This window comes from Alteromonas sp. RW2A1 (assembly GCF_001886475.1).
GTDB classification, from domain to species: Bacteria; Pseudomonadota; Gammaproteobacteria; order Enterobacterales; family Alteromonadaceae; genus Alteromonas; species Alteromonas hispanica.
In genome coordinates this window covers 2,402,025-2,863,397 of the sequence record NZ_CP018031.1, presented here as the reverse complement: position 1 = coordinate 2,863,397, position 461,373 = coordinate 2,402,025, and the positions used below count along the sequence as shown (strand labels likewise).

Annotated in this window: 387 protein-coding genes, 10 tRNA genes, 3 rRNA genes, 4 pseudogenes and 1 riboswitch; of the genes and pseudogenes, 255 read left to right on the top strand and 149 right to left on the bottom strand. The window is 43.6% G+C overall.

The window, feature by feature from the left end; genetic code table 11:
- Nucleotides 1–348 precede the first annotated feature (348 nt).
- Both BM528_RS12795 and BM528_RS12790 read left to right on the top strand, forming a co-directional pair.
- Nucleotides 349–1,971: a methyl-accepting chemotaxis protein gene (locus tag BM528_RS12795; RefSeq protein ID WP_071980142.1), complete on the top strand. Its 1,623-nt coding sequence runs from the start codon at nt 349–351 to the stop codon at nt 1,969–1,971.
- 71 nt (nt 1,972–2,042) lie between these two features.
- Nucleotides 2,043–2,942, top strand: a complete 900-nt coding sequence (locus BM528_RS12790; protein WP_071980141.1) for a histone deacetylase family protein — start codon at nt 2,043–2,045, stop codon at nt 2,940–2,942.
- Between the two features lie 8 nt (nt 2,943–2,950).
- On the opposite strand, the gene BM528_RS12785 is transcribed toward BM528_RS12790, so the two are convergent.
- From BM528_RS12785 to folD, 6 genes are all read right to left on the bottom strand, one after another.
- Nucleotides 2,951–3,976, bottom strand: coding sequence for a phospholipase A (locus BM528_RS12785; RefSeq protein ID WP_071980140.1), 1,026 nt, complete (start codon nt 3,974–3,976; stop codon nt 2,951–2,953).
- 22 nt (nt 3,977–3,998) lie between these two features.
- Nucleotides 3,999–4,847 carry an MBL fold metallo-hydrolase gene (locus BM528_RS12780; protein ID WP_071980139.1) on the bottom strand — a complete coding sequence of 283 codons (849 nt, stop codon included), beginning with the start codon at nt 4,845–4,847 and terminating at the stop codon, nt 3,999–4,001.
- A gap of 40 nt (nt 4,848–4,887) precedes the next feature.
- A complete protein-coding gene (locus BM528_RS12775) occupies nt 4,888–6,612 on the bottom strand; it encodes a proline--tRNA ligase (RefSeq protein WP_071980138.1) in 1,725 nt (574 codons plus the stop codon).
- Between the two features lie 239 nt (nt 6,613–6,851).
- A complete protein-coding gene (gene tsaA / locus BM528_RS12770) occupies nt 6,852–7,568 on the bottom strand; it encodes a tRNA (N6-threonylcarbamoyladenosine(37)-N6)-methyltransferase TrmO (protein WP_071980137.1) in 717 nt (238 codons plus the stop codon).
- The gene (locus tag BM528_RS12765) at nt 7,565–8,164 is read right to left on the bottom strand and encodes a DUF1415 domain-containing protein (protein WP_071980136.1); all 600 of its coding nucleotides are present in this window, start codon (nt 8,162–8,164) and stop codon (nt 7,565–7,567) included. The genes tsaA and BM528_RS12765 overlap by 4 nt, the downstream gene beginning before the upstream one ends.
- A gap of 20 nt (nt 8,165–8,184) precedes the next feature.
- On the bottom strand, nt 8,185–9,039 hold the full coding sequence (folD, locus tag BM528_RS12760) for a bifunctional methylenetetrahydrofolate dehydrogenase/methenyltetrahydrofolate cyclohydrolase FolD (protein ID WP_071981308.1): 855 nt from the start codon (nt 9,037–9,039) through the stop codon (nt 8,185–8,187).
- A 439-nt stretch (nt 9,040–9,478) separates the two neighbouring features.
- Between folD and BM528_RS12755 the strand changes: the two genes are divergently transcribed.
- From BM528_RS12755 to BM528_RS12700, 11 genes are all read left to right on the top strand, one after another.
- Nucleotides 9,479–9,555, top strand: a tRNA-Pro gene (locus tag BM528_RS12755).
- Between the two features lie 48 nt (nt 9,556–9,603).
- Nucleotides 9,604–9,680: transfer RNA gene (locus BM528_RS12750), tRNA-Arg, on the top strand.
- Nucleotides 9,681–9,769: 89 nt separating this feature from the next.
- Nucleotides 9,770–9,845: transfer RNA gene (locus BM528_RS12745), tRNA-His, on the top strand.
- A gap of 7 nt (nt 9,846–9,852) precedes the next feature.
- A tRNA-Leu gene (locus BM528_RS12740) sits at nt 9,853–9,937 on the top strand.
- A gap of 42 nt (nt 9,938–9,979) precedes the next feature.
- A tRNA-Pro gene (locus BM528_RS12735) sits at nt 9,980–10,056 on the top strand.
- Nucleotides 10,057–10,425: 369 nt separating this feature from the next.
- Nucleotides 10,426–11,730 (top strand): trigger factor, encoded by a 1,305-nt coding sequence (gene tig / locus BM528_RS12725; RefSeq protein WP_071980134.1) that lies wholly within the window; start codon nt 10,426–10,428, stop codon nt 11,728–11,730.
- A gap of 98 nt (nt 11,731–11,828) precedes the next feature.
- On the top strand, nt 11,829–12,458 hold the full coding sequence (gene clpP, locus BM528_RS12720) for an ATP-dependent Clp endopeptidase proteolytic subunit ClpP (protein WP_071980133.1): 630 nt from the start codon (nt 11,829–11,831) through the stop codon (nt 12,456–12,458).
- A 74-nt stretch (nt 12,459–12,532) separates the two neighbouring features.
- Complete coding sequence (gene clpX, locus BM528_RS12715) at nt 12,533–13,807, top strand: ATP-dependent protease ATP-binding subunit ClpX (protein WP_071980132.1); 1,275 nt, start codon at nt 12,533–12,535, stop codon at nt 13,805–13,807.
- Nucleotides 13,808–14,284: 477 nt separating this feature from the next.
- Entirely contained in the window at nt 14,285–16,636 is a 2,352-nt protein-coding gene (lon, locus tag BM528_RS12710; RefSeq protein WP_071980131.1) for an endopeptidase La, read from the top strand.
- Between the two features lie 307 nt (nt 16,637–16,943).
- A complete protein-coding gene (hupB, locus tag BM528_RS12705; protein ID WP_012518978.1) occupies nt 16,944–17,216 on the top strand; it encodes a nucleoid-associated protein HU-beta in 273 nt (90 codons plus the stop codon).
- A 269-nt stretch (nt 17,217–17,485) separates the two neighbouring features.
- A complete protein-coding gene (locus tag BM528_RS12700) occupies nt 17,486–19,378 on the top strand; it encodes a SurA N-terminal domain-containing protein (RefSeq protein WP_071980130.1) in 1,893 nt (630 codons plus the stop codon).
- A 115-nt stretch (nt 19,379–19,493) separates the two neighbouring features.
- On the opposite strand, the gene BM528_RS12695 is transcribed toward BM528_RS12700, so the two are convergent.
- From BM528_RS12695 to BM528_RS12685, 3 genes are all read right to left on the bottom strand, one after another.
- Nucleotides 19,494–22,019: an excinuclease ABC subunit UvrA gene (locus tag BM528_RS12695; protein ID WP_071980129.1), complete on the bottom strand. Its 2,526-nt coding sequence runs from the start codon at nt 22,017–22,019 to the stop codon at nt 19,494–19,496.
- A 93-nt stretch (nt 22,020–22,112) separates the two neighbouring features.
- The gene (gene katG, locus BM528_RS12690; protein WP_442855914.1) at nt 22,113–24,290 is read right to left on the bottom strand and encodes a catalase/peroxidase HPI; all 2,178 of its coding nucleotides are present in this window, start codon (nt 24,288–24,290) and stop codon (nt 22,113–22,115) included.
- A gap of 1,169 nt (nt 24,291–25,459) precedes the next feature.
- Entirely contained in the window at nt 25,460–27,178 is a 1,719-nt protein-coding gene (locus BM528_RS12685) for a GNAT family N-acyltransferase (protein ID WP_071980127.1), read from the bottom strand.
- 362 nt (nt 27,179–27,540) lie between these two features.
- Here BM528_RS12685 and BM528_RS12680 point away from each other — a divergent pair, with 362 nt between their 5' ends.
- The 3 genes from BM528_RS12680 to BM528_RS12670 all read left to right on the top strand — a co-directional run bounded on the left by BM528_RS12680 (nt 27,541) and on the right by BM528_RS12670 (nt 30,321).
- The gene (locus BM528_RS12680; RefSeq protein ID WP_071980126.1) at nt 27,541–28,362 is read left to right on the top strand and encodes an SDR family oxidoreductase; all 822 of its coding nucleotides are present in this window, start codon (nt 27,541–27,543) and stop codon (nt 28,360–28,362) included.
- A gap of 109 nt (nt 28,363–28,471) precedes the next feature.
- Entirely contained in the window at nt 28,472–29,569 is a 1,098-nt protein-coding gene (locus tag BM528_RS12675; protein ID WP_071980125.1) for a phosphotransferase family protein, read from the top strand.
- Nucleotides 29,569–30,321 carry an SDR family oxidoreductase gene (locus BM528_RS12670; protein ID WP_071980124.1) on the top strand — a complete coding sequence of 251 codons (753 nt, stop codon included), beginning with the start codon at nt 29,569–29,571 and terminating at the stop codon, nt 30,319–30,321. Before BM528_RS12675 ends, BM528_RS12670 begins: the two co-directional genes overlap by 1 nt.
- 116 nt (nt 30,322–30,437) lie before the next feature.
- On the opposite strand, the gene rpsT is transcribed toward BM528_RS12670, so the two are convergent.
- Nucleotides 30,438–30,701, bottom strand: a complete 264-nt coding sequence (rpsT, locus tag BM528_RS12665) for a 30S ribosomal protein S20 (protein WP_071981307.1) — start codon at nt 30,699–30,701, stop codon at nt 30,438–30,440.
- Nucleotides 30,702–31,035: 334 nt separating this feature from the next.
- Between rpsT and murJ the strand changes: the two genes are divergently transcribed.
- From murJ to BM528_RS12610, 11 genes are all read left to right on the top strand, one after another.
- Nucleotides 31,036–32,595 carry a murein biosynthesis integral membrane protein MurJ gene (gene murJ, locus BM528_RS12660; RefSeq protein WP_071980123.1) on the top strand — a complete coding sequence of 520 codons (1,560 nt, stop codon included), beginning with the start codon at nt 31,036–31,038 and terminating at the stop codon, nt 32,593–32,595.
- 186 nt (nt 32,596–32,781) lie between these two features.
- Nucleotides 32,782–33,702, top strand: a complete 921-nt coding sequence (gene ribF / locus BM528_RS12655; protein WP_071980122.1) for a bifunctional riboflavin kinase/FAD synthetase — start codon at nt 32,782–32,784, stop codon at nt 33,700–33,702.
- 134 nt (nt 33,703–33,836) lie between these two features.
- Nucleotides 33,837–36,656 carry an isoleucine--tRNA ligase gene (gene ileS, locus BM528_RS12650; protein ID WP_071980121.1) on the top strand — a complete coding sequence of 940 codons (2,820 nt, stop codon included), beginning with the start codon at nt 33,837–33,839 and terminating at the stop codon, nt 36,654–36,656.
- Entirely contained in the window at nt 36,649–37,200 is a 552-nt protein-coding gene (gene lspA / locus BM528_RS12645; protein ID WP_083595282.1) for a signal peptidase II, read from the top strand. Before ileS ends, lspA begins: the two co-directional genes overlap by 8 nt.
- A gap of 11 nt (nt 37,201–37,211) precedes the next feature.
- Nucleotides 37,212–37,679 carry an FKBP-type peptidyl-prolyl cis-trans isomerase gene (gene fkpB / locus BM528_RS12640; protein WP_071980120.1) on the top strand — a complete coding sequence of 156 codons (468 nt, stop codon included), beginning with the start codon at nt 37,212–37,214 and terminating at the stop codon, nt 37,677–37,679.
- Nucleotides 37,680–37,682: 3 nt separating this feature from the next.
- Nucleotides 37,683–38,627: a 4-hydroxy-3-methylbut-2-enyl diphosphate reductase gene (gene ispH / locus BM528_RS12635; protein ID WP_071980119.1), complete on the top strand. Its 945-nt coding sequence runs from the start codon at nt 37,683–37,685 to the stop codon at nt 38,625–38,627.
- 410 nt (nt 38,628–39,037) lie between these two features.
- On the top strand, nt 39,038–39,667 hold the full coding sequence (locus tag BM528_RS12630; protein WP_071980118.1) for a pilus assembly protein PilV: 630 nt from the start codon (nt 39,038–39,040) through the stop codon (nt 39,665–39,667).
- A complete protein-coding gene (locus BM528_RS12625; RefSeq protein WP_071980117.1) occupies nt 39,664–40,560 on the top strand; it encodes a PilW family protein in 897 nt (298 codons plus the stop codon). The genes BM528_RS12630 and BM528_RS12625 overlap by 4 nt, the downstream gene beginning before the upstream one ends.
- On the top strand, nt 40,557–41,120 hold the full coding sequence (locus tag BM528_RS12620; RefSeq protein ID WP_071980116.1) for a pilus assembly PilX family protein: 564 nt from the start codon (nt 40,557–40,559) through the stop codon (nt 41,118–41,120). The genes BM528_RS12625 and BM528_RS12620 overlap by 4 nt, the downstream gene beginning before the upstream one ends.
- 8 nt (nt 41,121–41,128) lie before the next feature.
- On the top strand, nt 41,129–45,226 hold the full coding sequence (locus BM528_RS12615) for a PilC/PilY family type IV pilus protein (RefSeq protein ID WP_071980115.1): 4,098 nt from the start codon (nt 41,129–41,131) through the stop codon (nt 45,224–45,226).
- Nucleotides 45,226–45,690 carry a type IV pilin protein gene (locus BM528_RS12610; protein WP_071981305.1) on the top strand — a complete coding sequence of 155 codons (465 nt, stop codon included), beginning with the start codon at nt 45,226–45,228 and terminating at the stop codon, nt 45,688–45,690. The genes BM528_RS12615 and BM528_RS12610 overlap by 1 nt, the downstream gene beginning before the upstream one ends.
- A 27-nt stretch (nt 45,691–45,717) precedes the next feature.
- On the opposite strand, the gene BM528_RS12605 is transcribed toward BM528_RS12610, so the two are convergent.
- The 4 genes from BM528_RS12605 to BM528_RS12590 form a co-directional block, all read right to left on the bottom strand.
- A complete protein-coding gene (locus BM528_RS12605) occupies nt 45,718–45,999 on the bottom strand; it encodes a hypothetical protein (protein ID WP_071980114.1) in 282 nt (93 codons plus the stop codon).
- A gap of 3 nt (nt 46,000–46,002) precedes the next feature.
- The gene (locus tag BM528_RS12600; RefSeq protein WP_071980113.1) at nt 46,003–46,929 is read right to left on the bottom strand and encodes a hypothetical protein; all 927 of its coding nucleotides are present in this window, start codon (nt 46,927–46,929) and stop codon (nt 46,003–46,005) included.
- Nucleotides 46,913–47,560, bottom strand: a complete 648-nt coding sequence (locus tag BM528_RS12595; RefSeq protein ID WP_071981304.1) for a prepilin-type N-terminal cleavage/methylation domain-containing protein — start codon at nt 47,558–47,560, stop codon at nt 46,913–46,915. The genes BM528_RS12600 and BM528_RS12595 overlap by 17 nt, the downstream gene beginning before the upstream one ends.
- A 107-nt stretch (nt 47,561–47,667) precedes the next feature.
- Nucleotides 47,668–48,210 carry a prepilin-type N-terminal cleavage/methylation domain-containing protein gene (locus BM528_RS12590; RefSeq protein ID WP_156844062.1) on the bottom strand — a complete coding sequence of 181 codons (543 nt, stop codon included), beginning with the start codon at nt 48,208–48,210 and terminating at the stop codon, nt 47,668–47,670.
- A 73-nt stretch (nt 48,211–48,283) separates the two neighbouring features.
- On the opposite strand from BM528_RS12590, the gene BM528_RS19080 reads away from it, so the two are divergent.
- Nucleotides 48,284–48,670 carry a type IV pilin protein gene (locus tag BM528_RS19080; protein ID WP_071980111.1) on the top strand — a complete coding sequence of 129 codons (387 nt, stop codon included), beginning with the start codon at nt 48,284–48,286 and terminating at the stop codon, nt 48,668–48,670.
- Between the two features lie 27 nt (nt 48,671–48,697).
- Here BM528_RS19080 and BM528_RS12580 read toward each other — a convergent pair whose 3' ends face one another.
- Nucleotides 48,698–49,294: a GspH/FimT family pseudopilin gene (locus BM528_RS12580; protein WP_071980110.1), complete on the bottom strand. Its 597-nt coding sequence runs from the start codon at nt 49,292–49,294 to the stop codon at nt 48,698–48,700.
- Between the two features lie 271 nt (nt 49,295–49,565).
- Between BM528_RS12580 and nadE the strand changes: the two genes are divergently transcribed.
- Complete coding sequence (gene nadE, locus BM528_RS12575) at nt 49,566–50,402, top strand: ammonia-dependent NAD(+) synthetase (protein ID WP_071981303.1); 837 nt, start codon at nt 49,566–49,568, stop codon at nt 50,400–50,402.
- Nucleotides 50,403–50,404: 2 nt separating this feature from the next.
- On the top strand, nt 50,405–50,743 hold the full coding sequence (locus BM528_RS12570) for a P-II family nitrogen regulator (RefSeq protein ID WP_032096901.1): 339 nt from the start codon (nt 50,405–50,407) through the stop codon (nt 50,741–50,743).
- 75 nt (nt 50,744–50,818) lie between these two features.
- Here the strand turns inward: BM528_RS12570 and BM528_RS12565 are convergent, their stop codons facing one another.
- Both BM528_RS12565 and ygfZ read right to left on the bottom strand, forming a co-directional pair.
- Complete coding sequence (locus BM528_RS12565) at nt 50,819–51,304, bottom strand: FKBP-type peptidyl-prolyl cis-trans isomerase (protein WP_071980109.1); 486 nt, start codon at nt 51,302–51,304, stop codon at nt 50,819–50,821.
- Nucleotides 51,305–51,361: 57 nt separating this feature from the next.
- Nucleotides 51,362–52,387, bottom strand: a complete 1,026-nt coding sequence (ygfZ, locus tag BM528_RS12560) for a CAF17-like 4Fe-4S cluster assembly/insertion protein YgfZ (RefSeq protein ID WP_071980108.1) — start codon at nt 52,385–52,387, stop codon at nt 51,362–51,364.
- A gap of 193 nt (nt 52,388–52,580) precedes the next feature.
- On the opposite strand from ygfZ, the gene BM528_RS12555 reads away from it, so the two are divergent.
- The 3 genes from BM528_RS12555 to BM528_RS12550 are packed head-to-tail and all read left to right on the top strand — an operon-like array spanning nt 52,581 to nt 54,290.
- A complete protein-coding gene (locus BM528_RS12555) occupies nt 52,581–52,832 on the top strand; it encodes an FAD assembly factor SdhE (protein WP_071980107.1) in 252 nt (83 codons plus the stop codon).
- Nucleotides 52,819–53,358, top strand: coding sequence for a protein YgfX (locus BM528_RS19075; RefSeq protein WP_442855887.1), 540 nt, complete (start codon nt 52,819–52,821; stop codon nt 53,356–53,358). Before BM528_RS12555 ends, BM528_RS19075 begins: the two co-directional genes overlap by 14 nt.
- A 26-nt stretch (nt 53,359–53,384) precedes the next feature.
- A complete protein-coding gene (locus BM528_RS12550) occupies nt 53,385–54,290 on the top strand; it encodes a MaoC family dehydratase (protein ID WP_071980106.1) in 906 nt (301 codons plus the stop codon).
- Nucleotides 54,291–54,380: 90 nt separating this feature from the next.
- Here the strand turns inward: BM528_RS12550 and nadB are convergent, their stop codons facing one another.
- Nucleotides 54,381–56,066, bottom strand: a complete 1,686-nt coding sequence (gene nadB / locus BM528_RS12545; protein ID WP_071980105.1) for an L-aspartate oxidase — start codon at nt 56,064–56,066, stop codon at nt 54,381–54,383.
- A gap of 196 nt (nt 56,067–56,262) precedes the next feature.
- Here nadB and rpoE point away from each other — a divergent pair, with 196 nt between their 5' ends.
- From rpoE to BM528_RS12495, 10 genes are all read left to right on the top strand, one after another.
- Complete coding sequence (gene rpoE / locus BM528_RS12540; protein WP_071980104.1) at nt 56,263–56,841, top strand: RNA polymerase sigma factor RpoE; 579 nt, start codon at nt 56,263–56,265, stop codon at nt 56,839–56,841.
- 99 nt (nt 56,842–56,940) lie between these two features.
- A complete protein-coding gene (locus tag BM528_RS12535) occupies nt 56,941–57,522 on the top strand; it encodes a sigma-E factor negative regulatory protein (RefSeq protein WP_071980103.1) in 582 nt (193 codons plus the stop codon).
- Between the two features lie 134 nt (nt 57,523–57,656).
- On the top strand, nt 57,657–58,676 hold the full coding sequence (locus BM528_RS12530) for a MucB/RseB C-terminal domain-containing protein (protein WP_071980102.1): 1,020 nt from the start codon (nt 57,657–57,659) through the stop codon (nt 58,674–58,676).
- Complete coding sequence (locus BM528_RS12525) at nt 58,669–59,124, top strand: SoxR reducing system RseC family protein (protein WP_071980101.1); 456 nt, start codon at nt 58,669–58,671, stop codon at nt 59,122–59,124. Before BM528_RS12530 ends, BM528_RS12525 begins: the two co-directional genes overlap by 8 nt.
- 326 nt (nt 59,125–59,450) lie before the next feature.
- Nucleotides 59,451–61,247: a translation elongation factor 4 gene (gene lepA, locus BM528_RS12520; RefSeq protein WP_071980100.1), complete on the top strand. Its 1,797-nt coding sequence runs from the start codon at nt 59,451–59,453 to the stop codon at nt 61,245–61,247.
- Entirely contained in the window at nt 61,247–62,149 is a 903-nt protein-coding gene (gene lepB, locus BM528_RS12515) for a signal peptidase I (RefSeq protein WP_071980099.1), read from the top strand. The genes lepA and lepB overlap by 1 nt, the downstream gene beginning before the upstream one ends.
- On the top strand, nt 62,149–62,829 hold the full coding sequence (gene rnc / locus BM528_RS12510) for a ribonuclease III (RefSeq protein WP_071980098.1): 681 nt from the start codon (nt 62,149–62,151) through the stop codon (nt 62,827–62,829). The genes lepB and rnc overlap by 1 nt, the downstream gene beginning before the upstream one ends.
- Nucleotides 62,822–63,748: a GTPase Era gene (era, locus tag BM528_RS12505; protein ID WP_071980097.1), complete on the top strand. Its 927-nt coding sequence runs from the start codon at nt 62,822–62,824 to the stop codon at nt 63,746–63,748. Before rnc ends, era begins: the two co-directional genes overlap by 8 nt.
- A gap of 115 nt (nt 63,749–63,863) precedes the next feature.
- Nucleotides 63,864–64,502 carry a pyridoxamine 5'-phosphate oxidase gene (gene pdxH / locus BM528_RS12500; RefSeq protein ID WP_071980096.1) on the top strand — a complete coding sequence of 213 codons (639 nt, stop codon included), beginning with the start codon at nt 63,864–63,866 and terminating at the stop codon, nt 64,500–64,502.
- Between the two features lie 27 nt (nt 64,503–64,529).
- Complete coding sequence (locus tag BM528_RS12495) at nt 64,530–65,309, top strand: TatD family hydrolase (protein WP_071980095.1); 780 nt, start codon at nt 64,530–64,532, stop codon at nt 65,307–65,309.
- On the opposite strand, the gene BM528_RS12490 is transcribed toward BM528_RS12495, so the two are convergent.
- The gene (locus BM528_RS12490; protein ID WP_198033557.1) at nt 65,285–65,959 is read right to left on the bottom strand and encodes a hypothetical protein; all 675 of its coding nucleotides are present in this window, start codon (nt 65,957–65,959) and stop codon (nt 65,285–65,287) included. The genes BM528_RS12495 and BM528_RS12490 overlap by 25 nt on opposite strands.
- A gap of 111 nt (nt 65,960–66,070) precedes the next feature.
- Here BM528_RS12490 and serB point away from each other — a divergent pair, with 111 nt between their 5' ends.
- Nucleotides 66,071–67,084, top strand: a complete 1,014-nt coding sequence (serB, locus tag BM528_RS12485; RefSeq protein WP_071980094.1) for a phosphoserine phosphatase SerB — start codon at nt 66,071–66,073, stop codon at nt 67,082–67,084.
- Nucleotides 67,085–67,140: 56 nt separating this feature from the next.
- Here the strand turns inward: serB and BM528_RS12480 are convergent, their stop codons facing one another.
- The gene (locus tag BM528_RS12480) at nt 67,141–69,654 is read right to left on the bottom strand and encodes a PilZ domain-containing protein (RefSeq protein WP_071980093.1); all 2,514 of its coding nucleotides are present in this window, start codon (nt 69,652–69,654) and stop codon (nt 67,141–67,143) included.
- A 185-nt stretch (nt 69,655–69,839) separates the two neighbouring features.
- Between BM528_RS12480 and radA the strand changes: the two genes are divergently transcribed.
- On the top strand, nt 69,840–71,207 hold the full coding sequence (gene radA / locus BM528_RS12475; RefSeq protein ID WP_071980092.1) for a DNA repair protein RadA: 1,368 nt from the start codon (nt 69,840–69,842) through the stop codon (nt 71,205–71,207).
- Between the two features lie 83 nt (nt 71,208–71,290).
- On the opposite strand, the gene BM528_RS12470 is transcribed toward radA, so the two are convergent.
- Nucleotides 71,291–71,707 carry a PilZ domain-containing protein gene (locus BM528_RS12470; protein ID WP_071980091.1) on the bottom strand — a complete coding sequence of 139 codons (417 nt, stop codon included), beginning with the start codon at nt 71,705–71,707 and terminating at the stop codon, nt 71,291–71,293.
- Between the two features lie 191 nt (nt 71,708–71,898).
- Entirely contained in the window at nt 71,899–73,566 is a 1,668-nt protein-coding gene (ettA, locus tag BM528_RS12465) for an energy-dependent translational throttle protein EttA (protein WP_071980090.1), read from the bottom strand.
- 296 nt (nt 73,567–73,862) lie between these two features.
- On the opposite strand from ettA, the gene lpxD reads away from it, so the two are divergent.
- The 10 genes from lpxD to BM528_RS12415 all read left to right on the top strand — a co-directional run bounded on the left by lpxD (nt 73,863) and on the right by BM528_RS12415 (nt 82,447).
- On the top strand, nt 73,863–74,891 hold the full coding sequence (lpxD, locus tag BM528_RS12460) for a UDP-3-O-(3-hydroxymyristoyl)glucosamine N-acyltransferase (protein ID WP_071980089.1): 1,029 nt from the start codon (nt 73,863–73,865) through the stop codon (nt 74,889–74,891).
- Nucleotides 74,892–75,053: 162 nt separating this feature from the next.
- Nucleotides 75,054–76,310, top strand: a complete 1,257-nt coding sequence (gene glyA / locus BM528_RS12455) for a serine hydroxymethyltransferase (protein ID WP_071980088.1) — start codon at nt 75,054–75,056, stop codon at nt 76,308–76,310.
- An 84-nt stretch (nt 76,311–76,394) separates the two neighbouring features.
- Nucleotides 76,395–76,844 (top strand): transcriptional regulator NrdR, encoded by a 450-nt coding sequence (gene nrdR, locus BM528_RS12450; protein ID WP_071980087.1) that lies wholly within the window; start codon nt 76,395–76,397, stop codon nt 76,842–76,844.
- Nucleotides 76,845–76,858: 14 nt separating this feature from the next.
- Nucleotides 76,859–77,998 carry a bifunctional diaminohydroxyphosphoribosylaminopyrimidine deaminase/5-amino-6-(5-phosphoribosylamino)uracil reductase RibD gene (gene ribD / locus BM528_RS12445; protein ID WP_083595279.1) on the top strand — a complete coding sequence of 380 codons (1,140 nt, stop codon included), beginning with the start codon at nt 76,859–76,861 and terminating at the stop codon, nt 77,996–77,998.
- Between the two features lie 20 nt (nt 77,999–78,018).
- Nucleotides 78,019–78,681, top strand: a complete 663-nt coding sequence (locus tag BM528_RS12440) for a riboflavin synthase (RefSeq protein WP_071980086.1) — start codon at nt 78,019–78,021, stop codon at nt 78,679–78,681.
- Nucleotides 78,682–78,700: 19 nt separating this feature from the next.
- Nucleotides 78,701–79,801: a bifunctional 3,4-dihydroxy-2-butanone-4-phosphate synthase/GTP cyclohydrolase II gene (gene ribBA / locus BM528_RS12435; protein WP_071980085.1), complete on the top strand. Its 1,101-nt coding sequence runs from the start codon at nt 78,701–78,703 to the stop codon at nt 79,799–79,801.
- A gap of 210 nt (nt 79,802–80,011) precedes the next feature.
- Nucleotides 80,012–80,485 carry a 6,7-dimethyl-8-ribityllumazine synthase gene (gene ribH / locus BM528_RS12430; RefSeq protein WP_071980084.1) on the top strand — a complete coding sequence of 158 codons (474 nt, stop codon included), beginning with the start codon at nt 80,012–80,014 and terminating at the stop codon, nt 80,483–80,485.
- Nucleotides 80,486–80,497: 12 nt separating this feature from the next.
- Complete coding sequence (gene nusB, locus BM528_RS12425; protein ID WP_071980083.1) at nt 80,498–80,920, top strand: transcription antitermination factor NusB; 423 nt, start codon at nt 80,498–80,500, stop codon at nt 80,918–80,920.
- Nucleotides 80,921–80,966: 46 nt separating this feature from the next.
- The gene (gene thiL / locus BM528_RS12420; protein ID WP_071980082.1) at nt 80,967–81,932 is read left to right on the top strand and encodes a thiamine-phosphate kinase; all 966 of its coding nucleotides are present in this window, start codon (nt 80,967–80,969) and stop codon (nt 81,930–81,932) included.
- A gap of 14 nt (nt 81,933–81,946) precedes the next feature.
- A complete protein-coding gene (locus tag BM528_RS12415; protein WP_071980081.1) occupies nt 81,947–82,447 on the top strand; it encodes a phosphatidylglycerophosphatase A family protein in 501 nt (166 codons plus the stop codon).
- Nucleotides 82,448–82,598: 151 nt separating this feature from the next.
- Here the strand turns inward: BM528_RS12415 and dxs are convergent, their stop codons facing one another.
- From dxs to xseB, 3 genes are read right to left on the bottom strand one after another with little or no spacing between them, the layout of a single operon-like run.
- Nucleotides 82,599–84,476: a 1-deoxy-D-xylulose-5-phosphate synthase gene (gene dxs, locus BM528_RS12410; protein ID WP_071980080.1), complete on the bottom strand. Its 1,878-nt coding sequence runs from the start codon at nt 84,474–84,476 to the stop codon at nt 82,599–82,601.
- Between the two features lie 31 nt (nt 84,477–84,507).
- A complete protein-coding gene (locus BM528_RS12405) occupies nt 84,508–85,398 on the bottom strand; it encodes a farnesyl diphosphate synthase (protein ID WP_071980079.1) in 891 nt (296 codons plus the stop codon).
- A gap of 30 nt (nt 85,399–85,428) precedes the next feature.
- On the bottom strand, nt 85,429–85,671 hold the full coding sequence (xseB, locus tag BM528_RS12400; RefSeq protein WP_071980078.1) for an exodeoxyribonuclease VII small subunit: 243 nt from the start codon (nt 85,669–85,671) through the stop codon (nt 85,429–85,431).
- A gap of 361 nt (nt 85,672–86,032) precedes the next feature.
- Between xseB and pomA the strand changes: the two genes are divergently transcribed.
- Together pomA and BM528_RS12390 are read left to right on the top strand one after the other, a co-directional pair.
- Nucleotides 86,033–86,794 (top strand): flagellar motor protein PomA, encoded by a 762-nt coding sequence (pomA, locus tag BM528_RS12395; RefSeq protein ID WP_071980077.1) that lies wholly within the window; start codon nt 86,033–86,035, stop codon nt 86,792–86,794.
- The gene (locus BM528_RS12390; protein ID WP_071980076.1) at nt 86,794–87,723 is read left to right on the top strand and encodes a flagellar motor protein MotB; all 930 of its coding nucleotides are present in this window, start codon (nt 86,794–86,796) and stop codon (nt 87,721–87,723) included. The genes pomA and BM528_RS12390 overlap by 1 nt, the downstream gene beginning before the upstream one ends.
- Before the next feature lie 156 nt (nt 87,724–87,879).
- On the opposite strand, the gene BM528_RS12385 is transcribed toward BM528_RS12390, so the two are convergent.
- From BM528_RS12385 to BM528_RS12365, 5 genes are read right to left on the bottom strand one after another with little or no spacing between them, the layout of a single operon-like run.
- Nucleotides 87,880–89,133, bottom strand: coding sequence for an SAM-dependent methyltransferase (locus BM528_RS12385; protein WP_071980075.1), 1,254 nt, complete (start codon nt 89,131–89,133; stop codon nt 87,880–87,882).
- Between the two features lie 3 nt (nt 89,134–89,136).
- Nucleotides 89,137–89,892: a DUF1365 domain-containing protein gene (locus BM528_RS12380; RefSeq protein ID WP_071980074.1), complete on the bottom strand. Its 756-nt coding sequence runs from the start codon at nt 89,890–89,892 to the stop codon at nt 89,137–89,139.
- Nucleotides 89,889–91,154 (bottom strand): NAD(P)/FAD-dependent oxidoreductase, encoded by a 1,266-nt coding sequence (locus BM528_RS12375; RefSeq protein WP_071980073.1) that lies wholly within the window; start codon nt 91,152–91,154, stop codon nt 89,889–89,891. Before BM528_RS12375 ends, BM528_RS12380 begins: the two co-directional genes overlap by 4 nt.
- A gap of 22 nt (nt 91,155–91,176) precedes the next feature.
- Entirely contained in the window at nt 91,177–91,896 is a 720-nt protein-coding gene (locus BM528_RS12370) for an SDR family NAD(P)-dependent oxidoreductase (RefSeq protein WP_071980072.1), read from the bottom strand.
- Nucleotides 91,893–92,333 (bottom strand): nuclear transport factor 2 family protein, encoded by a 441-nt coding sequence (locus BM528_RS12365; RefSeq protein ID WP_071980071.1) that lies wholly within the window; start codon nt 92,331–92,333, stop codon nt 91,893–91,895. Before BM528_RS12365 ends, BM528_RS12370 begins: the two co-directional genes overlap by 4 nt.
- A 372-nt stretch (nt 92,334–92,705) precedes the next feature.
- On the opposite strand from BM528_RS12365, the gene BM528_RS12360 reads away from it, so the two are divergent.
- The 3 genes from BM528_RS12360 to BM528_RS12350 all read left to right on the top strand — a co-directional run bounded on the left by BM528_RS12360 (nt 92,706) and on the right by BM528_RS12350 (nt 94,695).
- A complete protein-coding gene (locus BM528_RS12360; RefSeq protein WP_071980070.1) occupies nt 92,706–93,281 on the top strand; it encodes an LON peptidase substrate-binding domain-containing protein in 576 nt (191 codons plus the stop codon).
- Between the two features lie 111 nt (nt 93,282–93,392).
- Complete coding sequence (locus BM528_RS12355) at nt 93,393–94,004, top strand: sigma-70 family RNA polymerase sigma factor (RefSeq protein ID WP_071980069.1); 612 nt, start codon at nt 93,393–93,395, stop codon at nt 94,002–94,004.
- Nucleotides 93,997–94,695 (top strand): ChrR family anti-sigma-E factor, encoded by a 699-nt coding sequence (locus tag BM528_RS12350; RefSeq protein WP_071980068.1) that lies wholly within the window; start codon nt 93,997–93,999, stop codon nt 94,693–94,695. Before BM528_RS12355 ends, BM528_RS12350 begins: the two co-directional genes overlap by 8 nt.
- A gap of 156 nt (nt 94,696–94,851) precedes the next feature.
- On the opposite strand, the gene BM528_RS12345 is transcribed toward BM528_RS12350, so the two are convergent.
- Nucleotides 94,852–95,619, bottom strand: a complete 768-nt coding sequence (locus tag BM528_RS12345) for an outer membrane protein assembly factor BamD (RefSeq protein ID WP_071980067.1) — start codon at nt 95,617–95,619, stop codon at nt 94,852–94,854.
- 186 nt (nt 95,620–95,805) lie between these two features.
- Here BM528_RS12345 and rluD point away from each other — a divergent pair, with 186 nt between their 5' ends.
- The 4 genes from rluD to dld all read left to right on the top strand — a co-directional run bounded on the left by rluD (nt 95,806) and on the right by dld (nt 102,389).
- Complete coding sequence (rluD, locus tag BM528_RS12340) at nt 95,806–96,789, top strand: 23S rRNA pseudouridine(1911/1915/1917) synthase RluD (protein WP_071981300.1); 984 nt, start codon at nt 95,806–95,808, stop codon at nt 96,787–96,789.
- 4 nt (nt 96,790–96,793) lie between these two features.
- On the top strand, nt 96,794–97,522 hold the full coding sequence (pgeF, locus tag BM528_RS12335; RefSeq protein WP_071980066.1) for a peptidoglycan editing factor PgeF: 729 nt from the start codon (nt 96,794–96,796) through the stop codon (nt 97,520–97,522).
- Between the two features lie 110 nt (nt 97,523–97,632).
- The gene (clpB, locus tag BM528_RS12330) at nt 97,633–100,209 is read left to right on the top strand and encodes an ATP-dependent chaperone ClpB (RefSeq protein ID WP_071980065.1); all 2,577 of its coding nucleotides are present in this window, start codon (nt 97,633–97,635) and stop codon (nt 100,207–100,209) included.
- Nucleotides 100,210–100,682: 473 nt separating this feature from the next.
- Nucleotides 100,683–102,389: a D-lactate dehydrogenase gene (gene dld / locus BM528_RS12320; protein WP_442855913.1), complete on the top strand. Its 1,707-nt coding sequence runs from the start codon at nt 100,683–100,685 to the stop codon at nt 102,387–102,389.
- 36 nt (nt 102,390–102,425) lie between these two features.
- Here the strand turns inward: dld and prsT are convergent, their stop codons facing one another.
- From prsT to xdp1 (BM528_RS12305), 3 genes are all read right to left on the bottom strand, one after another.
- Nucleotides 102,426–105,239, bottom strand: a complete 2,814-nt coding sequence (gene prsT / locus BM528_RS12315) for an XrtA/PEP-CTERM system TPR-repeat protein PrsT (RefSeq protein ID WP_071981298.1) — start codon at nt 105,237–105,239, stop codon at nt 102,426–102,428.
- A 102-nt stretch (nt 105,240–105,341) separates the two neighbouring features.
- Nucleotides 105,342–106,193 carry an exosortase-dependent surface protein XDP1 gene (gene xdp1 / locus BM528_RS12310; RefSeq protein ID WP_071980063.1) on the bottom strand — a complete coding sequence of 284 codons (852 nt, stop codon included), beginning with the start codon at nt 106,191–106,193 and terminating at the stop codon, nt 105,342–105,344.
- A 155-nt stretch (nt 106,194–106,348) separates the two neighbouring features.
- The gene (gene xdp1 / locus BM528_RS12305) at nt 106,349–107,296 is read right to left on the bottom strand and encodes an exosortase-dependent surface protein XDP1 (RefSeq protein WP_071980062.1); all 948 of its coding nucleotides are present in this window, start codon (nt 107,294–107,296) and stop codon (nt 106,349–106,351) included.
- Between the two features lie 358 nt (nt 107,297–107,654).
- On the opposite strand from xdp1 (BM528_RS12305), the gene pssA reads away from it, so the two are divergent.
- The 7 genes from pssA (at nt 107,655) to BM528_RS12270 (ending at nt 117,935) form a co-directional block, all read left to right on the top strand.
- Nucleotides 107,655–108,464 carry a CDP-diacylglycerol--serine O-phosphatidyltransferase gene (gene pssA / locus BM528_RS12300; RefSeq protein WP_071980061.1) on the top strand — a complete coding sequence of 270 codons (810 nt, stop codon included), beginning with the start codon at nt 107,655–107,657 and terminating at the stop codon, nt 108,462–108,464.
- A gap of 577 nt (nt 108,465–109,041) precedes the next feature.
- A 16S ribosomal RNA gene (locus tag BM528_RS12295) occupies nt 109,042–110,569 on the top strand.
- Nucleotides 110,570–110,881: 312 nt separating this feature from the next.
- Nucleotides 110,882–110,957, top strand: a tRNA-Ala gene (locus BM528_RS12290).
- A 117-nt stretch (nt 110,958–111,074) separates the two neighbouring features.
- A tRNA-Ile gene (locus tag BM528_RS12285) sits at nt 111,075–111,151 on the top strand.
- 429 nt (nt 111,152–111,580) lie between these two features.
- Nucleotides 111,581–114,473, top strand: a 23S ribosomal RNA gene (locus BM528_RS12280).
- A gap of 323 nt (nt 114,474–114,796) precedes the next feature.
- Nucleotides 114,797–114,912: ribosomal RNA gene (gene rrf / locus BM528_RS12275) — 5S ribosomal RNA — on the top strand.
- The 16S, 23S and 5S rRNA genes sit together here with 2 tRNA genes alongside, the layout of an rRNA operon.
- 452 nt (nt 114,913–115,364) lie before the next feature.
- On the top strand, nt 115,365–117,935 hold the full coding sequence (locus BM528_RS12270; protein WP_071981297.1) for a TonB-dependent receptor plug domain-containing protein: 2,571 nt from the start codon (nt 115,365–115,367) through the stop codon (nt 117,933–117,935).
- A gap of 215 nt (nt 117,936–118,150) precedes the next feature.
- Here BM528_RS12270 and BM528_RS12265 read toward each other — a convergent pair whose 3' ends face one another.
- Nucleotides 118,151–118,708: an acyl-CoA thioesterase gene (locus BM528_RS12265; protein WP_071980060.1), complete on the bottom strand. Its 558-nt coding sequence runs from the start codon at nt 118,706–118,708 to the stop codon at nt 118,151–118,153.
- A gap of 179 nt (nt 118,709–118,887) precedes the next feature.
- Between BM528_RS12265 and BM528_RS12260 the strand changes: the two genes are divergently transcribed.
- From BM528_RS12260 to BM528_RS12220, 9 genes are all read left to right on the top strand, one after another.
- The gene (locus BM528_RS12260; protein ID WP_083595278.1) at nt 118,888–119,511 is read left to right on the top strand and encodes a flavin reductase family protein; all 624 of its coding nucleotides are present in this window, start codon (nt 118,888–118,890) and stop codon (nt 119,509–119,511) included.
- Between the two features lie 101 nt (nt 119,512–119,612).
- Nucleotides 119,613–120,269 carry a cupin domain-containing protein gene (locus BM528_RS12255; RefSeq protein ID WP_071980058.1) on the top strand — a complete coding sequence of 219 codons (657 nt, stop codon included), beginning with the start codon at nt 119,613–119,615 and terminating at the stop codon, nt 120,267–120,269.
- 185 nt (nt 120,270–120,454) lie between these two features.
- Nucleotides 120,455–121,318, top strand: a complete 864-nt coding sequence (locus BM528_RS12250; RefSeq protein ID WP_071980057.1) for an alpha/beta fold hydrolase — start codon at nt 120,455–120,457, stop codon at nt 121,316–121,318.
- A gap of 121 nt (nt 121,319–121,439) precedes the next feature.
- Nucleotides 121,440–123,092: a long-chain-fatty-acid--CoA ligase FadD gene (fadD, locus tag BM528_RS12245; RefSeq protein ID WP_071980056.1), complete on the top strand. Its 1,653-nt coding sequence runs from the start codon at nt 121,440–121,442 to the stop codon at nt 123,090–123,092.
- 55 nt (nt 123,093–123,147) lie between these two features.
- Nucleotides 123,148–124,305, top strand: coding sequence for a ribonuclease D (gene rnd / locus BM528_RS12240; RefSeq protein WP_071981296.1), 1,158 nt, complete (start codon nt 123,148–123,150; stop codon nt 124,303–124,305).
- 45 nt (nt 124,306–124,350) lie between these two features.
- Nucleotides 124,351–124,647, top strand: a complete 297-nt coding sequence (locus tag BM528_RS12235) for a YcgL domain-containing protein (RefSeq protein WP_071980055.1) — start codon at nt 124,351–124,353, stop codon at nt 124,645–124,647.
- 31 nt (nt 124,648–124,678) lie between these two features.
- Nucleotides 124,679–125,620 carry a lytic murein transglycosylase gene (locus BM528_RS12230; RefSeq protein ID WP_232230646.1) on the top strand — a complete coding sequence of 314 codons (942 nt, stop codon included), beginning with the start codon at nt 124,679–124,681 and terminating at the stop codon, nt 125,618–125,620.
- Nucleotides 125,620–126,285 carry a fumarylacetoacetate hydrolase family protein gene (locus BM528_RS12225; RefSeq protein WP_071980053.1) on the top strand — a complete coding sequence of 222 codons (666 nt, stop codon included), beginning with the start codon at nt 125,620–125,622 and terminating at the stop codon, nt 126,283–126,285. The genes BM528_RS12230 and BM528_RS12225 overlap by 1 nt, the downstream gene beginning before the upstream one ends.
- Nucleotides 126,285–126,779, top strand: a complete 495-nt coding sequence (locus tag BM528_RS12220) for a YcgN family cysteine cluster protein (protein ID WP_071980052.1) — start codon at nt 126,285–126,287, stop codon at nt 126,777–126,779. Before BM528_RS12225 ends, BM528_RS12220 begins: the two co-directional genes overlap by 1 nt.
- A gap of 137 nt (nt 126,780–126,916) precedes the next feature.
- Here BM528_RS12220 and BM528_RS12215 read toward each other — a convergent pair whose 3' ends face one another.
- Genes BM528_RS12215 through nhaB form a run of 3 tightly spaced genes read right to left on the bottom strand, consistent with a single transcriptional unit; the run spans nt 126,917 to nt 129,579 of the window.
- Nucleotides 126,917–127,468, bottom strand: coding sequence for a GNAT family N-acetyltransferase (locus tag BM528_RS12215; RefSeq protein WP_071980051.1), 552 nt, complete (start codon nt 127,466–127,468; stop codon nt 126,917–126,919).
- Nucleotides 127,465–127,992: a disulfide bond formation protein DsbB gene (gene dsbB, locus BM528_RS12210; protein ID WP_071980050.1), complete on the bottom strand. Its 528-nt coding sequence runs from the start codon at nt 127,990–127,992 to the stop codon at nt 127,465–127,467. Before dsbB ends, BM528_RS12215 begins: the two co-directional genes overlap by 4 nt.
- Before the next feature lie 3 nt (nt 127,993–127,995).
- Nucleotides 127,996–129,579 (bottom strand): sodium/proton antiporter NhaB, encoded by a 1,584-nt coding sequence (gene nhaB / locus BM528_RS12205; protein ID WP_071980049.1) that lies wholly within the window; start codon nt 129,577–129,579, stop codon nt 127,996–127,998.
- Between the two features lie 486 nt (nt 129,580–130,065).
- Between nhaB and fadR the strand changes: the two genes are divergently transcribed.
- From fadR to BM528_RS12190, 3 genes are all read left to right on the top strand, one after another.
- Nucleotides 130,066–130,776: a fatty acid metabolism transcriptional regulator FadR gene (gene fadR, locus BM528_RS12200; RefSeq protein WP_071980048.1), complete on the top strand. Its 711-nt coding sequence runs from the start codon at nt 130,066–130,068 to the stop codon at nt 130,774–130,776.
- A gap of 228 nt (nt 130,777–131,004) precedes the next feature.
- Complete coding sequence (locus BM528_RS12195) at nt 131,005–131,364, top strand: phasin-related domain-containing protein (RefSeq protein WP_071980047.1); 360 nt, start codon at nt 131,005–131,007, stop codon at nt 131,362–131,364.
- A 174-nt stretch (nt 131,365–131,538) separates the two neighbouring features.
- On the top strand, nt 131,539–132,207 hold the full coding sequence (locus BM528_RS12190; RefSeq protein WP_156844061.1) for a hypothetical protein: 669 nt from the start codon (nt 131,539–131,541) through the stop codon (nt 132,205–132,207).
- Nucleotides 132,208–132,535: 328 nt separating this feature from the next.
- On the opposite strand, the gene BM528_RS12185 is transcribed toward BM528_RS12190, so the two are convergent.
- Both BM528_RS12185 and BM528_RS12180 read right to left on the bottom strand, forming a co-directional pair.
- Entirely contained in the window at nt 132,536–133,969 is a 1,434-nt protein-coding gene (locus BM528_RS12185) for a hypothetical protein (RefSeq protein ID WP_071980046.1), read from the bottom strand.
- 53 nt (nt 133,970–134,022) lie between these two features.
- Nucleotides 134,023–135,483 (bottom strand): DUF3336 domain-containing protein, encoded by a 1,461-nt coding sequence (locus BM528_RS12180; RefSeq protein WP_071980045.1) that lies wholly within the window; start codon nt 135,481–135,483, stop codon nt 134,023–134,025.
- Between the two features lie 333 nt (nt 135,484–135,816).
- Here BM528_RS12180 and BM528_RS12175 point away from each other — a divergent pair, with 333 nt between their 5' ends.
- From BM528_RS12175 to BM528_RS12165, 3 genes are read left to right on the top strand one after another with little or no spacing between them, the layout of a single operon-like run.
- A complete protein-coding gene (locus tag BM528_RS12175; RefSeq protein WP_071980044.1) occupies nt 135,817–137,025 on the top strand; it encodes a DUF445 domain-containing protein in 1,209 nt (402 codons plus the stop codon).
- 23 nt (nt 137,026–137,048) lie between these two features.
- Nucleotides 137,049–137,726 carry a TetR/AcrR family transcriptional regulator gene (locus BM528_RS12170; protein ID WP_071980043.1) on the top strand — a complete coding sequence of 226 codons (678 nt, stop codon included), beginning with the start codon at nt 137,049–137,051 and terminating at the stop codon, nt 137,724–137,726.
- Nucleotides 137,726–139,165, top strand: coding sequence for a wax ester/triacylglycerol synthase domain-containing protein (locus BM528_RS12165; RefSeq protein WP_071980042.1), 1,440 nt, complete (start codon nt 137,726–137,728; stop codon nt 139,163–139,165). Before BM528_RS12170 ends, BM528_RS12165 begins: the two co-directional genes overlap by 1 nt.
- A 47-nt stretch (nt 139,166–139,212) precedes the next feature.
- Here BM528_RS12165 and BM528_RS12160 read toward each other — a convergent pair whose 3' ends face one another.
- On the bottom strand, nt 139,213–139,902 hold the full coding sequence (locus BM528_RS12160) for a DUF1439 domain-containing protein (RefSeq protein WP_232230484.1): 690 nt from the start codon (nt 139,900–139,902) through the stop codon (nt 139,213–139,215).
- 288 nt (nt 139,903–140,190) lie between these two features.
- Between BM528_RS12160 and BM528_RS12155 the strand changes: the two genes are divergently transcribed.
- Nucleotides 140,191–141,834, top strand: a complete 1,644-nt coding sequence (locus tag BM528_RS12155) for a GMC family oxidoreductase (RefSeq protein WP_071980040.1) — start codon at nt 140,191–140,193, stop codon at nt 141,832–141,834.
- On the opposite strand, the gene BM528_RS12150 is transcribed toward BM528_RS12155, so the two are convergent.
- Nucleotides 141,818–142,420: a TetR/AcrR family transcriptional regulator gene (locus tag BM528_RS12150; protein ID WP_071980039.1), complete on the bottom strand. Its 603-nt coding sequence runs from the start codon at nt 142,418–142,420 to the stop codon at nt 141,818–141,820. The two genes, BM528_RS12155 and BM528_RS12150, sit on opposite strands and share 17 nt — an antisense overlap.
- 160 nt (nt 142,421–142,580) lie before the next feature.
- On the opposite strand from BM528_RS12150, the gene BM528_RS12145 reads away from it, so the two are divergent.
- A complete protein-coding gene (locus BM528_RS12145) occupies nt 142,581–143,420 on the top strand; it encodes a crotonase/enoyl-CoA hydratase family protein (RefSeq protein WP_071981294.1) in 840 nt (279 codons plus the stop codon).
- Nucleotides 143,421–143,545: 125 nt separating this feature from the next.
- Nucleotides 143,546–145,588: an NADPH-dependent 2,4-dienoyl-CoA reductase gene (locus BM528_RS12140; protein WP_071980038.1), complete on the top strand. Its 2,043-nt coding sequence runs from the start codon at nt 143,546–143,548 to the stop codon at nt 145,586–145,588.
- A gap of 52 nt (nt 145,589–145,640) precedes the next feature.
- On the opposite strand, the gene thiH is transcribed toward BM528_RS12140, so the two are convergent.
- From thiH to thiC, 6 genes are read right to left on the bottom strand one after another with little or no spacing between them, the layout of a single operon-like run.
- The gene (gene thiH / locus BM528_RS12135; protein ID WP_071980037.1) at nt 145,641–146,756 is read right to left on the bottom strand and encodes a 2-iminoacetate synthase ThiH; all 1,116 of its coding nucleotides are present in this window, start codon (nt 146,754–146,756) and stop codon (nt 145,641–145,643) included.
- Nucleotides 146,757–147,521 carry a thiazole synthase gene (locus BM528_RS12130; RefSeq protein ID WP_071980036.1) on the bottom strand — a complete coding sequence of 255 codons (765 nt, stop codon included), beginning with the start codon at nt 147,519–147,521 and terminating at the stop codon, nt 146,757–146,759.
- Nucleotides 147,522–147,523: 2 nt separating this feature from the next.
- A complete protein-coding gene (thiS, locus tag BM528_RS12125; protein WP_071980035.1) occupies nt 147,524–147,775 on the bottom strand; it encodes a sulfur carrier protein ThiS in 252 nt (83 codons plus the stop codon).
- Entirely contained in the window at nt 147,772–148,536 is a 765-nt protein-coding gene (locus BM528_RS12120; RefSeq protein ID WP_071980034.1) for a HesA/MoeB/ThiF family protein, read from the bottom strand. The genes thiS and BM528_RS12120 overlap by 4 nt, the downstream gene beginning before the upstream one ends.
- On the bottom strand, nt 148,529–150,148 hold the full coding sequence (gene thiE / locus BM528_RS12115) for a thiamine phosphate synthase (RefSeq protein ID WP_071980033.1): 1,620 nt from the start codon (nt 150,146–150,148) through the stop codon (nt 148,529–148,531). Before thiE ends, BM528_RS12120 begins: the two co-directional genes overlap by 8 nt.
- On the bottom strand, nt 150,149–152,050 hold the full coding sequence (gene thiC, locus BM528_RS12110; protein ID WP_071980032.1) for a phosphomethylpyrimidine synthase ThiC: 1,902 nt from the start codon (nt 152,048–152,050) through the stop codon (nt 150,149–150,151).
- Nucleotides 152,051–152,263: 213 nt separating this feature from the next.
- Nucleotides 152,264–152,375: riboswitch (TPP riboswitch) on the bottom strand.
- Between the two features lie 159 nt (nt 152,376–152,534).
- Here thiC and BM528_RS12105 point away from each other — a divergent pair.
- Nucleotides 152,535–154,103 (top strand): L-lactate permease, encoded by a 1,569-nt coding sequence (locus tag BM528_RS12105; protein ID WP_071981293.1) that lies wholly within the window; start codon nt 152,535–152,537, stop codon nt 154,101–154,103.
- A gap of 20 nt (nt 154,104–154,123) precedes the next feature.
- Here the strand turns inward: BM528_RS12105 and BM528_RS12100 are convergent, their stop codons facing one another.
- The 3 genes from BM528_RS12100 to BM528_RS12090 all read right to left on the bottom strand — a co-directional run bounded on the left by BM528_RS12100 (nt 154,124) and on the right by BM528_RS12090 (nt 156,588).
- A complete protein-coding gene (locus tag BM528_RS12100) occupies nt 154,124–155,314 on the bottom strand; it encodes a retropepsin-like aspartic protease family protein (RefSeq protein ID WP_071980031.1) in 1,191 nt (396 codons plus the stop codon).
- A gap of 37 nt (nt 155,315–155,351) precedes the next feature.
- Nucleotides 155,352–155,798, bottom strand: a complete 447-nt coding sequence (locus BM528_RS12095) for an acyl-CoA thioesterase (protein WP_071981292.1) — start codon at nt 155,796–155,798, stop codon at nt 155,352–155,354.
- A 67-nt stretch (nt 155,799–155,865) separates the two neighbouring features.
- Complete coding sequence (locus BM528_RS12090) at nt 155,866–156,588, bottom strand: FFLEELY motif protein (protein WP_071980030.1); 723 nt, start codon at nt 156,586–156,588, stop codon at nt 155,866–155,868.
- Between the two features lie 216 nt (nt 156,589–156,804).
- On the opposite strand from BM528_RS12090, the gene BM528_RS12085 reads away from it, so the two are divergent.
- The 5 genes from BM528_RS12085 to BM528_RS12065 all read left to right on the top strand — a co-directional run bounded on the left by BM528_RS12085 (nt 156,805) and on the right by BM528_RS12065 (nt 160,961).
- On the top strand, nt 156,805–157,404 hold the full coding sequence (locus tag BM528_RS12085; protein ID WP_083595276.1) for an elongation factor P hydroxylase: 600 nt from the start codon (nt 156,805–156,807) through the stop codon (nt 157,402–157,404).
- Nucleotides 157,401–158,531 (top strand): ATP-NAD kinase family protein, encoded by a 1,131-nt coding sequence (locus BM528_RS12080; RefSeq protein WP_071980029.1) that lies wholly within the window; start codon nt 157,401–157,403, stop codon nt 158,529–158,531. The genes BM528_RS12085 and BM528_RS12080 overlap by 4 nt, the downstream gene beginning before the upstream one ends.
- A gap of 128 nt (nt 158,532–158,659) precedes the next feature.
- Complete coding sequence (locus BM528_RS12075) at nt 158,660–158,956, top strand: YfcL family protein (RefSeq protein WP_071980028.1); 297 nt, start codon at nt 158,660–158,662, stop codon at nt 158,954–158,956.
- 178 nt (nt 158,957–159,134) lie between these two features.
- The gene (locus BM528_RS12070) at nt 159,135–159,971 is read left to right on the top strand and encodes a hypothetical protein (RefSeq protein WP_071980027.1); all 837 of its coding nucleotides are present in this window, start codon (nt 159,135–159,137) and stop codon (nt 159,969–159,971) included.
- Nucleotides 159,972–160,244: 273 nt separating this feature from the next.
- Complete coding sequence (locus BM528_RS12065) at nt 160,245–160,961, top strand: hypothetical protein (RefSeq protein WP_071980026.1); 717 nt, start codon at nt 160,245–160,247, stop codon at nt 160,959–160,961.
- A gap of 238 nt (nt 160,962–161,199) precedes the next feature.
- Here the strand turns inward: BM528_RS12065 and BM528_RS12060 are convergent, their stop codons facing one another.
- From BM528_RS12060 to BM528_RS12050, 3 genes are all read right to left on the bottom strand, one after another.
- On the bottom strand, nt 161,200–161,634 hold the full coding sequence (locus BM528_RS12060; protein ID WP_071980025.1) for a hypothetical protein: 435 nt from the start codon (nt 161,632–161,634) through the stop codon (nt 161,200–161,202).
- 135 nt (nt 161,635–161,769) lie between these two features.
- The gene (locus tag BM528_RS12055) at nt 161,770–162,093 is read right to left on the bottom strand and encodes a hypothetical protein (RefSeq protein ID WP_071980024.1); all 324 of its coding nucleotides are present in this window, start codon (nt 162,091–162,093) and stop codon (nt 161,770–161,772) included.
- 120 nt (nt 162,094–162,213) lie between these two features.
- Complete coding sequence (locus tag BM528_RS12050; RefSeq protein WP_071980023.1) at nt 162,214–162,453, bottom strand: hypothetical protein; 240 nt, start codon at nt 162,451–162,453, stop codon at nt 162,214–162,216.
- 216 nt (nt 162,454–162,669) lie between these two features.
- Between BM528_RS12050 and BM528_RS12045 the strand changes: the two are divergent.
- The 18 genes and pseudogenes from BM528_RS12045 to BM528_RS11965 all read left to right on the top strand — a co-directional run.
- A pseudogene (locus BM528_RS12045) lies at nt 162,670–162,915 on the top strand (IS110 family transposase); the annotation flags it as partial.
- Nucleotides 162,916–163,303: 388 nt separating this feature from the next.
- Nucleotides 163,304–163,513, top strand: coding sequence for a hypothetical protein (locus tag BM528_RS12040; RefSeq protein WP_156844060.1), 210 nt, complete (start codon nt 163,304–163,306; stop codon nt 163,511–163,513).
- Between the two features lie 9 nt (nt 163,514–163,522).
- Nucleotides 163,523–163,756: a YgaP family membrane protein gene (locus BM528_RS12035; protein WP_020746026.1), complete on the top strand. Its 234-nt coding sequence runs from the start codon at nt 163,523–163,525 to the stop codon at nt 163,754–163,756.
- 111 nt (nt 163,757–163,867) lie between these two features.
- Nucleotides 163,868–164,779, top strand: coding sequence for a cation diffusion facilitator family transporter (locus BM528_RS12030; protein ID WP_020746027.1), 912 nt, complete (start codon nt 163,868–163,870; stop codon nt 164,777–164,779).
- Between the two features lie 19 nt (nt 164,780–164,798).
- A complete protein-coding gene (locus tag BM528_RS12025; protein WP_071981290.1) occupies nt 164,799–165,176 on the top strand; it encodes a hypothetical protein in 378 nt (125 codons plus the stop codon).
- A gap of 68 nt (nt 165,177–165,244) precedes the next feature.
- A complete protein-coding gene (locus tag BM528_RS12020) occupies nt 165,245–166,600 on the top strand; it encodes a TolC family protein (protein ID WP_156844059.1) in 1,356 nt (451 codons plus the stop codon).
- A 4-nt stretch (nt 166,601–166,604) separates the two neighbouring features.
- Nucleotides 166,605–167,912: an efflux RND transporter periplasmic adaptor subunit gene (locus tag BM528_RS12015; RefSeq protein WP_071980021.1), complete on the top strand. Its 1,308-nt coding sequence runs from the start codon at nt 166,605–166,607 to the stop codon at nt 167,910–167,912.
- A gap of 15 nt (nt 167,913–167,927) precedes the next feature.
- Nucleotides 167,928–171,131, top strand: coding sequence for an efflux RND transporter permease subunit (locus BM528_RS12010; RefSeq protein WP_071980020.1), 3,204 nt, complete (start codon nt 167,928–167,930; stop codon nt 171,129–171,131).
- Between the two features lie 120 nt (nt 171,132–171,251).
- Nucleotides 171,252–171,572 (top strand): annotated as a pseudogene (locus BM528_RS12005) (efflux RND transporter permease subunit); the annotation flags it as partial.
- Between the two features lie 149 nt (nt 171,573–171,721).
- Nucleotides 171,722–172,063 (top strand): hypothetical protein, encoded by a 342-nt coding sequence (locus BM528_RS12000; RefSeq protein WP_156844058.1) that lies wholly within the window; start codon nt 171,722–171,724, stop codon nt 172,061–172,063.
- A gap of 187 nt (nt 172,064–172,250) precedes the next feature.
- Nucleotides 172,251–173,636 (top strand): SMEK domain-containing protein, encoded by a 1,386-nt coding sequence (locus BM528_RS11995; RefSeq protein ID WP_071980017.1) that lies wholly within the window; start codon nt 172,251–172,253, stop codon nt 173,634–173,636.
- Nucleotides 173,637–173,639: 3 nt separating this feature from the next.
- Nucleotides 173,640–175,058: an argonaute/piwi family protein gene (locus BM528_RS11990; protein ID WP_071980016.1), complete on the top strand. Its 1,419-nt coding sequence runs from the start codon at nt 173,640–173,642 to the stop codon at nt 175,056–175,058.
- 103 nt (nt 175,059–175,161) lie between these two features.
- Complete coding sequence (locus BM528_RS11985) at nt 175,162–176,400, top strand: tyrosine-type recombinase/integrase (RefSeq protein ID WP_071980015.1); 1,239 nt, start codon at nt 175,162–175,164, stop codon at nt 176,398–176,400.
- A 3-nt stretch (nt 176,401–176,403) separates the two neighbouring features.
- On the top strand, nt 176,404–177,099 hold the full coding sequence (locus BM528_RS11980) for a hypothetical protein (protein WP_071980014.1): 696 nt from the start codon (nt 176,404–176,406) through the stop codon (nt 177,097–177,099).
- Between the two features lie 335 nt (nt 177,100–177,434).
- Nucleotides 177,435–178,436, top strand: a complete 1,002-nt coding sequence (locus BM528_RS11975; RefSeq protein WP_071980013.1) for an ImmA/IrrE family metallo-endopeptidase — start codon at nt 177,435–177,437, stop codon at nt 178,434–178,436.
- A 4-nt stretch (nt 178,437–178,440) separates the two neighbouring features.
- Nucleotides 178,441–178,806 carry a hypothetical protein gene (locus BM528_RS18850; protein ID WP_232230483.1) on the top strand — a complete coding sequence of 122 codons (366 nt, stop codon included), beginning with the start codon at nt 178,441–178,443 and terminating at the stop codon, nt 178,804–178,806.
- Between the two features lie 14 nt (nt 178,807–178,820).
- Nucleotides 178,821–179,075, top strand: coding sequence for a hypothetical protein (locus BM528_RS18845; protein ID WP_232230482.1), 255 nt, complete (start codon nt 178,821–178,823; stop codon nt 179,073–179,075).
- A gap of 96 nt (nt 179,076–179,171) precedes the next feature.
- The gene (locus tag BM528_RS11965; RefSeq protein WP_044447465.1) at nt 179,172–179,336 is read left to right on the top strand and encodes a hypothetical protein; all 165 of its coding nucleotides are present in this window, start codon (nt 179,172–179,174) and stop codon (nt 179,334–179,336) included.
- A 131-nt stretch (nt 179,337–179,467) separates the two neighbouring features.
- On the opposite strand, the gene BM528_RS11960 is transcribed toward BM528_RS11965, so the two are convergent.
- The 11 genes from BM528_RS11960 to cadR all read right to left on the bottom strand — a co-directional run bounded on the left by BM528_RS11960 (nt 179,468) and on the right by cadR (nt 188,765).
- On the bottom strand, nt 179,468–180,220 hold the full coding sequence (locus tag BM528_RS11960; protein WP_071980012.1) for a MauE/DoxX family redox-associated membrane protein: 753 nt from the start codon (nt 180,218–180,220) through the stop codon (nt 179,468–179,470).
- Nucleotides 180,221–180,259: 39 nt separating this feature from the next.
- Entirely contained in the window at nt 180,260–180,769 is a 510-nt protein-coding gene (locus BM528_RS11955; RefSeq protein ID WP_071980011.1) for a DUF305 domain-containing protein, read from the bottom strand.
- A 22-nt stretch (nt 180,770–180,791) separates the two neighbouring features.
- Nucleotides 180,792–181,226, bottom strand: a complete 435-nt coding sequence (locus tag BM528_RS11950) for a two pore domain potassium channel family protein (protein WP_198033555.1) — start codon at nt 181,224–181,226, stop codon at nt 180,792–180,794.
- On the bottom strand, nt 181,226–181,972 hold the full coding sequence (locus BM528_RS11945; RefSeq protein WP_071980010.1) for a copper resistance protein B: 747 nt from the start codon (nt 181,970–181,972) through the stop codon (nt 181,226–181,228). Before BM528_RS11945 ends, BM528_RS11950 begins: the two co-directional genes overlap by 1 nt.
- An 11-nt stretch (nt 181,973–181,983) precedes the next feature.
- Nucleotides 181,984–183,792, bottom strand: a complete 1,809-nt coding sequence (locus BM528_RS11940; RefSeq protein WP_071980009.1) for a copper resistance system multicopper oxidase — start codon at nt 183,790–183,792, stop codon at nt 181,984–181,986.
- A 97-nt stretch (nt 183,793–183,889) separates the two neighbouring features.
- Nucleotides 183,890–184,273: a hypothetical protein gene (locus tag BM528_RS11935; protein ID WP_071980008.1), complete on the bottom strand. Its 384-nt coding sequence runs from the start codon at nt 184,271–184,273 to the stop codon at nt 183,890–183,892.
- 323 nt (nt 184,274–184,596) lie between these two features.
- Complete coding sequence (locus BM528_RS11930; protein ID WP_071980007.1) at nt 184,597–185,904, bottom strand: APC family permease; 1,308 nt, start codon at nt 185,902–185,904, stop codon at nt 184,597–184,599.
- A 36-nt stretch (nt 185,905–185,940) separates the two neighbouring features.
- Nucleotides 185,941–186,393 carry a hypothetical protein gene (locus BM528_RS11925; protein ID WP_071980006.1) on the bottom strand — a complete coding sequence of 151 codons (453 nt, stop codon included), beginning with the start codon at nt 186,391–186,393 and terminating at the stop codon, nt 185,941–185,943.
- A 170-nt stretch (nt 186,394–186,563) separates the two neighbouring features.
- Nucleotides 186,564–187,406 (bottom strand): sterol desaturase family protein, encoded by an 843-nt coding sequence (locus tag BM528_RS11920; RefSeq protein WP_071980005.1) that lies wholly within the window; start codon nt 187,404–187,406, stop codon nt 186,564–186,566.
- A gap of 76 nt (nt 187,407–187,482) precedes the next feature.
- Nucleotides 187,483–188,247 carry a helix-turn-helix transcriptional regulator gene (locus BM528_RS11915; RefSeq protein WP_071980004.1) on the bottom strand — a complete coding sequence of 255 codons (765 nt, stop codon included), beginning with the start codon at nt 188,245–188,247 and terminating at the stop codon, nt 187,483–187,485.
- A 128-nt stretch (nt 188,248–188,375) separates the two neighbouring features.
- Nucleotides 188,376–188,765 (bottom strand): Cd(II)/Pb(II)-responsive transcriptional regulator, encoded by a 390-nt coding sequence (gene cadR / locus BM528_RS11910; RefSeq protein ID WP_004588587.1) that lies wholly within the window; start codon nt 188,763–188,765, stop codon nt 188,376–188,378.
- 79 nt (nt 188,766–188,844) lie between these two features.
- On the opposite strand from cadR, the gene BM528_RS11905 reads away from it, so the two are divergent.
- The 5 genes from BM528_RS11905 to BM528_RS11885 all read left to right on the top strand — a co-directional run bounded on the left by BM528_RS11905 (nt 188,845) and on the right by BM528_RS11885 (nt 195,354).
- A complete protein-coding gene (locus tag BM528_RS11905) occupies nt 188,845–189,462 on the top strand; it encodes a cation transporter (RefSeq protein ID WP_015065928.1) in 618 nt (205 codons plus the stop codon).
- Complete coding sequence (locus tag BM528_RS11900) at nt 189,449–189,844, top strand: hypothetical protein (RefSeq protein WP_004588585.1); 396 nt, start codon at nt 189,449–189,451, stop codon at nt 189,842–189,844. The genes BM528_RS11905 and BM528_RS11900 overlap by 14 nt, the downstream gene beginning before the upstream one ends.
- A gap of 72 nt (nt 189,845–189,916) precedes the next feature.
- A complete protein-coding gene (locus tag BM528_RS11895) occupies nt 189,917–191,236 on the top strand; it encodes a TolC family protein (protein ID WP_083595272.1) in 1,320 nt (439 codons plus the stop codon).
- Between the two features lie 14 nt (nt 191,237–191,250).
- Entirely contained in the window at nt 191,251–192,186 is a 936-nt protein-coding gene (locus BM528_RS11890) for an efflux RND transporter periplasmic adaptor subunit (protein ID WP_071980003.1), read from the top strand.
- Between the two features lie 60 nt (nt 192,187–192,246).
- The gene (locus BM528_RS11885; RefSeq protein WP_071980002.1) at nt 192,247–195,354 is read left to right on the top strand and encodes an efflux RND transporter permease subunit; all 3,108 of its coding nucleotides are present in this window, start codon (nt 192,247–192,249) and stop codon (nt 195,352–195,354) included.
- 231 nt (nt 195,355–195,585) lie between these two features.
- Here BM528_RS11885 and BM528_RS11880 read toward each other — a convergent pair whose 3' ends face one another.
- The 5 genes from BM528_RS11880 to BM528_RS11860 all read right to left on the bottom strand — a co-directional run bounded on the left by BM528_RS11880 (nt 195,586) and on the right by BM528_RS11860 (nt 199,087).
- Nucleotides 195,586–196,419, bottom strand: coding sequence for a hypothetical protein (locus BM528_RS11880; RefSeq protein ID WP_071980001.1), 834 nt, complete (start codon nt 196,417–196,419; stop codon nt 195,586–195,588).
- Between the two features lie 115 nt (nt 196,420–196,534).
- Nucleotides 196,535–196,861 carry a hypothetical protein gene (locus tag BM528_RS11875; protein WP_071980000.1) on the bottom strand — a complete coding sequence of 109 codons (327 nt, stop codon included), beginning with the start codon at nt 196,859–196,861 and terminating at the stop codon, nt 196,535–196,537.
- A gap of 110 nt (nt 196,862–196,971) precedes the next feature.
- Nucleotides 196,972–197,358, bottom strand: a complete 387-nt coding sequence (locus tag BM528_RS11870; protein ID WP_071979999.1) for a hypothetical protein — start codon at nt 197,356–197,358, stop codon at nt 196,972–196,974.
- Nucleotides 197,359–197,498: 140 nt separating this feature from the next.
- Nucleotides 197,499–197,783 (bottom strand): hypothetical protein, encoded by a 285-nt coding sequence (locus BM528_RS11865; RefSeq protein ID WP_071979998.1) that lies wholly within the window; start codon nt 197,781–197,783, stop codon nt 197,499–197,501.
- Nucleotides 197,784–198,112: 329 nt separating this feature from the next.
- On the bottom strand, nt 198,113–199,087 hold the full coding sequence (locus BM528_RS11860; RefSeq protein ID WP_071979997.1) for a Gfo/Idh/MocA family protein: 975 nt from the start codon (nt 199,085–199,087) through the stop codon (nt 198,113–198,115).
- 557 nt (nt 199,088–199,644) lie between these two features.
- Between BM528_RS11860 and BM528_RS11850 the strand changes: the two genes are divergently transcribed.
- From BM528_RS11850 to BM528_RS11840, 3 genes are read left to right on the top strand one after another with little or no spacing between them, the layout of a single operon-like run.
- Nucleotides 199,645–200,253 carry a FlgO family outer membrane protein gene (locus tag BM528_RS11850; RefSeq protein WP_420809560.1) on the top strand — a complete coding sequence of 203 codons (609 nt, stop codon included), beginning with the start codon at nt 199,645–199,647 and terminating at the stop codon, nt 200,251–200,253.
- Nucleotides 200,254–200,257: 4 nt separating this feature from the next.
- Nucleotides 200,258–201,022 carry a FlgO family outer membrane protein gene (locus BM528_RS11845; protein ID WP_071979994.1) on the top strand — a complete coding sequence of 255 codons (765 nt, stop codon included), beginning with the start codon at nt 200,258–200,260 and terminating at the stop codon, nt 201,020–201,022.
- A 2-nt stretch (nt 201,023–201,024) separates the two neighbouring features.
- Complete coding sequence (locus BM528_RS11840; RefSeq protein WP_071979993.1) at nt 201,025–201,753, top strand: FlgO family outer membrane protein; 729 nt, start codon at nt 201,025–201,027, stop codon at nt 201,751–201,753.
- 124 nt (nt 201,754–201,877) lie between these two features.
- On the opposite strand, the gene mnmC is transcribed toward BM528_RS11840, so the two are convergent.
- Entirely contained in the window at nt 201,878–204,004 is a 2,127-nt protein-coding gene (gene mnmC, locus BM528_RS11835; protein ID WP_071979992.1) for a bifunctional tRNA (5-methylaminomethyl-2-thiouridine)(34)-methyltransferase MnmD/FAD-dependent 5-carboxymethylaminomethyl-2-thiouridine(34) oxidoreductase MnmC, read from the bottom strand.
- A gap of 457 nt (nt 204,005–204,461) precedes the next feature.
- Between mnmC and fabB the strand changes: the two genes are divergently transcribed.
- Complete coding sequence (gene fabB, locus BM528_RS11830) at nt 204,462–205,676, top strand: beta-ketoacyl-ACP synthase I (RefSeq protein WP_071979991.1); 1,215 nt, start codon at nt 204,462–204,464, stop codon at nt 205,674–205,676.
- Between the two features lie 104 nt (nt 205,677–205,780).
- Here fabB and BM528_RS11825 read toward each other — a convergent pair whose 3' ends face one another.
- On the bottom strand, nt 205,781–206,461 hold the full coding sequence (locus BM528_RS11825) for a Crp/Fnr family transcriptional regulator (protein WP_071979990.1): 681 nt from the start codon (nt 206,459–206,461) through the stop codon (nt 205,781–205,783).
- 94 nt (nt 206,462–206,555) lie between these two features.
- On the opposite strand from BM528_RS11825, the gene BM528_RS11820 reads away from it, so the two are divergent.
- From BM528_RS11820 to purF, 10 genes are all read left to right on the top strand, one after another.
- Nucleotides 206,556–207,311, top strand: a complete 756-nt coding sequence (locus tag BM528_RS11820) for a class II aldolase/adducin family protein (RefSeq protein ID WP_071979989.1) — start codon at nt 206,556–206,558, stop codon at nt 207,309–207,311.
- A 92-nt stretch (nt 207,312–207,403) separates the two neighbouring features.
- Nucleotides 207,404–208,612, top strand: a complete 1,209-nt coding sequence (locus tag BM528_RS11815) for a 4-phosphoerythronate dehydrogenase (protein ID WP_071979988.1) — start codon at nt 207,404–207,406, stop codon at nt 208,610–208,612.
- A 190-nt stretch (nt 208,613–208,802) separates the two neighbouring features.
- Nucleotides 208,803–209,819, top strand: a complete 1,017-nt coding sequence (locus BM528_RS11810; RefSeq protein ID WP_071979987.1) for an aspartate-semialdehyde dehydrogenase — start codon at nt 208,803–208,805, stop codon at nt 209,817–209,819.
- A 577-nt stretch (nt 209,820–210,396) separates the two neighbouring features.
- On the top strand, nt 210,397–214,704 hold the full coding sequence (locus BM528_RS11805; RefSeq protein WP_071979986.1) for a FimV/HubP family polar landmark protein: 4,308 nt from the start codon (nt 210,397–210,399) through the stop codon (nt 214,702–214,704).
- Between the two features lie 60 nt (nt 214,705–214,764).
- A complete protein-coding gene (gene truA, locus BM528_RS11800) occupies nt 214,765–215,556 on the top strand; it encodes a tRNA pseudouridine(38-40) synthase TruA (protein ID WP_071979985.1) in 792 nt (263 codons plus the stop codon).
- 271 nt (nt 215,557–215,827) lie between these two features.
- Nucleotides 215,828–216,673 (top strand): acetyl-CoA carboxylase, carboxyltransferase subunit beta, encoded by an 846-nt coding sequence (accD, locus tag BM528_RS11795; RefSeq protein ID WP_071979984.1) that lies wholly within the window; start codon nt 215,828–215,830, stop codon nt 216,671–216,673.
- Nucleotides 216,673–217,971, top strand: coding sequence for a bifunctional tetrahydrofolate synthase/dihydrofolate synthase (gene folC / locus BM528_RS11790; RefSeq protein WP_071979983.1), 1,299 nt, complete (start codon nt 216,673–216,675; stop codon nt 217,969–217,971). Before accD ends, folC begins: the two co-directional genes overlap by 1 nt.
- Before the next feature lie 57 nt (nt 217,972–218,028).
- Nucleotides 218,029–218,658, top strand: a complete 630-nt coding sequence (locus BM528_RS11785; protein ID WP_071979982.1) for an SPOR domain-containing protein — start codon at nt 218,029–218,031, stop codon at nt 218,656–218,658.
- A 154-nt stretch (nt 218,659–218,812) separates the two neighbouring features.
- Complete coding sequence (locus tag BM528_RS11780; RefSeq protein ID WP_071979981.1) at nt 218,813–219,301, top strand: CvpA family protein; 489 nt, start codon at nt 218,813–218,815, stop codon at nt 219,299–219,301.
- A gap of 14 nt (nt 219,302–219,315) precedes the next feature.
- Nucleotides 219,316–220,836, top strand: coding sequence for an amidophosphoribosyltransferase (purF, locus tag BM528_RS11775; protein ID WP_071979980.1), 1,521 nt, complete (start codon nt 219,316–219,318; stop codon nt 220,834–220,836).
- Nucleotides 220,837–221,007: 171 nt separating this feature from the next.
- On the opposite strand, the gene BM528_RS11770 is transcribed toward purF, so the two are convergent.
- The gene (locus BM528_RS11770) at nt 221,008–221,607 is read right to left on the bottom strand and encodes a Yip1 family protein (protein ID WP_071979979.1); all 600 of its coding nucleotides are present in this window, start codon (nt 221,605–221,607) and stop codon (nt 221,008–221,010) included.
- 351 nt (nt 221,608–221,958) lie between these two features.
- The gene (gene miaE / locus BM528_RS11765) at nt 221,959–222,741 is read right to left on the bottom strand and encodes a tRNA isopentenyl-2-thiomethyl-A-37 hydroxylase MiaE (RefSeq protein ID WP_071979978.1); all 783 of its coding nucleotides are present in this window, start codon (nt 222,739–222,741) and stop codon (nt 221,959–221,961) included.
- 134 nt (nt 222,742–222,875) lie between these two features.
- Here miaE and BM528_RS11760 point away from each other — a divergent pair, with 134 nt between their 5' ends.
- The 4 genes from BM528_RS11760 (at nt 222,876) to BM528_RS11745 (ending at nt 228,803) form a co-directional block, all read left to right on the top strand.
- On the top strand, nt 222,876–223,469 hold the full coding sequence (locus tag BM528_RS11760; RefSeq protein ID WP_071979977.1) for an acyl carrier protein phosphodiesterase: 594 nt from the start codon (nt 222,876–222,878) through the stop codon (nt 223,467–223,469).
- Between the two features lie 263 nt (nt 223,470–223,732).
- A complete protein-coding gene (locus BM528_RS11755; protein WP_442855886.1) occupies nt 223,733–225,280 on the top strand; it encodes a S10 family peptidase in 1,548 nt (515 codons plus the stop codon).
- A 15-nt stretch (nt 225,281–225,295) separates the two neighbouring features.
- Nucleotides 225,296–226,306 carry a zinc-binding alcohol dehydrogenase family protein gene (locus tag BM528_RS11750; protein WP_071979976.1) on the top strand — a complete coding sequence of 337 codons (1,011 nt, stop codon included), beginning with the start codon at nt 225,296–225,298 and terminating at the stop codon, nt 226,304–226,306.
- A 94-nt stretch (nt 226,307–226,400) separates the two neighbouring features.
- Nucleotides 226,401–228,803, top strand: a complete 2,403-nt coding sequence (locus BM528_RS11745) for a PAS domain-containing hybrid sensor histidine kinase/response regulator (RefSeq protein WP_071979975.1) — start codon at nt 226,401–226,403, stop codon at nt 228,801–228,803.
- A 65-nt stretch (nt 228,804–228,868) separates the two neighbouring features.
- Here the strand turns inward: BM528_RS11745 and BM528_RS11740 are convergent, their stop codons facing one another.
- Nucleotides 228,869–229,864, bottom strand: coding sequence for a YhdH/YhfP family quinone oxidoreductase (locus BM528_RS11740; RefSeq protein ID WP_071979974.1), 996 nt, complete (start codon nt 229,862–229,864; stop codon nt 228,869–228,871).
- A gap of 254 nt (nt 229,865–230,118) precedes the next feature.
- Between BM528_RS11740 and BM528_RS11735 the strand changes: the two genes are divergently transcribed.
- Nucleotides 230,119–230,481, top strand: coding sequence for a winged helix-turn-helix transcriptional regulator (locus BM528_RS11735; protein WP_071981285.1), 363 nt, complete (start codon nt 230,119–230,121; stop codon nt 230,479–230,481).
- 222 nt (nt 230,482–230,703) lie between these two features.
- On the opposite strand, the gene gtfA is transcribed toward BM528_RS11735, so the two are convergent.
- Nucleotides 230,704–232,188 carry a sucrose phosphorylase gene (gtfA, locus tag BM528_RS11730; RefSeq protein ID WP_071979973.1) on the bottom strand — a complete coding sequence of 495 codons (1,485 nt, stop codon included), beginning with the start codon at nt 232,186–232,188 and terminating at the stop codon, nt 230,704–230,706.
- Between the two features lie 629 nt (nt 232,189–232,817).
- On the opposite strand from gtfA, the gene BM528_RS11720 reads away from it, so the two are divergent.
- From BM528_RS11720 to BM528_RS11710, 3 genes are all read left to right on the top strand, one after another.
- A complete protein-coding gene (locus BM528_RS11720) occupies nt 232,818–233,156 on the top strand; it encodes a hypothetical protein (RefSeq protein WP_071979971.1) in 339 nt (112 codons plus the stop codon).
- 3 nt (nt 233,157–233,159) lie between these two features.
- A complete protein-coding gene (locus BM528_RS11715) occupies nt 233,160–233,366 on the top strand; it encodes a hypothetical protein (protein WP_071979970.1) in 207 nt (68 codons plus the stop codon).
- Between the two features lie 167 nt (nt 233,367–233,533).
- Complete coding sequence (locus BM528_RS11710; RefSeq protein WP_163112710.1) at nt 233,534–234,103, top strand: hypothetical protein; 570 nt, start codon at nt 233,534–233,536, stop codon at nt 234,101–234,103.
- A 364-nt stretch (nt 234,104–234,467) separates the two neighbouring features.
- Here the strand turns inward: BM528_RS11710 and BM528_RS18965 are convergent, their stop codons facing one another.
- Nucleotides 234,468–234,590 (bottom strand): hypothetical protein, encoded by a 123-nt coding sequence (locus tag BM528_RS18965; RefSeq protein WP_269529515.1) that lies wholly within the window; start codon nt 234,588–234,590, stop codon nt 234,468–234,470.
- Nucleotides 234,591–234,824: 234 nt separating this feature from the next.
- On the opposite strand from BM528_RS18965, the gene BM528_RS11700 reads away from it, so the two are divergent.
- Complete coding sequence (locus BM528_RS11700) at nt 234,825–235,154, top strand: type II toxin-antitoxin system PrlF family antitoxin (RefSeq protein ID WP_071979967.1); 330 nt, start codon at nt 234,825–234,827, stop codon at nt 235,152–235,154.
- A gap of 20 nt (nt 235,155–235,174) precedes the next feature.
- Complete coding sequence (locus BM528_RS11695) at nt 235,175–235,630, top strand: type II toxin-antitoxin system YhaV family toxin (protein WP_071979966.1); 456 nt, start codon at nt 235,175–235,177, stop codon at nt 235,628–235,630.
- A gap of 158 nt (nt 235,631–235,788) precedes the next feature.
- On the opposite strand, the gene BM528_RS11690 is transcribed toward BM528_RS11695, so the two are convergent.
- The 7 genes from BM528_RS11690 to BM528_RS11660 form a co-directional block, all read right to left on the bottom strand.
- Nucleotides 235,789–236,604 (bottom strand): hypothetical protein, encoded by an 816-nt coding sequence (locus BM528_RS11690; RefSeq protein ID WP_071979965.1) that lies wholly within the window; start codon nt 236,602–236,604, stop codon nt 235,789–235,791.
- A 116-nt stretch (nt 236,605–236,720) separates the two neighbouring features.
- A complete protein-coding gene (locus BM528_RS11685; protein ID WP_071979964.1) occupies nt 236,721–236,900 on the bottom strand; it encodes an oxidoreductase-like domain-containing protein in 180 nt (59 codons plus the stop codon).
- A gap of 248 nt (nt 236,901–237,148) precedes the next feature.
- On the bottom strand, nt 237,149–237,895 hold the full coding sequence (locus BM528_RS11680) for a hypothetical protein (protein WP_071979963.1): 747 nt from the start codon (nt 237,893–237,895) through the stop codon (nt 237,149–237,151).
- A gap of 107 nt (nt 237,896–238,002) precedes the next feature.
- Complete coding sequence (locus BM528_RS11675) at nt 238,003–239,949, bottom strand: alkaline phosphatase (RefSeq protein ID WP_071979962.1); 1,947 nt, start codon at nt 239,947–239,949, stop codon at nt 238,003–238,005.
- Between the two features lie 14 nt (nt 239,950–239,963).
- Nucleotides 239,964–241,547, bottom strand: a complete 1,584-nt coding sequence (locus BM528_RS11670) for an alkaline phosphatase (RefSeq protein WP_071979961.1) — start codon at nt 241,545–241,547, stop codon at nt 239,964–239,966.
- A 314-nt stretch (nt 241,548–241,861) separates the two neighbouring features.
- Nucleotides 241,862–242,587: a UDP-2,3-diacylglucosamine diphosphatase gene (lpxH, locus tag BM528_RS11665; protein ID WP_071979960.1), complete on the bottom strand. Its 726-nt coding sequence runs from the start codon at nt 242,585–242,587 to the stop codon at nt 241,862–241,864.
- Between the two features lie 158 nt (nt 242,588–242,745).
- The gene (locus tag BM528_RS11660; RefSeq protein ID WP_071979959.1) at nt 242,746–243,237 is read right to left on the bottom strand and encodes a peptidylprolyl isomerase; all 492 of its coding nucleotides are present in this window, start codon (nt 243,235–243,237) and stop codon (nt 242,746–242,748) included.
- 220 nt (nt 243,238–243,457) lie between these two features.
- Here BM528_RS11660 and cysS point away from each other — a divergent pair, with 220 nt between their 5' ends.
- The 11 genes from cysS (at nt 243,458) to BM528_RS11605 (ending at nt 253,578) form a co-directional block, all read left to right on the top strand.
- On the top strand, nt 243,458–244,840 hold the full coding sequence (cysS, locus tag BM528_RS11655) for a cysteine--tRNA ligase (protein WP_071979958.1): 1,383 nt from the start codon (nt 243,458–243,460) through the stop codon (nt 244,838–244,840).
- A 390-nt stretch (nt 244,841–245,230) separates the two neighbouring features.
- Complete coding sequence (locus tag BM528_RS11650; protein ID WP_071979957.1) at nt 245,231–245,896, top strand: response regulator; 666 nt, start codon at nt 245,231–245,233, stop codon at nt 245,894–245,896.
- Between the two features lie 95 nt (nt 245,897–245,991).
- Nucleotides 245,992–247,200: an ATP-binding protein gene (locus BM528_RS11645; RefSeq protein ID WP_232230481.1), complete on the top strand. Its 1,209-nt coding sequence runs from the start codon at nt 245,992–245,994 to the stop codon at nt 247,198–247,200.
- Nucleotides 247,197–247,592 carry a cupredoxin domain-containing protein gene (locus tag BM528_RS11640; RefSeq protein ID WP_071979955.1) on the top strand — a complete coding sequence of 132 codons (396 nt, stop codon included), beginning with the start codon at nt 247,197–247,199 and terminating at the stop codon, nt 247,590–247,592. The genes BM528_RS11645 and BM528_RS11640 overlap by 4 nt, the downstream gene beginning before the upstream one ends.
- Nucleotides 247,585–248,346, top strand: coding sequence for a hypothetical protein (locus tag BM528_RS11635; protein ID WP_071979954.1), 762 nt, complete (start codon nt 247,585–247,587; stop codon nt 248,344–248,346). The genes BM528_RS11640 and BM528_RS11635 overlap by 8 nt, the downstream gene beginning before the upstream one ends.
- A gap of 101 nt (nt 248,347–248,447) precedes the next feature.
- Nucleotides 248,448–249,122: a hypothetical protein gene (locus BM528_RS11630; protein ID WP_156844100.1), complete on the top strand. Its 675-nt coding sequence runs from the start codon at nt 248,448–248,450 to the stop codon at nt 249,120–249,122.
- Nucleotides 249,123–249,293: 171 nt separating this feature from the next.
- Nucleotides 249,294–249,992, top strand: a complete 699-nt coding sequence (locus BM528_RS11625; RefSeq protein WP_071979953.1) for a thermostable hemolysin — start codon at nt 249,294–249,296, stop codon at nt 249,990–249,992.
- Nucleotides 249,989–251,449 carry an AMP-binding protein gene (locus tag BM528_RS11620; protein WP_071979952.1) on the top strand — a complete coding sequence of 487 codons (1,461 nt, stop codon included), beginning with the start codon at nt 249,989–249,991 and terminating at the stop codon, nt 251,447–251,449. The genes BM528_RS11625 and BM528_RS11620 overlap by 4 nt, the downstream gene beginning before the upstream one ends.
- A gap of 13 nt (nt 251,450–251,462) precedes the next feature.
- Entirely contained in the window at nt 251,463–252,134 is a 672-nt protein-coding gene (locus BM528_RS11615; protein ID WP_071979951.1) for a TenA family transcriptional regulator, read from the top strand.
- Nucleotides 252,134–252,943 carry an SDR family oxidoreductase gene (locus BM528_RS11610; RefSeq protein ID WP_071979950.1) on the top strand — a complete coding sequence of 270 codons (810 nt, stop codon included), beginning with the start codon at nt 252,134–252,136 and terminating at the stop codon, nt 252,941–252,943. Before BM528_RS11615 ends, BM528_RS11610 begins: the two co-directional genes overlap by 1 nt.
- Nucleotides 252,940–253,578: a hypothetical protein gene (locus tag BM528_RS11605; protein WP_071979949.1), complete on the top strand. Its 639-nt coding sequence runs from the start codon at nt 252,940–252,942 to the stop codon at nt 253,576–253,578. The genes BM528_RS11610 and BM528_RS11605 overlap by 4 nt, the downstream gene beginning before the upstream one ends.
- A 267-nt stretch (nt 253,579–253,845) precedes the next feature.
- Here the strand turns inward: BM528_RS11605 and BM528_RS11600 are convergent, their stop codons facing one another.
- From BM528_RS11600 to gloB, 6 genes are all read right to left on the bottom strand, one after another.
- Nucleotides 253,846–254,316 (bottom strand): FKBP-type peptidyl-prolyl cis-trans isomerase, encoded by a 471-nt coding sequence (locus BM528_RS11600; protein WP_071979948.1) that lies wholly within the window; start codon nt 254,314–254,316, stop codon nt 253,846–253,848.
- Nucleotides 254,317–254,461: 145 nt separating this feature from the next.
- Nucleotides 254,462–254,653: a hypothetical protein gene (locus BM528_RS11595; protein ID WP_156844056.1), complete on the bottom strand. Its 192-nt coding sequence runs from the start codon at nt 254,651–254,653 to the stop codon at nt 254,462–254,464.
- A 310-nt stretch (nt 254,654–254,963) separates the two neighbouring features.
- Nucleotides 254,964–256,685, bottom strand: a complete 1,722-nt coding sequence (locus BM528_RS11590; protein WP_071981283.1) for a DUF5666 domain-containing protein — start codon at nt 256,683–256,685, stop codon at nt 254,964–254,966.
- A 586-nt stretch (nt 256,686–257,271) separates the two neighbouring features.
- Nucleotides 257,272–258,303 carry a hypothetical protein gene (locus tag BM528_RS11585; RefSeq protein WP_071979946.1) on the bottom strand — a complete coding sequence of 344 codons (1,032 nt, stop codon included), beginning with the start codon at nt 258,301–258,303 and terminating at the stop codon, nt 257,272–257,274.
- A gap of 4 nt (nt 258,304–258,307) precedes the next feature.
- Nucleotides 258,308–259,978: a lytic transglycosylase gene (locus tag BM528_RS11580; RefSeq protein ID WP_071979945.1), complete on the bottom strand. Its 1,671-nt coding sequence runs from the start codon at nt 259,976–259,978 to the stop codon at nt 258,308–258,310.
- Between the two features lie 65 nt (nt 259,979–260,043).
- Nucleotides 260,044–260,835 (bottom strand): hydroxyacylglutathione hydrolase, encoded by a 792-nt coding sequence (gloB, locus tag BM528_RS11575; protein WP_071979944.1) that lies wholly within the window; start codon nt 260,833–260,835, stop codon nt 260,044–260,046.
- Nucleotides 260,836–260,920: 85 nt separating this feature from the next.
- Between gloB and BM528_RS11570 the strand changes: the two genes are divergently transcribed.
- The gene (locus BM528_RS11570; RefSeq protein ID WP_071979943.1) at nt 260,921–261,766 is read left to right on the top strand and encodes a class I SAM-dependent methyltransferase; all 846 of its coding nucleotides are present in this window, start codon (nt 260,921–260,923) and stop codon (nt 261,764–261,766) included.
- A gap of 81 nt (nt 261,767–261,847) precedes the next feature.
- On the opposite strand, the gene metG is transcribed toward BM528_RS11570, so the two are convergent.
- Nucleotides 261,848–263,875: a methionine--tRNA ligase gene (gene metG, locus BM528_RS11565; RefSeq protein ID WP_071979942.1), complete on the bottom strand. Its 2,028-nt coding sequence runs from the start codon at nt 263,873–263,875 to the stop codon at nt 261,848–261,850.
- Nucleotides 263,876–263,983: 108 nt separating this feature from the next.
- On the opposite strand from metG, the gene apbC reads away from it, so the two are divergent.
- Nucleotides 263,984–265,135, top strand: a complete 1,152-nt coding sequence (apbC, locus tag BM528_RS11560; RefSeq protein WP_071979941.1) for an iron-sulfur cluster carrier protein ApbC — start codon at nt 263,984–263,986, stop codon at nt 265,133–265,135.
- A gap of 1 nt (nt 265,136) precedes the next feature.
- Here apbC and BM528_RS11555 read toward each other — a convergent pair whose 3' ends face one another.
- A complete protein-coding gene (locus BM528_RS11555) occupies nt 265,137–265,985 on the bottom strand; it encodes an EamA family transporter (RefSeq protein ID WP_071979940.1) in 849 nt (282 codons plus the stop codon).
- A 179-nt stretch (nt 265,986–266,164) separates the two neighbouring features.
- Between BM528_RS11555 and dcd the strand changes: the two genes are divergently transcribed.
- From dcd to BM528_RS11530, 5 genes are all read left to right on the top strand, one after another.
- Nucleotides 266,165–266,758 (top strand): dCTP deaminase, encoded by a 594-nt coding sequence (dcd, locus tag BM528_RS11550; protein WP_071979939.1) that lies wholly within the window; start codon nt 266,165–266,167, stop codon nt 266,756–266,758.
- A 147-nt stretch (nt 266,759–266,905) separates the two neighbouring features.
- Nucleotides 266,906–268,345 carry an SLC13 family permease gene (locus tag BM528_RS11545; protein ID WP_071979938.1) on the top strand — a complete coding sequence of 480 codons (1,440 nt, stop codon included), beginning with the start codon at nt 266,906–266,908 and terminating at the stop codon, nt 268,343–268,345.
- Nucleotides 268,346–268,448: 103 nt separating this feature from the next.
- Nucleotides 268,449–268,525: transfer RNA gene (locus BM528_RS11540), tRNA-Pro, on the top strand.
- A 565-nt stretch (nt 268,526–269,090) separates the two neighbouring features.
- Complete coding sequence (locus BM528_RS11535; protein WP_163086008.1) at nt 269,091–269,681, top strand: DUF4760 domain-containing protein; 591 nt, start codon at nt 269,091–269,093, stop codon at nt 269,679–269,681.
- A gap of 83 nt (nt 269,682–269,764) precedes the next feature.
- Nucleotides 269,765–270,166 (top strand): hypothetical protein, encoded by a 402-nt coding sequence (locus BM528_RS11530; RefSeq protein WP_071979936.1) that lies wholly within the window; start codon nt 269,765–269,767, stop codon nt 270,164–270,166.
- A gap of 616 nt (nt 270,167–270,782) precedes the next feature.
- Here BM528_RS11530 and BM528_RS18525 read toward each other — a convergent pair.
- Nucleotides 270,783–271,007, bottom strand: coding sequence for a hypothetical protein (locus BM528_RS18525; protein WP_156844055.1), 225 nt, complete (start codon nt 271,005–271,007; stop codon nt 270,783–270,785).
- 367 nt (nt 271,008–271,374) lie between these two features.
- Between BM528_RS18525 and BM528_RS11520 the strand changes: the two genes are divergently transcribed.
- Nucleotides 271,375–272,130 (top strand): hypothetical protein, encoded by a 756-nt coding sequence (locus BM528_RS11520; RefSeq protein WP_071979934.1) that lies wholly within the window; start codon nt 271,375–271,377, stop codon nt 272,128–272,130.
- Nucleotides 272,131–272,908: 778 nt separating this feature from the next.
- Here the strand turns inward: BM528_RS11520 and BM528_RS18520 are convergent.
- Together BM528_RS18520 and BM528_RS11510 are read right to left on the bottom strand one after the other, a co-directional pair.
- A complete protein-coding gene (locus BM528_RS18520) occupies nt 272,909–273,073 on the bottom strand; it encodes a hypothetical protein (protein ID WP_156844054.1) in 165 nt (54 codons plus the stop codon).
- 79 nt (nt 273,074–273,152) lie between these two features.
- Nucleotides 273,153–274,127: a hypothetical protein gene (locus BM528_RS11510; protein WP_232230480.1), complete on the bottom strand. Its 975-nt coding sequence runs from the start codon at nt 274,125–274,127 to the stop codon at nt 273,153–273,155.
- Nucleotides 274,128–274,911: 784 nt separating this feature from the next.
- On the opposite strand from BM528_RS11510, the gene BM528_RS18515 reads away from it, so the two are divergent.
- The 7 genes from BM528_RS18515 (at nt 274,912) to BM528_RS11480 (ending at nt 285,676) form a co-directional block, all read left to right on the top strand.
- Complete coding sequence (locus tag BM528_RS18515; RefSeq protein ID WP_156844053.1) at nt 274,912–275,058, top strand: hypothetical protein; 147 nt, start codon at nt 274,912–274,914, stop codon at nt 275,056–275,058.
- Nucleotides 275,059–275,257: 199 nt separating this feature from the next.
- Nucleotides 275,258–276,058 carry a hypothetical protein gene (locus tag BM528_RS11505; RefSeq protein WP_156844052.1) on the top strand — a complete coding sequence of 267 codons (801 nt, stop codon included), beginning with the start codon at nt 275,258–275,260 and terminating at the stop codon, nt 276,056–276,058.
- Nucleotides 276,055–277,410, top strand: a complete 1,356-nt coding sequence (locus BM528_RS11500) for a hypothetical protein (protein WP_071979930.1) — start codon at nt 276,055–276,057, stop codon at nt 277,408–277,410. The genes BM528_RS11505 and BM528_RS11500 overlap by 4 nt, the downstream gene beginning before the upstream one ends.
- A gap of 6 nt (nt 277,411–277,416) precedes the next feature.
- Entirely contained in the window at nt 277,417–279,129 is a 1,713-nt protein-coding gene (locus tag BM528_RS11495; protein WP_071979929.1) for a nuclease-related domain-containing DEAD/DEAH box helicase, read from the top strand.
- A gap of 1 nt (nt 279,130) precedes the next feature.
- Nucleotides 279,131–282,835, top strand: coding sequence for a helicase-related protein (locus tag BM528_RS11490; protein ID WP_015067492.1), 3,705 nt, complete (start codon nt 279,131–279,133; stop codon nt 282,833–282,835).
- A gap of 10 nt (nt 282,836–282,845) precedes the next feature.
- Complete coding sequence (gene drmB / locus BM528_RS11485) at nt 282,846–284,699, top strand: DUF1998 domain-containing protein (RefSeq protein WP_071979928.1); 1,854 nt, start codon at nt 282,846–282,848, stop codon at nt 284,697–284,699.
- A complete protein-coding gene (locus BM528_RS11480; RefSeq protein ID WP_071979927.1) occupies nt 284,699–285,676 on the top strand; it encodes an ATP-binding protein in 978 nt (325 codons plus the stop codon). The genes drmB and BM528_RS11480 overlap by 1 nt, the downstream gene beginning before the upstream one ends.
- On the opposite strand, the gene BM528_RS11475 is transcribed toward BM528_RS11480, so the two are convergent.
- Nucleotides 285,668–287,188, bottom strand: coding sequence for a DNA cytosine methyltransferase (locus BM528_RS11475; protein ID WP_071979926.1), 1,521 nt, complete (start codon nt 287,186–287,188; stop codon nt 285,668–285,670). The two genes, BM528_RS11480 and BM528_RS11475, sit on opposite strands and share 9 nt — an antisense overlap.
- Nucleotides 287,189–288,254: 1,066 nt before the next feature.
- Between BM528_RS11475 and BM528_RS11470 the strand changes: the two genes are divergently transcribed.
- Together BM528_RS11470 and BM528_RS11465 are read left to right on the top strand one after the other, a co-directional pair.
- Nucleotides 288,255–288,476 (top strand): helix-turn-helix domain-containing protein, encoded by a 222-nt coding sequence (locus BM528_RS11470; protein ID WP_071979925.1) that lies wholly within the window; start codon nt 288,255–288,257, stop codon nt 288,474–288,476.
- The gene (locus tag BM528_RS11465; RefSeq protein WP_071979924.1) at nt 288,476–289,744 is read left to right on the top strand and encodes a hypothetical protein; all 1,269 of its coding nucleotides are present in this window, start codon (nt 288,476–288,478) and stop codon (nt 289,742–289,744) included. The genes BM528_RS11470 and BM528_RS11465 overlap by 1 nt, the downstream gene beginning before the upstream one ends.
- Before the next feature lie 340 nt (nt 289,745–290,084).
- Here the strand turns inward: BM528_RS11465 and BM528_RS11460 are convergent.
- Nucleotides 290,085–290,294 (bottom strand): annotated as a pseudogene (locus tag BM528_RS11460) (transposase); the annotation flags it as partial.
- A gap of 1,166 nt (nt 290,295–291,460) precedes the next feature.
- Here BM528_RS11460 and hsdR point away from each other — a divergent pair.
- The 7 genes from hsdR (at nt 291,461) to BM528_RS11425 (ending at nt 300,255) form a co-directional block, all read left to right on the top strand.
- The gene (gene hsdR, locus BM528_RS11455) at nt 291,461–294,982 is read left to right on the top strand and encodes a type I restriction-modification system endonuclease (protein WP_071979923.1); all 3,522 of its coding nucleotides are present in this window, start codon (nt 291,461–291,463) and stop codon (nt 294,980–294,982) included.
- Nucleotides 294,983–295,098: 116 nt separating this feature from the next.
- Complete coding sequence (locus BM528_RS11450) at nt 295,099–296,178, top strand: Fic family protein (RefSeq protein ID WP_071979922.1); 1,080 nt, start codon at nt 295,099–295,101, stop codon at nt 296,176–296,178.
- A 28-nt stretch (nt 296,179–296,206) separates the two neighbouring features.
- Complete coding sequence (locus BM528_RS11445; RefSeq protein WP_071979921.1) at nt 296,207–297,817, top strand: class I SAM-dependent DNA methyltransferase; 1,611 nt, start codon at nt 296,207–296,209, stop codon at nt 297,815–297,817.
- Nucleotides 297,817–299,160: a restriction endonuclease subunit S gene (locus tag BM528_RS11440; RefSeq protein WP_071979920.1), complete on the top strand. Its 1,344-nt coding sequence runs from the start codon at nt 297,817–297,819 to the stop codon at nt 299,158–299,160. The genes BM528_RS11445 and BM528_RS11440 overlap by 1 nt, the downstream gene beginning before the upstream one ends.
- A gap of 151 nt (nt 299,161–299,311) precedes the next feature.
- Entirely contained in the window at nt 299,312–299,452 is a 141-nt protein-coding gene (locus BM528_RS19070; RefSeq protein ID WP_083595270.1) for a tyrosine-type recombinase/integrase, read from the top strand.
- 157 nt (nt 299,453–299,609) lie between these two features.
- Complete coding sequence (locus BM528_RS11430) at nt 299,610–300,014, top strand: DUF6088 family protein (protein WP_071979919.1); 405 nt, start codon at nt 299,610–299,612, stop codon at nt 300,012–300,014.
- Nucleotides 299,995–300,255, top strand: a complete 261-nt coding sequence (locus tag BM528_RS11425) for a nucleotidyl transferase AbiEii/AbiGii toxin family protein (protein ID WP_083595269.1) — start codon at nt 299,995–299,997, stop codon at nt 300,253–300,255. Before BM528_RS11430 ends, BM528_RS11425 begins: the two co-directional genes overlap by 20 nt.
- Here the strand turns inward: BM528_RS11425 and BM528_RS11420 are convergent.
- Complete coding sequence (locus tag BM528_RS11420) at nt 300,233–300,907, bottom strand: potassium transporter TrkG (protein WP_071979918.1); 675 nt, start codon at nt 300,905–300,907, stop codon at nt 300,233–300,235. The genes BM528_RS11425 and BM528_RS11420 overlap by 23 nt on opposite strands.
- 260 nt (nt 300,908–301,167) lie before the next feature.
- On the opposite strand from BM528_RS11420, the gene BM528_RS11415 reads away from it, so the two are divergent.
- The 4 genes from BM528_RS11415 (at nt 301,168) to BM528_RS11400 (ending at nt 307,490) form a co-directional block, all read left to right on the top strand.
- Nucleotides 301,168–302,415, top strand: coding sequence for an efflux RND transporter periplasmic adaptor subunit (locus tag BM528_RS11415; RefSeq protein WP_071979917.1), 1,248 nt, complete (start codon nt 301,168–301,170; stop codon nt 302,413–302,415).
- A 2-nt stretch (nt 302,416–302,417) separates the two neighbouring features.
- Nucleotides 302,418–305,528 carry an efflux RND transporter permease subunit gene (locus tag BM528_RS11410; protein WP_071979916.1) on the top strand — a complete coding sequence of 1,037 codons (3,111 nt, stop codon included), beginning with the start codon at nt 302,418–302,420 and terminating at the stop codon, nt 305,526–305,528.
- A 154-nt stretch (nt 305,529–305,682) separates the two neighbouring features.
- The gene (locus BM528_RS11405) at nt 305,683–306,801 is read left to right on the top strand and encodes a mechanosensitive ion channel family protein (protein ID WP_071979915.1); all 1,119 of its coding nucleotides are present in this window, start codon (nt 305,683–305,685) and stop codon (nt 306,799–306,801) included.
- A 152-nt stretch (nt 306,802–306,953) separates the two neighbouring features.
- Nucleotides 306,954–307,490 carry a cold shock domain-containing protein gene (locus BM528_RS11400; protein WP_071979914.1) on the top strand — a complete coding sequence of 179 codons (537 nt, stop codon included), beginning with the start codon at nt 306,954–306,956 and terminating at the stop codon, nt 307,488–307,490.
- Nucleotides 307,491–307,570: 80 nt separating this feature from the next.
- On the opposite strand, the gene BM528_RS11395 is transcribed toward BM528_RS11400, so the two are convergent.
- Both BM528_RS11395 and BM528_RS11390 read right to left on the bottom strand, forming a co-directional pair.
- The gene (locus BM528_RS11395) at nt 307,571–309,964 is read right to left on the bottom strand and encodes a fatty acid cis/trans isomerase (protein ID WP_071979913.1); all 2,394 of its coding nucleotides are present in this window, start codon (nt 309,962–309,964) and stop codon (nt 307,571–307,573) included.
- Between the two features lie 450 nt (nt 309,965–310,414).
- Complete coding sequence (locus tag BM528_RS11390; RefSeq protein ID WP_071979912.1) at nt 310,415–311,113, bottom strand: pirin family protein; 699 nt, start codon at nt 311,111–311,113, stop codon at nt 310,415–310,417.
- A 248-nt stretch (nt 311,114–311,361) separates the two neighbouring features.
- Between BM528_RS11390 and BM528_RS11385 the strand changes: the two genes are divergently transcribed.
- A complete protein-coding gene (locus BM528_RS11385; protein ID WP_071979911.1) occupies nt 311,362–311,940 on the top strand; it encodes an FMN-dependent NADH-azoreductase in 579 nt (192 codons plus the stop codon).
- Between the two features lie 178 nt (nt 311,941–312,118).
- Here the strand turns inward: BM528_RS11385 and BM528_RS11380 are convergent, their stop codons facing one another.
- Nucleotides 312,119–312,340 carry a hypothetical protein gene (locus tag BM528_RS11380; RefSeq protein ID WP_071979910.1) on the bottom strand — a complete coding sequence of 74 codons (222 nt, stop codon included), beginning with the start codon at nt 312,338–312,340 and terminating at the stop codon, nt 312,119–312,121.
- Nucleotides 312,341–312,656: 316 nt separating this feature from the next.
- On the opposite strand from BM528_RS11380, the gene BM528_RS11370 reads away from it, so the two are divergent.
- The 4 genes from BM528_RS11370 (at nt 312,657) to BM528_RS11355 (ending at nt 319,136) form a co-directional block, all read left to right on the top strand.
- On the top strand, nt 312,657–313,034 hold the full coding sequence (locus BM528_RS11370; protein WP_071979908.1) for a hypothetical protein: 378 nt from the start codon (nt 312,657–312,659) through the stop codon (nt 313,032–313,034).
- Nucleotides 313,035–313,172: 138 nt separating this feature from the next.
- Nucleotides 313,173–314,492: an efflux RND transporter periplasmic adaptor subunit gene (locus BM528_RS11365; RefSeq protein ID WP_071979907.1), complete on the top strand. Its 1,320-nt coding sequence runs from the start codon at nt 313,173–313,175 to the stop codon at nt 314,490–314,492.
- An 11-nt stretch (nt 314,493–314,503) separates the two neighbouring features.
- Nucleotides 314,504–317,623, top strand: a complete 3,120-nt coding sequence (locus BM528_RS11360; protein WP_071979906.1) for an efflux RND transporter permease subunit — start codon at nt 314,504–314,506, stop codon at nt 317,621–317,623.
- 628 nt (nt 317,624–318,251) lie between these two features.
- Nucleotides 318,252–319,136 (top strand): WYL domain-containing protein, encoded by an 885-nt coding sequence (locus tag BM528_RS11355; protein WP_071979905.1) that lies wholly within the window; start codon nt 318,252–318,254, stop codon nt 319,134–319,136.
- Here BM528_RS11355 and BM528_RS11350 read toward each other — a convergent pair.
- Nucleotides 319,054–320,175, bottom strand: coding sequence for a glycosyltransferase family 2 protein (locus tag BM528_RS11350; RefSeq protein WP_071979904.1), 1,122 nt, complete (start codon nt 320,173–320,175; stop codon nt 319,054–319,056). The two genes, BM528_RS11355 and BM528_RS11350, sit on opposite strands and share 83 nt — an antisense overlap.
- 528 nt (nt 320,176–320,703) lie before the next feature.
- Here BM528_RS11350 and BM528_RS11345 point away from each other — a divergent pair.
- Entirely contained in the window at nt 320,704–321,243 is a 540-nt protein-coding gene (locus tag BM528_RS11345) for a hypothetical protein (RefSeq protein WP_071979903.1), read from the top strand.
- A gap of 67 nt (nt 321,244–321,310) precedes the next feature.
- Here the strand turns inward: BM528_RS11345 and BM528_RS11340 are convergent, their stop codons facing one another.
- The gene (locus tag BM528_RS11340; protein WP_071979902.1) at nt 321,311–322,300 is read right to left on the bottom strand and encodes an endonuclease/exonuclease/phosphatase family protein; all 990 of its coding nucleotides are present in this window, start codon (nt 322,298–322,300) and stop codon (nt 321,311–321,313) included.
- A 485-nt stretch (nt 322,301–322,785) separates the two neighbouring features.
- On the opposite strand from BM528_RS11340, the gene BM528_RS11335 reads away from it, so the two are divergent.
- Nucleotides 322,786–323,340 carry a BON domain-containing protein gene (locus BM528_RS11335; protein WP_232230479.1) on the top strand — a complete coding sequence of 185 codons (555 nt, stop codon included), beginning with the start codon at nt 322,786–322,788 and terminating at the stop codon, nt 323,338–323,340.
- A gap of 152 nt (nt 323,341–323,492) precedes the next feature.
- Here the strand turns inward: BM528_RS11335 and pyk are convergent, their stop codons facing one another.
- A complete protein-coding gene (pyk, locus tag BM528_RS11330; protein WP_071979901.1) occupies nt 323,493–324,929 on the bottom strand; it encodes a pyruvate kinase in 1,437 nt (478 codons plus the stop codon).
- A 330-nt stretch (nt 324,930–325,259) separates the two neighbouring features.
- Nucleotides 325,260–326,111, bottom strand: a complete 852-nt coding sequence (locus BM528_RS11325) for a MurR/RpiR family transcriptional regulator (protein WP_071979900.1) — start codon at nt 326,109–326,111, stop codon at nt 325,260–325,262.
- 283 nt (nt 326,112–326,394) lie between these two features.
- Between BM528_RS11325 and zwf the strand changes: the two genes are divergently transcribed.
- The 5 genes from zwf to BM528_RS11300 are packed head-to-tail and all read left to right on the top strand — an operon-like array spanning nt 326,395 to nt 332,020.
- The gene (gene zwf / locus BM528_RS11320) at nt 326,395–327,888 is read left to right on the top strand and encodes a glucose-6-phosphate dehydrogenase (protein WP_071979899.1); all 1,494 of its coding nucleotides are present in this window, start codon (nt 326,395–326,397) and stop codon (nt 327,886–327,888) included.
- 1 nt (nt 327,889) lies between these two features.
- The gene (pgl, locus tag BM528_RS11315; protein WP_071979898.1) at nt 327,890–328,582 is read left to right on the top strand and encodes a 6-phosphogluconolactonase; all 693 of its coding nucleotides are present in this window, start codon (nt 327,890–327,892) and stop codon (nt 328,580–328,582) included.
- Nucleotides 328,583–328,592: 10 nt separating this feature from the next.
- Complete coding sequence (gene edd, locus BM528_RS11310) at nt 328,593–330,419, top strand: phosphogluconate dehydratase (protein WP_071979897.1); 1,827 nt, start codon at nt 328,593–328,595, stop codon at nt 330,417–330,419.
- Nucleotides 330,419–331,372 carry a glucokinase gene (locus BM528_RS11305; protein ID WP_071979896.1) on the top strand — a complete coding sequence of 318 codons (954 nt, stop codon included), beginning with the start codon at nt 330,419–330,421 and terminating at the stop codon, nt 331,370–331,372. The genes edd and BM528_RS11305 overlap by 1 nt, the downstream gene beginning before the upstream one ends.
- A gap of 3 nt (nt 331,373–331,375) precedes the next feature.
- Complete coding sequence (locus BM528_RS11300; protein ID WP_071979895.1) at nt 331,376–332,020, top strand: bifunctional 4-hydroxy-2-oxoglutarate aldolase/2-dehydro-3-deoxy-phosphogluconate aldolase; 645 nt, start codon at nt 331,376–331,378, stop codon at nt 332,018–332,020.
- 97 nt (nt 332,021–332,117) lie between these two features.
- Here the strand turns inward: BM528_RS11300 and BM528_RS11295 are convergent, their stop codons facing one another.
- On the bottom strand, nt 332,118–332,972 hold the full coding sequence (locus BM528_RS11295) for a D-hexose-6-phosphate mutarotase (RefSeq protein ID WP_071979894.1): 855 nt from the start codon (nt 332,970–332,972) through the stop codon (nt 332,118–332,120).
- A 159-nt stretch (nt 332,973–333,131) separates the two neighbouring features.
- Nucleotides 333,132–334,127 carry a type I glyceraldehyde-3-phosphate dehydrogenase gene (gene gap / locus BM528_RS11290; RefSeq protein WP_071979893.1) on the bottom strand — a complete coding sequence of 332 codons (996 nt, stop codon included), beginning with the start codon at nt 334,125–334,127 and terminating at the stop codon, nt 333,132–333,134.
- A 238-nt stretch (nt 334,128–334,365) separates the two neighbouring features.
- Between gap and malQ the strand changes: the two genes are divergently transcribed.
- The 5 genes from malQ (at nt 334,366) to msrB (ending at nt 343,376) form a co-directional block, all read left to right on the top strand.
- Nucleotides 334,366–336,564 carry a 4-alpha-glucanotransferase gene (gene malQ, locus BM528_RS11285; RefSeq protein WP_071979892.1) on the top strand — a complete coding sequence of 733 codons (2,199 nt, stop codon included), beginning with the start codon at nt 334,366–334,368 and terminating at the stop codon, nt 336,562–336,564.
- Nucleotides 336,565–336,660: 96 nt separating this feature from the next.
- Nucleotides 336,661–338,859 (top strand): 1,4-alpha-glucan branching protein GlgB, encoded by a 2,199-nt coding sequence (gene glgB, locus BM528_RS11280; protein WP_071979891.1) that lies wholly within the window; start codon nt 336,661–336,663, stop codon nt 338,857–338,859.
- A 121-nt stretch (nt 338,860–338,980) separates the two neighbouring features.
- Nucleotides 338,981–341,077, top strand: a complete 2,097-nt coding sequence (gene glgX / locus BM528_RS11275; RefSeq protein ID WP_232230478.1) for a glycogen debranching protein GlgX — start codon at nt 338,981–338,983, stop codon at nt 341,075–341,077.
- Between the two features lie 123 nt (nt 341,078–341,200).
- Nucleotides 341,201–342,754, top strand: coding sequence for an NADP-dependent phosphogluconate dehydrogenase (gene gndA, locus BM528_RS11270; RefSeq protein WP_071979890.1), 1,554 nt, complete (start codon nt 341,201–341,203; stop codon nt 342,752–342,754).
- Between the two features lie 223 nt (nt 342,755–342,977).
- Nucleotides 342,978–343,376: a peptide-methionine (R)-S-oxide reductase MsrB gene (msrB, locus tag BM528_RS11265; protein ID WP_071979889.1), complete on the top strand. Its 399-nt coding sequence runs from the start codon at nt 342,978–342,980 to the stop codon at nt 343,374–343,376.
- 293 nt (nt 343,377–343,669) lie between these two features.
- On the opposite strand, the gene BM528_RS11260 is transcribed toward msrB, so the two are convergent.
- A complete protein-coding gene (locus tag BM528_RS11260) occupies nt 343,670–344,521 on the bottom strand; it encodes a DUF2989 domain-containing protein (protein ID WP_156844099.1) in 852 nt (283 codons plus the stop codon).
- Between the two features lie 165 nt (nt 344,522–344,686).
- Here BM528_RS11260 and BM528_RS11255 point away from each other — a divergent pair, with 165 nt between their 5' ends.
- From BM528_RS11255 to BM528_RS11225, 7 genes are all read left to right on the top strand, one after another.
- A complete protein-coding gene (locus BM528_RS11255) occupies nt 344,687–346,132 on the top strand; it encodes a glyceraldehyde-3-phosphate dehydrogenase (protein WP_071979888.1) in 1,446 nt (481 codons plus the stop codon).
- Between the two features lie 185 nt (nt 346,133–346,317).
- Nucleotides 346,318–347,451, top strand: a complete 1,134-nt coding sequence (locus BM528_RS11250; RefSeq protein ID WP_071979887.1) for a M14 family metallopeptidase — start codon at nt 346,318–346,320, stop codon at nt 347,449–347,451.
- A 105-nt stretch (nt 347,452–347,556) separates the two neighbouring features.
- The gene (locus tag BM528_RS11245) at nt 347,557–349,215 is read left to right on the top strand and encodes an alanine/glycine:cation symporter family protein (RefSeq protein WP_071979886.1); all 1,659 of its coding nucleotides are present in this window, start codon (nt 347,557–347,559) and stop codon (nt 349,213–349,215) included.
- A gap of 255 nt (nt 349,216–349,470) precedes the next feature.
- A complete protein-coding gene (locus BM528_RS11240) occupies nt 349,471–349,797 on the top strand; it encodes a zinc ribbon domain-containing protein (protein ID WP_071979885.1) in 327 nt (108 codons plus the stop codon).
- A complete protein-coding gene (locus tag BM528_RS11235) occupies nt 349,798–350,091 on the top strand; it encodes a YeaC family protein (protein ID WP_071979884.1) in 294 nt (97 codons plus the stop codon).
- Complete coding sequence (locus BM528_RS11230) at nt 350,081–352,924, top strand: DUF349 domain-containing protein (RefSeq protein WP_071979883.1); 2,844 nt, start codon at nt 350,081–350,083, stop codon at nt 352,922–352,924. Before BM528_RS11235 ends, BM528_RS11230 begins: the two co-directional genes overlap by 11 nt.
- Entirely contained in the window at nt 352,925–353,143 is a 219-nt protein-coding gene (locus BM528_RS11225) for a hypothetical protein (RefSeq protein ID WP_071979882.1), read from the top strand.
- A 154-nt stretch (nt 353,144–353,297) separates the two neighbouring features.
- On the opposite strand, the gene BM528_RS11220 is transcribed toward BM528_RS11225, so the two are convergent.
- Together BM528_RS11220 and BM528_RS11215 are read right to left on the bottom strand one after the other, a co-directional pair.
- Nucleotides 353,298–353,546, bottom strand: coding sequence for a hypothetical protein (locus BM528_RS11220; RefSeq protein ID WP_071979881.1), 249 nt, complete (start codon nt 353,544–353,546; stop codon nt 353,298–353,300).
- A gap of 67 nt (nt 353,547–353,613) precedes the next feature.
- Nucleotides 353,614–353,790 carry a DUF1328 domain-containing protein gene (locus BM528_RS11215; RefSeq protein ID WP_071979880.1) on the bottom strand — a complete coding sequence of 59 codons (177 nt, stop codon included), beginning with the start codon at nt 353,788–353,790 and terminating at the stop codon, nt 353,614–353,616.
- 260 nt (nt 353,791–354,050) lie between these two features.
- Between BM528_RS11215 and yfbR the strand changes: the two genes are divergently transcribed.
- Nucleotides 354,051–354,701 carry a 5'-deoxynucleotidase gene (yfbR, locus tag BM528_RS11210; protein WP_071979879.1) on the top strand — a complete coding sequence of 217 codons (651 nt, stop codon included), beginning with the start codon at nt 354,051–354,053 and terminating at the stop codon, nt 354,699–354,701.
- A gap of 101 nt (nt 354,702–354,802) precedes the next feature.
- Here the strand turns inward: yfbR and BM528_RS11205 are convergent, their stop codons facing one another.
- The 12 genes from BM528_RS11205 to BM528_RS11150 all read right to left on the bottom strand — a co-directional run bounded on the left by BM528_RS11205 (nt 354,803) and on the right by BM528_RS11150 (nt 365,372).
- On the bottom strand, nt 354,803–355,447 hold the full coding sequence (locus tag BM528_RS11205; RefSeq protein ID WP_071979878.1) for a phosphoribosyl-AMP cyclohydrolase: 645 nt from the start codon (nt 355,445–355,447) through the stop codon (nt 354,803–354,805).
- Between the two features lie 220 nt (nt 355,448–355,667).
- Complete coding sequence (locus BM528_RS11200) at nt 355,668–356,246, bottom strand: CC0125/CC1285 family lipoprotein (protein WP_071979877.1); 579 nt, start codon at nt 356,244–356,246, stop codon at nt 355,668–355,670.
- 25 nt (nt 356,247–356,271) lie between these two features.
- Nucleotides 356,272–356,556: a hypothetical protein gene (locus BM528_RS11195; protein ID WP_232230476.1), complete on the bottom strand. Its 285-nt coding sequence runs from the start codon at nt 356,554–356,556 to the stop codon at nt 356,272–356,274.
- A gap of 88 nt (nt 356,557–356,644) precedes the next feature.
- Nucleotides 356,645–357,163 (bottom strand): hypothetical protein, encoded by a 519-nt coding sequence (locus BM528_RS11190; protein WP_071979876.1) that lies wholly within the window; start codon nt 357,161–357,163, stop codon nt 356,645–356,647.
- 12 nt (nt 357,164–357,175) lie between these two features.
- The gene (locus BM528_RS11185) at nt 357,176–357,508 is read right to left on the bottom strand and encodes a DUF883 domain-containing protein (protein ID WP_071979875.1); all 333 of its coding nucleotides are present in this window, start codon (nt 357,506–357,508) and stop codon (nt 357,176–357,178) included.
- Between the two features lie 161 nt (nt 357,509–357,669).
- Nucleotides 357,670–359,805, bottom strand: a complete 2,136-nt coding sequence (locus BM528_RS11180) for a response regulator (protein WP_071979874.1) — start codon at nt 359,803–359,805, stop codon at nt 357,670–357,672.
- 11 nt (nt 359,806–359,816) lie between these two features.
- Nucleotides 359,817–360,269: a response regulator gene (locus BM528_RS11175; protein ID WP_071979873.1), complete on the bottom strand. Its 453-nt coding sequence runs from the start codon at nt 360,267–360,269 to the stop codon at nt 359,817–359,819.
- Nucleotides 360,259–361,785 carry a sensor histidine kinase gene (locus BM528_RS11170; protein WP_071979872.1) on the bottom strand — a complete coding sequence of 509 codons (1,527 nt, stop codon included), beginning with the start codon at nt 361,783–361,785 and terminating at the stop codon, nt 360,259–360,261. Before BM528_RS11170 ends, BM528_RS11175 begins: the two co-directional genes overlap by 11 nt.
- Nucleotides 361,782–362,015 (bottom strand): hypothetical protein, encoded by a 234-nt coding sequence (locus tag BM528_RS11165; protein ID WP_071979871.1) that lies wholly within the window; start codon nt 362,013–362,015, stop codon nt 361,782–361,784. Before BM528_RS11165 ends, BM528_RS11170 begins: the two co-directional genes overlap by 4 nt.
- A 14-nt stretch (nt 362,016–362,029) precedes the next feature.
- Nucleotides 362,030–363,364: a sigma-54-dependent transcriptional regulator gene (locus BM528_RS11160; protein ID WP_071979870.1), complete on the bottom strand. Its 1,335-nt coding sequence runs from the start codon at nt 363,362–363,364 to the stop codon at nt 362,030–362,032.
- Nucleotides 363,365–363,992: 628 nt separating this feature from the next.
- On the bottom strand, nt 363,993–364,925 hold the full coding sequence (locus tag BM528_RS11155) for a LysR family transcriptional regulator (protein ID WP_071979869.1): 933 nt from the start codon (nt 364,923–364,925) through the stop codon (nt 363,993–363,995).
- A gap of 96 nt (nt 364,926–365,021) precedes the next feature.
- Nucleotides 365,022–365,372 carry a rhodanese-like domain-containing protein gene (locus tag BM528_RS11150; protein WP_071979868.1) on the bottom strand — a complete coding sequence of 117 codons (351 nt, stop codon included), beginning with the start codon at nt 365,370–365,372 and terminating at the stop codon, nt 365,022–365,024.
- 174 nt (nt 365,373–365,546) lie between these two features.
- Here BM528_RS11150 and BM528_RS11145 point away from each other — a divergent pair, with 174 nt between their 5' ends.
- Nucleotides 365,547–365,858: an ArsR/SmtB family transcription factor gene (locus tag BM528_RS11145; protein WP_071979867.1), complete on the top strand. Its 312-nt coding sequence runs from the start codon at nt 365,547–365,549 to the stop codon at nt 365,856–365,858.
- Between the two features lie 61 nt (nt 365,859–365,919).
- Here the strand turns inward: BM528_RS11145 and BM528_RS11140 are convergent, their stop codons facing one another.
- Both BM528_RS11140 and maoP read right to left on the bottom strand, forming a co-directional pair.
- Nucleotides 365,920–366,663: a PRC-barrel domain-containing protein gene (locus BM528_RS11140; protein WP_071979866.1), complete on the bottom strand. Its 744-nt coding sequence runs from the start codon at nt 366,661–366,663 to the stop codon at nt 365,920–365,922.
- Nucleotides 366,664–366,875: 212 nt separating this feature from the next.
- Entirely contained in the window at nt 366,876–367,229 is a 354-nt protein-coding gene (gene maoP, locus BM528_RS11135; RefSeq protein WP_071979865.1) for a DUF413 domain-containing protein, read from the bottom strand.
- 363 nt (nt 367,230–367,592) lie between these two features.
- On the opposite strand from maoP, the gene BM528_RS18670 reads away from it, so the two are divergent.
- The 6 genes from BM528_RS18670 (at nt 367,593) to BM528_RS11110 (ending at nt 376,951) form a co-directional block, all read left to right on the top strand.
- Nucleotides 367,593–367,760 carry a hypothetical protein gene (locus BM528_RS18670; protein ID WP_198033554.1) on the top strand — a complete coding sequence of 56 codons (168 nt, stop codon included), beginning with the start codon at nt 367,593–367,595 and terminating at the stop codon, nt 367,758–367,760.
- A 125-nt stretch (nt 367,761–367,885) separates the two neighbouring features.
- Complete coding sequence (locus BM528_RS11130) at nt 367,886–368,725, top strand: LysR family transcriptional regulator (protein ID WP_071979864.1); 840 nt, start codon at nt 367,886–367,888, stop codon at nt 368,723–368,725.
- A gap of 10 nt (nt 368,726–368,735) precedes the next feature.
- On the top strand, nt 368,736–369,086 hold the full coding sequence (locus tag BM528_RS11125) for a DUF2750 domain-containing protein (protein ID WP_071979863.1): 351 nt from the start codon (nt 368,736–368,738) through the stop codon (nt 369,084–369,086).
- A 221-nt stretch (nt 369,087–369,307) separates the two neighbouring features.
- The gene (locus BM528_RS11120; protein ID WP_083595268.1) at nt 369,308–370,681 is read left to right on the top strand and encodes a ribonuclease J; all 1,374 of its coding nucleotides are present in this window, start codon (nt 369,308–369,310) and stop codon (nt 370,679–370,681) included.
- A 188-nt stretch (nt 370,682–370,869) separates the two neighbouring features.
- Entirely contained in the window at nt 370,870–375,042 is a 4,173-nt protein-coding gene (locus BM528_RS11115) for an EAL domain-containing protein (protein ID WP_071979862.1), read from the top strand.
- Between the two features lie 229 nt (nt 375,043–375,271).
- On the top strand, nt 375,272–376,951 hold the full coding sequence (locus BM528_RS11110; RefSeq protein WP_071979861.1) for an AMP-binding protein: 1,680 nt from the start codon (nt 375,272–375,274) through the stop codon (nt 376,949–376,951).
- Between the two features lie 279 nt (nt 376,952–377,230).
- Here BM528_RS11110 and BM528_RS11105 read toward each other — a convergent pair whose 3' ends face one another.
- Nucleotides 377,231–377,890, bottom strand: a complete 660-nt coding sequence (locus BM528_RS11105; protein WP_071979860.1) for a dUTP diphosphatase — start codon at nt 377,888–377,890, stop codon at nt 377,231–377,233.
- 539 nt (nt 377,891–378,429) lie between these two features.
- On the opposite strand from BM528_RS11105, the gene recC reads away from it, so the two are divergent.
- From recC to BM528_RS11080, 4 genes are all read left to right on the top strand, one after another.
- On the top strand, nt 378,430–382,065 hold the full coding sequence (recC, locus tag BM528_RS11095) for an exodeoxyribonuclease V subunit gamma (protein WP_071979858.1): 3,636 nt from the start codon (nt 378,430–378,432) through the stop codon (nt 382,063–382,065).
- Entirely contained in the window at nt 382,062–385,946 is a 3,885-nt protein-coding gene (recB, locus tag BM528_RS11090; protein WP_071979857.1) for an exodeoxyribonuclease V subunit beta, read from the top strand. Before recC ends, recB begins: the two co-directional genes overlap by 4 nt.
- Nucleotide 385,947: 1 nt before the next feature.
- The gene (gene recD, locus BM528_RS11085; RefSeq protein WP_071979856.1) at nt 385,948–387,939 is read left to right on the top strand and encodes an exodeoxyribonuclease V subunit alpha; all 1,992 of its coding nucleotides are present in this window, start codon (nt 385,948–385,950) and stop codon (nt 387,937–387,939) included.
- Nucleotides 387,940–388,004: 65 nt separating this feature from the next.
- Complete coding sequence (locus BM528_RS11080; RefSeq protein WP_071979855.1) at nt 388,005–388,421, top strand: energy transducer TonB; 417 nt, start codon at nt 388,005–388,007, stop codon at nt 388,419–388,421.
- 89 nt (nt 388,422–388,510) lie between these two features.
- Here BM528_RS11080 and BM528_RS11075 read toward each other — a convergent pair whose 3' ends face one another.
- Nucleotides 388,511–388,897, bottom strand: coding sequence for a hypothetical protein (locus BM528_RS11075; protein WP_083595267.1), 387 nt, complete (start codon nt 388,895–388,897; stop codon nt 388,511–388,513).
- Nucleotides 388,898–389,140: 243 nt separating this feature from the next.
- On the opposite strand from BM528_RS11075, the gene BM528_RS11070 reads away from it, so the two are divergent.
- From BM528_RS11070 to BM528_RS11060, 3 genes are all read left to right on the top strand, one after another.
- Nucleotides 389,141–389,458, top strand: a complete 318-nt coding sequence (locus BM528_RS11070) for a hypothetical protein (RefSeq protein WP_071979853.1) — start codon at nt 389,141–389,143, stop codon at nt 389,456–389,458.
- A gap of 187 nt (nt 389,459–389,645) precedes the next feature.
- Nucleotides 389,646–389,867: a TIGR02450 family Trp-rich protein gene (locus tag BM528_RS11065; protein ID WP_071979852.1), complete on the top strand. Its 222-nt coding sequence runs from the start codon at nt 389,646–389,648 to the stop codon at nt 389,865–389,867.
- A gap of 63 nt (nt 389,868–389,930) precedes the next feature.
- Complete coding sequence (locus BM528_RS11060; RefSeq protein ID WP_071979851.1) at nt 389,931–391,466, top strand: BCCT family transporter; 1,536 nt, start codon at nt 389,931–389,933, stop codon at nt 391,464–391,466.
- Between the two features lie 107 nt (nt 391,467–391,573).
- Here the strand turns inward: BM528_RS11060 and BM528_RS11055 are convergent, their stop codons facing one another.
- Nucleotides 391,574–392,749: a saccharopine dehydrogenase family protein gene (locus tag BM528_RS11055; protein WP_071979850.1), complete on the bottom strand. Its 1,176-nt coding sequence runs from the start codon at nt 392,747–392,749 to the stop codon at nt 391,574–391,576.
- 185 nt (nt 392,750–392,934) lie between these two features.
- Nucleotides 392,935–394,137 carry an aminotransferase class I/II-fold pyridoxal phosphate-dependent enzyme gene (locus BM528_RS11050; RefSeq protein WP_071979849.1) on the bottom strand — a complete coding sequence of 401 codons (1,203 nt, stop codon included), beginning with the start codon at nt 394,135–394,137 and terminating at the stop codon, nt 392,935–392,937.
- A gap of 330 nt (nt 394,138–394,467) precedes the next feature.
- On the opposite strand from BM528_RS11050, the gene BM528_RS11045 reads away from it, so the two are divergent.
- On the top strand, nt 394,468–396,831 hold the full coding sequence (locus tag BM528_RS11045; protein WP_232230644.1) for a zinc-dependent metalloprotease: 2,364 nt from the start codon (nt 394,468–394,470) through the stop codon (nt 396,829–396,831).
- A gap of 286 nt (nt 396,832–397,117) precedes the next feature.
- Here BM528_RS11045 and BM528_RS11040 read toward each other — a convergent pair whose 3' ends face one another.
- A complete protein-coding gene (locus BM528_RS11040) occupies nt 397,118–397,873 on the bottom strand; it encodes a HesA/MoeB/ThiF family protein (RefSeq protein ID WP_071979847.1) in 756 nt (251 codons plus the stop codon).
- Nucleotides 397,874–398,012: 139 nt separating this feature from the next.
- Between BM528_RS11040 and moaB the strand changes: the two genes are divergently transcribed.
- From moaB to BM528_RS11005, 7 genes are all read left to right on the top strand, one after another.
- On the top strand, nt 398,013–398,519 hold the full coding sequence (gene moaB, locus BM528_RS11035; protein ID WP_071979846.1) for a molybdenum cofactor biosynthesis protein B: 507 nt from the start codon (nt 398,013–398,015) through the stop codon (nt 398,517–398,519).
- Nucleotides 398,516–399,004 carry a cyclic pyranopterin monophosphate synthase MoaC gene (moaC, locus tag BM528_RS11030; protein ID WP_071979845.1) on the top strand — a complete coding sequence of 163 codons (489 nt, stop codon included), beginning with the start codon at nt 398,516–398,518 and terminating at the stop codon, nt 399,002–399,004. The genes moaB and moaC overlap by 4 nt, the downstream gene beginning before the upstream one ends.
- Nucleotides 399,005–399,089: 85 nt before the next feature.
- Nucleotides 399,090–399,326: a MoaD/ThiS family protein gene (locus BM528_RS11025; protein ID WP_232230475.1), complete on the top strand. Its 237-nt coding sequence runs from the start codon at nt 399,090–399,092 to the stop codon at nt 399,324–399,326.
- Nucleotides 399,327–399,328: 2 nt separating this feature from the next.
- Entirely contained in the window at nt 399,329–399,802 is a 474-nt protein-coding gene (locus tag BM528_RS11020; protein ID WP_083595266.1) for a molybdenum cofactor biosynthesis protein MoaE, read from the top strand.
- Between the two features lie 10 nt (nt 399,803–399,812).
- On the top strand, nt 399,813–401,087 hold the full coding sequence (gene modA / locus BM528_RS11015; protein WP_071979843.1) for a molybdate ABC transporter substrate-binding protein: 1,275 nt from the start codon (nt 399,813–399,815) through the stop codon (nt 401,085–401,087).
- On the top strand, nt 401,075–401,782 hold the full coding sequence (gene modB / locus BM528_RS11010; protein ID WP_071979842.1) for a molybdate ABC transporter permease subunit: 708 nt from the start codon (nt 401,075–401,077) through the stop codon (nt 401,780–401,782). Before modA ends, modB begins: the two co-directional genes overlap by 13 nt.
- Complete coding sequence (locus BM528_RS11005) at nt 401,782–402,996, top strand: ATP-binding cassette domain-containing protein (RefSeq protein WP_156844051.1); 1,215 nt, start codon at nt 401,782–401,784, stop codon at nt 402,994–402,996. Before modB ends, BM528_RS11005 begins: the two co-directional genes overlap by 1 nt.
- Here the strand turns inward: BM528_RS11005 and hemN are convergent.
- Nucleotides 402,983–404,392, bottom strand: coding sequence for an oxygen-independent coproporphyrinogen III oxidase (gene hemN, locus BM528_RS11000; RefSeq protein ID WP_071979841.1), 1,410 nt, complete (start codon nt 404,390–404,392; stop codon nt 402,983–402,985). The two genes, BM528_RS11005 and hemN, sit on opposite strands and share 14 nt — an antisense overlap.
- A 145-nt stretch (nt 404,393–404,537) precedes the next feature.
- Between hemN and BM528_RS10995 the strand changes: the two genes are divergently transcribed.
- The 6 genes from BM528_RS10995 (at nt 404,538) to BM528_RS10970 (ending at nt 410,322) form a co-directional block, all read left to right on the top strand.
- A complete protein-coding gene (locus BM528_RS10995) occupies nt 404,538–405,296 on the top strand; it encodes an SGNH/GDSL hydrolase family protein (RefSeq protein WP_198033553.1) in 759 nt (252 codons plus the stop codon).
- Between the two features lie 160 nt (nt 405,297–405,456).
- On the top strand, nt 405,457–406,107 hold the full coding sequence (locus BM528_RS10990; RefSeq protein ID WP_071979839.1) for a DsbA family oxidoreductase: 651 nt from the start codon (nt 405,457–405,459) through the stop codon (nt 406,105–406,107).
- 212 nt (nt 406,108–406,319) lie between these two features.
- Entirely contained in the window at nt 406,320–407,006 is a 687-nt protein-coding gene (locus BM528_RS10985; RefSeq protein WP_071979838.1) for a histidine phosphatase family protein, read from the top strand.
- An 11-nt stretch (nt 407,007–407,017) separates the two neighbouring features.
- On the top strand, nt 407,018–408,232 hold the full coding sequence (locus tag BM528_RS10980) for an acyl-CoA dehydrogenase family protein (RefSeq protein WP_071979837.1): 1,215 nt from the start codon (nt 407,018–407,020) through the stop codon (nt 408,230–408,232).
- Between the two features lie 9 nt (nt 408,233–408,241).
- Nucleotides 408,242–409,303 carry a phosphotransferase family protein gene (locus BM528_RS10975; protein WP_071979836.1) on the top strand — a complete coding sequence of 354 codons (1,062 nt, stop codon included), beginning with the start codon at nt 408,242–408,244 and terminating at the stop codon, nt 409,301–409,303.
- 44 nt (nt 409,304–409,347) lie between these two features.
- Nucleotides 409,348–410,322, top strand: coding sequence for an NADPH:quinone oxidoreductase family protein (locus tag BM528_RS10970; RefSeq protein WP_071979835.1), 975 nt, complete (start codon nt 409,348–409,350; stop codon nt 410,320–410,322).
- 695 nt (nt 410,323–411,017) lie between these two features.
- On the opposite strand, the gene BM528_RS10965 is transcribed toward BM528_RS10970, so the two are convergent.
- Both BM528_RS10965 and BM528_RS10960 read right to left on the bottom strand, forming a co-directional pair.
- Nucleotides 411,018–411,782, bottom strand: coding sequence for an SDR family NAD(P)-dependent oxidoreductase (locus BM528_RS10965; RefSeq protein WP_071981276.1), 765 nt, complete (start codon nt 411,780–411,782; stop codon nt 411,018–411,020).
- Nucleotides 411,783–411,820: 38 nt separating this feature from the next.
- Nucleotides 411,821–412,729 (bottom strand): haloalkane dehalogenase, encoded by a 909-nt coding sequence (locus BM528_RS10960; protein WP_071979834.1) that lies wholly within the window; start codon nt 412,727–412,729, stop codon nt 411,821–411,823.
- Between the two features lie 244 nt (nt 412,730–412,973).
- Here BM528_RS10960 and BM528_RS10955 point away from each other — a divergent pair, with 244 nt between their 5' ends.
- The 4 genes from BM528_RS10955 (at nt 412,974) to BM528_RS10940 (ending at nt 419,103) form a co-directional block, all read left to right on the top strand.
- Complete coding sequence (locus tag BM528_RS10955) at nt 412,974–415,094, top strand: 3-hydroxyacyl-CoA dehydrogenase NAD-binding domain-containing protein (RefSeq protein ID WP_071979833.1); 2,121 nt, start codon at nt 412,974–412,976, stop codon at nt 415,092–415,094.
- Between the two features lie 11 nt (nt 415,095–415,105).
- Entirely contained in the window at nt 415,106–416,287 is a 1,182-nt protein-coding gene (locus BM528_RS10950; RefSeq protein ID WP_071979832.1) for an acetyl-CoA C-acyltransferase, read from the top strand.
- 9 nt (nt 416,288–416,296) lie between these two features.
- The gene (locus tag BM528_RS10945; RefSeq protein ID WP_071979831.1) at nt 416,297–418,096 is read left to right on the top strand and encodes an acyl-CoA dehydrogenase C-terminal domain-containing protein; all 1,800 of its coding nucleotides are present in this window, start codon (nt 416,297–416,299) and stop codon (nt 418,094–418,096) included.
- Between the two features lie 92 nt (nt 418,097–418,188).
- The gene (locus BM528_RS10940; protein WP_071981275.1) at nt 418,189–419,103 is read left to right on the top strand and encodes an alpha/beta fold hydrolase; all 915 of its coding nucleotides are present in this window, start codon (nt 418,189–418,191) and stop codon (nt 419,101–419,103) included.
- An 82-nt stretch (nt 419,104–419,185) separates the two neighbouring features.
- Here BM528_RS10940 and BM528_RS10935 read toward each other — a convergent pair whose 3' ends face one another.
- Nucleotides 419,186–419,584, bottom strand: coding sequence for a DUF3718 domain-containing protein (locus tag BM528_RS10935; RefSeq protein ID WP_071979830.1), 399 nt, complete (start codon nt 419,582–419,584; stop codon nt 419,186–419,188).
- Between the two features lie 294 nt (nt 419,585–419,878).
- Nucleotides 419,879–420,781 (bottom strand): LysR family transcriptional regulator, encoded by a 903-nt coding sequence (locus BM528_RS10930; protein ID WP_071979829.1) that lies wholly within the window; start codon nt 420,779–420,781, stop codon nt 419,879–419,881.
- A 209-nt stretch (nt 420,782–420,990) separates the two neighbouring features.
- Between BM528_RS10930 and BM528_RS10925 the strand changes: the two genes are divergently transcribed.
- Nucleotides 420,991–421,437, top strand: coding sequence for a MaoC family dehydratase (locus BM528_RS10925; protein WP_071979828.1), 447 nt, complete (start codon nt 420,991–420,993; stop codon nt 421,435–421,437).
- 122 nt (nt 421,438–421,559) lie between these two features.
- Here BM528_RS10925 and BM528_RS10920 read toward each other — a convergent pair whose 3' ends face one another.
- Nucleotides 421,560–421,718, bottom strand: a complete 159-nt coding sequence (locus BM528_RS10920; RefSeq protein WP_071979827.1) for an entericidin A/B family lipoprotein — start codon at nt 421,716–421,718, stop codon at nt 421,560–421,562.
- Between the two features lie 59 nt (nt 421,719–421,777).
- A pseudogene (locus BM528_RS10915) lies at nt 421,778–422,683 on the bottom strand (mechanosensitive ion channel family protein).
- A gap of 409 nt (nt 422,684–423,092) precedes the next feature.
- On the opposite strand from BM528_RS10915, the gene BM528_RS10910 reads away from it, so the two are divergent.
- The 12 genes from BM528_RS10910 to rpsO all read left to right on the top strand — a co-directional run bounded on the left by BM528_RS10910 (nt 423,093) and on the right by rpsO (nt 438,517).
- Nucleotides 423,093–425,822 (top strand): TonB-dependent receptor plug domain-containing protein, encoded by a 2,730-nt coding sequence (locus BM528_RS10910; protein ID WP_071979826.1) that lies wholly within the window; start codon nt 423,093–423,095, stop codon nt 425,820–425,822.
- 390 nt (nt 425,823–426,212) lie between these two features.
- On the top strand, nt 426,213–426,515 hold the full coding sequence (locus tag BM528_RS10905; protein ID WP_071979825.1) for a 4a-hydroxytetrahydrobiopterin dehydratase: 303 nt from the start codon (nt 426,213–426,215) through the stop codon (nt 426,513–426,515).
- 193 nt (nt 426,516–426,708) lie between these two features.
- Nucleotides 426,709–426,785, top strand: a tRNA-Met gene (locus BM528_RS10900).
- A 54-nt stretch (nt 426,786–426,839) separates the two neighbouring features.
- Nucleotides 426,840–426,916: transfer RNA gene (locus BM528_RS10895), tRNA-Met, on the top strand.
- Between the two features lie 346 nt (nt 426,917–427,262).
- On the top strand, nt 427,263–430,703 hold the full coding sequence (locus tag BM528_RS10890) for an MHYT domain-containing protein (protein WP_071979824.1): 3,441 nt from the start codon (nt 427,263–427,265) through the stop codon (nt 430,701–430,703).
- Between the two features lie 12 nt (nt 430,704–430,715).
- Nucleotides 430,716–431,720: a response regulator gene (locus BM528_RS10885; protein ID WP_071979823.1), complete on the top strand. Its 1,005-nt coding sequence runs from the start codon at nt 430,716–430,718 to the stop codon at nt 431,718–431,720.
- Between the two features lie 341 nt (nt 431,721–432,061).
- Complete coding sequence (rimP, locus tag BM528_RS10880) at nt 432,062–432,520, top strand: ribosome maturation factor RimP (RefSeq protein ID WP_071981274.1); 459 nt, start codon at nt 432,062–432,064, stop codon at nt 432,518–432,520.
- A gap of 45 nt (nt 432,521–432,565) precedes the next feature.
- Nucleotides 432,566–434,062, top strand: coding sequence for a transcription termination factor NusA (nusA, locus tag BM528_RS10875; protein WP_071979822.1), 1,497 nt, complete (start codon nt 432,566–432,568; stop codon nt 434,060–434,062).
- Nucleotides 434,063–434,086: 24 nt separating this feature from the next.
- Nucleotides 434,087–436,669, top strand: coding sequence for a translation initiation factor IF-2 (gene infB / locus BM528_RS10870; RefSeq protein WP_071979821.1), 2,583 nt, complete (start codon nt 434,087–434,089; stop codon nt 436,667–436,669).
- Nucleotides 436,670–436,759: 90 nt separating this feature from the next.
- Nucleotides 436,760–437,161: a 30S ribosome-binding factor RbfA gene (gene rbfA, locus BM528_RS10865; RefSeq protein WP_071979820.1), complete on the top strand. Its 402-nt coding sequence runs from the start codon at nt 436,760–436,762 to the stop codon at nt 437,159–437,161.
- A complete protein-coding gene (gene truB, locus BM528_RS10860) occupies nt 437,162–438,133 on the top strand; it encodes a tRNA pseudouridine(55) synthase TruB (protein ID WP_071979819.1) in 972 nt (323 codons plus the stop codon).
- A gap of 114 nt (nt 438,134–438,247) precedes the next feature.
- Nucleotides 438,248–438,517, top strand: a complete 270-nt coding sequence (gene rpsO / locus BM528_RS10855) for a 30S ribosomal protein S15 (protein WP_032096567.1) — start codon at nt 438,248–438,250, stop codon at nt 438,515–438,517.
- Between the two features lie 176 nt (nt 438,518–438,693).
- Here rpsO and rluF read toward each other — a convergent pair whose 3' ends face one another.
- The 3 genes from rluF to BM528_RS10840 all read right to left on the bottom strand — a co-directional run bounded on the left by rluF (nt 438,694) and on the right by BM528_RS10840 (nt 442,067).
- Entirely contained in the window at nt 438,694–439,440 is a 747-nt protein-coding gene (gene rluF / locus BM528_RS10850; protein ID WP_071979818.1) for a 23S rRNA pseudouridine(2604) synthase RluF, read from the bottom strand.
- A gap of 26 nt (nt 439,441–439,466) precedes the next feature.
- The gene (locus BM528_RS10845) at nt 439,467–440,282 is read right to left on the bottom strand and encodes a hypothetical protein (RefSeq protein WP_071979817.1); all 816 of its coding nucleotides are present in this window, start codon (nt 440,280–440,282) and stop codon (nt 439,467–439,469) included.
- A gap of 231 nt (nt 440,283–440,513) precedes the next feature.
- The gene (locus tag BM528_RS10840) at nt 440,514–442,067 is read right to left on the bottom strand and encodes a bifunctional GNAT family N-acetyltransferase/carbon-nitrogen hydrolase family protein (protein WP_071979816.1); all 1,554 of its coding nucleotides are present in this window, start codon (nt 442,065–442,067) and stop codon (nt 440,514–440,516) included.
- 215 nt (nt 442,068–442,282) lie between these two features.
- On the opposite strand from BM528_RS10840, the gene BM528_RS10835 reads away from it, so the two are divergent.
- Together BM528_RS10835 and BM528_RS10830 are read left to right on the top strand one after the other, a co-directional pair.
- A complete protein-coding gene (locus tag BM528_RS10835) occupies nt 442,283–442,987 on the top strand; it encodes a 2OG-Fe(II) oxygenase (protein ID WP_071979815.1) in 705 nt (234 codons plus the stop codon).
- Nucleotides 442,988–443,235: 248 nt separating this feature from the next.
- Entirely contained in the window at nt 443,236–444,990 is a 1,755-nt protein-coding gene (locus tag BM528_RS10830) for a response regulator (protein ID WP_083595265.1), read from the top strand.
- Nucleotides 444,991–445,226: 236 nt separating this feature from the next.
- On the opposite strand, the gene BM528_RS10825 is transcribed toward BM528_RS10830, so the two are convergent.
- The 10 genes from BM528_RS10825 to BM528_RS10780 form a co-directional block, all read right to left on the bottom strand.
- A complete protein-coding gene (locus BM528_RS10825) occupies nt 445,227–445,559 on the bottom strand; it encodes a DUF6488 family protein (RefSeq protein ID WP_071979814.1) in 333 nt (110 codons plus the stop codon).
- A gap of 26 nt (nt 445,560–445,585) precedes the next feature.
- Entirely contained in the window at nt 445,586–446,125 is a 540-nt protein-coding gene (locus tag BM528_RS10820; RefSeq protein ID WP_071979813.1) for a hypothetical protein, read from the bottom strand.
- A gap of 20 nt (nt 446,126–446,145) precedes the next feature.
- On the bottom strand, nt 446,146–446,841 hold the full coding sequence (locus tag BM528_RS10815; protein ID WP_071979812.1) for a HupE/UreJ family protein: 696 nt from the start codon (nt 446,839–446,841) through the stop codon (nt 446,146–446,148).
- Complete coding sequence (locus BM528_RS10810; RefSeq protein ID WP_071979811.1) at nt 446,831–449,974, bottom strand: efflux RND transporter permease subunit; 3,144 nt, start codon at nt 449,972–449,974, stop codon at nt 446,831–446,833. Before BM528_RS10810 ends, BM528_RS10815 begins: the two co-directional genes overlap by 11 nt.
- Nucleotides 449,975–449,985: 11 nt before the next feature.
- Nucleotides 449,986–451,227, bottom strand: a complete 1,242-nt coding sequence (locus tag BM528_RS10805) for an efflux RND transporter periplasmic adaptor subunit (RefSeq protein ID WP_071979810.1) — start codon at nt 451,225–451,227, stop codon at nt 449,986–449,988.
- Nucleotides 451,228–451,235: 8 nt separating this feature from the next.
- Nucleotides 451,236–452,519 carry a TolC family protein gene (locus BM528_RS10800; protein WP_071979809.1) on the bottom strand — a complete coding sequence of 428 codons (1,284 nt, stop codon included), beginning with the start codon at nt 452,517–452,519 and terminating at the stop codon, nt 451,236–451,238.
- Nucleotides 452,520–452,546: 27 nt separating this feature from the next.
- Nucleotides 452,547–453,542, bottom strand: a complete 996-nt coding sequence (locus BM528_RS10795; protein WP_071979808.1) for a M56 family metallopeptidase — start codon at nt 453,540–453,542, stop codon at nt 452,547–452,549.
- Between the two features lie 5 nt (nt 453,543–453,547).
- Complete coding sequence (locus BM528_RS10790) at nt 453,548–453,928, bottom strand: BlaI/MecI/CopY family transcriptional regulator (RefSeq protein WP_071981273.1); 381 nt, start codon at nt 453,926–453,928, stop codon at nt 453,548–453,550.
- Nucleotides 453,929–454,331: 403 nt separating this feature from the next.
- Nucleotides 454,332–456,938, bottom strand: a complete 2,607-nt coding sequence (locus BM528_RS10785) for an ExeM/NucH family extracellular endonuclease (protein ID WP_083595264.1) — start codon at nt 456,936–456,938, stop codon at nt 454,332–454,334.
- A 284-nt stretch (nt 456,939–457,222) separates the two neighbouring features.
- A complete protein-coding gene (locus tag BM528_RS10780; protein WP_071979807.1) occupies nt 457,223–458,542 on the bottom strand; it encodes a DUF2252 family protein in 1,320 nt (439 codons plus the stop codon).
- Between the two features lie 280 nt (nt 458,543–458,822).
- Here BM528_RS10780 and ahpC point away from each other — a divergent pair, with 280 nt between their 5' ends.
- Together ahpC and ahpF are read left to right on the top strand one after the other, a co-directional pair.
- Nucleotides 458,823–459,380, top strand: a complete 558-nt coding sequence (ahpC, locus tag BM528_RS10775) for an alkyl hydroperoxide reductase subunit C (RefSeq protein ID WP_442855912.1) — start codon at nt 458,823–458,825, stop codon at nt 459,378–459,380.
- Nucleotides 459,381–459,517: 137 nt separating this feature from the next.
- Nucleotides 459,518–461,107, top strand: a complete 1,590-nt coding sequence (gene ahpF / locus BM528_RS10770; protein ID WP_071979805.1) for an alkyl hydroperoxide reductase subunit F — start codon at nt 459,518–459,520, stop codon at nt 461,105–461,107.
- Nucleotides 461,108–461,373: the final 266 nt, after the last annotated feature.

Here is a 461,373-nt window from a genome sequence, read left to right as displayed (position 1 = left end):
AATGTGGACAGGAGTTGTAAAAAACAGGCACAATAAGCAAAGATATCAGCTTAATAAGCCACTTTAGCAAAACGAATCAAAAAGAGCCCAAAGGGCTCTTTTTTCATTTCTACCGCACCTTTCTTTTAAACCATATTTAACTATATTTACGCAAGCGAAGGTTTATAGGCCATGCTGGTTTTAGCTTTAGGTTTTTAGGTACTTATTTTTAAGCCAAAACACTTTCATAAAAAGTAATAGGTATAAAGTGCAAGTAATAAGTATGCTCTGCTATACCTTAAGCGTAACGCAACTGTCATGAAAATATCATCTAATAGTGCTGTTAATCTTTAAGTTAAAGGTCATATCGTGTTCAAGTACACCAGCATAAGCCGTTTGGTCATTACCCCCGTTCTCGCCAGTTTCTTTCTCCTTGTTTTACTCAACGGTGCGTCAATTTTAAAGTCATTCACACTGTTAAATGCTTTTGATGAACTTGAAAATACGCTGGTTCAGTCTGAGCGCGACGTTAACGATGTGCTAAGTACGTTTAAAACACAGGTTCAAGAGTGGAAAAATGTGCTTCTTCGCGGTCATAACCAAGCTGACCGTGAAAAATACTGGGAACGATTTAAAGCTCGAGAGCAGGAAATCACTAAAAAATTTAGTGCGATGCTGCAAAACGACGTAATTAGCGCAAAGGCCAAGACAGAGATACGTCAGTTTCAAAAAGCTCACGGTATTATGGCTACAAAATATCGCGAAGGTTACGAGGCTTTTGTGAATTCTGGATTCGACCCAAAAGTAGGGGATAGTTACGTACGCGGCATCGATAGAGAGCCTGCAAAGCTCTTAGGCAGCATTGCTGATGATATTGCCTCACAGTCAGCAGGCGCTATCAAAACGCTCAAGAGTGATACTCGTAATATGCTGTGGCTTATCCTCATTGCTGCCGTTCTTTTATCAATTGCGTCTCTTAGCTATGTTATTGCGAGATTGCGTTCACAGGTTATTCAGCCAACAAAGCAAATCGCTACCTGTATCTCAAATCTAGCAAATAGTGATTATGATTATTCACTAACCTATTCAAGTAATCACGAATTAGGCGTGTTAGCTGAATCAGCCCGTGCGTTGCAGAGTAAGCTGAAGTCATCAGTAGAGCAGTTACAAGATGCGGAAAGCGAAATGAGTGGCGCATTTTCTACTCTAGACAGTGTTAGTCAATCCATTATGGAAGGGGCCAGCGAGCAAAGAGAGACATCTCGCTCTTTAGATACCAGTACTGATAAGTTAAAAGGTATCGTGCAAAACCTTGTGGCGATTACTGACCAAGTTGCCGTAGCAACCAATAATTCTGAGCAAAACGTTGCCAGCTGCTATGAGACATTCGAAAAAGCCAACGTTGGGTTTAAGCAGCTTGCACAAACGGTTACAGAGTCGAGTGATATTGTAACTGAGCTTCAAACACGCAGTACTAATATCCTTAAAGTGGTGAATGTAATTAATGAAATTGCTGATCAAACTAACCTGCTTGCGCTAAATGCTGCGATAGAAGCTGCGAGAGCCGGCGAGCATGGAAGGGGTTTTGCGGTTGTTGCTGACGAGGTGAGAGCACTTGCAGCTAAAACGCAGCAATCTACCAGAGAAATAAACGATATTTTAAGTAGTTTTGAGTCGGAAGCGAAAACAGCTGTAACCGCCATGACTTCAGGTAAGCAGCTTTCAGACACCAATGCAGCCGAAGCTGAGTCGGCGCTTGAGCGATTAAACACGGTAGTAAGAGACATTCAAGAAACCGCCAGTGTAGTGGTTGCGCTCAATGAAGCCGCGGATGAACAAGAGGCCGTATTGGGCCAGGTAGAGTCTATTATTAGCAATGTTGTGTCTTCGGCTGAGCGTTATCATCAATTAGCACAGCGCGACGATATGTCTCGTTCAATGAAGAATATGTCACACAACGTTGAAAAGGTGGTGAACAGTTTGACCCGCTAAGCGGGCTTTGACAGTATTTAACGTAAGTTATTAAGCTTGTTTAAATACAGTCTGAAGAGAATCAATAGTTTATGATCCCGCTGGTGTTCCATCCTATTTACAGTCAATTATCGCTTCCCGACAGGCATCGGTTTCCAATAGAGAAATACAAGGGTATTAGAGATGAGCTAATGAGGCGGGGGATTAGCGCGTCTCAGTTCAGTAAGCCAAACCCGATAGAAAACGATCTTCTAATGCGTTTTTATTCCCCAGAGTATGTTCAGCAGCTCACAACCGGCAACCTTGATAAAAAAGCCATGAGACGTATCGGTTTTCCTTGGTCTGAGCAGCTTATCGAGCGCACAAGAACGGCAGTTGCAGGCACATGCTTAACGGCAAATCTCGCCATCGAAACGGGCAAAGCGCTAAACTTGACCGGTGGGTATCATCACGCTTTTGCAGATTTTGGCTCGGGTTTTTGTTTGTTTAACGATCTTTATCTGGCGGCCAAGGCCATGCAGGCGCACCCGGGTATTGATAATGTTCTAATTATCGATTTAGACGTGCACCAAGGGGATGGTACTGCCAAGCTGGCTGAAAATGACAATGATATTTTTACATTGTCTCTGCACGGTGAAAAGAATTTTCCACACAGAAAGCAGGTTTCTAATATTGATATTGGCTTTGTAAAAGGGGCGGCAGACGATGAGTATTTATCGACATTAGAACAAGCTATTACACTGGCTTTCCGACAGTATCAGCCCGATGCCATAATTTATGATGCCGGCGTTGATGTACACGTTAATGATGATTTAGGCCATCTACACATAACAACGCAAGGGGTGTACGAGCGGGATAAAATGGTATTTGAGTTGGCGCAGCACAAAGGATTACCTATAGCTGCCGTGATTGGTGGTGGTTACCAGCGCGATATTGACGCGCTGGTAGATGTACATATTCAACTCTATCGAGCTGCAGGGGTTATCGACTAGTCGTTTACCTACAGGAACTTAACCTGAAAACCAAGACCGATACGCTCTTGAGAACGGTTATAATCGATTAATGAATCTCCATAGCCATTAAAGTATTGAATGAGAAGATCGTAACGATCTGACATAGGATAGGTCACGTCTAATTGAATGCTGCCTCGATTATCATTGAAATCTAAGTTGTTTCTCCACAGCGCAAGCATTTTAAATGCGCCAATTTTACGGCCATAACCAAATTCGAATCGCCCGTAAAAATCTTGTATATCTGGATTGTCGTCGCCGCTTGGATCTAAAGGATCTTCTTTTTCATCTTCCGGCACGCGGTACCAGGTCTTTAAGTAATAAATATCATCGTTGTCGCTAAACACAATTGAGGCAAAAATGCGATTCCAGCTTCTTGAGCGAAGTCCACTTTGCCCATTAGACATATGGTTGAAGCCTACTTGAAAAGTATTAAACTTATAGCCTAGAACTGAGTAGTCGCCGGTTTTCTGCCAAAAAACTTCAGGCTCGTAGTTGGTTTCTCTAAAGGGTTTCGATACTTCACTGTTATATAACTGCCAAAATGACGTAAGCGTAAATCCAAAATACACGCCATCAAAACCAGTATCTTCCATGTAAAGTGGCAGCTTCATACTTAACTGAAATTTTGCTTCTTTGCTGTCAACGTTTTCTTCCGTAAGATCTTGATTACCCGCCGAATTAGGGTTTTTTATATGAGTAAAAGGGAGAAGGTAATTTTGGCGATGCTGAGTAATAGCAAATACATTATCTAACGCCTCTTTGTCGCCTTCTAAGCGACTATCGAGGGCACTTTCAGTTGTGGTGTCTCGTTTAATAATATCGATAACCTCGATGCCTTCTTCTATAGCGGAAGACAAATCGTTATCTTGCGACGATTCTTCAGACTTGGGGGATTCTGTAGATTGAGAGGTTTGAGGGCTTTCTGAGTTTTGAGATTCTTGAGCGACAGAAGTAGTGATAACACCGAGTGACAAAACGACTGATGCTATAAATAATAAAGGCTTTAAAGTCACCTTTTATTCTCCGTGGTGATAGTTACGGTTGGTTGAAGTCCAAAACTTGGCCTTCTGCTGATGCAAAGACATGCAGTGGTGATTCTGCAGCTAATACGAAGTCATTACAATGAGAAACCACAAAATCTATATCATCGTCTGTTCTTTCGGGGTCATGACTGTATAGCGCGAGTCGCTTAACGTTACTTGCCATAGCAAGTTTAACAGCTTCTTCTGCCACAGAGTGTCCCCATCCGTTCTTTGCGGGCATATCTGACCCCATGTACTGAGCGTCATGGATTAATAGATCTGCGTTACTGGCAAAGGTAGCGAACGTTTGAAAATCAGTTTCTTTCTTGTAGGGAGGGTAAAGCTCGTTGTCAGTGATGTACGCCACTTTATAGCCATCTGCCTCGATACAATAAGCGCTTCCTTTACCCGGGTGGTTCATAGGAACCCGCTTAATGGTTGCACTTCCAATAGAAAAGACATCTTGCTGAGCATCAAGATGCTGTATTGTTATATTTGCATGAAGGGCAGTTCTAGGCACAGGAAACAAAGAGCCTTCCATTTGCCTAAGGATCTGATCAGGCTCATCCAAATTGGTCTGTCCTGGAAAAATATTGATCTCTCGGTCTTTTTGATAAATAGGCGTAAAGAAGGGAAACCCTTGAATGTGGTCCCAGTGATTATGGCTAAGTAAAATATTAATGGGTGTTGTTTTTTGAATGAGATAGGGGCTGAGCAAGCGGATGCCTGTACCCGAGTCGAGGACGATATCCGTGCCGTCCTCAAGCTCTATATGTACACAGGCTGTATTTCCGCCGTAGCGGACAAAGTCCGCTCCGGGTGTGGGTATCGACCCTCTTACACCGTAAAATGTTAACCGCATATACCCACCCCGTTCTTCATTGTTCGGGCAACGTCAGATGTTAGAGCGCGGCTACGAAATCCTTAGCGGCACTGAGATCTAATAACTGCTTATCGCCAGTTCGTCTATTTTTATATTCAACTTGTTGATTATCCAAGTTTCTTTCGCCAATAACAATACTATGAGGTATGCCAATTAATTCCATGTCATTAAACATAACACCTGGACGTTCCTTTCTATCATCAAAAAGTACGTCTATTCCCAAGCCTGATAGCTCTTCATAAAGCTTTTCGGCTGTTTCTTTAATGCGATGTGATTTATGCATGTTCATGGGAATGATAGCCACTTTGAAAGGAGCGATAGCATCTGGCCACTTTATGCCAAATTTATCGTGGTTTTGCTCTATCGCGGCAGCAACAATTCGAGATACACCGATACCGTAACATCCCATTGTTAACGTTTGATGCTTACCTGTTTCGCTTAAAACACCGCAATTCATGGCTTCAGAGTACTTCCTGCCAAGTTGAAAAATATGACCAACTTCAATGCCGCGCTTTATTTCAAGGGTACCTTCACCGTCAGGAGATATATCGCCAGCGACTACGTTACGAATATCAACCGCGTTTATCTCTTCAGGCCAATTTGAATTTATAGCTAATTTGTTTTGCTCACCGGCACCGCAAGTAAAGTCGGCGAGTGCTGCAGCACTTGAATCAACGTAAGTAGGAATGTTCAGGCTGGTTGCATCTGCAAATAAAGGAGAAACACCTAATACTTGTGCCGCTTTTTCAGCAGAGGCTTGAACAAGCGGTGTAGCAACGCTATCAATTTTTTCGGCTTTAATATCGTTTAATGTGTGGTCTGCTCGAAGTACAAGGGCAACCCACTTCTCATCGCTATTTAGAGCAGCGTCAGCGTTGTCTTCACTAGTTTCAGCCCCTTTAACCACAAACACGTTTACCGCATTGCTAGTTGCAATATCAATACTGCCAAGAGCCTCTTCTAAAGTGTGACCAGATACAGGCTTGGTTTCACGTGCAGCGCCAGAGGCAGATGCTTTCTCAGGGGCTGTAGCCGGTGCCATTTCAATATTAGCGGCGTAATTGCTCTTATTAGAAAACGCAATGGCGTCTTCCCCTGACTCTGCTAATACATGGAACTCATGAGAATGATTGCCACCAATTGAACCAGAATCGGCGATAACAGCACGAAAATCTAAACCCAATCGAGAGAATATATTGCTGTAGGCGTCATACATTTTCTGATAGGTGGCTTCTAAACAAGAATCCTCTAAGTGAAAGCTGTACGCATCTTTCATCGTAAATTCGCGGCTACGCATAATGCCGAAGCGAGGACGAACTTCATCGCGAAACTTAGTTTGTATTTGGTACAGGTTAAGCGGTAGCTGCTTATAACTGCTAACTTCGTTGCGAACGAGGGCGGTAATAACTTCTTCGTGAGTGGGGCCTAACACGAAATCGCGCTGGTGGCGGTCTTTTACACGCAACAATTCAGGTCCATATTCTTCCCAACGACCAGATTCTTCCCACAAATCTGCCGGCTGTACAACAGGCATCAGTATTTCGATAGCGCCGGCTTTGTTCATCTCTTCGCGAACAATATTAGCGACCTTATTGAGAACGCGAAGGCCTGAAGGAAGCCAGTTGTATAACCCCGACGCTAGCTTTCTAATCATTCCAGCACGTAACATTAGCTGGTGGCTGATAACCTCTGCATCAGCAGGTGTTTCTTTTTGCGTGGCGAGCAAATATTGACTAGTGCGCATGTAAACCAGTATTCCTGTAAATTAAAAATGTGATCTTATCTATTCTAATTAAGTGAGAGCCATTAGGCTATACACTCGTTGCTTTATGTTGAAATAATCTATGTTGAGTGAAGAAATCTTTTGAAAAAACTGTTGAGAAACGTCTACGGTTTAGACCTATTCGGCGTTGGAGGAATTTTCTAGTTACAGCTGCACAATTAAATAAAAAGACATATTCACAGGTACTTTCTCGAAAATTTTCATAGCGCAACAATTTGCGTAACCACAACAATGCCTTCTTTTACAATAAAACTAATATCGAAGTTGTATAGCGAGACTTTGTAGGTTTTGTCGTCGTTATCTAGAGGTTGTTTGTAGGCTGGGCGTGGGTCTTGCGCCAATACTTCACATACTAATTGTGTAAAGTCACGGTGGCGGCGACTTATCTCTGTAAGTTGAGGCTTTACATTATTCTCAAAAATCACCTCTCGTTGAGGTATAGGTCGAAGTTGGTTAAGGCTATCGGTAGCGGAATCTACACTGTCTGCATAATGAAGATAAGGTTTTATATCAACCAGGGGAGTACCATTAACAAGGTCTACTCCCTCAACCATGAGCCTTTTTTTCCCATTTATGGGATGCAGGCCCTTATTTTTTACAACAGACATGCCTATAGCATTGGGTCTGTGGGTACTGCGGCTGGCAAAAACGCCCATGGTTGAGTTGCCGCCTAAACGAGGCGCTTTAACCGTGCTTTTCCAGCCTCTGTCTATTGTTTGATGAAAGATAAAAAGTAACCAGAGGTGACTATAGCTATCGATGCCTTTCAGCATATTCGCATCATCAAAGGTGTCCTCAAAGGTAATAATTCCTTTCGCTACACTTAAGTTGGGCTGTCGCGGTATTCCAAACTTTTGGTTAAACGGCGTGGAAATAGTGGCGATTTTTTGAATCGTAAACGTGTTTTCTGCCGTCATTTTTCGCAGTCTTTTACTGTGTTATCTGCTTTTATTTTTGACAGCGCTTCAAGAAAGTATGGGCATCCAAGCTCTTTTGCTTTTGCGATATTGTGGGTATAAATTTTTTCTGCGTCACTTTCGTTTTTCATAAAACGAGAAATGTCACGCTCTCTAATGATATGCAAAATAGGGTAGGGTGAGCGGTTAGTGAAATTTTCAGGCGCGTCCGTATCGCTGCCTTCAAACATATAATGAGGGTGAAAACTGGCAAGCTGATATTTACTCGAAAAACCCCAGTCGTTTAGCATGGCTTCAGCAATAGCGAGCACATCTAAATACTCATCAAAATCAGCAAAAACACTATTAGACAGAACCATTAATGTGGTCGCAACATTGTTGTCTTTTTCCAGCCGAGATAACTCATCGTAAAGCGCCTCTAATACATCTCCTGTATTGCCTGCTATTGCGCTGCAATGAATCTGGTTAGGAGTTCTCACATAAGAAGCAAACGGGCAAAAGTTGTGGCGAATCACAATGTCATCTACCCATTTCATTGTTGCCTCAATGAAATGGGGATTTTGTTCTGCTTGGGCGTTGAGTGAAGGCAAGTTCATAACCGATTAGTTGCCATTTTTTACGAATGATACTTAACGTAAGCTTCTAACGTGTTTTCGATAAGACTTGCTACTGTCATAGGGCCGACGCCCCCCGGAACCGGCGTTATCCAACCCGCACGCTCTTTCGCTTTATCAAATTCGACATCGCCGACTAACGAACCATCACTTACTCGATTAATACCCACATCGATAACAATGGCACCAGGCTTAATCCAGTCACCTGGGATAAAGTTAGGTTTACCTACCGCAACAACAAGAAGGTCTGCACGTTGAACATGGCTCTTTAAATCTTGAGTAAACTTATGACACGTTGTTACCGTACAGCCCGCTAATAATAGTTCTAGGCTCATTGGGCGACCAACAATATTCGATGCGCCAACAATAACGGCGTCTAAACCTTTTACCGGGCGTTTAGTCGACTCAATCATCGTCATAATGCCCTTTGGCGTACAAGGGCGAAGCGCTGGAATACGTTGAGCTAAACGACCGATATTGTATGGGTGAAACCCGTCCACGTCTTTATGAGGGTGAATACGCTCTAGTACTCGTTCGGCGTTAAGTCCTGCAGGAAGCGGAAGCTGAACTAAAATACCGTCTATCTCTTTATCATCGTTAAGTTCATCTACCAATTTAAGCAGCGTTTCTTCCGACGTATCTGAGGGGAGATCAAAAGAGCGAGACACGAAACCGACTTCTTCACACGCTTTACGCTTATTCGAAACATATACTTGTGAAGCCGCATCGCTACCTACCAATACCACCGCAAGACCCGGCTGGCGTTTTTTAGCTTGTGTTAAGGAGGTGACGTAAGAAGCTACATGTTGGCGAACTTGTTTGGCAATTAATTTGCCGTCAATAAGGTGAGCGGTCATATTTTCAGTCATAAAGTCATTAATGATTGACCTTTATTGTTTCACAAAACGGGTAACTGAAACCAGAGGAAAGTGTTCTGAGTGAGATGTTTTTCTACATTGAAATACGTTGGAGAACAAAATTTCAGTTGATATAAGTGCGTTTTGAGCTTTGTTGTACAAATTTTTTGGCTAAACTTAGAGGAAAGATTAATTCACCTTAGTTTTTGTGAATAATTTAGTTTTCGGCTAACAGTCTAAATTTGGACAATTAAACGAGAAAATATCTTTCGCTCTGGCTAAAAAGCACTCTTTTTGTTCAAAAAAACACAATAATGCGCGCTTTGTGAGCGGTTGTTTTTTTTATTTAAAAAAGTGTTTGACGAGGTGGGGGCAAGTCAGTAATATTCGCACCCCGTAACGGCACAGAGGCAAAACGCTTCGAAAGCAGTTACACAGTCGGTGAGTGGCGCAGCTTGGTAGCGCACTTGTTTTGGGTACAAGGGGTCGCAGGTTCAAATCCTGTCTCACCGACCATTTTCTTGCAATAACCTTTGTAAGAAAACTTGCAATAAGATTCGTCGAGCGCCCGTAGCTCAGCTGGATAGAGCAACGGCCTTCTAAGCCGTGGGTCGCAGGTTCGAATCCTGCCGGGCGCGCCATGCGGGTCAGGTAGGTCCTGACTAAATTGGCAGAATCTTTACGTTTACATGTTTATCAATTCGCATGTAAACTAGCAAACACCTCAGTGGTGGGCGTAGCTCAGTTGGTAGAGCCCCGGATTGTGATTCCGGTTGTCGTGGGTTCAAGTCCCATCGTCCACCCCACTTTTTCGCGGGAGTGGTGGAATTGGTAGACACGCTGGATTTAGGTTCCAGTGCTTCACGGCGTGAGAGTTCAAGTCTCTCCTTCCGCACCATAGTTTCAAGCTTCTTTCAAAAGCTCTTTCAGCATTTACAGTCGGTGAGTGGCGCAGCTTGGTAGCGCACTTGTTTTGGGTACAAGGGGTCGCAGGTTCAAATCCTGTCTCACCGACCACTGCTTTTTCCCTATATTTTCAAATTTCAGCATATTCGCTAGTCTGGCAGACGAGCCAAAACTTTCTGTTTTGATGCAATAATTCCACTACCTGTGGGTTATCTAAACAGATCGGCGCTACAAACTTGTGTTTCCCTCTCGACTCTCATCGTGTGCGGCTGTATACTACCGCGTCTTTTTTTAACCAATGCGTTTATTTCAAATTGTGTGTTTTTATATATGAATTCTGTTTCTACACTTGAATTCTCACCACTTTGAAACCATAAACGAATTTTAACGACCTCTTCCCCGAGTGATGTGCCTAAAAGCATGGCGGGTGAGGGGATTGAGAACAAAACGCCTTAAAAGGCGTATAGTTGAGGTAATATAATGCAAGTTTCAGTCGAGACGACCCAGGGTTTAGAACGCCGTCTTACTATCACCGTTCCAGCTGACGCGGTTGATTCAGCAGTTAAATCACGCCTACAACAGTTGGCGAAAACACAGCGCATCAACGGCTTCCGCCCAGGAAAAGTGCCAGTAAGCGTAATCAAAAAACGTTTCGGCCAAGCAGTTCGTCAAGAAGTATCTGGCGATGTTATGCAGCAAAACTTCTACCAAGCAGTAATTCAAGAGAAGATTCAACCTGCTGGTATGCCGAAGTTCGATTTGACCACAGACGAAGATGGCAAGGACCTTGAGTTCACGGCGTCTTTCGAAGTTTATCCTGAAGTGGAAGTTAAAGGTTTAGGTGATATTGAGATTGAAAAGCCAGTAGTTGAGATTACTGACGAAGATCTTGATAACATGATGGAAACGCTTCAAAAGCAGCACGCTACTTGGAAAGAAGTTAAGCGCAAAGCGAAGAAAGACGATAAAGTTGTTATCGACTTTGTTGGCACCATTGACGGCGAAGAGTTTGAAGGCGGAAAAGCTGAAGACTTCGCACTAGAATTAGGTCAAGGCCGAATGATTCCTGGCTTTGAAAAGCCACTTGTTGGTGCTAAAGCAGGTGAAGAAGTAACTATTGAAGTGACTTTCCCTGAAGACTACCACGCTGAAAACCTTAAAGGTAAAGACGCGGTATTCCAAGCAACAGTGAAGAAAGTTGAAGGTCAATCTCTTCCTAAAGTAGACGAAGAGTTTGCAACACTGTTTGGTGTAGAGGAAGGCGGTGTTGACGCACTTAAAGCTGAAGTGCGCAAGAATATGCAGCGCGAACTAGACCAAACCTTGAAAGCCAAAGTGAAAGAGGACGTTATTTCTAAGCTTGTTGAAGCCAACGAAATTGAAGTTCCTCAAGCACTTATCGACCAAGAGGTTGATATACTTCGCGAACAGGCAAAACAGCGTTTTAGTCAGCAAGGCGGTGGTCAGAATTTACCAGACCTGCCTGCAGAATTGTTTACTGACAACGCAAAGCGTCGTGTATCTATTGGTCTTTTACTTGGTGAAGTTATTAAGCAAAACGAGCTTAAAGCAGACGAAGAACGCGTTAAAGAGATGATCGAAACTGCGGCTTCAGCGTACGAAGATCCAAGTGAAGTTGTAGAGTACTACAACAACAACCAAGAGCTAATGCAGCAAATGCAAAACGTTGCGCTTGAAGAGCAAGCTATCGAGTGGGTTCTTGAGCAAGCGAATGTTACTGAAGTAACAAAAGCTTTTGACGAGGTAATGAACAAACAGGCGTAATTTTTTACTGTCTGATTGACATTACTTGTCAGCAACTGCTTAAATGCTCGGAGCCTTCCGAGCATTTTTGTTTTTAACGCTAGATAATAAAGGTAGTTATGACTAACACTCCGTTTGACCCTATGAATGCACTTGTTCCAATGGTAGTAGAGCAGACCTCTAAAGGTGAACGCTCTTACGACATTTATTCTCGCCTATTAAAAGAAAACGTTATTTTCTTAGTGGGGCAAGTTGAAGATCACATGGCCAACCTCATCGTTGCGCAAATGTTGTTCTTAGAAGCGGAAAATCCAGAAAAAGACATTTTCCTTTATATCAACTCGCCAGGCGGATCGGTGTCAGCCGGTATGGCAATCTACGATACAATGAATTTTATCAAACCTGACGTAAGCACTGTATGTATGGGGCAAGCGGCAAGTATGGGCGCGTTCCTGCTATCTGCAGGTGCTAAAGGGAAGCGTTATTGCCTACCAAATTCTCGCGTTATGATTCACCAACCACTTGGCGGCTTCCAGGGCCAAGCGTCAGATTTTGAAATACATGCGAAAGAAATACTCTACATTAAAGAGAAATTGAATCGCCTAATGGCTGAGCACACCGGCCAAGACTACGAGAAAGTAGCTAAAGATACGGATCGCGATAACTTCTTAAATGCGTCCGATGCGAAAGAATATGGACTTGTTGACCAAGTTTTAGCAAACCGTTCTGACGTTGCTGCAACAAAGTAGTATAGTTATAGTAAATCTGAGCCAACATTATGTGTGATTTGGTCTAAGGCTCAGGCAAGGCAGAGGCAAAAGTAATGAGTGATAAGCAAAGCGGTGACGGCGATAACAAGCTACTGTACTGCTCATTTTGTGGCAAAAGCCAGCATGAAGTGAGAAAGCTGATAGCAGGGCCGTCCGTATTCATTTGCGACGAGTGTGTTGAGTTATGTAACGATATCATTCGCGAAGAAATAAAGGAAATTGCGCCTAAGCAAAAGCAGGATGCTTTACCTAAACCAGCAGAAATTCACGAGCATTTAAATGATTATGTCATAGGGCAAGATCACGCTAAAAAAGTGCTCTCTGTTGCGGTTTACAACCACTACAAGCGTTTGCGCAACGGCGACGTTCACGACGGTGTAGAGCTTGGTAAAAGTAACATTCTTCTTATAGGGCCTACAGGGAGTGGTAAAACGCTTCTAGCAGAAACGCTTGCTAGGCTATTGGATGTGCCGTTTACCATGGCCGATGCCACAACGTTAACTGAGGCGGGCTACGTAGGTGAAGATGTTGAAAACATTATTCAGAAGCTCCTTCAGAAATGTGATTACGACGTAGAGAAAGCGCAGCGTGGTATTGTCTATATTGATGAAATCGATAAAATTTCACGCAAGTCAGACAACCCGTCTATAACTCGTGATGTGTCGGGCGAGGGTGTACAACAGGCCTTGCTTAAACTTATTGAAGGCACAGTAGCGTCTGTTCCTCCTCAAGGTGGCCGCAAGCATCCTCAGCAAGAGTTCTTGCAGGTTGATACGTCGAAGATCCTGTTTATTTGTGGCGGTGCATTTGCTGGGCTTGATAAAGTTATCGAGCAACGTGCTCAGAAGGACACCGGCATTGGTTTTGGCGCAACGGTCAAATCTAAAGAAAACGGTAAGCAAATTAGTGAGTTGTTTAAGCAAGTTGAGCCAGAAGATTTGGTTAAATATGGCCTTATTCCAGAGTTTATTGGTCGTCTACCGGTTGTAACCAGCTTAGAAGAGCTTAACGAAGAAGCGCTTATACAGATTCTTCGCGAGCCAAAAAATGCGATTACTAAGCAGTACGGTGCGCTATTCTCTATGGAAGATGTTGAGCTTGAATTCCGTGAAGATGCGCTTAATGCGATTGCAAAAAAAGCAATGGAGCGCAAAACTGGAGCTCGTGGTCTTCGCTCAATCGTTGAGGCAGTGTTGCTAGAGACAATGTACGACCTACCTTCTACGGAAGATGTGAGTAAGGTGGTAATTGACGAAACCGTTATTCGCGGCGAGTCTAAGCCTATTTTGATTTACGACAGTAATGAGAAAAAAGCGGCGTCTGAATAATTGCTTTAACACGCAAATATTGTCGCAAACAGAATCAATCAACCTAGAGAGTGTTTTACTGGTTTGATTATTTAAAAAGGTCCTTCGGGGCCTTTTTTGCTTTTAAAGCGTATGTGTTGCTATAGATGTGCGGCATCGTGAATAAGTCTTTGACGCAAACAAATCCTATTTTTGGTCGTTATTTAAGCGAATGCGCCCTAAAAAACTATCCTTTATTCTAGATTTACTATCAAACGGTTGCCATCAGCGCAAAAATCGATAATGGTTGTCAGGTGAACATCTAAAAATTGCGATTTAAAGTGCTTCGATATCAATAATATTTGTATCGGTTTCGTATAGTTCACGTAGTAAGAATGTCCCGAAAAGAGACATTTGAGAGTAGGGTGTAGGGAATTAACGCACTTTAATAAGTTTTGATTGAACTTTGCCCTTACATCCCCATATAAAACGACATCGGAAAACTAATTGAGAACAAGTATGACAGTTGAGCGTGAAAATCGCATTGAAATTCCTGTGCTTGCCCTGCGGGACGTGGTCGTATACCCGCATATGGTCATACCCCTTTTTGTAGGGCGTGAAAAATCTATCCGTTGCCTAGAAGCGGCAATGGAGAACGACAAACAAATTTTCTTAGTAGCACAAAAAGACGCTGGCGTAGATGAGCCCGAGTCTGATGATATTTATACCGTTGGTACGATAGCAACCATACTGCAGCTATTGAAATTGCCTGATGGCACAGTAAAAGTGCTGGTTGAGGGAAGCGTACGCGGCCAAATCGAAAGCTATAAGCAATCAGAGCCGTACTTTGTTGCCAATGTAGATCAGCTTGATGATGAGAGCATTGAAGAAAGTGAGCAAGAAGTACTTATTCGCTCTGCTGTGTCTCAGTTTGAAGGTTATGTAAAGCTTAACAAAAAAATTCCACCAGAGGTTCTTACTTCGCTAACTGGGATTGAAGACGCTGCTAGGCTAGCTGACACCATGGCTGCGCATATGCCGCTCAAGCTTGCTGAAAAGCAAAAGGTCTTAGAGATGCAGGGCGTTAACGAGCGCCTTGAATACTTAATGGCGTTGATGGAAGGCGAAATCGATCTGCTGCAGGTAGAGAAGAAAATTCGCACACGCGTTAAAAAGCAAATGGAAAAGAGCCAGCGTGAGTACTATTTGAATGAGCAAATGAAAGCCATTCAAAAGGAACTTGGCGAGCTTGACGATGCTCCAGACGAATTTGAGACGCTAGCTAAAAAGATTGCCGACGCGAAGATGCCAAAAGAGGCGGAAGACAAGGCCAAGGCTGAGCTTCAAAAATTGAAGATGATGTCTCCAATGTCTGCTGAGGCTACTGTGCTGCGTAGCTATATCGAGTGGCTTACCAATGTGCCGTGGAATAAACGCTCGCCTGTGAAGAAAGACTTAGCGAGAGCGGAAAGTGTTCTTAATGAAGATCACTACGGGTTGGAAAAAGTTAAAGAGCGCATTCTTGAGTATCTCGCCGTTCAGCAGCGCGTGAAAAAACTGAAAGGGCCTATTTTGTGCCTTGTTGGTCCTCCTGGTGTAGGTAAAACCTCCCTTGGGCAATCTGTTGCGAAAGCGACTGGCAGAAAGTATGTTCGCATGGCCTTAGGTGGCGTGAGAGACGAAGCTGAAATTCGCGGTCACCGCCGCACTTACATAGGTTCGTTACCTGGTAAACTAGTGCAAAAAATGGCAAAAGTCGGGGTGAAAAACCCATTATTCTTGCTAGATGAAATTGATAAGATTTCGTCGGATATGCGCGGTGACCCCGCCTCAGCGCTTTTAGAAGTACTCGACCCAGAGCAGAACAACAGCTTTAGCGATCATTATTTAGAAGTAGACTACGACCTTTCAGACGTTATGTTCGTGGCAACATCAAACAGTATGAATATTCCCGGTCCATTATTAGATCGTATGGAAGTTATTCGTCTGTCTGGTTATACCGAAGATGAGAAGCTTAACATTGCGAAAAACCACCTTATAGGTAAGCAAATGGAGCGCAATGGCTTAAAGGCGAAAGAACTAGAAATTACCGATTCGGCAGTGATTGGTATGATTCGTTATTACACTCGGGAAGCCGGGGTTCGTAGCCTTGAAAGAGAAGTTTCTAAAGTCTGTCGTAAGGCGGTTAAAGATATCCTACTCAAGAAGAGCAAAGGCAAGGTATCGGTTACTCAAGATAACTTAAAAGATTATCTTGGCGTACAGCGCTTCGACTATGGCAAAGCGGATAAAGACAACCAAATTGGTCAGGTTACCGGTTTGGCGTGGACGCAAGTAGGTGGTGACTTACTGACAATCGAGACAACATCGGTACCTGGTAAAGGTAAAATGACCTCCACCGGTTCCCTTGGCGATGTTATGCAGGAGTCTATCAAAGCGGCTATGACAGTTGTGAGGAGTCGTGCTGATAAACTGCGCATTAACAGCGACTTTTACGAAAAACGCGATATTCATGTGCATGTTCCAGAAGGGGCAACGCCAAAAGATGGACCAAGTGCCGGTATTGCCATGTGCACCGCGTTAGTGTCTTCTCTTACAGGTAACCCTGTGAAGTGTGATGTAGCCATGACTGGTGAGATTACATTGCGTGGCGAAGTATTGGCCATAGGCGGTCTAAAAGAGAAGCTTTTAGCGGCTCACCGAGGTGGTATAAAAACCGTCGTTATTCCAAAAGATAACGAGCGCGATCTAGAAGAAATTCCAGATAACGTGAAAAAAGATTTGTCTATTCACCCAGTACAGTGGATTGATGATGTGTTAGATATTGCACTTCAGGAGCCGGTAGAAAGCTTTGAAGTGGTGAATAAATAGCAAAACTAGTTGGCTGCAATGCTTGATTTTAAAGGGGTGCAGCCGATTATTTTCAATTTTTGATTAAAAAATGTACGTAAAATTAAAGAATTGCTGATTTTTTCCAAATTAGGGCTTTCAAGACTGAAAAGTTGTGTTACCTTAAAATGGTTATCGCTTGAAGCCTTGCCACAAAAGGGATTGCAGCGGTTAATTTTAAAAGTTAATTAATTGTGACAGATGCTTGATGTTAACAATCAAGCTTGTTATAACGTCCAATCATAATTTTGGACAAACAGTATAATAACAATCGAAGGGGATCATAATAGTGAACAAGTCTCAACTTATCGACCAAATCGCTGCTGGTGCAGATATTTCTAAAGCAGCTGCTGGGCGCGCGCTTGACGCATTCACTGACTCAGTAACAGCCGCGCTTAAAGACGGCGACCAAGTAGCACTAGTAGGCTTTGGTACTTTCTCAGTTCGCGAACGTTCAGCTCGCAGTGGCCGTAACCCACAAACTGGTGAGACTATTCAGATTTCAGCTGCGAAAGTTCCATCTTTCAAAGCCGGTAAAGCTCTGAAAGACGCTTGTAACTAAGTTAAAAAATATAGAAAAAGGCGATGGCTGGTCCATCGCCTTTTTTATTTGTCAGTAACATAATCAATAACCCCGCCGCGAATAGGTTTGCTTTCCGGTAAACGTGATAAAACTGTCTTCGGAACACACAGATTAGTTGTTTTAGGTCGTTTATCTTCATCGGCATTAGGTTATAATCATCGCTTATTTACCATCGGTTAATCTTTCTCATAACTAGCTTAAAGAGTTAATCGGGTATCAGTAGTAAGCAACGGAGTTGAAGAATAATCATGCTAGAAAGAATCAGAGAAGGTTCTCAAGGCCCATGGGCGATGGCAATCATTGCGCTAATCGTTTTGAGTTTCGTATTTGCGGGTGTGGGTAGCTACCTTACATCACCAGGCACCTCAGCGGTGGCCACAGTAAATGGCGAAGAAATATCGGCCCAAGAGCTAGACCGTGCCTATCAAAACCAGCGGGCACAAATGGAGTCGCAGTTTGGCGAGAGTGTCGCTCAGCTTTTCTCAAGTGAAGAGTACTTGGCTAACTTCCGCCGTAACGCTTTAGATCGTCTAATTGCTGAGAAGCTTATACAGCAGCAGGCGACGGAACTGGGCCTACGTGTTAGTGACGAGCAAATTAGAGAAACGATTGTTCAAATGCCTGAATTTCAGTTTGGTGGTCAATTTGATAATGAACGCTTTCAAACTATTCTCCGTCAAAATGGGTTTAGCCCCACGGACTTTCGCAATTATCTTCGTATTCAAATGACGCAAAATCAGTTAGCCGCGGCGTTAACAACGTCTGCGTTCTCTCTGGACAGCGAAGTAGAGCTAGCAAATACATTACAACGTCAAACTCGTGATGCAAAATATGCAGTTGTAAGTGCTGATGCTTTTGCTGATAGCGTAGAAGTGAGCGAAGAAGACATCGATGCCTTCTACAACAACAATATTGCCTCTTTTGATACAGAAGAGAAAGTAAAGTTAGCTTACGTGAAGTTGAGCGTAGAAGACCTTAAGAGCAGAGTATCTGTTGATGAAGATGCAGTGCGCACTTACTATGAGAATAACTTAGCGAGCTACGGAAAAGAAGAAGAACGTCGTGTATCACATATCCTAATTGAGTCAGGTGATGATGTTGATGCCGCAAGAGCAGAGATTGAAGCGCTGAAAGCACAGCTCGATAACGGTGCTGATTTTGCCACTTTGGCGTCAGAAAACTCAGATGATACTTTTTCTGCAGAAAACGGTGGTGATCTTGATTTTATAACGCCTGAAATGATGGATGCAGCGTTTGATGAAGCCGCTTTTTCATTAGAAAGCGTAGGTGATATCTCTGATATTGTTGAGACCGATTTTGGTTTTCACATTATTAAGCTAACCGACATCAATGAAGCTCAAACAAAGTCTTTCGAAGAAGTTGCTGATGACATCCGAGATTCATTGCTTTACGACCAAGCAATGGAAAAGTATTTCGAGCTTCAAAACACATTAGCTGAGATTGCGTTTGAGGTGCCAGATACGTTAGAAGATGCAGCCAATGCTGTAAACCTTCCTGTTCAGGAAACCACTATGTTTAGCCGCACTTCTGCGCCAGAGAGTGTTAACTCGCCGGCAGTATTAGAGGTTGTTTTCTCTCCAGAGCTAATAGATGAACGTGTAAATAGTGACATCATTGAAATAGATGATGAAAATATTGTTGCCGTTCGTGTAATCGAACACGAGCCTCAACGCACACAGTCTCTTGATGAGGTTAAAGAAAGTATTGAAGCTTCTGTAAAAGCAACAAAAGCGCAAGAAGCAGCGGAGGCATGGGCAAGAGACGTAGCGAGTAAGGTTCGTGCGGGTGATGATGTATCATCGTTATTTTCTGAAAAGTCGGTATCTTGGGAAACCGCACAAGCTGTAGCCAGAAATAGTAATAACTTGGCACCTGCTGTTGTAGAGACATTGTTTACGCTAGCGCCAGAGGGTGATGGTAATATCGATGTTGCAACAACAGTAAATGGCGATGTAGCTGTGGTTCAGCTTGAAGGCGTTAACGATGCACCAGTTTTAGAAGCTGAACTAGGCAATAGCTTAAAAGAGCGTTTAGGCCAAATGAATGGACAGCGTATGTACGAGCAGTATATAGAAGCGCTTCGCTCACAGGCTGAAGTTACTGTCGCTGAAAGCATATAAGCGCGCTGTTCTATTCTGCGCAAAGCGTAATAGTAAAAAGAGCGCCATAGTAAAAAGAGCTTCATAGTACAAAGCGCATCGAATAGAAACAAGAGGGCACCGAAAGGTGCCTTTTTTATTGGACGTTTAAAAAGGGAGCAGTTTTACTTTTTTTGTTTGCTAATACTTCTTGAGGTGTTCCTTGTGCCACAACGTCACCACCTTCTACTCCTGCACCCGGGCCAATATCTATAATGTAGTCGCTAGCAAACGCTACCTGCATATTATGCTCTACCATAACTACGCTGCTGCCTTCATCGACCAAGGTATTCAAATGTGCCATTAACAAGCTTATGTCAGCTGGATGCAGTCCTGTGGTAGGCTCATCAAGGACATAAAGCGTGTTCTTCTTTTCAACCCGTTTTAATTCGGTTGCTAATTTTATTCTCTGGGCTTCGCCACCAGATAGCTCGGTTGCAGGTTGACCTAACCGTAAATAACCTAGCCCAACTTGCTGCAATGCCTCTAGTGCCCGACAAATAGGTGCTTCGTCGGCAAATATCTCGTGCGCCTCTGCCACACTCAGTGATAAAACATCGGCAATGGAAAGGCCATTCCATGTTACTGATAACGTATCTTCGTCGTATCGTTTTGTATGACAAACTGGGCAGGGGGAGTAAACGCTTGGCATAAACAGAAGCTCTACTGAGACAAAGCCAACACCTTCACAATTCTCGCATCTACCCTTAGTGGTGTTAAATGAAAAGCGGCCAGCGTTATAGCCCAACTGTTTTGCAGAAGCGGTAGCGGCGAATAGTTTTCTCACGTGGTCGAAAAGACCTGTGTATGTTGCCAAGTTAGAGCGAGGCGTTCTGCCGATAGGAGCTTGGTTTACTACGACCAGACGTTTTACCTGCTCCAAGCCACCTGCTATGTGTCCACTAGCAGGCTCGTCTTTGTCACTGTTTAAAAGTGCTGTTTCATCAACGTCTAAATGCGAGTTTTTATCTAAACTCCGATCGGTGCTCTTACCTTTGCCAGCGCTTTCAAGCGCCTGTTTAATTAATTCAACTAGGGCGTGACTGACTAAACTCGATTTACCCGAGCCAGACAACCCAGTTACTGTTGTTATCGTGCCAAGGGGGAACTTGCAGTCCAAACCTTTTAAGTTATTTTTGTAGATATTCTTTAACGAAAGCCAGCCCGTAGGTTTGCGATTGAAGCGGGGAAGGCTGAGGGCGTTATTAAATAAGAATTGCGATGTTTCTGACTCAGTTGCGTTTTTTAACTTTTCTGCTGGGCCGTTAAATACGACTTGGCCTCCACCGTCTCCAGCTTTAGGGCCCACATCTACCACCCAATCTGCATGCTTTATTACACGTACGTTATGCTCTACCAGAAATACAGTATTACCGGCACTAACAAGTTCATCAAAAGCCGTTAAAAGCGCATCAATGTCGTTTGGATGTAGGCCCGAAGACGGCTCATCCATAATGTACACAACGCCGAAAAGTTTAGATTTAATTTGTGTGGCTAAACGCAAACGCTGAAGTTCACCGGCAGACACTGTAGTTGTGCTTCGTTCTAAAGAGAGATAGCCAAGGCCAAGAGCAATAATTGGAGCAAGTCGCGCGAGAATATCGTTAGCGATATTATTCAACACCTTCGCTTTTTCGTTTTGTTGGTTTGCAACGTTTTCGAGCAAGTCAGATAGTCGTGAAGCAACATCACTTAGGGAAAGACGTGAAAACTCAATAATATCTTTGCCACAAAGCGTTACAGAGAGCGACGACTGTTTAAGCTTCTTACCATTGCATCGAGAACAGGTAGCTACGTTCAAATACTCGGCAACACGCTGCTTTATTTTTTCTTTCTGCGAATATTTGAATGTTTCAAGCACATAGCTTTTTGCGCTGACAAACTTTCCCTTATAGCTAGCGGGTTCGTTGTCTTTTAGCGCACGACGAGTTTGCGCCAAGTTATAATTTCCATAAACAGGAACTTGAGGTGACTCGTCGGTAAATAAGATCCACTGACGCGTGTCTGCAGACAGTTCATTCCATGGAATGTCTACATCAATATCCAGTGATAGTAGTACTCTCACCAAATTTTTACCCTGCCATGCACCTGGCCAAGCCGCTATCGCTCCTTCACGAATAGAGAGGTGTGGGTCTGGTACCAGTTTATCTTCGGTAACATCAAAAACTTTGCCTATGCCTTGGCATTTATCGCAAGCGCCTTCGACGGTATTAGGTGAAAACGCATCTGCATAGATGATGTTCTGTCCCTCTGGATATTCACCGGCGCGGGAATATAGCATGCGAAGGCTGTTCGATATGGTAGTGATACTACCTACTGAAGAACGCACTGAAGGAGACCCCCTATGCTGATGAAGTCCAACTGCTGGTGGTAAACCCTCAATACTGTCTACCTCAGGCTTTTCAATCTGATCTATTAGTCGTCGAGCATAGGGTGATACTGAGTCTAGGTAACGATGCTGCGCTTCGGCAAATAGAGTCCCAAATGCGAGAGAAGATTTACCAGACCCAGATATCCCTGTAAAAGCGACAATACAGTTTCTTGGGATATCAACGTCGAGAGATTTTAAATTGTGAACGCGCGCTCCGCGCACTTGCACATTGTCATTTACCGAGCTAGTCATAGCGTGAAAGTGTTCCATCCTTGATTTGCAGTAAAATAAAAAGCCTAGCTATTTGGGCTAGGCTTTCAGGTAAATCAGTTTTTACTCAAAAAGCTATGAGCGGTAATGCTCATTTTGCAAGTCGAAACGATCTAAGTTCATTACTTTATACCAGGCTTTAACAAATGCATTCACAAACTTTTCATGCCCAGTAGATGCTCCGTAAACATCGCAAACCGCTCTTAATTGCAGGTTTGAACCGAACACTAAGTCACAGCGAGTAGCCGACCATTTCTTTTTACCTGTAGCCACGTCTTTACCATTGAACACCTGGTTCTTGTCGTCTACAGGAGCCCATTTGGTGTTGATGTCGAGTAGGTTGACGAAAAAGTCATTGCTCAATACACCTGGCGTTTGCGTAAATACGCCGTGCTGAGAGCCGTCGAAATTGGTATCAAGCACCCTAAGACCGCCAACTAGTGCTGTCAACTCTGGCGCAGTCAGGTCTAATAAATGAGCTCTATCGATTAACATACGCTCGCTATCTACCGTACGATCTTCTAACGAACTGCCTGGTTTTATATAATTTCTGAAACCGTCTGCGTGGGGTTCAAGAAACGATATGTTGTGCTCATCGGTTTGTTCTGGCGTTGCATCCATTCTACCGGCGTCGAAAGGCACAATGATTTCGATACCAGCTTCTTCTGCTGCTTTTTCTATCGCAGTGCCACCAGCTAATACTACCAGGTCGGCCAAGGAGACTCGCTTACTTGTTTGCGCATCGTTGAAGGTTTTTTGAATGTCCTCAAGGGTGTGCAGAACACTCTTTAATTGCTTTGGATTATTGACTTCCCAATTAATCATAGGGTCAAGGCGAACTCTTGCACCATTTGCGCCGCCCCTAAGGTCTGTTTTTCTAAACGTAGAGGCCGATGCCCATGCCGCGCTAACAAGAGCAGATATGCTTTGATCGCTGGCCAGAATGCTCGCCTTTAATGCGGCAATATCGTCTTCGTCGATAAGCTCGTGATCGCACTTGGGAATGGGATCTTGCCAGATAAGAGTCTCATCAGGGACATCAGGGCCTAGTAGTCTGTTTTTAGGCCCCATGTCTCTATGAATCAGTTTATACCAGGCTTTCGCAAACGCGTCGTCTAACAATGCTGGCTCAGCTAAAAACTTTTCACATATTTCTTTGTAGGCTGGATCTTTTATCAGGGCTATATCTGTTGTCATCATCATAGGAGGATGGCGAAGTCCTTCCACATGTGCATCTGGAATGAGATCTGCTGCCTCTCCATTTTTAGGGCGCCAAGCCTTACCACCGGCGGGGCTTTCCGTTTGTTCCCATTCAAACTTAAACAAGTTTTTCAGGTACTCATGATCCCAGCGTGTGGGGTTTGATGTCCACGCACCCTCTATACCATTCGTTGTGGTGTATTGGGCATTACCCGTGCCGTTGCTGTTTAACCAACCAAGTCCTTGGCTTTCAATGGGAGCAGCGCTTGGCTCTGGCCCAAGGTGAGATTTGTCAGAGCCACCGTGACTCTTTCCAAATGCGTGCCCACCCGCGATTAAAGCAACGGTTTCTTCATCGTTCATTCCCATTCTGCCAAAGGTGATACGTATTTCTTGGGCTGAAGATACAGGGTCCATATTCCCAAACGGGCCCTCGGGATGAACGTAAATCAATGATTGACGTGATGCTGCAAGCGGATTTTCAAGATCGTAGTCTTCGGTACCGGGCTCGCCTGTCCAGCGTTTGTCTTGAGTGGCCATTTCAGTCTCTGGCCCCCAATAAGTCGCATCGTCAGCTTCCCAGCAGTCAATTCTGCCGCCACCAAAACCAAAGGTTTTAAAGCCCATTTGCTCAAGAGCGAGATTTCCAGTGAGCATGATCAAATCTGCCCACGATATATTGTCGCCGTATTTCAGTTTGATGGGTTGGAGTAAACGGATAGATTTATCAATATTGCCGTTATCTTCCCATGAATAAAGTGGAGCAAAACGCTGAAGGCCTTGTGCAGAGCCACCTCTGCCGTCAAATACACGGTAAGAGCCTGCAGAGTGCCACGCCATGCGGATCATTTGCGGTCCGTAGTTGCCGTAGTCTGCGGGCCAAAAATCTTGAGAGCTAGTTAACAGTTCTAAGATATCTTTTTTTACAGCGTCTAGGTCAAGAGATGCAAAGGCGGCAGGGTAATCAAAATCTTCTCCCAGCGGGTTTGCAGCGGGAGATTGGCTATGCAGCAGCTCAATGGGCAGTTGACCTGGCCACCAATTAGCATTCATAGGTGGAGTGCCTATTGCACCACCAATACGTTTACTTTCTATCGTTTCGTAACCGCCGGCGATGGGGCACTTCATTTTATCAGACATGCAGATTTTCCTTTTATGTTTAGCTCCTTGGGCAATGCCTTAATTGCTTATTGATACCGAGTATTCGTAACAGAGTACATATTAAAGCAAGGGCGGCAATTCAATCTGAAAGCGTAAAAGTAGTCTGCTTAATAGCATCCCGAAATAAAACGTCGAGAACCAAGCTTAGCGCTTTATTATTTCAATATTCTCATATACTCGAATAAACCGTTTGTAGAGCCGTATAGTTATTGAACGGCGTCATAAGACGCCTCTTTACACATTGGTACGCCTACCTGTAGGTAAAGTTCATAACGCAACGCTAGGAGCAAATGCATATGCAGTTAAACAGCGCTTGCAAACAAAGCGCTTGCCATGCTCTGAGGCTGTCTTATGCATTGGAAGGATTGAAGTGAAACTTTAAAGCAAGTATTGAAGCTGACACTGAACCGCTTATTGATGTCGTTGACGACGCCGGAAAATATCAGCGATTAAAAACAGCCACATTGCAGCGAAACTGAAACGCCATGCAGTAAAAACGATTGAGGAGGGAGAGTGGCTGCTTCTAATGTGTTAAGAACATCATAAGGGTATAAAACAGCGCTATAACTCCAGACAAAACCAAAATATAGAGAAAGCCCTGTTTGCCTTGTTCCAGAGTGTATTTATTTGCTTGTAAATAACCAAACCATAGTAGTGATAAGATTAATGGAACGAGTACAATTATTTTTATCATGAAAAACCTTTATCTTTCTTACGGCCGTTTACTGGGATGCACGCATTAGACAAATGACGGGTCTAAACGAAACTTCGTCTCTTATACCATATATGGACCCTCTCCGATTGCAAGACACCGTGTTGACTTATTAACGTGATTCATTGCTGCCATATATTCGGCTTTTTCATGAAGTCATTTCTTATTCATGTGACCCTCTTCTTCTTGATAGTGATTTGAATAACTCTATCTTGGCTCATTTGAAGCCTTTATGGGAGGAGAGGGTCCATACCATTAATCTATTGCATTAAATGCCAACATCACAACGTTACAGCCGCATTCATAAATAAGTTTTCATGTTGCCAAACAAAAAGGGCGGTAGGCTTGCCTAGGCCGTTTCCTTTAACTCTTCATGTTCTAAGTATCTTTTTCGTTTTTTGTCTTTTATTTCCATGGTGTCCACTACCACTAACCCATCTATACAGTCGTTAAAGTCTGGGTCTACGTTAAAGCCGAGAAACGCAACACCGCCAGTACGGGCTATTTCTGAATACTGTTTATACAGTGTTGGCACATTCACCCCCATATTGGCCAGTAAATGTTTTAGTTGGGTGAACTCCACTTTGTAATTGTCACCCTTGAACACATGTGGAGTGTCCTTTCCTACCTGAAAGGGGCGCTTACAGCTAGCATTTCCGAACTTTGGAGGGAAGTACGTGGAGTAAAATTGCACTAGCAAATTTTTTGCTGGCTCAGGATAGGCGTTACTTAGTGAAACTGCACCAAACAAATACCTATATTTTGGGTAGCGACTTAGAAATACACCAATGCCGTACCAGAGATAATCTAAGCTACGCTTACCCCAATAGCGAGGTTGAACAAAGCTTCTTCCCAGCTCTAAACCTTGTTGAAAAAGTGCGTCATTGTTATCGCCGTAATCAAACAGTGTTGCAGAGTAAAGCCCGGTTTCATGGTTAGTTTTAGAGAGTATTTCAGCGTCGCCGAAGCGATATGCACCAACAATTTCCAAATCGTCCGCATCCCACAGCACAAGGTGATAATAGTGTGAGTCATACTGATCGATATCCCGTCGTTTGTTAGTTCCTTCTCCAACGGCTCTAAATGCTATCTCGCGTAGTCGACCTATTTCTCTCATCACGGGAGAGCAGTGTTTATGCTGGTATAAATAAATCGATTTCCCATCAGAGGTTTGACCTAAATGCTCACAGTTTCGAATGGCCTGAGAAAGGACTTTTCTATCTTCGGGCATAGCAATAGGCGCCTGCGTTTCAAAAACACCACTCTTATTACTGCCAATTCGGTAAAGGTGTCGCTTAAACAGTTTTACTTTTTCTTTGATGTTTATTGATGGTCGCTGATAAGACTCAAACGGAATGAGTTCACCGATACGTATTGGCAGGTGTTTGCGTCGCTGCTTGAACATTTCTTTAACCAGCAAAGCAGTGGCGAGGGGTTTATAAATCATCGAAACGCCATAAAATAGTGGGCTGTTTTTGGCGTCGATAAAAACTGGAAGAATAGGGGATTTTACTTGGCGCGCGATGCGCAAAAACCCTGAGTTCCAATGGGTATCACGCACACCCTGAGGACGAAGACGAGATACCTCGCCTGCAGGAAAAATTAATACGGCGCCCTCTTCAGCAAGATGTGAATGTATTGCCGATAAATGTTGCTTGGGCGTGCCGCCTTCCATGTTATTAACCGGTAAAAGCATGTCGTGTAGCGGCGAAATAGCCATAAGCATTTCGTTCGCAACTACTTTTAAATCGTGGCGAACTTCACTTACCAACTTTATTAGTGCTAGGGCATCGAGAGAGCCAATAGGGTGGTTTGCAATAATAACCACTCGCCCTTCATGGGGAATACGCTCTTTTTCAATATCTCTGGTAGAGTAACTAATATTGAAATAGGCTAAAACTTGTTCAACAAAATCGATGTCATGGTAGTGCGGATAGGTTTTTCCAAACTCTTGAATGTCTTTTTCGTGCAGCAGATGGCTAAGGGCAAAAGACAGTGACTTAAACAATAATGGCTTGTTCGCAACTTGAGGGTAATGTTTGGTTAAAACGTCGTTGACAGTAAACATAGTTTCTCTCGTGTTTTTGCAAACGATAACAGTGCAATGTGACGTTTTTGACATACTTTTTTGTCAGTTATTTTACAAAAGCAAACGCACAGATTGTAATAACGAAGAACATTGATATGTGTATTTCTCGTTTACGTGCTCACCTTGAATCTTCTACCTCTATGGCATCGCCCCATGCATTCTCCTCCATTGCAGCAGTTTGTTAGGTAAGCATACATTTTTGAATTTACTGAAAAAGTAAGTAAACTGCGGGATGTAAATAAAATGTTTCGTCAGCAATGCTCAACACGCGCTAGCAATAAGGTTGTTAAAAATTTCGAACATTTAAAGAGCACATAAAAACATAATAAGAGAAAAACAATATGCGTATCGTGGTGACAGGTGGAGCAACAGGTCTGGGAAAATCCCTTGCGATCAAATGGGCAGAGAAGAACGAAAAAATTAAAATTTGCATTGCCGATGTGAACAGTGAGCGAGGTAACGAGACCGTACATGAGTTAACGTCCCTTGGCGCAGACGCATTTTTTATTTCTTGTGATATCACCTCGGATACCGATGTAGGAAAGCTTGCCAGTACACTGCGTACAAAGTGGGAAGGCGTCGACTACGTTTTCAACAACGCCGGTGTTGCTACGGGGGGAAGTTTACTTGATGAAACACTCGAACAATGGAAGTGGGTATGTGATATCAATATGCTGGGAATGGTGCGCGTGAGTAGAGCATTTTTACCTATGATGAAAACTCAAGGGCATGGTTATTTCGTCAATATCGCCTCACAAGCAGGATTGACCCCGATTCCATATATGGGAAGCTACAACGCAATGAAAGCCGCGGTAGTGGGGTTCTCTGAAACAATGAAGCTTGAGCTAGCACCAGATAATATAAATGTTAGTGTGGTATGCCCAAGTTTTTTCAAAACCAATCTTGATGAGTCGATGCGCAGTTCAAATCCTGCATCGCACACAATGCTCAAAAAGCTTTTTGCAAAAGCTGACCTTAGTAAAGAAGATGTGGCTAATATCGTTTATGAGCAGGTTATGGCCAAACGATTCTTAATTTTGACCCATAAGTTAGGTAAACAGGCATATTTATTGAAAAAACTTCTCCCGTCGATGCGCTACATAAATATGATGCTATCGAAAACAAAAGCAATGAAAAAGGCGATGGCTAAACAAAGCGCGTAATGGATTTTTTTGCATAACGGGTTTTTCGGGCACAGCGCGCTTTCTTGTAATAGCGTGTAGAGCAGCATAAAGCGAATGCCTGAGTAATTTCGAACCAAGCGGAGAGATAATGAATAAGAATGTTGTAGACAAAGCACAAAATGTAAGACAGGGTGAAGAGCTTGATGTTGATGCTGTGAATGCGTGGCTTAAGCAAAATTTATCAGATCAAGTGAAAGCAAGCTGTGATAATTGCTCGTCTCTTCCTTCCGTTACTCAATATTCGGGAGGCGCATCAAATTGGACATATTGTTTAGATTACAAATACACTTCACTGATCCTTCGTAGAGCGCCTGCGGGAACGAAAGCAAAAGGTGCTCACGATATGGGCCGAGAATTCAGACTTCAGCACGCACTCAAGCCTGTCTATCGATATGTTCCAAACATGTATGCCTACTGTGAAGATGAAAGCGTTATTGGCACAGACTTTTATGTGATGGAGAAGTTTACCGGGGTTATACCTCGCAAAAACTTGCCCCGAAATTTAGCTACTACTAAGGCACAAACTGCCCAGTTATGCACGAATGTACTTGATAGTTTAATTGAACTTCACAAGGTGGATTATAAACAGGCCGACTTGTCTCATTTAGGCAAGGGCAGTGGCTATATAGAACGGCAAATAAGCGGGTGGAGTCAGCGTTACAGTAAAGCTAAAACCTGGAACGTACCGTCGGGAAAAAAGGTTATGCATTGGCTTGAAAAAAATATGCCTGACAATGAACGCATTTGCATTACTCATAACGACTTTCGCTTCGACAACGTTGTGCTAAATCCAGATAACTATACAGAAATCATTGGCGTGCTTGACTGGGAGTTGGCAACACTGGGCGACCCGCTAATGGATTTAGGTAATTCACTTGCATATTGGGTAGACGCAGACGATGACTTTCTAGCGCAGTCAACACGGCGTCAGCCAACTCATTTAGAGGGAATGCTAACGCGACAGCAAGTAGTTGCTTATTACTGCAATAAAATGGAAATAGAGATAGACGACTTTACCTTTTATGAAGTTTACGGACTGTTCCGCTTAGCCGGTATTGCCCAGCAAATTTATTATCGTTATCACCACGGTCAAACTAACAACCCGGCGTTTAAACGGTTTTGGATCTTCATTCACTATTTGTTATGGCGTTGCAATAAAGCCATAAAAGCATCAGGAAAAAAATAATGACAACAAGAGAAAATATTCTGATTACCGGCGCAAGCTCTGGACTGGGTAAAGGCATGGCCATCGAATTTGCAAAGAAAGGCCGCAATTTGGCGCTGTGCGCACGGCGTTTTGAAAATCTGGAAACATTGAAAGAAGAGTTGCTAGCGCTTAACCCCAATATCAAAGTGGCAATTCGTTCTTTAGATGTTAATGATCACGATGCAGTGTTTGAGGTGTTCGATGCATTCAAGCAAGACTTAGGATCTCTGGATAGAGTTATTGTTAATGCTGGTATGGGGAAGGGGGCGTCTATCGGTACGGGTTACTTTCACGCAAATAAGCAAACGGCGGTAACCAACTTTGTGTCTGCGCTGGCGCAGTGTGAAGCTGCCATGACCATATTCAGAGAACAAAATAGCGGACATTTAGTGACAATTTCGTCTATCAGCGCAGTGAGAGGTTTTAGGCGAGCGATGACAGTATACGCTGCAACCAAAGCTGGGCTGACGTCTTTGTCTGAGGGAATACGCATGGATGTTATGAATACTCCTATCAAGGTGACGTGTATCCATCCAGGGTTTATTCGCAGCGAAATAAATGAAAAAGTGGAAAAAGTCCCTTTTATTGTCGATACCGATGTTGGCTGTCGCGCAATGGTGAGTGCTATTGAAAAAGAAAAAGCAAACGCCTTTGTACCCGCGTGGCCGTGGGCTGTATTGCATTGGATAATGCGCATTGCGCCTGCAAGTGTCATTAGAAAAATGAGCTAAGAGCGCGTTATGGAAGAGGGGCTATGCGAAAGCGACTTTGGCCTCAAGTTTATTTGCAAAAGCTATAGACATAAAAAAAGCGCCGAAAGGCGCTTTTTAATTGCTAATCGTAAAGATTAACCTAGTGCTTTGATTTGTGCAGCTAGGCGACTCTTATGACGAGCAGCTTTATTTTTGTGAATCAAGCCTTTAGTAGCCATTCTGTCAAGTACTGGAGTAGCAGCAGATAATGCAGCTTGTGCACCTTCTTTATCGCCACGAGCGATAGCAGCAACTACTTTTTTGATGCTTGTACGAGTCATAGAACGACGGCTAGCGTTGTGCTGACGACGCTTTTCGGCTTGGATTGCACGTTTCTTAGCAGACTTAATGTTAGCCAAGGTGTAACTCCCAAATAAATTCATGTCAAAAACGAGGGTGCGGATTGTGCCTACCAATCGCTAAATTGTCAAACGATTTCACGATGTGATTCGTTGGCCATTTTGAAAGCACAATCTATTAAACACAGCCTATTGTAATACAGTAGATGTGCTCAACACGTTACGCATTCGTCGCGAAAGCTATGCAAAAACATTGCATCCCATAACGGGCGCGGATTATAGCAATAAAATAGATAGAAATGCACAACTATTTTGAATAAATCATTTCACCTGCTATTGCCTTTGGTTATCATGATTTGCTTATTCCCCTCTTTATTGTCCATCGGAAGCAGAAGTGTCACGGAAGTTAATCAAATCTGGCTTAATAGTTAGCATAATGACCCTAGTTTCAAGGGTGTTAGGTCTCGTGAGAGACGTGGTTGTCGCCAGGCTTATGGGAGACGGCGCAGCTGCTGATGTTTTTTTCTTTGCCAATAAAATCCCCAATTTTTTGCGTCGGCTATTTGCAGAAGGTGCGTTTGCTCAAGCATTTATTCCTGTGCTGACAGAAGTACATAACAACGATGATAAAAAAGAACTGCGCGAGTTTGTTGCAAAGGTAAGCGGAACGTTAGGCGGTATTGTATTTTTGGTTTCTATTGTGGGAGTTATTGCATCGCCAGTACTCGCGGCACTTTTTGGTACCGGGTGGTTTGTTGCCTGGCTACAGGGGGATGAGGCCGGTGACAAATTCGAGCTCGCCTCGGCAATGCTGAAAATCACCTTTCCTTATTTGGCGTTTATATCGTTAACCGGGCTATCTGGGGCCATTTTAAATACCCTGAACAAATTTGCCGTTGCAGCATTCACTCCCGTGTTGCTGAACGTATGCATTATTTTGTGCGCAATCTACCTCTCGCCTAGCTTATCTCAGCCTGCGTTTGCATTAGCATGGGGCGTATTCATTGGCGGCATCGTTCAATTTTTATTCCAGCTACCCTTCTTATTTCGAGCTGGGCTACTGGTGAAACCCAAATGGGGTTGGCACGACGAAAATGTTGTAAAGGTAAGAACCTTAATGATACCGGCATTGTTCGGTGTGTCTGTAGGGCAAATAAACTTGTTATTTGACACCTTCATTGCCAGCTTCTTAGTTACAGGTTCTATTAGCTGGCTTTACTATTCAGATAGGTTATTAGAGTTTCCGCTAGGTCTTTTTGGTATAGCCATTGCCACAGTGATATTGCCAACGCTATCGAGAAACCATGTAACAAACAATCCTAAAGCGTTCGCTGCAAATATCGACTGGGCATTTCGAATGGTGTGTTTACTTGGCATTCCAGCTGCTGTAGGCCTTGGTACTATGGCTCGCCCTATCTTGACAGTTATTTTTCAAAGAGGCGCATTTACCGCCGAGACCGCCATAATGGCTTCTTATTCTTTAACAGCGTACTCCTTTGGCTTAATTAGCTTTATGCTTGTTAAAATACTGGCCCCTGGCTTTTATTCCCGTCAAGACACGAAAACGCCCGTGAAATTTGGTATTTGGTGCATGGTGGCGAACATGGTGTTTAATCTTATCTTTGCCGTTCCGTTCGGCTATATCGGTTTAGCTATTGCTACCAGTATGTCAGCTACGCTTAACGCCGCTTTGCTTTACATCACGCTGCGTAAACAAGGAGTATTTGAATTAAGTCGCACGTCATTATTTTTCATTGCGCGTGTTTTACTAGCAAGTGCTGTTATGGGCGTAATAATTTACTATCGCGACAGCGGCTTGGCTTTTTTCGATCTTGCACTTATAGAGCAAATGAAAGACTTAGGTATCACCATATTACTGTCCGTTGGTGGCTTCCTGACTACCATGGTGCTGTTAGGGATGAGGCCTCGTCATTTTAGAAGTGGTGGCGAGTAAGCAGTAGTGAGTAAACATCTCAAAATGGCAATCGTTGTTTGTTATTTATAATCATATTGCAACGTTTCTAACGTCTTTACTGAGCAAGGAAAGTTTTGCCGGCCCTTGTATGCTTGGTATTAGAGGCGGGGTCGGCTATAATCGCGAGCTTTAAATTTCTAGCAGTTAAAAAGGTAGTGGTAAACAGTGGAATTTATCCGCGGGCTAAACAATGTAAAACCCCACCATAAGGGGTGTATTCTAACGATTGGTAAGTTTGATGGCGTCCACAGAGGACATCAGGCTGTACTTGCCAACGTGATGGAAAAAGCGAGCTCGCTGTCGTTACCCGCCACTGTTATGGTATTCGAACCACAGCCTGAAGAAGTGTTTACGCCCGAAAAAGCACCTGCTCGAATAAGTCCGCTGCGTGAGAAATACGAGCTGTTGAGACAGCAGGGGGTTGATAGACTACTTGCTGTACGTTTTAACGCTGAGTTTGCAAAACAAAGCGCCGACACCTTTGTTCACGATTTGCTGGTGGATAAACTTGGCGTTAAATTTTTAGTCGTTGGCGATGATTTTCGTTTTGGCTTTGGTCGCAAGGGCGACTTCACCATGCTTGAGGCAGCTGGCCGTCGTTATGGTTTCGATGTGGTCAGTACGCAAAGTTTTACTATGCATGCTCATCGAATAAGCTCTACTGCGGTGAGAGATGCGCTTGCGCAAAGCGACTTTAGCTTGGCAACAGAGATGTTAGGGCGCCCTTTTGCCGTTCATGGGCGTGTTGTACATGGTGAAAAGAAAGGCAGAACCATCGGATTCCCCACCGCCAATGTTATGCTTAAGCGGTTTAAAACACCGATTCATGGCGTGTTTGCCGTGCGTGTGGACATTGACGGTAAGCACTATGACGGTGTAGCGAATATCGGCACGCGACCAACCCTTGATGGCGTTCGTAACCAATTGGAAGTACATATTTTTGACCTATCGGCAGATTTGTATGGCAAACCCATAACCGTGCTGCCCATGGCCAAAATTAGAGATGAAATTAAGTTCGCTTCGTTTGAAGCATTAAAAGAACAAATACAGGCAGATGCCGTCAAGGCGCGTCTGTTATTAGCATAGTTAATCGTGATAAAGTCGCAGCGCGCATTTAAATGTAAAAGCAACCAAATGTAAATGCAACCGCATCATATAACGCCTTCGCAGTGTCACAGAGACATTGGATGAAACTTAAGGTAACCGGATAATACAATTTTATGAGTGATTACAAAGCCACATTGAACCTTCCAGAAACTGCGTTTCCCATGCGCGGTAACCTTGCTCAGCGCGAGCCGAAGATGCTTAAAGACTGGCAGGAAAAAGGGGTGTATACCAAGATCCGCGAAGCAAAAAAAGGTAAGAAGCCTTTTATACTTCATGATGGCCCTCCTTACGCGAACGGTAACATTCATATTGGACACGCGGTTAACAAAATTCTAAAAGACATTATTGTAAAGTCAAAAACGCTTTCCGATTTTGACTCGCCCTATGTACCTGGATGGGACTGCCACGGTCTACCTATCGAATTAATGGTAGAAAAGAAAGTGGGTAAGCCAGGCAATAAAGTGACAGCTGCAGAGTTTCGTCAAAAATGTCGCGATTACGCACAAAAGCAAATAGATGGTCAAATGGCCGACTTCAAACGTCTTGGTGTGTTTGGTGAGTGGAACAACCCTTACAAAACTATGGACTTTTCTTCTGAAGCCGACATTATTCGAGCGCTCAGCAAAATTGTAGACTCAGGGCATCTTGAAAAAGGGTTTAAGCCTGTTCACTGGTGTACGGACTGTGGCTCGGCACTAGCCGAAGCCGAAGTTGAATACAAAGATAAGGTTTCACCTGCCATTGATGTGAAGTTTCCCGTTGCTGACAGCAAGGAAATTGCGGCCGCCTTTGGCGTTGAAGAAAGTGACTTGTTGGCTCACAACGCTGGCGTTGTTATTTGGACAACAACACCTTGGACGTTACCAGCAAACCGTGCAATTAGTTTGAATCCAGAGCTTACTTACACCATTGTGGAAGTTCAGCCATCAAATGACTGGTATGTTGTTGCTCAAGATCTGCTTGAGAGCTGTATGACGCGTTACGGTGTAGAAGAATTCCGCGAAGTAGCAACATGTACTGGTGATGCTCTTGATAAGCTACAGGTCAATCACCCGTTTCTTGATATCAAAATCCCATTAATTCTGGGCGATCATGTTACTACTGAGTCGGGTACTGGCTGTGTTCATACTGCCCCTGCGCACGGTGTAGACGATTTTAATGTGGGCAAGCAATACGACATTGAAGTTTACAATCCTGTTGGTAATAACGGTGTGTATCTTGAAAATACGCCGCTATTTGCCGGTCAGTTTGTTTTCAAAGCAAATGAATCTATTATCGAAACGGTTGAAGAGAAAGGGAACCTTGTCCTCAATGTTAAATACGAGCACAGCTATCCCCACTGCTGGCGCCATAAAACGCCTATTATTTTCCGTGCTACCCCTCAGTGGTTTATCAGCATGGACAATAAAGGTCTTCGCGCTGAGTCTTTGGAACAAATAAAACAAACTAAGTGGATCCCTGAGTGGGGTCAAAACCGCATTGAAAAAATGGTAGAAGGGCGCCCCGATTGGTGTATTTCTCGCCAGCGTACTTGGGGAGTACCCATTCCTTTATACGTGCATAAGTTAACGGGCGAAGTACACCCACAGTCTTCTGCGTTAATGGAAAAAGTGGCATTGGAAGTAGAGAAAAAAGGTATCCAAGCATGGTGGGACATCGATGACGCCGACCTATTGGGTAGTGACGTTGACCATTATGACAAAGTAACAGACACACTGGACGTGTGGTTTGATTCTGGTGTGACCCATTACTTTGTGGTTGACCGTCGAGAAGACCTACCGGCAAGTGCAGACTTGTACTTAGAGGGGTCGGATCAGCACCGCGGTTGGTTTATGTCGTCTTTAATTTCATCTACTGCAATGCATGGACACGCGCCATATAAAGAAGTTTTAACCCACGGCTTTACCGTTGATGCACACGGCAAGAAAATGTCTAAGTCTTTAGGCAATGTTGTGGCACCTCAAGAAGTCACAAACAAATTGGGTGCCGATATTCTGCGTTTATGGGTAGCGTCTACCGACTATCGCGGTGAAATAGCCGTCTCTGATGAAATTCTCAAACGCGCCGCCGATTCTTATCGCAGGGTACGAAATACCGCGCGCTTTTTATTGGCCAATATGAACGGCTTTAAAGTGGAAGATGCAGTGCCTGAGAGTGAGATGGTTGCACTGGATCGCTGGATTGTAGCAAGAGCGAAAGCTCTGCAAGACGAGCTGTTCGAGTTGTATGAAAGTTACGACCTTCTGGTTGTTACCCAGAAAATAATCCACTTTTGCTCAATTGAGCTTGGCTCTTTCTATCTTGATGTGATTAAAGATCGCCAGTACACAGCGAAATCCGACGGTATCGCCCGTCGTTCATGTCAAACTGCTATGTATCACATCGTTGAGGCACTTGTTCGTTGGATTGCTCCAATCACAAGCTTTACAGCTCAAGAAATTTGGGAAGAGTTACCAGGCGAACGCAGTGAGTTTGTGTTCACTGAGACTTGGTATAACGGTTTTAACGACTTCACTCAAAGTGATACATTCAGTGATTCACTATGGGACGACGTTATTCGAGTGAAAGACGCGGCTAACCAAGCCATGGAAAAAGCCCGTAAAGAGGGGCAATTAGGCGGCTCACTAGAAGCAAGCATTAGCTTATTTGCAACAGATTCGCTGTTCGAAACACTATCAAGCTTTGGTGATGAACTTCGCTTTGTGCTAATCACTTCTGGCGTTTCACTTGAGCGTGTAGAAGCTAAGCCAGAAGGTGCCCAAGAAACCGATGTTGATGGTTTGTGGTTAAGCGTGAGCAAAGCGAAAGGTGAAAAATGCGTTCGCTGTTGGCATCACCTTGAAGATGTTGGTTCACACGCAGGCCACGAGGAGTTGTGCGGTCGCTGCGTAACGAACATCGATGGTGAAGGGGAAGTCCGCCAGTATGCCTAATATGACGTCGTCAAAAACTGGGCTTTTTCGCGACACGGGTCTTCGCTTTTTGTGGATCAGTGTCGTCGCCTTTGTACTTGATCAGTGGAGCAAGTACGCGGTTTTAGACTCGATGAACTTGTATCAATCGATAGAAGTTCTTCCTTTCTTCAATTTAACGCATGTTCATAATTACGGCGCAGCGTTCAGCTTTTTAAGCAGTGCCGGTGGGTGGCAAAGGTGGTTTTTTACTGCTATAGCGATAGGGATCAGCGTTGTCATTTTATGGTGGCTAAAGCAATCACCGCGTTCACAAAAACTGCTGCCGGTGGCATTTTCATTTATTTTAGGTGGCGCCTTAGGCAATGTGTATGACCGACTTGTGCATGGCTATGTCATCGATTTTCTCGACTTCTACGTAAACAATTGGCACTGGCCTGCCTTTAATATTGCAGACAGCGCAATTTTTATTGGTGCGGCTTTACTTATCGTAGATATGCTTAAGAATGGCGATAAAAGCGAAGACAAAACACAGGCTGATAACAGCAAAACCTCTCAGCAGTAATCGGATTGAATATGACAGAATCGTTGGTAATAGGTAATGACAGTGAAGTTATTCTTCACTTCGACTTGAAATTGGAAGATGGCTCTGCGGCAGACAGCACCCGCGTAAACAACAAGCCAGCGAAATTAGTGATGGGAGACAGTAGTCTTACGCCTAACTTTGAAGCGTGCTTAGTGGGTTTGAAAAAGGGTGATAAAAAAGCCTTTACTTTAGAGGCCAATGACGCCTTTGGTGAGCCAAATCCTAATAACATGCACTACATGGACAGAAGCCGTTTTGGTGCAGACCTCAAAATTGAGGAAGGTATGATTTTGGCTTTTGCGCAGCCGGATGGATCTGAAATACCTGGAATCATTCGCAGCGTCGCAGGAGACTCGGTCACTGTAGATTTTAATCATCCATTGGCGGGGCAAACTGTCATTTTTGATGTCGAAATATTGGATGTTAAACCAGGCACGCACGCCCAAAGCGAGAGTTAGAACATGCAAATTCATCTAGCAAACCCAAGGGGTTTTTGTGCTGGTGTAGACCGTGCAATTACCATAGTAGAGCGGGCTCTTGAAATGTTTGAGCCACCCATTTACGTACGTCACGAAGTGGTTCATAACAAGTTTGTTGTTGATGGTCTGCGTGAACGCGGTGCTCTTTTTGTGGACGAACTTCACGAGGTGCCAGATGATAGTATCGTTATTTTCTCTGCTCACGGCGTATCGCAGGCCGTACGCAAAGACGCCATATCACGCGGTTTAAAGGTGTTTGATGCTACTTGCCCTCTAGTAACAAAAGTACATATGGAAGTAACGCGAGCGAGTAAAACCGGCACTGAGTGTATTTTAATTGGTCATGCGGGTCACCCTGAAGTTGAAGGCACCATGGGCCAGTACAGCAATGATGATGGCGGGATTTACCTGGTTGAGTCAGAAAGCGACGTTGAAAAGCTAGAAGTTAAAGACCCGTCTAACCTTTATTACTGCAGCCAGACTACTTTATCGGTAGACGACACCGCCGACGTTATTGATGCCTTGAGAGAAAAGTTTCCTGCTATCAAAGGGCCTCGTAAAGATGATATCTGTTACGCAACGCAAAACCGTCAGGATGCAGTGCGAGACCTTGCAACCGATTGCGATGTGCTATTAGTAGTTGGTGCGCAAAATAGCTCAAACTCAAATCGTCTGCGTGAGTTGGCAGAAAAGATAGGGGCGAAAGCGTATTTGATTGCCGACGCGAATTGTATCCAGAAATCGTGGTTGGAGAATGTAAATCACATTGGCGTTACAGCCGGGGCATCAGCTCCCGAGGTTTTGGTTCAAGGCGTCGTCGATCGCCTTAAAGAATGGGGCGCGGTGTCAGCGTCGGAGCGCTCAGGCAGAGAGGAAAATGTTGAGTTTGCTGTACCTAAGGAGCTGCGCGTAAAGCAGGTAAGCTGATTATTATCTAGCCCTCAAACCTTCAAACAATGCCACAGCCGCAACTACACGATAAACTTAAAACCGCAGCAAAAAGCTGCGTTTTTTTTATGCTTTTGTCTACTGTTAATAAGCTAAAAAGAATGGATAATCATACCTATAGCGGTCGAAATCTCATGCCGATACAGGACATTAAACCTTTCGTTTTTTGCATCAGCAGGTTAAGGAAAGTATCTATAATGCGTTCGCGTTGAGATATGGCTGGCAACAAGAGCGAAGATGAATCATTAAAAAGACTGTTTGTATTAAATTATACGTTTAAATAATCAAAGATACTTATTTTAGATTCTTTTGGGTCTAAACTGCTTAACTGGCAAAAGTGTAAACGACGACTAGTTGGTTGAGTAAATATGGCATCGCTAAAGGAAACAATGAAGCACGTTAAGGACAACCACATCACCTCTCAAAAAGGCGTAGGATTGATTGAGATCCTTATCACGTTGTTTATTTTAGTGGTGGGTCTGCTAGGTGTTGCCGCTTTGCAGTTTACGGGCTCTTTTGCGAACAAAGATGCAATCAGCAGAACCCAGGCAGAATTAGTCGCAGCGCAAGTAGCTGAGAGACTTAGAGCTGCTGCACGCCCAGCCACGGTAGGTGACGGCATGGTAGTCAATAATGCCTATTTCTCCACATCGTCCTACAATTTTTCTTCGCTCAGCTGTACTGGTTCAACTCAGCCTTATCAGTGTTTTTGCTTGTCTAAACCCGCAGCTGTCCCAAATTGTGAAAATAACGAATGTTCTGAACAACAGATGGCGCAATATGACGGTTGGGCCTTGTCGTGTTCGGCAGTTCAAACTAATCCCCAAACAACAATTTCGGTAGGGTGTAATGATAACAACAGCGCCGATATATATACCTGCAGCGCAGGTTCTCGTATTGAAATTATACTATCGTGGCCAGTATCGTCATCGGGCAACCAAAAGTACACGCTAAACACCCGTTGCAACCCTTCAACAGGCACAAGCAATGCCTGTGTTTTGAAGGATATAACACTATGAATTTGCATTCTGCAAACGGTTTTCAAGGTAACAATATTGTTTCTAAAAATAAGAAGCATGCAGGTTTTTCATTGGTGGAATTAATGATAACCCTCACCTTAGGGCTAATCATTTCTGGCGCAATTATTCAGGTACTAGTAAGCAGCAGCGTAACTAATAAATTGAACCAAGCCGTTTCTCAAGTTCAGGAGTCAGGTCGATTTATAATGAGCCGGCTTTCGAAAGAGTTTTACGAAGTTGGGCGTTACGATTTAATCACTGCAAATATAGATACATCGGTGGATATTGTCGCTGAAGCTGCCTATGTGCAAAACAATGCGGTAGCTCTGGCCGGAGATTTTATCAATAATGCTACTCTCGGCACCGTTCAAACGGGCAGTGGAGGAAGCGACAAGCTAGTCGTTAGCTTACTTGGCGCGAGTGACTGTACGGGTAATCGTCACGGTTATCCTGTCGATACAGAATTCCACGTTGTAAATCATTATTTTGTCGTGGGTAGCGAGCTTAAATGCACGGGGTATGACGGCCGCGTATTGCGAGGGCTTAAGTCCCAAACTGTGTCTCCTATTACAGTGACATTGTTAGATAATGTTGAAAGCTTTCAAATACAATTTGGTGTATCGGACGAAATAATGACGTCGCAGGGGCAGGCTATTTCTTATGTTACTGCTGATCAATTAGCCAACATGCGCGCGAATAACCAACTTGTGGTCTCATTGCGTTGGGCACTTATGCTTAAAAGCTATCAAAACGAGGTCAGGCAAACTACCGCACAAAAATTTGCACTACTTAACGAAGCAGCAAAAACCATGGACACCGCACATTATTATCAGGTCTTTTCTAAAACGTTAGCGCTTCGAAATATGAAAAACTTTGTCAGGAGTTCACGATGAAACAGCATGGTTTGGTAATGGTATTCGCGCTCCTAGTACTTCTCTCAATTACGGTACTGGGTGTGAGCGCTGTAACGAGTAGTTTATCTCAGTCAAAAATGGCTATGTCGATGCAGCAAAGCGGTTTGGCTTTTGATGCAGCTGAATCAGCCATAGCCGGCGTGTTTTTTGAATCTGAAGACGAAGTGCTATTAGCAGACGATACGCTAACAGACCCGCTTTCGGAAGCGCGACAGGGAACAATATTCGACCCTGATGTTGATGATATGAGTTGTTTTGATGATGGTGATTGGACCGATAGACACATGACAGCAGGGGGTCTTACTACTGGCAGCAGGCATGTAACGTCGGGAAGCTATCAATCTTCTATGAAGACGAAAAGCTGGTCGAGAACAGCGTTTATTAGAGAGCAAGCATGCCGCGGGTCGAGCAACGTCATTGGCGGTAGTAACGTGAATTGCCATGTTTTTATTATTAGAGGGTGTGGAAAAGTGACAGGGAAACCTACAGTAGTAGCAAACTCGCTTGCCGCTTCGGTTTTTGGTCCGGCATCTCAATAGGTAGCATTATGAAAAAGTTAATAAGTTATTTAACATCAAGCGTTCTGTTTAGTTGTATCGGTTTTTCTGCCCTAGGCGATGACCTGGATATCTACCTGGGCAATGCTGATAGTGCTGTTACTTATAATCCGAATGTGCTCTTTATTATGGATTCTTCGGGAAGTATGGGAAATTACGACGGGACAACTCAATCTCGTATGTTAAGAGTACAGAATGCGCTTAAAAATGCATTAGGATCTGCTACCAACATCAATGCAGGACTGATGCGTTTCTCCGATTACGGCGGACCCATTCTTTACCCGATAAGAGATATCGACGATGCGGTAAGACCTGAAATTGTGCTCTCTACCGGTAAAAACAACAATGATGCCCATGAAATTGACGGCTCAGTCACTACAGAGTCAAATGAACTGGTCTTAAGTAAAGGTACTAACACAGTTACATCAGGCTTGCGCTTTGATGGTCTAAAAATTCCCCAGGGAGCAAGCATAGTAAGCGCTAATATCCGTTTTACTTCAGAAGGTTTTGATATAGCTGATACTTCTTTAGTAATATCTGCAGAGGCATCTGCAAGCGGGTCTGAATTCTCTGCTTCTTCAAATAATCTTTCATCCCGTGTTAAAACCGCGACCAATGTAGAATGGACAACAAACAACAGTTTTCCAACATCAGGTGAAGTGGTTACCACGCCGGATATAAGCAATGTTTTGCAAGAGGTGATTAATCTTTCAGATTGGTGCGGTGGAAAAAGCATCAACATACTGATTGAAGGTTCAAGTATTAACCCTCTCAGTGATAGAAAAGCACGAGCGATTGACGAGGGGTTAAGCGGCTCTCCTCAACTTGTCGTATCTTATGACGATACTACCGCTACCGGGTGTACGCAGGGTGAAAGTGTTTATCAAGTGGCGTCTCAAGGAGAGAATTACGAGGAGGACACGAACGGTTATCCTAATACTGGAAGTATTCTGTCTTTCACTAACCAATATAACAGTTATATTGCGGTCCGCTTTAACAACATAAATTTGCCTCAAGGTGCCGAAATTGAAGAGGCATTCATAGAATTCAGTGCTTACGATACAACCACAACATCAAATGCTAGTATGCGAATTCGCGGCGTCGCTCAAGATGACGCAGCATCTTTCCCTAATACAAATGGCAGAAGAAACAGGAACAGAGCGCGCTATACATTAAGAGACCTCCCAAAAACATCGGGCCTGGTTTGGTCAATGCCCAGCTTTTACAGCTATAGTGATTACCGAACCCCCAATATTAGCAGTATGTTAAAGGAAATAGTCGATCGTTCCGGCTGGCGACCGGGGAACGATATGGCATTTGTTTTTGATGATTTCCAAGGATATCGTGGAGCATTTAGCTATTCGGGCGAGGCGTCACTTGCGCCTCGATTAGTCATCAAATACAACGGTGCAGCAACGCCAGGGGCCTCTTTCACTGTGCGTGAACACTTGATGAGTAAAGTGGACGAATTAAGTGCAAATGGTCTTACCCCGATAGTTGATACACTCTATGAAGCAGCCAACTATTATGGCGGCAATGCGGTGGATTACGGGCTGGAGAGAGGTAAAAGTGACGTCAGTAACACGGTAAGAAGGAGCACTCGAGTCAGCCATCGAGCTTCTTATCTTGGAGCAGATCCCATTCGTCCATCGGGATGTTTAGAGGACAACCTTTCCGACAGTGATTGTATAAACGAGCGTATACCGGCAGGTGCTACTTATATTTCGCCCGTATCAGACCTTCAATGTCAAACTAACAACCACATTGTGCTGCTTTCCGACGGTCAGGCAAATAACAATCACAGTGTAAATAAAATACAGACCCTGCTAGGTGAAAGTTGTACCGGCAGTGGCGGTGAAAAATGTGGACTTAATTTAGTACGTAATATCAGTGAAGCAGAGACCTCTGTCATTGGTCCTCGCGTGATAACCCATACCATCGGTTTTGCCGCCAACAGCACGGCGAATAACTTTTTGAATCAACTTGCCGTTCAAAGTGGCGGTGGATTTTATCAAGCAGATAACAGTGAAGATCTGTTAGAAGCTTTTAATACTATTTTGCGTTCTGTGAAGGATATTAATGCGACCTTTGTGTCACCCGGTGTGGCGGTGAACCAATTAAATCGTCTAACTCATCGCGACGAGCTATATTTTGCATTATTTAAGCCTAGCGAGGGTGCAATATGGCCTGGAAACCTGAAGCGCTATCAGTTGAGCGGAGATAAAGTACTAGACAAAAATGGTAACAGTGCTGTTGATAGCGTCACAGGGTTCTTTTCCGAGAACTCTCATAGCTATTGGTCAGTGTTAGCCGACGGCAAAGATGTGCGTGAGGGGGGAGCGGCAAGCAAGCTATTATCAGGAAGAAACCTTTATGTTTTCGATAGTACAGGCGCCATAGTTCGAAGTGCCAATGAACTGCACGAGCGCAATGAATCTATTACTGAGTCGGACTTGGGAATTGCGGATGAAGATGATGCAGAGGCTCTTAGAGATGTGCTTTTAAAATGGGCAAGAGGAGTTGATGTCAAAGACTCTGATGGTGATGGCAGCACAAGCGACTTTGTGCCTAGAATGGGCGACCCTATTCATTCTCAGCCTATTATTGTCAACTACGGTGAAAATGACTCTGCAATATTTGTGGCGACCAATCACGGTATGATTCACTCCTTTGATACTGAGACCGGCGCTGAGAATTTTGCCATTATGCCCAAAGAGCTGTTATCTAATCTTGATCATTTCTACAAAGATCTCTCGTCGTTTAATCATAAATATGGCATAGACGGAGATATGGTTCTGAGAACGGTGGGAAGCAGCACTTACCTCTATGTCGGCATGAGAAGAGGTGGCAGAAATTACTATGTTTTCGACGTTACTCAGAAAACGTCACCGGTACTAAAATACAAGATTGAAGGTGGCGCTGGCGCATTGGCTAAGTTAGGTGAAACGTGGTCAAGACCTACCATAACAAAAGTAAAAATGGGTGGTTCGGTTAAAAACGTTATGATTGTCGGAGGCGGTTATGATAACGCTCAAGATGACAGAATGGTAAGAGCGAGTGACGGCTTCGGAAACGCTGTATTTATATTTGATGCCGATACTGGAGCACTTCTATGGCATGCCAGTAATGAAGGGGCCGATTTAAATATCCCTTCAATGCAATACAGTATTCCAGGGCGAATCTCAGTTATCGATAGAGATAACGATGGTTTAGCCGACCATATGTATGTGAGTGATACGGGTGGCCAACTTTTCCGATTAGATATCTATAACGGTGAGACTGGAGCAGAGTTTATTAAAGGGGCTAGACTGGCTGACTTTGGTGGCGATACAGCAGAGTCGAATCGACGCTTTTACTACGGACCAGATGTCACAGAAATAGCGTTGCGTGATGAACTTTACTATGGTGTTGCCATAGGCAGTGGTTGGCGCGCTTCTCCACTTGATACAGTGGTTGAAGATAATTTTTATATGCTAAAAGACGGTGGAGTTTTCAATCGGGATACCGATGGAGACTACACCTTTATGCCGACCGTGTATGAGAGTGACATGTACAATGCGACGAGTCATGCGTTAACCAGCAGTGTTGAATCGGAGAGAGAAATTGCTGCTCAAGATTTTGCCAATAAATCAGGATGGTATCTGAATTTGACAACTGGAGGAGAAAAAGTTCTTTCCTCACCGCTCATCATTGATTATAAGGTTTTCTTTACAACCTATGTTCCATCTTCTAGCAGTACAAGTGCATGTGCACCTCCTACTGGGAATAGCAGGGCGTACTTAGTGAGTATGTTTAATGGTAATGCACTGACCGACTTAAACATCAACGGCATTCTTGATAATGACGATCGCTCGGCCGATCTGAAGCAAACAGGTATTGCGCCAGAAACTAAGATTTTGATTGAAAATATCATTAGCCCAGTGGTTTGCTTGGGAACAGAATGTGTTTCTGCGGTAATTGAGGTTGATGAAGACGGTAATGATAAAGCGTGTGCTTCTGAGTTTGAATGCTTGGGTCAAAATATTTATGGCAGGTTTGAGCGCATTCAGCGGGGCAGTTGGCATTCTGAAACAGAGCGAGAACAGTGATTGTGAGTAAACAAAGCCAAAAAGGTTTTTCATTAATAGAATTGATGATTGTGGTCACCATTATTGGCATTATTGCTGGTATTGCGTATCCGTCTTACCAGGGCGTTATTGCAGATGGCTATAGAGGGACTGGACAGGCAGATTTGCTTGCATTTGCTGCTGCTATGGAGCGGCATCAAAGTGGTTCATTCAGCTACGAAGGCGCAGGAAGCGGCGGCAGTAATACTGGGGCGCCCGCTATTTTTGCTACTTACTCACCGTCATCTGAAAATGCGGCGAACAAGCGTTATAATTTAACTATTGTTGCTGCTAACGCAACCAGTTATGAACTCAAAGCAACGCCGGTGAGTGGCTCAGGTCAGGCTAGCGATGGCGCATTGTTCTACTTTAGCGATGGACGCAAAGGGTGGGACAAAAATAATAACGGCTCTCTAGATTCGGGAGAGTATTGCTGGTCTTGCTAAAAGTACTGTCTCTATGTGGCAATACAGTTAAGGAGCAGGTTTAATCGGGGTGAGCCTTTGTATATCATCCCAAGTCTGCTCGTATGGCTCAGAAATAATGTTTTCCCGCTGTTTGTTAATTATCATCTGGTGAGACGTTTCTGCACTTTTTAATGCGCTCCACAAAGACTCAGTATGCCCAAAGGCGCTCATCAGCCCCGCCGTAACTGTGAGAAACAAAGCATTTGCGATCAGCACTTCTATCAAAGCACCACCTCCCTGACTGCTAACACTATCACCTGCTTTCGATTGCTTGTTGATTTCGTTCATATTTTACAATGCCTTTTTCAGATTATTAGACCAGCTTCCGGGAATAGACATTATTTTTGCAAGTTTAGGGGCTTTTTGAAGGTTGAGTAGAACTTGCTTGGCGTAACTGTTTGAACCAAATTGTTGAAGCGATATTGGGGTGTTTGAGCATAGTGCACCTTGTATACTTGCTCCGTGTTCTATGGTAACGCTGTGTTTAGTGGTATTGCCTGACAGCATTATTATCATGCCGTAGAAAGGCGTACCTGCGGTAACAAGAACATCTCCATCTTCAACAATAAGCAGCATTGGGGTCGACGCGCTACTGTGGTCGACATCGTTATAGTTTAATTCGCAGTCTCCTGTTACCCAGTGCATAGTCGCCCCTTTAAGGTCTACACACTCGTTTGTGGTATTACTAAGTGGAAAATATTTTGCTGTCAGCGTGCTAACACTCCTATTAAACAACCATTGCGTAATGTTTGTATCGGAGGACGTTGACTGAAAAACGCTTGGGATATTAAGTATGGCAGGGTAGTGAAGGAAGCGCTGGCTCATCTCAGTGGCAAAGTGACTATCATGATAGGTAACAGTTACGTCGAATACTTTAAGTGGCTGAGAATTTGCTCCCTCATAGTTACTCGTTAAAATAGTATGGGATATATTTGTGTTGGTCGATTTTATGGAACTTATTGGCACAACACGCAACTGCGAACCTATACGTCGAAGTTCATTTTTTGTTGCGGTATAGCTATCTTTCGCCGTCGATGTGGTACTTTTCATTATCTTATGGCGATTTACGGCCGCACTAATACTGGCCAAAGTGAACGCAGAAATACCGAGCAGCATTAAAACAGATGCCATAATAAACACGCCACGTTGTTTTTTATCGGTTTTCTGTTTCAGCTTAATGGTAAGTGCGGTGAGTACTTTTCTATTTTTGTCTAACATTCGCCACCTCTACGATAAAAACTTTAGTAGCCTTCACACTCGACATTATTCGGCTGGATGCTTTTATGGTTACTGTATAGCTGGCTCCCCATGACGTGAGGGCGGAAGTAGCAACTGAAAAGTCGTCTATTTGAATGTCTTTACTATCGGTAGCATCTTGCCAGTAGGCTTGCTTACAGGTTCGTTTGGCTACGCGATACTCTATGGCTTTGTCTCGAAGTCGAAATCCAAAAAATTCGTTGGGTGAGGTGCTTACTTTACCGTCACTATTTTGGTCATAGGAAAAAGTGATACAGCTATTCGCAGCCTCCTTGCCAAATTGTGAAATAGCTACTGAAGCGAGCGATGTTGAAGGTAGTGCAAGTTGAACGACTTTTGTCTGCTGCAGGTATCCGGCTTTCTCTAGATGTGTTGATATCACGTGTTCAAGGGCGTCAAGCTCTTCTTCAATGGCAATCGCGAATTGCACTTTTAATAAGTTAGAGTAGAAGTAGGCAGTATGCTGGGTCGCAAATACCATTAAAATACCCGCTATACTGATAGCGATGAGTAATTCTACGAGACTAAATCCGTTATATGGCCCCTTTTTTAAAGTGCGGTATTCTGCTCGCTTTGTTTGCTTCCTTTTCACTTTAATCTGTCCCGGGTGTTGTCGACCCGCGGCCTGTCGACCCGAGATCTGTCGATCCGAGATCTGCCCATTTTGTTTAGTCTTGCCTTTATACTTAATTATGCTTGCTAGCATTTCGCTACTCCGGCAAGGTGTCCGTAAGAGCATTGCTTTACTCGCCCTAATGCGCTGATCACTACTTTTCCAGAATAAGAGGCGCTATGCACATTTACAGTGGTGTTGTGCCCAAAATCCACTGCACCAAATTTATCAAAGGTAATAAGACGGTTTTTATTGTCGGAGGTCGTCAGCTTAGTTTTAAGGCTTTCAGCGGTAAAAATATGTTCCACGCCATTTACCCTGCAGGCATTTTTAACGGTGCAGTCGCATAAGGACAAATCACTGACTCCAGCGCATTGTCCCGAGTTAATATCTACTACCACCGATATATCAGACTGTGATGATATGGCAGCCACTTTTGCCGATTCGGCGAGCTGTGTCAGATGTCTAAGCGCCTGTTTGAATTCGTTAGCCTCTTGCCATTTAGCGAAGGATGGCAGTGAAAGAGTCAGTACAATGCTTAAAATTGCTAATGCCACCATCAATTCCATTAGCGACATGCCTCTGTGGAGTGTGTTGTGAGGAGCTCTCACGTCTAAAACCGTGCTCAAGATCGGTTATCCCTTTCTAAATGACTTGATAGGCTTAATGTATCGGTGAATGGCGTAGAAGGTAATCTGTACTATGGAAGGGAATTCAAAATGTGATTCTAGGGGCTTTACTTTAGCGGAGCTGTTAATAACGATATCTATTGTGGCGATACTAAGCTTGCTGACAATGCAGACGTTTAAAGAAAGCCAAAGGCTAACGTCTAGGTTTTTGGCCAAAAGTCACATGATAAAGCTTCAGTCTATTCAGTCCCGTCATTGGCTTAGCACTGGTGCATACGTTTCTTTATCTCACTTACCTGATATCGATGCTAGTGGCGTACTTATTAAGGAGGTGGCGAGTACTGCAAGCCATTATGAATTTAAAGCTATACTCACATACTTTGACAAAAAGTCACCTTGCAGTACGCTAATTGTTAATGCCAGCGAGTTACTCCCTAAAGCTTGCTGGAGCAGGTTTTAGGTTTTTATCTTTATACTATTTCTTGTCTTATGAACAACTCAGCGCAGTACCAGTTAGGTTTTCCTTTTTTCCGTCACCGTCGCTGTCCACTGCTACTGATATTCGCCCGTAAAGGGATAACAGAAGCGCAGAGGCATATTCGGTGTTGTTATCTTTCGGGCATAAAGTAATGGTGGCAGCTTGACTAATACCGCCCTGCTCATCAAAGGTGATAGCACCGGATATACCGTATATAGAGTTTGCACTGTTAAGTGGATCGCTGGTGGTAATGAGTTCTTCAGAGGCGTCTCTTGAGCCATTGAGGTTAGCATCAACGAAGATCATAGTCGCATTTTTCCAGTCGGTTACACAGCTTGTATAGTTCGCTGTAGGGCACATAACAACCCTCGATTGCTCGTCGACTGCGGTAAATCGGGCGCGTTGAGCCACAGCGCTTAAGCTATTTAAATCAGACGTAATTCTGCTTTTGATGAGTATGCTTTGAATGGCAGGTGCCACTGTCGTTAACATAATAGCAACGATAGCGACGGCAATTAAGAGCTCAAGCAGCGTGAGACCCGCTTGCCGAGCGCCTAACGCTAAAGCGGGTTGAGTTCGACTATGTTGATTTTGTTGTTTTATCATTACTACTCAAAGCTTATGTTGAAAGTCTGACACTTTTTTAATCCGAAGCATTAAATTTGATGCACAAATGGCGTATGTTTTAGCGTACACTAAAACTCTGCGCAATAGGGTATATGTTGCTCCTATTGCGCATGGTTCGCTATACGTCTTTACGATAACCTAATGACGCTCAATACTATGACACGTGGCCTTTTACGTTGCCACTAACATCTACATTCATATTATCGTAAACTCTCCTACTAAGACGCTTAAAATATACGTGGATATTATGATGCAAAAACAAGCAGTTATTAAAGAGATGCAAGTGCTTCCTGAAATCGATGTTGAATTTGAGGTTGCGAGACGAGTTTCATTTATTAAAAAGCAGTTGCTTACCTCAGGGTTAAATGCCTTAGTATTAGGAATTAGCGGTGGCATAGATTCGTGCACGTTAGGTCGGTTGGCACAACTCGCTGTTAATGAACTAAACCATGAAAATCACGAAAGCTACCAGTTCATAGCGGTAAGACTGCCTTACGACACTCAGGCAGATGAAGACGATGCTCAGCAGTCTATAGACTTTATTGAGCCCACGCATTCAGTTTCGGTAAACGTTCAGCCGGGAGTAGATGCAATACACGCTTCGACAAGCCAAGCATTGGAAGCTGCAGGGTTGTTGCCCGACAGTATTGCCAAACAAGATTTTGTAAAAGGGAACGTGAAAGCGCGTACCCGCATGGTCACTCAGTATGAAATTGCCGGCATGGTAGACGGACTTGTGTTGGGTACAGACCACTCAGCTGAAAATATTACAGGGTTTTACACAAAATATGGTGATGGCGCATGTGACCTTGCACCCTTGTTTGGGCTGAGCAAACGACAAGTTCGCGCTGTAGCTGCTCATTTGGGAGCGCCACATAATATTATTACTAAAGCGCCAACCGCCGATTTAGAGAGTCTTGCGCCGCAGAAAGCCGATGAGTTGGCGCTGGGTATGACCTATGATCAGATTGATGATTTTCTCGAAGGTAAGCCAGTGCCTGCTGAAGTGGAAGAGAAATTGCTTTATATTTATGAACGTACACAACACAAGCGTGTACCCATTCCAACAATTTACGATGAGTTGTAATCATGAAAAAAATCGAAGCTATCATTAAGCCATTTAAAATGGACGATGTCAGGGAAGCCTTAGCTGAAGTCGGTATTGCAGGGATGACAGTAACCGAGGTAAAAGGTTTCGGTAGGCAAAAAGGCCATACGGAGCTCTACCGCGGAGCTGAATACCAAGTTGATTTCCTACCTAAAATCAAGGTTGAGCTAGTGCTCGACGACGAACGCGTTGAGCAAGCCTTAGATGCCATTCAATCAGCAGCTAAAACGGGTAAAATTGGCGACGGCAAAATATTTGTTTATAACGTAGAAAGTGCTGTGCGAATTCGTACCGGTGAGCAAAACGAAGACGCCATATAAGTTTTGAAACTTGTCAAAATGCACTGAAAAAGGGAGCGAAATAGCTCCCTTTTTTGATATTCAGATTCGCCCACTTTAGTGGTCGTGTCCACAACCTTCTGGTCCGTGCACATGACCGTGTTCGCGCTCTTCTGCGGTAGGTTCACGAATATCAACAACATTAACGTCAAACGTTAGCGGAATACCTGCAAGAGGATGATTTCCGTCAACAACAACTTCGTCATCGGTGGTTTCTATGATAATGACCGATTGCTCGCCCTGAGGTGTTGTTGCACGAAATGACATGCCTACTTCCACTTCTGTGCCTTCGAACATAGAGCGTGGAACTGTTTGTACTAGCTCGTCGATTCGCTCGCCGTATGCTTTTTCCGGTGCAACAGAAACATTGAAGCTTTCGTCTTTTTCTTTGCCAATTAGTGCGTCTTCTAGTCCCTCAATAAGGAAGCGTTGACCGAGTAACACAACTAGCGGTTCCTTTCCTTCAGATGAGTCCAGAGTGGTTCCATCTTCGGTTGAAACAGTGTAGTGAAGTGTAACAACGCTGTCAGAGGTAATAGTCATAAAAAATCCTAAGTTGTCCCGTGAGGGTAAATGAATGTAAATCGGTTGCCGCTGCGCCTATCGACGTTTCTTGACGATATTGCTGGCTTGTTGCTCTATGCTATACGGCAAGGGGCAAGGGTAACAGGTTATAGCGCTATGATCAGCCAAACGGTGTAAATCTTCTTCGGTTGTTTCATTTGATAGCACCGCCATAAACCACGTCTCACCTTCCAACTTAGCAACACTGATAATTTGGCCAGCCCTTCTCCAGTTATCGCCAAGCTGTTTTTCAACTGTATCGCCCGCTGATAACTCAACGCTTTTTGCAACGTGAAAAGCGTATGCTGCCCGTTTGTTTTTACCCAAGAAGCGAGTTCTTGCAACAACTTCTTGACCCATGTAACAGCCTTTGTCGAAATCTATCGCATTGAGTGCGTGCAAATTGAGCATTTGCGGGACGTATTCGCCCACAGTATCACCACTAATTTGAGCGTGCGCATTGGATATTTTTATTGCGTCGTACACGGTGTGTGAATATGAGGCCATGGCGAGCTTAGCTATGTTTTCTCTGAGTTTTTCACTTGCGCTGGCATTCAGTATTACAACATAGCCAGGTTGTTTGGTGTCAGTTTCAAAACACACGCCTTCTTTGGCTTGATGACTGATAAGAGGCTCAGGAGACTCATCGTTTACGAAAGGGGAGTCAGAAAATAGAGGGCTTAATAAATTCTTTGCCGCTGAACGAGATACAAAATATGCATGCATTTCTTCACTGTAATCGATAATGTCGACTTTTGAAAAAACGCCATACTTATTAAGCTCAGCAAGAGTGCGAGCGCCTGCATCCTTATTTGTCAGTAAAAGGATTTTGGTTCCATAACGGGCAATAAACCCTGTAGACCATGTTTTACCTTTATTGTCGCAATGCGCATAGTGGCGAACCGTTTTTTCATCTAACGTATTTATATTAACGGTTAATTGGCCCTGTAAGTAGCTATCTGCCTGCTCACCTTCTAGTGAAATGATCATACTGCCGTTTAGCTCTACCGTGTAATCGGTTGGCAGTGAATCTAAGGTAAGTAAGGTATTGGAATGAGACATGGTCAAACTCTTTTATTGCTGTTCGTTATGTCAAGGTATGGCAAAACTCGATTTTATCAAGGGGCGAGCTAAATAAGATTAAAATTCTTAGCGTTAAGTTACTGTTAGTTTTGTTATCAGACCAAAAGAGCAGTGATCCTGGCACGACGCCCGTGGTACTATTTAGGGATAACAAATAAGGTTGAAAAAATTTATGTTTGAACCCAAAAGACTTGCAAGACTAAAGTGGGCATGCCGAAGAGGTATGTTGGAATTAGATGTATTATTGCTTCCCTTTGTAGAGCAAGCGTTCGACGAGCTGACTTATAAAGATCAAGAAACATTTGAACGCTTGCTAACCAGTGACGATCCTGATTTGTACGCATGGTTCATGGGACATCAAAAATGCGAAGACCCTGAATTAGCTGCGATGGTGTCCACTGTCGTAAACCGTGTCAAAGTATAGAATACACGTAACCTTTACGTGTTATAGAACTGCGCTTAATCGGGCCGCCTTAAGCTTAATTTGTCTTGTATGCTTGATGTCGTTGCCCGATGCATTTTCAACATGGATTGATATGGCGACGGTAACTATTTTTGCGTCTGTCGCCTTAGTCTTATGGGTATGTTCGTCGCTTAGACATGATACTAGGTATAGACACCACCAAGAAAGTTTCGATTTTACGTTGACGGATGAGGGGGGCATATACGTTAGCTATGACGATAATGGGGGCCACCGCAGCGTTAACAAAGTCATTAAACAGCATCTCGTGACTTACATCTCCAGCGACACAGAGCTAAACAGTGCCTTTCAAATTCACTGCTCATCTCAATTATATCCATGGGGAATTTGTCTTGAGACGGCTCGTGTCAAAACAAAGTGTTTCAGTCGTAGCCACACGCACTTTGGTTGGATTTTAAAAGGTGAATGTTCCGAGCGGGATTATCGCAGGCTCTGTAGAGCAGTAAATTATGTTAGAAAAAAGGCTTAGGTCAACATGCCCGAGGGACGAAATGTATGCTAAGTGAATATTCAAAAGCGCTATTTAAACGTGTAGACAAGCGTCAACTAATGCAATTCAAGCCGCCTAGGCTGCCGCAACGAATTCATACAAAAACTCTGCGTATTGATAACAAACACTACAGTAAATATTGTGAGGAAGTTGCGTGGCCCAACAGCGACAAAATGCATCCACTTTATTTACAAATGCTGTCGCTACCGCTTCAAATGCGCTGCTTGCTCGACAAACAAAGCCCTTTTCCTCTATTAGGTTTAATTCACTGTGCCAATGATGTACATGTGATTGAAGACTGTGATTTCAGCGAGCCTTTTGAGTGTCGGGTGAGGTTCAATGACGTACGAGCACATACTAAAGGCTGGGAAGTAGACATAGTGCTTGATGCATTGCAAAACGGACAATCTGTTTATCGTGCAGTGAGTAGCTATTTGGTAAAAGTGAAAGCCGTACATGTTGCTCCTAAGCCGACTCATACACATCGCACATTCGGCGAGCAGGGCAGAGATACAACTTCTCAGGTTTTGGAAAACCAGCAGCGAGAACTTATCGCAAAAATTGACGCAACATCAGACACAGGTAGGCGCTACGCTTCTATTTCGGGAGATTACAACCCCATTCATCTATCGACGCTCTCTGCAAAGTTGTTTGGATTTAAGCGCGCAATCGCTCATGGAATGTGGACGTTGGCCTGTGTAGCCTCTCGATTAGGTGATGGCGATGCGTCGCATACGCAAGACATTAAACGAATAGTGTGTACGTTTAAAAAGCCAGTGCTATTGCCAGAAGTGCTGACAATTTATCGACTTCCATCTCATTGTCCATCGGCCGCAAAAGAGAGTGTTCAGTTAGAAGTGAGTAGTATCGACGATACCATCACGCATTTATCTGTCCAAATTGATTATTAATTGATTATTAATTACTGCCTCTGACGTGCCCTAACCAGACTGTTGCTTCGAGCAGGCTATCGGGGTTATCAGAGGCAGTGAGAAATGTCGTTATGACATTCCGCTAAAGCTGCCTTCGGTAATTAACGCACCTACATCTTCACCCGACAACTGTTTCCGCGGCACTAAAACAGTGGGTTTAGGGTTACTCATCTGACCAGGGTGGTCTAGGTTAAAATGCAGTCCACGGCTTTCTTTTCTGGCCATAGCGCAACGAACAATAAGTTCAGCAACCGTCACGAGATTTCTCAATTCAAGTAAATTATTACTTACTCTAAAGTGAGAATAATATTCAGTGATTTCTTGTTCGAGCAATTTGATACGGCGCATAGCGCGCTCTAGGCGTTTATCAGTGCGAACGATACCAACGTAGTCCCACATGAACAGTCTGAGTTCGTGCCAGTTATGTTGAATAATGACTTCTTCATCTGAGTTCGACACCTGACTCTCGTCCCATGGCGCAATCACTTCATCACAATCTTGTGTCGGAAGACTACTGATAATATGGTCTGCAGCGGCGCTAGCAAAAACAACGCATTCAAGTAACGAGTTCGACGCCATTCGGTTCGCGCCATGAAGGCCGGTATAGGCTACTTCACCAATGGCGTAAACGTTATTTAAGTCAGTTTTTGCGTTGAAGTCTGTAACAACTCCGCCGCAGCTGTAATGTGCTGCCGGTACCACAGGAATAGGCTCTCGCGTAATGTCGATACCCAGAGAGCGACATTTTCGATAAATATTCGGAAAATGCTTAACGATAAAGTCAGCAGGTTTGTGACTGATATCTAAATACATACAATCTGCGCCAAGTCGCTTCATCTCATAGTCGATGGCGCGCGCTACCACATCTCGTGGGGCAAGGTCACCGCGCTCATCAAATTTATGCATAAACCGAGTACCGTCAGCATGGCAGAGGTTGGCGCCTTCGCCTCGTAATGCCTCAGTAATAAGAAAATTGCGTGCCTGCGGGTGGAATAAACAAGTAGGGTGAAACTGGTTAAATTCCATGTTAGACACTCTACACCCTGCGCGCCACGCCATGGCAATGCCATCGCCGCTCGAAACATCAGGATTAGAGGTGTACTGGTAAACCTTGCTCCCACCCCCAGTTGCTAGAGCGATAAAGGGGGCGCGAATGACTTCTACATGTTCTTGTTGACGGTTCCACACATAGGCGCCAACACAGGTATTCTCTTCTGTTTGTGAAGGAATGAGGTCGATTGCATTATAACGTTCAAAAAAATGAATGTTAGGGTGCGTAGATACAGCGTCGTTTAGGGTTATTTGTAACGCTTCGCCGGTCGCGTCTGCAGCGTGAAGAATACGGCGGTGGCTGTGACCCCCTTCACGAGTAAGGTGAAATTTGTCTTCGCCAGATTCGGTTTTCTCTCTGTCGAAGGGCACGCCATAGCTTATTAACCATTCTAGTGCCTCTTTGGCTCGTTCTGTAGTAAAGCGAACCGCCGGCTCCTCACACAAGCCTCCGCCCGCGTTCAATGTATCGTTAACATGGGCGTCGATAGAATCTTGCTCATCGAATACCGCGGCAATACCGCCTTGTGCGTAGCGAGTAGAGCCTTCGTTTCTGTCGCTTTTACTCAACACAATGACTTGGCAGTGATCTGCGAGCTTTAATGCTAAACTTAAACCAGCCGCGCCGCTCCCGATTATTAACACATCACACCGATGTTCTATGCCATTTGGTGTGGAAGTTAGTGAAGACGATCCAGATTTCATGTATTTTTATATCATTTCAAACGAGCAAAGGTTCGGCAAGTCTAATGGATGAGTGGCAAAACACAATAATTCTTAGGGCGTGAGTAAAGTATTTTTAAAATATTTAATGCTTTATTAGAACTTTTTTTAGAAGAACACGTCTACACACAGGCTTAATAGAGCTATTGTGTATGTGAAGTAGGGAGTAATGGCTCGAATGAGCGAGCAGATAACCGACCAGCAGCTGGTCGAAAGAGTACAACGTGGAGATAAGAACGCATTTAATTTGTTGGTAACACGTTATCAGCACAAAGTTATGCATTTAGTTTCTAGGTACGTGAAAAATACTGGCGACGTAGCAGATGTTACGCAAGAAGCCTTTATTAAAGCGTATCGGGCGTTACCTAATTTTCGTGGAGATAGTGCTTTTTACACGTGGCTTTACCGTATAGCGGTTAATAGCGCGAAAAACTATCTCGTTTCCCAGGGGAGAAAGCCACCTGCTAGTGATGTGGACGCAGAAGAGGCTGACTATTATGAGGGAAGTGATGCGCTTAAAGAGCAATCTACACCAGAGCGCAGTTTACTCTCTGATGAATTAGAGGAAACCCTGTTTAAAGTAGTCGAAAAGCTTCCCGACGATTTGCGAATGGCAATTACGCTGCGTGAAATTGAAGGTCTTAGCTATGAAGAGATAGCAAGTGTTATGTCTTGTCCTGTTGGCACAGTAAGATCTCGCATATTCAGGGCAAGAGAAGCAATAGACAAAGTGATTCAACCGCTGTTAGAAAATTAAATTTAAATAAATTCTAAAAAAGATGAACTTTCTTTTTTCTGAGATGACTAACAGCTGTGTTAGGGTAGTTAACGATCAAATAGATCTGGATATGAATATATGACGCAACAGCAAGAAAAATTGTCCGCATTCATGGATGGTGAAGTAGAAGACGATAAAATCATCGATGCTATAAAGCAAGATGAGGAGCTTCAAGCTAAGTGGCAGAGATACCACGTCATCCGAAGTACAATGCGAAAAGAAGCGAGCGTAGCGCCAGAAATGGACCTTACTGCGAGCATCGCTGCTGCGCTAGATAATGAGCCAGCGATTGTTGCACCAAAAACATCTCGATGGCGCTCTATCCCTGTGCTCGGCAATGTTATTCCATTTGCTGCACAATCTGGACAATTTGCCGTGGCAGCTTCAGTAGCGTTAGCAGTTATTTTAGGGGTTCAGCATTTGAATCAACCGGCGCCGTCTGAACCTTTCACTACTGCCCCAACTGCTGGTCCTCAGGGCGGTCTTGCGCCAGTTAGCCTAGAACAAACTCGAACGTTACCGCGTAACGATATGAACGAAGTGCTGGCTAAAAAACGCAAAATTAATGCGCTTATCGCAGACCACGAGCAGCAAGTAAAATTGAAACAGGTACAGATAGATGAAGAGGAAAAGGTATCTGAGGAACCAGATCGTCCTTAACCACTATCAGTCCAATGAGCATGATTAATTACCCTAAGAGGTCACGCAATTAGTTGTGCGAAAAGTGTTCAATTAATTTCTTCACATACCAGCATTTAGTCGTGCTGGTATGTCTGTTTTAAAGGCAAGGAAAAATGCGCTGTAATCAATCTGTTTTCTTTTTCTTACTCACACTCTCTTTTGTTACGCCATTTTCGTCAAATGCCCAATCAAACTTGCAACCTACGAACCAAGAAAGTGATGAGAGCGCTTCGCCTACAACGTCGGTAGAGTGGCTCAATCGACTCCAGTCACTCATTACTTCAGCAAATTACCAAGTTTCTTTCGTGCAAACGACGGTGGGTAAGGAAACGGTTCCCTATCTGTGGAGACATGCGGTTCTTGATGATGGGACCAAGGTAGAGCAGTTAAATCTGCAAAATGGGCCAGGCAGAGAGCTTATTCGTGTTGACAGTATCGTGAGTGTTTTCGAGCCTGATACCCAGCCATATAGTATCCGTTCGCGTTTCATCAATGGGCCCATTCCAAGCCTTCTATTGCACAACCCAGAGAAGCTGCTGCAAAGCTATGAGTTTGTACTTGTTGGCAGGGCGAGGGTAGCTGGGCGTCCGGCGCAGCAAATACGAGTGGTGAGTCGAGATAACACGCGTTTTGGCTACCAACTTTGGCTAGATGAAGAGTCTGGCATGTTATTAAAACTCAACATGCTCGATTTGCAGGGGGGCGTGCTAGAACAAATTCAAGTGAGTGCGTTCACTATCACGGAAACGCCTTCTGTTTATTTTTCTCGCATCAATCAATCGTCATTACCAGACCCTATAACAATGCCAAGTACACAGTCGCGAGCGCACGGGTGGGAGGTTAACTATTTGCCTGTTGGTATGAGCGAAGTGAAAAGGGATACTCGACGTTTAGCGTTAACTGGACAAGTAGTAGAATACAAAATGTTCAGTGATGGATTAGTAGATGTTTCAGTTTATGTCCAGCCTGCTGAAGATGCGTTAGGTGGCGATATAGCCCTACGTAATGAAGTGAGTACATTTCTTACGTTGAAAGCGGGAAAAGCGCAGGTGACGATACTTGGCGAAATTCCGTTACAAACTGCGAAAGCCATCGCGACATCAATCAGTTCAGTTAATAAAAACAATGATTAAAGAGTCAGCAAGAGTCGTTGCTGTAGAGGGCGACAAAGTGACAGTTGAAGCTGCGATAAAGTCAACATGCAGCAGTTGCCAGGCGCAGAGCGACTGCGGTACCGGCGCAATATCTCGTGCCCTAGCGCCTAAGACGCAGCGGCTAACATTATCTACCCCCATGACGGTGAAAGTGGGGCAAAATGTCACTATTGGTATACCTGAAGCGGGTGTGCTTAGTGCATCGGCATGGCTTTATTTACTGCCCCTAATCTCTTTTATTATTTGCTTCTCACTTGCGTCTTATTTTCTACAGCAAATGAATCTTACGCAGGAATTGTGGGGTGTTTTACCTAGCGTAGTTGCAACGGTTATTGTGTATAAATACATTGCGAAAAAGCTGCGTCGTGTTGAATCATCAAAGTATCAACCCGTGTTACTCAACACTCATTTTGCCGATAATGAGTAACAATGCCCTTAACGTAAGCTTTTATTGCTTTCAACTATTCTAAAGCTCACTTACCGTCCACCTTGTATCAACCTGCTTTCTAACAATCCCTAGCCCGCTCAACCTTATCGCATTTACATCCTTAGTAATCATCACATCAATCTCTTTCCACCTTTCTTCATTAACAGTTCATCTCATCGCATACGCCTTTTAGCAAAATATGCTGTTGCTAATTCGCTTTTCAGCGGATAAATGGGTAAAATCCGCACGCGCCGCGTTTACGTTTTAGCGTGAAGCGAGTGGTATTTTTCGTTTAATGAATTTTTCTGCAGGTAATTTCCAGCATTATGCAACAATCGCACATTCGTAACTTCAGTATTATCGCCCATATTGACCATGGTAAATCGACCTTGTCTGACCGTCTTATTCAGCATTGTGGTGGACTTTCCACCCGTGAAATGGCTGAACAGGTTCTTGACTCCATGGATTTGGAAAAAGAGCGCGGAATTACAATTAAAGCACAAAGCGTAACGCTGGAATACAACGCCAAAGACGGTGAAACTTATCAGTTGAACTTCATTGATACTCCGGGACACGTCGACTTCACTTATGAGGTGTCGCGCTCTTTGGCTGCCTGTGAAGGAGCACTGTTGGTTGTTGATGCAGGTCAGGGCGTAGAAGCTCAAACACTAGCAAATTGTTACACTGCAATTGAAATGGATATGGAAGTGGTTCCGATTTTGAATAAAATCGACTTACCTCAAGCCGATCCTGACCGCGTAGCAGAAGAAATCGAAGATATAGTGGGCATCGACGCACTAGAGGCCGTTCGCTGCTCTGCGAAAACAGGCATTGGTATTGAAGATGTACTTGAAGTTATTGTTAACAAAATCCCGCCGCCAGAGGGAGATAGAGAAAAGCCGCTTAAAGCGCTGATCATAGACTCCTGGTTCGATAACTATCAAGGTGTTGTGTCGCTAGTTCGTATTGTTGAGGGGCAACTCAACAAAAAAGACAAGATACAAATCATGTCGAACGGACAAATTCATCAAGTTGATAAAATTGGTGTATTTACGCCAAAGCCTCTGGATACTGGTATTCTTAGAGCTGGCGAAGTTGGTTTCATCATTGCCGGCATTAAAGATATTCAAGGTGCGCCGGTAGGCGATACCATCACATTAGCCAAAGCGCCTGCTACCGAAATGCTGCCAGGGTTTAAGAAGATCAAACCTCAGGTTTATGCCGGTATCTTCCCAATTAGTTCTGACGACTATGAAGATTTCCGCGATGCGCTTGCAAAGCTAAGCCTGAACGACGCGTCTTTGTTTTATGAGCCAGAAAGTTCAGCAGCGCTTGGATTTGGATTCAGAATTGGTTTCCTTGGCATGCTGCATATGGAAATCATTCAAGAGCGTCTAGAGCGTGAATACGATTTAGGTCTTATCACCACCGCGCCAACAGTAATCTACGAAGTTGAAACCACCAAGGGGGAAACCCTGACGGTGGACAGTCCAGCGAAACTGCCGCCGGTGAATGATATTGCAGAAATTCGAGAGCCTCTAGTCGAAGCGAATATTTTGGTTCCGCAAGAATATCTTGGCAATGTTATTACGCTTTGTGTAGAAAAGCGCGGCATGCAAACAAACATGACCTATCACGGCAAACAAGTTGCAGTGACATACGAGCTTCCTATGGCTGAGGTTGTACTAGATTTCTTCGACCGCTTAAAGTCGACTAGCCGTGGTTTTGCCTCGTTAGATTACAACTTTAAACGCTTCCAAACCTCTGACATGGTGCGTGTGGATATTCTAATAAACGGGGAACGAGTGGATGCGTTAGCGGTTATTACTCACAGAGAAAATTCTCAGGGCCGCGGTCGAGAACTGGTTGAAAAATTACGTGAATTAATACCAAGACAAATGTTTGATATTGCCATTCAGGCAGCTATTGGAAACCATATTGTTGCGCGTAGCACGGTTAAGCAATTACGTAAAAACGTTATTGCTAAGTGTTACGGCGGTGACGTTAGTCGTAAGAAAAAGCTACTTCAAAAGCAAAAGGAAGGTAAGAAGCGCATGAAGCAAGTGGGTAACGTTGAACTGCCACAGGATGCGTTCCTTGCAGTATTGAAGGTAGGTAAATAATGGCGAACTACTTTTCCCTGATTTTAGTGGCGCTAACACTGATTACAGGTCTTATTTGGCTAGTCGATAGCCTAGTGTTTGCGCCAAAGCGCAAAGCTCGATTGCAGGCGGCAGCAACAGCAGAGAACGCGGGGTATGGTGAAGATCCTCAGTTGCCATATATGGTCGATACCGCCCAGCAAATTTTTCCGGTTATTGCGTTTGTATTGGTATTGCGGTCTTTTTTGTATGAACCGTTTCAAATACCTTCAGGCTCAATGATGCCAACGCTGTTAGTAGGGGATTTTATTCTAGTTGAAAAGTTTGCTTATGGCGTGAAAGACCCTGTTTTTCGTAGCAAGCTTATTGAGACTGGTGCTCCAGAGCGCGGTGATGTGGTTGTGTTTAAATATCCTGAAGACACTGGAATTGACTATATAAAACGCGTAGTCGGCATGCCGGGTGATACCGTGGTTTATCAAAATAAGCAGGTATTTATAAAACCTAAATGCACAGATAAAAACAATTGTCCTAAATTAGAGGCTGTTCCACTTTCGTTTCAAGAACGAGGTGAATTTGTGCAAGATATGGCACAGCTGATGCGCTACACAGAATCCCTTGGTGATATCGAGCATGATATTTTACGCCACCCAATGCGCGATATCTCTCCGGTGAATTTTTACACCCAGCCAGGAACACGCCGCAACGAGTGGATAGTGCCTGAAGGCCATTACTTCGTGTTGGGTGATAATAGAGACAACAGTCGAGATAGCCGCTTTTGGGGCTTCGTACCTGATGAAAATCTAGTGGGTAAAGCCGTCGCTATCTGGGTCTCATTTGAGTTTGAACGTAAGCAAGAAGATATGTTGCCTTCGTGGATACCAACAGGCATTCGCTTTGAACGCGTAGGCGGCATTCATTGATGCAAGGAATCGATAAATATCATCGTCTTTATAAGGCGATAGATTATACATTTAACGATGTGGCGTTGCTGGACCAAGCTTTTACTCACAGAAGCGCAGCTAAGCTCCACAACGAGCGCCTGGAGTTTTTGGGAGATGCCATATTAGGCATGATTATTGGTGAAACCCTTTATAAGCGGTTTCCCGACGTGCCTGAAGGAAAGTTAACCCGAATGCGTTCTACTTTGGTCAAAGGCGATACGCTTGCCGAGTTGGCCAGAGAGGCGAGTATGGGTGAGCTACTGAACTTGGGGCCCGGTGAATTAAAAAGCGGTGGCAATCGCCGAAGCTCTATATTAGCTGATGCCGTTGAAGCACTGCTTGGCGCCATATATTTAGACTCTGGCATGGACGAAGTTCGTGGTGTTATCGACAGACTCTGGGAAACCAGGATCAGCAAACTCGACCCCAATGCCCATCCAAAAGACAATAAAACGCGACTGCAAGAATTTTTACAAGGTCGTAAACTTCCTCTTCCTACCTACGAAGTGCTGTCCATTTCAGGTAAGGACCATGCGCAAGTCTTCCAAGTTAGCTGCAAAGTGGAAAGCTTGGCTGAGCCAGTAAAAGCATCTGGCAATAGCCGCCGTAAGGCCGAACAAGAAGCAGCCCGTCTAACGCTGGAGAAGCTCGATGACTAATATAGATCAAGGTGAACCGCAGACACGCTGTGGTCTAGTTGCCATTGTAGGCCGTCCGAATGTTGGTAAATCCACTTTGCTTAATCGTCTGCTTGGTCAAAAAGTCAGTATTACTTCAAGAAAGCCACAAACTACGAGACACCGCATACTGGGTATCGATACTGACGGTGAGTACCAAGCTATTTATGTTGACACGCCAGGGCTTCACCAAGACGAAAAGCGCGCCATTAACCGCTACATGAACCGCGCTGCGTCAAGTTCACTTGCCGAGGTGGGCTTAGTACTGTTTGTGATTGAAGGCGATCGCTGGAATGCCGAAGATGAAATGGTGCTCTCCAAGGTCAAACAGTCTAACCTTCCGTGCTATCTCATCGTTAATAAAATGGACAAGGTGGAGAACAGAGAAGGCTTTGTTACTCACTTGCGCATGCTTGGTGAAAAACACAGTTTCGAACATATTGTTCCCATTAGTGCGAAGCAGGGCAAAATGGTTGATGATATTCGCGAGCTCGTGGCTAAATCTTTACCCTCAAGTGAATTCTTTTTCCCTGAGGACTATATTACCGACCGCTCAAGTCGGTTTATGGCCGCAGAAATTATCCGCGAAAAACTAATGCGCTTTACCGGTGACGAATTACCTTATTCAACTACGGTGGAAATAGAGCAGTTCAAAATGGCCGAAAACGGCGTCTATCGAATAAGCGGTCTTATTCTAGTTGAGCGTGAAACACAAAAACGGATGATCATAGGTAAGGGCGGAAAGCATCTAAAAACCATTGGCGAGCATGCACGCAAAGATATGGAAAACCTTTTCGATAATAAAGTGTTTCTAGAACTCTGGGTGAAAGTGAAGCAAGGTTGGGCTGATGACGAGCGCGCTTTGCGCTCACTGGGTTATGGCGATGACAGTAACCTGTAGTATGTGATCCCTTCCTAGCCCTTTTCCGTTTTTAAGGTCTTGTAGATTTTCGTATATGCGCAACCTATTAACGCTTTTTAAAAGTAGTTTTAGCTAGGTTGCGCGGGAGAGACTGATGGCTATATCTGATATGCGTAGGCAATACTCAAAGGGAACCTTGAGTGAGTCTGACTTAACCGACACTCCTTTTCAATTGTTCGATAAGTGGCTTAAAGACGCTATTGACGCAAACATACCTGATCCAACTGCTATGACGGTGGCCACCGTTGATTCAACTGGTCAACCCTCTCAGCGCATAGTATTACTTAAAGATGTAAATAAAAACGGGTTTGTTTTCTTCACAAATTTGGGAAGTCGCAAAGCTCAGGAGCTAGCGTCAAACCCTAAGGTTTCTTGCCATTTTCCATGGTTTTTTATGGAGCGTCAGGTGCGGGTTTGCGGGGTAGTAGAGAAATTGTCAACGGCTGAAAATGCGTCCTACTTTTTTTCTCGTCCAAAAGACAGTCAGCTGGCAGCCTATGCGTCAAAACAAAGTAAGCCCATTGGAAGTAAAGAGTTACTACTTACTCAGTTCCAGCAGCTAAAAGATAAATTTGCTAACAAAGAACTGCCAGTGCCCGATTTTTGGGGCGGATTTAGAATAGTGCCGCATCAAATCGAATTCTGGCAAGGTGGTGAAGATAGGCTCCACGACCGAATTGAATACAATGTAGACGAGCAAGGCCAGTGGAATACCCAACGGCTTATGCCTTAATTGGAATACGCGTGATTAGGGGGGAATATGATAGACAGTCATTGCCATCTTAACCTACCCCCCTTATGCGACGACATTCCACACGTATTAGCGACTGCAAAACAAAATGGTTTGAAGAGGCTCATGGTACCGGGGATCACTCCCGAGTCTTGGAGTACATTACGATACTACCAAAATACGTATTCTGATATTTTGCCGATTGATATCGCGATAGGTCTACATCCTTATTTTCTTTTGCAGAATGAGCAGTCATTGTCCGAATCACTGGCTCTGTTAGAAAAGACCATTGATAGTAACGTTCGCGCTATTGGTGAGACAGGGTTAGACGGTCATATCTCTGTATGTATGAAAATGCAGAAGCAAAGCCTTCACGCCCATCTCAATCTTGCAGAAGCGCAAGGCCTGCCAGTTATTCTCCACCATCGTAAGTCTCACCACCTGCTACTTGAAGCACTTAAGTCATCGGTATTTTCAGGCTCTGGCGTGATACATGCATTTTCGGGCAGTATCGATGTGGCAGAACGCTATATCGACAAAGGGTTCTATCTTGGTATTGGCGGAACAATTACCTATGAACGTGCGAAGAAAACGCGAGATACAGTAGCTCATCTTATCCGCTACTATTCTGACAGAATATTACTAGAAACGGATGCACCGGATATACCGATGTCGGGGAGGCAAGGTAAGGCCAATATGCCACGCTTTATTACCGATGTGATAGACGCAATGACAGCGCTTAGCGACATCGAGCCATCTGAGCTTATTAATATAACGACAACAAATTACAATCGCCTTTTTAATATTTGAGTGATGACATCCAATAGCCAAGGCCGGAATTTGTAAAAGCCTCTTGTCACGTAAATGCCTACTACCAACGCAATAAATAAAACTATTACCGCAATCACAAACAGCTGAGAGCGAAGCGACAACGGCGCCTCTAACACTTTCTTTGTGTCCATATGTATGTGAAGGTAGCCAACAACTTGCCCTTGCTCGCTAACAATCGATTCAACAAACGTGATAGGCAGCACGTCGTGCGATTGATTAAGACTGACTACACTTTCGGTTTTAGGTAAAGGTGCGAGGTATCGACCTTTTTCATCAAATACTGAGATACCAAGGACATGGGGCTCGTCAGCTAAAACCTTTATTACTGAATTGAGGTTGCCGAGTTGAGGGGCAACAGATGCATTGGCACTCTTGTCGTCATTGGCGTCAGGCTTGCTCATTAACGGTTGTAATAGTTTGCCGTATTGACGGGCGGCACTGTTTCCCGCATAGGCGGTTTGAGCATGCAGCCACTCTTGTTGGTAACGTTGCAGCATAAGCAGTAACGCAACTAATAGAGCAATAACAAGGCTAGCCAATAGCGTATGCATCACTCTTTTTATAACGGTGTAAAGAGAGTGGGAATGGTTTACTGATGCAGTTGTTAACGGTGTTTCGGCCTTTGCCAATATAAAATTCCGTAAAAGGATAAATGTATCGATAACAGTAGGATAAATCTTACTAATTTGAAAGACCATATTTTATTACGGCGCCCAATTGGGTAGCATTAGCCCACTTCAATGTTTAAGGAACTCCCAGCCGTGCTCGACACTTTTAAATCTCGTTTAGGCGACAAGGAAAGCGATAGTATCCATTCATCATCAGCGTTAGCCGGTTTAATAAACGGACAGAGTACCGACGTAGACTTTCACGCGTCTTTAACCATTATAGGTCAAGCATTAACGCCTTATATTGTTGGCAATGTGTTATCTGACATTCAGTCACATTTCGACACGGGTGCGCTTGCGTTCCATCATTTACACCAGCAGCTAGGTGATGATGTGGTAGTGGCAAGAGGTAACCTGTTAAAAGACAACAAGTCCGAATTAAAAGCAATGCTGAGTGCGTTATCTGCAACTTTCAACATAGACATTGGTTTGCAGCTTTCACAGCCATCTTTGTCAAAAGGTGGCTTGTTGGTCATGGACATGGACAGTACAGTTATTGGCATTGAATGTATTGACGAAATTGCAAAGCTAGCTGATGTTGGTAGAGAAGTGGCTGAAGTTACAGAAAAAGCCATGAGGGGAGAGATTGCGTTTAACGAAAGCCTTAACCATCGTGTAGCCTGTTTAGAAGGTGTACCTGTGGAACATCTTCGCAAAATTCGCGACAGCTTGCCGATAATGCCGGGGATCCAAGCCTTACTGAGCGAACTCAAAAAGCATGGATGGAAACTGGCCATCGCGTCGGGTGGTTTTACCTACTTTGCTGATCATTTAAAACAACGACTAGAGCTGGACTTTGCTACCTCAAACACGCTGGAAGTCGACAACGGTCAACTTACTGGGAAGGTAGTTGGAGAAATAGTCAATGCAGATGTGAAAGCAGAGACCGTAAAACAACTTGCTGCAAAATGGAACATCGATAGTGAGCAAACGGTAGCAATGGGAGATGGAGCGAATGATCTCGTTATGATGAAAGAGGCAGCGTTGGGTGTGGCGTGTCATGGCAAGCCTGTGGTCAACGAAAAAGCCGACGTGGCAATTCGAGCCGGTAGTCTTCACTCTTTACTTTACTTTTTAAGCGAATAGTAGCAAGCCGATTTCAGCCATCTAGCTTTGTATGCTGAAATCGGCTTCTCTTAAAGTCAGGCGCTTTGATGCTGAGAGGTGCCTAAGGGCGTTCTATTCTGAGTAATCTCCTCACTGCTAAAGCCGTAGCGAATTAAGACTTCATCAGTAACATCAATTAGATGAGAGCAAGCGGCAATGCTCCACATTTTCTTCTCAAGCTCCCTTGCTCTGTGCATCGCGTACATGGTGACGTAGTTAATTTCTGTTTGTAGCATAGAGAGATCGGGTTTCCCCGTTGTTGTTAACATCACATGGATAGCAATGAACTGCCCTCTATTCATGGCTTCCCTTATGAAGCTCTTTCTTTGCTGATTGTTGTCGAACTTATGAGAATAGCGAGGAATTATAGCCATTCGAGAATCTTTTTGAGAATTGTCGAAAGAAACAAAAAGCTCTTGGCGCAACGGCATATTTTCCAGCTTAACTGTTTTTATACCGCTTTGTACAAACGGCGAGTCTGATTTTCGATCGCGGAATAAGAATTCAAGATTCACTTTTCCTCTTTCTGCATACTGCGTGGTTAGCAAAGTAATTCGTTCATCCTGTTTCCCGATAATACCAGCTTGCGGCGTATACCGTACTCCTTCCCTGCTCATCAGAAATGATAAAGAGGTCGCATTTCTTGCATTTATGCAGCGTAGTGCTTGCCCCATACCTGGAATTTCTTCTTCATCAGACTCAGCTTGAAGGTTGGCTTTGTTTTTCTTTATTAACTCTTCGAAGAAGTTTCGGGCGGTTTTACCTTCCTCTCCTGGTGCTGCTTTCAGGTGTAAGATGTTCTTCTCGATATTGTGATAAACAATGTCGTATTGAAGGTTCATAACATCAAAAGAAGTTGTAATCGATTGAAGGCGCGGAAAAGCCACTTCTACACGATCTTCCAGGCTGCCTCCATATTCTTTGGTTAATTCCACCCGAAGCCCTAAGCCCCTTACAGAAATATCTTCGCTCACGCCTTTGTGAGCAGTGTCCTCGCCGTTAAAGCGCACCTCAATATGCGTACGCAGTCGATAGCGGCTTTCTATGCGTAGTTCCTCATTTTTAAATCGAACAATTTCTATCTTTGAGGGAGCTCGACTACGCGGGTGTCCAAAATTCTTTAAATAGGAAAGGTTTTCACGGTTAAATTTAAAATCGCTGTAAGTTTCTTGTCCCGTCAACGAGGTCACGTCTGTCACATGGGCTAAATAACGCAGATTTTTGAGTCTACCCATTAACCGTGCAGAGGGAGGAGTATTTAGTTTTTTTACTTTACTACCCACAGAATCAGGAATCGAAAGTGGAATATGGGCCTGCTCTGGAGTCATGTCTGTAAGCGTTACCTTAAACACTCGCCAACTCGCTTTTTTCGACCCAAAGCCTAAAAATACCTGTTTTAGTAATTCTTTTTGTTGCAGCTCTTCATAAGATGCCGAGTAAAAATAGACCTTACTATTTTGCAGATGGGTGAAGCTAAAAATAAAACATTCTCTCACCTCGTCTGACTTTCTGAGCAGGTGATGCAAACGTTCTTGAGTCAGTAGAAAGCTCAAGCGACAGGTATTTTCTTCATCTTGCCAGTACTGAATAGTTTCCCGGTTTACTTCATTCATCATGGCAAACCGGGGAACGAGCGTTTCGTTTACCACGTCAATGTAAACCGGCAAAGTAGGGCTTCTGGGTGAAAAGTATTGTTCAGAAATTTTACTGGTGATAGCCTCAATGGTGTTATTCATATTCACTTTATATCGGCGTTTGTTACCGTGTATAAAACTTTCTAAAAAGTTATCGAAGCTTTTATTTGGGTGGTCTACCGCTCTTTGAAAGGCTAGATATTTTACATCGTTTTTTTCGGAAATCTTCACTAATCGATAAGCAATACCGTGCTTTTTATCTAAAGTGAATTCGTTTTCAAGCCCTCTAAAATAAACGAAAAGTAGTTCACCTTTCTCGAAGATAATATCTTTGGGGAGTTTAACTTGTAATCCTTCAAGTGATATATCAACACTGAGGCCCCGCATAGACTCATTGTATTGGTTGAATATCTCCACCGCCACAGCAAAATTCATGCGTTCGGTATTGCGCTGCTGATAATCTAGCAGGTTTACCGTATCTACTTTGAACTGCTCGAGCACCGCAGAACGTTTCCTAGCATCGGGCTGTGCTCTTTCTGCTCTCTCTTGCGCAATTTCTCGCTCTTGCATAAGGCGGAAGTTGTTTTCTGTGCTTTGTACTGCTTCGTATACACCATAGGTGTAACGGCCAAATATTCGAAGTTGTTCTTCGAATTTATCAACAGCGATGTCGTCCATGAAGTGATTTCGACCTTCATGAGTATATTTTTTACACTTGCCATCAACATTGCCACGAAGGTCGATTGTGCGAAGACACGGCTTAGCCAGACGCTTTACTTCCATTTTTATAAGAAAGCGCTTTTCTTTGGGAACATCAGCTGCAACTTGCTGCAATACCTGATTGAACTCAGGCTCATTCACCACAGGCTTCAACTGTTCAATTATGTCTTTATACTGTGCTAAGTCTTGACTCATCTATGCGCAACTTCACTGTTTACTTTTTCATTTTAGTTTTTATCGGCTATGTGTGAAAAGTCCTTAACCTCGCACCCTTGGCCGGCATCCGTCTTTTTCTCGGTTAAGTTCAAGAAAGCCTTGTACTTAAACTAACGCCATTTAATGATAGAATACTCTTTTTAACTTGTGGATAAAACTGGAAAATGGCAAAACGTAAAACTGCCTACGTGTGTTCCGATTGCGGCGCAGAATTTCCTCGGTGGCAGGGACAATGCACAGAGTGCAAAGCGTGGAATACGATAAGCGAATTTGTGGTGGCAAGTGCTAAAACCGCAACTAGACAGGTAAATTCAGGTTACGCTGGGCAAACAGCAGCAAAAGTTGAAAAGCTAAACGCCATCGATCTAGAGGCACTTCCCCGATTCTCATCCAGTTTTAAAGAGTTAGATAGAGTATTAGGTGGCGGTATTGTTCCAGGAGCTGCTATGTTGATCGGCGGGTCTCCTGGAGCCGGAAAAAGTACGCTGCTGCTACAAGTGATGTGTCAGATGGCTAAAACAGAGAAAGCCCTTTATGTTACGGGAGAGGAATCTCTGCAACAGGTTGCAATGAGGGCAAAGCGCCTTGCTTTGCCTGATGACAACTTAATGATGCTGGCAGAAACCAACGTAGAAACTATCTGCGAGCTGGCCTTGGCTGAAAGTCCAAAAATTATGGTCATCGACTCTATTCAGGTTATGCATGTTGCCGATGTTCAGTCTGCGCCGGGCAGCGTGTCTCAAGTGAGAGAAAGTGCGGCCTATTTAACGCGTTTTGCCAAACAAAACCATATTGCTATGTTTATTGTCGGTCACGTTACTAAAGACGGTAATTTGGCGGGGCCGAAAGTGCTAGAGCACTGTATTGATAGCTCAATGATGCTGGAAGGGGAAAGTGACGGTCGTTACCGCACCCTAAGAAGCCACAAAAACCGTTTTGGTGCTGTTAATGAACTCGGTGTTTTTGCAATGACAGAAAAAGGGCTCAAGGAGGTAAAAAATCCTTCGGCAATCTTTTTAAGTCGTGATGAGAATGAAACGCCGGGCTCTAGTGTGATGGTCATTTGGGAGGGGACTCGGCCTCTTCTCGTAGAGATCCAAGCTTTGGTTGATTACTCGCAAATGTCGAACCCAAGACGAATTGCCGTAGGACTCGATCAAAATCGTTTGTCGATGCTGCTCGCTGTTCTACATCGTCATGGTAATGTTCAAATGAACGACCAAGATGTATTTGTGAACGTAGTTGGTGGGGTAAGAGTAACGGAAACCAGTGCAGATTTAGCTCTTTTACTCGCAATGATTTCCAGTTTTAGAAACCGTTCGCTTCCCAACGATCTCATTGTTTTTGGTGAAGTGGGGTTGGCAGGAGAAATAAGACCTGTTCCCAACGGTACAGAGCGGATCATTGAGGCTACAAAGCATGGCTTCAAACGCGCTATAGTGCCAAAAGCAAATATGCCGAAGCAGACTATGCAGGGGATGAAAGTTATACCTGTTGCTCGGCTTAGCGAAGCACTGAACGCTTTGGAGTGATCGTTATGGAGTGATCGTTATCGAGTGATCTCTGTGGAGTAATCGTTAGATACTGAATAGTGTTACTTCACACTCCAATGTTTTTAACCCGCCTTAGATTCGTGCTGATAAACAGCGTTGACTAGGGCGTTTAAATCCCTCTCTTCAATGCCTTCATCTTCGCTATTTAACGCAATTAGCCGCCTGAGTGCACTTACACAGTTAATGTCCATTCGGGCGACTTTACAGCCCAGAGAAACCAGCGACTGTCGGGTATCTGCATGTCGATAAAGCTGTTCTATGTAAAGTGTAATTTCAGGGCTGTCTTCATTAGCTTGAAATGTTGCCACGTAAGGGTCGTGACTATCAAAAGGGAGTATTGATAAGGCGCTTTCGCTAGCAAGCAGCTTTATCCCTTGCAAAGATACATCATGAACAATGACGTGTATTTCTTTACCTTCGTGGGCGAGTGTTCCTGGAACGTCTAATTCAACCCTCTGGAACTGGCGCTTATCTGTCATACATAAAATCTTAAAAAATACCCTGATACTCTCAGTATTGGTGAATAATGACAGGTTCGCAATGTCACGTGAGAAAAAATGTTTTTGTATTCATGTGCATCGGAGTTTACGTAGTTTCGAAATGGTGTATAGAAAAAGTGGAAGGGGAAAAAAGAGGCCTCCAGTTAAGAAGGCCTCTTTGAAAGCTATTCTTATTTCGCCATACGTTTGTATTTAAGACGGTGAGGCTCTACGACGTCTTTACCAAACTCTTGTTTGAGCCAGGTTTCATAATCGGCATAGTTCCCTTCAAAGAAGTTAATATTCCCCTCATCACGATAGTCCATAATGTGAGTTGCAACCCTATCTAAGAACCATCTATCGTGCGAGATAACCATGGCACAACCCGGAAACTCAAGCAGAGCATTTTCTAATGCTCGGAGTGTTTCCACATCGAGGTCGTTGGTGGGCTCATCGAGTAAAAGCACGTTGCCGCCGGCTTTTAAAAGCTTAGCTAAATGCACACGGTTTCGCTCTCCACCCGATAAGTCTTTGATAAACTTCTGCTGGTCATTGCCTTTGAAGTTAAAGCGGCTGCAATAGGCGCGACTGTTTATCTCGAAGTTGCCAATTCGAATAATATCTTGATCGTCTGAAATTTCCTTCCACACAGTATTTTTTCCATTCATGTGGTCTCGGAACTGTTCGACAGCGGCAATGTTTACGGTGTCACCTAAATCAATCGTTCCCGAGTCAGGTTGTTCTGCCCCCGTTAACATTCTAAATAAGGTAGATTTACCAGCCCCGTTTGGCCCCACAATACCCACAATGGCACCTTTAGGTACGCTAAACGAAAGGTCATCAATGAGAACACGGTCGCCATATGATTTTTTCAAGTTCGACACTTCAATGACTTTATCGCCCAGTCGCTCTCCAGGTGGAATAAAGAGCTCGTTGGTTTCATTTCGCTTTTGGTAATCACTTGTAGACAGTTCCTCAAAGCGAGCCATACGAGCCTTACTTTTTGCATGGCGGCCTTTAGGGTTAGAGCGAACCCACTCTAATTCTTGTTTAATACTCTTTTTGCGGGCCGATTCAACGCGCTCCTCTTGCTCAAGACGACTTTCTTTTTGCTCAAGCCAAGATGAGTAGTTACCTTCCCATGGAATACCTTCACCGCGGTCAAGCTCCAGAATCCATCCAGCAACATTATCCAGGAAATACCTATCATGGGTAATCGCTACAACGGTACCTTCGTAATCGTGTAAGAAGCGCTCAAGCCAGGCTACCGATTCAGCATCCAAGTGGTTCGTCGGTTCATCAAGTAATAGCATTTCAGGTTTTTCCAGCAACAAACGGCATAGTGCAACCCGTCTTCTCTCACCACCCGAAAGTTTGCTTACATCGGCATCCCACGCAGGAAGTCTTAGCGCATCAGCGGCTCGCTCAAGTACATTATCAAGGTTATGGCCGTCTTTTGTCTGAATGATTGCTTCTAATTCACCTTGTTCTTTTGCTAAGGCGTCAAAGTCAGCATCTGGGTCTGCATAAGCTGCATAAACTTCGTCTAGACGGGTGAGAGCATGTTTTACATCGGCTACGGCTTCTTCGATGTTGCCACGCACATCTTTAGTCTCGTCTAACTTTGGTTCCTGAGAGAGGTAACCAATTTTCAAACCCGGCTGTGGACGGGCTTCGCCCTCGATCTCGGTATCAATGCCTGCCATTATGCGCAGCAATGTCGATTTACCTGCGCCATTCAAGCCTAGAACTCCGATCTTTGCTCCTGGAAAAAAACTAAGAGAGATATTTTTTAAAATTTGTCGATTCGGTGGCACAATTTTGCCAACGCGGTGCATACTATAAACGTACTGAGCCATGCTCTAACCTCGCTAAAAACGCGGTGAAAAATAAAATGATATTGTAATCGCAACACTATAGCTCGCGCCAGTGCGTAAAGCCATTGTATGCGGCAGTTGCGTTTTTTTTGTTCGCTTAATGCATCAAAATCCAATATTGCATCAAAGCATGAAAAGAAATCAGTTAAACTTAGTGAAAAAACGTACCTCTGAACTAGCAAAACGGTTTTTGTTATTTCGAAAGTCGATACGAGTTGAACGAGTTACGGCAGCATAAAGTATACAAACGGTCAGAAATTAAATAGGTAATGAAGCGTATGACAACCATTGATAAAGGTCATTATAGTTTAGAAGAACTTGCCAACCACGTAGGTGGGGTTGTTCAGGGAGATAGCGGCATTACTATATCTTCGGTTGCCACACTGTCTGGTGCGCAAAGTCACCAAATCTCTTTCTTGACTAATCCAAAGTACAAGTCACAGTTGAAAAGCACAAATGCTGGAGCGGTGATTGTTCACGAAAATGTAAAAGAGAGCGTAACCGGGGCGGCGCTTATCGTAGACAATCCACACGTTGCATTTGCTCGCATTGCCCAGTTATTCGACACGACACCCGTGGTAGCAACCGGTATTGCAGATACTGCAAAAGTAGCGTCTTCGGCGCGGGTAGGTAGCAATGTAGTGTTAGGCCACAACGTTATTATTGAGGATAACGTTGTGCTTGGTGATGGCGTGAGCATAGGTGCCAATACCGTCGTTGGAAAAGGCGCTCATATTGGAGAGGGAAGTACACTCTATCCAAACGTTACTGTGTATCACGGTGTTGTAATAGGAAAGCGGGTAACTATTCACAGCCAAACCGTTATCGGTTCGTCGGGTTTTGGTTATGCAAACGATAAGGGCGTTTGGTTGCCTATTCCCCAACTCGGTGGTGTGCGCATTGGTGATGACAGTCAGATTGGCGCCAATACTAGTATCGATCGAGGCGCGCTAGACGATACGGTTATAGGTGTTAACGTTATCATAGATAACCAAGTTCAAATTGGTCACAATTGCGTTATTGGTGACCATTCCTGTATTTGCGGTGCTACTGGTATTGCGGGAAGCTGCAACATCGGCCGGCATGTGATCATTGCTGGTGGGGTAGGAATCAATGGCCATATCAGCATTTGCGACAATGTGCAGGTAACAGGTTACACCATGGTGGTACAAGACATTACGCAACCCGGTGTCTATTCATCAGGACAACCAGCACAAACAAACAGAGAATGGCGTAAAAATGCGGTGCGCTTACAAAAGATTGGTAGCCTTTTTGATCGTGTAAAAGCGCTAGAAAAACAGGTCTGATGTGCCTGTAGCCTGCGATTTACGTTAAACCTACGCCATTTAAATTAATTTAGCCATAAAGCGGTATACAAGCATCCGAAAATGACTAGAATATGGCTGCAAAATTATGCAGTCCATATCCGACGCATCATGCCAAAAAATAATCGCAGTTAAGGAGCCCCCATGTTTTCTCGCGAAATGAACATAGCTGACTTTGATCCAGAATTAGCCAAAGCAATGGCAAATGAAGTTGAGCGTCAAGAACATCACATCGAGCTTATTGCCTCTGAGAACTATTGTAGCCCACGTGTGATGGAAGCTCAGGGCTCTCAGCTTACTAACAAGTATGCCGAAGGTTACCCGGGTAAGCGTTACTACGGCGGTTGTGAGCATGTTGACGTAGTTGAGCAACTAGCCATTGATAGAGCTAAACAGCTGTTTGGTGCTGAATACGCGAACGTACAGCCCCATGCAGGTTCTCAGGCAAACACTGCCGTATTTATGGCGTTACTAGATGCTGGTGATACTGTATTAGGTATGAGCCTTTCTGAGGGCGGACACCTTACCCACGGTTCTCACGTTAATTTCTCGGGCAAGACGTACAACGCTGTTCAGTACGGACTAAACAATGAAACGGGCGAAATTGATTACGCGCAAGTAGAAGCTTTGGCGAAAGAGCACAAGCCTAAAATGATCATAGGTGGTTTTTCTGCATACTCAGGCGTTGTTGACTGGGCTAAGTTCAGAGAGATCGCTGATAGCGTAGGCGCATACTTACTTGTCGATATGGCTCACGTTGCAGGCTTGGTTGCCGCGGGTGTATATCCTAACCCATTACCGCATGCACACGTTGTGACCACAACGACACACAAAACCCTTGCGGGTCCTCGTAGCGGTCTTATTCTTTCATCGTGCGGCGACGAAACGCTTTATAAAAAGTTTAATAGCTCGGTATTTCCTGGCAACCAAGGTGGCCCACTTTGCCACGTTATTGCTGCTAAAGCCGTGGCATTTAAAGAAGCACTTGAACCTGAGTTTAAAGTTTACCAGCAGCAGGTTGTTGCAAATGCGAAAGCGATGGTTAAAGTAATGCAAGACCGCGGGTACAAAATTGTTTCTGGCGGTACTGACAACCACCTATTCTTACTAGACCTTATTGATAAAGATATCACTGGTAAAGATGCTGACGCGGCCCTTGGTGCAGCAAATATAACGGTTAATAAAAACTCAGTGCCAAACGACCCTCGCTCTCCGTTTGTAACAAGCGGACTTCGCATTGGTAGCCCAGCTATTACTCGCAGAGGTTTTAAAGAAGAGCAGGCAGAGCAAGTAGCAACGTGGATTTGCGATGTTCTTGATAACATGGGCGATGAGTCTGTTATCAAACGCGTTCAAAGTGAAGTGGTTGCGTTGTGCTCAAAATATCCTGTTTACGCTTAAGTAAATAAGATTGTCTTTTATTGCGTACTTTGGTACTAATGCAGAGATGTTTTAGGCTAAGTACGCAATAATAAAGGATATTCTATGTTTTGCCCTTTTTGCTCAGCGCAAGAGACAAAAGTCATCGATTCTCGGCTAGTTGCAGAAGGGCATCAAGTACGCAGAAGACGCGAATGCGCCCAGTGCCATGAGCGTTTTACTACCTTCGAAAGTGCCGAACTAGTTATGCCCCGCGTGATAAAACGCGATGGTTCGCGGGAGCCTTTTAATGAGGATAAACTGCGGGCTGGTTTACAACGAGCGCTCGAAAAACGCCCCGTCAGTACTGAAAAAGTAGAGCAGTGCATCTTATCCCTCAAATCAGAACTCAGAGCAACTGGTGAACGAGAAGTTGAAAGTGAGCTTCTTGGTACACTCATCATGAAAGCGTTAAAAGAGCTAGATAAAGTAGCTTATGTGCGGTTTGCGTCGGTCTATCGCTCGTTTGAAGACATACGAGAATTCGGTGAAGAAATCGCGAGACTCGGAGACTGACTACAGGACAGCACGTGCAGCATAAAAGCATAAAATCTGATTATTATTGGATGGCGAAAGCCATTCAACTTGCCAAAAAAGGGCTTTACACCACGTCGCCCAATCCCAGAGTAGGCTGTGTTATTGTTAATGGAAACAATCAATGTATTGGCGAAGGTTTTCATATACAGGCCGGAACACCTCACGCTGAAGTACACGCGTTAAAGCAAGCCAGTAAAGCTGGTCGAAACACGCTTAACAATGCTACAGCTTATGTCACACTTGAACCTTGCAGCCACTATGGTCGTACTCCCCCTTGTGCTGAAGCACTTATAAGGGCCAATATTGGCAAGGTAGTCATTGCAATGACAGATCCTAACCCAAATGTGAGCGGCAATGGGATACGAAAATTGCAGGAAGCAGGAATTGAAGTAGTAAGCGGTGTTATGGCTGCAGAGGCTGCGGCAATTAACCCTGGCTTTATTAAACGCATGCTTACTGGAAAACCCTTCGTCAGAGTTAAGCTCGGCATAAGTTTAGACGGAAAAATAGCGTTAGAAAATGGTGTAAGCCAATGGATAACAGGCCCTGAGGCCCGAAGAGATGTGCAGCGCTATCGCGCCAGTAGTTGTTGCGTGCTTACTGGCTCTGGCACGGTGATAGCTGACGATCCTAGCTTATTGGTACGGGCAAACGAAGCGCAGTTTAGCCGCTATCCACTTGAAAGAATTCGTCAACCTACTCGCGTGGTAGTGGATAGTAAAGAGGTAGTTAACTCAGATTGTCAGTGTTTGACGGACGGAAATACAACGCTCATAGCCACCATTAACCCTCACCCTGACACGGCTGCTCGCCACTATTTAACTATCACACCAAAGCAGGGAAGAGTTGATTTAGACGCTCTTATGCAATCACTTGGTGACAAGCAATATAACGAGGTTTGGGTAGAAGCAGGTCCTGGTTTGGCAGGCGCACTATTAGACGCTGGATTAGTTGATGAATTTATTTGTTATCAAGCGCCTATGTTATTGGGAAATAAAGGCATGAGTATGGTGAATCTGCCATCCTATACTTCTATTGAGCAATCTATTTCACTCACGCTTATTGAAAATCGTCAGGTTGGTAACGACATTAAGCTTGTATATCGACCGGACACAGATAGCTCGCGAGATTAAACGCGGCAAAGAGGAAAGCTATGTTTACTGGTATTATTCAAGCTCTGGGTACAATTCAAAAGTTAGATAACCGAGGCAAAGATATTCGGCTAACTGTATCTTCTCAGCATTTAGATATGACTGATGTAGCCCTTGGCGACAGCATTGCAACTAATGGCGTCTGCTTGACGGTAACCGATGCGGGTGATGATTATTATTGCGCTGACGTTTCTACTGAGACTATCAAGTTGACTGGCTTTAAGAATTACAGCGTTGGGTCTACTGTTAACTTAGAAAAAGCGATGCGGCCTACAGACCGTTTCGGCGGTCATATTGTATCTGGCCACGTAGATGGTGTTGGAGAAGTCAGCCAAATTATTAAACACACTGACTATGTTGAAATTTGGGTAAAGGCTCCAGAGGCCATTGCAAAGTATATCGCACATAAAGGAAGCATAACCGTAGACGGCGTGAGTTTAACTGTTAATGAAGTTAATGGTGCCGAATTTATGTTATGGATTATTCCACACACGTTAAAAGAGACAGTACTAGGTACTTATAAGGTAGGTACTGCTGTGAATTTGGAAGTTGACGTCATTGCTCGGTATTTGGAGCGCCTAATGTTAGGTGACAAGGCGGCTGAGCCAGCCGCGAAAGGCATTGATATGGCCTTTCTAGCAGAGAATGGATTTTTAAAAAAATAACCCTACAAGAAGAAAGAATATGGCATTTAATACATCAGAAGAAATAATTGAAGATATCCGTCAAGGCAAGATGGTTATCTTGATGGATGATGAAGATCGTGAAAACGAGGGCGATCTTATAATGGCGGCAGAACACGTTACGCCAGAAGCCATTAACTTTATGGTAACCCATGCTAGAGGTTTAGTGTGCCTTCCAATGACACAAGAACGTTGCCGTAGGCTCAATCTGCCCTTGATGGTTGATAAAAACGAAGCTCAGTTCTCCACCAACTTTACCGTTTCTATTGAAGCGGCTACCGGGGTTACAACGGGTATATCCGCTGCCGACCGCGCCACAACAATAAAGGCCGCTGTAGCCAAAGACGCTAAAGCCACCGATATTGTGCAGCCCGGCCACATTTTTCCTCTTATTGCAAAAGAGGGAGGTGTATTAAATCGAGCGGGTCATACTGAAGCCGGCGTAGACTTACCGCGTTTAGCAGGTCTTGAACCCGCTGGTGTGATTGTTGAAATTTTAAATGAAGACGGCACTATGGCTCGCAGGCCAGAGCTTGAAACGTTTGCCAAAAAGCATGATTTGAAGATTGGAACAATAGCCGACCTTATTGAATATAGAAATCTCAATGAGACAACGATAGAGAAAGTTGCTCAGTGTAGTATGCCTACAGAGTACGGTGACTTCGAACTGCACACATTCAAAGACAGCATCGATAATCAGCTACACTTTGCGTTGAAAAAGGGTGAGGTTTCAGAAAATACGCCTACGCTTGTTCGCGTTCACTTGCACAATACATTTAGTGATCTGCTCGGGTCTACCCGTGGTATTAACCGCTCGATGACATTGTCTCAGGGTATGCAAAAGATAGCCGATGAGGGTGGAGTTCTTGTGTTACTTGGCAAAGACGAACAAATTGAAAATCAAGTGCGTCGCTTTGCTGCAGAAGATAGGGGAGAGCGCCCCGCTGGTGCAGACTGGCAAGGTTCTTCTCGCACAATAGGTGTGGGCAGTCAAATTTTGGCATCGATGGGTGTTCACAAAATGCGGCTGTTAAGTAAACCCATAAAGTATCATGCACTATCAGGTTACGGCTTAGAGGTTGTGGAATACGTTCACGATTAGCCCTGAAGCGCATTGAATAGTCCTTATTTCTAAAAGGCATCGCCGTCATAATTACTTCGGCGGCGAACAAATTTGCTTTTAATTAATATCAACCTTCTTTTCAACGATTGCGCGGTCTGCACAATAAAATTGTTGGGTAAAGAAACAATCGATTTAGTTTAGGCGCAGTTATGGTATACTTCGCGCCGCTTTTTCTCGAGGAATGAAAACATGCAAGTTATTGAAGGTAACATCCGTGCGACGGGTAAAAAATTCGCCATTGTTGTATCACGCTTTAACAGTTTTGTTGTTGAAAGCTTATTAGAAGGTGCACTTGATACCCTAGAGCGTCACGGCGAAGTGAACAGTGATGACATTACGGTTGTAAGAGTACCGGGTGCTTACGAACTACCTATTGTTGCTAAGAAACTTGCCGAGAAAAAATCATTTGACGGCATCATTGCACTAGGCGCGGTTATCCGCGGCGGAACACCACACTTCGACTTTGTAGCTGGTGAATGTAATAAGGGGTTAGCGCAAGTATCATTAGAATACTGCGTGCCTTTGTCATTTGGTGTCATCACAACAGATTCAATAGAACAAGCTATCGAGCGTTCAGGCACTAAAGCGGGCAACAAAGGTGCAGAAGCTGCACTAGGCGCGCTTGAAATGGTTAACGTTATCGATGCCGTTGAAAAGCTTTAAGGTAATTATTTAGTGAAAGTTTCAGCTCGTCGTAAAGCCCGTGAGTTAGCCTTGCAAGGCATTTATTCATGGCAAATGAGTCATAACGATATTCAGCAAGTTGAACTGGCGTTAGCAACCAGTAACGACATGCAGAAGGTCGATATGGCATATTTCCAAGCGCTACTGCGCGGAGTAGCCCATAACGCAAGTAAGTTGGATGCGACGATAAAGCCTTATCTTGGCCGATTACCAGAAGAGTTGGATGCCATTGAAAAAGCGATTCTTCGCATTGCAACACTGGAGCTCACTGAACGCATCGATGTGCCATACCGCGTGATTATTAATGAAGCCATTGAGCTTGCTAAATCATTTGGTGCTGAAGATAGTCATAAATTCATAAATGGTGCACTCGACAAAGCAGTGAAAACACTGCGAAAAGACGAGCGCGATTAACCTATTTCAGTGACACTGGACGTTACTTAAGGTTTTAATAAATACCGTGAAAGAATTCGACCTTATCGGCCGCTACTTTTCTGCTGGCGGCCACAAAAGACGAGACGTAGTTATTGGTATTGGTGATGATTGTGCCGTGACAATGGTACCTGAAAATCAGCAGTTGGCAGTAACTACCGATACGCTTGTAGCAGATGTACATTTTTTAAGAGACGCGCCCGCAAAGTCAGTAGCTTACAAAGCCGTAGCAGCTAATCTTAGCGACCTCGCTGCGATGGGGGCTGAGCCTGCATGGATAAGCCTATCGCTGTCACTTCCTGAAGTAGAAGAAACATGGTTAAGTGATTTCGTTTCAGGTCTGTACGAGCTTACACAATACTACTCGGTTCAGCTCATTGGTGGTGATACTGTAAAAGGCCCCATGGCGATGACTATTACCGCACAAGGTTTTATTCCTCCGGGCTCTGAACTTACCCGCAGCGGTGCTAAACCGGGAGACTGGGTTTACGTCAGCGGAACTTTGGGAGATGCAGGTGCAGGCTTGGATATTCTTCAAGGTAAGCTTGATGTGTCCGGAGAGGCCAGAGATGTTCTCATCAATCGACATTATTTTCCGACTCCGAGAGTTGCTGTAGGTACCGCTATGCGCCGTATTGCATCTTCTTGTATCGATGTATCGGACGGTGTTATTTCGGACCTGAAGCATATTCTTAGCGCTTCTGGCTGTGGTGCTAACATTCATGTCGATCGCCTTCCGTTATCTCGCGCATTAACGAGCGCGGTAACACAAGAAGAAGCGATAGAATACGCGCTCTCTGCAGGCGATGATTATGAGTTGCTTTTCACTGTGTCTGAAGAGCAGCGGGGCAGTCTTGAAACTTCTATCGCCAGCTCTAACGTAAAAGTCACCTGTATTGGGCAACTAACCGGTCATTCAGACAAGTTAATGTTGTATAAAAATGATGAAAAATACGAGCCGAAGCAATCTAGCGGCTACGAACATACGTTTTAGAATGAGCGCTTTTTATGCAGGCTGAGTTTCGTGCAAGAGTGAGTATGAAAAACCCGGTGCACTTTTTGGCTTTAGGGTTTGGCAGCGGTCTTGTTCCGGTTATGCCGGGTACATTTGGTTCGTTAGCCGCGATACCTTTACTTTTACTATGCGCTCAAGTATCCACTCTCTCTTTCATTGCGGTAACGCTAATGGCGTCGGTGATTGGCATTTATCTATGTGGTAAAACTGCTGATGATATGCAAGTGCACGACCATGGCTCTATCGTGTGGGACGAGATAGCAGGCATGTTTGTAACCTTCTTATTTTTGCCAGTCACGGCATCTACCCTTGTCATTGGTTTTTTGTTATTTCGAGTCTTCGACATACTAAAACCGTGGCCTATAGGCATTATTGATAAAAGATTACACGGCGGAACAGGGATTATGTTGGACGATCTGCTTGCCGGCGCTATGGCTTGCGGATGTTTGCACATAGCGATTAATCTTTGGCCTGCGGTGCTTACCCTTTTTTAGAAACGATAATTTAATTTTCAGTATTCTACTTACAGTAAAAAGCCCTCGCTGAAGAGTAACTTCTTCGGCGAGGGCTTTTTTCATGCTTTAAATATTATGCTTTTAATAGCATGCTTTAAAAAATTTGCCAATTTATCAAAACTCAAAAGAGTTAAAATAGTAGTTGCTCAGCGGTTCGTATTATTCCTTCTGCGTCAAGCCCATGCTCTTTATACATTTCTTGCTGTGTACCTTGTAATATGAAGCTATCAGGTAGCCCCAGTATCTTTACGGTTTTCATTATACCTCGTTGTTGAAGGTACTCTAAAACAGCACTACCGGCGCCACCCATAACGCAACCATCTTCAAGCGTTAGCAATACATCGTGATTACTGGCTGCTTGTGCAATGGCGTCGCCATCTATGGGCTTGACAAAACGCATGTCTATCACCGAGGCGTTGAGCTTTTCTGCGGCCTCAAGAGCATGTGGTAGTAGGCAGCCAAAGTTAAGGATCGCAACGCGCTTGGAAGCTTCTGCGGTGCTTTCTTTCAGTACTCGAGCCTTGCCTATTTCCAGCGCTTTCATGGTCTGATCTGGTGTTACGCCCATTCCTGCACCACGGGGGTATCTCACCGCAGCAGGTTGCTGTGCTATATGGCCAGTGTAAAGCATTTGCCTGCACTCATTTTCATCCGAAGGGGCCATAACAATTAAGTTGGGAATACAGCGTAAAAATGCAATGTCGAAAGCACCTTGGTGTGTTGGTCCGTCTGCGCCAACAATGCCAGCCCTATCGATAGCAAAAAGAACCGGTAAGTTTTGAATCGCTACATCGTGTATAAGCTGATCGTAAGCCCGTTGTAAAAATGTAGAGTAAATCGCAACGACAGCGTTGAGACCTTCTTTTGCTAAACCAGCTCCGAAGGTGACCGCATGTTGCTCTGCTATAGCCACATCAAAGTACTGTTCTGGATATTGCTGTGAAAACGCCACCATACCGGAGCCTTCGCGCATGGCCGGAGTTACAGCCATTAACTTTGAGTCTTTAGCGGCCATGTCGCACAACCACTGCCCGAAAATAGCAGAATAGGTAGGAGCTGTGGCTTTAGATTTTGGAAGCGCATTGTCAGCAGGGTTAAACTTGGGAACAGCGTGAAACTTGATAGGATCTTCTTCTGCAACCGCGTAGCCTTTACCTTTTTTGGTCACCACATGCAGTAGTTGAGGGCCTTCAAACTTACGCATGTTGCGAAGAGTGTCAACAACCGCATTCACGTCGTGTCCGTCAATAGGACCTATGTAGTTAAACCCTAGTTCTTCGAAAATGGTGCCTGGCACCACCATGCCTTTCAAGTGTTCCTCGGCACGGCTAGCAAACTCTTTTATTGGCGGCACGTTACTTAGAAGCTTCTTACCACCGTCCCGGATTGAATTAAAAAGATTTCCCGTAAGCAGGCGTGCTAAATGGCTGTTTAGTGCACCAACATTTTCCGAAATAGACATTTCGTTGTCGTTGAGAATAACGACCATGTCTTTCTTGATATCACCCGCGTGATTCATGGCTTCAAAGGCCATGCCCGCAGTCATTGCACCATCGCCGATGACTGATACAATTTTTCTGCCTTTAGCTTCTTTTTCAGCGGCAACAGCCATGCCTAACGCGGCACTTATTGACGTGGATGAATGGCCCACTGCAAAGGTGTCATAATCACTTTCAAGCGGCCATGGAAACGGGTGCAGGCCGTCTTTTTGTCTTATTGTAGACATTTTCTCCGCGCGACCGGTTAGGATTTTATGCGGATATGCCTGATGTCCCACATCCCAAAGAAGACGGTCGAAAGGAGTATTGTATATGTAGTGAAGTGCAACTGTTAATTCCACAGTGCCTAGGCCAGAAGCAAAATGCCCGCTACTTTGGCTCACACAAGTCAGCAGGTATTCGCGAAGTTCATCAGCGAGATCGCGGAGCTTATCTTGTGGTAACTTCCTTAGTTTGTCCGGCGTTTGCGCAAGGGCAAGCGTTGGATAATGTTGGAGATCTAAACTCATTTTTTTATTATCTTTTCAACATGGCGCGTGGCTAATGGTCACGTTTTACCAAAAGCTCGCTAAACGCGATTAAACTATCTGTATTGTAAGGTAAACGGGCTAATGCTTGTAGTGCATTCTCGTGAAGTGTTGCTAACTCATCTTTAGCTCCACTTAACCCCAGTTTTGCAGGAAAAGTGTTTTTGCCGAGTGCTTCATCGGAACCTGCAGGCTTACCTAAACTTTCATTACTACCTTCTACGTCTAAAATATCGTCTTGGACTTGAAATGCGAGCCCGATATTATTGGCAAAGAGCATGAGATCTGTCTCCGCCTCTTTGTCCAATGTGCTGCACACAGTAGCAATCATTTCTACGCAAGCGCGAAGCAGCGCACCTGTTTTGAGCGTATGAAGGGTTTTTAATGCCTCTATGTCTATGGTTTTCCCTGTACTTGCCAAGTCTATTGCCTGGCCTCCACACATACCAAGGTATCCTGCACTTTTCGCCAAAATACTGAGAAGCTTTGCTCTATGGGCGTCGCCGTATTCGCTCATTGGCGAATCGGCTAATATACTAAAACCAAGTGTTTGAAGCGCATCACCTGCTAAAATTGCAGTTGCCTCATCAAAAGCAATGTGGCAAGTGGGCATACCTCGACGTAAATCGTCATCATCCATAGCAGGAAGGTCGTCATGCACAAGCGAGTAGGCATGAACACACTCAATAGCCATACTGATGGCTATTTGATCTTTTTTGGGCACATCTAGCGTGTTGCCTACCACATGAACGAGTAGGGGACGCATTCGCTTTCCACCAGCTAGTAGAGCGTGCCGCATGGCCGCTTTGAGTGACGGAGCGTAATCGGGTAACTCTTCAATTAGTTGTAGCAAGGACGCATCAGTTTGCTGCTTTACTTGCTGATGCAGAGCAGAGAAATTCATTAGGATACCTGTGGCTAACAAGTGAGCAGATTAGGGTTGTTCACTTTCTGGCAGCGATTTTAATACGTCTTCGCCTTGTTCATTTAGAAGAATTTGAACTTTTTGTTCTGCATTTTCGAGAGATTTTTGACCTTGACGAGAGAGCGCTATACCGCGTTCAAACTTTTCCAGCGCTTTGTTAAGCGGAAGGTCGCCATTTTCCATTTCATCGACAATAGATTCCAATTCGGCAAGCGTTTCTTCAAACGATGCAGTGTCCTTTTTTGTTGTCATAAGAGAGCTCAGCTGTAGGCGTCAATAACATAACGCGAACCTTAACGGACGGTTGCACAAGGGTCAAATGGTTTGTCCTCATATTAAGTATATCTCTCTGGTCAGCTAAAACTTTACTGCCTATGGTTAACCTAACGGTGGATTGTTGTTCAAAGTAGAGCTACAACTAATCAAGAACAATTAACCTAAAACAATTTGATAATTGTCACCGAGAAATAAACGGATTAAAAATCTATTTTTGCATAAACGAACTCACATAATTGTGATATTTTTCAACTATGTTGTTTTAGATTTTCTATACTTTGCCGATAGAATCAAAGTATATCAATAGCATTGGCTGCGCATAAATGGGGAAGAGTAAGTGGATTTAGCAACGGTCATAGGTATGTTGGGAGCCATCGGCTTTGTTGTAATGGCAATGTTGATGGGCGGTAGTATGAGTATGTTTATCAACGTACCCTCGCTTCTCATCGTGTTCGGTGGAAGCTTATTTGTCGTGCTATCTCAGTTCACATTAGGCCAATTCTTTGGTGCCGGTAAAATCGCCGGAAAAGCCTTCATGTTTAAAATTGAGCCACCTGAAGAGTTGATTGAGAAGATCGTTGAAATGGCTGACGCTGCCCGCAAAGGAGGCTTTCTAGCCTTGGAAGAGGCCGAAATAAGCAATGAGTTTATGCAAAAGGGTGTGGACATGCTGGTGGATGGTCACGATATTGAGGTAGTTCGAGAAACCCTGTCTAAAGATATCAAGATGACATCGGACCGTCACGAATTCGGTGCAACTATATTTAAAGGTATGGGCGATGTGGCTCCAGCCATGGGCATGATTGGCACGTTAGTTGGTTTGGTAGCTATGTTGTCTAACATGGATGATCCTAAATCTATCGGTCCGGCAATGGCGGTAGCCTTGTTAACAACTTTGTATGGTGCCTTTTTTGCCAATATCGTTTGTTTGCCTATTGCTGTGAAGCTGTCTAACAGAGCGGCAGAAGAGCAGCTCAATCAAAGCCTGATACTAGATGGCATTGTGGGCATTGCTGATGGCCAAAACCCTCGCGTTATCGACGGAATATTAAAGAATTACTTAGCAGCGAGTAAGCGCGGCTCAGGTGAGGAAGAGTAATGGCTGAAGAAGAATGTCCCAAGTGCCCACCCGAAGGCCTTCCTGCGTGGATGGGTACATTTGCCGATTTGATGTCGTTATTAATGTGCTTCTTTGTACTCTTGCTCTCATTTTCAGAAATGGACGTTTTAAAATTTAAGCAAATAGCGGGTTCAATGAAATTTGCTTTCGGGGTTCAAAATAAGATAGAGGTAAAGGACATTCCCAAGGGAACAAGCGTTATTGCTATGGAATTCAGGCCAGGTAAGCCTGATCCCACCCCCATAGAAACTATTCAACAGCAAACCATCGAAATGACTCAGCAAATGCTTGAGTTTCAAGCGGGCGATGAAGACTCTGCTGGGGGGAGGCAGAAACAGCGTGGTGAACAGCGCGGTGGACAGGCTCAACAGACTGCTACGGATTCCTCTTCATCAGCCTCACAAAGCTCTGAACAATCGCAAACGGCTGAGCTAATGAAAAAAGTGGCGCAGCAACTGCAAAAGCAAATATTAGACGGTTCAATAGAAATGGAGTCTTTAGGGCAACAGCTTACTATTCGAATTCGAGAGAACGGTTCATTCTCGGCAGGCTCTGCTTTCCTGCAACCTCAATTCAAGCCGATCATACAAAAAATCGGATTTTTACTTGCAGATGTACCTGGCGAGATAGCAATATCCGGCCATAGTGATGGTCAGCATATTGCTAACGAGCTATACCGTTCAAATTGGGACCTGTCCGCCCAGCGTGCTGTCGCTGTTGCCGAGGCAATGCGAACGGCTCAAGGTTTCGATGAGAGTAGAATGTCGGTGGTTGGGTTGGCAGACACAAAGCCTATTGTAGAAAACGCAACGTCTCCCCAAGACAGAGCGAAGAATCGAAGAGTGGAAATTAATATTAACCAGGGTGAGCCTATGATCTCAAAACCCATTTCCGTAGTTAATGATTAGCTCTAGATACTTGTAAATAGAGGCGACGAATTATTATTTAAACTTGTTATTTAAACTTGGCGTAGCTGAGCGGGCGTTAGCCTAAGTCTTTTAAAAACGCTATCATATAAAAAACGACGCTGCTGCGTCGTTTTTTATTAGTAAGAAACGCTAGTGCTAGCGCGCCAATAAATCTCGGTATTGAGGCTTAGATATAACCAATTGCACCGTACTTATCGTTCTTTCCAAAAAACCACCTTCGCAATATTTCAGATAATAAGTCCACATACGTACAAAGCGCTCATCGTATCCATCCTGCAACAGTTCATCCTTTGCAGCTATGAATGCCTCATACCAGTGATTAAGCGTTTTCGCATAGTCGATGCCAATGTCGTGCAGGTCTCTTATCATCATATCTGAATGCTTTTTAAGGTGAGCGTTCAGCTGATATTGTGATGGTAAAAATCCGCCAGGGAATATGTATTTCTGAATAAAATCTACGCTTTTGGAGTAACTGTCATAGCGTCTGTCGTCAATGGTAATCGACTGTAAAAGCATTAAGCCATTGTCTTTTAACAATGAAGAGCATCTTTCAAAAAAGTTACCCAAGAACGAACGGCCTACCGCTTCAATCATTTCAATAGAAACAAGTTTGTCGTATTTACCTTCAAGTAATCGATAATCCTTTTTTAATAGGGTTACCTTGTCTTCAACTTGCTCTTTTTCTATCCACTCCTGAGCCCAAGCGTATTGCTCTTCAGAGATAGTCGTGGTGGTTACTTTGCATCCGTAGTGTTTTGCGGCATATACCGCTAGGCCGCCCCAGCCAGTGCCAATTTCTAACAGGTGATCATTCTCATCCAGTTTTAGCTTGTCACATATGGTTTTAAGCTTGTGGTTTTGCGCTTCGTTAAGAGATGCATTTGGGTCTGGATAAATAGCAGAAGAGTACATCATAGTGCCATCAAGGAAGCGAGTATAAAGTTTATTACCCAAGTCGTAATGCGCCTCGATGTTCTTCTTTGCTTGGCTTGTGGTGTTTCTGCGGGTGAAATGTTGCAGTTTCATCACCGGCATAGTTAACCATTTAAACTTATTTTCCCACTCGTCAAGTGTGGGTAAGTTACGCGCAAAAATTTGCACTACTGCGGTGACATCATTGCTGTCCCAGTGCCCATCCATGTAGGCCTCACCAGCACCTACGCTGCCGCCAAGCAATAGGCTTCGATATGCTTTTACATCTTTTATATTAACGATAGCTGACAGCTCGTCATGCTCATTGCCAAATGTTGCAATAGTGTCGCCGTTTTCTTGAATGGTTAAACTACCTAGGGGTAGGTGTTTTAAACATTTAAGGAAGAGCGTTCTACAGGTCTTGTCAACAACCGAGACCTCTGACGTAGAGAGTAATACAGATTCACCAAAAGACATTTTTTATTTTTCCTGACTCTTTTCTGGGTGTGTATATAGCGGCGTCTTTTTTAAAAATAATTTAAGCGCTTGCCAATAAATTCCCAATACAGTTTTCATTGTCATACTAGGTATACGCTTCATCACTTTAGTTAGATTCGCATTATCTAAAGTAATTTTGCTCAAATTTATTCCAGCACAGAATTCTTTGTCCTGTCGTACACAATCCATTACCAATGACAGTCTATCTGAAGGCTGCGTAATTCGCCATTTATAGGTCATATCCATTGGGTTAAAAGGAGAGACGTGAAAGGCTTTTTTTGTGTCATCCTGTGTCGCTAAGTCAACTAAATAATAGTGCCTCTCATTCCAGGGGGTATTGCTCACTTCAGCAAGCATGTGAGAGAAGCTTCCGTCATTTTGCCTTAGGTAATAAAAATTAACTGGGCTGAAATACAGCCCCCACATCCTTAGCTGCCCCAGCATAAAAACTTCACCGTTAAGTGCTTTATTACCGTTTAACGACGTCATTTTGTCTAGCACTGCGTCTTTTAGCGGCTTGCTGTCATCATCTAGATAGTCTTGCCGTTTAAACCTTGCTCTGGCCCAACTGCTAATAGAAAAGTGCTTCATGTTTTCAGACAGGGCAGTAAGCTCTTTTTCATCAAGTTTTAGCCAAAACAGATAAATGTCGTATAAAAACTTGTGCTGCGTTGGTTTGAAACGCTCGTGGTAAACGGTACCGCGATAAATTGCACTTTCAGTATCTACAGCTGTCACAATGTCTCACCAAACCGTTTGCAAACGTCAAGCGCACTTACAACACCGTCTTCATGAAACCCGTTGTACCAATACGCCCCGCAAAAATGCAAATTGTCTACACCACAAATTTCGCTTCTGCGGTGCTGTGCTTTAACCATCGTGGCACTGTATTGCGGGTGAGCGTATTGATATTCGCCTAAAATCTGCGTTTTATCTATTTCGCTTGTGTTGTTGAGCGTGACTGAGTAAGTGTTCTTGGCGGAAAGACGCTGCAGAATATTCATGTTGTAAGTAACCGAAGCTGGACGCATTTCTTCGGTCGCATCTTCTTTAAGTCGATAATTCCAGCTGGCCCAAGCAAGTTTGCGTTTTGGAAGCTGGCCCACGTCTTTGTGCATTACAACGTCGTTATCGCCATATGGGATGTTGCCAAGTATATCACGGTGAAGGTCGGTTGGGTTCTCGAGCATAGCTAGTGCTTGGTCGCTGTGACACGCAAAAACCACGTCGTCGAATTTCTCTGTATTCCCGGTTACATCTGTAACAGACCACTTATCGCCAATACGACTGACATTCTTAACACCGCAAGACAATTTTATCTGCGACTTAAACGCTTCAATTAAAGGCGCAATATACTGGCGAGAGCCTCTCTTGATGGTGTACCACTGGGGGCGGTCTGTAATATTGAGCAGTCCATGATTATTGAAAAACTGCAGGAAAAAGGTGAGAGGGAACCCCCGAGTTTGCTCTAAGCTGCTCGACCATATGGCAGCACACATAGGAAGAATGTAATACCGCGCAAAGTCCTCGCTAAGCTCTAATTCATCGATAATATCTTGTAATGTCAGCGCGGAGGTGTCTCTCTTATCTGCAACCATCGCCTTACAGGCTTTATTAAATTTAAGAATATCTCGAACTATTCGCCAAAATTTGGGGCGTAAAATATTTCTGCGTTGGGCAAACAAACTATTGATGGTGTTGCCATTGTATTCTAGATTCGCTTTTTTGCTGGTCACCGAAAAGCTCATCTCAGTTGGTTGATAATCAACGCCTAAAGAATTCATTAGTTTGATGAAATTAGGGTAAGTCCAATCGTTAAAAACGATAAACCCTGTGTCGATGTCGTGGGTTTCACCTTCATCAGTAATGGTTTTTGTTGCCGTGTGTCCACCGATATAGTCGTTTGCTTCATATACGGTAATATCATTTTTCTTATTGAGAAGATGAGCACAGGTGAGACCTGAAATACCTGTACCCACAATTGCTACTTTTTTTGTCATTATTAACGTTCTCTTAAACTACTTATTTTTCGTTGCGCATCGACAGGGACAAACGTGTTTGTAGGCCTGATGGTAATAGATTCATGAATCTTAATATATAGCCAAACATTTTTGGGAAAAAGATAGTACGTTTATTTCCTTCTATTCCTTCGAGCATACTTCTAGCCGCCTCTTCTGCGGTGATCTTCATTGGCATATCGAAGTCATTTTTATCAGTCAGTGGCGTTTCAACGAAGCCCGGCGATACAGCTTGCACCTTTACACCTCTATCGTGTAAGTCTACTTCTAAGCTCTTGGTAAAATAGTGTAATGCCGCTTTGCTGGCGCCGTAGGCTTGTGAGCGAGTGAAGGGAAGGAGTCTAGCCATACTGTCAACAATAACTAATTTATCACCTTTTTTTAATTTATTGACGAAGGCATCTACACAGTTAACCACGCCGAAAAAATTGGGTTCGAAGACACGACGAAACATATCAGCTTCAAACTCCTCAATATCGACGTATTCACATGTACCTGCATTTAAAACTGCAATATCGAACTCCACGTCACTTAGCGCTTTTTTTGTATCTTCGAGGTTAGACACGTCGAATTGACATGGTGAAATGTTTTCGTGTCTTGCAAGACTAGTTAATGCTTCTTCATTTCTGCCACATGCGATTACCTTGTACCCTCTATCGGCTGCATGCTCTGCAAGTGATTTTCCAATACCTGATGTTGCTCCGGTGATTAGCAATGTTTTCATCTGGCGAGCCTCCCTTTGATTTTCTTAATTATAAAACCTAATACGGGTACGTGCTCATACACCATTTCGCCCAAATCGTAATAATCCTTGTGGTAAACAATCATGTTGTTGCTCACCCCAAGCTGAGTAGTGCCATCAAGCGTGATTACCTTTTCGCTACCTTTTAGTACAAGCGTCATTGTCCAATTTGCTATGTGGGTCACACGTGAATTAGACTGGTCATCACGAGCGCATAGAAAAATGTCAGCAATATCAAACTTGCAGCTTTCAGCTTGTTCCAGGAGGTTATTAAAATAGGACTTAACTTCAGTGAGGCCTTGGTGTGTTGTTATCGGGTCTATGAACAAAACATCGGTTGCATAGATACTGGCAAGATCATCGGTAGATATTTTACAAATATCTGTGTAAATCTTACAAAAACGTTGAATAACTTCCATTCTATCTTCCTCACACGCCTCTACGTATATGCGCTTTAGGTAATTAACACGGTGACTTTAAAGCCTATTTTGCGCTTATAAAGTACAACTTATATAGATTTCTTGCGTTGTCTTTTAGAAATTCTGCTCAGCAATTTAATCGAATCTGCAAATGTGAATCATCGTCGTGTAACAATGATGCTTTTTTGTTCTAACCACAACCGCTTGAATTCATTTCATTCTTTTACTGCAGAAAATAAAAGAAAGCTCAACTTTACAAGACAGCGTGCCAATAAGATCACCCACTAAAACCACAGTGTGAAAAATTTTCCGACATGGATCCAATTCATTCCCACTCGCGTAACTCCTTATGTATTCTTGGAAGTGTGGTGTATGAGTAATAAACGTTTTCCCTTGTTCCCTTTATCAGCCCATCTGTTACCGGAAGGTCGCATGGCCTTGCGCATTTTTGAACCGCGGTATGTTCGCATGGTGAAAGAGGCGTGTGCCGAAAACAAAGGCTTTGTTATGTGTATGTTAAATGCAAATGGCGATAAATCGGCTAACGAACACATACATCGAATAGGTACATATGCCACGGTGGTAGACTTTGATATGCTTGACGATGGCTTGCTTGGCATAAAGGTTGCTGGTTCTCACCTAGTTGAGGTGGAAGATATACACGTTGAACACGACGAATTAAGAACGGGTATATGTAATCCAATTGAATCTTGGAATTGTGACCTTTCATCCCAGCAATTAGCGCCTATGGACGAGCGACTTAAAGAAATATTCGGAAATTACGAAGAGCTAGCATCATTGTATGATGAACCAAAATTTGATTGTCCCAATTGGGTATTGAATAGATGGTTGGAGTTGCTTCCCGTAGATGGAGCGCAAAAACAGCATTTTCTACAACAACGAGAATGCACAAATTTGCTCAAGTATCTGTCTACATTGATAGCGTAACCATGCTACCTTTATTACAAAATCGTAACCTAAAATATGCGATTTCACCGAACGTTTTAAGTCAGAAACCCGTAGAATGAAAGCACCAAAACGGAAAGGCGGACGAATACTATGTTAGTTGGAATTCCATTGGAACAAAGCAACAGCACAATCAAACCTAAAGATTGTGCTACCGAAATGTCTGAACACCTTGTAGCGGTTGCTGACGCTCGCTGTAAACGATCATTTTCCCGAGTTTTTAATTATTTTGCTCCACGTCTACGCTCTTATGCCCTAAAGCAAATGGGTAACGAGGCACTAGCTATGGAGTTGGTGCAAGACACAATGTCGAATGTATGGCAAAAAGCACACCTTTTTAATGCAGAGAAAGGGTCGCCATCAACGTGGATTTTTACTATCGCACGAAACATTAGATTTGACATGTTACGAAAGCTACAGAACCGCAAAGAGGATGTTTGCTCTGATGATTTGTGGCCTGTTCTGTGCGAACAGACTGCAGATTTGAATGAAGCCCCTCTTGATGAACAGGTTACACTGGAGCAAATCGGTTATTTATTCGAAGAGTTACCGGTTAAGCAAAAAGCGGTTATTGAAGCAATTTACATAGACGGTAAATCTCAGCAAGAGGTTGCGAATGAACTGTCTATTCCATTGGGAACTGTGAAGTCTAGGACTCGCCTGGCGCTTCAACGTCTAAAAGGTATGCTGAACGACAATGATTAAGTTTCATCCTAGCTCTCAACAACTCAAAGAATTCGTTGAGGGCAGTTTAACGCCCGCGGTCTCTCTGTTAGTGTCGGCTCATTGTGACATGTGTGAGCAATGTCAGCTTCGCGTTGAGAGCGAAACTGAAGAACTAGCAGCAGAGTTGGTGTCTGAAATTGAAGAGAGTTTTGATGAGTCTGCGCAGTTTGGTGATATGCTTTCGCAGATTACCCAATCACCGTCGTCAATTGAGGTTGACGGTAGTTCATCAAGCTACGCCAGTAATCTTGGCGAGCGAACGGTATCGATAGAATTGGACGGTCGCTCATTTAAATTGCCAAGAACTTTGCATCGTTATGTCGATAAAACAGGGAACTGGTCAAGTCTAGTGGGTAAATTGTGGCAAGCTCCTGTGGACTTAGGCAATCAAGGTGTCGCTAATTTTATATTTATGGGTAGTGGAGGAAGCGTTCCCGAGCATACCCACAGAGGCACGGAATATACGTTAGTCATCGATGGTGAATTCAGTGATGGTTTGAGTGACTATGATACTGGAGATTTTATTTTCATGGACGGAAATAAAACACACACACCAAGGTCTGATACTAAAGAGGGATGTTTAGTATTCAGTATTGTTGACCAACCGCTACATTTTACTTCTGGTTTGGCAAGGCTGCTAAATCCATTCAGTCACTTATTTTTTAGGTAACTCTTAGTTTCTGAGTTATTCGGAAGATAAACAAAAAACGCACCTTTTGGTGCGTTTTTTATTGTCTTTTTGGCAGGCTGCCTTTGCGAACGTGGCTTTACTAACGTAGCTTTGCGAACCTAGCTTTCAGAACGTAGGATAAGCAAGCCCCGCGTCTTAGCTGATAAAGTCACTGTCTGGGAAATTGAGTTTAAGCGTTTTCATCGCATTTAATCTTAGGTCGTCCAAGCCAAGCTGTTCGTAACTAGACACCATAATTTCAAGAGCGTCCTTTACTTGTGTAGTATCTGGGAAATGCTCTATGACATAGCGACCGCGATTAGCCGCAGCTACATAAGCTTGTCTTCTCATGTAGAAGCGCGCAATCGCAATCTCATACCTAGCTAGCCGGTCTTTAATATGTAGCATGCGCTTTTTGGCGTCAGCAGCATATTTGCTGTTCGGATACTGCTCTATTAAACGCCTAAAGTCTTCAAACGCTTGGCGAGATTTCGAAGGGTCTCTATCTGAACGGTCTATGGTCAGCAGCTCTTGGAAGAGGTTACTATCTGATTCCATGTTGGTTAGACCGCGCATATAGTATGCATAATCCACGTCAGAGTGATTAGGGTTCAAGCGAATGAAACGGTCGATAGTCGCAAGCGTTTCGTCAATCTTTCCTGACTTGTAATAGCTATAAATAAGGTCGAGTTGAACCTGGTGAGATAACGGTCCAAACGGGTAACGAGAATCTAGTGCACTGAGTGTTTGCGCCGCAGCACTGAAGTTACCCACTTCCATGCTTTCTGATGCTCTCTCATAGAGCTGCTGAGCCCCCATATTAGCAAGCACAATTTTTTCTTCTTCAGATTCTGAAGAGCTACAACCCGCTAGCGTTACCGCAGTACCAAGAAGTACAGGTGCTAAAAGACGAAATGATTTCATAATGATTCTATAATCCTGCTAAACAGTTTCTACAACTTCGCTGTCTGAGCTCATGTGCTAAATAACAACACGATTTTCTTATTCTAACGTACTAACGAAGAGAAAAACTATACAAATTCGCAAACAACGCAGTGTACAGGGTGATTCCTTGTTATAATACCCTTTTTACACGTAATGTTAGGTGTTATGACGCAAGTGCCAAACACAATTCAATTAGAGGCTTCTACAGAAGCCGCACACTTTGGTCTACGGTTAGATCAGACATTAGCCGATTTGTTCCCTGAATATTCACGTTCTAAGTTAAAAACTTGGATCCAAGACGGTAACGTTTCCGTGAATGGCGAAGTAATTACAGTGCCACGCCATAAAATGCAAATAGATGAAGTCATTACTGTTCAAGCAGAAATGGAAGTTCAGGTAAACAGCGTAGCTCAAGATATCGCTCTGGATATTGTTTTTGAAGATGAGCATATTCTAGTAATCAATAAGCCGGCCGACTTAGTAGTTCACCCTGGAGCAGGCAATCCTAGCGGTACAGTGCTCAACGCCTTGCTTAATCACGTTCCTGATATAGACCGCGTGCCAAGAGCCGGAATTGTACATCGGCTAGATAAAGATACCACCGGCTTAATGGTAGTAGCCAAAACTGTACCCGCTCAAACTCATTTAGTGGATCAGCTTCAGCGCAGAGAAATGAGCAGAGAGTACGAGGCCATTGCTATGGGAACAATGGTTGCTGGTGGAGTGGTTGATGAGCCAATAGGACGTCATGCAACGAAACGCACGCATATGGCGGTTAGAGAAGATGGCAAGCCAGCAATAACGCACTTTCGCGTCATTGAGAAATTTCGAGCATACACGCATTTGCGTTTGAAGCTGGAGACTGGGCGTACTCACCAAATACGTGTCCATATGGCGCATCTCAAGCATCCACTGTTAGGCGATCAAACATATGGTGGAAGACCCAGATTACCCAAAGGGGCTTCTAACGCCTTTATAGATACCCTTAGAGGGTTTCAGCGTCAGGCACTTCATGCTGCTCAGTTATCTTTGTTTCACCCAGAAAGTGAAGAGTGGATGACATGGAAAGCGCCACTGCCCAGAGATATGCAAGATTTATTGGAAGCGGTAAGGCAAGATACAAAAGAAAATCCTGAAGATATGATTTAAATGCATGCTTTCAAAAACTGACCTTATTACACCAGCGTGGTCATGCCCTGATAATGTTGTAGCTTATACCTCTACGCGAAATGGGGGCATAAGCCGCGGTATATATGAGGGCCTCAATGTTGGGGCTCATGTTGGTGACGATTTAGCGGTGGTAAAACAAAACCGCTCAAAGCTGCCACACAGCTCAAAAATAACCTGGCTTGAACAAGTGCACGGATGCACCGTTGCTACTCTTCCAACTACAGCGATAACGGCTGATGCCGCATATACAGATAAACCTGAACAATTTTGTGCGGTTATGACCGCAGATTGTGTGCCCATCCTGCTTTGCGATACAGCAGGTAGTGAGGTGGCGGCCGTGCACGCTGGTTGGAAAGGATTAGATATAAAAATCATTGCTGAGACATTGCGCTGCTTTTCGAATTCTCCAAGCAGTATTATGGCGTGGATTGGTCCAGCTATTTGTAACAAGTGCTACGAAGTAGACAGTGGCGTGGCATTTCGATTTTCGCAATATGACGGTGTTGTAACACCCAGTAAAAACTCCGATAAGTACTATTTAAATTTACCGCTAATCGCACAATTACAGCTTAATAGTCTTGGTGTGAACCAAGTAACACAAAGCTGCCTGTGCACTTATTGTGAAAGCCATATGTTTTACTCCCACCGCAAAGCTACGCATGATAATGCCAAAGGCACAGGTCGAATTGTGAGCGCTATTGGTTTTCGATAACATTGCGCTGAATCAAGTTTTTTATCATCTTTAGCAATAGTTACTTGAATCGTCATTCATAAGCTCCCATTAATAGAATATAAACAAATTTTCATTTAAAGGTTGAGGTTATGAGATTAGATAGATTTACCAGCAAGTTTCAGCTCGCTATATCCGATGCTCAATCACTCGCATTGGGTCGAGACCATCAATACATTGAACCAGTACACTTAATGACTGCCATGCTGAATCAGCAAGGTGGCTCTGTACGTCCTTTACTTGATCAGGCAAAAATTAATGTTAACGCATTGCGCTCTGCATTGAGCCAGGCCATAGAGCGCCTACCGCGAATTGAGGGTATTGGTGGTGAAGTGCAGTTGGGTAAGGACAGTATTGTCTTACTCAACTTGTGCGACAAAATTGCGCAACAACGTAAAGATGACTACATCACGTCTGAGATATTTGTCGTTGCAGCGATAGACGATAAGGGGCGACTCGGTGAAATACTTAGAAGCCTAAATGTAACTAAGGATATCGTTGAAGCCGCTATTGATGATATGCGTGGGGGGCAAACGGTAACCGACCCCAATGCAGAAGACGTACGCCAAGCACTAGAGAAGTTTACAACTGACCTAACAGAAAGAGCAGAGCAGGGTAAATTAGATCCAGTGATAGGCAGAGACGACGAAATCCGCCGAACAGTACAAGTGCTACAACGACGGACAAAGAATAACCCGGTACTCATTGGTGAGCCTGGCGTAGGTAAAACCGCTATTGTCGAAGGCTTGGCTCAGCGTATTATAAATGGCGAAGTGCCAGAGGGCTTAAAAAATAAACGAGTATTGTCTCTAGATATGGGAGCTCTCATTGCTGGGGCCAAATATCGTGGTGAATTTGAAGAGCGTTTAAAAGCTGTACTTAATGAATTGTCGAAGGAAGAAGGTCGCGTCATCCTTTTCATAGACGAACTTCATACTATGGTTGGGGCAGGCAAGGGTGATGGTGCTATGGATGCAGGGAATATGCTCAAACCCGCACTTGCTCGAGGCGAGCTTCATTGTGTTGGCGCTACAACATTAAATGAGTATCGTCAGTACATAGAAAAAGATGCAGCTCTTGAACGCCGGTTCCAGAAAGTACTTGTTGAAGAGCCAAGTGTAGAGGATACCATCGCTATTTTGCGGGGGCTTAAAGAGCGCTACGAGCTTCACCATTCAGTAGACATTACCGACCCAGCCATTGTAGCAGCAGCAAGTCTGTCTCACAGATACATCAGTGATCGCCAACTACCTGACAAAGCCATTGATTTAATTGATGAGGCGGCATCGAGTATTCGCCTTCAAATTGACTCAAAACCAGAAGATATGGATAGGTTGGAACGCCGAATTATTCAGTTAAAGCTAGAGGAGCAAGCGTTAGCGAAAGAGACCGACGACGCCAGTCACAAGCGTCTTGAAATGATTGAGCTAGAGCGTGAGCAGGCAGAAACTAAATATGCTGATTTTGAAAAGGTCTGGCTAGACGAAAAAGACGCTATGCAGGGCACTCAGACCATAAAGTCTGAGTTAGAGCAAGCGAAGTTAGACTTAGAAATTGCTCGCCGAGCTTCAGATCTCAATAGAATGTCTGAACTTCAGTATGGACGTATCCCTGAGTTGGAGTCTAAATTAGAGCAGGCTGCAGAGAATGAAACTCGCGAAACTAAGCTGGTGAAAAATAAAGTCACCGATGCTGAAATTGCCGATGTACTCTCTCGTTGGACAGGTATCCCTGTGTCTAAAATGCTGGAGGGAGAGCGTGACAAATTACTTCGTATGGAAGATGTGTTGCACAAACGTGTAGTGGGGCAGCAAGAGGCAGTGAATGCGGTATCAAATGCTATTCGCCGTACACGTGCCGGGCTCGCTGATCCTAACCGGCCTATCGGGTCTTTCCTTTTCTTAGGCCCAACAGGGGTTGGTAAAACCGAACTTTGCAAAACGTTGGCTGGCTTTATGTTCGATACCGAAGACGCGATGATCCGTATCGATATGTCTGAATTTATGGAAAAGCATTCAGTTTCACGACTCGTTGGTGCGCCTCCAGGTTATGTAGGCTACGAGGAAGGCGGATACCTAACTGAGGCTGTTCGTCGCAAGCCGTACTCAGTCATTTTGCTTGATGAGGTGGAAAAAGCACACCCAGATGTATTTAATATTCTGCTGCAAGTTCTTGATGATGGGCGTTTGACTGACGGGCAGGGACGTACTGTAGACTTCAAAAATACCGTAGTGATAATGACGTCAAACCTTGGTTCTGATGTTATTCAAGACAAGCACGATGAAAGTCAGTACGACGAAATGAAATCACTAGTATTGAATGTGGTTGGTCAGCACTTCCGCCCAGAGTTCATAAACCGTGTGGATGACATTGTAGTATTTCACCCGCTGGGTAAAGAGCAAATTAAGGCAATTGCTAAGATACAGCTCGCATCGCTACGTGCTAGGCTTGCAGATAAAGGTTATAAGCTCACGCTATCTGGCAGGGCAATGGATAAACTTGCAGAAGCAGGTTTTGATCCTGTCTTTGGTGCAAGACCGCTCAAGCGAGCTATTCAAATGCAAATTGAAAATCCGCTGGCGCAACAGTTGTTAAGCGGTGCTTTACTGCCAGAGTCGACAGTGAGAATAGATGCAGACAATGAAAAACTGTTTATCGTAAGCGAGTAGGAAACAGAAGGGAGAATGTTCTGCTATTCGTTTAAGTGTTACCCCGTGCGGTTCGCGAGCGATAAGATACATTTATAGCCACGGTGCTAGGTAACAAACTATAGATACGATTAAGCGGGTGTCGCGAGGCACCCGCTTTTTTTGTTTGCCCAGCGAAGCTGGCAAACCCGTCAGGTTGAAAGAAACCTGAATCACCCTGACTGAGGGGAAGATAATCCGAATGGCAAGGGCGTTAGCAAGTGATATGAAGTATGCAGGAGCCGTATACGAGGCCCGTACGTACGGTTCTGTGAGAGGGATGAGGCGCAAGCCTCACCCTACTCGATATTGCAATTTTAGTTGGGCTAAATCCCCTCAAAGATTATGATGATTAATGGTATAAGAAAACTAGCAATATACATAAGCGTTTAATAGCTAGACACAATTGGCTGAAGATCTAAGTGACTGAAATAGTAGTAGGGCAGCAAGAGAAAATGCAGGTGGAAACAATCAAAATTATTGAGCAGTTTAAGCGCGTTTTAGGTGACGGTGCTGTCTCGCATTCGCGTAAACGAACTAAGCATTATCGAACGGGCTGGCGTTCTGGCAAAGGCGAGGCGCTCGCTGTCTTATTCCCTCAAACGTTAATGGAATACTGGGAAGTGCTCAAAGTATGTGTGGCTGAAAACTGTATTGTCATCATGCAGGCTGCTAATACCGGGTTGACCGAGGGTTCTACGCCAAGTGGCGACGACTATGACAGGCCTGTGGTAATTATTAACACCTTAGCGATGAATGAGATAGTACTGCTTAATGAGGGAAAGCAGGCTTTAAGCTTCCCAGGTGCCACGCTTCACAAGCTTGAGAAAATGTTAGGACCCATAGGGCGAGCGCCGCATTCTGTTATTGGTTCCTCTTGCTTAGGCGCCTCAATTATCGGCGGGGTTGCGAACAATTCAGGCGGTGCATTGGTTAAACGCGGACCGGCTTATACCGAACTCTCGCTATTTGCCAAAGTAAATAGTGAGGGTAATTTAACCCTTGTTAATCATTTAGGTATCGATTTAGGAAGCTCACCCGAAGATATAATTCAAAACCTCTCTTCAGGTCGTTTTTCTAAAGACGAGTTACAATGGGATAAAAAAGCCTCGGCCAGTGACTATGAGAAAAGAGTAAGAGACACAAGTGCGGATACGCCAAGCCGATTTAACGCTGATACAACACGCCTTTATGAAGCAAGCGGATGTGCGGGCAAAATCGCTGTTTTTGCGGTAATCGTAGATACGTTTGAGGTGCCTGACGAAGAGCAAACTTTTTACGTGGGAACCAATGACCCTAATGTCTTGACGCGCATAAGACGAGATTTTTTGGAGCAGTTTTCCCAGCTACCTGAGGTAGGGGAGTATTTGCACAGAGATATGTTTAATATTGCAGAAAAGTATGGCAAAGATACGTGCCTGAGTATCCATCATTTGGGTACCGATGCACTTCCAAAACTTTTCGCAATGAAGGGACGTATTGACGCCGTTCTGAATAAATCGCCCTTGTTTCCAAGCAACCTCACAGACAAAGTAATGCAGTTTGTAGGCGGCTTATTTCCTGCGTTTCTACCTCGTTCGTTAACTAATTTCAGAGATAAATACGAGCATCATCTTATTATTAAAATGAGTAACCAAGGCGTTCAAGAGGCCAAAGATTATTTAAGCCGGTTATTTGATGAAGAGGGGAACGGGGAATTTATTATTTGTAATAAAGAAGAAGCGGCAAGGGCATTTTTACTCAGGTTTGCAGCAGCTGGAGCAGCCGTTCGTTATCAAACGCTTCACGCACATGATGTGGGAGAAGTGTTAGCGCTGGATATTGCACTTAGGCGCAATGACGAAGACTGGCTGGAAACACTACCTGCGCATATCTCAGAGCATATTGATAAATCTCTCTACTACGGACACTTTTTCTGCCACGTATTTCATCAAGACTACGTGCTTAAAAAGGACGCAGATGCCAAACAAGTTAAAGCTGATATGCTCGCATTGCTCGACACCCGTGGAGCCAAATATCCAGCTGAGCATAACGTAGGGCATTTGTATAAAGCGGAAGATGGTCTTCAAAAGTTCTACCGAGAGCTAGACCCCACCAATACCTTTAATCCAGGCATTGGTGGGATGGATAAGTATGCAAGAAATTGTGCGTGCTGTGTGTAGCTGACGAACTACTCATGCCCAATTGTGCAGCGCTTTTTATAGGCTCTCCAATAGTGCCCTTGCTTGAGGGCGCTTGAAGAATGGGCGCTCTACATTTACCGCATACTCAAGTTCTTTCTTCGCTTCATCGATTCTGTTGAGTTTTGCGAGGGTATAGCCAAGGTGATAGCGAATATTTGGATCTTTAGCATCTCTGGCAAAAGCGTCTCTAAGCATTTTTAAGCTTTGCTCATACTCACCTCGCAGCGCCTTTATATGGCCATAGGTATTTAGAATACTTGCTGAGTTTGGTTGGAGCTCAAAGGCTTTTTGCGCATAGTTTCTCGCGGTAACGAGTGAATTCTCTATGCTCATTATTGCCAGTCGATTATAGGCTTCTGCTGGGTTAAGCAAATTAGGCTCTTCAACCAACTCTTCATATAAAGTAGTCGACTCTTCAAAATCTCGGATAAAAAATAAATACTGCGCCAATAAATTTTTGGCCAGTAGGTTGTTGCCGTTTTCTTTTACCATCTCTCGGGCAGTGCTTAGAAAAACATCCACAAACTGTTCGTTGAGAGCATAGCTATAGATAGCAATGAAAGCTTGGGCAAAACTTGGATCAATAGCTAATGCGCGTTTATAAGCGTTAACTGCGGACTCGCTTTTGTCTAGGTTAGCATTAAGCCTACCCGTCAAGAAATGATAGACCGGACTCTGCTGCTGCTCTTTCGATAGGCTGCTCAGTAATGTTTTCGCTTTCTCATTGTTTTGTAGGTCTAGTAGAAGGCTCGCGTAGCGTAAGGTAACAAACGTATTGCCGTTGGAAATTTCATAGGCTCTTGCCATGGCAGCCTCTGCTGCTTCGTTGTTACCAATAGCGCGAACCTGCTCCATATAAGTGATTAACTTACCCACATCATTGTTGATAAAGTTGCGAACAATACTTAATGTTTTCTCTGCATCAGCGCGTTCGTTGGTTTGTATTTGCAATGCAGCCTTACGAAGAAGATAGTCTGCATTATCAAAATCATCTTTTAGCAGTAGATCTAAGTGATACAGCGCATTTTTGGTGTCGCCCTGCTGTTGATATAAAGATGAAAGGCGTTCTCTTGCCGCCATGTTTGATGGTGATAGCGTGAGAATATCTAGATAAATCTGTTTAGCCTTATCTAACTCACCTTCTTTTGAAAGGTTAAATGCTTTGAGCATCAATGTTTCGTTGTGCTGAGGAGATAGCGTTAATAGCTCTTCGATAAGCTGATTAGACTGCTCAACATTGCCTAATCTACTTTGCGTGGCGGCTAAATTAAATTTCGCTGGGAATAACGTAGGGTTTTGTTTCAGCGCTTTTTCGATATTGGTTTTTGCGTCTTCAAGAAGTCCCTGACGTATTAGAATTCCGGCCTTCAAGTTATACACTTCGGCTTCATTAGGAAATAAGGCACTAAGGAGCTCTGCGCCGTTCAATGCTTTATCAAATTTTTCGGCTTGCAAGTTCATTAGCGAATAAGTAAATAGGAATCCTCCGTTATCACGGTACGCTGGTAGATTGTCTTCTAATATAGAAAGTGCCTCTTCTCGCTTGCCTCTTGCGGCCATCAGCTTAATTTTGAAAAGCTGTAACTTGCCTTCGTTAGGATATTTATACTCTAAGTTTTGCAGTAAACGTTCCGCTTTAAACGCTTTGTTTTGGCTTATAAAAAGATTGCCAAGCATAAGTGCTGAATCGGGGTCTTCCATAAGCGATTCCTGATGACGTTCAAGTAGTAGTAGCGCTTGCTTATCCTGCTGTGTGGCCATATAAACCTGACTTAGCATCAACACTGCTTGCAGATCGTCAGGCTCTTTTTGCAAGTAAGAAGTGAAATCCTTCGCTGCAGTTTCCATATTGTTATTGAAAAAGTTAGTTAGCCCGCTGATGTACAAAAGCATAGGTTGTGAGGTAATAAGTTCTGGGTCTAGCTGCGCCATAAACTCATTCAGCTCTTTTAGCTTTTCATTATCTATCGCCTGTTCGTTGTCTCTACTTTGAAGCCAGCTGTTGAGAAGTATGGCAAGCGGATCATTCGGTGTATCTTCAATAATCTCGTCTACAAACACTTTAGCGGTGTCGTAGTCTTTAGCTTCTAAATAGAGGTCTACGAGATTACGCAGAGCAATGGGATCGTCCCGATTAAAGGTTAATGCTTTTTGTAAGTGTGCAGTTGCTGCATCCTTGTCGCCCTGCCGATAAGCAAGTTGGCCTTTCAATCGCCACGTTATGGCGTTTTCTGGCTCTACATCCATAGCTCTGTTGATGAGTGTCGACGCCTTCGTTAAATCTTCGTTTTGAAGAGCAATTGAGGCTAAACCATTTATCGCAGGCACAAAGTTGGGGGCGCGAGATAAGAGTGCGTTGTAATCTTTAAGGGCACAGGCTTCATCTTCTAAACGAATGCATGCAGTGGCGCGGATAAGCAGCCATTCTTGCTCAGAGTCACCCGAGAGTTTGTCTAGCTCTTCAAAGTCGACGATATCTTGGTATTTGTTCAAAAACAGCCAAGTATTTCCTAGGGGCTCAGCGACTAAATTGATATCGGCCCCCATTTCTAATGCTTCAACAAACTCTAGTTCTGCTGCGGTAAGGTAACCATTAATAAGTAAGATTTCCCCCATGAGAATTTTAGCGGCTAAATTTTCAGGGTCTTTTTGCAGGCTATTTTTAAGGTGTATATACGCTTCGTCATACTCACTTTGATTGAACGCTGTTAACGCCTTCTCGTAATCCTCTGATGTTGTGGCAAAACCGTTCACGGTGAAAAAAGAGGTGGCGATGACAGAGAAGAGAGCGCGTTTAACAAAGCGCTTTTTATTATTAAACAAGTTCATAGTTACCTTTGGATTTGCCTTATTCAAGCATAAAAATAGCATAAAAAAAGGTGGCCTAAGCCACCTTGTAAAGATACGTGTTTTTTAACTGTTTTAAAACAATTAAGCGCGACGTTTGCGTCTGTAAAGCACTAAACCAAGACCTAAGCTCATTAACGCGAGTGCTCCGGGCTCGCTGACTTGGGCTGGTGGAGTAGTGTTATTAACCTGTTTAGTATTAAACTGAATTGATGATATTTTAAACGCATCATTGTTCTCATCCCCACCAATATCCCCGAAGGCTTTGTTATAAGCGCCAACAAGCCAGTAATTGGAATATTCGTTATCTAAAGAACTTAAGTCTGCTACACCGTTATTTTTGCCACCTGTAATATTGAAAGAGGCTGATATCGCATTGAGAGCTATAGTGCCCCACGATTCTCCTTCTATCTCAGGCGCGCCTTCGATAGATACAACAGAAACTTGCTGATCCTCACCATTATTAGCATTCCATCCAAAATCGATTTGAGAGACATTTACTTCTGAATCAAAAGAAAACAACAGATATTCAAATGAATTTACAAATGTTCCGTTTACTTTATCACTATAGTTATCAATGGTTTGGTGATCGCCTGGTGACTCCAAGTTATTTCTTATTCCATAACCATATCCATCAACAAGTTGAGCTGTTGCAGATTCTATAGTGTCAAGGTCTTCAGTTGTTTCAACAGATGTGTTTCTACAAAAAATCCAGATACAAGTTCTTCCAGAAATAGTTTGTACAGATATTGCGGTATCCGCCCATGCAGATATCGCAACATTTACTCCATCAATATCTATTCCAGAGGGGCTCAATACACCAGACGCATCATACGTCATAAGGTCATATGAATACTCTTTTATTAATGTGTCTTCAGCATTTACTAGACTGATTTGCAAGGCAACCAAAACAAAAAAGGAAATCAATTTTTTCATTAATATAAACTACTACAACAACTACAGATATTGCTTGAAAGCACAGAGTGTGCCAGTTTTAACCTTTTGTTTTTGCTCGATAATATTTGAATGAAGTTTTGTGGAGTAAAAAAAACTGACAGGTTGTACCACTTGTCATTGATCTAAAGTCTAGTTTAGTTAAACAGAGTTTTACGACGCAACATTGCAAACAAAGAACAAGCCATTAGCAAGCCCACAGTGCCAGGTTCTGACACTTCAGTTGTGTTTGATGTTTCCGCAATTTCCTTAACAGAAAAATCAACAGCTGCTAATTTAAACGCATCATTTCCAACACGCCCACCAATATTGCCGAAAACAGTATTGTATGCACCAACTAGCCAGTAATTTGCGGCATCTTTAAATGTGAAATTGGCCGCATAATCAGAATTCCCAGAGCTTTTTATGTCAAATGAACCTGTAGTTAGCGCATCGTCCACAATATTGCTCCACGTGCTGGTGCCCGACGTTAGTATCGACGTATTATTAAGTGCTGCAACTGAAACTTGGCTATCGTCTAAATTAGCGAGCCATGAGAATCCAGCACCCGTAAGCGTGACTGCTTTATCAAAAGATAACAAAACAAAATCATAATCACGTTCAACATTTGTTATGCCACTAAAATAGGCATTGTTGCTACCTTGGCTGTAGTGGTTTACGTTATCGATAGCATGATCAGACCATCCGTAATAACCGGCTTCATCATTATTTGTAACGCCATATGCCCACTTGTCAGATATTTTTTCTAAGCTAGCTCCAACAACAACTTCGTTGTGAATATTTTGCGTATCTGCAAAGGCTGCTAGTGAAATTTTCACTCCATTAACTGTTACATTAGAGTTTGCAGCATTAGTTCCATAAGATACGCCATCGGCCACTAGGTCATACGGTTTGTTTGTATCGTTGCTATATGTATTTTCTTTTAAAGAGGAGTTGCAAGCGTGTTTCGCACTCTTTGAATTACAGTTTTTATAAAAGTCTTTATTTTTCTTTGCGTAGGCTGGAGATGCGGTCACTGTAAATGCGAACAATAGAGGTAAAACTAGAAATATTTGACCTAATTTTGAATTGCAAGATTTGTACATAGTAAGACTCCTGAAGCCCAGCTTGTGATTGGCGCTCTGAAATGAGTGCTTGGCACTCAATATGGCGTGTACTAAACGCGCATTGATGAATACATATGATAAATAAATGGATTAGAGAGTTAGGTATGTACCTTGATACTTTGTTATTGCTTATAGGCAATAACCGTGCAGACAAACAGATTTATTTTGTGTGAAAACGAGGGAGGTAAAGCAAGGAGCTTATTTAGTCACCTCATAAAATATGCGGAAAAGGTACTAATAATGTTTCTTACGAAAGCCAACATTCCTTACTTTACTATGCGCAAACCAATATCTATGGAATAATTACATCATTATATATGTAGAGCTATGAGGACATATGTCTGAACAAAAGCGTAAAGGGATATACTTGCTCCCCAACTTATTAACTACTGCGGGTCTGTTTTCAGGCTTTTTTGCGGTTGTGTCATCTATGAATGGTCGTTTCGAAGCTGCGGCTGTTGCTATCTTTGTCGCCATGATCTTTGACGGGCTCGATGGTCGAGTTGCTCGTATGACTAATACGCAAAGCGACTTCGGGGCTGAATACGACTCTATGGCAGATATGGTGTCGTTTGGTATGGCTCCAGCATTGGTGGCATATAACTGGGGGTTAACCGAGCTAGGTAAGCTGGGCTGGCTTGCTGCGTTTGTTTATGTAGCAGGAGCCGCGTTGAGGTTGGCAAGATTTAATACGCAAGTAGGTATAGCAGACAAACGCTTCTTCCAAGGGTTAGCAAGCCCAGCAGCTGCGGCGGTTGTATCTGGCCTTGTGTGGGTTGGCGTAGAGTACGATGTTAAAGGTACAGACTACGGTATTGTTGTCGCTATAGTAACAGGCCTTGCTGGCTTGTTTATGGTAAGCAATTTTAAATATAACTCTTTTAAAGAAGTGAACTGGCATGGAAAGGTTCCATTTGTCGCGTTGCTACTTGTACTACTTATATTCATTGTGGTGGCAACTGAACCAGCGCTAGTTTTATTTATTGTTTTTGCGTTATATGCACTTGCTGGTCCTATCAATACATTTAGAACAGTTGATAAAGTTACTTTAGATGATGTCGTTGGCGACCATGAAGAAGATGCAGATTTTAAAAGTGCCAAGCGCAATGATGTACAGCAACCCAACGATGAACAGAAAAACGGGTAATCTTTGCACTGTGTCTGAAGATAACCTTGTAAAAGGTAGGCAGCAATAGTTAGTGTGACTCTAGAATTACTCAGCGAAATAGTAGCAGTTTTGATAAAAGCGCTGGTTAAATACACGTTTAGATTAAAAAGCGACCGAAAGGTCGCTTTTTTTATGTTTATTTAAAAAAGTAGTTGACGTGAGCGCTCATTTCCCTAAAATGCGCATCCGCTTCGGGGGAAAAGCAAAACAGCAATCCTTCTGAAGTAAGTCTCTACTACCTTTATAGGCCAGTAAAGACGGGAGTTTAGAAGAAACGCTTTAGAAAATAAATTTTCAAAAAGTGTTGACAACGAAAGCTTCCAGCGTATAATGCGCACCTCACTCGAACAGGGTGAGCCACTAAGAAGCAAAGCGCTTCGCGGTGAGCAAGGAAAACGAATCAACTGAGAGTAATGTTGGTCTTCCTTGCGCAGAAGTCACGACAAAAAGCGTCATGATTCTGCACGATGTTCTTTAACAATTTAGACAAGACAATCTGTGTGGGCACTCGTTAAGAGTGTCACAACGACGATTCATATTTCGATATATTTATATTTAATTGAAGAGTTTGATCATGGCTCAGATTGAACGCTGGCGGCAGGCCTAACACATGCAAGTCGAACGGTAGCAGGATGTGCTTGCACATCGCTGACGAGTGGCGGACGGGTGAGTAATGCTTGGGAACTTGCCTTTGCGAGGGGGATAACAGTTGGAAACGACTGCTAATACCGCATAACGTCTACGGACCAAACGGGGCTTAGGCTCCGGCGCAGAGAGAGGCCCAAGTGAGATTAGCTAGTTGGTGAGGTAAAGGCTCACCAAGGCGACGATCTCTAGCTGTTCTGAGAGGAAGATCAGCCACACTGGGACTGAGACACGGCCCAGACTCCTACGGGAGGCAGCAGTGGGGAATATTGCACAATGGGGGAAACCCTGATGCAGCCATGCCGCGTGTGTGAAGAAGGCCTTCGGGTTGTAAAGCACTTTCAGTTGTGAGGAAAAGTGAGTAGTTAATACCTGCTCACCGTGACGTTAGCAACAGAAGAAGCACCGGCTAACTCCGTGCCAGCAGCCGCGGTAATACGGAGGGTGCGAGCGTTAATCGGAATTACTGGGCGTAAAGCGCACGCAGGCGGTTTGTTAAGCTAGATGTGAAAGCCCCGGGCTCAACCTGGGACGGTCATTTAGAACTGGCAGACTAGAGTCTTGGAGAGGGGAGTGGAATTCCAGGTGTAGCGGTGAAATGCGTAGATATCTGGAGGAACATCAGTGGCGAAGGCGACTCCCTGGCCAAAGACTGACGCTCATGTGCGAAAGTGTGGGTAGCGAACAGGATTAGATACCCTGGTAGTCCACACCGTAAACGCTGTCTACTAGCTGTTTGTGACTTTAAGTCGTGAGTAGCGAAGCTAACGCGATAAGTAGACCGCCTGGGGAGTACGGCCGCAAGGTTAAAACTCAAATGAATTGACGGGGGCCCGCACAAGCGGTGGAGCATGTGGTTTAATTCGATGCAACGCGAAGAACCTTACCTACACTTGACATGCAGAGAACTTTCCAGAGATGGATTGGTGCCTTCGGGAACTCTGACACAGGTGCTGCATGGCTGTCGTCAGCTCGTGTCGTGAGATGTTGGGTTAAGTCCCGCAACGAGCGCAACCCTTGTCCTTAGTTGCCAGCATTGGGCACTCTAAGGAGACTGCCGGTGACAAACCGGAGGAAGGTGGGGACGACGTCAAGTCATCATGGCCCTTACGTGTAGGGCTACACACGTGCTACAATGGCATTTACAGAGGGAAGCGAGACAGTGATGTGGAGCGGACCCCTTAAAGAATGTCGTAGTCCGGATTGGAGTCTGCAACTCGACTCCATGAAGTCGGAATCGCTAGTAATCGCAGGTCAGAATACTGCGGTGAATACGTTCCCGGGCCTTGTACACACCGCCCGTCACACCATGGGAGTGGGATGCAAAAGAAGTAGTTAGTCTAACCTTCGGGAGGACGATTACCACTTTGTGTTTCATGACTGGGGTGAAGTCGTAACAAGGTAACCCTAGGGGAACCTGGGGTTGGATCACCTCCTTACCATTACGTCGATAGACGCACTTGATGCAGTGCCTACACAGATAGTCTTGTTTATATTTAAAGACGACTTAAATTAAAGGCCTATAGCTTTGATTTAAGATCAAACCTAAGTGTTTTGAATTAAGCACTATGATCTTTATCAATTAGGAAAGCTGATATTAATAGTAATCAATCAAAATTGAGTAACTGAGAAGTCGAAAGACGTACTTTTTACTCTACTTGACTTGAATTGCTGATTACGTCGAAAGACGCACTTGATGCAGTGCCTACACAGATAGTCTTGTTTAAAAATGAAGAACGACACAAGTTTATGGGGCTATAGCTCAGCTGGGAGAGCGCCTGATTTGCATTCAGGAGGTCAGCAGTTCGATCCTGCTTAGCTCCACCATCTACTTGAAACTGAGCTTGCATAAGCGAAGTTTACTGAAGGCTTGTAGCTCGGATGGTTGCAGCCCTGCCCTCGAATAAGAGCGGTGAGGTCACAACGCCGACCGGCTTGAAAAATAGGCTTGTAGCTCAGCTGGTTAGAGCGCACCCCTGATAAGGGTGAGGTCGGCAGTTCAAGTCTGCCCAAGCCTACCATTTCCTTGCTTTAAGAAAGGAAGGTAACAAAGGTGGAAACGTGTCACGTTGGACCCGAAATCCTAATGAATATTTACTGTTTCAGTAAGCATTGATTAGGGTTTTTTACCCTGAGGGAGCATTTACGATACTTTAAAGAGTAATGTTGGTCCTCCTTGCGCAAAAGTCATGACAAAAAGCGTCATGATTTTGCACGATAGTTCTTTAACAATTTGGAAAGCTGATATTAATAGTAAATGCATGACAAGCTAATCGGAAGAATTGCCTTGCTATCAATCAATGTTGATAACAAGCAATTCAAGTCAAGTAGAGTAAAAGTACGTCTTTCGACTTCTCAGTTACTCAATTTTGATTGAACAACATTACCCTTGTCCGAATTCAAAAGGCGGACATGAGGCCGATACTCAAGGCTTTTTAGGGTTGTTGTATGGTTAAGTGACGAAGCGTATACGGTGGATGCCTTGGCAGTTAGAGGCGATGAAGGACGTGTAAGTCTGCGAAAAGCTGTGGTGAGCCGACAAAATGCATTTGAGCCACAGATGTCCGAATGGGGAAACCCACCTGTTTACAGGTATCGTTACATGAATACATAGTGTAACGAGGCGAACGAGGGGAACTGAAACATCTAAGTACCCTTAGGAAAAGAAATCAATTGAGATTCCCCTAGTAGCGGCGAGCGAACGGGGAGCAGCCCTTAAGCTGTTTAGTGTGTAGTGGAATCCTTTGGGAAGAGGAGCGATACAGGGTGATAGCCCCGTACACGTAGCGTGCTTTACAGTGAAATCGAGTAGGTCGGGACACGTGTTATCTTGACTGAATATGGGGGGACCATCCTCCAAGGCTAAATACTCCTAACTGACCGATAGTGAACCAGTACCGTGAGGGAAAGGCGAAAAGAACCCCTGTGAGGGGAGTGAAATAGAACCTGAAACCGTATACGTACAAGCAGTGGGAGCCCCAAGCAGGGTGCTTAGTGATGGGGTGACTGCGTACCTTTTGTATAATGGGTCAGCGACTTATATTTAGTAGCAAGGTTAAGCGAATAGCGGAGCCGTAGCGAAAGCGAGTGTTAACTGCGCGTTGAGTTGCTAGGTATAGACCCGAAACCCGGTGATCTAGCCATGGGCAGGTTGAAGGTTGAGTAACATCAACTGGAGGACCGAACCGACTGACGTTGAAAAGTCAGCGGATGACTTGTGGCTGGGGGTGAAAGGCCAATCAAACCGGGAGATAGCTGGTTCTCCCCGAAATCTATTTAGGTAGAGCCTCGGACGAATTCCATTGGGGGTAGAGCACTGTTAAGGCTAGGGGGTCATCCCGACTTACCAACCCTTTGCAAACTCCGAATACCAATGAGAACTATCCGGGAGACACACGGCGGGTGCTAACGTCCGTCGTGGAGAGGGAAACAACCCAGACCGCCAGCTAAGGTCCCAAAATATTGCTAAGTGGGAAACGATGTGGGAAGGCATAGACAGCTAGGAGGTTGGCTTAGAAGCAGCCACCCTTTAAAGAAAGCGTAATAGCTCACTAGTCGAGTCGGCCTGCGCGGAAGATGTAACGGGGCTAAGCAATATACCGAAGCTGCGGCAGCACAGTTTACTGTGCTGGGTAGGGGAGCGTTGTGTAAGTGGATGAAGGTGAGTTGTAAAGCTTGCTGGACATATCACAAGTGCGAATGCTGACATGAGTAACGATAATGGGAGTGAAAAACTCCCACGCCGGAAGACCAAGGTTTCCTGTCCCATGCTAATCAGGGCAGGGTAAGTCGGCCCCTAAGGCGAGGCAGAAATGCGTAGTCGATGGGAAACGGATTAATATTTCCGTACTTATATAATCAGTGATGGAGGGACGGAGAAGGCTAGGCAAGCTTGGCGTTGGTTGTCCAAGTGAAAGCGAGTAGGCCGAGAACTTAGGTAAATCCGGGTTCTTAAAGCTGAGACGCGAGACGAGCTCCCAAGGGAGTGAAGTTGTTGATGCCCTGCTTCCAGGAAAAGCTTCTAAACTTATGATTATATGAACCGTACCCCAAACCGACACAGGTGGTCAGGTAGAGAATACTAAGGCGCTTGAGAGAACTCGGGTGAAGGAACTCGGCAAAATTGTACCGTAACTTCGGGAGAAGGTACGCCTCTGTTTGTGAACACTTCGCGTGGTAAGCAAATGGAGGCCGCAGTGACCAGGTGGCTGGGACTGTTTATTAAAAACACAGCACTCTGCAAACTCGTAAGAGGACGTATAGGGTGTGACACCTGCCCGGTGCCGGAAGGTTAATTGATGGGGTTAGCGTAAGCGAAGCTCTTGATCGAAGCCCCGGTAAACGGCGGCCGTAACTATAACGGTCCTAAGGTAGCGAAATTCCTTGTCGGGTAAGTTCCGACCTGCACGAATGGTGTAACCATGGCCACGCTGTCTCCACCCGAGACTCAGTGAAATTGAAATCGCAGTGAAGATGCTGTGTACCCGCACCTAGACGGAAAGACCCCGTGAACCTTTACTACAGCTTGGCACTGAACATTGAACCTACATGTGTAGGATAGGTGGGAGGCTTCGAAGCACAGTCGCTAGATTGTGTGGAGCCGTCCTTGAAATACCACCCTTGTATGTTTGATGTTCTAACATTGGTCCCTTATCGGGATTGTGGACAGTGTCTGGTGGGTAGTTTGACTGGGGCGGTCTCCTCCCAAATAGTAACGGAGGAGCACGAAGGTTAGCTAATCACGGTCGGACATCGTGAGGTTAGTGCAATGGCATAAGCTAGCTTAACTGCGAGACAGACACGTCGAGCAGGTACGAAAGTAGGTCATAGTGATCCGGTGGTTCTGTATGGAAGGGCCATCGCTCAACGGATAAAAGGTACTCCGGGGATAACAGGCTGATACCGCCCAAGAGTTCATATCGACGGCGGTGTTTGGCACCTCGATGTCGGCTCATCACATCCTGGGGCTGAAGTCGGTCCCAAGGGTATGGCTGTTCGCCATTTAAAGTGGTACGCGAGCTGGGTTTAGAACGTCGTGAGACAGTTCGGTCCCTATCTGGTGTGGGCGTTGGATGATTGATGGGAGCTGCTCCTAGTACGAGAGGACCGGAGTGGACGAACCGCTGGTGTTCGGGTTGTCATGCCAATGGCATTGCCCGGTAGCTACGTTCGGAACGGATAACCGCTGAAAGCATCTAAGCGGGAAGCCGGCCCAGAGATGAGTCATCCCTGACCTTTAAGGTCTGGAAGGGTTGTTATAGACGATGACGTTGATAGGCAGGGTGTGGAAGCGTTGTAAGGCGTTAAGCTAACCTGTACTAATTGCCCGAGAGGCTTAACCATACAACAACGCCTAAAAGGCTTCGAAGAGAAGTTGGCGTTGTAAGCAAATGATAAGCAAATCGATAGGATGTGACAAACAACAATATGTACTGTTTGTCCTCCTTGCGCAAAAGTCATGATAAAAAGCAATCATGATTTTGCACGACAAATAGAGTAAAAAGTAGTTACTCACTGATTGAATTAATATCAAACTTTCCGATTTGTTAGTTATTAAGCAACGATGATTAAATAGACTCTAAAGAGTACTGTTGGTCCTCCTTGCGCGTAGTTATTAAAAAGAGCAGCATGACAAAAAGCATCGTGATTCTGCACTAAAAGTTTTTCCTGGCAGCCATAGCGATACGGTACCACCTGACTCCATTCCGAACTCAGAAGTGAAACGTATTAGCGCCGATGGTAGTGTGGGGTTTCCCCATGTGAGAGTAGGACACTGCCAGGTCCCATTAAGAAGAACCCGCCTAACGGCGGGTTTTTGCTTTCTGCACCAGAGAAAAATAATGGGGTCAAAGTACTTTATTACTTTAAATATCAGAACCGGTTATACCTTTATCGCCAGTGCCGTTAAATCAGAGAAATGTACTCTGACCCCGCTACTTACTGTGTGTTCTACTTACGGGCTACTAAAGTAAAAGCAGCGCGACAAAGAGCGTCACGATTTTGCACCACTAAACCCGCCTAACGGCGGGTTTTTTTGCTTAATGTACTCTGATCCCATAATCGTGAGGATACTGTAGTGTTAAAAAATTACCGTGGGCAGAGCTTTCGATAGACTTCCTAAAGAAAAAAACACATTATAAACATAAGCTTACAATAGAAGGTGTTCGGAAGGTATAAATGTGTAGATGCCGTTAGTCTTATATGCAAATCAACGCCTATTGGAGGCAGCTTGGAATGCAACAAGCAAAACATGGCGTCATGGCTTTTAAGCTTTCAATAATTGCAAGTGCAGTGGCAGGAGCTGCCTTTTCTTCATCATTACTTGCTCAGCAGCAGTCTCCAGAGCAGGCTGCCCTTGAAACAGACATTGAACAAATTCAAATTGTGGGTTCTCGCAGAGTAGGGCGCACCATTAATGATTCACCAGTGCCTATCGACATTATTGATGCATCATCTATAGAAGCAACGGGTCTTACTGAAACCAATATGATCCTTAATCAGTTGCTGCCGAGTTTTAACTTTCCACAGCCGTCTATTACCGATGGTACCGACCACGTGCGTCCGGCGCAGCTTCGCGGCCTTGCACCCGATCATACATTGGTACTGGTAAACGGAAAGCGTCGCCACACCTCTGCGCTGTTAAACTTAAACGGCTCGGTAGGTCGCGGCTCATCGGCGGTTGATTTAAACGCGATTCCAGCAAACGCTATTAAACGTATTGAAGTATTGCGCGATGGCGCTGCAGCGCAGTATGGTTCAGATGCTATTGCAGGTGTTATCAATATTGTATTAAAAGATGCCAATGAAGGCGGCAATATTTCAGCAATTTACGGTGCAAACGTCACTACAATGGACGGTGTACCTAACCTAGAAAGTGTTTCTACCAATGAGCAAGGTAACCTGGTATTTAACACAGGTTCAGATAGAGAACTCACCGACGGTCAAACCTTTACCTTGCGCGGCAATGTTGGCTTTGAATGGGGCGACGACGGTTTTGTTAATGTGTCTGCAGAGTACCGCGACAGAGGTCAAGCAAATAGGGCAGACTTCGACCCTAGAGAAAATTATTCTCGTGATGCGAACGGAAACATCGACGAGAGAGAATTAACGGTTAATCGTTACAATCACGTGTACGGTAATGGTGAAGTTGAAGACTATGCGCTATTTGTTAACGCGGGAAGGGCTATTACCGATGACATTGAATTTTATGCTACAGCAGGGCTAAGTAGCCGTGATTCATTAGGTGGTGGTTCTTACCGTCGCGCACAAGATAGCCGAAACGTTTTAGATATTTATCCCAACGGCTTTCTTCCATCTATTCAAACAGATATCTCAGATATGTCGCTAATCACAGGCATAAAGGGATACGGTGAAGTCTGGAATTATGATTTGTCACTTACTCACGGTGGGAATGAACTTGAATACAGCGTTGTGAATAGCTTAAACACTTCACTAGGCCCATCAAGTCAGACAGATTTTAATGCCGGCACACTTGAATACAACACCACAATATTCAACGCCGATGCCTCTCGCTTAGTAGATACGGGGGTTTTTTATAGCGAAATGAACTTTGCTATGGGCGCCGAGTATCGCTACGAGAGTTACGACATTACGGCGGGCGAAGAGAACTCGTACATACAAGGCACGTTTGGGCCAGGCGGTGTAGCGACTGACCCAGTTGACGGACCTTTTGGTGCTGCAGGCTCTCAGGTATTCCCTGGTTTCACCCCTGCTTCAGCGGGAGACAACAGCCGAAACAACTACAGTATTTATGTGGATTTAGAAGCTGACGTAACTGAGAGTTGGAATGTTGCGGTTGCCGGTCGTTTTGAAGATTATTCTGATTTTGGTAGTACGTTTAATTGGAAGGTATCTCAAAGATATACCCTAAGTGATGCATTTGCTCTTCGCGCGTCGGTATCAACTGGTTTTCGCGCGCCGTCGCTACAGCAGCAGTATTTTACCTCGGTGGCTACCACGTTTGTTGACGGTGAGCCGACGGAAACAGGTACATTTGCGCCTTCTAGTGATGTGGCACAAGCCCTTGGTAGCCCAGGTCTCGACGCAGAAGAGTCGAATAACTACAGTGCCGGTTTTACCTATTCACCCACTGCAGACTTCAACCTAACGGTTGATTTTTATCGCATTGATATTGATGATCGCATTGTGTTGTCGAACAACCTGTCAGGTCAAGCTATCGAAAGCCTGCTTGAAGGTACTGGTGCTACCCGCGCAAGGTTCTTCTTAAACGCCATTAATTCCAGAACAGAGGGTGTGGATATTGTTTCCACCTACACGCTGAATACCTCAGATTTTGGTGCATTTAATTTTAATGCAGGGATTAACTTTAACGACAATGAAGTTACTGATATTTTGGATGCACCAGCAGTGCTTCAGGGGGCAGGCTTCGACCAAGGTAATTTATTCTCAGACGTTGAACTACGTCGCTTTGAGACAAGCGCCCCAGATAGCAAAGTAAATTTGGGCGTAACCTGGTCTTACGATATCTATTCAACCACGCTGCGAACAACTCGCTATGGCGAGGTTGAAGACCCGTCATCGGTTGAAGCACGAAACGAGATAATACCGTCTGAGTGGATTACCGACCTTGATGTACGCGTTGCTATTACCGACCAACTCGCTGTGTCGGTGGGCGCGAACAACATTTTTGATGTTTATCCAGAAGCAACACGAGACCTTGTAGATGAAGTTACAACGTTCTCGAATATATTCCCGTATTCAAGCTTTTCGCCATACGGTTTCACCGGGCGCTATGTTTACGGTAAGGTATCTTATAGCTTCTAATAATGGGCTAACACCGCCTGATACTTTGCCTTAAAAAAGCCTCGCTGCGCTCTAATGTGCAGCGAGGTTTCTTTATATTCTTGTTTGTTAACGCTATACGTTTAACGCTCTCTAATACTCTATATTAGCCACATTCTTATGACACGTTTTTAAAGGTTAGCTCTCTTGAAACCAACTCCCTTAAGCCAGCTCTTTTAAGAACACCTCTTTTAACATCAACTGTTCTTGTCAAACGTGATGTTGCCTCGGTGCTTGTCTACTAACGCAAAATCTTCTTCTGGGATAAACGTGTCGTAATCGCGCTGAAGTTTTATTTGTGCCTCTTTACGAATCTTGCTTCGTCTTATTGCAGTAACAAAATGACGCATTTCTTGGTGCGTGGTTAACTCTAACTCAGGTACCTGCACCGGCTTTCCATCATCGTCTTTTGCCACCATGCTGAAAAAGCTATTGTTTGTGTGTTTCACATCGTTAGATTTAATATTTTCAGTGGTTACTTTTATGCCTACCACAAGCGACGTGTTACCTACAAAATGCACAGTGGCATCTAAATGCAATAAATCACCTACTTCAACAGGCTGTAAGAATTCTACGCCATCAACGGTTACGGTAACGCAGTAAGCGCCAGCGTGCTTACTGGCACATGCATAGGCTACTTTGTCCATCAACGATAAAATAACCCCTCCGTGTACCTTGCCGCCGAAGTTGGCGTAAGACGGCACCATGAGTTCGGTTAAACGAGTTCGAGAAAATGCAACATTGCGAATAGCCATTTACCACCTTATTGTGAGTAATTTAAAGGGTCGATATAAACGATCGAGAATGAAAAATACGCGTATTATCACTGATAGAACATATTTAATGTGAATAGCGATGCAGTCACGATTATTCGTGAAGGATAAATCCCTATTGCTACAATAAATAAACTAACAATATTTGTGAAGGAATGGTTTTGTCTTCAATACATTTTTATCAACCGAAAGACGGACATGGCTTAGCCCACGATCCGTTTAATGCCATTATTGCTCCTCGTCCTATTGGTTGGATTTCCACACAATCTTCTCAAGGCGTTCTTAATCTGGCGCCCTACAGCTTTTTCAATGCACTAAATTACACGCCACCCATTATCGGCTTTTCAAGTGTGGGCGATAAAGACTCGCTAAATAATGCTCGCGAAACCGGTGAGTTTTGCTGGAACCTTGTCTCTAAGCATCTTGTAGATGCCATGAACGAAACCAGCAGGCCACTCTCTCCTGAGGAAAGCGAGTTTTCAGCATCAGGTTTAAGTACCGCTAGTAGTCAGGTTGTTGCGGTTCCAAGAGTGAAAGAAAGCTTAGTGTCGATGGAGTGCAAAGTAACCGATATCACTCAGTTAAAGTCGGCAAAAGGCGAGCTGGTAAACAGCTGGTTTATTATGGGAGAAGTCGTAGGTGTGCATATCGACAAATCACTCATTGAAGATGGTGTTTACAAAACGCTGAAAGGAGAGCCCGTAATGCGCGGCGGCGGAGCGGGTGACTACTTTTCTATTAGTGAAAGTAACTATTTTGAATTGCGCCGTCCAGGCGCCAAATAAATTCTTGATGTAACGGCGCTAACTAAAAGTGCTAAATATAAGCGTCAACTATAAGCGCCAACGATAAGCGAAAAATTTAAACGTTAGCCAGGATAAGCAGCATGTTAAATATGAATTTTGATGAGCGGATGGTGATTGATACACAGCCAATGCCGTGGCAAGCATCGCCATCGAGTACGGTGTGGCGTAAACCGCTAGAGCGAGAAGCAAAAGAGTCGGGGCATACTACCAGTGTGGTTAAGTATGAAGCTGGCGCGAGTTTTAGTGAACACGGTCACCCCTATGGCGAGGAGATTTTCGTTCTAGAAGGTGTGTTTTCCGATGAGCACGGCGATTATCCTGCGGGTACCTATTTACGCAACCCACCAGGCAGTAAGCATAGCCCGTTTAGTAAAGAAGGATGTGTGATACTGGTAAAATTAAACCAGTTCGACCAACGTGATGTTCAAGAAGTTAGGGTTGATACAAGTAATACGCCATGGCTACAAGGGCAGGGCGGATTGCAGGTAATGCCTCTGCATAACTTTGAACACGAGCACGTTGCACTGGTTAAATGGCCTGCGGGAGAGGTGTTTAAGCCTCATCGTCATTTTGGCGGTGAAGAGATATTTGTTTTATCTGGTACATTTAAAGACGAAGCTGGGGAATACCCAACAGGGACCTGGATGCGAAACCCGCATATGAGTCAGCATCATCCGTTTGTTGATGAAGAAACTGTTATTTGGGTGAAGACAGGGCATTTGCCAGTCGCGTTATAGCTGTCATTAGCTAATACTGCTAATGCGGGTTAAACAAAATAAAAAGGCCCTATGTTTGCCGCTTTTTTATTTCATTAGTTTTTGACTTTGCAGGTGGGCGGCACTTATTTGCCGTATTTACGCCGCACTTATGCCGCAATAGTGCGCAGTTGTATAGCGATAGGGCCGCAGTAATAAGGAAAAACATGGTAGAAAAATCGTTTAACGCAGGTGCTGTTAAAATTGCCGCATTAGATAATCAAGGTGCTGGGCAGGTAGTCATTGGTCTTCATGGTTACTTAGACAACGCGGCGAGTATGCAGGCACTGGCTCCTCATCTGACGTCTTATCGCTATATTGCCATCGACTTGGCAGGGCACGGCCATTCGTCCCACCGTCCGATAGTTGCCTATTATAATCAGGCTGATTATTTACAAGACCTACATGCGTTAATAGAGGATCAGGGGTTTAAAGACGTTATTCTTATCGGGCATTCATTGGGTGGTATTCTGGTTACTATGTACGCTGCTTTATTTCCCGAGAACGTGAAGGCTGTAGTTAGCATAGATGCCTGTGGTCCGCTAACGCAGAGTGAGGAAACTTCACAACAGCAGATGCGCGATGCGCTGCTTAGCCGCTTTAATAAAACTCAGAACAAAATGCTCAGCGCGGCTGCAAAAGTTAAACCAGCGGTGAAGTTGGAAGACGCAGTCACTGCTCGCTGTAAAATTTCTGATATGCAGCCTGAGCATGCACGCCAAATACTTGCGCGCAATATGACCAAAACCGATGATGGAACCACATCTTGGTGCAGCGACCCTATGTTGCGAACCAAAAGCGTACTTCGATTGACCGAGGCACAGGCCAAAAATCTGATGGAATCCATCTCATGTCCTATCCTGTTCATTGGTGCGTCTGATAGCTTTAAGAATTTGCCTCAGGTTTTTGAAAAACGAAAGGGGTGGTTTAAATCTGCGCAGTATGAGCAATTTGTAGGCGGTCATCATATTCATATGGAAAAAGTTAACGATGTAGGGAGTCGAATTGTTCAATTTGTTGAGCAAATGTAAATTGCAGCGTTTATTTTTTTTTACACTTCCTATACTATTCGCAGGTTATCAGACCAGTTACATGGGCACGGCGTCTCTCGGGCTCAAATATTAGTATAAGAATAAAGTAAAGGAGGTTTTGGTGGAAAAAACCTGGCTTAAACATTACGACCCTCGCGTATCCGCAGAAATTGATGCCGACCGCTACGATTCTGTTGTCGACATTTTTGAACAGTCGGTGAAAAAATTTAAAGACAAAGAAGCCTTCATTAATATGGGGCACTCAATTACGTTTGGCGAGCTAGACACACTATCAGCCCAATTTGCCGCTTATCTGCAAGCAAGCGGATTAAAGCGCGGCGATGCCGTGGCGATAATGATGCCAAATCTTCTTCAATATCCTGTCGCCATGTTCGGTATTTTGCGAGCAGGTATGGTCGTTGTTAATGTTAACCCGCTTTACACAGCCAGAGAGCTTAAGCATCAGCTAAATGATGCCGATGCCAAAGCAATTGTAATAGTAGAAAACTTTGCGTGTACCCTTGAAGCAGTTATAGGCGACACGAAAGTGAAAGAGGTTTTCCTAACGGCGCTAGGCGATATGCTTCCTGCACCAAAACGTTGGGTAGTTAACGCCGTCGTAAAATACGTTAAAAAGATGGTGCCGTCTTTTAATCTGTCTGACACAACATCATTTATGTCAGCGGTGAAAAAAGGGCAGTCTTTAGAGTACAAACGCCCGAATATAGAAAGCTCAGACTTAGCTTTTTTACAATACACGGGTGGAACAACCGGCGTATCGAAAGGCGCTATGTTAACTCATAGAAATATGGTGGCTAACTTAGAACAGGTGTCTGGCATACTTGAAACTGTGATTGAAGAAGGCAAGGACTTCGTAGTAACCGCGCTGCCGCTTTATCACATATTTGCGCTGCTAGCTAACTGCCTCATGTTTGTGAAATATGGCTGCCGCAACTTACTCATTACTAACCCAAGAGATATGCCTGCGTTTGTAAGTGAGCTGGGTAAATATCCGTTTACTATCTTACCTGGTGTTAATACGCTGTTTAACGGTCTTCTCAATACTCCGGGGTTCGACGAATTAGATTTTTCTAACTTTAAGTTCGGGCTTGGTGGCGGCATGGCAGTACAGCGCCCTGTTGCAGAGAAGTGGGAAAAGGTCACCGGTACTGTATTGCTAGAAGGTTACGGTTTAACTGAATGCTCGCCGGTTGTTGCGGTTAACCCGCCTCAAATAGACGCCTATAAAGGCGCTATTGGTATGCCTGTTCCTTCAACCGATATCAAGCTACTTGACGACGATGGCAACCCTGTGGAAAAAGGCGAGCCGGGCGAGATGTGGGTAAAAGGTCCTCAAGTAATGAAAGGGTACTTGAACAGACCCGAAGCGACTGAAGATATTTTAAAAGACGGCTGGTTAGCTACTGGTGACATTGCAACCGTAGACGACGAAGGTTATTTCTATATTGTTGACCGCAAAAAGGATATGATCCTAGTATCTGGTTTCAATGTGTTTCCAAATGAAATTGAAGAAGTTGCCGCTATGCATGAAAATGTTGTAGAGGCAGCTGCCGTAGGCGTTCCTCACGAAGTGAGCGGTGAAGTGGTTAAATTATTTGTTGTGCGCAACAATGATACACTGACCGAAAAAGAAGTAATTGCACATTGCCGTAGTCAGCTTACCGGCTACAAAGTACCTAAACATGTTGTCTTTAAAGACGACTTGCCGAAGACCAATGTGGGTAAAATACTGCGTCGAGAGCTTAGAGACTAAAGCCTTTGTTTTTAAAGCCGGCGTTAGCCGGCTTTTTTATTTATTATGCGAAAACATGCAATATCAATTAATTACAACGTATGAACAGTTAGTCGCGGTCTGCAATTTAGCTCAGCAGCAAAAAGCAGTGGCGCTAGATACAGAGTTTGTTCGCACTCGAACACTCACACCTCACCTTGGGCTAATTCAGCTTTACGATGGCGAGCAGCTTCTGCTAATCGATCCATTAGCCATAGACAACATGCAGCCTTTTATCGATTTACTAGAAAATAAGTCTGTGGTGAAAGTGTTGCACTCTTGCTCAGAAGATCTTGAAACGTTTCTCGTTGCCTTTAGTACCATTCCCGAGCCCGTGTTCGATACTCAGTTTGCTGCTAGTTTGTTGGATATGGGACCTAGTCTTGGCTATGCGCGTCTTGTCGAAATGATATGTGACGTCAGCCTCGATAAGGGAGAGTCTCGGACCGACTGGATTGCCAGGCCTCTGAGAGAATCTCAGCTAAGTTACGCAGCCAATGACGTATTGTATCTGCTACCTTGCTATCACGAGCTGGTGGGGAAAATAAAAGCAATTGGCAAGGAGCATTGGGTCTATCAAGAAATAAACCTCCTGGCGGACAAAAAGCGTGCTGAGATGCCGGCAGACTTTGCGTACTTGAGTATAAAAAACAACTGGCGACTCAACAGCGAACAGCTCACCGTGCTTCAAGCTCTAGCGTCTTGGCGTTTAACTACGGCTAGAAATAAAGATATCGCGCTAAACTTTGTGTTTAAAGAAGGGCATATGTTTGAAGCCGCTCAGCGCCTGCTGTCGAGCAAGTCTGAGTTGTCAAAAATCAACGGTGTAAATTACCAATCTGTGCGTCGCTATGGTGAAACCATTATTTCATTGATTGAAGAGGCGCGGGCTCGGTTTGCACAAACGCCGGTAAAATTGCGACTACCACAAGTCTTGCGGCTTATCGATATTCCTCAATATAAGAAAACGTTGGCTGATCTCAAAGCAATTAGCGAGCAGATTGCTCGGGAAAACGGCGTTAATAACGAAGTGGTTTCATCGAAGAAACAGTTAAACCAATTATTAAAATGGTATTGGTTCAGTGTTGACGATACTCGCGTTCAAGGGCTTAAACCCGACGTACTTTCAACATGGCGAGAGCCCCTGTTTTTGCCTAAAGTGAAAGCACTTTTAGGTGAGCTACCAGACAGATAATACATTAAGAACATTCACGCTCGATTAGAAAAGAAGAGTATTTTTATGTTGTGTGCGGTTTACAAAACTCGAAAGAAGCAGGGCATGTACCTGTATGTTGTTAAGAAAGGCAATTTCGATGACGTGCCTGCGCCTTTGTTAGAGCGCTTTGGTCACCCAGAACTTGTTACGTTATTGTCATTAGATAAACGGGATAAAGTAGCGGGCATTGATAAGAAAAAACTAGAAGAAGAATTAACCAGCAACGGTTTTTATCTGCAAATGCCGCCTAAGGAAGATGATTTATTGTCATCACATCGCGAAGCCCTTGGTTTGTCATCTACACCGGATGTAAAGTTTTAACATGCGCGTATTATTACTTTTAGTTGCGCTGATGTTCACCGCGACATCCTCTGTTTTTGCTGCGGGTGAGAGTGACTTTAACGCCTATGTAAAGAGTTTGAAAAATGAAGCACTTGAACAAGGTTTCAGTTCGACTTTGCTAGATAGGGCTTTTAACGATATTACGTTTCGCCCTACAGCTGTCAAAGCTGACAAAAATCAGCCAGAAAAGAAAATTACCTTAGACGATTACATTGTATCTCGTGTGCCAGATTGGAAAGCTGAACAAGCAGTACAACAATACCTGTCTAATAGGGCACTTCTCGATAAAATTGGCGAGGAGTATGGTGTGCAGCCTCGGTTTATCGTTGCCTTATGGGGCAATGAGTCCAATTTTGGTAAAATACAGGGCTCTTATAGCGTGCTTTCTGCTCTTGCGTCGCTAGCTTATGAAGGGCGAAGAGAAGCGCTGTTTAAAAAGAACTTTTTCGCTGCACTTACTATTTTAGATCAGGGCCATATTCCGATAGACTCTTTTAAAGGTTCTTGGGCTGGGGCACTGGGCCAGACGCAGTTTATGCCTTTATCCTTTTTAACCTATGCAGTCGATTATGATGGTGATGGTAAAAAAGATATTTGGGGCACTCCAGCAGATGTATTTGCCTCGATAGCAAATTACTTGTCCTCAGAAGGGTGGGATGACTCGGGCACGTGGGGGCGGCAGGTTCGTCTTACTCAAGACGTGCCCATTTCAGGCCTGTCAAAAGCAAATATGCGACCGCTGTCTTACTGGCAAGAGCAAGGCGTGAGGCGATTCGACGGCTCAGATTTACCTAAGGTAGATGTTAAAGCGTCTTTGATTATGCCTGACGGCAAAAGTGGAAGAATTTATCTGGTGTACAACAACTTCCATACGCTAATGAAATGGAATCGTTCCTCTTATTTTGGTGTGTCTGTAGGGTATTTGTCTGAGCGAATAAAGAGAGGCTATTAATGGCTTATCAACATAAACAAGAGTCTGGTGAGGCTATACCGCTTCCTGTCAATAAAGTGGTGTGTATTGGTAGAAACTACCTAGACCATATCCAGGAAATGAATTCGGTTGTCTCTGAACAGCCATTGCTTTTTATGAAGCCTAAGGCATCAATGTGTCATATGTCTTCACCTATCGTAATACCCTCTGATAATGGTTCCTGTCATAACGAACTTGAAGTGGCGGTGTTGCTCAAAAATACCTTAAAAAACGCCAGTGAGTCTGATGTTGCAAGTGCTATATGGGGTATTGGATTAGGTTTAGATCTTACGTTAAGAGACATTCAGGCCTCGCTCAAAAAGCAAGGCCAGCCGTGGGAACGAGCAAAGGCTTTCGACAATAGTGCACCTTTGTCACCATTTGTGCCTATTGAGCAATTTGACGGTCTTGACGACTTGCGCTTTACCCTCGAAATTAATGGTGAAGTTCGACAGCAAGGGCACACAGCTTTAATGCTGCACAAGGTTATTCCTTTAATAGCGCATATGTCTTCTGTATTTACGCTAGACGCTGGCGACGTTATTTTAACTGGCACGCCAAAAGGTGTTGGACCGCTTTATGAAGGCGATACGGTTACAGCATCGCTTAGCGCTTATTTCTCTGTTCAAACAAAGGTTACTGCGTAATGTCGGCACCATTTTGGGAAACCAAATCACTTGAAGAAATGAACCAGTCAGAATGGGAGTCGTTGTGCGACGGGTGCGGTAAGTGCTGTTTACATAAGTTTATTGATGATGAAGACGCACAGGAATACGCGCCTACAGACTTCATTAACGCCAACGAGCAAATTCATTACACCAATATCGTATGCTCGTACCTCAACACCAAAAAGTGCGAATGTACTGAGTACGAAAACCGCACAACGCTGGTTCCCGATTGCGTTAAACTAACTAAAGAGAATTTGAAAGACATATTCTTTATGCCCACAAGTTGCACTTACAGAAGATTGCACGAGGGAAGGGGAATGCCTTCTTGGCATCCTTTACTTAACAAGGGAAAGAAGCATGTTATGCATGCCAAAGGTATGTCTGTTCGCAATAAAACCGTATTCGAAACAGATGTAGATTTGAATGAGTTTGAAAATTACATTGCTATCTGGCCGTTAGAAGACCTCGACTAACTATCTGCTTAGAATATAACTTTTTGAACAATACTTTTTAGAGCGCTCATATAAAAGCGCTTAAATTAAAACACTGAACTTGGAACACCTTAATGAGATACGAGCTTGGATGACAGCTTCAGGTGGGAATGTGCAGTTTAGTCGTTTACAAGTGCGTATAACAAAGCATCTCTGCCAAATACGCGCTTACGGCACAAGCCTTCTTTTATAGCGCCTATACGCTCTGCTACGCGCAAACTGGCTTTGTTGTTAGGCTCTACAAAACATTCAAGGCGGTGTAAATTCATCTGCGAGAACGCCAGCTTTTTAAGTGCGTTGCATATAGCTGTAGCAAGGCCCCTTCCACAGGCATCCGGTCTCAGCCAATAGCCTAAATTAGCGCTGAGATGGGCGTGGTGAATGTGGTTAATGATCCCCATCCCCAAACAGCGGTCTTCATGGACCAATAAGTACGTAAGCCCATAACCGCTCTCTCTTGCTTTTTCCATATCATTTATGCACTGCTTCGAAAGTGCAGGCGTAACTGGACACACCGATGAGCCAAACCAAGGCTTAACATGTTGAATAGACTGCTGCCCAGCTTCGCACAGCATATCGCGATGCTTTAATGCAATACGCTGTATCGAGACAGGGCCTTGCTCTGTGTGAATAGGCGGCAAGCGAGAGGGGAGAATGGATAAATCAATCAAAAGGGCTTTTTATCCAATAGCCGACATGCAAATACAATCACAAATGCTATGGCATAGACAGCAAAGATAATTTGCATCCATTCAGCCATTCCCATGGATAAAAATTGCCATGTATTTTCTAAGCAATCGCCTTCGGCGGCAAACACAGCAGGTAGCCACTCATGAAGCTGCAGCCAAGAAGGGAAGTTCGGTACTATTTCGCAGCTGGCAAAAAACGGATTTGACGCATTTAAGATTTCTACGTGTTCTGTGGCAATTAAATAGCCCCACACCGCAGAAACGGCCCAGCCAGCAAAGCCGAGCATTCTGGTAAAGCCGTTATTGCTGATAAGCACAATGAGCGCCGCTAGCACAATGCCATACATTGCTGTGCGCTGATAGATACACATTATACAGGGCTTTAACCCCATGGCGTATTGGAAGTACAGAGCGGCAACTTCAAGCGCCAAAGACGAAGCAAACAGCACAAGCCAAGACGACTTGTGCTCTGCCCACCGGCTTATTCCGCTAATCACAGTGCGCATATATTAATGTCCTACCGCTTCACTGCCCACAGCTGTGGCGTTGTGGTGCTCTATCAAATGCATATCGTATAACCATGCTGTTGCGTCAGCTAGGCCAATATAGGTCGCTAACAAGCCTACAATTGTAAGAACTATGGTGTACGGCAGGGCCATCATCACCATTTTGCCGTACGACAAGCGCAGTAACGGGGCTATGGCAGAGGTTAGCAGGAATAAGAATGCAGCTTGTCCGTTTGGTGTGGCAACACTGGGCAAGTTAGTACCAGTGTTAATGGCTACTGCAAGCATATCGTACTGGTCTCGAGTAATTTGTCCTGCTTCCAGGGCTGCTGTTACTTCCGTGATGTATACAGAACCAACAAATACGTTGTCGCTAACCATCGACAGTGCACCATTAGCGAGATAGAACATCACCATTTGAGTTTCGCCCTCGAAAGAAAGCACCCAGTGGATAACAGGCTGGAAAAGCCCTTGGTCAATAATAACGGCTACTACACCAAAGAATACAGCAAGAAGGGCGGTGAAAGGCAATGCCTCTTCAAACGCTTTACCAATGGCGTGCTCTTCAATAACGCCGCTCATTGAGGTTGCAAGAACAATAACCGATAAACCAATTAAACCAACAGAAGCCATGTGTGTAGCTAGGCCCACAACAAGCCATACACCAATAAACGCTTGCACCAAAAGCTTGGCTTTTTCTCGCTTGCTGCGTCCTTCGTCCATATGATCATTGTAGTCTGCGAGAATCTGTCGAACCGCAACAGGTAACTTTGCACCATAGCTAAACAAGCCGGTTTTTTCTAAGAACACAGTTGTTAACAGACCGAACACAAAAACAGGTAACGACACTGGCGCCATTCGGATAAAGAATTCGACGAAATTCCAGCCCGCCTTATCGGCAATGATTAGGTTCTGTGGTTCGCCCACCATGGTCATTACGCCGCCTAGCGCTGTACCTACCGCAGAGTGCATCATTAGGTTGCGAAGAAAGGCTCTGAAGTCTTCTAAATCGTTGCTGCCTAAATCGTGCACTCCATCGTCACTGGTGTGGTCGTGGTCAGAATGAAATTCCTTGCCAGAGGCGACTTTGTGATAGATAGAGTAGAAACCAAGACCGACGCTAATAATAACGGCAACAACGGTTAAGGCATCGAGAAACGCGGATAAAAACGCAGACGCAAAAATGAATGAAAGAGACAGAATGAGCTTATTTTGGACCTTGATGACAAGCTTGGTGAATAAGTACATCAAAAGGTCTTTCATAAAATAGATGCCCGCCACCATAAAGACCAACAGCAGCAGAACTTCTAGGTTCACCTCAATTTCGTGCATCATATGACCCGGCGTTGTCATACCTATGAACATAGCTTCAATAAGCAACAAGCCACCGGGCTGCAGTGGATAACACTTGAGTGCCATAGCAAGGGTAAAAATAAACTGAATAACCAGTGACCAGCCCGCAATGTATGGGTCCACCATAAATATGAAGGGGTTAGCAATGAGGAAGGCAATAATAGTTTTCTTATACCAATCGGGCGCGTGACCCAGGAAGTTCTTATAGATCGCCGCGATCATTGAGGTTTGCATGAGTTCCTGTTCCTTTTACAACAAAGCACGCATTTGTGCGCATCTTTACACTGTATGTTTGCGATTTATCGCGTTATCAAACTGTGGGTAGAACACTGGGTTCTTGCTCAAAAACAGTTTTATGGCTGTTATTATAGTCGGAATTTAAGCGTACATGATATTAACGTCTTGAGAAAGCAATTCACAGGTGTCTATAGACTAAAGTGACTGAAAACTTGCCGATTTTTTGGCTCTTCTCGTTAAATAGAAGGCAAACATTAGTTCGATTGACTGTTTTGTGAGCAAGTGGGTTGTGTCTATGATGCTTTTTAAGACACCGTCAAACACAGCGTTTGCGTAGAGGATATGTGCAGTGTCTCATTCGTGCACTACATACTTGCTCTAGGTGGTTGAGCCCGTGCATATTTCGTTGTGTAATTATGCAACCATCTGGTACAATCAGTTGTTAAATTTTATGAGCTTATGTGAACATGCAGGCGTTTAGTTATGATATATAAGGCGCAGAGTCCCGCTGGATTCGCCGAAGAATACATTGTTGAATCAATTTGGAGCGGCCGCTTTCCGCCAGGTACAATATTGCCTGCTGAAAGAGAGTTATCTGAGCTAATTGGTGTCACAAGAACAACGTTGAGAGAAGTTTTGCAGCGACTTGCCAGAGATGGATGGCTGACAATTCAGCATGGTAAGCCCACAAAGGTGAATAACTTCTGGGAAACTTGTGGTTTAAACATCCTCGAGACACTTGCTCGCTTAGATCAAGAGGGTATTCCTGAGCTAGTAGATAACTTGCTAGCGGCGAGAACAAATCTAAGTGCCGTGTTTATTCGAGGCGCTATACGCCACAATTCTCAAGCATCTGCCGATATTATTGCACGCTATAAAAACGTGGAACAAGAAGGTTTAGCCTTCGCTCAGTTTGACTATCAAATGACTCACGACTTGGCGCTCGCTTCAAACAACAATGTCTTCGTACTCATGATGAATGGTTTCCGCGGTCTATATTCTCGCATTGGTGGTTATTTCTTCAGTCACCAACCGGCTCGCGATATTGCTATGAAGTACTATGCCGACCTGCTAGAGGTAGCTGAAAGTGGCGAGTACGACCGAGTACCCAATGTAGTAAGAAATTACGGTATTGAGAGTGGAAAGGTTTGGCAGCAAATTCGCCACGACATGCCTAATGACATCGTAGACTAAGGCAGGTTGAAAGAGGTTATTGCTCTCATTCGCGGTCAGCGCTAAAGCATTGGACCAACAACAAGCGCCTTTTAATAGCGTTTCCCATTCACATTTTGAATTAGTTTAATGGGCAACACTATTAAAAGGCGTTTTTTTTGTTTTTAGTATGCGGTTTCTAATTGTTCGGCGTAAAGTCTTCTTATGGTGTTTAGTCACACCCACATTAAGCATTCATAGGAGCTCAAAATGACTACTACAGATACTATCAAAGGCAAAATCAACGACGCTGAAGAAATGGCGCGTAAAATTTGGTTAGCAGGTCTTGGCGCTTATGGAAAAAGCGTAGATGAAGCGCAGGGTCGTTACGACAAGCTAAGTGAAGAAGCAAGTAAGATGTTTGACGAGCTTGTTTCAAAGGGTGAGTCTTTAGAAGGCGATGCACGCAGCAAGTTTAAATCGACGACTAACGAAGTTGAAAACCGTGTTGCCGACGTACGTAAAAAGTTAGGTTTAGACGATGAGCCAGCAGATCAGCGTATTGATGAGTTGTCGGCAAAAATCGATGCACTTACCGAAGCTGTTGCTAAGCTTGCAGCAAACAAGTAAACCGGCGTCGATTTGCGCTTAACACTACATTTCGGCCATTGCTGGTTTTTGCACGCATTAATCAGCAAAGGCACGGTAAGTGGTAACCTCTCTAAAAGATTTGCGGTATAGGCAACAGTATTGTTTTAGGCTATACCGCAGCTATCTTCTTTATCTCCCGTTCTCGGAGGCATTATGAGTAATAGAAGTACTGATACAAAGCAAACCACTGTGGTAAAAGCAGAAGTACAATCGCCGTCGTCGATGCAAAAGGGTCTCGTAAAATCTCCTTCACCCTCTCCTTTAAAATCGTCTCCACTTTTCGGTTGGTTTTTTGCTGGCGCTGATATGATTACCGCCGAGTTAGACCAAGCCGCTGGAATTGTGAGTAAACAGATAGATAAAACACAGGAAGTGTTTCAACAGATGCAAACCAAAGGTGTTGAAGTTGAGGCGGATTTAAGACGAACCTTTAATCCTTTTATGTTTGTTGACGCTGCGCAAAATCTGGTTAAATCAACAACGGTATATACAATGCTTACCGGTGGTGAAAAGCATCAGCGCAAAACCGAGCAACTTGATGCGCTTTCTGCGAAAGTTGACTCGTTGGTAGAACAGGTTGCTCTTTTAGCTGCTAAAGAAGCCGCAGAGCAGGCATCGAAAAAAGCCACAGCTACCGCCAAACCAAAGACTGCCACAAGAGCAGCAAAAGCTACATCTAGTACCGCATCAAAAGCAGCTTCGGCTAAAACAAGCTCTGAAGCATCAGCAGGTACAGAAGCTAAAAAGGCAGCGACAAAAAGACCAGCCGCTAGAAAAACAACGGCAAAGTCGACTTCTTCAACTAGCAATTACGCTAAATAACTATGTGCATGAGCCGTATACGAGGCCCGTATGTACGGTTCTGTGAGAGGGATGAGGCGGTGACGCCTCACCCTACTCGATATGCGGTTTGTGAAACAGTTGGCCATCAGGAGCAACTGAACCATAGGCGGGATATAACACTTAGGTGCAACTTCTTACTAATATCTTTAGCCAATATCACTAGCTAATATCACTAACTAAGATTGCTTTTCAATATTGCTTACTAAAAGTTAAAGGCGGCTTCTTTCTGGGCCTATCTATTTAGCACTTGGCTATCTACCACCTAGCTGTCCACCACCTGGCTATCTGCCACTTGTCTTTTTTACAGCTAGTTATTTTTTGTCCACAAATTTTGATGCTTTTTAAATCCAAAGAAATCGTGTGGCTCCCAAAAGCTTGGCACCAACTCGTCTAAAGAGTTTTGCGTAAAGTTATTCGATAGCTGAGCCATTATCTCGCCTAATCTTGCCTCACCTAAACGCATCAACTTTTTCCTATTCGCAGGGAAGTACAAGTTGCGGCTTTTATCAATGACTTCCTGTGCCCCGCTAGTAACGAATTTCTGATTACGGGTGACAACTTTACAAATGGGCTCTGCTGGCTTGGCCGGATTAAGGCCTACAACAATAGCATATTCATATTGATTCTTTTCTTGGCCTTTCTCATTGGTGGGTATAAACGTGATACCAAACCCCTGAGGAAAGTAACCCACTAAATTTGTGAAATCTTGGGCCAGGTGTTTATTTAAACTGCCTTTTTTCGCAAGTTGTTCAATAAGCAGGTAGCCTTTTGGTAAATCAAGGCGGGTATAGTCAGATTTTGTTGATAGTACGATAGAGACATAAATCTGAGGAATCTTAACTAATTCACCCAATCCTGTCTTAGATAAAAATGCGTCTTTAACAAGTTGCTGTAAAAACGATGATGCATCGCTGTGAACTTTGATAAAGCGGTCTCTCTCATCTTTAACATTACCGGTGTACTTAGGAATACCAAGTCCATCGGCTAAGTACTTCATAGTGAAGTGATAGTTTATTTTTAATAAGTCTTTTCGCTGAGATTCGTCTAAAAGCCTAAATTCATCAAGATCACCATCTGGGCCTTTCAAAATAGTGAGGGCCGCAGAGCTTTGTAATCCAATATCTTGTAAAAGCGCGGCGGAAATTAATGGAATACCCAGCTCTGTTTTCCATTTATCTTTCCAATACTGGTCGTTTCTAAAGCGGGCAATTGCCTCTCGATATTTAGATAAATAAGAGTGCGCAATCGTATCGTGAGCAAGCAACCGATCGGCCAAGCGCAAAGTGAGCACCGCTTTATAAATAGGTTTGTAACGCTGATGTACACGGGCAAAATTACCGTCTGCACCGCGGGTAAGAAGCATTAACGTGCCTAAAAACTTGGCGCTAAGCTGCTGCGTTTCTGCCCATGTTTCTCCTTCGCAAAGAGAAATGATTTTTGAGCAAACAGTCTCTAATCGCTCTAAGCGCGCTAAACGCTCTTCTTCCAGTTTTTGGGTGTTATTTTTTATCTGTTGCGTGAGCTGACCCGCGAGAACCTCTTTGTCCTTTCTGTCTTTTAATTTTAAAAGTTGGGCTTTTAAGTCAGCGGTGTGCTGCTCAAGCGTTGTGGAAAGTGAAAAGTAGTGGCGAGCGTCTTCGAAGATTGAGCCAAAACCAGACTCCTGAGGATATACCAAGGAAAGCAGATGCTTTACTTGTTGAGTGTATATATTGTCGGGGTTTTGACTTTGTGCGCTCACCGTAGTCCTTTAATTTTACATTCGCCTCTACCGTTGTGTGGGCCGTGTAGCGGTTATTGCGCAACATGCCGTAACTCAAGGGCTTCTCGTTTCTTCAATTGTGCCAGATGATACCGCAATTTCTCGCTTATTTTGGTATTTCTTTCTATTACATGGAGTTGAGGCCAAGACGCTCGTTCGCCGCTGGTAATTAACTCATCCATACTTTCTAACGTTGGGTTTGCAAGTACTTTAGAAAGATTACTAAGCTGACGTTTTGGCAATATGTTGATGTCTCCTACGTACTGCTGGTCAATTATGGATCGAACTTTGTGAATGGCAAGTTTTGCACTCTTATTGCCTACCATTTTTTCAATCATATCAATGGCAAATACGCTATTAGTTTTCGCTAGCTGCCCAATGTGGCGAGTGGTCATATCCCAAAGTGAATTTGCATCAATTCTGCGTGACGAGATAAAGGGCACTGCAAGCGGGTTTGTTTGACTAACTATACTGTGGTTCACACCATACAAACGTGCCAACCGTTTAAACGGCAAATCAGCCATTAGCGAGCCATCCGCAAACCGGCGGTTGGGTATATAGGGCACAATGTCACCAGAGGGGGTTTTCGCCTTAAGCTGTACTGGGCTAAACACAATAGGCACGGCACAAGAAGCGCGAACTGCTTGACTGATAATGGCATTTGGCGATGTTTTGGCATTTAACAAACGCGAGTGTTGATGTAAGTCGGCAGGTGACACCGTAATAGTGACGTGTCGGCCGGTCTTTTTAAATGCTTCTTCGAAGGTGGTTAAATCAAATAATTCAATGAGTGCATTTTCCAGCATAGAGCTATCGAAGAGACTGCCTTTTTTTAAACCCGCAAATGTTCGCCAGTGTTTAAACATTTCGTAAATGCGTTCTGAGTCGAGAGATTCTACTAATTCATCATGATTTCGTGTTGCAAGCATAGCGCCAATAATAGAGCCTGCACTTGCGCCAGAAATGACGGTAGGGAGTAATTTTTTTTCGTTCAGCGATTTAACCACGCCAGCGTGGAAAAAGCCGAGCCCAGCCCCGCCAGATAACATTAGGCAACTGCGGCCAAATGCATGGGCCGTCTCTTCAAAAAACGAAAGCTTTTCGTAAAAATCAACGTCGTCTTCATTCGCATTTACAATTTGCTCTAAAGTAAGCGAAACCTCGTTGATAAACTGCTCAATGAGTTTTTTTGTTCCTATTTTGCAGTAGCTCTGTAACACCGGGTTTGCAATATTACCTAAATTACCGTGAAGTCCCTCATGCAAAATCGACATTAATGCATGAACATCGCCTTTACCACGGGCTATTTGCAGACGCTGAACACGCTTTTGAATAAGTTTGTAATCATAGTATTCGCTTTTGTCTTGTGCTTTCCATTCATCTGCACCAGATAATGCATCGTGGGCTATGCAGGCAGCTTCATATTCTTCATAGCAACTTGCGTGCTCAATATCACGCTCTAGCTTTTTTAACTGTATATCGAATGCTGTCATGACAACCACCTATTAAATGCAAAGACCAGACGTTCAAGTGACAAATCTACTGACGCTCTTTTAGCAATATACAGTTTAGGTAGCAAAATTAGAATTCACTACCTAAGGTTGTATACAGAGGGCTGTAGATTTCTGAATTGACGAAACTTTTTATCGAGATGCATTCTTTGATGCGGGTTATTTAAGAATAGCGCTGTTTGAGAAGGAATATTTAACATAGAAAACTTGTTTTCTATCAACAATTACCTTTAATTGCGTTTTTTACATTGACCAAATCATAAGCACTCAGTAGCCTGATGAGTAGAATAATAAATAGGAACATTTGTTCGCTGTATGGACTGGAATTTTCAAACCTTAAGTCTACTATCTATACCCCTGATTAGCGCGGTAGTTGGATGGGTGACGAACTATTTAGCCGTGAAGATGATGTTTTATCCCATTGAATTTGTTGGGATAAAGCCCTTTTTAGGTTGGCAGGGGCTGATTCCCGCAAAGCGTCGACAAATGGCTGAAATAGAAGTTGAACTGGTTCTTGGCAAATTACTAAGTGTCGAAGAGTTGGCTCAACGGTTAGATCCCGACGAGCTTACCAAAGCCATAGAGCGTCGACTGAGTCAGGTTATTCGCAAAGTAGTGAATAACGTTATGGCCGAATCTGCTCCGCAAATGTGGGCCGCATTGCCGGTTCAAGGGAAAGATTTAGTTTACCAACGTATCGAAAACGATATTCCTAATGTCGTTCACAAAATGGTTGATGACTTTCAACACAATGTCTCCGAAATTCTCGATATTAAAGAGCTAGTTGTAGAGCAACTGGTTAACTCTCCAGAACTTATCAACGAAATTTTTCTCACCGCTGGCAGCAAAGAGTTTCCCTTTATCGTGCGTTCAGGGCTGTACTTTGGCTTTTTATTCGGTTTACCCACCATGTTGTTATGGCACTTTTACCAAGCCTGGTGGATATTGCCACTAGGTGGTTTGCTTGTTGGATATGCCACCAATTGGATTGCAATCAAAATCATATTTGAACCAAAGCGTCCGCGAAAGATAGGGCCTTTCACCATTCAGGGAATGTTTTTAAAGCGTCAGAAAGAAGTGTCTGAGGTTTATTCTTCTATTATTGAAGACAAGCTTATCACGCCTAAAAATATCACCAACGTCATTCTTCATGGTTCAGGTTCGGCGCAGCTACTTGAGCTTATTGAACTTCACGTTAACGATGCAATTGAGCGCTACGTGGCTATTGCCCAACCTTATTTTGCACTTGGTGTGGGCTCAGAAAATTATCACAAGATGAAGGCGCTGGCGGTACAGCAAATTTTTGATAACTCAGAAAAGTATCTACTTTATGCCTATGATTATGCCAACGGGGCTATGCAAATAGGTCAGGATTTAAGCTTAAGAATGCAAGCACTCAGTGCTGAAGAATTTGAGGGGGTGCTGCGACCCGCCTATCAGCAAGACGAATGGAAGCTTATTGTCACCGGTGCACTGCTAGGAATGGCTGCGGGGTTTATGCAGCTCTATTTAGTGTTTTTATGAGACAAACATTGGCGTAGTTAAAAATGAAAACAGCACAGCGTATTTTGCTCACTGCGTTAGCGATGTTTAATGAGCATGGCGAAAACTCGGTAACGAGTGTCGACATTGCCATTGAGCTCGACATTAGCCCAGGCAACCTCTATTACCATTTTAAAGGGAAAGAGAGCATTGTAATAGCGCTGATGAAAATGCATGAGAAGCAAATGCAAACTCTGTTGACGAGGGAAAAGCTTGATACGCTAAATGCAGAAGAAATCATGTATTACCTGTATCTCCTCGTCGATAGCATTCATGTTTTTCGCTTTCTTTATAAAAGCCCAGCAGATTTGGCCGAAAAATACCCATCTATCGTAAAACGTCGACAGCACATTTTGGCTAACCTCAAGCGCCAAATTAGCTTCTTATTTACCTCGTTAAGCGAGAGAAAGGTTCTTGTTGCTACTGAAGCTGATAGGGTGTTGCTGGTTGAACTTATCTTGCTGATCATTACACAGTCTTGCCAGTTCGATGAATTAAACAGTCATATGGACGACGAGGTTCAGCGCTTTCACGCGCTATCGCTTATGATGGTGAGTATTCTTCCTCGACTAGCATTGAATGAAAAAGAAAAAGCGCATTTGTTGAATACACTGCACTCTCACGACTTTGCGAGTGATATAAAAAGTGAATCGCCACTTGATAGCTACAGCGGGAGTAAATAATGTCAAAAACGCTCAGTTTCTTAGATAAATCATTTTGGATTACTGAATCTGATGAAAATCCAAAACACGTAGCCTGCTTACAGCTATTGGCCTTGCCGGAAGGGGCTGACAAAAAAAGTTACGTGCCAAACTTATTCAAAGAAATTAAGAGTTATACCCGCGCTACTTCGCCTTTCAGCTGCACGGTAAAAACCTTTCTTGGCTACCCTATAGGCTTCAAGCCAGTGAAAACCTTGAACATGGATTATCATGTGCAAATTCATCGGGTCGCGAATGTGCAAAACAGAGAGGCTCTCGATGCGTTTGTTGCTCGCCTCCACGCCTCGCGCTTAGACCCGGATAAACCCCTATGGCAGTATCATTTTATTTTTGATGAAACCAGCGACACCTTCGCCATTTATGCCAGAGTACACCACATGTACGGCGACGGAACGACATTGGTGCGATGGTTTCAGTCTGGGTATGTATCGCATTCTAGCGAGGGTAAGTTTATCCCTATTTGGGCGGTAAAACGGCTTCGAAATAAAAAGCGAGACCCAGTGAGTCTTGTGAAGCGATTGGTTGGCGTAGGTTATGCGCTAAAAACCGTATTCGACTTGTTTGTTATCTTTTTGCGCATTTTCATGAAAATACTCAGGGTTAACCCACATTACATGCCGGTTCCCTTCACGGGTACAAAAACCATGTTAACTGGGCAGGTAAAAGCGGGTAGGGCAGTAGCCACAGTAGACTTAGACTTTAAACGGGTAAAGTCACTGGCTAGACGCACTCGCTCTACGGCGAATGAGGTATTATTGTGTGCATTTGATATTGGTGTGCACAAACTGCTTAAAGACCACGGGCAGGTTTTTAAGAAAGCATTGTTCACAAATATGCCGATTAATTTAAGAAAGCCGGGTGAAAAAACCACAGGAAACAAAATTGCCATTGTGCCGGTTAAGCTCGCCCACGGTGAAAACGATCCTTATCTTCGACTACGTCAAATAGTAGTGAATCATCGTATAGTAAAGCACGCAGCCCAGCATGCACGACCTTCTGCGTTTAGTAGTTACACCATTGCAATACAATCTCTTGCGTTAGTATTCGAATGGTTGAGGTTATCCAATGTGGTTAAACCCATTGCTAACATACTAATCTCAAATGTTCCTGGCCCTAAAGACACTCGATATTTGAAAGATGCAAAGCTTTTGGCCTGTTATCCTATATCCACAATGACACCAGGTGGCGGAGTAAACATCACTTTTATGACCTACGCAGATACTGCCAATGTTGGGTTGGTGTGTTGCAACAAGAATATAGAATCGCTGCAGCCACTTGCGCTATATGTGAAAGAGGCTTTTGATATGCTGGAGGCCAGCGTAGATAACCCCAGGCTAAATATTGACGACATTGGTGAGCATATCGATACTGTGCCCCTGTCTATTGTAAGCGACCATTAGTACTGATTTATCTGAATTAAAGAAGTGTTGAATGTAGAAGATGCGCTTTAATCTTGGGGCGAGTTTTCATTCTTTGTGAGGTAAAAGCGTAAGCGGTCGTCTTCTACTCTTACGCTTTTACCCACTTGGGCAAAAAGAGCTTCGCGCCAGTGAGATTTACGCATTGTGTGAGTCAAATTTGTGCCTTTTAGCTCTTCTTGAATAGCTTGGTTTATTTTGGGTTTATGGTAGTCCAGCACAGCTTGCTTTGAATCTGAGAGATAAAGCTTAAGATACTCAGTAGCCAAATCGGATGTGCCTACAGTAAATAGCGACATAGCAGAGCGTAATGACGACGTGACCAAGCTATTAATGCCCTGCGGGAAAAACGTGTTTAACACATATCGAGAGTCTTTCAGCAGTGCATAATCGTCGTTAATCAATGTAATGGTGTCTACGCATACATGAGTTAACAACACCGTTTTAGATATTTCATCATAGTCGGGCTTAGCGCTCACCACCACGACAAGGTGAGCACGATACAAGGTAGTGTTTGCGACATCGATATTAATAGTGGCAAGACACTGAAGTGCTATTCGGTTTGCTTCATTGTTAAAGCTGATTTCTCCTTCATGAATATTGACAGTCCCTGTACCGATGGGAATGTTTAGCGAAAAGCGGTGGGGAAAGAAATCAGATATCAATTCGTGCAGTTCGTCTTTAGTAAAATCGTCGTAGCGCAATTTTCCAAGCCTCACGAGCACTCTGGCAATCAAAAGCTTACAGCTATCCTTAATTGACAATGAGGCTGATTGACTTTCTAAAGATGACGGTGAAAGTGGCATAACAAAGACGTGGCTCTCAGGCAAAAGGTAGATAACACATCAAGACTATTACGTTTTGTGAAAGTTACAACATAAAACTTTCCCGAATGATAACTAATTTGCTAATCTGGTCTTACCACAACGTTTTGTTAACAATTAAACAAGTGCGAAAAAATAAACGCGTTAATCGCCTTATGAATTTTCGTTTTTGGAGCAGTGAATATGAGTGAAATGCAAGGCAAATATGACTACATCATTGTAGGTGGCGGCTCTGCGGGGGCTGTGTTAGCCACGCGGCTGTCTGAAAATCCTGCGCTTGATATTTTACTCATTGAAGCGGGCACGAAAGACACCAATCCTATGATCCACGTACCCTTTGGCATCTCCTTGCTAAGTCGCTTTGAGGGTATAGGCTGGGGCTATCATACCGCGCCTCAAAAAGAGATGTACGACCGCGAACTATTTTGGCCACGAGGAAAAACTCTGGGTGGCAGTAGCTCTGTTAATGCCATGTGTTACATACGCGGTCAGGCCGAAGATTACGACCGATGGGCCACCCAAGAAGGTGCTGCAGGATGGTCTTTTAATGACGTCCTGCCTTATTTTAAGCGTTCGGAAAACTTCGAAGGCGGTGCTGATGAATATCACGGTACAGGTGGGCCTTTAAACGTGAGTAAGTTACGTCACACCGATGTACTGTCAGATGCCTTTGTTAACTCGGCGTCGTTTGGTGGCTACAGGCAGTTAGACGACTTCAACCGAGACGATAGAGAAGGTTTGGGTTATTACCACGTCACCCAAATTAATGGCCAGCGATGTTCCACGGCTAAGGGGTATTTGTCGCAGGCAAAACACCGCAATAACCTCACTGTTCTTACCAAGGTGGCTGCTGAAAAAGTGATATTGAAAGACAAGCGTGCCATAGGCGTACAGGTAAGAGAAAAAGGCACAGTTGCAAGGTATTACGCCAAAAGCGAAGTAATTTTAAGCGGAGGCGCAATTAACTCACCGCAGCTACTAATGCTCTCGGGTATTGGCCCTAGAGTTGAACTGGAAGAGAAAGGAATTTATGTTCATCAGGATTTACCTGGTGTGGGTCAAAACTTACAAGACCACTTAGATGCTATTGTGCAATTTACCTGTGAAGCTCGTGAAGGTTACGCTGTGGCCGCGGGAGCCCTGCCAAAATATGTGAAAGCAACAGCAGAATACGCGCTGAAAAGAGACGGTATATTCTCATCTAACATTGCGGAGGCCGGCGGATTTTTACGCTCGTCTCAAGCAGAGGAATACCCAGACATACAGCTCCACTTCCTACCCGCTATTTTAAATGACCACGGCAGACAAGTGGCGTTTGGCTATGGCTATGGTCTTCACGTTTGTTGTTTGTACCCTAAAAGTCGAGGCACTATTTCGCTACAAAGCAATCACCCAGCAGACCACGCACTCATAGATCCTAACTACCTCAGTGCACCTGAAGATCAGCAGGTAATGATTGACGGCGTGAGAATAGCCAGAAAACTTTTAGCTGCGCCAGACTTTGAGAAGTTTAAAGGCAAAGAGCTCTATCCTGGTGAGGAGGCGCAAAGTGACGAAGACATTCTCGAGTTTCTGAGAGAGCGCGCCGAAACCATCTATCACCCTATCGGCACGTGTAAAATGGGAAGCGATGACGACGCCATGGCGGTGGTCGATTCTCAATTAAAAGTACGAGGTATAGAAGGGCTGAGGGTTGTGGATGCCTCGGTAATGCCTAGCTTAATAGGTGGCAATACAAACGCGCCTACGGTAATGATTGCAGAGCGCGCGGCCGATTTTATCAAAGCGGCGCACGAAGGGCAGCCGGTGCCTATTTCTGCTGCATAAACAGGTCTGCCGCGCAGTCACACATTTCTTGAATGTGGCTGCTGTCGGCATAAATACCGTCTATCAACAGCCGCGCTATTCCGTGCAGCGTACCCCACGTAACTTGCGCTAATCTGAGTGCGTCCTGGTTGTTGGGCAATAAGCCCTTTTCTTGCCAAAACTTGGTCATAGTGACCTGAAATTGAAAACAGGGAAACGCGACGTCTTTTAAGTCGCTGGTGGCCGCATTATTTTGCCAAATAGTGCGCCCGAACATCAGCTCATACATCTCAGGATTATCAGCGGCATAACCGACGTATTCGCGAACGAATTCTCTAAAGCGCTCTTTTGGTGATTTCTCGTCTTGTTCAAAAATGCGCTTTGCGGCGGAATGCCAGTCGCTAAATCCCTTCGCAGCTATTGCGCTTAATAAAGCGCTTTTATCTTTAAAATGGTGATACGGGGCAGTGCGAGATACGCCCGCATCTTCCGCAAGCTTGCGCAAAGACAAACTGTCTACACCATAGTCTGCTAGGCGCTTTGCTGCCGCATGCAATAAGGCTGTTCGAAGATCGCCATGATGATAGGTTTGCGCCACACTCGTCATATTAAATTTTTTAATTCCGTGCTTTTAATTTTCAGGTTATTAGGTCGTAGTGACCTTGAATACAGTTTTATCTTGACAGTGTCAACATAGCCTTTTATCTTGACGCTGTCTAGTTTGCAAAAATGTTAATAGGATTTTCACCATGGAGACACCGCAAACCATGAATTACTCTACACTAGAAATAAAATACGAAGGGTTTGTCGCACACATTGTGCTTAATCGACCCGAGGCGATGAACAGCATGAACCCTGCGTTTTGGACAGAGCTTCCCGCTGCGGTTCGAGCAATTGATGATGAAGCAAAAGCACGAGTCATTATTATATCTTCAACGGGCAAACACTTTTCTGCCGGTATGGACCTTGCGGTATTTCTTAACATGAAAGAAGACTTCAAAGGCGATCCATCGCGCCGAGCTGAGCGAATGAGAAGAACGGTAAAAATGTTGCAAGATAGCTTTACCGCTATTGAAGAGGTACGTATGCCCGTTATCGGCGCTGTGCAAGGTGGAGCAATTGGTGGCGCAGTAGATTTACTAAGTGCCTGTGACATGCGCTATTGCACTCAAGATGCTTTTTTCTCAATTAAAGAAACCCAGATTGGTATGACTGCCGATGTGGGCACCTTACAGCGCCTGCCTAAGTTGATACCGATTGGTATGGTGAAAGAGCTTGCCTACACAGGGCGTAATTTTGCGGCTCAAGAAGCTCAGCAGCTTGGTTTTATCAATGAAATATTCGATGACCACGAGCAAATGCTTAGCGCGGTAACCAAAGTTGCGCAACAAATTGCCGCTAACTCTCCGCTTGCTGTGTCTGGCACAAAAACTATGATCAACTATGCCACAGAGCATACGGTGTCGGAGAGTTTAGATTATATGGCCACCTGGCAAGCGGGCATGTTTCATATGGAAGATGTGTTCACTGCCATGGAAGCTCAAAAAAAACAGCAGCAACCAGAATTTCCGCCGCTACACAGCGCTGTTAAAAAACTAGCTCAGTAAAAACTAGCCCAGTAAAAACGAGCGCAATAAAACAAATGAAATTGTAGCGTCGACAGGCACAAATAATTATTAGTTCACATATGTCATGTAATAAATGGCATAAGACAAAACTTTAGGAATGAGCAATGAATCAGACCGTTACCGATCACACTGTGTATCCTCATCTATTTCGTCCTCTCGATTTAGGATTCACCCAATTAAAGAACCGCGTGATTATGGGCTCAATGCATACTGGCCTAGAAGAGCTGCCCGATGGGCACAAGCGTATGGCTGCATTTTACAGCGAGCGCGCCCGTGGTGGAGTAGGGCTTATTGTTACTGGCGGTATTGGCCCAAATGAAGAGGGCTCAACACACCCGTCTACGGTTCGCCTTGATACCGATGAGGCAGTAAAAAATCACAAGGAAGTGACAGATGCTGTTCATATAGCAGGTGGTAAAATTTGTATGCAAATATTGCATACTGGCCGCTACGCCTATGGCCCCAAATTAGTAGCACCCTCGGCGGTGCAGGCGCCTATTAATCCCTACAAGCCGAAAGCGCTTGAGCCTGACGAAATAGAAAAACAAATAAACGATTTTATCACTACAGCAACTCAAGCTCAGCGCGCTGGCTACGATGGTGTTGAGATAATGGGCTCTGAAGGATATTTTTTAAACCAGTTTATTGCTCGTAGAACAAATCACCGCGACGATGAATGGGGCGGAGAGTATGAAAATCGTATTCGCTTGCCAATTGAAGTAGTTCGCCGCGTGCGAGAAGCCGTAGGCGAAAACTTTATTATTATTTATCGTCTTTCGATGTTGGATTTAGTTGAAGGCGGCTCTACTTACGACGAAGTTGTTAAGCTCGGCAAAGAAATAGAAAAAGCCGGTGCCACCATAATTAACACAGGAATAGGTTGGCATGAAGCGCGAATACCGACTATCGCCACTAAGGTTCCTCGAGCTGCCTTTACGTGGGTTTCCGCCAAGTTTCGCGCGGCGTTATCTATCCCAATTATCACTTCAAACCGCATTAACACTCCCGAAGTGGCTGAAAGCGTGTTAGCTCGCGGTGATGCAGATATGGTGTCGATGGCTCGTCCATTCTTGGCCGATCCTGATTTTGTACGCAAAGCTCAGCAAAATAAAGCTGATGAAATTAATACTTGTATTGGTTGTAACCAAGCCTGCTTAGACCATGTGTTTAGTGGCAAGATGACAAGTTGCTTAGTTAACCCTAGGGCATGTCACGAACTTGAATTGAACATCAAGCCTGCAGAAAAGAAAAAGCGTGTTGCTGTGGTAGGCGCTGGTCCTGCTGGACTAGCTGCTGCGGTAACGTCGGCTCAGCGCGGCCACGACGTGGTTATTTACGACTCAGCCAGTGAAATTGGCGGTCAGTTTAATATTGCAAAACAAATTCCTGGTAAAGAAGAGTTTTATGAGACATTGCGTTACTTCGCTCGTCAAATAGAACTGCACGATAATATTACCTTAACACTCAATACCCGCGTAGATGCCTCGGTTCTAAACGATGAAGGTTTTGACGAGGTGTTAGTAGCAACGGGTATAAAGCCTAGAATGCCTGATATCCCGGGTATTGATAACAAAAAAGTACTTTCTTACATCGACGTGTTAAAAGATAAAAAACCGGTAGGGAATAAAGTTGCTATTATCGGCGCGGGTGGCATTGGCTTCGATACTGCTGAGTACCTCTCACACGGAAAAGAAACACCGAGTCTGGATATTCCTGCATTTATGAAAGAGTGGGGCATTGATATGACCATGACCGCTCGTGCCGGTATTGAAGGTATGAAACCACAGCCAGAACCATCGCCGAGAGAGATATTTTTGTTGCAGCGCAAATCTTCGAAAGTGGGGCGTGGTCTAGGCAAAACTACCGGCTGGGCACATCGTGTGGGACTGCTGGCAAAAGGGGTAACTATGATACCTGGCGTTACCTACGATAAAATTGATGACGAAGGGCTTCATATTACGGTAGATGGCAATCAGCAAGTGCTGCCAGTAGACAATATCATTATATGCGCGGGTCAAGAGCCTTTGCGAGATATCGTAGAGGGACTCTCTATGCCATATCACTTGGTAGGTGGAGCAGACGAAGCCCTAGAGCTAGACGCAAAACGCGCAATCGATCAGGGAACGCGAATTTGTGCTGAAGTGTAGCTTTTGAAGCGTACACAAAAGGAGCCGAAAGGCTCCTTTTGTAATTGAGGTGTTAATAGGCAAAAGGCATCCAATCTTTCCAAACCGCATCTAGCCCTTGCGCGGCTATCGATTTAATCACCTCATTCACCGGTCTGTTATCATCAATATCAAATTGACTCAGTGCTTCGGAGGGCTCACTGTAGCCACCGGGCTGCGTTTGCGAAGCCGCCGACATACTGGTGACGCCCAAAGACAATGCTCCGTCTCTAAACCGCGCAGACTCCCGTGTTGAGAGTGACAGCTCAGCCTGTGGATTAAACAAACGATGTGCACAGATTAGTTGCAGTAGCTGCCGTTCGTCAGGAATTGCGTAGTGCTGTTGACCTGCGCCTCCCTCACAGCGTCTAAGGCGAGGAAATGAAATAGAGACACGACTACGCCAATAGGTCTGCTGTAAAAGCTGGCCGTGAAGGGCGGTCATTACGCTGTCAACTCGCCAGTCGCCAAGACCAAGTAAAGCGCCTATACCTATTTTATCTATTCCCGCGCGGCCAATGCGCTCGGTGGTTTCTAACCGCCACAAGAAATCTTGTTTTTTTCCTCGCTGATGATATTTGGCATAGTGCTGAGGTGAATAAGTTTCCTGATACACCAGTACGCTGTCTAAACCGAGGTCCTTGAGCTTGCGGTAGTCATTTTCTTTAAGCGGCTGCACTTCCATCATGAGGTAGCTAATTTGGTGACGTATAGCGCGAAGAATGTCTTCAAAATAGCGAATACCTACCTTTGTTTCGTGCTCTCCGGTAACTAACAAAACATGGTCGAACCCCATAGCTTTTATAGCATTTATTTCGTTTTGTGTTTCTTCAACGGTGAGCGTGGTGCGCTTAATTTTATTACTCATGGTGAAACCACAGTAAGTGCATTCATTAGCACACAGATTAGATAAATACAGCGGCACAAATAAGTTCATGGTGTTACCGAAACGATGACGTGTAAGCTGCTGCGATTGGGCCGCCATTTCCTCTAAGTATTGGGTTGCTGCAGGAGATACTAGCGCCATAAAGTCATCAATAGTTTTACTCTCTGCGGCCAACGCTACTTCTACATCTGCAGCGGTTTTACTATTGATTGACAGTGCAATGTGCGACAGGTCTTGCTGTAATAACTGCTCAGTAACACGCATTTAGCTCTCCAAAAATGATGTTAGAGGGCTGGTTGCAGCGCCAATATAGTGCGATTTACCCAGACCCGCTTCAAAAGCTTTTCGTCCGGTTTTTACTGCACAGGCAAAGGCCTCTGCCATCGCGACTGGGTTGCGGGCAGTGGCGATAGCCGTATTCACAAGTACCGCATCGACGCCAAGTTCCATTGCCGCCATGGCGTCACTTGGTCTACCGATACCGGCATCCACGATAACTGGCACGTTTGCTTGCTCAACAATAATGCGAATAAAGGGCTTAGTTTGTAATCCTTTATTGCTGCCTATTGGCGCACCTAGAGGCATAACCGCAGCACAACCGGCCTCTTCTAACCGTTTACATAATACTGGGTCTGCACCGCAGTAAGGTAAAACGTAAAAGCCTTTTTTTACCAAGATTTCAGCAGCTTTTAGGGTTTCAATAGGATCGGGAAGCAGGTAACGCTGGTCGGGGTGGATCTCCAACTTTATCCACTGCGAGCCGGTGGCTTCAAAGGCAAGCTCTGCGGCAAATACGGCTTCTTCTGCAGTTTTGGCTCCTGATGTATTGGGAAGTAGTGTCACACCCAACTTTTTTAAGTGAGTTAGCGTGTCGTCACTTTGAGTAGCTGTTATAACCCGTTTCATGGCAAGAGTAACTAAGTCACTGCCGGCAGCATGAATGGCATCGCGCATTGTGGTAGCGCTATTAAACTTGCCGGTGCCTGTTAACAAGCGGGATGAAAAATGATGATTTGCAAGTCTCAACATGGTTAGCCTCCTGCTACTAATGTAAATATATCAATTTGATCACCGTCTTTTAGGTGGGTGTTTGACCACTGACATCGGCTTACTATGGATTGATTGTAGGCAATGGCAGTTCCCTCTTGGCGTAATGCATCACGCATTACCAGCTCTAATAGTGTAATAGGGCTTAAATACGTCTTGTTCTCGCCGTTCACAACAAGCTCTATTCTTAGCCTGCTATTTTCTTTGCTGATATGAGAGTCGCTGGTGTGATTCATTGGCATACCTCACAATTGGGTAACGGGGGTAAGTGGAATGAATTAGTGGTGCCATTGATGGCATTACCGACGATATATTCTCCCCACTGTATTTTGGTTAAATGCCTTTTTGCTAAAAAAAGTAAAGCTTGCGTTGCCTGATGACAGGCGGCCATACCAACAACGGGCCCCAAAATACCGTGGCTTGAGCAGCTCTCATCTACTTTTATTTGCGATACAAGACAGTGATAGCACCCGCAAGATGTCTCGCTATTACCGCATTGCAAATTTACAGACTGCCATGAAAGGCCGCTTGCGGCGGTGATAAATAATGGTATTTGAGCCTTCACACACGCTCGATTGATTTCCATTCTGGTACTTATGCTATCTGTACAGTCGATAACACAGGTTGCTGCAGAGACAATGTCGGGTAGGTTAGTTTCATCAGCAAATTGACTTTTAATCGCAAGGTTGACTGCGGGGTTTACTTTGTTTAGCTCGCAATGCAATGCCCATGTTTTTAAATCACCTAAATATGTTTCATTAAAAGACGCTTGGCGGTGTAGGTTACTTATATCCACCACATCACCATCGACCAAAGTAAGGCTGCCTGCGCCAGCGCCTACACCAGCACCTACTAAAAAGCGAGCGACTAAACTGCCGAGTCCCCCAAGACCAATAACTACAGCATGAGCGTTGAAAAGGTTTTGCTGCCCATGCTCATCAATTTCTTCTAGCAAAAGCTGTCGACTGTAACGTCGAATATCATCCTTATTAAGCATAACCAGCCTCTGTATTGAGTGCACTGTAAGCGTGAATTGGGTTGGTTGCTTTAGTAATAGCGCTCACCACCGCAATATGGGTTACCCCTGTATTCGCTGCAGCCTTACACCGTGATATATCAATGCCGCCAATAGCAACGGTGGGGGTGTCTGCGCACAATTGAACATATTGTTTCAACCGCGCTAACCCTTGAGGTTTTGAAGGCATCGTTTTGGTTTGAGTGGCAAAAATATGACCTAGCGCAATATAAGAAGGAGACAGGGCTTTTACTCTTTGAAGTTCGGCATAGCCATGGGTCGACACTCCTAATCGCAATCCTGCGTGACGAATTGCTTTAATATCCGCATCAAACAGGTCTTCTTGCCCCAAGTGCACGCCAAACGCACCGTGCTCAATAGCGAGTTCCCAGTGATCATTGATAAAAAGCTGACAAGACGTGCCCCTGGTTAAGGCTACGGCTTTTTTTATTTCTTCAGATATCCATGCTTGCCCTGAATCTTTTTTATCTGACTTTATTCGCAGCTGAATAATATTCACGCCAGTAGGCAACAGCCTTTCTATCCAGTCAGCGCTATCCACAACAGGGTAAATCCCTCTTTTAAGTGCAATGGGCACAAATGGCTCAAATGGAGAACTATGCTGATGACTTATTTCTCTCTCACCGTTCGCAGAGGTTTTAAACACACTATTTTTAAAGCACACCGCAGGGAATATGTCGGGGTTTGTAGGGAAGCCTACCGCTTTAGGATGGTGAAACTTATCCCGTTGTGATGTCGATACGTTTCGTACCTTTCTCACATAAGCATTGGCGAGGGTAAGCGCATCATTAACACAATAGTCCTTGGCATAAAAACCAGCAATGGCAGAGGCCAACAGGCAGCCTGTACCTCTAAGCTCTCCTGCATCGCACCGTGGCTGTGAAAACGAAACGTCTTCGGTCTGGGTAAAATACATATCTGTGGCATCACATTGCCAATCGGCATGACCCGCTTTTACAAAGACGCCTTTTAGTAAAGTTGCTTTTTCGGCCCCAGGGTGTTCTGCAAGGTTGGAAGTTGCAAGCAAGGTTTTGGCGGCTTTTTTAGCATCATGGTGAGAACTTATGGTGCTTTGGTTACGAAAATACTCGCTGAGTGCTGCAAGCTCGCTAACGTTAGGCGTTACAATATCTGCCACATTGAGAAGTTGCACTATGGCTTCTTTGCTGAGCCTGCTGATGGTGCTCCCGGATGAAGTTTGCAACACTGGGTCCCAGATTATAAAGGGGCGAGGCCCAGCCAATAACTCAATGCGGGCGCAAAGTGAAAATGCTTGTTCGTCGTTGGCAACAGCGCCTATTTTTATGCAGTGGGGCAACCCCTCACTTGCTAAAGCTTGCCATTGCTCGTTAATCACAGAGGGCGCCATAGGCGTTTGCGCCAGCATCTTGCTGTTCGATTGTGCGGTTACCTGAGTGACTATTACACAGCCGCGCACGCCCAAGTCACAGAGCGTAGCGAGGTCGCGGGTTACACCCGCACCTCCGCTAGAGTCTGTGCCGCCTACACACCATACAGTCGGTGCGTATAATGGCGAGTTTGATGTCGAGTTAAATAAGGTCGATTCAGTCATTTAAAGGCCTACGGATTTGTCGGCACCGTGGTAAAGCTCTGCACCACTTTCGTTAAATGCTTTAGCCATATCTTTCATGCCTTCTTTTTGCGCTTCAAGTGTTTCCTTTTTGGCGACCTCTCGCACTTCCTGTGATATTTTCATGCTGCAAAATTTAGGGCCACACATAGAGCAAAAATGCGCTACCTTGCCAGATGCCTGTGGTAACGTTTCATCGTGATAGGCTCTGGCAGTGTGCGGATCGAGGGCAAGATTAAATTGATCTTCCCATCTGAATTCGAAGCGCGCTTTCGACATGGCATTGTCTCGAATTTGAGCACCAGGATGACCTTTCGCTAAATCTGCAGCGTGAGCGGCAATTTTATAGGTGATAAGCCCCTGCTTTACGTCTTCTTTATTGGGCAGCCCTAGGTGTTCTTTGGGGGTGACATAGCAGAGCATGGCACAGCCATACCAGCCAATCATTGCAGCACCTATGCCAGAGGTAATGTGGTCGTAACCTGGCGCTATGTCGGTAGTAAGCGGGCCTAGCGTATAAAAGGGGGCTTCATGGCAATGGGTGAGTTGCTCTTCCATATTGGCTTTAATCATGTGCATTGGCACGTGCCCTGGGCCTTCTATCATTACCTGTACGTCGTATTCCCACGCAATTTTTGTCAACTCGCCTAGGGTGTGCAGCTCGGCAAATTGCGCCTCATCATTGGCATCGGCAACACTCCCAGGCCTAAGGCCATCGCCAAGAGAAAGCGACACATCGTATTGGGCGCAAATCTCGCAGATCTCCTGAAAGTGTTCATATAAAAAGCTTTCTTGATGGTGACTTAAACACCATTTAGCCATAATAGAGCCGCCGCGAGACACAATGCCGGTAACTCGTTTTGCCGTCATCGGCACATATTCAAGCAGTACGCCGGCGTGAATAGTGAAGTAGTCTACGCCTTGCTCAGCCTGCTCAATAAGCGTGTCTTTAAATACCTCCCAAGTAAGTGCTTCTGCTACACCATTTACCTTCTCCAAAGCCTGATAAATTGGTACCGTGCCGAGAGGAACCGGACTGTTGCGAAGCAACCATTCTCTCGTTTCGTGAATGTTTCTACCTGTTGATAAATCCATAATGGTATCTGCGCCCCATCGGGTAGACCAAACCAACTTTTCGACCTCTTCTTCAATAGACGAAGTCACCGCAGAATTGCCGATGTTGGCGTTTATTTTAACTAAAAAATTGCGGCCAATAATCATGGGCTCCAGCTCTGGGTGATTAATATTGCACGGTATAATTGCCCGTCCAGCCGCCACTTCCTGGCGCACAAATTCCGGTGTTATTACTTCGGGTAGGCTTGCTCCAAAGCTTTCGCCTTGGTGTTGTTGGGTTAAATCGACATGCTGAATGGACGAGCGGCCCATATTTTCTCGAATGGCTATGTATTCCATTTCTGGGGTAATGATCCCTTGCCGAGCGTAGTGAAGTTGGGTCACGTTTTTTTGTGACTTAGCCCGCCGCGGTTTTCTGCTGCGCAAAAACCTAAAGTCTTCAGCAAACACATCTGCCTCTCGCTCCTTCGCAAAAGAAGAGGTAACACCATCTAACTCTTCAGTATCGTTGCGCTGCTGTATCCATGGCGAACGCATTGGAGATAGCCCTCTTTGCACATCAATTGTTTCCAACGGATCACCGTAAGGTCCTGAAGTGTCATAAACTGGAATAGGAGGGTTTGGTTCATGCAGCGGGTTTTGCTCTGTACCGCCAATTAAACTGTCGTGCTGATGAATAAGGCGCATAGCAACTTTGATATCGTTGCTGGTTCCTAGTTCGTAATGACGAGTAGAGTTTGGGTAAGCCTCACCGGCTAATTGATTGATAAAGTGTTGCGCTTGTTGGCGCTGTTCGCGTCGTGTCGACATAGCATTTAGGCCCTTTTGAGTTGGCGTTAGGTAAAATGCTTGTCAGGAGTGAAAAGAAAAATGAAGTGCAGAGCATGATGCAAAACACGCGTGCCGATTAAGTTTAAAACTAAATGCGATTGACAGGGTAAGACATCAAACCCGTATCAATTTTATTGTGAACATTCTTTCATTAAAGTCTGTTCAAACGCAAAAAAAGTGTTAAAGCACGATACAACATTTATTCTTGTTCCCTTCGCAGGTATTAGCCTGATCAGGTTCTACGGATCCCGCTTTCGCAGTCTCAGCTTACTGGATAACCAGTGAAGCACTCCGACAAGTAACTTGCCGAATACTATATATTCATCGTGTACCGAATTACAACCTTTGTCTTTTTTTAACTGCTGGCATGGCTAAAAAAGACATTTTTTATGTTTTTACAGAGTTGCTGCATTACACTGAATCTCGTCAATTTTTCAGCGCGAATGTCAAAAAAAGGCGTGGTATGGATACTTTTATCGCAACATTACCCATCATAGTGCTAGTTTGGAGCATGACAAAAGAGCGACCATGGCCAGCTCATATAGCATTGCCATTAACGGCATTATTCATTGGCTTTCTGCAGCTATTCTACTTTCAGGGTAGAGCACCAGAATTAGCAGCAAACACAATTGCAGGTTTACTTTCAGTGTTAACACCACTGTCGATAGTAGCGGGCGCCATCCTGCTAAACAGTATACTTGTTCGTTCAGGCTCGCAGGAAAAGCTAAGACACTACTTAGAAAGTGTCAGTAGCAATAAAGTGGCGCAACTTATGATTATTGGTTGGGCATTTACTTTTATGCTTGAGGGAGCGTCTGGTTTTGGCACGCCGGCGGCCATTGCTGCGCCTATTTTGGTAGGATTGGGTTTTCCCGCTCTGCGTGTTGCACTTCTCACGCTCGTTATGAATACCATTCCAGTCTCGTTTGGTGCTGTTGGCACGCCCACTTGGTTCGGCTTTGAGGCGCTCAACTTAAGTGAGGAAACATTATTAGAAGTATCCTCTCTCACTGCTTTCATTCATTTTGTCGCAGGTTTTTTTATTCCCTTACTGGCGCTTAAATTCGTAGTGGGGTGGCGCGATATTCGGGCTAATGCAGTATTTATTTTTATCAGTGTTTTAAGTTGTACTGTGCCTTACCTTTTGTTGGCTCAAGTAAACTATGAATTCCCTGCCTTAATTGGCGGTGCAATTGGACTTTCCCTGTCGATTGCCTTTGCAAAATTTGGAGTGGGGCTTAAACGTGTAAATCATACCAGTACGAATCTGAAAAAAGAGAGCTCATTGGAAAATATTGTAGTGGGTCTATCTCCATTTATTATCATGATCGTTATTCTCGTAATAACGCGTGTGCAGCAGCTAGGGGTAAAACCGCTTTTAAATAACACCGAAGTTTGGTTTCAGCTCTTTGACATTGAAGTAAGTAAAGCCCTCATTGTTAGCTGGAATGACATTCTTGGTACTACTATCAGCTGGTCTTATAAAACCCTGTATGTTCCAGCGCTTATTCCTTTTATTGTTACCATTGTCCTGTTAATTCCTTTTTTAAAAGTGAGTTTTTTTGAGCTTCGCCAAGCAGTTTCCGAAACGGGAGAGCGCATCAAGCATCCCGCTATTGCCCTTGTTGGAGCGCTTATTATGGTTAATTTTATGATGCAAGGGGGTGAATCATCGCCCATGTTTATCATTGCTAATAACTTAGCTGACGCGACCGGAGAAAATTGGCTTTATGTAGCGTCGTTACTTGGTGCGTTAGGCTCATTTTTCTCTGGGTCTGCAACAGTTTCAAATCTTACCTTTGGTGGTATTCAATATGGTATCGCTGAACAGGCGCAACTGTCGGTCCCGCTGGTTTTGTCATTACAATCTGTTGGGGCTGCAATGGGAAATATGGTGTGTATTAATAATATTATTGCGGTCTCTGCAATTTTGGGGATAAAAAACCAGGAAGGAAAAATGATTAAGCAAACGATAAAGCCAATGCTTGTATTCGCGTTAATTGCGGGAATATTGTCTCAGGTTATGCGATAGGCTAGAGTAATTAGACGCAGCTATTTGTTTTCTCTTAGGTTTAAAAGCAATATGTCCTCTTGGGGAAGAATAGAAAAATCGAATTCACCAAGAACATTCATACCTAAAAGTCCGTCGGCATCAGGCAGCGCCTCCTCTGGAAGTACAATGGCTGAAACATCGTTAAATGTGTAACCTGCAAAGGTAAATTTTGGAATTTTTACAAGCTGAGCTTCCACACTTCCCGATGCTGTCTGAACGTTAAATATACCAATAAATGTCAGGTTTCTCATTTTGCCTAAACGGGCAAATAAGCGTGACGAAATGGCAGTCGTGCTAGCCCCAGTATCAAGGATCATCGATGCGCGTTGATTAAGTGCAATGGCTTCAACGCGATACTGATTGCCTATTCGCTCGAGCGCGACTTGAATATCGTCTGGGCTATCAGAAAAGGTGTTGGTAGTGTTTGTTTCATCATCATTAGCGTCTGTGTTTGCTGTTTGTTGTGCGTACGCCATATCGCGAATAGCCTGTGCATCGTTATCATTAAAGGGTAGGGCAGCGAGTACGTCCTCCATTAGTGTCATTTTTTCCTGATGCGCATAGGCGGTAGCCAAATTAAGCGTGAATTCCTTATTGTCTGGCTGGCGTTGAAATAGCGGCTCGTTGAGCTTGGCGACAAGCTCCCACTGCTGATTTTTTTGAAGCTGAGCTTGCGCTTGGTTGTACAGGCTTTCTACTTTGTGCTGAATTTTTTTCAAGGCACTTAGGGATAACGGCAGCTCAGCTAAATCGTAATAATTAATTAGCGCTGTAGGTAAAGGCTTCGTGCGCTCTACGAGCTCTGCTTCAAGAAGCAACAGAGGTTCGCTTAAGGGCGATAACTTTAGCTGGTTATTAATTTCTACCGCCAGCTGGCTATACTCGCCTGCCTCAAGCATTGCTGTTAACGCTTTGAGTGAGGGCGTTTGCGCATCAGCCATTAGCTCCGTGCTTTTAGGGTTATACTGGGTTGGGTTTTTATTGCAGTTTGCGCTGCCACCTTTACCAGCACCGCACACGCTATCACCCACGGAGTTTGTATTCGATTCATTGCCCGTTGATGAGCTAGTATAGCCGCTTTTAACAGAGCCGCCCTCATCATAGCTTGAAAGACGCTGCCACAAGTATATGTTTGTTACCAGCGAGGCGCTGAGTAACGCTATAACAACTACTATCAGAATGCGATTCATTCAAACTACTCAAAAACTAACTACGAATGTGTGCATATTATCGCTCGCGTTTTTCTGCAGGTAATTCAATACACGCCTCGCCATAGGCTCTTATAAATTGAGCCGGCATCCGTTTTGGCGCGCCTGTGTCTAAACTGACGCATACAAACTGGGTAAGCGCATCAAACACCGTTTTTTTGCGCTTAGAGCAAATAAATTGGAACTGTCTAGAAAGCGTAAGTTTATTATCGCATTTCACTATCCATGTGGCGCATTGTAAGGTGTCATTCAAGTGCGCAGGAAGATGATAATTCAACTCATGACGTCTAATTACCATGCCTCGATTAAGTGTTTGGTAATCTGTAAATTGAAGTCCTAACGCATTAGAGTGAGCCCATGCCAATTTCTCTAATTGTGCCAAGTAGGCCACATTATTAACGTGGTTGTAATGGTCAATATGTGTCGCATCAATATGCCAGTCTTGAATGAATGGCTTATCGTACATCCAATCAATAGCGTGTTCTTTCAAACAAAATTCCTTGTTAAACCTGTTATTGCTAATGGCCTGCCGTTTACGGCTGTAATGGCACATTGGGAAGCGGATTATCAACTGGCAGCCGAGTAGTTTCGCTCAGTAAGATTTCCATAAGTTGCGTTTCACGCTTCAATACCGGTTGAATAAAGCTTTGCACGTCACCAATGGCTTTGAAAGAGTTGAATCCTCGTTCCAAAAACTCATGCAGTGCAAGTAACCCCGCCATTTTTGCTGGGCGACGAGAAAGTGAAATAAGCATACCAATACCCCGCACTTTGATTACGTCGGCAAGCTGATCGCCTAGGTGCGATATAATATTTATCTGCTTCTCGCGATCTGCCTTTCTTCCAACATGCCGATATGCCATTGCATAGGTGTCTTTATTAATTGGCTCGTTTAGAAAATGAGCATGTAGATACTGGGCTAGCTCCATATCTAAGTCGAAAGAGAGCGCGTTTAGAGAAAGTGCATCATTCATCGCATTCATGGCTTTTTCGGGCAGTACTTTTGCCAATTTGGGTATTACGCGCACTAAATCTGCATCGCGCTGGCTAAAGTCTTTAGGCCCGTAAAGCTCCTCAACGAAAAACGCCATCGCCTTCTGGTAGCGCTTTTGCTGGGCCAAATCATCGTGGCTCACTAATAATCGCTGACACTGCCAGTCTTGGAGTTGATGCACAAGAGGCATAATATTCAGTTTGTTTGCCAAGTCACGTTGAGCATTAACGCGATGAATATGTTTAATGATGTCTTGTGCCAAGCTTTTTCACCCCATGTTTTTGATAAGTGAATCAATTCGTAAAGCTAGATTGACTCATGCGAGCCTAGCTTTCAAGTGAGAAGTCACCTCTTTGCTGATATAATCTGCGCCAAATTAATTCTGTGACGATGCTTGCGCAACACCAGGTAGGCTTGTTTTATCCAGCATACTCAGTGCGTGGCTCGCACCAACGTCGGTTAAGTATTACGAACTCAAATGGACATTAATCATCAGCACACAGATCATGGCGATGGCAGCGTTAAAGATAGCAATGAAAAAGCCAGCGTTTTAACACTGATCGCGCTATTTAATCGCACGTTTGTCGACTACAACACGCGGCTTGTTTTGGGTGACGATGAACCCATTTACTTACCGGCGAGTAAGCACTGTGATCATCATCAAATAGTTTTTGCCCACGGTTTCTTTTCTAGTGCGCTGCACGAAGTTGCTCATTGGTGTATTGCAGGAGAAAAGCGCAGGTTGATGGAAGATTATGGTTATTGGTATTGCCCAGACGGTAGAGACGAGCAGCAGCAAGCCAAGTTTGAAAAGGTAGAAATAAAGCCTCAAGCCATTGAGTGGGCATTTACCGAAGCAGCAGGGCGGCAATTTCAAGTTAGTACAGATAACCTGAATGGTGCAGAGCCAGATCGAGAAGGCTTTACAAAAAATGTTGCCGCACAGTTGGCCTATTTCCGCAAAAATGGTTTTCCTGATAGGGCACAACGTTTTATTTCGGCATTGGCAACGACATTTAATACGGTTACCGAACACGAAACTTTATCAACCAAACGCGTTGGAGATAATGCTGCATGAGTAAGCCAGTTTTTCGACTAGGAATAATTGTAAATCCGTTTGCGGGTATTGGCGGCGCACTGGCTTTGAAAGGAAGCGATGGCGCACAAATACGTGAAAAGGCCCTAGCGATGGGCGCTGAGAAAAAAGCCAATGAGAAAATGGCTAAAGCGCTCAGTATTCTAGAAGCGCTTAACGGGCAGTTTTCGGTATTCACAGCGGCCGGAGAAATGGGCGAGAGCGTGTGCGCATCTTTAGGTATTCCATGCGAGGTAATTTACCGTCCTAGCAGCCAACAAACTGAGGGAGAAGATTCAGAAAATGCAGCACGAGCGATGTGCGAGGCTAATGTAGATCTCTTACTCTTTGCCGGTGGAGATGGTACTGCGCGCAATATTTGTAGTGTTGTGGGCGATTCAATACCTGTTCTCGGTGTACCGGCAGGCTGTAAAATTCACTCGGGAGTTTACTGTGTTTCGCCTGCCGCTGCAGGTCAGGTTGTTAGCCAAATGATAGCCGGAGAGCTTGTTAGTGTAATGGATGCCGAAGTTCGTGATATCGACGAAGACGCTTTTCGTAAGGGCAAGGTGATTGCTAAACATTACGGTGAAATGCGAGTTCCGGCAGAGTTGACGTATATTCAGGCAGTAAAAATGGGCGGCAAAGAAGACGAAGCTTTGGTGCTCGATGATATTTCAGCTTATGTAGCTGAATTAATGGAAGATGAGTCAGATACGCTTTTCGTCATGGGCTCCGGCTCTACCGTTGGTGCCATTATGGAATATCTTGGCCTCGACAACACATTACTTGGTGTAGATGTAATAAAAAACGGCGAATTAGTCGCCAGCGATGTTAGTGCACCTGAATTGCTTAACATCACAAAAAATAAGCCCAGTAAAGTGGTGCTTACGGTTATCGGCGGTCAAGGGCATATACTTGGAAGAGGTAATCAACAGTTGAGCCCTGCGTTTATTCGCAAAATAGGTAAAGAAAATATGATGGTGGTGGCCACCAAACAAAAAATCCATGCGCTAGACGGCAAACCACTAAGACTTGATTCGGGCGATCCAAAGCTGGATGAAGAGCTGGCGGGGGCTTTCACTATTATCACCGGCTACAAAGACAAAGTGCTGTATAACGCCATATAACTTGCGGCTTTCAGTAAACTTAACATATTAAAAATCATGAGTACTGACTCAACAGTATGTGAAAAAAGTGAATACCAAGTGGTTTAAAAGGCCACCTTTAAAAAGAACAAAATAACGAGGAGAAAAGAGTGTTACCACCTGCTGCTGCACCACAAGACGTGGTAGAAAAAATCGCAAAAATTGAAGCGGCTTTAGACGACGTCGTTAATCACGGTGACGATGATGAATTGTTTATAGCCAGCTATTTGCAAGGCCACTTTGCAGTAGAGTCGAGACAGCTTGAAATGCAAGAGAATGCGACAATGGAACAGCTGAACGACAACATGACAGAAAGCTTAAATAGAGCCTTTTCCAACAATGAACTCGAACAAGCCGATGCGAAGTTAGTCAGTGCTTTGTGGGCTCGCCTTTTTCAACACCAATAACATTAACTCAGATTCCTCACATGACGAGTGAAATGTGCACATGAATTACCTAAGGCAATGATCTGAAAATATTTTTTTGAGCGTTCAGCTTGTGTTCAGACATAGTTCTTTATATTCTCACCGCGTTTTCATAATGCGCCGGATTGATAAAGGCGCTTAAACAAAAAAAGGATTTACTATGTTCACACATCGAGTTGGCCTATACGCCTTGGCTTTTGTTTCTTCTTCTGTTTTTACTTCTACAGCGTTCGCTCAAACCACACCAATCAATCATGAAATAAGTATCGGCTTTTCTGACGTGAGAGATGCTGACGATAACTTTATTGGTGCAGCTTACCGCTACTATTTCGACACGGTGAATATTGGTGAACAGCCTTACGCGATAAGCCCCTACCTGCAGCGTAGTAACAATGTTTCAGTAGATTACTTCGGAATAGATGACGTTGACCAAATAAACGTTAACGGCGAGTGGTTTTCTGACGATGATTTGGTTGTGAGAGGGCGATATGGCAGAACAACCGAAGATAAACGGTTTTACGATGCAACATTGCAGCGCTTTGGCGTTGATGTGTCTAGTTTTGTTAGCGCGCACTGGGAAGTAGGTGCTGGAGTAGACTTTTACGATTTGGATGAAACGGTAAGAGTTTTCGACGGTTCAAGCGACCAGCAGCGTTTTAGTGACTCAGAATTCAGCGCTAACGTGTTTGCTCGCTACACCAGCTTCGGTTTGAACCCATCTCGCTTTACCCCAGGTTGGGATATAAAGTTCAAAGGTACGCACTTTGATGATGAGCTGACCTTAGAAATCGACGCAGACTATTACTTTAAGCCCAACTGGAGCGTTGGCGTTATGGCAATACACGAAAACAACGACCGATTTGGCTCTGAAAATGTCATAGAGCTGGGCACTAACTATTGGTTCAATGCATATTCATCAATTCGTTTTGGTGCCGGTGTCGATACTGATGAAGGCACGCTGGGCTCGTTAACTCTATTGGGAACATTTAGATTTTAATCCGTTAACCCTAGCCAATATCGCATCTAATTTTTACAAGCCTTGCAAAAGCGGGGCTTTTTGTTATTAGTTGAACGTGCACCTATGAAATAAATCGCATCTCCCTAGTTTTGTGGGGCAATAGTGTAACGAAATTAATAGTGTAACGAGGTCAATAGCGTAACGAGGTCAATAGCGTAACGAGGTCAATAGCGTAACGGGAACAATAGTACAGTGAGATCAATATTCCCAACTTTTGAGTAACTAAATAATCATATATACACGGCGAGGCTTATGATAATAGCTCTAGTGAGGAGTGGTTTTAGTATCAGCACTTTTTTATGCGCCTTTGCATTAATGTACAGTGCTAGCGTTTTTGCAGATTATAAAAAGGGCTGTGACGACCCTAGGTACCATCAATTCGTTAATGAGCGGTTAGCCTATTTTGAACAACAAAATAAGCGTTTATTTGAAAGCACGTTACGAGATTATCAGCGAAGTAGCCAAGCCAATAGAAATCCATATAGAGTAATAGCGGATTTAAGCCGGCACCTTATTTATAGCGCACAATTCGACCCTATCGAAACTGTAAATGCCAAGATTGACCTTATTTTTAAACACGGCGAAAACCTCAGTAGAGATCAGCAAATAGCCGGTAATGTTTTTGACAACTTTAGTACAGAAGCCCATTTTGTAGGTGTTGCCAGAGCTTGGTTGGCGTACCGACAGGGCGATTTGGAAGCAGCTTTCGATGCGCTTTTAACGTCAATTGATGTTAGCAATTCAGCAGTTATGGGATCGTTTGGTCCTGACGTTACTTTTATTCGCCGTATATACCGAGATGGGTACACAAAGCCTGTAGTTTCCTATATCAATAAAACGAAGGAATTTTGGGTAGGTAAACGCGCAGATGCTTTGCGATTTGCGTGGCTAACAATGATAGAGCAAGGCTGTAAGATACAATTTGATTCTCTTGATACTATAAAACTGGCGGAACTTGGGCTTATTTAAGAAAGCGTGTTAACACCACCTTCGACCTCTTCTTTATAATTTGCAGGCCTGATATCAAATACTAATCAATAGCGCTCGCTGAGTCCTAGTGCCGGTTCCTCTCAGCATTTTGCGCTCATCTTTTAACTGTGGTCCATTATTTAATGATAATTGAACGTGTGCAGAATAAACAAACACACCACAGAATTGGCCTTCTCTTATGTTTTATTGTGCGCCTGCAGATATCCTAAAACCCTTGTTATGCAGCGCTTTTATTGTTGCTGGCTTTACCTAACAAATAAACACACACCAAAAGTGGCAAATTTTTGGCGATAACTTGTGCTACATAATAAACAGAATAGTTACTGGAGAATCCAGGCTCTAAAAAACTAAACAACAAAAACATTACATAGGGAGCTGCAACGAGGTAGTAATTAGTCGTTTTAAGAAACGATTTCAAAAGCCAAGCATACATGACAAAGCAGATGGCAAGTGGTATTCCGATAGTTATTAAGTCTACGACTGATAACGCAACGGTTAGAGAAAATGTGGCCATTGGGTTAAGAATTGATTCCGGTATAGCAATTGCTGCACCTAACCCGGTGACGACAATTGATAGGTAAATAAAAACTAACCCCCCGATTACCGAAAGAAGACTGTTTAGGGTTGGTTTGTATTGCTGAGTAATTTCCATTTAAAACATCCTTTAAAGTGCATGATACTAAGTTAATGTACACAAATACTGCGGAGTAATGGCGAAGTTACCCCGTGTGTATGCGTCCTTACGAACGCAGTAAGCGCGTTGATTGGCCTGTTAGCCACGCATTGCTTACGAAGTGCTTTTTTGAAACTTACGGATAGTTCTGACCACATTAATAATGGGCAATGTCGAGAAGAGAACAAAAATAGCTAGGAACAGCAATAGGTTTAAAAAAGCTAAATAAGCGAACACCCCAACTAAAATTTTTACTACACCAGATAATAAAAAGCAATTGCCTACGTATTTGCAGAAAGCAGGTAGTTCGGCAATTTTAGAAAAGTCGATGCCGTTAAGTACATCTGCTTTTTGCTTGAAGCTAAGCAGATAACCAATGATTAAATATATAAAGCCGCTTAAGCAGGATATAAAAAGAATTAGAGAACCTGTTTCCATAAAAAATCCTTCTTAGTGGCCAACCTTCCAATAACGGGCAATTGCTTGCTGCAGAAAATGGCGAAGCAGCCCGCGTTTATGCGTTCCAGCACGCGCAGCGGGCGAACTTAAATTTTTTTGTTATGTGACATTTTTAAAAAGGAAGGATACTAAAAAGAGAGTGCCACAAAGAGATATAAAGCCGAGTACTGCGCAAAGTGTTTTGTTAATACTACTTTTTTGTGGATACTTTCCAAACGTGAAGAGTTTAATTGTCCCGTATCCATACCAATAAAGTACTATTTCAAAAAGAGCAACGAGTACAAACCATCTTAGCGTTAAATATAATGCCCTGCCTAAACCACCAGCTACTTCTTCCATACAAATCTCCGTGACAAAAAATAAATCCATAAATACCAGGTTTAAAGCTGGCAAATAACACCCACATAAGGGGTAGTAACACGTGGGCTAAAATCCAAGCGAAGCGACAGAGTCCATGTGTTACTGTCCCAGCGAGATAATTGGACTCCCCCGCACCTGAGAGTTTGGGGTAATATTTTTGTTACCACACAAAAAATATTAAAGAGAGTCCTTAAAATGTATCGTACTAAAGTCGGCGTCGATTTAGCAAAAAATATAATTCAGGTTTGCACACTACACGGTAAAAAAGTTACGTCTAATGTAGAGATGAGTACCGATGAATTTTCACTTTGGTTAGCTAAATCTAAACCTGTCACTGTAGCGTTTGAAGCTTGCTCTACTTCAAACTACTGGTATCAACAAGCCATTAAAGCTGGTCATGATGCTCGACTAATTAGTGCCAAATTGGTTAAAGCTGTTAGGGTCTGTTGATCTTTGCTGTACATATTTCACTCAGCAGTACATGGGTAGCCACATCATTGAAAATGCCAGTGATACCATGCTGGCATAATTCCTTGGCTTCGTCTAGTCATTGATATTTTCTCCTATATTAATCAATGATTAGATTTTAGGGGCTTAGCTTAAGAATAAAAGAGCGGTCTATTTTGACCGCTTACATTTTGGTTGACCACGTCAAGCTCGATGGTTACTCGGATATGAACAGGAAATTGTTGGAAACCTCGAAGGAAGCCTCCAACTATACACCGAAAGCATCCTCGATCATCAAGCGTTGATTCAAAATTCACTGACGCCTAAATTTGAGCCTAAACAACATCGAGTATGGTTTACGCAAAGATTGCGTTATAAAGGTATGCAGCAAGCATTGGTATTAAATGCCTTTAACTTTTATTCAACCACAGATAAGGATGGTTATTTAAAAGTTAGTGCAGAATATAGCCCTGTTGATTTATGGCGATTATCAGGTGGTTTAAACATTTTTTATGGTAAACAACCTTTTACTTTTTGGGGACAGTTCGAGGATGCCTCAAATTTTTTTGTTCGTTTTCGGTATTTTTATTAAGGAGTTGTCATGTCTTCAGAGAGAGCACTCACTGCATTTGCAGGTTTTATGGTTTTGTTGTCTGTTATTCTAACTATTTGGCTACACCCATATTTCGTATGGTTCACTGTTTTTGTCGGCGTAAATTTGTTCCAACAAAGCTTTACGGGCTTTTGTCCAGCAACCATTATACTCAAAAAATTATTCGGTCTTAAAAGTGAGAGGGAGATTGCGCTTGAAGCTGTATCTACACATCGAGAGTAATGCAAAAAAGTCACTATTCAATAGATATAAGACAAGATAAAGAACGGGGTTTTATATGCTAAGTGAATCCATACAAACATAATAAGGTAAATGCATTATTGGAAATTAAACATGCACAGTCATAATCATTCACATAGCCATACGCACTCAGATGGCAATTCAGACGATGCATCAAAGCGCATTGGCTGGGCGTTCCTTCTAAATGTGGTGTTCACCATCATCGAATTTATTGGTGGTTGGCTAACCAACAGCACCGCTATCATGGCTGACGCGGTGCATGATTTGGGCGACAGTTTGTCGATTGGTACTTCTTGGGGCTTAAATAAACTTAGCGATAAAGATGCCAATCGCACTTTTTCCTATGGCTATAAGCGGTTTTCACTATTGGGGGCGTTAATCAACGGAGTTGTATTGACCATAGGCTCTATTTGGATCTTGTTTGAAGCAATCCCTCGTTTAGCAGAGCCTGAAATGCCCCAAGTAGAGGGAATGTTAGCCTTATCTATTTTTGGTATGGCAGTAAACGGTTTTGCCGCTTATAAACTAAGCGAAGGAACGTCATTAAACGAACGAGTGCTTAATTGGCACTTGTTAGAAGATGTTCTCGGTTGGGTGGCAGTATTTATCGTATCCATCGTCTTAATGTTCAAGCCTTGGGCGATTTTAGATCCCATCTTATCCATTGGCTTCACTTTGTTCATCCTCTTCAATGTGTTTCGTAACCTAAAAGAAACCCTGATGCTATTTTTACAGGCAACGCCAGATGAAGAGCAAATGTCAACAATCCGAAACGACTTGCTTGCAAACGATAAGGTAAGCGACCTCCATCATTTTCATATTTGGTCGTTAGACGGAGAGCGCAATGTTATGACTGTCCACCTTGTCTTAAAAGGAGAAGTTAGTGTTGAACACATTCAGTCATTAAAAGAGAGCATACAAAGCTCATTAGCCAAGTATCATTTTGAACATACTACAGTTGAGCTAGAATTTGCCGATGAACAATGTCGTGACGAAATGAAATAGGTTTGGTATGCTACTTGTTATGAAAAATTTAAAACGTATATGTTACATCATGATCTCGCTGATACTCTTTCAGTCGTTTTCTGCTGTGGCCAATTCGTTAGATTTTGATGCAATAGACACTCAACATTTGCAACATGAACACAATCATGCTGAGCATGATAAGAGTTTGTCATCAACAAGTACGCAAGATGCAAGTACCGACCAAGTACAGGGGCAGCATAATCCAGCCGACTGTCATCACTGTGGTCATTGCCATGGTACACATGTTCAGTGGGTCGGTCATGACAGTATCAATAAACACCATCACGTGGTGTCAAACCACAACTTTAACTATCTAGATGCTCTTATAGACGCACCTATCAACCGCTTACTGCGCCCACCTAAGCAAAAATCCTAAATTCTGTTTAAAGCTAGTCGCGATAACCTTAAACGCGACGTCCGTTATTATTTAATTTTAGGATTATTATGAATCTTACTCATTTTATTGGGCGTGACCTGCATGTCAGGTCGCCACTGCTATCTGCGCCTTTTAAGCGTATTCAAACAACAAAAGCCACATCATTGAGACGGCTTAGCTTACTTACATTTAATGGCACCAAACTGCTGTGCACTTGCTTATTGTTTGTACCGATTTTTGCTCATGCGCAAAATCAGAACTGGGAAAGTTGGTTCTCTTCACAGATAAACAAACATCCCGATATTGTCGCGGCCAAAGAACAATTGTTAAGCACAGGTGCGCTCGCTGATGCTTCTGAACGAGCCCTTTATAACCCTGAATTGTCAACTGACTATACGCGTAATGGCGATAACAATGACTACAGCGTGGGTGTTGAACAGACAATCGACCTTTGGGACAGGCAAGGCGCAAGGCGACAAAAAGCGGGTTTTATGCGCACTGCTGCACAAGCTCAATACCAAGAAGTCGTTTTAAACAAATCAGCTGATGCTATTGATGCATTAATCAATTGGCGTGCAGCAAGAAGTGCCGCTGTAATTGCAAAATCACAACAACAGCAACTTAATTCGTTACTTGAATTGGTCGAAATACGTCAAGCGGCTGGTGATCTAGGGAGTATCGATGCAGAGCTTACCTTTTTGTCGTTATCGAAACAATTTGCTCAAGTGGCGGGAGCAGAGGCTCAACTTCAAATGGCCGAAGCAATGGTGCGGGAGTTACTTCCTGATTGGGAGCCAGAGCGAGGGATTATACCCGACGACTTTTGGCCTTCTAATGCTACATATCCGTCTGATGAAGAATTACTAAAACACCCAAAAGTAGCAAGCGCTTATGCGCAATGGCTCACGCAAAAAGAAGAAGCAGAAGTCACTAGACGTAGTGCAAAAGCAAATCCTACTTTTGGTATTAATGCAGGGCAGGAAGCGCGAGAAAACACCGTTGGGCTGACCTTTTCCATACCGTTAAACATTCGCAACGATTACAGTGCAGAAACTCGCGCCGCAGAACGCATGGCGTTAGAAACTGAAGCACGTTTTAGAGCGCAGTATCGGAAACTTCGTTTCGATTTAAAAGGAGCGTTTGGCGCGTGGCAAAGCTACAACCTACAGTTTACGCAATGGCAATCATTGGTAAAGGGTCGCATCGAGAGTAGTGGTGATTTGTTAGAGAAGCAGTGGCGCAGTGGCGATTTATCAACGACTAACTACCTTATTGCACTGAATCAACGCGCAGAAAGTTTACTGTCTGGCATAGAGCTCGAAAAGCAAACGCGCATAGCATTAAAAAATCTCATGCTGCAATCAGGTCGTCTTATCGACTTGCCCCCAGTTCAACACGATTTCTCTATTGATCATCAGGATTAACAAAATGAATAAAACAGTATTAGCAGTTTTCATCGCCTCATATGTCGGCGCTGCACCAAGTTTCGCACAAGAGTCTGATCAACAGCATGCTCACAATGAAACGGTAACAAGCATCGATAAAAGCATACAAGATAAGCATGACGAACATACTGATGATGGTCATGAAGAACATGAACTACAAGATGGTCAAAAGCATGATGAGCACGGAGGCGAGGGGGCCGATGAACATGATGATCACGAAAGCGAACATGCTCATGATAAAGGTGAAAGCGAGAATAAAGACGATGAAGAGCATGATGAATCTGCTTCTGCATCGCTAGACTCCAATCAAATGGCATTAGCCAACATTAAAGTAAGCACACTAAGCCCCAAAATTGTCAATTATACTTTGTATGCACCGGGTGAAATATTATCAAACGGCTATAGCAGCTATAGAGTATCACCCAGAGTGGCATCCGTTGTCACGCGTCGTCATGTGGCATTGGGAGACAGGGTAAATAAAGGCCAAGTGCTTGTCACGCTTTTTAGCGAAACCGTTGCGCAAGCACAAGCCAATTACCGAACAACATATCCAGAATGGGAAAGAGTAAAAGGACTTGGTCGAAAAACTGTTGGAGAGCAGCGCTACATTGATGCAAAAGCTAATTTTGAAGCGGCTAGTGCAGTATTAATCTCATATGGTTTATCCGATGCAGATTTGAAAACGCTCACCTCACAGCAATCAATAACATTAGGAGAATATCGCTTACGTGCTGAAATTGATGGCGCGGTACTCAGTGACTCGTTTGAACAAGGTCAGCGTATTGATGCGGGAGAGCCGTTGATCTCGTTGGCAGATGAAAGTGAACTTTGGGTAGAAGCGCATCTACCATCGAATATTAACCTGCGGTTAGGTGCAGGTTCTCCGGCACAAATCAAAGTGGGAGACTTCACAGTTGATGCAACGGTTACACAAGAGGCACATACCATTGACCCAATTACTCGAACGAGAACGGTTCGGCTATTAGTGAGCAACCCTGAACATCGTTTGCATCCTGGTCAATTTGCCGAGGTGTATTTCCGTTTTCTGACAAAAATGCCGGTAATGGCTGTTTCAGAAAGTGCGCTAATGCGAGGGCCCGATGGAGACTGGATGGTATTTGTAGAAGATCATCCCGGCGAGTTTTTACCCGTCGAAGTTGAACTTGGAAGAGCGCTTGGTGGCTTGCGGGAAATAACCGGTGTAGAGCCGGGTTCTCGCGTAGTAAGCGAAGGTGCTTTTTTTGTCGCTTCACAAATCGCTAAAGGCGGTTTTGACCCACACAACCACTAATTAGGAGGAGTCTTTATGTTTAATAAATTAATTGATTGGGCTGTTACTAATCGTTTGTTAGTGGTGATTGCTCTGACAACGTTAATAGTCAGCGCGGTTTTTGTTATTCCAAAACTGAATTTGGATGCATTTCCAGATGTCACCAACGTGCAAGTATCTGTCAATACAGAAGCACCGGGGTTAGCTGCCGAAGAAGTAGAGCAGTTAATTACTTATCCAATAGAAGCGGTGATGTATGCCTTACCGGATGTGATGGAAGTGCGCTCTATTTCCAAAACAGGTCTTTCAGGTGTGACCGTTGTGTTTAGCGAGGACACAGATATCTATTTTGCACGTCAATTGGTATTCGAGCGTCTGCAAGCGGCTAAAGAGTTAATTCCCGAGGGCGTCGGTACGCCAGAAATGGGACCCAACACATCAGGATTGGGGCAAGTGTATCAGTATCTATTGTTGGCTGAGCCCGATTCAGGCCTAGACGCTATGGCGTTGCGTAGTTTAAATGATTGGGTGGTGAAATTGCTGCTGCTTCCTGCCGATGGCGTAACGGATGTGCTCTCTTTTGGTGGGGAAGTACGCCAATACCAAGTTAACCTCAATCCATCTCAATTACTTGGATATGGCTTGACTCAAGATATAGTGATGGAAGCACTTGAGCGGAATAATACCAATGTGGGGGGGTGGTATATGAACCGAGGGCAGGAGCAACTTGTGATAAGAGGCACTGGCTGGTTAGATCATGGCGAGGAAGGGTTAGAGCAATTACGTCAGGTACCTTTAAAAACCGTAGACGGAACAACGATTACTGTATCCGATGTGGCGAACGTTGAGTTAGGTAGCGAAATTCGTCAGGGTGCTGCCACCATGACCAGAAAAGACGCCGACGGTAACATTCAAAACTTAGGTGAAGTCGTCTCAGGCATTGTACTTAAGCGCATGGGAGCTAACACGAAAGCCACAATTGATGGCGTCAATGCTCGTATTCAGCGAATTAACCAAGCATTGCCTGATGGCGTGAGTTTTGAAGTATTCTACGATCAAGCTGACTTAATTACTCAAGCCGTGGATACGGTTGTAAATGCGCTAATGTTAGCGTTCGTATTTATTATTGTTATTCTAGCTTTATTTTTGATGAATCTACGAGCCACGTTTTTAGTCCTGATTTCGATCCCTATTTCTATTGGTATTGCCTTAATGGTCATGTCGTGGTTTGGACTTTCTGCCAACCTTATGTCGCTTGGGGGCATTGCAGTGGCAATCGGCATGCTAGTAGATGGCTCAGTGGTAATGGTTGAAAACATGTTTAAACACTTGACTCACACTGATGCTGAGCATGATCACAAGAGACAATTGGGTGAACATGTTGAAGATGATGATCCATTAGACTCGTCCCATGATACGCACGGTATCGCTTTGCGATTACAAGAAGCGGGCAAGGAGGTAGCCCGGCCTATCTTCTTCGCAACAGCCATAATCCTTGTGGTATTCATGCCTTTGTTTAGCTTTGAAGGCGTTGAAGCAAAATTATTTCAACCAATGGCTATTAGTATTATGTTGGCCATGCTTTCGGCGGTATTAGTTGCACTGATTATTGTACCGGCATTGGCGACGTATCTATTTAAAAAAGGCGTGAAACCACGAGAAAGCGTTGTGTTGAAACCTTTAGACGCGGGGTATCGCAAAGGGCTATCGTGGGCAATTTTGCATAAAAAAGTAGTGATTGGAATTGCTGCAATTATGGTAGTCGCTGCTGGTGTAGTGCTTCCTCGGCTTGGCACAGAGTTTGTACCAGAACTGGAAGAGGGCACCATTAACTTGCGTGTTACTTTAGCGCCTTCATCTAGTTTAGATACTGCCCTAGAGGTCTCCCCTAAGCTTGAGAATATATTAATGGGGTTTCCAGAAGTCACCTATACATTGTCGCGTATCGGTCGCGCCGAAATAGGAGGCGATCCTGAGCCTGTAAACAATATCGAAATTTATATCGGGTTAAAGCCAGTGCCTGAATGGACAAGTGCAAGTAACCGCTATGAACTGCAAGCGTTAATGGAAGAAAAAATGGAGCAACATCCGGGTTTGCTCTTCAATTTTTCTCAACCTATCGCGACAAGAGTGGACGAGTTGTTATCGGGTGTAAGAGCTCAACTTGCCATTAAATTATTTGGACCTGATCTTGACATCTTGGCTGAAAAAGGCCAAGCCATTGAAGCTTTAGTAAAAGAAGTTGAAGGTGCAAGAGATGTTGCTATGGAGCAAATTGCCGGTGAATCTCAACTGATTGTGACACCGAATCGCCGCGCTCTGTCGCGCTATGGGTTGGCCGTGGGTGATGTAATGGAGCTCGTAAGCGAAGGTTTAGGTGGAGCCAGCGCTGGCCAAATCATCAATGGTAATGAGCGCTATGATATTTATGTCAGGCTTGCTGAACAATTTCGAAATAACAGTCAAACGATAGCCGACTTGCGCTTACAAACTCCGTCAGGTGCATGGGTTCGTTTAGGAGATGTTGCAGAAGTGACGATTGCTTCTGGTCCACCGCAAGTCAGACGTGATGACGTACAGAGGCGAGTTGTTATCCAGGCAAATGTTCAAGGTCGAGACATGGGTAGCGTGGTGGCAGATATTCGTCAATCTATTGATGAGCAGCTAGCACTGCCTACTGGCTATTCAGTGGATATTGGCGGGCAATTTGAGAATCAACAACGGGCGCAGAAACGATTATCACTAGTTGTGCCGCTTTCGTTGGGCTTAATTGCATTACTACTGTACTTTGCTTTTGCTTCGTTTGGTCAGGCAATGCTGATCCTCGTGAATGTGCCTCTAGCTGTGATAGGCGGAGTATTTTCACTTTGGTTATCAGGGCAATATCTTTCTGTACCGAGCTCCGTAGGTTTTATTACCTTATTTGGAGTGGCGGTCCTAAATGGGGTGGTGATGGTAGAAAGCATCAATCAGCGCATTGCAGACGGATTATCAGTATCTGACGCTGTATTCGATGGTGCTACATCAAGACTTCGGCCAGTGTTGATGACGGCGATTACATCTGCGCTAGGGCTAATTCCAATGTTAATGTCTAACGGCGTGGGTGCTGAAATCCAAAAACCGTTAGCAAGTGTTATTGTAGGCGGCTTAGTAACCGCGACATTTTTGACGCTCTTTGTACTGCCTGTGCTTTTTGCCTGGTTTTCAAAAGGGAAGTTAAAAGATATGACAAGAGCATAATCTTAATTTGAGCTGGCCTGTTGCATGCGATAAGCATCGATAGGCTAGCATCAAACCTTATAGGAGTAGATATGAAAAACTATCAAAGGCTACCAAAAAATATTACATCTCTTTTTTACATTGTCTATATCCGCTGGAGTAGGTTTCACAGCGCTATCTGCTATTGCGGCGTTATACGGGCTGGTGATGATTTCGTTTATTAAACAGCAGTTGGAGGAAACAGATGATTTGATCGAATCGATTGTAGAAGGTGCAATCACTAGATTTCGCCCTGTGTTGATGACAGCGCTCGTTGCGAACTTGGGTTTTATTCACATGGAGTTAAATGTGGGTACGGGTACTGAAGTTCAAACGCCTCTGGCGACAGTGGCCATCGGTAGATCAACCTTACTAACCCCTTTTGTGATGCCAGTGCTGTATCGAATGAATGGCTCATGCTAAAAAAATGAAATAGTCAGGAAACCTCGGGGCGTCAAGACGCGAGGCTCTTTTGCAATCAATGACTTAATCTCTTCAAAGGACAGTAAATTATGAAAAAATCATATACATTGAAAAGATGGGCACTCCTAATAGTCCTGACGATGTCTGTCGTGGCTTGCAGCAGCTCACTTAGAGAAACAGAAATAGTAAACTTACCTAATGACCCAGTTACTATTCTTAGTGTGAATGTTAACCAAAGTGGAGATAGCTGGAACGTATGGGGTGAGCTACAGTCAATCACCCACAGTACAATGCGAAATGTTCGCATACGGATATCAGTCATTTCAGATGATGGAAAGGTAATTCAGCAAAAGTATGCAGAATACAGAAGGAGAATAAGCACCGATAGACATCGTAGAATAAGACCAACGAACAAAGCTATTTTCAACGTTACATTTGAATCAATACCCGAAAATGCGAGGGTGATTGCTGAACATGTGACCAGCCAATAATAGTTACAGTACTAATCTGTCTGAGCAGTTACAAGCAGTGTAGTACATTCGCTGCAATAACATTGATAGGTTTATGTATTTTTACTGTTTGTATTGTTTCTAAACAAAAAGGTAAATTAAGCTTGATTTATACAAACAAGCGCCAATGTATACTGTATATAAAATCAGGCTTATATCAAGGATCAACATGGATGCATTAACTGTCGAAAACGAATTACGCGAAGCCGTATCAAGAATAGTTAGTCAGGTTGAGCTCGCAAGTAAGCAGGGTAGGCTTGATATTAACTTAGCGATGGAAGATGCATTTATACCCATTCTCAAAGAGTTGTTTCACTTGCAAAAGTTACACAATCTAAATGCGAAGCAGAAAAATTACCCTGGTATAGATCTAGGGGATGAGTATGATCGAGTAGCATTTCAGGTAACCGCAACTACAGATCTCGAAAAAGTTAAAAAAACGCTATCCATTTTCGTTGATAAAAACTATCAATCCAACTTTGATGAGCTCTTTATTCTGATGCTTGTGGGCAAACAGAAAAGCTACTCACAACAGGCTATTGATAAAATAACGGGAGAGAAATTTAATTTCATTGCAAAAACACATATTATTGATTGCGGCGACATTTTATCAAAAGTAACAGAATTAAGAGTTACTGCCCAACGTCGGATCCTGCACGAATTCAAACTTATTCTTGGAGAAATTGATGTTTATTTAGCGCTTCGCGAACCAAAAACCGATGTTCCAGTCGTGTTCACGTCAAATATTGCGCCAATTACTTTCCCATCTAAGGTTTTTATTGCTGAAACTACAATAGTCAAAAAGGATGTGCTTTCGCGAGCAAAAAGTGAACTTGAATATAAGGGCAGGAAGTCAGATATGCACATGTGCATTCGTCTTGCTTTAGAACTTGAAGGCTCTAAGTTTACGGGGTGGGCTTTTCATGATGGTAAGATATTCACGTTCGAAGATTTCGAAGTCCAATCCGCGCTGAAGTCTCTAATTGATGTTGGAACTATCGAAGAAGTCGATAGCGATGAGCTATATAACTCAGAATATGTAGAATATGAAAATGTCTTTAAGTCGCTTCTTCAAGGGCAAATACGGGAGCAGCTCATACACCATAATGTCAACTTTGATATGTATGAAAAGCAATTCTATTTTAATAAAGAGGACGAAAAGCAAACACACAGGAAAGAAACATGGAAAGGTATGAAAACAGCTCATAGAACAGTTTTTGAACGTGTAGATAGTAAGAAAGAACCCGGTAGTCTTGCACACTATAAACACCTAAGCTTCCAATTAAGGTTTATTCATACGATGGGTCAGTACCATACCCTGATCGTACCGAGTTGGCTTTATACCTATAACTCTTATCGTCGCATCCGTTTTCACGACAAGTTGGTAACGAAGCAAAAAAGGCTTGAAAACAATCAAGCAGTGAGAAATCTGACCCGGTTTATTGCTTTTTTTCTCTCTCAAATGACACATCAGGAAATTAAGTTCGGTTCGCTTATTCAGCTTGTCCCAGAAAACATCACCGAAGAATTGATTGATATCGATGAGGAGGAATAAACAGTGAAGGTTACCGTAATTGAAGAGCCGCTTTTAGAGTTCGGTAAAGGAACACATATTTGTCCACGTAATGGAATCGAACGAATGGGTGTTTATGATACTAAAGATGAACTTAGACGCTCAGAGCTAAGACTCGGAATAGTAGGAAGGGGGGAGGGCGTAGATAAACTCGACGTTTGGTTGGACTTATGTCGCAGCGGTATTGTCGGCAAGGAAAGTGAGCTATCAAACCTGTTTAAAGGTTTTGGTGGTGTTTCGGCTGACTATGGTTTTTTCACGCGACTATTATCTTCACCAGGATTCACGCGCGCGCTTCAAAAATCTTCAATTGTTAAAGTTAGTCGTATTAAAACTAGAGAAGAAAGAGTCGTGGCAGCAGTAAACTTGTACTACGAACAAGTCCAGTTTCTTGCAGAGAATAGAGCAATTGACGTCATTATTTGCGTTATACCAGAAGAACTATTCCTATCATTAACGCAAAAAGATGCTGGTTCGAAAAAAGACACCGGATCAGTCGAACAGTATATGGAACATGACTTTAGACGTTTACTAAAGGCGAAATGCATACACCTTGGCATACCTTTGCAACTTGTGCTCGAAAGTACGCTATTGACAGGGAAAGCGAATAGAGGGAATCAGGACGATGCGACTCGCGCGTGGAATTTTGCAACGGCTTTGTACTATAAAGGTAATAAAACAGTTCCATGGAGGCTAAAAGAAGAGCGCTTTAAACCGAAGAGTTGTTATGTTGGAATTGGATTTTATAAGAGTAGAGATGGTGAAACTATATCAACAAGTTTAGCTCAAGTATTTGATGAGTTTGGTCACGGGGTAATCTTACGCGGGACACCTGTTGTCATCGATAAAAATGATAAGCGTCCGTTTATGTCAGAAGAACAAGCTTATGATTTATTAAGCTCAGCGTTATCTGAATACGATAAAGCCCTTATGCAAATGCCTGCCAGAATTGTTATTCATAAAACGTCAAAATTTCGAGAAACTGAAATCAGGGGGTTTTGTCGTGTTTTAGAAGAGAAAGGCGTTCGTTCTAAGGACTTTGTTTCTATCACTAATACGGATATTAGATTGTTTAGTCAGACTAGTTATCCACCCAAGAGAGGCACATTGCTCTCAATAAATGAAAGTGAAGGCGTTTTGTATACACGCGGCACAATCGATTTTTATCAAACTTATCCTGGAGCTTACGTACCAAATCCGCTAAAAATAGATGTTTATGAAAACGATTCGTCTTTAGAGGAGTTGTCTGAGGAAGTATTGGGTTTAACTAAGATGAATTGGAATAACACACAACTAGATGGCAGATTGCCTATTACTCTTGAGTGTGCAAAAAAGGTTGGGGATATAATGAAATACGTGGATTTAGGTGAAAAGCCTCAAGTCAGTTACAGTTTTTATATGTAGATTTGTTGCATTACCACCATTATGTCTAATACTGTTCAGTATTAGACATAGGGTGCAGGATTAAGTTATAATGTTTGCATCTTAACTAACAATCACAACACACTTGGCCATCACTAAACCCACACCGTTGTTTCCCACGTATACTGAGCTAGCAGAGCTCAGTTTGTCTGACTATCCACAGCTAAGTTCATTCTTAGACAATCAACCGACATGGATGAGACAGCACTGGGACTGGGCGAAAGAATACCTTTTATATATTGGTCGCAACAAATCACAACACACGTACGTGCGTTTTCGAAATGACATCGAAAAGTTCCTATTGTGGGTCTTTATGGTAGATAAGCAGCCAGTAGATGATTTACGTAAAGCAGATATTTTGCGATACATTGATTTCTGTGTGGCGCCACCGGTTAAATGGATAAGCACCCAGCTCCATGACCGATTTCGCCTCAATAACGGTTACTTTGCTTCAAACCTTAAGTGGACGCCGTTCAGGCAAACGCCGCCGAAATACGATAAAGACAGAGTGCTCGATCCGAAAAAGTACCAACCCTCATTGCAGACCCTCGAATCTACCTTTGTGGCATTAAGCTCTTTTTACCGCCATCTCATCGATGAAGAAATTTGTTTCGGCAATCCTATTCCATTGGCAAAACGAGACTGTAAGTACTTGATAAAAGACAGTCAGGTAAAGACGATAAGTCGATTAACTGAGCAGCAATGGCAATATCTCTTGGATACTGCCGTTGAGATGGCGGATAGTGATCCGCTTTTGGAGCGTAGTTTATTTACTATTGCTACCATGAAAACCCTATTTCTGAGGCTTTCAGAACTCTCGGAGCGCAATGATTGGACGCCCTTGATGAGTCATTTTTGGACAGATGAGGGCAACAACTGGTGGTTTAAGGCCTATGGAAAAGGCAAAAAGATAAGAGATATCACGGTACCACCGGGTTATCTTACGTTTTTGAAACGCTATAGAAAATGGCGTGGACTATCACCTTTACCGTCCAAAGGTGAGCAAACCGTTCTGGTTGAAAAAATAAGAGGCCGCGGTGGTTTAACAGGTCGTCAAATTTCGAGGCTTATTCAGAGCGTGTTCGACGCTGCATTTGACAAAATGAAGTCAGAACAAGGATTAGAATCCGCTCAGAAATTAAATGAAGCCACCACACATTATCTGCGTCATACCGGTGCAAGCATGGAGATAGAGCGTGATAGACCGCTAAAGGATCTATCAGAAGATCTGGGCCATTCTAGCAGTGCGACAACCGATACGGTGTATGTGCAGGTTGAGCGAAAAAAGCGTGCCTCATCTGGCAAAGATAGAAAAGTCGAGTAGCTAATGCGAAAGAGAACGTGCTACATGTGCGATGCCTTAGCGACAACGAAGGAGCATATTCCTCCAAAAGCATTGTTTCCAAAACAAAAAGATGTGCTCAGTGAAATCAGTCTACGCAAAGATTTAATAACGGTACCATCCTGTGAGAAACACAATAATAGTAAGAGTAGAGACGATGAGTATTTAGTGTTTTGTCTATCTACGTGCTTTCATGGAAATGACATAAAAGAGCAGCTGTTTAATACCAAGATCATGCGAGCAATTGACCGGCGGCCTGACACATACTCGAACTTTTTAGATAACTATCAACGTGTAATGCTAAAACATCCCGATGGAAAAGTAGAACACACTGCGGCGTATTCAATCGACCTAAGACGTTTTGACAGCGTGTTATCGCACATAGCATGTGGATTATATTACCATCACACTCAAAGTAAGTGGGAAGGTGCCACGCTTGTTATAAGCAATGAATTACGTGATTTTAGCTCTACAAACTCTGATGAAGTAAATAGGTTGACTGACGATACTATCGAGCGCGTAACATTGTTCTTAAGCGAAACCAATAGTTTTGGAGCAAATCCAGAAGTTTTCTATTATAAAATTTATGATGACCGGCCCAAAGTTTTTGTAGTTTTAATGACATTTTATTCTGCGATATCGGTCGCGGTAACGTTAACTGAAAACAATAAAATTAAATAATGTCTATATGTAAATCATATGCTTACACCAGTACATCGAAAATCAATGACCTAAACGGTAGTTCAGCCATCATTGCTGCATAGTAAATCGCAGCCATTACCGCCCATGAGCCAACAGTAAACTTTTGCCGATAGTGAGTTTTCCAGCAAGCGCCGCCAGACTCGTAATTTGCCACACTTATAAGTAGTAACCCACCTCCGCAGCCATTTATTGGTGTGGTCTACAGAGGATTATGTCTTTTTAGAGGGGAAAATCCCTAGAACCCCAATTGGGGAGGCTGTTATTGGCGGCACACTCATGTAAACTTGAGCAATAATAATGACATTGGGGGCGAGATGACCGCATTCAAGCTTCCGTCGAAGTCGGCGGTTTACAAACAGATCCGAGATGTCGGCATTAGTAGGGCTACCCTCAATAGAGTGCTGCCTGCGTGGTGGGATGATGCATTATTACAAAGCAACTCAGGTTTTTTACAGTTTGCCAAAGTACTTGATCAACGATTAGGATTAAGTGTCTCAGTCAACGATGGCAACGTATCATTTTTACCCGCTGCTTACACGGTACAATTTAAAAAGCGCGCTCATATCGATATTCAACAATTGTCTGACGCAACTTTTTTATGTCAAGCGGTGGCAAATACACTTATCACAGTGCTCGAGTACAATCACTGCACACCCGATCTTATCCGTTTACAACAGTCGTTGGACTCATTAGGGGAACTCACATTAGCCAACGTGTTGCCAATTTTTTGGGCTTGCCATATACCAGTCATTCATGTGTCTCGCTTTCCAACCAATATTGCACGACCTGCGGGAATGGTGATGCGCTCTAATGAGCATTATGCCACCGTACTGGGTCATAAACACAAGAGTCCCTCTACGCAGCTTTTTGTATTGTTACATGTGCTTGGGCATATCATGTGTGATCACCTCACGCAGGATGGAAGCTTAACGGATTCAGTGTTACCTGAATTAGGGGAATCATTAGAAGTTGAGACCGACCCACAGGAAGACGAAGCCGATGCGTATGCGCTTCGACTGCTGCGCAAAGAGACAGATATTGTTTCAATGGTAAAGCGACTTGGGCGATTGAGTCGACCTGCTGAATTGGCTATTCAGGCTAAGCGTTCAAGCCAAGCGAGCGGCGTCAGTGCTGGGCACTTTGCATTGACGTATGGGCGCGAAACAAGAGATTGGATTTTGACTCAGCAAGCGATGCGGTTTTTAGAAAAGGGAAACGCCATAGCGACATTACAATTTTCATGTGCTGAGGCAATGCAGCAGCTAGACGTGCGTTCAGAGGATAGTGAGTATCTAATGAGTATGCAGTCTGGGTAGCATAGTGAAAATTAATATTTTTACGGATAACGATGTCATTTTTAAATTGGCACGTTATGCATTATTGACTGACTGTGTCGACCTGTTTACTCATCACAGCTATGTGTTCCGTTACCTTAATGCATTGCCATATGTTGCGGGCATACACACCCCTTCAAGAGCGAATAAAATGGGATTCGAACCGGCGCACATACAAAGTATTCTTTATTTTGTATCTCACAGCGAACCTGTCACAATCTCCGACGAGCAAGCCCTTGATGTTATTGCACAACTTCGTACCCCTCACCTTGACGCAGGAGATCTTATTCTCACGTTTGGCGCTCAAGAAAACAAACCATCAAACCTTTTTACGGGTGATAAAGAGCTTTAAAGGCGGTTAACCGAATGCAACATAACGGTGTATTAGCAATGGAAGGTTGCCATATGCTCGTCTTGGAAGAGGCTATCCGTTTGCTTATGATGTGTGGTGATAAAGATCAGGTTATTGCAAGTATCCAATCTCGTCCACATGTAGATAAAGCGATTGATATATGTTTTCGTGACATAGCGTCGGTAGACGACGCCTTGAAAAGCTACATAGAAAGCATTCGTTCTCAGTGCAGTTTACTGTCATTCGGGTTAACCCCAAACATTTGTTAACATGGACATTTGGCCTGTTATTTGCTTTAGATAATGTGTGTGTTATCCGGCACACCAGTTTTTAATGAGATCAACGCGAACAGAAGGGTTTCCACGATGCTAAATACCGATTTACTCCAAGTCACGAACACGCCAAATCAAGCCATTAAACCAACAGACAACGAAACCAAACAAAGTGAAGACGGGGGTTGTAACAAAGAGAAGTTTGAAGATTCGCTAGAAAAAGCTTTCAAAGCATTCTCGACAAAGAGTGACGATTAAAAACGTGGCAAGTTTTGGCCGCTGGAAGCGCCTATTTTCCCATTGCGGGCAAATGGGCGCATAAAGTATTTTAGAGCAATTTGGAAAGTGATTGTGGCTTCATCAATAGGTGTTAGAGCAACACCCAATGTTTAAGCTCCAATTGCTTGATAAAGCATCCAAATTCCAGCGCCAATCATAAACAAATTTTCAGTAAGCGAAACAAAACCGAGGGGAACATTACTGTCTCCGCCGACGCAAGCGCATTTCAACTCGCGTTTATCTACGTAAACAGCTTTAAATACCGATACTGCACCAATGGTTCCAATAAAGAGAGATACGGGGCCAACGACATAGCCTGATATTCCGGCAAGCATACCAATCCCAGCGAACGCTTCCGCAAATGGATAAACGTAACCGTATCGCACACTGCGCATCGCTAGTAAATCATAAGTAATAAAAGAATTAGTAAAGCCATATAAATCGCGTAATTTTTGAATCGCAAGAATCGACATACTAAGTGCAACAAAGACTTCGATGACTGTAACTGTCGAAAGTGACCCAATTGTGCCGGCGTGCGCGAATACAATACCTAACGCCATTAGAAATGCGGTCGCAAAAATGGCAATAACCGGCGTGTAGGTTGTGCCAGTCTGCCCCGCTTCTCCCATATCAAAAAACTCCCTTAGCTCGTCATATCCCCCAATACGGTTTTCCTCAATAAATGTTTGAGGTGTTGTTTCAACGCCATGTTTTTCCTTAAATTTATCTGTTTCTTCACGAGAGCTAAGTTTATGATCGTCGATTTTATATCCTTTTCTTTCCAACAGGTCTTTTGAACGTAAACCATAGGGGCAAATGTGCTCCTTCGTATGCATTCTGTAAAGCGTTGCAGATTTACTCATGTTTGTTCTCCGGTATAAAATAATAATAAAAGATAGTTGTTACTTTTTACTAAAATCGGGGACAGGGCGCTGAATTGCCTCATTCGCTGAGGACACAATGCCATTTTTATTGATATCTGAGATTAACCATTTCATTTCCTTAATCTCGCGCTCTTGAGCGTTTATAATTTCTTCGGCCAATTTTTGAACTCGGACATCATCAATATTTGCACGCTCACTGGTTAAGATCGCAATAGAGTGGTGAGGTATCATTGCTTTCATCCACGCGCGACCTTCAATGGTAGCTTGCGATCGCACCAAAAATAGCGCCAAACAAAAAATAACGACACTGCCTATTAAAATTGAAACGTTTTTTATTTTGCTTTCATACATGGGCAGCATAAATAGCAGCATGATGACCGCCATCATCGCCCCCATGTAGATAGCCATGTATAAGCGAGTCTCGCTAAAGAAAACATGCTCAATTGAATATGAATTGAAGTACATCATAACCAACATAAAGGCGGTAGAGGTAAGTATCATTGCGAAAAATTTAGTATATTTAGTCATGTTTAATTCCTTGAATTCTAGATTAATGTTTCATGTATTTAATTAAAACAGAGGCTGAACAGCTCACCAGTAAAAAGCCAGTCATTGCTTCTATTCCAGCAAGAAATCTCAAATGAGAAGTCGCTTCAATCTGGCCAAGTCCAAGCGTGGTCAGGTTGATTAGGGAAAAATAGAAAAGCTCAATAAATTGGTTTAGGCTGCCACCATTTACGTTCCCTAGACCCATTGCTATGGACACTTTAAAAGCAAACGTGAACCACAGAGCTGCTAGCAATTGAGACGCTGTAATCCCACAAAAAAGTACAATTAAACCGCGTGCTCCATTACGAAGGCGGGCTATGAATTTCGTCAAGTACTGCAATATGCGGTAATGGCTAATTGCACTTGCGGTAATTGCTAATAATGCTATTGATAACTGAATTAGTATCGCCATAAACTGTTGGGATAATTCAGGCATTAGAACCACACACGGGCACCGAGAACCACACCCGTTTCATGAACAGGATCGCCTATGCCACGTAGATTATCCGCTGACGCTCCCAAGGCTCTAGACCAATAAGCACCAATATACGGGGCAAATTCCCGTGAGACCTCCATTCGATAGCGTAAGCCAACACGAATTGAATTAAACCCAGAAGGTCTATCAAACCGTTCTGACTCAGAAAGTGAAGCAGACAGTGATATTCGCGGTTGCAAATATGAGGTTTGTGACATGCGATAGTCATACTCGGCTTCCATTGAAACACTGACATCACCGTCTTCGTTAATAATAAGTGAACTATCTACTTCAAATTGATAGGGAGCCATTCCAAAAAGGCTAACTACAGCATAATTTTCCATATTACTGTCACTCGTCAATTCGCCACGGGCACCAATTCCAACCTGAATTTCCCAAAAAGGTGCAATTAAGCGACTAGCAAGCAGTTCAGCTCTTTCAATATCCGTTGGCTCCCCATCGTTTTGTTTATTTTCACCTTCACTTTTAAAATAAAGACGGTACGTGTCGCCTCCATACCATGCGATCATATCCCAAACCGCGATGTTCTCCTCACGGTTGTTGCGCGCTACTTCTAGCCTGTCAAATAGAACAATACCATTAAGTGTATCTTTGACAGGCGATGGCCAGCTTTCAGGTGTTTCTTGTGCGACACTACGAAGTGTTACGGTAAGTATTATTAGTCCAAATATAATTCGTAAATTCATGAAGGTACCCCTTAAGAAACGTTTACAACGCGGAACATACCAGCGTCCATGTGATATAGAAGGTGACAATGAAATGCCCAATTTCCGGGTGCGTCAGCGCTGATCAGTAAAGAGACTTTTTCGCTCGGTTTGAGACTGATCGTGTGTTTACGGGGGGAAGGGGAGTTACCATTTTCTAGCTCCATCCACATACCGTGAAGATGGATGGGGTGATACATCATCGAATCATTGACAAGAATAAGGCGCACGCGTTCCCCGTACTTGAAATGAACGGGCTTATCCACTTCAGTGAATTTTTTGCCATCAAAAGACCACATGTATCTTTCCATGTTACCGGTCAAATGCAGTTCGATGGTTTGTGTTGGTTCACGGTTATCTGGCCACTGCTTGGCACCTGTAAGGTCTGAATAAACAAGTACCTTGTGAGAAACCCCATCAAACCCTATTCCAGGGTCGTCTAGTCGGCTGACCGGGTTTTTGGCAATCATAGACGCACCTGGTCCGTGGCCGTCCGGTGAGTGCTTAATAGGAATTCCATCCACAGGAACTACCTTGTTCTGCATCGCTGCCATCGAATGATTAGGGCCGTGATTTTCTTGGTCACCATAAGTCTCCTTGTTGTTCGTAGCGGCCATCGAATCCATGTTAGCCATTTCATCCATTCCCGACATCCCCATAGCATCCATACCTAATTCAGGCATTGGGCGAAGTGCTGGGATACTTGCTTCTTTGCCGACAGATGTTGCCAATGTGCCTCTGGCATAGCCGCTTCTGTCCATGCTTTGTGCAAAAATAGTATAGGTTTTAGTATCTTTGGGTTTTACGATGACATCATAGGTCTCTGCAACAGCGATCCGTATTTCACCTACTGTTACTGGCTTAACAGGCTGACCATCTACTGCAACAACTGTCAGATCCAACCCGGGAACTTGGAAGTCAAAATAGGTCATTGCTGACCCGTTAATAAGCCTAAGGCGTATGCTTTCTCCGGGTTTGTACAATGCAGTCCAGTTTGTTTGTGGGTCACGGCCGTTCATCAGGTATGTATAGGTCGCGCCAGTTACATCGAGTATATCTCTTGGGTTCATGCGCATACGGGACCACATTGCTCGTTCTTTGACCGTATTGATCAGTCCTTGGCTCTTAATATCTTTAATCGTGTTTTCGACTGTACGTTGCTGATAATTATAATAGCCCTCAGCAACTTTAAGGTGACGGAAAACATCATGCGGATCTTCGAAGGTCCAGTCGCTGAGAATAATGGTGTGCTCCCGATCTGCACCGATGTCGCCGTCTTTTGGTTCAATAACCATGGGACCAAGGTGCCCAAGCTGCTCCTGAAGACCTGAATGACTGTGGTACCAATATGTACCGTTTTGTTCAATATCGAATTCATAGGTAAAGGTACTGCCAGCGGCGATACCGGGAAACGATACGCCAGGTACACCGTCCATCGTGTAAGGGAGTATCAATCCGTGCCAGTGGATTGACGTACTTTCAAGCAAGTTGTTAGTTACATTTATAGTGACATGCTGACCTTCTTTTAGACGCACTAACGGGCCCGGTGACGAACCATTAATTGTAATTGGTAGGCCAGGTGCGCTTGCAATACGCTTGTGCTGCCTGCTAATCATCATATTGATGTTTTCCCCGCTGACAACGTTGTTTCCAAAACTTGGTTTTAACTCTTGCCCAGCATGAGATAAGCCCTCTGGATTAGCCCAGGCTGGTGAAATTTGACGTAAAAGCGCTGTCCCACCTAATGTCAAAGCGGCAGACTTAACGAATCTGCGCCTATCTTTATTTAATTTGTTTAACATAAATTGTTCTCTAATTTGATGGATAGATTCAGACACATGCTTACGTTAAAACGGACCGAGCATGTACCGAGTTTTCGTAGTTAAAACTAGAACGGGCTTATGCTATTGGGGGTCTAAGCAATCTAGAAGGAGGAGACCGTAGTAAATCACCTTCGAATAATGAGAAAACATAATCAAATGACTTAATTTTGTAGTGATAATTGCCGGTCAGTAGCCAAATTGTAAAACAATTTCCATGAGAACAATCGCAAGATCCTGTGCAGCACTCCTCATGACAGCTCTCATCAACATTATCTTCAATGTGCATTTGAACATGCAGCTTTGCTTGTTCAATTTCCGGTGTTCCCTTCATGGATGAGATGTTGCCAGTACCTTCACTTTCGCAACCCAATACAGATGAACCATAAGTCACACTTGCAATAAGCATCAAGCACTTGATAAGTGTACTTAAAGCTATTGTCGTGTGGTCGTCGTGAGTCATCTAAATTTACAATCCTTTAATAGCTGCAATTCGACACAGTGTAAAAATTACCTATCCGCGCATAACATTTACAGCGTCAGATGGCTTATGCCGTTTGCTTAGTATGTATTTACGGTTTACCTAAGACAATCCAATATTTGTGCCATAAGTTCTTTAATACGTGATATTGCTGTTACAATTATCAATCAATAAGCTGAATAAAGTAACGATTTTCATTCGTCGGAAAATACGGATTACAATTTAGTGTGAGATTACTTCTACTAAAATCAGAATGTGGAAAAGAGTTATGCAGACCTCAGTTACCTATCTATATAACAGTAAGATCATTTTCTTTTGCGGCTAAGATAAAGCTTCTCTGCGGTAATTATCAGAAACAAGCCCGCTAATGACGTCCAAATTACGATGCTATCCGTTTTCACCTTAACGACGATGAAAGCTATCAGTACAATTAAATCTAATGTAATGGCGGTTAACAGTATAAACCGGTTGGCAGAAATTTCTTTACGCAGGTAGTTTAGTACGCCCCAGTGAATCGCAATATCCATCAGCAGATAGAAAATCACACCCAAAGAAGCGATTCTGCTTAAATCAAAAAATATCGTTAACGTCATAGCAAGGACTATTGTATATACCAGCGTGTGTTTTTGGATATTTCCTGGCATACCAAAATGGCTGTGTGGTACAAGCTCCATGTCAGTTAGCATCGCTAACATACGCGATACAGCGAATACACTTGCGATGACGCCTGACACGGTAGCAATTATCGCAAAACCGACTGTTATCCAAAGTCCATATTGTCCGAAGGCTGGTTTTGCTGCTTCTGCCAATGCATAATCGCGCGCTGCGACGATCTCCTGGATTGATAGGTTTGTTCCAACTGCTGCGGCAACTAATAGGTATATGAAAATACAAATCGCAATTGAAATGACTATTGCGCGACCCACGTTTTTACGTGGATTTTCGATTTCACCGCCACTATTTGTTATCGTAGTAAAACCTTTAAATGCCAATACGGCTAGCGCGACGGCCCCCAGAAAGTCAACAAACGAAGCGTCGGTCGTTTGAACAAAAGTCTCAACAACCCCTCTTTGGGCCGCATATATTCCTCCAGCCGCTAACACCGCCAATCCTAAAGCTTTGGCGATTCCCATTACAAATGAAATAGATTGGATAGCCTTGTTACTCATAATGTTTATGAAAAAGGCAAAGATCAATACTGCTACACCTAATGCTGGGACTAACCACTCGTTGGGTTTTGTATCAATTATTTGTACGGTATATTGACCAAATGTCCGCGCAACTAGGCTTTCATTAATTACCATTGAAAAGTACATGAGTAATGCAAAAACCGCAGTGGCAGTCCCCTTGCCATAAGCTTTTTGTAAAAACATGGCAATCCCTCCTGCAGAAGGATAAGCATTGGATAACTTCACGTAGGAATACGCGCTTGCTGATGTGATCATTGCCGCTATGATAAAGGCTAATGGGAACCACTCGCGGGCCAATTCAGCCACTTGTCCGGTCAAAGCAAAGATACCTGCACCGATCATGACACCTGTACCCATTGCAACCGCGCCAATAAGACTGAGACTTCCTTCTTTGTAATTTGACTTGTGTTGGTGCTTCCTCACAACCTCACTCCATAGTTTATGAATCCAATTAAAGGCTTATAATTCGTGCGCTCGGTTAATACCATGTGCCATTATTTTAATCTCTTGTTGTTCGGTTTCTAAAATAGAATCAAGTAGTTCTATTTGATGCCCAACGACCATTTGCTTCCTTAGATACGAAAATAATTCGATAATTTGTTGATGGCGCTTCATAACGTGCTCTATGACCTGTTCATAAGTAGTGCAATCATCTAGGTTAGGCGGACACAGTAAAGGTATGTCAGGCTTATCGTTTATGTACTCAACAAAATAAGTATCCAATTCTCCGGTTTTACCTAAGTTTTTGAAGGCTAAGATCAGCTTACTTAGGTGGTTTTCATGCATTGCGAGATAATCGAGTACAAGTTTGTTCAAATCTGTCTTCTTACAACAGCAATACAGTTGTTCAGCGAGAGCCTTATGGTAATTAGCTGTCCACTCTAAAATGTCACTGAATTGCTCAATTTGCATTTGTTTTTCCTCGAAATAACGATAACTGCTAAGTTAGGATACCGAACATAAGTAATTAACTCATGACGCTGCTATTACTGGTTGATTACATGTTTGTAATATTCCTCATGAATAATATTCTGGAGCAGCAATTGTCGAGCAGTTGATTAGAAAACCAAAAGCTAAATCTTTCACTTAAAAGGCTGAAAAAGCTGCGAGATATAATTTTGTGGGTAATTAGGTTGACTACCAATTCCTAGCTCCCCATCACGTGGTGAGGGTCGTTCATTAGAATTGGTGACGAAAGTGCCAAGGAGGTGATCCCATAAATGTGTAAACAACCCAAAATTAACGTCACCTTTGGTACCGTCTTTTACGTGATGATGTCGGTGACCTGGAGCAACAGCCCAAACATATTTTAGCGGGCCAAGCCGCATATCAACGTTAGAGTGTTGCAACAGCAACTGTATGGCAGCAATAAACCCTAACAATGCGCCTATTTCTAAGGGCATACCTATCAAAAGTAATGGGAGTGTACCTGCACTTAGTTCAATCGCTTGGTGAAGGGGATGCTTCAATAGCCCATTAAACCCATACATTCGTTTGATGCTATGATGAACCGCGTGTAAGCGCCAAAGCACTTTGTATTTATGACTAAAATAATGTGCCATCGTTATCCCAAAGTCAGCGACGATGATGGCAAAGCCAAGTTGTACTAGTAGTGGCCAATGGTGTGGCCAAATACTGAAGTGGGGCACTATCGCGGTCATTATTGGGATAAACGCGACCGTGAGAGCCAAAGAGCCTTCATTGACAATGGCATGCACTATATCTCGCCCGAAATCGCCCTGCGGTGTATTCCATGCTTTTTCATATGGTAACCATTTCTCAGCTGCAAAAGATACGACGATGGCGAATAAAAGCAGGGGTATAAGCCAAGCTGCAGATCCTGTGTTTTGGGAGATACTGGATGCTGCAAAGATAAAGCTTAAAAAAAATAATGGGCTGAACATCCATTGGACCAACGTTCTCATAGTATTTACACATTCGCGTTTTTATTGATGCGTATATTATTCCCTAGTCAAACTTAATTCGGCTTGTATCAAACGGCTAATTACTGTGAATTTTAATGGTGTGCGGTTTGAATAACGAGGAAGGTGCAAATCCAAACAGCTGTTTAAACGTTTTACTCATATGAGGTAAATCAGAAAAACCCGAAGCATGGGCAGCCTCAGTCAATGTTGCTGACTTACTCAGTTGTTCTATTGCGGCGCGCACACGCCACCAGACAATAAAACGACTAATAGGTATACCCACTTCTTGCTTAAAAAGATGTGTTAGACGACTTGGGGACAAGAAAACCTTCGATGATAAAAACGCCATATCGATTGCACAACCTCTCTGCGAAGCAATAATGTCGATGACCGCTCGTACCCGTTTATTCTCAGGGCGCGATGAAAGCGCAGGACTATAGACTAGCCCTACCGCTTTATTTACTGTTTTCCACACTTTGTCGATATCGACGTCAGTAAATAGATGCTGAGAAATGGATCCCAATTCTTTGCTAGTAAGCGGCAGAGTATTAATTCCATCATTCCTGGCTTGACGTAAGGCTTTGAGAAATTGTTGGTTTTGCCTATCTTCAGGCTCTAAATAGATGACTACAATCTGATTGTCCTGTGCCAAAACCTTGTGAGGTACATCTTCGAAAATCACAATACATTGTCCGGTGTGAATACTTTGTGCCTTGTAATCTTGAACCGAGATGTCTTTGTCTAAACCAATGCAAATTTGGACAGCATGATGTGCATGAACATCATTATCAGGACTGATTCCGATGTAAATCGCTTTGTAGGGCCACAAATGAATATGCATGGCTGACTCAGTATCAAAAGTTCAGGCTATTGATTTTTGCCTTATAAATCTACACAAATGACGAATGTTAGCCGATAGATACAAGTTAAGGTGAGCGCGCACAGTGAAACTGTGTGCTTCTTACACTTTTAAGTGTGTAAATAATTTAAAATGCCACAGTCCCTAATGGTTTTGTTTTGATCACACTTTGACGCCATATTTTCGAGTGATGACTTTAATGCGTTTAGCTCTTCAATGCGAATAATGACGTCTGATAAATGCTTAGCTATTAACGTATTGATATTTGAACAGCTCTGATCTGGCTTCGAACGACTGTCCATGAGCGTTTTTACTTCCATGATAGACATATCCAATGAACGACACTGTTTAATAAATAGGAGTTGTTCAATAGTCCCCTTATCGTAGACACGATAATTTCCACTTGAGCGCTTGAGCTCAGGCAATAGCCCTTTCTTTTCATAAAAACGAATGGTCTGAATACTACAACCTGTCGTCTTTGCGACATCACCAATTTTCATTTTTTACTCCTAACCGTTGACTCTATACCAAGTATAGACTTTATACTCATACTATTCATCAGTAAAGAGTGTGTTTCTAATGAGCGGATGTGGGTGCGAAGTTGAAATAAAAGACCAGTCTCAACGACAGGTTTTGTATTGGCTTTTGGGAATAAACGCGACAATGTTTGTTATAGAAATGGGGATCGGGTTGCTTGCTGATTCAACCGCATTAATAGCCGATTCACTTGATATGCTCGCCGACGCAGTTGTCTATGGTGTTGCCCTTTATGCTATTGGTAAATCGCTATTGCACAAAGCCAATGCGGCTAGAATTAGCGGCTTTTTTCAGATGGCACTGGGTGTGTTGATTATCATTGATATTGTAAGACGGTCAATTTACGGTAGCGAACCTGTATCGGGACTAATGATGGCTATGGGGGCAGTTGCACTGGTTGCTAATGTCATTTGTCTTGTGATCATACGCAAACAAAGAAATGAAGAAGTGCATATGCGGGCAAGCTGGATATTTTCAGCCAACGATGTGATTGCCAACTTAGGTGTTATCTTTGCTGGCGTTTTGGTGTTTTGGCTCGATTCTCGATGGCCTGATCTGGTTATCGGTGTGATAGTTTCGTGCGTTGTGTTGCGCGGGGCAAAAATGATCCTCGAAGATGCTGGAAATGAAAGACAGCGAGCGCTTAATGCGCAAAGTTGATAAGAAAATGCCAATTTTTAATTGCACATCAAAACTGCGTAGGTTGGCATGGCTACTTATTACTTTGCTCATGTGTCAATCGGGCTTTTCGTTCGCCGCTCAATGCGATGACTACCCTGCGGAGGTATCGTCAGTCCCTGAACAATCAAAGTCGATAGGCACTTATGATGTTCCCGAAAAAAATGTAAATGCTGGTGATAATACGTCGAGTGAAGAGTCTAAGTGTTTCCATTGTGTGCTGTGTCAATGTGGACAGATTAAGTTTCTGGCACAACACCCAATAAATGACGTATCTAAACCGTTATATACCAATCAATACAGTTATTCCCGCAACGTCACTGACGGCCTAGTCGAAGGCCTTTTGCGCCCACCTCAACATTAATCCATTCCCTCCTATATGTTTGCATGGGTGCTTTCCATGTATGTCGTTATCTTATGAACAAAAGGTTCTTTTATGAGTTCTTCACGCCCATTGGGCATAAAAAAAGCTAGCTCAGCGTATCTGAAATTGATATCTGCTGCACTGGTAACCATGAGCATATCTGTTCAATCTGCCAATGCGCAAAAGTCTTCAATCACGCTTGAAAATGCGCTCAAACGCACATTATCAAACAACCCAGATTTAGTTGTGTTCGAATTTAAATCTTCGGCTTTGGATGGTGAATCAAAAATGGCCAGCTTACGACCTGAAATGTCTGTTGGGGTTGAAGTTGAAAATGTGTTGGGAACAGGCGAAGTGTCTGGTATCAAAAATGCCGAATTGACACTGACCTTATCGTCGGTCATCGAGCTTGGAGATAAAGTCAGCGGCCGAATGAATGTGGTGAGTTCAAAAAAAGCACAACTGCTTACACAACGGCGCATTCGTACGCTGGACATCTTGGGTGAAACAACTCGACGATATATCAATGTCATTGTCCAACAAGCGTTGCACAAGACTGAGCAACGAGCTGAAATGCTGGCTCGCACAATGCTTCAGACAGTCTCTACACGGGTTGAAGCGGGGGCTTCTTCACCACTTGAGAAAAAACGTGCAGAGTCAGCGTTGTCGCAGGCGCGTTTGTCGTTATTGATAAGTGAACAAAAACTCAATGAGTATAAACGCGACCTAGCCATCATGTGGGGTGACACTAACGCTGCGTTTGCGGAAGTTGAAGGGACACTGTTATCGTTTCCAAATTCACTATCACTTGAACATATGCTTTCACAGCTTCAAAGCAATCCACACGTTCTGCTTTATGCTGATAACTATCGGGTACAAGAGGCCAGATTGAGAGTGGTTCAGACTAGCCAGCAGTTTGATATTGCGTGGGAAGCCGGTATCCGGAGACTGCAAGGAATTGATGATACAGCGTTTGTCGCCAGTATTTCGGTGCCGTTAAATACCAAGCAGCGGAATCTAGGTGAATACGAACAACAGCGCGCATTGCTTGACAGTATCGACTATCAAAAACAAGCGAAAATTCGTGAACTCACTCGCCAAATAAATCAAGTCATTAGCGCAAAAGACCAAGCCTTGCTCACTGTTACGACCCTTCAAGACAATGTCGTTCCCACATTGGAATCTGCACTGAACTTGGCGCGGGAAGGCTATGAAAGTGGTCGCTACAACTACATAGAGTGGGTGACAACGCAGCAGCAACTCATCGATATGCAACGAACACTGATCAAAGCAGCAGGCTTAGTCCATCTTCGAAGCGCAGACCTAGAGGCACTCACGGGGATCCCCGTGATTTCTAACTCTCCCTCGACGTCTGCTCAAACATCAGAATAAATAGAGAAAAAATAATGAATAAATCACAATTTACATTGCGCAAAAACGCGCATGACTTTCTTAGCATGTTAGCCATGCTGCTAACTTTACTGTTTGCTAACGTCGCCATGGCTGATGATGACGATGGTGAAGAGGAAGAAAGACCTGAGTACATAGTGTTATCACAACAACAAATGCTTGAACACAATATCAACACCGCTTCAGCCGCGTCAGGATCATTATCGCTCACAACCAGAACGTTTGGGCGGATAGTTAATGATCCTGCGTCACTGAGTCATATTCGTGCCCGCTTCGACGGTGTTGTAAAACGTATCATGGTGAATATTGGAGATAAAGTAGAAAAAGGTGACACACTGGCAATCATTGAGTCAAACGAGAGTTTAAATCAATACTCAATCACCTCACCGATGTCTGGAAAAATCATAGCTAGACACGCCAATGATGGTGAGCTCACCAACGGTCAAGTGCTGCTTTCTGTTGCTAATTACTCTCGCGCAATTGCTCAATTGGCTATTTTCCCCAAACAACGTACTCATATTGCCGCTGATATGGAAGTCACTTTAAGGCTTGAGGAATTGCAGCAACAATCAAGTATAAGCCACATTACGTCCTCACCGGATGACAAACCCTATTCTATCGCGTTTGTGAACGTTGATAATGGCAGTGGTTATTGGCCTTTAGGCGCTATGGTAGAGGGTTATATTCAGATTGGTTTCCAAGAAGTCAATCTGGCACTCCCCAAAAGTTCAATACAAGAGTTAGATGGGCAAACCATTGTTTTTGTCAAAGAAGGGGAGCGATTTTACCCCCGCCAAGTAAAGCTTGGGAACACGGACAACCGTTTAGTAGAGATTGTGAAGGGCGTTCAAATAGGCCAGCAGGTCGTTGTAGAAAATAGCTATCTACTAAAAGCTGATTTATTAAAAATGGAGGCGGGCGATGATGACTAATTACCTGCGCATTTATTGTCAAAAGCAAAGCCAAGTCCATAAAAACGGTGAGGTGAGAACATGATAGCACCAATACTCCGTCTATCCATTGAGCGACGTGGTGTCATGATGTTGTTCGCCTTGTTTGTCGCCTTTTTTGGTATGTACAGTTACAAACAATTGCCGATTGATGCTGTGCCTGATATCACCAACGTGCAAGTGCAGATAAATACCGCAACCCCAGGTTACTCGCCTTTGGAGACTGAACAACGCATAACGTTTATAGTTGAAACCTCGCTGGCCGGTTTGCCTAATTTATCGTATACCCGCTCGATATCACGCTATGGTTTGTCGCAAGTCACAGTCGTGTTTAAAGAGGGCACTGATTTATATTTCGCACGAAATCTCGTCAACGAGCGTCTCACCGCCATCGCGGCGCAATTGCCAACAGGGTTAACCCCTGAAATGGGCCCTATCTCCACAGGCTTGGGTGAAATTTACATGTACTCGTTAAGTGCTGAGCCTCAGGCGCGACAGGACAACGGTCAACCCTATGATGCTATGGCATTAAGGGAGATCCATGATTGGGTAATTAAGCCCCAATTGTCGCTTGTTGAGGGGGTGACCGAGGTTTATGCGATAGGCGGATTTGAAAAGCAATATCATGTGAATCCTAATCCAGTCGCAATGATAAACTTTGGGATAAGTACAGGTGACCTTCTCAGTGCGCTAGAACGCAACAATGCGAATCAAGGCGCTGGTTTTGTAGAACAAAATGGGCAACAAGTACTGATCAGATCGGAAGCCCAACTTAAGGGCATCGACGATATCGGCCAAGTGGTTGTTAAGATCATTGATGGCGTACCAGTAAAAATTCAAGACATCGCCCAAATCAACCTCGGTAAAGAGCTGCGCTCTGGAGCCGGCACGTTAAATGGCCAAGAAACAGTGATTGGCACGACAATGATGTTAGTGGGAGAAAACTCTCGTACGGTCGCCAAAGCTGTGGACAGTAAGCTCGAAACCATTAAAACAAGCTTACCCGAGGGCGTAATCCTTGAAGCGGTTTACGATAGGACAAGCCTCGTTGACAAAACCATCGACACAGTGCAGAAAAACCTCGTCGAGGGCGCTTTACTTGTCATCGTTGTGCTATTCGTTTTGCTTGGGAATGTGCGAGCTGCACTTATTACCGCCGCTGTAATACCCTTGGCAATGCTTGCCACGATATCGGGCATGGTCAAAACAGATGTGTCTGCTAACTTGATGAGTTTAGGCGCACTGGATTTTGGCTTGATTGTCGATGGCGCAGTTATCATTGTTGAAAACTGTATCAGACGATTATCCGAATCCCAGAAACAAAACGGCGCTACTCTACCGCTCAAAGAAAGGCTGAATGTTGTATATGAAGCCACTAATGAAGTCATACGTCCCAGTTTGTTTGGTGTATTGATCATTACCATTGTTTATATCCCCTTGTTCACGCTCACTGGCGTCGAAGGTAAAATGTTCCACCCCATGGCAGCGACCGTGATAATGGCTTTGCTTGCCGCAATGGTATTTTGTTTTACCGTAGTGCCTGCGGCGATAGCAATTTTCATGAGAGGTAAAATTAGCGAAAAAGAAAGCCCAATTATTAAAGGTGCAAAGGCAGTCTATCGTCCTGTTTTAACCGGAGCGCTGCGTTTTAGATGGCTAGTGGTAGTAGCAGCGAGTGCTTTGGTTGTCGGCAGTTTATGGATGGGCAGTAAATTAGGCTCCGAGTTTATTCCCCAGCTCAATGAAGGTGATATCTTAGTACAAGCGATACGCATCCCTGGGACTGGGGTAGAACAAGCAGTTGAAATGCAAAAAACTCTTGAAGCGAAACTTATGCAGTATGAGCAAGTACAGACGGTATTCGGTCGCACGGGTACGGGTGAGGTCGCCACCGACCCTATGCCACCAAACATTACTGATACGTTTGTTATTTTAAAGCCTCGGGAGCAATGGCCCGATCCATCAATGACAAAAGCTGAGTTAGTGAAAACGTTTGAAGAGGACTTGTTTACTTTGCCCGGCAATAATTATGAATTTACGCAACCTATACAAATGCGTTTTAACGAATTGATTAGTGGCGTAAGGGCAGATTTGGGGATAAAGCTATTTGGGGATGACTTAGATACGCTCTTTGCATCTGCTTCTGACATTTTGACCGTTATTTCAACGATTGAAGGAGCTGATGACGCGAGGCTTGAGCAGGTAGAAGGCATTCCAATCTTCACCGTCACACCAAAGCCTGATCAATTGGCACGCTTTGGTTTGGATATAGCCGACTTGCAGTTATGGCTCAATGCTGCGACAGGTGGAGAAACCGCTGGAATGATTTTTGAAGGCGACAGACGCTTTGAGATTGTCGTGCGATATGGCGACGACATTCGAAATGAACTCACTCAGCTTGAGAGCGTTCCCATCGTCACGCCCTCTGGTGAGCATGTACCGATAAGCGAATTAGCCACACTGGCATTTAAAGAAGTACCTAGCCAAATAAGCCGGGAAAATGGCAAACGTAGTATTGTTGTCACAGCAAATGTGCGTGACAGAGATATTGGCACTTTTGTTGAAGAAGCTCAGGCGAGAATTAATGAAGAAGTAGATTTACCTGCTGGTTATTGGCTCGACTATGGCGGAACCTTTGAGCAGCTCGAAAGTGCGAGTCAACGATTGACGATTGTTGTACCGGTTACGTTGTTTGTGATTTTGACTATGCTGGTAATTGCGTTTGGTTCAATACGCGATGCGTTAATTATCTTCACAGGTATCCCTTTGGCATTAACAGGCGGTGTAATGTCTCTTTGGTTAAGGGATATGCCTTTATCCATATCCGCGTCGGTAGGGTTTATCGCGTTGTCTGGTATTGCGGTATTAAACGGATTGGTAATGCTGTCCTTCATCAAGCAACGTTTGCTAGAAACCGGAGAATTAGTGAATAGCATTGTTGAAGGGGCACTTATTCGCTTGCGTCCGGTATTAATGACAGCATTAGTGGCAAGTTTAGGATTTGTGCCCATGGCGCTCAATACAGGTATTGGTGCAGAGGTGCAACGGCCTTTGGCCACGGTGGTCATCGGCGGGATAATATCGTCAACCTTGCTAACACTGGTAGTGCTGCCTGTACTCTATCGACTCGTGCATAGTAAAGGGGATTAGTAGTGTTCTTGGGCATTTATTCGTAAATGCCCAAGTTTTACCTGAACGATTTTTAGGTACCTATTGACGTAACCGTTCACCAAGGCCCTATTGACAGGCAACTTTAAAGTCTTTGAGCAGAGGATAGGTGGTTTTATTCAGCGTCGCAGCAAGTATTGCCCGGATTGAAGCTAGGAGGTTTAGCGCAGAGATTTGGACTGGCTGCTAACGCAGCCAGAGAAATACTATTACCTATTGACGGGAGCTGGGCTCATATGTGTTAGGCGATGGCTCAAATGCTACACCATAGGTTATTGTGTTTTTACCGCCGCAGCTTTTGCAAACCCAAAATTTACCAAGACCTACTTCCCGCTGCCAAATAGGGATTAGTTGCTTACATGATTCATTACCACAGATGATATTTTGACGGTTCGCATGCCAAACATAGTTGCCGTTTCCTTGAGGTTCTAGATTATAGCTAGCCTTACAATTTTTACATTCTGCTTCTATTTCTAAGTCATCATCAATAGACGGAACTCTTTTTCTAATAGGTTTATCGCATTCGAAACAGTCTATATGACTAAATGTACCCAGTGTACAATTGAAAAGTGGGGAAGCAAGAACGCTATCAATCATCAAATAAATTTCGGAGCACCGAACTCTCATCCTTTCAAAATCAGTAGTTTTATTTCGTTGAAAGCTCCTAAGATTCATCATGTGAAGATAATTTCCCAACCGATCATAGTGATCTTTTAGAATCTTCATGCTGAGAACTTTTTCCGAGCCTATATGTTTCATTTCTTGAGAAGGTTTACCCGTGGACTCCTCAATTCCCATAGCTATAGATGAATCCTTATCAGTGGTTGGCTCTATCTCGATAAGAATGGTCATGATTTTTTTTGGCTGCCATGTATCATATTCTCTTTCAGGGAATTCATCCTTAAACGATAACGCTCTATCGTAAACTATCGCTTCCATAGCCATTCTCAAATCGAGTGCAGCATACCGAAGGTTGCTATCATCAGGTGAGTCGATTTGCTTTTTAGCAGCTTGAAGATGTTTACGAGCAAGATTACGAAAGTTCATAAATCCCTTTGGTGTCTAACTTTTCAATAACGGGCGCAGGCACGTAGGGCATAATGGCGAAGCCGCCCTGCATGTATGCGTCCCAGCGAACGCAGTGAGCGAGTTTATTGACTTGTTAGCTACCATGTTTGCCATACCTAGCGTTTGCTATTAGCACACATGGAATTGGAATTAGTGACGCAACACAAAGCAGTATTGTCATACCAATTTCGTTAACTAAGCCCAGATACCAGATAAATGCGATTAACCCGATTAGCGTTCCTAGAACTAATACAGAAAAGCCGATCAATTTTGCATACGCTTCAGGATTAGATATTTTTGACTCGTCCCAACCAGCAATGAGACCTCTCATTTGTTTTACTGCGATAAGGTAGCCGAGAATGATACAGGGCAACGCACCTGCAAAAACCATTACAATTAACCCGAAAAATAATCCGTCCATGCAATTTTCCTTGTGGTAGCTAACGCCCTAATTTGGCGGCAAAAACACGTGGGCTATACTGCGAAGCAGAGCCCGCGTGTTTGTGTCCCCAACATTTGATTGTTATGTTTTTAATTAAAAACAACCTGCTTTGTCACATCGACGTGATCACAGCCTTCGCCACTATAATTCACTAAAATATATTGTTTTCTAACCAATTCTCGCTTTACCGAATACCAAGCTACATATTTTCCGTCCACTTGATTGGCATAGAGCATAGTAAATAATGTTGGATCATCAATACTGTCGATGAATAACCCTATAGCTTTAAAGGGGAAACTTTCTATCTCAAGAGGTGCTTCTATCTCGACAGTGTAACTTTCTTCCAATGAGTGAGCAGTTACAGAAATGAGATGTGAATATTTTTGATTCCATATTAAGCTCTTATCTTCGGTGCTAATACAGGTCGAAGAAAGGGCCTGAAAAGGTATGAGTAATATTAGGAACATCCATTTCATTTAAACTCTACTCCAAAAACATAACACCCTACTTTGGGGCATAAACATGCAGGCTAAAATTGGAGCGGAGCGACTGAGCCTGCATGTTTATGTCCCAGTGAGCGCGAGCGAACGACAACAGTTGTTTGTTAGCAGTCGACCTAATTAAAACCTAAATAAAGTACAAAAACAGCCATAGAAAAAGGCAGTACTAAAAAGTTAAACATAGTTTCAACATCCTTTTTGAATACTGCCCTAATGCCAATATAGCTATTAAACAGTGTTACTACTACCGATAAAAAGCCAACGATAATTAGCTTAACGGGGTAGTCCATGTTCGGGTGAAATAAATAAGCAACTATTGCCGGAGGGATTAGAAGTGGTATCTCCGCCACGATCCAAGAAACTTGATTTAAATATTTAGTGTATTTTTCGGTCAAACTCATTGAAGGCTGCTAACAACTTAGTGTACGGAAAAAATCCTTTATGCAAGGTGGAAAAGTTCCGCATATCCCTCGACGTTTTCGTTACTGTCGCACGAAAACACACGCTCATCAATAATTTACACTGAGCGCTTGAAAACAAAGTGCTGAAATATGGATTGTTTCCTTTTTATTTTTCGTCGATTAAAAAATTTGAAAAGTTGTACTTATTTACAGTAAAAGAAAAACTCCAAAGTGAGTATCTTAAGGCTAATTCGCCAGTTGCAGATTGGCTCTTAAATTCATCAAGTTTCAGAGCGTAAACCCTTAATGAAAAAGTGCCAGGCTTCGAATTAAGTCCATTGATTAATGTTGTTGCTAATGCTGTGCAAGCGTTCTTGAAACCTTCGAGATACTGCAAATGACACAACATCAGACTCATGGCTTTTATTGAGTATGTTCTGGCATGCATGGCTTATTTCAAATTCAAACCCACTGCCTTTGCGATTATCTGCAAAATGATCTTCTTTATCGAGTCCCTTGAATAGTGTGCATTCTGTTGCGCGCCAAAAGTCAGGTATTTTTATTGTCCCCTTTGTGCCAATAAGTAACGCATCATTACCTAAATTGCTCTTAAAGCTGCTGTGCAACAACGACACAGATTTACTATTTTTGTACATCCACAATACGTCATTATCGGCGCCATTTGGCGCTACATCGCAGTGTAACAAAATAGGAGGCGTGTCGGTGTGATTGAATAAAGCATCAAATGCTGCTGGGTAAATGCCCATGTCTAATAGACAACCGCCACCGAGTTCTCGGGCATATTCTCGGCTGGTTGCAGAGTAGGGCATAGTAAACCCGAAGCTTGCTTTAGTATGAATTAATTCACCTATTCTACCGGCAGTAACCCATTCAACTGCCTTATTAATTGCGGGTAAAAAATACGTCCACATGGCTTCCATAAAAAAGCGTTCTTCTACTTGAGCTACGTTGATAATGCGTTCTAAATCTTCAGGTGAAGTCGTGACAGGTTTTTCACATAATACATGTTTGCCTGCCTTTAGCGCTGCTATAGCATTGTCGGCGTGAAGGGTATGTGGCGTGGCAATATAAATAGCATCAATATTTGAGTCGTTTAACAGGTCTTCGTAGCTACCGTAAGCGTTTGGAATGTCGAAGTTTGCAGCGAATTTTTGCGCACTGTCAAGCTGCCGCGAGCCAACTGCATATAAGTTGGCCTGTGCACAATGAACAATGTCTTTCGCAAATGTGTGAGCAATTCTCGCGGTTGAAAGTATTCCCCAATTAACAGATGTTTTTGGCATATGTTTAGTCCTTTTTTACTTATCAAATAATTGAAATTCGATAACCTCGTTTATCAAACTATAGAAACACGTTGATCACACAATGCCAATACATTGTCTAAACGCTGTCTACTTTAAAAAGATTAGTTAAAAAATAAGAGCTGAGCCTTAGTTCGTTTACGGTATTTCTTAGGTGTCTCGGCGGCACTGTTGGGTAGAACGCCAAGATAAAAAGGCGGCAACTATCTTCCGCTTTTAGACCTGCTTTAGTCGCTCTGCGTCGTTCAATTATCAAATAGGTTACTTTTAACTGCATAGTGAAAGCTTTCTCTACCCTTTGAGAGTGCGTAAGCACAAGCGTCTCTAACTTTAATAAATAACCTAGCACCAATACTCTTTTTAATGCCTTGGTGTAAAACTTGCTTAGAATGGAGTAAATAATGCAAAAATAGTATGGCCTAGCGCACTGTTTTGGTTTGTTAATGCTGCTTTTTTGACAGATTCCAGAAAACAGGAATATTTCTTTTTCAATACGGCGCTTCATTTGGAAATATATTATGTTTAATCCGCTAAAATCTATGGCGTGCAACGTTGTCACATTAGTTGCTGCAACATCTATGGTCTTATCAGGGTGCTCATCGTCATCAACAGACAATGCGCAGAGAATTCAATCCGACCCATCAATCTCTGCATTAGGCAACGTAGAATATTATACCTATATGCTTGCAAACGAGTTGTTTGCAGATGTGCGTGCGGCAAGGCAATCTCGTTATGCCGTGGTAGGCTTCGTGCCCGTGGACAAAATGGAATATAGCCCAGAGCATCAGCATCCTCTTATGTTGTTAGGGCATCAACTTGAGCAGGGCATGATGACTGAGGCCACGAAAAGAGGCTTTTCTACTCAAGAATTTAAGTTATCGAACGATATAATTGTAAGTGAAGAAAGCGACAGAATACTGACACGAGACATTGAAAAGCTCTCTAGTATCGAGCGTGTCGATTTTTATATCACAGGTACCATGGTCTATCAGGAATCTGGAGCTATGGTAAACGCGCGTATCATCGATGCCCGAAATAAAGATGTAGTTGCTGCTGCAACCCGTTTCTTTCCCGCGGAAATTTTTTGGCAGCAAGAGCAAGTCACTACTCGTAATGGCATGTTGTATAGAACTGAAGGTGTAAGGTAAGCCCATGAAAAAAATGAAGACTACAATAGCGCTTATGCTATCAGCATCGTTCCTCACCCTCAGCGGTTGCTCCATGATGATGGACGACGAAGAGGTTGCAGAGCAAACGCCAGTTCGTCCCTCAATGAATGTAATTGATATTACCGCGCAAGATCGTGCTCCCGCCAAGCGAGCACCAAATGATGAGGAAAGCGAAGATCAAGGGATGGACGCTTATGGTGCTATTGGCCAGCCGCCGCTTTACTCAAGTGTTCAAGGTGCCTACAAAGGTAGGCCGCTTACCAAACACATTGGTGATTATGTAAAGAACATGACCCAAGACCTCATTGCGAATATGGAATACGTGAACACAAAAACCGCTATTGGCGTAACGCATTTTGCGTTGTTAGATACCGACCTTCAGCAAACGGATTTGTTAGGCCGTCAAATGGCAGAATCATTTGTTCACGAACTACATAAGTTTCGTGTACCTGTTATCGATTTTAAAGCTACCGAGTATATCCGCATTACTGATGCAGGCGACTTTGTATTAAGTCGAGATTATCTTGAGCTAAGCAGTAGCTTGCCTATTGAATATGTACTCACGGGTACCATGACCAAGCACCAGGGTGGGGTACTGGTTAATGCTCGCATTTTAGGTATGGAGTCGCGGGCAGTGGTTGCCAGCGCACAGATGTTAGTGCCATTTTATGTGGTTGATGCACTCATTCCCAGTGACGGAAGTGAGCGAAGCGGAATGCGTGACGGCGTGAAGTTAAGTCGGGGCTAATTATGAACCGAAATATTCTTTACTCATTAGCAGCACTTGTTAGCATTACCTTGTTATCGGGCTGCTCTAGCACAGATTCGATAGGATCGTTTTGGTTAGGGGAAGACGGCGAAATAAGGCACGACTCTAAACCAGTCGCTGTGCCCAATCGTTCAGGGCTTGTTTACACACCAGATTCTAGAGATAGAGAGTATCAACAGCACATAGCAGTCGATCCCGGCTACAAAGATCCTATTAGAAGCGGTTTTTTCCCAACGAAAACCCACAAAGCGTTAAATGACTATGCAGCGCAATTGGCCATGGAACTCATGGACAACAACACGCGTTTAACCCATCAACACGCAGTTGGAATTGCTAGTTTTGTTCGCCTAAATGCGGGTCTTAACGACAGTACAGTTTTGGGTAACCAACTATCTGAATACCTGATTACCGAGTTACAAGACTTTGGTCTTGCCGTTGTCGACTTCAAGCTTTCAAGCGGTATCACGGTCACGCCTCAGGGCGATTTTGTTATGTCGCGCAGCAGTCAATATCTGGCAAAAAGTGTTGAAATGGACCACGTTGTAACTGGAACCATAATAGAGGATGACAGGGGCGTTCGTGTTAACGCTAGAATTGTGTCGCTTGAGAATAAACAGATTGTGGCTAGCGCAGACGTATACATTCCGGCTTTTATCGTTATGGATCTCAATAAAATGGCGCGCGTCACTCCTGCAACGGTTCAAGACTAGATCTAAATAAGAATTATGCAAGAGACAGCAAGTGTCGCTCATTAGCGTTCACTAGCGCACTCTCCGACCTTGCTAATTTTTTGACAAGCGCAACCTACATTTGTTGCGCTTAGCCCATCAAACATTACATATTGCCGCGAATAGCCTCTCTCACCATAAACCGCGATGTATTTACAGCATTTAGCAAATCGTTGTTCAATGGCAATGGCTCTTGAAGCAACGAACTTACCAACACTTCGGCCATCAGTGGGGCTGTAGTTAATCCTCTAGAACCCAAGCAACTTAAGGTCGATACGTTGCCGTTTGGCAGTGTTTTCACCTGATTTAATGGCTTACCTATAGCCAAATCGGCATAGTCTGGTTTCAGTGCCGTGAAGTTATGCAGCGCACCAACAACAGGCTGATGATCTGGAGAGCCAAGCCTTGTTGCCGCTCTAGCTGCATTATCGTGATTAAGCTGACTGACAATATCGGTATGAGCAAGCGCTTGTTCGTGAGTGCTAAGATTCTGTTGAGTTTCTTCTTCTCTAGGCTCTACATTTAAGTCATCTTTTACGTAGGTAGAACCAAGAGCATGTCGTCCGTCCATAGCTGGAGTCATATATCCTTTATGGCACAGTACTGTTTTGAGTGATGCAATAGGCGATTGAGTGGGGATGGCTTCAACTTGTCCGCGCACGGGCCTTAGTGGCAAACCCTCGAAGGCTTCCGAATGTACTGCACCAGCTCCTAGTGCTAACACCAAATGATCTGCATAAATACGTTTACCACTTTTGAATACAACTTCCGTCTCGCCAGCCTCTGACGTTTTATTGCAACGCTCGAAAATATGGTTAGGTTTCAGCGTTAACAGGCCAGTTGCCGAGGCCGAATCGACAATGTCGTTTACCAGCGTTGGCGGAGAGAGCCACCCACCACTTGGAATATATAAACCTTCATAGGGCAGTGTTAAACCTGCAATATCACTGAGTTCTTTGCTGTTTATATGCCTTATTAGCTCTGGGGGCCAAACATCGTTGTTGATCAATTTAGTTTGGCGCGTCTCCACTTTGTCGTTAAAGCTTAATTGAACAACGCCGCAAAAATCATGTGTATTTGAACTCGATGCATCTTTACGGCTTGCTGCCGTATCAGAATCTTCAACGGCGGCAAAAATGCCGTCGTAGTAACGTTTAGCGTATAAAAAGCTATGGGCTTGAAGTCGGCTAGCAATGCTGGCTTCACTGTGAAGTTGTGGGTAAAAGCCGCCTTGAGGGTTACCTGATGCACCCTGAGCAAGAGTGTCACCATCAAAGCATAGGGTAACAGATACACCGCGCTTTGTTAGCGCTAGGCACACAGTTGCCGCGGCTAGACCAGAGCCTACCACTACCACATTGCTAGAGGAGCAAAGCGGCGCAGTGTTATAGCGATAGTAAGGGCCTTCCGGCTTTCGCAGCTTCGACTTTATTGTTTTCAGCGACTCAGAAGCAATCGAGCTGTGCTCTGACATTTCGGTCGTTGGGGTGTCATTGTTTACATTAGCATTAAAACTTCCCGTCAGCATATCTCGTTTGCGGCCAAAGCCTGGGCGCTTTTTGATAGTAAACCCAACGCTCGCTAAACCGCGTTTCACTATGCCGGCTGCGGTAAACGTACCGAAGCTTGTGCCGTCTTTGGATAATCTTGCCATCTGCGAAAAGAGGGTGTCTGTCCACATGTCCGGGTTTTTACTAGGGGCAAAGCCATCTAAGAACCATGCATCCACAAGCCCGTCCTCAGGACTATGCCATTGAGGAAGCAATTGATGTACGTCGCCAATCCACAAATCTAACGTTGTGGCATAATCCTCAAAATGTAATCTATGACAGCCATCAAGACCCATTGGATAGACTTTTGTAAGCGCACTTACTTGCGCCCCAAGGGAAGGAAAACTTGATAGCGCTTGTTCAATATCCTTTTTGGGCAATGGAAATTTTTCAGTGGTTAAGAAATAGAGGTGTTTTAAGGGATGTTGCGGGTTTGCTTGTCGAAAGGCATTAAATTCGCTCATTACTACCAAGAAATTGAGACCTGTTCCAAAACCTGTCTCGGCAATTATGAAATTAGGTTTGTTCCACGATGTCCAACGTTGATGCAGATCGTTTCCTTCGATAAATACATGCTGTGTTTCATCAATGCCACTGTCATTAGAAAAATAAACGTCATCAAAATGATCGGCAACGGGCGTTCCGTTTTCATTAAAATGTACTTGTGCATGTTTAGGTTTCACTACCGCATTTACCTCTTTTTTAAACAGACGTTTGGGGGGATTTATATTATCGAGAGTTTTTTTGCAGTGATTGTTTCAACGTCGGTCTATTAAAGCCCCTTATGACCACTCACTTTTTTCGTACTAGGGCATTGCAATAGTACTGACGCTATTCACTGTCAGCATATTCTACAAGGCCTCTAATCACTTTTCTGTAAAACTTTTTAATTTGTAACGCTCTTGCGCATATAGAACTAATGCTTCTGCTATCCGTGATACCTTAATAACGAGTTGCGGCGAATAAAAGCGCGTTCTCAAAGAATCAATGACAAAAAGTTAATGCCTAATTATAAAAACGTTACATAAAGAGAACCGCTTTACGGGTGTAAAAAGAGTCAGTTTTGTGTTGAAGTGCAAAGCAGACCACTTTACGACGTAAAATCGTTAACATATGCCGCATCAACGCAAAGGGTAAACTATGAGAAGAGCAGTTATCACCGGTCTTGGTATTGTATCGAGCATCGGCGTAAATAAAGAAGACGTACTTGCATCGTTAAAAGCAGGTAAGTCTGGAATTACATTTTCAGAGCAGTTCGCCGAAATGGGCCTTCGCAGTCAGGTTTGGGGCGATTTAGACATTGATTTGAAAGAGCATATCGATCGCAAAGCCATGCGTTTTATGGGCGATGCTGCGGCGTATGCATACGTCGCAATGCAGCAAGCTATTGCCGACTCTGGACTTGAAGAGAGCGATATTTCAAATGAGCGCACGGGCATTATTGCGGGCTCGGGCGGTGCGTCGTCTGAAAACCAAGTTCTGTCTGCCGATATTCTTCGCGAAAAAGGCGTTAAGCGCGTAGGGCCTTACATGGTACCGCGGTGCATGGCCTCTACAGTTTCAGCCTGTTTAGCAACGCCGTTTAAAATACGCGGTGTAAACTACTCAATCGCATCTGCGTGTGCAACAAGCGCACACTGCATTGGAAACGCATTAGAGCTTATACAGCTTGGTAAGCAAGATGTTGTATTTGCAGGTGGCGGTGAAGAATTGCACTGGTCTCTTTCAAGCCAGTTTGATGCTATGGGTGCACTAAGTTCAAAGTATAATGATAACCCTTCGGTAGCGTCGCGTACCTACGATGCTGCTCGTGATGGTTTCGTCAGTTCTGGCGGTGGCGGTATGGTTGTCGTTGAAGAACTTGAGCATGCGCTTGCTCGCGGTGCCACCATTTATGGAGAAGTTGTAGGCTATGGTGCAACTTCAGATGGTTTCGATATGGTAGCTCCATCAGGTGAAGGTGCTATTCGATGCATGAAAATGGCCATGCAAAATGTGAACGGTCCTATCGATTACCTGAACACGCATGGAACATCAACGCCGGTGGGTGATGTTAAAGAGCTAGCAGCAATTCAAGAAGTGTTTGGAAGCTCTGGTGTTCCCATAAGTGCAACAAAGTCTCTTACTGGGCATGCACTGGGCGCGGCGGGTGTAAATGAAGCAATTTACAGCTTACTGATGATGCAAAATAACTTCATCGCACCGTCAATCAATATAGATACATTAGACGACGCAGCACAAGGCTTAGACATTGTTACCGAAGCGCGAGACGCTCAGCTAAATACGGTGATGTCTAACAGCTTTGGGTTTGGCGGTACAAACGCAACCTTAGTGATGCAGCGTTATCAAGACTAAAATGAGACGTTAGTTTCATTACAAGTTAAAAACGAAACAAAAACGATTATAAGCCCCAGCCGTTGCAATTAACGCTGGGGCTTTTTGTTTAGTCGCATTGAAGGTTAATAGTTTTTAAACAGTTCACTGGGCTGTGGAATAGTTATTTTTCCATAATGTCGTTTTACTAATCCCTCATTCTGAAGTTCGCCTAGAAGTTTATTCACTGTTTGCCTACAGCTATTTATCATTTGAGCCAGCGATTCTTGAGACAGCGTAAGCGTGATAGCACTGTCTTTGGGAATGTGTTGCCCGTAGCTGGTGGTAAGCATTAATAGTCTTTTCACTAATTGATGCTTCAAACTCAGCCCAGCGCTTGAATCGATGAATTGAAATGCACTTCTTACTCGCGCACACAGTAACGCTGTGAAATGAGGATAAAGCTCTGGAAACTTTCGCAGTAATTCATTGAAAGCGCTTTTAGGAATAATGGCAACTGTGCTGTCTATTTCACAAACGCTATCATGAGTTCGGGGGAGGTTGTCGAACATAGATATCTCACCAAACCAGGTGCCGGGGCCTAACAGCGCCAGCAACATCTCACTGCCGTCTACGTTTACAGTAACAATTCTAAGTCGTCCTGCACAGATACCATAAAAACCAACACCCTCTTCACCTTTGGCATGTAGCTGCTGACCAGATTTTAAATGCTTAATTCGTACTTTGCTCAACAGTGCTTCTTTTAAATGGCCGGGTAGGGAGCTAAACCACGATGAACTTGCTAAAACAGACCTGAAATTATTCATTTAACAAAATGCTTACAATGTCGTTAAGGCGACAGTTTATCTTTGTTTTCAACGGTAAGGTAGAGCCAATTCATATTTTTGTAAGGGGTAAATAATGAGTGATTCTGTAAAGTCTCAAGTGAGCGAAGAAGAGTGGCAGACACGGGGCGATTTAGCGGCTTGCTATCGTGCTGTTGCAATGTATGGCTGGGACGACCTTATCTTTACTCATATATCCGCTCGGGTTCCAGGGCCAGAGCATCATTTTCTGATTAACCCATACGGCATGATGTTTGACGAGGTAACTGCCTCTAGTTTGGTGAAAGTCGACTTGCATGGCAATAAGGTAATGGAGAGTGAGTACGATATAAACCCAGCTGGCTTTACCATTCACAGCGCGGTGCATGAAGCTCGCGACGATGCGAAGTGCGTACTTCATTTGCATACCGCAGAAGGCGTTGCTGTGTCTGTGCTTGAAGATGGCCTTCAGCCTTATTCTCAGCAGTCTCTATTTCCTTTAGCGTCGTTGTCTTACCACTCTTATGAAGGCGTAGCGCTTAATCCAGATGAAAAGGTACGTTTGGTGCGAGATTTAGGCGATACCCAATTTATGATTTTGCGAAATCACGGCCTGTTAACTTGCGCAGACAATATTGCAGACGCTTTTTTGTTTATGTTTATTTTACAGCGCGCCTGTGAAATACAATTAAAAGCCCAGGCAACCGGACAAAAACTTATTCCAATCCACTCGGCAATTTTACAAGGCATTCGTGAACAAGCTGCCCAGGTAACTAAGCAGGCCGGTGGGGCACTCGCTTGGCCCGGGATCAAGCGTCGTGTGCAGAGACGTTTTCCTGGTTTTGACGAGTAGCCACTAAAAAATCTTCATTCTCACAACACGAGCACAAGTTTAGCCCGCTTAATTGGGTTACTAACCGCCTAATTTGGGTTAAACTTAGTGCCATGAAAATACTTCTTGAAGACACTATACCTTTTGGCCAGCGTTATCTCGATGACATAGGTGAGGTTCGCACGTATGCGTGGCAAAACATAACGCCAAACGATCTCATCGACATTGATATACTTGCCCTTCGCAGCACCACAAAGGTAACGTCTGAATTACTCACAAATGCCAATAAACTGCAGTTTGTGACTACCGCCACAGCAGGTACAAATCATTTAGATAAGGGCTACTTAGACAGCAGTGCCATTGCGCATAGTTCAGCAGCAGGTTGCAACGCAGTTGCTGTGGCTGAGTACGTGTTAAGCGTATTGCTACACGCGCATAAAACTAAAAAACTCGATTTGTATCACTCTACAGTAGGCATTGTAGGTGCCGGAAACGTGGGAACGGCGTTGACGAGGTTACTTGACGCATTGAGCGTTAATTACATGCTGTGCGACCCTTTGAAAAAAGAGGCGGGGGATAAGCGCTCTTTTGTTGAAATGAACGATATAGCGCAGTGCGATATTATTACTCTCCATGTACCTTTTGTTAGCAAAGGGCCTTACCCAACAGAAAACCTGATAGGTGAAGGGTTTCTCGATAAGCTTGGCGCACATCAGCTGCTTATTAATGCTTGCCGCGGCGAAGTAATCAATGAGGCCGCCTTACTTGCGCGGTTTAATAAACCTAGCCCGCCAGTTTTAGTATTAGATGTTTTCGATAATGAGCCTAACATTAATACAGCACTGTTTAACCATTGTTGGTTTGTCACGCCTCATATTGCTGGACACTCCGTAGAGGGGAAGGTGCGCGGAACTCAGATGATTTATGAACAGATTTGCGAGCGAGCAGGTCTGCCAGCCACGAAAAAACTGTCAGATTTTCTAGATAGTGTACCCCCTCTAGCCGTAGCGCTACAAAATCCAACTGCAACTAGGCTATCAGTTGAAGATCTTATTAACGTTTTTCACCGTGTGTATAACGTTGCTGTAGACGATAATGAGATGAGAACGGCCATTGCCGATAACGACGGTGTTCATTCCGGCGATGCAGGTTTAAATGTGGGGGCTCACTTTGCCTCATTACGGAAAAACTATCGAGTAAAAGGTCAAGAAAGGCGAGAGTGCAGTGCGCACACCTTATTACTGCCAGCAAACACCAGCAAAGAAATTCAGAAAACCTTTAAAGATTTAGGCTTCTCTGCTCAGTTAATTCAGGCAGGCTAATTCAGGCAGACTAATCCAGGAAGGCTAATTAAGAGACAGTGGAACAGCCCATTAAGAAACTTAGCAACAGGGTTTAGTTTAAATTTAAAAGGCACAAGCACTAAGCGAGCCTTTTGTAGAGTATAAAATTCATAAATTTCGATAAGCCTATTTTAGGCTTACACATTCATTTTTAGGAGAAAACAGTATTATGTCGCAAGCGTTTGATGTTGCAGTTCTAGGCGCAACAGGTTTAGTTGGGCAAACTATGATTGAGCTTTTAGAAGAGCGTGGTTTTCCAATTAATCGTCTATATCCTTTAGCAAGTAAACGTTCTGCAGGCAGCACCGTTACCTTTAAAGGTGAAGAGATCGAAGTAGAAGATGCAGAAGCCTTCGATTGGTCTCTTGTTCAGTTCGGTTTTTTCTCAGCGGGTGGCAGTATATCAGCCAAATATGCTCCGCTAGCAGCAGATGAGGGCTGCATAGTTATCGACAATACATCGGAATTTCGTTACGAAGCTGACATTCCATTAGTGGTTCCTGAAGTAAACGCCCACGCCCTAGCCGATTTCCGTAATCGCAATATTATTGCCAACCCTAATTGCTCAACTATTCAAATGATGGTGGCGCTTAAACCTATTCAAGATGCGGTGGGTATATCGCGGATTAATGTAAGTACTTATCAGTCTGTCTCGGGCGCAGGTAAAGAGGCCATGGAAGAGCTTGCAAAACAAACTGCTGGCTTGCTTAATGCTAGAGAAGTAAAACCCGATGCGTTTAGTCGCCAAATTGCTTTTAACGCAATTCCGCAAATTGATGCGTTTCAAGAAAATGATTACACCAAAGAAGAAATGAAAATGGTGTGGGAAACGCAGAAAATAATGGGTGACAACTCGATTTTGGTTAATGCAACTGCGGTGCGCGTTCCGGTATTTTATGGTCATGCTGAAGCTATTCACCTAGAAACGCATTCTCCGATTGATGCAGAGCAGGTTAAACAGTTACTTTCAGATGCTCCTGGCGTTACGTTATACGAGGGCGCAGAACAGTTTCCTACACAAGTAAGCAGTGCTAGTGGGAACGATATGGTTCATGTTGGAAGAGTTAGAAATGATATTACTCATCCTTGCGGGATCAATATGTGGGTTGTATCAGACAATATTCGAAAAGGCGCAGCCACAAATAGCATTCAAATTGCAGAGACACTTATTCGCGACTATATGTAAAAATTGGTCGCACAATTTATTCATATTGTCCTGTTAAAGGAGTAGCAGGGCTGCTAGGTTGTTGTAACGATAAGTAAAAGATAAACATTTTTAGTTTCTTGCCGATATGAATCTATTGGCAGGGGAATCAAAAGAGCAGATGAGCCAACAGATTAGCTAAATGGTTAAATGGGCAAATCAGGTGAGTTGGCAAGGCAAAGTGCATTTGAACGATGTGACGGTCTTTGTTAATGCTTTTGTTTAAAAAGCGCCGTAAAACGTACTCGCTAACTAGATTGCCTACCACAAGTGGTTTATAGTTTGAGGATGTTGTTTTTAAACATACGAAAAGTAACACTTGGTCAGACACTTAGCTTAGTTTCATGCATCCCCACGAGATATGCGGAAAGACTTTTGAGGTGTATAGGCTAAGTCACAGGTAAGCGCGCTTAATTTGCTATCAAAATGACGGCAAAGAGTAAGAAAATAAAAACAAAGCCAACGCAGGCGACTTGTTTAGTCGGCCAAATATCAGTTGGCATTAAAATACATCAACCTTTAAAGGTGGTATTTACGCTTGAGGGCATATAGGACTGCTATGAAATTGCATTTGACGGGCTTACTATTAATTAGTTTATGTGTGTATGCCCCCATCACTTCAGTGAATGCGCAGGAAAGGGAAACCTTACTCAAGGGACCTAAAGATGCGAGCGATCAATACTCTGGATTAGAGTATGGTCCCATCGACTCAAATGATACTTTATGGCGCATAGCAGAGCGATATAGACAAAATAATAACCTGAGCGTTTATCAGGTTATGACCGCAATCTACGAACTCAATCCAAACGCATTCGAAGACGGAAACCTCAATCTTCTCGTTAACGGTGCAGTTCTCAAATTACCCTCCGAGCGCTACATTGCTCGAATCAGCAAAGAACAAGCACAACAGCGTGCCGAAAGAGATGAGCGGGCTTTTGCTGAAGCGCTCAATAAGCCTGGTAGCAGTGTAAAAAACATCAAGCCAGCGTCTCCTCTAGTAAATCAACAAGATCTGTCACAAACCCAAAACGACATTGAGCAAAAAATAACGCGTTTAGATGCAGAGCAAACCCGTCAATTCGACGAGTTGCGCAGGCAGTTCGCAGCCTCGTTAAATAATGTTCAAGAAATCCTCGATGAAAATAGAAAGCTCTATGAGCGAGTTGAAGCTGTAAATGGTGAGCTTGAGTCGCTAAGAGGCCAAGTGGAAGGTGATGTAAAAGAACAGCTTGATATGCAGGTGGCCTTACAGCAAGAGCTGCTGGATATGATAAGAGCCGAACAGGCTGAAAGGGCGGCTGAAAAACGAGACTCTCTGTTGAATAAGCTAATGAGTCCTATGAGCCTGCTTATAGGTTCGGGCCTATTAACGTTACTGCTAGTTGGCGGCTTAATTACGTGGTTACTCAAGCGTAATAGCAAACCTCAAGAAAGTCCCTCGGCTACAAACACATCTAATGATGAAGAAGTGCCTGTTCCTGAAAGCGACTTAGGCGACCTCTCTAGTGCACTTGCGCCAGATTTAGATGAAAAAGACGAACTGACCGACGATGACCTATTTAACGACGACGACTTACTCGATGATGTACTAACGTCAGATTTAGAAGAAAGCTTAGATGACGAATTAGAAAGCTTTGCAGATTTAGAAGACGACTTGTTGGTACCCGATGATGATTCAGACGATTTATTTGAAGCCGGTGCAGATGAGTTAGACCAAAGCGAACTAGACAGTTTATTTGACGATGATGATTTGTCTGACAAGGTACTTAACGAGAATGAACCTGAAGATTTAGACGGCATTGACCTATCTGAAGATGATGATGTTTTCGATGAAACCGGTGATGATGCCAGTGAGGACTCATCGAAAGTTGAGGAACAGTCGGACGCGTCAGATGACGATTTTGATATCGACGACCTGTTAGACGATGTACAAAGCCAAGAAGCCTCAAAAGACAGCGAAGCTTCAGAAGACGTAGATCCCGACGACATTTTAAACGAGTTTGGTTTAGATCAAGAGGACAACGGTGGGCAAGAAGAGTCTTCTGCTGAAGAGAACGTTAATGTTGATGATATAGATGCGTTGCTTGATAGCAATGCCGCAGAGCCCTCTCAGGACGACATAGATGATTTACTCGATAGTGCAACTGAGACAGCGTCTTTACCGAGTGTTGATGACGAAGATGAAAAGCCAGAGATAAGCATAGACGACCTGTTAGAGGAAAATGCACCTGATACTGCGCTTACTGACGAGCTAGACAGCAAAGATGATCTCATAAATGAAGAGATGCTTGAAAAGCTAGACGATGAAATCAATCAGCAAAATCACGAGATCAACAAAATTACAGACGATTTGCTAAGCGAAATTGAGCAAATTGAAATGATGGGCGGCCTTGATGACGAAGAAGACGCAGACGAAGAACTAGAAGACGAAATTATATCGGGCTCAGGTTCGCCTCAGTCTATTCAAGACTTCGACTCAATTACCGACGACTTAGATGAAATTTTAAACGACGAAATTGAAGACGACTTTTCAGACCCGCTTTCGGATGAACTGATTGCCGAACTACAAAGCGAAATGCCAGATGATGAAGACGATGCATCTGACGATGAGGCGGTAAGTAAACCCGAAGCCGCAGAAGAAGAGAGCGTATCTGATGATTCTGACGATTTTAACGATTCTCTTTCTGACGACCTGCTAGCCGAATTAGAAGCAGAGCTTGAAGACGGCACTTATGATGTTGATAGCAGTGACGCTGGTGAGGAGCCTTTAGCGGGGCAAGAGCCTTCAGCAATTGAAAAGCCTGAAACGGACGTCGACGAATCAGCGTTTGAAGAAGAAATAAGCGACCCGCTAACAGATGAATTATTGGCAGAGCTAGAATCTGATTCAAGCGAAGAAGAGACTGCAGCCGAAGAGGAACCTACAGCTGAGGAAGAACCTGTAGCCGAAGATGAGCCTGCAGCAGAGGAAGAACCTGCTGCCGAAGATGAGCCAACAGCCGAGGAAGAGCCTACAGCCGAGGAAGAGCCTACAGCCGAGGAAGAGCCTACAGCCGAGGAAGAGCCTGTAGCCGAAGAAGAGCCTGCATCTGAAGAAGAGCTTGCCGCTGAAGAGGAATCTACTGCTGAAGATGAGCCTACTGCCGAGGATGAATCTTTAGTCGGGGACGAGCCGGCAGCAGACGAGGAGTCTGTAGCCGAGGAAGACTTTAGCGCAGACGAAGAGCCTGTAGCTGAGGAAGAACCTACTGCCGAGGATGAATCTTTAGTCGAGGAAGAGCCTGCGGCGGACGAGAAGCCTGCAGCCGAAGAAGACATTAGCGCAGACGAAGAGCCTGTAGCTGAGGGAGAACCTGCTGACGAAGATGAGCCTATTGCCGAGGATGAATCTGTAGTCGAGGAAGAGCCTGCAGCAGACGAGGAACTTACAGCTGAGGAAGACTTTGCAGCCGAAGAAGAACCCGCAGCTGAATCAGACGATCCGTTAGATGATGCACTCGAAGCCTTTGAAAAAGACATGATGGATGATATCCCGTCTTTTGGCGATTTTGAATCAACTGATGAAGTAACACAAGATGATGCTGCAGAGCCCGACTCTGAAGAGAATGTTGAACAAGACGAAAACGATTACGATGACAGCATTCTTAATGATGCTTTTGATGACGTTGATTCTTTCGCACTAGAACAAGAAGTGGATGGAATAGAGCCTCAACAAGAGCCAGAACAGTCAAAAGTTGATGATACTAGCGAAAACAATGCTATTAACGATGAAGATATAAATGAACTTGGCGATGTCCCCGGCCTCGATGATTGGTTAAGTAGCGATGGCGACGATGACATTCAAGACGAGGAAATCTTGGATGAACTCGACAGCGCGGAATTCGAAGAACTTCTTGAAAGCCTAGAATCTGAGACTCCATCTGACGCAGATTCACAGCTAGATAGCGACCCGAGCGGAGAAAATGGCGAACTGGAAGAGGCCAATAGCGAGAATCAAGACGCCGATGATGCCCAGGCAAACGAGGAGCCTCAGCCAACCGAAGAAGCTTCGCACGAAGTAGAACAACCTATCGAAGATGAAGCTAGCGCAGCGGACCATGCTCAAGAGGAAGTAGGAGCAGAGTCGAATAATGAGGATGATGAGTTTCCGCTAGAGGATGATACCTTTGAACTAGAAGACATTGACGAGCTTGGCGATGAAGACCTTGCGGATGACTTGCTCGATGATACTTTCGACAACGACAACGACAACGACAACGACAACGACAACGACAACGATAGCGATAGCGACAACGACAATGATAGCGACCTAGACGACTTATCATTACCAGATGTCGACATGGACGACGACAGCGAAAGTAACGCTGACAACCATTCACAGGCGTCAGCGGTAGAAGAGGAATCAGAAAAAGCTGATTTAGAGGAAGGTGATTTAGAAAAAGATCAGGAGCCCAAGAGCAACGACCTCAAAGACGACGATCTTAAACTTGATAACCCTGACCTTGACCTAGAAGCTCTGCTCAGCGATATGCCCTCTGTTGAGATGGGAGGTGAAACCAATGAGCGTGAAGACTTCTTAGATGTAGAAGCGCTTATGGATGACGGCGACGATGACACCATGGACGATCCCGATAGTCAGCCACTAGATTTAGATGTAAGCCTCTCGGACTTCACTGGTGTAAATGACAGCGATTCGGTTATCGATATAGATAAAGATGCAGGCCAAAATGCAAACCTAGACTTGGCCCGCGCTTACCTTGAAATGGAAGATGTTGACGCTGCCAAAGAGCTCCTTGAAGAAGTGCTTAACGAGGGAAGCGAAGAGCAAAGGCAAGAAGCTGAAACGATATTGAAATCCATCGGCTAATTGCATGTTAGTTGGCATATGACTACACTTAGCGGCTTTTAGTTTAGAGGTAGCAGAATCATGGGGCGAATTGCCTTAGGGATTGAGTACGACGGTGCTGCTGTTTACGGTTGGCAGCGCCAACAAGAAGTGCCAAGTGTTCAAGAGTATCTTGAAAAAGCGTTATCGAAAGTCGCTAATCAGCCTATTCACGTGCAATGTGCCGGGCGCACAGACGCGGGCGTTCATGCTACAGGCCAAGTGGTTCATTTTGATTGTGACGAGCCCAGGCCAGACCGTGCTTGGACATTAGGTGTTAACGCCAACCTTCCAGATTCAGTAGCAGTAACATGGGTTAAGAATGTAAGCGATGATTTTCACGCGCGTTTCTCTGCGACGCATCGCCGCTACCGCTACATTATTCACAACAGCAAAATGCGACCCGCTATACTTCACCATGGTGTTACCCATGTGCACCGGCCTTTAGATGAAGAAAAAATGCACGAGGCTGCTCAAGCCTTACTGGGCGAACAAGACTTTACTTCGTTCAGAGCGTCTCTGTGCCAAAGTAAAACCCCGTTTAGAAATGTGACTAATGTGACTGTTTATAGACAGGGGCAATATGTCATTATTGATATTAAAGCCAACGCATTCTTGCATCACATGGTGCGCAATATAACAGGGTCGCTTGTTGAAATTGGGGCGGGGGAGCAACCAATAGAGTGGATTTCTCAGCTGCTTGCACTGAAAGATAGAAGTAAAGCGGCGTCGACTGCAAAGCCTAATGGACTTTACCTGGTAGATGTTACCTACCCAGAAGAACACGATTTGCCTAAAAAACCACTTGGGCCCTTATTTTTACCCGAAACCTAATTTTCTCCGGTAAAGCGTCTCTCGTTGATTAAAAACTAATGCAAGCTCAATTTAAACTGGTCGGAGTGTAACTTCTTAGACCAGTTTTGTTTTTTCCATTTCGTTGTATTGTGGTCTAATAGCGCGCTATATTAGATAGCCGCTTTGATAGGTTACGCACGTTTTCTTTGTAACGCTGTCAAAGACATATAATTCATGTGTTGTTGGTAACCAATATGAACCGTATTAAAAACAAATGCCGACACTCTAAAAAACAAAGGATTCAATTTCCATGAGCTGGATTCAAAAAATACTTCCACGCACTCAAACGACCTCTAAGGGTAATGTTCCAGAGGGTATTTGGACAAAGTGTGGTTCTTGTCAGGCCGTTTTATACAAAACAGAGCTAGAAAAGCTACAAGAAGTTTGTCCTAAATGCGACCACCATATGCGTATTACGGCGCGCCGTCGTATTGATGCATTTTTAGATGAGGGCGATCGCGTTGAATTAGGTGCCGAACACGAACCACAAGACTTGTTGAAGTTTAAGGATTCTAAGCGTTACAAAGATCGCATTGCCGCTGCGCAAAAATCGACGAATGAAAAAGATGCATTAGTCGTTATGCAGGGTAAAGTAAAAGGCATGCCTGTAGTGGTAGCGTGTTTTGAGTTTGCTTTTATGGGCGGTTCAATGGCGTCGGTTGTTGGTGCGCGCTTTGTTGCTGCAGTTAATGCGTGCCTTGAGAATAACACGCCGCTTATTTGCTTCTCTGCAAGTGGCGGTGCGCGTATGCAAGAGGCGTTAATGTCGTTAATGCAAATGGCAAAGACCTCTGCGGCGCTAGCGAAAATGAGCAAAAAAGGACTGCCTTATATTTCGGTACTCACCGATCCAACAATGGGTGGGGTATCTGCAAGTTTGGCCATGCTTGGCGACATTAATGTGGCAGAGCCCAAAGCCCTGATTGGTTTTGCAGGCCCAAGAGTGATTGAACAAACGGTTAGAGAGAAGCTTCCAGAAGGATTTCAGCGCAGCGAATTCCTGGTAGAGAAGGGAGCTATTGATATGATTGTTGACCGCAGAGATATGCGTGATAAATTACACGGCTTATTGGTTAAGTTGCATAATAAAAATTAGTGAATAACGAAAATAATAACAACAGTGGCTCAGAGCGGGTGACTTCACCCTTTAAAAAAAGCCTGAGCCAGTGGCTTTCCTACCTAGAATCTATCCATCCTAGTGCCATAGACATGGGCCTTGAAAGAGTTAAGCGCGTTGCCGATGCAATGTCTCTGAGCTTGGCAGACTCTATTGTCATTACCGTGGCTGGCACCAACGGCAAGGGAACGACCTGTCGCCTGCTAGAGCAGTCGCTGCTTGCGCAAGGCAAAACCGTCGCGGTTTATAGCTCTCCTCATCTCATCGACTATTGTGAACGGGTTCGCTTCAACGGCGACCTTGCAGCGCCCGATACTTTTGTTGACGCATTTGAATGTATCGAGAGAGCAAGAGGAGATATCTCTCTTACGTATTTCGAGTTTAGTACACTTGCCGCAATGAAAATGATGCAAGATTGGCAGGTCGAAATTGCTATTTTAGAAGTTGGGCTGGGTGGCAGACTAGATGCAACCAATATCATTGACCCTGATTTGGCAGTTATCACCACAATCGATTTAGATCATCAAGATTGGTTAGGCAATACGCGTGAGAAAATAGCGCGGGAAAAAGCGGGTATTATGCGCTTGGGCGGTAACGCGGTAATTGGTGACTTGTTTCCGCCTTCTTCGCTATACGACGTGGTTAACGAACTAAATGTAAACGCATGCTGGGCGACAAAAGATTTCACGAGTGTTGTCAGTTCAGACCAAAGTGAATGGGAGTGGAAAGGGAAGACGATATCTTTCAGTGACCTTCCTTACCCCAATATACCGCTGCAAAATGCAAGCACGGCACTCGCTGCGCTAGAGGCGCTAAATTTATTGCCTCAGCACAATGCGCTTAAAGAAGTACTTTGTAAAACTACCATGCCAGGACGGCAGCAAAAAATAAGCGATTCGCCTCTCGTTGTGGTCGATGTTGCTCATAATCCCCAAGCGACGACCTCTATGCGTGAATGGTTAAGGCGTTACAAGGTTGATAAATACCGTATTGTGGTAGGAATGCTAAAGGATAAGTCAATTGCTGAAACGCTTTCACCGCTAGCGTCGTTACCAGCGACATGGTATGTGGCAAGTACGCAAGGCGCGAGAGGTTGTGATGCCGATGTGCTTAAAAATGCACTTGTTAATGCAGGCACAACCATAGAGAATATCAGCACATACGACAATGTTACCTTGGCGTATGAGAGTGCGCTGTTAAATTATCAACCCGATGAACTCATTTTAGTGTTTGGGTCTTTTGTTACCGTGGCAGACGTACTCGTAAAAACCAACTAACAATCCGCTTGTTTCTAACAAGGTATAAGCGTGAAGGCATTCAGCCAGGAGATATCAGTGACATCGGCATTAAAGAATAGGTTGGTAGGAACCATTATCGTTGTGGCGCTTGCCGTTATTTTCCTACCCGACTTTCTCGATGGAAAAAAGCAGCAAAACCGTGAGCCTTTCGTTTCGGTGCCTGCAAACCCACCTCTTAAACCCATTGTAGAGCCAGAGCCATTTCCTTCAGAGCGTGTGGCTAGAGCCGCTGTGCCTGCGGTTGACATAGAAGAAGCCGAAGCGCTTGACGATGTTTTTGAAAATCAGGAAGCCGCAAGCATTAACGCAGAGGGCGAGGGAGCATCTGATACCGCATCAAAAGTATCGCAGCCTGCCGTACAAGAGGACGATGAACTTGCCAACCAAACAGTTGTTGAAAGTACCAACCGACTTGTTGAGGAAGATGCGGGCTGGGTAATTCAGTTAGGTAGTTTCAGACATGAAAAGAATGTCAAAACATTACTCGGTAAGTTAGAAAAAGCAGGGTATCGAGCCTTCAGTCGAAAAATCCAAACTAGTTCAGGTTTGCTCAATAAAGTGTTTGTTGGCCCAGATCTAGACAAAAAGAAACTCGATTCGGCGCTCCCGCACTTAAAAGAGCTTACGGGGCTTAAAGGCAAAGTTACTACCTTTAGTGTTAATTAACCTGTAAATATTTTGGCTGCGTTCTAGATGTTATACAAAAGGCTATTTTATTACATACTGGTAATATTTTTGGCTTCTGTTAGAATGCGCGCCATCTCGCCAACGGCATCTTGTCTAGCATGAGTTTAGGCAACATCAACGCAATAAAGAGACGATGAACTGGGTTGACTTCTCCATACTGGGTATCATTGCGGTATCAACCTTAATAAGCCTTATAAGAGGGTTTGTTAAAGAAGCCATTTCGCTTGTGGTTTGGTTTTCTGCACTCTTTATTTCCAGCAATTTCTATGCAGACCTTGCTATTTACTTCACCGCCATCGACGATACCTACATTAAAAATGGCGCTGCAATTGCGGCATTATTTGTATCTACACTTATACTCGGCGGCATGGTGAACTTTGTATTTGGTCAACTAGTCCAAGCAACAGGATTGTCGGGCACTGATCGTGCGCTTGGTATCGTATTCGGCGCTTTGCGCGGTGTACTCATCGTGAGCGCTTTACTCTTTTTTATGGATACCTTTACAGGTGCCGCCGCCGCATTATGGTGGCAGTCATCTATTCTCATACCAGAGTTTGGTGTCATTATTGAGTGGTTTTTTACGTATGTTAAAGACTCCTCCAGTTTTTTAAATCCCGTATAAAATAGGTAACGCACATGTGTGGTATTGTCGGAATAGTTGGTAAAACCCCCGTAGCTCAGTCTCTTTACGACGGTCTAACGGTTATTCAACACCGTGGGCAGGACGCTGCGGGTATAATGACTATCGATCAAAATATGTTTAACCTGCGCAAGGCAAATGGCTTAGTGAGAGATGTTTTTCACACTCGCCACATGAAGCGTTTAACCGGTAATATGGGTATAGGACACGTGAGATACCCAACTGCTGGTACGTCGAGTTCTGCAGAAGCACAGCCTTTCTATGTTAACTCTCCCTTCGGTATTGCTTTTGCCCACAATGGTAACTTAACCAATGCTCACGACCTTCAAGAGGAAGTGTTCCGCATTGCTCGTCGCCATATCAATACCACTTCAGACTCTGAGTTACTGCTTAATATTCTGGCCCATGAGCTTCAGCAAGTGGCTGGGCTTAGCGTTAGCGCAGAGCATATTTTTGAAGTAGTAACAAAAGTACACAAAAAAATTCGCGGTGCTTACGCTGTTGTTGCCGCTATAATTGGTCAAGGTATTGTTGCATTTCGCGACCCTCATGGTATTCGTCCTCTTGCCTTAGGTAAGCGCATGACAGAGCTGGGGGAAGAGTGGATGGTAGCATCAGAAAGTGTTGCTATCGATGCTGTGGGCTTCCAGTTTGTGCGCGATGTAGCGCCAGGTGAAGCTGTATTTATTACTGAAGAAGGTCAGCTGCATACTCGCCAGTGTGCCGATAATCCAATTACGTCTCCGTGTATTTTTGAGTTTGTTTATTTCGCGCGCCCAGATAGCTTTATCGATGGTATTTCTGTTTACGCCTCACGGGTAAACATGGGAAGAAAGCTCGGTGAAAAAATTAAGCGCGAGTGGTCAGATTTAGATATTGATGTCGTTATCCCCATTCCTGAAACCTCTATGGATGTGGCACTACAAATTGCGACAACGCTAGACCTGCCTTACCGTCAGGGCTTTGTGAAAAACCGCTATATTGGTCGCACCTTTATAATGCCGGGACAAACACTGCGTAAAAAATCAGTACGCCGTAAGCTCAACGCTATATCTTCTGAATTTAAAGGTAAGAGTGTTCTACTAGTCGACGATTCTATCGTTCGAGGTACAACGTCAGGACAAATTATTGAAATGGCAAGAGAGTCTGGCGCTAAGAAAGTTTACTTTGCGTCTGCTGCGCCTGAAATTCGTTTTCCAAATGTATATGGCATAGATATGCCATCGGCAAATGAACTGATTGCCTACGGCCGCGAAATTGATCAAATTGCCGATCTTATCCAAGCTGACGGCCTTATTTTCCAAGACATATCTGATCTTGTTGAAGCTGTTCGTGAGGAGAACGACAGTATTCAGCGCTTTGAAACTTCTGTGTTTGATGGAAACTACATAACGGCAGATATCGACCAAGAGTATTTAGAGCGCATAGATATGTCTAGAGGTGAAAAGTCGAATCAGGCACCTACTATGCAGGCTGAATTGAGTAATTTAGATGTGCATAACATGGGTTCTAACTAAATAGCATCGCAGCTACATGAAATATTAACCCAAATAAAAGGCCGCTCAAAGCGGCCTTTTATGTATCTGTACCCATATCTGTATCTGTATCTGTATCTGTATCTGTATAATAGAGGCTTTTGTCTGTTTGTAAGCTTAGCTCTGCTAGAAAGCTTTATTCAAACCCAGACGTTAGTGAATAAATACCGGCCCGCCAAACATGCCCCAAACTAGCACTGAGCCTGTCATCAGAATAACCAGAAGTACCAATCCGCAGGTTACAACTGAACTCGAGTAGATAAACCCTTTGTCCTCATGCATATGCATAAGAATAGGGACACCAGAATAAAGAAGATAAACCGAATAGCTGATACCAACCAACAGGGCGGTCATAACAACCCACAGCTCTGGGTAAAGACCCGCAAATCCAACCATAAATAAAGGTGTGGCCGTATATGCAGCTAACTCAAGCGATTGTGTGTAGGTAGGTGTGGCATCGAATGCTTTGGCTAGCTCGTGTATCAATATAGCTAGTCCAATAACACCCGCTATTAAACCGAAATACATGCCCATGCCCATCATAATTGCACTATTTTCGCTGAGGCGGATAATATCGCCGGCCCCAATGCTCCACCCAGTATGTGCACTTGAATAATAGGCTACTACAGAGGGAATAAGCGCGATAAAGGCTATATGTGTGAGTGCATAAAAATAGTTTTCATGCTTTGTATCAATTGTTTGCCACTCTTCTTTCGGATGAGTGTAAATACCAACGAGGTGATTTAAAATCATAGTCCCTGCCTTTTAACTAACGTTCTAGTTTTTAGAGTTAAGTTATTAAAAATAAAAGAGTATTGTTTTATTGGCAGTGTGATTCTAAAAAATTGGCCCTAAATACTAATTAGGCGCAGTGGAGATTAAGTAGCGCGTTTACCACTGCTGGTTGTTTGCTGTAGCAAAGTAAAAGTGTTTGTTACACGCTACTAGGACGCGCGTTTAACTGCCGTTAACAATATTTTTACAATTTCAGTGTGCAGTAAGATCACTCCTGCGTCAATGAATATTGTCTAATTAATCGTCTATTTAAAACGGCTAAATTGAGCCTTTGAATTAAAAGCGGTTGTTAGGAAAAGATGGATTACCTTACGCTGCGCTTGGTATTCCAGAATGGAACCGAAACTCGATATCCTCGCTGACGATAAGTTGTTTTTCCACTTCACCAAACAGTGCTACACGCTCTGTAATATCAGTGGAGGAAATATTAGCCGCAAGCGTAAGATAATCTTCGAAATGACGGGCTTCAGAGCGCAGTAGCGACATATAAAACTTGCCTAGTTCGTCAGACACATGGGGAGCTAGCTTTGCAAATCGTTCACACGAGCGCGCTTCAATGTAGGCACCGCAAATAAGCTTGTCCACCAACTTTTCTGGCTCGTAAGTGCGAACTTGACGAAGTAATCCGTTTGCATAGCGACTAGAGGTTACCGATTTATACTCAAAACCCAAGCGATGCATTATCTCCAGCACTTGATAAAAGTGGTGCAACTCTTCTTTTATAAGCATTACCATTTTATCTAACATGTCTTTTTTAACAGTATCTAATCCGCTTACGTTAAATACGCTTTTCGATAAATGTTTGGTATTGAGTGATTGCCAGTCACCTTCATGTCTATATGTAAAGTCTTCGTAAGGTTTAAGCCAGCCAAGTAATATTTTACTTGTCTTTTCATCTGCCACATAGCGTCGCAATAAATACATGGCGCTTTGTGCTGCTTTTAACTCGCAGATAAGATGGTCTGTAAGCAGTATCTTCAAATTCTCTTCTTTTGTTGCTTCATCTACCCATGCATCTGGTGTACTGCATTGCAAAAAAGCAGTAACGGGCGTGAGAAGTGATGAAATTTCTGAAGATGAAATAGCAGACATTGTGATACTTACCTAATGAAATAGCTTAAAAACTGATACGATTCGTTATCTGTGCAAGACAACGTTTTTGACGGCGGCAATACTACCCGAAGGGCCGCCGTAGAAACAACTTAAATAAGTTATAAAACTAAAACATGAATTATTTGGCGCATCTTTTTTTAGCAAAACCTACCGCAGACTCTCAGTTTGGTAACTTACTGGGAGATTTTCGCCGCGGTGTAAATGTGGCCTCATATTCTCCCAACGTACAGCGTGGTCTTGAAAATCATCATACTGTCGATAAGTTTACCGATCAGCATGAGTTAGTGAGACAGGCGAAGCTACTTTTTCACCCAAGTCGCCGCAGGTTTGCCCCCGTTGCTATCGATATCTATTTCGATCATTTGTTAATTAAACACTGGTCCACTTTTACGGATACCCCGTTCTCGCTGTTTTGTGACGAGCGATTTGCGCTTTTAGAAAGGCGGTTGCCTGTTATGCCTCGAAATATGCAGCACAGTGTAGGCCACTTAATTACTCACAATTGGTTTAATGATTATGCAAAAGAAGAGGGAATTGCAAAGGCGATTGCTGTAGTGGCGAAACGAATTCGCTTTAAAAACGAGTTTCATAAAAGCGTTGATGACATTGTTTGCAACAAAGGAGAGTTGGAGAGCCTGTTTTTATCGTTTTTCCCTCAACTAATAGAGCATGTGCATGAACGGGGTATAGAAGAGCGCACAGAATAATATTCAGCAGAGCACATAGCAGGACAGTAAAAAAAGCTTGAAAGATCCCGCTAAACCAGACGTTAAAAGAGTGCAGTAAGTCTATAAAAACCTTATATCACAAGCAAGTAGGCTATGTATGGGAAACTTATCCTGTCTCATTAAAGTGCGAAGATTTACAGAGATATATCGACTAATTTCGTTAACTTGTCGTTCTGTATAGAGAGAATGCTTCGAGGGGGTTATAGTGGATGTGCTAATAATCTAAACAATAAGAACTCGGTATGAAAATGATGAACTCCTACAGAACTCCCCGCAAATGGGCTGCTGCCCATTGTTTGTTATTACTTTCTCTTTTTACCATCAATGCAGTGGCCCAAGAGCATGACCGTGCCATAGAAATAGACAGTAAAGTCGTTACTGAACACGAGACCAAAATTTTAGGTAAACGCGTTAAATACAGTGCCACTACGGGCACTCAGCCTGTGTGGAATACCAAAGACGAGGCCGTTGCTACGCTTTTTTACACATACTATAAGCGTACAGATGTTAAAGACGATACGAAAAGACCACTTATTATCTCATTTAATGGCGGTCCAGGATCTGCCTCGGTGTGGATGCATGTGGCGTATACCGGCCCTCGTATACTCAATATTGATGATGAAGGTTACCCTGTTCAGCCTTACGGTGTTCAAACTAACCCGTATTCAATACTCGATACCGCAGATATTGTATTTGTGAACCCAGTAAACACCGGCTATAGCCGAGTGCTACCAAACGCCGAGGGTAAAATGCCGTCTCAGGAAGAGCAGAAAAAAATGTTCTTCGGTGTAAATGCAGATATCAGCTACCTAGCTGAATGGGTGAACACGTTTGTGACCAGAAATAATCGCTGGCGCTCTCCTAAATACCTTATTGGTGAGAGCTACGGTACTACTCGAGTGTCAGGTCTTGCACTTGAACTCCAGAACAGTCAGTGGATGTACTTAAACGGTGTAATCTTAGTGTCACCTACCGACATAGGTATTGAACGCAATGGTCCGGTGAAAGCTGCGAATCGCCTGCCTTACTTTGCAGCAGCTGCCTGGTATCACAATAAACTTGATTCAGACCTGCAAAGCAAAGACTTAACCGAACTATTACCTGAAGTAGAAGACTTCACTATTAACGAACTCATTCCTGCTTTGGCAAAGGGCGGTTTTATTGATCCGGCTGAGAAACGCCAAGTGCTTGCTAAAATGGCTCGCTACTCTGGCTTAAGTGAAGAGGCTGTTGCTCAAAACAACTTAGATGTTTCCACGGCATTTTTCTGGAAAGAGTTATTGCGAGATGAAGGCAAAACCCTGGGGCGGTTAGACAGTCGCTATCTGGGTATCGATGCTAAACAAAGCGGTGATAGACCAGACTATTGGGCTGAGCTAACATCTTGGCTACATTCGTTTACGCCCGCGATAAACTATTACCTGCGTGAAGAACTAAATTATAAAACTGACATTAAATACAACATGTTCGGGCCTGTGCGTCCATGGGACAGAAGCAATAACAATACAGGCCGTAATTTGCGCCTGGCTATGGCCCAAAACCCTTATTTAAATGTAATGGTTCAAGCTGGTTATTACGATGGAGCAACAAATTACTTTGATGCCAAATACACGATGTGGCAGCTAGACCAAAGCGGAGCGATGAAAGATCGCTTGAGTTTTAAAGGTTATCGCAGCGGGCACATGATGTATCTACGTCGTGATGACCTAAAGCAGTCTAATCAAGATTTACGCGAATTTATCAAAGGCAGCACGCCTCTTGAAGGTCAACCTGCCATGTACAAGCGTTAATTAAGGAAGCAAAACATGAAAGCCGTAGGTTACACACGCTCGTTAGCAATTAGCGAAGAGAATGCGCTAGAAGATATTGAAGTAGATAAACCAACTGCTACAGGGCGAGATTTACTTATTAAAATAAGCGCTATCGCTGTTAACCCTGTAGATTGCAAAATTCGTCAACGAGTAGAGCCAGAAGGTCAACCAAAAATTTTAGGCTGGGATGCTGTTGGTGAAGTGGTTGAAACAGGAAGTGACGTTACGGCTTTCAACGTAGGCGACCGCGTTTATTACGCGGGAGACCTAACTCGTCAAGGAACGAATGCACAATATCAAGCAGTAGATGAACGTATTGTAGCAAAAGCACCTACTTCATTAACGGATAGTGAGGCGGCTGCATTGCCGCTTACCTCTATAACTGCCTACGAGCTGTTGTTTGATCATTTAGAGATTAAACAGCAGAGCGAAAAAAGCGACGAAGTTATACTTGTTGTTGGTGCAGCTGGTGGAGTGGGTTCTATTATGCTGCAGCTGCTTAAAGTATTAACCGGCGCAACGGTTATTGCTACGGCATCCCGCGACAAGACAAAAGCCTGGGTATCATCTTTAGGCGCAGATTTTGTTATAGATCACAGTCAGCCTATGGCGGAGCAAATAAGGGCGCTTAATATCGGCCCCGTAACTCATGTCGCTAGCTTAACCAATACAGGTGAAAACATTGAAACGTTTGTTGAAGTGATGAAGCCAAAAGGTAAATTAGCGCTGATTGACGATCCTGAGCATGTGGATATTTCAAAATTAAAGCAAAAAAGTTTGTCTTTACACTGGGAGTTTATGTTTACTCGCTCTATGTTTAAAACTGACGATATGATTGAGCAGCAGAAATTACTGTCTCACGTTGCTGACTTAGTGGATGAGAACAAGATTAAGACCACTGTGGGCAGGCACCTCGGTAAAATAAATGCCGCAAACCTTATTACGGCTCATAAAGAGCTTGAAGCAGGCACAGCCGTTGGTAAGCTGGTGCTAGAGGGGTTTTAAACGGTTGTTTTCACAAGTACCTTTATACTGCTATGCTCTATCCATAGCAGTTTTCTTGTGCTGTCAATAGTGTCTTTCAAAAAGTGAGTACAGTTTGACTATATCCAACACCAACGGCGAACATTATCTGTTTTCAGAGTTAAAAAGCTTACTGAATACTGATGAAAGCTTATTTAATTTTCTTGAGAGTTCTGCGCTCGATGGCGTTTGGTTTTGGGATTTAGAAGAGCCAGAAAATGGATGGATGAGCCCAACGTTCTGGAAAATACTCGGTTTCGACCCCGATTCAAAGCGTCATTTACGTTCTGAGTGGCAAGATTTAGTTAACCGCGAAGACGTGAAAGATGCTTTAGATAATCTTGAACAGCATTATGCAACCCCATCATCAATGTTCGATCAAATCATCCGATATACTCACAAAAATGGACATACTGTTTGGGTACGTTGCCGTGGTGTAGCAATTCGAGATAGTAATGGAAAGCCAATAAGAATGCTGGGCGCACAGACAGATGTAACAGAGCTAAAATTACAAGAGTTATCGCGTCTAGAGCAAGAAAAACAACAAAAACTGGCGTTTAAAAAACAAGCCTTTCTTTTAGATGAACTTGAAAAAACCGCCAATATTGGTACCTGGGAAGTAGACTTAATTAGTAGCAAGGTAGTTTGGAGCGATCAAACAAAACGAATTCACGAAGTGCCACTTAATTACGAGCCAACGCTTGAGCAGGGAATTAATTTTTATAAAGAAGGTGAAAGTCGAGAACTTATTACTAGAGCGGTATCAGAGAGTATAGCCAATGGCACTCCTTGGAATCTGGAGTTAGAACTTGTCACTGCAACAGGGCGGGATATTTGGGTTCGCGCACAGGGTAAGGCTCAGTTTGTTAACGGTGAATGCGTAGGCCTGTTTGGCGTTTTCCAAGATATAACGCCTCAAAAGCAAGTAGAAGCCCAAAAACAAAAGATTCGCGAGCGAGCCGTTGCCGAATCGATACGCTTGCAGGTAGCTAATGATGCGCTTGGCATGGGGGTGTGGGAATATGATTTGGTCACAGGTGAGTTGCTGTGGGACAAGTGGATGTATTCCCTCTACGGCGTATCGAAAGAACAATTCACCGGTGCATTTGAAGCTTGGGAACGAAGCCTTCATCCAGATGACTTAGAACGAGTTAAACAGTTGCTTGATGAGGCTATCGAAAAAAACATAAATTACGACACTGAATTTCGCGTCGTTATGCCTAGTGGGAAGATAAAACACCTTAAAGCCAACGCTGTTATTCTCCGTAACGACGTTGGTGAAGCCGTGAAAGCTATAGGTGTAAACTACGATATTACCGATAAAGTAGAAACAATGGCGGTGCTTGAGCAGGAAAAAGAAAGAGCAGAGGCAGCAGCGAAAGCAAAAAGTGATTTTCTTGCCAATATGAGCCATGAAATACGCACTCCCATGAATGCTATCCTTGGCGGCCTTCAGCTTTTAAGAAATTCAGATATAAAGGGAAATTTACGTACAATACTCAACAATTCAGCGTTTTCAGCCCAGAGCTTGTTAACCATCATCAACGATATTCTCGATTATTCAAAAATAGAGTCGAATAAGCTCAGTATGGAGTTTGCTCCGTTTTCACTTATAGAAGTACTTAATGCTGTTAAATACGATATGGATGAAATGCTCAGTAGTAAGGGCATTGTTTACTCTGTAGATATAGATGACAAATTTGAAGATGGCTGGATTGGTGATGTAGTTAGGGTAAAACAAATATTGCTAAACCTCGTTTCAAACGCCGTAAAGTTTACCAGCAAAGGAATGGTAAAAGTTGATGTTTCTTGCTACGAGTACAAAGGAGAAAACGCAATCGCTATAAGCGTTATCGACTCTGGTATCGGCATGAGCGAAGAGGCTCAAAACAGATTATTCGAACGCTTTTCACAAGCCGATGCAACGACTACGCGAAAATACGGTGGCACCGGTTTAGGAATGGCCATAACTCTCAGCTTAGTTGAGATGATGCGGGGTGATATTAAAGTCGATAGTGTTGAAGGTAAGGGAACAACAATCACCGTTTTATTGCCCCTTGCGCCTGCAAAGCTCGACAAACAGAAAAGTGTGAAAAAGTCGCTTGCAGCACCAATGATGTCGAATAAAAAAATCCTCATCGCAGAAGATAACGCTATTAATCAAGTTGTTATTCAAACCATGCTTGAAGATACAAAGGCAGAGATAACCATTGTAGATAACGGAAAACAAGCAGTTGAGGCGGTAGAGAAAGAAGACTTTGACGTTATTCTTATGGACATTCATATGCCTGAAATGGATGGCGTAGAAGCTCAGCGCCAAATTAGCCAGATGAAAAAGCATATACCCATAATAGCGCTTACGGCTAATGTTATGCCCGACGATGTGGCGTTCTATTTACAACAAGGATTTGTCAGTCACCTAGGCAAGCCCGTAGACATGAATCATTTGTTTGGCATGTTAAAGCAATACGGCCACTAAAGACCTCTTTACTGGTGTTGAATTGATGAGGGCACAACACAATTATTGTGCCCGTATCTGAAATGCTAAAGGTTTACATTTACAATGGTGCGACCAAATAATTGACCTTTTAATATGTCATTTATTTTTTCATCTAATGCGTCTAAACCAACTTCGGTTGTCAGTGAATCAAGCAGATTCAGCTTCCAGTCACCTGCTAGTTTATCCCATAGCCTTAAACGTGGCGCCATGGGGCATTCAACAGAATCGATCCCCAGTAATGAAACTCCACGCAAGATGAAAGGAAATACACTCACATCTAGCTGGGCAGAAGCGGTAAGCCCACAGCAGGTAACTACGCCGCCATACTGAGTAGACTTAATTGCTTGGGCCAAAAATTCTCCACCCACTGTGTCTACTACTCCGGCGTACTGCTCTTTAAGCATGGGACGTTCTTTATTTTCAAGCATAGTGTCTCGAGTAATGACACGAGAAGCGCCCAACGATTTAAGAAAATCAGCCTGTGACTCTTTTCCGGTGCAGGCCACCACATTAAAACCTGCTTGTGTAAGCAGGGCAACCGCCACGCTTCCTACACCGCCGGTGGCTCCTGTTACCAAAATCTCTCCGTCTTCTGGCGACACGTTGTTCTCAACAATCGCTTGAACAGAGAGCCCGGCAGTAAATCCCGCCGTCCCCAATACCATGGCTTCTTTAAGAGTGAGCCCTTCTGGTTTTGCCACCGCCCACTTTGAAGGGATACGTATGTATTGAGCAAATCCGCCAGCAGTGTTCATGCCGAGATCGTAGCCTGTAACAATAACTTCATCGTCTTGACTAAATGTGTTGTCGTCGCAAGATACAACCGTACCCGCCGCATCAATGCCGGGGGTATGTGGAAAGTTTCTAGTCACTCCTGGATTTCCTGAAGCAGACAGCGCATCTTTATAGTTTAACGAAGAGTAGCTCACTCTTATCAGTAGATTACCTTGAGGTAATTCATCTATATTTCTTTCAACGACAGAACGTGTAAACGTTTTGTCTTCGGCTTTTTCTACCAATAATGCTTTAAATGTAGTCATTCTACTCTCCGTATTGATATCTGAGTTTCTTCCATTCTGACCGTATATTTATTTTGTGCAAGTATGCACTTTTTAGTAGGGTAGTACCCAAAATGATACTAATGGGAAAGTTTAGCTAATATGGAATTAAATCAACTGTTCGCTTAGTTCGAGTTGAGAAAAAGCTAAAAGCAAGTTGAGCCCATCGTTAGATGAATACACGCTAGATGAATGCACGCTAGATGAATACACACCAGATAAATGAGAAAACAGCCATGACTGAGGCAGTAAAAAAAGACAGCAATGACGTGCTAGAGCAGCAGACACCGAATTATATATGCGGCGTAGCGGTTTCCCTTGAGATTATTGGTGGTAAGTGGAAGGGAGTCATTTTATGGCATTTGTGCCACAAGACGTTACGATTTAGTCAACTGAGACGCCGTTTGCAGGGAGTTACTCAAAAGATGCTAACGCAACAATTAAGAGAGCTGGAGCGTGATCAGCTTGTCAATCGTAAAGTTTACGCAGAAGTACCGCCTCGGGTAGAGTATTCATTAACAGACCTTGGCAGAACGTTAGAGCCTACATTGCGACAGCTATGCGACTGGGGAAAAGACTTCCACGACCAGCATCGTTAGTGACCAACATAGTTAGTATTTTGTGAAAAGGTAAAGTTAAGGCTCCGTGAACGATTGTTTATCAATGCGTGTTTTATCATCGATGGGATTATTCTATAAGAGCTATTGTCAGCGTATTAGTAATACCAGCGCCAGATGTAAAAATGGCCCGAAATTACCATTCCGGGCCTTAGCTATTTAATATCTTTTGAACTTCTAAACAACAGGTGGCTGCTATAGTTTTTATCCTAGCAATTCACTTGTTGTTATCGTCGTCGACTTGCCTGCATCAGTGATATCGATAACAGCACTCATGGTGTTAAAGTCGATTTCAAGGCAAGCTGTGTCTGAATGATGGGCCCAATTAAGAGCAAGCAGTTTATCGTTATACGACACTGAAAAATCGCCATTAAAAGCATTGCTGTCGTTTCTTATCTTGATTAACTCAATAAGCCCTTTAACCACAGGTTTCTCAATGGCTGCTTCTACGTCGGCAGTTGAAAGGTAAGGCCGGTTTATATCTCTCCCTACATTTGTTTTAGCTAACAACTCCATATCGTTATCGGCTGCGAGTAGGCCCCCGTAGTAAACTTGAGGGATGCCTGGGCTAAAGAATTGAATGGCGCGAGCGAGGAGATAGTTTAAATCATCTTTTCCTAGTGCGTCGTAGTAAGTGCAGTTTACCTGATAAAGGTCGACATTGTTGGCTGCTGCCCCCGTCGCTTTTCTCGACTCTTCTTTGGAGTTAACGTGAATCTGCTCGACAAGAGCATCAATTGATGCGTTATCAAGTAAGCCTGGCTTGTCGCCGCTTGCGCCAACATCAACAATCCCAATGCCGTCGTGGGTGTCTAATACCGTAAAACAGTTACGTGGTGAAATTGATAGCCAATGTGCTAACGCGCTGGCATCTTGCGTGAAAAGAGTATGCAGAACTAATGGCGGTAGAGCAAAGTCGTACACACTGTCACAGCGTTCTGCAATATCAATTTGAGTTTGATAATGGCTGTGAATTTCAACCAGACACTGCATGTCCATAGAGCGAGCTCGTTTACTAAGCTCTTCAATAAAGGCAAAAGTCTCTTCAAGCATAAAGCAGTTGGAACCCGCCCGTTTAATGGCATAGCCTGCCGCATCAAGACGAATGAGGTCGACGTTACTTTCAGTGAACGATGTGAGAATAGACGATAAATATTCCTTTCCAAGGTCAGACTCAACGTCAATATCAATTTGGTTCGAGGTAAATGTAGTCCAAAAAGGTACAGTTTCACTGCCTGCAACTTCATAATCGCTGAAAAATGGCGTGGGTCTTGGACGAAAAACGTTGGCAATTTGCTCGTTAGTTTTTGTCTCATCAGTGTCGGTAAACACATCTTGCTTAGTTAAAAATAGCGGCCAATACGCTGACTCTCGGCCTTTTTCAAGTACGTCGCGAAACTGCTTACTCTGCGCCGACATGTGATTAACAATAAGATCAGCCATTATGTCGACAGATTCGCCCATTTTTTTAACATGGCTCCAATCACCCAAACGCTTATCGACACTCGTGTGATCGATAGGGTCGAATCCAGCATCTTCGCCATCGTAAGGATAATAAAATGGCAGAAGGTGCACACCCTTAAACAAACCAGCGAGCGGACCATTGAGAAGGCTATTGAGGCTTTCGATACTGCCATCACCCAATCTGTCTGCGTAGGTAATTAACTGAACGCCGTTGCTTATAGACATTGAAACTCTCCAAAAATACGGTTTTTACGATAGGAGCAAAAAAGCGCCTTGGTATACGATAAATACCATTAAGCATGGACCGCTTTATTAAAGTCACTTTCAATATAGTAGAGGCTTAGCTTAAGTATAGATACGCTGCGATATGTGGAAGCTTTCCGTCTCCAGTACAGTATCGCTTCTTAATCGATTAAGAAATGGTAGCAATAGTTTTCGCAAATGTAAATGAGATGTTTATTTGTACAAGGCAAGTGAGAAAGAGCGGTAATTTGTTACAAGATGTTTGTTTTAAAAAGAAAAATAGTGAGGGTGAGTCTGAAAATGCTAAGTATTTTAATGGGTTAGCGCTTTTGTTAGTGAAATTTTTATTTTTTCCAAAGAAAAGAATCCGCTGCTTGGTTTCATTTAAAGATTAACATCAATTGCTGTTGTGCATATACTCTGGGTACTAGAGGCTGTTGATCTTTGAACATTATTTGTTCAGCAGTACATTGGTAGCCACATCATCATGAATGCCAATGCGACTGTACTGCTATAGTTTCGAGTTTTTGTTGCCATCAGTAAAGTCTCCGTTAGTAAAATCTACGGAGGCTATTTTACGGAGTAGCTAAATCTGGGGAAGACGGCCTATATTGATCGCTTACATTGTAGCAACTGGAGCAGAAAAACTAGCAGCAACATCTCTAACTGTTTCTGGTGGAGCAGTTCTAGATGGTGGAGCTGGAGCAATCAATGCGTCAATTGAAGGAAAACCTTCAGGTCAAATAATGGATGCCTCACTCGAAAGTGCAATTGAGAGTGTCGCCCCACAAGTAAAAGCGGTTGGAAATATTGCTGGTGACATCACAAGCTCTCTACTTAATAAGGCAGGTGCAGGAGATGGTGCAACTGATCTTGGTTCAGAAGCAGTGAGTAAAGTTGCCGAGCGAGCTGTATCTGATGCTTGTAGCGCGTTAAATAATGAGTGTTAATAGATGATCAAGAAACACCAACTAAAAAAGTTATTAAAAATTTCTCTAATTTTGTCATTCTTAATCTTAATTCTCGCAGTCTTAAAAACTCTGATTAATGGCACTATAAGTCAACTAACCATATCAGGTGCGCTACAGGCAGTTGCAATTTCTTTTGTGACAGGGACGGTTGGAGCCGTTGCACTGATGTTAAAAGATAATAAAGATTAGGCCTAGTAGCGATTATTTATTGCCAAATTTAAGTAAAAGCCTCGTACTCGCGGGGCTTTTTTTGTTCGCATACAAACTGACTTAAAAAGTAAACTATATTGCTAAAGCACTGAATAAATTATTTCTTTTCGATTACCTACTATGACTCATAGTGTCGTTGAATGTATATGCAGGCACGATACTATGATCCAGTGATTGGGCGTTTTTATTCGAATGATCCGAATGGTGAATTCTTAAACTTTGCGATCGGAGGGTTAGTAGGCGCTGCTGTAGAGGCGTTAACTCAAGTCGCAACCGAAGGCAAAGTCACTACTTGGGCTAAAGTTGGTGCGATGGGTGTTGCGGGTACATTGTCCGGTGGTTTGAGTATTGCTACTAAGGGATTATCGGTTGGTCAAAAGGCTCTGGCAGTTGCCGGTAACACTACTATTGACGCTACTTCACAAGCGTCGGCGAGTTTGATTTCTGACGGTTTAACGGGAGATATAGAAGGATCATTTACTAAAGCAGCTGAAACGGGATTGAATGCTGCGGTGGGGCCGGGTAAAGCAACGGTTTCTGCTGGCAAAGGAAAGCTGGGTGTTATCAGTAATATTGTTGGAGCAAAAACGCCAACAGTAAACACTGGTGTTAAATCTTTAGATTCAGTAATAACAGAAACGAGGGCTGCACTCGTGAAAACCGCAGAGGGTGTAGAGGCTGGTAAGATTAACTATGAGTTGAAAGAGAATAACTAAGATGTGTAAACCTGACGCAAACACTGCCTTTTTGAAAGGTTTTAGATACATGTTTTCGTTTTCATTTATTGTACTGTCAGTCTTGTTCTTTTTTATGTTAAGCATAAGCAACAGCTCAGAATTGAAGATTAGTAATGTACTTTTAGGTTTTTCAGGGATTATCTTACTTGCTCTGGTTGTTAGCTTTTTAACTGTTTATACAGGAATTAAAAAAGGAATTGAGGCTGGAGAAACTTCAGATTCCGAAATATTCAGGAAAAACGGTAAATTGAACATAAACTTTTTAAAAAAGCACGACTAGCTCATGGGCAAAGACCTATAAATTCTTTTGAATCCAAAGCCTCGCATTCGCGGAGCTTTGTTTTTACAGCAGGTTGATGATTTGCTGAAGTTCACCATTGCGCCAATGGCCGAGCGATTTTCTGCCATCAGGCATGATGCGTTCGATGTAGTCTGGAAAGTCTGGTCGATTCAGCATTTTTTCCATAAAGCGTTTGTCCCTGAGCTAGCAAGTCACGGCTTAATTTCCCAGATTGGCTATCGAACTCAACCTCATTCGCTAATGCCAACACTTAGTTTGCTGAGATCTACTGCAAGTCCCTTCTCTCGGCGTTAAGCAACTTAAGCAATTCCTAGCTAGTCAAGAGGTAATGCATTTGCATTACCTCTTGGTTAATACTAAAATCAAAGCTAATGAAACTAGAAGAAGATAGAGGCTATTATGGCACGGGTTGCTTTAGAAACTGAATCAACACTTACAGACCGCTTCCAAACTACGGTGCCTAGTTCTGTACGTCAGGCTTTGCACTTAGGCAAGAAAGACAAAATTAAATACGCGATACAGTCTGATGGCAGCGTTGTTATCTCGCGTGCAGCAGCGCAAGAAAGTGACCCTGTACTTAGCGAGTTTTTATCATTCATAGCCCGTGATATGAAGGCTCATCCTGAAAGACTAGAGCCGTTATCAGCAAGTATGCGAGAAAGCGTTGATGCGTTGGTTGAAGGTGTTGAAATTGATTTAGATGCTCCGTTATCGGATGAGGACGAGTAAGTTTGCAAAAAACGATACCAATGGTCGTAAATGGTTGGACACTTTACACTCATCCATTGTTTAAAGAGCAGTACCTTAATCTGAAATCACAAGTTGAGGCTTTACGTGAAAAAGATCCAAAAGGTTACCTTAAAAAGAACGCCACGAAACGATTAGCCGCTATTCAAAGGCTAATCTTTGAATTAATACCACATGACCCTACCAGTGCTGAATTTCGCCAAGGAAGCACATTAGGTAATGATAACAAGCATTGGTTTCGGGCAAAGTTTTTCCAGCAATACCGTTTGTTTTTTCGTTATCACCTAGAGTCAAAAGTCATCGTTTATGCTTGGGTAAATGATGAAAACAATAAACGCGCATACGGTAGCAAGACCGATGCTTACAAAGTATTCGAAAAGATGTTAAAGGCTGGTCATCCTCCTGAAGGATGGGATGATCTTTTAAAAGCAGCCAAGGACGAATTACTCCCTCCATAAGCTAACCGCTTGTTTTTCCACAAGAACGTAGTCTGGTTCGTATTTCGGATTATTTTATATGCAGGCACGACACTATGATCCAGTAGGTGCAATAACTCACTAAGGAATGCAAAAAGGCATTAACGTGTTAAGTCATTATTCCTACGCCATTCATGAGTTTAATTGTATATATTATTCGCTCTTTTCAGTGCCGCGATTTCGTTCTTAGCGTTTTCAAGAAACGCATCGAACTGACGGATAATATCTGGGTGAGAAGTGGTAGAGAGTTGATAGCTGAATTGAGTGCTTGGAGCGTGTTTTGCTAGAGCAAAGTCGTTGGCATCATAACCTAACTCTGTTGCATAGTGTTTTACAACATGAATGTTAAGATCTAGCCCGTCTATCAAGCCCTTTTTAAGCATGCGAATTAAAATGCGAGTAGAGCCTTCATAAACAAATTCGATATTGTTTTCTTCAATGCGAGAGGCCCACTGTGGGCCCGGGATGAAACCGTATAAAGTGCCAATCGTTCTTATTTCACTTTCTGGAAGCTTTCGGTTTTCTTTTAACACAACAGTGTCTGCGCGAAGGTTAATTATATCCTCACTAAACACTAAGCCCTCATTGCCGCTATTCCAAAGGGAGTGGTCGGGAAGGCGAAAGTCGATATTTTCCTTTTGATACCATTCGTGAAATCGGGTTGTCGGTAAATGTATATATTCGAATTTGATGTTGTGTTGCTTGGCAAATATCTCGAGAACGTCAATTAAAAAGCCGGGGTTATCAAGAGCGCTTTTATTCGAATACATGGGGTAGTAATCTATGTCTTCCACACCCACTCGATAGATTTGCTGTTGCATTAACTCTTGTTCGGCAGCGACACTGGTGTTTGCAAAGAGAGTGCAAAACGCGAGGCATGATGCAAGACTCCTTGTAAAGTACCTTGTCCAATGCAATGCAAATTTAACTAAGGCGATATTTCCCCATTTTTTCATTATTGTCTCTGTATTTAGGGCCTGTAATTCGCTACGGCGAGAATGTATTTTTCTTATCTATCGTATTTCTATTATATTGTGTCGAGAGCATAACAGTGAGAGCGTAAACTAATATCTTACTCATTTTGCTTTTGCTCTATTGCGCGAACTTGCTCCCGCCACTTATCTAGCTTCTCGAAATAGACGTCCCAAATGCAAGGGCAACACGAGCCTCCGCCGCAGCAATCGTCACGCAGTGGTTTCTCGGGCTCAGGAGGTAACTCGAATTGAGCAGTATTTTGGTTTGCCTTATCCATTGAATTTACCTTATATACTACTAATTAGTATGAGGTGATAGTGCTGTAAATTCAAACAAAAGTTCAACGGGAGAGAGGCCCGATTTTTCTTTGGATCCCTTAGTTCTGAATAAATTGAGAAGATTGGGTTAGCAAGTTGTTGTGAAACACTTGCTAACCGTTCTAGTAATGGCAGGGCACTCTATACTAAATACTTATTATAAGTACCTCATTATAAATGCTTTATTGTGAGTACTTATTAGCGACTATTAATGGCTGTGTTCGCCCTCTAAAGCATGGCCTTTGTCATTGTAAAAGCCGCTTGCTCCAGCTTCTATGAAGCCTTGAGTCACCATCTTTGTAAGAAAAGGATCGGTGTGGTCGTCGCCAATATCGGCGTAATCGGTGGCTTGATAGTCTGCTCGCTTTGCAAAGAACGAATTCACGTCTGCGTTGTAATCGGTCGAAGTTAACGTCCAATTTCGATGAACTTTTCCACTCTCTACTTCAAAGCTGGCAATTAATTGCTGGTGCACTAGCCATGTTAACGTAAATGAGCCGGCTGAGTTTTTAAGTTCGTATGTCTCTGTTTTTTCACATCCGCTTCCCGTTGAACTTACTAGCGCCATCGAATCGAGAAAGGTGTCACTAACAAGTTGGTAGCGATAAGAAAAGTCAGTTTCTTTTTTACCGTGAATGGTTTCACCAGGCTGATACTCAATGGCTCGCTGATGGCCATCAAAATACCGTACTGGCTTAATAAATTTGTTACGCACCAAAGTGTACTCTTCGGTGATTTTTGTCTCAGGGTACTGATGCGCAACCTTATTATCCATACGCCAAAGCGACATGTCAGTGGTACGTGTACTGTCACCCATTCTGGTGTGTTTGGTAATACTTACTGCATAGTCTGCTTTCAAGTGTTTGCTGTTTTTGTTGCATACTTCACTTGCATGTACGCTATTTAATACCGGTGCTAGCCCCAATACACAAAAAAGTAATAGTGTTTTTTTCATTTTTGCTCCAATACCAAAGGGAGCTGGTCGCCCAGCTCCCTTTGTATATTAAACGGGTCTGCCGTGTTTACTAGCAGACCCGAGTTACTGTACTTATATCCTAACAATTATTCCATTGCGCTCTCTGCTTGTGATACGAAATCACCAGCAAAGTCCATTACATGGAAAATGACGCTTTGTTCGTTAGTACCGTTTACTAAGAAAGCACCTGGGCCTTTAGCGTAAATACCAACGTCTTCACCTGAGTGAGTTTCAGAGCTAAGCGGTACCAATGCTTCTTGGTGATAGCCAGGAGTAGTGGTATCAACATCGGTAATATCTTTACGGCCAGTGTCTGGGCCAGCAAGATAAGACGCGTCTGAGTTAGTCACATCACCTAAGTTTCTAAAACCAAGACCGTTAGTGTAGCCAAGCGTTGTGTAAGGCGTGCCATCGGCAGCTGTTGCTGCGTCTTCAGCGCCTACATTAACCACTTTGCCCAAAATTGGGTTACCGCGCTTCGGATAGCCCGCAATGGTGAATACATGGCCGTGGTCAGCTGTAACAATGATTAGTGTGTCTTCATCGTTAGTTAGCTCATCTGCAGTAGCGACTGCTTCAGCAAATGCAATGGTATCGTGCAATGCGCCGTAGGCATTTCCAGCGTGGTGAGCATGGTCTATACGGCCAGACTCTACCATTAAGAAAAAGCCTTCATCGTTGTTATCAAGAACGTTGATTGCAGCACTGGTCATTTCGGCAACCGATGGCTCACCGGCAATATCGTTCGCACGGTCTGCTTCGTATTGCATGTGTGACTCGTTAAACAACGCAAATACACGCTCGGTAGTTTCTGTGTCTAAACCATCAAAACCAGACTGGTCAAACACGTAAATACCGTTGGTGTAGAGATCTTGCCATTCTGCTGTTAAGTCACGACCATCTGTGCGATCGCCTTCTGTGCTGCTGGCTGCATCAGGGCTGTTAAACGCCGGATCTCTTGGTAGGAAGTGACGACGGCCTCCACCCATTACCACTTCAATACCGTCAACGTCTACACCATCAAATTTCGCTTCAAGATTGCTCTCAAAGTTGATTAGTTGGTCTGCAATATCAGTACAGCCAGCAGTAACGGCTGCTTCTGGCATATCTGAGATATCTTCCCAGTTTCGGTCGGCAGATTTTGCATAAGTGGCAGCTGGTGTAGCGTGGGTTATACGTGCTGTTGAAATGATACCGGTAGATTTACCTGCAATTTCAGCAAGCTCTAGTGCAGTAACCAGCTCGTTACCTGCTACTGTAGAGCAATCGCCGCGCTCGATATCTTCATCAACGCCTATAACGCCCACATCAGTTTTGATACCGCTCATCATCGCAGTCATGGTGCCTGCAGAATCAGGCGTTTGAGCGTCAACGTTGTAGGTTTTTGACAAACCAGAGAATGGGAAACGGTCGAAGCTTAGTTGATTTTCCTCACCTTCCAAACCTTTCATCTGACCGTCTAGAATACGAGCCGCGGTAACGGTTGAAACACCCATACCGTCACCAACGAATAAAATAACGTTTTTCGCCGTGCCGCGCAGGTTCTGAACCATTGCATCAAGTTCTTCTTGTGAACTTACGGTAGCAACGCTCACATTAGAAGATGCTGCAGCATTACCTGAAGTAGCATTCATCCAAACTTGCTTATTATTTTCTACTTCTGTTTGCCCATCAACGAACCATTCGTTGTTTAAGCTAGTTAGAATTTCGCTGTTGTCCACTGAGCTTGCGCCGGGCACACATACGTAGCTTGTTGAAGTGATTTCGCTTTCAGACAATGTGCCATCGTTGTCTGTATCTAGGCCAGAGTCAATACGAACGCCGCTGTTAGGGCAGTTTACATCGCCTTCTGGCAGCTGCGTTTGCACGGTAAGGCTATTAGAACCGTTAGCGCCATCGGCACCATTTGAACCGTCTACACCAGCAACGCCGTCTGCACCATCTACGCCGTCTTGGCCGTCATCACCCTCTAACGAGCAGGCTGAAAGCCCAGCTATTGCTACTGCAATTAAACTTAATTTAAATAAATTCATTTTCTTATCTCCACTTATTCGTTAACAAGGCCAAGGGCTTGGTTTATTAAGTGGAAAACAACATTTTGCTCTACCACACCTTGCGCGAGTTGACTTCCAGGGCCAGTTGCATGTAAAGAAATATCTTCCCCAGAGTGGGTTTCAGAGCTCAATGGGATAAGTGCTTCTTGGTGATAGCCTGGAGTAGTGGTATCGATATTGGTGAGGTCTACGCGTCCTGCCGCAATATCTAATCCGTAAGAGACATCTGAATTTGTTTCATCGCCTAGGTCATAAAAGCCTCTTCCGTTTGTATACCCAAGCGTAGTGTAAGGGGTACCGTCAGATGCTGTTGCTGGCTCTTCAGAGCCCACGTTCACAACTTTTCCTAAAATAGGGTTGCCGCGTTTAGGATAGCCCGCAATTGTGAATACATGACCATGGTCGGCAGTCACAAGAATAAGCGTTTCTTCAGGGTTAGTATTTTCAACCGCTGTCATTACTGCTTCTTCAAACGCAAGGGTATCGGTAAGTGCGCCAGCAGCGTTGCCTGCGTGGTGAGCATGGTCGATACGACCAGACTCAACCATTAGGAAAAAGCCTTTTTCGTTATTATCAAGAATGTTAATAGCCGCTTCTGTCATTTCAGAAACTGAAGGCTCGCCGGCAATATCGTTGCTGCGGTCTGCTTCGTACTGCATGTGAGATTCGTTAAACAAAGCGAAAACCCGCTCTGTAGTTTCTGTATCAATCGCGTCAAAACCAGTTTGGTCGAAAACATAAACACCGTTTTCGTATTTCTGCTGCCATTCTGCGGTTAAGTCGCGCTCGTCAGTGCGATCGCCTTCTACGTCGCTTTGCGCATCTGGGCTGTTAAACGCAGCATCTTTTGGCAGGAAATGACGGCGTCCACCGCCCATTGCTACTTCAATACCGTCAACATCAATTCCGCTGTAACGGCTTTCAAGATAAGTTTCGAAATTTACAAGCTGATCGGCTATATCAACACATCCAGCAGCGATGGCGTCTTCAGGCATGTCTGAGTTGTCTTCCCAGTTGCGATCGGCTGATTTTGAATACGTTGCTGCTGGTGTTGCGTGAGTAATACGCGCAGTGGACACGACACCAGTAGAAAGACCTTTAATTTCTGCAAGCTCAAGCGCAGTAATCACTTCGTTGCCCGCTACAGTAGAGCAGTCGCCACGTTCGATGTCTTCATCGACACCAATAACGCCTACGTCGGTTTTAAGACCAGACATCATGGCAGTCATTGTTCCCGCTGAATCCGGTGTTTGTGCATTTACATTGTAAGTTTTAACCAGCGCCGTGTGAGGGAAAGATTCAAAGCTTAAATAACCTTCCTCGCCTGGGTTACCCGCTAACTGTCCCTTGTGAATACGTGCAGAGGTAAGTGTAGAAATACCCATACCGTCACCAACAAAAAGAATGACGTTCTTGGCTTTGAATTTATTATTAGTTGCTAGTTTCTCAGTCAATTTCGATTGCGCATCGGTAAACCAAGCGCTATTTGTTTGATGCTCGGGCAAGACTGCTGCTTGTAGCCCAGCGGATACCGCCAGTGCCACTGCAGTGCATGCTGCTTTCCAGTTACGATTCATGATTGTTTCCTAAACGTATTATTAAAATCGGTTTTTGGGTATGTGTGGGCGTTCCCAAAGCAAAAGCGGTTTTTCCTTTGTGCTAGTGCTGAAACGCAGACTGGAGGTTAGGCATGCTTGGTGACAATTATTTGACATATATATTGCAAGATTGTCACATTTGTCATATTCAGGAGTTTTCGTAGGATAGATTTAACCTTGGCGAAGGATTTTTTATAAAGTAATGAGTCGGTTACTTAAAGATGAGCGGTAAAAAAAGAAAAAGATTAATTATCAAATAAGTGGACTGACCAGATTATAAGTGCCGGAATTGATTACAAAAAATTGTGATGTTGTAACATTACTTCTGAGGGCGTGACCTTCAGTATACTTCCTTGATCGTACCAATCGCCCAGCACAATTCGGGTTGCGGGCTTGTTATTCGCTGTAAGGGAATGAATATTAGGTCGGTGGGTATGTCCGTGGATCATGCGTTGAACGCCCCATTTCTCCATGGTTTTCACCACTTCTTCGGGGGTAACGTCCATAATCTCGGGTTTAAGGTTTTGTTGATTAGCTTTACTTTCGGCGCGCCCGTTTTCCGCGACTCGGCGTCTGTACCACAAGGGAAGGGCAAGCATTAGTCTCGGCCACCACCATCCTCGTGATTTTTTACGAAACTTCTGATAGGCAACATCTTTTGTACATAACTCGTCACCATGGGTAAGTAGTGTAGGCGTTCCGTATAAGTCTACAACCTCTTGCTCGTTCAGCAGCGTCATGCCCGCTTTACCTAGCCATGTTTGTCTTATTGCAAAGTCACGGTTACCGTGGATAAAGTAGATGGGGCAGTGTTGGCTAACGCGCTTAAAAGCGTCGGCAATAAAGGTATTAAAAGGCGTTACGTTGTCGTCGCCTATCCAAACTTCAAACAAATCGCCTAATACATATAGGGCATCTGCTTTTGGTGCTTCTTCCTTTAAAAAGCGCATCAGGCATTGAGTAATGTCCTCTCTCTCGGCACTTAGGTGAAGGTCTGCAATGAAGTAAGTAAAAGGCATAATACATCTTATCTAAAAGTGAAAAGCCGTACTGCTTAGGTACGGCTAAAACATTTATTGCTGATCTCTTCGTAACCAGCGAATAAGCGTATGGCGAAGCAATAGAGTACCTATTGGAAGATAAGTTTGACTGTTACAACGCCAAGGCACAATAGCAATTATACAACTACCGCTTTCTCAATGATAACAGGCTCTACAGGTACATCTTGGTGATAACCATGGTTGCCCGTTTTAACTGCTTTTATTTTCTCTACTACGTCCATGCCTTCTGTAACTTTACCAAACGCACAATACCCCCAGCCATTAGCGCTTTCGCTAGTGTGGTTTAGGAAGTCGTTATTGTTTACGTTAATGAAAAATTGTGACGTTGCAGAGTGTGGGTCTTGAGTACGAGCCATAGCAATAGTGCCTACCTCGTTTGCTACACCGTTATTGGCTTCGTTTTCAATTGGCGCTTTGGTTTCTTTTTGCTCCATATCTTCAGTGAAGCCACCGCCTTGCACCATGAAGTTATTAATTACACGGTGAAAGATTGTGTTATCGAAGAAACCGTCTTGCACATAAGAAAGAAAATTAGCGACAGTGTTAGGCGCTTTATCTTCAAACAGTTCAATTGTGATATCACCAAAATTTGTTTTTAACGTAACCATTATGGGGTCCTATGTATTTTCTTTAAAAAAGTGCGCTAATGGTAGCGCAAAAGCGAAGTTTGGGGAAATACCGACGCATAAATAGACGGTCTTAACATGTTATTACTCTTGTACTTCTATTTTGGCTTTTTAGACAGGCGAAATAGGGGGTAAAAGCCCTACCATTATTTTTATACAGTGCTAAACTTTGCGCCCAAATTGATATACAGGAAGACTTGCTATGCTACATCTTTACAATACCCGAACCCGTGAAAAAGCGAAGTTTGTGCCGCTTGAAAAAGGGAAAGTGGGTCTGTATGTGTGTGGTATTACTGTATACGACCTCAGCCACATGGGGCATGCGCGCACTTACCTAAGCTTCGACGTGCTAGTTCGCTATTTGCGCCACCTTGGCTATGATGTGAAATATGTACGAAATATCACAGATATTGACGACAAAATCATTAATCGTGCAAACGAAAATAATGAAAGCTTCGAAGTGCTAACCAAGCGCACTATCGGCATGATGCACGAAGACTTTGCGGCAATTAATTTGCTAGAGCCCGATGTGGAGCCTACCGTAAGTGGGCATATGCCAGAAATCATCGACATCATTGAGCGCCTAGTGGAAAAAGGCTACGCCTACCAAGCACAAAGCGGCGACGTGTTATTTGATGTGAGTAAATATGAAGACTATGGCAAGCTAAGCAAGCAAGACCTAGATCAACTTAAAGCCGGTGCCCGTGTTGAAGTGGCGCAGGGTAAAGACGATCCCCTCGACTTTGTATTGTGGAAAACTACCAAGCCCGGCGAACCAGCGTGGCCATCTCCATGGGGAGAGGGACGTCCTGGTTGGCACATAGAATGTTCTGCAATGAACTACAAGCACCTAGGCGCACATTTTGACATTCATGGTGGTGGCTCAGATTTAACCTTTCCTCACCATGAAAACGAAATTGCGCAATCATGCTGCGCTCATGACAGCGAGTATGTAAATGTTTGGATGCATACAGGAATGGTGCAGGTTGATGATGAGAAAATGTCTAAGTCGCTAGGTAATTTTTTTACTCTTCGCGATGTGCTAAAAGAGCATGACTCAGAAACCTTACGCTTTTTCTTGATGTCTGCCCATTACCGCAGTCAGCTCAGCTACTCGCAAGATAATATTACTCAAGCTAAAGCAGCACTAGAGCGTTTGTATACCGCGCTTCGCGGTGTAGAAGTTGATCATTCAGCAGACCTAGGGCACGGTGGTTATTTAGCGCGTTTTGAAGCTGCTATGAACGATGATCTTAACGTACCAGAGGCATTCTCAGTACTGTTTGATGTTGCCCGCGAAATAAATCGTAATAAAGACGATGCTGCTGAAGCCAGTAAGCTAGCCTTCGTGCTAAAAGGCTTGGGCGCTATTTTAGGTATGCTGCAAAGCGACCCAGATGCGTATTTAAAAGGCGGTAACGATAACGACGATGAGGCCGCTGAGATTGAGGCGCTGATAAAGCAACGTAATGACGCAAGAGCCGCCAAAGACTGGGCAGCTGCCGACGCAGCGCGCGATGCATTAACAGCAATGGGCGTAGTGCTAGAAGATGGCGCTGGTGGCACCACTTGGCGTAGAAACTAGTATAATTACCCATTAGTCAGTTTGTAGTGTACTCAACGCATGATAAGGGGTACACGAATTTAAGAATGAAAGCCTGCTATTTAGCCTGTCTCTTATACACAAATCCCTACTAAGTAATTAGTGGGGATTTTTTTGAACTCTTCCTTCCAACTCTGATCAGATCTTTCACTTAACTCATTGGGTGAAAGTCATATGGCAAGGATGGTTCAAACTGCAAACCATCCTTGAAGGCTATGAGCTAGCCCTGTCTCTTGATATCGACTTGTGATCAAGAGACAGGCTATTTAGCAGGCTTTTTTGATCGCTTTCGGTGAGTATTGTCTAGCGTTCCTTAAGACAGTCTTAAGTTTTGGGTGTTATACTTTAAAAAAAAGCAATAAACAGAGCTCTATGCGAATTCTCCTTGTTGAAGATGATAAGCCTTTGTCTGACGCCTTATCACACTCTCTTCGTGCAGCTAATCATGCTGTTGATTGCGTTTTCCGTGGTAAAGATGCCCTTAGCGCAGTGCTTGATGAACAAACAGACCTAATAGTCTTAGATTTAGGCCTACCCGACATGGACGGGCTCGACGTGCTAAAGTCTATTCGACAGAAAAGTAAGTCTATGCCAGTCATCATTCTAACTGCCAGAGATAAAATCACTGATAAAATATTAGGTCTAGACGCGGGAGCCGACGATTATCTGCCAAAGCCCTTTGAAATGGACGAACTGCTTGCTCGGTTGAGAGTTATTGAGCGCAGGCAGGGGACTGCCTCCACGTCGCTTGTCTCTGTAGGGCGAGTGTCTCTCAACACGCAAACATTAGAACTTTCTGTTGGCGAGGCCTTGGTTGCCCTTCCAAGGCGCGAGTTAATGTTGTTGAAAGCGCTGATGGAAAACGCAGGGCGTATTCAGTCTAAGCAAAAACTAGAGTCGCGTTTGTATGAATGGGGTGAAGAAGTGGCAAGTAACACCATTGAGGTTCACATTCATCACCTTCGTAAAAAATTACCTGATAAGTTTATTAAAACCATTCGCGGCGTTGGCTATTCAATACCACAGGTAGAGAGCTAAAGTTGCGATCGATTCGGCGGTTCCTCACTCTTATATTGGTGAGCTCATTAATACTTATCATCTTTAATGCGGCTATACATGGCTATCGCTCTGCTATGTCAGTGTCTACATCTTTGATGGATAATGAATTAAAAAGCGTATTGCACGCTTTAGCGTTAAGTGAAAGCAAGTCAACAGGCGACTTAAAGGCAAATGAACTTGCTTTTCAAATATGGCGAGGACAAAAGCTGGTTTCACACAGCGGCCTATCGGAGCGCTTGCCCATCGCACGTTTTAATGATGGATTTTCAGGCCAGAATTTTAGCGGACAACGATGGCGAGTTTTTAAGCAAGCTATTGATGGCGAACTTACTATTATAGTTGCTCAGCCTTTGCAACACCGTGTGCTGTTAACTGAATCGTTAACGATATCAGCAATCACGCCATTTCTTTATGCAGTGCCGTTACTCGCCATCATTATACTGCTGGTTGTTACTCGAGGCCTATCGCCGTTAAAAGCGTTATCCAACAAATTATCTGTTCGACAAGGGAAAGACTTGTCGCCAGTGACACTTTCGTCAATTCCCACAGAAATGATGCCGGTAATGGATACGCTGAACACCATGTTTGCAAGGCTTAACAGTGCGTTTGAGCGAGAACAACAGTTTGCATCCAATGCAGCACATGAATTGAGAACGCCATTGAGTGTTATGAAGATAAACCTTCATAACCTTGCCGAGTCGATGATAGATAAAAAAGACGCCTTGCAAAATATTCAAAAAGACACGGACAGAATGATTCACGTTGTTAACCAGATACTGCTGCTCAGTCGCACCAGCCCCGAGCTATTTAAAATGCAGCTCGGCAACGTGGATGTCGTTGCCATAGCTCAGAAAGTTATTACCGACCTGTACGGTAAAATTGATGATAAACAACAAGACATAAGCCTCGACGGCGAGTCTGCTTTTTTAATGAGTACGGAATTTACGCTGTACACGCTATTACAGAACCTCATTGCGAATGCCTGCGCATACTCACCTAACGAGGCGGTTATTAAGGTATCTGTTTCACAAAATGAAAAAAACACTGTGATTTGTGTAGATGATTCAGGGCCTGGTATTGACGAATCAGAGCGAGAAAATGTCCTTAAACGTTTTTATCGCGACCAATCCCAAGACAAGTACAAATCTACAGGCAGTGGACTCGGGCTTGCTATCGTGGGGCAGATTGTGACCATGCACAAGGGAAGGATAGAATTAGACACCGCCTCAATAGGGGGCTTACGCGTTCAAGTAATGCTACCGAATCTGAGTAATACTGAATGACAATTTTCTCAAAGCGTTCGGTGCTACTTTCTTGGTTTTTAGTGATTGAATTGGTGTGCGGTAATGCAAAGGCAGCGCTACCAGAAGCGGTTATCGAGATTCGAAATCATCTTTTTATCCCTCAAAGCGTCACTGTACCTGAAGGGCAAAAAGTGCGCTTAGTTTTTATTAATCATGACAGTACACCAGAAGAAATTGACAGTTTTGATCTAAATCGAGAGAAAGTGATTTTTGGTCAAAGTCGAGGGGTTATTTTTATCGGCCCATTGCCCGCAGGAGAGTATGGCTTTTTTGGTGAGTACCACCCTAACTCAGCAGTAGGTAAAGTGATTGTCACCAATAGTGTTGACCACGCTATTGACGGCACTAGCGAGGGAAAGGCCCATGATTAACTCTGTTATATTATTTATTCGCGACACCTTGCCCATATTTTTACTAGTGAGTTTGCTGTTAAGTCAGTCCGGGATGCGGCTGCTTCCTTTAGGCCTAGGTATACTTGTTGGACTTTTGTTTGCCTGTGGTTGGTATGTAAATCTTTCTTCGCTGTCAACAATAGCAGACGGCGCGGGGCTTGAGCTTATCAAAGTCACACTTCTGCTTTTTGAATTGATGATGGTGTGCTTTTTTGCCAGAGATGTAGTGGCCCAACATCGAAGAGCGAATTTGTGGGCCGTATTACTCGTGGTGGCTATTACCTCAGCCAATGCCATTCATTTTTTCATTTATTCGGTTGCTTATTGGTCGAATGAGCAAACAGATATGAGCCTGATAATGGGTAGCGTAATTGGCCTAGGTATTAGTTTGAGTTTGAGCATACTGCTTCATGCGATGGTTAATTCGATTAGATACCCATTACCTAAGCTGATTGTTCTGTGCGTGTTTTGCGCCGGGCAGTTTGCCGGCATTGTCACCCTATTAGAACAAATCGACTATCTCAATGTGTCTACAAGACTTTGGAATTCCTCAACATGGGTGGCGGATGGCAGCGAATATGGTCATTTGCTCAATGTTTTGTTTGGCTACGAGGCTACGCCTAGTAGTGCATATATGTTCGCTTATTTGACTGCGGTTTTTTTGCCCATTTTATCCGCTTTTGTGCTTCGAAAAGACATGGGCATAGAAAAATACGAGGCACCATCATTATGAAAAAAATTATTGAAAGTGCTATTCGATTTGCAATGAGTTGTGCAATGAACAAATCCGTTAAAAATTTCATGAAGTCCGGGGGGGCACTGTCACTTTTGATAATGCTTTCTTTTAGCCCGGTTGGCCCGGTAATGGCAGATAATTTTGTGGTAGATAAAGTTTATCACCCTTATGTATTACCATTTGAACGTGAGTTTGAGTGGCGCCTGACATCTCGTCAAAACGATGAAGGCAACCTACTAATGCAGCGGATTTCTGCTGGGCATGCGCTATCTGAACGCACTATTTTAGAGCTCTACGTGGTGGGCAGTAGAGACGAGAACGATGATTTTTCAGTTGCCTCTTATGAGCTTGAATTGCGTACTATGCTGACAGAGCAAGGGCAATACTGGGCAGATTGGGGCGTGCTGTTTGAATTGGAAAAGCAAAATGATAGAAACGATTGGGAAATAAAAAGCGGCATTTTGACTGAAAAAGAGTTCGGACGTTTCTCTCTTACTACTAATGTAACTTTGGTTTATGAGTGGGGCGAAACCATTAAAAACGAAATTGAAGGCGAGTTTAAAATGAAATATCGCTATCGCTGGATCCCTGAAGTTCAGCCTGCGATTGAATTCTACGCCGCTGAAGACTTTATTGGCGTTGGCCCGGCATTTATGGGTATTCGTCGGTTCGATGGACAAAAGCAGCTAAAGTGGGAGTTGGGCTTTATCGCTGGGCTAAATGGGGATAACAAAGACCATACCCTACGCATGGTTTTAGAATACGAGTTTTGATAGCCAAAGTGCCGAACTGTGCAAAACCTGTCCGTATAGATAGCTGCCTACTCCGAAGGTAATTATCTATGCGAACTGGTATAGAATAAATTACAAATATTATTCAGTCTTAAGTTTGACTTAATATTCCTATCTCATAATCGTACTTAACAGTTAACAGAGTAGTTGTTTATGTTAAGTACCGTACTATCATCAAAAAGTCGCTCTAGCGCACGTTGCGCTAGGCACATATATCCTCGTAATGCGCTTACACAGTTATTCATCGGCGTCGACTCATCTTTGCAACGCAACGAGCTTCAGCGTCTTATTGCCAAGGGTTTTTCGCGTTCTTATCACGCTACACTTCAAAATTTCATGCCAGTATTACTGGGCGTAGGAGGTAGCAAACCTCTAGCTGCATTAGGGGCGCGAAGTGCAGTGTCTCCTTTGTTTGTTGAGTCTTACATGCCGGCGCCAATAGAAGATATGTTGGCGCAGGTCAATCTAAACGTTGCGCGCAATCAAATTGCCGAGATAGGTAATTTATATAGTCGTAACGGTAGTTTCACTCAACCGCTTCTACTCTTAACAGCACTTAGTCTATTACAGCTAAAATATTCGGTGATTGTGTTTGCCGCAACGTCATCATTACGAGAATTAATGGCAGGCATCGGCCTCCCACTCACCTACTTATGCGATGCATCAAAGCATTGCTTGCACAATGAAGGTGCAGAGTGGGGGACGTACTATGAGACGAAACCCCAGGTAGTGGCACTTCGCACCATAGAAGTATCGAGACTTGTTGCCAGCAGTGAATCAGTGGCAAACATGTTCGATTGTATGGCGCCACTTCTGCCTGAGATTACTAAAATATTTGAGGCAAACTTATGATCTTAGATCCTCATGTGTTTCAAAATGATGATACTGCACTGGCGTGCAATGGTGGCAGAATGAATTATCGGGAATTAGTTGAAAGAGTATCGCTAGTTTCTGAATGGTTGTTGCAGCAGCCAGAAACGCACTTAGCACTAATCGCTGATAATGGCGCAGAGTGGGTTATTTGCGATTTAGCGGCCCGAGAGGCGAATAAAGTACTTACTCCTGTACCCGTTTATTTTTCAAAGCAACAGCGTAAGCATTTGCTTAGCGAAGCTGGTATTGAGTTATTAATAGCTGATAGCGGTAACAAGAGTGAGTACGCTGAGCACGAAGGCATAAGCCGAATTGAGTGTCCCTTTGAAACTTTGCAGGCTTACAAGCTGAAGCCCAATGGCCAACCTTGTATCCCTCAAGGAACAGGGAAAATCACCTTCACCTCAGGGTCTACCGGACAACCTAAAGGGGTATGTTTATCGAATATTTCGCAGCTTAACGTAGCGAAAAGCTTGTCTAATGCGGTGGCATTAAATCGAGTTAAACATTTATGTTTATTGCCATTGCCCACATTACTAGAAAATATTGCTGGGGTTTATGCTCCGTTATTAGTTGGCGGTTGCGTTGTTCTGCCTTCTAGCGCAGAGCTTGGGTTTAGTGGTGCAGCACTCACAAATCCAAACGCCATGCTCTCTCAAATAAATGAACATCGGCCCGAAACGCTTATTTTAGTGCCGGAATTATTATTATTACTTGTTTCAGCCTGTAAGAAAGGCTGGGTACCACCAACCTCACTTACCTTTATTGCCGTAGGAGGCGCACATGTGGCGCCCTCCTTACTCGAGAGTGCACGCGCTTTGCGACTTCCTGTTTTTGAAGGGTACGGCCTCTCAGAAGGTGTATCGGTAAATACGTTGAACTTACCCGGTAAACATTGCGATGGCAGTGTCGGTGAATCACTTGGGCATAACAAACTATCTATTGAAAATAACGAGCTTATCGTTAAGGGAAACATCTTTCTTGGTTACTTGAATCAGCCAGATTCATTTTATCCTTTTGAGGTGAAAACCGGTGACTTGGTGTCTGAGGAGGGGGGCTATTTTCACATTCAAGGGCGCCAAAAAAACCTTATTATTACCAGTTTAGGGAGAAATATTTCACCTGAGTGGATTGAGAGCGCGCTCACCTCAACAGGCTACTTCCAATATGCATTGGTTGTTGGTGAAGGACAAAAAGCCTGCAGTGCAATTTTAGTTAAACGAGAACCTACACTCAATGCACAGCAGATTGCACAAGTTATCGCATCTGTTAACCATTCCTTACCTGAATATGCGCGTATCGCCAAGTGGCACACGCTCGACGCGTTACCAGAGAACGCATTGTTACTTACTGCTAATGGCAAGCTCCGTCGAGAGCAAGCGCTACAGCATTTTCAATCAACTATTAGCAATTTATTCAACCAACAGGTTGCGTAACTAAGGAGATACTATGAAATTATTTGAAAGGCTTGAAAGCGAAACACAAAACGAACGTGCTTATCTAACGTCCTCGCCTATCATCCGTCGCTGCTTTGAAGGCCATATTTCAGTAGATGATTACACCGCATTTTTGTCGCAAGCTTATCACCATGTAAAGCACACGGTTCCGCTGTTAATGGCCACTGGCGCTGCGTTACCAGAAAGTAAGGAATGGCTGCGTGAAGCAGTGGGAGAGTACATCGAAGAAGAAATGGGTCATCAGGAGTGGATTTTAAATGACTTAGCGGCCTGCGGTGTTGATAACGAAACCGTAAGACATAGCGCACCAGCTGCGGCGACAGATTTAATGGTGTCTTATGCCTATGATGCGATACGCCGTAAAAACCCGCTGTGCTTTTTTGGGATGGTATTTGTGTTGGAAGGCACAAGTATTGCCCTAGCCGATAATGCTGCGGCATCAATTCAAGATGTGCTAGGGCTCCCTAAGTCGGCATTTAGCTATCTGCGCTCCCACGGTTCGTTAGATCAAGAGCATATAGTGTTTTTTAAAGATTTGATGAATAAAATTGATGATAAAGCAGAGCAAGATCTCATCATCCACTCTGCCAAAATGTTTTTCCAACTTTACGCGAACATATTTAGAACGTTGTCGTGTTCTGACTCGCTTACGGAGGCTGCGTAATGGCCATACTTTTTGAAAAGCAGGTGTGTCTATTAACAGGCGCATCGGGTGGAATAGGAGAGGCCATTGCCAAACAGCTAGCAAGCCTTGGAGTCTCACTTATACTCACAGGACGAAATATCGGCAAGTTAGGGAAGCTTGTAGAAGCCTTACCGGGTCAACACACAGTCGTATGTGCCGATCTGACACAGACTGAGGATATGGAAAAAGTGGTGGCACTTTGTCGCGACAAGTCGGTAACAATGCTAATTAATAATGCCGGAATTACAGAAACAGGCGCATTTACCGACGCTTCGAAAGAGGCTGTAGACTCTGTAATTACAACTAACTTAGTGGTTCCTATCACGCTTACACAAAAACTGATCCCCATATTACAGCGCGCACCTGACGCTCACATTATTAATATCGGCTCTACATTCGGCAGTATTGGTTTTGCGTGTCACTCTTTATATTGCGCCTCTAAGTTTGGTCTGCGCGGATGGACGGAATCGTTAATGAGAGAGTACTCGGGTACTAATATACATTTTCATTATTTTGCTCCCCGAGCCACACAAACGTCAATTAACTCAGCGCAAGCTACATCAATGAATCAAGCGTTAGGCAATGCCGTTGATGCCCCTGACGATGTGGCGCAGGCGCTTATTGATATGCTGAATAAAAACCAATCTCGCCGTTTTCTCGGGTTTCCAGAAAAATGGTTTGTAAAAATCAATGGTGCGTTTCCCAAGTTAGTCGATGCAGCACTTAAAAAGCAGCTTCCCACTATTCAACGCTATATGAAAGCACCCCACGAGGAGAAATTATCATGAGAGGGTTTAACGTTATTTGGGCATCAGTTCTAATCATGCTTAGCATGACAAGTTATGGCAATGAGAATTTGTTAGCTATTCAGCATGAATGGGCAGAAATAAACTATTCCGAGTTAGAAGGCGATGACAAGGTAGACGCTCTACTAGCGCTTGCAGATAAGGCAGAGTCCTTAGTAAAACAGGCACCAGAAGGGGCAGAGGGCTACATTTGGTTGGGAATTGTTCAATCAACCACCGCAGGTGCGAAGGGGGGCCTCGGTGCGCTAAAATATGCAAAGGCAGCGAAGAAAAGTTTTGAAAAAGCACTGCGCCTTGATGAAACAGCGCTTCAGGGATCGGCAATGACAAGCTTAGGCGTGCTTTATCATAAAGTGCCGGGGTGGCCGATTGGGTTTGGTAGTGATAAAAAAGCCGAAATGCTGCTGACAAAATCGCTTTCGCTTAATTCTGATGGAATTGACCCTAACTTTTTTTATGCAGAATATCTCTTTGATGAGCGTGAATATGATAAAGCGCTGAAGTACTTAGCAAAAGCACAAGCAGCAGCGCCACGCCCAGATAGACCTCTTGCTGATAAAGGTCGCCGAAAAGAAGTAGAACAATTAAAACAAAAAGTACTGGCAAAGATGAACTAGCATTGTCGTTAAATTGCATGGCATCGACTTTTACACATTAGCAGGACAAAAGCGCTACCTGAGCCTAAAGTGAATTTGACTAAAGTGCTCGAAAATTATCTGACTTCCGGTTATTTGCGAGCAGTTCAACAAGGCTAAGCTAATACACATAAAGCTAAACGCTTTTTTGATGGGCTTCTGATTAACCTTTATTTTCAAGCTATTTGAGGCCGAATCAGCGCTTATACCAAACCAATACATTTAGCATTTTGTTATTACTGAATAGGGCTATTTAACTTCTAGCAATTCCACTTCAAATATTAGCGTGGAGCCTGGTGCTATTTTTCCAGCTGCGCTGTCGCCGTAGGCTAGGTGTGATGGGATAAAAAACTTATATTTATCTCCCTCAACCATAAGCTGAACACCTTCCGTCCAGCCTGCAATAACGCGGTTTAGTGGAAAGCTAATGGGTTCACCACGCGCCACAGAGCTGTCAAATACAGTGCCATCAAGTAACGTGCCGTGGTAGTGCACTTTTACTGTTGATGATGCCGTTGGGTGCTGTGTACCTTGTCCTTCTTGAAGTACTTCGTACTGAAGGCCTGAAGATGTCTCTTTTACAGCAATATTGGCTTTATTTTCTGCTAGAAACACGTTGCCGGCTTCAATGTTTTCAGTCGCAACTTTCTTGTTTGACGTGTGGCGGGTAAATAAGAAAATGGCTAAACCAATTACAATAGCTAAAATAATAAACTTCATTAGTAATCTTCTTTTATTTGTTGTTGTAAATAGGCGTTACAAAAAGAGGTGCTAAATAGTGTATCACTCGTCATCGTTAACGCGTGTAATTTATTATAAAGTGAAAAAAGCCCGTAACATCGACCTATAGAATGGGCTTTATAAACTATTTGCTAAACCTATCTATAAGTAATCCAAACTGACTGCGGCTTCCTACTATCGTTACGTATCCCTTCTCAGGAAGCTTATCGAGTTCTTGTTTAGATAAGCAAAGGTAAGTGTCTTCAAACTCCCTTGTCTCAATAATTTCAATACGGTGTCGGCAGTGTTTTTTACCGTCTATCTTTTTAAATGCCATGCTTTGTTTAACACTGAAAACCATAGAGTTTAGTGTTTACAAAACAAAGGCCATACACAGTTGGAGCATTAAGAGAGACTTTATGAATTTTAACAGTACGTTGGTCGACTTTTACTAAGTTTGCAAATGTGCTCATACGTTTGTAAAAATGTGAGCATAGCAGGAAGTTCACTGCTCTGGCAAAAGGCTAGGATCATAAATTATGAAAAATAAGCCTAGGTATGCGCAGAATTCCGCATACCTAGGCTCGGTACTTCATGTAGTAGAGGTTTAAATACTTATAAAAACGTGGTTTTTGAATGATTCAACTCTAATCATTCTCTAGCTCCGCTTCATATGCATTAATGACGCTGTTTGATGACCAAGTGCCCTCAACTTCAACAATATCATTTATTTGCAAAACAGCCATAAACTCATCAACAGAAACACGCCTATCGTCAATTTCAAGTTTGGTTGCATTTTTAATGTCCACGGTATAAGAACCCAGCGTAAATGAGGTAGCGGAAAGTATATCGGTGATGCGGTCTTCCAATTCTACATAACCACTGCCACCTTCGCGATCATCATCACCGTCATCATCATTGTCTTGTATCTCAAGCTCAAACTTCGCAGGGGAAAATATGCCGTCTGTATCGAACGTCCCGCTTATCTCAACATAAAGCCCGCTAGCGAGTAAGTTGACAAATTCGGTTAATGCAACTCGGGAATCATCAACAACATAAATTGCTTGTTGTGATAGCGGTATTAGTAGTCCTGATACTTCAATTTCCGAATTAGAAAAGGCGATAATTTGCCCCTTAATTTCAGACTCTTCGTAACGCTCTTCTTCACGTTCCCGCTCGATTTTTAAAATGGTAAAGCGTTCCTCTTTCTTGGCGTAAACCACTTCCACAAAATCATTGAGCTGCAGAGAAGTAAATGAAAAATACTGATCATTTTCGGCCTCATACCGTGTCTGTGAATTCGCAAAGTATGTGTTGCCTCCAATAGTGAGAGTCATTGCTTCATAGTCGATAGCGGTAATTGCGCCTTTGAGAACGCCATCATTACTATACTCATTCTCAAACTCGATATGGTTGGTAACAAAGCTCCCATTTACAAACGATCCCTTCAGTTCAACCAAGACTCCAACTTTCAGGTCTGAAGATGAGCCATTAGAGAAAGTAACTGAGTCACTTAATGTAAATTGTTGCCCATTAACGTCCAATGTATTGGCGGTACTATCGTAACCAGTAATAACGCCCTCTATTTCTGCCTCTTCATATTTGTCATCGTTATCATAGTTTTCTACTTCAACTTCAGTAGCAACAAAATCATTATCGTTAAAAGTGCCTTCAGCTTTTGCAAGTATTTGATTTGCCAGTGCTCCTTCAACTCGGGAATTAGAATAATCAACCGAGACATTCCCAATCGAAAACCGCATATTATCTAGATCCAAATTCTGAATAAGGCCAGTAATATACTCGTTTTCTCCGTTATCGTTGTCAGATTCCTTTTCAATATAAGTTGCCTGAAACTGTCCGCCTGCCAGTGCATATCCACTTACTTCTACCCGGTCTCCAACGCTTAAAGATGCCTGCGAAATTGCAATGAAATGAGTTAAGTCGCCGTAGAAAACTTCAACACCTGAGACAGTAATGATTCGGTTTACACGGTCAATAGACTGCACAAAACCTTTCAGCCCTGAGTCATACTCAATCTGCTGTGCCGAGAGTATTTCGCCGTCTTCATCGCTAACTAGGTTGATATTCATGCCTACTCTTAGGCTTTCAATACTCTGACCTTCTCGTCCATTAATAATAATGTTTGTATTATCAGTATTATAGCGCTCTCCATCAAGGTACACGCTGCCAAACCCAGTGATGATACCTCGTTTAGCAGTGCCGGTTGTCGTTGCTGTGCCTTCAGGGGGCGCCGCTGTTTCTGGGGGCGGAGCAGATGAGTTGCTCGTTTCGTTGAGTTCGGTGCTGTCACCACCGCCGCAACCAAAGAGAGCAAATGGCAACACAGATAATGCAATAAATTTTTTCATAAGTTGATGTCTACTTCTGTTTGAATTCACCAACATTATTCGTACTTTTAAGTGGATATAAAATAGGCCATTCGTCTCAAATATGATGGGTCATACGACCTATACTCGAGGATTTAATCTACTTTAGTCTAACTTATTAAAGAAAATGGCGGCCCTTACAAAGTGACCGTTATGATATTCTCTTTATTTCTTTAAACTGAATTAAGTGAGGAAAAAGAGAAGTAGCAAGTTTAATAATGGAAGCCTTAATACCATTCCGCATAGATACTTACCCACTCAGCGAGACTTAAAATGTTCGTAATCGCGGCGTGTTACCGCAGGTATAGTCGTTCTAAATCAAGGTGACAGAACAAAGAGTATGGACATTTTAAACTCGCCCTTCGGGAAGGTCTGGCAAGCTTCCTAGCTTCATTCTGGGAGCTTGAAAGGGAACAGCCATTTCTGCATTCCCACGCTTTGCTAGGAAACTTGCCAGCGCCTTCTGAGTGGGCAATTATCTATGCGGATTGGCATAATAACGTAATACAGCAATTTATTGACAATGTTTTGAAAGGCGATGTTTAAACGACAAGAATAAATGAATAGATTACTTAGGGGCAACAGGTGGCGGAACGCTCGACTCTTTCTCCATAAGTTGCGATTTCCAGCGCTGTTGCGATACGTGAGCTTTAACAAGTTCTAAGCACTCGTTAACCACATTAAGCACTTCTTCATCGAGGGCATCAGCAGTAGGCGTGTAGTCATGCAAACCAACCGATATAAAGTGGTCTATGCGCTCTGAATCTAAATCACTCAACAAATTCACCAGCGACGATGTGACAATGTCGGTAACAGACTGTTCTAACGTGTTTTCAATGGTTTTACCGATAACAGGTAGGTAATTGAGCGTAGACACTTGGGCGTTGCCCCGAACGGCTTTGCCAACGCTTTTTCGAACGTGTTCACGAATAACGTCGCCATGTTCGTCATTGCTAATCGACTGGCCTAGATGATTGATAATTCCCGCCATCCATTGAGTGAGAACGGGGCGTCGAGGTGCAAGCACTTGGTTGGTAATATCATCTAGAAGAGGTGAGCCAGCTGAAATATCTTTTTGTGCATCGCTTAAAACCTTTACTACTATTCTGTCGCTCAACTCTTCTACAAAAACGTCGTAGTAGAAGGCAAAGAAGCGGAAGATGGCCGTTTGATTAAGGTCGATAATTTCGTATTTATGCAGGCGATGCAAAATAGAAAGAATGCGAAGAAAGCGAAATAGTCTGGTGCCGCCAGTTGGGATAAGACCCACTAAATCGTACCAGTGTAAGAATGGAAAGAAGTACCAGCGAAGGTGCTCTTTTCGTACTATGGCCACTGCCCAGCGGAAACAAAACTCAGTAAAGAATATTCCAATAAAGACTAAGTCGACGAGTAGAAAGTTGTTGTGTATGGGGTCGTAGGCGTCTATGACGGCAGGAAAATGTACACCTAGTTGCTGATAGACAAAGTTAGTAGCATAAAGAGCATCAAAAATTAGCCATGCTAGGTTTATAAACAACAAGCCCAGCATGACTAAATCTAAAATTAACCAAGGCGTTTCGTGGCTGTTACGCAGGTTTTCCCGGTTAATTTTTAACATACCTCTATCCTGTCGATGTCAGCCTAGTTACGTCAACGTATAGCTTAAGCTTTTGCCCAGGCTGTAAATACTGTTTAGCGTTAAGGCTATTCCATTTGCTAATGTCACTCACTTTAACATTGAATTTGCTTGCTATGCGAGAAAGCGAGTCTCCACTTCTTACGGTATAGGTAAGTTTTTTCGTCACACCAGCATCACTTTTGCCTTCAAGCCAAATAACAAGGGTCTTGCCCGGTTTAAGCATATCGCCCGGTGCCATGCCATTCCATTTTGCCAATTGTCTGGTTGACACTTTAAATTTACGTGCAATGTCCCAAAGCGTATCGCCAGATTGAACCGTATGACGTACTTTTTGCTTCGACTTGTTGCTACTTTGTATGCTGGCAAGGCGCTGTTCTTTCGAAAGGGCGTAATCGTCTAATGCCTTTAATGCAACGGGTACCATGATAGCCTGACCAATGCGGATCATCGATGAATCGAGTTCATTAACCTGCTGAATTACCTTGATGGTAGTGTGGTACTGATTGGCAATTTTGCCAAGGCTATCTCCGCTTTTAACTGTATGTCGAACCCAGTTAAGGCGCTCCTTTCTATCTATTTTTGCTAGTGCCTGTGAAAAAGAGGCTGCTTTTTCAACGGGTAACACTAAGCGATGGGGGCCATCTGGCGATGTAGCCCAGCGATTGAAACCTGGATTGAGTCCATGAAGCTCTTTTAGTGACATATCCGCAAGTTCAGCGGCAAATGCAAGGTCTACCTGTGAGCCAATATCTACCACTTCAATAACCGCAATATTTTCAACTTCAGGCCAGGAGAAATCGAAGGTCTTTTTGTTTTTCAAAATGTCGGCAAGAGCCAGCAGTTTCGGTACATAGGCTCGGGTTTCTCTTGGCAGGCCTAAATGCCAAAAATCCGTTGGCTTGCCTGCGCGTTTATTGGCGCGAATTGATCGCATAACTCGACCTTCACCACTGTTGTAAGCGGCAAGTGCGTGTAACCAGTCACCATCAAACATTTCGTTTAAATAGGTGAGGTAATCAAGAGCACCTTGAGTAGAGGCTATTACGTCGCGCCTGCCGTCGTACCACCAATTTTGCGGCATGCCAAAGCGTTTACCTGTACTAGGAATAAACTGCCACATGCCTGCGGCGCGGCCATGAGAATACGCGAAAGGGTCGAAGGCGCTTTCCACAATAGGTAGCAGCACCAACTCCATAGGCATGTTGCGCTTTTCAATTTCTTCAACAATATAATACAAGAACGGCTTTGCGCGCTTCACTACGCGGGCCATGTATTCTGGGTGTTTTAAGTACCAATCTCGTTGAGCCGTAACACGATTGTCGTCGGGAATGTGAAGTGAAAAGCTGTTGCTAGCGCGTTGCCAAACGTCGGTGATCACTGGGGCTACTGCTACATTTTCTGGCTCTGTGATTTCAGCGGTTTCTTCAAGAATGTCGTCCTTTGGGTGGATAACATCAATCACGCCGTCTCGAGCAATTTCACAATCGGCAATCTCTTCTTCGCCTAAATAGGTTTCGGAACAGGCCTCAAGCGCGGCTTTCTCATTTTCCTCGACGGCCAATTTTTCGCTTTCGCTTTCGTTTTCGGTTAATTGACAACCTGAAAGCCCTAACGCCAGTATGATTGGCGCAAACGGGAACAACTTCGACTGCATATTATGAAGAAACCTCTTTAAGCACTGCAAACGCGCCATAGTACGCGAAACAGTAACTATTTTCACTAAAACTCATCTTTCCAACGCCTAACCGCGGCGAAAACGGCTACATCATCGCTAAGCGATGTGCTTGTGAAAGCTTCTGCCGCATCTTTTACACTAGGCTCATGGGAACGTAAAAAAGGGTTTATCTTTTTTTGCTCACCAAGTACACCTGGCAGAGTACACTCATTGTGTTCGCGCTTTTCTTTTACCCACAAGGCGTAATTTTTAAGGTCGTTATTGTCTGGCTCTGCCGCTAGCGCAAAGTTCACATTGGCTTGGGTGTATTCATGTGCGCAGTAAATTTTCGTGCTGTCGGGTAGGCGTTTAAGTTTATTCATTGAATGCAGCATTTGCTCTGGCGAGCCTTCGAAAAGTCGGCCGCATCCGGCTGAAAACAAAGTGTCGCCACAAAACAGGGCACCATGGCCGAAAAAGGCGATATGATCCAGTGTGTGTCCGGGCACTTCCAATACTTGAAGCGACATATCAATAACAGGTAAGGCGACGGTATCACCTTGCGCCACTGTTTTTGTTAAGCCCTTTATGTGACCGCCTCGAGGCCCAATAATGGGTAATTCTTTTACTGCCGACGCAAGCTTAGCAATACCACCGGTATGGTCGTGGTGATGGTGGGTTATTAATACAGCAGCTAATTTTAAAGCGTTTTCTCTCAAGTAAGACAACACTGGCGTAGCGTCGCCAGGATCGACAACTACCGCATGCTTATCATCGTGAATACACCAAATGTAGTTATCGTTAAAAGCGGGAATAGGGTGAATGCTTATACCCTTAGCCAATGTGTCGGAGCGCATAATACACCTGCTTGTTTAGCTATAATTATGCGTTACTATAGGGGCATGTGGTTAACAGAGCAACCAAAGAGCGTGTGCAGTGATAATGAAGACGGCGTTTAGAGCAAAGCCACCACGCTATCCTGGTAGCTGGGACGAGTTTCCCGCGGGCGATAATATAAAACGTGCAGTTGAAACCGTGTGTAACGATTATGCCCAGCGAATATTTGGCTATCACTTTGTAAAAGTGGGTAATTTAAGTGCCCAGATCCAATTATTGGAAAGCCCCATTCATCACCAAATTAACCATACGCCAGATTTTACCAGCAGCGAACGTGTCAAACATGAAAAGCGAGGCAGTGAGCCCAATGATGGTGCTGGCAATGAACCTAATACAACGCGCAATGAGCCGCGTAATGAGAACTTTGTTATAGGGCAAGCCCATAAGCTACCGTTTTCAGAAAACAGTGTTGATGGGTTGCTGCTTGCTAACGAATTAGATTTTGCACAAGATCCACACGAAATATTAAGAGAGGTGGATAGGGTAATTACGCAAGACGGTCATGTTATTATTAGTGGCTTCAACCCACTTAGCTTAGCCGGCGTGGCTAAATACTTACCGGTAAAACGTGACAATATTTTACACGATGCCCGCTTTTTCTCTTCATACCGCATAAAAGATTGGCTTCACCTTTTAGGGTTTGAAGTAATAGAACAACGGCAAATTATGTTTTCAACGCTTTTCTTTCAGCAGCGCTGGGGGGGAGCCGCTAAGGTTCAACATTATTTATCTTCTTATTTGCCTTGGTGTAGCGCCGTTTATGTCATTCTGGCTAAAAAACGGGTGGTTCCCATGACCGCGATAAGGCCCAAACGGGCTATTAAACCGCAGTTTTCAACAATGGGGGCCAGTGCTCGCACTACCTCTCAAAAACAAAAAGGCCACGTTTAGCCGCTGTGTAATAGCTAGCTAAACATGGCCTTGGGTTTGCGTTTTTAGATACGCAAACTCTCTTCTAATCGCTTTTTTTGCCTACTTCACACGCATGCCGGGTTTCGCGCCTTCATGAGGCTCGAGAATATAGAGCTCGTCACCACCAGGTCCGGCGACAAGTACCATGCCTTCACTTAAACCAAAGCGCATTTTGCGCGGCGCTAGGTTGGCAACCATAACGGTATGTTTGCCTATCAAAGCTTCTGGCGCATAGGCTGATTTAATGCCAGCAAATACCTGCTTGGTTTCGCCGCCCAAATCTAGCTCTAAGCGCAGTAGTTTATCTGCTTTTTCAACGTGTTCAGCATTGGCGATGCGCGCAATACGAAGGTCGACTTTTGCAAAATCTTCAAACGAGATAGTCTCGCTAATAGGATCTTTTGCTAGTGGGCTATCAGGTGCAACAGCAGGCTGCTGAGGAGCTAAACTTTCTTTTGAATCGTCAACCATAGCGTCTATTTTCTCCATTTCTACCCGCTGCATCATAGGTTTAAATTTATTGATAGCGTGCCCTGTAAGCAATGTTTGTAGCGACTCCCAGTTAAACTCATCATTTAAGAAGGTTTCCGCTTTCTCAGCCAATACAGGTAAAACTGGCTTAAGGTAAATCACCAACAAGCGGAACATATTGATACCCAATGAGCATACGTCATGGGTAAATTGCTGTTTGGTCTCGTCTTTTATCGCTACCCAAGGGGCGTTGTTATCAATAAACTGATTCGCCTTGTCTGCTAGTGCCATAATCTCGCGTATAGCTTGGTGGTAGCGACGCTTTTCAAATAAGTCAGCGATGCCATCTGCAGCATTTTGGAATTCGGCTATTAACTCTGGCTCAATGACGTTGTCTGATAGTTTGCCGTCGAAACGCTTGGTAATAAAGCTAGCACAACGGCTCGCAATGTTAACAACCTTACCCACTAGGTCTGAATTTACTTTCTGAGCGAAATCAGTGAAGTTAAGATCGATATCCGTCACACCATCGCCTAATTTAGACGCGAAGTAATAACGCAGGTACTCTGGATTTAAGTGGTCTAAGTAAGTACGACCTTTTATAAAGGTACCGCGAGACTTCGACATTTTTGCACCATTTACCGTAACGAACCCGTGGATATTCACCCCAGTAGGCTTACGATATCCGGCGCCTTCTAACATGGCAGGCCAAAACAGACAGTGGAAATACGTAATGTCTTTACCAATAAAGTGGTAAAGCTCAGCGGTAGAGTCAGCCTTCCAGAAATCATCAAACTCTAGGCTGTTTTGGTCGCAGAAGTTTTTAAAGCTGGCCATATAGCCAACGGGAGCGTCTACCCAAACGTAGAAAAACTTGTTGGGAGCGCCTGGAATTTCAAAGCCAAAGTACGGAGCATCGCGGCTGATATCCCACTGCTGAAGACCTTCTGTGAACCACTCTTGTAGTTTGTTCGCCATTTCTTCTTGCAGCGCGCCAGATCGGATCCACGTTTTCAACATGTCTTCAAACTTAGGTAAGTCGAAAAAGAAATGCTCAGACTCTTTGAGTACTGGTGTAGCACCAGATACTACGCTTCGTGGGTTCTTCACTTCTGTTGGGCTATAAGTAGCACCACATACATCACAGCTATCACCGTTTTGGTCTTCTGCACCGCAGCTTGGGCACGTACCCTTTACAAAACGATCTGGCAGAAACATCTCTTTTTCAGGGTCGAAAAGCTGGTTGATAACACGTTTGCTAATGTAACCGGCATTATCAAGGCGAGAATAGATTTCTTCACAAAATGCCTTGTTTTCTGGCGAGTGGGTTACATAGTAGTTGTCGTAATCTACGTGAAAACCAATGAGGTCTTGGTGGTGTTCTGCACGCGTCCGGGCAACCATTTCTTCTGGCGTTATACCTAGCTCTTGCGCTTTAAGCATAACCGGTGTGCCATGTGCATCATCGGCACAAACACTGTAACATTCGTTTCCGCGAAGGCGCTGAAAACGAGTCCAGATGTCTGTTTGAATGTGTTCAAGCAAGTGCCCTAAATGAATAGAGCCATTTGCGTATGGCAACGCACTGGTTACCAGAATTCGGCGTTTTTCTGACATAATGACGTTATTGATTCTTTGCGTTTCAAAATGGCTGCAAATACTAGCGGAAAACCGCGTTTTTTGCATTACGTAATTAAAACAATTCTACAGGTTGTAAGGCAATTTATGTTCTTTTCTCGTAAAGCCGAGCCAGTTGCCCAAAAGGTTGCTGCTATTTTAGCCAACTATTTTAGTATAAGCACTGATGAGACACTTCTGTGGTGCAGCAGCATAGAAGATAGCCGCAGTAATGCCAGTGCCCGCGATGCTGGTAGCAGCGATAAAAGTCAAACTGTGCAAGTAACACTGCCTTTTTGTATGAATAGCCAGCTAGCTCATCTCAAAGACGTAGTGATTAGTGAATTAAAGAGCCAATTAAAGAGCGAGTTTCACAGTTCTCAGCTTGTATTTACAACACAAATTACTAGCCAACACACCAAGCTGCCACCCATTACGAATATCAAGAATATTATCGCTGTGGCTAGCGGCAAAGGTGGGGTAGGGAAGTCGACAACCAGTATCAATCTTGCCTTTGCACTTATGAAAGAAGGTGCCAGAGTGGGTATTTTAGATGCCGATATTTACGGGCCTTCCATTCCTATTATGTTAGGTAACACCAACGTTCATCCAGAGAGTGAGGACAATAAGCACATGCAGCCGTTGGAGGCACACGGGTTAGTGGCCAACTCTATCGGGTATTTAGTGCCTCAAGACGACGCCGCAGTATGGCGGGGCCCTATGGCAAGTAGAGCGCTTACGCAATTATTAAACGAAACCCTATGGCCTGTACTGGATTATTTAATAGTTGATATGCCTCCAGGCACAGGTGACATTCAATTAACTATGGCCCAGCAAGTTCCGCTTACGGCAGCGGTGATCGTTACCACGCCACAAGATTTAGCCTTAGCCGATGCTCAAAAGGGCATTAGCATGTTTGAAAAAGTCGACGTGCCTGTGCTTGGGTTAGTGGAAAATATGAGTTATTACCAGTGCCGTGCATGTGGTACCAAAGACTATGTGTTTTCTAGAGACGGTGGTGAACAGCTTGCCGAGCGGCATGGTTTACCGCTGTTAGGGCAGCTCCCCTTAGATATTCACATAAGAGAGCACGGCGATGCCGGAACCCCATTGCTGATTGGCGCGCCTGAGAGCCCTATAGCGGCCAGTTATCAAGAGGCCGCGAGGGCTATTTCTATGCAGCTGGCATTTACGCTATCACCACGAGAAAACAGTAATAAGCATATAAAAGGCGACCCAATAGGAATAGTGGGTAGCTAACTTAGCTTTTTGGTGTTGCTGCAGTGCCAATAGACGCACTTATTACCAATGCAATGGCGAGCCAGTGCCACAGGGTTAATAGCTCGCCAAGTATAATAAAGCCGGCTAGTGCAGCAATGGCAGGCTCTACACTCATTAATATACTAAAACTTTGAGATGGCATTTTTCTAAGCGCAATCATTTCTAAACTGTAGGGTAAAGCACTTGATAAAAGAGCAATACCTATTCCAGTGGGAATAAGTGCTACATTCATTAATTCATCAAAGTGAATAGCAATACCAAATGGCACTATTGCAACGGCGGCCACTAGCATGCCCAAAGCAACGATTGCTCCCGAAGAACCACTTTCACCTGTTCTTTTACCGAATAAAATATAACCTGCCCAGCAGGCTCCCGCCCCTAGTGCCAGAATAAAGCCCAGTGGATCAAGCCCGTCGGTGGCTCTTAAGTCGGGTAGTAACAATACAAGACCAATTATCGCCATAAATGCCCACAACAAATCTACTCTATTTTTAGATGAAAATATTGCAACCATCAGAGGCCCGACAAATTCAAGCGCAACAGCTATGCCAATAGGAATACGCTCGATGGCGAAATAAAATGCAGTGTTCATTCCCCCTAAACACAAGCCATAAACAACAACGGATGGTAGCTGTTCAGGTTTATTGCGCCAAGGCTTAAACACCAAGCAGAGCATAATGGCAGCAAAGCCCACTCTGTAAGTAATTGTGCCTAATACACCTACTTGCTGAAAAAGCTGCTTCGCCAGTGATGCGCCTGATTGAATGGTGATCATTGCAACAAGCACACAGATTACAGCGATAAGATATTGTCGATTAATGGCTGACATAAAAAATGACGGAGAGATAAAAAGCAATGATAGCTAATGCAATAAAGATGGCAACTGACTAATTGATTTCAGAGTTAAAAAAATAAGATTGTTAAAACCACATAAAACAAGTCTTCTAGCAGTTGATTGGACTGCCTGACATACGCATAATAGCCGCCAAATGAAATGAGGAATACATCATGCGTTTGTGTGACCGCGATATTAATCAATACCTGCAAGACGGCAAAATTAAAATAGAACCCACACCAAGCTACGACCAGATAAGCGGTGTAACGGTAGATATTCGTTTAGGTAACAAGTTTAGGGTGTTTGAAGAGCATCAAGCGCCTTTCATTGATTTAAGCGGCCCGAAAGTTGAAGTTCAAGAAGCGCTCGACCATGTTATGAGTGATGAGATTGAGCTTGAAGAGGGTAAAGCCTTTTTCCTTCATCCTAAAGAGTTAGCCCTTGCTGTTACTTTAGAGTCGGTAACCCTGCCAGACAACATCGTGGGTTGGTTAGATGGCCGCTCCTCGCTGGCTCGCCTAGGTTTAATGGTGCACGTAACCGCCCATAGAATCGATCCAGGTTGGTCGGGGAACATTGTGTTGGAATTTTATAACAGTGGAAAGTTGCCATTGGCACTTCGTCCGGGCATGAAGATTGGGGCTATCAGCTTTGAAGTGCTATCAAGTCCGGCAGAGAAACCTTACAACGCCAGAGTGGACGCAAAATACAAAGGCCAAGATGGTGCTATTGCAAGCCGTATTTCATCCGATGAGCAACGCAAGTAGCAGCAAAGGCATTACCAACAAAACACGAGAGAAATACTTTCAACCTTCAAAGCGGTGATTAGGTAGTGCGTTTCCCTTCAATTACTGGTAGTACTTATATAAGTAAATAAAATCAATAATAAATACGACGAGTAACTGGGAAGCGCAATGGACACTACGCCTCAAACAAATAAAAATAACTCACCTCAAACAACGTCCACATCAAAAAACTTGATAATAGGCATCGCGTTCTTAGTCGCTTGTGCGAGTGGACTCGCATTGTGGTTTGTAGGGCAGCCCAGTGAAATAATTTTCACTGCCGCTATCACTTTGTTTGTTGCCATTTTATGGGTTACCGAAGCGCTTCCTATTCCAGCTACCTCCTTATTGCCTTTTGCGCTATTTCCTCTGTTTGGTGTGCTTTCTCATAGTGAGGCCGCTTCTGCTCTAGGCAGTCACGTTATTATTTTGCTGATGGCGGCATTTATGCTGTCTAAAGCATTAGAGCGAGCAAATCTGCACAAACGTTTTGCCATCTATATGCTTCGTCTTACGGGTAGCGGCAGCCCGATAAAGTTGATATTGGGTTTTATGCTAACCACAGCGGTTCTCAGTATGTGGATAAGTAATACTGCTACCATACTGATGATGTTGCCCATGGCTATCGCCATTATCAACGCGGTAGATAATCCTCGTTTTGGTGTTGCCCTAATTTTGGGTATTGCCTACGCTGCTAGCGTAGGCGGGGTAGGCACGCCTATAGGAACTCCACCGAACATCATCTTTATGAGTGTTTATGAAGAAACTCAGGGTATTGAATACAGCTTTTTAGATTGGATGAAAACCGGTATCCCTATCGTTATTTTGGCCGTACCTATCATGGCATTATGGCTAGCCCGTGGAATAAGCGTAGTGGGCAATATAGATTTACCCGTTCCAGGCACATGGTCGAGAGCGGAGAAACGCGTGCTAGCCATATTTGGTACCGTAGCCATGGCGTGGATATTTCGCCCATTTTGGACAGCATGGCTAGGTGTAACCACTATAAGTGACAGCACAATTGCGGTTGCAGGCGTTGCCGCTATGTTCTTAACCAATAGCGGTAATGATGATGGAAAGCCTGATACAAAAGGCAACAGAGATAAGTTGTTAAACTGGAAAACAGCAAACGATATTCCTTGGGGAATGTTACTGCTATTTGCTGGAGGTATCTGTATTGCTAAAGCCTTCACTGCATCTGGGTTGAGCGTGTTAATGGGGACGTGGTTAACCGGCCTTTCAACTTTGCCGGTAATCCTGCTGATATTGGGCATATGTTTATTCGTTACGTTTTTGACTGAAATAACGTCTAACACCGCCACATCAACTCTGCTCATGCCCATATTAGCCGCAGCTGGAATAGCCGTTGGCGTAGATCCAAAACTACTTATGATCCCCGCTGCTATTAGCGCAAGCTGTGCTTTTATGTTACCTGTGGCAACTGCGCCAAACGCGATTGCGTATTCAACAGAAAAGTTTGATATAAAAACCATGGCCAGAGAAGGAATAGTACTCAACGTCATTGTTGCTATAGTGGTGACAGGCGTTTGTTATGTCACCCTCGCATAGGTAATTTCAAAGAACTGGTTAGCAATTAAGCGCTTGAGTGCCTTAATTGCTAAATGTCGTTGCATTGTTGATTTATTTGAGTAGACTTACACGCTCTTTCGGTCGGTGTGTGGCGCAGCTTGGTAGCGCACTGTCATGGGGTGTCAGGGGTCGGAGGTTCAAATCCTCTCACACCGACCAACTTCTCCTATTTTTCAATGACTTACCCCGCTCATTGATTGCTCGTAGAAAGAGCGTCCCAAAACTGTCCCACAATTGTCACATTATACAGTATCTGAAGCTTTCCTTGTGGCTTTACTCGGCTCTACTCCATAAACGGGGGGCAGCACTCATCTTTATGTTGGGGCGTGCAGCTAAGTTGCTTTTTATATGTGGCTCTTGTAAACTAGAAAAAAGAAAGCATTGACTTGAATGGGCAACAGAGTTACGCTTTAGCGTAGCTAAAGCGTAACTCTGTTGCCCAGTAGTACTAATCATCTAAATTGTTGATTTTAAAGGTTTTTTTATTTTTTTGTAGATGTTTTTGTTTGATGTTGACATCTATAGTATATCGAGACTATAGTTTATTGGTATATGTGGTTATAAATAGGGAGTTTCCTATGTATAGAGAAGAAGATTGGGGATTTGGCGCAGCTGCCTAACCAAATATGTAATTAAGATTATAAGAAGAGCCTAATGGCTCTTTTTTTGTGGGTGAGTTTTGAAGAAGAGAACTAAGTTAAATTACATTCTTGTGGGTGTTGTAGTGATAACGTCTATAGGTGGGATATTTTTAATTCATCGTGTAGATGAAAAACTGATATCTGCAACAGCGATTTTGCTTTCAGCGACACTTGCTCTAACAGCTGCACTTTTAAATCTAGCATACTCACGTCAAACAGCTAGAGAGGCTAATTCTTTGGAGTTCCAAAAAAGACTACAAGATAATGACGAATATATAGAACACGTTAGAAAGGTTGGCGAAGCTATTGCGAAAAGAAATGAACTCGATTTCGCTGAGTTGGCACAACCAGAACAAAGAAGTAACGAGTATACTATAGCGATAAGGTATGTATTGAATACTTGGGAGCAGGCATCAAATGCAATAAGGCATGATTTGTATGACGAATTGTATTTATATGAAGCTTACAAATCAATGGTTGTTGATTTTGGTCTATATTTTCGTGAATTTATAAGCTCATCACAAAAGAGACAAGTAACGTTCTATGAGAATTTTAGTTGGTTAGTATTGAAGTGGGTTATAAGAAAAGACTCAATTAAAGAGAAAAACCGAAAAAAAGAATTGAAGTTAATATTTAAAAAATTGAATAGGTTAGCTCCAAAGAAAATACACTGAAGGTTAGTTTATCTTATAGCTTCAACAATCCCCCTCCATCTGTGCCTAGTTAATCCTGAGGTTTACTAAAACAGGACATAACTATGACAAAGAAGACTCAGAAGCGTGATCTGCAAATCACGTTCATTCATCAGTTCAAAAGAGCGACAAGAACACAATGGCCCGACAAATTTCGTTTATGTTGGTATTTCAATCCAGAGACACTGGATTACGTGTACGAACATAAAAATGAGCAATTTGTTACGAACGGGTTTGTTATATCAGACGGTCTCGCAAATGAGCTTCCAGAAGAGTTCAGGAAGAAATATTTCGAGCCATCGGAGAGGTGCTTATTGTTCTTATTATTCGAGCTTCAAATCGTTGGTTTTATCAATTCAGATGAAGTTGATGATGGAGAGTTTGAAAATGTTTTCGGTGTAACGAAACATCGTTACTTTTCAGTCGAAGCCATTGATGAGTGGGCTGAGCAGGTTGAATCACTTTGAGGGCTGCTTTGCAGCCCTTTTTTATTAAGTGCTAAAAGCCCCTTCTTGCAGGGTTGAAGTCAATCTTCAAACGAATTCGTGCTGCTAAATCTCGCAGTAAAGAATTTGCAATTCGTCAAAAATTCATTAAGTTTTCAACTAGGGATACATACTAAGAGGGATATCGAATGAAAGCCGGAGCTATTTGTGAGTGAGTTAGAAGATCATCAAATCATTTGTTTGGTGTTAGGTACTATGAGCGGTGTTTGCCTTACGTCGTTTTTCATAACTATGAATCCGACGTTTGCACTGGTTAACATTCTATTTATAAGCAAAGTTTTGCGGGGTATGCAAAGATACTATGATGACAAATCGTGTAGAAAAAATGGACGTGAGTTGATGTCGCAAGCATTATTACGATTCTTTTAAACAAGACATGAACTTGAGTAATGGAGCCGCTATTGGCTTCGGACCTTGTAATGCGGTTGATTTTTTAATCTACTCTGAGAAGGTTTTTAACGAGGGACTTTATATGCAGGAATTATGGTTTTTACTACCCATGGTGATTTTGGTCGCAGGCTCTTTATTTATTATCAATAGGGCAAATCATGATGATTGATTAACGCTTTGCAGTCCACTATGTATTTTTTAACGATTTTGTCATCGTTATTCTCCCCGCCAATTCACCTGAAGTTTCTGCAAAGCGTAAGCTGGCGAATTGATTATTTGATAGCGTTAATGCGCGAATTTCCGACTTTCCCTTCGACTGATGACAACACTGTGCTTTAAGCAGTAAATTGATAAACCAATGAATGAAGTTACATCTATTTTCCAATGAGCTTACCGTTTTTGTATGAGACATATGCTCTTTGGAAAAATTGGCAATTAAACCATTGAGTACAGTAGATAAAGCTTAACAATCAAATCGCCAGTTGCACGCTTCCTTGGACAATAAACATTCGCCTTTGTCGCTTCGCTAGGATTTTAGCCTACGCGCTACTGCCCTTTATGTGGAAGTCCGCTTATTATGCAAGCTCATCACTTAAGTATCTTGACATATATCCTCATAAATGAATATTATAGTTTTGACTTTGCAGAAGAGTCATCCCCTCGCAATGGATAAGATTTCTCGAAATCATTCTGCATCAAGTAATTACTTATATATTTTCTTTTGACTGATGTGTTTTGAGCGAGGCAATACAATATTTCAGAATTAAAGGAAATTTATAATGCCTATATACACTCCGACGAAAACAACTCTCCAAAAAATAAAGAAAGAAGCAAAGAAGCTCGACAAAAGTCTTGGCTCTCTTCAGCAAAGACAAGATATAGTCTCTCAAAACTTTGGATATAGAAATTATTACGATTTCGATCAAGCATATAAAAAAGCATCCTTTATTATCTCAGGTAGTCCATTCTCAGGTACGGGGAGCTTTTCTGGAGAAATTCTACTTGAAGGTAGAGATGGTCTAACACATCAGCCCTACATGCGTACTGTTAGGGTCGAAGAATATGAAATAACGCAAAGGTTTGAACTAGAGAGTAACGATTCCATAGATTCTTCTATGCAGCAATTTTGTGAGTATATCGATTCACATCTCCGAGATTTCGCATCGCTAATATTCAAGGCACGAGACGAACATAGAAAAATCAATCCATATAGTGATTTTATAGAGTTAAAGTCTGATTACAATCTCAGGTCGGTAGACATAGTTGTTGGCGTTGAATTTCCGAAAGGGCTGTCTACTCAAGAAGAATTTAAATTTGCAGAAAAATGGTTTTTCGATGAAGGGAAAGGAGGTCGCATTAGTTTATCAAACCTCCCGAATGATGGCCTAATCCCTGCAAAAGCTATTCCGACGTTTTTGAGAAATATTAGAACTATTGCTGAACAATCTTTTAAACAGGGCTGTTATGTATTTCCTAGCTCTATGCATCAAGATTTAACATGTGATGAAACTCAATTAAACCGGTATTCTCACTGAAATTGTGGCTCCACGGTGTCGAGATAGCAAGAAAAATTAGGTGACGCATAAGTCGCACCTAATTAGAGTGTTGAACGTCTGGTGTTTGTCATAGCTGTCAGGTAAATGAAGTTACACCTAATCAACACTTCTTTAATACAATATATTCTGCTACAGAAAAGCACCCCATTAGGGGTGCTCAATTTTATGAGTCTCTTAGCTTATGCGTAGCATATAAAGAAACTAAAATTAATAGCACTGCTATCGCAATGCAGCCAAACGATAAAAGTAGTAATCTATCCGTTAACGCTTGGTATTCGATATTGTCGAAATGTCCAATTATGGCAAAAGCTGTATTAAAAAATGAATTTAATGCAGCTATTGCTACTAGTGAATTGCTCAGTGCCATCCATTTTCGGCTAAAGCGTGAACAATGGTTAAAAAGCCTCTCATAGTTTATTTTCATATTGTGTTCTCTTAGTTGATGTCCTAAAAATAACTAAGCTTTTTGCATGGAAATTTTTTCTGTCGCGCCATGAGTTTTAGTTTTTTTGACTTTTTTTGATCGACGGGCGAAATTAAATATCTTGCTTAATGGGCAGAGGCGCTAACGCTAAAACAGTTCTTTGCAGCATCGCAGAAAGAACTAAGGCGAACAGTGATGTGCCTTAGTATGCTATGACTTTCTTTAATTTATTCAATTGACTTGAGGCGGACGTGGAGTAACTGCCGCCACGGAATATTATCGACTATTTAGGGTGGTTAACGAAGGTATACGAAAAGTTTGCTTGGTAAGTGACTATTTAATAATGGCTGAGTCAGACAACTCTTTATCCATAATCGCTAGAGTTTCATGAGCTTCGGCGAGCACACTATTGATCGCACCGTAAACCTCAACAGTGCTTTCCTGCTGCTGACTCGACGTGCATAGAGGTATGTGCGTTAAATATGTATTGTTTATCATTGCGATACTCGATGCATATTGAAGCTTGAAGCCATAAAAAAGCGGAGCCTTTAAGGCTCCCAGAGGTCACTCCAAGGACTTATTCTAAAATTCCTAGCGCTTTTCCAGCGTCGCGAAACCCGTTCAACCTGATTTCAATTACCCTATCCTGGGTGTTTTTTGCGAGTTTTTCTAATTCTGCTAATTGTTCAATATAGTTCATCTTATTTGTCGCTGCACCGTTCTCATCACTCAATTGACGCTTACTATTAAACATAAGCTCATAGATTAGACTACATTCAGATGATTTGAATTTTATACTATCGAGCAGCAGTCGTTGTTGGCTGGAAGAGAAAGGAGAACTTCGACTATCGAATATTCGAGTATGTGCTTTCTCTATCTGTGTTAGAAACCGCTGGCGATGACTGTACATATGCACAAACTCGTAAAGGCCGTCGTTCGATTCCAGTTCCTCAAGATATTTAGTAAGTATTCTGCGTCGTATATCTCCATTATTTTTATTTTTTGAGTTTGATGCTTCCATTTCGATTGCTATTTTTGAGCCGGTATTAGCGTCGACAACTAGCGCATCTACGAGCCTAGGGTCGTTTCCTCGGTGTTCAAGTTGTATCGCTAGGTCACGTTCGGTTGCGAATCCAGAGATTTTTTTCGCTTTTGCAAGCTTTAAAACAATTAGCTGAACTGAAAGATCATGGATGAGGTTTCGTTCGTTCACTCTGCTCACGTCTGAGCGTAAATTCAGTTCCCGGTTCAACAGAAGTTCTGCCTCTCTAATCCCGAAAGACGTCAGGGTGATAAAACTGCGGTCAGTATTGGCAAAAGTCGGGTGTACTGATATGACCCCTTTTTTTTTCAATCTATTAATCAGTTTGTTAACGCTCTCTCGATTGAGATCTAGGTGACGTTGGATAACCGTTTTACTGGATACGCTAAAAGCTCCAGTGATTGCAATCACAGCATTCTCTCTCACCAACCCCCGTGCTGCCGGATCGCTAGGGGCAGATATACAGACGTGACGCATTGAAGTTTCAATTGCTCTTTCTATGTAATTCATTTCTTCTCCTTTTTTTGATTTCACAAGTACATAGAAATAGCCGAGGGGAAATAAGCAGGGGAAAGCAGTTTGCTTTGCATCCTGCCAGCGCTTCGCTAGGCTAGGCATACTGCGTAATGCCAGCGTTTTTCTAACGAAAACCATACACAACTTCGTTGTAGCAACCCTTCTGCAAGCGAGAGCTGACGCGACTTGTCGCTGCTCACGCACTCATTGCTGCGCGAATTCGACATAAGCGTTGCTCGGAGTCAGCTACCGCTGATTAACCACTATTTTCCCTGTCTTCTGCTCGGGGAAAGCGTCGCGTGGGATACCCCGCTCGCAGTGTTCACAACGGTGTTGCGAAGGTTGCAGATTATTGCTGTGCAATACTCAGCAAGTTTGCTGAAGCAAACGAAAAAAGTGGTTAATCTGCGATGCTGACTCCGGCTTCGAGAACCGCTATGTTTCACAAAGCAGTTCTCTACGCAGTAGTTGTTGAGCTGCGCTCAAGTTTTTATTCAAACTCGTACCGAGTTTGTGGTTTTTATCAAAGATAAAAAGAACATTTTGAGCTGCACTTAGTGCTATTGTCTTTTTTTTGAATTGCTCGGCAATAATGTTAGGTGCTAGGAGACATGAGAAAAATGAGTAGGATTACAAGAAATTTACAAATAGCCGAAAGGGATATGATGGGTGGCAAATCGAGTATGATGAGCGGCATTAGTAACTGAACGAAATTGGAGATCAGCGAGGCTAAATTGACTTGCGGTATCACTGAGAAGTATTTTATAACTGGAATACTATGGTTGAAGCAAAACAATCTGGAGCCAGTTTAAATACTAATGAAAGAGTTGAGCCATTTTTATTACCAAAGGAAGAAAAAGACCTAAAGACGGAAAGAGGGATTCAAACAAAGGTCAGCGTCCTTCCGCTAAAGATAGCCAAGTAACGTTTAAAACGATAAATCAGTTATCCTCGTTGTGGACTAGTGATGTTACCTATTCAAGAGCTGGCAAAAGCTGGATGTACCTCGCGATTGTTTTACATTCAAACCTCGTTGTATCGCTGGTTGGCTTACTAATAGTGACAACCTGTAGTATAAGTGTTATAAAATCAAAATGTTAATGGCATTTCAAAAGGAGTTAGAAGTGCATCCACAGGTGGAGTTGGTAAAAGAACTAGTTAAATCAACTTTTAAATATCAGCAATTCTCTTGTGCTATATTGGTATGTAAAAATCCAAAGTTAATCTCTTTATTATGCTGTGAGTTTGCAAAAACAAAACTTTCAAGCCCTTACCCTGCAGGAACAAATCTATACTATCCAATCGACGGTACTAACAAATATAGTAAAGTGAAAATTCAAGAAATTACTGAGATTGGCGGAGACATTTGGTACAAGTTTGCATTACGTCGGGGCAATAACCCAATTTGTGAGCAGTTCAACCGATTAGACGACTTCGACAACAAAGCAAAGTTAGCCAGAGATCAAGAGGACACAGATTGGATAGATCGCAACAATGTAGCCGTTAACAACATCCAAACCCATTCCGGTACATTTTTTCCCTCTATTATTTCTCAATTCAGAGGTTTTGAAGAAGTTATTCATGAGGAAGTTGATGGTTCAACACTAAAAAATTTGCTGGGCATTAATTGCCTAGTTGATTTGAAAAGCGCAATAAGGTTCACATCTGAGAATAAAGTTGATCTTGAACACGATAAAAACAGAGTGTGGATAAATACAGTCCCAGATCGTATTGATAATAACAATATTGTTCTTCTCTCTACGGCACATAGCAGATTCGTCGAGTTTAAATCTGAAATAGAAAGCCTCTTTATTAGAACAGAGTCAGCCGAAGCTCTTCAATTTGACGAATTACCTCAAAACCTAAAAAGCATTGTTGAAATCACTTCGGGAACAAACCCTTTATCAATTTGGAGGGTTAGATGAGTCAAGTAGCTAATTTTGCAACTTTTACATCACCGGAACTTGTCAATTTAAATTATTCTTACGAACCAATAACAGAATATATCGAGCTTTTGAATTATCTTTATCAAAGCGCAGAAACAGATATACAGAAACATACTTGCAGCAAGTACAAAAACATACTGAATGATTATTTAGGGGGAAGGGAACCGCAAGAAGAAGAACTAAAATCGATTCTTGAGCAGAAAAAGCATTTTGGCCCAGATAAAGGATCATTTTATGTTGCTGCAAAGAGGTTATATAAGCTAATTAAAAGTTGCATTGAAGTCAAAATAGTTCTGCAAAACTGTCTCAATGAGATACTCAACAGCATTAACGGAAATATTGTAATACTTTGCAGAAAGCTTGAAGACCAAAATTTTTTAGAATCAATTATTTGTGATGATAGTAAGGAAAGAGTTGGTTATGTTTTCCCAAGGCAATTAAGAAACCACTACATCACTTGCACATTGGTAATAATTGCCCCTAGCTACTGGTTTAAAGAACTATTAGCTTATCCTTGTTCCCATACCACACTAGTAGTCCAACCAGAGAATTTACCATCCTCTGTCGTAACAAACGACGTTTTTGATGGTGTCGGTGGGGAGAGTTTATGGACGTCTAAAAAAAATAATCCAAACGTTCAAAATAGAAGATTGTTATTACCACCACCTCCCAATTACGAGAGAGAAGAGACCAAACAAAATAGCCTGTCGGAATTAGTAATTGAACTAAGACGTATGCAACCAACTATTTTTACGAGGGAAATAAAAAGTCTCACGGGGCAGGTTGCGCTCATTGAAGTTAATCGGAAATATTTAGTTGTAGATGAGTATGGTGTCTTGAAGCTAAGGCCGTTTCTAGATGATGATGAGCTAGATGGCTGTAAATATATAGTCAATGAAATCGACCACTCTGAAATGTCAGATGATGACGTGAACCTTGAGCTTAGGAAGCAAATGGAGTCTTGGAAGTCTTCGTTAAGAGAGTATAACAGGCCTTTTGAATTGCCAAGGATATTGACTTCGTTGGGAGCTAAACATGCTAAAGACTACAATATAAAAAATTGGAAGAAGAAAGATACAATTCGACCTAAAGATGATGATGATTTCAGAGCATTGTTAAAGTTTGCTGATATTCCTGAAGTTGAATATCCATTTTTCTTTAATTTAGCCAAAAATATTCGAAGCAACTGTATTTCAATGGGACACAGAAAATCAGAGGTTTCTAGGGAAATAATTGCTAAAGAGCTGCGTAAGTGCCTGCAACAGCAAGACACTCTCCCCTCAAGTTTTAACGTCGGCAAAATTAAGGCTTCAATCTTGGCTGTAGGGTAAAAGCATATGTCAAATATGATACCGAGAGTTATCGATATAGATAACCCCAGTGATGGAGAGAAACACCTATTCGAAAGACTTAGACAAGATCCTGATACCAAAGGGTGGACAGTTTTACACTCATTAAACATAGCCCATCATAAAACTCAAGTTCTAGGTGAAATTGACTTTCTAGTTATCATTCCAGAAGTATGTATTTTTGCTATAGAAGTGAAAGCACATCGATATATAAAGTTTGACCAAGGTTTGTGGTACTTTGGTCGAAGTAGTCGAAGTTCTCTAAAAGGCCCTTTTGAACAGGCTAATGATGCAGTTTTTAGCTTGGCAGAGTATCTAAAGTCAAAAAATATATCATTGAGCAGTATTCCTATATTTCCTTTGGTTATATTTACTCACACAGAATTAATAGCACCAAGTATTGAATGGCATTCACGGGAGTTTTGCGGAGTCAGAGAATACAGAAAAATACCCATTTCAAAGCTTTTATTAAATCGAGCAACTTCATACCGTAAAAAACTAGCTAATACTTCCACTGTAAGGTGGTTTAAACCAACTGACACAAGGCCAACTCAAATTGATGTTGAAACTCTGATAAAAGTGTTGAGGCCATCCTTGGAAATGTCTACTAGTTTTGGCTTTTTTCGAGACGAGACCAAAAAGGATCTTTTTGAATATACAAAAGAACAGTTTGTAGCATTGGATGCGATGGAAGATAACAGCAGGGTAGTCTTCAACGGTGCTGCTGGTGTAGGTAAGACTGTTCTTGCCTTGGAATCGTCAAATAGAGTAACCGTTAGAGGAGAGCGGGTTCTTTTTGTTTGTAAAAACAAAAATCTAGCTATTAGTTTACGTCGGTTTCATTCAAATATTGATATTCTTACAATTACTGAACTTTTAGAGCTTCATGCGAACTCAGAGTTTGTAAAAAAAAGTGATCGAAATAGAAATGATTATTGGACTACAGACCTCCCAAACAATGCTTTTGAAGAAATATTGAACAAAGAAAATGTCCCATATAATTATTTAGTGATTGATGAGGCTCAAGATATTTTGAGTGTTCAAAATTGGCTAGATTGCTTGGAACTATTATTAGACAAAGGTCTTTCCAATGGGCGCTGGAGTTTATTCGGAGACTTTGAGCTTCAAAATATTTATTCAATGTACCAAAAAAATACTCTGTTGAGTGACTTTCGACTCCGTTGCAATGATTTTTCTACTTATCGTCTAGCCATAAATTGTAGGAATATCCAATCAGTAAGCGAACTCAGTTTTTCTCTAGCAAGTATAAAAATTCCATATCGAAAATTTTTGAGAAAGAGTAATCCACTATTCGATTCTAAGTATTATTTTTATTCTTCGGATGAAGATCAAGTAAATAAAATTTTGAGTGTAATAAAATTGTTAAATGCACAAGGTTTTAAAGCTTCAGAATTAGTTCTTCTGTCTAAAGTTTCCGAATCGAAGTCGATCTCTAAAAAATTCGAGAGCGAACTCAAAGTTGTACCGTTTTGTTTTAGGGACAATGCTGTTCAATATACTTCTATTCACAGTTTCAAAGGATTAGAGTCACCCGTAATTATTTTGACTGACTTTTCTGAAATAGAGTCAGAACAGTCAAAAAAATTGTTGTATGTAGGTGCGAGTCGGGCAACGGAAATAGTGATTTATATGTTTAAAGATGAAGTTAAAAAACATTTATTGAAAGGGATAAAAAATTAAAATGAAAGGTGCAGAAGTAAGGGATAATGTAATCTTTAGAACTTTGTCTGAAGAACTTGTTGGGCCTTGTGCCTATGGAGAAAAGTTTAGGTGGCAAGACGGAAAGGTGAAGAAAAAACAAATTAATAATCCATTAATTTCCGATGACGATGGAGAAGAAATCCTAAAAACGTTCCCAATACAACGATATGGAGTTGGTGTTTTATACCCTTTAGAAGAGCTTGATGCCATCCCAATTGAAGAGAGCATAATGGAAAGCGTCAAACCTCTTAGCCAATCTGAAAATGAAGCTATAGAGCCTCCCTCCTTTTCAAAACAGACTATCTTAAGTACAAATGATGATACGAACGATTTTGATGTATCTTTGGCTAATTCGAGAGCACCGAGTAGTATAGGGTTATCATTTGTAGTGGATGAAGCGGAGCCAATTAAGTTAAAAATTTCTGTCAAAGGAGCTTTTTATGAGGACTTCAAAGTGGAAAGTGATGAAGGACATATATTTAATTGGTGGAAAAGAAAGCCTGTGTCGTCAAACTTCGAATATCCTCTCGTTTCAGAAAATAAAAAAATCAGTATCGCTTTAAAACATACTTCTACTGAACCAAACCTTTCAGAAGTTTATTTAGAAGGGGTCATTCGCCGTTACGGCGATTACAGAATCGTTACTCTCGTATTAGTTAACCGCTCTACTAATATTTCGAGTTACATTGAAAAGAATAAACGGACTTTGTTTCAAGCCCAGTTTTCGGTAGAAACTAATACATTAGATGGAGCATTGACCGAAAATATATTGCCTTATCAGAGTGCCGCATTAGATTTATTCTCTGAAAATTTGGAAGAAGACGAACTAAGCAACCAGTTGCTTTATCGTAATACGCCATCTTTCGCTAAAGGTCATGGAGTTGCAACAGATTGGAATTTATCTCCATATGAAGCCAGAGAGTCGGTTTCTAGTGTTTGGACAGAGTCATTACCTTCATTTGAAACTCCCAGCATTACAGCAGAAATTCAAAATGAAGAAGAGACGTTAACTATTTCTATGAAGGAGCTGTCAGAATTTTCAACTGGGAGTCTCGGAGAGTTGCAACTAAAGCAGTTGATTGATTGGTATGAGAAATGGATCGGTAAACTTGTCGAAGAAAAGCAATCTATTACATCAGCAAATCATGAGTATACGGAACTGCTTATTAAGCAAGCTGATAAACACATATCAAAATGTCGTGAGGCTCATATTCGAATGTCAGAAGGCTTAGAAGTCTTACAAACTAATAGCCAAGCAAAAAAAGCATTTAAACTCGCTAACTTAGCAATGTTAAATCAACAAAAAAGAGCACCTAAAAAAATAAGAAAGGCTTCATTAGAGGAAGGTACTCTCAAATTTGACAGTGAGTTTAGTGAAAATGCATCCGCTAAAGGTATTTGGAGGCCATTTCAGATTGGCTTTTTATTGATGTGTGTTAGTGGTGCAGTTAATCCAGAACATTTAGATCACGAGTTGGTTGATTTGATATGGTTCCCAACTGGGGGGGGGAAGACAGAAGCTTATCTTGGTTTAGCTGCCTTCACTCTGTTATACAACAGGCTAGAGTATGGAGAAAAAGCAGAAAGTGTTCAGGTTTTGATGCGATATACCTTGCGATTGTTGACAGCACAACAACTACAACGTGCGTCGACTCTAATATGTTGTTTAGAGGTTATTCGCAGAGAACACAAGATACCTGGTAGACAATTTAGCATAGGGCTTTGGGTAGGAAGTAAAAACACTCCTAATAAGAGAGCTGTTGCAAAATCAAAGTTATCAAAGATTAAATCAGACTTGAATAAAGGCGAAATAGAAAACCCATTCTTACTGGATCGCTGCCCCCATTGCGCCGCGCAGCTTGGGGTAGCAGGAGAAGATAAAAAAATACTACTAGGTTACAAGGCATACCAAGGGACTGTTAAGTTCCACTGTGAAGATAAAGGATGTGACTTTTATAACGAAATTCCTATTTATCTAGTTGATGAAGATATATACGACAAGAAGCCATCCTTAGTTATTGGCACAGTTGACAAGTTCGCAATGCTAGCTTGGGAGCCTAAAATTAGGAGTTTATTCGGCATAGATGAGGAAGGTGAAAGAAATAATTTACCCCCTCAATTGATAATCCAAGATGAACTGCATCTAATTACAGGTCCTCTTGGAACTATGGTTGGATTATATGAGCCATTGATTGAAGAACTATGCTCTTACACCAATGACAATGGCAAAAACATAAAGCCTAAAATTGTTTGTGCAACAGCAACAACAAAAGGTTATAAAGACCAAATCCAGTCGATATACGGTAGGAATCGAACAGACATATTTCCTCCTCTTGGACTTACATCTGAAGACTCATTTTTTGCAAGGTATGAAAGAGACAAGTCGAAAAAATTGAAACCAGGAAGAAAATATGTCGGGGTTTGTGCTCCAGGATTAGGTTCAGTTTTAACTACTCAGGTTCGAACTCATTCTGCGTTGTTGTTCTCTTCAAATCGAGTGAATCTTGAGAATAGAGATCCTTGGGTCACTTTACTAAGTTTCTATAATAGTATCAGAGAGCTTGGTGGTGCCCTAACTTTGTTTCAAGCCGATATCATCAGCTATTTATTAGAACTGAAACGTAGATATCCTTCTTTTCTACTACCTCGCTTCTTGAATGGAGGAATGGAATTAACTAGCAGATTGAAAGACGACGAAATTCCCGCCGCTATTGCTTTGCTTGAACGAAGTTTGAACATATCTCTTTTGAAACCAAGCGATAAATTTCGCGCAGCTATTACTGAAGAGACTAAAAAGCTAGTTGATCAACACCAAGAGATTAAAGAAACAGGAGACAAACTTCTTACATGTTTAATGACGAAAGGAGAGATATCTTTAGAAGATTATATACTGGTTGATGAATTTATAGCTGCTTGTAAAGCTAATAACATAAAAAGTCCCAGCAAAATAAACTCTCTTCGCAATTTACTTAGTGGGAGGGAGGTAACCCCATACTGTTTAGCATCCAGTATTATTGAAGTTGGTGTCGATATAGATAGGTTGTCATTAATGTCTATAGTTGGTCAGCCTAAAACAACTGCACAATATATCCAAGTATCTGGTCGCGTAGGAAGAAGAGCAGACGAACGACCTGGATTGGTAACAACTATTTTTAATAATGCTAAGCCAAGAGATAAGTCTCACTATGAGGACTTTAGAGCCTACCATCAAAAGTTATATGCTCAAGTCGAACCTTCTTCTGTAACACCGTATTCAAGACCATCAATTGAAAGAGGCTTTGCTGCACTTATGATTGCCTATGCACGACAATTTTCTCCAATTGATGCATTACCCAAAGATATTGACATGGATTTGTTTGACGGTTGGTTCGATAAGTTGTTAGAGCTTCGTATAGATGCAATTAAAGATCATGAAAAACAAGATTTAAATAGTTTTTATGAAAGAAAGTTTAAACACAGTTGGGTAATTCGCTCTGCAAAGTCAGATTCGTGGGGCAATTTACAGCCAGACGTTGAACCTAGTGAGAGTGAAATAATGTGCCAGTTCGGTGCTACTGGGAAAAAGCGCCACCAATTAGCATGTCCTACCAGTATGAGGAATGTTGATGGTGAATCTGTTGTGTGGATAAGTCCTGAAGCATATTTAGAGCCAGAGCTTGATTCTTGGGATGACGATGAATGGTAAGGAGTAACTAGTGGGAAATCGAAGTAAAGTTAAAACAAGGAAAGGGCAATTAATTCATACATTCGGAACAGGAGCGATGCAGGTCAATAAAAACGGAATATCTATGATTACCTGCGGTCTAGATCACTGGTTTGAAGATGATGAAGGAGCTGAGTTATCTGGTGTAGGTAAGTTTATTCGAACCGATAAACGTTTACAAAAAAAATTAAAAGTAGAGTCCTTCAGGGTTCCTCCAGACTTTAAAGTAACAGAAAATGGGCTTAGTCGGAAAGTTCCAATACCTGCAAAGCGATTTCCATTGTGGAGAGTCTGCAGTAACACTAGGTGTCAGAAACTACAAAAAGGAGCAAATGAAGCAAACGATGAGTCTAAAAGTTTCTGTAATAGTTGTGGCGCACCAACTTATCAATCCCGTTTTATAACAATATGCTCCGAGGGTCATATTGATGACTTTCCTTGGTTTGACTGGTTAAATTACCACTCTGGCGGCCAATGCTGTGAGTCTGATGGATGCCATTTGAAATTGGAGGGTACGGGAAGCTCTTCAGTATCCAGTATAAGAGTTAGATGTATACATTGTAATAAATCTGCTTCACTCAAAGGTATTTTCTACTATGGGGCCGATGATAGTGGTAAACCTGAAAGTGCTTTCTCTAAGGCTAGTATAAGTTGCAAGTCGAATAGACCATGGCTAGGCGAGACAGGCAGTAGTATTTGTTCAAGCCCATTAAAAGCGGCGCTAAGGCAATCGACGAACGTTTATTTTTCTAAAACACATTCTTCTATTTATATCCCTCAGAAGTTAGAAGGTATCTCTAGTCTTATCGCAGAAGCGTATTCACAACTCAGTGATTCACAAAAAGCAATGATACAAGGTGCAGCTGACAATGATACTAAGGCTTTATTGTTATCTATGGCACTAAACGAGGAGTATAGCCCTAATAATGTGAAACTGTTCATTGAGCAAGATTGTGACGTATCTGATTTAGTGGAACTCACCGAAGAAGAGTTTAGATATGAAGAGCGAAATTTTTTCTTAAATAAGACTACTTCGGAAGAGTTGTCATCCAAGCCACAAAATATCAATGATTATAAGGATTGGTTTAGAGAGTTATTCGCTGAGGTCTCTTTAATCGATAAATTGACAATCACACAGGCAATGTACGGTTTTGATCGGTTAACTCCTAGTAATAGAAAATCAATTGATGAATACAAGAGTATGCTTTGGGTTGATGAAACAAAAATTTCAACATGGTTGCCCGCTGTGCAAAATCATGGAGAAGGCATATATATAGAATTCAACGCTGACAAAATTAATAAATGGGCTGAAGAATACGCGACATGTAATGCTTATAAGTATTTAAATGAGAAAAAAGAGGAGAATGCCTTTCTTGATTCCTTTGGTCCACTAACACCTCAATTTCTGTTGATACATAGTTTTTCCCATATATTAATTAACAGGCTTATTCATGAAAGCGGCTACAGTTCAGCTGCATTGAGAGAAAGGATTTATGTGAGTACACAAGCTGAAACTTGTATGTATGGTGTGCTTATATATACCGCCTCTGGAGATTCCGAAGGGTCACTTGGGGGATTGGTCAGGCTAGGAAAAGCAGGAAAATTAGAAACCACTATAACGAGTGCACTCAAGGATGCTAGCTGGTGTAGTTCAGATCCAATTTGTTTTGAAACTGGTCATAGTGGAGGGCAAGGCCCAAACGGTTTGAACCTTGCCGCTTGCCATAACTGTTTGCTTCTTCCTGAAACTTCATGTGAGGTGTTTAATAGCCTATTGGATCGAATGACAATCAATGGTGAGTTATTAGGAATTAGAGGATACTTTGACACGGGAAGTAGTAATTAATGAAAAGAATTAAGTTCCCCAAAAATCTTGATTCAAACTCTATTCGTTTTGTGAATGAGCAATTGGAAGCGACTCAGAATCACGATGCGGTTGAAGTTGACTTAAATAGTACAATGTTTTCTCGCCCCACAGCGATGTTAGTAACAGGCTCTTTGCTGAGACGTTGGCGAGAATATCGCAAGCGGAAGGGCCTGAAGACGCGTTTAGTCAAGCTCATAGACAATGACGCTCATGGTTACATGGCACATGTTGGCTTCTTTGACTTAATTGGCTCAAAGAAGATTGTTGGCAAGGAGATGGGAGAAGCAAAAGGCAGTTTTACCTACAAACCTATCACAAAAATAACTCGTCCAAGTTTTACTGATCTTCAAACTTGGTATGGTGATATTATTTCATCAGTACGAGGTCTTGCTAACGTTCTCGCTGGCTCTCCAGAAGACACAGAAGAGCACAGGTTTTACTTATACACATTACGCGAGCTAGTAAGGAATGTTTTTGAACATTCAGAAGCAACTGACTGTTATATATGTGGGCAACGTTGGAATGATGGTCGAGTCGAGATATCTATCCTTGATGAAGGTATAGGTATATCGAGAAGCTTAGCTAGGTCTTTTACTGTTAATGATGATGAAAAGGCACTATTGAAGGCTATAAAACCTGGGATTTCATCAACCTCAAATATCACTAGTGCCGATAATATTTATGATAATTCTGGATTTGGTCTTTACGTCCTTTCAGAAATAGCAAGTTCTTTTGGTACGTTCACCATTGCTAGCAATACTAAGTGCTTGGCAATTACCAGTAGTGAAAAAAAATTTTCTAATTTAGGTTTTCAAGGAACGTTTTTGGGAATTGAATTAAACAAAACCCCGAAACAGTTTTCCTCACTCCTAAAAGATATTATCTATGCAGGAGAGCTTGAGACAAAAACTCATGGTAGCAAAGTCAACGCATCTAAAATGTCTAAATTAATCTAGTAATTTCATAACAATATTGGCTATCTGCCGTGCTAAAAGAGGAGGCACGGCATTTCCAACTTGGTGAAACTGATTTGTTCGTTTTCCCATAAACTGATATGAGTCTGGAAATGACTGTATTCTTGCTGCTTCACGCACAGTTAAAGAGCGACATTGTTTCGCTTCGCTGTGTATAAAATAGTGCCCATCTTTACTGATATGGGAAGTTACTGTACTTGATTGGCTATTGAAGTTTTGAACTTTGAACCGATCAACAAATTTACCACTTTTCCAGTTTTTGTGGTCTGGTGCTAAGTAGTCAGGAAAATCGTCAGCTCTCGCATTTCGGCCATAAACGTCTCTAAATGATGCACAGAAAAAGTAACGCAGTAGATCGCTGTCCATATGTGGACGAGATTCATGTAATCTGACGTTCGATAAAGGGCTGTCCTTTACGAATTCGTCGAAGACCGTTGGAGACTTACTTGGATGGTATTGAGCTACAGAGCGAGTGTCAAAATCACTCTGTTCTAATAGCCTTAAGTTGTTCTTCAGCTTGATAACTAGTTCATCATCAATATTACCGCTATTTATTAGCTCATTAATTCCAGTGAGCACGTTTTCTTTCCATGCGTTCAAACTATCTTTATTAAAGCGCTTACCTCTGCTTGATAGTGGACTCCTTAACTTTGGTAAATCTCCAATGGCATCACCGACGCTAATTTTGGGGGAGTGTCTTAGTGGTTCTATTGAGTCTAAATCTTGCCCGTTTTTTTTCTTGATACCAAGAATTATCACTCTATGCCTATTTTGCGGTATTCCGTAATCTTCTGAACACAATATAAAGTCTTTAGGGTTTGTTTCTCCCCGTATAAACTTCTTCCCAGTTTTTAAGCTATATAGTGAATACCCTGCCGAGCAACACTCAAGGTCTTTGATTATTTGGTCAAATACAGCTCCACCATTAATCTTTGATGAAAGCATACCTTTAACATTTTCCATAACAAAAATATCAGGTGAAAATATTTCCATAATCGATAGATATTCTTTATACAGAAAATGCCGATGATCCTTCTCTGGCACGTACTCTTTATTGCCTTTGTTCCTTGCTCTGCCAACCAGAGAGTAAGCTTGACATGGCGGGCCACCAATTAAAACTCTTGGTGATTGGTCATCACAGCTTTCCTCAATACTTCGAAATAGTTCTATATCGGCCTTCTGATCTCGTCCCATTTCTAGTTGAAGCGTTTCTCTATTAGCTTGCTCCCATAGCTCCTTTGTTGCAGACGTATGCGGGCAGTCTACTTTACCATCGGCATATTGGTAATATTCTTCGGGAATCTCCAGATTGTTTTTTATTAAGAGGCGATAAAATGCTCTCAATGTGAGTGTTGCATGTGCGTGAAGATCTTTTTCGACCGATATTAAACCATCAAACGGAAAATTACCGTTGTCGTCTTCATAAGAAAAAAAGCCTTCTCCTAATCCTCCAGGCCCAGCAAATATATCAATAACCTTGACTGACTTTTCCAACTACATCTTTTCCTTTTAAGACTTTGCTCCAGGATAATAATTTTTAGCGTTTTGTAAACTTTTTTCAGCAAATAGATATTAGATTGTATAATTTTCGACATATTCTAGACACGAAAGCTTACCAGAAGGATTGTGAGGTAATATTCGGCTACTTTATGCATCATTATCTGTACTTTGGAGTTTACGGCAACAGATGACCAACGTTCATTGCAAAATGCCATTGACGAAACCGTTAAGTTGTATGAAAACCACTTTGAAAATATTTCACAAACGCTATGTATGGAGCGAAATAGTAACATTGCTGCACGTTGTGGTGGTCATGCATATCATGCTCCGTCTAATTGTGAGTGCCGTGTACCTAGAGCATGTAAATAATCTTAATTTATCTTCGTAAATAGAGCATCCCAGGGTGCTCTAATCATCACCCTGGGTCGGTAACACCTCTTTCCGCCAAATTTTGCAAGTTAGCGTTGTGCCGGAGAGCAAAAAATAGAGTCCAGCCTTTCAGTGCGATGAATGATTACGAACTTTAAGTGAAGTATCCTCCTGCAACCTTCTCATTTCGGCACACCTATATAAAAGCTGCACCTGTCCACTTCCCATAACGCGGTAGCTATTCTTTGCTGGCGGTTTTATCTGCTATGTTGGCTTTGGAATTGTTCCGGATGGTTGGTAGAATTTTATACATCCTGAGGCTGTGAGCGTAAATTTCAACAGCAAAATTCTTTACTTTTTGAGTGAGCTAAATATCAAGTGAAGGCAATTACATTGTTGCTGACTATGCAGTCAATGAAATTGAAAATGCCATATTTTTCATTATATTTCAAATAAATAAAATCATTTTTATAGGCCTCATAAGCTATTATTTAGCAAACTTCGCTTGATTATAGTTTTCAAAGTGTTGAGATTTTTTTCAAATTTTTTTTAATCTTTTATTACTATAAAGTTCAACACTTTATTTTAATTTTGTTTGTGAAAAGTACCTTTTCGTCCACAAAAGCACATAATCTTGCATCGAAAAACTTAACTTTTTTTGTAACATGACCTCAGTTTAACGAAAAAGGTAATGTTCTTAATGAGAAAAATTCGTGTTGCTAAGTACATCAATGAATATCTGGCCGACGATCCCGTTTCATCTCAAACGGTTATAAACTGGATAAAAAATGGAGAACTGAAAGGTGCTAAAAGGGGCGGTATCTGGCTAGTTCACGTTGATGATACGCATGAGTCAATGACATACCAATCTCCTAAGGATGAGTGTTTCAATATCCTCATGGGGGCTAACTGATGGATTTGGTGATAGTGGGACGTAAACGAAAAGTTGAAAATACAGATTTGCCGTTAGGACTTTATTCACGCCCATTGCGAGGCAAAACCCGTTACTTTTATCGCAATGCAAAAGGAAAGGACACTTACTTTCCTATCGAATATAAACTTTCCGATATTAAGGCGTCTGTTGTCGAGTTTAATGAAAAAAGCCGAAACAGCGCAGAATCTTTGAAGCATCGCTCAGATAAGTACAATGTATCGATATATAAGATATGGCCGAAGATCAAAGAAAATCTTGATGAAGAGAACGAAGGTAAATCTAAAAATACACTGGAAACGTTTGAGAGAGATTGTTCTCGTTTTATCGAATTTTTCGCAAACTACTACACTAAAGATATCACACTAGAAGATGTGAACGAGTATCTTAATGAGTATCACGCAGATGCGTCAGTTAACGTTCGAAATAGAAAAATTCATTTTTTAAGAACTGTGTTTGCCGAGTTTACGGACTTGAGCTACATGGAACGAAACTGCGCGAATGACAAAAAAATTAAGAAAAAGTCTAAAAAAGCTAAATTAAAAGCGCCAGTTCGTATCTCAAAGTATGCGATCATGATGATGGCTGATGAAGCTGAACCTTTTCTTAAAACAGCAATAATGCTCTCACTTCAAACGTGTCACGCGGTTAATGAGATTGTGAACCTAAAATATTCAGACTGTCACTATTTTTCTAGTCCTAAGGTGTATTGCACTGAAACAGAAACCTATTTAGAGCCTAGCGAAGATACTCCGCAAGAACTTTTAGTCCATGGCATGATGTGGATTTCTCGTGAGAAGAACCAACACACTGCTGCTTCGAGAGTTGAGATTCCGATTACTGACGAAATGATGGCTACGATTAAGATCTCGGTGCAAGATTTAGGTGAGGCTTTCGTTAAGGGTAAGGAGCCAAGCTGCCCTTACATTGTTCACCGTCAAAAACGTTACCACAAAGTTAATTACTCCGATGATTTTAACCACCCATGGCAACTGAAGCCTAGCTATTTGAGCAAAGAGTTTTCGAAATTACGGGATTCGTTACAGTTGTATTCGGACATCGAAGATAGAAGAGATCGTCCAGGGTTTCACGGCATTCGTTCTCTTGCAATTTATCTCCATGACAAGCAGGCTAGGGACGAAGAAATTACGATGAATCGTGCAGCACATTCAGATTTAGGGATGACCCAGCACTACAAGGAAGGCCATGAAAAGTTCAAACGAGTACCTCCATCCACGATTACACTTTAATACTAAAAACCGCCGAAACGGCGGTTTTTTTATGTCCCTAATTAAAAAAATACGTGTCACAAAATACAGTGCTTTTAGTTTTGTAAATTACTGTTTTTACAATGTTTGTTGTTTTTTGGGGTTTTACGTATTTTGAGGCGGATTTATAGTGTTGTTTTTTGTTTAAGTGGTTGAATTATAGTTAATTTATATTTTTGTAATAATGTGCTAGCGCACAAATGGGGTGTCAGGGGTCGGAGGTTCAAATCCTCTCACACCGACCAACTTCTCTGCTCCCCAGCCTTCCCATTCAATTCCAATTTGCTATTTTGGCTCTACCCCATAAACGGGGGATCAGCATTCACCTTACACGATTGATAACACCATCCCACCCACAATGGGTCATCACTCTCATTCTATAGTTTTCAAAGTTTCTAAAACCATACGCTCTTCTTGATATCATTTCCATTTTGTTGTGGAAGCCTTCAGTGATCCCGTTGTTTCGTGTAAAGCGCCACATGGCGATGATAGGTTACAACCACGAAGTTAAGGTTTTGGCCAGTGCACGAAGTGGAAAAGTCATCATTGCAGACGCATGGCCTAATTACTGACTCACCCAGTGTATCTTCGCTTCCGATTGCAAAGCCGTAGTGCAAAACGTGTGTCTTGTTTGATAGCTATTACGATGGCGAATACCACAGGCTTTTAATCCTTTATTCCACATCAATCTCGGCGAAGCGTTATTCAGTGTTGCTATGCAAAACTCTTTGTAAATGTTCCATGGTTTACCAGTATTGATATAGCTTGAAAGTAAATATTTACTAAACAAGAGGACATTTCCAACACTAGCTAAAAGTGTAGTAAACGATAGTGCTGAAAAGACAAAACGGAGTGTTCTGGTTATGAGGGTCTGGTCTGCTCTTAAAAAGGATTTCCCTGCAACAATTAATGAAATCGCAAACAAATAGCCGGACACGAAAAGCGTCACAGTTAACTTGTCAGATGTCGGCTCTACCCCATAAACGGGGGATCAGATGTCACAATAGATAAGCATTGCCACAATGCATCTCGGGTTAAAGAGTTAATTTCACTGACTTGGAACAGAAGTAATTTTTCTTGTTTTTATTTTAAGCTATTGAAAATTAAGTTTATTTTTATTGTAATGTAACGTTCATTAGCCGCGCATTCAGCGCTCTAGCTCAGAGCTACATTCTTTTGTGCAGGAGAAGCGCTCCCAAGCGCTGATAGAGAGATTGTCACCCCAGTGACAGACGAAAGGTCTGCAGCCCGCCGTCGGGTGGCACGACCGGCGGCGGCATCGGATGAATTTTGTTGAAACGGAATGTCCGTTGAAGTGCAGACAAAAGAGGGTGTGAGGTCATAGGCCCCACGTGTAATTTACCCTCCATCATTGCATGAATTGTTCAGAGAAAAGCGATGATTCTCTATGTATTCATGTTTAATAATTATATTTAAAAAGTCGGTTGATGTGCGTAACGTTCTAATTAAATGGCTTCGACCGTACGAATTCATATTTATTTCTAAGTGGTTAAACCAAGGATTCAAAAAAAGTAATTCAACGCACCGGTTCTGTAGTTTTATGGTTTTATACTCACTACTAAAGTATAGTGAAATTAAGTATTTGTGGTAGTCTATTCTTTGCAATACACACAGAATAAAAAAGTACTACTGAGTTCTGATTGAACCAGCGGCAAGGTGAAATGGAGTTTCTTAAACATGGCATCCTCTATCCAGCAAAGTAACTTTGGGTTTCTACAAGAGCATGATTCACTTTTAGTGGAAATTGCCTCCTCTGCTGAAAAAGCCTTCTCGAGCGATCCCAACACAACATTAATGAAGCTTAGGCAACTGGGTGAAGCGCTGGCACAGCACATTGCAGCATTGGTTGGAATTGAGTTTGACGATAAGACTTCCCAGGCTGATCTGATCTACAAAATTAACCGTGAGTTACAGCTAGAGCCGGTAGTCAGAGAGTTATTCCATACTCTTAGAATGGAAGGTAATAAAGCAATCCATACATTCAGAACTCAGCACAAAGAAGCCATGAATGGTTTAGTGGTTGCACGTAAACTAGCCATATGGTTTCACCAGTCTTTCGGAAAATCAGGGGTTCAATTTAAACCTGGCCCCTTTATTCCACCTGCAGACCCCAGCGAACAGTTACGTCAGTTACAGTCTGAAATTGCAAAGTTAAAAAGTGATTTAGAACAAGCCAATGTTAACTTGGATTCCAGCAATCAACTTCATGAGCTCGTAGCCAAAGAAAAAGCAGAATATGAAGCATTGGCAATGGCAATGGACGAGGAATCTCGGTCTTTGGCGAAGCAAGCGTCTGAACATGAAGATGCCTTACAAGCTCAACGTAAGGATTACGAAACAAAGATAAAGGCACTTCAAGCTCAGTTAGCGGCGGCTGATGAGAAAACGCAAACTGCCCAACGCAATCAGATAAACAAAAACACACAGGCGGCAACGCAACACATAGTGTTGGATGAAGCGCTAACCCGCATTTTAATCGATCAGCAACTGTTAGAAGCGGGTTGGACAGCCGATAGCGAAGCGCTTACTTATAAAAGTGGGGCTCGACCAGAAAAAGGCAGTAATATCGCGATTGCCGAATGGCCTACCGAGCATAATGGCGAAAAAGGTAGAGCAGACTATGTACTGTTTTACGGTTTAACGCCCATGGCCGTGGTTGAGGCGAAGAAAGAAAACACCAACGTTGCAGGAAAAATTTCGCAAGCAGAACGATATAGCAAAGGTTTTAGTGTTTCACCTCCTATGCTGGGCGCATGGGAATTAGCAGGTTTAACAATTGCCTGGCCTGATGAACAAGAAAGCCATTATAAAATCCCGTTTGTTTATTCTTGCAATGGTCGCCCTTACGTTCCCCAACTGGCCGAACAGTCTGGAACCTGGTTTCGGGATGTGCGCGAACCTGCCAATACTAAACGTGCACTCCCTAAGTTTCATACGCCAGAAGGCTTAATTGACAAACTCAAACGCAGTAAAGAAGAGGCTGAGAAAAAACTAAAAACTGAGCCATTCGGCTATTTAAAAGTTCGCGATTATCAGCAAAAAGCCATTATTGCGGTTGAAAATACGCTAGCGAAAGAAGTACGCACGGCGCTGTTAGCTATGGCAACAGGAACCGGTAAAACGCGCACCATCATTGGTTTGATGTACCGGTTTCTAAAGGCTGAGCGATTTAAGCGTATTCTATTTTTGGTAGATCGCACCGCACTTGGTCAGCAAGCCATTGATGCTTTTAACGAAGCACCACTAGAACAAAATCATACCTTATCTAAAATCTATAATGTTTCAGAGCTGGGAGATATGGCTGCTGAGGCTGAAACGCGTGTGCAGGTTGCAACCGTACAAGCCATGGTAAAGCGCATATTTATGAGCGACAACCCGCCACCGTTAGACCAGTTTGATTGTATTATTATTGATGAAGCCCACAGAGGGTATACGCTCGACCAGGAAATGACCGAAGGCGAAATCGCTACGCGGGATGCGAGTCAGTATCTTTCCAGTTACCGCCGGGTGCTCGACTATTTTGATGCCGTCAAAATTGGCTTAACTGCGACGCCAGCGAAACACACCAGTGAAATTTTTGGCAAACCTGTTTATACCTATTCATACCGGGAAGCGGTAGCGGATGACTGGCTAATAGATCACGAACCGCCAATTCGATACGAAACCTTACTCACGCAAAACGGGATTAAATTTGCCAAAGGAGATGAAGTTAGTGCCATTAATACCCAAACTGGTGAAGTACAAAGCGCAGAGCTAGACGATGAACTTAATTTTGAAGTGGAAGCTTTTAATCGCAAAGTAATTAATGAAAACTTCAACAAAGTGATTTGTCAGCAACTAGTTCAAGAACTCGATCCGTTCGGGGATGAAAAAACTCTGATTTTCTGCGCAACCGATTTGCATGCCGATATGGTAAAGCGACTTTTAGACGAAGCGTTTAAAGACCTTTATAACGGTGAATATAACCAAGCGGCAGTCGTTAAAATCACCGGGCAAAGCGACAAAGTAGAACAGCTCATTCGACAGTATAAAAACGAGCGCTATCCAAATATTGCTATTACTGTAGACCTGCTAACCACCGGTATCGATGTTCCCAAAATTTGTAACCTCGTTTTTATGCGGCGGGTTAAATCACGGATTTTGTATGAGCAAATGATTGGCCGTGCTACCCGCCGCTGTGATGACATTGGTAAAACGGTATTTCGAATTTATGACCCGGTGGATATTTATGCCGCGTTGGCCGATGTTAATACCATGAAGCCATTGGTTAAAGATCCCAATATTACGTTGGAACAATTGGTACACGAAATCACTAATCCGCAACAATTGGAACGCGCGTTGAATGCGCCTGGTGATGCGCCAGAGCAGAGCCATGCCGATGTAGTGCTAAGTCAACTTAGCCAAAAAGTGATGCGCGTAATGCGAAAAGCCGGTAAAAAAGCTGAAAGCAAACCCGCACTTAAGCAAAAACTGGATGAATTACAAGGTTTATGGGGCGTTGAGCCCAAAAGCTTGCATAAACATTTACATGAGCTTGGCCCTAAGCAGGCCGCGGCCTTCATAACAAAACATAGCGGTCTGATAAACCAGTTAGCAGAAGTGAATGAGCTACTGGGCAGTGAACGCCAGCCTATAATTTCTGAGCATCATGATGAAATAAGAGAACGCACCCAAAGCTACGGTGTACATCAAAAGCCAGAAGATTACTTGGACAGCTTTAACCAGTTTATAAAAGAGCAGCTTAACCAAAGTGCAGCCCTTGCTGTAGTGGTGAATAAACCCCGAGATCTGACTCGCGATCAACTAAAAGAAATTAAGCTATTGCTTGATGGTGCGGGATACTCAGAAGCAAAACTCCAAAGTGCGGTGCGTAACCAAACTAACCAAGATATTGCAGCAAGCATCATTGGCCATATTCGCCGAGCAGCATTCGGCGAGCCATTGTTACCCTTTGAGCAACGTGTTGCACAGGCTATGTTGCGAATATATGAAAGTCATAACTGGTTACCCGCACAGCGCAAATGGCTTGAGCGCCTGGCAAAACAACTGGTTCACGAAGTAATCATAGATAGAGAATTCGTAAACAGCCGATTTGCAGAGCAGGGCGGAGCAAAGCAGCTGGATAAAGTACTGGGTAACCAGCTGGATACAATACTGGATGAACTGAGTGATGCAATTTGGCCTTCCCAAAGTGCATAAACTTTATATGTATAAGTAAACAGAAAAACTATACATGTTATAAAGTACATGTATAATTTTTTGCAAAATCTATACATATACAGTTTTACATGTATAAAAAGGACATTATATTAATCATGACTGCATCTATCCCATTGTTACCACTTGATAATATAGAGCAGTGGGAAACCCGCGCAGTACTCAAAAAGGTGGCTGAAGCTCACCGATATCTGGCCGAATTAAAGGGTGTTGCCGCCAGCATTCCCAATGAAGCAATACTAATCAATACGCTTGCCTTACAGGAAGCAAAAGACAGCTCGGAAGTGGAAAACATTGTAACCACGCATGACGAGCTTTATAAAGCCAACTTATTTGAAGAAGCCATTACTAGCCCTGCAACCAAAGAAGTGCAGGATTACGCGGTAGCATTAAAGTTGGGCTTTCAAACAGCACGGCAAAGTAAACTCATTCGCTTAAGTGATATTCTTGCCATCCAGCAAAACCTGGAGCACAACAACGCTGGCTTACGCAAGCTACCCGGTACTGATTTAAAAAATGCCCGTACGGGGGAGGTAGTGTATACCCCGCCACAACATGCAGACGAAATAACCGCGCTAATGGATAACCTGGTGCAGTTTATTAATAACGATGAGTTATGCGATGCAGATCCGCTGGTAAAAATGGCCATCATCCATCATCAGTTTGAAAGCATTCATCCATTTTACGACGGCAATGGCCGCACAGGGCGGATCCTGAATATTTTGTACCTGGTGATTAAAGACTTGCTTAACCTGCCGGTACTGTATTTAAGCCGTTTTATTATTCAGCACAAAGCAGATTACTATAATAATTTGCAGGCTGTGCGTGTTACTGGTAACTGGGAACCTTGGATAGCCTTTATGCTTGATGGGGTTATCGACACAGCACAAAACACTATCTCACTCATTACCGAGATGAAAAGCCTGATGACCGATGTGAAACACGGTATTCGTGAACAACTACCCAAAATTTATAGCCAGGATTTACTCAATAACCTGTTTCATCACCCCTATACCAAAATCGATTTTATTATTGATGAGCTAGGGGTAACGCGAATAACCGCCACTAAATATTTAGAGCAACTAGTAGAACACGGCTTTTTAACCAAACAAAAAATTGGCCGCGCCAACTACTACATTAATGAGCCGTTGTGCAAAGTACTGATAGCACACAGTTAAGAACCAAATTATTAATTAAGAGACACACATGACAAATAACGAAATCGTTCAAAAACTCTGGAACCTCTGCGACGTACTACGCGACGACGGCATCAATTATTCAGATTATGTAACCGAACTGGTACTGCTGTTATTTATTAAAATGGTGCATGAGAACACTGAAGCAGGCGTATTAAAACGCCATCCTCTACCACAAGGTTGTCGTTGGACAGACATCAACGAAAAGTCGGGTATTAACCTGCTAAACGACTACAAACGCATTCTATTAAGCCTATCAACAGGTAAAGATTCAGACGGCAATATTGTGCACGAAGACCCGCTTATCAGTGCAATCTACGCCGATGCACAAACTCGACTGCGTGAACCACGCCATCTAGAACAAATGATAAAAACCCTCGACCATATTGATTGGTTTAGCGCCCAAAAAGACGGGCTAGGCGATTTGTATGAGGGATTGTTGGAAAAGAACGCATCGGAAACGAAATCCGGGGCAGGGCAATACTTCACACCTCGCGCGCTAATCAACTGTATGGTGCGCTGCATTAAGCCGCAAGTTGGCGAGGTGATACAAGACCCAGCGGTAGGCACAGCAGGATTCTTAGTTGCTGCCGACCAGTATATGCGTGAACAAACCGATGACTATCTTGAGCTTTCCGCTAAAGACGCAGCGTTCCAGAAAAACAAAGCGTTTGTTGGCGTGGAATTAGTACCCAATACAAGGCGCTTAGCGTTAATGAATTGCTTACTGCACGGAATGGAAGGCGACGAAGAGGGCGTTGTGCATTTAGGAAATGCATTAGGTGATGCAGGAAAGGAGTTAAAACAAGCTGACATTATTTTAGCAAATCCGCCTTTCGGTACCAGTAAAGGTGGTGAAGCATCCAATACCAGAGACGATCTAACCTACAAAACCACCAACAAACAACTTGCGTTTTTACAGCATATTTATCGCAACTTAAAACCTGGTGGCCGGGCGGCCGTAGTGCTGCCGGATAACGTACTGTTCGAAGCGGGCGTAGGTACCGATGTTCGCCGTGACCTAATGGATAAGTGCAATCTACATACTATTTTACGCCTGCCAACGGGTATTTTTTATGCCCAAGGCGTAAAAACCAACGTACTGTTTTTTACTAAAGGTTCAGAAAAAGACAAACACCAGGAAGAAAACTGTACAGAAAATGTGTGGGTGTATGACCTGCGAACCAATATGCCTGGCTTTGGTAAACGCACCCCGTTTGGTGAGTCGGATCTAGGATTTGCGAAAGAAGAATTTGGTACAGATCCACATTTGGGCGCTTTCGAAAAAGTATATGGCGACTTATCTGATGGCACAAGCCAACGCAAAGAAGGTGAGTACAGCTTTGGTGCACAAGAGATTGAAGTAGACAAAGAGGTGGTGGAAGAAAACCAGGGGATTGATGACCGCCTTGCGCATTCTCGATGGCGCTGCTTTAGCCGTGAATGGATTCGCGAAACAAAAGGCGATTCATTGGATATTTCTTGGCTTAAAGATAAAGACAGTGTTGATGCGGCGGATTTACCTGAGCCGGATGTATTAGCTCGAGAAGCTAAAGGTGAGCTGGAAGCTGCGCTTATCGAAATTGATGCGTTATTGGTAGCTCTGGAAGGTGCAAGCTGATGACTATCCCTGCATCTTGGAAACAAACTGAACTTGGTGAAATTCTGCTTTCGATAGTAGGGGGTGGAACACCAAGTAAATCAATCCAAAGCTATTATGAAGGTAACATTCCGTGGATGAGTGTAAAGGATATGAACAGAAATATCCTGCACGATACTGTTGATCACATTTCGGAAGAAGCTGTTAAGAACAGCAGCACTAATGTGATTCCTTCTGGAACACCTATTGTTGCGACTAGAATGAGTCTAGGGAAAATTATTGTTGCAAATTTCGATTCTGCTATCAATCAGGATCTGAAAGCCTTGTTTCCTGCTAGTGGTGTCAATCGCGAATACCTTATTGATTGGTACAGGTCGATTTCACGTAAGATTGAAGAACTTGGAACGGGCACTACGGTTAAAGGTATTCGTTTAGACGTTCTTAAATCATTAGAATTTCCACTACCACCTCCAGAGGAACAAAAAGTCATCGCCGACAAACTCGACGCACTGCTGGCTCAGGTGGAAATCACCAAAGCTCGCCTCGAACGCATCCCCGAAATCCTAAAAACCTTCCGACAATCCGTCCTCGCCGCCGCCGTCAGCGGCAAGTTGACACAGGAGTGGCGGGAGAAGCCAGCAGAGTGGATAGAAATGAAGTTGAATGATGTCGCTGATAATGTTGTTGACTGCCCGCATTCAACTCCAAAATGGAGTGCTTTAGGTAAGTATTGCGTAAAGACCACAGCATTTAATCCATTTTATCTTGATTTATCTGAACAGGGCTTTGTGAGTGAGGAAGTGTTCGCTGAAAGAATTAAACGCCTAAAACCTGAACCTGGCGATATTCTTTACAGCCGAGAGGGTACGGTTGGTATTGCTTGCCAAATTCCTTCTGATACTGAACTTTGCCTTGGTCAAAGAATGGTTTTGATTCGTGCTGGTTCGGAAATTAATTCTAAGTTTCTAACAATTGTCTTGAACTCAGACAAAATCTTATCGATTGTAAGGCAAATGACGATAGGTAGCACTGTACCCAGGGTAAATATGAAGGACATTCGTAGTTACCCAATACCAGTACCAACCCAAAACGAACAAACCGAAATCATCCGCCGAGTTGAGGAACTCTTTGCTTTTGCTGACCGCATCGAACAAAGAGCCAATGTCGCACTCGATAGAGTGAATAACCTCACCCAATCCATTTTAGCCAAGGCATTTCGCGGAGAACTTACTACAGACTGGCGAGCCGCCAACCCTGAACTAATCAGCGGAGAAAACAGTGCTGAAGCTTTGCTAGCAAAGATTAAGGCAGAACGTGAGGCGCTAAAGCCGGCTAAAAAAAGTAGTGTAAGGAAAAAATCCTGATGCGTTTGCTGTCGCTAACTTTGGAAGGGCAGTACAAAGGATTGAAAGATCAGACCTTTAATTTTGAGGATGCCGATGACTAAGTAACTTTGTATGCATACGGCTTTTAGTCCCTCACTATAGAGTGTTTCGTCATTGAGCTGCAACACACATGCTTAGCAATGGTGCTAATCCTCGCCAGGTTCAGGCATATCTGGGCCATGCAGCCCTTTCTACTGCGCACTTATACACGCATATTGTGCAGAGCAAGTTGAATGAGACGTACATGCGATTTCATCCGTCTGCGCGGTGATATATTTTCTGTATTTGGAATCACATAACTATTTATTTTAATTGTTAATTATTTTATTTTTGTGTCGTGTTTTTGCGTCATCTTAGTGTCGTATTTTTGCGGTTGAAAAATGTCGTATTTTTGCCTATTATATATTCAATGTGCATAGGGGGGGCAGATGACGATACAAGACAGAATAAAGACAAGAGTCAAGCGTTCTAAGCGTTCTGTTTTTTTGCGCTCTGATTTTAAAGATATAGCTGACTACGACCAAGTAGGTCGAGGCCTTAGAAATCTTGCTCGTGAAGGCTTGTTGATGAAGATAGGTTACGGGCTTTATGCCCGTGCCAGAGTCAATCGCATTACAGGTAAATTAATGCCGGATAATGCTGCGGGTGCTGATGGTGTACTAATAGAAGCTATGGAAAGATTAGATGTAGACTACAAGTTCGATGATTTGTCGAACATGAACTTTTCAGGCCAGAGTACGCAAATTCCAGCTAGTGTTAAAATTGTTCCAACCGATCCACGCTTTACCCGTAAAATTACCGTAGGTAAGCAGCGTGTCAACGAAGCTCGATAGCTCGCTATTTGTCGATGTTGCCGACGCCATAGGGCTAGGCAACCCGGCAATTGTCGAAAAGGACTACTATGTTGTCCAATTATTAAGGCATCTATCGATAATCGAATTCGAACACCACCAGTTGGTATTCACGGGCGGCACTGCACTTGCCAAGTCTGATATAAAAACGTATCGCATGTCGGAAGATATCGATATTAAGCTGGTTCCCAACAAGGTATTTAATAATCTACCATCACGATAAAGCCTATGACACCGAGTAAAGACAGAGTAGAGATAATGGCATTCACTGCCAAATCACCCCGATAGTATTGAAAACTATTTGTCATAAGGCTAAATCCGGCAGTGCAAAATGCGCTTACGCTGTGAAAAATAGCCGACCAAATCGGCATATTTTCACCGCTTTGAATGAATATATAAGACAGAAATAAAGCGCCAGTAAATTCTACGATAAGAGTAAAAAGAATTACCTTTTTTACAAATTCACTTGGCTTAAATTCTTTTGGGAACGCAAATTCTCTTTTGTTTACCTGTAAGCCTTTTTTAAGGGAATCTTTCGACATTTTCGCTTTTAACGCAATGAGGATGAACGAGCCAAATGTCATATATCCAATACCGCCTATCTGAATAATTAACAATGTTACTAGCTGCCCAAAAAAGGAATAATCTGAGCCAGGTTGAGCTGTGATAAGTCCTGTAGTGGAAACCGCTGATGTGGCCATAAACAGCGTGTCTAGCCAATCTATCTGCGCCGTTTTTGCGAAAGGCAGGTTGAGGAGCAAAAATGCGATTACCAGAAAAAATAAATAACCATACACAAGTAACCCAGTGGGTGACTTTGAAAATACCGAGTTATTAATTTTTGTATTTACACTATTCAGGTTTATTTTCCTCACAATCTGATTGCTAAATTGCAGGCTTTTGAGTTTATTTTTACAACCATAGTTAGACTACTGAATGGGTAAAAGATCAGAGTGCCGCATATTTAGTTTGATCTTTATTGCCTTTGGAATTCGTAGCAATTTGCGAGTTTTGGTTGTTATCTGCCTATTATTCCCAAAACATCGCGATAGATTATTTTCGCTGACGCGATAAACAACCTAATGGATTAAACGTCTTCGTCCTTTTGATATCATCAGATAAAGAGCATGGAAAAATGAATAAACGTGTCAGTGTTGTAGCGGTAGTAATATCGCTTTCTCTTCTGTTTTTGGTACAGGGTTGTAGTGACGATAAAAAATCGTCAAAGCCATCTTCATCCAATACCTCATCGAGTGAAAGTTCTAAAAGCGCACCTGCTGCTCCAGTGGGCTATATTGAGGTTTCTTTTCAATCAACGCCCATTGTTAATAAGATTCCAGGCCGGGTTGTTCCATTTCAAGTGGCTGAAGTAAGACCGCAGGTAAGTGGTATTGTACAAAAGCGCATGTTCACAGAAGGTTCCATAGTAGAAGAGGGCGAGCAGCTTTATCAAATAGAGCCCAATCGGTATCAAGCTGATTTTGAGTCGGCGCAAGCAAGTTACAATAATGCGCAGGCAAGGGTGGAAAACGCCCAATCGGTGGTGAATCGCTACGATAGTTTAGCGGCCTCAGACGTTCTCAGCCAGCAAGCGTTTGACGATGCAGAAACAGAGTTAACTCAGGCCGAAGCCTCGCTTGCACAAGCGCAGGCGCAACTGAAAACAGCCAGAATAAATTTAGCTTACACCAAAGTGTACGCACCTATAACTGGTTTTATCAGCCCCTCTAGTGTAACAAAGGGCGCGCTGGTCTCGCAGCAGCAGGAACAGCCACTTGCCACTATTCGCCAACTAGATCCTGTTTATGTCGACTTGTCTTTGTCGGCAAACGAACAGCAACAGATGTACACACAGCTTATTAACTCTGGAATCAGAGAAAATGAAAGCAGCGAAACCGTAACGTTATTTTTAGGCTCGGATGAGCCCTATACACATGAGGGAAAACTTCAGGCAGCAGATTTAGCGGTAGATAATCAAACTGGTACTATTAGGCTGCGTGCCGTATTTCCAAACCCCGATAACGTATTGCTCCCTGGGCTTTTTGTCCGTGGTGCAATTCAAGACGACGGGGCTAACAAGGTTGTTATTGTTCCTCAAAAAAGCGTAAAAATGAGCGCAAAAGGCGCTAAGCACGTTTGGTTGATAGATAGCGATAATAAAGCGCGTAAGCGAGAAGTTACTACTGGTAGCGCATTTGAAAACAAATGGATAGTAGAAAAGGGGTTGAATGAGGGGGATCGGCTTATTGTTGAAGGCACTATGATGCTTCAAGAGGGCCAGCCGGTAAAACCGGAACTTCTCAATGCAAATAGGCAAAAAGAAACGCAAGGCCAAAAAGCCGAAATGCAGGGTAAAAAAGGAACGAATGGGGAGCAGGACTAATTATGTTTTCACGCTTCTTTATTAATCGCCCCATATTTACCTGTGTTATCGCGCTTTTGATTATGGGTAGCGGAGTATTTTCAATGCTCAGCTTACCCCTTGAACAATATCCGAACATTGCACCGCCCAAAGTATCGATTTCAGCAAACTATCCGGGGGCCTCGGCTGAAACGCTAGAAGTAACCGTTACCCAGGTTATTGAAAAAAGTCTTACTGGCATAGATAACTTGCGCTACATTCAGTCGCAAAGTTCGTCAGCCGGAACTGCGTCAATTACACTCACCTTCGAACCCGGCACAGACCCAGACATTGCACAGGTTCAAACTCAAAATAAAGTGTCTCAGGCTCAGTCTGCCTTACCTCCTATTGTGCAGCAATTGGGCGTGTCGGTTGAGAAGGCGGGCAACAGCTATGCACTGCTAGTGAGTTTCTTTTCCAAAAGCGGAAAAATGAATCGCAATGAAATTTCAGATTTTTTGGTTTCTAATCTTGAAGAACCGCTAAGCCGAATTAATGGCGTTGGGCAAATACAAACCTTTGGCCCAGAACATGCCATGCGGATATGGCTTAATCCCAATGCCATGAATAATTACAACATCACCGCGCTTGATGTCATTGATGCCATAGAACAGCAAAACGTGCAGTTAGCTACCGGTGAAATAGGTGGCGCACCTTCCGTTGAAGGGCAACAACTTAATGCTACCATTACGGCGCAATCGTTACTTACTACCCCTGAGGAGTTTAAACAAATTTTACTTCGCTCAAACACAAGTGGGGCAAATTTAACCTTAGGTGACATTGCTCGCGTTGAGGTGGGAGCAGAAAGCTACCGCGTACTTGGGCGTTGGAATCGAAAACCTGCGTCGGGTATTGCCATAGAATTGTCGCCTTCAGCCAATGCGCTTGCCACTATAGAAGCGCTAAAAGCACGAATTGATGAATTTAAAACAATTATTCCTGAAGACCTGGAAATAGCCTACCCAGTAGATACCTCGCCTTTTATCCGAGCCTCAATTTTTAACGTATTAGAAACCCTGGGTATTGCCGTAGTGCTAGTGGTGCTGGTGATTTATATCTTTTTGCAAACCTTTCGGGCTACTCTTATTCCTGCGGTAGCCATTCCCATCGTTTTGCTCGGCACCCTAAGTTTTCTGCTGTTATTTGGTTACTCAATCAATGTGCTTACTATGTTTGCGTTGGTGCTTGCTATAGGCATGTTGGTAGATGATGCCATTGTGGTTACTGAAAATGCGGAAAGAAAGCTGGAAGAAGACAGCGAACTAACCCCTAAAGAAGCCGTGAAAAAAGCCATGGCTGAAATATCATCGGCTTTGGTTGGCACAACCGTTGTTATTTGGGCAGTATTTTTACCCATGGCGTTATTCAGTGGCTCGGTGGGCGTTATTTATCGACAGTTCGCTATTACTATATCTGTCGCTATGGGGATTTCCCTGGTTATTGCGCTTACGCTTTCCCCCTCGCTATGCGGGCTGTTCTTGCAGTCTAGTGATAAAAAGAAACAGGGCGGCTTGCTACATAAGTTCAACAAGGGGTTCGATGGTGTTAAAAATGCGCAAGGCCAGCTGCTAGAAAAGTTAATCAACAATAAGCTGATATTGCCTGGGGTGTTCGTTTTACTTGTTGCTGCAGGTGCATGGGTCTTTTTACGCATACCAACATCATTTTTACCGCAAGAAGACCAAGGTAGAATGTTCACTTTGGTAACCGGTCCGCCTGGTTCAACTCTTCAACAAACACGAGAAAAAATGGCCAAAGTTGAAGACTTTTATTTGGACGGCAGCAACGGTGCTGTAGACGGGCTGTTCACGGCAGCGGGCTTTAGCTTTGCAGGCCAAGCACAAAACGTGGGAATAGCGTTTGTTAAGATGAAAGACTGGGAGCAGCGTGGCGAAGCAAACAGTGTTTTCAATATTAAGCAGAAAGCGGCGAAAGCGCTGTCGCCAGTGAAAGATGCCATGATTATTCCTCTCGTTCCGCCTCCTGTTAGTGCATTAGGGAATGCAAGTGGGTTTCAACTTCAGCTAATAGATCGCGAAGGGGCAGGGCATGAAGCGATGAAGAAGGCTACTCAGCAGCTATTATCAGAAGCGAATAGCAGCCCAATGCTAACTCAAGTGCGCTTTAATGGGCTGGCTGATAATCCGCAATATAATTTAGATATAGATACTCCGAAGGCCCTCGCACTTGGAGTGCCAATTTCAACGGTCAATCAAACCCTAAGCGTTGCTTTAGGAGGTCGTTACGTTAATGACTTTATTGATAGTGGTCGTATAAAACGGGTTTACGTTCAGGCCGAGCAGCAATATCGCATGCTGCCAAAAGACATAGATGATTGGTATGTACGCAACAGTGCCGGAACTATGGTAAAGCTTAGTCAAATAGCGGCTGGTAATTGGTCTTTCGGGCCTTCAAAGCTCACTCGCTTTAATGGCATTGCGTCTAGAGAAATTCAGGGCTCTACACCTCCTGGGGTAAGTTCGGGGCAAGCGCTGGCAGAGCTAGAGCGTATTGCACAGTCATTGCCCGATGGTTTCGATATTGCTTGGACCGGTCTGTCATATGAAGAAAAGGAAAGCGGTAACCAAACGTTACTGCTCTACAGTATTACCGTTGCTGTTGTGTTTATGATATTGGCTGCGCTATATGAAAGCTTGGCCATTCCGCTGGCTATCATACTGGTGGTGCCCCTTGGTATTTGTGGAGCGGTGTTGGCGACGTGGTTAACGGGGCAGTCAAACGATGTTTACTTTCAGGTAGGCTTGCTAATGACCATGGGGCTAGCTGCTAAAAATGCAATATTGATTGTGGAGTTTGCACAGCGCAATTACAAAGAAGGCGCTAACGCATTTGATGCCGCACTCGATGCTGCAAAACAACGCTTTCGCCCTATTATTATGACATCGTTAACTTTTATCTTAGGGGTGATGCCATTGGCATTTGCTTCAGGGCCAGGTTCTGGCGCACAAAATGCTATAAGCATAGGCGTGCTAGGCGGTATTTCTATGACCACTGTTTGCGTTGTGTTTTTTGCGCCCTTTTTATTCTTTTGGGTGCGAAAGTTTGCCGATAAAGCCGGGGGCAGCGACAAGTAGGGGTAATGTTGCTCTGTGAATGTGGCTACGCCAATTTCGCTGCGTCAATTTCGCCGTGTCACTTTTCACTGGTGCTGCATAAAAAGCTGATGCAGCGCTTAACTCTTCACAATGCCGCTGTTTTTTAGCAGGCAATACACCATGGATTAAGGTTATGTTTGCAACGCTGTCACAAATTAAATGGCTTTTTACTGTGTTTACTCAGGTTCAAGCTAATTCCGGGAGTGGAGCAATTACCAGTCTGTCTAATGCTCAATCATTGCTTGCCCAACTGTGGGAGAGTTTTTTGTTTCGCCTGCCAGGGTTAGGCTTGGGAATTATTGTTATGGCGGTGTTTATTGTTCTCGCGCCTCATGCTGCAAAACTGCTCATAAAGCCAGTAACACGCACAACAACATCACCACTTCTGCGTTCGGTTATTCAGCGAAGTATTAGTATTGTTCTTATATTGCTTGGTATTTATCTTTTCTTATTTCTGGCCGGGCTTACCGGTTTCGCTATTGCTGTAGTCAGTGGTACCGGGGTTGTGGGGCTTATTCTAGGCTTTGCCTTTAGGGATATTGCAGAAAACTTTATTTCAAGTTTGCTGTTAACAATACAGCGCCCGTTTCGCATTGGCGATATTGTTCAGATAAACGAGTTTACTGGCATTATTCAAAAGGTCACAGCACGAGCAACCACCTTGGTCGATTTCGATGGCAATCATATTCAAATTCCTAATGCCACAATTTATAAAGGCGTTATTAAAAATCTTACGGCCAACCCACTTATGCGTGGCAAATTCGTTATAGGGGTAGGTTACGATGCCGATATTCAGCAAGCCCAGAGTATTGCTCAGCAAGTTATTGCAGCACATCAAAACGTACTAAAAGACCCTGAGCCCCAAATCCTAATTGATACACTTGGGGCGTCAGCCTACAACGTGAAGGTTTATTTCTGGGTAAATGTAGAGGAAACGAGCGTACTTAAAATGGCCTCAGTACTGATGCGCAATATTACCCAAGCCTTTATGGATGCCAATATTAGCATGCCAGATGACGCAAGAGAGCGGATATTTCCTCAAGGTTTGGAGGTGAAAAACGTACAACCTCAACATAATTTAAATGGCTCGAAAGAGTCTATTAGTGCTCAACAGCCAAGCAGCGATGAATATGAAGAATCATCAGCTGCTATAACCCCCTCTGAAGGTGATGATGTGACCTCTGAAGCCCATGAGATTAGAGAACAGGCACGCAACTCAAGAGACCCAGAGGCGGGAGAGAATATTCTTTAACTATAGTAATTCAGGATAATCCTGATCAGTAAATCGTGCTTGTGCTGAAAATGACGCTCTGTTATGGGTCAATAATAAGCATGTTGTATGATGACAATTATAGTTTCGGACGGTTACAATTAGCGCTGATAAACTTTCAAGGATAGGCAACGATGCATGGAAAACTAACTAAATGGAACGATAGCAGAGGTTTTGGTTTCATTAGTACCGAGGTGAAAGAGCAAGATATCTTTGTTCACATATCTGCTTTCACGGGGAACAGTGCTCGTCCTCGCATTGGTGAGCTTCTTTCGTTTGAAGTTGAAACTGATGAGAAGGGAAAGCAAAAAGCTATAAATGTACGAAGAGCATTAGATTACTCCTCTTCGTCGAGTAGCAGCCTTCAAGCTAGTAAAAGTGCTTTCCTTACCATCTCAAACGTGATGATATTTAGTACTTTAATTTTGCTGGGAGTCATTCTTTACTCCAACTTCAGCCACTATTTCAACTCGAACTATCCATCTGCAGATGTTACTCCCTCGATATCGCCCTCCGATTTAAAAAAAGAGCAATTCGTCTGTGATGGTCGTCAATATTGCAGCCAAATGAGGTCGCGTCGCGAAGCCGAGTTTTTTATCAGCAACTGTCCTAATTCAAAGATGGACGGTGACAATGATGGCATACCTTGTGAGAACGACTCACGATTTTGACTTTCCAATACAACATTAAAAATAAGAACATGCGGAGCATCGGCGAATCACTTCAGCATTTCAAAGTTTATATCCTAAAACTATCTGTTTTCTAGCCTATTAAAGTCTAGATAGCCAAACTCAACGGGGTAGTTGCGTTTAAAGTACTCATGCATGTTGTCGGCGTATTCCCAAAATTTTGGATTTGTGCGCCTCACACCGTAGGCGTCTAGCAGTGCAGCATAATCCGGTTCTGACCCCATTTTATTGATGCGGTTGGCGAAGCTTGGTAGCTCGGACAGTTCAATTTGTAAAAACGCATTGGGGTGAGATGTCATAAACCCGCTTGCAATAGTTACTGTATCTTCTTCCGGCAGCCTTCTATCTTCTTCATTAAATAAATGGGAGATGTTGGTGTGGGCGCTGTGTCTCAGCATGGTGTAGAAGTGTTCTGAATTGCTGTCTTTATCAAAAACACGCACTATGGTCGATTCCGGCAGTAGTGATACATTTGTTCCCTGCATAGCATTAATGCGGTTAAAACTGTTTATTGCTTCTTTTGAATTAAATCCATTTTCTAAGCTATGGCGGCTGCTCAACGTATCGTCAAATTTAGCTTTAATTTTATTGAGCAATTCTTGGTAAGGGGCTTTTGTTTGATATTCGATATCGGTTTTTATATCCGACGTGTTGCCCTTGTAAACAAACTCTTCAACTTCGCTTACAGAACCTCTGTACCACTTGCTTCTTACCTCTTCTCTAGTTTTGTTAGGAAGAAATGATAAGAAGTTAAACTCGCCTTCCATGCGTAAAAAGTCCATGTACATTCTGCTATTTAGCTGGTGGCCAACGTTGCCGTAAACATCGTATCCTGCTACCAGCAAATAATGAATTCGTTCGAACAAGGGGTAGGTTAACACCCAAGCCGTTTGGGGTGTTTCTCCAACAAGCCCCTTTACTACACTTGCAGCGTCGTTATGCCTGAAAATGGTGAGCGCCAAGTTTTCATTGTTATTTTCACCATCCCACAATAAATCTAAGTCTATGCTCAACTTGTTTTTTATTTGTGAGTCGATGAAGTTAGATTTAGCCGTTAAATACTCTCGTTCCATGGCCGCATAGTTCATCCATGCTGTGGGCAACGCATTGCTCTGTTCTTCAGCCGGAAGCTCTATATTTTGTAACGCTCGCTGAATAAACTCTCCGTTATTTTGAACGAGATCCAGCTCAGGCTCGGAAAACACCACCCAAAAATGGTCATTAATTACATTGAGTGCCATTTGACCACGACAAACGGGGCCTTTAATAAATTGCATGATGGTATTTTGAGCTTCATCTAGCATGTACTTGTAGCGCGCATTTATAGGAATTTGCGCAAAAGTAATAAAGGGGTTAGACGCCTCTTTAGGCTTATATGAAGGTAACTCAGTAACTGCGTAGTTGTCGTTTAAAAACCATCGTTGCCATTTTTTCATGCGCTGTTCGTTAAGCAAACCGGGCATGTGTGATTTGTGCACCAAAGTTTGCTTTTCAGGCACTAAACGATAATAGACTCGCTCAACATCTGGTTCGTCAAAAGGGCGACGAGTAAAAATACCCTCTACTGGGGTGCCCGGAGCTGTAGATGAACGTACTAACTTAAAGAATTGCGTTGGTTGTTCAGCACTAAAATGCAAGTGCACTAGAAAAAGGTGCTCGAACAAATACCGGCTCATTAACTGCGATTTTAAATCATCGGCATTTAAGAAGCGTTCCCATTCCTCAACTTTTTTCAGATGAGCGTTTGTTAATACAATGTCGTCATTTCCTCTCGCACCTTGTGCAATCCAATTTAATATAAGCGTATTTTCTTTTTCATTTATCGCCGGAAGTGCATAGGGCATTCCCCAAAGCGGGTAATCTTGTTTATAGGTACCAATGTCGTCAATGGTAGGACACTGATATGATCTATTGATATTTAGAGGGTATTTTTCTTTGTTAAGCTGTGAGGGCGTCGTGCCTTCTGTCTCGGCACGGTTGTCTTGTTTTAATTGAAGCAAGTGAGCTATTACGCTCGAGGACAAATTATCTTTAGCAAAGGATTGGTACTCTTTAGAAGAAAAGTTCTCTGACGTTTCCTTAGGTGAGTCTGAAACTACCGGGAAAAAGTCTTTGTCTCGCCACTGTGTCAGAGTGTGGCCGTCTTCAAACAAGCGGGTTAGGTTCGCCTCTACCAATCGTTCACCATCGTAAACACGCGCTTTGTTTGCGCCACGTTCAATGCCTGAAAAAGAGCCCATTTTAAGCTGGCACGGAGCATCGTAGCAGGCGTGGCATACCACACAGCGTTGCGCTAAAACAGGTTTTACTTGGCTGTGGTAGTCAACTATTTCACTTGCTTTGGGGGCTGAAATGGGTAGCGACTTTGCTTTTAACGGTGTTTGAAAGTAATGGTACAAACCTGAGCCTACTGAAAGGGCGAGGATAAACGAAATGGAGGTAACCCATTTATTCATGCAGAAATTCTCTTATTAGTGGTGTTGCTATCAATGTTGATATTGGCTGTTTCACCTAAAGCCTGAATGATACTTAATACCATAAACCTGTTTTACAAGCTTGTTTCAGCTGAAAAAGAGGCCAACTTCTTACTAAGTTGCATCTAGGGTACTATCAGAAGGTACTATCAAAAAGTACTTTCAAAGAATACTTTCAAAATTAAACACCAAAAATATAACACCGACAAAATGTGACATCGAATAGCAGCAAGCTGGGAGCAAGTAAGTCTGTTAATTAGCTCTAACTAATTTACAACTATACCTGAGCCAACGTGTAGGCGGTAGAAAATAAAAGATTTAAAGCGCAAATGTCGAGCTCTTCTACCATCAGCAATCGTGAACGCTTTCTTTTTATATCCACCGCAGCTAACAACGTCACCGGGTTGAGTTACGCTGTGCAATTTTGCTAAATCAAACCGGTAAATCAAACCACAGAGCCTCTAGGGCACTTTCAGCAACCACCTGATAAGTTTCATTTGCGGTAGACGCAAATGCATCGCCTGATTCAAAACGATGATTAAAATGCTGGTAATTCACAGTAGCTGAACCACTAATAAGATGCAGATAGCCAGTTCTTGCTGTTTCTAATGCTAAAGACTGCCCAGCCTCCAACACAAGACGATGTATACTGGCATCTTGATGTATTGACAGTGAGCCGCCGTTTCCCTTGGGTGTTACTAGGGGAGTAAGCGGACCTGCCTGCTTAATCGTGGTTTGCTCATAGCTTGGCGCAATACCCTTGCTTGAGGGGGTAATCCATATCTGTAGAAACTTTACGTGTTCATTGTCTGAAGCATTAAACTCACTATGCATAACCCCTTTTCCTGCACTCATACGCTGTACATCACCAGCGGGAACTATATAACTATTTCCCTCGCTATCTTCGTGTTTAAGTGCGCCCTCTATCACATACGACACAATCTCCATGTCACGGTGTCCGTGCTTACCAAAACCGTGTCCAGGCATTACAACGTCTTCGTTTATCACCCGTAACACCGATATACCCATGTGTTTAGGGTCGTAATAACGCCCAAAAGAAAAACTGTGCTTGCTGTTGAGCCAACCAAAGCTAGCACTGCCCCGTTCTGCTGATTTTCTAATGTATTTCATGTTTAACCTTTTGGTTTTACCTTGTGCCGCTATGTTATTGCTTTATGGAACACAGCAAAATTATTTTAAAAAGGTTTAAATATTCTTTTTATTAGAATGATTTTGGTGAATAAGCGGTGCTATTTTTATTGAATATTCGTTTTAGTGGAATGGTTGGTGTTATTTTTTTCAATTTTATTTATCGCCGAGTCATTGAATAATCATCCCAAGCATTCACTAATACTAATCAACTGTAAGAGGGAACAATAATGAGTAACGTTTTATTTATTAAGTCATCGCTGAACGGTAGCGAGGGTAATTCCAACATTCTTGGTAATTTGCTTGTAGCAAAATTGAAGGAAGAAAAGTCTGCCAATATAGTGGAAAGGGACTTGGCTGCCGACGCACTACCGCATTTAACACAAGCTGAGATGGCATCGTGGGTACCTGATAGTAATAATCAAGAGCTGGCCAGTTTTTCTGACACGTTAATCGATGAACTTAAAGCAAGCGACACTGTTGTAATTGCTATGCCTATGTACAATTTTGGTGTTCCCTCTACGTTCAAAGCATGGGTAGATCGTATCGCACGTGCTGGCGTTACCTTTCAATACACAGAAAACGGACCTGTTGGATTGTTAGAAAACAAGAAGATAGTAGTGGTTGCCGCGCGAGGCGGTATATATGAAGGCACACAAAAAGACACCCAATCTCAGTATCTAAAAGATTTCTTCGGTCTGATTGGTCTTACAGACATTTCGTTTATTTATGCTGAGGGCTTGGCTATGCCAGACGGTGAAGAACGAATGAATGCGGCTAAACAAGCAATTAGCGAATTTAAGTTTTAGTTTTGCCTTCAACCTTCAAATAGGTGTTCTTTAGCAGTTGGGCTTTTTGAAATTAAGCCTGCACTAGCATCTTTAGTGAGGCCAGCGTTGGCCTTACTAAAGATAAACGCTACTAGGCTGCCCACAATTCCTAAAAACCAAAGCTCTTAGAAACCGCAGTTTTTACGATCCATTGCTCCTACAATATAAAGCCTGTAGAAGTATGGACTGCTGCAGCAGCTGTTGCAGCACCCAATAATGTAACCACACCTGCACCCGCTAAAAAGGCTACAAGCTTTCTTCCACCTTGCATTTCACCTTTCCTAGCTTTCGACTTCGCTAAAAGCTTTTGGGAAAAAAACGAGCTTAAAATGAAAATACCACCAGCGATTACGGCATAGCTCACATATGTCATCAACATAACTTTCTCCGTTTATTGGATAGACAATGGTTGCTTCTCTCAAAGAAAGTATTATGTTCACTTTTTGCGCGTTACATTATATTAACCGAGGAATCGTAAATGAATTAGCTCTGAGAATGGGTTTACGATATAACGATGTACCGAATAAATTTTATTCACCTACAGATTCCATTTGCAAACAGATAAGAAATAATCCTTTTGCCGAGCTTTCACTTTCTTTTCGTCAAAATGTTCGAATTATTACTCTTTATTTAATTTGGCGTTATAAATAAAATGAGAATATACTTTAGTCTAACTAACGTACACTAGCGAAAACATGGTTACATCCAGCGCACACGGCTTATATTCCTTGTCTTTAAGTCAAAACACGGTCTCTTGTGATTATTCCGAAGGGTTTAATTTACATGGCGTGCGCGAGTTAACTCGAGATGTACTGTCTTTAACGGCTCATTTAAATGCCTGGGTGCTTTTTCAACGTCCCACAGAAACTGCAGGCATTACTCATGATGCGATTGGCGAAATGATGGCGGGATACTTGGCTTTTCAGCAGGCCGGCTGCAAAGCGGTGGGTATTGTCGAAAACAGTATATTTGTTCACGCAGGTTCCCCGCATAGGCCTTCAAATCTCACCATGCCGTTTATGATTGATAAAGATGAAGAAAAAATAAAGCACTGGCTTTCAGGCGTTCTCTAACCTGTTAATACGATGTGCTCTTAATGTTAAACCTCAATTTTCGACTTTTTGTCGCTTTGTGTAGTCCTTCCTCAACAAAACAACGTATTCTTCGCGTGTTTACAATTGCAGTAAAGCGTCTGCCGCGCGGAGAGAAGAATGGTCAACCCTGACAATAACTATAACAATGAACAAAAAATCTTTAATAAAAAGGCGCCATGGATAATTCATGCCGGTGTATCCATAGTCATTCTGATTATCGCTGCATTGGTAGTAAAAGCTATGTTTGCAAGCAAGCCCGAGGCAAGAAAGTGGGGAGGGAGCCAGTCTGCGCCTACAGTAGCGGTTGATGTTATGGACCTTACTGTTGAAGATTATGAAGTGTGGATTGAATCTTATGGCACCGCTCAACCCCTTACTCAAACCGAATTAGTAGCAGACGTGTCAGGGCGTGTAGTGTCGGTTGCTCCAAATATTAGAGCTGGCGGCTCATTTAAAAAAGGTGACGTGCTTGTTAGATTGGAAGATCGCGACTTTCAAATTGAAGTTGATATCGCCAAATCTGCGGTTGCCGATGCCAACGTCGTTTATCTTCAAGAATTGGCCGAAGCCGATTTTTCTGCTCAGCAATGGAATAAACAACCATCAGGTGAAGCTGCCAAACTTCTTGCTTTACGTAAGCCGCAAGTGGCAGCTGCAGAAGCAGCGCTTCGGGCTGCTGAAGCAAGGCTGATGGGGGCAAAATTAAATCTCGAGCGCACAGTAATTAAAGCGCCCTTTGATGGCATGGTGTTGAGTCAGTCTGTAGATGTAGGGCAGGTGGTTTCACCCTCACAAACAATAGCGTCTATTTATAGTACTGATGTTGTCGAAGTCAGGCTGCCAATTAAAACAGCCGAGTTAGAATATTTTTATTTAGGTGAAAATACTGCACCTAATGCTTCGAACCCCCGAGTTAAACTGTATGGTGATCTTGGCACCAAAACTTATCAGTGGGATGGTGAAATTGTGAGAAGTGAAGGGGCGTTTGACCCAACAACTCGAATGCTGTTTCTTGTTGCTCAAGTAGAAGCGCCTTTTGAGGCAACGCTGCAGCGACCGGCCCTTAGAGTTGGTCAGTTTTTAAGTGCCCGTGTAGAAGGTCAAAAACTTAACGACGTGTTTGTTATACCCAGACAAGCGGTATCACAAAGTAACATGGTGAGTGTGGTGGACAACGGAACGCTGCGCAAGCGACCCGTAACGCCACTTTGGACAGATGATAAAAACGTAATTGTGTCGGCATCACCGCAACAAATGCCGAATAACAGTGCGAACGTTTTAACGCCTAGCGATAAGCTAATACTTACCCCTACCGCTAATATTCCCGATGGTACAAAGGTAAAATCGCTCGCCGATAGTTTGCCAGAGTCATCAGCTGCTCAGAAATCGCTTCAGGCTAATAATGCTGAAAATGCGAAAAACAGCAAAGCACAGTAGGAGTTGCTGACATGATTGCATGGTTTGCTAAAAATGATGTAGCGGCAAATATCTTACTTGCCGTAATCTTTATATCGGGTCTTTATGTAGTCTCGAATCATATTCCGGTGGATTTATTTCCTGAGTTTGAGCAGCGCAGTGTACGAGTGTCTATGTCGTTACCGGGTGCATCACCACAAGAAGTGGAAGAGGGCATTACCATTCGTATTGAAGAGGCGGTTCAGGATTTAGAAGGGATCCGCGAACTCAATTCTTCAAGCAGTGAAGGCAGCGCTTCTGTCACCATTGAGGTAGAGGAAGGGTACAACGTACGAGAGTTGCTTGATGATGTAAAAATTAAAGTCGACGCAATTAATAATTTTCCTGTCGATGCCGAAAACCTACTTATTCAGGTGCCACAGTGGCGAAGAGACGCAATTGGTGTTGTGCTTTACGGTGAATATGACCCTGTAACGTTACGACGTCAAGCCGACACCGTGCGCGATGAGTTGGCAGCCCTTAGTCAAGTGTCTCAAGTTGAAGTTGGAGGTACGCTGCCGTTTGAGATTTCAATTGAAATTCAGGAGCTTGCGCTTAGAAAATACGACCTCACTCTTGAGCAGGTAGCTACGGTTATTCGCCAAAATGCTACTGATGTGTCTGCAGGTAATTTGAAGACTGAGGGCGGTGACATATTTATACGTAGTAGGGGGCAGGCCTACAATGCAAGTGAATATGCCAACATTCCCATTGTTACCACGCAAGATGGGACCATGCTAAAACTTGGTGACATTGCCAATATTGTGGATGCTTTTGAAGAGACACCACTAAAAACACGGTTCAACGGTATGCCCGCTGTGGAAGTGGAAGTATTTCGCACCGGTGATGAAAGCATTATTGAAGTTACACAGGCAGTAAAAGACTACGTGCTGGCTAAGCAGACTCAAATGCCAGAAGGGTTAAGCTTAGATTTTTGGCGTGATAGAAGTGAGCCAATTAAAGCCCGCTTAGCCACACTTTCCACTAGTGCATGGCAAGGTGCGCTACTCGTGATTACGCTGTTAGCGCTATTTTTGCGTCCTTCAGTGGCGTTTTGGGTTTGCTTGGGTATTCCCATGAGTTTTATGGGCGCATTTCTCCTTATGCCTGTGTTCGATGTAACCCTAAACCTAATGAGTTTGTTTGCCTTTATTTTGGTGCTGGGCATAGTGGTCGACGACGCTATTGTAACCGGAGAAAATGTGTATGCTCACTTAGAGCGGGGCGAGAACCCTCTGGACGCAGCTATTAAAGGTACGCAGGAAGTGGCAGTGCCTGTGACTTTTGGTATTTTAACCACCGCAGCAGCCTTTTTACCTCTAGCGTTTCAAACCGGTAGAGGAAGTTGGTACGCGGCTATTCCTCTTGTCATCATTCCCGTATTGCTGTTTTCTCTAATTGAATCGAAGTTTATTTTGCCCGCTCACCTAAAGCATGTGAAACCTCGCGGAGACAAGCCAGCGTCAAAACTTTCTCAAATCCAAAAGAAAATAGCTAAATCTCTTGAAACACTTATTGAGCGTGTGTATCAACCTTTATTGGCCCGCGCTATGAAGTGGCGCTACGCATCGTGGATGTTAATGTTTTCCACTCTCATCATCATTATTGGTTCTATTGCTAGCGGACAAACTAAGTTTGTATTCTTCCCTCGGGTGCAAAGCGAGGTGGCAACAGCTACCTTAGTGATGCCGGCAGGGACGGCGTTTGAAAGCACAGACCGCATTGTGAAATCTATCACCGGGCACGCCCAAGCGCTTCGTGAAGAGTATTTAGATGAAGACACCGGTGAGTCGGTTATTCGCAATATTTATTCAGTAAGCGGTGGACGAAACTCTACTACAGGACGAGTACAAATAGATTTAGTGCCACCTGAGAAGCGTACCGTGGATGTTTCAACCAGAGAAGTCGTTAACGAATGGCGTAAACGTGTTGGACAGATTGCTGGAGCAGAGCAGCTAAACTATCGTGCCGAAATAGGCGGCTGGGGTGGCGCCGCGGTAGATATAGAGCTTAAAGGTAGAGACACAAATGCGCTTAATGCGTTAGGAGAGAAGTTAAAGACAAAAATGGCAGAGTATGCAGCCGTCTTTGATATTGAAGATTCTTTGTCTGATGGTAAGGAAGAACTGCAGCTTGAGCTTAAGCCTGAAGCAAGATTACTTGGACTGGATTTGAACACCGTTGCCAGACAAGTAAGGCAAGCTGTGTTTGGCTTTGAAATTCAGCGCATTCAGCGCGGTAGGGAAGAAGTGCGCGTAATGGTGCGTTATCCGCTGCAGGCGCGCCAGTCTATTGAGACATTAGAGCAAATGATGATCCGCATAGGCCCAAATCAAGAAGTTCCGCTTTGGCAGGTTGCCGACGTAATTCCTGGCTTTAGCCCCGACAGCATTTTACGGGTAGACAGGCAGCGCACGCTGTCGGTTACCGCCGATTTCGATAAGAAAAATGGTGATCTTACGCTCGTTCAGTCAGAACTTAACGACTGGCTTTCACAGCAGCTAGGGCAATACCCCGGTGTTACGTTTGAAATGGCAGGGGAAGCGCGGGATCAGCAAGAGTCATCTCAAGGGCTCATTGTCGGCGGTATTGGGCTGGCAATACTCATTTATATCTTGTTAGCTATTCCGTTTAAATCTTACTCCCAGCCTTTTATCGTTATGTCTGTTATTCCATTTGGCTTGGTGGGTGCGGTAATAGGCCATTGGATTATGGGAATGGACTTAACTCTGCTTAGCTTTATGGGAATGTTGGCTCTTTCTGGTGTGGTAGTGAACGATTCTTTGGTGTTAGTTGATTATATTAATCAAAAGCGCAAAGAGGGAGAGGCAATCAAAAAAGCTGTCTATGATGCCGGCGGCCGTCGATTTAGGCCTGTGTTGTTAACATCGTTAACCACCTTTGCCGGGCTAATGCCTTTGTTGTTTGAAAAGTCGACTCAAGCACAGTTCCTAATACCGATGGCGGTAAGTCTTGGTTTTGGTATTTTGTTCGCCACATTAATAACGCTATTCATTGTTCCGCTGAACTATTTAATTCTAGAAGACATTAAGAGTTATTTCAGGCGGTATGGTAGAGATATGAAAGGGTTGTTGAAAAGAAAAAGTGCATAGCGCTATTAGTAAAATTAGAGCTTAGTTTCACTTTGATTTTTATACTCGGCAATTCTAGAAGGTGAGTGCGCCGCATTAATAAAACGCAGTCTTCAATTAAGCCGAATAAATTGCGACAAAATACATTGCGATAAAGCGGGATAAACAATGTATGGGAGCGGTAAGGTAATCATTGCCTTACCGCTTTTTTTATTTTTATCTTCCACCGGTTATCTTTTTCAGTTCTCTTTCCATTTTTAATGACGCCCTCTGAGGTCATTCTGTAAGAACGTTAAAGTAAAGAGAAGTTTTTGATGAATATTCGAAGTAAGCTTATAACCGCATGACGTGGTCAACCAAAATTGACCAACCCAGTTAAGCTACTTTCTTCTGTTTCAATGCTGCCACTTCATACTGATTCGGACTCATATATCCTAAGTATGTTAGCAAGTGATATGAAGTATGCAGGAGCCGTATACGAGGCCCGTACGTACGGTTCTGTGAGAGGGATGAGGCGCAAGCCTCACCCTACTCGATATTTTCTACAGTATGAGAGTAAAGCCGAAATTTGGGCATATAACAGTAAAGTTTATATTTACACGCGGCTTGAAATAAACCACACTGTTTAAAAAAACACTGGATATTCATTATGCTTGAGTCTATTTCATTTTCACAACGCCAACGGCTGGCGTACATCGATTTTTGTTTGCTATTTAAAGGCGCGATCCACCGACAAGATCTTATTACGCGGTTTGAGGTAGGCTTGTCTGCAGGCTCTCGTGATTTCACGTTATACAAAGAGCTGGCTCCAGAAAATTTAGTATATTCAACACAGGAAAAACGCTACTTTCAAACGGAAAATTTCAACCCGCTATTTGAGCACGATGCAAAGCGCACGCTTGTAAAGCTAGCTAACGATATATCAGACGGGTTCGATGCCATTGGCGATATTCATTTTCCCGTTGAAAGTGCTTCGTCTTTAAATGTTCCTGACATATTTGTTGTGGCTAAGGTAGTGCAAGCCATTGTGAATAACAAAGCAATAAGCGTTATTTATACATCGTTAAGCAGTGGCTCTGGCGCAAGAGAGCTTGTACCTCACAGTATTGTTGATAACGGCCAGCGTTGGCATGTTCGCGCTTTCGACCGCAAGTCGCAAAGTTTTCGTGATTTTGTTTTAACCCGCATTAGCAAGGTGACGTTAAAAGAAACTCCTGAGGCTAACGAATGTAAAGAAAGTGATGAAGCTTGGCAGAGAATTATTCCATTAGAAATTGTACCGCACCCCAAAAATATTAATCACCCCACTGCAATTGAGCTTGATTATGCAATGGAAGAAGGGGTGCTAACACTTAACGTACGGGCGGCAATGGCTGGGTACTTGTTGCGCCGATGGAATGTGGATTGTACAAAATTTGCAAGCTTAAGAACCGGAGAATATCAATTGTGGCTTAAAAATCACGCGAGCTTGGCAAATACGGATAATCTCGCCATTGCGCCAGGGTATACCCGTGAAGAGCCGGAGTACCAATAGTGCTTGGCGCGTAAGAGGGGAGAGCGTTATTCTCTCGTCTTGTGTCAGCGGCCGATAGCGAAACTTCAGCATTACTTGGCTTTTTTGTGGCACGCTCCGAGCGTTTAGCAGGGACATTACTTTTTGGAACGCTTTCATCATCGCGTTCCACATCTGAGTCAACATTTAACTCAGCATTTAACTCGTCATCAGAAGGCAATCGGGTGACGCGAATTGCGCTCTCTTCAAAGTCTAAATTTATCAGTCCCTTTTCCGCATAGGCTTGAAGAATATCTTTACGCGGGTAGTAACCCCATTTTTCACGAAATAGTTGAGCATTATGCACGAAATCAAGAAGGTGGTTTACTGGGCACTGCGCAGTCTCACGTGCTGGAGAATAGGAAGGTAAAGAGAGGTCGTGAATTGAAAAGTTAAGCGCGCGGCATTGGGTGAAAAAATCTTCGTCGTTTAGCCCGTAGCCGTCGTAGGTTTCATCGAAACCGCCGGCTTTTTCAAAGTCTGTCTTACGAATAAAAAACATTGCAGAAGTACTGCTATCGTTACTAAATTTTCCATGATTCTCGTCCTTTTGACTCGATGTAGTCACATTATTATTTGGCTTTGTTACAGAATTACGGTTGGCTTCAGTATTTTCTTTTCGCTCGGAAAATAAATGCTCATAAGGCGACTCGCAAGCCGATAAGGGAATAAACTCTACAGGAGCGCGCACAATGGATGACTCAGTTAGCGAATTAAGACCCTCTTCAATACATTTTGGTGAGAAAATAGTATCCACGCTGATGTATAAAAGCGTTTTGTTTTTCGCTTCAAACATTCCTTTGTTTCGCGCCTTTGCGATAGGTAACTCGTGTTGGTTTGCAAACTTGTGTTCAATTGTGAATTTGTCGCTTTTTATTAGTGACAAATCAGAAGGCGGCGTCATCCAAACTATAAGTAACTCGCTTGGCGCTGCTTCGCATGCTTCAAGCTGATTAACAAGGTTACAGAGCTTATCAGTTCTGTTTTTCACTATTGTTATCACGCTAACTGGTGCACACATTTACAAATATCCCTTTATTTACTGAATTGCAGCAAAAGTAGATTCGAAATAAGTTCTTATACTTTCGTCTATATAACCCATTGCAACAGTAGATAAGCAATAGGTGTTCCATAACTTAAGTAGCTGAAAATTATTGATAATTTGTATTTTGGTTTAGTTTTTAAGAAGCCGGTAGACAATATTTTCAGAAGAAAAGGAAAATATTACAGGTCTATATTGCAGGTATAGGGTAACCCCGTTTTTACTGAGCAAATTTAGTGATTAACGCTATGCGAGAGCTGGCTTATTTGCTAACCTTGAAATCGAAGGTAAGTAACTACTTTTCAACAACTTATTTATTCTTGTTCCCCTGCTTTTATCCGTGTAAAAGAAAAGGCAGTAGTTATAACCAGTATCTATAGCCAGCGTTTATAGCTAGTACTTAGAGCTAGCACTTACAGATACTATCGATAGACAGACAATCTTAAATAGCGGTTAGCGCGTAATAATGCTGATCATTGCGCCATTTTTATAAGGGTGATTATCCTCGTGCCATCTCAGTCTTCTGTAGAAATTAGAAATTACGACAAGCAATCATTGCGACTAGTCGATGTTATTTCCGGGATATCTCCCAATGCGATGCGAAGAGTTTTTGGTGGCTGGATATTCTTTGCGGCTGTTGTTGCTGTCATCGTGATTGTTGCGCCAGATTTGAGCAACCAATTTGTCGGGTTAACACTGTTTGTGTTGGTCGCTTTTACGCTAATTATGTTTGGACAAAGCCGTATTTCAGAAGGGTGGCCGGCCATTATCAGCGACAACAATATTATCGGTGTAGTGCGTGATCCTGTAAAAAGGGAATATATTTGCGTGGATAAGTCAATCGTTGTCGATGCGGTACCAACGCTAATTAAACCCAACAAAAAGGCTATCGAAATTCAATTAAGCGCTGAAAAACTTACCGAAGCTGATAACGACGTGTTGAAGCAGGCTGTTTGGCCAAGAGATGGAAAGCTTATTGGTTTAGCGCATTTCAAGCGCCGTGAAGATGCCTGTAAAAGCTTAATGTGGTGTGTAGAAAAAAAATGATACTCACATACAAGTAACTACCTTTTCTAAGGCTCTACTTCTGCAAGTTTTTTATAGAGAAAAGGCGTTACTCCAACGCCAATTCCAATTCTGTGTACAAAGGATAATGGTCTGAGCCAATATCGCTTAGTCGCTCTAAACGTACCAGTTTAAAATGTGATGAATGAAAAACGTGATCTAGAGGCCATTTAACAAGAGGGTAATGGGCATGGAACGTATTAAAGAATCCTCTACCTTCTCTGGGGTCTAGTAGCCCGCTTACCTTTTTAAACTTTCTTGTGGTGGGCGACCACGCGACATCGTTTAAGTCTCCTGCGACAACTACAGGACCCGTTGTCTGAGCCACTTCCTTGCCCACAATATTTAACTCTATGTCTCTGGGCCGTGCATATTCATTTTCTGTCGGGCTTGGGGGTTTGGGATGAATAAACTGCAGTGTAATAGGAACACCATCCACTCTTACGATAGCCTTTACCGACGGTACATCGTCTTCAACCAAGAAACGCAACTGGTGTTCTTCAAACTCATACTTACTGTACACATGCATGCCATAGAGATTTTCAAGAGCACAAAACTTAGTGTAAGGATAGTCTTTCTCCAATGGCTGAAGTGCTCGCTGCCATTTTTCATTTGATTCAAGTGTAACCAAAAAATCAGGCCTCTTGTCGGTTACATGGTCCAGCAGCTTTTGATAGTTGCTGTTGTGCATAAAGACATTGCTCGAAAGTATGCTAATTGTGCGTTTTTTGGAAGGGGTTTTACTGCGTTGAACATCTGTTCGATAAAGGGGAGTGTAGGGAAGGATCCAAACAAGTTGGTATACCAAACTTATCACTAACCCAGTGACTAGTGCATAGATTAGAAACGGCGTTATTGAAAGATATGTGTAGTCTTCAATTGTAAAGAACGCATGAGAGATAAGAGCTGCAATAATGAGTACAGCGATTTGCAAGCGAGGGAATTCCCACACTCTCACTAACCAGTGCGAGGACGGTAATAAGGGTACAAAGCTAACCGCGATTAAAAACGTCGATATTAATAGAAGAAAAATGTCCATTTATTGTCCGTAATATATTGATGAGTTCTAGTCTACTGATATGAATCAGCAAGAGGTATAAAGATGACAACCATATTACATGTAATTGATGTCACGAATTCAAGCTTTCATTTACGTAACGCTTTATTTAACTAAAAAGATGCACTGCTTAATAAATTCTTACAGGTGTGCCATCTAATTTGCTTTTCCAAAGACATGTGTTGTTCAAGTCGTACTTAGCGGAAAAGAGACTTTATTAAAGCAGTGTTGATTGAATCTAAATGAGAATCAGTAATTTTTGCCGAATGCTACGCAATGTTTTCAGGCAGACGAATCTAAATTTCCAAAATTTATTGACGAATAGTAAATATATCAATGGCTTAAGGCATTGGCATGAACCTAGCTTACTCATACTTGAGTTTCAACAAAGGAGAAATGTTATGAAACGTACAATACTATCTATGATTATTGCTACATAAGTGTCAACGGCTGCTTTTGCAGGTGACATGAACTCAAATAGCCAAACAGATAACGCATGGGAAGAAGGCGCCAAAGACGCATGGATTGATGGCAAGGCTGAAGCTACGCTGCTGTTCAATGGCAACCTTGATTCCTTTGACATTAATACAGACGTTAAAAACGGCGACGTTATTTTAACGGGTAAAGTAGAGAACTCAGTGGACAAAAAGCTTGCTGAAGAACTAGTCGCCAACATTGACGGCGTGATGTCAGTAGATAACAAACTTACCGTTATCGAAGACAGAGATATCGATTCGATGACCTCTAAAATGTCTGACGACATGGAAGAGGGCTACGAGCAAGGTGCCAGTGAGCTGACGGATGCTAAAATTGCAACCGTGGTAAAAACAAGGTTACTTATGGATACCGACATTTCTGGTTTTGACATCGATGTAGATGTAGAAAACGGTGTCGTTACCTTAACAGGTACAGTTGACTCTGACGCTGAAGAAGACTTAGCGATTGAGATTGCTAAAAATGCTTCTGACGTGAAAGACGTAGAGAACAACCTGACAGTAGTCACAGAAACAGCGATGAACTAATTGGTTGATAGTCTGAGCCAGTACATCTGAGCTTATACATCTAAACAGCAAAAAGGGGCGTTAGCCCCTTTTTTTGTTGGTCTGATTTGTTGGTCTGAGTTGCTAGCACGTCTTTTGCAAAAACGTGACTGCATCAACTGCAAGATAGCTGGTTATTCTACGTCAACCACCTTCAGCGTGTTTGTAGCGCCCACTTTTTCCATCTCATCACCGTAAGTCAGAATAATACTGTCGCCACTTTCAACAAGTCCTTTTTCTTTTAAACACGCCACTACATCGTGTTTAAGCTGACCTGGTTCGCTGTTAGATGAATCGAAAAATATTGGCTTAACGCCACGGTAAAGTGCCATGGCATTCAGTGTAGATTCGTGACGTGACATTGCGATAATAGGAAGTGATGTTGTAATACGCGACATAAGTTTGGGGGTATTACCACTTTCTGTTAACCCAACAATGGCCTTTATGCTTGGCAAGTGGTTAGCAGCATATACCGCAGACAGGGCGATGGATTCACTGGTAGATGAAAACTGCTGATCCATGCGGTGCTTTGAAATTTTAACGCTTGGATGTGTCTCTGCACCCTCACATACTCTAGCCATGGCTTCAACAGTTTCAATAGGGAAGCTACCCGCAGCAGTTTCTGCTGACAGCATAACCGCATCGGTACCATCAAGTACGGCATTGGCTACGTCCATTACCTCAGCACGAGTTGGCATTGGGCTATCTATCATCGATTCCATCATTTGCGTTGCTGTAATAACAACTTTGTTCAACTGGCGAGAGCGCGCAATAAGCTTTTTCTGTACGCCGACGAGTTCAGCGTCACCAATTTCAACACCCAGATCGCCGCGTGCTACCATAACTGCGTCAGACGCACTGATAATGTCGGTAATCGCTTCATCTGTTGCTACTGTTTCGGCACGCTCAACTTTTGCACAAATTTTCGCGTGACAGCCTGCTGCTTCTGCAAGTTCACGGGCATAATTTAGGTCTGCGCCACTTCTTGGGAATGATACCGCTAGATAATCTACGCCAATGAGCGCCGCTGTTTTTATGTCTTGTTTATCTTTCTCTGTAAGAGCTTCAGCCGATAGACCGCCGCCCTGACGGTTGATTCCTTTATTGTTAGACAGCTTGCCACCAACGGTGACTTCAGTAATGACTTTTCGACCTTCTACACCTGTGACCTTTAATTGAATTCGGCCGTCGTCCAGCAGCAAAATGTCGCCTGCAGAGACATCGTCGGGAAGGGCTTTATAATCTATACCTACTTTATCTACAGTGCCGGCATCTCTTTCTAGTTCTGCGTCGAGCACGAAGGTTGCGCCGATATTTAAGTGAACAGCACCATCAACAAATCTTGCTACACGAATTTTTGGTCCTTGCAAATCACCTAAAATAGCAACGTACTTACCCAAGCTTTTAGCAGCTTCGCGAACGCGTTTAGCACGCTCAATGTGGTCCTCTGCTTGGCCGTGAGAAAAGTTCATGCGAACCGTATTTGCTCCGGCTGCAATAAGTGCTTTAATTTTTTCAAGTGAATCTGTTGAGGGGCCTAATGTGGCAAGAATTTTGGTTCTTCTAGTCATGGGGTTCCGTCGCTGCTTCTTTTATAGAAAAGATAAGTAAGTCGAATACGCCAACACACTGATGCTGTAATCGCTTTACGTAATTTTATTACAGAATAGTAGTTTATTTTGACAAAAATGTGAATGAAAGAAAGAAAAACGCTGCACTGGCTCGACCAGTTGTAGTGAAATTACTTACAATTTTTGACCAAAATGGATAAATAAGGCGAGAAAATGCTAAATAATCGCAACGTTTTCAATATAGAGACTTTTTTAAATTATAGAGCACAGATGCCGTTAAGCAAGCTCACTAATATGCAATATCACTGAGTAGGGCTTGCATTTCTAACGCTACCCATCTCGCTTTTCGTATCGAGAGCCGCGCAGAGTATCTTTTACCCGTTTTAAATTCTCTCTAAATTTGTTGCCTCTGCGAAGTGTGAAACCCGTTGCGAGCACATCGATTAGCGTTAATTGCGCAATACGTGATGCCATGGGCATATACATGTCGGTGTCTTCTGGTACTTCAAGAGAAAGCACATAACTACATTCTTGTGCTAACGGACTATCTGCAGAGGTTATACCCACCACAGTTGCGTCGTTCATGCGAGAGATTTGGGCAATCTCGACCAAACTTTTGGTTCTGCCGGTGTGACTAATGAGAACAACGACATCGCCAGCCGAGCAATTCATACAGCTCATTCGCTGCATTAAGATATCTTCAAAATAAACCACTGGAACATTGAAGCGAAAGAATTTGTTTAATGCATCGTGGGCGACAGATGCAGAGGCGCCAAGGCCAAAGAATGAAATCTTCTGCGCTTGTGTCAACAGATCAACAACTCGGTTTACCACGTTTACGTCTATCGACTGTCTCGCCACTTCAAGAGACGCCATGGTCGATTCGAAAATCTTATTGGTATACTCATCTGGGCTGTCGTTCTCATCGACATGACGGTTTACGTATGGAGTACCGTTGGCTAAACTTTGTGCTAAATGCAATTTAAAATCTGGGAAGCCCTTAGTGTCTAGCCTGCGGCAAAAACGATTTACGGTAGGCTCACTCACATCCGACATTTTCGCCAGCGTTGCTATACTTGAATGAATGGCGGTCTGGGGGTTGGCAAGTATGATCTCGGCAACCTTCTTTTCTGATTTGCTAAATGCGGCTTTATTTTGTGTGATTTTTTCTAAAATGTTCATACAGATACGACAAGTAAATGGCCCAGATTGTTCTAATGTACATCGTAATACTACTCAATGTGAAACCTATGACAAGGAAAATGTAATTTTTTGACATTTTTTATGTTTTGTTTGCCATTGAGATACCCTAAAATCCATCGATAACGAAAGAATTTCATCTTGTAGTTTGTTGAAGTTGTAATTTTACTACATTTGGTGTTAACTATACGGTAATAATAGTCGTTAGTGTTGTAAATAAAGAACCAGCACGACACGTACATACACATAAAAAAGGTCGACGAATATGGTATTGGAGAATTCCTACGAGCCCTGCGATTTTGTACTTTTCGGTACATTGGGCGATCTTTCACGACGCAAGCTGTTGCCATCACTTTATCAGCTTGAAAAAGCGAATTTAATGCATCCTGAAACGACAATTGTAGGTGTAGCTCGCCACGATATGTCGCTAGAGGACTACGTTGATGAAGTTCATTCAAACCTGGTGAAATTCGGCGAGCAAGACTTGTGCGAAGCAACATGGGAAAGAATGAAGACTCGACTTCACTATGCCTGTGTTGATATGAAAAACGTTGATAGCTATTGCGTTTTAGACGATCACGTAGATCCTACGCGCACCATGGTTTGCTACTTAGCAACGCCTCCTGCCATTTACGGGGATATTTGCCGCGGTTTACACAGCTGTAAAATCATCGATTCAAGCGTTCGCGTAGTGCTTGAAAAGCCGATTGGTCACGACCTTGCGTCCTCAAAAGTGATTAACGAGCAAGTTGCTGAATATTTTGATGAGAAGCAGATTTATCGTATCGACCATTACCTGGGCAAAGAAACTGTTCTTAACCTAGTGTCTCTTCGTTTTGCTAACTCAATTTTTGCGACTAACTGGGATCACAACTGCATTGACCACGTTCAAATATCAGTTGCTGAGTCTGTAGGTATTGAAGGCCGTTGGGGTTATTTCGATGACGCCGGACAAATGCGCGACATGGTTCAAAACCACTTGCTTCAAATTTTGAGCTTGGTTGCCATGGAGCCGCCTACCACACTAGACGCAGACAGCATTCGTGATGAAAAGTTGAAGGTACTTAAAGCACTGCGTCCTATTAATGCTTCTAACATTAATGAAAGCATTGTTCGCGGCCAATATACCGCTGGGTTTGTAAAAGGTGAAGAAGTACCTGGTTACCTAGAGGAAGAAGGCGCGAACACGCAAAGTAAAACAGAAACATTCGTTGCTATTAAAGCGGAAATTGACAACTGGCGTTGGGCGGGTGTGCCTTTTTACCTTCGCACGGGTAAACGCATGCCAAACAAGGTAAGTGAAGTTGTTATTTACTTTAAGCGTCAGCCTCATAACTTATTTGGCGATAGCTTTAAGAATCTACCGCCTAATAAACTGGTTATACGTCTGCAGCCAGATGAGGGTGTTGAGATAACCGTAATGAATAAGGTTCCTGGTCTTACCAACTCTGGTTCTATGGACCTTCAAAAGTCGAAGCTAAACCTAAGTTTTTCTGAGGCATTTGCCGATGAGCGCATTCCTGACGCCTATGAAAAATTATTGCTTGAGGTGATGTTAGGCAACCAGGCGCTGTTTGTTCGTCGCGACGAAATAGAGCAAGCGTGGACATGGGTAGACTCAATACTCGACGCATGGAAAACATCAAGTGAGCCACCAGAACCTTATCAAGCAGGCACCTGGGGACCAGTCGACTCTATTGGTTTGTTAGCAAGAGCAAACCGTAGTTGGTATGAAAGCAAGACGGTGAAGAAGAAGTAATATGGCATTAACTACATTATCATTCGAAAGTCCTGATGCACTTACCAATGCATTTGCAGAAGACCTAGTTAGTATTTTAGAAACCGGAATTAAAACACGCGGTAGAGCCTCTTTGGTTGTCAGCGGTGGACGTACGCCCTTAGCGTTGTTCAAGCAGTTGAGCAATACTGACTTACCGTGGGATAAAGTGGACATTACCCTTGCCGACGAGCGTTGGGTGAGTGAAGACCACGAAGCAAGTAACACTAGCTTGGTTAAAAACAACCTGATCCAAAATAAGGCTGCAGCAGCCCGTTTTGTGGAGTTAAGAAGCGATGTTGAAGATGCTAATGACGGCATTAACCTTGCCGAGCGTCACTTAGCCAGTATGTCTCAACCATTCGATGCACTTATTCTTGGAATGGGTGAAGATGGTCACACTGCCTCGCTTTTTCCGTGTTCTGAACAGGTTAAAGACGGCCTGGACATGAGTAGCGGTCGCACATGTATCGCTGTTCAACCAACAACAGCACCTCATCAACGCATATCGTTGACACTCCCCGCACTACTTAATAGCAGACATATTTTCTTGCACCTTACAGGTGAGAAGAAAAAACAGGTACTACTCGATGCTATCGACAATGCCACCGAAGCGCAAAAGCCTATCACTGCGGTTGTAAACAGAGCACCGGTTACACTGATGTGGGCGCCATAGGAGACGAAAAATGAATCCACAAATTGCAGAAGTTACGCAACGTATTATCGAGCGTAGTAAAGAAACGCGAAAAGCATATTTAGAAAAAATTGAAAAGGCGCGCCGTCAGGGGCCTCATCGTGGCGTATTATCGTGCGGTAACCTTGCTCACGGCTTCGCAGCATGCGGCACAGAAGAAAAAAGTGACTTGCGTTCGATGACCAAAGCCAATGTCGCTATTATTTCGTCATATAACGATATGCTTTCGGCTCATCAGCCATACGAGACATACCCTGCGATAATCAAACAGGCCATTAAAGAAGTAGGCAGTGTTGCTCAGTTCGCAGGTGGTGTTCCGGCTATGTGTGACGGTGTCACGCAAGGTCAGGCGGGCATGGATCTGAGCCTAATGAGTCGCGATAATATCGCTCAAGCAGCAGCGGTAGCGCTATCTCACAACATGTTCGACAGTGCCATGATGCTAGGTATTTGTGACAAAATCGTACCTGGGCTGCTTATGGGGGCGTTAACCTTTGGTCACTTACCAACGGTATTTGTTCCGGCTGGCCCTATGCCCTCTGGCTTACCTAACAAAGAAAAAGCCCGTGTTCGTCAAGAATTTGCCGAGGGTAAAGTTGGTCGTGACGCATTGTTAGAAGCGGAATCTCAGTCTTATCATTCAGCGGGAACCTGTACTTTCTACGGTACTGCTAACTCTAATCAGTTAGTCGTTGAAATGATGGGGCTTCACTTGCCGGGTTCATCGTTTGTCAATCCTGGTACACCGCTTCGCGAGGCGCTTACAAAAGCTGCAGCAGTACAGGCGACGCGTCTTACTGACTTAGGTGAAAATTACACGCCTATTGGTCATATTGTTGATGCCAAGGCGATTGTGAATGGTCTTGTCGGCTTGCTGGCAACAGGTGGTTCTACTAACCACACTATGCATTTAATTGCAGTTGCACGCTCAGCAGGTTACATCGTCAATTGGGATGACTTCTCAGATATCTCAAATGCAGTGCCGCTTCTTACTCGAATTTACCCTAATGGCTCTGCAGATATTAACCATTTTGTTGCTGCTGGTGGTATGTCGTTACTTATGAAGCAGTTGCTTGATGCTGGCTTGCTTCACAACGACGTTAAAACTATTTGTGGTGAAGGCTTAGACTTTTACACCAAAGAGCCAAGACTGATTGACGGCGAACTAGAATGGCGAGATGGCGCAAGCGAATCTCACGATAAAGAAGTACTCGCTAGCGTGGATGCACCGTTTAAGCCAGATGGTGGTTTAAGTGTACTAGATGGCAACTTGGGCCGCGGGGTGATTAAAACCTCAGCGCTACGCACGCCACACTGCACCTTAAAGGCGCCTGCGGTAGTTTTTGAAGATCAGTTTGAACTAGATGCTGCGTTTAAAGAAGGCAAATTGGACAAAGACTGTATCGTTGTAGTGCGTTTCCAAGGGCCTTCAGCCATTGGTATGCCTGAACTACACCGTTTAACGCCGCCGCTAGGTGTTTTGCAAGATAAAGGGTTTAAGGTTGCCTTGGTAACCGATGGTCGTATGTCTGGAGCGTCGGGTAAAGTGCCCGCTGCTATTCATGTTACCCCTGAGGCATATAAAGGTGGCTTGCTAGCGAAGGTTCAAAACGACGATATCATTGAGCTAAACACACAAACAGGTGCGCTTACGCTGCACGTTGACGAAGAGACATTAGCAGCTCGTGAAGCAGCGCCTGCTAACTTAGCAAATCATCATGTTGGTATGGGACGTGAAATGTTCGCAGGCATGCGCGCTATTCTCACGGGGGCAGAAGAAGGAGCATGCTCTTTATTCTATACCCAGGAGCAAGCGTAATGAGCCAGAGATTTGTGGCTGACGTTGGTGGAACGAACATTCGTCTGGCTCGGGTTACCGAGTCGGGCGTCACCGACATAAAAAAGTACATGTGCGAAGAGTTTGCAAGTATTGATCTCGCCATAGCGCAGTATTTTTCAGACATGCCTGAGGTTAGTTTTAGCGAAGGTTGCATAGCCATTGCCTGCCCAGTATTAGGCGATAAGGTTGAGATGACCAATCACAGTTGGGCATTCTCGCAAAATGCGCTAAAAGCACAGCTGAAGTTAGATGCGCTTTTTGTTATCAATGATTTTACGGCTGTGGCGCACTCACTTCCGGTACTGAGCAGTGAGCAAGTAGTTCAAGTGGGTGAAGGTACAGCTATAGAAAACGGCAATATTGCAGTTTTTGGTCCGGGAACCGGCCTTGGTGTTGAACATATCACTATGACCGATTCGGGCTGGCAAACGCTAGACGGCGAAGGCGGACATGTAGACTTCGCACCGGTCGATGAGACCGATATAGTGGTGTGGAGACATTTGCAGGCCACTTTCTCACGAGCTTCAGCTGAAGAGGTGATGTCAGGGCGAGGTATTCTTAATATCTATACTGCGCTTGCCAATCATGCAAAAAAGCCGGTTGAGTTTAATGAGCCAGCACAAATCACTGAGGCTGCATTAGCAGGAACTTGCGCAATTGCCGAAGCCGCTCTGCATCAATTCTGCCGAATTATGGGCAGTTTTGCGGGCAATCTAGCGCTTAATATGGCAACTACCGGTGGTATCTTCATTGGTGGTGGCATAGCAAATCGATTCCCAGAATTTATAAAGAATAGTGACTTCAGAGCTCGTTTCGAAGCTAAAGGTCAAATGAAGCACTATGTGAAAGATATCCCTACCTATTTGATAGCAGAACCCGATCATGGCCTTTTGGGAGCAGCTGCTTATTTGAATCAAAACACAGCGAGTTAAATTATGACGACAAAATGGAAATATTCTCCAGAGGAAATTTTTGCGGCAGGGCCAGTGGTACCCGTACTGGTTATCAATGACGTAGAAAAAGCCGTTCCTTTGGCAAAAGCGCTGATGGCTGGTGGGATCAAAGTTCTTGAAGTAACGCTTCGTACACCAGCAGCAATAGATGTTATTAGGCGTATTGCAGAAGAGGTGCCAGATTCACTTATTGGTGCAGGAACAGTAACCAACGCTCAACAGCTTAAAGCCGTTGTGGATGCAGGTGCAAAGTTCGCAATAAGCCCAGGTATGACTGCCGACTTATTAAAAGCGGGTATGGAAGCTGAAATTCCTCTTATTCCTGGTATTTCTTCAACTTCAGACCTGATGAAAGGAAAAGACGCTGGATACACCCACATGAAATTCTTCCCAGCGGAAGCGTCTGGTGGGGTGAAAGCGATAAAATCAATCAGTGGTCCCTTCCCTGATGTAACCTTTTGCCCAACAGGTGGTATTGGCCCTAACAACTACAATGATTACCTGTCATTGAACAATGTGAAATGTGTAGGTGGTTCGTGGTTAGCGCCTGATGATGCCATTGAATCAGGAGATTGGGACCGTATTACACAATTAGCGAAAGAGGCTGTTGCAGGCGCAAACGTCTAACATCCTTGTTGTAAGTCACTTATATAAAAACCTGCCTCTCGGCAGGTTTTTTGTTTGCAGATATGCAAGTGGTGTACGAGGCATCGATTTTTTTAATCTAAGTGATTGGGCGCACGGTTTGCACCAGTTCAGCTTTTTCACCTGGTGCAAGCTCAAGACCTTTGGTCACCGATGATTCAACGCACACCATATGGTTGTATCCAAACGGGTCCATATCTGAAATAGACGCGGCACTTTGCCACGGATTCCAGACAACCAACGAATCGTTGCCCTGTGAAAGCACCTCAGTAAAGTCTTTATCGTCAACTGCAATGGTTGTCTGTTTTACAGCAGATAAATGAATACGGTCTGTTTCAGCGTCGATGGTGTAGGGAGCCGGTGTCGGTTTTACGGCCCAGTCGTCTAACTTATCTTTATAATCGCCAGAAATGCCTTTTAACTCTGTGTGTTTTATATTCTCGACATGGAAATAGGTGTGAAGCGCCGTATTAAAAGAAAACGGAATGACGCCTGTGTTTTCAGTCTCAAGACTCACTTGCAAGTTTTCGCCTACATGCACACGAAGGGTCACGCTACAATCGTACTCGAAGCCCTCTGCTCGTGTAAATGAGGGCGCAAGTTCTACCGTTGTTCCCTTACTATCTTCTGTTGAATTAACCAGTTTCCATACCTGAGTGCGCAAAAATCCGTGTGAGGGAAGCTCACCGTCATCTCTACCGTGGTCGTTGGCAAACCAAGGCCAGCAGATTGGAATTCCTCCACGAATAGGTCGCTCTCCGTTTAGATAGGCATGAGGGCTAACCCATAAGCGTTCTTTGTTATCTGCAGCTGGAATGAAAGACAATACGTGGCCGCCAAATAAACTAATTTTTGCTGACGCGAATGCATTTTCAATATTAACGAAAGAGAGTCCATTTGACTCGCTTAGGGAGACTGAAGCTACCGGCGACATGTGTCCTCCGAGAATGATAAAAAGTATGAAAAGTCTGTGTGACGAAAAAATGAAAAATCACGCAAACAAAAAAGGCGTAGATTTGAATTCTACGCCTTTAGATTACCTTAACTATCAGACAAATAAAGCGTTAATGTTGCATTATTTGTCGCTAGTTAATTATTTTGAAATGTGTGCAACCAAATCAAGTACTTTAGATGAATAGCCCCACTCATTGTCGTACCATGATACAACTTTTACAAAAGTATCAGTAAGCGCAATGCCGGCAGTGGCGTCGAAGATAGACGTATTAGGGTTGCCTACAAAGTCATTAGACACTACTGCGTCTTCAGTGTAACTCATGATGCCTTTGAGCTCGCCTTCAGACGCTTCTTTCATTGCTGCACAAATGTTGTCGTAGCTGGTAGGCGTTGCTAGGTTTACAGTTAAGTCTACTACTGATACGTTTGGAGTTGGCACGCGGAACGCCATACCAGTAAGTTTGCCATTAAGCTCAGGGATAACTTTACCTACCGCTTTTGCAGCACCTGTTGATGATGGAATGATGTTCTGGCCTGCACCGCGACCGCCGCGCCAATCTTTCATTGAAGGGCCATCTACAGTTTTTTGCGTAGCCGTTGTTGCGTGAACTGTTGTCATCAGGCCATCAACAATACCAAACTTGTCGTTTAGTACTTTTGCCAGCGGCGCTAAGCAGTTTGTTGTGCAAGATGCATTAGAAACGATGTTTTCGCCAGCATAGCTTTCGTGGTTAACGCCCATCACGAACATTGGCGTATCGTCTTTTGAAGGTGCAGACATTACAACTTTCTTCGCACCAGCTTCGATGTGTTTCGCCGCAGTTTCTTTTGTTAGGAATAAACCCGTAGATTCAACAACAACGTCTACGTTAACTTCGTCCCATTTAAGTGATGCAGGATCTTTTTCAGAGGTGATTCGAATAGTTTTGCCGTTTACGACAAGGCTATCATTGTCTACTGTTACTTCACCATCGAACATACCGTGGGTAGAGTCATATTCTAATAAGTAAGCAATGTAGTCTGTGTCTAGCAAGTCGTTTATTGCCACAACTTCGATGTCTTGACGCTCTGCTGCTGCGCGCATTACTAGGCGACCAATACGGCCAAAACCATTGATACCGATGCGAATTGTCATAACGTACCTCGAAAATTTAAAATAAATTGAAAATAAATTACGTAAAGTATGGATCAAAATGCCATAATTAGCAAAATAAAAACGCAAAGTGTTGCAAAATTACGAAGAAATACTTATGCAATCGTATTCAGTTTCGTCAACGCGTAGTTTCTAGAATAATGTTAAAAAATTGTTTGTAGGCGCTTTTTAGAATTAACTCATGCCAGCGTCTTCTGCCGAATAACAGGAATGACACACAATGACACAACAACTTCTGCAACAACTGGTTGAAATGCGTGGAATTGAAACCCACTATGTCGACGCATGGGGGAAACCAACAACCATCGCAGAGCCAAGTAAAGCTAAATTATTAAACGCTCTTGGTTATGACACGTCGAGTGATGAAAAAATTCAATCTCAAATCACTCAAGATATTAACGCTGTGTGGTTATCACCATTAAATCCTGTTCAGGTAATTAGATCGTCTCACGATGTGTATCTGCCATTGCGCTTGCCAATAGAATTGGTTAACGATGAACACCTTGTTGATATTACGTTTGAAGACGGTACACAGCACGAGTATTCATTTGTCCCGGTAGACCAAGAAATGTCATCCATGGCCCACATCGATGATGTAGAGTTTCATGAATATCTTGTGAAACTGCCCATCGATTTTCCGCTGGGATATCACAACATTGTCTTGAAAGCAGATGACGATCAGCTTGCAACATCGCGCATGATTGTTGCGCCAGAAGCTTGCTATACGCCTGATGAAATAAAAGCGGGCAAGAAGATTTGGGGATTAAGCGTTCAGTTATACTGCGTGCGCAGTGAGAAAAACTGGGGGATTGGCGATTTTTCAGACTTGGCGCAGTTAATCGATAAAGCGGCAGGCGTTGGGGCAGACTTTATTGGTTTGAATCCTATACATGCTCTTTATCCTGCTAACCCGAATGCGTGCTCACCTTATGGACCTAGCTCTCGCCGCTGGCTAAATTATTTGTACATCGATGTGACGGCTGTCGAGGGCTACGACGATAAAGCGGTTCAAGATGTGGTAAGTACCAAAGAGTTTAAAGCGTTACTTCAACAAGCTCGTGATGCCGAACACGTAGATTATGAAGCGGTAGCACACCTTAAACTATCTGCGTTATATGCACTCTTTAACGTTTATAACGATACCTTCTTAAAAGGTAAAACGCCGCAAAATAAAGCGTTTAATGCTTTTGTTGAAGCCGGTGGTGAGAGCCTGGATATGCTTGCCGTGTACGATGCGCTGCAGTCAAAATTAAAAGCCGACGGTAAGGAAAGCTGGGGGTGGCCGGTATTCCCTAAAGCCTATAAGGACTACCACAATAGTGCAGTGGCGAAATTTAAGAAAGACAATGCTCACGACGTAAAATTCTATTTGTTTTTGCAATGGATAGCAGCGCAGCAGTTAGAGTTGGCGAGCAGCCGAGCTGATGCCGCTAATATGACAATTGGATTGTATCGAGACCTTGCAGTAGGTGTGAGTGAGGGAAGCGCCGAAATATGGGGTAACAAAGATCTTTACTGCATTGACGCAAGCGTAGGCGCCCCACCTGACATCCTTGGGCCGCTAGGACAAAACTGGGGACTTCCTCCAATGGACCCTCAAAAACTGTACGAGCAGCGCTATCAACCTATTATCGATTTGTTTGCCTCTAATATGGCGTCCTCGGGTTCGCTGCGTATTGATCACGTTATGGCACTTCTGCGTTTGTGGTGGGTGTCGAAAGGCGATAGCGCCAAAGAGGGCGGGTATGTGTATTACCCTGTTGATGACTTACTAGGCATATTGGCGCTTGAAAGCCATCGCAATAAAAGCCTTGTTATAGGCGAAGACCTCGGAACAGTGCCAGAAGAAATTCGTAGTAAGCTTGCACAAAATGGCGTTTATTCTTATCGTGTATTTTTCTTCGAACAGGCAGAAGACGGTGGTTTTTATTCACCAAGCCATTATCCAGAGCAGTCTATGAGCACCCTTACTACTCATGACATGCCAACACTAATAGGGTACTGGCACTGTTTGGATTTAGAGTTGGGTAAAGAAATTGGCTTATACCCAACAGAGGAAATTTTACAGACCCTCTACGCCGACAGGCATGAGAATAAGCAGGAAATTCTCAATACGCTTCACGGCCATAATTCCATTGCGGACCATGTTGGCCATGATGTGAATGTGACGGGTATGAATCGAGAATTGAACAATGGTATGCAGGTTCATATGGCAGGCGGCTCAAGTGCATTGCTGAGTCTGCAACTAGAAGACTGGTTAGAAATGGACAAGCCAGTCAATATACCGGGAACATTTAACGAGTATCCGAATTGGCGACGAAAGTTGACACAGAATATTGAGTCAATCTTCGAAAGTCATGATATAAATACGTTAGCGTCTAAACTTACTGCTGCAAGGAAACAGGCAAGCCAACGCTAGTTTGCAGAGTAAATAAATGAGGTGGCATGTATGCCGCCTCACACCAAGAATTGGTAGTTAGACCCGCGTGAAGCGGGTTTTTAATAGGAGTAGCAAATGCAACAAGAGCCTCAAATAGTGCAGCAATTTGAACAGGCAAAATGTTCACAACCGTTTTCCCAGTTGGGTGTTATTGAGAGTGAAGGAGAGTTACTGCTTCGCGTTTGGCGGCCAAAGGCAGCATCGATAACCATTACGTGGGAAAATCCTGCATTTGATGAGATTTCGCTACTCCCAGTGTCTGCTTCAGGGTTATTTCAAGCGGCTATCCCAAGAGAGTGCGTTAACCATGTTTATCGCGTTAATGTGACGGAAGGCGAGCATCAGTACAAGTATATCGACCCGTATCAATTTAGAGAGCAGGCTTATCATGCCGTGCATTTTATTGATAGTACGCCATTCAATTTGTTTCAGCAGGCAGGTGCCCAACTTGTTACTGTTGAGGCGCAAAATGGCGAATCGATAGACGGCGTTCGATATTGTGTTTTTGCACCTAACGCTTCTGCAGTATCTGTCATTGGCGATTTCAACCAATGGGATGGAAGAGTTCATCCCATGGAGAAAACGTCTATGGGCTACTGGGTCTTATTCATTCCTGGAATGGCTGAAGGCGAGCGCTATAAATATCAGGTAAAGGATAGCCGGGGTTACGACCTTCCTCACAAAGCCGATCCCTTAGGTTTTAGTGCCGAACAATATCCTTCTCACGCGTCAAAAGTGTATAACCACGAAAATTATACGTGGGGAGACAGCGACTGGTTAGAGAAGCGCAAAGCCAATAAATACACTACACCAATGAGTATTTATGAAGTGCACCTAGGCTCTTGGAAGCGTCCTAATGATGAAAATGCTGCACGGTACCTAAGTTATAAAGAGTTAGCTGACAACTTAATCGATTATGTTAGTGATATGGGGTATACCCATGTGGAATTGCTACCCATTTCAGAATTTCCATTTGACGGATCTTGGGGCTACCAACCTGTAGGTATGTTCGCGCCAACCAGTCGGTTTGGTGATCCTGATGACTTCAAATACTTTGTGGACCGTTGTCACCAGGCCGGTATCGGCGTGATTATCGACTGGGTGCCTGCTCATTTCCCTGAAGATGGTCATGGATTGGCGCGTTTTGATGGTACCTGTGTTTACGAATATGAAGATCCTAAAAAAGGGTGGCATCCTGATTGGAACTCGTGCATTTACGACTTTGGTAAAGACACAGTTCGTCAGTTCCTAGTGTCTAATGCATTATATTGGCTGGACAAATTCCATATCGATGGGCTTCGGGTAGACGCCGTTGCGTCTATGCTTTACTTAGACTATTCGCGCAACGATGGCGAATGGATACCCAATGTAGATGGTGGTAATGAGAATTACGAAGCTATCAGTTTACTGCGCTGGATGAACGAAGAAGTTTATAAGCATTTCCCTGATGCAATGACGATTGCTGAAGAGTCGACCTCTTTCCCTAAAGTGTCACGACCGCTCTTTGATGGCGGCCTTGGGTTTGGCTTTAAGTGGAATATGGGTTGGATGCACGATTCTTTGCATTATATTGCCAAAGATCCGGCCTACAGAAACTATCATCACGGTGATATTACTTTCAGCATGGTGTATGCATTTGACGAAAATTTTGTACTGCCTATTTCCCATGACGAAGTGGTTCACGGCAAAGGTAGCATGCTGCAAAAAATGCCGGGTGATGAGTGGCAACAAACAGCAAACTTACGCTGCTACGCTGGTTTTATGTATGGTCACCCTGGTAAAAAGCTTAACTTTATGGGGATTGAACTCGGTCAATCAGCAGAGTGGAATCACGACAGTGAGTTAGATTGGGGACTATTAAAATTCGATCGTCACGCAAGTGTGCAGTCGGTATACAAGGCACTAAACCATCTTTATCGAGATACGCCAGCGCTTTATGAGCAAGACCACAGCGCCGACGGATTTGCATGGATAGACCACGGTAATGCCGAGCAAAGCATTGTTTCATTTGTCCGTAACGCAAAATCGATAAAGCAAAAGGTGTATGTAATCTCTAATTTCACTCCGGTACCACGAGAGAACTTTAGAGTAGGTGTAGACTCAGCACAAACCTTAACGCTGGCCCTCAATACCGATGATGAAGCGTTTTGGGGAAGCGGCATGCCGGTTATCGCTGAAGCCAATCCGCAAAAAACGCCTTGGAATGACAGAGAGTATTCGGTTGAGCTGACTATACCGCCTCTTGCGACAATCTTTTATGTTGTAAATGAATAGCATTAGAGGCCAAGTGGCTTTTAAGTAAGGGAGCTGTTGAGTTTCTTATTTGGGGCGAGAGCGTAAGGCTTTCGCCAAAGTCGATTCTTTTTTCATATCTTGGCAACGAGTGATATCTGCGGTGAATAAAAACGTAAACGTAAATCAAGTCAATAAGATAAATCATATCGAGGCAGGCAGCTCATCTCCATTAGGGGCAACCCTAGTCGAAGGCGGAAGTAATTTTGCAGTTTATGCCCCTGGGGCAAAAGCTGTGTACTTGTGCCTTTTCAATAGTGATACCGAACAAACTACACACGAGCAAATGCTGCCGGAGAAAACCGGAAATGTATGGCATGGATTTGTGCCTGGTATTAAAGCAGGGCAGCTTTATGGCTATCGAGTAGAACGGTGTAAAGATGAGCTTGAAACGGTGACTCGCGATAGGCTTCTTATCGACCCCTATGCAAAAAAACTAAACCGTCCGATAAAATGGAACCGTCGCCAATATGAAAGCGACTCACAGTTTATGGTGCCTAAGGGATTGGTTATAGATGAAGACGCCTATGCTTCTACCTCTGTCTCTCGTCCTAAAGTTAATAAGCAAGAACGCATTATTTACGAAGCGCATATTAAAGGCTTAACTAAATTACACCCAGACGTCCCCCTAGAGCATAGAGGGAAGTTTCTCGGTGCGGCTCACTCCAGTGTCATTGGTCATATTAAGGCTTTGGGTGTAACTACTGTTCAATTTATGCCGCTGTGTTCGTTTATGCCAGAACCCTTTATTACTGACAAAGGCCTAACGAATTACTGGGGATACAATCCGGTTAACTTCTTTGCTCCAGAGCCCCGGTATGGCGTTCGTGATGCTTTAGCTGAACTTAAAGAGATGGTTGCCAGCTATCACGAGGCGGGAATCGAAGTAATTGTTGATGTTGTCTTTAACCATACTGCTGAAGCAGGCTTTGGCGGCCCTATTTTATCCTATAAGGGCTTATGTCCTTATGAAGCCTATTTGCTAGAACAAAGCGATACGGGAGAGGTGTTCTATTCCAATCATTCTGGGTGTGGAAATACCATCAACACCGCCCAGCCGTTTATGATGGGACTCATACTTGATGCTATGCGTCATTGGGTAACCACCATTGGCGTTGATGGTTTTAGGTTTGACCTTGCTGTATCTCTTGGTCGTGAACCCCAGCAATATAACAGTCAGTCTGGACTATTACGTGCTATTAGCGCCGATCCAGTTTTGCGTGATAAAGTGTTGTTGGCTGAGCCATGGGATATCGGTCCAGATGGTTATCAGGTGGGTAATTTCGAATCACCATGGTTAGAAGTTAACGATAAATATCGCGATACCATTCGCGCATTCTGGCGCGGAGATGATGGGTGTACGCCAGATTTCGCGACTCGACTAATGGGGTCGAGAGATATCTTTCACAAAGGCCAACGACATATTTCTACGTCGGTCAATAACATAAGTTACCACGACGGCTTCACCTTACACGATATGGTGACTTATGCTGAGCGTCATAACCTCGATAACTTAGAAGATAACCGTGATGGTCATGGCCACAACTTGTCAGCTAATTATGGCGTTGAAGGCGAAACGAAGGATAAGGCAATACTTGCCATTCGTGAGCGCCAGAAGCGAAACTTGTTTGCTACGCTTATTTTCTCACAAGGTACGCCACATATTCTTGGTGGCGACGAACTAAGCCGCACACAAAACGGAAATAACAACGCTTATTGTCAAGACAACCCAATAAGCTGGTTCAATTGGGAAATGAACAAGAGCAAGCAAGACTTTTTACAATTCTGCCAATACGTAATTAGCTTGCGTCAGTCATCGGCGTTATTAAGCGAGCTAAAGCTTCAAGATGATGCCTTCACACTTTCACGAAACGTGAAAGCCATCAACTGGTTTAAACCTGATGGCTCTGATAAAGCGTCAGAAGATTGGAATGCGCATCACAACAAAGCTTTCGGTGTAGAAATAATGGGCTATCGCAGCGGTAATAAGAAGCCCGAACACTGGTTCTTGTGTGTAAACGCCAGTGAAAATGACATGAGGTTTCATTTGCCCACTGCAAAACGGAAGGGGGGGTGGACACTGCAACTTGACACAAGGTATGCATCTCTCAACGAGCAGCCCTGCATTTGTATACAAAAAGTTTTTCTTCAGGCGAGCCGATCACTCACGCTATTTAGTTTCTCGGAATTAGAAGGTTAATATCTTATTAACCTTTACTGCCGGTGGTAAATACGGCAGTCCGTACTAAATTTTAGATGTTTGACTGTTCTTTATATCATCAGGTGGTAACATGCTCTCCCATCTGAATGTGAGGGTTTTCCTATGCAAAATAATGGTGGTAGTGCGCACGTTGAGACAACGTGTGATATCGGTTTTATCGGTTTAGGGGTAATGGGCAATAACCTTACCATGAACCTTGTAGATCATGGTTATCGAGTAGCGTGTTTCGATTTAGACCAAAACAAAGTTGATGCTATCTTAGCTAAAGACGCAAGCGAGCGAGCAAAAGATGCTGCTCCACGTGTCGAAGGCTGTAGCTCCTACACGGAATTACTCAGTAAGCTCAAAGCACCACACCTCATCATTCTTTCTGTGCCAGCCGGCGACCCTGTAGACCACGTATGTAATCATCTGATAGATGCGGGAATACAGGCAGACGATATCGTTGTTGATACTGGCAACAGCTTATGGACAGACTCTGTCGCTCGTGAAGAGCAATACAAAGGCAAGTTTATTTTCTTCTCTACAGCGGTGTCTGGTGGTGAAGTAGGGGCTCGTTTTGGTCCGTCGCTTATGCCATCGGGCAATCCCTATGCATGGACACGCATCGAGCCGGTATTAAAGTCAATTGCCGCCAAAGTCGATGCGAAAACCGGTAAGCCAATCGAGAGTTTTGTGCCAGGCAAGCCTGTACTTGAAGGTGAGCCTTGTGCCACTTACATAGGGCCTGTGGGAGCTGGGCATTATGTGAAAATGGTGCACAATGGCATTGAGTATGCCGATATGCAGCTTATCTGCGAAGCTTATCAGATAATGCGCGATGCACTTCATATGGCCCCAGCTGAAATAGCAGAAGTGTTCCGCCGTTGGAACAATGGCAAACTAAACAGCTATTTGATAGAAATCAGCGCCGAAGTTCTTGAGCAGCTAGACCCAGAAACTAACCAGCCCCTGGTCGATGTCATATTAGATAAAGCAGGCCAAAAGGGAACTGGACTTTGGACTGCAGTCAGCGCTCTACAAGTTGGAAGCCCGGCTCAAACTATTACGGCGGCAGTGTTCGCTCGCAGTATTTCAAGTTTGAAAGAAGAACGCGTAGCCGCAAGCTCAGTACTAGCAGGTCCTGAAGCATCGGTTTTCGATGATGAGCAAAAAGTATCGATCATCAACAAGCTAGAGCAGGCGCTGTATTGCTCAAAAATTTGTGCTTACGCGCAAGGCTTTCAGCTCATGGCCATGGCGGGTAAAGAGCACGGTTGGACACTTGATTTTGGTGAAATTGCGAAAATTTGGCGAGCTGGGTGTATTATTCGCGCTGTTTTTTTGCAGTCTATTTCAAAAGCTTATGAAAACAACGAAGAGCTTGCAAACCTGCTGATGGACCCCTATTTTGCTGAGCAAATTACCGAATATCAGGGTGACTGGCGAGAGTCGATTGCGCAAGCGGCATTAGCGGGTATACCTTGTCCGGCAATGATGTCTGCACTGAGTTACTACGATTCTTATCGCTCTGCTGTATTGCCAGCTAATTTACTTCAAGGTCAGCGAGATTACTTTGGGGCACATACCTATCAGCGACTCGATAAGCCTGCGGGTAAAAAATACCACATTGAGTGGAGTGATCCAGCAAGACCACAGACCGCTATAAAACGCTAGCCAAGAGTTAATAATATCTATGCGAATACGCTAGTAAAAAAACATTAAACGAGGGTGTATTTGGCAACGAATACACCCTCTTTTGTTAGGTGTGATTGCACTAGTATAGAAGGCCAAAGTGCCTTCAATACGGTTGAACCGAACAAGTGCTGTATGCAGTGAAAAAGAACACGCATGATCCAAAGGCTCGTGCCAGTGACTCTTAAAAGTTAGAGAGGTAGCAATGTCAGACGATAAATGGAAACAAGAACTGAGCGAAGAAGAGTATCTGGTTTGTCGGCAGGCCCATACTGAACGTCCCTTTACAGGTGCTCTTCTTGATGAAACACGAGATGGTATTTACGTGTGTAAATGCTGTAACGCGCCTTTATTTCCCTCTGATACTAAATTTGATGCAGGATGTGGATGGCCATCTTTTTACAAACAGCTTGATGATGGAAACGTAGATTATAGAGAAGATGTGTCTCATGGTATGCGACGAGTTGAAATTATCTGCAAACAGTGTGACTCGCATTTAGGACACGTTTTCCCAGATGGTCCCGAGCCCACCGGTCAGCGATACTGTGTGAATTCAGTGTCAATGACATTCAAGAGCGACAATGACGAGGTGGTAAAAGGCTAAGGTTTGGAAGGCTGAGATTTAGAAGGCTGAGGTTTAGAAGGCTGAGGTTTAGAAGGCTGAGGTTTAGAAGGCTGAGGTTTAGAAGGCTAAGGTTTGAAAGGCTGAGCATTGAGAGGCTGAGTTTCAAAAAATAGTACGAGAGATTGATACTATGAGAAAGGTAAACAGCTGGTTAAAAAATAGCCTCGTTTCGTTATGGCTTTCAAAACCAACAAAAAAACCGCCTTCAAATGGCGGTTTTTTTATGCTTTTTAGCATTTTTTTAAACATCTAACTGTAATTATATTTCATATTTATAACTTGTTCAGCTTTAGCTTTTCCGCATTAAACGTACTGCTATCTAGTGCGCTGACAATATCGCCGGTGACTGCATCTAAAATATCGGTAGGTAGACTAAACTTTTCTCCCAACTGAATACGCTGAATGTCAGGTAAGCGGTCGTCATATTTTTCAGCTACGCCATACCATACATAGGCCATTCGGTAGTTTTCTACGTCAAGACCAATTGAAGCAAGAGAATGGTAGATGCTCACGTCTATATCTGCGCTATCGGTATATAAGCTCAATGCACGGTAAAGCGTATCAACGGTGCGGTTTTGGTCTGACTTAATTTGCACAGAAGCTAGAGACACAAGTAACTCAGGATCACTCACTCGGTCGCTTGCAACATAGCGCTCAAAGCGATGGAAAGCTTCTTTGTCATTGAAACGAGTCCAATGATAATAGCTAAGGTAAGGGTCTAAGGAAGCTTTAGTTTCACGGGCTAAGCGTTCTAGTTCTCGTCTTGCGGTAATAACGCCTTTTAGGCGAGTCGCTTCTTTGCCTTTTCGTTTGACGTGCTCGATGTGTTGAACTTCTTGAACACACTCAAGATACGATTCAAAAGCAAGTAGAAGGGGATACTTGAAGGCGTCGTTAGCCGGTTCTTGGTTGTAATAACGAAGTCGTATGATTTCTGCTCGCTGAGGTGTGCATCGTGCATCAAGGCTTAAGTCTGTACACATCTCACTCTTTTCACTGCATATTTCTTTTATGGTGGGCTCGAACCAATCACTACAGCTTGGTACAAACAATATCAGTAAAGTAAAAAAGCAAGCTTTAGGTAAGAGTGTTGGAAATTTACTAAATAATGGGTGTCTATTCATATAAAGTACTGCAATTTTGAAATTTATCGACAATTTGGTCTTCCCTGCGTGATTAATTAAGATATGCGCCATCATCGTCAGACAGAACCTCACCTACGTGTACCCTAAGAATAATAAAAAGCTGACGTGAAACCAACGTTAATTTATATCGATGAAGGCTTAAGAATGAATCAACAGTACGAGCAGGAATTACAAAGTAGCTGGCAAGAGCGTCAAGAATACGCGGAAATCATGTTGCCATTAGTAGGGAAGCTTTACCGCAACAAAGCGGTGGAAATTTCTGTATATGGTCGCTCTCTTCTTAATGCGAGCGCTATCGACATTATAAAGGCACACCGTAAAGTGCGCTTACACGAGGGTATTAAACTTCGTTTGCGTGAAAGTTATCCCATATTAGAAGCCTTAAGCGAGATGGAGATTGCGCCAGCGCAAATCGACATCGGCAAACTGGCTTTCGATTTTCATTATGGCTCTGCGGTAGATAATGACGACCTTAAAAGCTACTTGACCGAAAAGCTCAGCGAAGTTGTTAATAAAGAAGACAACCAGCAGCCTCAAGACGTCGTGCTTTATGGTTTTGGTCGCATTGGTCGTTTACTTGCTCGCCTTCTTATCGAGCGCCAGGGTAAAAATAATAAGCTTCGCCTGAGAGCGATCGTTGTGCGCGGTGGACGCGACGGCGACCTAGAGAAGCGCGCCAGCCTGCTTCGTAGAGACTCGGTACACGGACCTTTTAACGGCAGCATTACGATTGATCATGAACGCAATGCACTTAAAGCCAATGGTTCTTTTATTCAAGTTATCTATGCCAACAGCCCGGATGAAGTGGATTACACACAGTATGGCATTGATAACGCTATTATTATCGACAACACGGGGATTTGGCGTGACCGCGAAGGTCTAGGTCTTCACCTCAAGGCAAAAGGAGCGGCTAAAGCGATTCTTACTGCACCTGGCAAGGGCGACATCAAGAATATCGTTCACGGTGTTAACGATAGTGAAGTGACGTTAGACGATACTATCGTTTCAGCTGCGAGCTGCACTACAAACGCTATTACCCCGGTGTTAAAGGCGTTAGACGAAGAGTACGGTATTAAAAACGGCCATGTCGAAACCGTTCACTCTTATACTAACGATCAAAACCTTATTGATAACTACCACAAAGGTGACCGTCGCGGTCGCAGCGCGCCACTCAACATGGTTATTACGGAGACGGGAGCAGCAAAAGCGGTTGCCAAAGCATATCCTAAGCTAGGTGGAAAACTTACGGGTAATGCTATTCGTGTTCCTACACCTAACGTTTCCATGGCAATATTGAACCTGAACTTAGAAAAGGCTACAGACAAGCTTTCAGTGAACGAGTTTTTGCGCGACACCGCGCTGTTCTCTAAGCTTCAGCACCAAATTGACTACACAGCCAGCAAAGAAATCGTGTCTACCGATTTGGTAGGCTCTAGAGCCGCGTCGGTTGTTGATTCGCAGGCCACAATCGTGTCTGAAGACCGCTTAACGCTTTATGTTTGGTACGACAACGAGTTCGGCTATAGCTGTCAGGTACTTCGCGTTGTTCGTGATATGGCAAACTTGAGCTTTCCAACGCTGCCGCTTTAACACTTGATGTCGTAAGCGTTCAAATACGGCACTAAAAATGTATAAAAACCGACCTATGGGTCGGTTTTTTTATAAGCGTAAAGAAAATCTATACTGTAGCGCTGGTAAAACCAGCCTATTCACATGGTATTTGTGTTAATGACTATGCTAAATTAGCGCACAAATAATAAGGGAAACGACAGTCTATGCATATTTCCAGTCAGTTCGACAGTGGCAACATTAACGTTGTTCACGCCAAATCTCCTGAAGACATTCTTCTTAGCATCCCTAAAGACAACCAATCAGAGTTTGCTCAATGGTTTCATTTTCGTTTGATGGGTGAAACCTTTGTAACGCATAAAGTGACAATTCAGGGGCTAGCAACATCTGCATACCCAGAAGGTTGGAAGGATTATAAGGTATTGGCTTCTTACGATAGGCAAACCTGGTTTCGAGTGCCAACCTCTTTCGACGGTGACAACTTAACTTTCTCACTAACGCTCGAGCAATCGAGCGTTTACTTTGCCTACTTCATTCCGTACAGCTATGAACGTCATCTAGACCTTATCTGCGATGCGCAGATGTCATTATTATGTGAGCATCGTTTTCTTGGACTCACGCTAGACGGTCGCGATATGTCCTTGTTGGTTATAGGTGAAGAAGCACCTAATAAAAAGAAAGTGTGGATCACGGCAAGACAACACCCTGGTGAAACCATGGCAGAGTGGTGCGCTGAAGGTATCATTTACCGGTTACTTGATGAGCAAGACGGTTTGGCGCGACAGTTGCTTGATAATGCCGTGTTTTACATTGTTCCGAATATGAATCCAGATGGTGGTGCGAGAGGACATTTGCGTACTAACGCTGTGGGTACCAACTTGAATCGAGAGTGGGCGACACCTTCAGCAGAAAAAAGCCCTGAAGTACTTTACGTGCTAAATGCGATGGAAGAGACAGGTGTCGACATGTACTTAGATTTGCACGGTGATGAGGCGCTTCCGTACAATTTTGTGGCAGGCGGTGAAGGAAACCCCAGTTACAATGATGAAATTAAAGATTTAGAAAACACCTTTAAGACAGCGCTATTGAATGCTACCCCTGAATTTCAGGATGAATTTGGTTACGACAAAGATGCACCCGGTGAAGCAAATCTAACCGTAGCGTCAAACGCTGTAGGTGAAAAGTTTACCTGCATGGCGTACACCGTTGAAATGCCATTTAAAGACAACGCGAATGTGCCAGATGACGTTTATGGTTGGTCTGTTCAGCGCAGTCGCCAATTTGGTGAAGATATACTTATTGCTGTAAATGCAGTGGTAAATAAGCAAAATAATAAGTAAAACGACAAGTTCGATTTTACACATTAGACCTCGCCTGGATGAGGTCTTGGCCATACATTGTTAGCAACACATTACAAAACAACAAAATAATAAAGGGGAATTACCTTGGAAGGGTTATACGGTTTACTTATCACGCTTGATAGCTTTTTAGGAGGAGCGCGCTGGTTTCCTTTCGTGCTTCTTGGCGTGGGCTTATTTTTCACGATTTATTTAAAATTTCCGCAAATTCGCTTCTTTAAGCACGCGTGGCAGGTAATAACAGGAAAGTTCGACAAAGAAAGCGATCCTGGTGACACCACTCACTTTAGGGCGCTTACCACTGCACTTTCTGGAACTGTAGGAACGGGTAACATATCTGGGGTGGCATTCGCTATCTTTTTGGGTGGTCCGGCGGCCTTATTTTGGATGTGGGTGACCGCATTTTTAGGTATGACGACTAAATTCGTCGAGGTTACGCTTTCACATAAATATCGCGTAAAAACCGAAGACGGTACTATGGCGGGTGGCCCCATGTATTACATGGATCGTCGCCTTAACATGAAATGGTTAGCCGTAGCGTTTGCTATTGCAACAGTTGTTAGCTCTTTTGGCACAGGTAACTTGCCGCAAAGTAACGGTATTGCACAGAGTATTGAAGCGACATTTGGATTTGAACCATGGCTAGTGGGTAGTGTACTTGGCATATTGCTGGCACTGGTTATATTAGGCGGAATTCAACGTATCGCTGCTTTCACGGCCCGCGTTGTGCCAATTATGGCGGTAATTTACCTCATTGGGGCAATGGCCGTAATATTCGCTAACTTAGAGAATATTATACCGTCTTTTATGTCTGTTATTGGTGATGCCTTTACTGGTTCGGCAGCGGCTGGCGGGTTTTTAGGAGCGTCGCTTGCGTACGCCTTCAACCGCGGTGTAAACAGGGGTTTGTTCTCAAACGAGGCGGGGCAAGGTTCTGCGCCTATCGCTCACGCGGCAGCGAAAACAAAGGAGCCGGCTTCGGAGGGAATGGTGTCGTTGCTAGAACCCTTCATCGACACAATTTTGATTTGTACTATTACCGGGCTTGTTATCCTCTCTTCTGGTGTTTGGAAAGAGAAGCATGAAAATGTTTTCGACCGCTCAGATATGTTCTTCGTAGACGGCCAGTACGACGATAGCGAGAAGAAAGATGTGGAATCGCTGTATGGCTTTTTGAACGATGTCGAAGGTAATGAGATTAAGCCTTACACGGGTACAATCACAGTGGTAAACGGAACGGCAGTAAGCGGTGATTTTACGCTTATTAACTCGCGCTCTGTGGCGGAAGACGTTAAATATTCTGTGGGCAGCGAAGATCTCTTTACTGGCACACTGAAAATAGAAGACGGAAAACCACTTAAAGATAACTTAGAAGTAAGTGGTAAGTCGTTAGTACATTCAGCCGCACTTACCACTATTGCATTCACGCGAGGCTTCTTCGGTGACTTTGGGCAGTACATTGTTTCTATTGGTCTGTTGTTGTTTGCGTTCTCAACCGCTATTGCGTGGTCTTATTACGGTGACCGTGCTATGACCTACCTTTTAGGCCCCCGTTCTGTTATGCCTTATCGTGTAATCTACGTTGCCGGTTTCGTATGGGCTGCTTTCTCAGATACAACCCTTGTATGGGCGCTGTCGGCGGTAGCAATTGTGGTTATGACACTGCCTAACTTGTTTGGCATATTGCTATTGAGCAAAGAAATGAAAGAAACGGTCAATGACTACTGGTCGAGGGCCAAGAAATAATTCGATGCAACTACTTCAGGATTAATTATTATTTAGGTAATGGATTAGTCTTAATACTGTTGCAATAAGTAAAAAGTGCGAGCGCAGGCATTGCTTGGTTGGTGGCAATGCAACGCTCGCATTTTTTGTTTGTGAAGTAGGTAATCCGACTTCATTGTTGCAACCAACTTCAGTATGATACCCGTCCGCGAGACAGAGAGGCTAAGACGTATTCTCTGTTGTTTTTTACTCGCAGCGTATTAACAGGAGCAACGCATGGCATTAGTTGACTGCCCGTCGTGTAAGAAAAAAACCTCTGACAAGGCGAAAGAGTGTCCTCATTGTGGATTTAAGGTGGGTGACGCAACGTCTGAAGACGTTGAAAGAAAGCAAAGCCTACACAGATTTCAAAAACTCCAAAGCATTCAAAATCAGTCTTTACTTGCTATGCTAATTTTCGTGGCGAGTTTTGGTTTTATGTATTGGGGAGGGACTAGGCCAGGAGACCTTCAGCACAACCTTGCTATTTTAGGAGCGGTTGTCGGGCTTGTTTGGTACCTAGTAAATAGAGCACGTATTGTAATGATAAAGCGTTTTTCTTAGATGAATATAGATGCATTAGTAAGCAGTATGACGCCAGAGGTTTATGAACGCTTGCGTCAAGCAGTAGAGACAGGTAAGTGGATAGATGGAACGCCACTTAACGAAGAGCAAAAAGCCAGCAGTATGCAGGCGGTTATGTTGTATCAGGCGAAAATAGAAAAATCCTCTGAACACATGACAGTAGGCGAGAGCGGTGAAATTGTGCATAAAAGCAAAGCCGATTTTAAACGCTCTCTTTCGGACCAAAATAATGATAACAACACGATAGCGCGGTTCAAACAGGATGATATTTAGTCGTATATTTGCTCCTTCTCACACCAGTCCAAAGTCAGAAAAAAGACTGGAAGCCATTAAAAATCTCTCACCGGAAAAACAACAAGAAAAAACAATACTGCACGAGTTGGCCTTCAATGATGAAAGCGCTGATGTGAGCCTTGCTGCGCTAGAGAAACTTAATAGCTTTGTTCTTTGGCTTAAAATGGCGCAGATTGCAAAAGCATCAAACGTGAAAAAAGCCGCGCAGCAGCGTGTAAATGACGCTATTGCTGGAAAAGGCTCACTAGCGTTATCTTGCGAAGAAAAAGCGACTTTTCTATCAGAAACCGCAAGCCCAGACTTAATCATTGAAGTAGTGCAACAAGATGTGGCCAATCAGGATTTCGCGCTACTCAGTGAACCTTCACTTGCGCACACTTTACTGGAGAAGGTCGATAAACCGTCTTTTACCCAGTTTGTATTTTTAAACTGTAATAACCCTCTATTACAGCAGCAACTGATTAATGCACAGTCGCAGGTCTCATTGTTGCAGAAGTGGGCTAAAAAGGCAGGTGATGACAAACTATTAGCCGACTTAAATGCACGTATAGATGCAATCAGAGAGGCTGAGCAAAAACCTGTCGAGCTGAAAAAGCAGCTTACGTTGTGTTTGTCAAAATACCGCGCTTTGTTAGACAAAACAGATGTGGAGCAAATTGTAGATTTGCAATCTGTGTATGAAAGTGAGTTAACCGGCTTATTTGCCAACGTTGAAATTCTCAACGCTGATGATCGCGAGGAATACCAGGAAAAACACAGTAAGATAGCGGAGCAAGTTTCTCGCTATCTAGATAGAATTCGTCCGGCGTGGGAAGAAAAACAACAGCAGTCGCTACTTGCCAATACGCAAGCCCTATGCGAGCAGCAACTAACCCATGCCAAGCAGCAAGTTAACTGGCTTTATAATACCCGTCTTTGTGAGGCGACATTAGCAGATGTCGCTACAGTCAACGAGAGCGTGCGTGGTGTTGAAGCCACTATTGAGCATTTAAATCAGCTCGATAATAGCAACAAAAGAATGAAAGAAGTTCAGCTAGCTGTTGACGAACTCAACGCAAAGCTAGAGGCCTTTTCTCTTCAGCAGCAGTATGGGCAGAAGCTGTTATCTCGCTTGCACACTGTTGAAGATATCGCGCAAAAGCTCACTGATGATGCGTTAGAGGAAGTAGAGCGGCGAGACATTAGAAGTGCTTTTGATACGGCGGTGGAGGAATACACCGAGCTTAGCAAAGAGCTCATTATGCAACCGCAGGTTATTTTACAACGTTTTAAAGCCGCGACTAAACAAGTTAGAGCAGAGCAAAAGGCATTAAAATCGAAGCATCTCGATGAGTTACGTCAAGTAAGAAAGCAAATCAGCATTGTCGATAACCTGGTGTCGCAAGGTAAATTTCGCGCTGCAATGTCAAAGTTTAAAAAGCTTTCAGAAGAGGTACAAGGCCTACCTGCCGATATAAAAAGAGACATTGAAAAGCGCTATCAAAAAACCGCTGATGATATTGCTCGCCTTGAAGGTTGGCAGAGCTACATTGCAGAACCGCGTAAGCCCGCGCTTGTTGAAGAAGCACAAACTCTTGCAGCGACGCCAGCCGAAAACATCAAGCAGCGCAGCGAAGCCATTAAATATCTCCGCAGCCAATGGCTGTCATTGAGTGCACCTGCACTGTCTGACTCACAAAATAGTACTGGCGAGCAGACAGAGGAGCTACAGAAAGCTTTTGATACTGCGCTTGAAAAGGCCTTTGAGCCATGCAGAGAGCATTATGCCAAACTTGATGCAGAGCGAGCTGCAGCACTAGAGCTGCGTCGCTCAATTATTGTCAAAGCAAAAGATATCGACCCAGACACGCCGCCATCGGAGCTAAGCAAAATACTCGACAGGCTTGCCAAACAGTGGCGAGCCTGTGGTCAAGTTGAAAAGCAAGACTACGAGCAGCTAAAGCAAGAGTGGAAGGCCGTAAACTCACCACTTCAAAAAACTGTTCGCGAATGGCAGAGTCAAAATCAAGCGCTTAAGCAAGCCTTGGTCGATAAGGTAGATGCATTGCAAAGTGCTGAAGATATGGAAGCTGCTGCCCAATCCGCTCAGACATTACAGCAAGAGTGGAAGCAAATTGGACATGCAGGAAAACGCGAAGAAAGCAGATTATGGGCAGAATTTAAAAAGCGCAATGACGAAGTATTTGAACGTATTAAAAGTCAGCGTAAAGCCCAAAATAATGCTTTTGCTCAGCGTGCGGAAGCACTGGTTGCTATTTTAGCCTCCATTTCCGTAGAGGCTGATGAAGATACCTATAGCAGCGCTCTCAAACCAGTGGAAGATGGGTTAGCAGAACTTACAGGTGCCAACCGCACAAAAGTTGAACGCAAAATCAGTGAGCTAAATCGAAAGAGAGAAAATTATCTGAGCGAAAACCTCAATGAGCGGAAAACAGCACGTGCGCAGGCGTTAATATCACTATTACAAAATAATGAACCCGGTGAGCGAGAAGCGCATCTAGAAATTTTAGGTAAGCGCTGGTCGAGTATATACACCAATGCAAGCAACTCTGACACTTCGCGCCATGATAGGCAATGGCTAACCGTGGCACTTGAAGTAGCGTGTGAGATGCCAAGTCCAGAAGCAGATTCGTCAACTCGTTCAAGCGTACAGCTTCAAATGATGACCGCGAAGCTGGAAAGTGGCGAGGCTCCGTCTCCTGCCGACATTCTGGGAGATTGGTTATCTCATGGTGAGGTGAAAAGTAGTGAGCACGGGTTACTGCAGCGAGTTATCAGTGTTATCGATAACAAACCAGGTGTGCTTGCGTAGATGGAAAATAGTGTTGAGTTTGAATTTGGTTCCGAGATGTCAGCCTATCGGTTTCTCAATACTGTGAAGCATATTGATGCTGAAGGTCTTCGGGTTAAGTTTGGGCAGACAGATCACCATGTGAGCGTCAAATACACGTATATCGTGGGAGAGTTTGATCAAACTCTCTCAACGCTAGACGATTTAGCGCGAGAAATGGGCGGTATTGAAGTGTCTTAACCGATCGTAATTGGCGTTGTATCGCTAGGTGACAAAAGTAAAAAAATAGCCGGTAACTTCTACCGGCTATTTTTTATTTTTTCATATAGCGATTCTCATGTGGCGAGAGAGAGTTGTTAATAACAATCCATCCCGCTAGTGAGTCACCTATTGGTTAGCAATCGTCGTCTTCTGCATCTACGCCTTCTTTGACATCTTCACAAGCGTCTTCAACGGCGTTTCCTGCGTCATCGGCCATATCACCGATTTCTTCGCCACCGTCTTCGAGAGCGTTACCTGCGTCGGTAACCATTTCATCAAGTTCTTCACCTGCGCTTTCAGCGTCGTTTTCACTACATGCTGCTACAGACAATACAAATATTGATGCCGCTGCTACCTTTGCTAAATCTTTAAATGAAATCATATCCTTACTCATTTTCTTTAACTATCTAATTTAACTGCTTAATTTAACTGCTTAATTTGAGAGCGTGTTACGCTTTTGGCGCTTTGCCACGAAGAGCGTTTGCGATTAGCGAGATGACAAGAAACGCTACAAATACGAAAAATAATATTTGTGCAATTCCTGTTGCCGCACCTGCTATGCCCGAGAAGCCAAAAACTGCTGCAATAATGGCGATAATAAAAAATGTGATTGCCCAGCCTAACATAGTAAGTTCCTCTTGTTGCTTCCGTTTCGTTCAGTAAAGGTGATGCTATGTTAGTGCCATATTTTTAAGTGCATGTTATTAATGATAAAAATTAAATTTTTATCATTCTGGACAGTAATTATTGGGCGTCTCAACAATAATAATTACAGGTGATTTGCAGTTTTTACAATCGACAAACTGCGAGAGAGATAATTTACATTGTGTTAATGGGCAGCCAAAAGGTAAGATCGGAAACTTAAAATATGTGAAGGAACAGACTAATGGCAAATACACACTCGGCGTTTATCGGACTAATGCAGCGGGCTCGTAACGTAAAGCGATGGCCATTAATGGCTCAGTTTCAAGACGAAATGCTTTCTACTCACATTTACGAGGCTTCTGTTGTTGGACATATGCTGGGCGCTATAGCGTGCGATATCTTTAAAGAAGATATTGATCCAGATAGGGTGGCCGCCATGGCGATTTTTCACGAGGGTAGTGAAATTGCAGGGATGAGCGATATACCTAGCCCGGTAAAGTATCATGATCCCGAGACAACATCGGCAATCAAGAAGCTTGAACGCCGTTTTGAGGCCATGTTGATCAAAACGTTACCTGAAGCGCTGCAGCATCGCTATCAATCATTAATAGAGCAAGACAAGGAAGACGCACATGTGACCCTTGCGAAAGCGGCCGACGTTCTTTGCGCTTATCTAAAATGTGATTATGAGCTATCCAAATCAAATTCTGAGTTTGCTAATGCGATGCAGGAAATGGAAGTGCAACTAAAACGCTACAAAGAAAAGCTGCCCGCTGTGAGCTATTTTTGCCAGATTTTTCTTGAAGATGCTAAAGGTACTCTTGATGAACAAACAAAGGATTTAGAGTGGATAGAGCGAGCTAATACGCTTCATTTAGATAGCGATGATTAGATAATTTGCGCTAAAAAAGCCGGGGTAAAACACGAGTTGTTGTTTTACCCTAGCTGGCTATCAAGTTTGCTTCTTGAGCTATATAGGTCACTGGCTCTTAATTAGCTGCCCGAGGGGTTGTAGGGCAGCGAAGATTGGTGAGCGACAATGCGTAATTTATTATCACTGTCTTTTACGTAAGCAAAGGTATATTCCACTTTGGTTTCATCGCCTTTTGTGTCAGTAAAATAATAGTTTCCCATTGCCACAGCCATTCTGCAGCTATTGTTGATAATGCCCACGTTATCAAACTTCACATTTGTGTAAGGTTTAATGGCAAAGCCTTTATCTTCTGCATAAGCATCATTTCCGCCAACAAAGTATGACAGAGCAGCATCAAAACTAGATCTAAACTGATCGTTGGCTGCAAGTGTGGGTTTGAAAAGCACACTGCTCAAATCGTACCCATACATGTCTTGGATGAAGTCGGCAGCTTCATTAGAATAATCGCCGTTATTGGAATATACCGAGCCTATTTCAACAATACCGTCGCCCCACATTTTTTGTGCAGCAATAACTTCGCGCTCAGTAATACATGAGTTTGAATAGAGTAGCGAATTATCCAGTGCTTGTGCTGTAAGGGAAGGCGATGCGCTTGTTGTGCTACCTGCTTTCTGAGGGGTTGCAACCGCACTGCATCCCGAAGCAAGTAGTATCACGGCTGTTGTAGCGATAGTTTTTGAGCTAATGACGTTTAATTTATTCATCTCATAAATCCTTCATCTTGTGTCAGTGAGTCACAATTGCAATTTCAGGTTTATTGCATTGCTTACTGTTAAGCATATAGCGAAGTGATTACGGCTACTTTTGTATCAGATTAAAAACAGATGAACATGGAATTAAGAGCAGATTTACGAGGAATAAAGTAAGTTTACGCCTCGTAAAGACGGTGTTTTAGTTAAGCCAATATCGGCTTAACCGTTTGTATTAATAGTTCTGATTTTTTTCTTCTAGGGGTTGTACAAGCAACTCGCTAACCGAAAATGCGTTATTGCCAAGACTAACTTTGTCATTCGACATCTCGGCGACAATTGAAAAATAAATATCTTTCATCGCTTTCTTTTCAATATCGCTGGGATTTGGCAATGTTGAAGGTTGAGCAACGTTTGAACATCCAGACATGGTGCACTGTTTATCAGAGGGAAAAGTGACCTGGTCGTTTTTGGTCATTGATATTTCGCGGGCTATAACCCGTTTCTTTTCAATGTTTGTAGATGCGACAGCAACAAAATCAAATCCATTAGTCTGCGCGATTTCTGCTGCCCTTCTCAGTGCATACTGCTGCACCTTATCAGCAGGTGTCTTGTCAGAAGCTTTAAACAGAATTCGGTATTCTTGGTCGCTTATTTTTTCACTTGAATAACCGTAGCTTTGCTCTGATTTGGCCGATTTATAAGGTGTAGGCGATGCTACTGGAACCGACGCACAACCGGCTAAAATGTTGCTTGTGATAATTGCGGCACCTACGACAGCGTGAATATTTCTTATTTTAAATTTATGACGCATCAATAACTTCCTTTTGCCATATTAATTACATTTTAAATAGCGATAGCAACGCGGTTCTGCCTATCGTTGTTAGTGCTGTTTTACGATTCTTTTTCACTTTTGGTTTCGCGTCAGATGCACCTTTATAGGCGCCTAAACCCACAATAGAAAGAATAACTTCAGGTTTGCCAAATAAAAACCTGCACTTCAATTTGGCGTTTTCTTCCGCTAACGATGCGTGATGCTTTTGGGCATAAAGATCTCTTTCTTTTTTCTCAATATCAAGCAACTGTTCTTTCAGTAAAACGATTTTCATCAGTGCGTTAATCATAACGTTTATCCTTTACTATAGCGTAGTTTCAGACTAATGACGTCTTATGGGAGTCTTATGAAAATATTATGCAAATTTTATGCAAATTTTATGTAAGAAGGCTGCGTTTTATTAACCCTATCACCCTTTCAAAGCTAACTAGTTGAGATGCATTTTTTGCCAGTCTAAACAACAATATTGCTGCAGCTACATTAATGCACAGAAGGATGCAAATAATGACAAACACGCTGAGGTTTACAGAATACAGCGCTATGCTCAAGCCAACATTGAGAATTACCCAGCACACCATAGATATGACGAAAACAGCCATCGAGGCCACTACAGTAATAAGAAGAGAGCGCTTGATGAGCATTAATTCACTGTTGAAAAGGCTTAAAAAGGCTGTCCCTTGCTTTGTACGCTGCTTAACGGCATTTTTTAGCGCGTCGAAAACGTCTTCATATTCAGGGTTGGGGTAGGGAGGGGACGCGTTGCGGCCCGATGATGCCCTCTTACTGGCGTCGGCAACATTATCGAAGTTCGCCTGATCCCTTGGGGGAGTCAGGCGAAACGGATTTTCATCGCTCACGGTAAAATGAGCATGCCGAAAATTAGGTAATTCACTCATAGTGGCGATTTACTACTTTTTACGAAATAGCGAAGTCACTAACACGCCCGCCGCAAAAGCGAGTCCCGCTGTTGCCACTGGATTTTCAATCGCATAATTGCGCACTTTTGATGATTGCCACTTTTGTTCGGCAAGACGCTTGCGTTCTGACATGTTTTCTGCAGACGCTGTTGCTGTGCGACGTATATTTTCCTCAGCCACGCTAGCATTATCTGCAAGCTTATCTACAGACTCATGGAGTGATTCTTTTAGTTGGTCCGTAACGGGGTGGCTAGGTTCTGATGTTGCTTTACCATTTGCCGATGTATTTTTCGCCGCTGTGGTTTTCGCAGTTTGTGTAGCCATAGTAGTCTCCTTGATTTTACTAGGTTCAAATAGATAGGAGCAACTGTTATGCCATAGGTTAGGTATTTGATTTTGCTGGCTTTTAGATATTTTGATTTAGAATGTTAAGTAGAATGCACACAGATTTGTGAGCACTCTGTAAGAATTGCGCAGTTGGTCAGTTATACTAGTATGCTCTCTAGATCGTTTTTAGTAACCGGTTTAAGCAAAGCACTGTCTATACCAATAGACCGCATAGTGCTTTCATCAGCTTGGTGGCCACTGACTATGGTTAATTTACATGATGTCTGCTGCAGTTTAATTTTTTTGGCCAATTCATAACCATCGTAGTCCGGTAGGGTTAAATCCATCAGAATATGATCGAAACTTTGTTCATCAACAGCGTCTAGTGCATCACTACCACATAAACTCTTCACTACCTCGCATCCCAAGTGAGTAAGAAATAATTGCAGTAACTCCGCAGCATCTTCATCATCCTCAACAACAAGCACTCTTTTGGCACTTGGCTGAGTTTGCTTTTCCACATGTTCAGCGCTCTTAACCTTTGAGGTAGGTAGTTTTTCTTGCTGAGACTTCAGCGGGCTAGGCACATCTAGCTTAACCCTAGGCTCTGGGCGCTCAGGTGCAAAAGGTTTGTTGATTGGCATACCTGAAACTTGCGTCTCGACATTTGAAAACGTCACTGGGTTATCTTCAGGTAAATAAAGTGTCAATAAGCTTGCCAGGGCTAACCTATCAATGGGTTTCCCAATAACGTCGTTAAAACCTTCGCGAATGAGAGATTCTTTTAATCCTTTACGGCTCGCCGCAGTAACTGCAATAACGGGTAGGTCTTTGCCGTGACGCCTTATGGCATGTAGTGCCTCTATGCCATTCATAACTGGCATATGGATATCCATGAGAACTAGGTTAAAAGGAGCATTTTGTTCATCTGCTTGTAATACTGCCTCGAGGGCTTTTACGCCATTCTCGGCGTAACTGATATCGGCTTTAGACTGGCTCACTAAGTGTCCGGTAAGCCTTCTGATTTCGCGCAAGTCATCCACTATGAGTACTTTGCCGGTGAGCTGCATGTTCAGGTTACTGGGCTCAACAGGAGCAACTTGCCCTAATGAGAGCTCATCAAATGTTTGGTCGCTGAGACTTCCAGGGTTGATGAAAAAACTAAAGCTGCTGCCTTCACCCATTTTAGAAGAGACAGATATATCGCCTTCCAGCTTACAAACCAGTTCTTTACATATGGCAAGCCCAAGACCCGCGCCACCATGATTAGCACGCATAACATCTTCAATTTGTTCAAACGGGTGGAAGATGTTGTCCAACTTATCCGGCGCCATTCCAATACCAGTATCATCAACAGTAAATCTTAACACGCTCTCTAGCGCTTTAGACTCTGCGTAGTTTTCGCTCTGCTGACTTACCTTCGATGGCTCCATTTCTATGGTAAGCGTAATGCTGCCTTTGTCTGTGAATTTCACGGCGTTGGTAATCAAATTGATTAAAATTTGACGCAGACGAGTGGGATCGGTTCGAATAAAGTCTGGCAACTTCGTCTTAGGCACGACATGTAAACTCAGTCCCTTATCCTTAGCATTCAATTGCATCAACGAGTGTATATCAGTAAGAAACGCAGCTAAGTTAACTTCTTTCATATTCAACTCAAGCTTATCGGCCATTATGCGCGACATATCGAGCAAGTCATTCAGCAGACTCAACAGGTGTTTACCGTTTGAATGGATGATAGAAAGTTCTTGTTGAAACGGGCTATTTCTGGCGTCGTCTATCAATAGTTCCGTATACCCTAGAATGGAGGTGAGCGGCGTTCTTAATTCGTGTCCCAAATGAGCAAGAAATTTATCCTTCGCCTTGTTTTTTTGTTCTACCTTATTGCGTTCCATTCGTTCGTTTTCGATATCTCGACGAACGAGTGCGTAACGAATAGTTCTCATGAAACGCGGTGATTCAATTTCAGATTTTTGAAGATAATCGGCAGCGCCTGCGCGCATCACCATCTCATCGACAGTTGAGTCAGATTGACCTGTAAGGATCACAACGGGTAGGTTGTACTGATTTGCTTTTAATTTGTCTATGACGTCAAGGGCGTTTTCGGCGCCCAGCAAAAAGTCTAGTAGGCACAAGTCAAATGTGTCTTGTTTTAGTGCCTCGATGGCCGAGTTACTGTCGGTAGCCCACGTGAGCAGGAACTTAGGAGAGTCGCAACGCTCTAGATAATCAGAGGTAAGGAAGTAGTCATCTTCATCATCCTCTATCAATAGAATTTTTATTACCTCTGTCATCTAGTACTCCGCTACTCGTGTGGTAGTTCTACAAATTCAATCCAATACCGACCGAGTGCCCGCATTAGGTCCACTAAACCTTCAAAGTTAACAGGTTTAGTAATATAAGAAGCGCAACCCAAGTCGTAGCCTCGAAGCATGTCTTCTTCTTCCTTTGAAGTGGTTAAAATAACCACAGGAATGCTGCGCAATTTCGGATCATTTTTTAACTCTTGAAGCGCTTCACGGCCGTCTTTACGAGGCATGTTGAGGTCTAGCAAAATAAGACTGGGGCGAGGGTATTTTTCAGCATCGCTATATTTTCCCTCGTGGCGAAGAAATTCGAGCAACTCAACACCGTCTTCGACGCAAAAAAGCGTATTTAAAACCCGCGACTCTTTCAGCGCGTCAACAGTGAGTAAACGATCATCCTCATCGTCATCGGCCATTAAAATATTAATTGATTGTGCTTGCTTACGCGTCATGCGAAGGATCTCCATTATCGTTATTAGAGCCGAAAGGCTCGCTATCTAGGGGCAAAATAATTTCAAACTTAGCGCCATTGCCGGGCTCACTGCTTGCGGCTATTGTACCGTTATGTCGCTCTACAATGCGCCGGCATACGGCAAGACCAATTCCAGTGCCTTTGTATTCGCTTCTGCCGTGCAATCGTTGAAACGGCGCAAATATTTTCTCAGAGAAGGTTTGATCAAAACCGATACCGTTATCTTCAACGGTAATTTTTATCCATTGGTATTCATCAGACTTGAGTATGTTTTCAAGCTCTACGCTATCTGAATCTGGGTCCAGCTTCGCGCAATTTACCTGCACTTTTGGCACAATATTCGCTGGCTGAAACTTCAGTGCATTAGACAGTAGATTTAAAAACAACTGCTCTAATTGTGATTTATCACCGCGTATCTTTGGCATATCCGAAACGGTTATTTCAGCCGATTTCTCTTCAATGGCAATTTCTAAATCGCTCAATACTGAGTTGAGTACTGTGTTTAGCTCTACCTCTGAAAAATCTTTTCCACGGGTTGATACACGAGAGAAAGAGAGCAAATCAGAAATTAGCATCGACATTCGCTCTGCTGCATTTAACATGCGGGCAAGAAAGTCTTTACCTCTTTCATCTATCACATCACCATAGCCAGATTCTATTCTGTTGCCGAAGGCACGAATTTTCCTAAGTGGTTCTTGAAGGTCGTGGGAGGCAACAAATGCAAAGTCTTCTAACTCTCTATTACTCCTAGCAAGTTCATCAGAATACACACTTAACTCTTGAGTACGCTCTTCAATTTTCGCTTCTAATTCTTCATTGATTGCCTCAAGCTCGGCCTGGTGTTTTTCGTTTTCTCTGGTATTGATTTTAAGTAACAGAAAAATAGTAACGATGAGCAGAAGGGTGGTCGCCGATGAAATGATCAGGGTATTCACCGAGTCGCGGCGTAGCTTCATCAAGTTTGCTAAATGGGTACCCTGTATATTCCGTTCTGAACTATCTACCTCTTCGAAAATCTTCTCGAATTGGTTGTATAACTCAAGACCTCGGTCAGATTTAAGTAAGCTTAATGCTTCACTTTTGTTGTTTTCGCGAGCGAGTTCTACAACCTCGACCATGCGGTTTATTTTTTCTTTTGTCAGTGCCAGCAAGTCGTTGACGCGTTTGCTTTGCTCTGGCGAATCTGATGCAAATACACTTACCTCCACTTCATCTGCAAGGGCGGCAAACGTATTCAGGGTTTGCGTATATTCGTTTAAGTAGGCTTCGTCTTCTGTCAACAAATAGCCCCGTTGCCCAGATTCAGCGCGCAATAGCGCAACGTGGAGTTTGTTTACCGCACCAATAATACGATTAGTGCTAAACAGTTTAGCTTCTAACGCAGACAGCTCATCTAGTGTATCTACAACGTAAAAAGAGTTGGCTGTGATAACTACGATCACAAGCACGACCATCAGGATCCAGCTGTAAAGCGAAGATAAAATTTTATTTATCATTTAGCTGAATCCGATACTGTCTCGCTCAACTCTGAAGTCATTTCAGAAAGGGTGTTACTGCAATCTTTAGAGCTCGCAATAATTTTTTCCAATGCATCCACAGCTTTTTGTGTAGGAATATCGCCGTTCAAAGCCATTTTTACCAACTCAGCTTGCATGGATATTCTATTTAACGGTTTACGTGCATCGTGAACATACACACTCATTTTTGAAAATTCTTCATTGGTCATAACTTCGCCTTTAATTACTGCTCGTCTTTACTTAAATCGCCATAGGCATGAAGACGGTTGTAAAGCGTTTTTGTGCTAATCCCTAGCATCTCAGCAGCCATGGTTTTATTACCGTTCACTTTTTCAAGAGTTGCATAAATAAGCTCTTTCTCTACATCTTCTATTGTGCGGCCTGCTTGAAGAGAAGGTGTTGTACTCTGCTTTTGAGCGAATGGCGATTCGATAGTTTTAGGAAGCTCTAACGCGTTGCTTTCCGGATCGCTCATAATTGCCGCGCGGTGAACGAAATGACGGAGTTCCCGCACATTCCCTGGCCAGTCATATGCTTTTAAGGTTTCAAGTTGTGCTTCATCCCACTCAAAACTGGCGTTATTGTCTTTATTAAACTCTTCAATAAACGTCTTTGCTAATAAAGTAATATCTTCTTTTCTATCGCGAAGGGGAGGAATAGTGATAGGAAAAACGGCTAGTCGAAAGTATATGTCTTCCCGTAATACTTTGCTTTGAGCGATTTCTTCCATTGTTCTGTTTGTAGCAGATACCACACGGCAGTTAACAGGAATTGTTTTGGTACCGCCTACTCGAATTACCACTTTGTTTTCGAGCACCCGTAGCAGGTTAGGCTGCATATCGATGGGCATCTCTGTAATTTCGTCTAAAAAGAGCGTACCGCTTTCGGCTTGCTCAAATACGCCTTCTTTACGTCCCACAGCGCCGGTAAATGCCCCTTTTTCGTGGCCAAATAGTTCGCTGGCAATTAATTCTTTCGAGAAAGCACCGCAGTTTGTCGCAATATAATTACCTTCGCTGTCTGAGGCTTTATGAATAGCCGCAGCTACGACTTCTTTACCAACTCCGCTTTCGCCCAATAACATGACGTTGGCACTGGTTTTACTCACTCGAGAAATTAATTTATACAGCTCCTGCATGGCAGGCGACTCACCAATAAGTGAGTCAAAGTGCTTTTCAATTTTGTCTCGCTTAGGGGCTGCTTTTTCGGTTTTTCTGCTAAGAACGGCTTCAATATCTTCTCGTTGAATAGGTTTAACAAGATAGTCTATATTCGGTCCGCACAATCCTTTGATGACACTTTTCACTGATGGGTGGCCGGTAATAAGCGTCACCCGAGGACGCTTTGGCAACATGTCTAGCTCATCGAACAAGTGAGCTCCACTACCGTCTGGCAGCATAAAATCAAGCAGAATATGATCAAAAGTTTCTTTTTGTAACCAGTCTCTCGCCTCTTGAAGTGTGGCGGCTGTTAAAACGTCGTGCCCTAAAAATTCAATAATGGTACAAGCTACTTCAGTAAATTCAGCATCGTCGTCGACAAGTAATACGGTAAGCACGTGGGATTCCTTCTCTATCTAATCCGTTGATATAAAAATTATAACAATATCAATAATATAAATTCTTACTTATACAAAAGTCTATCATTAAGTTGTGCAAATGTAGCTTTTATATTTCTACTTTTTTAAGCGTGTTCAAATCTTGAAAACTATACAGGGGCTGTGGTGATGAATTTTAACCCAGCCTTAATTCAGCATTCTTTCAGTGCTTATCCAATATTTATATAAGCGCATAGAATTAATCATTACTCAGGCCACAAGTGTTAAACGTTAACATGTTGCGCCTTTCTTCTTATGGTCTGTATGGCCTGTTTATGTTTTCGCGCCGTAGAGTATTGGAAAGGCCTTTGCAAAATTCATTCCTTCAATTTGCCGGCTTTTTTCTGCGAAATTGACTTCCATTCACTCCTTGCAATACGAGCCAGAGAGAGAGGGTCGCAATCTTTAGCGGATGCAATACGCGCTGTCTTAGCAACATCATATTTTGCATTGGCATGACAAATTTACTTGATTGTCTGCAAATATTACTCGGTGGGTACTTTTTATGACTTGTACTTTACTCTCATATTACCCGCTCGCATCGGGAAATATTTTACTTAATAGGGTTTGTGAAGCACTAAGGAGAAGTTTAGGGATCACATGCGCCATTTTCCATGGCGATGAAGTCAGAAGACGGTAAGCTCATCGCCTGATAGCGAAGCTCCCCAATAAATGAACGTGCTGCCGGGCCGAGTGCGTCACCATCTTCAAAAGACAAATAAAGTAAGGTTTTTCGTAGCGCTGCATTATTATTTAGCGGGAGTGGTTTTAATGTGCCGCTTTCCAATTCTTTTTTGATAATGGCAATGGGGAGCCACGCGAAGCCAAGCCCTTGAGCGATAATATCGAGGGACGTTCTTACATGGCTGACAGTCCAGCGCTGGTCAGCACCTAACCAACCTGCATCGGCTTTACGCTCAGCAGACGAATCCCGTACTACAATTTGTCTGTGAGATTTTAAATCTTCCAACGTAAGCACTCTGTCAAGTTGATGCAGAGGGTGATCTTTATGGGCGACAGCTGCAAATTCTATTTCACATAGGTCTTCGCTAAATCCACTGGGATAAGGGAAGGGAGAAATGCCGATATCAACATTGCCGCTTGAGAGCATAGAGTTTGTTCCGCTCAGCACGGTCTCTTCAAGCTCTACCCGTAATAAAGGAAACTCTTGAGATACTTTGTTGAGAACATTATAAAGAAGCTGAGAGGGGAAGATAATATCTGCCGCTACTCTAAGCGTTGTTTCTGTGCCATACCGAAGACTATTGGCCACCGATTCTAACTTTTGGGCCTCGTCGAGCAAAAATGACGCTCGACGGTACATGAGCTCTCCTTGCGGCGATAGCTTTACCTTGCGGCCACTATTTTCAAACAGCACCACGCCAATAGCATTCTCGAGCTTCTGTACGGCATGATGAACGCTAGACTGGCTTTTATGGACGACTGCCGACGCCTGATTAAAACCTCCAGCGTCTACTACCGCTTTAAACATTCTCCATTGTTCTAATGTAGATTTCAGCATATATCGTCCACTGTAATTTCAAGACTAACCTAACCGAATAAACGATTTAGTAATATGGAATGAGAGCTAACGCTACAGTGCGTAAGTCGCATTTTGCTAAGCTCGATGAACTTGCTTTATGGTTGCCAATGAACACGTTACTACAGAAACATTCTCATAACCCATCTTTATAAGCTGTTCGGCGGACAGTTTCGCTCTTGCACCAGAAGCACAGTGCAGATAAATCGGTGTGGATGGATCTTTTGCCTTTTCTAGCATCTGCATCTCCAATACGCCTCTTGGAATATGCAGCGAGGCTTCGACATGATTTTCTGCTACCTCTGCTGGCTCTCTCACGTCAATCAACATACCCTGATTGCTTTCAATTTCTTGTGCAGCTTGCTTTGCTGACACTGTTCTAATATCCACGTCGATATTTTCTAGGCGTGTTTTTAAATCAATAAGCATATGATTATTCCAAATTTTATAATATAAGGTTAAACTAATGTATATTTGTGATTATTCAAACGCAAGATAATATAACTCATCGAATCCTGATTTTAGGTAATTTATGAAAAAACTCTTATACTTTAGTATAATATTGAAGTACTTTGTCACTTTCAGCAAAAGCAGGGATTCATAATGTCTGAGGAAATATTACTAAGCCCCACCGAAATGATGGAGCATTCTGCAGAAGCAGAGTTCTTTTTAAAGCAGTTTGCTAACAAAACGCGACTTATGATTCTTTGCTCTTTATTAAAGCAAGAAAAGTCGGTTTCTGAGCTGTTGCAAGTGGTTACCGTCTCACAGCCTGTGATTTCGCAACATTTAGCCCTTTTGCGAGAATCGAATATGGTTGCAACACGAAGGGAAGGGCAAACCATTTATTATCGGCTATCCGATGAGAGGGTAAAGCGGCTGATTGGATTAATGTATGAGTTTTTCTGTGAGTAAATAAAAACGTCCGCAGAGGTGCGGACGTTCTCATTAAACCTTTGTCTCAATTAGCATTGAGCTATATATCATTGATTTGGGCGGCCAGGGCCGCAATGTAATGGCCATCGCCCAATCGCTCTTCATCCACTTCTGGTCGCTTCAAAAGGGCATCGTGACTTAAATTCACGGCTATATGATGAGCAGCCCAATCAATTTCTTTTATATCAGTAGGTAGAAGTGCTAAATGCTTTCCTCCAGGTAGCCAATTATTTGTATCTACCACGAGCATTACCAATTTCCATGTTTCTGTATCAATCAGAAAATCACTAATATGACCTACATTGTCATCGGTAGTTGCAACTTCGTAACCATCAATCTCACCGCAGGCCCGTAAATGGTTAGTTGACTCTGGCGGTAAATCACCTTCTTTGGCTTCATCGGTAGGTACGCTTACTAATTCGTTCGGATAGGCATATTCACCCCAGGCCCCTGGGCCTATCCAATAATATCCGTAACCAAAATACTTAAATAGATGCTCTTCATATTCACGGGATACGGGTTTGTGTTCGTCGATAGAGGGGCTGTTTTTAAGCGTTTCTACTGTCATGTCCACATGAACAGAACTATCGTCTACATCAACGTGCGTTACCGAGACAGGTGAAATAACCACTTTTCGGCTAAGCGGAAGCCACGTATTCGTATCGGCCACTAAATAACGCGTAGTGTAGGTTTCATCGTCAAAGAGTATGTCTTTAACACCACCAATTTTGTCGTCTGTGGCGTGGATTGAATACTGTGTGAGTTTCTTTGAACTTAAAATCATCTTTGCGCCTCCTTTGCTTGGCAGATAGTGATAAAAAGTCTAAGCCAACGTAATGTTAGTTTAGGCTTATTACCTTGCATTAAGTGTAGTTCCTAAATGCTAAAAAACATCATGTTTTCAATTTGTTCTGCCTATAGATTGATTGAGATCAGTTCAGAATAAACAAAAAAGTCCGCATTCAGCGGGCCTGTTTCTAAATAGACTGTAACCTGTTAAGCCACGTCAAATTCGTCGTCTGAATAGGAATCGTCGTAATCTGCCTGGTTACTCGCGCTGCTATGCAGGGTGTAAAAATGTTTTTTTCCCCTAGCAAGGTGAACGTACTTCGACCACGCTTTTTCGATACTTGAAGATGCTTCTGCCTTGCCTTTAGTGAAGTCGACAAAATGCATCTCTTCAGCATTTTCAGGGTCTAAATCTCCACGCTCTAGTGATAATAATGTGAGGCCGTATGTGGTAAGTAGATTTGCTTCGGAAATACTAAAGTCTCCCGACTTTTTAAAGCCATAAGGAAATTTTTGGCGATCAATAAATGGTTTTGTTGACGGACGAATCGTTGTGCTCATAAGGAAATTTCCAACGTTGTTTATTCCACGTCGCACTTTTAAATGAAGTTTGCGTTTAGATAAAGCAAAAGATTTTTTTCTTATCAATAAAAAAAATTTATCTAATTATTCATAGACCTGTTACATACCTATGTTTTTAAACCGTCTTTCACTGAGTGTTTAGTTTTATCCGCGCAACGCGGTGTAGCGGCGGCTTTCAGTACTGAAATGCTTCCATTTAGCCCGAAATTCGCAAAGCAAAGATCACCACGCCCTAAAGTAAAAATTATTATCGATACGATAATTAAATTTCATTTCCAATTCCCCCCACTCAAGCAATAATCAAAGGGTGGTTATACTTTCTAGAAAATTTTTGAGATTGTAATGAGTAAAGATTATCGTTTTCAAAGTGAGGAGTGGGATGCGTCGGATGACGGAGAGTTTCACTCTAAGAAACCGAATTCACTGAGAGAAAAAAGTGTAAAAGCGATGCGAAAACGCGCTATGTTGCGCCGAGACAAGCAGCGTCGCTCGCACGAAGAAGCTCACTAAAACAAGCTTTCGGTTAAAAAATCATCGTGCGCTATCTATTGATAGCGCATTGCTGTGCTTTTTGCTGCAATTGACGTATTATTTAAGCCTCTCAGATCTTAAATTACGCTGGTTGTACTGCAAGTATGGATATACGCTTTCTCACCACATTCATTGAGGTGACTAAAACTCGTCATTTCGGCAAAGCCGCTGAAAATCTTTATCTTACGCAATCGGCGGTGAGCGCCAGAATTAAACTTCTTGAAGAATATTTTCATACTACGCTATTCATCCGTCAGCGAAATAGTATTCAGCTTACTCAGTCCGGTGAGAAGCTGCTGCCTTACGCGCGTCAGTTATGTAACACACTGAGCGATGCAAAGCAGGAACTCCAAGTGCAAAGCTCTGAATACGCGGTTTGTGGTGCCACGCAACTAGCCAGCGATCTTTTTTTACCCCATGCACTGGCATACTTGCACACGCATTTTCCAGATTGGTCTGTAAAAGCCGATGTTTTAACACTCGACACCCTTTCGCGGCAGCTTCACGAGCGTGTTACTGACCTTGCATTTTCTACTGAACCATTGAAGTCTGAAGACGTAAACAGTGTCGTTCTATTCGAGCAACCACTGGGGTTGTACAGAGTCGGCAAATCATCTGACTCTATTAATGCTGAAGAGTTTGTTGCTATTGATTGGGGGGCAAAGGCAAGAGATTGGTTACTCACGGCCTACCCACAGCTTAGAGATGCAAAATTGAGAACAAACTCTTTGTCGCTTGCACTCAATAACTTGTGCGAGGAAGGCGGAATCGCGGTTTTACCGGCAAATATAGAGACACAATTACGCGGGCGTGCAGAAGTCACTCTCATCGCTTCTATCGATAATACGTCGTTGAAAGTATATCTTCACACCATGAAACAAATTAGACGGGTAGGGTTAGCTGACATCATAGCGAGTGTCTCTTCCATCGCCTCAATTACATAGCGAGAAAAAAATGTCATCAATACACCCAATGTTAGAGAAAAATACATTTCAACGGTTGGAGGCAAGCCTTGCTTCCATAAAAGAACAAAAGAAACTTTTCATTCTCACCGACGAGCATGGCTGCGTCATGCTAACTACCGATGAGGACGACGGCGTGCCAGTATGGCCAGAGGCTGAACTAGCACTTCTTTGGGCCACAGACGATTGGTCGCATTGTGAGGCTATGGCGCTGACTACTGATGAATTTTTGACAAAATGGGTACCAGGCATGTCTCAAGACAACTTAATGGTAATTGTATGTCCAGTGCCAGAGGAAGAAGGAGAGGTGATAACACCGCAAGAGTTCGCTCAGTCTCTGTAGAGTGATCTAAGCATTGAGAACTGCGTTTACAAGATATCATCTGCATGCGGGTACAAATGTGGTTATTCAGGGCTTATTCCAGTACAAACGAGCTCGCCTCAGCACCTAAGACGTGCCAGCAGCACATACTCGTAGCGAGTTGTTAAATAAGCCATCCTTTGTCAGGCTGAGCTTAAATGGGTCGTATATTATAATAGCGTTACATTATTGAGGTAAATAACGTGTTAGAGCCGGGCATTGATGATCTGTGGTTTGCTCCGCTAGGAGGAACCGGTGAGATAGGAATGAACCTAAACTTATATGGTCATAATGGACAGTGGCTGATGGTTGATTGTGGCGTTTCTTTTGACGAACCTCTCGTTGCTCCCTATAAAAAAAATTCGACTCAGTCTAGCAAGACAACCCACAGAGTTGTGGCACCAGATCCCTCTTTTATTGCCGGCCAAAAAGACGCACTGGCGGGAATTGTTATTACTCATGCACATGAAGATCATGTGGGTGCAATTCCCTATTTGTGGCAACGCTTTAGAAAGCCAATTTATACCACGTCTTTTACTGCGGAAGTGCTAAGACGCAAATTATCAAGAAGTAAGCTCGCAAATAAAATACCTATTGTTGAAGTTTCTGCGGGCGATTCAGTGAACATTGGTGTGTTTACAGTGAAGTGGTTAGAAATAACCCATTCATTACCCGAGCCTTTCGCATTAAAAATAGAAACCCCGGCAGGCGCTGTTCTGCACACCGCTGACTGGAAAATAGATGCCGCGCCGATAACAGGGAAGCCTTTCGAACCTAAACTTTATAAACAACTTGGAAAGGAGAATATTCTCGCGTTAGTTGGTGACTCAACGAATGCGAACAAGCCAGGGTTTTCTGTTTCTGAGCGCAATTGTTACGACGGTCTTCTCAGCACAATTCTACCGCTAAAAGGACGTGTGGTAGTTGGGTGTTTTGCCAGCAATATAGCGCGACTTATCACTCTTGCTAAAATTGCACGAAAAACCGGTCGTTACATGGGACTTTACGGAAGGTCATTAATGAACATGTATGGCATTGCTCGTCAGCAAGGCATCTGGCCCGATGATTTGCCTGTAGCAGATGCTCATCACCTCGGTTATCTTCCTCCCAAGGAAGTTTTGGTGGTAGCCACAGGAAGCCAAGGAGAGAAAAACGCCGCTCTTGCTCGCTTTGCCCATGATTCGCATCCACATTTACAACTAGAAAAAGGCGATACGGTTATTTTTTCTAGTATCGTTATACCGGGTAATGAAGAGACGGTAGCGCGCCTAGACAAAGCATTTAAAGGAAAAGGAATATCAACTGTTCACAGTGAGTCCAGTCCACTGCCAATTCACGCGAGTGGCCACCCTTGCGCGGAAGAGCTGAAATTAATGTATAGTTGGGTAAAGCCTCAAATAGCCATTCCAGTTCACGGAGAGCAGACTCATTTACTGGCACACGCTGAAATTGCAAAGTCTGTCGGTGTTATGAAAACTTATGTTGGCGAAAACGGTGATCTTTATCGATTGGCACCACAGCCGAGTATACGTAGAAATGTTATTCCTGTTGGACGAGTACCGGTTCAACAAGATTGACGATTAGTAACCGGCCAAAGTTATCGCGCATTTGGCTAAAAAAATAATGCCGCTAATAAAACTCTGCGGTGAATCAAAGGCTTAACTTTTATATACTTTATTACTAATGTATATTTTATGGTCTGCCCAAAAGACTTTTCTTCTGTTACACTCCTCCAGAATCATTTCTGCCTACAACGACCTCGGGTATGCATCGGTATATATACATCAGTTTATGTTTCGTTTTGTTCAGCACGCTAGCTGCGGCTGAGCCGAAAATACAAAACCCGGTTTTCCAACCGCTGTCCACAAAAAATGGCCTTCCTCAGGATGTGGTTAACGACATTGTAGTCGATAACGAGGGCTTTGTTTGGATTGCGACAGACGGAGGATTAGTTCGATGGGATGGTGTAGAGACAAAAGAAATTGATAATAGCGACAATCTTTTTTCAAACAGCTACATCTCACGCCTAACCATTCAAGAGGGGGAGGCGCTCTTTGTTAGTGTGTACGGCAAAGGAATTTATCGCGTCGACCTTGATACCCAAGCGATTGAGCAGTTAACGCCTACGCCCTATAAATATTACCAAGACTACATACAATTTGCCGATGCCTTTCACTGGCAAGACAGCACACACCTTATTATTACCCTATCGGAAAACGTTCAGCGTCTGAATACGCAAACCGGTGAGATTGAAAACCTAGCCACGCTTCCGGATGACCTCATCCAGCTTTCTCAAGGTATTCGTTATGCCATCACTGTTGACGAGATACTTTTAGTGGCAACTTCGGCGGGCGTTTTCACTCTGGACACATCCAAAACCTCTGCGACGCTTGAAAAGCTTGACTACCTAAACGGTATCGCTGCCACCGAAGATAACCAAAACGCAAAGTTTCTTATGCAAGACGATAGCGATAGAGTTTGGATTGCCACAGTTAACGGCGTTTTTACAACTGATAAAGAGAGTTTTCTGGCGCAGGTTCGCGAAGGAAAAAATAGCCGGTTTGAACAAGCCATATCAGGCCCTAACGTATGGACGATGGAGCAGTCGAAGGAGAATGCGTTCTGGCTAGGTACAAACAGGGGCTTGTACGAGCTGAGTAAAAAAGAAGGCAGGTGGACTTACGAGCATATTCTTGAGCCCAACAACGGTCGCTCGGCATTGTCAGATAAGAAAATTGCTGCAATAGCAACAACCAGTGATGGGAACCTTTGGCTTAGCAGCATATTTGGTGGAGCTTTGCATTTTGTAGTGCAAAGCTCTGAGATTTACACTATTCAAAATGAAAGACAAGCCAAGACCGATAAGCTTAGCGACAATGTGGTATGGGCGCTTGCAGAAACCACACCAGGTAAACTGTGGATTGGAACTGCTAACGGCCTAACTCACCATGATTTGTCTACGGGAACGTCTACGCATTATTTTAAAAAGGCCGTTGAAGATTCTTTGCTTGGATTGAATAACATCGACCGAATAGCTCCTGCGCCTAACGATAAACTTGTTATCCAAAGATATGAAGGCATGAGTTTATTTGATCCAAAAACCGGCCTGGCGAGCTCATTACCGACAAAGGATAGCAGTGATAAAAGTTTACTGGATGCGTGGGACGCGGGCTTCTCGATAACCTCTGATGGGCAACTGTATTTCATCGGAGAAAACGAGTTTTACAAGTATGATTTTGCTAGTCAGACGCTGACAGCACTGCCCTTTGATCCCGCCATCTTAGATGTAAAATTTGCGAGTAGGTTTCTAGGAGAATCTGAATATCACAACAATGATATGTTTTTGGCTATGGAAGGTGGGCTCTGGTTAATCAACAGGAAAACCAACGAGCCAAAACTTGTATATCGGTTTTCTGAAGGTGACCGATTGAATGAACAGTCTGTAAATTCTTGGGTAATTGATAATACCGGTGTTTTATGGCTAGCCCACAGCGGGATTGGTTTAATTGGGCTTGATGCTGATACGTTTGAACCTTTGTATAAGTTGAACGATACCAATCTGTTAAAGACCAATATTGCCTATGGGTTGCAAAAAGATCGCGACGGTAATATTTGGTTTAGCTCTCACAAGGGTCTTCATCGCTACTACCCTTATGCCGGTAAAATACAGAATTTTATCTATGGAAGAGAACTGTCGGTATCAGAATTTAACGAGGGGGCATCCATTCTCTTAGAAGATGGGCGTTTGGCGTTTGGTTCTACCAGTGGGGTTATTATATTTGCTCCAGAGCAATTAGACACTGCCGAGGCTGGGCGAAGTTTATCGGCGCGGCAAACCGCTATTACAGAAGTTTCTCTTGGTCAGCGCCAACTGCCCCAAGCGCTTAAAAATTTAGATGGCCAGCATTTTGAGTTGGCCCATGATGATTATGGCTTAACCATTCACTTCTCATCGCTGGTTACATCAGGTGTCGGCGAGATAGAGTACTATTACAAACTCCTCAGTGGTAACAAACTTATCTCAGAGGGTATCACCGAGGACGCTAAGATAACCTTAGCCAATTTAGATCCAGGAAAGTACAGTTTCTCAGTCGCACCCACGCCCAGCAGTTTTGAAACTAGCTACCGACCAGCGCAAATAACACTGACTGTTCCTTATGCACCGTATCGCTCCCCAGCAGCCTACACTGTGTATGCTGTCTTGATTTTAGCGTTGGTGGCGTCGTATTTATTCTCTCGTCACAAGGCATTGGTTACGCTACGCAAAGCGCAGCAGCAAGTATCACTCTTTAGTGACGCATTTAAGCAAACGCGTGATTGGGTTCTTATCTTTGATGAAAACAAAGAACTTGTAGCTGCCAACCCGGCCTTTGAGCAGGTGTTTGGATTTAATCAAAAAGAACCGTTGAAGAAGCAGTTAAATCGACTTTATCTTCGTTACCCAAATTTAGCTCGGCAGCTCTCTGACAAACTGGTCAACATGCAGGGTGGAGATTTTTGGAAGGATAAAGGCGTCATCGACGGAGCCGACGGCAAACGTTACGACGTCCTCATAGACATCAGTGCCATAAGCAGAAGCGGTCATGTGCCAGGACACTATTTAATTGTTATTTCAGATATTTCAGAACAAAAGCAAGCTGAGCGGAAGCTTCTGAAAATTGCAACCTACGACAGTTTGACCGGCTTGGTGAATAGAACACTATTGCTCGACCGTCTAGAGCACGCCATTGCCCTTGCTCGTCATCACGGCCATCGAGTGTCTGTCATGTTTGTTGATCTAGATAGGTTTAAAGGAATAAACGACTCTTTAGGGCACGACTATGGTGATAAGCTACTTCGCATTGTGGCCAATAGAATGCGCAATTTGGTTGCAGATTCCGGCACAGTTGCCCGCTTAGGGGGGGACGAATTTGTTATTGTTATTGAAGAAGTAGACAACGATGATGATTTAAGCCCATTTGTTGGGCAGATTATCGAAGCCGTGGAAACCCCTATATCCCTATCAAGTGAGGTACTGCGAGTGTCTTGCAGTATCGGAGTTGCGTTTTACCCTGACGATGCTCATGAGCCTGCGGAACTCATCAAGCAGGCTGACGTAGCAATGTATACGGCGAAAAAAGACACCCTCAATGGTTTTGCTTATTTCACCAATGATATGAATGAAAAGGCGAAATCACGGCTGCTGTTAGAGAATAGGGTAAAACGCGCCTATTCTGATGATTGTTTCTTCAACTACTATCAACCCATTACAAATGCGCAAACCAACCAAACCGTTGGCGTGGAGCTGCTGCTGCGAGGAAAGTTAGACGACAAGCCTTTGTTCCCAGACCAGTTCATTCCTGTGCTAGAAGAGCTAAGATACATTATAGAAGTCACGCGAAAGGCAATGCGTAGAGCGGCGTCGGATTTGTCTGAATGGTATCAAGACGGATTTACTGGATATGTTTCTATAAACCTTTCTGCTCTGCATTTTAAAACTGAATTTGACCTAAACAGTGTCTTTGATCTGCTAAAGGAGTTCGATTTACCTGAACAGGCATTCCGTTTTGAAATTACGGAAGGGGTATTGATAGATGATACAGACAATGCACTTCGCCAAATTCAACGTTTTGTCGATGCCGGATTTGTACTGGCCCTTGATGATTTTGGTACAGGTTTTTCGTCTTTGAGTTACCTTAAGCGTTATCCTCTCTCGGTACTAAAAATTGATAAGAGTTTTGTGAATGAAATGGCGCCTGGAAATGCCAACGAGGCTTTGGTGTCTACCACTATTTCACTTGCCAGCAATCTGAAGATGAAATGCATAGCAGAGGGGGTAGAAACAGGCGCTCAAGCTACGGCATTACTCAATAGAGGATGTATATTCCACCAGGGCTATTATTATGCGAAACCGGCATCTGCTAAAGAGATAAAACCGTTATTATTTAAACAGTGGTAACAAACTTTGAGGTTAATGATTTCGCTCAATGTTTCAGCAATCCCTTCATAATAAAACTATAGCGGCGACTATAAAAAAACTAAATTGTGCTCGCCATCCCACGGTCTGTGCAGGTTGTAAAGTAAACGCCTGTTTAAAAAGCTTGTCATTCTATAAAAAATAAGGCTTATTATACTTCTGTGAAATCATTGTAAAAATGAGCTACATTATAACAACAAATGAGTGAACTATGCCGCTAGATATGACAGCAAATGCAAAAAGCACGGAAGTAATCGAATCGCCATTAAGTATGTTGTACCACTGGGAAAAGAGCCGTGGGGATGACGTATTCCTTACTCAGCCTATCAAGGGCGAATACCATGATTTTACATGGAAGCAAGTAGCCAATCTTGCAAGACGAGTGGCCACCAGACTCTGCGAAATGTCGCTACCACCAGGTAGTCGAATTGGCATATTTTCTAAAAACTGTGCCGAATGGTTTATCACAGATTTAGGTATCATGATGGCAGGGCATATTTCGGTGCCTATATTTTCTACCGCGGGTCCAGATACCGTTCAGTACGTACTTCAGCATGCTGACGTACAGCTTCTGTTTGTCGGTAAATTGGATAATACAGAGCAACAGGTGGCTTCTATTCCGTCAACCTATAAAACGGTGGCGTTCCCATATCCTAATATCCCAGCGACTCAGCAGTGGAACGAATTTATTGATTGTGAGCCGTTGCAAGCTTCACCGGTGCACGACATGAACGATGTAATGACTATCATTTACACGTCTGGCAGTACGGGGCAGCCGAAAGGGGTTGTTCACAGTTACAATACAGCCTGTTGGGCAGCGAGACGCTCGCTAGATCAGCTAGGTATTAATGAAAACGATAGAACACTCAGCTACCTTCCTCTTGCCCATATTACAGAGCGGGTGTTGGTTGAATTGTCGAGCTATTACAGCGGTGGAAAAATCCACTTTGTAGAAGACCTGGCGACGTTTCAGCGCGATGTGGCACATTGTCAGCCTACGCTGTTTATCTCGGTGCCTCGTTTGTGGACTAAGTTCCAAATGGGCGTGCTCGCTAAAATGCCACAGAAGAAACTCGATACACTTCTCAAAATTCCTATCTTAAATAAAATCGTGGCGAAGAAAATTCGCAATGGACTAGGTATTAATAATGCTAGGCTGTGGGCAAGTGGTTCCGCACCGTTAGCCCCTGCTGTTATCGAATGGTTTGCAAAAATCGGCATCAATATCTCCGAAGGGTGGGGCATGACCGAAAATAGCGCTTACGGTACGGGCAGTGTGCCTTTCAGGCACGACAAAATTGGCTGTATTGGCAAGCCCTATGAAGGCGTAGACATTCGAACGTCAGACGAAGGTGAAATTCAGGTTCTGTCGCCGTGCAATATGATTGAGTACTACCGAGAGCCAGAGAAAACTGCAGAGGTATTTACCGAAGACGGGTACCTGCGTACCGGGGATAAGGGCGTGATAGATAGCGATGGTTACGTGAAAATCACCGGTCGTCTCAAAGATATCTTCAAAACAGCGAAAGGGAAGTATGTAACGCCAGCGCCTATTGAAGCTAAGTTTATGGAAAACCCTGTGGTAGAACAGGTGTGTGTGACCGGTACAAACCTCCCTCAACCTGTTGCGCTTCTTGTGCTTAGTGAAGAGGCGCAGAAAAAAGACAAAGCGGCTATTGAAGCAAGCCTGACAAAAACCTTCGAGAATATTAACGCCAAGCTAGAAAGCCACCAAGTTATGGACAGGGTGGTGATTATGAGTAATGAGTGGAGCATTGAAAACGACCTTCTTACACCGACACTCAAGGTGAAACGTCATGTTCTAGAAGAACGTTTTGTTGATGTAATTCAAGGCAATTACACTAAAAAGTTAGTTTGGGTAGATGCTTAGCGCAAAGTGCAAAGTAAAGAGCGGCTAAATTAGGGTTTAGCCCTCGACTAAAAGTTGTAAGAGAAAAGCAAAGTATAAAACGAAAAAGAAACGGGGCTTCTTATCAAAAGAGCCCCGTTTTTATATGCAGTGTTTGTCTAATAAGCTTGCAGGTGGCAGTGCTAATGCCTTGCAGGTGGCAGTGCTAATGCCTTGCAGGTGGCAGTGCTAATGCCTTGCAGGTGGCAGTGCTAATGCATAGCTAATTGTGTACTTATAATGTCAAAATATTGGATATGATTACTGCGTTTCTTCGTAGCGCTGCTGAAGACCTTGATACACTAAATCGCTGAAATTGGGTTTTGATAAATCAAGCGAGTTCATTACTTCTACCAAGTGTTCGTTATCTTCTCTACCGCCCCATAATTTAATATAGGTACCCTCTTTGTATCCGTTATCTTGTCGGAAAAAGTTAAGTACATTTTTTCCAACGTATTGCCGATAAAGTTCATCAGGCGACATCTCGCATTGCGCAACAATATGCATAAATAGCGGTACGCTAAATCGCTTGGCGGCACACAAACCCGTCATTAGTTCTAAATTGTCTAATAACGACTGGTTGGCGACGTCGTAGTTGGTATTGTCGAAGGTTACATTAAGATTGCTGGCTGCTAACTCTGCCGCAATGCTCTCTGCCGACGCAGAAATATCGCCTTTAAAATCGATAATGCAGGCGCTTAGCGCAAAATGCCAAATATCGACTAATTCCATTTGCAGCTGTGGCAGGTCTTTTTGCTGTGCTTTCCACCATTTCCAGCCGTGATGTTCTATGGCTTCTACCGATTCGACCATAGCAGCTCTTAAATAACCGTAGCCAGCATTCAGCCAGTCGGGATTTACTTTTGCATTCATTTTATCTTGAAGTGAAAGCATGGTGGCTAGCTGTTGTGCGCTTAACATTGAGGCTCCTGTTAATCAGTTTTTGCGATAGGAATCGCCATTCGTCTATTGCGGTAATTACGTGGTTGTGAAGTTTACTGGAAGGGCGCCTTGGTATAAATACTTTTTGCATATCAATGGTGCACTTGCACCAAAGAAAAACTAGGGTTTCATTCATTATCGATTGCAAAATTTTTATGTTGTTGATAATTATAGGTTTTAAAGTTGGCATCTTACCTGCTAAAGCTATTGTGTTAACTGAGCTGCGTAATTGCAGAAAATCTGACTGGGTGCCAGGCAACACGCATTCAGATGGTAATTATGTGGTCCGTAAACCTTACCCATACAGAATTTTCGTGTCCTGAGGTCTGTATGGGTTTTTTTTTAATTTCTGCACATTTTCCCTCCTTTCGTCTTCATATCTAGCCGTTGCCATAAAAAATAAATCACTTAACACCGAGTTGAATTGCGATACACTAAAATATCACTACAAAAAGGGCTCAGTCATTTTATGCTCTGCATGAAATGGACTAAATGCTGATAACAAAAGGATTTTTAGAGTGCTTGCGCTATATCCATCAAACAAATTAGAGCATCTTAGCTTTCTGCTAACGTCCCTGCTAAAACAACAGCCTTCAGGTGTTTTTTCTCCTGAAACCATTCTTGTTGAAAGTCCCGGAATGCAACACTGGATTAGTATGCAGCTTGCCCGTGAGCAGGGCATAGCCATGAACCTCGATTTTCCTCTGCCTGTAAGATTTATGTGGAACACTGCAAGAGTGGTGCTAGGCAGCGAAAAGGTTCCTCGTCAGTCTCCTTATCGACGTGAAGTTCTCACGTGGCGAATCGATAACATTTTGCAAGATGATGAGCTGATGCAGTCCGATGCGTTCGAGCAGGTTCGTCGTTATTGGATCGGTGCAGGTAGTGAACAAGAACAGGGTGTCCAGCGATTACAACTCGCAACTGCGCTTGCAGACGTTTATGAACAATATTTGCTTTATCGACCAGACTGGCTATTTGCTTGGGAGCAAAGTGAGCGAATTGTGTTTGACGATATGGAGTTGTGGCAAAGCGAAATATGGCGAATGCTTACAAAAAATCAGCCGCTGCATCCCGCTAGACTTCACAAAATGACGCTTGAGGCGCTTGAAGCCGGTCAGATACCTGCTGACTTACCGTTGCGTATTGTCGTGTTCGCCATTAATACCATGGCGCCGCAGCTAATTGCGTTTTTTGATGCGTTGGCTCAGCATATCGATATCCACATCTTCCATTTGAATCCTAGCGTCAATTACTGGGGAGACGCAAAAAGTGACAATGAACTTGCTAGACAGCTTCGTATGGAAGGGCTTGAAAAGTGGATGTCACAAGAACAAAGCAACCCCTTGCTTGGTAATTTGGGTAAGCAAGGTAGAGAGCTGTTTAATTTACTTACCGATTTAGACACTTTCGAGATAAGTGCTTTTGATGCTCCTGAACTAGACGACTTAGGCGCTAACATACTAGGCGATACCTTACTAGGCGATAACACAGACGCAAACGGTGAAAAAGCACGTAATGCGTCTAATTTGCTCACCCGCATTCACAACGACATATTGCACGCTGCGCCTGCAGAGCCTATAAACGAGTTCGAAGTCGCAGAGCAAGACGATAGCGTGACTATTATGTGCACTCACTCAGCCCTACGTGAGGTGCAGGTGCTGCACGACCACCTTTTACACTGGCTTTCTCAAGACAGTGCGCGTACTCCGTCAGATATTTTAGTTATGTGCCCTGCTATAGAAAACTACGCACCCTTTGTAGATGCTGTTTTTCATAGAGTGGGAACTAAGCCGCAACGCAGGGAGGGAACCACACGCTTACCCTGTTCGATAGCAGATAGAAGCCCTATGGACACCGAGCCGTTAATTGCAGCCTACATGGCGCTATTGCAGCTGCCAGATAGTCGGTTTGGCGTGTCGGATATTATGGACTATTTACAGCTAGACTCTGTGCAAAAGCGCTTTAACGTTTCCCAAAGTGATATTGATCAAATGATCGTGTGGTTAGAGCAGGCGCATATTCACTGGGGGCTTAACGCTAAGCATAAATCTGCCGTTTCCGAAGGTGTCACAACAGAAAATACGTACAGCTGGTGGTGGGGCATTCGCCGTTTATTGATGGGAATGTTAGCTCCAGACAGTGAAGTAGTGATTGATGAAACACTCACAATTCCTGATGTAGAGGGCCAAAGTGCGTTGATCCTAGGCAAATTAGTGCAAGTTATCGAGTTACTTGGACGGTTCGCCAATGAGCTCACCACTCCACGCACACCTAAAAAATGGGCCGAGGATTTATTAACACTGCGAGACGCGTGTTTCGTATCTACTAAAGAGCAGGAGCAAAGTTGGGATTTAATCGCCAAAGTATCAGCCGATTTATACGCACGCTGCCAAGAAGCGGGTTACGAGCATGCACTGAGTCTGCGCCAAATTAAAGATCTGTTGCTTAGCCGCTTCTCCTCACCTGATGCGGGAAATCACTTTATGACGGGGCAGGTAACGGTTTGCTCCATGCTTCCCATGCGCAGCATACCGTTTAAGAAAGTATGTATTTTAGGTTTGAACGACAGTGAGTTTCCGCGAAAAGCAACCCCGCTAGGACTCGATTTAATGGCGGGGCCAGCGAGACGATTGGGCGATCGCTCTCGACGTTTAGAAGACAGGTACCTTTTCCTAGAAGCCATTATCTCTACTAGAGACAGCCTATACTTGAGCTATCAAGGTAATGACGTAAAAAATAACAGCGAGCGTCAGCCCAGCTTAGTGCTGGCTGAATTTATAGATATGTTAGAGAACGGCTATGAACTCGATGTATCTCTGTACACAAAATTTGCACCGCTGCACCCCTTTAGTGAGTCTGCATTTACGGGGGCTTTACCCAGTTATGAAACCGGTTGGTTACGCTTGGCAGATGCATTACAGCAAGCAAAGATAGCAGCAGACGAAAAGAGTAAAGCATCAGAAGAGAACGCAAATTCATCAGCTAACGAAAACAGCGCAATTGCGCAGAATAGTGCTTCTGAACTTAGTGCTACGTTAGATGACGCTCATAGTGCTACAGACACCCGGCTGTCCACAATGCAGGTTGCAAGGGCATTTAAAGATCCTTTGGAGTACTTTTCACAGCAACGTTTGGGTGTCAATCTTTCGCATTCTTTTACATTACTTGAAAATAGTGAACCCTTCGAAACTAACGCTCTTGTGCGATACCAAGTGCTAGACGCTATTTTCTCGGTGCCCACAAGTCAGGAGCAGCCAACAAGCTATGATAATGTCGGCGAGCAAATAGCGAAATTTGCAATGTTGCGTGGCGATATTCCAAATAACCCGGTAGCCCACGAAGAACTTCAAATGTGGAAGGACGGTGCGCTGGCCCTGAACCAAGCCATTGGGCCCCATGACGCTGAAGCCAAAACGGCCTCTTTTACAGGTCAATATATCACCTTCACAACAACTGCTTTTGAGGCTGCTGATAGCCTAGTTCAGCGTTGTGCAGGTAAAATTAATGATACAAGAGCGCTGTCGTATTTCATGTCTCAGCTGGTTTTTAGTGCCAATACCGACACTCATACCTATAGCGGCTACCCACTGGATATTTATTATTGCAGTTGGGAAAAGGGTGAAACCACATTAATTAAGCGACGGTATGCTCCGTTTGATACCAGCACAGCGCAGAATATTCTGCTGTTTATTGAGCAACTGTACATTTCAATTTTCACGGCTCCCACACCGCTTTATGCCAGTCAGTTTAATGATTTGGTGCCAGGAAAGCGAAACTCTGAAAGTAAAGCATTGGTAAGTGATATTACGCCGGCAATATTTAATGAAGTTGTTCAAGCGCTACAGCGCTACTCACAAATACCTGGAGCACGTTTACGCGTTAAGAATGGTTGTGCATGTGAAGAAGACATAGGCTCAGAGAAACCTGAGCAGATAATACAACGCACAATCGATTTGTTTGAAAGTTCAACGGCGCAGCGGTTGTTGCGAGGCTGGGAACAGTCTACGTCTCAGTACGGACCAAAAATGGCTGACGATCCCTACTTAAAATGGCTATTCCCCGATGGTATATCGTGGCAAAGTTTGCCCTGTGTTGAGGGGTTTATTTTGTTTGCCATGGTGGCCAATTCTGCTGAGGAGGAAAAGCTATGAGCAATGCAAATCACAACGGTACAGTATCTCAACTTCTCGATGTACCAAACATGCCGCTCTACGGGCGTCACCTCATTGAAGCCAGTGCAGGAACCGGTAAAACATTCAATATCACTCGCTTGTATTTACGGCTGCTGCTAGAGAAAAAGCTTACGGTAAAAGAAATTTTGGTCATGACTTTTACCAAAGCGGCAACCGAAGAAATTAAGGGTAGAGTTGCAGCCACGCTTCGCGATGCAACGGCTGTGTTTCAGCAGGTGAGTAGCAACGAAGGTGATATTCCCGAAGGACTCGATCCCGTCTATGAGCATCTTCTAAAACTCGGTGATATAGAAGAGAGTTTAGGTCGCTTAAAAGCAGCACAGCTCGAACTCGACGAAGCCTCGGTGTTTACAATACACGGATTCTGTCAGCATGTTATTGGCCAACTAGCCTTTAACAGCGGCTTTGCGATGTCGCTAAACTTGAGTAAAGACACGAGTGAGCTTTACCTGCAGGCATGTGAGGACTGGATACGAAAAGTAAGTAGTGGTATTGATAATTATACAGAGAATGATTTTTTGCTATTAGCCTCGTCGGGCTGGCATGTGCCTGAACGTTTACTCAGTGAGTTCTACACCAGTTTACACAGTAATTTAACCCCGCTGTTGCTTGATGAGGAGTCCGTCGAGACTTCGTTTCAACATAATTTAAATAGTCACCCTGATACGCATCAGGCTCAATTCAGCGTATTTTTAAACAGTATTGAAGAAAACGAGTCACTCATTTATCAAGAACTGATAAAAACGCCTGCGCATAAAAAGACACGACCGACTGAACTTGAGGCTCTCAAAGTATGGTTGAGAGGAGGGGAGTTTACAGACGCTCCAGATGAGGCGAAGGCGTTTCTAGATAAGAGACGCTATTCACGCAATTCATCGGGCGTAAAAGACATTCTCAGTCCGATAAAAGATTTCACTAAAGCAATTGAGCTAGAGATTGCTGAAAGAGATAAAACGTTGGCTCAGCTACCGGTTTTCACGCTCATTAATGAAGCTATTTCATTTGTTAAGTCAACGGTAGAAAAACAGAAAAAACAGCGCGGTATTATTGATTTCGATGACCTTATCAATATGTTAGCGGCAGAAGTTGCTAGGCCAGGCAACTCGTTGGTAGGTGAACTTCGCAAAAAATTTCCAGTGGCGCTGATTGATGAGTTCCAGGATACGGATGCCAATCAATATGCCATCTTAGATGCGGTTTACCCAAATATCCGTAAGCAGAAAGACGCCATAGAGCCAAATGCAGAGCCAACTATTGAAGGCGATTATGTCAATGAGAGAAATACTTATGCGCTGTTGATGATTGGTGATCCAAAACAGGCAATCTATCGCTTTCGAGGAGGCGATATCTTTACCTATTTAAAAGCAGGCAAACAAGCAGACTTTCGCTGGGTAATGAATACAAATTGGCGTTCTGTCGAAGGTATGGTGAGTGCTTATAATCGCCTATTTTACGGTGCTCCCCTTGCCTCTGAAGAGCCAACCGATGTTTTTGGCTTCGGCATTAACTATACGCAGGTTGAATTTACGCAAAAAGCCGCCGCGGCTAAACATCCGCTGTATGATCCCTGTGAGCATCGCCGTGCGATGAATTACGTAAGCATGTTTTTAGATGACAAACAGGATGCCGACACCATGCGTCGTCAAATGGCACTGTGGATTGCACAAGAAATTTATCGTTTATTGAATGAGGCGAAGTTTGACGAGGCGTCGTCCCGTCGTCCCGTGAAACCAGCAGATATAGCGATTTTGGTGAAAGACCGAAACGAAGCAAGTGTTATAAAATACGTGCTACAACAGCACGGGTTAGCCTGCGTTTATTTAAGCGACAGAAGTAACTTATTTCTTACTCCAGAGGCAAAAGACGTACTGCGTTTACTCAACGGTATTTGGCACGCCAGTGATAGTGACAAAGTTGCGGCGTGTCTAGCGTCGCCATTATGGGGCTACACCCCCAAGCTTTTAGTTGATTTACTGTTTCACGAAGATGACGGCCTGTGGGATATGGCGTATGACCGCGTGCTTACATTGCGTGAGCTATGGCTGCAAAAGGGGTGTATGAGTGTATTACTGCAGCTAATGCAAGAGAGTTATACGCCCTTTGGAAACGACGTAGAGAGAGCGCTCACAAATTACCAGCATCTTGCTGAAGTACTTGAAAAAGCAAGTACCACGCATCAAAGGCCAGAACAGTTGCTCGATTGGCTAAATAAACAAATCCATCAGCCTGAATCTGACGAGGAAATGACCCTTCGCTTAGAAAGCGACAGTGAACTTATTCGCCTTATCACCCAGCACGGCTCTAAAGGATTAGAATATCCCATTGTATTTGTTCCTTTTGCAACCGGATATAAAGATCCTGGTAAAAATGGCAAATCCATATCTCAAATTTTCACCTATTACGATGAAGACAAGCAAGGGCTGCAGCTGCAACTAGGTCAAACCAAACAAGCCATTGCGAGAGTGCGAGATGAAGGGGCTGCCGAAGATATGCGACTGGCCTATGTGGCTGTTACTCGAGCAGCCCATCGCTGTTACATGGGCGTGATCCCGCTAGATGGAAATGAGAAAAGCGCATTAGCGCGTGCTCTTGGTATTACTAAAGAAACTGACGCAAAAGATAATACTGCTGCGTCAGAGGGCGACAACGCATGGATAAACGCGCTTAACAGTGTGAGCGCGGAGACGGATGCTCACAGCTGCCATATTAGCGCGGATGAAATTGATATTACGTATTCCAGTTTCAATCACGAAGACACTGTACCTCAGCTTTACACGCTTCAATTCACTGGTACTGAAAGCGAAAACTGGCGACTGTATTCCTTTTCAGCGTTGAGCCGACTTACTACTCAGGGCAATATTCCTATAGCCAATAATAACGTGCAAACGATTCCCGTTATTCAAACCGCCCGTGACGAAGAGTTTTCTACTTTTGCTGACGGTCGCAGTGAAAGTTCAGATTTGAATCAATACGATGCTGCTAATGCCGCGTTGACCAATCACGTTGAGGCGGCTAACCAGTTGCGATTTACGCTTACTAAAGGGGCAAGTGCGGGCAACTTGTTACATGATCTGCTAGAGCTCAATGACTTTAGCGCACCAGAATGGGAAGAGCATGGCCCTGAATTACTAAATCGATTTGGTCTTGAGGAAGACAAAGCCGACTTTTTATATGAGTGGTTAAATGAAGCGCTTGAAACGCCGCTTTATCCTCAAGAGAATTTGACCTTGAGCACTCTTCAACTGGGGCAAACGCTTAGAGAAGCTGAGTTCTATTTTCCTATGAATGAGAGTAAGTGGTCGAAGCTAAGCCGAGTTTTACAAGAGCACAGAGCAGAGCTTGCCAGCCACTTTAATGGGCAAGCTCTCACGGTCCCCCGGCTTATGACAGCAAGTCTGGCGGGCATGATGCACGGCTTTATCGATTTATTGTTCGAGCATGAAGGTAAATATTATGTGGCAGATTATAAATCTACTTGGTTAGGTGACGAGATTGCCAATTATAATCCTGGTGCACTTTTTGAGAACAATCAGCATCATTTGTACGACTTGCAGTACCTTATTTATAGTCTTGCACTGCATCGCTATTTGAAAAATACGCTAGTGGGCTACCAACCAGAGCAACATTTTGGCGGCGTGTATTACTTATATTTGCGAGGAATGCACCCAGAGAATCGAGAGGGAGAAGGGGTATTTTTCACGCCAATTTCAAAGCATGCTTTGCACGCGTTAGATAGTCTTTTTGATGGCGAAGATTTTCAGTCTACCCCATCACCCCAGACATCAGACGCAGGGCATCAGCATTCCTTTGGCTTTTCTGACGAAGAAGGGGAAGAGTGATATGGACTCAACCTTAACCAGCACCGACTCTGTGGTAATTGACAAGAACGCTTTGTTCGAACAACTGCACGGTATTGAAGCCATTGATAAATTTATTGCTTCAGAGTTTTCTCCACTACCTGCACTAAGTGAAAAAGAAAACATTGTTTGGCTGCACGTGCTTGTGGCGCTTTCGTTTATGCAAAGGCATGGCCACAGCTGTATTTTGCTCAGTGATATAGCCAGCAAGCTTCTTTTCAACCGCTCAGAACCGACGTTAGACAGTTCAGATACTGCAAAAAAAGGTTATATGTTCGATGAGCTAACTCCGCTTATTGGTGTGGTGAAGAAGGCGTTGAAAGACGAACGAATTGCTCAGCTTTTTGTGTATAGCAATGGGCTCTTTTACAGCCGCAGATACTATGAATTTGAACAAGAAATTGCCCATGGCATTGTGGCTAGAACAGCGTTTTCTCCCCTTAATGACGAGGCGTCTTTGAAGGTTAAAGCCTTGTGGCCCGCGATGTTCCAATTAGCACCTGCAAACACCGTTCACAACCAGACCAGCGGAGTGCAAGACTGGCAGCAGATAGCGGTGGCAAAAAGTCTTGTACAACGATTTAGCGTAATTAACGGCGGGCCTGGCACCGGGAAGACTTACACGGTTTTGCGCTTGCTACTGGCCCTTCAGGCCTGTGAAGAGAATGTCAATATTGTACTTGCCGCTCCGACGGGTAAAGCGCAGCAGAGAATGACAGAATCTATTTCAGACAGTATTTCTGCCCTTAGAGGTAAAATCGATGATGCGTTGCTAAACCGGGTTCCTACCCATGCGGTGACAATTCATCGACTGTTAGGTTTACGGGAACACACAGTTTCAACTAAGTACAACACGCAGAATCAACTCGCCCTTGATGTGTTAATAGTAGATGAAGCCAGCATGGTAGATCTAGCGCTTATGGCACGAATAATACGAGCGCTTCCACCTCATGCTAGGCTGTATTTCATTGGCGATGCTGAGCAGCTACCCGCGGTAGAGCTTGGCAATGTACTAGAGCAACTGGTAGACACCAGTGATGAACTCGATGGTTTTGATGAGGAAAGAATAGGGGCTGTACCCAGTGCTTTGCGACAGCATATTGCGACCTTATGTCCGCACCTTCCGCTGTTACCTGTGGATGAAGAGGCAAAAACATGGGTACATACGTTACAAGCACCACAGCGATTTAAAGGTCAAGTGGCAGATGTGGCAAGTGCCATTCAAAAGGGTGAGGCAACGACTGCGTTAAGTGTTATCAATAAAGAAGATCATAAAGAAATTGCAGAGCAAGAGCCTGATATTAAGACATTGCGAGAGGGCGTTTATTTGTGGTCTGAAAATAGCGTGTCCGAAAAGTTATTACGTAAAATGGCAACTCAGTGCTTTGCACTCATTTTTGATGCATCAGATGCAAAATCAGCATTAAAGCAATTAAACGCAGTGCGATGGTTAACGCCAGTACGTAAAGGTAATATGGGTGTTGAACGATTAAACGCGCTTGTCTTCGACGCTATCAAAAGCAAAATAACACGTCGAGAAGGAGCATTTTATCAGGGCCAGCCAATTATGATTGTGAAGAACAATCATCCTCAACGATTATCAAATGGTGAGGTAGGCATTATCTGGCCAGATAGTAACGGAAAACTATTTGCTTGGTTTGAAGCTTCTAACGGAGAGTTACGTCATATCTCGTTATCTAGGGTCCCGCAGTTTGACACTGTTTATGCCATGACAATTCACAAGTCTCAGGGTTCTGAATTCTCTCATGTTGTATTGATACTTCCAAAACCAGAAACAGAAAAGTCGGCAGCACTATTTCATAGAGGGTTAGTGTATACGGGCTTAACAAGAGCCAAAAAAGGCTGCTTGATTGTGTCAAATACCACCACCTTTAGTGACATGGTTTCTAAAGTAGACAGGCGCTACTCAGGCTTATCCGGTGCCATTCGCGATGCCGCTATCGATAGTATGTGAACATTATTTATATTTGTTGTGACATGCAACCCACAAATTCGAGTCATTAAAATTTAAGGAAGAATATGAGAAAAATACTTTTATTTGCAAGCACTATGCTTGTGATAGGTTGTTCATCGACAGACAAGAATGCTATCGCTCCACTAGATTTAAGAACCAGTGAAGAGTTGGTCAAAGATTATTGGGTCCTATCGGAGAGAGCTTATCCAAGTTACCCCGTATCAGCCGCAAAGCGAAAGTTAAATGGTTGTGTTGTTTTTCAATATGTAATAAACAGCGAAGGTGAACCACAAAATATAAAAACGATTAAATTTTTACCCGATAATACTTTTGTACCTGAAGGCAAGAAAGCGCTTAAAAAACTCCGTTGGAAACCATCAGAATCAAATACATCAGCTCAGCCTGTGTTAACCACCGTAGAATGGAGCTTTACCCTAGATGATGTAGCGGGGACACCTGACTGTAAGCTTGAAAGCTTATAAAAAGCGGCTTGTAAGTTGAGGTGCCACGTTAGTATGTCCAGTTGTTTTTAGTGTTGGCAAGACACTATCAAAAATTATCAGTCACACACTCACATTGGTGTGAAATAAAAGGCGCCGTGTTTGAGAGCCTCAGATGAGGTCTTTGCTATTGGATAAAAGCGTGTTGGTGTATTAACCCGTAAAATCCCGCCGTCACAGTGTAAAAACTGAGACGGTAGAAAAGGCGGCGCTGTCTCATCCTGGGTGAACTGAATACCCTCTTCAACGCACAAATAGGCAAGCCCCCCTAGATCTAGCCAACCAATTACGCTAACTGGGTTGGCAATAAAGCTTGCATGCTCGATAATGTCACTGTGTAGGGTAACATTGGCACCGAAAACAGGTTTTGTTTGAATAGCCAAGTTTACCGACGGTTTTAACGTAAGCTTGTAAAGGCCATGCACCATGGGTGTAATAGCGTTGCTTGGCTTATTCATCGTTTTTAACGTATGCATTCTCATTAACGCGACAAAGTGTGATTAATTGTAGTGTGGCGTATCGTTGAAGAAGATGCGTTGATGTGGATCAACGGGATGTTTTGTTAGTAAATCATTGGCTAATAGTCATTTCAGTAATACAACTTTGAGAGTTCTGTGAGTGAATTAAATACCAACCCGTTTAGTGCAAATGATGCAAGTTAATGCACGACGGCCAGCTTTAGATTTTTACATCTAGATAAAATGCAAGCATATACGCTTAAAAGAGAAATCGCGGAAGCATCGTTTTACGAAAACACCGACACCGGTGATTTTGTAGGGCTGGTGCCGCTAAAAGAGCCTGTTTTCGATGCGTTAAACGACTACTTAATTCGTCAGCAAATCAGTTATGACGCGTGTGATCTTTTTGTACAGACTAAACTAGCAAGCGTGGGCGCTGAGGTTAGTTCAGGGGCCAGAACACTCTGTAAATCAGAGCACAAACCAGAAGTTAGTATTCCTCGTGAAGTGAATAAAATTCTGAAATATATTGATTGTAGAATTACCGTTGCTGTTCAATAGCATTACAGATAAACAACTACTACATATCGACAAACGAGATTCTGCCGCATTTATTATCTGAATTTGTGCCAAACAGCTATTTTTTCAAGCCGTTATTTAACTAAGCTTTTATTAAACAAGCTGTTATTAAACAAGTGCAATGCTGTGGCATTCACGACTTACAACCCCATCAAGTAAGAGTTCTCTTATGTCATCACATCAAATCAATCCAAAAAAGTTACATCATAGTAAGTGGACATCAACATCGCCCGTGAACAAAGAAAAGCATTTTATGGTCACAGAAGTTAACTTTGACGAAGACGGTTTAATTACTGCATGCCTATTAGAATCGATGATGTCAAAAATTGAGTATTCAATTGACTGGCGAGAGCTAAAAGACACAACAAAGTGGCGACAGGGCTGGAAGTAGCTCGAGTAAAACTGTTGGCACACCGTCTAAATTTTAAAACGCAAAAGGCGCTTCACAGATAGCATGAATTTTGAAAATGATGTAAACCCTAAACCTAAAATAAACATTCCGCTTTTCGCTATTACTGCAGGCTTTATTACCCTGTTTTGTCTAATGGCATTGATAGATGTTAAAACACTCGCTCAATGGGTAGACAGCAGTTTTGATTGGTCGGTAAGGCATTTTGGGCTGTACTGGCAGTTGCTTTTACTTGCCACGTTTTTAATTGGCATTGTAATGGCCTGCATGCCTGGGGCTCACTCAGTCATGGGGAATATAGACAAGCCCGAGTTCTCAAACTTTCAGTGGGGCTCCATGATCATGTGTACGCTGCTAGCCGGCGGCGGTGTATTTTGGGCTGCGGGCGAGCCCATGGCCCATTTCTTGAGCGTTCCTCCGGTATTTGGCGATGTCAAAGCGGGTACTGAAGAGGCCACCGTCTATGCGTTGGCGCAATCTTATCTTCATTGGGGTTTTCTCGCGTGGGCTATTTTAGGCAGTCTTACTACCATCATGTTAATGCACTATCACTATGAAAAAGGTTTACCATTAGCCCCTAGAACTCTGCTTTATCCGGTGTTTAAGCACCGAGCAATCGAAGGACCTATTGGCACAGTCACAGATGCGGTATGCATTATCGCTGTGGTTGCAGGAACCGTTGGGCCAATTGGCTTTCTGGGGTTACAAGTAAGCTATGGTTTAAACTCCTTGTTTGATATAGCCGATAATGCCACTACACAAACTATTGTGATTGGTGTACTTACGGTAATTTACGTTGCCTCGGCCATAACAGGTGTTACCAAAGGAATACAATTATTGAGTCGGCTAAATATGATTTTAGCGGTGGTTTTGCTGGCCTTTTTAATGATCTCCACCAGTGCGTTGGTAATTCTATCTAGCTTTTTCGATGCCTTAGCGATTCACGTTACCAACTTTTTTCAAATGGCGCTATACCGAGGAGACGCTGGCGTTTTTGGTGATGCAGGCTGGCTTGGCTCGTGGACAGTGTTTTTTTGGGGGTGGTTTATTGGCTACGGCCCTATGATGGCTATTTTCATTGCGCGTATAAGTAAGGGCCGTTCTATCCGCGCTATTATTTTCATGCTGTCTATCATTGCACCGCTTATTACTATGTTCTGGTTTACCATTGTTGGGGGAACTGGGCTGTCTTTAGAGTTATCTTCACCCGGCACTATCTCAACGGCATTTGAGGGCTTTAATCTGCCTGCGGCGTTGCTTGCTATTACACAGGCGCTGCCTCTAGGTGCTATTGTGTCGTTCATGTTTTTATTACTTACCATGACCTTTGTAGCCACCACAGGTGACTCTATGACTTATGTGTTGTCTGTATCTATGTCGAATTCCGACCAGCCAGCCACCTTTGTAAGGGTATTTTGGGGCATTGCAATGGGACTAATGGCAGCCATTCTTATCATGATTGGCTCTGGCGGTATCGATGAACTGCAGGCATTTATTGTGGTGAGCGCTGTACCTGTATCGCTTATTTTACTTCCTTCGCTGTGGGATGCTCCGAGAATTGTAAAATCTAAAAAGCCGTGAAAACGGCTTGCGCCTTTCTCACGGCTTTAATGTATTTATGTTTCAGCGCCAGCGATATTGCTAATGCAAGTCGCTAGCACATCGGTGGTCGCAAATGCGAGAAAACGTTACTTTTCAATGGTAAACGTAAGGCCTGCATTTGCTTCCAACCTGCTTGTAAGGTGATCACCTAGCGCAGAGGCTGGCGTGAAAAAACCGCCTGAAAGGCTAACGTCTTTACACAAGCACAGTGCAGATTCAGAAATCATTTTACTGGTAGAACCATAGCCTGGGTCTTTGTCCCCCTTAACTGATACAGCAAGCATATCGCCACTGGTTGCAGTGCCTACAAACATAACGTCATAAAAGCCGTTTTCACGCTCTTCTTTACTTGGGCCTTCTCCGGGTTTTGGGCCATCATCACTGGCTAACGATTTATCATTGGCTACGTGTTTGGCCATCGCTTCACCTTTTTCACCCGGTCCGGTCATTAGCATTTCATCGTATTTGAAAGCTTTGCCATATGCATAGTTGCTAAGATAGTTAGCGCGGTGAACATTTTTCGTATTGATGGCAGCCATGATAAAAGGTGCTACCCAGGTCCCTAACTCTTCATCGAAATAGGGCTTATTGCCATCTGGCTGCTCTGTAGCCACATTGGTGTCGGCGAGTGAAAAAGGATTGATAAGTGCAGCCATTATTGATTTGTCTTTTTTCGCTGCAACCATGGTGGCCTTTAGGCTAGCAGCAGTGCCGCCAGAAAAGGTTCCCTGCATCTTGCGTACTCGGCCTTTCACATATTCAATCGGGTTACCAGTTTGTTTTTTAGCGTGTTGCTGAAGGTAATGCACACCAAGGTCGAAAGGTACAGAGTCGAAGCCACACGAAAAGACGATGTTTGCGCCTGTCTCTTTTGCTTTATCATTGTACTTATTGATCATTTGGTGCATCCACGCTGGTTCACCGCATAAGTCTGTATATCCGGTGCCGTTATCAACACAGGCAGAGAGCAGTTTTTCACCGTAAATTTGATATGGGCCAACAGTGGTGAGTACAACTTGTGTTCTTTGTGCAAGGGCGTTTAATGCCGTTTCGTCATCGCCGTCTGCAACGATGGTTTCAATTTCATCACTAATACCTAACTCTTGCTTTACATCGTTGAGTTTTTGCTCGTTCCGACCCGCAATGGCCCACTTAACGCTACTGTCGTTTCCGTATTGTGACTGGAAATATTCTGCAACTAACTTTCCTGTAAACCCTGTGGCACCAAAAATAACCACATCAAAATCTCGTTCAATACTCATAATTGCGTCCTGTTGTCTGATAGTTCTAATTTCTGTAACTCAAATATACCTATCTCGTACTCGTACCATTATTTTTTTGCATAATATTTGTATATTCATGAAACCGCTGAACCGTTTTCGTACCAATTTAGCGACAGCTTATTAAGCGAAAGACTCTTTAGTAAAAGATTCTTTATTAAAAAAGATCATTCAGCAGCAGAGCACTCAGCGACAAATCGCGCTAGTCTCTCAAGCCCCTTTATTAAGTCACTTTCATTAGTGGCAAACGATAAACGAACATAGTTGTCTGCGTTATGCTCTCCAAAATCGTTACCCGGAGTTAGAGCGACATGGTATTTCTCTAATAATTTGTCGCAAAACTCGATAGCTGTAAGACCGGTTTTTTGAATGTTGATATACGCATAAAATGCACCGTCTGGATTAGCATCAACAGGTAGTCCCATAGTGGTTAATGCTGAAAATACCAAGTTGGCCCGTTTGCTCAGTGTTTGTCTATTTTCCTCACATTGCGCCAGTGCCTCTGGCGTAAAGCACGCAAGTGCTGCCTTTTGAGAGAGTGTAGATGGGCATATAAAAAGATTTTGAGCTAGTCGCTCTACAATGGCGGTCATTTCTGCTGGCACTACACACCAGCCTAGGCGCCAACCCGTCATACCAAAATATTTAGAAAAGCTATTTATCACAATGACTGTATCTTGTAACTGCGCATTTTTCAGCACAGTGGTGGCTGCGTTGATGTCACTGTTATCATCATTGTTTAAAAGTAAATCTAAATAGATTTCATCGACAATTAAAAAGCCATTGCGCTGCTTACACAGCTGACCAATTGCAAGCAGTTCAGCAGCATCAATTGCCGTTCCAGTGGGGTTTGCCGGCGTAGCAATGAGTACGCCCTTAGTATTTTGTGACCAGTGCTTTTCAACATCTTTGGCGGTAAGTTGAAAATTATGTTCGCTCACCGTTGGCACTAAACTAACGTCGGCACCAAAGGCATTAAGGAAGCGTCGATTACAAGGGTAAGAAGGGTCTCCCAAAATTACGTTATCGCCAGGCTCAACTAATGCCGCGCTAGCTAACAGCAACGCGGCGCTTGCGCCTGCGGTTACAACAATACGGCTAGGCTCAATATCGACATTGTGTTTTTGGTGATAAAAATTTGCGATGGCGGCCCGCAACTCTGGTGTGCCTAATGCCGAAGTGTACGGATAGTGTGGGGCGTCTAATGAAGATTTCATCGCTTCTATAACTGGTTTAGGGGCACCAAAATCGGGTTCTCCTAAGTTAAGGCGTATAACATCGTGGCCATTCTCTAGCAGAGCTGTTGCTTTTTCACCGTAAGCCATGGCGAGGAAGGGGGAAATGGCAGTCGCTCGATTAGTAAATTTCAAAATACAAACCTTAGTGTGGGAAGCAATAAGCTATTGCTTGAAAAAAATTCCATACGATACCAGCACGTTACCAAAAGCTGACAATCTCTTACAGTCTTTTGCTTATTCCCGCAGTGTGATGGGGTGTGATTTCAGTCTATTCAACAAATCGTCGTATTTTTGCGACCGCGATGATAGGCAAAGATAGGCAAACAGGATTGCTTGGGGTAGGCTAACCTAAAGCACCCACTCAGAAGGAATTTACAAATGCAGCGTTCCACTTGGTTTAAAAAGTACAAGCAACGCGTACTTTCTATCAGACAGCCCCTCACAATTTTGTTTGCGCTTTTAATGACAAGCTCTTCACTGGCTTGGGCTGCTGTGCCTAGTATTAGTGAATTTTCTCAGGGGATGACGAAAAAAAGTGGTTTAATACCCATGTATTATGATGATACTGCGGGAAAGGTATTCTTGGCTATTCCGGCATCTGATGAACAATATCTGTTCCAGAGTAGTCTGCCTTACGGTGTTGGTTCCAACGATATTGGGTTAGATAGAGGGCAGCTAGGCCGCACGCGACTCGTTTCTTTTGAGCGCTTTGGTAATAAGTTAATGCTTACCCAGCACAATACTAAATACCGTGCTGCACATGGCTCTGCTGCTGAAAAGCAAAGTATCAACGAAGCCTTTGCAAGTTCTGTTATCGCGGGTTTTACTATAGTGGCAAAAAACGATGCCACGAACCTGATTGATTACACCGATTATTTGCTAAGTGATGTTCACGGCATAGGCAATCGTTTGTCTGGGCGTGATCAAGGCAGCTATAGCGTTGATAAAATGCGAAGTGGCGTTTACCTGCCTCGCACAAAAGGTTTTGAAAAAAACACAGAGCTTGAAGCACTGGTAACCTTTAAAGGGAAGAACCCGGGGGGCTATGTTCAGCAGGTCACTCCAGATGCAGAAAGCTTAAGTGTTCATTTACATCATTCATTTGTAGCTCTGCCTGAACCAGGGTATACCCCTCGCGTTTATCACCCGTACTCGGGCTATTGGAAATTCAATTATTACGATTATTCCACTGCTATTACGGAGGCAACAGAGCAGCGATTTATTACTCGCCACCGCTTAGAAAAGAAAACTCCCCACGCAGCAATGAGCGAGGCGATAGAGCCTATTGTTTACTATTTAGATCCGGGTATTCCCGAGCCGGTAATGTCTTCGCTTAAAGAAGGAGCAAGTTGGTGGAATCAGGCTTTCGAAGCTGCCGGTTTTAAAAACGCATTTCAGGTTAAAGTGTTGCCTGAAGGTGCAGACCCCATGGACGTGCGCTATAACGTTATAAACTGGGTCCACAGAGCAACACGAGGATGGTCTTATGGTTCATCTGTCGTTGACCCAAGAACTGGCGAAATTATAAAAGGCCACGTTACGCTAGGCTCGCTTAGGGTGCGACAAGACTATTTAATAGCGCTTGGACTCACCAGCCCGTTTACTGACGGCAATGCCGACACAAGCGCCCAGCAAGAAATGGCGCTAGACAGAATAAAACAGCTTTCAGCTCATGAAGTAGGGCATACATTGGGAATTGCTCATAACTTTGCAGCCAGTGAAAACAACCGCGCCTCGGTTATGGACTATCCACACCCGCGCATAACGCTAGTCGATGGTAATATAAGTTTGGAAAACGCCTATGACAAAGGAATAGGTGATTGGGATAAACATGCAGTAACCTATGGCTACGCCACCTTTGCAAACGATAAGGAAGAGGTCGAGGCGTTATCAAAAATTATTGTTAAGGCTAGAAACGCTGGCTTAGCCTTTAAATCTGATTCAGATACACGCAGCTCTCGTCATGGTTCAGCAAATGGGCACATGTGGGAAAATGGTGACGACCCGCTAGATGCTTTCGATGATATTTCTAATATTCGCAATGTGGCGCTGAAAAACCTCGGCATCAACACGCTAGCGGAGAATGCCAGTTTATCCTCACTTGAAAATAGCTTAGTGCCTATTTATTTGCTTCACAGGTACCAGCTAGAAGCTGTTGCTAAGCAGGTAGGTGGTTTGCATTATGAATATGAGCGAAAGGGGGATTATGTCACACCACAAGGCCAGACATTTGTGGCGCCTCAGGTACAACAGCGTGCAATGCAGCAGTTAATTAAAGCCTCTACTACAAGCTACTTGGCGATGCCAGATAGCGTGTTATCGCTTATTCCTCCTACGGCTTATGGTGATGATGTTACCCGAGAGCAGTTTAAGGGCAAGATGGGACTAATGTTAGATCCGGTTTCAGCTGCTGCTTCGGCTGCTGACTTTTCGCTGTCACTTTTGCTTCACCCAGAGCGTTTAAACCGTTTAGAGTGGCAAGCAACAAGTAGCAAAGACAGACGCAAAAAAGTAGGTGTTAAGTTACTGCTTAAACAAATACTCAATGTTCATTGGTACAAAAACGACAGCGACGGCCCATTAGCTAAACGCCTGCAATTAGTTGCGCTTAATGCCATCATGAAGGCAGTAACTAACGACAGTCTTGCCCCTGAAGTTAAATTGGCGGCTGACGAAACTCTTTTGGAGTTTGCTGAGTGGCTAGACGACAACGCAGACGATGATAAGTATGAAATTCTGCATGGCTATTTTGATACTTACTTCGCTAGTGGCACTTGGCCTGCAGCGTTTGAAGTAATGCCATTGCCGCCGGGGTCTCCTATTTAAGCAAGGTGCTAAACTGAGACGGCGAAAAATCGGCCGCACACACTATTATGTAATTGCACAGGTTAAAACCGCTTTTGTTATCAAGGGCGGTTTAATTAGATGGTCCGCCTCACCTCTAAGCTAATCTTAGAGTTAGGCAATCAAAGAGGCGAACCATCATGTCTACTATTAAAGTTCTTGGAATCGCGAAAGCGCCTAAACAGACTCCGAATACATTAGCGCATAACCAACCCCGTTATCGAAATTAATCATTGCAATAACGAGGCGGACCATACATTTTTATGCCCTAGTTACAAATTTCGCAGGTCTTATTATTGGGAAGTTGCCAGCGTTGCCATTCGTGGGTAAGTGCATCAAACGTGAGAAGTGTATTTAAGGGAATATCTTTGAATTCCATCATTATTTGCATTGCCAGCATCGCTTGGTAAGTGCCAATGATATTAGCAACGGGCGAAAATATCCCAGATTCAAGGCAGCTTAAGTCAGGGGCAGTAAATAACTTTCTCAAGCATCCATAGCATTTGCTTTTACCCGGAATGGCCACAAACAATTGCCCTTCAAAGCGAATGGCAGCACCGGATACCAAGGGGGTGTTATTGGCATAGCACAAGGTGTTAATAAGGTCACGAGAGTCGGCATTATCAGTACAATCTAGCACAATGTCACAGCGTTTGATTAACGCCTCATGTTCTAAAGAAAATGCTTCTTCTATGGCATTAATAGCGCAATGAGAGTTCATTTTTACCAATTGCTCACGGGCTGCTTTCACCTTGCTTGAACCTGCCGAGGTTTCGTTAAACAGGGTTTGGCGATGCAGATTAGTCACGTCTACTTTATCAAAATCAACCAGCGTAATTTCGCCCACACCGCTCGCACATAGGCTCGTTGCCGCCGCGTTACCTAAACCGCCCATTCCAACAATAAGTACACGTGCGTTTAACAGTGACTCTTGTCCACCCAAGTCGATATTTGGGAGCACAATATGGCGGTTGTATCGCATAGCATCTTCGTTGGAAATTGTGTTACGGCTAATTTTAGGCATTGGTTAAGTTAACTTAAGTGTTGAATTCATGGCGCACACCCTTATAAAGTGTCTACTCATAAAATGATTGTACTAGTTGCACGTAATTCTACACTTTATCAAAACCAGACGAGATGTCGCACGCAAAATAGGATTTTATATGTCTGTTGTTAGCCAGCCGCTAAACATTGCCGTACTCACTATTTCAGATACCAGGTCGCTGGATAATGACAAATCTGGAGATTTTTTAACTCAGGCTCTCACTCAAGCGGGCCATTCGCTTGCCGACCGCGCTATAGTAAAAGACGATATCTATCAGCAGCGTGCAGTTGTGTCTGGTTGGATTGCCGATGCAAATATTCATGCAGTGTTGATAACCGGTGGTACGGGCTTTACTCATAGAGACTCAACGCCTGAAGCAATAAGCGTATTGTTTGATAAAGAAGTCGATGGCTTTGGTGAGCTATTTCGTCAGCTTAGCTATGAGGAGATAGGAACCTCTACTATCCAGTCGAGAGCGCTTGCAGGCTTTGCAAATAATACCGTAATATTTTGTTTACCGGGCTCTACTGGGGCTTGTCGTACCGGGTGGGAGAAAATTATTGCCAGCCAACTTAACGCAGACTTTAAACCCTGTAATTTTGTTAAACACCTGGTACAAGCATGACTAAATCTGAAAATAAATTTAGCCATATCGATGCTGGCGGCCAGGCAAATATGGTTGATGTAAGTGACAAAAGTGAAACTAAGCGAGAAGCCGTTGCCGAAGGCTTTTTGTATGTAAACGATAGCGTTATTAAGCAAATCAGCGAAGCGAAGATAGCCAAAGGCGACGTGTTTGCTGTAGCACGGGTAGCCGGTATCCAGGGTGCAAAACGCTGTAGCGACCTCATTCCACTATGTCACCCGTTAGCTCTGTCGAAAGTTGACGTAGACTTCGAAATTCAAGCTTCGCAACAACGTATAAGGGCAAGCTGTTACTGTAAGCTCAGTGGAAAAACAGGCGTTGAAATGGAGGCGCTTACTGGCGTGAACGTTGCTCTACTCACCTTATTTGACATGTGTAAGGCCATCGATCCTGCCATGTATATGAATGGCGTGCGAGTTGTTGAGAAAAAAGGCGGAAAAACCGGTCATTGGACCTATCCATGATAAAAGCACTTCATGGTCTCGTGTTGAGCTTTTCGCTCAGTACTACTTTGCAATTTTTAGAGATAGCTCACTCATGCAGATAACAGTGAAAACATTCGCACAGACTCGCGAACTTTCAAAAACTCCTAGCTTACATCTTGAAATTGAAGAGGGCGAAACGGTAGCTAACGTTACATCGCGTTTAAAAAATATGGACAGCAACTGGGCGCTTGCCTTAGAGGGAAGTGTTTTGACCGCCCGAAATCAGCAGCTATGCGACAGTAAAACAGTACTGGGTGCCAACGATGAATTGGCCTACTTTCCGCCCGTCACGGGAGGCTAGGGGTGTTTTCTTTTATTCAAGAGCACGATTTCAACCAAGCTGAACTTTACACAAAACTTCAGCAAGATGCTCAGCACCGAGCACCAGGTAACACAGGCGCAATCGTAACGTTTACTGGTTTGGTTCGAGACTTTAATATGGCTGGGGACATTGATGGTATTACGCTGGAGCATTACCCAGAAATGACAGAGAAAGCGCTTGGTCTGTTAGTAGAAAAAGCAGTTACTCGATTTTCTTTAACAAGTGCCGCGGCTGTTCACAGAGTGGGGCGAATTTATAATAACGAGCAAATAGTTTGGGTGGGTTGTGCTGGAGCTCACCGACAAGAGGCGTTCGATGGGGCGTGTTTTTTGATGGATATGCTAAAACAATCGGTTCCTCTTTGGAAAAAAGAGTTCAAGGGCAATACATCAAAATGGGTAGAGGCAAAGAGCTCTGACGATGCTGCCGCTTTAAAATGGATGACTAAACCTTGATACAAGTACGATGAAGTATTTCAACATTCACCTCATCGGTATCTTACTCTTACAGGTAATGCTGATAGCGCCCTCAACGAATGCCGCTGCCTTGGCTCAAAATAAAGCAGCTGCAAATGCACGCCGAAACATGGAAAAGAGCACGGAAAACGGTACTGAAAAAGGCACCGAAAACAGCCTCAGCAACGATAAACATTCACTCAGCACAACTGATTTGTTAAATACATTGCGAATGAGGTTTTCCGAATCACCGCCGTTAAAAATTGCTGTAGCCGCTAACTTTTCAGAGCCATTGCATGCTCTTACATCTTCGTTTACCGAGCTCACAGGTATTCAAGTATCGATTACCACCTCCTCTAGCGGTACTCTTTATGCGCAAATGCTTCACGGCGCAGGTTTTGATATTTTTATGTCTGCAGATTCAGCAAGACCAGTAGCTCTAGTTGAGAATGAAAAAGTGCATATAAATAATGTAGTGAACTATGCACAAGGACGGTTAGCATTGGTCTCCTCAGTTCTATCTGCTGAAAACAAGGCGTTTAATGCAGCTGCCATTCAACGAATTCTAGATAAGCCAAATGAAAAGCTTGCTATCGCTAACCCTAAACTTGCACCCTACGGGGTGGCGGCAAAACAAGTGTTGCAGAGTCTATCGCTTTATAGCGCAGTAGAGCGTCGATTAGTGAAAGGGAAAAACGTATTGCAGACTTATCAATATTTAAGCTCTGGTAATGTCAGCCACGCCCTTGTTGCCTATTCTACAGTGCTTTCCCAACACGGAGGGCTTGAGCAAAAGCTTTTAAATCAGAAGCCACAAAAACAGGAGATTCTCAAACAAGGGCGACAGTTACAACACGCTGGAAATTGGGTGCTAATAGATAAATCGCTGCATGAACCTATCATTCAGTCTCTTGTTATCAACAGTAAAAAAGCGGCATCACTGAGTCCCAATCTGTTCGATAACGAAGCCGTTTATAACACGCCCTTTAATTATGAAAACGCTAAAAGCGAAAGTAGAGAAAATAACGTAAGTCGAAAAGACAGCTTAGCTCACGTAGATCACGTAGATCTTGAGCAGGTAATGTTAGCGAAGCTAACCACGGCGAGTGTGTTTGTTCAGTACCTAATGTCGAGTAACGTGCAGATGTCTCTTAAACACTGGGGTTATGAACCGGCGATAAATGCTAAAAATAAAAGTTCTTCGGAAACAGCCGTGTATATAAATAAGGCAAATGAGGCGAATTGTACAAATGGAGCAAATGGAGCAAACGCATGGAGTATGTGAATACTGATATGCTAAATGCGGTGTCTCTAACGTTTAAACTTGCGCTAGTAACGAGCTTATTGCTTTTGCTCATCGTAATGCCATTAGCCTGGTTCTTAGCAAATTGGCGTCATAGCGCAAAATCATTCGTTCTTTCTATTTTTGCACTACCTTTGGTGCTGCCACCCACGGTGCTTGGCTTTTATTTGCTCATCGCTTTTTCGCCTGAAAGCGCGCTAGGTGCGTGGTGGTTGGATTTGTTTGGAAGCACGTTGGCGTTCAGTTTTGAAGGCCTTGTGCTGGGATCGCTTATCTATTCTCTGCCATTCGCATTGCAACCACTTTACAGTGGCTTTACTCAGCTCAATAAGGGCTATTTAGAAGTAGCAACTTCTCTTGGCTTTTCACCTTTAGAAACCTTTTTTCGCATTGTATTACCTCAGTGTAAGGCCGCTGTTATTGTCGCGTTTGGTTTAAGCTTCGCTCATACTGTTGGTGAGTTCGGCGTTGTGCTTATGATTGGCGGTAATATACCCACCGAAACTCAGGTGCTTTCTATTGCATTATATGAGCAGGTGGAGGCGCTAGAATATGAACGCGCGCACGTTATGTCATTAGGGTTGCTCGTGTTTTCATTCGTCGCGCTGGCGCTGTTATATCGATTTGATGGAAATAAGCGCCACTCTGCGGTATCCCAGCATCGGGTGAGGTCTTGATGAGTTTGTCGTTGAATGTGGCTTTACATGGAAGAATAGAAGGCGAAGCGACGTTTTGTGCAACTTCACGCTTTATTGGCATAACAGGGCCTTCAGGGGCAGGCAAAAGCAGCTTCTTGCGCTGTATTGCTGGCTTTGAAAAAGAGGCAAAGGTTCGGGCTTCGTGGCCAAGCCAGATAGCCTCAAAAGAAGCACAGCTAAAAATTGGGATCGTTTTCCAACAGCCCTTATTGTTTCCCCATGTTAATGTGCAAGGTAATTTAGGGCTTGCTCGACGCCATGCAAGTAAAAATGCTATTTCTATTGAAGAAGCGCTGACTGGATGCTGTTGCTCGCACTTAGTCCATAAGTCGATAGATTCCCTATCAGGCGGGGAGGCACAGCGAGTAGCTATTGCTAGAGCCCTGGTGAACGGGCCAGATATTCTTTTACTCGATGAGTCGTTAAGCGCTATTGATAGCCAAACCCGCCGAAAAATCTATAGGTTTTTGCATAAACTTTGCGCATCGAGTTTACTCACCTGTTTAGTTGTTTCTCACGATATTGATGATCTTTTACTGTTTAGCGATGAACTTGTTTACATTCACAACGGCAACATTGCAGCGGTAGGCGAGGTCAATAATGTGATACAAGCCATGTTCCGATATGGTGGCATGGAAAGTATGGAAACACCCTCTGCGGTTATAGATGCTGTTGTGGAGCATTTGATTGAGCCAGAGGTTGGCAAAATCGCTGAGCCAGATTCTTCGCTAAACATAGCCAACAGGATTTATAGCGTAATGGCACTCGGGCAGCGCCTGTATGTTTCAGAAAAATCGCTTACTCCTGTCTCTGCATATTCACACACAAGCCCAGAAAGTAAATACGCCGAAAATAAGCCCCTCACAAATGGCCAGCCAGTGCGAATATCGATAAAAGCTAGTGATGTGAGTATAGACACAAACGTTTCTGAGACCTGCGAACAAACCACGTCGAGTATTTTAAATGCACTGACATGCCATATTGAAGATATAACATTCTTTGATAGTCATCAGCAGGGAAGAGTGTTGTTAACGCTAGGTATTCAAGACACTAGCACACAGGGATCAGATAATGACAAAAACGGTTCCCAAATACACCAGGAACCGCTTTATGCTGTTATTAGCGCATTATCTTTTCATCGATTAGCGCTAGAGCGCAACATGCCAGTAGTTGCGCGCTTTAAATTGCTTTAGAGAAACGCGGTATTGTTTTGTTGTCTTTTGCCTGAGCGTTTGAATGAGCTTCCATATGTCCGTCTAAATAAGCGTCGAAGGTTGCACATATCGCTCTAATAAATATTCTTGCATGTTCTGGAACCACAATGCCATGTTCCGTATGCAAAACTAATCCGTCTTTTTGTAATAAGTGAAGCGCGTTAAGTTCGCTGGTAAAATAATCATTAAAGATAATATTGTGCTTTCTCTCGATGTTATTTATGTCCAGCGATAAATTACACATTAAGCTTGATATTACGTCTCTTCTAATGAGGTCGTCACTGGTTAACGACAGCCCTATTGTGGCAACGGGTTCGTTGTTATCTACCTTAGTGTAATAGTCTTTTAATTGTTTAGGGTTTTGCGCGAAGGCATTTCCTATTGTGCTTATTGCAGACACGCCAAAACCGATTAAATCGGTGTTGCCATGCAGCGTGTAACCCTGAAAATTTCTATGTAGTTTGCCAGCTTTTTTTGCCAACGCCAGGTTATCTGATTTTTTAGCAAAATGATCTAGCCCTATCATTTCATATCCAATCTTTTTGAATTCTTTTACCGCCAAGTCATAAAGTTCTGCTTTAAGCTCCGCATTAGGTAAAATGTCGTCGGCGAACTTACGTTGCGCGGCAAAACGCTCCGGTAAATGTGCATAACTAAATAGCGATATTCTGTCGGGTGAAATCGCTTTTGTTGCAGCTATGGTTGTCCTGAACGTGTGGATTGACTGGTGGGGGAGGCCGTAAATAAGATCCAAGTTAATAGAGTTGAACCCTAGGTTCCGGGCTTCGAACACTAAATCTGAAATATGCAGCGTACTTTGCACACGGTTTATGGTTTGCTGAACTTGAAAGTCTGTATCTTGTAGCCCAAAGCTTAGCCTGTTGTAACCTAAGTCTTTTAGCGTATTGAGGTAATGCAAATCTACATTGCGCGGATCGAGTTCAATAGACATTTCAGCGTCTTCATCAAACGATATGTATTTTTTTAGCAATGCCATTAAGGTAGTTTGTTGCTCAACACTGAGAAAGCTCGGCGACCCGCCGCCAAGGTGCAGCGACACAGCCATTTTATCCTTATACAAGTTTGATTTAGCGACTATCTCTTTTTCAATATACGCGAGATACTCATCTGCTTTGCTGTTGTGTCGAGTCACAATTTTGTTACAACCGCAGTAATAGCAAAGAGTTTTACAAAAAGGGATGTGAATATACAGGCTTATGCTATCAGCTTTAGTCGCTTTATTTGCAATGCTAAGAATGTCATTGTTTACTGGCGAAAAGTTTAGAGCAGTAGGGTAGGAAGTATACCGTGGCGCATGCTTGGCGTATTTCTCAATGGTAGTGGTGCGAGCCTGGCTCACCTGTTTCACTGTCATGACATTTCTTCTTGTTGAGGGTTTTGAGTAGACATGGGTATGTTATCGAGTAACAAAGGATGATGAGTTGATCTGGTTCAATATTTTGTATTTTTACTGCTGTTTTTTTGCGCTTTTCCCTGTGATTTCCTTTCAGGCACTTTGGGTGAGAAAAAAGGCACTTAGGCTGCCCGAACCCGTGGGTGCACGAGAAATACCTAGCGAAGTAGAGGTAGAGAGTGAGAAGCAAGAAGCTGAACAAGAAGCCATACAAGAGGCTATACAAAAACCCATAAAAATACTACTTACAGGTGATTCAGCAGCCGCAGGCGTGGGAGTTGAGACACAAAACGATGCTTTGCTAGGTAAACTTCAACAGCAGCTATTAAGTGAAGATAATACCGCGGCATCTATCTGTTTATTAGCAAAAGGGGGGCTTGCTAGTCAGGGGGTACTGGAGTTGCTTCAAAAAGAAAACCCGCGGCGTTTCGACATTGCCGTAGTTTCTATTGGTGTTAATGATGTAACTCGGTTTACGTCACTGAAAGCGTGGAATACTAACGTGAGTCTTATCTACCAATTGCTCGTACAAAAGTTTGGGTGCAAATTAGTGATTTTCTCGGGTTTACCCCCGATGGCTGAATTTCCTGCGATACCTCAACCTTTGCGATATGTATTGGGGCTGCGTGCGGCTATGCTCAATAACGCACTAGAAAAAAGCCTGATTACACTGCCGTTTGGCCGTTTATTGACAGTGAACTTATTGAACAATAATTTTCACACTTATAGTCATTCAGTTAAAAGAAAACCTCTGCTAAATGCAAACATGATGGCCATTGATGGTTTTCATCCGTCATCTGCAGGCTATGCAATTTGGGCAAAGCAAATTGTTACTCTTATCAGAGAAAATAACACGCCCTGGTAAAGAAATATGAACTGTTCGTTGTCTCGCTAATTTGCATACCTGGTATAAACCATTTACGGTGATTGTGGTCAATAAATATTCGGGGCGATAAATTTTGGTTTGGAGCCCCAAAAATTCTTTTTTTTATTGCGTTTATTTTACGAACGTTAAACGAGGCCAAATGCGAACAATAACAATTGATATGGTGTCTGACGTAGTGTGCCCTTGGTGCATTGTAGGTTATAAACATTTACAGCAGGCCATCGATTCACTGGCGCAGGAAAATATAACGGTTGACGTAAAATTTCACCCTTTTGAACTAAACCCTGCTATGACAGAAGAAGGCCAAAATTTACGTGAGCACGTGATGGAAAAATATGGCATCACCGAGCAGCAAAGTAGTGCGAACAGACAGAGGTTAGTGGAGGCAGGTAAAGCCATTGGGTTTGAGTTTAACCTTGCCGATGATGCAACAATGCAAAACACCTTTAAAGCTCACCAACTTATCCACTATGCAGAGGAAGCAGGGTTGGCGCTAGCAATGAAGATGCGTTTATTCGAAGCTTATTTTTCAGAGGGAAAAAACATTAATAATTTAGATGTTTTAGTTCAGGAAGGCGGTATTGTCGGTTTAGATAAGCTGGGCATTACAGAGGCGCTTGAGAGTGAACGCTATGCAGATATTGTTCGGCAAAAGGAGTCGGCTTGGATGCAGCGTGGTATTCAGAGCGTGCCAACATTCGTTATTGGAAATCAGGGAGTTGCTGGTGCGCAAGAACCCGCAACGTTAGCAGCATTTATAAAGGACGCTGCAAATAGCGCTAACGCCTAGCTTTCATCTGCTAGTTTTACCAACCCCGGCTTACACCATCTCTAACGCTGCTGTAGCTTCTCTGCTTACAGCCTTGCTTATTTTGGGAGAGTCAGCATCACTGACATTCTCCCAATAGCTTCACATGATGAACCCCCATTCAAAATATCAATTAAACTTATGCAAGTAGTTTTCTTAGTATGTTTAACATATTAGTAACATACGAGCATGAAATGACAGATATCTATTTAGTTCGTCACGGACAAGCGTCTTTTGGCAAGGCTAATTACGACAAACTAAGCGAGCTTGGGGCGCAGCAAGCCAGATGGCTGGGCGACTATTTTCATCATCGCGATATACATTTCGATTCTGTATTTATGGGCGACATGGTAAGGCATCGAGAAACTAACGAGGGGATTGCAAAAGGATTGTCTGCAGGGGGGAAATCACTTCCTGAGGCGACACGAGATAGCTCACTCAATGAATTCAACTTCCAAGCGGTTGCCGCTGCCTATCTCAATCTCTTTCCCGAAGACAGAGTGCCTGAGGGATCGTCACCCGCCGAATTTTATCGTTTATTAAAAAAAGCCATGCTTGCTTGGTCGCAAGACAAACTTCCTCATGAACTTCTAGACGAAACATGGGCACAGTTCGAGGGACGGGTAAGTAATATGCTCACGCACCTGCAAAATATGGATGCCAAACGTGTATTGGTTGTAAGCTCGGGCGGAGCCATTGCCATGATGCTAAAACACATTTTGGGCTACGACTCCGCCACAGTTATCAATATGAATTTGCAGATACGCAATGCCAGCTTTTCACAATGCTTCGCCAACAAGCGGGGTGTTCATCTAAATAACTTCAACAGCGTACCTCACCTGGATGTGATCGACAGGTTGCACGCCATTACCTACAGCTAAACGGGACAGCTATGAACTTTGAATATAATGAAAAAACGCAGGCGCTTTTGGAAAAATTAAGAGCCTTCATGAAAGAAGAAGTGTACCCCATAGAACAGGAGTACATTCACGCGGTAGAAAATGGTGAGAACCGATGGAAGACACCAGAGTTGATGCAAACGCTCAAGCAAAAGGCTCGAGATGCAGGCTTGTGGAATCTGTTTTTGCCAGAAGAATACAAGCCTTACGGCGCAGGGCTTACTAATGCCGAGTATGCGCCATTGTGTGAAGAGATGGGGCGAGTACTATTTAGTTCTGAAATATTCAACTGCAGCGCGCCAGATACAGGCAATATGGAAGTGTTGGCAAAATACGGAAACGAAGAACAAAAAGAAAAGTGGTTGGTTCCGCTGTTAAACGGCGAAATTCGTTCTGCTTTTGCAATGACCGAGCCAGCGGTAGCATCTAGCGATGCAACAAATATTGAGACGTCTATCACACGCGACGGTGATGAATACGTTATTAACGGTAAAAAGTGGTATACCAGTGGTGCCATGAATGAAAACTGCAAAATCATGATAGTGATGGGGAAAACCGATTTTGATGCTCCTCGTCATCAGCAACAATCGCAGATATTAGTTCCTGTCGATACTAAAGGCGTGACGATTGTAAGACCTATGGCAGCGATGGGCTTTTATGATGAGCCTATTGGTCACGCTGAAGTTCTGTTTGAGAATGTTAGAGTGCCTGCCGAAAACTTGCTTGTGGGCGAGGGTAAAGGCTTTGAAATTGCCCAAGGTCGCCTTGGCCCAGGCAGAATACATCACTGCATGCGTTTAATTGGTTGTGCTCAACGCGCCCTCGATATGGCGTGCGAGCGTGTGGAAGCACGTGTAGCCTTTGGCAAGCCTCTAGCAAAACAGCAGTCGGTTCGCGAAAGCATTGCTAAAATGCATTGTGACATTGAGCAAGCTCGATTACTCACATTGAAAGCTGCGGACAAAATGGACAGGTATGGAAATAAAGTATCTAGAGATCTTATCGCAGCCATAAAAATTGTTGCACCTACTATGGCATGTAACGTTATTGACGAGTCTATTCAAATGCACGGTGCGGCCGGGACTAGCCAAGATTTCGTGCTATCGGCAATGTATGCCTACGCGCGTACAATTAAGCTAGCAGACGGTCCAGATCAAGTGCATATGATGCAGCTGGGCCGCAATTTAATTGCTGATAAAAACGCATAGGGAATTAGTGTGAGTGAAGAAAAAGCAACAGCGCCTCATGCGTTAGATTTAGAAGTTCTTAATCACTATTTAGCCGCTGCATGCCCCGAAATTGGGCATGTAAGCAGCGCTGATAAGTTTTCCGGTGGTCAGTCAAATCCAACCTTTAAGCTGAGTTCTGAAAAGGGAACGTTTGTACTGCGAAGACAGCCGCCTGGCAAATTATTAAAATCTGCCCATGCAGTAGATAGAGAATTTAGAGTTATAAACGCCTTGCAGGAAAGCAACGTGCCGGTTCCTAAAGCATACCACCTGTGCGAAGACACCAGCGTAATAGGCAGTATGTTTTACATTATGGCTTACGTAGAGGGTGAGATATTTTGGAACAGTGCGTTACCTGAAATAGCGTCGGCAAAAACTCGCGGTGCAATGTACGACGAAATGAACAGAGTGTTAGCGTCTTTGCACAGCGTGGATATTCAAGCGGCGGGTCTAAGCGATTACGGTAAACCTGGCAGTTATTTCGAGCGACAATTGAGCCGGTGGACCAAGCAGTATCGCGCGTCAGAGCTAGAGCATATCGAAGAAATTGAACAGCTTATTAGTTATCTTGAAGCAAATTTACCGGAGGATGATGGTCAGACATCACTAGTTCATGGAGATTTCAGGCTCGACAATATGATGTTTGATATGAGTGATAGCGACAACCCAAGAGTGATTGCGGTGCTCGACTGGGAGTTATCGACTTTAGGGCACCCCTATGCAGACTTAGCTTATCAATGTATGCAGCTTAGACTACCCTCTGATATTGCACACGCGGCAGGATTAGGCGGGCTAGATCGGGAAGCCTTGGGTATTCCGTCAGAGCAGGCCTATGTGAATGCCTACTGTCAGCGTCGAAATATTGAGAAAATAAACAATTGGACCTTCTATCTAGCTTTTAGCTTTTTCCGCTTAGCAGCTATTTTGCAGGGCGTGGTAAAACGTGCTCACGACGGCAATGCGTCGAGCGAAAAAGCAATGCAGTTAGGCGCCATGGTGCGTCCATTAGCACAAATAGCTAACCAAACCATACATCAAGATAGCGAATAAAATGCAAAACGAGCGTTTGGTGTAAAACAGAATACGGAGTAAACATGAAAGCCATAGTATGCGAAGCCTTTGGGCCTGTAGAGGATTTACGAGTACAAGACGTTGCTGACCCGGTAGCGAAACCCGGCTATGTAGTGGTTGACGTTCAAGCCGCAGGAGTGAATTTCCCCGATGGACTTTTGGTTCAGGGATTATATCAAATGCAGCCAGATTTTCCGTTTATTCCAGGGAACGAGGTAGCTGGTGTGATTTGTGAAGTGGGTGAGGGTGTTAGTCACGTTAAGAAAGGGCAGCGAGTCATTGCACTGTCTAACTTAGGTGGTTACGCAGAAAAAGTTGCGGTACAAGCTAGCCATGTTATGCCACTGCCAGACTCGATTGATGTGAATGAAGGAGCGGCGCTAGTGACCGCCCACGCCACTGCACATCACGCCTTAAAACAGCGTGCTAAGCTGCAGCCCGGTGAGACACTAGTTGTTACGGGCGCTGCGGGGGGTACTGGTCTGGCGGCGGTACAAATTGGCAAAACCATGGGGGCTAAGGTTATTGCTGTGTGCTCAACAGACGAAAAGCTTGCCTTAGCTAAAGAGCACGGCGCTGATATTCTTATTAACTATAAAGAGAAAGACTTAAAAGAAACGTTAAAAGAAGTGACTGAAGGTAAAGGTGCTGACGTCATTTATGAGTGCGTCGGTGGTGATACTTTTCACGCATGTAGCAGAAGTATGGCGTGGGAAGGTCGGTTGTTAGTTGTCGGGTTTGCTGGTGGCGAGATACCAAAGTTCCCTGTTAATTTAGCGTTGGTAAAAGGCTACTCGGTAATGGGCGTATTTTGGGGGTCCTTCACCCAGCACGATGCAAAAGGGTTTGCAGCAAATATGCAAGAGCTTCTCACTTGGTATGTTCAGGGTAAAGTGAAGGTGGTGGTCGATGAAGCTCTTCCGTTAGAACAAGCGACAAAGGCAATGACCAAAGTGATGAATAGAGAAGTTAAAGGCAAAATGGTGATTGTTCCTTAATTCAGGCTTCGTTCAAGAGAAGTAAATTTTTGTGCTGAAAAGTGCCTAAGGTTCTAGAGTGCAAAAACCAAGAGCCGCATAATGAAACGTTATGCGGTTTTTTTATGGATTGTATTCGCTTCTATTCAGAATGGGCGCTATGCGGACTAATGGTATAAAGAGCGAGTAAAGAGTCAAAAACGAACTTACAGATGATATTACCAAGAGAGCGCTTTAACGTCTCATTTGTCCATAGCTTTCAGCCCAAAAACAGTTAATCGGACTTTTGATTGTCGTTTTGAAGTAAAGGATGGATAAACGGAGTGCTATGGTTTTTTTGACCGCTTTTTGCCGTGACCGATAACAGTTTCAGTATGGTACTTGGCGATGTTTGGGTAATACGGCGCACCTTCTTGGTGGTCGAATGCGCTTGCAACGTCGACACCCCAGCCGAAACGCTAGTCTTATTTTCAGCAGCATGGGCGTTCAAAGGGGAAACCAAAGTAACGAAGCAAAAGACAGAGCAAATAGTAGATATGTTGTACACGAACCGCGTTGTCATAAGTTGCTGTCTCTGCGATACGAAAGGAGAGGAACGTCGGAGGCGGTTGCACGCGCCTCGTCAGTCACACTTTGTTTGTTCCTCTCTATTAAAACTAAAGCCCTAACAAAACAAAACAGATAAGCTTATACCTAGGTATAAAAAGCTATACTCATTACCAGGCAGTTACACCACCGTCTACGGCAACTGTTTGTCCGTTCATATAGCTGTTGCCTGGAGACAGCATCAACAGCATGGTATTTACTATTTCTTGAGGTTCGCCCAAACGCTTCATTGGGCTGCCTTGCCCCAGCTGAGCTTGGGCCTCTGGCGTATTGTAGCCATCAACATTTAGAATGTTTGTGGGGCTGTAAAACGGGCAAATGGCATTTACACGTACATTTTTCCTTCCATATTCAACAGCAGCGGTGCGCGTAACGCCTGCAACGGCGTGTTTAGCGGCGGCATAGGCAGCGCCTTTAGGGGCTCCACCAAGCCCTGCGAGTGAACTCACATTCAGCACATGTCCCTTCTTTTGCGACAGCATGGCTGGTATTTGGTATTTCATACCAAACATCACTCCTTTAACGTTTACTGCAAACTGACTGTCCATAATTGCTTCTGTCATTTCATGAACTGGCGCAGGGGTATGGGCAATACCGGCATTATTTACGGCAATATCTAGGCGTCCAAATTTCTCTATGGCTAATTCTACCAGCGCCTTATTTAGTGTCTCCTCCGCAATGTTACCCGCTATCACTTCTACAGCAGTCAGCGGCTGCAATTCAGTTTGCACTTCCTCAAGGGCCGTTTCATTTATGTCACTTAGTACTAATTTTGCTCCTCGCTCAGCTAGCCCTTTTGCTAAAAGACGTCCAAAACCGCTTGCTGCGCCAGTTATAAGTGCCACTTGTCCGGTGAAATTAAGAAGTGGATCCATAGTCATGTTATTTTCCTTTTATAATTTGTTTGATTTAGTTATTGGTAGCTGCGTATGAAAGAGATAAGCAACTGAGCCAACTCTTCCCCTTTGTCCTCTTGCACAAAGTGCCCTCCGGATTTTATCGAAGCGTGTTTGATTCCTTTGCAGCCAGGTATTTGCTTTTGTAAATACTTTTCGCCGCCAGCAGTGACAGGGTCTCCGTCACTAAATGCCGTCATAAAGGGTTTATTAAACTGTTTTAAAGACTGCCATGCGTTTCGGTTAGCCTGTGAATCTGGGCTATCTGGTTCGGTAGGTACAAGTAGCGGAAACATTCGCGCGCCCATTTTATAACTCTCATCGGGAAAGGGCGCGTCGTAAGCCGCCAAGGCATGTTCATCTATGTCGGAAAGGGTACCGTTGTTAATAATGGTTGAGGTTGGGAACTCTTCAACATCTTGTGAAAAGCGACGCCAACGTGTGAATGCTTCCGTTGGCTTCACATCGCCAGTGGGTAGCCCAGTATTTGATGCCATCACACCCGCGAAACGTGTCGGCATATCTGCCACCATTCTAAGGCCTAAGAGGCCGCCCCAATCTTGACAAAACAAGGTTGCAGGCCCTTTGACTACCTGATTGAACCAGTCTTTTAGCCAAATTAAATGCCTGCCATAGGTGTAGTCGCTTTTCAATGTCGGTTTATCTGAGCGACCAAAACCAATTAAGTCAGGGACAAAAACACAAAAACCCGCATCGGCAAGTAGCGGCATCATTTTTCTATACAAATATGCCCACGTGGGTTCTCCATGCAGAAGTACAACGGGATGACCTTCTGTTGGCCCCAGTTGATAATAAGCCATACACAGTTCACTACTCACCGTATCGGTAACTTCAACAAAATGTGCCGGATAGGGAAAATCAGAAATATCGGCAAAGGCATTTTCGGGTGTTTTAAGTACTTTCATGACATAACGCTCCTTGTAAAAATGATGATCAAAGCATTAACGTTAGTGTAACAAAAGCACTCGCAGATAATTCTGTCAATCGATCTGTATCTAGCGCGATACGTGCTCTTTAGCCAAATGTGAAGAAGAAAAAGGCTTTCAACCCCGTATTCAATATTGTGATAAATGTCTATAACACCAATAAACTTGGATGATTGACAACACTGCAATAACATCCGATTAACGTGATAAACAGGAAATGGTTATGACTCAGACGGAAAATAACGCAGTAGCGTATGAAGTAACGCAGGGTGTTGCCACTCTCACGATGCAAAGCGCGCCGGTAAATGCACTATCAAGAGCGCTTCGCATAGGCCTGATTGAGGGTGTCGACAATGCGATTAAAGACGACAGCGTAAGTGCAATCGTTATCACTTCATCGCTTCCCATATTCTCAGGCGGTGCTGACATCAGCGAATTCTCTGGTGGCGACTTATCACCAATGCTACCTGAAGTTCTCGACAAAATTGAGAACGCATCGAAACCCGTTATTGCAGTTCTTCCTGGGCCGGCTTTTGGCGGCGGTTTGGAAGTTGCACTTGCATGTCACCATCGGGTGACATTTGCCGATAACAAAGTTGGTCTCCCAGAAGTCAATCTTGGTATCTTACCTGGGGCAGGTGGCACACAGCGCCTACCTAGACTTGCCGACGCTCAAACAGCTCTTACCATGATAGTTACGGGTAAACCCACATCGGTACTCAAGTTACCGGGTGTATTCGATAAAATATCAGACAAACCTGAACACCTTTTAGAAGACACTAAAGCCTATTTAGCATCGCTTAGCGGACCAAACGCCGTTAAGCGTACTTGTGACATTACACTTTCCATGTCTGAGGAAACTCAGGGAGTGTTTGAAGCAGTCACTGCTCAGACCAAAAAAGCATCAAAAGGCTTTTTCGCACCGCTTAAATGTATAGAAGCGGTTCGTGGCGCTTATACCTTATCGTTTGAGGATGGCCTTAAAAACGAAGGCAAGCTATTTATGGAGTGTATGAATACACCCCAGGCGAGAGCTCAGCAGCACTTCTTCTTTGCAGAGCGCGCAGCCGGCCACGTAAAAGACTTCGATAAAACAACGCCAGAACGCAATATCGAGAAAGTTGCAATCATTGGTGCAGGCACTATGGGCGGTGGTATAGCGATGAACTTCGCCAACGCCGGTATTCCAGTAACTATGCTTGAGCTAAAAGAGGAAGCACTGGAAAAGGGCTTGGCACTTATTCGTAAGAATTACGAAAACAGCGCTAGAAAGGGTAAGCTGACTCAAGAGCAAGTAGAAACGCGAATGGCATTGCTTTCAGGCACTACCACTTACGACGATTTAAGCGACGTAGATTTAGTGATTGAAGCCGTTTTTGAAAAAATGGAAGTCAAGAAGACCGTTTTTTCAACCCTCGACAAAGTATGTAAGCCAGGTGCCATATTAGCGTCTAATACATCGACACTTGATATTGATGAAATTGCGACAGCAACGTCTCGTCCTGAAGACGTCATTGGCCTTCATTTCTTCTCTCCAGCAAACGTTATGCGTCTGCTAGAAGTTGTTAAGGCCGATAAGACATCACCTGAAGTAATCAAAACCTGCATGAAAATGGCCAAGCGTATTAAAAAGGTCGCCGTGTTAGTGGGTGTATGTTTTGGATTCGTTGGTAATCGAATGATTGAGCCATATGGTCGCGAGGCTAATCGTTTGCTATTAGAAGGGGCGTCACCTGAGCAAGTAGACAAAGTGCTTACTGACTTTGGTATGCCAATGGGGCCATTTACGATGGGTGATATGGCTGGGTTAGATATTGGCTACTATGTTCGCCAGTCTCGTCAAGAGCACATTGCTCATGATCCAGCCTATGGCGCTGTTGCCGACCGTCTTGTTGAAATGGGACGGAATGGTCTTAAAACAGGCCGCGGTACTTACAACTACGAACCCGGTAGTCGAGTTCCCATTCCAGATCCCGAAGTGTTAGAGATTGCCAAAAAAGAAGCCGAACGTTTAGGGGTTCAGCAACGTTCAGACATAAGCGATGAAGAGATTTTAGTTCGCGTGATGTTTTCTCTGATAAACGAAGGCGCGATTATTCTTGAAGAAGGTATTGCGGCTAAATCAAGCGATATTGACGTGATTTACGTCTATGGTTACGGCTTCCCAGTGTTCCGTGGTGGCCCTATGCAATATGCAGATGAAGTGGGATTGAAAACCATATTAGACAAGCTGACAACGTATCGTGACCAGCTTGGCGATTACGGCAAAATGTGGTTAGAGCCAAGCGATCTACTAGTCAAACTGGCGCAAGAAGGCGGCAGTTTCAAAAGTTACAAAAAATAAGGAACAATACAATGCGTGATGCAGTAATTGTTAGCACAGCAAGAACGCCTATAGGGCGTGCCTACAAAGGCGTCTTAAATAACTTGCCTGCGCCTTCGCTTGGTGGCCACGCCATCAAAAATGCGGTTGAGCGTGCAGGTATAAATCCAGCGTCTGTTGATGATGTCATTATGGGCTCTGCGCTCACCCAAGGGAGTGGCGGAATGAACATCGGTCGTTTAGCAGCACTTGCTGGCGATTTACCTGTTTCGGTTGCGGGAATGACCCTCGACAGGCAGTGCAGCTCGGGGATGTATGCCATTGCTACCGCGGCTAATACTATCCGCTCCGGCGAAACAAACATTATGGTTGCGGGTGGGCTAGATTCAATCTCGTTAGTGCAGAATAAAAATATGAACACCTACCGTGCGGTAGACCCAGCACTAGTGGCTAAACACAACGATATTTACATGCCAATGCTGCAAACAGCAGAAGTGGTGGCTAAGCGCTATAACATTAGCCGCGATGCACAAGACGAATACGGATATCAAAGTCAGATGCGTACTGCGGCAGCGCAATCTGCAGGCAAATTTGATGATGAAATTGTACCTATCACTGCCACACAGCAACTGTTCAACAAAGAAACAGGCGAGATCAGTGAAAGGGAAGCTACGTTGTCGAAAGATGAAGGTAACCGTCCTGAAACTTCATTAGAAGGGCTGCAAGGCCTTAAACCGGTCATTGAAGGCGGTTGCATAACAGCGGGTAACGCCAGTCAGTTGTCTGACGGTGCCAGCGCTACCGTAATTATGGATGAAAACACAGCCGCAAAAGGAAGCACACAGCCTCTTGGCGTTTATCGCGGCATTGAGGTTGCGGGTTGTGAACCTGATGAAATGGGAATAGGTCCTGTTTTTGCCATTCCTAAGCTATTAAAGCAGCATGGATTGACCATGGACGATATAGGTCTATGGGAACTCAACGAGGCGTTTGCGGTACAAGTTTTATACTGTCGCGATAAATTGGGCATTCCAGACGAATTATTAAATGTAAACGGCGGTGCCATTTCTATTGGTCACCCCTATGGCATGAGCGGTGCTCGTATGGTGGGTCACGCACTCATCGAAGGTAAAAGACGTGGTGCGAAATTTGTTGTTTGCACTATGTGTATCGGTGGCGGCATGGGCGCTGCTGGTTTATTTGAAGTTCTATAGGTATTTAGTATGGAAGGTTATAAAGCTCCACAACGCGACGCCATGTTTGTAACACATGAGCTACTCGATTTTCAAAGTCACTATCAAAAGTTAGGTTTCGACGAAGCCTCCGAAGACTTGGTTTCAGCAATCTTTGCAGAGGCGGCTAAGTTTTCAGAAAACACGCTTGCACCTATTAACCAATCTGGTGATGAAGAAGGTTGTAAGTGGGACAACGGTGTGGTTACTACACCTAAAGGTTTCAAAGAAGCTTATCAGACCTATGTTGAAGGCGGATGGCCAAGTATGGCGCACCCAGAAGAGTTTGGCGGACAAAACCTTCCTTACTCACTTGCTTCAATAATTGCTGAATGGTTTTCTGGTGCAAACCACTCGTGGGCTATGTATCCAGGTCTAAGCCAAGGCTGTATGGAAACACTTAAAGCGCACGGCACGAAAGAACAGCAAGATATGTTTCTTCATAAGCTAATCAGCGGAGAATGGACAGGCACAATGTGTTTAACAGAGGCACACTGTGGATCTGACCTTGGTATGCTGAAATGCCGCGCAGAACCGCAAGAAGATGGTAGTTACAGCCTAACCGGCACGAAGATCTTTATCTCTGCCGGTGAGCATGACATGTCTGAAAACATCGTGCATATCGTATTGGCTCGCCTGCCTGACGCGCCTGAGGGCACCAAAGGTATTTCTCTGTTTGTTGTACCAAAATACAACGTGTCGCAAAACGGTGAGAAGCAAGATCGCAATGCGGTAAATTGCGGCAGTATAGAACACAAGATGGGTATCAAAGCTAGCGCAACTTGCGTAATTAACTTTGATGGCGCTAAAGGGTTCCTTATTGGTCCTCCTAACCGCGGCCTTAACTGTATGTTTACCTTTATGAACACTGCACGGATAGGCACTGGCCTTGAAGGTCTGGCAGCGTCAGAAACGGCATTCCAAGGTGCGCTTAAGTACGCGAAAGACCGAGTGCAGTTTCGCTCAATGACAGGGCGTAAGAACCCAGACGGTCCTGCTGATCCCATTATTGTGCACCCAGACGTGCGTCGTATGTTGTTAACGCAAAAAGCATTTGCCGAGGGCAATCGTGCATTAGCCGCGTACTGTATGCAAATGGTAGATGTAACCTTATATGGCGACGATGAAGTTGCTAAGCAAACAGCAGAAGCAAAACTTGCATTCTTGACGCCGATTGTTAAAGCGTTTTTGACTGAAACTGCTCAAGAAACCACAAGCTACGGTATGCAGGTATACGGCGGCCACGGTTTCATTAAAGAGTGGGGCATGGAGCAGCTTGCACGTGATACACGTATTTGTACCATGTACGAAGGCACTACGGGTATTCAGGCAGTGGATTTACTTGGCCGTAAGGTGATGGGATCTAACGGTGAATTGCTCAATGTATTTGTGCAGGAAGTTCGCGATTACTGTAACTCTCTTCGCGACAATGCACAGTTTAGCGCATGGACAAATGCACTAAACTCGCATTTAGATGAGTGGCAGCAAGTAACCATGGATATTGGCAAAGCGGCTGCGTCTAACCCAGACGAAATCGGTGCGGCTTCCGTTGATTACCTTATGTACTCAGGTTATGTGACTGTTGCATATTTCTGGTTACGTATGGCAGTTAAGGCACAAGAACAGCTTGATGCCGGAAGCACAGAAACGGAATTCTACAAGAGTAAAATACTGACTACAGGGTTCTACTTTGATCGTTTGCTTACGCGCACGCGTTCACTGGTTTCTGCAATGCAGTCTGGTTCGGACAACCTGATGTCTATGCCTGAAAGTATGTTTGCTGTTGAATAATTAGCTTTTAGCAAACCTAGTGTGCCGGGTAACGAGAGTGTGTGAATCAATCGCCACTTTTGTTACTCGGCTTTTTTATTGGTGCTTACATAATGTTAGATTCACGATATGTCTCCATTGATGGCAAGAAAATTCATTATCTCAGCCGAGAATCACAGCGCGGAACTAACGCGCCTGAGTCTGAAGGTGACGAACAAAAAACACTGTTAATTTTGTTTCACGGCTTCCCTGAAAATTCTCACGCATGGGAGCCGTTTATACGCTGCACTCCCGAACATGTTGATGTTATTGCCCCTGACTTACCCGGTTATCATTTGTCTGAGGTATTGCCCTCCCAGCGAGACTATGAAGTGCCTGCGTTGATAAAGCGCATGGTTTTATTTATTGAATCAGTTAAACAGGGCAGAAAAATTGTGTTAATAGGGCACGACTGGGGCGGTGCTATTGCATGGCCACTTGCGGCTTTTCACAGTGAGTTAATTGATAAACTTGTTATTCTCAATGCTGCGCACCCTTCAACATTTACACAGTCGTTAATAATGAGCAAAACCCAGCGTGAAAAGAGTCAATATATTGATGCGCTTCGAGATAACGGCGCTGAGAACATGTTGGCAGACACAAATTTTAGCCTATTAAGGGAAATGCTGGGCGCCAGCTTTTTCAAACGAGAACATGAATATGCGAACTCACTTTTAAATGACTGGCAAGATAAAACTAAACTCAATGCTATGTTGAGTTACTACAGAAATATGCCACAAAAAATACCTGGTATTAACGCATCGCCAGATGAGTTAGCGAACATACACGTTCCCAATATCAACATTTCTCTGGAAACTTTGGTTCTGTGGGGTAGAGAAGATAAAGCTTTTGATACTGCTGTACTTCAAGGTATTGAACACTATGTTCCGCACTGCAAGGTGATTTACCACGATACGGCAAGCCACTGGATCCACCGAGAATATTCAGACTGGGCAGCTATAAACGTCATCGAATTTATAGAGGCGTAAAAAGCGTTAGAGGCATTCAGAAATAGCAGAGGCTCCATAAAAGAGCCTCAGATATTAAGATGGTATTGTTATGCTATTGAAATTAAATACGGCTGGCTAACTCTTCAGATATCGGTGAGTTCTGTAGCCCTTTTTCAGCAATCCAAGCTTGCAGTGTTTTACCGTCTGCCTCTGGCTGCTTTAGATCCTTACTTGGCATTTTCTTTACCAAAAGCGTGCCCACTTCCACAGCATTACTTTCAAGAGCGGTACGAATTAAGCTCTGTCCACCACAAGACACACCAGTGTAATAATCTCTAAGCTTTAATCTGAAGTCAGACTGTACGCGACGCATTTTCTTGCGCAATTCATCTTTGTCATCTGCCTGAACAATAGTGCAGATATTCGCAAGTGCATCGTTGATGTCGTCTGCTTGCGCCGCATGTGAGAACGCTAGTGTAGATGCAGCAATAACTAACGAAGATTTAACTATTTTCAACATGGTTAAAGTTCCCGATAAGTTTGATTGGTGTTTTTGTGTTCGGTTTTATTAAACGCATTACATTGGGCATCAAAAACATGCTGAAAAATAACTTAGTATGAATATACATACGTTAGACTAAAGTTTAGTCTGTCGTTTAATCAAAATTAGTCTTTTGTATTAGGCGCTTGCATGGAGATTTAGAAAATTTTTGTGCATTTGTCACGGCTACAAAAAAAGTCCCAATGTACCCTGCTCGGGCATATTGAGACTTCAAAAGTTGGTTAACGCTTACTGAAGATGTGCGCAGGCGCGCTAATGAGGTTTGAAATTGCTCGCCACTTCCATAATTTGTTCGCGCATCCACATATGTGCATAGTCATGATCGGCACTCACATGCCAATACAGGTAATACTCTACTGGAGGTAAGTCAAAAGGCACTTCGTATATAGCTAAATCGTAATGTTTAGCTAGGTGAAATGGTAAACAAGCAATTAGGTCGGTTTTTACGATAGTGCTTGGAACTGTGAGAAAGTGTTGGCCTCGCATGACCTCTTTTCTGCGTTTTCCCATTTTGTCTAAAGCAATATCAATGGGCCCAGCCCCTGACTTTCTTTGCGATACATTGATATGACCTAGGCGTAAGAATGTTTCTAAATCGAGTCCGTTCTTTAGTGCAGGGTGATTCTTTCTCGCCAGCACAACAAAACGGTCTTGCGCTATTTTCTCTTTGCACAAATGAGGGTCGGTAAAGGTAGACGCGTCTGCAAAGAAATCAAGAGTGCCGCTCGCCATCGCGGACACAATCTGACTGCGCGGAATTTCGTAGTTTGTTATGCCAATGTTTGGCGCCAAATTCTGAAGGCGAGCAACAAGGCGAGGCATAATACTGGCCTCTAACAAATCTCTACTTGCAAAGTTAAATGACTTCTCTGCGGTAAGTGGATCGAAGGTGTGACTTTCTTGAACACTCTTGCGCAGTAAAGCCAGTGCTTGCCTTGCAGGAACAATAATATTTTGCGCCACGGGAGTGGGCGTCATGCTATGACCGGTGCGAACAAATAGAGGGTCGTTCAGCATTTCTCTTAGCCTGGCAAGTGAATTACTTACCGCAGGCTGCGTAATACATAGAACATCGGCGGCTTTCGTTAAGCTGCCTGCGGTATAAATAGCATCAAACACCGCGAAAAGGTTCAAGTCGACTCTATTGAGATTCATAATTAATCCTTCAGTGGGGCGAGTACCCAGAAAAAGCCAATAGATAATAACAGGCTACGATGTCACAATTGTGTACATAGTAACCACGCATTGTTAACGATAGTGTAACAAGAATACTTATAAATACCTATTATTAAAAGTTAATTGAAACATTCAGATTGCTAATAGTAGTGTAGTAAAATTAATAATAAGTCAGGGAATTTAGAAAAATGAAATCACTCATTGATTTAGCTGTAGGTGACACGCTTGAGCAGGCCGACTGGACGACCGTTTCTCAAGATATGATAAACCGGTTTGCCGATGCCACGGGTGACCATCAGTGGATTCACTTAGATGAAGAACGGTGTGCTAAAGAGAGCCCTTTTAAAACCACTATTGCCCATGGCTTTTTATCGGCGTCACTTATGCCTCAAGCGTTCTCACAAGTTATTGCTGCCAGCGAAAAAGTGGCTTCCACAATTAATTATGGAATAGATAAACTTCGCTTTTTAGAGCCTGTGAAAAGTGGCGATGCTATTCGATATCAATTCAAGGTTATTGATGTGACAGACAAGCCTCAAGGGAAACTTTACAAAGTAGAAGCCAGCTGCATGTTGAAGTCGAGTGGGAACCCCGCACTGGTAGGAAGCTTTCTAATGCTTGCTGTAATTGTCTAAGGCCGAGCTTTCCCTATTGTGAAAAGAAGGTAATTCATTGCAAAACAAATAAACCCTTTCGACGCGAGTTTGCACTTGCGTGGAAAGGGTGTTTTGTTTTTAACAGCTATGTGGTTTAACGATTAATTTGACGCATCTTCAGCGGTATCTTCAATAGCATCGCCCGCACTTTCAATGTCTTCGCCTGCGCCTTCAATTGTAGCGCAGCCACCGAGCGAAGCGCCCATTACCAATGCAACAAATAGGGCTCTTACTGTTTTTGACTCTATTAAAGTGTTCATAGATTTCTCCATTTTCTGTGATGAATATTGCAACGTTTACTTATTTAAACGGCAACGGTTTACTGCGTTTCTTTGGTATCTTTTAACATCGTGTTTAAGTTATCGCTTCCTTTCGAGTTGAAATCGAGAGTGCGAATAGGGAACGGTATGAGAATATCATTATCTTCAAGTACCGTTTTAACTGTACTTACTGCGTCGTGACGCACTTGCATAAATGAATGTTCGCCAGGATATTTAATCCAAAACCATAAAAGTAAGTTAATACTCGAGTCGCCGAAGGACTCTGCATACACAGCGGTATCTTCCTTCATGATTACCTAATCTTTTTCTTTCATCGCATCGACAATGACTGACACTGCTTTTTCGATATCGTCTGCATATGAAATTCCGACTGGCACTTCAATTCGTCGATGTCCGAGTGTGGAATAATTTGTAAGAATATTTCTAAACAAAATCTTATTTGGAATAACTTCCAGTTGGCCGTAAAAAGTTTCTACAAGCGTATTGCGCAGGTTGATGCCTTTTACGTTGCCAAACACACCTTCTGCTTCAATAACATCACCAATCTCAAAGGGCTTGCGAATACCCATCGCGATACCGGCAATTAAGTTTTCGGTCATATCCTGAAATGCAAAGCCTATGGCCAAGCCCACGATCCCCGCTCCGGCTAATAAAGAGGTGACCGTACCCTTCAAGCCAACAAAATCGAGGGCTATAAATATGCCGGCTATTAATACCAGTGACTTAACAATTGAAGTGAGTAACCCTGCTATTTGGCGAGATTCAAACGTGCGGCGCATTACCCTGCCAACCACATTGCCCACAACACGAGCTAAAACGCCAAATGCAATGGCAATTAAAATTGCGACGACGATATTAGGGAGGATGGTTATTGCACCTTCCATCCATGACTCAAGTTTATCGCTTAATAGTTTATAGATATCGTCAATTTGCGGTATTTCCATGGCGAATAGTGCAACTCTCGTTTGTTTTGTAATTGACTTGGGAGTTACAAGAAATGTTCCGTTTTGTGAATTTTTTAAAATATTGAAAGATAAAAGCTTTTTATTTTCTGAGGTTTCGGAGCAACAAGGTTTGTGAATCAATTTCACAGGTGATCAGCAATTTATACTCACAAGCGTCTGAGCTAAACAAATAATACTTTAGTATAACTGGTAAGACCATGTGTAAAATTAATGTAAACATATTATTCACAATAAATTTACAAACTTAGGATTCAGGCATAGTATCAAATTGTGGCCATAGGTTGTTTATGGTTGCACACAAAAATAACAGAAAATCGAATAGCAGGTCGCTAGCGGAAAGCGAGAATACACATACCGGTAGTGAAACGCCCAGATTTGGAATCACACTATGAAATTGAACACGCGTAAAACGGCAGTTGCCGCCTTTGTAGGCGCTGCATTGCTTTGCTCACCAATTATTGCATCAGCTCAAGAAACTCAAGAAACTGAGGCCGAAAGCGAGAAAGAAGCAAAAAGGGATGTTGAGCTAATTCTTGTTACAGGTAGTTTTGTACGCCGAAGCGAAAACTTCGAATCTCCTTCTCCGCTAGCAGTAGTCGATAGTGTGGCAATCGATTCGATTGGCGCAAAAAATATTGCTGATATCACGCAGACTCTTACTATCAACTCGGGCGCAGAAAATAACCCAGACGCGTTCACCCAAAATGCTACGGCAGGTACCTCAAACATAAATTTAAGAGGTCTGGGTGTTGCTTCTACTTTGGTAATGCTTAACAGTCGACGTCAAGTCGTGAACTCGCAGCAAACTAATGAAGGTCTAAATTTTGTAGACACCAGCTCATTAGTGCCGATGATAGCTATCGACCGCGTTGAAATAATAAAAGATGGTGCCTCTGCACTTTATGGCTCTGATGCCGTTGCTGGTGTTGTTAACTTTATTACAAAGCGCAATTATGAGGGAGCTAAAATAACAGCAGATTATCAAGATGGTGCTTATGGTGATAATTCTGAGTACGTTTTGCAGGGGCTTTGGGGAACTAGTTCCGATAGAGGAAATGTGATGGCTGCTGTTAGCTACACAAGTCGCGATCCTCTGTTTTTATCAGATAGACGTCTATCTCGCCCACAAGACGATAGCAGTAACTTAGGTAATCCAGGTTCGTACTTTGGAGTACCCGGAATTCCCCCGGGTGTTCCTGTTATCGATCCAACCGGTTGTGCAGAATTTGGCGGTAACGCAAATATTGCCGCTACTGTTCCTTATCCTGGCTTCGGCTCATTAGATTTAGGAACGTGCCAATTCGATTTTGGGCCCGGTTATTCGTATGTTCCAGAAGAAAGTAGGCTGAACATTTTCGTGAAGTCTGATTTTGAATTAACAGATACAATTACGTGGGCAACCGAGTTCGGCATGGCTCGCAATCGGGCTGAACGTGGCGGTGCACCAAGCTTTCCAAACCTACGTGGGCCGATCGTTCCGGCAACACACCCCGACAATCCTTTTGGTACAGCGGTCCAATTTCTCGGAAGAGCGGAAGGTAATGGTTTTGAGGCAGACCCTGCAAACACTGAGTCAGAAACATTTAGATTCAATACAAGTCTAACAGGCGAGCTTGAAAGTGGTTTCTGGGAGATTAGTTATACCAATGCAAAAAATGAGTTTTTGTTTAGTGTTGAAGACGTACTTAATACAGAGTTTAATCTCGCTTTAGCAGGGTTTGGTGGAGCAAATTGTGATCCAAGTAGTCCAGCTTCGGTGCCGGGCCAAGGTTCTTGCGAATACTTTAATCCGTTTGCTACGTCATTTACGACGTCACCGAACTCACAATACGTTATCGATTCGTTCTCCGCCGACCAAGTCATTGACTCCGAGTCAAAACTGCAAGTGTTCGAGGGATTCGCTTCATTTGATGTCTTTGAGATGGGCGGTGGGTTTGCAGGTCTCGCCGTCGGCATGCAATACCGTGAAGAAGAACTAAGTCAGGATTATGATCAGTTATCTAACCAAGACAGCTTCTCCTTTGTTATCGGTAATCCAGACTTTAGCGGCACGCTAGATGTTTGGGCCGCCTTTGCTGAAATGGCATTACCAGTAAATGATCAATTAGATGTTCAATTGGCTTTGCGGTATGAAAATTATGGCGGGAGCATTGGTGACACCATAGATCCAAAAGTTGCATTTAATTATCGATTCTCCGATGATCTGTCTCTGAGAGGGTCTATTTCTACGTCATTTAGAGCACCGTCAATATTTATGCGAAACGGCGGGGCCACGAGCCTACAGCAGCTGACAGATTCAGTAGTGCAAGGCAACGCGTTTGCAGCAGTGCGCACAGTGGGTAATGAAGATTTGACACCTGAAGAGTCTACGGCGTATAACTTTGGTTTGACCTTTGAGCCTTTTAAAGATCTATCGATTGAAGTGGACTACTGGAATTTCGAGTTTGAAGACTTGATAATTCAAGAGAGTGCACAGGCACTGTTAAACCAAAATCCAACGGACACTTCTCGTATCATACGAGCGGGCGATCCGCTGACAGGTCCAGTTCTGCAGGTAAATAATACATTTGTAAACGCCAGTTCTTTGGAGACTGATGGATTAGATTTCGTCGCTAGCTATAAAGTTGAAACTGAAATAGGTACGTTCGTTCCCAATATATCGGCAACATATGTTCTGGGTTATGACTTGAATGATCCACAAGCGGGTCAGGTTGACGGAGTCGGTCGAAGAAACTTCACTAATATCGGAGTATCTTCGCCAGAGTTACGAGCTAACCTTGGTTTAACTTGGAGAAAAGATGCCTATAGCGCAAACCTTTTCGTTCGGTATATTAGTAGTTACGACGATGATCAAAACTGTGCCGACGGCAGCATCATATCACAGGGCTGTGGCAGTGCTGGTTTGAAAGAAATTGATAGCCATGTAACTTTCGATGCTCAATTTAATGTAGATCTTAGTGCGCTGATTGATACACAGACATCTTATCTATTAACTGTCGGAGGTATCAATTTAACAGACGAAAATCCTCCTCAGGTTTTCACAAACAGTGGTTTCGACTCGAAGGTTCATGACCCAAGAGGACGTCAGATATACGCAAGACTGGCGGTTGAGTTCTAATTGCGTTTGACGTAAAAGAATTATACTAGCACCTGACAGCCGGCCCTTATTTTTAAGGGCCGGCTTTTTTGTTTGCCCAGCGAAGCTGGCAAACCCGTCAGGTTGAAAGAAACCTGAATCACCCTGACTGAGGGGAAGATAATCCGAATGGCAAGGGCGGCAATTACGCTAAATAACTATGTGCATGAGCCGTATACGAGGCCCGTATGTACGGTTCTGTGAGAGGGATGAGGCAGTGACGCCTCACCCTACTCGATGTAAACATATATCACCACTAAAGAGTGGGCCTTCTTTGCCTAATTGCAGCAACAGCTTTTCATTATTGCTCAAACTTCTTTAAAGTCTTCTATGTTGTCGATAGTGAATGATAGATAAATCAGGAGTTCGATTATGACCACTAAGTTAGATGATAATGCCATTGAGACCAAACTAACCGCACTAAACGAGTTAGTTGTTGATGGTGACTCTTGGGTTAGAGAAGGCGATGCCATTACCAAAACGTTTTCTTTTAAGAGTTTTATTCGTGCATTTGGCTGGATGTCGCAAATCGCCATCTGGGCTGAGAAACTTAAACATCACCCTGAATGGTTCAATGTTTATAACAAAGTGGAAGTGAAGTTAACTACCCACGATGTTGACGGATTGAGTGAATTGGACTTTTCGCTTGCCGAAAAAATGGAAAAATTTAAATAAAATAAAGAGATATTGACGTTAAAAGCATGCGCTTTGTATTAAGTTTGCACAATTTGTTTAATTAACCTGCGAACGATAAGAAAAATGCAATATTTCGATGATAGGGACTTGTGTTAGTAAAGTCCCTATGTATAATACGCACCACGTTGAGGCGAGGAAGAAAAGCCAAGTAATCTCAACGGATATTTTCTGGCGCGGGATGGAGCAGTCTGGTAGCTCGTCGGGCTCATAACCCGAAGGTCGTAGGTTCAAATCCTGCTCCCGCAACCACAGAAAATAGTCCAGAATTTAAAATTGTGACGCAGTCATGATTTACCGTACAGACGCGGGATGGAGCAGTCTGGTAGCTCGTCGGGCTCATAACCCGAAGGTCGTAGGTTCAAATCCTGCTCCCGCAACCACTTTAAAAAGCCTAGTACTTGCTAGGCTTTTTTGTTTTTTCCGCCTTTTCATCGTTAATGTAAAAAATTCGCCCTTAATTAAGCGCTAAATCAGTACAACACGCCTACATTTTGCTTCGTAAAGTACCCCTATATTCTCAACTGGCTTTGTTAAACAGTATTTCATTTGCGCTGTTAAGTCTTTTTCATGTCTTACATTAAATTGATACTAAAGATACGGATTTTGTTGTGGTTAGAGCTATTTGGGACATCAATTAGTCTAGTTTTTTGTAATGCGCGTCACGGGCATTTCAAGATGTGCTATTTTGCAGAAGTAGTAACTTGACTTTGCGGTTTAATTTTTTACATGTCGTTTTTTAATATTTTCGCTTTTGACAATGATACCTCTATGCTTGAAAGCTCATATCACTTTCCTCTTATTCTTTTATCTCTGCTGATTGCAGTGTTTGCGTCTTTTATGGCTTTCAACGTAGCAAGCCAAGCTGCGGTAACCAAACACAAATTAAGAAAAAATATTTTGCTCGCCACAGGAAGTTTTGCCCTAGGGGGCGGTGTGTGGTCTATGCACTTCCTAGGCATGCTGGCTTTAGAGCTTTGTACGCAAGTAAATTACGACGTCTCAATAACTATGGTATCTGCTATACCCGGGGTGGCGGCGTCTTGGGTTGCATTACATCTATTAACAAAGAGGAAGGTTTCTGCTGTTGAAATTATGCAGGGCGGAGTGTTAATGGGCTCGGGTATCGGTAGTATGCACTACATTGGCATGGGGGCGATGGATATGGCGCCCTTGTTACGTTATGACCTACCTATGTTTCTATTTTCCATTGCTGTAGCCGTTGTCTTAGCAATGCTCTCTTTGTGGATAAAGTTTGGCATTCGAGCAAGCGTCAACACCAAACGGGTATCACTGAGGCATGTCAGTTTGGCCAGTGTCGTTATGGGGTTTGCTATTGCGGGTATGCATTACACTGGCATGGCTGCAGCACGGTTTGTACTACCACCTGGGTTTGAGCTGACTTCTCAGCCATCGGGTATCACAACATATTTAGCTGTGGCAACCGCGGTAGTGACTACTGTGCTGATTGCATCGGCGCTAGGCGTGAGTCTATTGTTTAAATATCGAGATACAATGACGCGAGCTATTGAAAGTGAGCGAGTACAGAGAGCTATTACAGACACTGCCGTAGATGCCATTATTACCTTTGGCGACGACGGGATTATTCGCACTGCTAATCCTGCGGCTGAGAACGTTTACGGATACAAAGTCTCAGAGCTAATTGGCATGCACGCTAATGAGTTAGTTACGCCGGAGCGCAGACATCTCTACGGGCCAGACTTTTTCAAAAAAACTTCCTTTGAAGAAGAGCGGGCAATTGGCAGAGGGATTGAGGCTGAGGTGCTGAGAAAAAGTGGAGAAAGGATCCCTATAAGAGCGGGGATTGGACACACTCGAATTAATGGGCGCGCCATCTTTGTCTCTCTTGCCTCAGACTTGAGAAAGCGAAAAGCGATTGAGAACAAGTTAAGAGAGAGTGAGGCTAAATTTAGAAGTTTAATTGCTAACATACCCGGCATGGCCTATCGTAAACTTGCGGGTCCGAAACGGCAGATGATTTTCTTAAGCGACGCTGTAAAAGATCTCACAGGATATGATGCAGAAGAGTTTATGCTACCTGACCCTAAGCGCACCTTCGCTTCTCTTTATCATCCAGAGGATAGAAAATATATTGAAGAAAAAAGAGCGGGCGAAGGCACTTTTACTCTTGAGTATCGAATAATTACCAAGTGTGAAGAGGTTAAATGGGTTATTGAGCAGGGGGTCTTCGTTGATAACGAGCATGATGAAGTGAAATATATAGATGGGTTTATTTCAGATATCACGCCTAGAAAAAATATGGAGAACGCGCTTAAGGCTGCTCGGGATAAGGCGCAAGGAGCAGCAGCTACTAGAGCTGCGTTCCTCGCCAACATGAGTCACGAAATTCGAACTCCCATGAACGCCATAATTGGTTTTAGTGACTTGATGTTAAGCGAAGCTACAAATCAAGATCAAAAAGGACATCTTACTACTATCAATCGCTCTGCTCGGTCTTTGTTGCATTTACTCAACGACATTCTTGATAGCGCCAAACTTGATAAAGGCAAGCTCGATATTGAGCTTAGAGAGTTTTCTTTACGAGAGGAGTTAGACCTGGTTGTTTCCACCTTTTGGTTAGAGGCAAAGCGAAAGCAAGTTGATTTGCGCTTATCGGTAGATGCTCAAATAGGTGACGCTTTTATTGGCGCCCCAGAGCGAATAAGACAAGTACTCAATAATCTCATTGGCAATGCAGTTAAGTTCACGCATGAAGGAGAGGTTGTCATCTCTGTTTATGAGCATTGTGATGATATTATTTTTGAGGTAAGTGATACCGGTATCGGTATGACCAAAGAGCAAGTAGAGCGTGTGTTCGATCCTTTTTCTCAGGCAGATGCCTCAATGAGCAGGAAATATGGAGGCACTGGGCTTGGCACAACAATATCAAAACAGTTGGTTGAGTTAATGGGAGGTTCAATATCTGTTTCTAGTGAAAAGAACGAAGGATCTTCTTTCATTTTTTCTTTGCCACTTAAGCCTGCTGATGTTTCGGTAAAGACAAAATCTTCGCGCACCTCTCATTCGAACATAATACGGGCTTTGAAAGTTTTGGTTGCCGATGATGTTCAACAAAATATAGAGCTTCTTACTCTATTCCTTACTCGCGCTGGTCATGACGTAACGTCAGCTGAGGACGGAGAGGAAGCGCTGAAAAAGATGAAGGAGCATGATTTCGATATTGTGCTTATGGACTTACAAATGCCTAAGTTAGATGGGCTTAGTGCAGCAAAACAGCGTCGTCAATTTGAAAAAGACAACAAATTAGACCATGTACCCATGATAGCACTCACCGCTAGCGTTCTCGTACAGGATAAATTGACAGCTGAACATGCTGGCATGGAAGGTTTTGCGAACAAGCCTGTCGACTTTACGTCACTAATGCACGAGGTAGCGAGAGTTCTAAAAGCAGACACCAAAGACGTTCTTTCAAAAGCGTTTGATAACGCATTGTTGTCAGATGCAAAAGAACTACTGGTTAGTGAGGTTTTGTCCAGTCGAACAATTGGCGTTCTTCATAATCGAGACATTATTGATTTGGAGCGAGCTACCTTAATGTGGGGTGACGAAAAGATTGTACTCTCTGAATTAACCAAATTTTTAAATCTTGCGCGTAGTAAATTAATTGCGCTTGGTAATGCTGTATCAAACAATCACACAAACGATGCGATTGCCGCTTTACATGCGCTAAAGGGAACCTCTGGAAACCTATGTTTAACTACGTTCTATCGGCATGTTAAAACCATCGAATCGCAAGCGCTTAAGCAGCAAATAGACGACCACCAATTAGCGTTGTTGAAGCACGATCTAGACGATGTCGCTTCTTTCATCGCTGTCCTAAATAATGCAGAAAAACACGTTCACACCTTTCCTGAAGGTTCAAATAATGGCACCAAGGCAGATAGCCTTAAAGATAAAAGCGCAGACAGCATCATGGCAAACAATGCAGTGCTGACTGAGCATCTTGTTAAGTTAAAGCAAAGCCTGCTTCAAAACATGATAGATGAGAGTGAGTTGGTTTTTCTGCGTAACGAGGCCGCCTCTCTACACGAGGACGCCATATCTCAAGTGTTGCTCCATATTGATAACTTCGATTTCAAATCGGCGTTAAAATATGTAGATGAACTGCTAAAAACGTTAGAAACATAGTAGAGGCTGACTATGCTTGATACTAAAATTGCGGATCCGATTTTGTTACTTGTTGATGATGAACCTGCTAATTTACGGGTTCTAAAGCAACTTCTATCTAGTCAATATCAATTAGTGTTTGCTCGTGATGGTCATGAGGCACTTGAGATTGCCTCATCTCGTAAGCCCGACCTCATTCTACTGGATGTCATGATGCCTGGAATGACGGGATTCGAGGTTTGTGAGTCACTTAAAAACAATGAAGCTACTGAACATATTCCTGTTATCTTTGTTACCGCTCTCAACGACGATATGGATGAAGCGAGGGGCTTTGAAGTTGGTGCAGTAGATTACATTACTAAACCTATATCACCTGCTGTGGTTAAAGCACGAGTAAAAACCCATTTAAGTTTGGTTCGTGCTGAGGCGCTTATGGAGAGTCGGCTGCATGTGGTTCAGCGGCTTGGCCGCGCAGCTGAGTATAAAGACAACGAGACTGGCATGCACGTAATGCGTATGAGTCATTTCTCAAAAGAGTTAGCATTGGCTTATGGGTTATCTGAAGAGCAAGCCACAACTTTACTCCATGCTGCTCCTATGCACGATATAGGGAAAATAGGTATTGCCGATAGCATTATGCTCAAACCTGGAAAGCTGACGGATGAAGAATTTAAAGATATGCAGCGACATCCGGAGATTGGGGCAGAAATTATTGGTGATTGCGGCGATTCATTACTTTTGAAGGTTGCCAAATCCGTTTCAATGACGCACCACGAAAAATGGGATGGCACGGGTTATCCAAAAGGTTTGAAGGGGGAAGAGATTCCTATAGAGGGTCGCATCTGTGCGCTTGCTGATGTTTTCGATGCTTTAACGAGTAAAAGGCCTTATAAAGAGGCGTGGAGCATAGAAAAGGCGGTAGAGTTTATTCAAAGTCAGAAAGGCAAACACTTTGAACCAAAGCTTGTCGATCTTCTTATTGCAATGCTGCCAAAGATTATTGAAATTAAAGAGACGTTTAAAGAAGAAGGGGAGTAATACCACTTTGCATAGATACTTAGCCACACAGCGAGACTTAAAATGTTGTCCCGCTGTTGCTAAATGAGGCAGCTGCCAGTATAATGCTTGAATAAAGTAATAAGAGCGGGCTCCCTCAAATTTTCAGGAAAGTAACGCACTTATTCATAGTAAGCTATCACCTAACGGTGTTTTTACCTACATAGATGTCGCTTTCTAAGACGTTATGTATGGGTTCAGAATTACAACAAAAAGCCCCGCTAGTCCGGGGCTTTTTGTTGTATTAAAACCTAGAGAAATTCGTTTTTCTTAGGTGATGACAGGTGGGCTTTATGCCCTTTTTTTGTTTTTGGAGGTTTGGATTGGCAAAACTTGAAGATAAGCTGACCGAAATGCTTAACCCTGGTGTTGAGGCCTTGGGTTTCGAATTGGTTGGTGTCGAGTTTGTACGTGCGGGGAAACATTCGATTCTTCGCGTTTTTATTGATCACGAAAACGGTATAACCGTAGATGATTGTGCAGATGTTAGTCATCAAGTGAGCGCAATATTAGACGTAGAAGATCCGATCAGCACCGAATATAACTTAGAAGTGTCATCACCAGGGATGGATAGACCGCTTTTCAAGGAAAAGCACTATCAAGATTCTGTAGGTGAAGTAATTCAAGTTCGTTTGTCTATGCCAATGGATGACAGACGTAATTTCAAAGGCAAATTACTTGCGTGCGAAGACGGCATGGTAAGTATTGAAGTGGATGGCCAGCAGTTCCAGTTAGCTGTGGCGAATATCGAAAAAGGTAACGTTGTTCCCACGTTCGATTAACGGAACAGCTCTGCTTTCATCGAAGAAAGCAAAAGTGAGGCGAAAATGAATAAAGAAATTTTGTTAGTGGCGGAAGCCGTTTCAAATGAAAAACAAGTGCCTAGAGAAAAGATTTTTGAAGCGCTGGAATTCGCAATTGCAAGCGCAACGAAAAAGAAAAACGAAGGCGAAATTGAAGTTCGTGTAAGCATTGACAGAACGTCAGGCGACTTCGACACGTTTAGGCGCTGGCTAGTAATTCCTGATGATCAAGAGCAGGAAAATCCGTATGCCGAAATTACAATTTCTGCGGCGCAAGTCGACGAGCCAGAAATCGAACTTGGTGAATTTGTTGAAGAACAAATTGAATCTATTAAGTTCGACCGCATAACAACGCAGACGGCGAAGCAAGTTATCGTACAAAAAGTTCGCGAGGCAGAACGTCAGCAAATGATTGCTGAGTACGAAGATAGAGTCGGCGAGTTGGTAACGGGTACAGTTAAGAAAGTAAACCGCGACAATATCATTATTGACCTAGGTAATAACGCAGAAGGTGTTATCTACCGTGACGATATGCTCCCAAGAGAGACATTCCGTCCAGGAGATAGAGTGCGTGGTCTACTTTATGTTATTCGTCCTGAGGCTCGTGGTGCACAGTTATTTATCAGCCGTACGCACCCAGATATGCTTGTTGAGTTGTTTAGACTAGAAGTTCCAGAAATTGCGGAAGAGACTTTAGAAATAAAGTCTGCGGCACGAGATCCAGGTTCACGCGCAAAGATTGCCGTTAAGACTAACGACAAGCGTTTAGACCCAGTAGGTGCCTGTGTTGGTATGCGTGGTTCACGCGTACAAGCAGTATCTGGTGAATTAGGCGGTGAGCGTGTTGATATTGTGCTTTGGGATGAAAACCCAGCTCAATTTGTTATCAATGCCATGGCACCAGCAGAGGTTGCATCGATTGTTGTTGATGAAGATAACAATACGATGGATGTGGCGGTTGAGGCTGATAACCTTGCGCAAGCAATTGGAAGAAGCGGCCAAAACGTACGCCTAGCCAGCCAATTAAGTGGCTGGGAACTTAACGTGATGACGGTTGACGATCTCAACAAGAAGCACGAAGAAGAAAATGCGAAGGTACTTAACCTATTCACAACTGGATTGGATATTGACGAAGATTTTGCGTTAGTACTTGTCGATGAAGGCTTTACCACACTAGAAGAGGTAGCCTACGTTCCAGTGAGTGAACTTTTAGCGGTTGAAGGATTAGACGAAGACACCGTTGAAGAATTGCGCACAAGAGCGCGTGCCTTCCTAACAACGCGAGCACTTGCAGACGAAGAGTCTCTTGAAGGTGCAGAACCAACAGAAGCCTTATTAAATCTTGAAGGTATGAGTAAACACGTGGCTTATGTGTTGGCCAGCCGCGGTATTACCGACCTAGAAGAGTTAGCAGAACAAGGTACCGATGATATCAATGATATCGATGAACTTAACGATGAATCGGCGGGTGCATTAATCATGGCTGCTCGAAATATCGTTTGGTTCAGTGAAGAAGAGTAAGGTCAACAGGGGGATAATTACGTAATGGCAGATGTATCTATAGAAAAGCTCGCCAGCGACATTGGTACGACCGTTGACCGATTGGTTGGCCAATTTAAAGACGCGGGTATTGTTAAAAGTGCCGGCGCTCAAATTAACGAAGAAGAGAAACAAAAACTGTTGGATCATTTAAGTAAGCAACACGGTAGCTCCGCAGAGCCCACGCGCATGACATTAAAGCGCAAGACGACCAGTACACTAAGCGTTGGAAAGTCGAAAGAAGTAAAAGTTGAAGTACGCAAAAAACGTACTTACATAAAACGTACTGACGTTGAAGAAGAAGCGAAGCGTCAGGAAGAAGAACGTCTGAAGCGCGAAGCTGAAGAAAAAGCGGCTGCAGAAGCGAAGAAAGCAGCAGAAGAGAAAGCGCGAAAAGCCGCAGAAGCAAAGAAAGCGGCTGATGAAGAGCGTGCTCGTCGAGCGGAACAAGCAAAGAAAGAAGCTGAAGCGCGCAAGAAGAACGAGCCTGAGTTATCTGAAGCTGAAAAAGCTAAGCAAGAAGAAGCGCGCCAAGAAGAAGAGCGTTTGCGTAAGGCTCAAGAAGAAGAGTCTCAGAAAAAGCTTGAAGAAGATGCTAAGAAAGCAGCTGAAGAAGCACGTAAGCTAGCTGAAGAAAATGAGCGTCGCTGGAAGGAAGAAGAAGAGCGTCGCAAGAAAGCTGAGGCTGAAGAAGTTCACTTGCACTCAAATCGTTATGCTCAAGAAGCAGAAGACGAAGAAGACATGCAAGTAGAGCGCTCGTCACGCCGTCGTCGCAAGTCTAAAAAGCATGCTGGCGAACATCTTAAGCAAGGCTTTAACAAGCCAGCACAACCTGTGGAGCGCGTAGTTAAACTTGGCGCAACCATTACGGTTGGTGAGTTAGCGAGCAAACTTGCAATAAAATCTAACGAAGTTATCAAAGCCATGATGAAAATGGGTGAGATGGCTACAATTAACCAAGTACTTGACCAAGATACAGCCGTTCTCGTTGTTGAAGAAATGGGTCACAAGTATGAGCTAGTTAACGACAATGCGTTAGAAGATGAATTACTAGCAGAAGGCATGGACGGGGTTAAAACCACTCGTGCTCCAGTAGTGACTATCATGGGTCACGTTGACCATGGTAAAACATCATTACTCGATTTCATTCGTCGTGCGAAAGTTGCTGACGGAGAAGCAGGTGGTATTACTCAGCATATCGGTGCATACAAAGTAGAAACTGATAACGGCGAGATTACATTCCTTGATACACCAGGACACGCGGCATTTACAGCAATGCGTGCACGTGGTGCAACTGCTACTGATATTGTTATCTTGGTTGTTGCTGCAGATGACGGCGTTATGCCGCAAACAAAAGAAGCGGTTCAGCATGCTAAAGCGGCTGGCGTACCTTTGATTGTTGCAGTGAACAAAATGGATAAAGAGTCTGCAGACCCTGATCGCGTTAAGAGCGAACTTCTGCAACTTGAAGTTATTCCTGAAGAATACGGCGGTGATCACCAGTTCTGTAACGTATCAGCGAAAACTGGTATGGGTGTTGAAGAGTTACTAGAAGCCATCGTGCTTCAAGCAGAACTACTTGACCTGAAAGCAGTGCCAGAAGGTCCATGTCGCGGTATCGTTATTGAATCACGTCTAGATAAGGGCCGTGGTCCTGTTGCGTCTGTATTGGTTCAAGAAGGCCAACTTCGCCCAGGTGATATTTTGCTATGTGGTGAAGAGTACGGTCGTGTTCGTGCAATGCGCGACGAAAACGCCAAAGAAATGAAATTTGCTGGTCCATCAACACCGGTGGAAGTACTCGGTTTATCTGGTGTACCGGTTGCTGGTGAAGATGCGGCGGTCGTTCAAGACGAGCGTAAAGCTCGTGAAGTAGCGGCCAAGCGTCATCAGAAGAAACGTGAGCTTAAACTAGCACGTCAGCAAAAAGCGAAACTCGAAAACATGTTTGCGAACATGGCATCAGGGGACGTGAGCGAATTGAACATCGTACTAAAAGCTGATGTACAGGGCTCTGTCGAAGCGATTGCTGAATCACTGATTAAACTTTCTACATCAGAAGTAAAAGTGAATATCGTTGGTAGCGGTGTTGGTGGTATTACTGAAACTGACGCTACACTTGCAGCGGCATCTGGTGCAATTGTTGTTGGCTTTAACGTTCGTGCCGATGCATCTGCCCGTAAAGTGCTAGAAGCGGAAGAAATTGATTTGCGCTACTACAGCGTAATCTACAGTCTTATCGACGAAGTGAAAGCGGCTATGAGCGGTATGCTTGCACCTGAGTTCAAACAAGAAATTATTGGTTTGGCTGAAGTGCGCGACGTATTCAAATCGCCTAAGTTGGGTGCGATTGCAGGTTGTATGGTTACCGAAGGTAACATCAAGCGCAGCAATCCAATCCGCGTTCTACGTGATAACGTCGTGATATACGAAGGCGAACTAGAATCGCTACGTCGCTTTAAAGATGACGTCCAAGAAGTTCGTAACGGCATGGAATGTGGTATCGGCGTGAAAAACTACAACGATGTGAAAGTAGGTGACCAAATTGAGGTCTTCGAAGTCGTTGAGGTTAAACGCGAAATTTAATTGCCTGTTCTAATTGGCATTTAAAAAGCGGGGGCCGAGTGCTCCCGCTTTTGTCTATACGCTATTTATAATTAGGTTAAGGAGTTTACAATGGCTCGTGAATTTTCACGTACCGATAGGGTTGCTCAGCAAGTTCATAAAGAAGTAGCGAGTATCCTTCAAAACGAATACAAACACAGAGTAGGCGACATGCCGCTTATTACGGTGTCTGAAGTTGAGGTGTCACGAGATTTAGCTCATGCAAAAATCTACGTCACTATTTACAACAGCACTGAAGAAGAAGGTAAAGCACAGGTTAAGCAACTTAAAGAATTAAAAGGCTTCATTCGCAGCATTTTAGCTAAGCGCTTACGCATGCGTTCTGTGCCTGATCTTCACTTCTTTGAAGATAAGTCGATTATCGAAGGTATGCGCATTTCAAATTTGGTCTCACAGACCATTGCTACCGATGAGTCAAAGCGCGACCTTGATGACGAACAAGAGTCGGAGTAAATGGCAAGACGACGTAAAGGCCGTGATATTAACGGCATAGTATTACTTGATAAGCCGCTGGGCGGGTCATCTAACCAGCTGCTTCAAAAGGTTAGATGGCTGTATAAAGCGGTGAAAGCAGGGCACACCGGGGCACTAGACCCTCTAGCTAGCGGTATGTTGCCATTGTGTCTAGGCGAAGCAACTAAGTTTTCTCAGTTCCTACTCGACGCCGAAAAAACGTATGAAGTCACTGCTAAGCTTGGTGTTCGCACTACCACTTCAGATGCCGATGGTGAGGTTGTTGAAGAAAAGCCCGTTGACGTTACTGATGCACAGGTAAACGAAGCTTGCCTCGCCTTTTTAGGGAGAAGTAAGCAAATTCCTTCCATGTTCTCAGCGCTTAAGCATCAAGGAAAACCGCTTTATCACTACGCCCGCCAAGGTATAGAAATAGAGCGAGAGCCTCGCGATATAGAAGTGTATGAGCTAGAGGTTTTACGCATCGAATTGCCTTACGTGGATATGCGGATAAAGTGTAGCAAAGGAACCTACATACGTTCTATTGTTGACGACTTAGGCCAAAACTTGGGTTGCGGCGCGTATGTAACACGTCTGCATCGCACCGAGGTTGCAGATTATCCGACGGATAAAATGGTGTCACTAGATACCCTTATCAGCACGCAAGAATCACTTGCTGAGGGCGATTTTGCAGCGCTAGACGCTTTTCTCATACCTATGGATACGGCTGTAAGCCGCTTGCCTCGCGTCGTGATTAATGATGAAGAGCGCAGTCGCTTCGACCATGGACAAAGCGTTAAAGGGGTATGTGAAGCAGAGCTTATCGCTGGAGTTTCCTATCGCGTTTATCATCAGCAGGCAGACGACTGTTTGTTTTTAGGCGTAGGTGAGGGGGTAAAAGACCCAAGAGATCAGGGGCAGCCAAAGAACGAAATCTTTGTTAATCCCAAGCGACGCGTGGTTTATTCGTAAATTGGCCAAATTACTGCGTTCGACCCTTGCTAACTGAGCAAACGTCATTATAATACGCGCTTCATTCCGTTCTGCTGAATTAGTGATCGGCGGGACATAATTTAGGAGAATGTTATGTCACTAACTAAAGAACAAACTGCAAAAATCATTGCTGAGTACGGCGTTAAAGAAGGCGACACTGGTTCACCAGAAGTTCAAGTAGCTTTGCTTACTCACAACATCAACAAGCTTCAAGGTCACTTTGCTGATCATAAGAAAGATCACCACTCACGTCGTGGTCTTCTTCGTATGGTTAGCCAGCGTCGTAAGCTTCTAGACTACCTTAAAGGCAAGAATGCTCAGCGTTACCTTGACCTTATCAAGCGTCTAGGCCTTCGTCGATAAGACTTGGGTTAAACGAAAAAAGCGTCCTCTGGACGCTTTTTTTGTGCCTTGAATTTACCGACGTTTAATACAGGGGTAGAGTGCACTTAGTCGCAAAATGCACTCGGCCGGAAAATGAACGAAAGAAAAGCGAGGTCACGCCTCGAACTCACTCGAAATCATCTGGTACCAAGGCTTTATTTCTCTTGCGATGTTTTTGTTGAGTGTTTTACCGCATTATTTAGCGTTGTTAGTTCGCGAGCTGTAAGTTCTCGCCATTGCCCAGGGCGAAGGTTACTCAACGCTAAGTGCATAATTCTTGTGCGCTTTAACTTTGTTACTTCATAACCCAAAAATTCACACATTCTGCGAATTTGTCTATTTAAGCCCTGAGTTAAGATAATTGTGAATTTATTTCTACCGGTTTGCTTTACGGTACATGGTTTTGTGACAGTACCTAGAATAGGCACACCACGGGCCATTTTGTTTAAGAATTTATCGCTAACAGGCTGGTCTACAGTAACTTCGTACTCTTTATCATGGGCATTTTCAGCGCGCAATATTTTATTCACAATATCACCGTCGCTGGTTAAGATAATAAGCCCTTCTGATGGTTTATCTAGGCGACCAACAGGGAAAATACGCTCTTTGTGACCAATGGCATCAATGATGTTTCCTCTAACATGACGTTCGGTGGTACACGTAATACCTATGGGTTTGTTGTAAACAATGTAGACCCGATCAGACTTGTCTTTTGCCACAGCGCCAATACGTGTTCCATCAACTTCAACGGTGTCGTTAGGGGCAACTTTGGTGCCCAGTTCAGGCACTTTACCGTTAATAGTGACCCGATTTTGCTCAATCAGTTTGTCTGCTTCTCGACGAGAGCAGAGCCCGGTATCGCTAATAAATTTATTTAAGCGTTTAAGCGTCTGCTCGCTCATTTAACTAACTTTCCTTTGCTTTTATATTAGCCTGCGTTAGGAGCTGCTGCTGAGCTTGAACCCACATTTGGTGTAGAGCTTGTGGTATTAGCGCTACCACCAGAGACCACTTTAGTTGCAATCTCTCTAATTTCGTCTTCAAGATTATTAATTCTGCCAGACAGGGAAGCGTTGCGCTTTTCAAGCACAGACAGTGTATCCGCTAAGTTTTTTACCTGCTGTTGGGCGCTAGCCTTTTCTTCTGATGTCTGTTCTAACCGAACATTAACTGCAAGTAGCTCGTCGGCCACCGAGGCTAACTGGTTTTTTAACGAGCCTAATGTGGCAGACTGTGCGTCAACGTCTTCAGATACCGCGTTGATATCTTTGTTAACACTGGTTTGCACTTTTCCAACACGTTCGCCTAAATCTGCAATTTCTTTTTGATTACGACGCCACGCAGAAGCCCAAAGCTTATCCATCTGCTCCCAAAGTTCACTGGTTTTATCATTTAACTCATTCACTTTAACTTGAAGCGCAACGGTAGATTCGCCCATCTCTTCGCCCGTAGCGGATAGCTTATTCTCAAGAGACATAATTCGTTGTTCTGCTCTTTCGGCTATATTTTTTTGTTGTTCTAATAAGGTGAACAAGTAATAGCAACCGCCACATGCTGCTAGCGCAATAAGTGCAATCAGGGTTATCCACAGTCCGTTGCCGCCAGAATTCGATGAAGGAGCTGAAGAAGAGGTTGGTGCTGATGTTGGACCAGAAGAAGGTTGTCGCTTAGTTTGATAATCGCGACGGTCCTCATCATCTAACCGGATAGTTGGAAATTCATCATTCTTAGAGTTGTTAGACATAATTTAATTACATTCTCATACTGATTGTTTTTTGGCACCTAGGCCAAACCTAACCCAATAAACTACCTAACCCAATAAACTGGGGTGCCGTATAGGTCAACACGTTGTTGGCATGTTATCGCTAATTTAAAAAAATTGCCATGGCTTATGGGGTTAACAGCTTTATAAGAAAAGGAAATCTAAGACTGGCGAGCAATCCCTTGCTCGCCCTTTGATAATTGTAGTGTGAGACTAGGTATCGCCCATCCATTCAACGCGGTAAAGATCTCTGCGTCTATCTAGATAATTTCTCACTGAACCTTCGTTTTGCAGCTTGGTGAGCTTGTCTAAATCTAGGTCGACAATGAGGGTCATTTCCGTGTTAGGTGTTGTCTCAGACACAATGGCATCGTGAGGAAACGCGAAGTCACTAGGAGAGAAGACGGCAGTTTGGCCGTACTGAATGTCAACATTATCTACTTTCGGTAAATTACCTACGCTGCCTGCAATAGCCACGTAACACTCGTTTTCGATTGCCCTTGCCTGGGCACAGCGTCTCACTCGAAGGTAGCCGTTCTTTGTGTCTGTCCAAAATGGCACGAATAAGATTTGCATTTCTTGGTCGGCAAGAATGCGTGCCAACTCTGGAAACTCAACGTCGTAACAAATTAATACGCCAATCTTACCAAAGTCGGTATCAAATGTTTTTAGGCTGTTTCCGCCCTTCATGATCCAGTCTTCTTTTTCATGAGGGGTGGGGTGCAGTTTGTACTGGCTTTCAATGGTGCCATCACGCTTACAGATGTAGCTTACGTTGTACAGTAAGTCATCTTCTACCACGGGCATGGAACCCGCAATAATCGTGATGTTGTAAGATACGGCTAAATGTGACACAGAAGTCAGGATCTCATCGGTATAGGTAGCAAGATGCCATATTGCATCAATAGATGACTCTGTAGGGCATAAACCCATTAGTGGTGCATTGAAAAATTCTGGGAAAAGCGCCACATCACAGGAGTAATCAGAAAGCGCATCGACAAAGTATTCTACTTGTTGAAGTAATTCTTCCACGTTATTGAAGTAGCGCATCTGCCACTGTATGCAGCCAATTCGAGCACTCGACTTTCTGCTTGCGATTAATGATGGCGTATTTGGCTCATAGTATATGTTGTGCCACTGAAGCAAGGTGGCATAACCCTGAGAGGCTTCGTCTTCAGGTAGATAAGCGGTCATTACTTGCTTAACTTCAAAGCCGTTAGATAGCTGGAAAGTTAAAATAGGATCGTAAATATCTTTCAGTTTTACCTGCTCGATATACTCATAGGGCGTTAATTCATGTGCATAGTTACGATAGTTGGGAATACGACCACCGGCCATAATCGACTTTAAGTTTAGATTGCGGCACAGTTCTTTTCGTGCTTCGTATAAACGTCTACCGAGACGTAAACCCCTGTACTCAGGACATACAATAACTTCTACGCCGTAAAGTACATCGCCGTTTGGATCGTGGGTAGTAAGATAGGCGTCGCCTGTTATTTCATCGTAGCTATGCTTATCGCCAAACTGGTCGTAATCAACGATGACAGATATCGCGAAAGCGACTACCTTACCCTTATCTTCAATACAAATCTGGCCGTCAGGAAAGGTAGTTACCTGTGCTTTGTAATTAGAATAAGGCCAAGCACCACCTACGTTAGCGTAAACTTTATCCATAAGGTCTTTAACGTCACTATAATCGTCCAACCTTAAATTTCGTAGGTCGAGATGGTGTTCGGTCTCTTCTATTTGCGTTTGATCTTGACTCATTAACTACTCTCTTTTGCGTAACATCTCATTAAGGGTCTTCCTTAGCGTATTCAATCATACATTTAAATAGAAATAAGCAAAAATTGTGCTTTTAGTTTGTCCATGAAAAATTTTATTTTCACAACAAAAATATAGCGTACCCACATGACGCATTATTAGTTGCCTACCCAGTAAAAAGCCCTTATAAACCCATTTTATTTTTAGCCGCTAACATTATGAACATTACATCCGTTAATGAAGCGTCACCTCTTATCACCCTAGATGACGCCATTTTTGAATCTGTTGTTAACGACCTCGTCAAACAGGGCTTTAGTATTCAGCCCAATAGACTACCAGTTGCAGTAGTAGACGCATTATTAACTTGTCAGCGCTCGATGAAAGATAGCGAATACCAAAAAGCAGGAATAGGGCGGGCTACTCAATTTCAGCAGAAAGACGATATACGCAGTGATGAAATTAGCTGGATTACAGGTAGCACAGTAGAAGGGCAAATTTGGCTGTCATGGTGTGATGCATTAAAAACGTATATCAATAGAAGTTTATTTATGGGGCTTTTCTCGTTTGAAAGTCATTTTGCTTGTTATGACGTGGGGGCATTTTATAAGCGCCATCTAGACGCTTTTAAAGAACAGCGAGTTTTAAAAAACCAAACCAACAGAGTATTGTCGCTAGTAGCCTACCTGAACGAGGACTGGAAAGAAGGCGACGGCGGTGAACTGGTGTTGTATCAAAATAATGAGGATACAAAAGGGTTAAAAATTGAGCCCACACGAGGCACATTTGTTGTGTTTTTAAGTGAGGAGTTTCCCCACGAAGTGCTAACGTCAAACCGCGAGCGTCATTCAGTGGCGGGTTGGTTTAGAGTTAACGGTAGCATAAATGCACAAATAGACCCGCCTGTAAGTGCTAATATTCGTTGAGGTGATGTCTGCTGCTACGAGTATTGCGCTATCAGCAACCTATTTTCTAGCTGCTGCATTCAATTTTGATGCATTCTTCTGCCGTAATCTGGTATCGACATCACTTATACATATGCAATATTATGCATGCTAGCCCACAGAGTCGATATTTAAGGTGTTTTACGTTGTGCTTTAAACCGTGCTCTAAACCGTAAGTTCATGCTCAATACTGTGTTGCTTAAGGAAAAGACGTGAGAAGTGATTGCTAAATGTTGGAAAAAATTCCTGCCCCCGTACCAAGAGAAGAACTTCATGTATTGGTTATCGACAACCAAGGATTGGTACACGACGTAGTAGCGTCTGCGCTGCATGACGTGGGAATTAAGCACGTCAGTAGCGCATTTAATGCGTTTCATGCTAAACGCCTTTGTGAAAAAAGACAGTTTGACTTTGTTTTACTTGCTTTTAACGTTAGTCACGACAAAGACGGCTTTCATCTTTTTGAAGAATTAAAACACCTCAACTATATCAACGACACGACAACAGTTATCTTTTTAAGCGCTGAGACGTCCTCCGAACTGGTAAACTGTATAGTTGAACTGCAACCCGATGATTTCTGGGTAAAGCCCCTTCAGCGTACAGCCGTTATTGGGCGTCTTCAGTATCTCCTTCAAATTCGTTACAAGTTGCATAAAATGCTGCATTGTATGCAGCTAGGTGACTATTCCACCGCGATGTACTACGCAGAGCGCCAATTAAAAGACGCATCCTTGGCTGAATATCACACTAGAATTAAACGCTTAATTGGTGATTGCCTGTTACAGCTGCGGGACTTTGAAACGGCAGAAAATTATTTTCGCGAGCTGCTGCAAAGTATGGATCACGCCTGGGTACACATTGGTTTAACACGCGCTCTGCTACGACAGGATGAGTTAGAAGAGGCACAACTTATTGTTGATGATTTACTTCAGCGTGCAGATACACGATTTTTAACCTTCGATTTGCTAGCACAATATTTTATTGAAAAAGAACAGTTCGACATTGCTTACGAACAGATGAAACAAGCGAGTCGATTGGCACCCAGGAATATTGAGCGCAATAAACGCCTGTGGGACTTGGCGAGATTAAATCATGACAAAGTTGGCCAACTCTCTGCTGTGCAGAATATGGCAAAGTTTGCCAAGAACTCTATTCACGACTCTCCACAGCTCTCACTTAACGTCATTCGTAGCACTATTGACCTCGCTACCAGCCTTACTGGTCCCGAGGCTACTAAGTATATTCAGCGGGCCGAGCACGATATTGATGCTGTGTCGCAACAAAAGGGCGTTCAATCTGCACTTAACGATCAGGTTGATGTTATTAAAGTTCGGGTGCTTTGTCTTAAAGACGATAAAAAAGGCGCAGAGCAGGTAATGAAGCGAAGCTCTGTAGACATTGAAGGTCTATCGATGGAAGACAGCCTTGACAAGATGAAGGCATTTCATGAGCTTGGTATGCGTGAACATTGTGTCAAAATTCTAGACAAGTTAAGAAAGCAAATTGAGGGTGATACCTTCTCTTCTCAGGTCGTTGACGAATACTTGAAGCAAGAGTCAATTGAGCGCAACGAAATTCAGTTTACGCCGAAAGAGCTGAAACATATGGCTGCGGTGAACTACAAAGAAAATAGGTTATTGCCCGCTTACAACAACCTAAGACAAGCCCTCACAATATCTCCTAGCGATAAGCAGGTTGCGCTTAGCCTGTTAAAAATAGTGTCGCAAATACACGTGGGTGAAGATTTAAGCGATGAGCAGATGGAAGTCGCTCACAAAGCGGCAAAGCTTCTTCTTGAAGGGAAATTATCGCCTACTCAAATGGAGAAGCGCGATATGTATATTCAACGACTCGGGTTGGAAGTTGACGATGTAAGCGCCTCAGATTTTGTGGGCGTAGTGGCCAAGGAGAGCGCAAAGGAAGGCGCAAAAAATGATGCCAAAGGCAGCACCACAAACGCTGAAGAAATAACAGAGAAAGGCTAAAATGGATTAGTTATCAACTTGTCTGGCATTTTCAAGAACAGAATGCGACCAAGGCGGGCTGTTTCTTATTTACTTAAGGCAGAGGTTGGTTTATTGCGATTTTTTGGTAATGACGAGTGATTAGGGGATGTGTGAGTTAACAGTGTTAAGTTGGCGCAGTATGAATTAACTCTTATTACTAAAATGATAATGGAGCACTAAGCATTAACGCTAAGTGCCCATCAACATTTTCGTATTTAAAAGTCGTTCGTAGCATTTACATCCAATAACTGACCGTTGTTGGCTATCTTGAAAAAGATTTGCTTGGCAGCTTCAGAATTAGAAGCACTTACCACATAGAACTCTTCTTCGACGCTAACGATACTGAACTTTTCAGACGGCAAGCCTTTCCACGACTCATCTAGCTTGCCCACCTCAAAACCAAAATCTTTGAAGGTCATTTGCTTCACATATTTAGCTGTAATGCTGATGGCGTTCTGGCCGCTGATGACGCCATGTTCGCCATGTGCAAGAGTACTACCACTGATTAATGTGCAGCAGAGTACCGCTGCGGTAAGTGCTTTTTTCATACATTCTCCAATTTTAATAAGTTGAATTATTGCTTCAGGCCAATGACTTGGTATTCGCCCTTTACCAAAAGCTGCACAGCAATAGGCTTGTCCGATTTGTTTTTCCAATACCAGCCGTGTGAACCTGCAAAAGGAGCTGTAAAGCTGCCTTTAATCTCATTGGCGGTCGCTATGGTATAACTTTCGAAATACCCAGTGGTATCGCCTTCCGGTTCACCATGTAAGTCGAAATACAGCGCTTCACCGTCGGTCAGCCATTCATACGTCATCTTGGAATATTGCTGCATGGCAAATTTGTATTCGACACCGCGTCCCGCAGGCACTAGCACTTCAATAGTCTTAAAATCGCTGCTGCCTGACACTTCAGTAACAGTTTCATCGGCAGAATCAACAGTTTTAGATTCAGCCACTTGTGCAAGGGTCGTCAGCCCCAGTTTATGCCCAATTCCGGTTGGGTCGATGTTGTATTCCGCTGGAAGAATAAAAGTCACCAAAGCAATTGCCGCCACAACCGTTGCGGTGATACTGGCTTTGACTAAGGTTTTTGTACTGACAGTGTGTTGCATAATATTCTCTTGTTATGAGTTTAATTAACGAAGTAGCCGGTAAGCTGATATCCCACCAACATAACGCCAGCACTTATGAGCGCCGTGTTGGTCATGGTAGAGAAACGCTGGAATGAAGGCAGCTTTCGCCAAGCGTTGATGGCTATCAGAATAAACACGAGTGCTGCAAACTGGCCCAGTTCAACACCGATGTTAAAGGCAATCAGATTGGTTATGAGTCCATCTGCCGGTAAATGGAATTCCTGTAATTTGGTTGCCAATCCAAAACCGTGAAATAAGCCAAAGATCAGTACCGCCCATTGCGTATTGGGTTGCCAGTTAAAACATCGCTTGAAACCACCTAAGTTATCAAAGCCTTTATAGACGACAGACAAACCAATAATGGCATCAATTAAATAGGCGTTAACCTGAATATCGCTCAGCACACCGAACAGTAAGGTTGCGCTGTGACCAATAGTAAACATACTCACGTACAGAAGTACTTCCTTGCTTCGGTACAGGAAGAAGATGACACCCACTAAGAACAACAAATGGTCATAGCCAGTGATCATATGCTTAGCCCCGATGTACAAAAACGGAATAAACTGTACACCTTGGTTTTGTTCCAGAAATGCGCGGGTATCGTCATCCACGCCATGTGCGAATACATCAATGCTAATTAGAGCTAATGCGCCCATCAGCAGAGTTAGGCTAATTTTAATAAGACTACTTGGCATTAGACGATTCCAATACTTCTACGTCAGTCAAAAATGACTCCTTCTCTTTGTGTAAAATTCGATATAAGGCCGGAATAACGAACAGAGTGAGCAAGGTGGATGAAATGATCCCGCCAATAACCACTGTAGCCAATGGACGCTGAACTTCAGAGCCAATGCCGGTATTGAGTGCCATAGGGATAAATCCCAGCGATGCCACTAATGCGGTAGTTAATACTGGGCGCAACCGAGTTAGCGCACCGTCAAAGATGGCCTGATTCAGATTCACGCCATCTTTGCGTAATTCACGGATAAAGGACACCATTACCAAACCATTTAAAATGGCGATACCAGACAAGGCGATAAAACCTACCGCAGCCGAGATGGAAAATGGGATATCACGCAATAGTAGCGCAGCAATTCCCCCGGTTAATGCCAGTGGCACACCCGTGAAGATGATCATCGCGTCTTTAAACGAGTTCAGTGCCAGAATCAGCAAACCGATGATCATTAGCAAGGTAACTGGCACAACAATACTGAGGCGCTTGGAGGCCGACTGAAGCTTCTGGTAAGTGCCACCGTATTCAACCCAGTAACCTGCCGGCGTTTCGACTTTTTCCGCTACAGCTTGCTGAATGTCAGCCACAAAGCTACCTAAATCACGTCCTCGCACATTGGCGGTGACCACCACCCGGCGTTTGCCATTTTCCCGGTTTATCTGGTTGGCCCCGGACACCAGCTCCAGCGACACCAATTCTTGTAGCGGAATGCTGTGACCATCTGGCAGCGTTATGGGCAGGTAATTGAGCGCATCAATATCCTGTCTGCGTGATTCGCCTAAACGCACGACAATGTCTGAGCGCACATCACCCTGATAAAACTTCCCAGCAACTGCGCCGCCCATAGCGGTAGCCACGTGCGATTGCACATCTCCAATACTGATCCCGTGCTGCATGAGTTTTTGATGGTCAGGCACAATATTCAGCATGGGTAAGCCGGTAGTCTGTTCAACCTGAATATCGGCAATGCCTTCTACCTGAGAAATGGCAGATTCAATTTCAGCGCCTAAACCTGTGAGAGTATCGAAGTCGTCTCCAAATACCTTAATGGCCAGCTCTGCCCGAACGCCAGCCAGTAACTCGTTAAAGCGCATCTGAATGGGTTGCAGAAATTCGTAGCGGTTGCCGGGTATGGGCGCAACCAGAGCAGCGAGTTCTTCGACGATTTGCTCTTTCGTCTTGTCAGGATCAGGCCACTGCTCACGGGGTTTTAAAATAATGAAGTTATCCGCCACACTAGGTGGAACAGCATCGGTAGCCACATCAGCGGTGCCGATTTTGGCAAACACCCGCTCTACTTCCGGCATCTGCTTAATTTTGTCTTCCAGCGTTTCCTGTAGTGCAATAGCCTGACTCAGTGACGTACCCGGAATGCGCAGAGCATGCATAGCAATGTCCCCTTCATCAAGATTGGGGGCAAATTCGCTTCCTAGTTTGGTTACCTGATAGCCAAATACCACCACCAGTAGTGACGCAGCGAATACAACTATCCAGCGACCTTCCAACACCAAGCTTAACGCCGGGCGGTATAAGGCCTCGGCTCCACGAATAAGTGGACTGTGTTTTTCTTTGACTGGCTTTTTAAACAACAACGCAATGGTGGCGGGAACAAAGGTGACAGAGAGCAACATCGCACTTAATAAAGCTATAACGACAGTAATAGCCATCGGATGGAACATTTTGCCTTCTACACCTTCCAGCGCAAAAATGGGCAGGTAAACGGCTGTGATGATAAACACACCAAACAATGCCGGGCGGATCACCTCACGGGTAGCTTCAAACACCAACTCCATGCGCTCTTTAAGTAGCAATGGTCTATTTCCACTTTGGCTGAGTCTGCGCAAACAGTTCTCAACAATAATAATCGCTCCATCAACCAACAAGCCGAAATCCAGTGCGCCAAGGCTCATGAGATTAGCACTCACGCGGGCCTGAACCATTCCGGTAACGGTCATTAACATGGCAAAAGGGATCACCAGAGCGGTTAAAAAGGCCGCTCGAAAGTTTCCTAACAGCACAAAAATCACCACAATGACCAGAAGCGCACCTTCCAATAGGTTGGTTTGTACGGTCTGTAATGTCTTATCCACTAGCTTAGTGCGGTCATATACAGCGGTAGCGACAATGCCTTCAGGCAGGCTGGCGTTGATTGCTTTCAGCTTCTCACCCACGGCATGAGCCACGGTACGACTGTTCTCTCCAATCAACATGAACACAGTACTCATAACCACTTCGCGGCCATTTTGCGTTGCAGCGCCGGTACGTAAACCCTGACCATTTTTGATATCCGCTACGTCCTTAATGGTTAGCGCAGAACCTTTGGTCGATTTCAGTGGAATACGGCCTATTGCTGCAATATCTTCGGCCTGTCCGGGAACTCTCAACAGCCACTGCGCACCGTTTTGTTCAATAAATCCTGCGCCTTTATTCTGGTTGTTGCTGGCAATGGCATCGACTACATCCGCTTGGGTTAAACCAAAAGCCAGCAGCTTTTCAGGCTTGAAAGCAATCAAAATTTCACGTTCAAATCCACCTATGGGGTTTACTTCCACCACACCCGGCACTCGCATTAACTGTGGTCTGATAGTCCAGTCGTGAACGGTACGTAAATCCATCGGTGTGATAGGCGAACCATCTGCATGGGTAGCATCAGGTTCGGCATCAACGGTGAACATGAATATTTCACCTAAGCCCGTAGCAATGGGGCCAAGCTGAGGCTCCAATCCTGTCGGCAACTCGGAACGGGCGGCGGATAATCGTTCATTCACCAACTGGCGAGCAAAGTACACATCCGTGTCGTCACTGAATATCGCGACTACCTGAGATAACCCATAGCGCGAGACCGAGCGAGTATAGGTCAGCCCAGGCAAGCCTGCCAGAGCGGTTTCCAATGGAAATGTGACCCGTTGCTCTATCTCAAGAGGGGTATAACCCGCTGCTTCGGTGTTGATCATCACTTGTACATTAGTGATATCTGGTACCGCATCAATCGGCAGCTTAGTGAAATTCCATACCCCTAGTCCGGCAACAGCTAATACCATCACCAGCACGAGAAACTTTCGCTTTATCGAAAAGCGTAAAATCGACTCCAACATGATTTACGCTCCTAGTGGTCGTGAGATGCGCCGGACTTTTCAATGTCGGCTTTTAAGATGTAACTGTTCTCGGTGACATACTCGGTGCCCGGATTTAATCCGCCGAGCACTTCAACCCATTCTCCGCCTTCACGCCCTAACTCCAGCATACGTACTTCATACTGTTCACCGACTTTGGCATAAACCACCGTAAAATCGCGAAATCCCTGTAAACCAATACGTTTAACTGCCAGTGGTACGTCTATGGTAGCAACTTCAATTTGCGCCTGAACGAAGCTGCCTGTGGTCAATTCACCTTTTTCGTTAGATAAGTTTACCCACACGATGCGAGCCTGATCATCCCGCACCTTGGGTTCGATAAACGAAATGGTGCCTTGGTAGTTTTTATCCACACCTTCAACCTGCAAGGTCACCACCGAACCTTTGCGGACTTTTTGATAGTCCCTTGGATACACAGCCAGCTTCGCAATGTATTGGCTGCTATCCGTTATGCTCAGTAAGTTTCGGCTGGCAGTTTGTTCTCCGGCGTTAGCAAACTGCTCTGTGATAACGCCATCCGACGGCGCTTTAACTTGATAAGGCTTCAGGCTCTCATTACTTTCTACCGTTAACAGCGTTTGCCCTTTCTTCACCTCTTCACCGAAACCCACATGCAATTTGGTAATTTCCCCATCAAAACGAGCCGAAACAAAACGTTGCGCCCCTACAGGTAGTGCCAATGTGCCGTAGGCAGGGATAGTCTGATGCAGGGTCGCAGGTCCTGCGATAGCCGTTTGAATATCCATTGCCTCTGCCACAGCTTGCTCAATAGTGGTACGCCCTTCGAAGTTGTCGTATTGCCAGCGGTAGGATTTACCCTGATGTTTGGCTTCGATGGTTACCACAAAAGAATGGGGTTCATAGATTTCCATATCACCACGCAGGAAATCACCTTGAACATAGAAATTAATGTCATCAACAACATTACCCAAGCGGGTCAATTTAACGTTTAATTCTACCGACTTTGGATCGATAGGTTGGCCTTCTTTGGTGAGCCAAACGCGAAATTCAGGTGGAACGCCCGTTTCGAAAATTGACAATTCCAAAGCGAAATCACCGTCACGCAACATACGTCCTCGATGCGGGCCTTTTTCTGGTTCAGCCTGTTCAGCAGCAGGCACAGATGATGCCGTTACGGGTAGGCTGATTAAGCCTAAGCTGAGATTCATTAACATCGCCAAACTCAATGACGAAAAGATTTTATTGTTTTTCATAATTTGTCTCACTGAGATAGGGATGTACCGGTCAGGCGTTGAATTTCAATATGCTGCAAATGCAGGCTTTCAAACGCTTCAAGCAACTGTGTTTGCGCACTGAGTAATTCACGGCGCACGCCACTGTATTGGTTGTAACTGAGTTGACCTCTATCAAAGGCATTACCTGCTTCAAATAAGGCAGTTTCTAATGTGGGTATAATGTTCGTTTGTACGATTTGTATCACGTGCTGTGAATGCGCTATTTCCTGTAGCAGTACATAAAGTTGTGCATCCAGTGACTGCATCAACGCACTTTGTTCGCTGGCTACTACATCCTGCTCTGCTTGCAATGCGGAGATCGTCCCGGCATTGCGGTTGCTATCGCCCCACGGAATGGAAATCCCAGCAACCAAACCAAAATCGTCTGTCGCTTCATAGCGGCGTAACCCTGCGGTAAACTGCCATTGGGGTTTAGCTTCGATGCGTGCCAGTTCCATTTGCGATTGAGCGATACGCTGGGCACTAACGAACTGTTGTAAGCGAGGGTTTCGCTTGAGCAGTGCTAGTTGGCTTTCAAACGGTGGAACAGGCGGTAAAGTGTGCAAATTTCCGTTCAGTTGATAGTTCTCAGCAGGTTTACCCCACAGAGAGGCCAGTTGATACTGACTGGCTTTGAGTTCATGTTCTATGTCTTCTACGGCCAATTCCCTGCGTATCAGCTCCGCTTTTGCCAGTTGCACTTCAAAACTTGAACTCTTACCGGCTTTCACTCGCTTGGCTATAGCTTCTACCACTTCTTCTGCCTGAGTTTCAGCCATCCGATTGATTTTGAGACGCTCTTGTTTAACTAAAATATCAATATAATGTTTGGCCACCAATGCAGATAAATCCAGTGCTTTAATTTGCTTTTCAAGCGTCAGTTTCGCAGCTTCGCTTTTTGCGGCACTTACCCGACTATCGATTTGCTCCTGTTGTAACAACCAAGAATAGGTCAAAGTTGATTCCATACTCTTAATACCACTGACCTCACCCGTACCCATCACATCTTCAACCATCAGTCCAATTTGGGGACGTTCACCTACACCAGCTTGCTGAATACGTCCCTGCCAAACCTGCTCCTGTGACACTAAAGCCTTTAATTCTGGGTGGTAATTTAAGGTCATCATTACAGCCTTAGGTAGGCTTATAATCTGAGGAGTATCCTCTGATGTAGCTTTCGCCGATAAAAGTAAACCAACTCCGGCAAGTACGACGGAAAACCGATAGCCAATCGGTTTTTTAATCTTGCGTTTACAAAGAATATCTTTCATTCCCAGTCCTTATCTTGTGGGTAAAAGCTAATGGGTGAAAAAGGTTTCGATAATGTGGTGGATACTATCAACCGTAGAAGCGGTTAATAGAGGCGCAGAAGCAAACAATATGATTGCAAAACCCATTGCTAGTCGGGACGAAGACATCACCGGGCTAATAAGGCATTGCACACGCACCGTGGTTTGATCATTGCCGAAGTAGCTCGTTTGCAAGCCATCGCAGCCCATGTTGTTGTGCATGGAGTCTACACTTCGTTGCATGCGTGCGACATTAATCAGGGTTTGAGCGACATCTAAGTTGTCATATTCCTTGGTCACCGCACTATCCGCTATCTGCTCGGTCAATAAAGTAAATTGCTTGATTAGTTCTCGCGTCGCAGAAGCAGGGAAAAAAGCCGCAAATGTTGCAAAGACAACTTTGTACATGGGATCACGCGCTTCAACATGCGCCATTTCATGGCGGATGATGATATCCAACTCCTGCTCATTAACCCGTTCTTTAAGCGCAGTTGTAACATAGATTTTCGGAGACAGCAGCCCTGTGGTAAAGGCTGCCGGTATTGGCATCGGTAACGAATAATACCCCTGCTTACCGTTGATATGCTGTAATTTGATATCAGATAAGCCAATCAAATCTGCCATCGCAGATGATTGCTTTCTACGAATATAAACGGTTCTTGTCACTGACCAGAGCAAATATGCAGAGGCTGATAACAAGGTAACAGCATGCCAACTGGTGAAACTAAAAATATCGACGTGGTGCCAGTGCGCAAAGTCGTTTAGCCAAGCTGCGGGGAATACGTCTTGCTGCCTCGGCCAGAAAAAGCCTACACAACTAATTGCGATCCACCACGGCGCAGTCACTAATGACCACAAGGTGACTTTGCGAATCCCAAAGGTGAATTGTGATATCTGGTGAAGAGTGAATGGTGAAATAACCGCAATGAAAGCCACACTGATCGCAAATGCCAGCACAGCAATGCTCAGTAAATTCAGTGTTATTGCCAGATTTCCCACCAACATGTTCGTTAGTTCCTTTTGCGCAACTTGCGTTGTTGTTCTATCAACTGTTCCAGCTTATCAAGTTGGGCATCATCCAGATTGGCAGAAGCTGAGCTGAATGCTGCAATCAAGCTATGCTCACCGTCTTCAATAAAATCGCTGGTCACGTTGGTGATAAGCGTTGCAATCAATGCTTCCCTGTCTACTTTTGCTCGGTAACAGTAGGCGTGCCCCTGTTTGGTTCGGCTCAACAAACCTTTTTTAAACAAGCGATCTAAGGTGCTCTGAATGGTATTGAGTGAATTCCCACGAGACTGCCCAAGCACGGCATGTACTTGTTTCGCGTCAGCTTCAGAAGCATTCCACAGATACTGCAACACCTGTTTTTCCAATTCACCTAACTGCATATCATTATTCTCTCGCATTAATGATGCTATAGTGACAAAATAAAAACCGATAGGCAATCGGTTTTTTGGGGCGAGCGATATAGGTTGGTTAATAATAAAGTATTTGGTGACTGCGGTAATCGTTGTCGCTGCTTCTTAAGTTGCCAAGCGCAGTAAGTAGTTTGGCATTAATCCAGCATTTTTATTTGCTTTTAGCAATACCAGAAATACGGTGATGCAAAATTGACCGTGCGTAACTTGTCTAAAGCTGCCTATCAGATGGTATCTAAATCTATGGATAAAAATGTCAGTTCAAGGATAAGCTTCTACAGCTAAAAAAAACTAATAAACAATAAAAATAAGGCCCTTTAAGTGATTAAAGGACCTTTATTTATCGGTAAATCCAACTTACTAGTGACGTTTTTTACGCCTTATTAGTATCCACGCGAGAGAAGCGGCGAAAACCAACCATTGCAGCAAGCAATGTTAATAAACCTCCCATAGAGCCGCCCGAGCTATCTTCCTCTTCAACAGGCACTGGTAGTGGAGCAGGATCGTCTGCAACCAAGTTAAACGTAGCAATGAACGGGTCGTGGTCTGAGCTTCTAAACGGACCTACATCGGTAAACGCATAACCTTCTTCGTCTGGATAGAAGCGAAGAGCTTGGTTGTATTGCAGTTGATAAGCTTCAACAGAGTTGATATTCCAATGCGTCCCATCTACAGCATCTGCAAGCATGGCATCACTAGCTAAAACATGGTCTAGGCTTCCCACTTGTTCTGTACCAAAGAACCAGTAAGAGAAACCGTCTTCGTCGAATGTTTCTGCAAGATTATGGTATCCATAGCTTGTATCTACTTCTACCGATTCACCCTCATCCATTCCAGTGCTGACCGCAGTTTTAATGGTGTATCCGCGCTCTTCTGGCGTATAGTGAGTCAGTACCGCAACAGGGTCTTCTGCGCTGTATGCGTTCAAATCACCTAGTATAATTTTACGTTCAGGCAGAGTTTCATCGTTAAGAGCGTTGCCCAGCGTAATAGCAGCTGACACTCTAAGCGCGTTACAGCTACCCTGAATGGTATCTATTTCTGATGGCGCCTCAGCGATGTCTTCCGCACACTGCGATCCCTTCGATTTGAAGTGGTTCACAGCAACCGCAAAGGTCTCACCGCTTTCGATGTGTTCAAATGTTTGCACCAATGACGGACGCATTCTCGCAAGTCTATCTTCAGATATCTGTTGTTCAGGCATTGCCACTGTCACTGCATCGCCTTGTGGTGTAACAACAGTGCCGCGGTACAATAATCCAACGGTGATAGCATCAGTGCCGATTTGAGTGTTATCAGCCGTGCTGATAAACGCGTACTGCTCTGCCTCGCCAAGCTGTGCATTAATTGCGTTGAGTAATGACTGAATGGCACTGTCATTACCAAATCCATCGTTTTCGATCTCCATTAGGCCAACAACATCGGCATTTAAATCAACGATAGCTTCAACTATTCGACCTTCCTGGAGTGCGAATGCCTCTTCACTGTCAGCACCACGATTATTGTCGTAGTCGAAAGTCAGCTCACCATTCTCATCTTCATCACCGTTGAAGTAGTTCAAAACGTTGAACGTAGCAACCGACAAATTGCCCTCACTTACCACAGGTGTATCTTCACGGGTTGAAGTAACGGTAATCACCTCGGTAGGATTGATACGGTAAGTTCCAAAGCTGAAATTCAGTGGGCCCGAAGCAGACACAGTGTCGCCAATTCGGATGGCGTTTGCGTAGTTAAAATTAGGGAAAAAGCTTATAGCGTCTGGGTATTGTGAACCGCTGTTATCTTCAATCGTTAAAAGACTGGCTTCGCTTTCTGCTTGTGCAGCTGCGTAGGCTTCAGATAATGGGGCGGCTACATCGCTTGGTTGGCGTTTTACACTATCACTCACCACAACTTCACCGAAACGCCAAAGAGAGTTAGTACTGGTTACTGTGGCATCGGTAACGCTTACTAACATACCTTCATAGGCTTCTAAGTCCTCTTCGTAAGGCATAGATATATTAATAGTAGTGATATCATCGCTTGTACCGCAATCAGCAGGTACGACGTCACTATCCATCTCTAAGGTTGTCATACCGAAGTTCTCGGCTACATTTCCATACAAACGAACAATGTTGCCAACGGCGATGTCGGTTTCGCCTTCCACAATAATTGCCTCAGACGTCATTGCGTCATTGTCGCTATCAGCGTTTTCTTCTTGAATAAAGAAACCACCTTGGCGTTTACCGGTAATGATGGCTTCGACAATATGATTGTTACCCACTTCTTCAGATGCGGTGCCAGCGCCTTGAATTGTGCTTAAAAGTGTTGCATCGTCGCCACAAACGCCTAAAGCAACTGGAGGTTCTACAGGTGGCTGCTCTACATCACCACCGCCTTCTGTGGTAAATGTGCCTAAAGGGAACGGGGTAGACGCTTCGTCGTTTGTATTTGCGCCGTCAAGTGCATTAGCTCCGCTATAAGCCCAATTTTCGTCATTGAAAGCGCCAGCGTTTGCGGTTTGTCCATTAGTGCGATATGCCCAACCATCAAGGTATTCCCAAGCAGTGCCATTGCCATCAACATTAATGTCGCCAAACGTATCTACCACATTGCCGTCTTTAAAAAGCTCTACGGCATCGTCGCCATTTATTGCCATTGCCGAGCTGTCAAAATCGGGTGCATTACCAAAAAATGCGGTAAAGCCATCGATGTCTGATGCAACATACAGATAGGTACCTGCTGAAACACTTTGAGATGGAAAAGTGAACTCTTCACCGTCGCTTCCGCCTCCGTTATTGGCACTTCCAATACCATAGGTAGATAGATCTGCTACATCATTAATCACATAGAGCTCAACAGCCTTTGGCACACCGCCTGAAAGAGGGCCATCAATAACGCCGCTAATAACAATGTCGTTGGCATATACAGCATGACTTGCCGCAGCAAGCGATAGTGCGGAAAGAATGCCGGCACTGAGTTTAGAGAGTGATGTTCTCACGTGTTTTTTCCCTTTTGTAGTAATCTTTTTTTATCATTAAGTGCCTGTAAAGGCCGCAACTTTTGTGTTGCTATGATTACCGTATAGGGCTTTTGTTAGCGTAAATATGACTAGTTCTTATTCAACCTGATTTTAAAAATATACAGTAAAATCAGTTGTTAAGGTGGTTTGAGTAAGTTTACTTAAAAGATTAATTGCGTAATATGAGGCGCGTTACCCGTATAAGTAACGCTATCGTGAATATCTTTTGGTGGTTTTATCCTCCAAGTGAGCTTAAACCCAGTCTAGGCTTTAGCGATTGTTTCGCAAAACCATGTGTAGTCGCTTTGAACTAGTTCTGCATATTGATTAGCAATTGCGACAAGGTTGTCACGTTCTTCTGTTAGCACGCTAGCTGCAGCATTGGCAAACCGAGTACTGCGTCTGTCTCCCCGACAGTGGGCTAGGGCAAGCGTGTATCCACAGAGCTCGGCAACATAGTTAAAGCCTCCATTTACCGCTTTATTGCCCATAGCGACATCTTCAGGGGTAATGCCTACTTTTGCATGATGGCGAGAGCGAATGAGAAAATGTTTATCATTGTAAATGGCTTCATCGAGAATAAGGTCGGCGTGACGCTGCATTCTTCGTTGGCTTCGTGCCGTTAGATGCGCAGGGTTAAGCAGGTTGACCGGGCAAAGAGATTTAAAGTGATGTAGCGGGGCAGCTTCGCGCTGCTGTTTTACTTCAACAATGTGACATTGAGAAAAGCTTTCTGCGGTATGCGGCTTTCTGGGGCCGACTAAAAAATAAAATCGGTCCATATTCACAGAACCCGTGCCCGCGTTCTCTCTTTTAACTATATCTACAACAGTATCATCCATAAAAGGCGCAAATGCATTATAGAGTTCTTGATACTCCTTAGCGTTTAAAGGTGTGAATTTACCTCTATTGGCTTTAAATGTTAGGGGGTCGTCGTTGAAGGTTACCGCCCTAGCCAAAGCGCTTTTAGTGGTAAACGCATCGCCACCAGCGCTTCGCATAGCAGCCTTGTCGTATAATTTAGCAATTTTAGATGGGCTTTTATCTGGGCGGTAATCAACAGCGTCGTAGATAACGCTAGCATCTGCTGTTACATTCTCGCAGGTGTTAATATAAGTAGATAGCAACGTTTGCTGCGCCTCAGTAACAGCATTTTTGCTTATAACTGGTTTACTAGTATCAATGTCGTCAAAACGATAGGTACCGTTTGCAACTCCCTCGCAGTGAACTTGTGTTAGAGACAGCGAGGTAAGTAAACGCAAAATATCCCATTCAGCTCGCCCAACACAGGCGTCGTCAAAATCGTTGGGAGAAAAAATGACTGTATCGCCATGAGAGCCTTCCTCGGTAAGAAAACCAAAATTGGATAGGTGGCAGTCGCCAACAACACTGGTCAAAGGAATATTTTGTAGGTTGTCTGGCGTCGATATGACCCCATTATAGACGTCGGAGTAAAATAGCTGGGCAGTGCCACGGAAAAAAACAAATGGACTAGACGCCATTTTGAGGTGTTTTCCAATTGACCTTGATGGAGATGAACCATCAACTCTGGCTATTTCTTTTGCTAATTGCGAATGTCGCATCAGGCTACTCCACTGTTATCGCGTTGTTTTTAAACAAATTTGATAAATTTTAGTCGTTCGATTCAATATCTTGATTAGGCGATTCACATTTACCAATTAGTAATTTATAAAATGGCGCGTTATTCTTTACACCAAGTTGAAGGGCACCTGCAAAAAGCCATTAAGCGGCAAAACCAAGTGCTCGATATATACGTAAAGATTACTCTCGTATGCCATAGGCCTACGAATCTAATTTAAAACCACTCTTATTTAAAAAGACAATGGAGAATGTAACATGGCAATGATTAATACTGCTATAAAGCCTTTTAAAGCAACTGCGTTTAAAGACGGCGAATTTATTGACGTAAGTAGTGAAGACATCAAAGGCAAATGGGCAGTTTTCGTATTTTATCCAGCGGACTTCACATTTGTATGCCCAACTGAACTTGGTGACATCGCTGATAAATATGAAGAGCTTCAAGCTCGCGGTGTAGAAGTATTCTCAGTATCTACTGATACTCACTTCACACACAAAGCATGGCACGATTCTTCAGACACTATCAACAAGATCAAGTTTGCTATGATTGGCGACCCAACAGGTGAAATCACTCGCAACTTCGATTGTATGCGTGAAACAATGGGCCTAGCTGACCGTGCAACATTCGTTGTTGACCCAGAAGGTATCGTACAAGCAATGGAAATCACGTCTGAAGGTATTGGCCGTGACGCTGACGACCTAGTGCGCAAAATCAAAGCTGCACAATACGTTGCTGCTAACCCAGGTGAAGTTTGCCCAGCTAAATGGAAAGAAGGTGAAGCAACACTGGCTCCTTCTCTAGACTTAGTAGGCAAAATCTAAGCATCAACGCTACTTTTTAAGTAGTCGTAAGGGAGCGAACTCTCGCTCCCTCTATTTAACTTACCCATTTCCGCTCACGTGTTAGTCATAAATTTGATTAGCGGGGATCGGCGTGTCGAAAATAAGGCAGGATAACCGTGTTAACTAAAGAAATTTTACAAGCATTGAAGGGGTACACCGAATCAATGCAGAAAAACGTAACCTTCGTCGTACAGACCGGTGAACATAGCAAGCGCGAAGAGCTTGTTAGCTTTCTGTCCGACATTGCAGGTGTAAGCGAAAAATTAAGCGTTGAAGAACGCGAAACCAATGGCGAGCTTCGTAGTTCAATCAGCTTCTTACTAGAGGCTGACGGCGAAGACACCGGGATCAGGTTTTCAGGAATTCCTGGCGGCCATGAATTTAACTCACTGATCCTCGCAATGCTTCATGCATCAGGCACTGCATTAAAGCTAGATGATAGTGTGGCTTCAATTGTAAAAGCAGTAGATGAGCCACTGAACTTTGAAGTGTTTATAAGCCTAAGCTGTCACAACTGTCCAGACGTTGTACAGGCACTTAATCAGTTTGCATTGATTAATCCCAATATCACATCAGAAATGATTGATGGCGGTCTGTATCAGAACATTATTGAAGAGCGTGACATTCAAGGCGTACCTAGCGTTTATTTAAACGGTGAATTGTTTGCCAACGGCAAGGTTGATGCGTCGGTTCTTATCGATAAGCTGCTTGAGCGTAACCCCGGTCTAAAAGAGGCAAATAAAGGGGAAACCTTACCGTTACAAGACGTAACCGTGATCGGTGGCGGCCCGGCAGGCGTTGCTTCGGCAATATACAGCGCTCGAAAAGGCTTGAAAGTAGCTGTTGTTGCAGAGACGTTCGGTGGACAGGTTAAAGATACTATGGGTATTGAGAACCTTATCTCAGTGCCAAAAACCACAGGACCAGAGCTGGTTGGTAACCTGATGGAACACGTACGCGATTATGATATTACGTTAAAAGAGCACGTGCGTGTAGATAACATCGAAAAGGGCAATGTTAAAACCATTACCTTGTCCTCTGGAGAGCAAATTCGCACTCGCAGTATTATTGTTGCCACAGGCGCACGCTGGAGAGAGCTTGGAGTGCCAGGCGAAAGAGAAAATGTAGGTAATGGCGTGGCATATTGCCCGCATTGCGACGGCCCGTTCTTTAAGGGCAAAGACGTAGCAGTGATTGGCGGTGGTAACTCTGGTATAGAGGCTGCGTTAGACTTGGCGGGCATCGTTAAATCGGTAACGGTATTTGAATTTATGCCAGAGTTAAAGGCCGACCAAGTACTTGTAGATCAAGCAAACAAGCGCGATAACATCAACATTATTAAAAACGCTGCAACGCGACAAATTACTGCGGAAAATGGCAAAGTAAACGCCATCGAGTATCAGGATCGTAGCACGAACGAAATCCATACTCAGGAGTTGTCGGGCGTCTTTGTTCAAATTGGTCTAGTGCCAAACAGCCAGTTTATGAAAGATACGGTAGAAATGTCACAATATGGCGAAATTGTTATTGACGACAAATGCCATACGTCTGAGCCAGGCATTTTTGCTGCGGGCGATGTAACAACTGTGCCTTACAAGCAAATTGTTATCTCGATGGGCGAGGGCGCAAAAGCATCACTAGCGGCTTTTGAATATCTGCTTAGCCACGAGGTGGTAGAAACTGAAGAAGAGAGTGCAGCAGCTTAAAAACTGAGTTTTCTCAATCGATAGAAAGTCAAAACCGGATAAGCAATCGCTTATCCGGTTTTTTGTTTGCCCAGCGAAGCTGGCAAACCCGTCAGGTTGAAAGAAACCTGAATCACCCTGACTGAGGGGAAGATAATCCGAATGGCAAGGGCGGTCACTTAGCAAGTGATATGAAGTATGCAGGAGCCGTATACGAGGCCCGTACGTACGGTTCTGTGAGAGGGATGAGGCGCAAGCCTCACCCTACTCGATTTAAGCCTTTCATC

What these genes read in the sequence shown, in the direction of transcription:
- BM528_RS12265 (WP_071980060.1), bottom strand. Translation starts at nt 118,708, where the DNA reads ATGGCTATTCGCAATGTTGCATTTTCTCGAACTCGTTTAACCGAACTC.
- BM528_RS10965 (WP_071981276.1), bottom strand. Translation starts at nt 411,782, where the DNA reads ATGGATCCACTTCTTAATTTCACCGGACAAGTGGCACTTATAACTGGC.
- BM528_RS11860 (WP_071979997.1), bottom strand. Translation starts at nt 199,087, where the DNA reads ATGCCAAAAACATCTGTTAATTGGGGAATACTTTCAACCGCGAGAATT.
- lepA (WP_071980100.1), top strand. Translation starts at nt 59,451, where the DNA reads ATGCAACAATCGCACATTCGTAACTTCAGTATTATCGCCCATATTGAC.
- BM528_RS10815 (WP_071979812.1), bottom strand. Translation starts at nt 446,841, where the DNA reads ATGCCAAGTAGTCTTATTAAAATTAGCCTAACTCTGCTGATGGGCGCA.
- BM528_RS12225 (WP_071980053.1), top strand. Translation starts at nt 125,620, where the DNA reads ATGGCTTATCAACATAAACAAGAGTCTGGTGAGGCTATACCGCTTCCT.
- ileS (WP_071980121.1), top strand. Translation starts at nt 33,837, where the DNA reads ATGAGTGATTACAAAGCCACATTGAACCTTCCAGAAACTGCGTTTCCC.
- clpP (WP_071980133.1), top strand. Translation starts at nt 11,829, where the DNA reads ATGACTAACACTCCGTTTGACCCTATGAATGCACTTGTTCCAATGGTA.
- BM528_RS11815 (WP_071979988.1), top strand. Translation starts at nt 207,404, where the DNA reads ATGAAAATACTTCTTGAAGACACTATACCTTTTGGCCAGCGTTATCTC.
- BM528_RS11675 (WP_071979962.1), bottom strand. Translation starts at nt 239,949, where the DNA reads ATGAATTTATTTAAATTAAGTTTAATTGCAGTAGCAATAGCTGGGCTT.
- BM528_RS12020 (WP_156844059.1), top strand. Translation starts at nt 165,245, where the DNA reads ATGAATCTTACTCATTTTATTGGGCGTGACCTGCATGTCAGGTCGCCA.
- BM528_RS12140 (WP_071980038.1), top strand. Translation starts at nt 143,546, where the DNA reads ATGAATCAGACCGTTACCGATCACACTGTGTATCCTCATCTATTTCGT.
- BM528_RS11870 (WP_071979999.1), bottom strand. Translation starts at nt 197,358, where the DNA reads ATGAAATGGATGTTCCTAATATTACTCATACCTTTTCAGGCCCTTTCT.
- BM528_RS18520 (WP_156844054.1), bottom strand. Translation starts at nt 273,073, where the DNA reads ATGATAAACAATACATATTTAACGCACATACCTCTATGCACGTCGAGT.
- BM528_RS11915 (WP_071980004.1), bottom strand. Translation starts at nt 188,247, where the DNA reads ATGCATATTCATTTGTGGCCCTACAAAGCGATTTACATCGGAATCAGT.
- dcd (WP_071979939.1), top strand. Translation starts at nt 266,165, where the DNA reads ATGCGTTTGTGTGACCGCGATATTAATCAATACCTGCAAGACGGCAAA.
- BM528_RS10825 (WP_071979814.1), bottom strand. Translation starts at nt 445,559, where the DNA reads ATGAAAAAAGCACTTACCGCAGCGGTACTCTGCTGCACATTAATCAGT.
- BM528_RS11780 (WP_071979981.1), top strand. Translation starts at nt 218,813, where the DNA reads ATGAACTGGGTTGACTTCTCCATACTGGGTATCATTGCGGTATCAACC.
- miaE (WP_071979978.1), bottom strand. Translation starts at nt 222,741, where the DNA reads ATGTCTGCTATTTCATCTTCAGAAATTTCATCACTTCTCACGCCCGTT.
- BM528_RS11545 (WP_071979938.1), top strand. Translation starts at nt 266,906, where the DNA reads ATGGACACTACGCCTCAAACAAATAAAAATAACTCACCTCAAACAACG.
- BM528_RS12070 (WP_071980027.1), top strand. Translation starts at nt 159,135, where the DNA reads ATGTTCACACATCGAGTTGGCCTATACGCCTTGGCTTTTGTTTCTTCT.
- BM528_RS11555 (WP_071979940.1), bottom strand. Translation starts at nt 265,985, where the DNA reads ATGTCAGCCATTAATCGACAATATCTTATCGCTGTAATCTGTGTGCTT.
- BM528_RS11350 (WP_071979904.1), bottom strand. Translation starts at nt 320,175, where the DNA reads ATGTGTGCACCAGTTAGCGTGATAACAATAGTGAAAAACAGAACTGAT.
- accD (WP_071979984.1), top strand. Translation starts at nt 215,828, where the DNA reads ATGAGCTGGATTCAAAAAATACTTCCACGCACTCAAACGACCTCTAAG.
- nusA (WP_071979822.1), top strand. Translation starts at nt 432,566, where the DNA reads ATGAATAAAGAAATTTTGTTAGTGGCGGAAGCCGTTTCAAATGAAAAA.
- BM528_RS11840 (WP_071979993.1), top strand. Translation starts at nt 201,025, where the DNA reads ATGAACCGAAATATTCTTTACTCATTAGCAGCACTTGTTAGCATTACC.
- BM528_RS11500 (WP_071979930.1), top strand. Translation starts at nt 276,055, where the DNA reads ATGAGTCAAGTAGCTAATTTTGCAACTTTTACATCACCGGAACTTGTC.
- hemN (WP_071979841.1), bottom strand. Translation starts at nt 404,392, where the DNA reads ATGACAGTGAAACAGGTGAGCCAGGCTCGCACCACTACCATTGAGAAA.
- BM528_RS11470 (WP_071979925.1), top strand. Translation starts at nt 288,255, where the DNA reads ATGTTCTTAATGAGAAAAATTCGTGTTGCTAAGTACATCAATGAATAT.
- BM528_RS12480 (WP_071980093.1), bottom strand. Translation starts at nt 69,654, where the DNA reads ATGAGTCAAGACTTAGCACAGTATAAAGACATAATTGAACAGTTGAAG.
- BM528_RS11530 (WP_071979936.1), top strand. Translation starts at nt 269,765, where the DNA reads ATGACAAAGAAGACTCAGAAGCGTGATCTGCAAATCACGTTCATTCAT.
- BM528_RS12065 (WP_071980026.1), top strand. Translation starts at nt 160,245, where the DNA reads ATGATAATAGCTCTAGTGAGGAGTGGTTTTAGTATCAGCACTTTTTTA.
- ygfZ (WP_071980108.1), bottom strand. Translation starts at nt 52,387, where the DNA reads ATGTCTCATTCCAATACCTTACTTACCTTAGATTCACTGCCAACCGAT.
- BM528_RS11255 (WP_071979888.1), top strand. Translation starts at nt 344,687, where the DNA reads ATGAATCAACAGTACGAGCAGGAATTACAAAGTAGCTGGCAAGAGCGT.
- BM528_RS11490 (WP_015067492.1), top strand. Translation starts at nt 279,131, where the DNA reads ATGAAAGGTGCAGAAGTAAGGGATAATGTAATCTTTAGAACTTTGTCT.
- BM528_RS12040 (WP_156844060.1), top strand. Translation starts at nt 163,304, where the DNA reads ATGCAGCAAGCATTGGTATTAAATGCCTTTAACTTTTATTCAACCACA.
- rpsO (WP_032096567.1), top strand. Translation starts at nt 438,248, where the DNA reads ATGTCACTAACTAAAGAACAAACTGCAAAAATCATTGCTGAGTACGGC.
- BM528_RS10985 (WP_071979838.1), top strand. Translation starts at nt 406,320, where the DNA reads ATGACAGATATCTATTTAGTTCGTCACGGACAAGCGTCTTTTGGCAAG.
- BM528_RS10805 (WP_071979810.1), bottom strand. Translation starts at nt 451,227, where the DNA reads ATGAAAAACAATAAAATCTTTTCGTCATTGAGTTTGGCGATGTTAATG.
- BM528_RS11180 (WP_071979874.1), bottom strand. Translation starts at nt 359,805, where the DNA reads ATGACAGAGGTAATAAAAATTCTATTGATAGAGGATGATGAAGATGAC.
- BM528_RS11175 (WP_071979873.1), bottom strand. Translation starts at nt 360,269, where the DNA reads ATGACGCGTAAGCAAGCACAATCAATTAATATTTTAATGGCCGATGAC.
- BM528_RS10835 (WP_071979815.1), top strand. Translation starts at nt 442,283, where the DNA reads ATGAACATTACATCCGTTAATGAAGCGTCACCTCTTATCACCCTAGAT.
- BM528_RS12150 (WP_071980039.1), bottom strand. Translation starts at nt 142,420, where the DNA reads ATGACGAGTGTGGCGCAAACCTATCATCATGGCGATCTTCGAACAGCC.
- BM528_RS11225 (WP_071979882.1), top strand. Translation starts at nt 352,925, where the DNA reads ATGGAAAATAGTGTTGAGTTTGAATTTGGTTCCGAGATGTCAGCCTAT.
- BM528_RS11630 (WP_156844100.1), top strand. Translation starts at nt 248,448, where the DNA reads ATGCTTTCTTTTAGCCCGGTTGGCCCGGTAATGGCAGATAATTTTGTG.
- BM528_RS11450 (WP_071979922.1), top strand. Translation starts at nt 295,099, where the DNA reads ATGACTGCATCTATCCCATTGTTACCACTTGATAATATAGAGCAGTGG.
- BM528_RS11215 (WP_071979880.1), bottom strand. Translation starts at nt 353,790, where the DNA reads ATGTTAGGCTGGGCAATCACATTTTTTATTATCGCCATTATTGCAGCA.
- nadE (WP_071981303.1), top strand. Translation starts at nt 49,566, where the DNA reads ATGCAAAAACAAGCAGTTATTAAAGAGATGCAAGTGCTTCCTGAAATC.
- BM528_RS12630 (WP_071980118.1), top strand. Translation starts at nt 39,038, where the DNA reads ATGAAGCACGTTAAGGACAACCACATCACCTCTCAAAAAGGCGTAGGA.
- BM528_RS11685 (WP_071979964.1), bottom strand. Translation starts at nt 236,900, where the DNA reads ATGGATAAGGCAAACCAAAATACTGCTCAATTCGAGTTACCTCCTGAG.
- BM528_RS11880 (WP_071980001.1), bottom strand. Translation starts at nt 196,419, where the DNA reads ATGAACTTTCGTAATCTTGCTCGTAAACATCTTCAAGCTGCTAAAAAG.
- BM528_RS11185 (WP_071979875.1), bottom strand. Translation starts at nt 357,508, where the DNA reads ATGGCTACACAAACTGCGAAAACCACAGCGGCGAAAAATACATCGGCA.
- modB (WP_071979842.1), top strand. Translation starts at nt 401,075, where the DNA reads ATGGAGTATGTGAATACTGATATGCTAAATGCGGTGTCTCTAACGTTT.
- BM528_RS12600 (WP_071980113.1), bottom strand. Translation starts at nt 46,929, where the DNA reads ATGTTAGACAAAAATAGAAAAGTACTCACCGCACTTACCATTAAGCTG.
- BM528_RS11600 (WP_071979948.1), bottom strand. Translation starts at nt 254,316, where the DNA reads ATGAAGTTTATTATTTTAGCTATTGTAATTGGTTTAGCCATTTTCTTA.
- BM528_RS12765 (WP_071980136.1), bottom strand. Translation starts at nt 8,164, where the DNA reads ATGAACTTGCCTTCACTCAACGCCCAAGCAGAACAAAATCCCCATTTC.
- BM528_RS12670 (WP_071980124.1), top strand. Translation starts at nt 29,569, where the DNA reads ATGACAACAAGAGAAAATATTCTGATTACCGGCGCAAGCTCTGGACTG.
- BM528_RS11105 (WP_071979860.1), bottom strand. Translation starts at nt 377,890, where the DNA reads ATGTTAAGCGCACAACAGCTAGCCACCATGCTTTCACTTCAAGATAAA.
- rnc (WP_071980098.1), top strand. Translation starts at nt 62,149, where the DNA reads ATGCAAGGAATCGATAAATATCATCGTCTTTATAAGGCGATAGATTAT.
- BM528_RS12365 (WP_071980071.1), bottom strand. Translation starts at nt 92,333, where the DNA reads ATGGAAGTTATTCAACGTTTTTGTAAGATTTACACAGATATTTGTAAA.
- BM528_RS10930 (WP_071979829.1), bottom strand. Translation starts at nt 420,781, where the DNA reads ATGAATCTCAATAGAGTCGACTTGAACCTTTTCGCGGTGTTTGATGCT.
- BM528_RS11165 (WP_071979871.1), bottom strand. Translation starts at nt 362,015, where the DNA reads ATGACCAATGAAGAATTTTCAAAAATGAGTGTGTATGTTCACGATGCA.
- rbfA (WP_071979820.1), top strand. Translation starts at nt 436,760, where the DNA reads ATGGCTCGTGAATTTTCACGTACCGATAGGGTTGCTCAGCAAGTTCAT.
- BM528_RS11060 (WP_071979851.1), top strand. Translation starts at nt 389,931, where the DNA reads ATGAATTTTGAAAATGATGTAAACCCTAAACCTAAAATAAACATTCCG.
- BM528_RS11335 (WP_232230479.1), top strand. Translation starts at nt 322,786, where the DNA reads ATGAACTCAAATAGCCAAACAGATAACGCATGGGAAGAAGGCGCCAAA.
- ribH (WP_071980084.1), top strand. Translation starts at nt 80,012, where the DNA reads ATGCAAGTTATTGAAGGTAACATCCGTGCGACGGGTAAAAAATTCGCC.
- BM528_RS12015 (WP_071980021.1), top strand. Translation starts at nt 166,605, where the DNA reads ATGAATAAAACAGTATTAGCAGTTTTCATCGCCTCATATGTCGGCGCT.
- BM528_RS11130 (WP_071979864.1), top strand. Translation starts at nt 367,886, where the DNA reads ATGGATATACGCTTTCTCACCACATTCATTGAGGTGACTAAAACTCGT.
- BM528_RS12625 (WP_071980117.1), top strand. Translation starts at nt 39,664, where the DNA reads ATGAATTTGCATTCTGCAAACGGTTTTCAAGGTAACAATATTGTTTCT.
- BM528_RS11240 (WP_071979885.1), top strand. Translation starts at nt 349,471, where the DNA reads ATGGCATTAGTTGACTGCCCGTCGTGTAAGAAAAAAACCTCTGACAAG.
- BM528_RS11955 (WP_071980011.1), bottom strand. Translation starts at nt 180,769, where the DNA reads ATGACTAAATATACTAAATTTTTCGCAATGATACTTACCTCTACCGCC.
- BM528_RS11935 (WP_071980008.1), bottom strand. Translation starts at nt 184,273, where the DNA reads ATGACTCACGACGACCACACGACAATAGCTTTAAGTACACTTATCAAG.
- BM528_RS12680 (WP_071980126.1), top strand. Translation starts at nt 27,541, where the DNA reads ATGCGTATCGTGGTGACAGGTGGAGCAACAGGTCTGGGAAAATCCCTT.
- BM528_RS11075 (WP_083595267.1), bottom strand. Translation starts at nt 388,897, where the DNA reads ATGAATAAGCCAAGCAACGCTATTACACCCATGGTGCATGGCCTTTAC.
- recB (WP_071979857.1), top strand. Translation starts at nt 382,062, where the DNA reads ATGAGCAATGCAAATCACAACGGTACAGTATCTCAACTTCTCGATGTA.
- BM528_RS12025 (WP_071981290.1), top strand. Translation starts at nt 164,799, where the DNA reads ATGAAAAATTTAAAACGTATATGTTACATCATGATCTCGCTGATACTC.
- BM528_RS11640 (WP_071979955.1), top strand. Translation starts at nt 247,197, where the DNA reads ATGACAATTTTCTCAAAGCGTTCGGTGCTACTTTCTTGGTTTTTAGTG.
- BM528_RS12190 (WP_156844061.1), top strand. Translation starts at nt 131,539, where the DNA reads ATGAGTAATAGAAGTACTGATACAAAGCAAACCACTGTGGTAAAAGCA.
- rluD (WP_071981300.1), top strand. Translation starts at nt 95,806, where the DNA reads ATGACGCAAGTGCCAAACACAATTCAATTAGAGGCTTCTACAGAAGCC.
- tsaA (WP_071980137.1), bottom strand. Translation starts at nt 7,568, where the DNA reads ATGACGGCAGAAAACACGTTTACGATTCAAAAAATCGCCACTATTTCC.
- BM528_RS10955 (WP_071979833.1), top strand. Translation starts at nt 412,974, where the DNA reads ATGACTCAGACGGAAAATAACGCAGTAGCGTATGAAGTAACGCAGGGT.
- BM528_RS11570 (WP_071979943.1), top strand. Translation starts at nt 260,921, where the DNA reads ATGAAGACGGCGTTTAGAGCAAAGCCACCACGCTATCCTGGTAGCTGG.
- BM528_RS12250 (WP_071980057.1), top strand. Translation starts at nt 120,455, where the DNA reads ATGGTAGAAAAATCGTTTAACGCAGGTGCTGTTAAAATTGCCGCATTA.
- gloB (WP_071979944.1), bottom strand. Translation starts at nt 260,835, where the DNA reads ATGCGCTCCGACACATTGGCTAAGGGTATAAGCATTCACCCTATTCCC.
- BM528_RS11885 (WP_071980002.1), top strand. Translation starts at nt 192,247, where the DNA reads ATGATAGCACCAATACTCCGTCTATCCATTGAGCGACGTGGTGTCATG.
- BM528_RS11115 (WP_071979862.1), top strand. Translation starts at nt 370,870, where the DNA reads ATGCATCGGTATATATACATCAGTTTATGTTTCGTTTTGTTCAGCACG.
- BM528_RS18515 (WP_156844053.1), top strand. Translation starts at nt 274,912, where the DNA reads ATGGTTGAAGCAAAACAATCTGGAGCCAGTTTAAATACTAATGAAAGA.
- BM528_RS12230 (WP_232230646.1), top strand. Translation starts at nt 124,679, where the DNA reads ATGTTCACCGCGACATCCTCTGTTTTTGCTGCGGGTGAGAGTGACTTT.
- BM528_RS10960 (WP_071979834.1), bottom strand. Translation starts at nt 412,729, where the DNA reads ATGAAAGTACTTAAAACACCCGAAAATGCCTTTGCCGATATTTCTGAT.
- BM528_RS12385 (WP_071980075.1), bottom strand. Translation starts at nt 89,133, where the DNA reads ATGTCTTTTGGTGAATCTGTATTACTCTCTACGTCAGAGGTCTCGGTT.
- BM528_RS11235 (WP_071979884.1), top strand. Translation starts at nt 349,798, where the DNA reads ATGAATATAGATGCATTAGTAAGCAGTATGACGCCAGAGGTTTATGAA.
- BM528_RS10990 (WP_071979839.1), top strand. Translation starts at nt 405,457, where the DNA reads ATGCGAACAATAACAATTGATATGGTGTCTGACGTAGTGTGCCCTTGG.
- BM528_RS11950 (WP_198033555.1), bottom strand. Translation starts at nt 181,226, where the DNA reads ATGCCTGAATTATCCCAACAGTTTATGGCGATACTAATTCAGTTATCA.
- BM528_RS11635 (WP_071979954.1), top strand. Translation starts at nt 247,585, where the DNA reads ATGATTAACTCTGTTATATTATTTATTCGCGACACCTTGCCCATATTT.
- BM528_RS11300 (WP_071979895.1), top strand. Translation starts at nt 331,376, where the DNA reads ATGACGACAAAATGGAAATATTCTCCAGAGGAAATTTTTGCGGCAGGG.
- BM528_RS12695 (WP_071980129.1), bottom strand. Translation starts at nt 22,019, where the DNA reads ATGACTAGCTCGGTAAATGACAATGTGCAAGTGCGCGGAGCGCGCGTT.
- BM528_RS12180 (WP_071980045.1), bottom strand. Translation starts at nt 135,483, where the DNA reads ATGACAGCATTCGATATACAGTTAAAAAAGCTAGAGCGTGATATTGAG.
- BM528_RS11810 (WP_071979987.1), top strand. Translation starts at nt 208,803, where the DNA reads ATGTCGCAAGCGTTTGATGTTGCAGTTCTAGGCGCAACAGGTTTAGTT.
- BM528_RS12390 (WP_071980076.1), top strand. Translation starts at nt 86,794, where the DNA reads ATGGCTGAAGAAGAATGTCCCAAGTGCCCACCCGAAGGCCTTCCTGCG.
- BM528_RS11365 (WP_071979907.1), top strand. Translation starts at nt 313,173, where the DNA reads ATGGTCAACCCTGACAATAACTATAACAATGAACAAAAAATCTTTAAT.
- BM528_RS11195 (WP_232230476.1), bottom strand. Translation starts at nt 356,556, where the DNA reads ATGATTAACGCACTGATGAAAATCGTTTTACTGAAAGAACAGTTGCTT.
- BM528_RS11975 (WP_071980013.1), top strand. Translation starts at nt 177,435, where the DNA reads ATGACCGCATTCAAGCTTCCGTCGAAGTCGGCGGTTTACAAACAGATC.
- pgl (WP_071979898.1), top strand. Translation starts at nt 327,890, where the DNA reads ATGGCATTAACTACATTATCATTCGAAAGTCCTGATGCACTTACCAAT.
- truB (WP_071979819.1), top strand. Translation starts at nt 437,162, where the DNA reads ATGGCAAGACGACGTAAAGGCCGTGATATTAACGGCATAGTATTACTT.
- xseB (WP_071980078.1), bottom strand. Translation starts at nt 85,671, where the DNA reads ATGACAACAAAAAAGGACACTGCATCGTTTGAAGAAACGCTTGCCGAA.
- BM528_RS12145 (WP_071981294.1), top strand. Translation starts at nt 142,581, where the DNA reads ATGAATTACTCTACACTAGAAATAAAATACGAAGGGTTTGTCGCACAC.
- BM528_RS11680 (WP_071979963.1), bottom strand. Translation starts at nt 237,895, where the DNA reads ATGAAAAAAACACTATTACTTTTTTGTGTATTGGGGCTAGCACCGGTA.
- BM528_RS11410 (WP_071979916.1), top strand. Translation starts at nt 302,418, where the DNA reads ATGTTTTCACGCTTCTTTATTAATCGCCCCATATTTACCTGTGTTATC.
- BM528_RS12565 (WP_071980109.1), bottom strand. Translation starts at nt 51,304, where the DNA reads ATGACTATTACCTCTGACAGCGTTGTTACACTTCACTACACTGTTTCA.
- serB (WP_071980094.1), top strand. Translation starts at nt 66,071, where the DNA reads ATGTTTAAGGAACTCCCAGCCGTGCTCGACACTTTTAAATCTCGTTTA.
- BM528_RS12495 (WP_071980095.1), top strand. Translation starts at nt 64,530, where the DNA reads ATGATAGACAGTCATTGCCATCTTAACCTACCCCCCTTATGCGACGAC.
- BM528_RS12235 (WP_071980055.1), top strand. Translation starts at nt 124,351, where the DNA reads ATGTTGTGTGCGGTTTACAAAACTCGAAAGAAGCAGGGCATGTACCTG.
- BM528_RS11770 (WP_071979979.1), bottom strand. Translation starts at nt 221,607, where the DNA reads ATGATTTTAAATCACCTCGTTGGTATTTACACTCATCCGAAAGAAGAG.
- BM528_RS11825 (WP_071979990.1), bottom strand. Translation starts at nt 206,461, where the DNA reads ATGAATAATTTCAGGTCTGTTTTAGCAAGTTCATCGTGGTTTAGCTCC.
- BM528_RS11710 (WP_163112710.1), top strand. Translation starts at nt 233,534, where the DNA reads ATGCAGGCACGATACTATGATCCAGTGATTGGGCGTTTTTATTCGAAT.
- BM528_RS12555 (WP_071980107.1), top strand. Translation starts at nt 52,581, where the DNA reads ATGTTTGAACCCAAAAGACTTGCAAGACTAAAGTGGGCATGCCGAAGA.
- BM528_RS11850 (WP_420809560.1), top strand. Translation starts at nt 199,645, where the DNA reads ATGGCGTGCAACGTTGTCACATTAGTTGCTGCAACATCTATGGTCTTA.
- BM528_RS11980 (WP_071980014.1), top strand. Translation starts at nt 176,404, where the DNA reads ATGCGAAAGAGAACGTGCTACATGTGCGATGCCTTAGCGACAACGAAG.
- BM528_RS12685 (WP_071980127.1), bottom strand. Translation starts at nt 27,178, where the DNA reads ATGTTTACTGTCAACGACGTTTTAACCAAACATTACCCTCAAGTTGCG.
- BM528_RS12010 (WP_071980020.1), top strand. Translation starts at nt 167,928, where the DNA reads ATGTTTAATAAATTAATTGATTGGGCTGTTACTAATCGTTTGTTAGTG.
- dld (WP_442855913.1), top strand. Translation starts at nt 100,683, where the DNA reads ATGCAGGTGGAAACAATCAAAATTATTGAGCAGTTTAAGCGCGTTTTA.
- apbC (WP_071979941.1), top strand. Translation starts at nt 263,984, where the DNA reads ATGTTCTTTTCTCGTAAAGCCGAGCCAGTTGCCCAAAAGGTTGCTGCT.
- xdp1 (WP_071980062.1), bottom strand. Translation starts at nt 107,296, where the DNA reads ATGTACAAATCTTGCAATTCAAAATTAGGTCAAATATTTCTAGTTTTA.
- BM528_RS11965 (WP_044447465.1), top strand. Translation starts at nt 179,172, where the DNA reads ATGCTAAATACCGATTTACTCCAAGTCACGAACACGCCAAATCAAGCC.
- BM528_RS12370 (WP_071980072.1), bottom strand. Translation starts at nt 91,896, where the DNA reads ATGAAAACATTGCTAATCACCGGAGCAACATCAGGTATTGGAAAATCA.
- BM528_RS11230 (WP_071979883.1), top strand. Translation starts at nt 350,081, where the DNA reads ATGATATTTAGTCGTATATTTGCTCCTTCTCACACCAGTCCAAAGTCA.
- BM528_RS11390 (WP_071979912.1), bottom strand. Translation starts at nt 311,113, where the DNA reads ATGAAATACATTAGAAAATCAGCAGAACGGGGCAGTGCTAGCTTTGGT.
- metG (WP_071979942.1), bottom strand. Translation starts at nt 263,875, where the DNA reads ATGTCAGAAAAACGCCGAATTCTGGTAACCAGTGCGTTGCCATACGCA.
- dxs (WP_071980080.1), bottom strand. Translation starts at nt 84,476, where the DNA reads ATGAGTTTAGATCTCCAACATTATCCAACGCTTGCCCTTGCGCAAACG.
- BM528_RS10795 (WP_071979808.1), bottom strand. Translation starts at nt 453,542, where the DNA reads ATGTTGGTGGGAAATCTGGCAATAACACTGAATTTACTGAGCATTGCT.
- BM528_RS12550 (WP_071980106.1), top strand. Translation starts at nt 53,385, where the DNA reads ATGCTAAGTGAATATTCAAAAGCGCTATTTAAACGTGTAGACAAGCGT.
- BM528_RS12360 (WP_071980070.1), top strand. Translation starts at nt 92,706, where the DNA reads ATGAGTAATAAACGTTTTCCCTTGTTCCCTTTATCAGCCCATCTGTTA.
- BM528_RS11325 (WP_071979900.1), bottom strand. Translation starts at nt 326,111, where the DNA reads ATGAACATTTTAGAAAAAATCACACAAAATAAAGCCGCATTTAGCAAA.
- BM528_RS11305 (WP_071979896.1), top strand. Translation starts at nt 330,419, where the DNA reads ATGAGCCAGAGATTTGTGGCTGACGTTGGTGGAACGAACATTCGTCTG.
- BM528_RS11360 (WP_071979906.1), top strand. Translation starts at nt 314,504, where the DNA reads ATGATTGCATGGTTTGCTAAAAATGATGTAGCGGCAAATATCTTACTT.
- BM528_RS10830 (WP_083595265.1), top strand. Translation starts at nt 443,236, where the DNA reads ATGTTGGAAAAAATTCCTGCCCCCGTACCAAGAGAAGAACTTCATGTA.
- nhaB (WP_071980049.1), bottom strand. Translation starts at nt 129,579, where the DNA reads ATGCAAACCTCAATGATCGCGGCGATCTATAAGAACTTCCTGGGTCAC.
- radA (WP_071980092.1), top strand. Translation starts at nt 69,840, where the DNA reads ATGGCAAAACGTAAAACTGCCTACGTGTGTTCCGATTGCGGCGCAGAA.
- fkpB (WP_071980120.1), top strand. Translation starts at nt 37,212, where the DNA reads ATGACAGAATCGTTGGTAATAGGTAATGACAGTGAAGTTATTCTTCAC.
- BM528_RS11080 (WP_071979855.1), top strand. Translation starts at nt 388,005, where the DNA reads ATGAGAAAAATACTTTTATTTGCAAGCACTATGCTTGTGATAGGTTGT.
- malQ (WP_071979892.1), top strand. Translation starts at nt 334,366, where the DNA reads ATGACACAACAACTTCTGCAACAACTGGTTGAAATGCGTGGAATTGAA.
- BM528_RS11735 (WP_071981285.1), top strand. Translation starts at nt 230,119, where the DNA reads ATGACTGAGGCAGTAAAAAAAGACAGCAATGACGTGCTAGAGCAGCAG.
- lon (WP_071980131.1), top strand. Translation starts at nt 14,285, where the DNA reads ATGACAGTTGAGCGTGAAAATCGCATTGAAATTCCTGTGCTTGCCCTG.
- BM528_RS12175 (WP_071980044.1), top strand. Translation starts at nt 135,817, where the DNA reads ATGGACTGGAATTTTCAAACCTTAAGTCTACTATCTATACCCCTGATT.
- BM528_RS12440 (WP_071980086.1), top strand. Translation starts at nt 78,019, where the DNA reads ATGTTTACTGGTATTATTCAAGCTCTGGGTACAATTCAAAAGTTAGAT.
- BM528_RS19070 (WP_083595270.1), top strand. Translation starts at nt 299,312, where the DNA reads ATGCTTAGCAATGGTGCTAATCCTCGCCAGGTTCAGGCATATCTGGGC.
- gtfA (WP_071979973.1), bottom strand. Translation starts at nt 232,188, where the DNA reads ATGTCTATAAGCAACGGCGTTCAGTTAATTACCTACGCAGACAGATTG.
- lpxD (WP_071980089.1), top strand. Translation starts at nt 73,863, where the DNA reads ATGACAACCATTGATAAAGGTCATTATAGTTTAGAAGAACTTGCCAAC.
- BM528_RS11750 (WP_071979976.1), top strand. Translation starts at nt 225,296, where the DNA reads ATGAAAGCCGTAGGTTACACACGCTCGTTAGCAATTAGCGAAGAGAAT.
- BM528_RS11520 (WP_071979934.1), top strand. Translation starts at nt 271,375, where the DNA reads ATGCCTATATACACTCCGACGAAAACAACTCTCCAAAAAATAAAGAAA.
- pssA (WP_071980061.1), top strand. Translation starts at nt 107,655, where the DNA reads ATGTCTGAACAAAAGCGTAAAGGGATATACTTGCTCCCCAACTTATTA.
- BM528_RS12220 (WP_071980052.1), top strand. Translation starts at nt 126,285, where the DNA reads ATGTCGGCACCATTTTGGGAAACCAAATCACTTGAAGAAATGAACCAG.
- BM528_RS12030 (WP_020746027.1), top strand. Translation starts at nt 163,868, where the DNA reads ATGCACAGTCATAATCATTCACATAGCCATACGCACTCAGATGGCAAT.
- BM528_RS11140 (WP_071979866.1), bottom strand. Translation starts at nt 366,663, where the DNA reads ATGATTTTAAGTTCAAAGAAACTCACACAGTATTCAATCCACGCCACA.
- BM528_RS11740 (WP_071979974.1), bottom strand. Translation starts at nt 229,864, where the DNA reads ATGACTACATTTAAAGCATTATTGGTAGAAAAAGCCGAAGACAAAACG.
- BM528_RS11845 (WP_071979994.1), top strand. Translation starts at nt 200,258, where the DNA reads ATGAAAAAAATGAAGACTACAATAGCGCTTATGCTATCAGCATCGTTC.
- BM528_RS10935 (WP_071979830.1), bottom strand. Translation starts at nt 419,584, where the DNA reads ATGTTGAAAATAGTTAAATCTTCGTTAGTTATTGCTGCATCTACACTA.
- recD (WP_071979856.1), top strand. Translation starts at nt 385,948, where the DNA reads ATGGACTCAACCTTAACCAGCACCGACTCTGTGGTAATTGACAAGAAC.
- BM528_RS10845 (WP_071979817.1), bottom strand. Translation starts at nt 440,282, where the DNA reads ATGTCTAACAACTCTAAGAATGATGAATTTCCAACTATCCGGTTAGAT.
- gap (WP_071979893.1), bottom strand. Translation starts at nt 334,127, where the DNA reads ATGACAATTCGCATCGGTATCAATGGTTTTGGCCGTATTGGTCGCCTA.
- BM528_RS11400 (WP_071979914.1), top strand. Translation starts at nt 306,954, where the DNA reads ATGCATGGAAAACTAACTAAATGGAACGATAGCAGAGGTTTTGGTTTC.
- BM528_RS18670 (WP_198033554.1), top strand. Translation starts at nt 367,593, where the DNA reads ATGAGTAAAGATTATCGTTTTCAAAGTGAGGAGTGGGATGCGTCGGAT.
- BM528_RS11940 (WP_071980009.1), bottom strand. Translation starts at nt 183,792, where the DNA reads ATGTTAAACAAATTAAATAAAGATAGGCGCAGATTCGTTAAGTCTGCC.
- BM528_RS10780 (WP_071979807.1), bottom strand. Translation starts at nt 458,542, where the DNA reads ATGCGACATTCGCAATTAGCAAAAGAAATAGCCAGAGTTGATGGTTCA.
- BM528_RS12095 (WP_071981292.1), bottom strand. Translation starts at nt 155,798, where the DNA reads ATGTACGATAAGCCATTCATTCAAGACTGGCATATTGATGCGACACAT.
- lspA (WP_083595282.1), top strand. Translation starts at nt 36,649, where the DNA reads ATGCCTAATATGACGTCGTCAAAAACTGGGCTTTTTCGCGACACGGGT.
- BM528_RS12790 (WP_071980141.1), top strand. Translation starts at nt 2,043, where the DNA reads ATGATCCCGCTGGTGTTCCATCCTATTTACAGTCAATTATCGCTTCCC.
- BM528_RS12775 (WP_071980138.1), bottom strand. Translation starts at nt 6,612, where the DNA reads ATGCGCACTAGTCAATATTTGCTCGCCACGCAAAAAGAAACACCTGCT.
- cadR (WP_004588587.1), bottom strand. Translation starts at nt 188,765, where the DNA reads ATGAAAATTGGTGATGTCGCAAAGACGACAGGTTGTAGTATTCAGACC.
- BM528_RS12105 (WP_071981293.1), top strand. Translation starts at nt 152,535, where the DNA reads ATGGATACTTTTATCGCAACATTACCCATCATAGTGCTAGTTTGGAGC.
- BM528_RS12780 (WP_071980139.1), bottom strand. Translation starts at nt 4,847, where the DNA reads ATGCGGTTAACATTTTACGGTGTAAGAGGGTCGATACCCACACCCGGA.
- BM528_RS12675 (WP_071980125.1), top strand. Translation starts at nt 28,472, where the DNA reads ATGAATAAGAATGTTGTAGACAAAGCACAAAATGTAAGACAGGGTGAA.
- BM528_RS11690 (WP_071979965.1), bottom strand. Translation starts at nt 236,604, where the DNA reads ATGAAAAAATGGGGAAATATCGCCTTAGTTAAATTTGCATTGCATTGG.
- nadB (WP_071980105.1), bottom strand. Translation starts at nt 56,066, where the DNA reads ATGAAATCTGGATCGTCTTCACTAACTTCCACACCAAATGGCATAGAA.
- BM528_RS11615 (WP_071979951.1), top strand. Translation starts at nt 251,463, where the DNA reads ATGAAATTATTTGAAAGGCTTGAAAGCGAAACACAAAACGAACGTGCT.
- BM528_RS11205 (WP_071979878.1), bottom strand. Translation starts at nt 355,447, where the DNA reads ATGAATAAATTAAACGTCATTAGCTCAAAAACTATCGCTACAACAGCC.
- ispH (WP_071980119.1), top strand. Translation starts at nt 37,683, where the DNA reads ATGCAAATTCATCTAGCAAACCCAAGGGGTTTTTGTGCTGGTGTAGAC.
- BM528_RS12570 (WP_032096901.1), top strand. Translation starts at nt 50,405, where the DNA reads ATGAAAAAAATCGAAGCTATCATTAAGCCATTTAAAATGGACGATGTC.
- clpX (WP_071980132.1), top strand. Translation starts at nt 12,533, where the DNA reads ATGAGTGATAAGCAAAGCGGTGACGGCGATAACAAGCTACTGTACTGC.
- BM528_RS12060 (WP_071980025.1), bottom strand. Translation starts at nt 161,634, where the DNA reads ATGGAAATTACTCAGCAATACAAACCAACCCTAAACAGTCTTCTTTCG.
- pgeF (WP_071980066.1), top strand. Translation starts at nt 96,794, where the DNA reads ATGCTTTCAAAAACTGACCTTATTACACCAGCGTGGTCATGCCCTGAT.
- BM528_RS11495 (WP_071979929.1), top strand. Translation starts at nt 277,417, where the DNA reads ATGTCAAATATGATACCGAGAGTTATCGATATAGATAACCCCAGTGAT.
- BM528_RS12530 (WP_071980102.1), top strand. Translation starts at nt 57,657, where the DNA reads ATGCGCTGTAATCAATCTGTTTTCTTTTTCTTACTCACACTCTCTTTT.
- BM528_RS11670 (WP_071979961.1), bottom strand. Translation starts at nt 241,547, where the DNA reads ATGAATCGTAACTGGAAAGCAGCATGCACTGCAGTGGCACTGGCGGTA.
- BM528_RS11625 (WP_071979953.1), top strand. Translation starts at nt 249,294, where the DNA reads ATGTTAAGTACCGTACTATCATCAAAAAGTCGCTCTAGCGCACGTTGC.
- thiS (WP_071980035.1), bottom strand. Translation starts at nt 147,775, where the DNA reads ATGAATCACACCAGCGACTCTCATATCAGCAAAGAAAATAGCAGGCTA.
- BM528_RS12350 (WP_071980068.1), top strand. Translation starts at nt 93,997, where the DNA reads ATGATTAAGTTTCATCCTAGCTCTCAACAACTCAAAGAATTCGTTGAG.
- BM528_RS11580 (WP_071979945.1), bottom strand. Translation starts at nt 259,978, where the DNA reads ATGCAGTCGAAGTTGTTCCCGTTTGCGCCAATCATACTGGCGTTAGGG.
- BM528_RS12700 (WP_071980130.1), top strand. Translation starts at nt 17,486, where the DNA reads ATGCTAGAAAGAATCAGAGAAGGTTCTCAAGGCCCATGGGCGATGGCA.
- BM528_RS10980 (WP_071979837.1), top strand. Translation starts at nt 407,018, where the DNA reads ATGAACTTTGAATATAATGAAAAAACGCAGGCGCTTTTGGAAAAATTA.
- BM528_RS12470 (WP_071980091.1), bottom strand. Translation starts at nt 71,707, where the DNA reads ATGACAGATAAGCGCCAGTTCCAGAGGGTTGAATTAGACGTTCCAGGA.
- yfbR (WP_071979879.1), top strand. Translation starts at nt 354,051, where the DNA reads ATGGCAAATACACACTCGGCGTTTATCGGACTAATGCAGCGGGCTCGT.
- rluF (WP_071979818.1), bottom strand. Translation starts at nt 439,440, where the DNA reads ATGAGCGAGCAGACGCTTAAACGCTTAAATAAATTTATTAGCGATACC.
- BM528_RS11055 (WP_071979850.1), bottom strand. Translation starts at nt 392,749, where the DNA reads ATGAGTATTGAACGAGATTTTGATGTGGTTATTTTTGGTGCCACAGGG.
- BM528_RS12120 (WP_071980034.1), bottom strand. Translation starts at nt 148,536, where the DNA reads ATGCTTAATAAGGATGATATTCGACGTTACAGTCGACAGCTTTTGCTA.
- moaB (WP_071979846.1), top strand. Translation starts at nt 398,013, where the DNA reads ATGTCTGTTGTTAGCCAGCCGCTAAACATTGCCGTACTCACTATTTCA.
- BM528_RS11045 (WP_232230644.1), top strand. Translation starts at nt 394,468, where the DNA reads ATGACAAGCTCTTCACTGGCTTGGGCTGCTGTGCCTAGTATTAGTGAA.
- BM528_RS12050 (WP_071980023.1), bottom strand. Translation starts at nt 162,453, where the DNA reads ATGGAAGAAGTAGCTGGTGGTTTAGGCAGGGCATTATATTTAACGCTA.
- BM528_RS11595 (WP_156844056.1), bottom strand. Translation starts at nt 254,653, where the DNA reads ATGGCATTTAAAAAGATAGACGGTAAAAAACACTGCCGACACCGTATT.
- BM528_RS11905 (WP_015065928.1), top strand. Translation starts at nt 188,845, where the DNA reads ATGAGCGGATGTGGGTGCGAAGTTGAAATAAAAGACCAGTCTCAACGA.
- BM528_RS11925 (WP_071980006.1), bottom strand. Translation starts at nt 186,393, where the DNA reads ATGCAAATTGAGCAATTCAGTGACATTTTAGAGTGGACAGCTAATTAC.
- BM528_RS11920 (WP_071980005.1), bottom strand. Translation starts at nt 187,406, where the DNA reads ATGAGAACGTTGGTCCAATGGATGTTCAGCCCATTATTTTTTTTAAGC.
- BM528_RS11250 (WP_071979887.1), top strand. Translation starts at nt 346,318, where the DNA reads ATGCATATTTCCAGTCAGTTCGACAGTGGCAACATTAACGTTGTTCAC.
- cysS (WP_071979958.1), top strand. Translation starts at nt 243,458, where the DNA reads ATGCTACATCTTTACAATACCCGAACCCGTGAAAAAGCGAAGTTTGTG.
- BM528_RS11820 (WP_071979989.1), top strand. Translation starts at nt 206,556, where the DNA reads ATGAGTGATTCTGTAAAGTCTCAAGTGAGCGAAGAAGAGTGGCAGACA.
- hsdR (WP_071979923.1), top strand. Translation starts at nt 291,461, where the DNA reads ATGGCATCCTCTATCCAGCAAAGTAACTTTGGGTTTCTACAAGAGCAT.
- BM528_RS12615 (WP_071980115.1), top strand. Translation starts at nt 41,129, where the DNA reads ATGAAAAAGTTAATAAGTTATTTAACATCAAGCGTTCTGTTTAGTTGT.
- BM528_RS11700 (WP_071979967.1), top strand. Translation starts at nt 234,825, where the DNA reads ATGGCACGGGTTGCTTTAGAAACTGAATCAACACTTACAGACCGCTTC.
- BM528_RS18965 (WP_269529515.1), bottom strand. Translation starts at nt 234,590, where the DNA reads ATGGAAAAAATGCTGAATCGACCAGACTTTCCAGACTACATCGAACGC.
- BM528_RS12255 (WP_071980058.1), top strand. Translation starts at nt 119,613, where the DNA reads ATGTTAAATATGAATTTTGATGAGCGGATGGTGATTGATACACAGCCA.
- xdp1 (WP_071980063.1), bottom strand. Translation starts at nt 106,193, where the DNA reads ATGAAAAAATTGATTTCCTTTTTTGTTTTGGTTGCCTTGCAAATCAGT.
- BM528_RS11440 (WP_071979920.1), top strand. Translation starts at nt 297,817, where the DNA reads ATGACTATCCCTGCATCTTGGAAACAAACTGAACTTGGTGAAATTCTG.
- BM528_RS11760 (WP_071979977.1), top strand. Translation starts at nt 222,876, where the DNA reads ATGAATTATTTGGCGCATCTTTTTTTAGCAAAACCTACCGCAGACTCT.
- BM528_RS11660 (WP_071979959.1), bottom strand. Translation starts at nt 243,237, where the DNA reads ATGGTTACGTTAAAAACAAATTTTGGTGATATCACAATTGAACTGTTT.
- glyA (WP_071980088.1), top strand. Translation starts at nt 75,054, where the DNA reads ATGTTTTCTCGCGAAATGAACATAGCTGACTTTGATCCAGAATTAGCC.
- BM528_RS11340 (WP_071979902.1), bottom strand. Translation starts at nt 322,300, where the DNA reads ATGGACATTTTTCTTCTATTAATATCGACGTTTTTAATCGCGGTTAGC.
- BM528_RS11415 (WP_071979917.1), top strand. Translation starts at nt 301,168, where the DNA reads ATGAATAAACGTGTCAGTGTTGTAGCGGTAGTAATATCGCTTTCTCTT.
- BM528_RS11190 (WP_071979876.1), bottom strand. Translation starts at nt 357,163, where the DNA reads ATGAGTGAATTACCTAATTTTCGGCATGCTCATTTTACCGTGAGCGAT.
- BM528_RS10800 (WP_071979809.1), bottom strand. Translation starts at nt 452,519, where the DNA reads ATGAAAGATATTCTTTGTAAACGCAAGATTAAAAAACCGATTGGCTAT.
- rnd (WP_071981296.1), top strand. Translation starts at nt 123,148, where the DNA reads ATGCAATATCAATTAATTACAACGTATGAACAGTTAGTCGCGGTCTGC.
- era (WP_071980097.1), top strand. Translation starts at nt 62,822, where the DNA reads ATGACTAATATAGATCAAGGTGAACCGCAGACACGCTGTGGTCTAGTT.
- clpB (WP_071980065.1), top strand. Translation starts at nt 97,633, where the DNA reads ATGAGATTAGATAGATTTACCAGCAAGTTTCAGCTCGCTATATCCGAT.
- BM528_RS11610 (WP_071979950.1), top strand. Translation starts at nt 252,134, where the DNA reads ATGGCCATACTTTTTGAAAAGCAGGTGTGTCTATTAACAGGCGCATCG.
- gndA (WP_071979890.1), top strand. Translation starts at nt 341,201, where the DNA reads ATGCAAAATAATGGTGGTAGTGCGCACGTTGAGACAACGTGTGATATC.
- lepB (WP_071980099.1), top strand. Translation starts at nt 61,247, where the DNA reads ATGGCGAACTACTTTTCCCTGATTTTAGTGGCGCTAACACTGATTACA.
- BM528_RS10920 (WP_071979827.1), bottom strand. Translation starts at nt 421,718, where the DNA reads ATGAACACTTTAATAGAGTCAAAAACAGTAAGAGCCCTATTTGTTGCA.
- BM528_RS11260 (WP_156844099.1), bottom strand. Translation starts at nt 344,521, where the DNA reads ATGAATAGACACCCATTATTTAGTAAATTTCCAACACTCTTACCTAAA.
- BM528_RS11890 (WP_071980003.1), top strand. Translation starts at nt 191,251, where the DNA reads ATGAATAAATCACAATTTACATTGCGCAAAAACGCGCATGACTTTCTT.
- BM528_RS12405 (WP_071980079.1), bottom strand. Translation starts at nt 85,398, where the DNA reads ATGAATTTCTCTGCTCTGCATCAGCAAGTAAAGCAGCAAACTGATGCG.
- BM528_RS11070 (WP_071979853.1), top strand. Translation starts at nt 389,141, where the DNA reads ATGCAAGCATATACGCTTAAAAGAGAAATCGCGGAAGCATCGTTTTAC.
- maoP (WP_071979865.1), bottom strand. Translation starts at nt 367,229, where the DNA reads ATGAGCACAACGATTCGTCCGTCAACAAAACCATTTATTGATCGCCAA.
- BM528_RS11110 (WP_071979861.1), top strand. Translation starts at nt 375,272, where the DNA reads ATGCCGCTAGATATGACAGCAAATGCAAAAAGCACGGAAGTAATCGAA.
- BM528_RS11395 (WP_071979913.1), bottom strand. Translation starts at nt 309,964, where the DNA reads ATGAATAAATGGGTTACCTCCATTTCGTTTATCCTCGCCCTTTCAGTA.
- edd (WP_071979897.1), top strand. Translation starts at nt 328,593, where the DNA reads ATGAATCCACAAATTGCAGAAGTTACGCAACGTATTATCGAGCGTAGT.
- BM528_RS11865 (WP_071979998.1), bottom strand. Translation starts at nt 197,783, where the DNA reads ATGAGTTTGACCGAAAAATACACTAAATATTTAAATCAAGTTTCTTGG.
- BM528_RS12195 (WP_071980047.1), top strand. Translation starts at nt 131,005, where the DNA reads ATGACTACTACAGATACTATCAAAGGCAAAATCAACGACGCTGAAGAA.
- BM528_RS12035 (WP_020746026.1), top strand. Translation starts at nt 163,523, where the DNA reads ATGTCTTCAGAGAGAGCACTCACTGCATTTGCAGGTTTTATGGTTTTG.
- glgB (WP_071979891.1), top strand. Translation starts at nt 336,661, where the DNA reads ATGCAACAAGAGCCTCAAATAGTGCAGCAATTTGAACAGGCAAAATGT.
- BM528_RS11430 (WP_071979919.1), top strand. Translation starts at nt 299,610, where the DNA reads ATGACGATACAAGACAGAATAAAGACAAGAGTCAAGCGTTCTAAGCGT.
- BM528_RS11510 (WP_232230480.1), bottom strand. Translation starts at nt 274,127, where the DNA reads ATGAATTACATAGAAAGAGCAATTGAAACTTCAATGCGTCACGTCTGT.
- BM528_RS10820 (WP_071979813.1), bottom strand. Translation starts at nt 446,125, where the DNA reads ATGCAACACACTGTCAGTACAAAAACCTTAGTCAAAGCCAGTATCACC.
- BM528_RS11150 (WP_071979868.1), bottom strand. Translation starts at nt 365,372, where the DNA reads ATGCTTATTGATTTAAAAACACGCCTAGAAAATATCGACGTGGATATT.
- fadR (WP_071980048.1), top strand. Translation starts at nt 130,066, where the DNA reads ATGATATATAAGGCGCAGAGTCCCGCTGGATTCGCCGAAGAATACATT.
- BM528_RS12415 (WP_071980081.1), top strand. Translation starts at nt 81,947, where the DNA reads ATGCAGGCTGAGTTTCGTGCAAGAGTGAGTATGAAAAACCCGGTGCAC.
- BM528_RS12620 (WP_071980116.1), top strand. Translation starts at nt 40,557, where the DNA reads ATGAAACAGCATGGTTTGGTAATGGTATTCGCGCTCCTAGTACTTCTC.
- BM528_RS11715 (WP_071979970.1), top strand. Translation starts at nt 233,160, where the DNA reads ATGATCAAGAAACACCAACTAAAAAAGTTATTAAAAATTTCTCTAATT.
- BM528_RS18845 (WP_232230482.1), top strand. Translation starts at nt 178,821, where the DNA reads ATGCAACATAACGGTGTATTAGCAATGGAAGGTTGCCATATGCTCGTC.
- BM528_RS12055 (WP_071980024.1), bottom strand. Translation starts at nt 162,093, where the DNA reads ATGGAAACAGGTTCTCTAATTCTTTTTATATCCTGCTTAAGCGGCTTT.
- BM528_RS11605 (WP_071979949.1), top strand. Translation starts at nt 252,940, where the DNA reads ATGAGAGGGTTTAACGTTATTTGGGCATCAGTTCTAATCATGCTTAGC.
- BM528_RS11295 (WP_071979894.1), bottom strand. Translation starts at nt 332,972, where the DNA reads ATGTCGCCGGTAGCTTCAGTCTCCCTAAGCGAGTCAAATGGACTCTCT.
- BM528_RS11945 (WP_071980010.1), bottom strand. Translation starts at nt 181,972, where the DNA reads ATGAATTTACGAATTATATTTGGACTAATAATACTTACCGTAACACTT.
- msrB (WP_071979889.1), top strand. Translation starts at nt 342,978, where the DNA reads ATGTCAGACGATAAATGGAAACAAGAACTGAGCGAAGAAGAGTATCTG.
- BM528_RS11960 (WP_071980012.1), bottom strand. Translation starts at nt 180,220, where the DNA reads ATGAGTAAATCTGCAACGCTTTACAGAATGCATACGAAGGAGCACATT.
- BM528_RS11645 (WP_232230481.1), top strand. Translation starts at nt 245,992, where the DNA reads ATGTCAGTGTCTACATCTTTGATGGATAATGAATTAAAAAGCGTATTG.
- BM528_RS11040 (WP_071979847.1), bottom strand. Translation starts at nt 397,873, where the DNA reads ATGCCTAAAATTAGCCGTAACACAATTTCCAACGAAGATGCTATGCGA.
- BM528_RS11405 (WP_071979915.1), top strand. Translation starts at nt 305,683, where the DNA reads ATGTTTGCAACGCTGTCACAAATTAAATGGCTTTTTACTGTGTTTACT.
- moaC (WP_071979845.1), top strand. Translation starts at nt 398,516, where the DNA reads ATGACTAAATCTGAAAATAAATTTAGCCATATCGATGCTGGCGGCCAG.
- BM528_RS18525 (WP_156844055.1), bottom strand. Translation starts at nt 271,007, where the DNA reads ATGTCTCATACAAAAACGGTAAGCTCATTGGAAAATAGATGTAACTTC.
- dsbB (WP_071980050.1), bottom strand. Translation starts at nt 127,992, where the DNA reads ATGCGCACTGTGATTAGCGGAATAAGCCGGTGGGCAGAGCACAAGTCG.
- BM528_RS12080 (WP_071980029.1), top strand. Translation starts at nt 157,401, where the DNA reads ATGAGTAAGCCAGTTTTTCGACTAGGAATAATTGTAAATCCGTTTGCG.
- BM528_RS11220 (WP_071979881.1), bottom strand. Translation starts at nt 353,546, where the DNA reads ATGATTTCATTTAAAGATTTAGCAAAGGTAGCAGCGGCATCAATATTT.
- thiC (WP_071980032.1), bottom strand. Translation starts at nt 152,050, where the DNA reads ATGTCGACACGACGCGAACAGCGCCAACAAGCGCAACACTTTATCAAT.
- tig (WP_071980134.1), top strand. Translation starts at nt 10,426, where the DNA reads ATGCAAGTTTCAGTCGAGACGACCCAGGGTTTAGAACGCCGTCTTACT.
- BM528_RS11370 (WP_071979908.1), top strand. Translation starts at nt 312,657, where the DNA reads ATGGTTACATCCAGCGCACACGGCTTATATTCCTTGTCTTTAAGTCAA.
- BM528_RS12525 (WP_071980101.1), top strand. Translation starts at nt 58,669, where the DNA reads ATGATTAAAGAGTCAGCAAGAGTCGTTGCTGTAGAGGGCGACAAAGTG.
- purF (WP_071979980.1), top strand. Translation starts at nt 219,316, where the DNA reads ATGTGTGGTATTGTCGGAATAGTTGGTAAAACCCCCGTAGCTCAGTCT.
- BM528_RS12130 (WP_071980036.1), bottom strand. Translation starts at nt 147,521, where the DNA reads ATGTTGAGACTTGCAAATCATCATTTTTCATCCCGCTTGTTAACAGGC.
- BM528_RS11445 (WP_071979921.1), top strand. Translation starts at nt 296,207, where the DNA reads ATGACAAATAACGAAATCGTTCAAAAACTCTGGAACCTCTGCGACGTA.
- BM528_RS12100 (WP_071980031.1), bottom strand. Translation starts at nt 155,314, where the DNA reads ATGAATCGCATTCTGATAGTAGTTGTTATAGCGTTACTCAGCGCCTCG.
- BM528_RS10840 (WP_071979816.1), bottom strand. Translation starts at nt 442,067, where the DNA reads ATGAGTCAAGATCAAACGCAAATAGAAGAGACCGAACACCATCTCGAC.
- modA (WP_071979843.1), top strand. Translation starts at nt 399,813, where the DNA reads ATGAAGTATTTCAACATTCACCTCATCGGTATCTTACTCTTACAGGTA.
- BM528_RS12170 (WP_071980043.1), top strand. Translation starts at nt 137,049, where the DNA reads ATGAAAACAGCACAGCGTATTTTGCTCACTGCGTTAGCGATGTTTAAT.
- BM528_RS10885 (WP_071979823.1), top strand. Translation starts at nt 430,716, where the DNA reads ATGCTTGATACTAAAATTGCGGATCCGATTTTGTTACTTGTTGATGAT.
- ahpC (WP_442855912.1), top strand. Translation starts at nt 458,823, where the DNA reads ATGATTAATACTGCTATAAAGCCTTTTAAAGCAACTGCGTTTAAAGAC.
- BM528_RS12345 (WP_071980067.1), bottom strand. Translation starts at nt 95,619, where the DNA reads ATGAAATCATTTCGTCTTTTAGCACCTGTACTTCTTGGTACTGCGGTA.
- infB (WP_071979821.1), top strand. Translation starts at nt 434,087, where the DNA reads ATGGCAGATGTATCTATAGAAAAGCTCGCCAGCGACATTGGTACGACC.
- ettA (WP_071980090.1), bottom strand. Translation starts at nt 73,566, where the DNA reads ATGGCTCAGTACGTTTATAGTATGCACCGCGTTGGCAAAATTGTGCCA.
- BM528_RS11465 (WP_071979924.1), top strand. Translation starts at nt 288,476, where the DNA reads ATGGATTTGGTGATAGTGGGACGTAAACGAAAAGTTGAAAATACAGAT.
- BM528_RS11125 (WP_071979863.1), top strand. Translation starts at nt 368,736, where the DNA reads ATGTCATCAATACACCCAATGTTAGAGAAAAATACATTTCAACGGTTG.
- BM528_RS11995 (WP_071980017.1), top strand. Translation starts at nt 172,251, where the DNA reads ATGGATGCATTAACTGTCGAAAACGAATTACGCGAAGCCGTATCAAGA.
- BM528_RS10890 (WP_071979824.1), top strand. Translation starts at nt 427,263, where the DNA reads ATGTCGTTTTTTAATATTTTCGCTTTTGACAATGATACCTCTATGCTT.
- BM528_RS11380 (WP_071979910.1), bottom strand. Translation starts at nt 312,340, where the DNA reads ATGTTGATGACATATGTGAGCTATGCCGTAATCGCTGGTGGTATTTTC.
- folD (WP_071981308.1), bottom strand. Translation starts at nt 9,039, where the DNA reads ATGACCGCTCACCTTATTGACGGCAAATTAATTGCCAAACAAGTTCGC.
- BM528_RS11155 (WP_071979869.1), bottom strand. Translation starts at nt 364,925, where the DNA reads ATGCTGAAATCTACATTAGAACAATGGAGAATGTTTAAAGCGGTAGTA.
- BM528_RS10945 (WP_071979831.1), top strand. Translation starts at nt 416,297, where the DNA reads ATGGAAGGTTATAAAGCTCCACAACGCGACGCCATGTTTGTAACACAT.
- BM528_RS11005 (WP_156844051.1), top strand. Translation starts at nt 401,782, where the DNA reads ATGAGTTTGTCGTTGAATGTGGCTTTACATGGAAGAATAGAAGGCGAA.
- BM528_RS11875 (WP_071980000.1), bottom strand. Translation starts at nt 196,861, where the DNA reads ATGGACGGATTATTTTTCGGGTTAATTGTAATGGTTTTTGCAGGTGCG.
- BM528_RS11900 (WP_004588585.1), top strand. Translation starts at nt 189,449, where the DNA reads ATGCGCAAAGTTGATAAGAAAATGCCAATTTTTAATTGCACATCAAAA.
- BM528_RS11480 (WP_071979927.1), top strand. Translation starts at nt 284,699, where the DNA reads ATGAAAAGAATTAAGTTCCCCAAAAATCTTGATTCAAACTCTATTCGT.
- prsT (WP_071981298.1), bottom strand. Translation starts at nt 105,239, where the DNA reads ATGAACTTGTTTAATAATAAAAAGCGCTTTGTTAAACGCGCTCTCTTC.
- BM528_RS11590 (WP_071981283.1), bottom strand. Translation starts at nt 256,685, where the DNA reads ATGAAAAAATTTATTGCATTATCTGTGTTGCCATTTGCTCTCTTTGGT.
- pdxH (WP_071980096.1), top strand. Translation starts at nt 63,864, where the DNA reads ATGGCTATATCTGATATGCGTAGGCAATACTCAAAGGGAACCTTGAGT.
- BM528_RS12355 (WP_071980069.1), top strand. Translation starts at nt 93,393, where the DNA reads ATGTTAGTTGGAATTCCATTGGAACAAAGCAACAGCACAATCAAACCT.
- BM528_RS12165 (WP_071980042.1), top strand. Translation starts at nt 137,726, where the DNA reads ATGTCAAAAACGCTCAGTTTCTTAGATAAATCATTTTGGATTACTGAA.
- BM528_RS10925 (WP_071979828.1), top strand. Translation starts at nt 420,991, where the DNA reads ATGAAATCACTCATTGATTTAGCTGTAGGTGACACGCTTGAGCAGGCC.
- BM528_RS11145 (WP_071979867.1), top strand. Translation starts at nt 365,547, where the DNA reads ATGTCTGAGGAAATATTACTAAGCCCCACCGAAATGATGGAGCATTCT.
- BM528_RS11620 (WP_071979952.1), top strand. Translation starts at nt 249,989, where the DNA reads ATGATCTTAGATCCTCATGTGTTTCAAAATGATGATACTGCACTGGCG.
- BM528_RS12155 (WP_071980040.1), top strand. Translation starts at nt 140,191, where the DNA reads ATGAGTGAAATGCAAGGCAAATATGACTACATCATTGTAGGTGGCGGC.
- ribBA (WP_071980085.1), top strand. Translation starts at nt 78,701, where the DNA reads ATGGCATTTAATACATCAGAAGAAATAATTGAAGATATCCGTCAAGGC.
- BM528_RS19080 (WP_071980111.1), top strand. Translation starts at nt 48,284, where the DNA reads ATGGAAGGGAATTCAAAATGTGATTCTAGGGGCTTTACTTTAGCGGAG.
- BM528_RS12535 (WP_071980103.1), top strand. Translation starts at nt 56,941, where the DNA reads ATGACGCAACAGCAAGAAAAATTGTCCGCATTCATGGATGGTGAAGTA.
- BM528_RS11385 (WP_071979911.1), top strand. Translation starts at nt 311,362, where the DNA reads ATGAGTAACGTTTTATTTATTAAGTCATCGCTGAACGGTAGCGAGGGT.
- BM528_RS11650 (WP_071979957.1), top strand. Translation starts at nt 245,231, where the DNA reads ATGCGAATTCTCCTTGTTGAAGATGATAAGCCTTTGTCTGACGCCTTA.
- BM528_RS10940 (WP_071981275.1), top strand. Translation starts at nt 418,189, where the DNA reads ATGTTAGATTCACGATATGTCTCCATTGATGGCAAGAAAATTCATTAT.
- BM528_RS12270 (WP_071981297.1), top strand. Translation starts at nt 115,365, where the DNA reads ATGCAACAAGCAAAACATGGCGTCATGGCTTTTAAGCTTTCAATAATT.
- thiH (WP_071980037.1), bottom strand. Translation starts at nt 146,756, where the DNA reads ATGCGTGTTACTGAGCAGTTATTACAGCAAGACCTGTCGCACATTGCA.
- BM528_RS11895 (WP_083595272.1), top strand. Translation starts at nt 189,917, where the DNA reads ATGAGTTCTTCACGCCCATTGGGCATAAAAAAAGCTAGCTCAGCGTAT.
- BM528_RS11200 (WP_071979877.1), bottom strand. Translation starts at nt 356,246, where the DNA reads ATGCGTCATAAATTTAAAATAAGAAATATTCACGCTGTCGTAGGTGCC.
- BM528_RS11065 (WP_071979852.1), top strand. Translation starts at nt 389,646, where the DNA reads ATGTCATCACATCAAATCAATCCAAAAAAGTTACATCATAGTAAGTGG.
- fabB (WP_071979991.1), top strand. Translation starts at nt 204,462, where the DNA reads ATGAGAAGAGCAGTTATCACCGGTCTTGGTATTGTATCGAGCATCGGC.
- BM528_RS10910 (WP_071979826.1), top strand. Translation starts at nt 423,093, where the DNA reads ATGAAATTGAACACGCGTAAAACGGCAGTTGCCGCCTTTGTAGGCGCT.
- zwf (WP_071979899.1), top strand. Translation starts at nt 326,395, where the DNA reads ATGGTATTGGAGAATTCCTACGAGCCCTGCGATTTTGTACTTTTCGGT.
- BM528_RS10950 (WP_071979832.1), top strand. Translation starts at nt 415,106, where the DNA reads ATGCGTGATGCAGTAATTGTTAGCACAGCAAGAACGCCTATAGGGCGT.
- BM528_RS11170 (WP_071979872.1), bottom strand. Translation starts at nt 361,785, where the DNA reads ATGATAAATAAAATTTTATCTTCGCTTTACAGCTGGATCCTGATGGTC.
- lpxH (WP_071979960.1), bottom strand. Translation starts at nt 242,587, where the DNA reads ATGCCTTTTACTTACTTCATTGCAGACCTTCACCTAAGTGCCGAGAGA.
- truA (WP_071979985.1), top strand. Translation starts at nt 214,765, where the DNA reads ATGGGGCGAATTGCCTTAGGGATTGAGTACGACGGTGCTGCTGTTTAC.
- BM528_RS11695 (WP_071979966.1), top strand. Translation starts at nt 235,175, where the DNA reads ATGGTCGTAAATGGTTGGACACTTTACACTCATCCATTGTTTAAAGAG.
- BM528_RS12605 (WP_071980114.1), bottom strand. Translation starts at nt 45,999, where the DNA reads ATGAACGAAATCAACAAGCAATCGAAAGCAGGTGATAGTGTTAGCAGT.
- BM528_RS12085 (WP_083595276.1), top strand. Translation starts at nt 156,805, where the DNA reads ATGGACATTAATCATCAGCACACAGATCATGGCGATGGCAGCGTTAAA.
- BM528_RS10790 (WP_071981273.1), bottom strand. Translation starts at nt 453,928, where the DNA reads ATGCAGTTAGGTGAATTGGAAAAACAGGTGTTGCAGTATCTGTGGAAT.
- BM528_RS10970 (WP_071979835.1), top strand. Translation starts at nt 409,348, where the DNA reads ATGAAAGCCATAGTATGCGAAGCCTTTGGGCCTGTAGAGGATTTACGA.
- BM528_RS11755 (WP_442855886.1), top strand. Translation starts at nt 223,733, where the DNA reads ATGAAAATGATGAACTCCTACAGAACTCCCCGCAAATGGGCTGCTGCC.
- BM528_RS10810 (WP_071979811.1), bottom strand. Translation starts at nt 449,974, where the DNA reads ATGTTGGAGTCGATTTTACGCTTTTCGATAAAGCGAAAGTTTCTCGTG.
- BM528_RS11805 (WP_071979986.1), top strand. Translation starts at nt 210,397, where the DNA reads ATGAAATTGCATTTGACGGGCTTACTATTAATTAGTTTATGTGTGTAT.
- katG (WP_442855914.1), bottom strand. Translation starts at nt 24,290, where the DNA reads ATGAATGCTAATTGGTGGCCAGGTCAACTGCCCATTGAGCTGCTGCAT.
- BM528_RS12580 (WP_071980110.1), bottom strand. Translation starts at nt 49,294, where the DNA reads ATGATAAAACAACAAAATCAACATAGTCGAACTCAACCCGCTTTAGCG.
- thiE (WP_071980033.1), bottom strand. Translation starts at nt 150,148, where the DNA reads ATGACTGAATCGACCTTATTTAACTCGACATCAAACTCGCCATTATAC.
- rpoE (WP_071980104.1), top strand. Translation starts at nt 56,263, where the DNA reads ATGAGCGAGCAGATAACCGACCAGCAGCTGGTCGAAAGAGTACAACGT.
- nrdR (WP_071980087.1), top strand. Translation starts at nt 76,395, where the DNA reads ATGTTTTGCCCTTTTTGCTCAGCGCAAGAGACAAAAGTCATCGATTCT.
- pyk (WP_071979901.1), bottom strand. Translation starts at nt 324,929, where the DNA reads ATGACTAGAAGAACCAAAATTCTTGCCACATTAGGCCCCTCAACAGAT.
- BM528_RS11355 (WP_071979905.1), top strand. Translation starts at nt 318,252, where the DNA reads ATGCTTGAGTCTATTTCATTTTCACAACGCCAACGGCTGGCGTACATC.
- BM528_RS10905 (WP_071979825.1), top strand. Translation starts at nt 426,213, where the DNA reads ATGACCACTAAGTTAGATGATAATGCCATTGAGACCAAACTAACCGCA.
- BM528_RS12375 (WP_071980073.1), bottom strand. Translation starts at nt 91,154, where the DNA reads ATGACAAAAAAAGTAGCAATTGTGGGTACAGGTATTTCAGGTCTCACC.
- BM528_RS11585 (WP_071979946.1), bottom strand. Translation starts at nt 258,303, where the DNA reads ATGTTAAAAATTAACCGGGAAAACCTGCGTAACAGCCACGAAACGCCT.